Annotated in this window: 429 protein-coding genes, 5 tRNA genes, 1 other RNA gene and 12 pseudogenes (2 of these 447 only partly in view); 190 read left to right on the top strand and 257 right to left on the bottom strand. The window is 64.2% G+C overall.

The annotated features are described in order from the left end of the window. From H6935_02815 to epsD, 10 genes are all read right to left on the bottom strand, one after another. Nucleotides 1-635, bottom strand: partial view of an oligosaccharide flippase family protein gene (locus H6935_02815; GenBank protein ID MCP5277274.1) — the beginning only. The gene continues 700 nt to the left of window position 1, outside the view; 635 of the gene's 1,335 nt are visible here — the first part of the coding sequence; the start codon lies at nt 633-635; its stop codon lies beyond the left edge, outside the window. Further along, nucleotides 616-1,290 (bottom strand): EpsI family protein, encoded by a 675-nt coding sequence (gene epsI, locus H6935_02810; GenBank protein MCP5277273.1) that lies wholly within the window; start codon nt 1,288-1,290, stop codon nt 616-618. The genes H6935_02815 and epsI overlap by 20 nt, the downstream gene beginning before the upstream one ends. A gap of 23 nt (nt 1,291-1,313) precedes the next feature. Next, nucleotides 1,314-2,177 (bottom strand): exosortase B, encoded by an 864-nt coding sequence (gene xrtB, locus H6935_02805; protein ID MCP5277272.1) that lies wholly within the window; start codon nt 2,175-2,177, stop codon nt 1,314-1,316. Nucleotides 2,178-2,284: 107 nt separating this feature from the next. Continuing rightward, nucleotides 2,285-3,163: a chain length determinant protein tyrosine kinase EpsG gene (gene epsG / locus H6935_02800; protein MCP5277271.1), complete on the bottom strand. Its 879-nt coding sequence runs from the start codon at nt 3,161-3,163 to the stop codon at nt 2,285-2,287. Between the two features lie 129 nt (nt 3,164-3,292). Then, the gene (epsF, locus tag H6935_02795; GenBank protein ID MCP5277270.1) at nt 3,293-4,666 is read right to left on the bottom strand and encodes a chain length determinant protein EpsF; all 1,374 of its coding nucleotides are present in this window, start codon (nt 4,664-4,666) and stop codon (nt 3,293-3,295) included. Between the two features lie 16 nt (nt 4,667-4,682). Beyond that, the gene (epsE, locus tag H6935_02790; GenBank protein MCP5277269.1) at nt 4,683-5,450 is read right to left on the bottom strand and encodes a polysaccharide export protein EpsE; all 768 of its coding nucleotides are present in this window, start codon (nt 5,448-5,450) and stop codon (nt 4,683-4,685) included. Nucleotides 5,451-5,714: 264 nt separating this feature from the next. After that, nucleotides 5,715-7,049 carry an undecaprenyl-phosphate glucose phosphotransferase gene (locus H6935_02785; GenBank protein ID MCP5277268.1) on the bottom strand — a complete coding sequence of 445 codons (1,335 nt, stop codon included), beginning with the start codon at nt 7,047-7,049 and terminating at the stop codon, nt 5,715-5,717. Between the two features lie 65 nt (nt 7,050-7,114). Further along, entirely contained in the window at nt 7,115-8,209 is a 1,095-nt protein-coding gene (locus tag H6935_02780; GenBank protein ID MCP5277267.1) for an outer membrane beta-barrel protein, read from the bottom strand. Nucleotides 8,210-8,363: 154 nt separating this feature from the next. Beyond that, nucleotides 8,364-9,047 (bottom strand): CAAX prenyl protease-related protein, encoded by a 684-nt coding sequence (locus H6935_02775; protein ID MCP5277266.1) that lies wholly within the window; start codon nt 9,045-9,047, stop codon nt 8,364-8,366. 55 nt (nt 9,048-9,102) lie between these two features. Further along, a complete protein-coding gene (gene epsD / locus H6935_02770; protein MCP5277265.1) occupies nt 9,103-10,044 on the bottom strand; it encodes a peptidyl-prolyl cis-trans isomerase, EpsD family in 942 nt (313 codons plus the stop codon). 531 nt (nt 10,045-10,575) lie between these two features. On the opposite strand from epsD, the gene H6935_02765 reads away from it, so the two are divergent. Then, entirely contained in the window at nt 10,576-11,103 is a 528-nt protein-coding gene (locus H6935_02765; protein MCP5277264.1) for an FxDxF family PEP-CTERM protein, read from the top strand. Between the two features lie 246 nt (nt 11,104-11,349). On the opposite strand, the gene H6935_02760 is transcribed toward H6935_02765, so the two are convergent. Then, nucleotides 11,350-11,439: transfer RNA gene (locus tag H6935_02760), tRNA-Ser, on the bottom strand. Between the two features lie 85 nt (nt 11,440-11,524). Here H6935_02760 and mltF point away from each other — a divergent pair. From mltF to scpB, 6 genes are all read left to right on the top strand, one after another. Next, the gene (mltF, locus tag H6935_02755; GenBank protein MCP5277263.1) at nt 11,525-12,904 is read left to right on the top strand and encodes a membrane-bound lytic murein transglycosylase MltF; all 1,380 of its coding nucleotides are present in this window, start codon (nt 11,525-11,527) and stop codon (nt 12,902-12,904) included. Nucleotides 12,905-13,012: 108 nt separating this feature from the next. Then, entirely contained in the window at nt 13,013-14,536 is a 1,524-nt protein-coding gene (locus H6935_02750) for a phospholipase D family protein (protein MCP5277262.1), read from the top strand. A 168-nt stretch (nt 14,537-14,704) separates the two neighbouring features. Further along, complete coding sequence (locus H6935_02745) at nt 14,705-15,781, top strand: thioredoxin fold domain-containing protein (protein MCP5277261.1); 1,077 nt, start codon at nt 14,705-14,707, stop codon at nt 15,779-15,781. Nucleotides 15,782-15,875: 94 nt separating this feature from the next. Next, complete coding sequence (dnaE, locus tag H6935_02740) at nt 15,876-19,373, top strand: DNA polymerase III subunit alpha (protein MCP5277260.1); 3,498 nt, start codon at nt 15,876-15,878, stop codon at nt 19,371-19,373. A gap of 49 nt (nt 19,374-19,422) precedes the next feature. Continuing rightward, the gene (locus H6935_02735; GenBank protein MCP5277259.1) at nt 19,423-20,322 is read left to right on the top strand and encodes a segregation/condensation protein A; all 900 of its coding nucleotides are present in this window, start codon (nt 19,423-19,425) and stop codon (nt 20,320-20,322) included. After that, entirely contained in the window at nt 20,279-20,929 is a 651-nt protein-coding gene (scpB, locus tag H6935_02730; GenBank protein ID MCP5277258.1) for an SMC-Scp complex subunit ScpB, read from the top strand. Before H6935_02735 ends, scpB begins: the two co-directional genes overlap by 44 nt. A 13-nt stretch (nt 20,930-20,942) precedes the next feature. Here the strand turns inward: scpB and H6935_02725 are convergent, their stop codons facing one another. Beyond that, nucleotides 20,943-21,776 carry an HDOD domain-containing protein gene (locus tag H6935_02725; GenBank protein MCP5277257.1) on the bottom strand — a complete coding sequence of 278 codons (834 nt, stop codon included), beginning with the start codon at nt 21,774-21,776 and terminating at the stop codon, nt 20,943-20,945. Nucleotides 21,777-21,906: 130 nt separating this feature from the next. Here H6935_02725 and H6935_02720 point away from each other — a divergent pair, with 130 nt between their 5' ends. Further along, a complete protein-coding gene (locus H6935_02720; GenBank protein MCP5277256.1) occupies nt 21,907-22,848 on the top strand; it encodes a pseudouridine synthase in 942 nt (313 codons plus the stop codon). Nucleotides 22,849-22,857: 9 nt separating this feature from the next. Continuing rightward, nucleotides 22,858-23,052, top strand: coding sequence for a DUF2905 family protein (locus H6935_02715; GenBank protein MCP5277255.1), 195 nt, complete (start codon nt 22,858-22,860; stop codon nt 23,050-23,052). A gap of 136 nt (nt 23,053-23,188) precedes the next feature. Here the strand turns inward: H6935_02715 and H6935_02710 are convergent, their stop codons facing one another. Together H6935_02710 and H6935_02705 are read right to left on the bottom strand one after the other, a co-directional pair. Beyond that, a complete protein-coding gene (locus H6935_02710) occupies nt 23,189-23,377 on the bottom strand; it encodes a hypothetical protein (GenBank protein MCP5277254.1) in 189 nt (62 codons plus the stop codon). Nucleotides 23,378-23,394: 17 nt separating this feature from the next. After that, nucleotides 23,395-24,240 (bottom strand): hypothetical protein, encoded by an 846-nt coding sequence (locus H6935_02705; GenBank protein ID MCP5277253.1) that lies wholly within the window; start codon nt 24,238-24,240, stop codon nt 23,395-23,397. A 185-nt stretch (nt 24,241-24,425) separates the two neighbouring features. Here H6935_02705 and H6935_02700 point away from each other — a divergent pair, with 185 nt between their 5' ends. Then, nucleotides 24,426-24,653, top strand: coding sequence for a hypothetical protein (locus H6935_02700; protein MCP5277252.1), 228 nt, complete (start codon nt 24,426-24,428; stop codon nt 24,651-24,653). 275 nt (nt 24,654-24,928) lie between these two features. Here the strand turns inward: H6935_02700 and amrS are convergent, their stop codons facing one another. Further along, complete coding sequence (gene amrS / locus H6935_02695) at nt 24,929-26,011, bottom strand: AmmeMemoRadiSam system radical SAM enzyme (protein MCP5277251.1); 1,083 nt, start codon at nt 26,009-26,011, stop codon at nt 24,929-24,931. Further along, a pseudogene (gene amrB, locus H6935_02690) lies at nt 26,008-27,365 on the bottom strand (AmmeMemoRadiSam system protein B). Before amrB ends, amrS begins: the two are co-directional and overlap by 4 nt. A gap of 76 nt (nt 27,366-27,441) precedes the next feature. Here amrB and H6935_02685 point away from each other — a divergent pair. After that, nucleotides 27,442-28,128: a 2-C-methyl-D-erythritol 4-phosphate cytidylyltransferase gene (locus H6935_02685; GenBank protein MCP5277250.1), complete on the top strand. Its 687-nt coding sequence runs from the start codon at nt 27,442-27,444 to the stop codon at nt 28,126-28,128. Here the strand turns inward: H6935_02685 and H6935_02680 are convergent, their stop codons facing one another. The 3 genes from H6935_02680 to H6935_02670 form a co-directional block, all read right to left on the bottom strand. Beyond that, nucleotides 28,129-28,593: a cytochrome c gene (locus tag H6935_02680; protein ID MCP5277249.1), complete on the bottom strand. Its 465-nt coding sequence runs from the start codon at nt 28,591-28,593 to the stop codon at nt 28,129-28,131. It abuts the gene before it with no gap. A gap of 93 nt (nt 28,594-28,686) precedes the next feature. Next, nucleotides 28,687-30,876, bottom strand: coding sequence for a bifunctional (p)ppGpp synthetase/guanosine-3',5'-bis(diphosphate) 3'-pyrophosphohydrolase (locus H6935_02675; GenBank protein ID MCP5277248.1), 2,190 nt, complete (start codon nt 30,874-30,876; stop codon nt 28,687-28,689). A 3-nt stretch (nt 30,877-30,879) separates the two neighbouring features. Further along, nucleotides 30,880-31,722: an outer membrane protein assembly factor BamD gene (locus H6935_02670; protein ID MCP5277247.1), complete on the bottom strand. Its 843-nt coding sequence runs from the start codon at nt 31,720-31,722 to the stop codon at nt 30,880-30,882. A gap of 41 nt (nt 31,723-31,763) precedes the next feature. On the opposite strand from H6935_02670, the gene rluD reads away from it, so the two are divergent. From rluD to H6935_02585, 17 genes and pseudogenes are all read left to right on the top strand, one after another. Next, nucleotides 31,764-32,711 (top strand): 23S rRNA pseudouridine(1911/1915/1917) synthase RluD, encoded by a 948-nt coding sequence (gene rluD, locus H6935_02665; protein ID MCP5277246.1) that lies wholly within the window; start codon nt 31,764-31,766, stop codon nt 32,709-32,711. Beyond that, nucleotides 32,701-33,471, top strand: coding sequence for a peptidoglycan editing factor PgeF (gene pgeF, locus H6935_02660; GenBank protein MCP5277245.1), 771 nt, complete (start codon nt 32,701-32,703; stop codon nt 33,469-33,471). The genes rluD and pgeF overlap by 11 nt, the downstream gene beginning before the upstream one ends. A gap of 35 nt (nt 33,472-33,506) precedes the next feature. Then, nucleotides 33,507-34,385: a ZIP family metal transporter gene (locus H6935_02655; GenBank protein MCP5277244.1), complete on the top strand. Its 879-nt coding sequence runs from the start codon at nt 33,507-33,509 to the stop codon at nt 34,383-34,385. Nucleotides 34,386-34,459: 74 nt separating this feature from the next. Next, entirely contained in the window at nt 34,460-35,242 is a 783-nt protein-coding gene (locus H6935_02650) for an FprA family A-type flavoprotein (protein MCP5277243.1), read from the top strand. Then, entirely contained in the window at nt 35,239-36,552 is a 1,314-nt protein-coding gene (gene rimO / locus H6935_02645; GenBank protein ID MCP5277242.1) for a 30S ribosomal protein S12 methylthiotransferase RimO, read from the top strand. The genes H6935_02650 and rimO overlap by 4 nt, the downstream gene beginning before the upstream one ends. Continuing rightward, entirely contained in the window at nt 36,549-37,037 is a 489-nt protein-coding gene (locus H6935_02640) for an NUDIX hydrolase (protein ID MCP5277241.1), read from the top strand. Before rimO ends, H6935_02640 begins: the two co-directional genes overlap by 4 nt. Nucleotides 37,038-37,275: 238 nt before the next feature. Continuing rightward, nucleotides 37,276-38,433 carry a tRNA 2-thiouridine(34) synthase MnmA gene (gene mnmA / locus H6935_02635; protein ID MCP5277240.1) on the top strand — a complete coding sequence of 386 codons (1,158 nt, stop codon included), beginning with the start codon at nt 37,276-37,278 and terminating at the stop codon, nt 38,431-38,433. Between the two features lie 347 nt (nt 38,434-38,780). Beyond that, nucleotides 38,781-38,876, top strand: a pseudogene (locus tag H6935_02630) (AbrB/MazE/SpoVT family DNA-binding domain-containing protein). Between the two features lie 197 nt (nt 38,877-39,073). Next, nucleotides 39,074-40,849, top strand: coding sequence for a DUF2341 domain-containing protein (locus H6935_02625; protein MCP5277239.1), 1,776 nt, complete (start codon nt 39,074-39,076; stop codon nt 40,847-40,849). After that, the gene (locus H6935_02620; protein ID MCP5277238.1) at nt 40,827-41,237 is read left to right on the top strand and encodes a biopolymer transporter ExbD; all 411 of its coding nucleotides are present in this window, start codon (nt 40,827-40,829) and stop codon (nt 41,235-41,237) included. Before H6935_02625 ends, H6935_02620 begins: the two co-directional genes overlap by 23 nt. Nucleotides 41,238-41,251: 14 nt before the next feature. Next, a complete protein-coding gene (locus H6935_02615; GenBank protein ID MCP5277237.1) occupies nt 41,252-41,914 on the top strand; it encodes a TonB C-terminal domain-containing protein in 663 nt (220 codons plus the stop codon). A gap of 245 nt (nt 41,915-42,159) precedes the next feature. Then, on the top strand, nt 42,160-42,576 hold the full coding sequence (locus H6935_02610) for a putative toxin-antitoxin system toxin component, PIN family (protein ID MCP5277236.1): 417 nt from the start codon (nt 42,160-42,162) through the stop codon (nt 42,574-42,576). After that, nucleotides 42,573-42,812, top strand: coding sequence for a toxin-antitoxin system HicB family antitoxin (locus H6935_02605; GenBank protein MCP5277235.1), 240 nt, complete (start codon nt 42,573-42,575; stop codon nt 42,810-42,812). Before H6935_02610 ends, H6935_02605 begins: the two co-directional genes overlap by 4 nt. Before the next feature lie 38 nt (nt 42,813-42,850). After that, the gene (locus tag H6935_02600; GenBank protein ID MCP5277234.1) at nt 42,851-43,390 is read left to right on the top strand and encodes a hypothetical protein; all 540 of its coding nucleotides are present in this window, start codon (nt 42,851-42,853) and stop codon (nt 43,388-43,390) included. A gap of 54 nt (nt 43,391-43,444) precedes the next feature. Further along, nucleotides 43,445-43,717 carry a hypothetical protein gene (locus tag H6935_02595; protein MCP5277233.1) on the top strand — a complete coding sequence of 91 codons (273 nt, stop codon included), beginning with the start codon at nt 43,445-43,447 and terminating at the stop codon, nt 43,715-43,717. Between the two features lie 424 nt (nt 43,718-44,141). Further along, nucleotides 44,142-44,888: a Mut7-C ubiquitin/RNAse domain-containing protein gene (locus H6935_02590; protein MCP5277232.1), complete on the top strand. Its 747-nt coding sequence runs from the start codon at nt 44,142-44,144 to the stop codon at nt 44,886-44,888. Nucleotides 44,889-44,902: 14 nt separating this feature from the next. Beyond that, on the top strand, nt 44,903-45,853 hold the full coding sequence (locus tag H6935_02585; protein MCP5277231.1) for a hypothetical protein: 951 nt from the start codon (nt 44,903-44,905) through the stop codon (nt 45,851-45,853). 113 nt (nt 45,854-45,966) lie between these two features. On the opposite strand, the gene H6935_02580 is transcribed toward H6935_02585, so the two are convergent. Genes H6935_02580 through H6935_02560 form a run of 5 tightly spaced genes read right to left on the bottom strand, consistent with a single transcriptional unit; the run spans nt 45,967 to nt 49,551 of the window. Continuing rightward, nucleotides 45,967-46,437 (bottom strand): TIGR02281 family clan AA aspartic protease, encoded by a 471-nt coding sequence (locus tag H6935_02580; GenBank protein MCP5277230.1) that lies wholly within the window; start codon nt 46,435-46,437, stop codon nt 45,967-45,969. Nucleotides 46,438-46,447: 10 nt separating this feature from the next. Next, nucleotides 46,448-47,131 (bottom strand): hypothetical protein, encoded by a 684-nt coding sequence (locus H6935_02575; GenBank protein MCP5277229.1) that lies wholly within the window; start codon nt 47,129-47,131, stop codon nt 46,448-46,450. Nucleotides 47,132-47,171: 40 nt separating this feature from the next. Next, nucleotides 47,172-48,062: a 50S ribosomal protein L3 N(5)-glutamine methyltransferase gene (gene prmB, locus H6935_02570; GenBank protein MCP5277228.1), complete on the bottom strand. Its 891-nt coding sequence runs from the start codon at nt 48,060-48,062 to the stop codon at nt 47,172-47,174. Continuing rightward, the gene (dapE, locus tag H6935_02565) at nt 48,055-49,185 is read right to left on the bottom strand and encodes a succinyl-diaminopimelate desuccinylase (GenBank protein MCP5277227.1); all 1,131 of its coding nucleotides are present in this window, start codon (nt 49,183-49,185) and stop codon (nt 48,055-48,057) included. The genes prmB and dapE overlap by 8 nt, the downstream gene beginning before the upstream one ends. A 6-nt stretch (nt 49,186-49,191) precedes the next feature. Beyond that, entirely contained in the window at nt 49,192-49,551 is a 360-nt protein-coding gene (locus H6935_02560) for an ArsC family reductase (GenBank protein MCP5277226.1), read from the bottom strand. Nucleotides 49,552-49,607: 56 nt separating this feature from the next. Between H6935_02560 and H6935_02555 the strand changes: the two genes are divergently transcribed. The 3 genes from H6935_02555 to thpR are packed head-to-tail and all read left to right on the top strand — an operon-like array spanning nt 49,608 to nt 51,133. After that, the gene (locus H6935_02555) at nt 49,608-50,051 is read left to right on the top strand and encodes a GNAT family N-acetyltransferase (protein ID MCP5277225.1); all 444 of its coding nucleotides are present in this window, start codon (nt 49,608-49,610) and stop codon (nt 50,049-50,051) included. Nucleotides 50,052-50,067: 16 nt separating this feature from the next. Beyond that, entirely contained in the window at nt 50,068-50,541 is a 474-nt protein-coding gene (locus H6935_02550; protein ID MCP5277224.1) for a 2-C-methyl-D-erythritol 2,4-cyclodiphosphate synthase, read from the top strand. A gap of 7 nt (nt 50,542-50,548) precedes the next feature. Continuing rightward, nucleotides 50,549-51,133 carry an RNA 2',3'-cyclic phosphodiesterase gene (gene thpR, locus H6935_02545; protein MCP5277223.1) on the top strand — a complete coding sequence of 195 codons (585 nt, stop codon included), beginning with the start codon at nt 50,549-50,551 and terminating at the stop codon, nt 51,131-51,133. Here thpR and H6935_02540 read toward each other — a convergent pair. From H6935_02540 to smpB, 3 genes are all read right to left on the bottom strand, one after another. Continuing rightward, the gene (locus H6935_02540; GenBank protein MCP5277222.1) at nt 51,128-51,562 is read right to left on the bottom strand and encodes a host attachment protein; all 435 of its coding nucleotides are present in this window, start codon (nt 51,560-51,562) and stop codon (nt 51,128-51,130) included. The genes thpR and H6935_02540 overlap by 6 nt on opposite strands. A gap of 87 nt (nt 51,563-51,649) precedes the next feature. After that, the gene (gene mnmH / locus H6935_02535) at nt 51,650-52,729 is read right to left on the bottom strand and encodes a tRNA 2-selenouridine(34) synthase MnmH (GenBank protein ID MCP5277221.1); all 1,080 of its coding nucleotides are present in this window, start codon (nt 52,727-52,729) and stop codon (nt 51,650-51,652) included. 108 nt (nt 52,730-52,837) lie between these two features. After that, nucleotides 52,838-53,284, bottom strand: coding sequence for an SsrA-binding protein SmpB (gene smpB / locus H6935_02530; protein ID MCP5277220.1), 447 nt, complete (start codon nt 53,282-53,284; stop codon nt 52,838-52,840). Between the two features lie 47 nt (nt 53,285-53,331). On the opposite strand from smpB, the gene H6935_02525 reads away from it, so the two are divergent. Beyond that, entirely contained in the window at nt 53,332-53,769 is a 438-nt protein-coding gene (locus H6935_02525) for a type II toxin-antitoxin system RatA family toxin (protein MCP5277219.1), read from the top strand. A gap of 7 nt (nt 53,770-53,776) precedes the next feature. Next, nucleotides 53,777-54,094 (top strand): RnfH family protein, encoded by a 318-nt coding sequence (locus H6935_02520; GenBank protein ID MCP5277218.1) that lies wholly within the window; start codon nt 53,777-53,779, stop codon nt 54,092-54,094. A 44-nt stretch (nt 54,095-54,138) separates the two neighbouring features. Here the strand turns inward: H6935_02520 and H6935_02515 are convergent, their stop codons facing one another. After that, entirely contained in the window at nt 54,139-54,483 is a 345-nt protein-coding gene (locus H6935_02515; protein ID MCP5277217.1) for a hypothetical protein, read from the bottom strand. A 240-nt stretch (nt 54,484-54,723) separates the two neighbouring features. On the opposite strand from H6935_02515, the gene guaB reads away from it, so the two are divergent. The 12 genes from guaB (at nt 54,724) to H6935_02455 (ending at nt 65,761) form a co-directional block, all read left to right on the top strand. Beyond that, entirely contained in the window at nt 54,724-56,184 is a 1,461-nt protein-coding gene (gene guaB / locus H6935_02510) for an IMP dehydrogenase (GenBank protein MCP5277216.1), read from the top strand. Nucleotides 56,185-56,253: 69 nt separating this feature from the next. Then, nucleotides 56,254-57,816, top strand: a complete 1,563-nt coding sequence (gene guaA / locus H6935_02505; protein MCP5277215.1) for a glutamine-hydrolyzing GMP synthase — start codon at nt 56,254-56,256, stop codon at nt 57,814-57,816. 304 nt (nt 57,817-58,120) lie between these two features. After that, nucleotides 58,121-59,323 carry a tyrosine-type recombinase/integrase gene (locus tag H6935_02500; GenBank protein MCP5277214.1) on the top strand — a complete coding sequence of 401 codons (1,203 nt, stop codon included), beginning with the start codon at nt 58,121-58,123 and terminating at the stop codon, nt 59,321-59,323. A gap of 147 nt (nt 59,324-59,470) precedes the next feature. Next, the gene (locus H6935_02495; protein MCP5277213.1) at nt 59,471-59,692 is read left to right on the top strand and encodes an AlpA family phage regulatory protein; all 222 of its coding nucleotides are present in this window, start codon (nt 59,471-59,473) and stop codon (nt 59,690-59,692) included. A gap of 4 nt (nt 59,693-59,696) precedes the next feature. Continuing rightward, nucleotides 59,697-60,524, top strand: coding sequence for an AAA family ATPase (locus H6935_02490; GenBank protein MCP5277212.1), 828 nt, complete (start codon nt 59,697-59,699; stop codon nt 60,522-60,524). Further along, complete coding sequence (locus H6935_02485) at nt 60,511-61,392, top strand: replication protein C (protein ID MCP5277211.1); 882 nt, start codon at nt 60,511-60,513, stop codon at nt 61,390-61,392. Before H6935_02490 ends, H6935_02485 begins: the two co-directional genes overlap by 14 nt. A 1,032-nt stretch (nt 61,393-62,424) precedes the next feature. Continuing rightward, the gene (locus H6935_02480; protein MCP5277210.1) at nt 62,425-62,613 is read left to right on the top strand and encodes a stabilization protein; all 189 of its coding nucleotides are present in this window, start codon (nt 62,425-62,427) and stop codon (nt 62,611-62,613) included. Nucleotides 62,614-62,753: 140 nt separating this feature from the next. Further along, nucleotides 62,754-63,533 (top strand): P-type conjugative transfer protein TrbJ, encoded by a 780-nt coding sequence (gene trbJ, locus H6935_02475; GenBank protein ID MCP5277209.1) that lies wholly within the window; start codon nt 62,754-62,756, stop codon nt 63,531-63,533. A 12-nt stretch (nt 63,534-63,545) separates the two neighbouring features. After that, on the top strand, nt 63,546-63,782 hold the full coding sequence (gene trbK / locus H6935_02470) for an entry exclusion lipoprotein TrbK (protein MCP5277208.1): 237 nt from the start codon (nt 63,546-63,548) through the stop codon (nt 63,780-63,782). Nucleotides 63,783-63,792: 10 nt separating this feature from the next. Next, a complete protein-coding gene (gene trbL, locus H6935_02465; protein ID MCP5277207.1) occupies nt 63,793-65,220 on the top strand; it encodes a P-type conjugative transfer protein TrbL in 1,428 nt (475 codons plus the stop codon). A 4-nt stretch (nt 65,221-65,224) separates the two neighbouring features. Beyond that, nucleotides 65,225-65,473, top strand: coding sequence for a hypothetical protein (locus tag H6935_02460; GenBank protein ID MCP5277206.1), 249 nt, complete (start codon nt 65,225-65,227; stop codon nt 65,471-65,473). A 63-nt stretch (nt 65,474-65,536) separates the two neighbouring features. Continuing rightward, complete coding sequence (locus tag H6935_02455; GenBank protein ID MCP5277205.1) at nt 65,537-65,761, top strand: type I toxin-antitoxin system ptaRNA1 family toxin; 225 nt, start codon at nt 65,537-65,539, stop codon at nt 65,759-65,761. Between the two features lie 36 nt (nt 65,762-65,797). On the opposite strand, the gene H6935_02450 is transcribed toward H6935_02455, so the two are convergent. The 5 genes from H6935_02450 to H6935_02430 form a co-directional block, all read right to left on the bottom strand. Continuing rightward, nucleotides 65,798-66,001, bottom strand: coding sequence for a hypothetical protein (locus tag H6935_02450; GenBank protein ID MCP5277204.1), 204 nt, complete (start codon nt 65,999-66,001; stop codon nt 65,798-65,800). Between the two features lie 114 nt (nt 66,002-66,115). Then, nucleotides 66,116-67,183: an ACR3 family arsenite efflux transporter gene (gene arsB, locus H6935_02445; GenBank protein ID MCP5277203.1), complete on the bottom strand. Its 1,068-nt coding sequence runs from the start codon at nt 67,181-67,183 to the stop codon at nt 66,116-66,118. Continuing rightward, nucleotides 67,180-67,686 (bottom strand): arsenate reductase ArsC, encoded by a 507-nt coding sequence (locus tag H6935_02440; protein MCP5277202.1) that lies wholly within the window; start codon nt 67,684-67,686, stop codon nt 67,180-67,182. The genes arsB and H6935_02440 overlap by 4 nt, the downstream gene beginning before the upstream one ends. Continuing rightward, entirely contained in the window at nt 67,683-68,450 is a 768-nt protein-coding gene (arsH, locus tag H6935_02435; GenBank protein MCP5277201.1) for an arsenical resistance protein ArsH, read from the bottom strand. Before arsH ends, H6935_02440 begins: the two co-directional genes overlap by 4 nt. Next, nucleotides 68,447-68,779 (bottom strand): helix-turn-helix transcriptional regulator, encoded by a 333-nt coding sequence (locus H6935_02430; GenBank protein MCP5277200.1) that lies wholly within the window; start codon nt 68,777-68,779, stop codon nt 68,447-68,449. Before H6935_02430 ends, arsH begins: the two co-directional genes overlap by 4 nt. A 147-nt stretch (nt 68,780-68,926) precedes the next feature. Between H6935_02430 and H6935_02425 the strand changes: the two genes are divergently transcribed. The 4 genes from H6935_02425 (at nt 68,927) to H6935_02410 (ending at nt 71,871) form a co-directional block, all read left to right on the top strand. Beyond that, nucleotides 68,927-69,664, top strand: coding sequence for a recombinase family protein (locus H6935_02425; GenBank protein MCP5277199.1), 738 nt, complete (start codon nt 68,927-68,929; stop codon nt 69,662-69,664). Further along, on the top strand, nt 69,661-69,885 hold the full coding sequence (locus H6935_02420) for a hypothetical protein (GenBank protein ID MCP5277198.1): 225 nt from the start codon (nt 69,661-69,663) through the stop codon (nt 69,883-69,885). The genes H6935_02425 and H6935_02420 overlap by 4 nt, the downstream gene beginning before the upstream one ends. A gap of 210 nt (nt 69,886-70,095) precedes the next feature. Further along, a complete protein-coding gene (locus tag H6935_02415) occupies nt 70,096-71,589 on the top strand; it encodes an IS91-like element ISVsa3 family transposase (protein MCP5277197.1) in 1,494 nt (497 codons plus the stop codon). A gap of 30 nt (nt 71,590-71,619) precedes the next feature. Then, nucleotides 71,620-71,871, top strand: a complete 252-nt coding sequence (locus H6935_02410) for a hypothetical protein (protein ID MCP5277196.1) — start codon at nt 71,620-71,622, stop codon at nt 71,869-71,871. Here H6935_02410 and H6935_02405 read toward each other — a convergent pair. The 3 genes and pseudogenes from H6935_02405 to H6935_02395 form a co-directional block, all read right to left on the bottom strand. Beyond that, nucleotides 71,825-72,067 (bottom strand): annotated as a pseudogene (locus H6935_02405) (phosphoglucosamine mutase). The gene H6935_02410 and the pseudogene H6935_02405 overlap by 47 nt on opposite strands. A gap of 86 nt (nt 72,068-72,153) precedes the next feature. Beyond that, complete coding sequence (gene sul2 / locus H6935_02400; protein ID MCP5277195.1) at nt 72,154-72,969, bottom strand: sulfonamide-resistant dihydropteroate synthase Sul2; 816 nt, start codon at nt 72,967-72,969, stop codon at nt 72,154-72,156. A 359-nt stretch (nt 72,970-73,328) separates the two neighbouring features. Beyond that, nucleotides 73,329-75,374, bottom strand: coding sequence for an elongation factor G (locus H6935_02395; GenBank protein ID MCP5277194.1), 2,046 nt, complete (start codon nt 75,372-75,374; stop codon nt 73,329-73,331). Between the two features lie 337 nt (nt 75,375-75,711). Between H6935_02395 and H6935_02390 the strand changes: the two genes are divergently transcribed. Together H6935_02390 and H6935_02385 are read left to right on the top strand one after the other, a co-directional pair. Continuing rightward, on the top strand, nt 75,712-76,593 hold the full coding sequence (locus tag H6935_02390; GenBank protein ID MCP5277193.1) for a pentapeptide repeat-containing protein: 882 nt from the start codon (nt 75,712-75,714) through the stop codon (nt 76,591-76,593). Beyond that, nucleotides 76,590-77,354 carry an RNA methyltransferase gene (locus H6935_02385; GenBank protein MCP5277192.1) on the top strand — a complete coding sequence of 255 codons (765 nt, stop codon included), beginning with the start codon at nt 76,590-76,592 and terminating at the stop codon, nt 77,352-77,354. Before H6935_02390 ends, H6935_02385 begins: the two co-directional genes overlap by 4 nt. Here H6935_02385 and H6935_02380 read toward each other — a convergent pair. After that, complete coding sequence (locus H6935_02380) at nt 77,342-78,169, bottom strand: kinase/pyrophosphorylase (protein ID MCP5277191.1); 828 nt, start codon at nt 78,167-78,169, stop codon at nt 77,342-77,344. The two genes, H6935_02385 and H6935_02380, sit on opposite strands and share 13 nt — an antisense overlap. Nucleotides 78,170-78,198: 29 nt before the next feature. Further along, a complete protein-coding gene (locus tag H6935_02375; protein ID MCP5277190.1) occupies nt 78,199-79,215 on the bottom strand; it encodes a LysR family transcriptional regulator in 1,017 nt (338 codons plus the stop codon). 167 nt (nt 79,216-79,382) lie between these two features. Here H6935_02375 and H6935_02370 point away from each other — a divergent pair, with 167 nt between their 5' ends. From H6935_02370 to ppsA, 10 genes are all read left to right on the top strand, one after another. Beyond that, entirely contained in the window at nt 79,383-80,255 is an 873-nt protein-coding gene (locus H6935_02370; GenBank protein ID MCP5277189.1) for an RnfABCDGE type electron transport complex subunit B, read from the top strand. 37 nt (nt 80,256-80,292) lie between these two features. Beyond that, the gene (locus H6935_02365) at nt 80,293-85,266 is read left to right on the top strand and encodes a 2-oxoacid:acceptor oxidoreductase family protein (protein MCP5277188.1); all 4,974 of its coding nucleotides are present in this window, start codon (nt 80,293-80,295) and stop codon (nt 85,264-85,266) included. 113 nt (nt 85,267-85,379) lie between these two features. Then, nucleotides 85,380-86,717: an electron transport complex subunit RsxC gene (gene rsxC, locus H6935_02360; protein ID MCP5277187.1), complete on the top strand. Its 1,338-nt coding sequence runs from the start codon at nt 85,380-85,382 to the stop codon at nt 86,715-86,717. 31 nt (nt 86,718-86,748) lie between these two features. After that, nucleotides 86,749-87,399, top strand: coding sequence for a hypothetical protein (locus H6935_02355; protein ID MCP5277186.1), 651 nt, complete (start codon nt 86,749-86,751; stop codon nt 87,397-87,399). 70 nt (nt 87,400-87,469) lie between these two features. Continuing rightward, entirely contained in the window at nt 87,470-88,531 is a 1,062-nt protein-coding gene (locus tag H6935_02350; protein MCP5277185.1) for an RnfABCDGE type electron transport complex subunit D, read from the top strand. Between the two features lie 59 nt (nt 88,532-88,590). Further along, nucleotides 88,591-89,316, top strand: coding sequence for an FMN-binding protein (locus tag H6935_02345; GenBank protein ID MCP5277184.1), 726 nt, complete (start codon nt 88,591-88,593; stop codon nt 89,314-89,316). After that, the gene (locus H6935_02340; protein MCP5277183.1) at nt 89,313-90,002 is read left to right on the top strand and encodes an electron transport complex subunit E; all 690 of its coding nucleotides are present in this window, start codon (nt 89,313-89,315) and stop codon (nt 90,000-90,002) included. Before H6935_02345 ends, H6935_02340 begins: the two co-directional genes overlap by 4 nt. Then, a complete protein-coding gene (locus H6935_02335) occupies nt 89,999-90,586 on the top strand; it encodes an RnfABCDGE type electron transport complex subunit A (protein ID MCP5277182.1) in 588 nt (195 codons plus the stop codon). The genes H6935_02340 and H6935_02335 overlap by 4 nt, the downstream gene beginning before the upstream one ends. 4 nt (nt 90,587-90,590) lie before the next feature. After that, nucleotides 90,591-90,785, top strand: coding sequence for a hypothetical protein (locus H6935_02330; protein ID MCP5277181.1), 195 nt, complete (start codon nt 90,591-90,593; stop codon nt 90,783-90,785). 90 nt (nt 90,786-90,875) lie between these two features. Next, nucleotides 90,876-93,293, top strand: a complete 2,418-nt coding sequence (ppsA, locus tag H6935_02325) for a phosphoenolpyruvate synthase (protein MCP5277180.1) — start codon at nt 90,876-90,878, stop codon at nt 93,291-93,293. Nucleotides 93,294-93,300: 7 nt separating this feature from the next. Here ppsA and H6935_02320 read toward each other — a convergent pair whose 3' ends face one another. The 4 genes from H6935_02320 to H6935_02305 all read right to left on the bottom strand — a co-directional run bounded on the left by H6935_02320 (nt 93,301) and on the right by H6935_02305 (nt 102,531). Beyond that, nucleotides 93,301-95,490 (bottom strand): EAL domain-containing protein, encoded by a 2,190-nt coding sequence (locus H6935_02320; protein ID MCP5277179.1) that lies wholly within the window; start codon nt 95,488-95,490, stop codon nt 93,301-93,303. 7 nt (nt 95,491-95,497) lie between these two features. Next, nucleotides 95,498-97,561, bottom strand: a complete 2,064-nt coding sequence (locus H6935_02315; GenBank protein MCP5277178.1) for an HDOD domain-containing protein — start codon at nt 97,559-97,561, stop codon at nt 95,498-95,500. A 179-nt stretch (nt 97,562-97,740) separates the two neighbouring features. Continuing rightward, nucleotides 97,741-101,184 carry a transcription-repair coupling factor gene (gene mfd / locus H6935_02310; protein MCP5277177.1) on the bottom strand — a complete coding sequence of 1,148 codons (3,444 nt, stop codon included), beginning with the start codon at nt 101,182-101,184 and terminating at the stop codon, nt 97,741-97,743. A gap of 54 nt (nt 101,185-101,238) precedes the next feature. After that, nucleotides 101,239-102,531: a YihY/virulence factor BrkB family protein gene (locus H6935_02305; GenBank protein MCP5277176.1), complete on the bottom strand. Its 1,293-nt coding sequence runs from the start codon at nt 102,529-102,531 to the stop codon at nt 101,239-101,241. A 62-nt stretch (nt 102,532-102,593) separates the two neighbouring features. Between H6935_02305 and H6935_02300 the strand changes: the two genes are divergently transcribed. Beyond that, a complete protein-coding gene (locus H6935_02300) occupies nt 102,594-103,829 on the top strand; it encodes a DUF1015 domain-containing protein (GenBank protein ID MCP5277175.1) in 1,236 nt (411 codons plus the stop codon). Between the two features lie 67 nt (nt 103,830-103,896). Here H6935_02300 and clpA read toward each other — a convergent pair whose 3' ends face one another. Both clpA and clpS read right to left on the bottom strand, forming a co-directional pair. Next, nucleotides 103,897-106,188, bottom strand: coding sequence for an ATP-dependent Clp protease ATP-binding subunit ClpA (gene clpA, locus H6935_02295; protein ID MCP5277174.1), 2,292 nt, complete (start codon nt 106,186-106,188; stop codon nt 103,897-103,899). Continuing rightward, on the bottom strand, nt 106,185-106,496 hold the full coding sequence (gene clpS, locus H6935_02290; protein ID MCP5277173.1) for an ATP-dependent Clp protease adapter ClpS: 312 nt from the start codon (nt 106,494-106,496) through the stop codon (nt 106,185-106,187). Before clpS ends, clpA begins: the two co-directional genes overlap by 4 nt. Nucleotides 106,497-106,682: 186 nt before the next feature. Between clpS and H6935_02285 the strand changes: the two genes are divergently transcribed. Then, on the top strand, nt 106,683-106,886 hold the full coding sequence (locus H6935_02285) for a cold-shock protein (protein MCP5277172.1): 204 nt from the start codon (nt 106,683-106,685) through the stop codon (nt 106,884-106,886). Between the two features lie 339 nt (nt 106,887-107,225). Here H6935_02285 and icd read toward each other — a convergent pair whose 3' ends face one another. Further along, complete coding sequence (gene icd / locus H6935_02280) at nt 107,226-108,467, bottom strand: NADP-dependent isocitrate dehydrogenase (protein ID MCP5277171.1); 1,242 nt, start codon at nt 108,465-108,467, stop codon at nt 107,226-107,228. A 43-nt stretch (nt 108,468-108,510) separates the two neighbouring features. Between icd and H6935_02275 the strand changes: the two genes are divergently transcribed. Then, nucleotides 108,511-109,152: an rRNA large subunit pseudouridine synthase E gene (locus tag H6935_02275; GenBank protein ID MCP5277170.1), complete on the top strand. Its 642-nt coding sequence runs from the start codon at nt 108,511-108,513 to the stop codon at nt 109,150-109,152. Between the two features lies 1 nt (nt 109,153). Beyond that, nucleotides 109,154-110,521, top strand: a complete 1,368-nt coding sequence (gene nhaA / locus H6935_02270; protein MCP5277169.1) for a Na+/H+ antiporter NhaA — start codon at nt 109,154-109,156, stop codon at nt 110,519-110,521. Here the strand turns inward: nhaA and H6935_02265 are convergent. Further along, nucleotides 110,518-111,852 (bottom strand): TRZ/ATZ family hydrolase, encoded by a 1,335-nt coding sequence (locus H6935_02265; GenBank protein MCP5277168.1) that lies wholly within the window; start codon nt 111,850-111,852, stop codon nt 110,518-110,520. The genes nhaA and H6935_02265 overlap by 4 nt on opposite strands. Nucleotides 111,853-111,972: 120 nt before the next feature. Here H6935_02265 and gyrA point away from each other — a divergent pair, with 120 nt between their 5' ends. From gyrA to H6935_02250, 3 genes are all read left to right on the top strand, one after another. After that, the gene (gene gyrA, locus H6935_02260; protein ID MCP5277167.1) at nt 111,973-114,543 is read left to right on the top strand and encodes a DNA gyrase subunit A; all 2,571 of its coding nucleotides are present in this window, start codon (nt 111,973-111,975) and stop codon (nt 114,541-114,543) included. Nucleotides 114,544-114,666: 123 nt separating this feature from the next. Continuing rightward, nucleotides 114,667-115,236: a LemA family protein gene (locus tag H6935_02255; protein ID MCP5277166.1), complete on the top strand. Its 570-nt coding sequence runs from the start codon at nt 114,667-114,669 to the stop codon at nt 115,234-115,236. A 7-nt stretch (nt 115,237-115,243) separates the two neighbouring features. Beyond that, on the top strand, nt 115,244-116,140 hold the full coding sequence (locus tag H6935_02250; GenBank protein ID MCP5277165.1) for a hypothetical protein: 897 nt from the start codon (nt 115,244-115,246) through the stop codon (nt 116,138-116,140). A gap of 138 nt (nt 116,141-116,278) precedes the next feature. Here H6935_02250 and H6935_02245 read toward each other — a convergent pair whose 3' ends face one another. The 6 genes from H6935_02245 to H6935_02220 form a co-directional block, all read right to left on the bottom strand. After that, nucleotides 116,279-117,727 (bottom strand): efflux transporter outer membrane subunit, encoded by a 1,449-nt coding sequence (locus H6935_02245; protein MCP5277164.1) that lies wholly within the window; start codon nt 117,725-117,727, stop codon nt 116,279-116,281. Continuing rightward, nucleotides 117,724-118,434, bottom strand: coding sequence for an ABC transporter ATP-binding protein (locus H6935_02240; protein ID MCP5277163.1), 711 nt, complete (start codon nt 118,432-118,434; stop codon nt 117,724-117,726). Before H6935_02240 ends, H6935_02245 begins: the two co-directional genes overlap by 4 nt. 80 nt (nt 118,435-118,514) lie before the next feature. Further along, a complete protein-coding gene (locus H6935_02235; protein MCP5277162.1) occupies nt 118,515-119,720 on the bottom strand; it encodes an ABC transporter permease in 1,206 nt (401 codons plus the stop codon). Then, nucleotides 119,717-120,868, bottom strand: coding sequence for an efflux RND transporter periplasmic adaptor subunit (locus tag H6935_02230; protein ID MCP5277161.1), 1,152 nt, complete (start codon nt 120,866-120,868; stop codon nt 119,717-119,719). The genes H6935_02235 and H6935_02230 overlap by 4 nt, the downstream gene beginning before the upstream one ends. Then, entirely contained in the window at nt 120,865-121,473 is a 609-nt protein-coding gene (locus H6935_02225; protein ID MCP5277160.1) for a TetR family transcriptional regulator, read from the bottom strand. Before H6935_02225 ends, H6935_02230 begins: the two co-directional genes overlap by 4 nt. Before the next feature lie 198 nt (nt 121,474-121,671). Then, on the bottom strand, nt 121,672-124,023 hold the full coding sequence (locus H6935_02220) for a copper-translocating P-type ATPase (protein MCP5277159.1): 2,352 nt from the start codon (nt 124,021-124,023) through the stop codon (nt 121,672-121,674). Between the two features lie 167 nt (nt 124,024-124,190). Between H6935_02220 and H6935_02215 the strand changes: the two genes are divergently transcribed. Next, a complete protein-coding gene (locus H6935_02215; GenBank protein ID MCP5277158.1) occupies nt 124,191-124,574 on the top strand; it encodes an STAS domain-containing protein in 384 nt (127 codons plus the stop codon). Between the two features lie 21 nt (nt 124,575-124,595). Here H6935_02215 and H6935_02210 read toward each other — a convergent pair whose 3' ends face one another. From H6935_02210 to H6935_02180, 7 genes are all read right to left on the bottom strand, one after another. After that, nucleotides 124,596-126,569, bottom strand: a complete 1,974-nt coding sequence (locus H6935_02210) for a DUF3488 domain-containing transglutaminase family protein (protein MCP5277157.1) — start codon at nt 126,567-126,569, stop codon at nt 124,596-124,598. Next, nucleotides 126,556-127,506: a DUF58 domain-containing protein gene (locus tag H6935_02205; GenBank protein MCP5277156.1), complete on the bottom strand. Its 951-nt coding sequence runs from the start codon at nt 127,504-127,506 to the stop codon at nt 126,556-126,558. The genes H6935_02210 and H6935_02205 overlap by 14 nt, the downstream gene beginning before the upstream one ends. Before the next feature lie 174 nt (nt 127,507-127,680). After that, nucleotides 127,681-128,586: a MoxR family ATPase gene (locus tag H6935_02200; protein MCP5277155.1), complete on the bottom strand. Its 906-nt coding sequence runs from the start codon at nt 128,584-128,586 to the stop codon at nt 127,681-127,683. Beyond that, nucleotides 128,583-128,957 carry a DUF86 domain-containing protein gene (locus tag H6935_02195; GenBank protein ID MCP5277154.1) on the bottom strand — a complete coding sequence of 125 codons (375 nt, stop codon included), beginning with the start codon at nt 128,955-128,957 and terminating at the stop codon, nt 128,583-128,585. Before H6935_02195 ends, H6935_02200 begins: the two co-directional genes overlap by 4 nt. Next, entirely contained in the window at nt 128,954-129,244 is a 291-nt protein-coding gene (locus H6935_02190; GenBank protein ID MCP5277153.1) for a nucleotidyltransferase family protein, read from the bottom strand. Before H6935_02190 ends, H6935_02195 begins: the two co-directional genes overlap by 4 nt. Before the next feature lie 41 nt (nt 129,245-129,285). Beyond that, the gene (lysS, locus tag H6935_02185) at nt 129,286-130,797 is read right to left on the bottom strand and encodes a lysine--tRNA ligase (GenBank protein MCP5277152.1); all 1,512 of its coding nucleotides are present in this window, start codon (nt 130,795-130,797) and stop codon (nt 129,286-129,288) included. A 194-nt stretch (nt 130,798-130,991) separates the two neighbouring features. Continuing rightward, a complete protein-coding gene (locus H6935_02180) occupies nt 130,992-131,525 on the bottom strand; it encodes a hypothetical protein (protein ID MCP5277151.1) in 534 nt (177 codons plus the stop codon). Between the two features lie 241 nt (nt 131,526-131,766). On the opposite strand from H6935_02180, the gene recQ reads away from it, so the two are divergent. Both recQ and H6935_02170 read left to right on the top strand, forming a co-directional pair. Continuing rightward, nucleotides 131,767-133,569, top strand: coding sequence for a DNA helicase RecQ (gene recQ / locus H6935_02175; GenBank protein MCP5277150.1), 1,803 nt, complete (start codon nt 131,767-131,769; stop codon nt 133,567-133,569). A 36-nt stretch (nt 133,570-133,605) separates the two neighbouring features. After that, nucleotides 133,606-134,064, top strand: a complete 459-nt coding sequence (locus H6935_02170; GenBank protein ID MCP5277149.1) for a hypothetical protein — start codon at nt 133,606-133,608, stop codon at nt 134,062-134,064. Between the two features lie 19 nt (nt 134,065-134,083). Here the strand turns inward: H6935_02170 and prfB are convergent. The 4 genes from prfB to gltX form a co-directional block, all read right to left on the bottom strand. Further along, a protein-coding gene (prfB, locus tag H6935_02165) for a peptide chain release factor 2 (GenBank protein MCP5277148.1) occupies nt 134,084-135,188 on the bottom strand; the annotation gives its coding sequence in 2 pieces (ribosomal slippage) (nt 134,084-135,106 and nt 135,108-135,188; 1,104 coding nt in all). 69 nt (nt 135,189-135,257) lie between these two features. Then, a complete protein-coding gene (locus H6935_02160) occupies nt 135,258-136,502 on the bottom strand; it encodes an MgtC/SapB family protein (protein MCP5277147.1) in 1,245 nt (414 codons plus the stop codon). Nucleotides 136,503-136,539: 37 nt separating this feature from the next. Next, nucleotides 136,540-137,175 (bottom strand): glutathione S-transferase, encoded by a 636-nt coding sequence (locus H6935_02155; protein MCP5277146.1) that lies wholly within the window; start codon nt 137,173-137,175, stop codon nt 136,540-136,542. A 76-nt stretch (nt 137,176-137,251) separates the two neighbouring features. Beyond that, the gene (gene gltX / locus H6935_02150; protein ID MCP5277145.1) at nt 137,252-138,664 is read right to left on the bottom strand and encodes a glutamate--tRNA ligase; all 1,413 of its coding nucleotides are present in this window, start codon (nt 138,662-138,664) and stop codon (nt 137,252-137,254) included. A 124-nt stretch (nt 138,665-138,788) separates the two neighbouring features. On the opposite strand from gltX, the gene H6935_02145 reads away from it, so the two are divergent. The 8 genes from H6935_02145 to H6935_02110 all read left to right on the top strand — a co-directional run bounded on the left by H6935_02145 (nt 138,789) and on the right by H6935_02110 (nt 143,989). Continuing rightward, nucleotides 138,789-138,863 (top strand) — tRNA-Val (locus H6935_02145). 79 nt (nt 138,864-138,942) lie between these two features. Then, nucleotides 138,943-139,602 (top strand): HAD-IA family hydrolase, encoded by a 660-nt coding sequence (locus H6935_02140; protein ID MCP5277144.1) that lies wholly within the window; start codon nt 138,943-138,945, stop codon nt 139,600-139,602. Then, nucleotides 139,578-139,991, top strand: coding sequence for a Rieske 2Fe-2S domain-containing protein (locus H6935_02135; GenBank protein MCP5277143.1), 414 nt, complete (start codon nt 139,578-139,580; stop codon nt 139,989-139,991). Before H6935_02140 ends, H6935_02135 begins: the two co-directional genes overlap by 25 nt. Further along, on the top strand, nt 139,988-140,944 hold the full coding sequence (locus H6935_02130; protein MCP5277142.1) for a S49 family peptidase: 957 nt from the start codon (nt 139,988-139,990) through the stop codon (nt 140,942-140,944). The genes H6935_02135 and H6935_02130 overlap by 4 nt, the downstream gene beginning before the upstream one ends. Before the next feature lie 47 nt (nt 140,945-140,991). Continuing rightward, nucleotides 140,992-141,231 (top strand): transcriptional antiterminator, Rof, encoded by a 240-nt coding sequence (locus H6935_02125; GenBank protein ID MCP5277141.1) that lies wholly within the window; start codon nt 140,992-140,994, stop codon nt 141,229-141,231. Nucleotides 141,232-142,700: 1,469 nt separating this feature from the next. Further along, entirely contained in the window at nt 142,701-142,934 is a 234-nt protein-coding gene (locus H6935_02120) for a Txe/YoeB family addiction module toxin (GenBank protein ID MCP5277140.1), read from the top strand. Nucleotides 142,935-143,333: 399 nt separating this feature from the next. After that, the gene (locus tag H6935_02115) at nt 143,334-143,567 is read left to right on the top strand and encodes an AbrB/MazE/SpoVT family DNA-binding domain-containing protein (protein ID MCP5277139.1); all 234 of its coding nucleotides are present in this window, start codon (nt 143,334-143,336) and stop codon (nt 143,565-143,567) included. After that, complete coding sequence (locus tag H6935_02110; protein ID MCP5277138.1) at nt 143,564-143,989, top strand: putative toxin-antitoxin system toxin component, PIN family; 426 nt, start codon at nt 143,564-143,566, stop codon at nt 143,987-143,989. The genes H6935_02115 and H6935_02110 overlap by 4 nt, the downstream gene beginning before the upstream one ends. 354 nt (nt 143,990-144,343) lie before the next feature. Here H6935_02110 and H6935_02105 read toward each other — a convergent pair whose 3' ends face one another. Continuing rightward, nucleotides 144,344-146,236 (bottom strand): radical SAM protein, encoded by a 1,893-nt coding sequence (locus tag H6935_02105; GenBank protein MCP5277137.1) that lies wholly within the window; start codon nt 146,234-146,236, stop codon nt 144,344-144,346. 183 nt (nt 146,237-146,419) lie between these two features. Between H6935_02105 and grpE the strand changes: the two genes are divergently transcribed. The 12 genes from grpE (at nt 146,420) to H6935_02045 (ending at nt 159,757) form a co-directional block, all read left to right on the top strand. After that, nucleotides 146,420-146,962: a nucleotide exchange factor GrpE gene (gene grpE / locus H6935_02100; protein MCP5277136.1), complete on the top strand. Its 543-nt coding sequence runs from the start codon at nt 146,420-146,422 to the stop codon at nt 146,960-146,962. Nucleotides 146,963-147,115: 153 nt separating this feature from the next. Continuing rightward, nucleotides 147,116-149,032 (top strand): molecular chaperone DnaK, encoded by a 1,917-nt coding sequence (dnaK, locus tag H6935_02095; GenBank protein ID MCP5277135.1) that lies wholly within the window; start codon nt 147,116-147,118, stop codon nt 149,030-149,032. 24 nt (nt 149,033-149,056) lie between these two features. Then, nucleotides 149,057-149,419 carry a four helix bundle protein gene (locus H6935_02090; protein ID MCP5277134.1) on the top strand — a complete coding sequence of 121 codons (363 nt, stop codon included), beginning with the start codon at nt 149,057-149,059 and terminating at the stop codon, nt 149,417-149,419. A gap of 52 nt (nt 149,420-149,471) precedes the next feature. Next, nucleotides 149,472-150,596, top strand: coding sequence for a molecular chaperone DnaJ (dnaJ, locus tag H6935_02085; protein ID MCP5277133.1), 1,125 nt, complete (start codon nt 149,472-149,474; stop codon nt 150,594-150,596). 176 nt (nt 150,597-150,772) lie between these two features. Continuing rightward, complete coding sequence (locus H6935_02080; GenBank protein MCP5277132.1) at nt 150,773-152,227, top strand: 2Fe-2S iron-sulfur cluster binding domain-containing protein; 1,455 nt, start codon at nt 150,773-150,775, stop codon at nt 152,225-152,227. Nucleotides 152,228-152,299: 72 nt separating this feature from the next. After that, nucleotides 152,300-152,677, top strand: coding sequence for a succinate dehydrogenase, cytochrome b556 subunit (sdhC, locus tag H6935_02075; protein MCP5277131.1), 378 nt, complete (start codon nt 152,300-152,302; stop codon nt 152,675-152,677). Beyond that, entirely contained in the window at nt 152,674-153,018 is a 345-nt protein-coding gene (gene sdhD, locus H6935_02070) for a succinate dehydrogenase, hydrophobic membrane anchor protein (GenBank protein ID MCP5277130.1), read from the top strand. Before sdhC ends, sdhD begins: the two co-directional genes overlap by 4 nt. Further along, nucleotides 153,018-154,784: a succinate dehydrogenase flavoprotein subunit gene (sdhA, locus tag H6935_02065; GenBank protein ID MCP5277129.1), complete on the top strand. Its 1,767-nt coding sequence runs from the start codon at nt 153,018-153,020 to the stop codon at nt 154,782-154,784. Before sdhD ends, sdhA begins: the two co-directional genes overlap by 1 nt. A gap of 10 nt (nt 154,785-154,794) precedes the next feature. Next, entirely contained in the window at nt 154,795-155,490 is a 696-nt protein-coding gene (locus H6935_02060; protein MCP5277128.1) for a succinate dehydrogenase iron-sulfur subunit, read from the top strand. A gap of 44 nt (nt 155,491-155,534) precedes the next feature. Then, nucleotides 155,535-155,744: a succinate dehydrogenase assembly factor 2 gene (locus H6935_02055; GenBank protein MCP5277127.1), complete on the top strand. Its 210-nt coding sequence runs from the start codon at nt 155,535-155,537 to the stop codon at nt 155,742-155,744. After that, a complete protein-coding gene (gene gltA / locus H6935_02050) occupies nt 155,741-157,030 on the top strand; it encodes a citrate (Si)-synthase (protein ID MCP5277126.1) in 1,290 nt (429 codons plus the stop codon). The genes H6935_02055 and gltA overlap by 4 nt, the downstream gene beginning before the upstream one ends. Nucleotides 157,031-157,048: 18 nt before the next feature. Beyond that, nucleotides 157,049-159,757, top strand: a complete 2,709-nt coding sequence (locus H6935_02045; protein MCP5277125.1) for a 2-oxoglutarate dehydrogenase E1 component — start codon at nt 157,049-157,051, stop codon at nt 159,755-159,757. A gap of 79 nt (nt 159,758-159,836) precedes the next feature. On the opposite strand, the gene H6935_02040 is transcribed toward H6935_02045, so the two are convergent. Then, nucleotides 159,837-160,142 carry an H-NS histone family protein gene (locus H6935_02040; protein MCP5277124.1) on the bottom strand — a complete coding sequence of 102 codons (306 nt, stop codon included), beginning with the start codon at nt 160,140-160,142 and terminating at the stop codon, nt 159,837-159,839. Between the two features lie 86 nt (nt 160,143-160,228). Here H6935_02040 and tadA point away from each other — a divergent pair, with 86 nt between their 5' ends. Then, on the top strand, nt 160,229-160,723 hold the full coding sequence (gene tadA, locus H6935_02035; protein MCP5277123.1) for a tRNA adenosine(34) deaminase TadA: 495 nt from the start codon (nt 160,229-160,231) through the stop codon (nt 160,721-160,723). A 2-nt stretch (nt 160,724-160,725) separates the two neighbouring features. Continuing rightward, nucleotides 160,726-161,205 (top strand): L,D-transpeptidase, encoded by a 480-nt coding sequence (locus H6935_02030; protein MCP5277122.1) that lies wholly within the window; start codon nt 160,726-160,728, stop codon nt 161,203-161,205. A 19-nt stretch (nt 161,206-161,224) separates the two neighbouring features. Here H6935_02030 and H6935_02025 read toward each other — a convergent pair whose 3' ends face one another. The 3 genes from H6935_02025 to H6935_02015 all read right to left on the bottom strand — a co-directional run bounded on the left by H6935_02025 (nt 161,225) and on the right by H6935_02015 (nt 163,633). Next, nucleotides 161,225-161,803, bottom strand: a complete 579-nt coding sequence (locus tag H6935_02025) for a Smr/MutS family protein (GenBank protein ID MCP5277121.1) — start codon at nt 161,801-161,803, stop codon at nt 161,225-161,227. A 17-nt stretch (nt 161,804-161,820) separates the two neighbouring features. Further along, nucleotides 161,821-162,771 (bottom strand): thioredoxin-disulfide reductase, encoded by a 951-nt coding sequence (gene trxB / locus H6935_02020; protein ID MCP5277120.1) that lies wholly within the window; start codon nt 162,769-162,771, stop codon nt 161,821-161,823. Between the two features lie 253 nt (nt 162,772-163,024). Then, nucleotides 163,025-163,633: a macro domain-containing protein gene (locus H6935_02015; GenBank protein ID MCP5277119.1), complete on the bottom strand. Its 609-nt coding sequence runs from the start codon at nt 163,631-163,633 to the stop codon at nt 163,025-163,027. On the opposite strand from H6935_02015, the gene H6935_02010 reads away from it, so the two are divergent. The 3 genes from H6935_02010 (at nt 163,632) to lolA (ending at nt 167,096) form a co-directional block, all read left to right on the top strand. Next, nucleotides 163,632-163,880: a hypothetical protein gene (locus tag H6935_02010; protein ID MCP5277118.1), complete on the top strand. Its 249-nt coding sequence runs from the start codon at nt 163,632-163,634 to the stop codon at nt 163,878-163,880. The genes H6935_02015 and H6935_02010 overlap by 2 nt on opposite strands. 84 nt (nt 163,881-163,964) lie before the next feature. Then, the gene (locus H6935_02005) at nt 163,965-166,265 is read left to right on the top strand and encodes a DNA translocase FtsK 4TM domain-containing protein (GenBank protein MCP5277117.1); all 2,301 of its coding nucleotides are present in this window, start codon (nt 163,965-163,967) and stop codon (nt 166,263-166,265) included. A gap of 216 nt (nt 166,266-166,481) precedes the next feature. Then, entirely contained in the window at nt 166,482-167,096 is a 615-nt protein-coding gene (gene lolA / locus H6935_02000; protein MCP5277116.1) for an outer membrane lipoprotein chaperone LolA, read from the top strand. 168 nt (nt 167,097-167,264) lie between these two features. On the opposite strand, the gene H6935_01995 is transcribed toward lolA, so the two are convergent. Continuing rightward, nucleotides 167,265-167,525, bottom strand: a complete 261-nt coding sequence (locus H6935_01995) for a DUF3303 family protein (protein ID MCP5277115.1) — start codon at nt 167,523-167,525, stop codon at nt 167,265-167,267. Nucleotides 167,526-167,643: 118 nt separating this feature from the next. Between H6935_01995 and H6935_01990 the strand changes: the two genes are divergently transcribed. From H6935_01990 to H6935_01975, 4 genes are all read left to right on the top strand, one after another. Beyond that, nucleotides 167,644-168,876 (top strand): hypothetical protein, encoded by a 1,233-nt coding sequence (locus H6935_01990; GenBank protein ID MCP5277114.1) that lies wholly within the window; start codon nt 167,644-167,646, stop codon nt 168,874-168,876. Nucleotides 168,877-168,959: 83 nt separating this feature from the next. Further along, the gene (locus tag H6935_01985; protein ID MCP5277113.1) at nt 168,960-169,142 is read left to right on the top strand and encodes a type II toxin-antitoxin system HicA family toxin; all 183 of its coding nucleotides are present in this window, start codon (nt 168,960-168,962) and stop codon (nt 169,140-169,142) included. 9 nt (nt 169,143-169,151) lie between these two features. Next, nucleotides 169,152-169,541, top strand: coding sequence for a type II toxin-antitoxin system HicB family antitoxin (locus H6935_01980; GenBank protein MCP5277112.1), 390 nt, complete (start codon nt 169,152-169,154; stop codon nt 169,539-169,541). A gap of 83 nt (nt 169,542-169,624) precedes the next feature. Further along, the gene (locus H6935_01975) at nt 169,625-169,777 is read left to right on the top strand and encodes a hypothetical protein (GenBank protein MCP5277111.1); all 153 of its coding nucleotides are present in this window, start codon (nt 169,625-169,627) and stop codon (nt 169,775-169,777) included. A gap of 51 nt (nt 169,778-169,828) precedes the next feature. Here H6935_01975 and H6935_01970 read toward each other — a convergent pair. From H6935_01970 to gspG, 41 genes and pseudogenes are all read right to left on the bottom strand, one after another. Continuing rightward, a pseudogene (locus H6935_01970) lies at nt 169,829-170,239 on the bottom strand (type II toxin-antitoxin system VapC family toxin). A gap of 3 nt (nt 170,240-170,242) precedes the next feature. Further along, nucleotides 170,243-170,461 (bottom strand): DNA-binding protein, encoded by a 219-nt coding sequence (locus H6935_01965; protein MCP5277110.1) that lies wholly within the window; start codon nt 170,459-170,461, stop codon nt 170,243-170,245. A gap of 126 nt (nt 170,462-170,587) precedes the next feature. Continuing rightward, nucleotides 170,588-170,668, bottom strand: a pseudogene (locus tag H6935_01960) (PEP-CTERM sorting domain-containing protein). A gap of 689 nt (nt 170,669-171,357) precedes the next feature. Next, on the bottom strand, nt 171,358-172,632 hold the full coding sequence (locus tag H6935_01955) for a thrombospondin type 3 repeat-containing protein (GenBank protein MCP5277109.1): 1,275 nt from the start codon (nt 172,630-172,632) through the stop codon (nt 171,358-171,360). Nucleotides 172,633-173,584: 952 nt separating this feature from the next. Then, nucleotides 173,585-174,292, bottom strand: coding sequence for a PEP-CTERM sorting domain-containing protein (locus tag H6935_01950; GenBank protein ID MCP5277108.1), 708 nt, complete (start codon nt 174,290-174,292; stop codon nt 173,585-173,587). Between the two features lie 62 nt (nt 174,293-174,354). After that, the gene (locus tag H6935_01945; protein ID MCP5277107.1) at nt 174,355-175,095 is read right to left on the bottom strand and encodes a thrombospondin type 3 repeat-containing protein; all 741 of its coding nucleotides are present in this window, start codon (nt 175,093-175,095) and stop codon (nt 174,355-174,357) included. A gap of 1,267 nt (nt 175,096-176,362) precedes the next feature. Next, nucleotides 176,363-177,604, bottom strand: a complete 1,242-nt coding sequence (locus H6935_01940) for a radical SAM protein (protein MCP5277106.1) — start codon at nt 177,602-177,604, stop codon at nt 176,363-176,365. 3 nt (nt 177,605-177,607) lie between these two features. Further along, nucleotides 177,608-178,129 (bottom strand): hypothetical protein, encoded by a 522-nt coding sequence (locus H6935_01935; protein ID MCP5277105.1) that lies wholly within the window; start codon nt 178,127-178,129, stop codon nt 177,608-177,610. Next, nucleotides 178,126-178,872, bottom strand: coding sequence for an ABC transporter ATP-binding protein (locus tag H6935_01930; protein MCP5277104.1), 747 nt, complete (start codon nt 178,870-178,872; stop codon nt 178,126-178,128). The genes H6935_01935 and H6935_01930 overlap by 4 nt, the downstream gene beginning before the upstream one ends. Next, complete coding sequence (locus H6935_01925; GenBank protein MCP5277103.1) at nt 178,865-180,424, bottom strand: iron ABC transporter permease; 1,560 nt, start codon at nt 180,422-180,424, stop codon at nt 178,865-178,867. The genes H6935_01930 and H6935_01925 overlap by 8 nt, the downstream gene beginning before the upstream one ends. 16 nt (nt 180,425-180,440) lie before the next feature. Next, a complete protein-coding gene (locus H6935_01920) occupies nt 180,441-181,475 on the bottom strand; it encodes an extracellular solute-binding protein (protein MCP5277102.1) in 1,035 nt (344 codons plus the stop codon). Between the two features lie 147 nt (nt 181,476-181,622). Beyond that, on the bottom strand, nt 181,623-182,354 hold the full coding sequence (locus tag H6935_01915) for a UbiA family prenyltransferase (protein MCP5277101.1): 732 nt from the start codon (nt 182,352-182,354) through the stop codon (nt 181,623-181,625). A gap of 7 nt (nt 182,355-182,361) precedes the next feature. Further along, on the bottom strand, nt 182,362-183,732 hold the full coding sequence (locus H6935_01910) for an alkaline phosphatase family protein (GenBank protein MCP5277100.1): 1,371 nt from the start codon (nt 183,730-183,732) through the stop codon (nt 182,362-182,364). A gap of 43 nt (nt 183,733-183,775) precedes the next feature. Beyond that, on the bottom strand, nt 183,776-184,885 hold the full coding sequence (gene eboE / locus H6935_01905) for a metabolite traffic protein EboE (GenBank protein ID MCP5277099.1): 1,110 nt from the start codon (nt 184,883-184,885) through the stop codon (nt 183,776-183,778). 18 nt (nt 184,886-184,903) lie between these two features. After that, complete coding sequence (locus H6935_01900; protein MCP5277098.1) at nt 184,904-185,707, bottom strand: TatD family hydrolase; 804 nt, start codon at nt 185,705-185,707, stop codon at nt 184,904-184,906. Then, complete coding sequence (locus tag H6935_01895; GenBank protein MCP5277097.1) at nt 185,704-185,985, bottom strand: hypothetical protein; 282 nt, start codon at nt 185,983-185,985, stop codon at nt 185,704-185,706. Before H6935_01895 ends, H6935_01900 begins: the two co-directional genes overlap by 4 nt. 138 nt (nt 185,986-186,123) lie before the next feature. Then, on the bottom strand, nt 186,124-187,047 hold the full coding sequence (locus H6935_01890) for a TatD family hydrolase (GenBank protein ID MCP5277096.1): 924 nt from the start codon (nt 187,045-187,047) through the stop codon (nt 186,124-186,126). A gap of 54 nt (nt 187,048-187,101) precedes the next feature. Beyond that, complete coding sequence (locus H6935_01885) at nt 187,102-187,959, bottom strand: EboA domain-containing protein (protein MCP5277095.1); 858 nt, start codon at nt 187,957-187,959, stop codon at nt 187,102-187,104. Between the two features lie 37 nt (nt 187,960-187,996). Then, on the bottom strand, nt 187,997-188,662 hold the full coding sequence (locus H6935_01880; GenBank protein MCP5277094.1) for a VTT domain-containing protein: 666 nt from the start codon (nt 188,660-188,662) through the stop codon (nt 187,997-187,999). A 1-nt stretch (nt 188,663) separates the two neighbouring features. Beyond that, nucleotides 188,664-189,869: a 3-dehydroquinate synthase gene (locus H6935_01875; GenBank protein ID MCP5277093.1), complete on the bottom strand. Its 1,206-nt coding sequence runs from the start codon at nt 189,867-189,869 to the stop codon at nt 188,664-188,666. Nucleotides 189,870-189,938: 69 nt separating this feature from the next. Continuing rightward, a complete protein-coding gene (locus H6935_01870) occupies nt 189,939-191,114 on the bottom strand; it encodes a terpene cyclase/mutase family protein (protein ID MCP5277092.1) in 1,176 nt (391 codons plus the stop codon). A gap of 19 nt (nt 191,115-191,133) precedes the next feature. Next, the gene (locus H6935_01865) at nt 191,134-191,832 is read right to left on the bottom strand and encodes a hypothetical protein (GenBank protein MCP5277091.1); all 699 of its coding nucleotides are present in this window, start codon (nt 191,830-191,832) and stop codon (nt 191,134-191,136) included. Nucleotides 191,833-191,909: 77 nt separating this feature from the next. Next, nucleotides 191,910-192,878, bottom strand: coding sequence for a methyltransferase domain-containing protein (locus tag H6935_01860; GenBank protein ID MCP5277090.1), 969 nt, complete (start codon nt 192,876-192,878; stop codon nt 191,910-191,912). A gap of 150 nt (nt 192,879-193,028) precedes the next feature. Further along, entirely contained in the window at nt 193,029-194,390 is a 1,362-nt protein-coding gene (locus H6935_01855; GenBank protein ID MCP5277089.1) for a BatD family protein, read from the bottom strand. 4 nt (nt 194,391-194,394) lie between these two features. Further along, entirely contained in the window at nt 194,395-195,174 is a 780-nt protein-coding gene (locus tag H6935_01850; protein ID MCP5277088.1) for a hypothetical protein, read from the bottom strand. Then, the gene (locus H6935_01845) at nt 195,171-196,145 is read right to left on the bottom strand and encodes a VWA domain-containing protein (protein MCP5277087.1); all 975 of its coding nucleotides are present in this window, start codon (nt 196,143-196,145) and stop codon (nt 195,171-195,173) included. Before H6935_01845 ends, H6935_01850 begins: the two co-directional genes overlap by 4 nt. Nucleotides 196,146-196,228: 83 nt before the next feature. Further along, complete coding sequence (locus H6935_01840; GenBank protein MCP5277086.1) at nt 196,229-197,251, bottom strand: VWA domain-containing protein; 1,023 nt, start codon at nt 197,249-197,251, stop codon at nt 196,229-196,231. After that, nucleotides 197,248-197,778: a hypothetical protein gene (locus tag H6935_01835; GenBank protein ID MCP5277085.1), complete on the bottom strand. Its 531-nt coding sequence runs from the start codon at nt 197,776-197,778 to the stop codon at nt 197,248-197,250. The genes H6935_01840 and H6935_01835 overlap by 4 nt, the downstream gene beginning before the upstream one ends. 26 nt (nt 197,779-197,804) lie before the next feature. After that, entirely contained in the window at nt 197,805-198,704 is a 900-nt protein-coding gene (locus H6935_01830) for a DUF58 domain-containing protein (protein MCP5277084.1), read from the bottom strand. A 4-nt stretch (nt 198,705-198,708) separates the two neighbouring features. Further along, nucleotides 198,709-199,710 carry an AAA family ATPase gene (locus tag H6935_01825; protein ID MCP5277083.1) on the bottom strand — a complete coding sequence of 334 codons (1,002 nt, stop codon included), beginning with the start codon at nt 199,708-199,710 and terminating at the stop codon, nt 198,709-198,711. A gap of 195 nt (nt 199,711-199,905) precedes the next feature. After that, on the bottom strand, nt 199,906-200,577 hold the full coding sequence (locus tag H6935_01820) for a type II secretion system protein (protein ID MCP5277082.1): 672 nt from the start codon (nt 200,575-200,577) through the stop codon (nt 199,906-199,908). Nucleotides 200,578-200,579: 2 nt separating this feature from the next. After that, nucleotides 200,580-201,026 carry a prepilin-type N-terminal cleavage/methylation domain-containing protein gene (locus H6935_01815; GenBank protein ID MCP5277081.1) on the bottom strand — a complete coding sequence of 149 codons (447 nt, stop codon included), beginning with the start codon at nt 201,024-201,026 and terminating at the stop codon, nt 200,580-200,582. Nucleotides 201,027-201,029: 3 nt separating this feature from the next. Beyond that, nucleotides 201,030-201,515, bottom strand: coding sequence for a type II secretion system protein (locus H6935_01810; GenBank protein ID MCP5277080.1), 486 nt, complete (start codon nt 201,513-201,515; stop codon nt 201,030-201,032). Beyond that, on the bottom strand, nt 201,512-203,410 hold the full coding sequence (locus H6935_01805; protein ID MCP5277079.1) for a type II secretion system protein D: 1,899 nt from the start codon (nt 203,408-203,410) through the stop codon (nt 201,512-201,514). The genes H6935_01810 and H6935_01805 overlap by 4 nt, the downstream gene beginning before the upstream one ends. A gap of 56 nt (nt 203,411-203,466) precedes the next feature. Continuing rightward, the gene (locus H6935_01800) at nt 203,467-203,955 is read right to left on the bottom strand and encodes a hypothetical protein (GenBank protein MCP5277078.1); all 489 of its coding nucleotides are present in this window, start codon (nt 203,953-203,955) and stop codon (nt 203,467-203,469) included. Then, on the bottom strand, nt 203,952-204,476 hold the full coding sequence (locus H6935_01795; GenBank protein MCP5277077.1) for a hypothetical protein: 525 nt from the start codon (nt 204,474-204,476) through the stop codon (nt 203,952-203,954). Before H6935_01795 ends, H6935_01800 begins: the two co-directional genes overlap by 4 nt. Then, nucleotides 204,476-204,988, bottom strand: a complete 513-nt coding sequence (locus tag H6935_01790; GenBank protein MCP5277076.1) for a hypothetical protein — start codon at nt 204,986-204,988, stop codon at nt 204,476-204,478. The genes H6935_01795 and H6935_01790 overlap by 1 nt, the downstream gene beginning before the upstream one ends. A 2-nt stretch (nt 204,989-204,990) precedes the next feature. Then, nucleotides 204,991-205,659 carry a hypothetical protein gene (locus H6935_01785; GenBank protein ID MCP5277075.1) on the bottom strand — a complete coding sequence of 223 codons (669 nt, stop codon included), beginning with the start codon at nt 205,657-205,659 and terminating at the stop codon, nt 204,991-204,993. Nucleotides 205,660-205,726: 67 nt separating this feature from the next. Next, nucleotides 205,727-207,388, bottom strand: a complete 1,662-nt coding sequence (locus H6935_01780) for a type II/IV secretion system protein (GenBank protein ID MCP5277074.1) — start codon at nt 207,386-207,388, stop codon at nt 205,727-205,729. Next, nucleotides 207,385-208,572 carry a type II secretion system F family protein gene (locus H6935_01775; GenBank protein ID MCP5277073.1) on the bottom strand — a complete coding sequence of 396 codons (1,188 nt, stop codon included), beginning with the start codon at nt 208,570-208,572 and terminating at the stop codon, nt 207,385-207,387. Before H6935_01775 ends, H6935_01780 begins: the two co-directional genes overlap by 4 nt. Before the next feature lie 5 nt (nt 208,573-208,577). Beyond that, complete coding sequence (gene gspG, locus H6935_01770) at nt 208,578-209,009, bottom strand: type II secretion system major pseudopilin GspG (GenBank protein ID MCP5277072.1); 432 nt, start codon at nt 209,007-209,009, stop codon at nt 208,578-208,580. Between the two features lie 217 nt (nt 209,010-209,226). Here gspG and H6935_01765 point away from each other — a divergent pair, with 217 nt between their 5' ends. From H6935_01765 to H6935_01670, 20 genes are all read left to right on the top strand, one after another. Next, nucleotides 209,227-210,579, top strand: a complete 1,353-nt coding sequence (locus H6935_01765) for a replication-associated recombination protein A (protein MCP5277071.1) — start codon at nt 209,227-209,229, stop codon at nt 210,577-210,579. 176 nt (nt 210,580-210,755) lie between these two features. After that, nucleotides 210,756-211,502, top strand: a complete 747-nt coding sequence (gene rpsB / locus H6935_01760; protein MCP5277070.1) for a 30S ribosomal protein S2 — start codon at nt 210,756-210,758, stop codon at nt 211,500-211,502. A gap of 99 nt (nt 211,503-211,601) precedes the next feature. Further along, on the top strand, nt 211,602-212,474 hold the full coding sequence (locus H6935_01755) for an elongation factor Ts (protein MCP5277069.1): 873 nt from the start codon (nt 211,602-211,604) through the stop codon (nt 212,472-212,474). A 19-nt stretch (nt 212,475-212,493) separates the two neighbouring features. After that, nucleotides 212,494-213,204, top strand: a complete 711-nt coding sequence (locus H6935_01750; protein MCP5277068.1) for a UMP kinase — start codon at nt 212,494-212,496, stop codon at nt 213,202-213,204. A 33-nt stretch (nt 213,205-213,237) separates the two neighbouring features. Then, on the top strand, nt 213,238-213,795 hold the full coding sequence (frr, locus tag H6935_01745) for a ribosome recycling factor (GenBank protein ID MCP5277067.1): 558 nt from the start codon (nt 213,238-213,240) through the stop codon (nt 213,793-213,795). A gap of 75 nt (nt 213,796-213,870) precedes the next feature. Further along, the gene (gene uppS / locus H6935_01740; GenBank protein MCP5277066.1) at nt 213,871-214,623 is read left to right on the top strand and encodes a di-trans,poly-cis-decaprenylcistransferase; all 753 of its coding nucleotides are present in this window, start codon (nt 213,871-213,873) and stop codon (nt 214,621-214,623) included. 6 nt (nt 214,624-214,629) lie between these two features. Beyond that, entirely contained in the window at nt 214,630-215,412 is a 783-nt protein-coding gene (locus tag H6935_01735; GenBank protein MCP5277065.1) for a phosphatidate cytidylyltransferase, read from the top strand. Next, entirely contained in the window at nt 215,409-216,578 is a 1,170-nt protein-coding gene (locus tag H6935_01730; protein MCP5277064.1) for a 1-deoxy-D-xylulose-5-phosphate reductoisomerase, read from the top strand. The genes H6935_01735 and H6935_01730 overlap by 4 nt, the downstream gene beginning before the upstream one ends. Before the next feature lie 38 nt (nt 216,579-216,616). Beyond that, nucleotides 216,617-217,969 carry an RIP metalloprotease RseP gene (rseP, locus tag H6935_01725; protein ID MCP5277063.1) on the top strand — a complete coding sequence of 451 codons (1,353 nt, stop codon included), beginning with the start codon at nt 216,617-216,619 and terminating at the stop codon, nt 217,967-217,969. A 71-nt stretch (nt 217,970-218,040) separates the two neighbouring features. Next, on the top strand, nt 218,041-220,347 hold the full coding sequence (bamA, locus tag H6935_01720; protein ID MCP5277062.1) for an outer membrane protein assembly factor BamA: 2,307 nt from the start codon (nt 218,041-218,043) through the stop codon (nt 220,345-220,347). Nucleotides 220,348-220,361: 14 nt separating this feature from the next. Next, nucleotides 220,362-220,856, top strand: a complete 495-nt coding sequence (locus H6935_01715; GenBank protein MCP5277061.1) for an OmpH family outer membrane protein — start codon at nt 220,362-220,364, stop codon at nt 220,854-220,856. 12 nt (nt 220,857-220,868) lie between these two features. Next, nucleotides 220,869-221,906 carry a UDP-3-O-(3-hydroxymyristoyl)glucosamine N-acyltransferase gene (gene lpxD, locus H6935_01710; GenBank protein ID MCP5277060.1) on the top strand — a complete coding sequence of 346 codons (1,038 nt, stop codon included), beginning with the start codon at nt 220,869-220,871 and terminating at the stop codon, nt 221,904-221,906. Between the two features lie 13 nt (nt 221,907-221,919). Continuing rightward, the gene (gene fabZ, locus H6935_01705; GenBank protein ID MCP5277059.1) at nt 221,920-222,357 is read left to right on the top strand and encodes a 3-hydroxyacyl-ACP dehydratase FabZ; all 438 of its coding nucleotides are present in this window, start codon (nt 221,920-221,922) and stop codon (nt 222,355-222,357) included. Between the two features lie 4 nt (nt 222,358-222,361). Continuing rightward, on the top strand, nt 222,362-223,138 hold the full coding sequence (gene lpxA, locus H6935_01700; GenBank protein MCP5277058.1) for an acyl-ACP--UDP-N-acetylglucosamine O-acyltransferase: 777 nt from the start codon (nt 222,362-222,364) through the stop codon (nt 223,136-223,138). A 33-nt stretch (nt 223,139-223,171) separates the two neighbouring features. Continuing rightward, a complete protein-coding gene (gene lpxB, locus H6935_01695) occupies nt 223,172-224,353 on the top strand; it encodes a lipid-A-disaccharide synthase (protein ID MCP5277057.1) in 1,182 nt (393 codons plus the stop codon). Between the two features lie 3 nt (nt 224,354-224,356). Then, nucleotides 224,357-224,980 (top strand): ribonuclease HII, encoded by a 624-nt coding sequence (gene rnhB, locus H6935_01690; protein ID MCP5277056.1) that lies wholly within the window; start codon nt 224,357-224,359, stop codon nt 224,978-224,980. A gap of 12 nt (nt 224,981-224,992) precedes the next feature. Beyond that, entirely contained in the window at nt 224,993-225,853 is an 861-nt protein-coding gene (gene motA, locus H6935_01685) for a flagellar motor stator protein MotA (GenBank protein ID MCP5277055.1), read from the top strand. 93 nt (nt 225,854-225,946) lie between these two features. Next, entirely contained in the window at nt 225,947-226,855 is a 909-nt protein-coding gene (motB, locus tag H6935_01680; protein MCP5277054.1) for a flagellar motor protein MotB, read from the top strand. Then, nucleotides 226,842-227,597: a hypothetical protein gene (locus H6935_01675; GenBank protein ID MCP5277053.1), complete on the top strand. Its 756-nt coding sequence runs from the start codon at nt 226,842-226,844 to the stop codon at nt 227,595-227,597. The genes motB and H6935_01675 overlap by 14 nt, the downstream gene beginning before the upstream one ends. Beyond that, a complete protein-coding gene (locus tag H6935_01670; protein MCP5277052.1) occupies nt 227,597-229,210 on the top strand; it encodes an HDOD domain-containing protein in 1,614 nt (537 codons plus the stop codon). The genes H6935_01675 and H6935_01670 overlap by 1 nt, the downstream gene beginning before the upstream one ends. A 54-nt stretch (nt 229,211-229,264) precedes the next feature. Here H6935_01670 and smc read toward each other — a convergent pair whose 3' ends face one another. Further along, on the bottom strand, nt 229,265-232,837 hold the full coding sequence (smc, locus tag H6935_01665) for a chromosome segregation protein SMC (protein ID MCP5277051.1): 3,573 nt from the start codon (nt 232,835-232,837) through the stop codon (nt 229,265-229,267). Nucleotides 232,838-232,896: 59 nt separating this feature from the next. Between smc and queF the strand changes: the two genes are divergently transcribed. Next, nucleotides 232,897-233,313, top strand: a complete 417-nt coding sequence (queF, locus tag H6935_01660) for an NADPH-dependent 7-cyano-7-deazaguanine reductase QueF (protein MCP5277050.1) — start codon at nt 232,897-232,899, stop codon at nt 233,311-233,313. Between the two features lie 90 nt (nt 233,314-233,403). On the opposite strand, the gene H6935_01655 is transcribed toward queF, so the two are convergent. The 7 genes and pseudogenes from H6935_01655 to H6935_01625 all read right to left on the bottom strand — a co-directional run bounded on the left by H6935_01655 (nt 233,404) and on the right by H6935_01625 (nt 238,415). After that, complete coding sequence (locus H6935_01655) at nt 233,404-234,372, bottom strand: patatin-like phospholipase family protein (protein MCP5277049.1); 969 nt, start codon at nt 234,370-234,372, stop codon at nt 233,404-233,406. A 173-nt stretch (nt 234,373-234,545) separates the two neighbouring features. Beyond that, nucleotides 234,546-235,590: pseudogene (locus tag H6935_01650) on the bottom strand (IS30 family transposase). Beyond that, nucleotides 235,566-235,793: a hypothetical protein gene (locus H6935_01645; protein MCP5277048.1), complete on the bottom strand. Its 228-nt coding sequence runs from the start codon at nt 235,791-235,793 to the stop codon at nt 235,566-235,568. The pseudogene H6935_01650 and the gene H6935_01645 overlap by 25 nt, the downstream one beginning before the upstream one ends. Nucleotides 235,794-235,996: 203 nt before the next feature. After that, nucleotides 235,997-236,905, bottom strand: a complete 909-nt coding sequence (locus H6935_01640; GenBank protein ID MCP5277047.1) for a TauD/TfdA family dioxygenase — start codon at nt 236,903-236,905, stop codon at nt 235,997-235,999. 221 nt (nt 236,906-237,126) lie between these two features. Continuing rightward, nucleotides 237,127-237,390: a Txe/YoeB family addiction module toxin gene (locus tag H6935_01635; GenBank protein MCP5277046.1), complete on the bottom strand. Its 264-nt coding sequence runs from the start codon at nt 237,388-237,390 to the stop codon at nt 237,127-237,129. Beyond that, on the bottom strand, nt 237,387-237,629 hold the full coding sequence (locus H6935_01630) for a type II toxin-antitoxin system Phd/YefM family antitoxin (GenBank protein MCP5277045.1): 243 nt from the start codon (nt 237,627-237,629) through the stop codon (nt 237,387-237,389). The genes H6935_01635 and H6935_01630 overlap by 4 nt, the downstream gene beginning before the upstream one ends. A gap of 354 nt (nt 237,630-237,983) precedes the next feature. Then, the gene (locus H6935_01625) at nt 237,984-238,415 is read right to left on the bottom strand and encodes a hypothetical protein (GenBank protein MCP5277044.1); all 432 of its coding nucleotides are present in this window, start codon (nt 238,413-238,415) and stop codon (nt 237,984-237,986) included. A 237-nt stretch (nt 238,416-238,652) separates the two neighbouring features. Here H6935_01625 and H6935_01620 point away from each other — a divergent pair, with 237 nt between their 5' ends. The 4 genes from H6935_01620 (at nt 238,653) to H6935_01605 (ending at nt 241,169) form a co-directional block, all read left to right on the top strand. Then, on the top strand, nt 238,653-238,865 hold the full coding sequence (locus H6935_01620; GenBank protein MCP5277043.1) for an antitoxin MazE family protein: 213 nt from the start codon (nt 238,653-238,655) through the stop codon (nt 238,863-238,865). Beyond that, on the top strand, nt 238,862-239,197 hold the full coding sequence (locus tag H6935_01615; GenBank protein ID MCP5277042.1) for a type II toxin-antitoxin system PemK/MazF family toxin: 336 nt from the start codon (nt 238,862-238,864) through the stop codon (nt 239,195-239,197). The genes H6935_01620 and H6935_01615 overlap by 4 nt, the downstream gene beginning before the upstream one ends. A 177-nt stretch (nt 239,198-239,374) precedes the next feature. Beyond that, nucleotides 239,375-240,658 (top strand): FGGY-family carbohydrate kinase, encoded by a 1,284-nt coding sequence (locus H6935_01610; GenBank protein ID MCP5277041.1) that lies wholly within the window; start codon nt 239,375-239,377, stop codon nt 240,656-240,658. Then, the gene (locus H6935_01605) at nt 240,651-241,169 is read left to right on the top strand and encodes a PilZ domain-containing protein (protein ID MCP5277040.1); all 519 of its coding nucleotides are present in this window, start codon (nt 240,651-240,653) and stop codon (nt 241,167-241,169) included. Before H6935_01610 ends, H6935_01605 begins: the two co-directional genes overlap by 8 nt. 142 nt (nt 241,170-241,311) lie before the next feature. On the opposite strand, the gene H6935_01600 is transcribed toward H6935_01605, so the two are convergent. Together H6935_01600 and H6935_01595 are read right to left on the bottom strand one after the other, a co-directional pair. Further along, entirely contained in the window at nt 241,312-241,686 is a 375-nt protein-coding gene (locus H6935_01600) for a VOC family protein (protein ID MCP5277039.1), read from the bottom strand. Further along, the gene (locus H6935_01595; GenBank protein MCP5277038.1) at nt 241,679-242,572 is read right to left on the bottom strand and encodes a DMT family transporter; all 894 of its coding nucleotides are present in this window, start codon (nt 242,570-242,572) and stop codon (nt 241,679-241,681) included. The genes H6935_01600 and H6935_01595 overlap by 8 nt, the downstream gene beginning before the upstream one ends. 45 nt (nt 242,573-242,617) lie before the next feature. Between H6935_01595 and H6935_01590 the strand changes: the two genes are divergently transcribed. The 8 genes from H6935_01590 to H6935_01555 all read left to right on the top strand — a co-directional run bounded on the left by H6935_01590 (nt 242,618) and on the right by H6935_01555 (nt 253,436). Then, complete coding sequence (locus H6935_01590; GenBank protein MCP5277037.1) at nt 242,618-243,811, top strand: succinyldiaminopimelate transaminase; 1,194 nt, start codon at nt 242,618-242,620, stop codon at nt 243,809-243,811. Then, entirely contained in the window at nt 243,808-244,083 is a 276-nt protein-coding gene (locus tag H6935_01585; GenBank protein ID MCP5277036.1) for a hypothetical protein, read from the top strand. Before H6935_01590 ends, H6935_01585 begins: the two co-directional genes overlap by 4 nt. Nucleotides 244,084-244,111: 28 nt before the next feature. Next, nucleotides 244,112-244,936, top strand: coding sequence for a 2,3,4,5-tetrahydropyridine-2,6-dicarboxylate N-succinyltransferase (gene dapD / locus H6935_01580; protein ID MCP5277035.1), 825 nt, complete (start codon nt 244,112-244,114; stop codon nt 244,934-244,936). 301 nt (nt 244,937-245,237) lie between these two features. After that, complete coding sequence (locus H6935_01575) at nt 245,238-246,119, top strand: HDOD domain-containing protein (protein MCP5277034.1); 882 nt, start codon at nt 245,238-245,240, stop codon at nt 246,117-246,119. 409 nt (nt 246,120-246,528) lie between these two features. After that, the gene (locus tag H6935_01570; GenBank protein ID MCP5277033.1) at nt 246,529-247,368 is read left to right on the top strand and encodes an HDOD domain-containing protein; all 840 of its coding nucleotides are present in this window, start codon (nt 246,529-246,531) and stop codon (nt 247,366-247,368) included. Between the two features lie 20 nt (nt 247,369-247,388). Further along, a complete protein-coding gene (locus H6935_01565; protein ID MCP5277032.1) occupies nt 247,389-251,132 on the top strand; it encodes a hydantoinase B/oxoprolinase family protein in 3,744 nt (1,247 codons plus the stop codon). Between the two features lie 73 nt (nt 251,133-251,205). Then, nucleotides 251,206-252,834 carry a methyl-accepting chemotaxis protein gene (locus H6935_01560; protein ID MCP5277031.1) on the top strand — a complete coding sequence of 543 codons (1,629 nt, stop codon included), beginning with the start codon at nt 251,206-251,208 and terminating at the stop codon, nt 252,832-252,834. Between the two features lie 71 nt (nt 252,835-252,905). Beyond that, nucleotides 252,906-253,436: a hypothetical protein gene (locus H6935_01555; protein MCP5277030.1), complete on the top strand. Its 531-nt coding sequence runs from the start codon at nt 252,906-252,908 to the stop codon at nt 253,434-253,436. A 103-nt stretch (nt 253,437-253,539) separates the two neighbouring features. Here the strand turns inward: H6935_01555 and sucB are convergent, their stop codons facing one another. The 9 genes from sucB to H6935_01510 form a co-directional block, all read right to left on the bottom strand. Next, nucleotides 253,540-254,760: a dihydrolipoyllysine-residue succinyltransferase gene (sucB, locus tag H6935_01550; protein ID MCP5277029.1), complete on the bottom strand. Its 1,221-nt coding sequence runs from the start codon at nt 254,758-254,760 to the stop codon at nt 253,540-253,542. A gap of 103 nt (nt 254,761-254,863) precedes the next feature. Beyond that, nucleotides 254,864-259,321: a PAS domain S-box protein gene (locus H6935_01545; protein MCP5277028.1), complete on the bottom strand. Its 4,458-nt coding sequence runs from the start codon at nt 259,319-259,321 to the stop codon at nt 254,864-254,866. Continuing rightward, nucleotides 259,318-260,178 carry an ectoine/hydroxyectoine ABC transporter substrate-binding protein EhuB gene (gene ehuB, locus H6935_01540; protein ID MCP5277027.1) on the bottom strand — a complete coding sequence of 287 codons (861 nt, stop codon included), beginning with the start codon at nt 260,176-260,178 and terminating at the stop codon, nt 259,318-259,320. Before ehuB ends, H6935_01545 begins: the two co-directional genes overlap by 4 nt. Then, nucleotides 260,175-263,447, bottom strand: coding sequence for a PAS domain S-box protein (locus tag H6935_01535; protein ID MCP5277026.1), 3,273 nt, complete (start codon nt 263,445-263,447; stop codon nt 260,175-260,177). Before H6935_01535 ends, ehuB begins: the two co-directional genes overlap by 4 nt. Nucleotides 263,448-263,531: 84 nt before the next feature. Continuing rightward, nucleotides 263,532-264,449 (bottom strand): response regulator, encoded by a 918-nt coding sequence (locus H6935_01530; protein ID MCP5277025.1) that lies wholly within the window; start codon nt 264,447-264,449, stop codon nt 263,532-263,534. Between the two features lie 22 nt (nt 264,450-264,471). Beyond that, on the bottom strand, nt 264,472-265,563 hold the full coding sequence (locus H6935_01525) for a two-component system response regulator (GenBank protein ID MCP5277024.1): 1,092 nt from the start codon (nt 265,561-265,563) through the stop codon (nt 264,472-264,474). Between the two features lie 547 nt (nt 265,564-266,110). Continuing rightward, complete coding sequence (locus H6935_01520; GenBank protein ID MCP5277023.1) at nt 266,111-266,392, bottom strand: hypothetical protein; 282 nt, start codon at nt 266,390-266,392, stop codon at nt 266,111-266,113. Nucleotides 266,393-266,555: 163 nt separating this feature from the next. Next, nucleotides 266,556-269,042, bottom strand: a complete 2,487-nt coding sequence (locus H6935_01515; protein ID MCP5277022.1) for an AAA family ATPase — start codon at nt 269,040-269,042, stop codon at nt 266,556-266,558. Nucleotides 269,043-269,093: 51 nt separating this feature from the next. Then, nucleotides 269,094-270,701: a diguanylate cyclase gene (locus H6935_01510; GenBank protein ID MCP5277021.1), complete on the bottom strand. Its 1,608-nt coding sequence runs from the start codon at nt 270,699-270,701 to the stop codon at nt 269,094-269,096. A 93-nt stretch (nt 270,702-270,794) separates the two neighbouring features. Between H6935_01510 and recJ the strand changes: the two genes are divergently transcribed. After that, nucleotides 270,795-272,486: a single-stranded-DNA-specific exonuclease RecJ gene (recJ, locus tag H6935_01505; GenBank protein MCP5277020.1), complete on the top strand. Its 1,692-nt coding sequence runs from the start codon at nt 270,795-270,797 to the stop codon at nt 272,484-272,486. On the opposite strand, the gene H6935_01500 is transcribed toward recJ, so the two are convergent. From H6935_01500 to H6935_01435, 14 genes are all read right to left on the bottom strand, one after another. Further along, on the bottom strand, nt 272,483-273,265 hold the full coding sequence (locus tag H6935_01500; protein ID MCP5277019.1) for a TatD family hydrolase: 783 nt from the start codon (nt 273,263-273,265) through the stop codon (nt 272,483-272,485). The genes recJ and H6935_01500 overlap by 4 nt on opposite strands. 94 nt (nt 273,266-273,359) lie before the next feature. Continuing rightward, nucleotides 273,360-273,725 (bottom strand): PilZ domain-containing protein, encoded by a 366-nt coding sequence (locus H6935_01495; GenBank protein MCP5277018.1) that lies wholly within the window; start codon nt 273,723-273,725, stop codon nt 273,360-273,362. After that, nucleotides 273,722-274,723 carry a DNA polymerase III subunit delta' gene (gene holB / locus H6935_01490; protein MCP5277017.1) on the bottom strand — a complete coding sequence of 334 codons (1,002 nt, stop codon included), beginning with the start codon at nt 274,721-274,723 and terminating at the stop codon, nt 273,722-273,724. The genes H6935_01495 and holB overlap by 4 nt, the downstream gene beginning before the upstream one ends. Continuing rightward, on the bottom strand, nt 274,720-275,328 hold the full coding sequence (locus tag H6935_01485) for a dTMP kinase (GenBank protein MCP5277016.1): 609 nt from the start codon (nt 275,326-275,328) through the stop codon (nt 274,720-274,722). Before H6935_01485 ends, holB begins: the two co-directional genes overlap by 4 nt. 87 nt (nt 275,329-275,415) lie before the next feature. After that, nucleotides 275,416-276,405, bottom strand: a complete 990-nt coding sequence (mltG, locus tag H6935_01480; protein ID MCP5277015.1) for an endolytic transglycosylase MltG — start codon at nt 276,403-276,405, stop codon at nt 275,416-275,418. Continuing rightward, nucleotides 276,398-277,189 (bottom strand): aminodeoxychorismate lyase, encoded by a 792-nt coding sequence (pabC, locus tag H6935_01475; protein MCP5277014.1) that lies wholly within the window; start codon nt 277,187-277,189, stop codon nt 276,398-276,400. The genes mltG and pabC overlap by 8 nt, the downstream gene beginning before the upstream one ends. A gap of 34 nt (nt 277,190-277,223) precedes the next feature. Further along, nucleotides 277,224-278,456, bottom strand: a complete 1,233-nt coding sequence (gene fabF, locus H6935_01470) for a beta-ketoacyl-ACP synthase II (protein ID MCP5277013.1) — start codon at nt 278,454-278,456, stop codon at nt 277,224-277,226. Between the two features lie 127 nt (nt 278,457-278,583). Then, entirely contained in the window at nt 278,584-278,820 is a 237-nt protein-coding gene (gene acpP / locus H6935_01465) for an acyl carrier protein (protein ID MCP5277012.1), read from the bottom strand. Between the two features lie 86 nt (nt 278,821-278,906). Further along, a complete protein-coding gene (gene fabG / locus H6935_01460; protein MCP5277011.1) occupies nt 278,907-279,644 on the bottom strand; it encodes a 3-oxoacyl-ACP reductase FabG in 738 nt (245 codons plus the stop codon). Between the two features lie 30 nt (nt 279,645-279,674). Next, on the bottom strand, nt 279,675-280,607 hold the full coding sequence (gene fabD / locus H6935_01455) for an ACP S-malonyltransferase (GenBank protein ID MCP5277010.1): 933 nt from the start codon (nt 280,605-280,607) through the stop codon (nt 279,675-279,677). A 16-nt stretch (nt 280,608-280,623) separates the two neighbouring features. Continuing rightward, nucleotides 280,624-281,607, bottom strand: a complete 984-nt coding sequence (locus tag H6935_01450; protein ID MCP5277009.1) for a ketoacyl-ACP synthase III — start codon at nt 281,605-281,607, stop codon at nt 280,624-280,626. Next, on the bottom strand, nt 281,604-282,641 hold the full coding sequence (plsX, locus tag H6935_01445) for a phosphate acyltransferase PlsX (GenBank protein MCP5277008.1): 1,038 nt from the start codon (nt 282,639-282,641) through the stop codon (nt 281,604-281,606). The genes H6935_01450 and plsX overlap by 4 nt, the downstream gene beginning before the upstream one ends. Before the next feature lie 214 nt (nt 282,642-282,855). After that, complete coding sequence (rpmF, locus tag H6935_01440; GenBank protein MCP5277007.1) at nt 282,856-283,041, bottom strand: 50S ribosomal protein L32; 186 nt, start codon at nt 283,039-283,041, stop codon at nt 282,856-282,858. 35 nt (nt 283,042-283,076) lie between these two features. After that, nucleotides 283,077-283,496 carry a DUF177 domain-containing protein gene (locus H6935_01435; GenBank protein ID MCP5277006.1) on the bottom strand — a complete coding sequence of 140 codons (420 nt, stop codon included), beginning with the start codon at nt 283,494-283,496 and terminating at the stop codon, nt 283,077-283,079. A gap of 105 nt (nt 283,497-283,601) precedes the next feature. On the opposite strand from H6935_01435, the gene H6935_01430 reads away from it, so the two are divergent. The 4 genes from H6935_01430 (at nt 283,602) to H6935_01415 (ending at nt 288,324) form a co-directional block, all read left to right on the top strand. Further along, nucleotides 283,602-285,020, top strand: a complete 1,419-nt coding sequence (locus H6935_01430; GenBank protein MCP5277005.1) for an acetyl-CoA carboxylase biotin carboxylase subunit — start codon at nt 283,602-283,604, stop codon at nt 285,018-285,020. A gap of 27 nt (nt 285,021-285,047) precedes the next feature. Continuing rightward, a complete protein-coding gene (oadA, locus tag H6935_01425) occupies nt 285,048-286,913 on the top strand; it encodes a sodium-extruding oxaloacetate decarboxylase subunit alpha (protein MCP5277004.1) in 1,866 nt (621 codons plus the stop codon). A 101-nt stretch (nt 286,914-287,014) separates the two neighbouring features. Next, the gene (maf, locus tag H6935_01420) at nt 287,015-287,602 is read left to right on the top strand and encodes a septum formation inhibitor Maf (GenBank protein MCP5277003.1); all 588 of its coding nucleotides are present in this window, start codon (nt 287,015-287,017) and stop codon (nt 287,600-287,602) included. Between the two features lie 11 nt (nt 287,603-287,613). After that, nucleotides 287,614-288,324 carry an SAM-dependent methyltransferase gene (locus H6935_01415; GenBank protein ID MCP5277002.1) on the top strand — a complete coding sequence of 237 codons (711 nt, stop codon included), beginning with the start codon at nt 287,614-287,616 and terminating at the stop codon, nt 288,322-288,324. Nucleotides 288,325-288,330: 6 nt separating this feature from the next. Here H6935_01415 and cysM read toward each other — a convergent pair whose 3' ends face one another. From cysM to H6935_01335, 16 genes and pseudogenes are all read right to left on the bottom strand, one after another. Further along, entirely contained in the window at nt 288,331-289,218 is an 888-nt protein-coding gene (gene cysM / locus H6935_01410) for a cysteine synthase CysM (protein MCP5277001.1), read from the bottom strand. A gap of 68 nt (nt 289,219-289,286) precedes the next feature. Continuing rightward, nucleotides 289,287-290,453, bottom strand: coding sequence for a nucleotide sugar dehydrogenase (locus H6935_01405; GenBank protein MCP5277000.1), 1,167 nt, complete (start codon nt 290,451-290,453; stop codon nt 289,287-289,289). Beyond that, nucleotides 290,450-291,163, bottom strand: coding sequence for an orotidine-5'-phosphate decarboxylase (pyrF, locus tag H6935_01400; protein ID MCP5276999.1), 714 nt, complete (start codon nt 291,161-291,163; stop codon nt 290,450-290,452). Before pyrF ends, H6935_01405 begins: the two co-directional genes overlap by 4 nt. Next, nucleotides 291,156-292,325, bottom strand: coding sequence for a lipopolysaccharide assembly protein LapB (gene lapB, locus H6935_01395; protein MCP5276998.1), 1,170 nt, complete (start codon nt 292,323-292,325; stop codon nt 291,156-291,158). Before lapB ends, pyrF begins: the two co-directional genes overlap by 8 nt. 4 nt (nt 292,326-292,329) lie before the next feature. After that, complete coding sequence (locus tag H6935_01390; GenBank protein ID MCP5276997.1) at nt 292,330-292,575, bottom strand: LapA family protein; 246 nt, start codon at nt 292,573-292,575, stop codon at nt 292,330-292,332. 194 nt (nt 292,576-292,769) lie between these two features. Beyond that, nucleotides 292,770-293,051, bottom strand: a complete 282-nt coding sequence (locus tag H6935_01385) for an integration host factor subunit beta (protein ID MCP5276996.1) — start codon at nt 293,049-293,051, stop codon at nt 292,770-292,772. A 14-nt stretch (nt 293,052-293,065) separates the two neighbouring features. Next, nucleotides 293,066-294,778, bottom strand: a complete 1,713-nt coding sequence (rpsA, locus tag H6935_01380) for a 30S ribosomal protein S1 (GenBank protein ID MCP5276995.1) — start codon at nt 294,776-294,778, stop codon at nt 293,066-293,068. Nucleotides 294,779-294,866: 88 nt separating this feature from the next. Continuing rightward, entirely contained in the window at nt 294,867-295,547 is a 681-nt protein-coding gene (locus H6935_01375) for a (d)CMP kinase (protein ID MCP5276994.1), read from the bottom strand. Continuing rightward, a pseudogene (gene aroA / locus H6935_01370) lies at nt 295,544-297,695 on the bottom strand (3-phosphoshikimate 1-carboxyvinyltransferase). Before aroA ends, H6935_01375 begins: the two are co-directional and overlap by 4 nt. Further along, nucleotides 297,692-298,816, bottom strand: a complete 1,125-nt coding sequence (locus tag H6935_01365) for a histidinol-phosphate transaminase (protein ID MCP5276993.1) — start codon at nt 298,814-298,816, stop codon at nt 297,692-297,694. Before H6935_01365 ends, aroA begins: the two are co-directional and overlap by 4 nt. Before the next feature lie 17 nt (nt 298,817-298,833). Further along, the gene (gene pheA / locus H6935_01360; GenBank protein MCP5276992.1) at nt 298,834-299,907 is read right to left on the bottom strand and encodes a prephenate dehydratase; all 1,074 of its coding nucleotides are present in this window, start codon (nt 299,905-299,907) and stop codon (nt 298,834-298,836) included. A gap of 14 nt (nt 299,908-299,921) precedes the next feature. Beyond that, nucleotides 299,922-301,097, bottom strand: coding sequence for a phosphoglycerate dehydrogenase (locus H6935_01355; protein MCP5276991.1), 1,176 nt, complete (start codon nt 301,095-301,097; stop codon nt 299,922-299,924). A gap of 87 nt (nt 301,098-301,184) precedes the next feature. Continuing rightward, nucleotides 301,185-302,267, bottom strand: coding sequence for a 3-phosphoserine/phosphohydroxythreonine transaminase (gene serC / locus H6935_01350; protein MCP5276990.1), 1,083 nt, complete (start codon nt 302,265-302,267; stop codon nt 301,185-301,187). 112 nt (nt 302,268-302,379) lie between these two features. Beyond that, nucleotides 302,380-303,186, bottom strand: coding sequence for a carbonic anhydrase (locus tag H6935_01345; protein MCP5276989.1), 807 nt, complete (start codon nt 303,184-303,186; stop codon nt 302,380-302,382). Nucleotides 303,187-303,324: 138 nt separating this feature from the next. Then, nucleotides 303,325-305,016, bottom strand: a complete 1,692-nt coding sequence (locus tag H6935_01340; GenBank protein ID MCP5276988.1) for a phosphotransferase — start codon at nt 305,014-305,016, stop codon at nt 303,325-303,327. A gap of 58 nt (nt 305,017-305,074) precedes the next feature. Then, nucleotides 305,075-305,710 (bottom strand): hypothetical protein, encoded by a 636-nt coding sequence (locus tag H6935_01335; GenBank protein ID MCP5276987.1) that lies wholly within the window; start codon nt 305,708-305,710, stop codon nt 305,075-305,077. A 103-nt stretch (nt 305,711-305,813) separates the two neighbouring features. Between H6935_01335 and H6935_01330 the strand changes: the two genes are divergently transcribed. From H6935_01330 to serS, 7 genes are all read left to right on the top strand, one after another. Continuing rightward, entirely contained in the window at nt 305,814-306,305 is a 492-nt protein-coding gene (locus H6935_01330; protein ID MCP5276986.1) for a C40 family peptidase, read from the top strand. A 4-nt stretch (nt 306,306-306,309) separates the two neighbouring features. Then, on the top strand, nt 306,310-306,939 hold the full coding sequence (locus H6935_01325) for a hypothetical protein (protein MCP5276985.1): 630 nt from the start codon (nt 306,310-306,312) through the stop codon (nt 306,937-306,939). Between the two features lie 90 nt (nt 306,940-307,029). Continuing rightward, nucleotides 307,030-308,571, top strand: coding sequence for an AAA family ATPase (locus tag H6935_01320; GenBank protein MCP5276984.1), 1,542 nt, complete (start codon nt 307,030-307,032; stop codon nt 308,569-308,571). Then, a complete protein-coding gene (locus H6935_01315; protein ID MCP5276983.1) occupies nt 308,568-308,870 on the top strand; it encodes a ferrous iron transport protein A in 303 nt (100 codons plus the stop codon). Before H6935_01320 ends, H6935_01315 begins: the two co-directional genes overlap by 4 nt. Nucleotides 308,871-308,891: 21 nt before the next feature. Continuing rightward, on the top strand, nt 308,892-310,685 hold the full coding sequence (feoB, locus tag H6935_01310) for a ferrous iron transport protein B (protein MCP5276982.1): 1,794 nt from the start codon (nt 308,892-308,894) through the stop codon (nt 310,683-310,685). 80 nt (nt 310,686-310,765) lie between these two features. Beyond that, nucleotides 310,766-313,396, top strand: a complete 2,631-nt coding sequence (locus H6935_01305) for a response regulator (GenBank protein ID MCP5276981.1) — start codon at nt 310,766-310,768, stop codon at nt 313,394-313,396. Nucleotides 313,397-313,426: 30 nt separating this feature from the next. Then, nucleotides 313,427-314,713: a serine--tRNA ligase gene (gene serS / locus H6935_01300; protein ID MCP5276980.1), complete on the top strand. Its 1,287-nt coding sequence runs from the start codon at nt 313,427-313,429 to the stop codon at nt 314,711-314,713. A 243-nt stretch (nt 314,714-314,956) separates the two neighbouring features. Here serS and H6935_01295 read toward each other — a convergent pair whose 3' ends face one another. Then, nucleotides 314,957-315,910: an RluA family pseudouridine synthase gene (locus tag H6935_01295; GenBank protein MCP5276979.1), complete on the bottom strand. Its 954-nt coding sequence runs from the start codon at nt 315,908-315,910 to the stop codon at nt 314,957-314,959. 405 nt (nt 315,911-316,315) lie between these two features. Between H6935_01295 and H6935_01290 the strand changes: the two genes are divergently transcribed. Then, nucleotides 316,316-319,018, top strand: coding sequence for an Rne/Rng family ribonuclease (locus tag H6935_01290; GenBank protein ID MCP5276978.1), 2,703 nt, complete (start codon nt 316,316-316,318; stop codon nt 319,016-319,018). A 175-nt stretch (nt 319,019-319,193) separates the two neighbouring features. Here the strand turns inward: H6935_01290 and H6935_01285 are convergent, their stop codons facing one another. The 5 genes from H6935_01285 to uvrB all read right to left on the bottom strand — a co-directional run bounded on the left by H6935_01285 (nt 319,194) and on the right by uvrB (nt 325,245). Next, nucleotides 319,194-320,144, bottom strand: a complete 951-nt coding sequence (locus H6935_01285; protein ID MCP5276977.1) for a DUF1152 domain-containing protein — start codon at nt 320,142-320,144, stop codon at nt 319,194-319,196. A gap of 82 nt (nt 320,145-320,226) precedes the next feature. After that, nucleotides 320,227-320,709 (bottom strand): low molecular weight phosphotyrosine protein phosphatase, encoded by a 483-nt coding sequence (locus H6935_01280; GenBank protein ID MCP5276976.1) that lies wholly within the window; start codon nt 320,707-320,709, stop codon nt 320,227-320,229. Between the two features lie 94 nt (nt 320,710-320,803). Further along, complete coding sequence (locus H6935_01275) at nt 320,804-321,457, bottom strand: sensor histidine kinase (protein MCP5276975.1); 654 nt, start codon at nt 321,455-321,457, stop codon at nt 320,804-320,806. 3 nt (nt 321,458-321,460) lie between these two features. Beyond that, complete coding sequence (locus H6935_01270; GenBank protein MCP5276974.1) at nt 321,461-323,116, bottom strand: response regulator; 1,656 nt, start codon at nt 323,114-323,116, stop codon at nt 321,461-321,463. Between the two features lie 89 nt (nt 323,117-323,205). After that, nucleotides 323,206-325,245, bottom strand: coding sequence for an excinuclease ABC subunit UvrB (uvrB, locus tag H6935_01265; protein MCP5276973.1), 2,040 nt, complete (start codon nt 325,243-325,245; stop codon nt 323,206-323,208). A gap of 84 nt (nt 325,246-325,329) precedes the next feature. Between uvrB and H6935_01260 the strand changes: the two genes are divergently transcribed. The 6 genes from H6935_01260 (at nt 325,330) to H6935_01235 (ending at nt 328,647) form a co-directional block, all read left to right on the top strand. After that, nucleotides 325,330-326,520, top strand: a complete 1,191-nt coding sequence (locus tag H6935_01260; GenBank protein ID MCP5276972.1) for a pyridoxal phosphate-dependent aminotransferase — start codon at nt 325,330-325,332, stop codon at nt 326,518-326,520. Nucleotides 326,521-326,607: 87 nt separating this feature from the next. Next, a tRNA-Asn gene (locus H6935_01255) sits at nt 326,608-326,683 on the top strand. 151 nt (nt 326,684-326,834) lie between these two features. Next, complete coding sequence (locus H6935_01250; GenBank protein MCP5276971.1) at nt 326,835-327,221, top strand: hypothetical protein; 387 nt, start codon at nt 326,835-326,837, stop codon at nt 327,219-327,221. Nucleotides 327,222-327,274: 53 nt separating this feature from the next. Next, nucleotides 327,275-327,490 carry a ribbon-helix-helix protein, CopG family gene (locus H6935_01245; protein ID MCP5276970.1) on the top strand — a complete coding sequence of 72 codons (216 nt, stop codon included), beginning with the start codon at nt 327,275-327,277 and terminating at the stop codon, nt 327,488-327,490. Beyond that, complete coding sequence (locus tag H6935_01240) at nt 327,487-327,894, top strand: putative toxin-antitoxin system toxin component, PIN family (protein MCP5276969.1); 408 nt, start codon at nt 327,487-327,489, stop codon at nt 327,892-327,894. Before H6935_01245 ends, H6935_01240 begins: the two co-directional genes overlap by 4 nt. 51 nt (nt 327,895-327,945) lie before the next feature. Next, entirely contained in the window at nt 327,946-328,647 is a 702-nt protein-coding gene (locus H6935_01235; GenBank protein MCP5276968.1) for a UPF0149 family protein, read from the top strand. A gap of 32 nt (nt 328,648-328,679) precedes the next feature. On the opposite strand, the gene H6935_01230 is transcribed toward H6935_01235, so the two are convergent. The 12 genes from H6935_01230 to umuD form a co-directional block, all read right to left on the bottom strand. Then, on the bottom strand, nt 328,680-329,465 hold the full coding sequence (locus tag H6935_01230) for an HNH endonuclease (protein MCP5276967.1): 786 nt from the start codon (nt 329,463-329,465) through the stop codon (nt 328,680-328,682). A gap of 17 nt (nt 329,466-329,482) precedes the next feature. Beyond that, entirely contained in the window at nt 329,483-330,409 is a 927-nt protein-coding gene (locus H6935_01225) for an HNH endonuclease (GenBank protein MCP5276966.1), read from the bottom strand. Beyond that, complete coding sequence (locus H6935_01220) at nt 330,406-330,798, bottom strand: HIT family protein (GenBank protein MCP5276965.1); 393 nt, start codon at nt 330,796-330,798, stop codon at nt 330,406-330,408. The genes H6935_01225 and H6935_01220 overlap by 4 nt, the downstream gene beginning before the upstream one ends. A 17-nt stretch (nt 330,799-330,815) precedes the next feature. Beyond that, a complete protein-coding gene (locus tag H6935_01215; GenBank protein MCP5276964.1) occupies nt 330,816-331,220 on the bottom strand; it encodes a PIN domain-containing protein in 405 nt (134 codons plus the stop codon). Next, nucleotides 331,220-331,468, bottom strand: a complete 249-nt coding sequence (locus tag H6935_01210; protein MCP5276963.1) for an AbrB/MazE/SpoVT family DNA-binding domain-containing protein — start codon at nt 331,466-331,468, stop codon at nt 331,220-331,222. Before H6935_01210 ends, H6935_01215 begins: the two co-directional genes overlap by 1 nt. A 75-nt stretch (nt 331,469-331,543) precedes the next feature. Further along, a complete protein-coding gene (locus tag H6935_01205; protein MCP5276962.1) occupies nt 331,544-333,136 on the bottom strand; it encodes a hypothetical protein in 1,593 nt (530 codons plus the stop codon). A 48-nt stretch (nt 333,137-333,184) separates the two neighbouring features. Continuing rightward, entirely contained in the window at nt 333,185-334,693 is a 1,509-nt protein-coding gene (locus H6935_01200) for a DUF2779 domain-containing protein (protein ID MCP5276961.1), read from the bottom strand. Between the two features lie 86 nt (nt 334,694-334,779). Beyond that, nucleotides 334,780-336,219 (bottom strand): VWA domain-containing protein, encoded by a 1,440-nt coding sequence (locus H6935_01195; GenBank protein MCP5276960.1) that lies wholly within the window; start codon nt 336,217-336,219, stop codon nt 334,780-334,782. A gap of 138 nt (nt 336,220-336,357) precedes the next feature. Beyond that, nucleotides 336,358-337,500: a HipA domain-containing protein gene (locus H6935_01190; GenBank protein ID MCP5276959.1), complete on the bottom strand. Its 1,143-nt coding sequence runs from the start codon at nt 337,498-337,500 to the stop codon at nt 336,358-336,360. An 89-nt stretch (nt 337,501-337,589) separates the two neighbouring features. Continuing rightward, nucleotides 337,590-337,958, bottom strand: coding sequence for a helix-turn-helix domain-containing protein (locus H6935_01185; GenBank protein ID MCP5276958.1), 369 nt, complete (start codon nt 337,956-337,958; stop codon nt 337,590-337,592). A 551-nt stretch (nt 337,959-338,509) separates the two neighbouring features. Further along, on the bottom strand, nt 338,510-339,799 hold the full coding sequence (locus H6935_01180) for a Y-family DNA polymerase (protein ID MCP5276957.1): 1,290 nt from the start codon (nt 339,797-339,799) through the stop codon (nt 338,510-338,512). A 7-nt stretch (nt 339,800-339,806) separates the two neighbouring features. Then, nucleotides 339,807-340,370, bottom strand: coding sequence for a translesion error-prone DNA polymerase V autoproteolytic subunit (gene umuD, locus H6935_01175; GenBank protein MCP5276956.1), 564 nt, complete (start codon nt 340,368-340,370; stop codon nt 339,807-339,809). Nucleotides 340,371-340,621: 251 nt separating this feature from the next. Here umuD and H6935_01170 point away from each other — a divergent pair, with 251 nt between their 5' ends. After that, nucleotides 340,622-341,374 carry a methyltransferase domain-containing protein gene (locus H6935_01170; GenBank protein MCP5276955.1) on the top strand — a complete coding sequence of 251 codons (753 nt, stop codon included), beginning with the start codon at nt 340,622-340,624 and terminating at the stop codon, nt 341,372-341,374. A gap of 154 nt (nt 341,375-341,528) precedes the next feature. Here the strand turns inward: H6935_01170 and H6935_01165 are convergent, their stop codons facing one another. Continuing rightward, nucleotides 341,529-342,515 (bottom strand): YafY family transcriptional regulator, encoded by a 987-nt coding sequence (locus H6935_01165; GenBank protein MCP5276954.1) that lies wholly within the window; start codon nt 342,513-342,515, stop codon nt 341,529-341,531. A gap of 104 nt (nt 342,516-342,619) precedes the next feature. Between H6935_01165 and H6935_01160 the strand changes: the two genes are divergently transcribed. The 5 genes from H6935_01160 (at nt 342,620) to H6935_01140 (ending at nt 346,899) form a co-directional block, all read left to right on the top strand. After that, complete coding sequence (locus H6935_01160) at nt 342,620-344,254, top strand: ATP-binding domain-containing protein (protein ID MCP5276953.1); 1,635 nt, start codon at nt 342,620-342,622, stop codon at nt 344,252-344,254. A gap of 5 nt (nt 344,255-344,259) precedes the next feature. Then, complete coding sequence (locus H6935_01155) at nt 344,260-345,009, top strand: fumarylacetoacetate hydrolase family protein (protein MCP5276952.1); 750 nt, start codon at nt 344,260-344,262, stop codon at nt 345,007-345,009. 542 nt (nt 345,010-345,551) lie between these two features. After that, nucleotides 345,552-345,893: an alkylphosphonate utilization protein gene (locus H6935_01150; protein ID MCP5276951.1), complete on the top strand. Its 342-nt coding sequence runs from the start codon at nt 345,552-345,554 to the stop codon at nt 345,891-345,893. A gap of 28 nt (nt 345,894-345,921) precedes the next feature. Then, nucleotides 345,922-346,173 (top strand): hypothetical protein, encoded by a 252-nt coding sequence (locus H6935_01145; protein ID MCP5276950.1) that lies wholly within the window; start codon nt 345,922-345,924, stop codon nt 346,171-346,173. A gap of 273 nt (nt 346,174-346,446) precedes the next feature. Next, complete coding sequence (locus tag H6935_01140; GenBank protein ID MCP5276949.1) at nt 346,447-346,899, top strand: hypothetical protein; 453 nt, start codon at nt 346,447-346,449, stop codon at nt 346,897-346,899. A gap of 83 nt (nt 346,900-346,982) precedes the next feature. On the opposite strand, the gene H6935_01135 is transcribed toward H6935_01140, so the two are convergent. The 8 genes from H6935_01135 to H6935_01100 all read right to left on the bottom strand — a co-directional run bounded on the left by H6935_01135 (nt 346,983) and on the right by H6935_01100 (nt 351,847). Further along, nucleotides 346,983-347,402 carry a ProQ/FinO family protein gene (locus H6935_01135; protein ID MCP5276948.1) on the bottom strand — a complete coding sequence of 140 codons (420 nt, stop codon included), beginning with the start codon at nt 347,400-347,402 and terminating at the stop codon, nt 346,983-346,985. Between the two features lie 68 nt (nt 347,403-347,470). Next, on the bottom strand, nt 347,471-348,280 hold the full coding sequence (locus H6935_01130) for a hypothetical protein (GenBank protein ID MCP5276947.1): 810 nt from the start codon (nt 348,278-348,280) through the stop codon (nt 347,471-347,473). A 159-nt stretch (nt 348,281-348,439) separates the two neighbouring features. Further along, nucleotides 348,440-348,892: a D-tyrosyl-tRNA(Tyr) deacylase gene (locus tag H6935_01125; protein ID MCP5276946.1), complete on the bottom strand. Its 453-nt coding sequence runs from the start codon at nt 348,890-348,892 to the stop codon at nt 348,440-348,442. 108 nt (nt 348,893-349,000) lie between these two features. Further along, the gene (locus tag H6935_01120) at nt 349,001-349,627 is read right to left on the bottom strand and encodes a Rieske 2Fe-2S domain-containing protein (protein ID MCP5276945.1); all 627 of its coding nucleotides are present in this window, start codon (nt 349,625-349,627) and stop codon (nt 349,001-349,003) included. A gap of 125 nt (nt 349,628-349,752) precedes the next feature. Next, nucleotides 349,753-350,349, bottom strand: a complete 597-nt coding sequence (locus tag H6935_01115; protein MCP5276944.1) for a chalcone isomerase family protein — start codon at nt 350,347-350,349, stop codon at nt 349,753-349,755. Between the two features lie 78 nt (nt 350,350-350,427). Further along, complete coding sequence (locus H6935_01110; protein MCP5276943.1) at nt 350,428-350,637, bottom strand: hypothetical protein; 210 nt, start codon at nt 350,635-350,637, stop codon at nt 350,428-350,430. A 224-nt stretch (nt 350,638-350,861) separates the two neighbouring features. Further along, the gene (locus tag H6935_01105; protein ID MCP5276942.1) at nt 350,862-351,152 is read right to left on the bottom strand and encodes an HU family DNA-binding protein; all 291 of its coding nucleotides are present in this window, start codon (nt 351,150-351,152) and stop codon (nt 350,862-350,864) included. A 179-nt stretch (nt 351,153-351,331) separates the two neighbouring features. Continuing rightward, the gene (locus tag H6935_01100) at nt 351,332-351,847 is read right to left on the bottom strand and encodes a hypothetical protein (GenBank protein MCP5276941.1); all 516 of its coding nucleotides are present in this window, start codon (nt 351,845-351,847) and stop codon (nt 351,332-351,334) included. Nucleotides 351,848-352,033: 186 nt separating this feature from the next. Between H6935_01100 and H6935_01095 the strand changes: the two genes are divergently transcribed. After that, a complete protein-coding gene (locus H6935_01095; GenBank protein ID MCP5276940.1) occupies nt 352,034-353,452 on the top strand; it encodes a 3'-5' exoribonuclease in 1,419 nt (472 codons plus the stop codon). A gap of 9 nt (nt 353,453-353,461) precedes the next feature. On the opposite strand, the gene H6935_01090 is transcribed toward H6935_01095, so the two are convergent. Beyond that, nucleotides 353,462-354,445 (bottom strand): oxidoreductase, encoded by a 984-nt coding sequence (locus H6935_01090; GenBank protein ID MCP5276939.1) that lies wholly within the window; start codon nt 354,443-354,445, stop codon nt 353,462-353,464. Between the two features lie 171 nt (nt 354,446-354,616). Here H6935_01090 and H6935_01085 point away from each other — a divergent pair, with 171 nt between their 5' ends. From H6935_01085 to H6935_01050, 8 genes are all read left to right on the top strand, one after another. Continuing rightward, a complete protein-coding gene (locus H6935_01085; GenBank protein MCP5276938.1) occupies nt 354,617-355,795 on the top strand; it encodes an aldolase in 1,179 nt (392 codons plus the stop codon). A 333-nt stretch (nt 355,796-356,128) separates the two neighbouring features. After that, a complete protein-coding gene (locus tag H6935_01080) occupies nt 356,129-357,772 on the top strand; it encodes an acyl-CoA synthetase (GenBank protein ID MCP5276937.1) in 1,644 nt (547 codons plus the stop codon). Between the two features lie 11 nt (nt 357,773-357,783). After that, nucleotides 357,784-358,668: a CoA ester lyase gene (locus H6935_01075; protein ID MCP5276936.1), complete on the top strand. Its 885-nt coding sequence runs from the start codon at nt 357,784-357,786 to the stop codon at nt 358,666-358,668. Further along, a complete protein-coding gene (locus tag H6935_01070; protein ID MCP5276935.1) occupies nt 358,665-359,735 on the top strand; it encodes a MaoC family dehydratase in 1,071 nt (356 codons plus the stop codon). The genes H6935_01075 and H6935_01070 overlap by 4 nt, the downstream gene beginning before the upstream one ends. 175 nt (nt 359,736-359,910) lie before the next feature. After that, a complete protein-coding gene (locus tag H6935_01065) occupies nt 359,911-360,906 on the top strand; it encodes a CoA ester lyase (protein ID MCP5276934.1) in 996 nt (331 codons plus the stop codon). 16 nt (nt 360,907-360,922) lie between these two features. Continuing rightward, entirely contained in the window at nt 360,923-361,804 is an 882-nt protein-coding gene (gene prpB, locus H6935_01060) for a methylisocitrate lyase (GenBank protein MCP5276933.1), read from the top strand. Between the two features lie 132 nt (nt 361,805-361,936). Continuing rightward, nucleotides 361,937-363,088 (top strand): 2-methylcitrate synthase, encoded by a 1,152-nt coding sequence (gene prpC, locus H6935_01055; protein MCP5276932.1) that lies wholly within the window; start codon nt 361,937-361,939, stop codon nt 363,086-363,088. 165 nt (nt 363,089-363,253) lie between these two features. Next, the gene (locus tag H6935_01050) at nt 363,254-364,696 is read left to right on the top strand and encodes a bifunctional 2-methylcitrate dehydratase/aconitate hydratase (protein MCP5276931.1); all 1,443 of its coding nucleotides are present in this window, start codon (nt 363,254-363,256) and stop codon (nt 364,694-364,696) included. A 213-nt stretch (nt 364,697-364,909) separates the two neighbouring features. Here H6935_01050 and H6935_01045 read toward each other — a convergent pair whose 3' ends face one another. The 3 genes from H6935_01045 to H6935_01035 form a co-directional block, all read right to left on the bottom strand. Continuing rightward, complete coding sequence (locus H6935_01045; protein ID MCP5276930.1) at nt 364,910-365,194, bottom strand: helix-turn-helix domain-containing protein; 285 nt, start codon at nt 365,192-365,194, stop codon at nt 364,910-364,912. Between the two features lie 4 nt (nt 365,195-365,198). After that, the gene (locus tag H6935_01040) at nt 365,199-365,534 is read right to left on the bottom strand and encodes a type II toxin-antitoxin system RelE/ParE family toxin (protein MCP5276929.1); all 336 of its coding nucleotides are present in this window, start codon (nt 365,532-365,534) and stop codon (nt 365,199-365,201) included. Between the two features lie 85 nt (nt 365,535-365,619). Beyond that, on the bottom strand, nt 365,620-365,877 hold the full coding sequence (locus H6935_01035; protein MCP5276928.1) for a hypothetical protein: 258 nt from the start codon (nt 365,875-365,877) through the stop codon (nt 365,620-365,622). Between the two features lie 145 nt (nt 365,878-366,022). On the opposite strand from H6935_01035, the pseudogene H6935_01030 reads away from it, so the two are divergent. The 3 genes and pseudogenes from H6935_01030 (at nt 366,023) to H6935_01020 (ending at nt 369,058) form a co-directional block, all read left to right on the top strand. Beyond that, nucleotides 366,023-367,596: pseudogene (locus H6935_01030) on the top strand (IS21 family transposase). Next, nucleotides 367,590-368,324 carry an ATP-binding protein gene (locus H6935_01025; protein ID MCP5276927.1) on the top strand — a complete coding sequence of 245 codons (735 nt, stop codon included), beginning with the start codon at nt 367,590-367,592 and terminating at the stop codon, nt 368,322-368,324. Before H6935_01030 ends, H6935_01025 begins: the two are co-directional and overlap by 7 nt. Nucleotides 368,325-368,488: 164 nt before the next feature. Beyond that, entirely contained in the window at nt 368,489-369,058 is a 570-nt protein-coding gene (locus H6935_01020) for a hypothetical protein (protein ID MCP5276926.1), read from the top strand. Nucleotides 369,059-369,088: 30 nt separating this feature from the next. On the opposite strand, the gene H6935_01015 is transcribed toward H6935_01020, so the two are convergent. The 3 genes and pseudogenes from H6935_01015 to H6935_01005 all read right to left on the bottom strand — a co-directional run bounded on the left by H6935_01015 (nt 369,089) and on the right by H6935_01005 (nt 372,355). Continuing rightward, a complete protein-coding gene (locus H6935_01015; protein ID MCP5276925.1) occupies nt 369,089-369,868 on the bottom strand; it encodes a hypothetical protein in 780 nt (259 codons plus the stop codon). Nucleotides 369,869-369,876: 8 nt separating this feature from the next. Next, complete coding sequence (locus tag H6935_01010) at nt 369,877-370,806, bottom strand: Bro-N domain-containing protein (GenBank protein ID MCP5276924.1); 930 nt, start codon at nt 370,804-370,806, stop codon at nt 369,877-369,879. Between the two features lie 1,081 nt (nt 370,807-371,887). Then, nucleotides 371,888-372,355: pseudogene (locus H6935_01005) on the bottom strand (site-specific DNA-methyltransferase). Between the two features lie 67 nt (nt 372,356-372,422). Here H6935_01005 and H6935_01000 point away from each other — a divergent pair. Then, a protein-coding gene (locus H6935_01000; protein MCP5276923.1) for an IS3 family transposase occupies nt 372,423-373,600 on the top strand; the annotation gives its coding sequence in 2 pieces (ribosomal slippage) (nt 372,423-372,675 and nt 372,675-373,600; 1,179 coding nt in all). Nucleotides 373,601-373,688: 88 nt separating this feature from the next. On the opposite strand, the pseudogene H6935_00995 reads toward H6935_01000, so the two are convergent. From H6935_00995 to H6935_00975, 5 genes and pseudogenes are all read right to left on the bottom strand, one after another. After that, nucleotides 373,689-374,492: pseudogene (locus H6935_00995) on the bottom strand (site-specific DNA-methyltransferase). A gap of 67 nt (nt 374,493-374,559) precedes the next feature. Then, entirely contained in the window at nt 374,560-376,284 is a 1,725-nt protein-coding gene (locus H6935_00990) for a putative DNA binding domain-containing protein (GenBank protein ID MCP5276922.1), read from the bottom strand. Continuing rightward, a pseudogene (locus H6935_00985) lies at nt 376,281-378,551 on the bottom strand (DEAD/DEAH box helicase family protein). The gene H6935_00990 and the pseudogene H6935_00985 overlap by 4 nt, the downstream one beginning before the upstream one ends. A 47-nt stretch (nt 378,552-378,598) precedes the next feature. Then, nucleotides 378,599-379,333, bottom strand: a complete 735-nt coding sequence (locus H6935_00980; GenBank protein ID MCP5276921.1) for an ATP-binding protein — start codon at nt 379,331-379,333, stop codon at nt 378,599-378,601. Continuing rightward, nucleotides 379,327-380,901: pseudogene (locus tag H6935_00975) on the bottom strand (IS21 family transposase). The gene H6935_00980 and the pseudogene H6935_00975 overlap by 7 nt, the downstream one beginning before the upstream one ends. A gap of 190 nt (nt 380,902-381,091) precedes the next feature. Between H6935_00975 and H6935_00970 the strand changes: the two are divergent. After that, nucleotides 381,092-381,583 carry a hypothetical protein gene (locus H6935_00970; GenBank protein ID MCP5276920.1) on the top strand — a complete coding sequence of 164 codons (492 nt, stop codon included), beginning with the start codon at nt 381,092-381,094 and terminating at the stop codon, nt 381,581-381,583. 301 nt (nt 381,584-381,884) lie between these two features. Here H6935_00970 and ssrA read toward each other — a convergent pair. The 5 genes from ssrA to H6935_00945 all read right to left on the bottom strand — a co-directional run bounded on the left by ssrA (nt 381,885) and on the right by H6935_00945 (nt 385,071). Beyond that, nucleotides 381,885-382,245, bottom strand: a transfer-messenger RNA (tmRNA) gene (gene ssrA, locus H6935_00965). A gap of 14 nt (nt 382,246-382,259) precedes the next feature. Beyond that, nucleotides 382,260-382,982, bottom strand: a complete 723-nt coding sequence (locus H6935_00960; GenBank protein MCP5276919.1) for an HAD-IA family hydrolase — start codon at nt 382,980-382,982, stop codon at nt 382,260-382,262. Then, nucleotides 382,975-383,673 (bottom strand): bifunctional 2-polyprenyl-6-hydroxyphenol methylase/3-demethylubiquinol 3-O-methyltransferase UbiG, encoded by a 699-nt coding sequence (ubiG, locus tag H6935_00955; GenBank protein MCP5276918.1) that lies wholly within the window; start codon nt 383,671-383,673, stop codon nt 382,975-382,977. Before ubiG ends, H6935_00960 begins: the two co-directional genes overlap by 8 nt. Nucleotides 383,674-383,797: 124 nt before the next feature. Continuing rightward, entirely contained in the window at nt 383,798-384,157 is a 360-nt protein-coding gene (locus tag H6935_00950) for a hypothetical protein (protein ID MCP5276917.1), read from the bottom strand. After that, a complete protein-coding gene (locus tag H6935_00945; GenBank protein ID MCP5276916.1) occupies nt 384,154-385,071 on the bottom strand; it encodes a LysR family transcriptional regulator in 918 nt (305 codons plus the stop codon). Before H6935_00945 ends, H6935_00950 begins: the two co-directional genes overlap by 4 nt. 211 nt (nt 385,072-385,282) lie before the next feature. Between H6935_00945 and lplT the strand changes: the two genes are divergently transcribed. Further along, nucleotides 385,283-386,500: a lysophospholipid transporter LplT gene (gene lplT / locus H6935_00940; GenBank protein ID MCP5276915.1), complete on the top strand. Its 1,218-nt coding sequence runs from the start codon at nt 385,283-385,285 to the stop codon at nt 386,498-386,500. 29 nt (nt 386,501-386,529) lie between these two features. Here lplT and H6935_00935 read toward each other — a convergent pair whose 3' ends face one another. The 5 genes from H6935_00935 to H6935_00915 all read right to left on the bottom strand — a co-directional run bounded on the left by H6935_00935 (nt 386,530) and on the right by H6935_00915 (nt 391,432). Continuing rightward, nucleotides 386,530-386,916 carry a barstar family protein gene (locus tag H6935_00935; protein MCP5276914.1) on the bottom strand — a complete coding sequence of 129 codons (387 nt, stop codon included), beginning with the start codon at nt 386,914-386,916 and terminating at the stop codon, nt 386,530-386,532. An 18-nt stretch (nt 386,917-386,934) separates the two neighbouring features. Then, on the bottom strand, nt 386,935-387,297 hold the full coding sequence (locus H6935_00930; protein ID MCP5276913.1) for a ribonuclease: 363 nt from the start codon (nt 387,295-387,297) through the stop codon (nt 386,935-386,937). A gap of 40 nt (nt 387,298-387,337) precedes the next feature. Further along, nucleotides 387,338-388,771, bottom strand: coding sequence for a threonine synthase (locus H6935_00925; GenBank protein MCP5276912.1), 1,434 nt, complete (start codon nt 388,769-388,771; stop codon nt 387,338-387,340). Nucleotides 388,772-388,807: 36 nt separating this feature from the next. After that, nucleotides 388,808-390,121 (bottom strand): homoserine dehydrogenase, encoded by a 1,314-nt coding sequence (locus tag H6935_00920; GenBank protein ID MCP5276911.1) that lies wholly within the window; start codon nt 390,119-390,121, stop codon nt 388,808-388,810. 84 nt (nt 390,122-390,205) lie between these two features. Further along, nucleotides 390,206-391,432, bottom strand: coding sequence for a pyridoxal phosphate-dependent aminotransferase (locus tag H6935_00915; protein ID MCP5276910.1), 1,227 nt, complete (start codon nt 391,430-391,432; stop codon nt 390,206-390,208). Nucleotides 391,433-391,524: 92 nt separating this feature from the next. Here H6935_00915 and H6935_00910 point away from each other — a divergent pair, with 92 nt between their 5' ends. Continuing rightward, on the top strand, nt 391,525-391,896 hold the full coding sequence (locus H6935_00910) for an Mth938-like domain-containing protein (GenBank protein MCP5276909.1): 372 nt from the start codon (nt 391,525-391,527) through the stop codon (nt 391,894-391,896). Here the strand turns inward: H6935_00910 and H6935_00905 are convergent. From H6935_00905 to H6935_00820, 18 genes are all read right to left on the bottom strand, one after another. Next, on the bottom strand, nt 391,893-392,585 hold the full coding sequence (locus H6935_00905; GenBank protein ID MCP5276908.1) for a Crp/Fnr family transcriptional regulator: 693 nt from the start codon (nt 392,583-392,585) through the stop codon (nt 391,893-391,895). The two genes, H6935_00910 and H6935_00905, sit on opposite strands and share 4 nt — an antisense overlap. Then, nucleotides 392,582-393,241 carry a GMP/IMP nucleotidase gene (gene yrfG / locus H6935_00900; GenBank protein MCP5276907.1) on the bottom strand — a complete coding sequence of 220 codons (660 nt, stop codon included), beginning with the start codon at nt 393,239-393,241 and terminating at the stop codon, nt 392,582-392,584. The genes H6935_00905 and yrfG overlap by 4 nt, the downstream gene beginning before the upstream one ends. Then, nucleotides 393,241-394,182, bottom strand: coding sequence for an RNA polymerase sigma factor RpoS (gene rpoS, locus H6935_00895; protein MCP5276906.1), 942 nt, complete (start codon nt 394,180-394,182; stop codon nt 393,241-393,243). The genes yrfG and rpoS overlap by 1 nt, the downstream gene beginning before the upstream one ends. Before the next feature lie 24 nt (nt 394,183-394,206). Then, entirely contained in the window at nt 394,207-395,010 is an 804-nt protein-coding gene (locus H6935_00890) for a peptidoglycan DD-metalloendopeptidase family protein (GenBank protein ID MCP5276905.1), read from the bottom strand. Then, on the bottom strand, nt 395,007-395,663 hold the full coding sequence (locus H6935_00885) for a protein-L-isoaspartate(D-aspartate) O-methyltransferase (protein ID MCP5276904.1): 657 nt from the start codon (nt 395,661-395,663) through the stop codon (nt 395,007-395,009). Before H6935_00885 ends, H6935_00890 begins: the two co-directional genes overlap by 4 nt. Then, complete coding sequence (surE, locus tag H6935_00880; protein MCP5276903.1) at nt 395,660-396,406, bottom strand: 5'/3'-nucleotidase SurE; 747 nt, start codon at nt 396,404-396,406, stop codon at nt 395,660-395,662. Before surE ends, H6935_00885 begins: the two co-directional genes overlap by 4 nt. Before the next feature lie 38 nt (nt 396,407-396,444). Continuing rightward, nucleotides 396,445-396,521 (bottom strand) — tRNA-Pro (locus H6935_00875). An 80-nt stretch (nt 396,522-396,601) separates the two neighbouring features. Then, nucleotides 396,602-397,636 carry a succinylglutamate desuccinylase/aspartoacylase family protein gene (locus H6935_00870; GenBank protein MCP5276902.1) on the bottom strand — a complete coding sequence of 345 codons (1,035 nt, stop codon included), beginning with the start codon at nt 397,634-397,636 and terminating at the stop codon, nt 396,602-396,604. Nucleotides 397,637-397,666: 30 nt separating this feature from the next. Further along, on the bottom strand, nt 397,667-399,097 hold the full coding sequence (locus H6935_00865; protein ID MCP5276901.1) for a glutamate--cysteine ligase: 1,431 nt from the start codon (nt 399,095-399,097) through the stop codon (nt 397,667-397,669). A gap of 21 nt (nt 399,098-399,118) precedes the next feature. Further along, a complete protein-coding gene (locus tag H6935_00860) occupies nt 399,119-399,517 on the bottom strand; it encodes a MerR family transcriptional regulator (protein ID MCP5276900.1) in 399 nt (132 codons plus the stop codon). Next, nucleotides 399,492-399,803 (bottom strand): integration host factor subunit alpha, encoded by a 312-nt coding sequence (locus H6935_00855; protein ID MCP5276899.1) that lies wholly within the window; start codon nt 399,801-399,803, stop codon nt 399,492-399,494. Before H6935_00855 ends, H6935_00860 begins: the two co-directional genes overlap by 26 nt. 39 nt (nt 399,804-399,842) lie before the next feature. Continuing rightward, nucleotides 399,843-402,200: a phenylalanine--tRNA ligase subunit beta gene (locus H6935_00850; protein ID MCP5276898.1), complete on the bottom strand. Its 2,358-nt coding sequence runs from the start codon at nt 402,198-402,200 to the stop codon at nt 399,843-399,845. Between the two features lie 21 nt (nt 402,201-402,221). Continuing rightward, on the bottom strand, nt 402,222-403,238 hold the full coding sequence (gene pheS, locus H6935_00845) for a phenylalanine--tRNA ligase subunit alpha (GenBank protein ID MCP5276897.1): 1,017 nt from the start codon (nt 403,236-403,238) through the stop codon (nt 402,222-402,224). Nucleotides 403,239-403,390: 152 nt separating this feature from the next. Next, entirely contained in the window at nt 403,391-403,756 is a 366-nt protein-coding gene (gene rplT / locus H6935_00840; GenBank protein MCP5276896.1) for a 50S ribosomal protein L20, read from the bottom strand. A 17-nt stretch (nt 403,757-403,773) separates the two neighbouring features. Next, complete coding sequence (gene rpmI, locus H6935_00835; protein ID MCP5276895.1) at nt 403,774-403,971, bottom strand: 50S ribosomal protein L35; 198 nt, start codon at nt 403,969-403,971, stop codon at nt 403,774-403,776. A 219-nt stretch (nt 403,972-404,190) separates the two neighbouring features. Continuing rightward, complete coding sequence (infC, locus tag H6935_00830; protein ID MCP5276894.1) at nt 404,191-404,712, bottom strand: translation initiation factor IF-3; 522 nt, start codon at nt 404,710-404,712, stop codon at nt 404,191-404,193. A gap of 64 nt (nt 404,713-404,776) precedes the next feature. Next, nucleotides 404,777-406,669, bottom strand: a complete 1,893-nt coding sequence (gene thrS / locus H6935_00825) for a threonine--tRNA ligase (GenBank protein ID MCP5276893.1) — start codon at nt 406,667-406,669, stop codon at nt 404,777-404,779. Between the two features lie 154 nt (nt 406,670-406,823). Further along, nucleotides 406,824-406,900 (bottom strand) — tRNA-Val (locus H6935_00820). 101 nt (nt 406,901-407,001) lie between these two features. Between H6935_00820 and metG the strand changes: the two genes are divergently transcribed. Then, complete coding sequence (gene metG, locus H6935_00815; protein ID MCP5276892.1) at nt 407,002-409,065, top strand: methionine--tRNA ligase; 2,064 nt, start codon at nt 407,002-407,004, stop codon at nt 409,063-409,065. Nucleotides 409,066-409,070: 5 nt separating this feature from the next. Continuing rightward, nucleotides 409,071-409,346: an acylphosphatase gene (locus H6935_00810; protein MCP5276891.1), complete on the top strand. Its 276-nt coding sequence runs from the start codon at nt 409,071-409,073 to the stop codon at nt 409,344-409,346. A gap of 82 nt (nt 409,347-409,428) precedes the next feature. On the opposite strand, the gene H6935_00805 is transcribed toward H6935_00810, so the two are convergent. Continuing rightward, a complete protein-coding gene (locus tag H6935_00805) occupies nt 409,429-410,049 on the bottom strand; it encodes a TetR family transcriptional regulator (GenBank protein MCP5276890.1) in 621 nt (206 codons plus the stop codon). Between the two features lie 112 nt (nt 410,050-410,161). On the opposite strand from H6935_00805, the gene H6935_00800 reads away from it, so the two are divergent. The 3 genes from H6935_00800 to H6935_00790 are packed head-to-tail and all read left to right on the top strand — an operon-like array spanning nt 410,162 to nt 415,927. Then, nucleotides 410,162-411,316: an efflux RND transporter periplasmic adaptor subunit gene (locus H6935_00800; protein ID MCP5276889.1), complete on the top strand. Its 1,155-nt coding sequence runs from the start codon at nt 410,162-410,164 to the stop codon at nt 411,314-411,316. 53 nt (nt 411,317-411,369) lie between these two features. After that, entirely contained in the window at nt 411,370-414,507 is a 3,138-nt protein-coding gene (locus tag H6935_00795) for an efflux RND transporter permease subunit (GenBank protein MCP5276888.1), read from the top strand. Next, a complete protein-coding gene (locus H6935_00790; GenBank protein MCP5276887.1) occupies nt 414,500-415,927 on the top strand; it encodes an efflux transporter outer membrane subunit in 1,428 nt (475 codons plus the stop codon). Before H6935_00795 ends, H6935_00790 begins: the two co-directional genes overlap by 8 nt. Here H6935_00790 and H6935_00785 read toward each other — a convergent pair. Next, complete coding sequence (locus H6935_00785; protein MCP5276886.1) at nt 415,924-416,523, bottom strand: hypothetical protein; 600 nt, start codon at nt 416,521-416,523, stop codon at nt 415,924-415,926. The two genes, H6935_00790 and H6935_00785, sit on opposite strands and share 4 nt — an antisense overlap. A 130-nt stretch (nt 416,524-416,653) precedes the next feature. Here H6935_00785 and map point away from each other — a divergent pair, with 130 nt between their 5' ends. Beyond that, a complete protein-coding gene (map, locus tag H6935_00780; GenBank protein ID MCP5276885.1) occupies nt 416,654-417,463 on the top strand; it encodes a type I methionyl aminopeptidase in 810 nt (269 codons plus the stop codon). Further along, on the top strand, nt 417,460-420,024 hold the full coding sequence (locus H6935_00775; GenBank protein MCP5276884.1) for a [protein-PII] uridylyltransferase: 2,565 nt from the start codon (nt 417,460-417,462) through the stop codon (nt 420,022-420,024). Before map ends, H6935_00775 begins: the two co-directional genes overlap by 4 nt. Here the strand turns inward: H6935_00775 and H6935_00770 are convergent. The 11 genes from H6935_00770 to H6935_00720 all read right to left on the bottom strand — a co-directional run bounded on the left by H6935_00770 (nt 420,011) and on the right by H6935_00720 (nt 430,989). Beyond that, nucleotides 420,011-420,307 carry an EscU/YscU/HrcU family type III secretion system export apparatus switch protein gene (locus H6935_00770; protein ID MCP5276883.1) on the bottom strand — a complete coding sequence of 99 codons (297 nt, stop codon included), beginning with the start codon at nt 420,305-420,307 and terminating at the stop codon, nt 420,011-420,013. The two genes, H6935_00775 and H6935_00770, sit on opposite strands and share 14 nt — an antisense overlap. Further along, complete coding sequence (locus tag H6935_00765; GenBank protein ID MCP5276882.1) at nt 420,307-421,704, bottom strand: flagellar hook-length control protein FliK; 1,398 nt, start codon at nt 421,702-421,704, stop codon at nt 420,307-420,309. Before H6935_00765 ends, H6935_00770 begins: the two co-directional genes overlap by 1 nt. Nucleotides 421,705-421,741: 37 nt before the next feature. Next, entirely contained in the window at nt 421,742-422,098 is a 357-nt protein-coding gene (locus H6935_00760; protein MCP5276881.1) for a DUF2802 domain-containing protein, read from the bottom strand. Between the two features lie 24 nt (nt 422,099-422,122). Continuing rightward, nucleotides 422,123-422,524, bottom strand: coding sequence for a flagellar biosynthesis regulator FlaF (gene flaF / locus H6935_00755; GenBank protein ID MCP5276880.1), 402 nt, complete (start codon nt 422,522-422,524; stop codon nt 422,123-422,125). Continuing rightward, a complete protein-coding gene (locus tag H6935_00750; GenBank protein MCP5276879.1) occupies nt 422,505-422,903 on the bottom strand; it encodes a flagellar biosynthesis repressor FlbT in 399 nt (132 codons plus the stop codon). Before H6935_00750 ends, flaF (H6935_00755) begins: the two co-directional genes overlap by 20 nt. Before the next feature lie 27 nt (nt 422,904-422,930). After that, nucleotides 422,931-423,578, bottom strand: coding sequence for a hypothetical protein (locus tag H6935_00745; GenBank protein MCP5276878.1), 648 nt, complete (start codon nt 423,576-423,578; stop codon nt 422,931-422,933). Between the two features lie 94 nt (nt 423,579-423,672). Beyond that, nucleotides 423,673-424,488 (bottom strand): flagellin, encoded by an 816-nt coding sequence (locus H6935_00740; protein ID MCP5276877.1) that lies wholly within the window; start codon nt 424,486-424,488, stop codon nt 423,673-423,675. A gap of 201 nt (nt 424,489-424,689) precedes the next feature. After that, nucleotides 424,690-425,061, bottom strand: a complete 372-nt coding sequence (gene flaF / locus H6935_00735; GenBank protein MCP5276876.1) for a flagellar biosynthesis regulator FlaF — start codon at nt 425,059-425,061, stop codon at nt 424,690-424,692. A 116-nt stretch (nt 425,062-425,177) separates the two neighbouring features. Further along, the gene (locus tag H6935_00730; GenBank protein MCP5276875.1) at nt 425,178-425,996 is read right to left on the bottom strand and encodes a flagellin; all 819 of its coding nucleotides are present in this window, start codon (nt 425,994-425,996) and stop codon (nt 425,178-425,180) included. Between the two features lie 198 nt (nt 425,997-426,194). Continuing rightward, complete coding sequence (locus H6935_00725; GenBank protein MCP5276874.1) at nt 426,195-428,792, bottom strand: tetratricopeptide repeat protein; 2,598 nt, start codon at nt 428,790-428,792, stop codon at nt 426,195-426,197. Between the two features lie 85 nt (nt 428,793-428,877). Further along, nucleotides 428,878-430,989 carry a tetratricopeptide repeat protein gene (locus H6935_00720; GenBank protein ID MCP5276873.1) on the bottom strand — a complete coding sequence of 704 codons (2,112 nt, stop codon included), beginning with the start codon at nt 430,987-430,989 and terminating at the stop codon, nt 428,878-428,880. A 72-nt stretch (nt 430,990-431,061) separates the two neighbouring features. Here H6935_00720 and asnB point away from each other — a divergent pair, with 72 nt between their 5' ends. From asnB to H6935_00685, 7 genes are all read left to right on the top strand, one after another. Next, on the top strand, nt 431,062-434,142 hold the full coding sequence (asnB, locus tag H6935_00715) for an asparagine synthase (glutamine-hydrolyzing) (GenBank protein ID MCP5276872.1): 3,081 nt from the start codon (nt 431,062-431,064) through the stop codon (nt 434,140-434,142). Next, nucleotides 434,139-434,921 (top strand): class I SAM-dependent methyltransferase, encoded by a 783-nt coding sequence (locus H6935_00710; GenBank protein MCP5276871.1) that lies wholly within the window; start codon nt 434,139-434,141, stop codon nt 434,919-434,921. The genes asnB and H6935_00710 overlap by 4 nt, the downstream gene beginning before the upstream one ends. 4 nt (nt 434,922-434,925) lie before the next feature. Then, complete coding sequence (locus tag H6935_00705) at nt 434,926-435,699, top strand: FkbM family methyltransferase (GenBank protein ID MCP5276870.1); 774 nt, start codon at nt 434,926-434,928, stop codon at nt 435,697-435,699. Beyond that, complete coding sequence (locus H6935_00700; protein ID MCP5276869.1) at nt 435,696-436,418, top strand: hypothetical protein; 723 nt, start codon at nt 435,696-435,698, stop codon at nt 436,416-436,418. Before H6935_00705 ends, H6935_00700 begins: the two co-directional genes overlap by 4 nt. Next, on the top strand, nt 436,418-437,530 hold the full coding sequence (locus tag H6935_00695; protein ID MCP5276868.1) for a hypothetical protein: 1,113 nt from the start codon (nt 436,418-436,420) through the stop codon (nt 437,528-437,530). Before H6935_00700 ends, H6935_00695 begins: the two co-directional genes overlap by 1 nt. Next, on the top strand, nt 437,527-438,474 hold the full coding sequence (locus H6935_00690; GenBank protein MCP5276867.1) for a methyltransferase domain-containing protein: 948 nt from the start codon (nt 437,527-437,529) through the stop codon (nt 438,472-438,474). Before H6935_00695 ends, H6935_00690 begins: the two co-directional genes overlap by 4 nt. 96 nt (nt 438,475-438,570) lie before the next feature. After that, on the top strand, nt 438,571-439,143 hold the full coding sequence (locus tag H6935_00685) for a redoxin domain-containing protein (GenBank protein MCP5276866.1): 573 nt from the start codon (nt 438,571-438,573) through the stop codon (nt 439,141-439,143). A 133-nt stretch (nt 439,144-439,276) separates the two neighbouring features. Here H6935_00685 and H6935_00680 read toward each other — a convergent pair whose 3' ends face one another. From H6935_00680 to H6935_00620, 13 genes are all read right to left on the bottom strand, one after another. Continuing rightward, nucleotides 439,277-439,471, bottom strand: a complete 195-nt coding sequence (locus tag H6935_00680) for a hypothetical protein (protein ID MCP5276865.1) — start codon at nt 439,469-439,471, stop codon at nt 439,277-439,279. A 26-nt stretch (nt 439,472-439,497) separates the two neighbouring features. Continuing rightward, on the bottom strand, nt 439,498-440,214 hold the full coding sequence (locus tag H6935_00675) for a WbqC family protein (protein MCP5276864.1): 717 nt from the start codon (nt 440,212-440,214) through the stop codon (nt 439,498-439,500). Beyond that, a complete protein-coding gene (locus H6935_00670; protein ID MCP5276863.1) occupies nt 440,211-441,407 on the bottom strand; it encodes an aminotransferase class I/II-fold pyridoxal phosphate-dependent enzyme in 1,197 nt (398 codons plus the stop codon). Before H6935_00670 ends, H6935_00675 begins: the two co-directional genes overlap by 4 nt. Before the next feature lie 11 nt (nt 441,408-441,418). Continuing rightward, nucleotides 441,419-442,570: an aminotransferase class I/II-fold pyridoxal phosphate-dependent enzyme gene (locus tag H6935_00665; GenBank protein ID MCP5276862.1), complete on the bottom strand. Its 1,152-nt coding sequence runs from the start codon at nt 442,568-442,570 to the stop codon at nt 441,419-441,421. 77 nt (nt 442,571-442,647) lie between these two features. Next, on the bottom strand, nt 442,648-443,349 hold the full coding sequence (locus H6935_00660; protein ID MCP5276861.1) for a class I SAM-dependent methyltransferase: 702 nt from the start codon (nt 443,347-443,349) through the stop codon (nt 442,648-442,650). After that, a complete protein-coding gene (locus H6935_00655) occupies nt 443,346-444,341 on the bottom strand; it encodes a hypothetical protein (GenBank protein MCP5276860.1) in 996 nt (331 codons plus the stop codon). Before H6935_00655 ends, H6935_00660 begins: the two co-directional genes overlap by 4 nt. 8 nt (nt 444,342-444,349) lie before the next feature. Further along, on the bottom strand, nt 444,350-446,035 hold the full coding sequence (locus H6935_00650; protein MCP5276859.1) for a hypothetical protein: 1,686 nt from the start codon (nt 446,033-446,035) through the stop codon (nt 444,350-444,352). 21 nt (nt 446,036-446,056) lie between these two features. Next, on the bottom strand, nt 446,057-447,058 hold the full coding sequence (locus H6935_00645; protein MCP5276858.1) for a GSCFA domain-containing protein: 1,002 nt from the start codon (nt 447,056-447,058) through the stop codon (nt 446,057-446,059). A gap of 109 nt (nt 447,059-447,167) precedes the next feature. Next, nucleotides 447,168-448,160, bottom strand: a complete 993-nt coding sequence (locus H6935_00640; protein MCP5276857.1) for a radical SAM protein — start codon at nt 448,158-448,160, stop codon at nt 447,168-447,170. Between the two features lie 13 nt (nt 448,161-448,173). Next, on the bottom strand, nt 448,174-448,935 hold the full coding sequence (locus H6935_00635; protein ID MCP5276856.1) for an FkbM family methyltransferase: 762 nt from the start codon (nt 448,933-448,935) through the stop codon (nt 448,174-448,176). Further along, on the bottom strand, nt 448,932-449,411 hold the full coding sequence (locus H6935_00630) for a hypothetical protein (GenBank protein ID MCP5276855.1): 480 nt from the start codon (nt 449,409-449,411) through the stop codon (nt 448,932-448,934). The genes H6935_00635 and H6935_00630 overlap by 4 nt, the downstream gene beginning before the upstream one ends. 311 nt (nt 449,412-449,722) lie before the next feature. Next, nucleotides 449,723-450,910, bottom strand: coding sequence for a tetratricopeptide repeat protein (locus tag H6935_00625; protein MCP5276854.1), 1,188 nt, complete (start codon nt 450,908-450,910; stop codon nt 449,723-449,725). 65 nt (nt 450,911-450,975) lie between these two features. After that, a complete protein-coding gene (locus tag H6935_00620; GenBank protein MCP5276853.1) occupies nt 450,976-451,878 on the bottom strand; it encodes a DnaJ domain-containing protein in 903 nt (300 codons plus the stop codon). 83 nt (nt 451,879-451,961) lie between these two features. Between H6935_00620 and hfq the strand changes: the two genes are divergently transcribed. After that, the gene (gene hfq, locus H6935_00615) at nt 451,962-452,204 is read left to right on the top strand and encodes an RNA chaperone Hfq (protein MCP5276852.1); all 243 of its coding nucleotides are present in this window, start codon (nt 451,962-451,964) and stop codon (nt 452,202-452,204) included. Nucleotides 452,205-452,360: 156 nt separating this feature from the next. Here the strand turns inward: hfq and H6935_00610 are convergent, their stop codons facing one another. The 5 genes from H6935_00610 to H6935_00590 form a co-directional block, all read right to left on the bottom strand. Continuing rightward, a complete protein-coding gene (locus tag H6935_00610) occupies nt 452,361-452,840 on the bottom strand; it encodes a nitrate reductase cytochrome c-type subunit (GenBank protein MCP5276851.1) in 480 nt (159 codons plus the stop codon). Between the two features lie 51 nt (nt 452,841-452,891). Then, entirely contained in the window at nt 452,892-453,794 is a 903-nt protein-coding gene (napH, locus tag H6935_00605) for a quinol dehydrogenase ferredoxin subunit NapH (GenBank protein MCP5276850.1), read from the bottom strand. A 5-nt stretch (nt 453,795-453,799) separates the two neighbouring features. Next, nucleotides 453,800-454,579: a ferredoxin-type protein NapG gene (napG, locus tag H6935_00600; GenBank protein MCP5276849.1), complete on the bottom strand. Its 780-nt coding sequence runs from the start codon at nt 454,577-454,579 to the stop codon at nt 453,800-453,802. A 119-nt stretch (nt 454,580-454,698) separates the two neighbouring features. Then, nucleotides 454,699-457,446 (bottom strand): nitrate reductase catalytic subunit NapA, encoded by a 2,748-nt coding sequence (napA, locus tag H6935_00595; protein MCP5276848.1) that lies wholly within the window; start codon nt 457,444-457,446, stop codon nt 454,699-454,701. Between the two features lie 18 nt (nt 457,447-457,464). Next, nucleotides 457,465-457,800, bottom strand: coding sequence for a chaperone NapD (locus H6935_00590; GenBank protein MCP5276847.1), 336 nt, complete (start codon nt 457,798-457,800; stop codon nt 457,465-457,467). A gap of 122 nt (nt 457,801-457,922) precedes the next feature. Here H6935_00590 and H6935_00585 point away from each other — a divergent pair, with 122 nt between their 5' ends. Next, on the top strand, nt 457,923-457,931 hold the 5' portion of the coding sequence (locus H6935_00585; protein MCP5276846.1) for a Crp/Fnr family transcriptional regulator. Its footprint extends 681 nt past the window's final position; only the first 9 of its 690 coding nucleotides appear in the window; it begins with the start codon at nt 457,923-457,925; its stop codon lies off the right edge, out of view.

Genomic DNA, 457,931 nt, shown 5'->3' with positions numbered 1-457,931 from the left:
GCAAAATACCGTGCAACAGCAGGCACGGTAATGGCAAGAACTACCAGCCGAGAAGCGGCATACGCTAACGCGGCGGCTTCTACCGTTGGTTGGACAAAGACAACACCGGTCACTATTACGGCATGCGAAAAAGATGTGGCCGTAGCAATTCGTGTTTCAGCATCGAAGCGGTCTCGAGCGCGAAACCCAGCGTTCAAAAATTCGGAAAAGGTGTCAGCAACCGAAGCGACCAGCAAGCAAAGAAATACTTGTTTGAGCTCGAACTCAAAGCCCCAGGCTGCGACGATGGCACAAGCAAAAACAAGTGCCGAGAGAAACAGTTTTCCGGTGAGTCCTTCATTGATGATGGCTTCTGCCGAAGCCGGGTTGGCCCCGATTTCCCGTAGGACGTATGGCGTCAGCCCATAGTTGGTAATTATTGAAAGCAACGCCGAGACCGAGAGCCACAGCATCAGAACACCGAATGATTCCGGCCCGAGCAGCCTGGCAAGAATCGCGAATGTTAATATACCCGTACCAAGACGGAGCACGGTGGAAAACCCCATAAACGCGAGGTTTTTCTTGAGCCCGGCCGGAGATTTCATGAATTTATAATTGTGTATCTGTGCACTGAATTTACCCGGCAAAACCAGCAAGCCGTAATCTGCCCTGCGGGGTCAGCGCTCTGATCAAGTCCTGTATGAAGGCTTCATGGTCACGATATGTTTGCTCGGTGTCATAACTGATACTGGACATGCGCACCAGCATGCCGTCGGGTATCAGCCCTTTGAAGCTGTAGCGCATTTCGTTGACTTTCTTTTGGAGCCCCTTACTCGTTTGGTAGGCGCCCACCATGGTCCAGTAGGTAATGGGTTCGTTGCGTGGGCCTGTGGTCATGACCAGGCGTTTGACGTTTATGGTGCCGTGGGGGGTGGCGATCTTCGCCTCACTTGCCGCTTTTTGCTGGAACCCCTGGGCGGGGTAGCAGACTTCCGGGTAATGCACGTCCATGCCGTCCCGCTGGTCGTCGCCGTAGGCAATGGAAAGCATAATCCGGCGGCCCTTCGAATCTACATAAGTGCGGCTGAGGGTTTCGGTGTAGATGGTTTGCAGGTTGCGCAGCATTTGTGGGTCTGCCACCACAACGCCATCAGTATCTTGACCCCGCCAGTCTCCAAAATTCATGGGTATGAGGGTGGCCAGTTTTTCCCGGCGTTCCAAGTCGGCCAGTTTGGTGGTGGGCTTGATGGCGACGGCAAATACGCTGGAAGCCACCATCAGGGCCAGGAGTATCAGGGCAGTTGGTTTCATGATCCGGACTCTTGGGGCTGGACTTATGCGCTGGCCGGGGCGGGATGTTTCTTGCCCCGGTTGATGAACCACTGGATCAGTGAATCCATCGCCATGATGAGGAGCAGGGCGCTGATGAAGAGCACCATGCCGGCAAAGCCGTGCAGGAAACCCTGGCCAGCTTCGTCGCCGAAATAGTAGGTGATGAGGGAAAGGCTGAGCACCCTGATGGTGTTGGCGGTCAGGGAAATGGGAATGATGAGGATGGCCAGGCTGACATTGCGCACCCAGCTTTCATGCTTGGTGAGGTGCAGGTAGAGCAGGCCCAGGGCTTCCAGCGAGAACAGGGTATGCAGGCCGGCACAGGCATCGGCCACCAGGAGCATGTATTGGCCCAATTGCAGGGTGACGCCGCTGCGGGAGATGGGGTAGCCCAGGGCGAACAGGATGTGTTCCGTGGCCCAGGAAACGAAGGTCTTCATGGGCAGGGTGAGGGCGTCCACGACTGGACCCGGCAGGGGCACCATGAAGGCCATGAAGAAGATGGGGAACCAGCAGGCCTTGAGGGCGGTGCTGCCGCGCCAGATCAGGATTAGGGCGGGCAGGATCATGACCACGGAACCCAGTTCCAGCAGGATGACGCTTTGGGATCGGCCCAGGACGTAGCTCAGCAGGCCGATGACAAGCAGGGGCCAGCCGATGAGTGGCAGGGGCTTGACGGGGGCGTCCCTGAGGGTTTCCTTGAGGGTCCAGAACAGGTAGAGGGTGACCGAGAGGATGATGGGGCCATGAAATTGCTCGTCCGTAGCCCACACTCCATGGAAGAGGTCCCAGACGGTGGGCACGTACAGCGCCGCAAGCCCCAGGAAGATGGGCCAGGAAGGGGGGAGTCGGTTGAGGGTCTGCACGGTGGGGTCTAGGGCGGGTGCTATTTACCGGGCCAGGGCGTGGCGGACTGGATTCCCGCTTGCGCTGGAATGAAGGGAAACAATCTATGCAGTGCCCTGGCCATGCCTTACACCTCGTTCAGCACCGCGCCCACGGTTTCTGCACCGGCGGCGGTGATCATGGCCTTGATGCCGGCGGCGTCGTTCAGGCGTGTCTTGTGCTTGCGGGTGACCAGCAGGGCGCCCCGGGTGCGGGCGGCCACGGCCTGGAAGTCGGCGGCTTCGGTGGCGGGGGGGGTGTCGATGAGGATGACGTCGTACTCCCCGGCCAGCACCAGCAGCAGGTCTTGCATCTTTTCACGGGCGAGGAGTTCGGCGGGGTTGGGGGCCTCGGTGCCGGCGGGGAGTACTGACAGGTCCACGAAGGCGGGAATGCGGGTGATGGCAGAAACGTCTGTCCGGTCAGCCAGCAGGTCAGACAGGCCCATCCGGTTTGCCAGCTTGAACAGGGGGCTGACCTGGGGGGTACGCAGGTTGGCGTCAATGAGCAGGGTGCGTTCGCCCAGTTGGGAAAAGACCACGGCCAGGTTGGCGGTGAGGCGGCTGGCGCCGTCGGTGGCGGCGGCGCTGGTTATGGCCAGGGCTTTGTTGTGGCTGAACCAGCGCAGCATGAGCTGGCCCCGGAGGGCCCGCAGGGCTTCCACCTGGGGACTGAAGGGTTCGTAGGCGGCCACCAGTTCGGGGCTCAGGTCACCGCTGCCGGGGGCCAGATAGGGGTAGTCGAATTGCTGGGCCAGGGCCTGGCGCATGTCGGCATCGGTCACTAGGCCCAGTTGCACGGCGGCTTCGCCGAAACGCAGGTTCTTTTCTTTTTGCAGGCGCAGCACCCGTTCGGCATCCTGGGCGTTGAGCTTGCCCTGCTCCAGGAGGATGCGGCCCAGGGTGAGTTCGGCCCGGGGGGCGATTTGGGAAAATGATTGAAGTGTGTTCATTGTTGGGGGCTCCATGTGTGGATGGCGGGCCTGGGGTGGGTGTGGAGCGTCAGCGTCATGCCCGCGCAGGCGGGCATCCAGAACCGGTTTTGGGCTGGGCTCCCGCCTGCGCGGGAACGACGGGCATAAGTCACTGGAGGAACCTCAGGCGGTGGCGCGGGCAAACATGCGACGGCCCCGGGGTTTCCAGCTCAACTCGCCCAGAACGGGAATGTCCAGGCCGGTGGCCAGGTCTTCCGCGGAGCGCACCCGCCGGTCGATCATTTCCATAAGGAAGGCCAGGCCCACGCCCAGCAGGGCGCCCAGGAATACGGCCAGGATGGTGTTCAGCAGCACCTTGGGGCTTGAGGCTTCCAGGGGCGCCACGGCTGGATTGAGCACGGCGATGTCGGTCTGGTTGGCCAGCGATTCCATACGGCTCTGGCCGGCCCGTTGCATGGCGGCGTCGTAAAGGGCCTGGGCGTTGGCCACTTCGCGGATCAGCACGGAGGCTTCATCCCGCTGCCTTTTCAGGGCCATGACCTTGGATTTCTGGGCGGCCAGGGCACCTCGTATTTCGCCTTCCCGGCTTTGCGCGACCCTGGCGGTGGTGCCCACGGAGCGGGTGGCCAGCTTGATCTCGCTGTTGAGCTTTTCCCGAATGACGGTTACCTGGGCCTGGGCGGCCTGGTACTGGGGATGGTTCTTGCCCATCTTTTCGGCCATCTGGGACAGGTTGGCTTCCGCCACGGACAGATCCCGCTTCAGCCCTTGCACCAGGGGGTTTTGTTCCACTTCGGCCAGGGCGTTACCGCTTTGTACCTGGCGGGAGGTGCTGTCGTAGGTTTGGGCCTGGGCGGCCACCAGCTGGCTTGAAAGCTCGGCCAGGCGGGCGGTTTCAACATCGATGCTGCGTTCGTCACCCACCACCAGGCCTTTATCGCGCTGGTAGTCGGTAAGGGCGGTCTGGGCTTTTTCCAGGTACTCGCGCAGTTGCTTGAGCTGGCCTTCGTACCAGGCGTTGACCTGCTTGGCGGGTTCCACGCGCAGGTCCAGGTTGGCTTGCACGTAGGCCTGGGCGAAGGCGTTGGCGATGGCGGCGGCGAAGCGGGGGTCGGAGCCGGAAAAGCTGACCTGGATGACGCTGGATTCCCGGCTGGGAGTGACTTCCAGCTTCTTCAGCAGCAGTTCGGCCATCCACTGGCGGATATCGCCCTGGCCATCTGTGCTGGCCTGGAAATCCTGCTGCACGGCCGGAAAGGTCGTGAGCTTGAGTCCATCCACCACCCGCAGGGCCACGTTCTGGCTCTGGATGATGTCCACCTGGGTAGCCAGGTAACCGGGCAGAAGCTGGCTGGGCAGCATCATGCCGGTGACGGGGTCCTTGGATTTTGAGTCCACCACCAGGGAGACGGTGGCGGTGTAGTTCTTGGGCAGAATGAGACTGACCACCAGGGTGGTGGCCACCGTGACGGCCAGGGCCAGGGTAGCCACCAGCCAGCGGGCACGCAGGATGAGCAGGAATTGGGTGAAGTTCATGGTGTTTCGCTCCGGGTCAGAACAGGCTTTCCTTGACGTGGATCACGTCGTCCGGCTTGAGTTGGTCGGCCAGCCTGGCATCCAGGGTCTGCAGGCTGCCGTTTTCGCTCCGGCGCAGGATCTGCATGCCTTTCTGGGTGCCCCGGGGTGTCAGGCCGCCGCCCACGGAAAGTGCCTGCACCACGGTCATGTTCTGCTCCAGGCGGAAGGCGCCAGGCCGTTGCACCTCGCCGTAAATGTAGAAGAGGGGCTGACGGGGCACGTACAGGATGTCGTTGTTGCCAATCTCCGCATTCATGGCATCACCGCCGTTGCCGAACAGCGCCAGCAGATCGATCTCCCGACGGGTGGTCTTGCCATCCACGGAACTGATGAGGACCAGCGTATCGGCGGCGGCGGCATTGCTGCCACCGGCCATGGCCATCACGTCGGTGATGCGGCTGGCCTTTTGCAGGGGGAACTTGCCCGGGCGGTTGACCTGGCCCAGGACGGAGACTTCCTGGCCCTTGAAGTCCAGCACCACCAGGTTGACCTGGGCGTTCTTGACGAAGCCGCCTTCCTGCAAGGCTTGGGAGATGCGGGAAGAGGCTTCGGTGGCGGTGAGTCCCTTCACGTTCATGCTGCCCACCAGGGGAAAGAGGATGGCGCCGCTTTCGTTGACCCTGGTTTCGGTGGTGAGGTCGGGCTGATCATAGACGGTGACCCGCACCAGGTCGCCGGTGGCCAGGGCGTAGTCGTTGGCGGCATGGACGGCGCCGGCGGCAAACAGGCCCAGCACGGTCATCAGGAGCAGAAAGAAGCGTGTGTATGGCGACATGGTTTTCATGGGTGGGTTTTGGTTTCCGCAGAGGTTAAGGTGGCTAGGTTACAGAAATGAAAGCAAGCGATGTGCCTGTGGGGGGGTAACCCTGGGTCCCCCGCTGCGCGGGGACGGCGGACCAGGCAGCAAACGCTGTCATTGCTGCGCGAGGGGGAACCCGGCTTGACGTGCGTTTGGGTGGGTTGGATAGGGTGCAGGTCATGGTGCAGGTCATGGTGCGGGTCATGGTCAGTAGGCCTTGGCGTCCTTGAAGACGAGCCAGACGGTCCGGAATATGATGATGAGGTCCAGGCTGAGAGACCAGTTGCGCAGGTAGTCCAGGTCGTACTGGACGCGGCTGGCCATTTTCTCCACGGTATCGGTTTCTCCCCGGTAGCCATTGACCTGAGCCCAGCCGGTAATGCCGGGTTTGACCTTGTGGCGCAGCATGTATCCTGAGATCTGCTTGCGGTAGAGCTCATTGTGGGCCACGGCGTGGGGGCGGGGCCCCACGATGCTCATGCGTCCTTGCAGCACGTTGATGAACTGGGGCAGTTCGTCCATGGAAGTCTTGCGCAGGAAGCGGCCCAGGGGGGTGATGCGGTCGTCCTCCTGGGTAGCCTGGCGGATCTGGTCGCCGTCTTCGCAAACTCGCATGGAGCGAAACTTGTAGACCAGGATTTCCTCTCCGTTCAGGCCGTAGCGACGCTGCTTGAAGATGATCGGGCCACTGGAACTAAGCTTGACCCCCAGGGCGATCAGCAGCATGAGGGGCGAGATCAGGGTGAGGATGACCAGGGAGACTACGATGTCCTCAATATGCTTCTTGAAGGCGTTGAGACTGGTGAAGGGGGTTTCCAGGATGGCGATGATGGGCACGCTGCCCACCCGGTCGATGCGGGCCTGGATCAGGTCGAAAGTGAAGATGTCCGGCACCAGGTAGACGGAGGCGGTGGTGTCCTTGAGCAGGTTCAGGAGGTTTGAGATGCGGTCCTTCTGGCTGATGGGCAGGGCGATGTAGACCACCTCCACGTTGTTATTCACCACGTAGTCCATCAGGTCACGGGTATGGCCCAGATACCGGGCGTGGCAGGGCGGGTCAAGTCGGTCCGGTCGGCGGTCATCGAAGTAACCGACGAATTCGGTGAGCAGGTCTTCGTTGTCGCTCAATCTTTGGGCCAAGCGCTCACCCACCGGGTTTCCACCCACGATGATGGCTCGACGCACTGCGCCGGAACTGTGCAACTTGCGCACGTGGGCTCGCAACGCGACATGGGCGATGAAGAGCGCCACGGGGCTGGCGAAGAACCAGGTTTCCATGACTGGCATGTAGTAGTGATGCTGCAAGCGGGAAAGGTTGCCCAGCAGGACCACACTTCCCACGGTTAGGCCCCAGGCCAGGAGCACGCCGGCAAAGCCCCGCCACAATGGGCCTCCGGAGGGCTGACTGATGGAGAGGTCGTCAAACAGGTAGGAGGCAAGGAAGAAGGCGATGACGGCCAGTACCAGGTAGTAGCCGTCCATGGGCTCGTCGTGATAAGCCAGGCTGGCCAGCAGGACCAGCACCACAAGGATGGGATTCATCAAGCGGCGCATCAGCGCCAGGGTGGGATTCTCGGAGTACATGGGTATTCAAAAACGCACCAATGTCAAAATTTCACCTGTGCGCTCAAGCCGAGCACGGTGGCATCGAATTCCCTGGTTGTTATGTTTGATCTGCGTTGCTGCTTGGTCAGGCTTAGGGTGATGTCCGCCCCCGGCCAGGGTTGATAGGTGGCGGACACGCCGGCGGTATTGATGTCTTCATCAAGCACCGTGCCGTTGTAGCGGTTTTGTTCAAGGGTGAGGTTGGCATTCAGGATGACCTTGGCCAGGGGCTGCCACAGCAGGTTGCCCTTCAGCCCGGTCGTCGTGACGGAATCGGCGCCAGCAAGTTCGGAGTTTTCCTGGGTGCGGTAGGCGGCCAGGTTGGCCAGGGACTTTCCACCCAGCGTCCAGTCGACGTCTACGCGGGCGTTCAGGCCTGAATAGTCGCGTTGGGCCGCGGCGTTGTCCTTGCGGCTGATGTGGCCGATGCGGGACTTCAGGCGGGTTTTGCCGGTGGGCAGCCAGTTGGCCACCAGGTAGATCGATTCCCGGTCAAAGCGTGTGGCGAGGGGCGCGGTGCGGTCCGGGTAGCGGCCGTCCTGGGTGCTGAATTCCACGCCCAGGCGTTCCATTTGCCCGCCCCGGTAGAAGAGACCCAGGGCGATGTCGTCGTATTCGTAGTTGCTGCCGATCTGGGCCGGGTCGCTGTAGTTCATGGAGAAACGGTTGTAACGCACTTCGGCGTCCCAGTTGCTGTGGAACCACCAGGTGCCGGTGGCGTAATGCTTGCGCTGGGTGCGAACGTTACCCACCAGGCCGGTGACGTCCAGATAGGTGCCCTGGTAGACGCTGTAGTCCGTTCCAAGGGCACCCCGCAGCCGGTTGCCCAGTTGCCATTTCCATTCCGCGGTGGCGTCTTCGCCGTCGTAGTCCAACTGCGTGTATTTATTGAATTGGGTCTGGCTGGCCAGGGCGCTGACCAAAACCTGCTGTCGGCCTTGCTTCCAGTCCAGGTCGAACCCGGCGCCCATGGTCTGGTAGCTGTCGCCGCGTCCTTGGGCAAAGGGGAGGGTGCTGTCCGCCAGGCGAAAAAGATTGTCGTCTCGTGCGTAGTTGTATAGCAATACTGGGCGGAAGGTGTCACCTTCTCCAGCCATTCCATGCGGAGCCCACAAGACCAGTGGCAGCAGCAGGGCGAAGGGTTTTAAGAATGATGTGCTCTCCGCCGTTGGCGGGGCAGCCCGTGTGAGCCTGCAGGGGCGCTTAAAGCTGTCAATTCCCTGATCTGTTGTTTTCTTATTGTCTTTCATCTCACCAGTACCACCAGTTACCCGTGCCAAGTACCCAGAGTCCCAGGACACCGTTGGTGACACCGTGGGCGACGATGGGCGGCCAGAGGCTGCCGCTGGCTCGGTAAAGCCACCCGTAGGCCAGGCCGGCAAGGATTCCGGCAAACCACAGGGTGTGTTCCAGGCCGAAAATCAGGCTGGAGACTAGCATGGCCTTGGCCGAGATAGCTGCCGGGGCCAGGGCCAGGAAGTCGCTCTGGGTGATCCAGCGCATCAGGAAGGAACGCCAGAAGAGTTCTTCGATGATAGGCACCAGCAGGGCTGAGCCGGCCAGGCGCGTGAGGGCCAGTGGCCAATGAAGTTCTCCGGTTTCGGGGTCGCGGGGGTTGTAGCCCGGAGCGTCCGGATCGGCCAGGTTGAGCCAGCCGAAATCCAGGTTGATCCACAACACAAAAACGACCAAACCGACGAACGGAGCCCATAGCCAGAGCCATTTTCTGTTCGCAGGGAGTGTCCTGAGCTCTTCCATCCTGCGCCAGAGCAAGGCCAGCAGTAAGGTCACCAGCATCACCTTGAAGGGATAGATATAGCGCGGGTCGAAATCCGCAAGGCCGGGTACGCCCTGTACGAGGTCTGCCACCAGGATGAAGGCAACAAAGACCGCAAAGGGCAGCGTACGAACTACGCCGGGATGGGACAGGTACATGCCGGGTTCAGTCATCGGGTCCCCGACCATGGCGGCAGGGACCCGTGCCGTAGGGTTACTTCAAGCCTTGCAGGCCCTTGTCCATGGCGGCCTGGGTGTCGTCGACTGGCTCGGGAGTGGTGGCGGCAGGAGCCGTGGGAGGGGCAGCCTGGGCTATGTCCTGGTTGGCGTATTCCCCCTTGTATTCGATCTTGGCCTTCTTCTTCAGGTCCTGAAGTTTTGCTTCGGCAATTTCCCGCTTGCGGGAGCCCGATAGATAACGCTCGATCAAAGGTTTGGCCTGTTGGGCGTTGAGGGGTTCAGTCTTGGCGTCGGCGATGATGAGAATGGTGAACTGGCCGTTTCCGGTCATGGTGATTGACTGCCCTGGTTTAAGAGCCTGGAGGCGAGGCAGCAGTTCCAAGGGCAACTGCTCGGCAGGCTTGACGCTCTGGGCGGCGCGGGCGGGAATTTGCTCCGCCTTGAGCCATTCCACCAGTTCGTTGAGGCTTCGGCTGTTGCTCAGCCGGGCTTTCAAGGCCTCAGCCTTGTCCGCTGGGGGGCGGATTACAAGTTCCTGCAGCTTGTAGATGCGCCGCTGGGAGAACAGGGCAGGATTCTTGTCGTAGTAATTCTGGATTTCAGTGTCCGTGGGTTTGGCGGCATTGGCGGTGAGGCGTTCGACGTAGGCGTTGGCCAGGAGCTGGCGACGGCCTTCCTCCAGGGCCTGGGCCACTTGCGGGTCTCGATCCAGCTTGTCCTCCAGGGCCTGTTGCACCAGGAGCTGCTTGTCCACCAGCCCTTTTAGTACTTGTATGGAAGTCTCTTTTGCCTGTTCCGGCGCAACGTTGCTCATCCGTTGCATGGCGAAATTGATCTGGTGGACGGTGATCTCCTCACCGTTGACCTGGGCTGCCACCTGCGTGGCAGTCTTTTCGTCTTTGTCGCCGCAACCAGCTAGCACTAAGGCGATGATCAGGGCGCCAGCATAGGGACGAACGAAGGAGGTGTTTTTCATTGGAGCCTTGGACGGAAGGAGGTTGAAAATCCTGGAAAGTATATCAACCGATTATTTACAAAATGCTGCAATAGACTGCCTGAATCCGACTGATCGCCTTCTTTCACCATCCTCCTGATCTGCCAGGTTTCAGTGCATCCAAACAGGGTTTTGCGAGTATGAAGGGACGGGAATCCCGAGTGCTGACGGCGCACAGTAGCCTGGCTCGCACCAGAATGGTGAGGTGTGGTTGCGGGGACTTTGTGACCAGTGTGTGCAACGCATGAATTGCAAACTTCCCAGGATTGCGGACCGGTACAGGCACCCCGATGGGGCGTCGGATATTTTTACACATTTGTTACATGAGGCCGACCAGAAACCATAAACTTCAATGTAAACAGATGACTGAGTGAATGGCGTGAATATTGCTTCCAAAAAAAATTGATGTCTGACACGTAAGAAATCGTTGTACTGATGAACTGGCACAAAGAATGCTTTAAGTACAACAGTCAGTTTCTTCGGTAAATTTTTTGATATCCAATGGGAGTTTTTATGATAACGAAATCAGCCTTGGTGGCCTTGTGCCTGGGACTGGGACTGGGGGTGAATGGCACGGCAGTGGCGACGGTTCCCGCTCCTACGTCTTTTTCCAGCACTTCCCTCTCCGTGGGCGGGCTTCCCTACAATTTCTCCACTTCCAAGAGTTTCTCCGCCGGCACTAGTTTCCAGGACACCTGGGGTTTCAACTTCGCCAGCGCAGCCAACGTGTTTGGCCTTATCGCAGACATGGAAATCCCTGGGGTTTATGACATCTCCGATTTTGAGATCAACCTGGATGGCCTGGGCTGGGTAAGCCTATCTCCCGATTTTCTTAGCGGAACTTCTGTAGTGGATGCCGGGCTGCATACCCTGGCTGTGAAAGGCACGGCCACGGGTTCCATGGGTGGCGGCTACACCTTCAGTTTCAGTGCCGTGCCCGTGCCCGAAGCAGAAACCTGGGCCATGTTGCTGGCGGGTTTGGGCCTGGTGGTCCTGGGGGTGCGAAGGCAGATGAAGAAAGCCGAGCGCCTGGTTGGCTGATCCCCCCCCGCATGAAAAAACGGGTCCTTCGGTGCCCGTTTTTCATTAGCTGGTGCGTTCTTCCCGCAAACCAGACGGGTTCATTGCACTGGTGAGGTCAGAGGGTTAACTCCCCCGCCCTCCTGTCAACAGGGGGACTCCAGATAGGGAATGGGTCCACTATGCATACAATAGGCTGGGCCGGGGATGGTCTACTGGGTGTTGTAAGTACCCCATGCGATAAAAAGCGCATGGTTGAGGCCATTCTGGCGGAGAGGGGGGGATTCGAACCCCCGATACGGTAAACCGTATGCCGGATTTCGAATCCGGTGCATTCGACCACTCTGCCACCTCTCCGGGTCGGGATTTTCCGGCCGGGCTGGTCATGGCCTGGAAAGGGCGGCATTCTAACCCCAATCGACTGAAGTCTGGACGGAGCACGATGCGCCGGATCATCAACTGGGCAGTGTTGACCGTGGTGTTCGCCATGGCCTTGGCGGGTTGCGGCCCGGGCCAGTTGCAGGCCCCGGACCTTACGGGCGAGCTGGTGGTGGGCATGCGCAACAGCCCCACCACCTATTACACCGACCAGGCGGGGGAGCCCACGGGCTTCGAGTATGACCTGGCGGCCCACTTCGCCCAAAAGCACGGCTGGCGCATGCGCCTGGTGCTGGAGGATGACCTGGAGGCCCTGCTGGAGGCTGTTCGGGCAGGGCGAGTGCACATGGCCGCCGCAGGCCTGACCGCCACGGAGGAACGCAAGCGCAGGCTGGCTTTCGGCCCCGCCTACGGCGAGGTAAAGGAATGGGTGGTGTGCAACGCCAACGTTCAGCCGCCCAGGAGCCTGGTGAACATGGCGGACCTGCGTCTTGAGGTGGTGGCGGAAAGCAGCCACGCGGACTACCTGAAGTCCCTGGCCAGGAAATACCCTGACCTGCGCTGGGTGGAAATCAAGACCCAGGGTTCGGAGGAATTGCTGGAGCGGGTGGACCTGGGCCTGTCGGATTGCACGGTGTCCGATTCGGACAGCCTGGCGGTGGCCCACAATTTCCATCCCAACCTGCGGGATGCCTTTGTCCTGCGGGCAGGCATGCCCCAGGCCTGGGCCATGCGGCAGGGCGTGGACGTGGGTTTTTCCCGCAAGGTCAGCACCTTCTTCCGGGACATCCGCAAGTCGGGCGAAGTGGACACCTTGCGGGAGCGCTACTTCGGTCACGTCGATCGTCTGCGGGACGCGGACGTGATCGGCATCCTGGAACGCCGCACTACCCAGCTGCGGGAACTGGTAGCCCACTTCCATGAGGCGCAGCGGGAAACGGGCCTGGATTGGCGGCTGCTGGCAGCCATCGCCTACCAGGAGTCCCAGTGGGACGCCCACGCCGTCTCCCCCACGGGGGTGCGGGGGATCATGATGCTGACCGAGGACACCGCCGACCGCATGGGGGTGAAGAACAGGCTGGACGCCCGGGAGAGCATTCTAGGGGGCGCCCGCTACATCATCCTGCTGCGGGACGGTCTGCCGGAAGACATCCCCGAACCGGATCGCACCTGGCTGGCCCTGGCGGCCTACAACATCGGCCAGGGCCATCTGGAGGATGCCCGCCGCCTGGCGCGCAAGCTGGGGCGTGATCCCGACAACTGGCGCGACATGAAGGCCACCCTGCCGCTGCTGGCGCGCAGTCAGTACAACTCGACTCTGAAGTATGGCTTCGCCCGGGGCGGCGAGGCCCGGGCCTTCGCCGAGAACGTGCGCATCTATTACGACATTCTCAGTCGTTACGAGAAGCCCTACCGTGATATCTGGTCCTTCAGTCTCAAATAGCCTGTCGTGGAAGGAGGAGCCGTGAGTGTTTCCAGGGATGTGCCTTCAGCACCGTCATCCAGCCGGACAACCCTCCGCCTCTTGTTGATGCGAGGCCTTTCGGGCTTGATGCTGGTCTCGCTGCTGGTGGGATGCAACGTGTTGCGGCCCTTGCCGGACCAGGCTCCTTCCCACGCCGTGGAGCCGGACCCAGCCAGTCGGCTGGGCCGCGAGGCGCGGGGCCTGGCGATTCCAGCCGGGGGCGAGTCCCTGTTCCGCCTGCTGGAGTCCGGCCGCGCCGCCCTGGTGGCCCGCCTGGCCCTGGCGGAACGGGCGGACAGGACCCTGGACCTGCAGTACTACCTGTTCCATGGGGATACCAGCGGCCGCCTGCTGGCCCAGGCCCTCTTGCGGGCGGCGGACCGGGGCGTGCGGGTGCGCCTGCTGCTGGACGACGTGGACACAGGGGGGCACGAGGCGGCCATCATCGGCCTGGACGCCCACCCCAACATCCAGATCCGCCTGTTCAACCCCTTTTCCTTGCGGGGGGACAACCCCATTGGAAGGGCGGCCCAGTTCCTCGGGGATGACCGCCTCAACCACCGCATGCACAACAAGCTTTTCGTGGCCGACAACCTCATGGCCATCGCCGGGGGGCGCAACATCGGCGACGAGTATTTCCAGGCGGACAGCACGGTGGACTTCCACGACCTGGACGTGGTGGTGGCGGGCCCGGTGGTGCGAGACATGTCCGCGTCCTTCGACGCTTACTGGAACAGTCCCCATGCCGTATCGGCGCGGGCCCTCCCCAGCCCTGACAGGCGCCAGCGCCTGCTGGACCGGGTGCGGCAGGCCCTGGAAAAATCCCTGGCGGAGCTGGACCAGGACACCCTGTTCGAATACATGAACCTGGACGCCCTGAACGGGCAGGCCGAAAGCGAGCTCAGTCCCTGGCTGCCGGGGCGGGCGGAGTTCCTCAGCGATCCGCCGCAGAAAGTCGAGCGGACCGCCACCCCGTCCCAGTTGCCCCTGGCACGCCTGCTGGACAAGATCTTGGGCGTGCGCGGGGAAGTCCTCATCGCCTCGCCGTATTTCGTGCCGGGCCAGGTGGGGGTGGACCTGCTGGGTCATCTCCATGGCCGGGGGGTGACGGTGAAGGTGCTCACCAATTCCATCGGCGCCACGGATGTCCTGGTGGTGCACGCTGGCTACGCCAAGTACCGGTTGCCCATGCTCCACAGGGGCATCGAGCTGTACGAGCTCAAGCCCGCGCGGGCGCGGCACAAGTTCTTCCGGCGCCTGGCGGGCGGGTCTTCCCGCGCGAGCCTGCACAGCAAGGTCATGGTGTTCGGCCAGGAGACGGTCTACATCGGCTCCATGAACCTGGATCCCCGCTCCCTGTTGCTCAATACGGAATCGGGTCTGTTGATCCATGGCCCCGGGGTCGCGTCGGCGGCCGCCGACTTCATAGAGCGCAAAATGCAGCCCCAGTCCAGTTACAGGGTCCGGCTGGGGGAAAGCCCCGAAGGAGACAAGCCTATCCTCGTCTGGCATGACGGCGACCGGAAACTGACGCAGGAACCGAATCTTGGCTTTTGGGCCCGACTGCTCATGGGACTGATCTCGAACTCCAGATGGGAGGAAATGCTGTGAAGCGATTTTTTGGTGTTGCTTGGCTTTGTCAGTCACGCCATCAGGCAGCGGGCATGCGCATAGGTCGGCAATGCCCGGCTTTCCAACGCACGGCCTGCATGCCGGGCTGGCGTTGAATGCCGCTCGGCACGTAAGCTTCCACCTCACTTCACTTGCATCGCTAGCGCCATGCAATCATTGGGTCTGCACCTCCGCACCGCCACATTACTGATCGCGGCGTTGTTGTATTCGGGCACCGCCTTGGCCGCGGCGTCTGCCAGGGACGACTACTCGTTCGTGGATCTCCCCACCGACTACCAGGACGACCACCCGGACTGGTTCAAGGCCAGTTTCTACAATCTGCCGGAGGATCTCGACGATGCGCTTTCGTCCGGCAAGAGGGGGTTGATCGTCTATTTCGGACAGAAGCATTGCGCCTACTGCCAGGCGCTGGTGAAGGACAACCTGTCCAGGGGCGACCTGGTGCATTACCTGCGACGGCATTTCGACGTGGTGGGGCTGAACACCCACAGCATCGAAAGGATCACTGGCATGGATGACAAGTCCATGCCCATCAACGAGTTCGCCATCACCCAGAAGGCCCAGCTGACGCCCACGCTGCTGTTCTACGTCAAGGGGCGCAAGCAGGCGCTGAAGCTGGTGGGCTACCACCCTCCCTACAAGATGCGCGCAGCACTCGAATATGTCGCCGACGGGCACTACAAGACCAGGAATTTCGGCGAGTACCTGGAACAGGCCGATCCGCCCCCGCTTTTCGCCGACGAAACCCTGACTCCCGATCCGATATTCACGCCGCCGCCCTACGCGCTGGACCGCAGCCGATTCCCGGCCCGCAAGCCGCTTCTGGTGATCTTCGAACAGCCCCGTTGCCATGCCTGCGACGTATTGCATTCGGAGCCCATGCAAAACCCCCTCGTGCGCAAGCGCCTGCAGGCCTTCGAGGTGGCGCAGCTCAACGTCTGGGATGAGGGGACGCCGGTGCTGACTCCGGACGGCAGGCGCATGACGTCTCGCCAGTGGGCGCGGGATCTCGGATTGTTCTACGCGCCGACCCTGGTGTTCTTCGACGAAGGGGGCAAGGAAGTCTTCCGCGTCGATTCGGTGGTGCAGTTCTTCCGCCTGGCCAACGTGCTGCGCTACGTGGCCGACAAGGCGTACCTCAAGTATCCGCTCTTCCAGCTGTGGAACCGGGACCACGCCGGCGAGGAAACCCGTTCGCAGCACGCTGTGGGCGTGGGCAGGTAAGGGCGCGGCAGGGGCCCGGCGGGGAACGTGTCCCCAGGGTGTGCCCCTGAAGGGACGGAGGGTAAAATTCGCCCACCCATTGATCCGCCCGCCCATGACCGAAGCCTCCGCCCAGCCGAAGTTCATCCACCTGCGCCTGCACAGCGAATACTCCATCCAGGATGGCCTGATGCGGGTGGACGGGGCGGTGAAGATGGCCCAGGCGGACGGCATGCCCGCCCTGGCCCTGACCGACCTGTCCAACGTATTCGGCCTCATCAAGTTCTATACCGCCTGCCGCAAGAAGGGCATCAAGCCCATCGCCGGTTGCGACGTCTGGGTCGCCAACCCGGATGCCCTGGACAAGCTTTCCCGCCTGCTGCTGCTCGTGCAGGACCGGAAGGGTTGGCACAACCTGTGTGAATTGCTCACCAGGGCCTACCGCACCCACATGCACCGGGGCAGGGCCATTCTGGTGCCGGAATGGTTCGATGGCGGAGCCAGTGAGGGATTGATCGCGTTGTCCGGAGGGCACCTGGGGGACGTGGGCCAGGCCCTGGTCAACGAATCCCTGGACACCGCCCGGGCCCTGGCCCGGGCCTGGGCGGAGCGTTTTCCCGGGCGCTATTACCTGGAGGTGCAGCGGGACGGTCGGCCCGAGTGCGAGGTGCACCTGGCCAATGCGCTGGCCGTGGCGGAGGAGCTGGACCTGCCCGTGGTGGCCACCCACCCGGTGGAATTCCCCACCAGGGATGACTTCACCGCCCACGAGACCCGGGTGTGCATCGCCGAGGGATACACCCTGGGCGACAAGCGTCGCCCCAAGGTCTTCACCCCCGAGGACTATTTCAAGCGGCAGGCGGAAATGGCGGTATTGTTCGCCGACCTGCCGGAGGCCCTGGAAAACTCGGTGGAAATCGCCCGCCGCTGCAATCTGACCCTGGAGCTGGGCAAGAGCAAGCTGCCGGACTTTCCCACCCCAGGCGGCATGCCCCTGGACGACTACCTGCGCCAGTTCGCCCGGGAAGGACTGGAAAAACGCCTGCGAGGCTTGTACCCGGGCGAGGCGGAGCGGGAGAAGCAGCGCCCCGTCTATGCGGCCCGCCTGGAACTGGAACTGGATACCATCATCCAGATGGGCTTCCCCGGCTATTTCCTCATCGTCGCGGACTTCATCAACTGGGGTAAGCACAACGGCGTGCCCGTGGGGCCAGGACGGGGCTCCGGCGCAGGCTCTCTGGTGGCGTACTCCATCGGCATTACCGATTTGGATCCATTGGCTTACGCATTGTTGTTCGAGCGGTTTCTAAACCCTGAACGGGTCTCCATGCCCGACTTCGACATCGACTTCTGCCAGGACAATCGCTGGCGGGTGATCGAATACGTGCGGGACAAGTACGGCGCCGATGCCGTGTCCCAGATCGCCACCTTCGGCGCCATGGCGGCCCGGGCGGTGATCCGTGACGTGGGCCGGGTGCTGGACCTGTCCTACAACTTCTGCGACCAGCTTTCCAAGATGATTCCTTCGGCGCCGGGCAAGAACGTGACCCTGGACGAGGCCCTGGAACAGGTGCCGGAGCTCAAGCAGCGCTATGAGCAGGAAGAAGAGGTGAAGGAGCTCTTCGACCTGGCCCGCAAGCTGGAGGGCCTGACCCGCAACGTGGGCATGCACGCCGGCGGCGTGCTCATCGCCCCCGGCAAGCTCACGGACTTCTGCCCCCTGTACAACGCCGAGGGCTCCGATTCGGTGGTGTCCCAGTTCGACAAGGACGACGTGGAGAAGGCCGGCCTGGTGAAGTTCGACTTCCTGGGCCTGCGCAACCTCACCATCATCGATCTGGCGGTGAAGTACATCAAACAGCTGGACCCGGATTCGGACCTGGACCTGAACACCCTGCCGTTCACCGACCCGGCCGCCTACGACATCCTGAAGAAAGCGAACACCACCGCCATCTTCCAGGTGGAATCGGAGGGCATGAAGAAGCTGCTGGCCAAGCTGGAGCCGGACCGCTTCGAGGACATCATCGCCGTGCTGGCCCTGTACCGGCCGGGTCCGTTAGGCTCCGGCATGGTGGACGACTTCATCCTGCGCAAGAAGGGCAAGCAGGCCATCGACTACTTCCACCCGGACCTGAAAGCCTGCCTGGAGCCCACCTACGGCGTCATCGTCTACCAGGAACAGGTGATGCAGATCTCCCAGATCATCGGCGGCTACACCCTGGGGGGGGCGGACCTGCTGCGCCGGGCCATGGGCAAGAAGAAGGCCGAGGAGATGGCCAAGCACCGGGAAATCATGGGCGAGGGTGCCGCGAAGAAGGGCTACGACCCGGCCCTGGCCATGCGCCTGTTCGATCTGATGGAAAAGTTCGCGGAATACGGCTTCAACAAGTCCCACACCGCCGCCTATGCCGTGGTCACCTACCACACCGCCTGGCTCAAGGCCCACCACACCGCCGCCTTCATGGCCGCCACCATTTCCTCGGACCTGGACAACACGGACAGCGTCAAGGTGTTCGTGGACGATGCCCTGAAGAACAAGCTGGTCATCCTGCCGCCGGACATCAACCAGTCCAGCTATCGCTTCGTGCCCGTGGACCGCAAACAGGTGCGCTATGGCCTGGGGGCGGTGAAGGGCACGGGGGAGGGAGCCATCGCCAATATCGTGGCCTGCCGAAAGGAGGGCGGTGCCTTCACTGACCTGTTCAACTTCTGCCGCCGGGTGGACCGCCGCATCGTCAACCGCCGGGTCATCGAGGCCCTGGTGCGGGCCGGGGCCTTCGACGGTCTTCACGCCAGCCGCAACGCCACCCTCATGAGCGTGGGCCTGGCCATGGAATGGGCCGAGACCCAGCAGGCCCACGCGGCCCAGGATTCCCTGTTCGGCGACACGGCCCTGGAGGCAGCGCCGGATCTGGTGGCCGTGCCCGCCTGGTCCCTGAGGGAACAGCTTGCCCAGGAAAAGGTGGCCCTGGGCTACTACCTGTCCGGCCACCCCTTCGAGGCGGACCGCCCCCTGCTCAAGGGCCTGGTGGACAAGTCGCTGAAGGACGTGAAGCCCCAGCCGGGGCCCCAGCTCATGGCGGGGGTGGTGGCCGCCATTCGCACCCAGATGACCCGTCGCGGCAAGATGGCCTTCGTCACCCTGGATGACGGCCAGGCCCAGGTGGAGGTGGCTGTGTTCAACGAGGCCTTCGATGCCAATCGCCAGCGCATCAAGGAAGACAAGCTGCTGGTCATCGCCGGCAAGGCCAGCCATGACGACTATTCCGGCGGCATGAGGGTCACGGCCGACGAGATCCTGGACCTGGAAGGGGCCCGTACCCGTTTCGCCACCCAGTTGCGTCTGGTGCTGAACGACGGCCCCGACGCGGAGCGCCTCATGGCCGCCCTGGCCCCCTACCGGGATGACACGGGCTGCCCCGTGAGCCTGGGCTACCGCAACGACAACGCCAGCTGTGACCTGACCCTGGGGCCTGGCTGGAAGGTGCGTCTGGCGGAGGAATTGCTGGAGGCCCTGGCTGGCCTTGGCGAGGTGAGGACGGCCTTTAGCGTGGTGCTGAAGAGTGGCCGTGAGCGGGAGCGTACCCAGTCGGGCATAAAGGCGGCGGCATGAGGGACATAAACGATTCCCTCTTTCCCCGGGAGCGGGGGAATGCTCAGCCATGACTGAAGCCATCGCCGAACCCGAACGGGTCGAACAGGCGGAGGAGGAGGTCCGCCACCTGGCCAAGGTCCAGGGTGAACTGTGGACCGATCTGCCCACGGACCTGTATATCCCCCCTGATGCCCTGGAGGTGATCCTGGAGGCCTTCGAGGGGCCCCTGGACCTGTTGCTCTGGCTGATCCGCCGCAACAACCTGAACGTGCTGGACATCAACATGACCCAGCTCACCCGCCAGTACATCGACTACGTGGAGATCATGCGGCGCAAGCGCCTGGAACTGGCCGCGGAGTACCTGGTGATGGCGGCCATGCTCATCGAGATCAAGTCCCGCATGCTGCTGCCCCGGCCGGAGAAGGCCGACGAGGAAGGAGAGGAACACGATCCCCGGGCCGAACTGGTGCGCCGCCTGCTGGAATACGAGCAGATGAAGCTGGCCGCCCGGGGCCTGGACGGCATTCCCCAGCTGGGCCGGGACTTCCTGTCCGTGGGCGTGCACATTCCCGACCTGGCCGTACGACGCCTGCCACAAGTACAGGCCGAGGACCTGCTGGAGGCCTGGCGGGCCATCCTCAAGCGGGCCAAGCTGGACCAGCACCACCGCATCGGCCGCCAGGAGCTGTCGGTGCGGGAGCACATGAGCCGGGTGCTGAAACATTTGCAGGCGCATGGCCGCACCCTGTTCGAGGTCTTGTTCGACCCTTCGACGGGCCGTTCCGCCCTGGTGGTCACTTTCCTGGCCCTGATGGAGTTGGTGCGGGAGCGCCTGGTGGACATCGTGCAGAACGAGCCCTTCGCCCCCATCTACGCCCAGGTGGCCCAGGCCGGCCTTACCGACGAATCCCAGGAAGCCGACGATGACGGAAACAGCGCCCACGACGCCGATCCCCTCCCAGCCTAGCGAGGGCCTCAACCTGCCCGAGATCAAGCGGGTGCTGGAGACGGTCCTGCTCTCCGGCTCCGCCCCCATGACCCTGGCGGAGTTGAAGAAGGTCTTTTCCGTGGAGTTGAACAACGAGCTTCTGCGCCTGGCCCTGGATGAACTGCGGTCCGACTGGCAGGGCAGGGGCGTTGAACTGGTGCAGCTGGCGGAGGGCTGGCGCTTCCAGACCCGGCTGGAATACCAGCAATACCTGGACCGCCTCAATCCGGAAAAGCCGCCCCGCTATTCCCGTGCCACCCTGGAGACCCTGGCGGTCATCGCCTACCGCCAGCCGGTGACCCGGGGGGACATCGAGGATATCCGCGGCGTGGCGGTGAACACCCAGATCGTCAGGACCCTGGAGGAGCGGGGCTGGATCGAGGTGGTGGGCCACAAGGAAGTGCCCGGGCGTCCCGGTCTCTACGCCACCACCAGACAGTTCCTCTCGGACCTGGGACTGCGGGCTCTCTCGGAGCTGCCGCCCCTGCCGGAACTGGCCAAGGACCTGGTGGTCAGCCTGGAGGGGCGGGCCGAGGAGGGTGACCTGATCCGGAGCGTGGCGGGGGAAATGCCTCCCACCGAATGAGGGACGCCCGGAGTCAGGCCTCCGCGGCCCGTTCGTGTACGTCTTCCACGTATTCCTGCTGTTCGTCCCGGGCGATGCCCAGTTCCTCCAGGGTTGCCATTTCCTGTTCCGGCCAATCGCTGTCGTCCTTGCCGGCGTACAGGTTGTAGACATGGGTGGCCAGGTGCAGGATAGCCGCCAGGGTGGTGGCCCTGGCGTTGACGTTCACCGGGTCGTGGTGCCAGCGCACCGCCTGGCAAACGTAGTCCGGCATCTTCCAGTGGCGGGCGGCCAGAAAGCCCACCACGGCGTGGTCCGTATCGAAGTTGGCGTCCTCCGCCAGGACGTTGGGCCAGATGTATCCGTCGGCCGTGGTGAAGGGGTATTCGTATTTCTCGATATGCTGGATCAGGATGGGCACGCCGCAGTCCATGAACAGGGCCGCCAGCTGGGCGTGTTCCGGGAAGATGTTGCACACGCTGCGCTGCTTCCAGGCGATGACGCGGGCGTAGCTGGCGATTTCGTTGGCCCGTTCCCAGAACCAGGGGTAGAACCTGGACTCGCCGTAGATGGCCGCTTCCAGGCTCAGTCCCTTGGTCAGTTCCGCCACGGTGTTCAGGCCCACCAGGGAGACGGCCTGGTTCACGGTTTCCGGGGGCTTGCGCAGGCCGTAGCAGGGCTTGGAAAGGGTGCGGTACAGGCGAGAGGTGAGCCCCGCGTCGGACTGGACCACCCTGGCGATGTCCTCCATTTCAGATCTGGGGTCTTCCAGCAGGGCGTGCAATTCGTCCAGCAGTGGAGGCGGCGAGGGAATCCGAACGGCCATGGGCAGGGCGGGGTCGGTGAATTCCTGGTAGGTATGGGACATTGGGCAGGTGCGTTTGGGTTGTTGTGATGGCGGGTAAGCGACGGATTGGCGCGAAGCCCCAAGTTTGTAGGCACGACGCGTGCCCACCCGGTTAATATCGGCTCATACCCATAAATATTTAGACGACGCCATGCCGCGCTATTCCTACATGGGTCGCCCGCTGAAGGCCGACCCCGAAGACACCGAAGAACACAGCGAGAAGCTCCACAAGGCCCTGGCCACCGCCGGCCTGGGTTCCCGTCGGGAGATGGAACTTCTCATCAGCGAGGGCCGGATCAGCATCAACGGCATGACCGCCAAGGTGGGAGACCGGGTCAAGCCCGGCGACCTGGTGAAGATCAACGGCAAGCTGGTGCGCCTGCAGTGGAAGAAGCAGATGCCCCGGGTGCTCCTCTACCACAAGCCGGAAGGGGAGATCGTCTCCCGGGACGATCCGGAGGGCCGCCCCAGCGTGTTCGCCGGCCTGCCAGGCATACGGGGCGGGCGCTGGGTGAGCGTGGGTCGCCTGGACATCAACACCGAGGGCCTGCTCATCTTCACCACCAGCGGCGAGCTGGCCAACCGCCTGTCCCATCCCCGCTACGAGGTGGAGCGTGAATACGCCGTGCGGATCCTGGGCACCCTGACCCAGGAACAGACCGATGCCCTGCTGCAGGGGGTCGAACTGGAGGACGGCTCGGCCAGGCTGGAGAACATCGTTCCCGCCGGAGGCGAGGGCGTGAACCAGTGGTACCACGTCATCATCCTGGAGGGCCGCAACCGGGAAGTGCGGCGTATCTTCGAGCACCTGGGCCTCACCGTCAGCCGTCTCATCCGCGTGCGCTACGGCCCCATCGCCATGCCGCCGCGCCTGAAGCGGGGCATGCGGGAGGAACTGACGGAGCAGGAGGTGGCCAGCCTCATGCAGTGGTGTGGCCTGGAAAAGGCGCCCGTCAGCAAGAACACGGCCCGCAAGAGCCGGGGCGAGGAACAGAATCGGGACGACGCCTTCCGTCCACCCCGGAGCCAGCCGGCTGCCAAGGCGGCCCATCCCTTCCGCCGCGGCTTCACCGGCAAGGGGCGGGGCGGTTAGGGACCAGCCGTGCTGAAGTGGCTGCTGACCCTGGTGGTGGCCCTGCTGCTCAGCGGCTTGTTGTCCCATGGCCTGCGGCGCATGGGCCTCGACCGCCTGCCCGGTGATTTCGAGTTCAAGAGCCGCAACGGCCGTTTCGTGCTGCCCCTGGCCAGCAGCCTGTTGCTGTCAGCTCTGCTGGGGGCTTTCGTCTTCCTGGTCTGACGGGTTACTGCCAGCGCGTGAATGGCGCCCGCCCGGGCGCGCTTCGTCACCGCGCCTGACCGAGTTGGGCTGACGCAAAAAAATGGCCAGGCAGTGCCTGGCCGATGCGTTGGCTTGCGGGGATAAATGGGCCAGCCTAGGTTTCCAGGCTGAGGGGGGCGCCCACCCGTTGCCAGGCAAGCTGTTGAGGTTGCTGGGGCGCCTGGGCGGTCCGGGCCGGTTCAGGGGCGTTCTGCGCCTGGATGGCCGGTTCCGAGTCGGCGGCTAAGGCCGGGTTGCCCAACAGCAGCAACAGGCCGGCGAGGGTGATGAGCTTGGCGGTCATGGTCTGTCCTCCAGGCATCAGTTCACCGCGTTGGCGGAGGTAGGCTGGGCGTAAGCCTCGCGCACCGCGTCGTAGGCGTCGTCACCCATGACCTTCCGCTTCACGGCCGCGCTGCCCAATACCTCGGTGAGGTCGTGCAGCAGGCCGTACTGGACTTCCTTGGAAAGGGGCACGCGGCAGGCCACTTCCAGGGCGTTCCACTTGTAGGCCGGATGCTGGTCCCTGGCGTAGAGGCGTTGGCAGGCCTCCATGAGATACCAGCCCCGCTGGTGCCTCTCCTCGCCCTCGGTCTGGTTCATCAGGTCCTCGAACTGGCTGCCCAGGATCTCGTTTTCGATGGCTGCGGAGATGCCGTTGCCCTGGGTTCCCAATGCCTTCAGGGCGGCGTTCTGGTATTCCTTGGCCTTGGCCGATATCGGATCGGCGATGCTGTGGGCCAGGCCTGCCCAGTGCAGCAGGCGGGGGCGTTCCGGATCATCCTGGGGCAGGGTGGTGAGCAGGTAGTCCGCCAGGCCCTGGGCGCTGACGTCCTTGTTGGCGGTGAGCAGGTCATACAGCGCGCGGATGGTGGGTGGGCAGGGCTCCATCAGGGTCACGTGGGACTTGATCCACAGTTCCCGGTCGATGTCCCGCAGGCGGTCCTGGTTGTGGGGGGCGATGTTCTTGCGGCTGGCGGGGTTTTCCCAGTTCTGCACCGTGGTGACGGAAACGCTGGCCATCATGGCCAGGGCCTCCTGGGACAGGCTGTGGCGACGGCGCATGCCCCCCACCCAGTCCGCCTCGAATTCCCGCTGGCTGCTGTAGCGGCGACGGGGGTTCAGTTGGCGGCTCTGGGCCAGCCATTGTTCTTGCAGGAAAGGCATGAAACTTCCTCCTATTCGCATCTCACGGTGTTCAGGTTAGCGGGGCCGGTGGGGGCTCGCTACCAACCAGGTTGGCCTACCGGGGCGGTCAACCAGGTTCCAACTGAGTCAGTAACGGCAAATCGGCGGGAAACATAAATTCGGAAGCGTCCGGCAAGTGCCGGCATACGTTTCGGAGGTACACCATGTTTTCCGAGCAACTCGCCATCATGCTGTTCCTGGCCGCCACCCACGCGACCAATCCCCAGGCCATGGTTCCCTCAGGCCCCGCGGTGGAAGATGCACGACACGCCGTGATGCGGGCGGTGAAGGAACCTGAACTGGTGGCTGCCCTGAGCCTCAGGGTCAAGCGGCTGGGCCTGCGCAAGCGTAATGCCGTGTCCAGCCAGACCATGCTGGCCAGCGTTGAATGATTGGGGGAGGCGACAGCGTGACGCTTGCTCCAACCCAATCCAAGGCGACTGCACGGGCTTCGGAGATGTCGGCCACGAAGGGGAACATGCCATTTTCTCCACCCCTGAGGATTGGCGGTCCCGTGGTGGTCAAGGGGACAAGTGCTGCCACGGTGCCCGTGTCCGACTTCAATCCCTCGATTGTTGAACGGACTGGCTCGTCTCAAATGGAGAAAGTGGACTTTGCCGCGTTCTTCCAGCGCTGGGGTGACTGAGATGCGCGCTGTCAGCGCTGCCTACATGGCCATGGCCACCGGGATTCGCCGCGCGCCGAATGCCTTGTCGAAATGCCGGTATCGTCCGGCGATGGCGGTGCCGCAGTGGGGGCAATGGCCGTCGTCCGTGAGGTGGTACTCGGGTATCTCGTACCAGTCCCGCACGATGACGGCCTTATGGCATTTCGGGCAGAAGGTGGTGCCGCCCTCGGGGTCGTGGACGTTGCCCGTGTAGACATGATGCAGGCCTGTTTCCAGGGCGATCTTCCGGGCCCGGCTGAGGGTGGCGGCCGGGGTAGGGGGCAGGTCCGTCATCTTCCAGTCCGGGTGGAAGGCCGTGAAATGCAGTGGCACGTCGGGGCCCAGTTCCTTGCCAATCCATTCCGACAACCTGCGAATCTCGGCTTCGGAGTCGTTAAGGGTGGGGATCAGGAGGGTGGTGATCTCCACCCAGACCTGGGTTTCCTTCACCAGGTACACCAGGGTTTCCAGCACGGGGTCCAGCCTGCCCGCGCAGTATTTGACATAAAAATCGTTCGTGAAGCCTTTCAGGTCCACGTTGGCCGCGTCCATGGTGGCGTAGAACTCGGCGCCGGGTTCCTTGTGCATGAAGCCGGCGGTGACGGCCACGTTCTTCAGGCCCAGGGCGCTGGAGGACCGGGCAGTGTCCATGGCGTACTCGGCGAAGATGACCGGGTCGTTGTAGGTGTAGGCCACGCTGAGGCATCCCATGTCCCTGGCGCGGCGGGCGATCTCGTCCGGGCTGGCGGCATCCATGAGCCGGTCCATGTCCTTGGACTTGGAGATATCCCAGTTCTGGCAGAACTTGCAGGCCAGATTGCAGCCGGCGGTGCCGAAGGAGAAGACCGAGGTGCCGGGGTAGAAGTGGTTGAGGGGTTTCTTCTCGATGGGGTCCACGCAGAAGCCGGAGCTGCGACCGTAGGTGGTGAGGATCATGCGCCCACCTTCCATCTTGCGTACGAAGCAGGCGCCTCTTTGCCCTTCATGCAGCTTGCAGTCCCGGGGGCACAGGTCGCACTGGATGCGGTTCTCGTCCAGCTTGTGCCACCAGCGGGCGGGATAGCGGGATTCCTCGACTTTCATGATGGGTGCTCCTGGATTTCTTCCTTGTACTTTTCCACCGTGTAGCGGGACAGGCGCACGTCATCGGACCAGTAGTCGGGCGCCAGCCCTGCCTTGCGCTTCAGGTGGGCCATGAATTCCCCCGGGTCGGGCAGTTGCTCCCACACCTGGGGCAGGAAGGTGGACCGGTGCCAGCCGGATTCCAGGATCACGCCGTCCACGCCGGGCCGCAGCTGGGCCAGGGCGTCGGCTTCATCGCGGAAGCGCATGGGCTCGGGCCTGGAAAGGATGGAGACTTCCACCCGGGTATGTTCCAGTTCCTTTTCGCCCAGGGGAGGAAAGCGGGGGTCTTCGAAGGCGGCGGCCCGGGCGTTGTGCTCCAGGTCTTCCGCCAGGGGGCGATGGGCCTCCAGGGTGCCGATGCAGCCTCGCAACTGGCCGTCCTGGGTCAGGGTGACGAAGGTGGCTCCGGACTGGAACAGCCACTCGGGCAGGGCCGGACGCTGGACGCTTTGCCCGAAGGCCTGGGCGATGGCCCCCCGGGCCAGGGTGGTCAACAGGCGGCCCTTGTCGGCGGAGGATGTCATGGCATTTCCGTGAAGGCGAAGGCCCCGTAGCCCACCACCCGATCCCGGTCCCCGGCAGTGTCGCCGGAATTGCGCAGATCCAGCAGATGGGGCCGCAGGCCATGATGCTTCGCGGCCAGCAACAGGCCGTTGATGGGATGGGCGCCGCAGGCCTGCTCGCCCACCAGGTCTGTGCGCAGGTCCAGGATGGCCCGGGCCGTGCCCTTGTCCATGTTGCTGCCTGTCTGGTAGGGCAGGTAGTGGGAAAGGTCGGAACTCACCACGATGAGGGTTTCGTCGCCGCCCCACAGGCGATCCAGCACCTGGGCCACCTGTTGGGGCGTGGCGCCACCCACGGCCAGGGGCACCAGGCTGAAGTCGCCCAGAACCACCTGCAGGAAGGGTAAATGCACTTCCAGGGAATGCTCCTGGGCGTGGGCGGCGGCCAGGGTTTCCACCTGGGGCAGGCCGGCTAATGCAGTCATGGCCTCCTGGTCCAGGGAGATGGAACCCAAGGGGGTCTCGAAGGCCTCCACCCCAGGCAGGGCCAGGCCCTGCACCCAGACCCGGTGCACGGGCCCCAGCAGCACCACACGCTTGATCAAGCCGCGCAGGGGCTCCAGCAACCGGTAGGCGCTGGCGGCGATGGGGGCCGAGTAGATATAGCCCGCATGGGGCGCGATGATGGCCTTGGGCCGGTAGTGGAATTCCCTGGCCTGGGACAGATACTGCCTAACCTCCGCGCCCAGGGTGTCTGCATCGGCTGGGTAGAAGAGGCCAGCCACAGCGGGGGGTCTGATGTTCGGCATCTCGACTTTCCTCTTCAAAGTAAGGGCTCAATTAAAATCTAGGGCACGCCACCGCATACACCAACATGGATCGCTCATGCCCAAGCACTTCGCCCTCTTGCCCGCCGCCGGCGTTGGCGCCCGAATGGGGGCCGAACACCCCAAGCAGTACCTGGACATCCATGGCCAGCCCATGATCTGGCATGCCGCCCGGGCCTTCGAGGACCATGGGGCCATCGGCTGCGTGTATGTGGTGCTCTCCCCGGAGGATGGTTGGTGGGACGGCTACGACTGGTCCGGCTTCTCCCGCCTGACGGTGTTGAGATGCGGGGGGGCTACCCGGGCCGAAAGTGTGCTCAACGGCCTCCAGGCCATGGCGGGCGAAGTTGCGGCCGATGACTGGGTGCTGGTGCACGATGCCGCCCGTCCCTGCCTGTCGCGGCGCCTGCTGGACAAGCTGTTCGCCCAGGTGGATGGCGACGCAGTGGGGGGAATCCTGGCGGCGCCGGTGGCGGATACCCTGAAACGGGAAGGGGAGGGGGGGCGCATCCAAGAGACCGTGTCCCGGGAAAGGCTCTGGGGCGCCCAGACCCCCCAGATGTTTCCCCATGGCCTGCTGACCCGGGCCCTGCTTCAGGCGGGCACGGGGGTGACGGACGAGGCGTCGGCCATCGAGGCCCTGGGATTGTCTCCACGGCTCGTGGAGAGTGATCTGACCAACCTGAAGGTCACCTATCCCCGGGACCTGGAGGTGGCTGCCTGGCTGCTGGGCAGCCGGTCGTGATTATTTCCTGTTGGGGATGACGGCCCGGACCTCGAAGCGGTAGGTGTCGTGGCAGCCGGAGCAATAGGTCATGGTCTCGGCCAGATGGCCCTGGACCGCCGACATGTCCTTGGCTTGTTCCGCGTCCTTGGCCAGGGCTTCGATGGCTTCCCGCAGGGCGATGCTGAGCTGGATGTATTCCTCTGGCAGACGCTCCCGCAGGGATGCGGGCGTGTTGTCGAGCAGGGCGCCCATGGGCCGGGCCGCCACGGCGGCGGCCTTGAAATCGTTCCTGGACAGGGCCAGATGTATGTTGAACAGGTTGTGCAGCAGTTCCCGCATTTCGAACAGATACTGATTGTGTTCCTTGGCGGTGACGGGAATGGGCTGGCGGTTATCCCTGGCGGTGTAGCTGTCAGACCGGGCGACCGAACATGCACCGATCAAAAGCAGTGCCAGGATGATTTGAAAAATTCTTTGGGGCATATCTCTCTCCTTGATGTGTCTGGTTTAAACCGCCTGAACGGTTGATTTGTGACAAGAATATCCTGATATTCCAACATATGGATAGACGCAGTCCTATTTGCGGCGAGTGAATTCCACCCCGCGAACATGGCCGACACGGGCAAGGCAACGGGTCAGCTGGGCTACGTCCGCCACCTCCAGGGTGAACTCCATGAAGGCGGTTTCCTGTTGGGAAACGGTGTTGACCCTCACCACGTTGACTTTCTCCTGGGCCAGTATCTCCGTCACGTCCTTCAGCAGGCCAGAACGGTCCCGGGCCACCACTTCCATGTCCACGGCAAAGGTGGTGCCGGATTTGTCGCCCCAGTCGGCCTGCAGCAGGCGCCCCTGGCGTTCATCCGGCAGGTGCAGGATGACGGGGCAGTCAGTCCGGTGGATCGTGACGCCGTGGCCCTGGGTGATGTAACCCACGATGGCATCCGGCGGCGCAGGCTTGCAGCAGCCGGCCATCTGGGTGAGCAGGCCCGGTTCCCCTTCCACCAGCACGCCGGCGGCCTCGGTTCTGCGCCTGGGAGCCGTGACCAGGGGCTTTTCCTGGGGCGGAACAAATTCGTCCTGGAGGGTGCGGTCCAGTTGGGTAGCCCCCACGTCTCCCCGCCCCAGGGCGGCGAAGAGTTCCTCTGGCTTGGCGAACTTGAGCCGGACCGCCAGCTTTTCCAGGTTCACGTTGGTTAGGTTGAGGCGGTGGATTTCCCTGTCCAGCAGGGCGCGGCCTTCCTGGATGTGGGTGTCCAGGTCCTGCTGCTTGAACCACTGGCGCACCTTGGCCTTGGCCCGGCCGGTCTTGAGTACGCCCAGGTGGGGGTTGAGCCAGTCCCGGCTGGGCCCTCCCTGCTTGACGGTGAGGATTTCCACCCGCTGGCCCGTGGCCAGGGGCGTATCCAGGGACACCAGGCTGCCGTCCACCTTGGCGCCCCGGCAGCGGTGGCCCAGTTCCGTATGCACCGCGTAAGCGAAATCCAGGGGCGTGGCGCCCGCCGCCAGGGCGATGACCTTGCCCTGGGGGGTGAGCACGAAGACCTCGTCCTGGAACAGCTCGTTCTTGAAGTGCTGGGCCAGATCGGAGCTGCTTCCATCATCGGAGCTGTCCCCGACCTCCTGGCGCCAGGCCAGCAGCTGGCGCAGCCAGGCGATTTTGTCCTGCAGTCCCCCGGTCTTGTCCCCGCCCTTGCCCCCTTCCTTGTAACGCCAGTGGGCGGCCACGCCCATCTCCGCCTCCTGGTGCATGTCGAAGGTGCGGATCTGGACTTCCAGGGCCTTGTTCTCCGGACCCACCACGGCGGTGTGCAGGGACTTGTAGCCGTTGCCCTTGGGACGGGAGATGTAATCGTCGAACTGGCCGGGAATGGGTTGCCAGAGGCTGTGCACCAGGCCCAGTACGTGGAAGCAGTCCTTCACGTCCTTCACCAGCACCCGCACGGCGCGCACGTCGTACACCTCGTCGAAGGACAGGTGCTTCTTGCGCATCTTGGCCAGGATGCTGGAGATGTGCTTGGGCCGGCCGGTGATGGAATAGCCGGACAGGCCGTCGCCCGCCAGGGCCTCCCCCAGCACCTTCACCACGTGCTCGATGTACCACTCCCGGTCCAGGCGGCGTTCGTCCAGGAGCTTGGCGATGTGGCGGTAGGTCTCGGTTTCCAGGTAGCGGCAGGACAGGTCCTCCAGCTCCCACTTCAGCTGCCAGACCCCCAGGCGGTTGGCCAGGGGGGCGTAGAGCTCCCGCACCTCGCTGGCGGTCTTGCGGCGCAGTTCCGGGTCCCCCAGGGCCAGCTCCCGCAGGGCCTGGGTGCGCTCCGCCAGCTTGATGAACACCACGCGGATGTCGTCCGTCATGGCCAGCAGCATCTGGCGCAGGGCCTCGCTCTGGCCGCCCTCGGCGTGCAACTCGGTGAACAGGTGGTCCATGCGCGCCAGCTTGGTAGCACTTTCCACCAGGGCGGCCAGGTGGGCGCCGAAACGGTGGGCCAGGGTCTCCCGCTTGATGGCCTTTTCCGGCAGGCCGAAGAGCAGGGCGGCGGCCAGGGTCTCGGTGTCGAACTGCATGCCCGCCAGGATGGCGGCGGTGCCCAGGGCGTGGCTCACCAGGGGCGCCCCCGTGTCCGCCGTGGACTCTGCGCCGTGCACTTCCAGCCAGGCAACGGCCTGGTTCAGCAGTTCCCACTTATCGTCGGGGAACTTACCTGCCAGGGCCTCCAGCCAGGCTACGCTGCTGTCGGGGGTGGCTGTAAGAGCGTGTGAAACCACCCCTTAGTCCTGGCTCTGGATCTCCCAGAACCGCCACCAGGGGCGATCTTTCTTCAGGTCCTTGCCGGTGAGGTAGGGGCTGTCGGGGAAGTTCTTCTTGATCACCCGCAGGGTGTCTTCCTTGAGGTCGGTCAGGCCCATCTGCTCGTAGCTGCGGGCCATGACCACCAGGGCTTCCTCCAGGGCGGGGGACTGCTGGTAGTGCTCCAGCACGTATTTGCCCCGGTTGGCGGCGGCCACGTAGGCGCCGCGCTTGTAGTAGTAGCGGCCCACGTGGACCTCGTGGGCCGCCAGGGCGTTGACCAGGTACTTCATGCGCGAGACGGCGTCTGGCGTGTACTTGCTCTCGGGGAAGCGGATGGACAGTTCCCGGAAGGCCTCGAAGGCCTCCCGAGCCGCCTTGGGATCCCGTTCGCTCATGTCCTGGTCGCTGAAGCGGGCCAGGAAGGTCTGGTCCTCCACGAAATTGGCCAGGCCCTTCAGGTAGTAGGCGTAGTCCACGTTGGGGTGCTGGGGATGGAGCTTGATGAAGCGTTCGCAGGCGGCCACGGCTGAGAGGGGCTCGTTGTCCCGGTAGTAGGCATAGGCCACTTCCAGCTGGGCCTGCTGGGCAAAAGCCCCATAAGGGTAGCGGGCTTCCAGCTTTTCATAGAGCTTCACCGCCTTTTCGTAATCGCCCTCGTTCAAGGCTTCCTTGGCGCTGTAATACAGCTTGGAGGCGGACCAGCTCTTGGTCTCGTCGATCTCGTCCGGCAACAGGCTGCAACCCGTCAGGAAACCGAAAAGCATCAGGAAAACAAGCCGAAGGCGCAGTTTCGGCGAAGCCAAAGCTAGAATTCGCTGCATATTCATCCCCATAAAGACGCGCGGATTATACCTGCGCCCTTATGTCCAAACCCTTGTCCGCACCGCTCAGCCTGACCATACCCCCCGAACACGCCGGTCGCCGCCTGGACCAGAGCCTGGCGGAACTGCTGCCCGATTTTTCCCGCAGCCGCCTGGCCGCCTGGATCGATGCCGGGCGGGTACGGGTGAACGACGGCCCCGCCAGCCGAAAGCAGAAGGTCTGGGGCGGCGAGGCCGTGGCCGTGGAGCCGGAACTCCTTCCTGAAGAAACCAGTCACCGGGCCGAGGCCATGGACCTGGACATCGTCTACGAGGATGGGGACATCCTGGTGATCAACAAGCCCGCCGGCCTGGTCACCCATCCGGGCGCGGGCAACTGGGAAGGCACCCTGCTGAACGCCCTGCTGCACCATACCCCCCAGGCGGCAGGATTGCCCCGGGCGGGCATCGTCCACCGCCTGGACAAGGACACCTCGGGCCTCATGGTGGTGGCCAAGACCCTGGAGGCCCAGACCCAGCTGGTACGGGACCTCCAGGCCCGCACGGTGAAACGGGTGTACTGGGCCGTGGCCCGGGGCGTGTTCGATCGCAAGGCCGGCGATGTGGAGGCCCCCATCGGCCGCCATCCCACCCAGCGCACCAGGATGGCCGTGGTGGACGAGGACCGCCCCACGGGCAAGCCGGCCCTGACCCATTGGGCGGTGCTGGAGCAGTTCGGCCAATGTGCCTGGGTGGAATGCCGCCTGGCTACGGGCCGTACCCACCAGATCCGGGTCCACCTTGCCCATATCGGCCACCCCCTGGTGGGGGATTCGGTCTATGGCGGCAGGAACTGGGCGGGGCAGATCCCGTTTCATCGCCAGGCCCTGCATGCCGTGCGCCTGGGCCTGGCCCATCCCCGGACCGGCGAGGCCATGGAATGGGAGGCTCCGCCCCCCGCCGACTTCCAGGAACTCATCGAATCCCTGAGGAACCCCCATGCATCCTGACTGGATACTCCCCGACTGGCCTGCGCCGGCCAAAGTCCGCGCCCTGATGACCACCCGGGCCGGCGGCGTCGGCTCGGCGCCCTATGACAGCTTCAACACCGCCACCCATGTGGGCGACGATCCGGGGGCGGTGGCGGAGAACCGCCGCCTGCTGAGGCAGGGGTTGCCCAGCGAGCCGCTATGGCTGAACCAGGTGCACGGCAACCGGGTGTTCGAGCTGCCCATCCCCCATTCCAAAATGGGGGAGATCACCCCCGAGGCGGACGCCTGCATGACCCGGGAACCCGGCCAGGTCTGCGTGGTGCAGACCGCCGACTGCTTGCCGGTGCTGTTCTGCGACGAGGCCGGCACCGTGGTGGCGGCGGCCCATGCGGGCTGGCGGGGCCTTGCGGGCGGGGTGCTGGAGGAAACCGTCCGGACCATGGGGGTGGCCCCGGAACGTATCCTGGCCTGGCTGGGGGCAGCCATCGGCCCCGACACCTTTGAGGTGGGGGACGAGGTGCGGGAGGCCTTCGTCAGCCAGCATGCCCTGGCGGGCATTGCCTTCCGTCCCGCCCTGCCGGGCACCCTGGACGAGACGCCGCGCAAGTGGCTGGCTGACATCTACGCCCTGGCCCGCATCCGTCTCGCCGCCGTGGGAGTGGAACGGGTCTATGGCGGCGGACTGTGCACCTACAAGGACATGGAGCGCTTCTTTTCCTATCGCCGGGATCGAAATACTGGTCGCATGGCCAGCCTGATCTGGCTGCAAGACCAGTAGAATTCGGGCCTTCCACAGATTTCCCCCGCCGCCCCATGAGCCTGTTGTCCATGATCCTCCTCGCCAGTGCCGCGGGCGGCCTGCTTTCGGTGCTGCTGGCCAGCGTGGCCCTCAGGATGCGGGCGGAATGGGTGCCGGTGATGGTGAGCTATGCCATCGGCGCCCTGCTGGGGGCGGTATTCCTGGAAATCCTGCCCCATGCCGTGGAGCACGCCGGAAATTTCCAGACCATGGGGGCCGTGGTGCTGGTCGGCATACTGGGTTTCTTCATCCTGGAAAAACTGGTGCTCTGGCGCCATTGCCACACGGAGCATTGCGAGGCCCATGGCACGCCATCCCACGGCCATGACCATGGCCGCTCCGGCTTGATGATCACCGTGGGCGACACGGTGCACAACTTCGTGGACGGGGTGATGATCGCCGCCGCCTTCCTGGTGGACGTGAAGCTGGGGGTGGTGACTGCCTTCGCCATCGCCGCCCACGAGGTGCCCCAGGAACTGGGGGACTTCCTCATCCTGCTCCATTCCGGCTACGGCAAGACCCAGGCCCTGATGCTGAACCTGCTCTCCAGCGCGGCCATGCTGGCGGGAGCCCTGATCGGCTACTTCCTGTTGGCGGACATGCAGGAGTTCCTTCCCTACATGCTGGCCATCGCCGCCTCGGGCATGATCTACGTGGCGGTGGCGGACCTGATCCCCGGCCTGCACAAGCGGGTGGAACTGGCCCACACGGCCCAGCAGGTGCTACTGATTGGCCTGGGTGTCCTCACCGTCTGGGGCGCGGGCACCCTGGCGGAGTCCTACATGGAGACGTCGGCGGGGCACGGCCTTCACGAACACCCACAAGGGCAGCACGCCGAGGAACACGGCGATGGCCAGGCCCTTCAGCCAATCCCCGGCCGCGATGACCACTAGGGTCACCATCAGGATTACGTAGGCATAGCCGATGGCGATGATGTACATGGCGGAAATATCAGGAGGAGGTCGTTATGGCCATTGAACTTTACAACGACGGCAAGCATGTCTGCCTCATGTTCAACGATCTGGTGGACGACAGTGGCGGTGCCGCGGTGCAGGCCAACCAGTTCCTCATCGTCTCGGACGGGGAGGGGGCCTTGATCGATCCGGCGGGCAACATGACCTACAACGCCCTCCTCATGGCCATGCACAAGTACTTCCCCTTCAAGGACCTGAAGTACATCTTCGCCTCCCACCAGGACCCGGACATCGTCGCATCCCTCGGCAAGTGGCTCACTGCGACCGAATGTTCCCTGTATATCTCGGCCCTGTGGGAACGCTTTGTACCCCACTTCTGCACGATCAACCGCACCGAGGGCCGTATCCTGGGTATACCCGACCAGGGCACTGTCATTTCCATGCGGGACACGAAGATCGTGGCCGTGCCGGCCCACTTCCTCCATGCGGAGGGCAATTTCCAATTCTACGACACCAGGTCGAAGATTCTGTTTTCCGGCGACCTGGGCGCCTCCCTGGTGCACCATGACGCCATCCTGGAGCCCATCACCACCAGGGCCCAGTTCCTGGCCCACGTGCCCCGGATGGAAGGCTTCCACCGCCGCTACATGGTGTCCAACAAGGTCTGCCGCTTCTGGGCCAACATGGTGCGCACCATGGAGGTGGACATGCTGGTGCCCCAGCACGGCCGCTGGTTCAAGGGCCCCGAGGCCATCGGCGCCTTCCTGGACTGGATTCAGGACCTGCATTGCGGCATCGACCTGTTCAGCCAGGACAACTACAAACTACCCACATGAGTTCACTTCCCAAAGTCGGCTTCGTCAGCCTGGGCTGCCCGAAAAACAGCTACGATTCCGAGCGCATCCTGACTCAGCTCCGGGCAGAGGGTTACCTCATCGTGCCCACCTACCAGGACGCGGACCTGGTGGTGGTTAATACCTGCGGTTTCATCGACGCCGCCGTGGAGGAGAGCCTGGACGCCATCGGCGAGGCACTGCGGGAGAACGGCAAGGTCATCGTCACCGGCTGCCTGGGTGCCAGGGAATCCGTGGTCAAGGACGCCCATCCCAGCGTACTGGCGGTCACCGGCCCCCATGCTACCGAGGCGGTCATGACCGCCGTCCACGGTGCCCTGCCCAAGCCCCACGACCCCTTCGCCGACCTGATCCCCCCCGGCGGCCTCAAGCTCACACCCCGGCACTACGCCTACCTGAAGATTTCCGAGGGCTGCAACCACCGCTGCACGTTCTGCATCATCCCCAGCCTGCGGGGCGACCTGGTGTCCCGGCCCATCGGCGACGTGCTCAATGAGGCCGAGGCCCTGGTGAAGGCGGGGGTGAAGGAGCTCCTGGTAATTTCACAAGATACAAGCGCTTACGGCGTGGACTTGAAGTATCGCACCGGGTTCTACAACGGCCGCCCCGTGAAGACCCGCATGCTTGAACTGGTGCAGGAACTGGCCAAACTGGGCATCTGGGTGCGCCTGCATTACGTCTACCCCTATCCCAGCGTGGACGACGTCATCCCATTGATGGCCGAAGGCAAGGTGCTGCCCTACCTGGACGTGCCTTTCCAGCACGCCAGCCGCCGTATCCTCAAGGCCATGAAGCGCCCGGCCCACGCAGAGAACGTCCTGCGCCGCATCGAGAAGTGGCGGGAGATCTGCCCTGACCTGGCCATCCGCAGCACCTTCATCGTGGGCTTCCCCGGCGAGACGGAAGAAGACTTCGACGAGCTGCTGGACTTTCTGGAAGCCGCCCAGCTGGACCGGGTGGGGGCCTTTGCCTATTCCCCCGTGGACGGCGCCAAGGCCAACGAGCTGCCGGACCCGGTGGACGAGGATATCCAGCAGGACCGCCTGGCCCGCTTCATGGACGTGCAGGCGGACATCAGCGCCGCCCGGCTGAAGGCCCGAGTGGGCACGGAAACCACCGTGTTGGTGGATGAGGTCGGTGGAGGCCGTGCCATCGCCCGTTCCCATGCCGACGCCCCGGAGATCGACGGCGTGGTGCACATCGCCCAGGGCAAAGGCCTGCAACCCGGCGACTTCGTGAAGGTGAAGATCACCCGCTCCGACGACTACGACCTGTGGGGCAAGCCCGTATGAGTGAAACCGTGTGGAAACCCCACGTGGTGGTGGCCGCCGTCATCGAGGAGGACGGCAAATTCCTGCTGGTGGAGGAGGAGACCAACGAAGGCCTGCGCTTCAACCAGCCCGCCGGCCACCTGGAGGACGGCGAATCCCTGGTGGACGCCGTGCGCCGGGAGGTGTTCGAGGAAACCGCCCACCACTTCGAGCCCACCGCCTTGCTGGGCGTGTACCGCTGGCGCCATCCCGACAAGGGGCACACCTACATGCGCTTCGCCTTCACCGGCACCATCCTGGGCTTCGACCCCACGGCGCCCCTGGACGAAGGCATCCTGCGGGCCGTGTGGATGACGCCCGAGGAAATCCAGGCCAACGCCCATCGCCACCGCAGCCCCCTCCTGTCCAAATGCCTGGAGGACTACCTGGCCGGCCGCGAATATCCGCTGGAAATGCTCATCGACTTCGGAGAGGGACAGGTTTTTACTGGCGGTGAGGAGGAATAAACCCGGTGAACCCCCGCAAAGCAGCCCGCCCGGTATTTCCTCCCTCAGAAGCCGCCCCTCCGGTTTTCCCCCCCTTTGGTAAAGGGGGGCAGGGGGGATTTGACAGCCTGTCCTGGGAGCATGCGCCCCTAAATCCCCCTCACTCCCCCTTTGAGAAAGGGGGGAGTGGTTTGCCGCCGCTCGCCACCAAGGGTAGTCAATCTGGATGTATTGGCTCCAATGGGGACAAGGCAAGCCCATGAGCCCCATGCGCCGCATCGTTGTAGGTCTCTCCGGCGGCGTGGATTCCGCCGTCACCGCCTGGCTGCTCAAGCAGCAGGGCCATGAAGTGGTAGGCGTGTTCATGAAGAACTGGGAGGCGGACGACCTGGAGGAAGACTGCCCCATCGCCCAGGACTACAAGGACGTGCTGGCCGTCGCCGAGGTGCTGGGCATCGAGGTGCAGCTGGTCAACTTCAGCAGGGAATACCAGGACCGGGTCTTCGCCTATTTCCTGCAGGAATACAAAGCGGGCCGCACCCCCAACCCGGATGTGCTGTGCAACGCCGAGATCAAGTTCAAGGCCTTCCTGGACCACGCCCTCACCCTGGGGGCGGACCACATCGCCACAGGCCATTACGCCCGCCTGGAAGGGGCCTACCCCAACCGCCGTTTGCTCAAGGGCGTGGACCCCAACAAGGACCAGAGCTACTTCCTCTACCGCCTGAACCAGCGGCAGATCGAGCACGCCCTGTTCCCCATCGGCCACCTGCCCAAGCCCCAGGTGCGGGAACTGGCCCGGGAGGCTGGACTACCCGTGGCCGAGAAGAAGGACAGCACCGGCATCTGCTTCATCGGCGAGCGGCCCTTCCGGGAATTCCTGCAACGCTACATGCCCATCCAGCCCGGCGAGATGATCACCCCCGAAGGCCGGGTGTTGGGCCGCCACCAGGGCCTCATGTACTACACCCTGGGCCAGCGCCAGGGCCTGGGCATCGGCGGCGTGAAAGGGGCGGAGGAGGGCGTGCCCTGGTTCGTGGCGGGCAAGGACCTGGAGAAGAACCAGCTCATCGTCGTCCAGGGCCACGAACACCCGCTGCTGCTGTCCGCCACCCTGGAAGCGGCGGACCTCACCTGGGTGGTGGCCCCCCCCAAGGCCGGCGGCCGCTACACCGCCAAGACCCGCTACAGGCAGCAGGACGCAGCCTGCACCGTGGAGGCCATCGAGGCCAACCGCCTGGTGCTGCGCTTCGACGAGGACCAGTGGGCGGTCACGTCCGGGCAGTCGGTGGTGGTGTACGAAGGGGAGAACTGCCTGGGGGGCGGGGTGATACAGAGAGGTGGCTATGGATTGCTCAAAAGTAAGCGCACCGCCGTGCTGGCCGACTTCGATCCAGCCAGCATCCTGAAGCCGTGATTGTCCATGCGGCATTTGCCGGGGCTGCCCCATTTCACAGTCGAGGATAGAGCGGCGGTTGAATAGGCTTTGTCCCCCACGAAGCCGGTCTGGATTTCGCAGACGCGCTGCATCTGGCCAGTTACCGTGAATGCAACGCCATGGCGTCATTCGATGACCGCAAGTTCACCCGCCGGGCCAAACGAATGAATCTGGCTCCAAAAATGATTATCCCCGCGTGATTGTTATTGGTCCGGCGTAAATGTTGTTGAATTGCCACTTCCCCCCAGCCCCTCCCCCGCAAGCGGGGGAGGGGTGCGCGGCAGCGCGGGAGAGGGACGACGTTCAACTTCACCCAGGAGGCCGCCATGACCACCAGCACCGTTTTCACCAACAACCGAACCCAGACCGTCCGCCTGCCGGCCGAGTTGCGCTTCCCAGATAGCGTCAAGAAGGTGGACGTGTGCCAAATAGGTCAGGAACTGGAGTTTCCTTGAGCACCACCTGCTCGGACGCTTCCCATGGGCTGTCCTGGGGCAAGAGGGCCCTGTAATCAAACACTCACATAAGTGTCACTCATATTCGGAGTCATTTGTCTACGATCAAGAACAGGTAATGCACTTGATTGAAAAAAATGGGCTCGCGGCGGGGCTTTTGGTGGTTGGTCGTTTTTCTGGTGCTGGTTATTCCGCAACCGTCCCGTGCTGGCTGGGACGATGCTTGGTCTTACCGCATCAAGATCAACCTGGACAACACCCAGGTTTCCCAGCAGCTGACACAGGTGCCCTTGGCCGTGCGTCTGCATGCGGGCAACTTCCCCTTCAGTGCCAGCAACCCAGACGGCTCTGACCTGCGCTTCGTCGCCGCCGACGACAAGACCCAGTTGCCGTTCCACATCGACAAATATGATGCCACTTATGGCATTGCATTGGTCTGGGTGCAGGTGCCCACCCTGGGAGGCAATGCTGCCCCCCAGCATTTCTGGCTCTACTATGGCAACCCGGAGGCGCCGCCTGCCCAGAACCCCGGCGGCACCTATGACAAGCAATTCGGCCTGGTTTTTCATTTCGATGAGCGTGAGGAGAGTCCCAAGGACAGCACGGCCAACGGCAATCATGCCCAGCCCTCCGCAGCCACCATTTCTACGGCCGGGGCCATAAATGCAGCCGCCCGGTTTGATGGCAAGGCAGGGATCAAGGTATTGGCCTCGCCCTCCTTGAAGCTGACCGCAAATCAAGGATTCTCACTGTCTTTCTGGCTCAAGCCGGATGCCCGGCAACAGGAAGCCGTGCTCTTCGAGCAACGGGATGGAAAACGCGCCGTGTTGGTGGCCATGGACCAGAACGGCGTGTATGCCCGCATAGAGCGCGACCGGGGCAAGGCAGTGGAGACGCCCCGCATCGCTCTCGATCTTGGACAATGGCAGCACGTGGGGGTCACCGCGGCGGATCGGTTGACCTTGTTCTTGAACGGTCGGGAGGCCGGGTCAGCAACTGGCCGCCTGGACGACATGAGCGGCGAAGTCATCCTCGGTGCGGACGCCGCAGGCAAGCATGCCTTCACGGGTGAATTGGACGAGGTGCAGTTCTCCACCCTGGCTCGCCCCATCGCCTGGATGCAGGTTGCGGCCGCTCAGGGCCCGGATGGCGCCTTGTTGGCCTACGGCGAGGAGGAAGGCGAAGAGGATGCCGGCGGGGCCTATCTGGGCATTGTCAAGATACTGGTGGATTCGGTCAGCCCCGAGGGCTGGATAGTGATTGCCCTCATCGGGTTGCTTGGGCTGGTGAGCTTGGAAGCGGGCGTCAACAAATCCATGTACCTGAGGCGCATGGAAAAGGCCAACCGTGCCTTCCAGAGCAGGCTGAGCAGCCTGTCCCTGGACGCTTCAAGCAGTGAAGACGAGCCGCCCGCCGCCGAAGACCCGCCGGCCGAGATCCGCGACGCCGCCCTGCTGCGCCTCTACACCCATGCCATGGCCGAATTGCGGCGTATTCTGGACATCCACGAACAGCAGGGCTACCACCGCGCCCTCAGCCCCCAGGGTCTGGAGGCGCTGCGTTCCAGCCTGGATGTGGCCTTGGTGGGCGAGGTTCAGCGCATGAACCACAAGCTGGTGCTGCTTACCCTGGCGGTGAGCGGCGGCCCCTTCCTGGGGCTGTTCGGCACGGTGGTGGGCATCATGATCACCTTCGCCACCATTGCCGCCACCGGCGACGTAAACGTGAACACCATCGCCCCGGGTGTGGCGGCGGCCCTGACCACCACCGTGGCCGGCCTGATGATCGCCATACCGGCCATGTTCGGCTACAACCATCTGGCTATCCGTATCCGCGACCTGACCAGCGCCATGGAGGTGTTCACCGACGAGCTGGTGGGGCGCATCGCCCTCACCCATGCCCTGAAAGGAGCCGGCCATGCGCCGCCGCAGCCGGGCTGAGGGCCGCATCTACGACGAACTCAACCTCACGCCGCTGATGGATCTGGCGTGGAACCTGCTGATCGTATTCATCATCATGGCCACCGCCTCGGTGCAGGGCATCAAGGTGGACCTGCCCCAGGCCAGCGAGGCCCCCAGCATGGCCAAGCCCAAGACCAAGGCCATCACCATCACCGAGGATGGTCGTGTCTATCTGGATACCTTCCAGGTCAGCCTGGAGGAGCTGGAGCAGCGCCTGGCCGCCTACAAGGCCGCCGACCCCAGCCTGCCCGTGGTGGTCAAGGGCGATGCCCGCATCCAGTATCAGGTGGTCATCGAGGTGCTGGACGTGGTCAAGCGCCTGGAGATCAGGGAGCTGGGCCTGGTCACCCAGCGTCTGGTGAAATAAGCCGGGTGAGCACCATGTCCGTCTGGCTGAAGCGCTGGCTGTATCGTGTACTGGCCTTGGTTGTGGTGGTCGGTGTGGTCTTTTTCGTTCGGGATCAACTGCAAGGCCACGATGTTCGGATGGACCGCTTTACCCAGCGGATACGCCTGATCGAGCCGCCACCACCTCCCCCCCCACCCAAGAAGACCGAGGAGAAGCCCCCCGAGGCGGTGGTCAAGCAGGAGGTGAAGATCGAGAAGTCCTTACCCGATGAGGGAGACGATAAACCGGTGATGGATGACCGGCTGGGTGTGGACGCGGAGGGCGGCAGCGGTTCAGATGCCTTCGGGCTGGCCGCGAAAAAGGGCGGCAAGGATCTGCTGGCCACGGCCAAGATCGGCGGTGGGGGTGACGATCGGCGATACGGTTATTACGCCTCCCAGATCGAACGATTTCTTGAACGTGCCTTGTCCAGGGACCAAGGCCTGCGCAAGGCCAACTACAGTGCCATCATCTGGCTTTGGCTGGATCCGGGCGGACGCTTGAATCGCTATGAACTCATCCGCTCCAGCGGCGATCCCACCATTGACATGCGATTGAAGGAAGCGCTGGCCGCCCTGGACAACCTAGGTCTGCCTCCGACCCCGGATTTGCCCCAACCGATAAGGCTGCGTATCTCGTCAAAGATTTCGGGCTGAAAATGGACCAGGCTCAAATGTCAGCCTGATGCTTCCGGCGCAATCAACGCCACGCCAGAAAAATAGCTTGCATAGCGTCGCGTGTCCCTAAGCTAAAGGGGCCAGGCACGATTTTTCACGTTTTTTCAAAGGGCGGTGGTGCAGCGGGGTGCCGTCATGAGCGATGCGAGGCGGCACCGTCGTCATCCGGTGTCGGGCGCTTAAGCCCGTTTGACGCCAATTATGGTATTGCCTACAATACCATTGTGAAGCCGGATATCGTTCTCGACACAAACGTACTGTTGTCCGCGCTCAGGTCATCGCGGGGTACGTCGTTTCGCCTGCTGAGCTTGCTGGGCGGTGATCGCTACACGTTGCATATCTCGGCGCCCCTGGTTGCGGAATATGAAGCGGTGCTGAAGCGCGGTGAGCTTGCCCTGTCAGACCAGCAAATCGATGACGTCATCGACTTCGTCTGCGCCGAAGCGGTGCACCACAAGATTTTCTTCCTGTGGCGGCCGGTGCTGAAAGACCCGGACGACGACTTCCTGCTCGAACTGGCGGTGAAGGCCCAGGCGATGATCGTCACCTGGAACGTCAACGATTTCAAACGCGCGGCGCCGTTTGGCATTTCCATCCGGACGCCGCGAGAGTTTTTGGCCCTACTGGAGGCGCAATCATGAGCACTATCAGCGTTCGCTTGCCCGACTCGCTGCACAAGCTGGCGCGCGAGGTCGCGAGCCAGGATCATGTCTCGATGAACCAGTTCATCGCCTCGGCGGTGGCGGAAAAGATCTCGGCCCTGGCCACCGAAACCTACCTGAACGAGCGTGCCGCACGTGGCTCCGAGGCGAAATTCCGCGCCGCTCTGGCCGTGGTGCCGGATGTGCCTCCGGTGGCGGGGGATGAGATCGCGTAGGTTGGGCGTTCGGGCTAGTCCGGAATCTGGGGGTTGATATGAAAATCTTGTTGGGTTTGTGGGGAGCACTTCTCGCGTTGGCTTCGGCCCCCGCCTGGGCGGAGGAAACCGAAGCCACGCCCGATACCTGCGTGTCGGTAGAAAAGATGGAGCGCGGCAAGAATTGCGGCGACCCGGATAGTGTGAAACTGCATCTGCGCAACGACTGCGGGCGGGATATCGAGGTGAAGTTCTGCATGGAGCGCGAAGCGGGCAACTGGGGTTGCGGGGTGACCAAGCTGGTGGCCGGCAAGGTGTATTCCACCGGCGCCTGGATCTGCAAGGGCACGGGGCGCTATACCCTGTTTGGCCGGGTGCCCGGTTCGTCGGCTTCCTTCCCCAGCGATGGCGGTACCTTCCGCAAGGACAATGAGCGCATGTACTCCGTGGCGGAAGGCGAAACCCAGGAGAGTGCCTGCAAACGCGCGCAAGCAAGCGCCGAGGGCGGGGCCAATTGCGCCTGCGAGGCGGTGAAACAGCATTACCGCTGCCGGGTGGCGGTGAACAAGGCCAGCCCCGAACTGCTGGCCAAGGCGTAGCCCTTCCGCCCGAATGAGTTCACCCCGACCCAGAGCCAGGATGGCAAGACGCCGTTGAAGGGCGAGGCGCTGAGCTACGCCCCCGGCCCCAGCCGGGATGCCGCCTGCGCCAGCGCCTGGGGCGTGGCCAACGACCCCGCCTCCGTCTGCAACTGCAAGGACAAGGGCGGCGTGTGGGTGTGCTACGTCTCCACCTTCGAACCCATCCCCCAGGGCTTCATCCCGGAACTGCGCCGCAAGGCGGCGGAGGAAGCCCGGGAGTACTGCATGGAGAACCCCGGGAAATGCAAACCGGCCAAGAGAGCGTCGTGGGGGCGGCGGGGGTGAGGGTGGCGAGATGAATTGCGGGCAAGCCCGCGCCTAGCGTGAAGGCTTCTCCAACCCCTGCCCAGACACGCCAGCAGGTCATCACAGCTCAGCGCGCAGGGGCAGGCATCGGACAACCCTTAACCTTCTCTGCCCTTCGGAGTGCGGGAAGGCCGGGAAAACAACTCGGAGTTCGGTACACGCCAGCGGGGCGCGGGCGTGTTTACCGACCTGCTGGCCCCGCGGGTGGCCGTGGCCCGCAAGCGGCTGGAACTGGACCAGGGCTTGGCGCCTCTGGATTGCACCAAGTTTCGGCCGCCGGGCAGGGGCGGGCAGTTGGCGTTGTTCTAGCGGCGGTAGGTTGGGCTGAACTGGTGAAGCCCAACGAATTAGCCATCGTTAAATAATCCTTGTTGGGCTTCCTTTGTCAGCCCAACCTACGGCCATGGTTACCGCCACTTTCCGTTTCTACGAGGAACTTAACGACTTTCTGCCCAGGGTTCGCCGCAAGCAGGCCTTCTCCGTGGCCTGCGCCCGGGATGCCACCGTCAAGCACCAGATCGAAGCTCTGGGGGTGCCCCATACCGAGGTGGAATTGATCCTGGTGAATGGCGCTTCAGTAGGCTTCGACCATTTGCTCCAGGACGGGGATCGTGTGGCGGTGTATCCCAAGTTCGAAGCCCTGGACATCACGCCGTTGCTACGGGTGCGTGAGTGGCCCTTGCGGCAGGTACGCTTCGTGGCGGATGCCCACTTGGGCGGCCTGGCCCGGTTGCTGCGCCTGGCGGGCTTCGACACCCTCTACGATAACCATTTTCACGACGACGATATTGAGCGGCTGGCGGTGGAAGAGGGGCGCATCGTGCTGTCCCGGGACATCGATCTGCTGAAGCGGCGGGCCATCACCCACGGCTGCTACGTCCATGCCCAGGAACCCTGGGCCCAGTTGCGGGAGATGGTGGAACGCCTGGACCTGGCGCGCCTGGCCCGGCCCTTCGCCCTGTGCCTGGAGTGCAATGCACCCCTGCAGTCGGTGGAAAAGGCCGACGTACTGGAGAAGTTGCCGCCGGGGGTGAGGGCCAGCCATGAGCATTTCAAGATCTGCCCTGGCTGTGAGCGGGTGTATTGGGAGGGTTCCCACTGGCAGAACTTGCAAGAGCGGTTGGCAGGCGTGCTAGTACAGGGCGGCTGATATCATTCCTGGCCATGAATACCAATCTCCAGGAAGCCATCCAGCGCCAGCGCGACATCCTCAAGGGGTGGCTGGGCTCGTCCCTGTCCATCCTGGCGGATAACTGCCGCGAGGTCTGGCCTGACCGCCAGGCCCTGGAAGCCCGCCTGGAAGAAGGCCTGAACGAACTGCCTTACTGCAAATATCTGTATGTGCTGGATGACCAGGCCCGGCAGATCACCGCCAACCTGACCCGGGCCGGCAGGCTGGAGGAGCATGTGGGCCGGGATCGCAGCGAGCGGCCCTATATGGCCGAGGCCCTGGCCGGCAGCGGGTTTTCCCTGTCGGATGCCTACATCAGCCGCAACGCCAAGCGCCCCTCTTTGACGGCGGTGCAGCGCATCCTGGACTGGCAGGGCGGACTGCTGGGCTACCTGGGGGCCGACTTCGACCTGCGTGAATTGCCCAACACCCAGGCCCTGTACCAGCAACCAGGCCATTGGATGCAGATGCGGGGCGACCCCTCCATCCGTTCCGGCCTGTTCCTACAGGAACGCACCCACAGCCTCATGGACGCCCACATGGACGAGGTGCTGGCCCTGCTGGCTGAGCTGATCACGGTGCATGGGGTGTTCCACGCCAAGCTGCACTTCTCCAGCTCCCGCGCCACCCTGTGGGTGATGGACGACCCGTATCGCTATCGCCTCCACGGCATCAACGACCTGACGGACCCGGACCTGTGCCTGGCCTATCCCCGGCGGGACTATCCGGCGGATGCGGCCATTCCCGCCGAGGCCATCCCCAGGGTGCTGCGCACCTTCAAGGAGCTGCGCTTCCTGGATGAGACCATCTACCTGCGCTCCGCCACCCTCAACATCTTCAACGGCCTGGTGGGGCTGACCTTCTCCTGCGACGGTTCCCACTACATGCCCTGGGACGAGTTCCTTGAGAAGAACGTGGGGTTCTGGCTGGGGACTACTGGGTAAACGCAGGGGTGAGTAGCCTGGAGGAGCGTAGCGAGTCCAGGTTGGATGGCGCATATCCCCGGACTCGCTTCGCTCCTACGCGCTACCGTGCTTCGGATGCTTCGCCGGTGAGTTTATTGCGCCGACAGTCTCAGCCGGTCGCCGGCCTGTTCCATCCGCACCCGCCGCAGCACGTTCATGCCCAGCAGGGCATCGCCCCCCAGGTTGGGCAGGATCACCACCCCCACGTCCCGCACCTCGAAAGGGCCGAACAGAAGCCTTTCCACCCTGGTGGTGCAGCCCTGGACATGGCCGTTTGCGGTGCTGAAAGTTGCGACCCGGTCGCAGCCCAGGCCGGCCTGGCGGGCCAGCCGTTCCGATACCGAGACCGTGCTGGCGCCGGTATCGATGAGGAAACGGATGGGTTGGGCGAGGATGCGGCCGTCAATGTAGAAGTGGCCGTCCCGGGTGCGTTGCAGTTCCACGCTGTCCGGGCCCAGGAGGCGCGGAGGCGGAGCCTCCTGGCGTAAAAAGAAGACGTAGATCAGCAGGCCCAGGCCCAGCCAGATGCCGGCGTGGAGGAACACCCGGCCGGTCTGGCCCATTACTTGGAGCCTATTTCTTGCTGTTGCTGGCTATCTTGTCCACAACCCGGCCGGCCCAGTCCTTGGCCCCCATGCCGAAGGCGATGGCGAAGGCCAGGCCCACGGCACCGAAGGCGATGATGAAGGCGGCGGTGAGCAGTTCGTTGGCGATCTGGAGCTGCTCCATGGCGATGAAGAACACGAACACCATCATGGCGTACTCGGAGAAGGTGGATACCGTGAGGGCACCGTCGAACTCCATGTTGTTCAGCCAGGCGAATACCAGGCGGTTGATGAAGCGGGCCAGGATGGTGCCGAACACCAGCACCAGGATGGCGACGATGACGTTGGGGATGTACAGCACCACCTTGTTGAACAGGTCCGCTACCATCTGCAGGCCCAGGGAGTTGGCCACGGTGACGATCATCACCAGAATGATGAGCCAGTACACCAGATTGCCGATGACCCCGGCCACGGAAAGCTCCAGCTCCGCATGCTGCATGAAGGCTTCAAGGCCGGATTTCTCCGTGATCTTGTCGAACTTGAGGGCGACGAGCAGGCGCCGCACGCCGCTGCGGGCCACCTTGGCCAGGATCCAGCCGATGAACAGCAGAACCAGGGCCACCAGCAGCTGGGGCACGAAGCTGGCCAGCTGGGTCCAGAAGGTGGTGAGGGAGGCGGTGAAGATATCCACCTGTTCCATGACGTTCTCCATGAGCGTGTCCTTAAAGTTCCAAGTTGTATGGATTGTAGGTTCAGCCGGGCAATTGTTCCCGGGTCAATATGAAGACCGTGTCCTCGCCACCCTCGATTTCCGGCCAGAAGAATTCCAGTCCGGGGAAAGACGCTTCCAGGGCGGATCGGTTGTGGCCAATCTCCACCGCCAGCAGGCCGCCGGGGTTCAGGTGCCGGGCGGCATCCCGCAGGATGATCCGGGTGGCGTCCAGGCCGTCATGGCCGGAACCCAGGGCCAGCTTGGGCTCGTGCAGGTATTCCTGGGGCAGGGCGGCCACCGACGGGGCATCCACATAGGGCGGGTTGGAGACGATGAGGTCGTAGGCGCGACCTGCCAGGGGTGCGAACAGGTCGCCCTGGTGCAGGTGCACCCGGTCCCCCAGGCCGTAGTCGGCTACGTTTCGGGCCGCCACCTGGAGGGCCTCGCCGGACAGGTCCAAGGCATCCACCCGGGCTTCCGGGAAGGCCTCGGCCAGGAGTATGGCCAGGCAGCCGGAGCCGGTGCACAGATCCAGGGCGCTGTGCACTTCGGTGTCCAGCCAGGGCTGGAAGCGCTCCAGGATCATGGGGGCCAGGAAGGAACGGGGCACGATGACCCGCTCGTCCACATAGAAGCGGTAGCCCTGCAGCCAGGCCTCGTGGGTCAGGTAGGCGGCGGGGACGCGATCCCTCACGCGCTTGTCCAGTATCTGGGCAAGGCGCTCCCGCTCATAAGGCATGAGCCGGGCATCCAGAAAGGGGTCCAGCCGGTCTATGGGCAGGTGCAGGGTACTCAGGATCAGGTAGGCAGCCTCGTCGTAGGCCTCGGAGGTGCCATGGCCGAAGAACAGGCCGGCGTGGTTGAAGCGGGTGACGGCATAGCGCAGCCAGTCCCGTACCGTATGAAGTTCCTGCACGGCTTTCTCAAACATGGAGAAGCCTTTCCAGTACGCCCCGGTACACGAGGGCCAGCTGGTTCAATTCCTCCACACCCACGTGCTCGTCGATCTTGTGTATGGACTCGTTCACCGGGCCGAATTCCACCACCTCGTTGGCGATGTCGGCGATGAAGCGGCCGTCGGAGGTGCCACCGGTGGTGGAAAGCTCCGCGTCAATACCCGTCACCACCTTGATGGCGGCGGAGAGGGCTTCCACCAGGGGGCCCTTGGGGGTGAGGAAGGGTTTGGCGCCGATCTCCCATTCCAGGTCGTAGTCCAAACCGTGCTTGTCCAGGATGGCATGGACCCGTTCCTGCAGGCTTTCCACCGGGCTGGCGGTGCCATGGCGGAAGTTGAAGACGATGTCCGCGTGGCCGGGTACCACGTTGGTGGCACCGGTGCCCGAGTGCATGTTGGAGATTTGCCAGGTGGTGGGCGGGAAGTACTCGTTGCCTTCGTCCCATGCCGTGGCGGCCAGTTCGGCGATGGCAGGGGCGGCCAGGTGGATGGGGTTCCTGCCCAGGTGAGGATAGGCGATGTGGCACTGGTGCCCCTTGACGCGCAACTTGCCGTGCAGGGAGCCCCGCCGGCCGTTCTTCATCATGTCGCCGAAGCGGGAAACGCTGGTGGGCTCACCGACGATGCAGACGTCGATGGTCTCGCCCCGGGCAGCCAGTTTTTCCACAACCTTCACCGTGCCGTCCACGGCAGGGCCTTCCTCGTCGGACGTGATGAGCAGGGCGATGGAGCCGGGATGGTTGGGGTGTTTGCCGAGGAAATCTTCCACCGCAGCCAGGAAGGCGGCGATGGAGCCCTTCATGTCCGCCGCGCCCCGCCCATAGAGCCTGCCATCCAGGATGGTGGGGGTGAAGGGATCGGAGCCCCACTGTTCCAGGGGGCCCGTGGGCACCACGTCGGTATGGCCGGCAAAGCACACCAGGGGGGCCTGCTGGCCCCGGCGGGCCCAGAGGTTGGTCACCTGGCCGCTGTTCACCGGCTCGATGATGAAGCCCAGGGCGGCCAGTTTTTCCGACAGCCAGTGCTGGCAGCCTGCGTCGTCGGGGGTGATGGAGCGGCGGGAGATCAGTTCCCGGGCGTAATCCAGGGTTTTATCCATGGGTGCTTATTTCTTGAACAGTTCGGCGTAACGGGCCTCGGAGAAGCCGGCTTCGTATTTGCCGCCCTCCTGGCTGTCCCGTTCCAGGAGGGGGCGCTTGATGACGCTGGAGTGCTCCTTCATCACCGCCAGGGCCGATGCGGCACTGACGACGGAGGCCTTCACCTCGTCCGGCAGTTTGCGCCAGGTGGGGCCGGCCCGGTTCACCAGGGCTTCCCAGCCCAGCTGCTTCATGGCCGCCTTCAGGGTTGACTCTGGCACACCCAGCTTCTTGTAGTCATGGAATTCGTAGGCCTGGCCATGTTCCTCCAGCCAGACGCGGGCCTTCTTGACGGTGTTGCAGTTGGGGATTCCGTAGACTTTCATGGCAAACTCGTTGGGCTCTCGAGAACGGAATAACGCGACATTTTACCCGTCCAGCCATGCCCAGCCAGTTTCAATACCATGTCCGCCCGGCCGAATGGGCCCGGGACGAAGCCGCCATCGCCAACCTGCGGCGCGAGGTGTTCATCGTGGAGCAGCACGTGCCCGAGAGCCTGGAGTGGGAGGCGGAGGACGCGCAGCACCTATGGTTTGTGGCGGAAAGCCGCCTGGGACTGGTGGGCATTGCCCGCTTGACCGCGAAGGGACGCATCGGCCGCATGGCCGTGCGCCGGCCATTCCGCGGCAAGGGAGTGGGCACGGACCTGTTGCTGGCCGCCTTAGCGGTGGCCAGGCGCGGGGGCATGACCCGCATTTACCTGTCTGCCCAGACCCATGCGGAAGGGTTTTACGCACGCCAGGGCTTCGTGGCGGAAGGCGACGTCTATCTCGACGCGGGCATTCCCCACCGCACCATGTATCTGGACTTGAAGGAACGTGAATGAAGGAGGTTCCATGAACATGCGCATCGGCCACGGTTTCGACGTCCATGCCTTCGCCGAGGGGCGCAGGCTGATCATCGGTGGCGTGGACATTCCCCATGAACTGGGACTGCTGGGGCACTCCGACGCGGACGTGCTGCTCCATGCCATCTGCGACGCCCTCTTGGGGGCGGCGGGGCTGGGTGACATCGGCAGGCACTTTCCCGATTCCGATCCCCGCTACAAGGGCATCGACAGCCGGGAGCTGCTGCGCCATGTGGCCAATCTGCTCGAGGTGGCCGGGTGGGTGACCGGTAACGTGGACGCCACGATCATCGCCCAGGCGCCCAGGATGGCCCCCCATGTCCCCGCCATGCGCGCCCATATCGCGACGGACTTGGGCGTTTCCCTGGAAGCCGTCAACGTGAAGGCAACCACCACAGAAAAACTGGGGTTCACCGGTCGGGGGGAGGGCATCGCCGCCGAGGCGGTCTGCCTGATCGCCATGGCTTGAAGCAAAGATGAAGCAGGACGCTGCCTTGGGCCCGGAAACAGCCAGGGTCTTCTTCGCCCTGTGGCCGGACGAGGGGGTACACAAGGCCCTGGTGCGGGCCGCAGGCATCCTCCATGCCCGGCATGGCGGTCGGCAGACCCGGCCCGACAGCACCCACCTCACCCTGGTCTTCGTCGGCCAGGTGGATGAGGCACGCATACCGGACCTGCTGGCCATGGCGCGGGGCATCCAAATCGGCCGCTTCGATACCGACTTCGACAAGGCGGAATGCTGGCGCCACAACCACATCGGCTGCCTGGTGGCCAGCGAGACCCCGGAACACCTGGGCGCCCTGGTGAAGGCCCTGGAGACCGGCCTGCAAGGATTGGGGGTGCCTTTCGACAAGCGGACCTACAAGCCCCACATCACCCTGTTGCGCAAGGCGGATTGCCGCCAGGAAACCGGTGCTGCCTCCGGGGATGGAAAACCGGAAAAGGAAAATCCCGCGCCGGAGGCCATTCGCTGGCCGGCGCGGGATTTCGTGCTGGTCAAATCCAGCTTGCGACCCGATGGGGCGCTTTATGAGGAGTTGGGCCGCTGGCCCCTCCTATAGGTAGACCACCTGTTCAAGGTGTCCCGCAAGATCCTTCACAGGCAGACGGGTATAGTCCTTGTCGATGCTTTCCGATACCTTGCTCCTTACCTGTCCGGGCAGACAGTTGTTAACCAGCCCCATGAACGGGGCCGAGGCCACGAGGATCAGACGGTCATAGGCGTTCTTGACCCGACCGTCGTCCAGTTCCCGGGCAACTTCCTGGGCGAAGCGTTCCGCCTCGTGGTGCTTGGGGTCGGTGGCCTGAATGAAGGCGCCATGCCCCGGCCCCGAATTGGCCCCGGAACGATCGCTGACCAGGTTCGATGTCTTCTCACGGCTTTCCGGGTGCATGAACTCCTTGAGGAGTTGCAACCCCTTCTTCGGGCCATGATTGGCGAAGAGCTTGGCTTGGCTGGCGTTGGCGACCATGATCCAGGTAACAGACATACAAATCCCCCTTTCAGAGGTGGGTCTTAAGGATTTTGGCTTGTCACGAAAGTGACAATTTCAAGCTAGCAGGGAAGCGGGGGGCTATCAAGAAACGGATGCCAAGACCTGCCGGGCCAGTTCCTGGAACGCCTCGGCGCTGTGGTCACGAAGCGAGTAGGCAGGGCTTTGGGGCGCCTGGACGTAATTCTTGCCCAGGGAGCGGGAATAGGCGGGGTCGTAATGACGGACCAGCAGGTCGGCCACCAGTTCATCCCACTGGCCGCGCTCTCCCTGGGCCTTCCACTGGTCGATGCACTCCTTGCCCTGAAGTGGGGTCAGGCATTCAAGCTGCCTCCCCAGAGTCTCGGGATCGGCCAGGAAATGGGCGTATTCGTCCTTCAGCAAGGCCACTCGCACGGGGATGTCCGCCGTCAGGTTTATACAGGACGAGGCCCGCATTGCCTGCAACAGGACTTCGGGCGTGTGCAACTTGCCGATCTTCTTGCTTTCCGATTCCACGAACACGGGCCTGGCGGGGTCGAAAGCGCGCAAGGCGTTCCAGATGAGTGTCTCGAAATATTTCTGGGTGGGCTGGGGCCGGTCCGGATAGGCCCCCAGCACCGAGCCCATGTGGGCCGCCAACTCCTCCAGGTCCAGCACCTGGGCGCCGTGGGGCTCCAGGGCGCGCAGGAATCGGCTCTTGCCCACGCCGGTGGGGCCACAGACCACCCTGAAGCGGAATTGCCTGGGCAATGCTTCAAGTTGCTCGATGACATGGCGCCGGAAGGCCTTGTAGCCCCCCTCCAGTTGGGCCGCGGACCAGCCCACGGCCCGCAGGATGGTGGTGAAAGCGCCGCTGCGGCTGCCGCCCCGCCAGCAGTAAACCAGGGGACGGTACCCCCTGGGCTTGTCCGCGAAATAGGCTTCCAGATGCCCGGCGATGTTGCGGGACACCAGGGCGGCCCCTTGCTTCTTGGCTTCGAAGGCGGAGACCTGCTTGTGCAGGGTGCCGATGCGGGCCCGCTCCTCGTTGTCCAGCACGGGCAGGTTGATGGCCCCGGGCAGGTGGTCTTCGGCAAACTCGGCGGGGGAACGGGCGTCGATGATCTCGTCGTACTCGCCCAGTTCGTTGCTGGTGACCACACCCTCCTTGCGACGCGGGACAGGGGGTTCAGTGCATTTCATGGGGTCATGCCCCTTCAGAAGCCCATTTGTGTCCACTGCCGCCACCTGGGGCGGCTGCAAATCGCAGCGCTACATGAGCCTTCGCCGCAGAACGGCAGTACGTGGATGTCATCGTTCCGCTTTCAATATGCGCTGCTTCTCGCGGGCCCATTCGCGATCCTTTTCAGCAGCCCTCTTGTCATGGAGTTTCTTGCCCTTGGCGAGGCCGATTTCCAGCTTGATGCGCCCCTTGGTGAAGTGCAGGTTCAGGGGGACCAGGGTGTAGCCGGCCTGCTGGACCTTGCCGATGAGCTTCTTGATCTCCTGGGCGTGCAGCAGCAGCTTGCGGGAACGGGTGGGGTCGGGCTTGATGTGGGTAGATGCGGTGGCCAGGGGGCTGATGTGGCAGCCCACCAGCCAGACTTCTTCCTTCTTCAGCACCACGTAGGCTTCCTTGAGCTGGACCCGCCCGGCGCGTATGGCCTTCACCTCCCAACCTTCCAGCATCAGACCGGCCTCGTACCTCTCCTCGATGAAGTAATCGTGGAAGGCCTTCTTGTTGTCGACGATGCTCATGGGGATGCCCGGGATAGAATAGTAGGGATTTTACAGAGCCCAGCGAAATGGCCGAAGTCGTTAAAACCGTATTGGTACCTTATTCCAGCCTGGAGATGTTCGAGCTGGTGGACAAGGTGGAGGAGTATCCCCAGTTCCTGCCCTGGTGCGGGGGTACTGAATTGCATTACCGGGATGAAGCCATCACGGAGGCCACCATCCACATCAGTTATCTCCATGTGAAGCAGCATTTCACCACCCAGAACTCCAAGACCCCCGGCGAGGAAATGCTCATCCGGCTCAAGAGCGGTCCTTTCCGCAAGCTGGAAGGCTACTGGCGCTTCAAGTCCCTGGCCGTATCCGCCTGCAAGGTGGAGTTCGTGTTGCATTACGAGTTTGCCAGCGGACTGCTGGATAAGGCCCTGGGCCCGGTGTTCGGCATGGTGACCAACGGCCTGGTGGATGCCTTCGTCCATCGGGCGGAGAGGGTGTACGGAGAAAGATGAGCCAGCTATGAGCCAGATTCGCGTGGAAGTGGTTTATGCCCTGGCCCATCGGCAGAAGGTGGTGTCCTTGGATCTGCCCGAGGGCACGACGGTCAAGGAGGCCATCGAGGGCTCCGGCCTGCTGGTGGAGTTTCCTGAAATCGATCTGGCCAGGAACAAGCTGGGCATCTGGAACAAGCTATCCAAGCCGGACGCCGTTTTGCGTGACAAGGACCGGGTGGAGATCTACCGTCCCCTGATCGCAGACCCGAAGGAAGTCCGCCGGCAGCGGGCCTCCGAGGGCAAGGTGATGAAGAAGGGGGGAGGGGACGCTCCGGCCGAATAGCCGGAGCGGGTAGGCGAGGCTGGAAGAACCCCGCCCGGAAGGCGTCACTTCATTTCGGTGGAGGGGTAGTTCTTCTGCTCCATGGCGATCTTCACCATGCCTGAAACCTTCTGACTCAGCTTCAGCACGGCGGCACTGTCGCCGGCCTTGGCGGCAGATTGGGCGTCCTTGAATGCCTTGTCGGTGGTGGTCCACAGGGCAAACTCGGCCTTGGCCTTTTTCCAGTCGGCTTCGGCAGCGGCCATGGCTTGCTGGGCCTCCGGCGTCAAGGCGGGTTCGGCAGCCTTGGCGGGTGCGGCGTCGGCGCTCTTGGCGGGGGCACTGCCACAGCCGGAAAGGATGAAGGCCAGCAGGCCGGCGGCGGCGATGGAGGCAAATTTGATTTGCATGAATGATCTCCTCTTCTTAGGGTGAATCTTAAAAAGCCGTAGGTGTGTCTCGCTGTAAGGCGGATGGACCTTAAAGCCCGCTCCGCCGCATCGTCAATGCCAAATGTGCAATTTGGTAAATAAAAACCACGACTTGGCTGCGGCCTGTACTGGTTTTGGAGCTGAATTTTCACGTCCAGTGGGGCAGCGCAAGAAGTGCATGGCATCTGTATAATGCGGTTTTGCGCGTGAAGGCCTGCTATGCGTATTCTCCAAAAAGCCCTGACCTTTGACGACGTCCTGCTCGTCCCCGCCTATTCCGGCATTCTCCCCCGCGACGTCAGTCTGAAAACCCGGCTTACCCGGGAAATTTCCCTGAACATGCCCGTTTTGTCCGCCGCCATGGACACCGTCACCGAGGCCCCCATGGCCATCGCCATGGCCCAGGAAGGTGGCATCGGCATCGTCCACAAGAACCTGACGGCGGAACAGCAGGCCGCCGAGGTGGCCAAGGTGAAGCGCCATGAATCCGGCGTGGTGAAGGATCCCATCACCATCAACCCCAACATGAGCGTGCGGGACGTGCTGGAGATTACCCGTCGCTACCGCATCTCCGGTCTGCCCGTGGTGGACAAGTCCGGCAAGGTGGTGGGCATCGTCACCAACCGTGACCTGCGCTTCGAGACCAACCTGGAGCAGAAGGTGCGGGACATCATGACCCCCCGCAAGAAACTGGTGACCGTGGGCGAGGGAGCCAGCAAGGAGGAAGTGGTGGCCCTGCTGCACCGGCACCGCCTGGAACGTCTGGTGGTGGTGAATGACGATTTCATCCTGAAGGGCCTCATCACCGTCAAGGACATCAGCAAGTCCAGCGAGCACCCCGCCGCCAACAAGGACGGCCTGGGCCGCCTGCTGGTGGGCGCCGCCGTGGGCGTGGGGCCCGAGAACGAGGAACGCATCGCCGCCCTGGCCGAGGCCGGGGTGGACGTCATCGTGGTGGATACGGCCCATGGTCATTCCCAGGGCGTGCTGGACCGGGTCAAGTGGACCAAGGTCAAATATCCCCACGTCCAGGTCATCGGCGGCAACATCGCCACCGGCGAAGCCGCCCTGGCCCTGGTGGACCATGGCGCTGACGGCGTCAAGGTGGGCATTGGCCCCGGTTCCATCTGCACCACCCGCATCGTCGCCGGCGTGGGCGTGCCCCAGATCACTGCCGTGGCGAATGTATCCGCAGCCCTGGCGGAAACGGGTGTCCCCCTGATCGCCGACGGCGGTATCCGCTACTCAGGCGACATCGCCAAGGCCATTGCCGCCGGCGGGCATTGCGTCATGCTGGGCGGCTTGCTGGCCGGTACTGAAGAGGCCCCGGGCGAGATCGAGCTTTACCAGGGCCGCTCCTATAAGTCCTATCGCGGCATGGGCTCCCTGGGGGCGATGCAAAAGGGTTCCAAGGATCGCTACTTTCAGGACAACGAGGCCAACGCCGACAAACTGGTGCCGGAAGGCATCGAGGGTCGCGTGCCCTACAAGGGCAGCGTGCTTACCGTGCTGCACCAGCTCATGGGCGGCCTGCGTTCCTCCATGGGCTACATGGGCGCCAACAGCATTCCGCGCTTCCATGAGGTGGCCCAGTTCGTGGAAATCACGGGCGCCGGCATCAAGGAATCCCACGTCCATGATGTGCAGATCACCAAGGAAGCCCCTAACTACCACGTATAAATAGTTGGCAGAGGTCAGCTGGCAGTTCGCAGTTGCTGACTACGGCCGACTGTTGACTGTCGACTGTATATGCACCAGAAAATCCTCATCCTCGATTTCGGTTCCCAGTTCACCCAGCTCATCGCCCGCCGGGTGCGGGAGCACAACGTCTACTGCGAACTGCACCCCTACGACGTTTCCGAGCAGTTCATCCGCGACTTTGCCCCGGCGGGGATCATCCTCTCGGGGGGACCCTCTTCGGTGACGGAGGAAGAAACGCCCAGGGCACCCCAGGCGGTTTTCGAGCTGGGCGTGCCGGTGCTGGGCATCTGCTACGGCATGCAGACCATGGCGGCCCAACTGGGCGGCAAGGTCATCAACGGCACCCACCACGAATACGGTTACGCCGAGGTGCGGGCCCACGGCCATTCCCGGCTGTTGTCCGACATCCAGGACCGCAAGGACCCGGACGGCAAGTGCTGGCTGGACGTGTGGATGAGCCACGGCGACCAGGTGGAAAGCCTGCCTCCGGGCTTCCAGGTCATGTGCGAGAACGCCTCCACCCCCATCGCCGGCATGTTCGACGGCGAGCGCAACTACTATGCGGTGCAGTTCCACCCGGAAGTCACCCATACCCTCCAGGGCAAGGCCATGATCGGCCGTTTCGTGCATGACATCTGCGGCTGCGGCCAGGACTGGAACATGCCGGACTACATCGCCGAGGCGGTGGCCAAGATCCAGGCGGAAATCGGCTCCGACGAGGTGATCCTGGGCCTGTCCGGCGGCGTGGATTCCTCCGTGGCGGCGGCCCTGATCCACCGGGCCATCGGTGACCAGCTCACCTGCGTTTTCGTCGACACCGGCCTGCTGCGCCTGAACGAGGCGGAGCAGGTGATGGCCACGTTTGCCAAGAGTCTCGGCGTCAAGGTCATCCATGTGGACGCCACCGAGCAATTCATGGGCAAGCTGGCCGGTGTCTCCGACCCGGAGAAGAAGCGCAAGATCATCGGCGGCGAGTTCGTGGCCGTATTCCAGGCGGAATCCGCCAAGCTGAAGAACGCCAAGTGGCTGGCCCAGGGCACCATCTACCCGGACGTCATCGAGTCCGCCGGGGCCAAGACCAAGAAGGCCCACGCCATCAAGAGCCACCACAACGTGGGCGGCCTGCCTGAGGACATGCACCTGAAGCTGCTGGAACCCCTGCGGGAGCTGTTCAAGGACGAGGTGCGGGAACTGGGCGTGGCCCTGGGCCTGCCCCATGACATGGTCTATCGCCACCCCTTCCCGGGCCCCGGCCTGGGGGTGCGCATCCTCGGCGAAGTGAAGAAGGAATACGCTGATCTGCTCCGGCGTGCAGATCACATCTTCATTGAAGAACTGCGCGCAAGTGGTTGGTATGAAAAGACTTCCCAGGCCTTCGCCGTGTTCCTGCCGGTGAAGGCGGTAGGGGTCATGGGGGATGGTCGTACCTACGACTACGTGGTGGCCCTGCGCGCTGTCCAGACCCAGGACTTCATGACGGCTCACTGGGCGGAACTGCCCTACAGCCTGCTGGCCAAGGTGTCCAACCGCATCATCAACGAGATCCGGGGCATCAACCGGGTGACCTATGACATCACCGGCAAGCCCCCCGGCACCATCGAGTGGGAATGATTCCGCGTCTGGCACAGCCAGGCACCTGATGGCATGAAATGCCGCTAAGCCCGCGTAATTGCGGGCTTTTTTTTGTTTGTGTTTGGCACGATCTGGCAACGGGAGGAAGCGCCAAGCACCGTTTGAGCATGGCATTAAAGCTGGTATTATGGTTTGGCGATGCCATGATTGATGCCGATACCATGCTGCGTTCTTTTGTGTGTTCATGGTATTAATATTCTATAAGTTACTGTTTCGTAAGAAAAAATACGATAAATTCGAGATTTTTTCAGCATGGTATCGGAGACGAAGAAGGACAAGGTACATGCTGACCGATACCAAGCTGCGCAATCTCAAGCCCAGGGACAAACTCTACAAAGTGAATGACCGGGAAGGTCTCTATGTGGCAGTGACTCCAGCCGGCTCCATCTCGTTCCGTTACAACTACTCAATCAACGGTCGGCAGGAGACCATCACCTTTGGGCGTTATGGTGTCGGTGGCATCACCCTGGCCGAAGCCCGCGAGCTGTTGGGTGACGCCAAGAAGATGGTTGCGGCGGGCAAGTCGCCGGCCAAGGAGAAAGCCCGAGACAAGGCGCGGGTGAAAGATGCAGAGACGTTCGGTGCCTGGGCGGAGAAGTGGCTGCGTGGCTACCAGATGGCCGACTCCACCCGCGATATGCGCCGCTCGGTTTATGAGCGTGAGCTGAAGCCGAAATTCAGCAATCAGAAGCTGGTGGAGATCACCCACGAAGACTTGCGGGCGCTGGCTGATGCCATTGTTGAGCGAGGCGCACCGGCCACCGCCGTTCATGTGCGTGAAATCGTGTTGCAGGTATTTCGCTGGGCCATCGAGCGTGGGCAGAAGGTCGAAAACCCGGCAGAACTGGTGCGCCCAACAAGCATCGCTCGATTCGAGCCACGTGACCGAGCGTTGACGCCAGAAGAAATTGGGCTGATGTACCAGTACATGGAGCGAGTGGGCACAAGCCCAACAAACCGTGCGGCGGCCAAGCTGTTATTGCTGACGATGGTGCGCAAGAGCGAGCTGACCAATGCGACCTGGAGCGAGATCAATTTCAGCGAAGCGTTGTGGACGATTCCAAAGGAGCGGATGAAACGCCGTAACCCGCACCTGGTATTTCTGTCCCAGCAGGCTCTGGATATTTTCATTGCCATGAAAACCTTTGCCGGTGGTTCCGACTTCGTTTTGCCATCACGGTACGACTCGGATGCGCCGATGAGCGCTGCCACACTTAACCAGGTGCTGACGCTGACTTACAAGGCGGCGCAGAAAGATGGGAAGTCACTTACCAAGTTCGGACCGCATGATTTGCGGCGCACAGCCAGCACGCTGTTGCATGAGGCCGGCTACAACACCGACTGGATCGAGAAGTGCCTGGCGCACGAGCAGAAGGGCGTGAGGGCTGTCTACAACAAGGCTGAGTACCGCGAGCAGCGGGCGGCGATGTTGCAGGATTGGGCCGATATGATTGATGAGTGGACTTCGGGAGGCAGTAAGGGTTGATGTTTTTGCTATCTTTGATAGCATTGAAGTTGATGCCGTGAATTTATAAATAAGGCCGCCATTGGCATCGGGCAGGTCAATTACCGATTAGCTGCTTCGCGCAGCTACTCGATGAATAGCAACTATTCATTTGAGAGGTATTGACCCATGCAAAATATAAAGACCCTCATCAACAGGAAGAAGCTCCTGGAGATGATCCCGCTTTCGACACGAACAATTTATAACCTGGAGCAGCGAGGGGATTTTCCACGCCGTATCGCGTTAACCAGTAGAAATGTCGCCTGGGATTTGTCAGAGGTCGAAGAGTGGATTGAGGCACGTAAATCATCGGGTGATCAAGCTGCGCGACCTGGCCCTATAGAGGGCTAGTTATATGGCTCTTGATCTTATGGCGGCTTTCACGGAATTGCCGCCACCCATTGATTATGTTCTGCCTAATATGGTTGCTGGCACTGTTGGTGCTCTTGTGTCGCCTGGTGGGGCTGGTAAATCCATGTTGGCCCTTCAATTGGCTGCACAGATTGCAGGCGGGCCTGATTTACTTGAAATAGGCGAGTTTCCCACCGGGCAAGTGGTCTATCTGCCTGCTGAAGATCCACCGGCCGCTATTCACCATCGTCTGCACGCCCTTGGGGCACACCTCAGCGCAGCGGAACGGCAAGCCGTGGCTGATGGTTTGCTCATTGAACCCTTGATCGGTAAATGCCCAAACATCATGGCTGCTAGCTGGTTCGATGCTCTCAAACGAGCCGCTGAAGGTCGTCGCTTGATGATCTTGGACACTTTGCGGCGCTTCCACATTGAGGAGGAGAACGCTAGCGGGCCGATGGCGCAGGTTGTTGGGCACATGGAGGCCATAGCCGCTGATACAGGCTGCTCCATTGTGTTTCTGCACCACGCGAGTAAAAGCGCAGCCATGATGGGGTCGGGCGATCAACAGCAGGCCAGTCGTGGATCGTCCGTACTGGTTGATAACATCCGTTGGCAATCGTACCTATCCGGCATGACGCAAGGCGAGGCCGAGATACTGGGGGTCGATGATTGTCAGCGTGGGTATTTTGTCCGCTTTGGCGTCAGCAAGGCCAACTATGGCGCACCTTTTCAAGAACTCTGGTTTAGACGGCACGACGGCGGCGTGTTGAAGCCTGCTGTACTGGAGCGGCAGTGCAAGGTGAAAAGGAGACAGCGTGAAGAAGCCTAAGCATGACCTGACCCACGTCCGACATGATCCCGCGCACTGTTTGGCACCTGGCCTGTTCCGCAGCCTCAAGCGTGGCGATCGCAAACGCTGCAAGCTGGACGTGACCTACACCTTTGGCGAGGACGAATCCATGCGTTTCGTCGGATTCGAACCTCTCGGGGCCGATGATATGCGTCTTTTGCAAGGCATCGTGGCCCTTGGCGGCCCGAACGGCATCTTGCTAACCCCGGAACCGACCAGTGAGACGGGGCGACAGCTACGGCTATTCCTTGAACCCCGTTTCGAAGCCATTGAGCAAGACGGCTTGGTGGTTCGTGAGAGCCTGACCAAACTGCTCTCAGAAACGGGCATGACGGATAGCGGCGACAACATCAAGGCGCTCAAAGCCAGCCTGCTGCGCATGTCGAACGTCACCATCCTTGTGACGAAGGGACGGCGGCAAGCCGCGTTCCACCTGATGAGTCATGCTTTTGACGAGACGGACGGCAGGCTATGGGTTGCCCTGAATCCGCGTATTGCCGAAGCGATCCTGGGGCATCGTCCATATGCCCGTATCGACATGGCGGAAGTGCGGGTGCTACAGACTGATCCGGCACGGCTGATGCACCAACGGCTATGCGGCTGGATCGACCCCGGCAAATCCGGGCGCGTGGAACTGGACACGCTTTGCGGCTATGTCTGGCCAGATGAAGCCAATGCCGAAGCTATGAAAAAACGCCGTCAGACTGCCCGGAAGGCACTGGCCGAACTTGCCGCCGTGGGTTGGGTAGTGAACGAATACGCCAAGGGAAAATGGGAGATCAAGAGGCCTGGCCCCACGGCAACTGCACCCGTTTACCGTCGTAACGTTCCCTTGTTACCGTCGTAACGCTCCCCTTCTGCCGTCGTAACGTTCCCCGTCCCAATTTGGAAAACCCAGACGGTGCGCTGCTTTGCGGGCAGTTTGGGAAATCCATCCAAGATTATCTAAAGATAATCCATCATGCGCGGTGCAGCTCGCGCCTTGAGGGCGCGTTCTGACCTTGCCAATAAAGCCCTGGCGGGCTTTATCAATCGGCCATAGGCCGATGGTTTAACGCCAAGAAGAGAAGGCGGCTTCAGTGGCCGCTGAAACGCCTTGTGAGAGGGGAAAACAACCCGGAGTCCCTTATTCCATGAGCTGAAGCAGAATCTGCGTCTAACGGTGCTGGAGGGCCGCTGTGTGCACTTGTAGTTATCTGTACTGAAACCTTGGCTCGAAACGTGAAATGGCTAAGCAGTGCCCATTCGTTCGGTAAGAATAATAAGAAGATTATTATTCTTATTATTACCAAGCAGGAATGAGCCGTGTGTGTTGGACGCCCATAACCAGTAACCTGCGTGAAGGTGTCAACATCAGGAAAGGTTGCCCCTCAAGTATCAATACGTCGCCTTAGTGGTATGACGGGAGGGGAGGCAAATTTCTTGTGTTCATTGACACTTGAGGGGCGGGTTATGCCCTTCTTTTTTGGCGTCCAACTCGCCCCATCGGGGCGAATGGTTTGTGTCGATTGTTGGCATTTTAGGTTCCGATTTAAAGCCGATTGAGCAGCGATTTTGAAGCGACTATGTCGATTGCAGGCCGATTTGGTGACGATTACGGTTATGTTGCCAAGAATCGGTGTTTGTTTGACGATAAAACGCTTTACGTTCGATATGCGCTAGATTTTCAATAGTGGGTGAAATGCGGGCAGGATGGGTGAAGTTAGCTAACCGGCAAGCCGGTTATCTATCTTCACTGTCCCTTATTCGCGCCGGGGGCACTCAACGGGAATCCTGCCCTGCGGGGCTGATCGGCTACCGCCGGTTGCAAGAGTATAGGTCTTGCTATTTTTAATATCTTTGATAGCATGGTTGTCGGGTACACCAAAAGGGTATTGATATGGCAAATGTGCTTATCAGGAATTTACCCGCCGAGGTGCACCGTGCGTTGAAAGTTCGAGCAGCGCTCAACGATAGGAGCACCGACGCGGAAATACGCGAAATACTGACGGCGGCAGTACAGCCGCTAGAGCTTGAAGAGATTGGCCGGGAAGTTGGCTTGTCCGAAAGCGATAAAAAAACAGAGTAGTTTTACGTTTGTAAGTCCGGGCCTCAGCGCCAAGGGCAATACCGATCAGCTAGTGGCGTAGCTCTTCGATGAAACGTTGCCGAGAACAAGCACAACGCTTGGTCAAGGCAATGCCTTCTTTTCATCGACGGAGTACGACCATGAAGTCCAAAATTTTAGCGGCTAAAAAAACCGCTCTAGCCGTTGCACTCGCAACCGGCTTTATCACCACTACCACCGCCCCTGTGCAAGCTGGTATCCCCGTCATCGACGGCGGCAACCTGGCCCAGAACATCATGACGGCCATCGAGTCGGTGGCGCAGACGCTCAAGCAGATTGAGCAGTACCAGACCCAGTTGCAGCAGTACGAAAATCAGCTCCAGAACACGATGGCCCCAGCCGCGTATATCTGGGATCAGGCGCAGACTACGATCAACCGGCTGATTGCCGCGCAAAACACGCTGGCCTATTACGAGAACCAGCTAGGCAGCCTGGATCGTTACCTGGCCAAGTTTCAGGACGTGGCCTATTACCGCAGCTCGCCATGCTTCAACGGCAGCGGCGGATGCACGCCGGCCGAAAAGGCAGCGATGGAAGAGAACCGCCGCCTGGCGTCAGAGTCGCAAAAGAAGGCCAACGATGCCCTGTTCCAGACCGTTGCCGACCAGCAAAAGGCTTTGAAGGATGACGCCCGTACCCTGGAGCGGCTGCAAGGCGCGGCCCAGGGTGCAACTGGCCAGCTACAGGCCATCGGCTACGCCAACCAGCTCGCCAGCCAGCAGGCCAATCAGCTCTTGCAGATTCGCACCATGTTGACCGCCCAACACAACGCGGAGGCAGCCCGGATTGCAGCAGAACTCGATGCCGAGGCGCGAGGTGATGCCAGGGCCGAGCAAATGCGTACCTGGACGTTTCGCCCGAGTCCGGCAGACAACTACTAGGGAGGCGGTGAGATGAAAAAAATCTTTTTTACTACCGCGGCTACGTTGCTGTTGTTGGCTGGATGTGAACAGGAAAGGATGCCCGAACCAAATGCGGCGACGTGTGCCCCCGATGCGTTCCAGGCAGCACTGAATGAAATGCGCAGCGAAGCGAACCGAGAGGCCTTTACCGAGGAATGCAGAGCATTCCAGAAGGCCAAGCAGATGCGTCAGTGGGAGTTCAAGCCCAGCCCTAAAGATGATTATTGAGGTGGTCGCCATGAGAAAGAAAATTGCTCTAGGTGGCTTGATGATGGTCGCCACAATGGTGCTGGCTGAACCTGCAATGGCGCAGGAGCTAAGTAGCAGCGGTGTTATGAATGATGTGCTCAAGCGTTTTCATGATGCTGCCGCAACATGGGGGCCAGCTATTGAGTCCGCTGCATCGCGTTTGTTCTGGACGCTGGTTGTGATTTCGATGGTCTGGACATTCGGCATGATGGCTTTGCGCAAGGCCGACATTGGCGAGTTCTTCGCGGAGTTCGTTCGCTTCACGATCTTCACCGGCTTTTTCTGGTGGTTGCTGACGAATGCGAACCAGGGCATGAATATCGCCGGTACGATTGTTCAGTCATTGCAAACTCTGGGCGCGCAGGCGGGGGGACTTTCCAATAGCAATCTTGGGCCCTCCAGCATCCTTGATCTTGGTTTCGAGTTATACAACCGCACAGTACAGGCCACCTCGGAGCTGGGATGGCGGCAGATGGCAACTGCTCTGGTCATGGAGCTAATGGCCCTGGCTGTTTTGTTTGTCCTGGCGTTGATTGCGGTCAACCTGTTGCTGTTGCTCGCATCAGCCTGGATTCTGTTGTATGCCGGTGTGTTCTTCCTTGGCTTTGGTGGAAGTCGTTGGACTTCCGACATGGCGATCAATTACTACAAGACCGTGCTGGGCCTGGCCGCACAGCTTATGGCAATGGTGCTTCTGGTTGCGATTGGCAAAGAGTTCATCAATCACTACTACACGCAAATCAGCGAGAACATGGCATCCCAGGAACTGGCCGTGATGTTGGTTATATCGGTCATCTTGCTTTTCTTGGTCAACAAAGTTCCGCCGATGATTTCTGGTCTTGTGTCTGGTGGTGGTATTGGCGCAGCCGGTGGAATTGGAAACTTCGGTGCGGGTGCGGCAGTTGGGGCGGCGGTGACGGCGGCCAGTATGGCAACTGGCGGCGCTGCCCTGGCAGGTAAAGCGGTTATGGGTGCCGCAGCCGGTGCAGCCGGAGGTGCAAGTGCACTCCAAGCGGCTTTTCAGAAAGCATCAGCGAGTATGGAAACCGGCGGTGACATGTCCAGCATGGGGTCAGTTGTCAGCAGTGGCGGAAACGGTGGTGGTGAAGCGGGTACTGCTGGCAGTAGCCCATTCGCCCAAGCGGCTGGCTTTGGTGACAGCGGCAGTAGCTCAAGCGGTGGCGGCTTTGCCAAGGCCGCGAAGCTGGCCACAGGCACGGCCTCCGAGTTAGCCAAGGGTGTCGGCTCTCAAGTGAAGCAGGGATTCCAGGAGCGAGTGAGCGAAACCACAGGCGGAAAACTGGCTGCTTCGATACGCGAAAGCATGGAGCCGAAAGAAGCAAGCCAATCTGGCCAGTTCGAGGGCAATAGCTTGGGCGCCGATTCTGGCCCAGATAGTAACGAAGTCAGGAGTTAGCACGATGACGACATCAACATACATGGCCGCATTGGCGGCCCTGGATGAAGCGCCAAGGGAAGAAGTCAGCCAGGTATTTATTTCGCCGCTGGGTGATCAATCGACCGAGGTCGATGCAGAGACAGAAACAGCCGCTTTTGTATCACGGCCAGACCCTATGAGAGAGAGCGAAACTAAGCCGATAAGTATTGAGGTTAATGGCGGCAGGAATGAGCGGTCAGCATTCGCGGAGGCGGCGGGGCTGTACCTGTAGGCGCACCGGGCTGGCCACAACCAGCCCGGCACTTTCAATCAACACCTACTGGAGAGGTGAATTATGACAACACAACATATTATCGAACCAGGGCAAGCAGTGCATCAAGCAGCGGCTATTCTTTCTTCTTTGGAGTACATCAACCAAGCGGAAGCGCGGAGCCTTGGGCCATTGGCCGAAGCCGTCGCTAATGCTTTTATGGTGGTGTACTACCAAGCTGAAACGGGCCGGGCGACACAGGCTGATTTTCAAGAAGCAATGAACGCCTTGCGCCAAGCGTGCAGCTAATGACGAAAGGGCGGCCACTCGAACTGGCCGCCTTTTTCAATCTTCACTGTTTGGCCATTCCCGACCCACAGACGGCGCATCCATCCATTCGCGTTCCTCCGGCGGCAGCGGGTAAGCCCCGGATGCTTCCGCGTCGGCCAGTAGTTCGGCCAGTGTGTAGCGCACCCGACCAGTGGAAACGGCGCGGGCCGGGTCGGCCTTCTCATGCAGCCTGTTCTCTAGGTTCTTTGGGTCTGTCATCGGGCGACCTCAGCAAGCATGGATACTAGGTGTTCCAGGTCAGTGATCGAATGCGCCAGGAAGCGGCCGGCGCGGCAATCTGCAATCATTTCCTCAGTTTTTTCCTACTCATGTTCAACCTCGTTCGTACCAGCTCTTCGAGCGATTCACCACGCGCACGACCAGCAGCATCACCGGCACTTCGACCAGGACGCCGACCACGGTTGCCAATGCAGCGCCGGAGTGCAGACCGAACAAGCTGATGGCGGCCGCCACGGCCAGCTCGAAGAAGTTGCTGGCACCGATCAGGGCCGAAGGACAGGCGACAGAGTGCTTTTCCCCCGCCCGCTTGTTCAGCCAGTAGGCTAACCCGGAATTGAAGAACACTTGAATCAAGATCGGCACGGCTAGCATGGCGATCACTAACGGCTGCCGGATGATGGCCTCGCCCTGGAAGGCGAACAGTAGAACCAACGTCAGCAGCAGCGCGGCCATCGACCACGGCCCGATCTTCTGCATGGCCCGTTCAAAGGCGGCCTGTCCTTGCTTGAGCAGATGCCGCCGCAAGAGCTGCGCCAGGATCACCGGCACGATGATGTAGAGCACGACCGAAATCAGCAGCGTGTCCCAAGGCACCGAGATCGAGGACATGCCCAGCAGCAGGCCGACGATGGGCGCGAAGGCCACGATCATGATGGCGTCGTTCAGAGCCACTTGCGAGAGCGTGAAAAGCGGGTCGCCGTTGGTAAGGCGGCTCCACACGAACACCATTGCCGTGCAGGGCGCGGCGGCCAGCAAGATCAAGCCCGCGATGTAGCTGTCCAGTTGATCGGCCGGCAGGAACGGAGCGAACACTTGTCGGATGAACAGCCACCCCAGCAGGGCCATCGAGAATGGCTTGACGGCCCAATTCACGAACAGCGTGACGCCGATGCCGCGCCAATGCTCTTTGACCTGGTGCAGCGCCCCGAAGTCGATCTTGACCAGCATCGGGACGATCATTACCCAAATCAGCAGGCCCACCGGCAAATTGACCTGGGCCACTTCCATGCGGCCTATGGCCTGGAACACGTCAGGAAGGCCCTGGCCGAGCGCAACACCGGCGACGATGCACAGGGCCACCCACAGCGTCAGGTAACGCTCGAAGCCGCTCATCGGGGCCTGGCGCGGCTTCGCGGCGATGGCCTGTGCGCCGGCGCTCATGCTTCCTGCTCGGTCTTGCCGATGTTCGCCAGCTCGCGCTTGATGGCCGTCTGGTCAAGCATTTTGAGAGGCAGATTCACGAACAGGCGGACGCGGTTCATCATGTGCCGGAAGGTTTGTTCGAAGGCCCGGCGCTTCTCGGCGTCAGTGCCTTCGACGGCGGCCGGGTCTTCAAATCCCCAATGCGCCGAGATCGGCTGACCAGGCCACACCGGACACATTTCGCCGGCGGCGTTGTCGCAGACGGTGATGATGAAGTCCATCTTCGGTGCGTCGGGCGTGGCGTACTCGTCCCAGCTCTTGCTGCGCAGATTCTCGGTCGGGTAATTCACCGACTCCACCTTTTCGACGGCGAAGGGATTGACCTTGCCGGTTGGGTGACTGCCGGCGCTGTAGGCGCGGAAGCGCCCTTGCCCCATCGTGTTGATGAGAGCTTCGGCCATGATGCTGCGCGCCGAATTGCCGGTGCAGAGGATGAGGACGTTATAGATTCTTTCGGTCATGATGTTTCGCTTTCTGGTAGTGGCTGGGGAGCAATGGCGATGGATGAAAGATCGGTGGCCTCGTCGATGACGTGGCCGGCCGCTTTCCGTTCGGAATAGCGGTCTGTCAGTGCTTCACGGTGCGGCCGTACCAGCGCCGTGAAGCGCACCAGTTCTTCCATCACATCGGCTATTCGGTCGTAGTACGGCGAGGGCTTCATGCGGCCCGCCGCGTCGAACTCTTGGAACGCTTTGGCGATACTCGACTGGTTCGGAATGGTGAACATTCGCATCCAGCGGCCGAGCAGACGCAAGGTGTTCACGGCGTTGAAGCTCTGCGAGCCGCCGGATACCTGCATCACGGCCAGGGTGCGGCCTTGGGTCGGCCGGATGCCGGCCATTTCAAGCGGCAGATGGTCAATCTGCGCCTTCATGACACTGGTAATCTGACCGTGGCGTTCCGGGCTGCACCAGACTTGTCCCTCTGACCACTCGGACAGGGCGCGCAGCTCCTTGACGGCCGGGTGATCGTCGCTTTGCACTTGATCGGGCAACGGCAAATCGGACGGGTCGAAGATGCGTGTTTCTGCGCCAAAGAATTGCAGCAGCCGGGCCGCTTCCTCGACGGCCAGCCGTGAGAACGAGCGGGCGCGCAGCGAGCCATACAGCAGCAGGATACGCACCGGCGGGGCGTCGGGTGCCAGCCCGAGCGCCGGGCGCTCGATGGCAAAGGATTTGTCCAAAGCGGGCAAAGAATCGGGGTCGGAAAGATGGCGAAGTCTCATGCCAACACCTTCCCGGCTTCCGTGGTGCAAGACAGGTTGCACACCTGGCCGCCGCAGCAGTTTTCCGTGAGAAAGGCCACCAGGTTAGTGGCCGTCGAAAAGTTCGCCTCGTAGATCACAAATCGGCCTTCTTGCCGCGACGTGACCATGCCGGCGTGTGCCAGCTCTTTCAGGTGGAAGGATAGCGAAGACGGCGGGATGCCGGCCGCTTCGCTGATTTTTCCGGCGGCCATGCCGGCGGGGCCGGCCTGGACGAGAAGCCGGAACACCGCGAGGCGCGATTCTTGAGCGATGGCCGCCAGGGCGGCTACAGCATTTATCGTTTCCATGTTTCAATAATAGTCGAAATATGGAGTGTGCTCAATAGCTCATTTAAGCTGTAAAAATGAGCTAGGCGCATTTAGATCGATATGTGATAAATTGGCCTGCCAGTTTAAGATGGGTGCATTTGAGTATGCCCAAAGGAGCCCGCAAGTATGCGCAGGACGAAGCCAGTAGCCGCGCCGATGGTGGCGCGGGTCTATCTGCGCGTCAGCACCGACGCGCAGGACTTGGAACGCCAAGAGGCGATCACTACGGCCGCGAAGGCCGCCGGCTACTACGTCGCCGGCATCTACCGTGAGAAGGCATCCGGCGCACGCGCCGACCGGCCTGAGCTGCTGCGCATGATCGGCGACCTACAGCCCGGCGAGGTGGTCATTGCCGAGAAGATCGACCGCATCAGCCGCCTACCTTTGCCCGAGGCCGAGCGCCTGGTGGCCTCGATACAGGCCAAAGGCGCACGCCTGGCCGTCCCTGGCGTGGTCGATCTATCCGACCTGGCGGCCGAGGCCCAGGGCGTCGCCAAGATCGTGCTGGAAGCCGTGCAGATCATGCTTTTTCGCCTGGCCTTGCAGATGGCCCGCGACGACTACGAGGACAGGCGCGAACGCCAGCGCCAAGGCATTGAGTTGGCCCGCCAGGCCGGGCGGTACAAGGGCCGCCGTGCTGATCCGAAGCGCCGCGCCCAAGTTGTCGCGCTGCGCAAGTCCGGCTACAGCATCAACAAGACCGCCGAGCTGGCCGGGTACAGTGCGGCCCAGGTGAAACGGATATGGGCCGAGGTCAGCCAGGCCGAAGCGAAGCAGCACGGCGCGTTCGTGGAGGACGCATTGACGGAAGCCGATGCCCTGGCCGCTGTCGGCCAGGATGAGCGCCAGGAGGAAAGGGCATGAAGAAGCCGAACCAAGACGACGAGCCGTTTTTCATCACCGAGGAGATTGCGGCCGAAATGATCGCCGGCGGCTATGAGTTCGAGCTGCCGCCCATTCCTTGCACCATCCGCCTACGCGACGTGCTGGAGCGCATGACCGATGCTGAGCTAGCATTGCAGCCGGGCGAGATCGCCGACCAGGAGCGTGAACGCTGCCGGCGCAAGCCGTGTTCAACCTCATGATCTGGTCATGGTATTTTTCATGGCACTGAGCCTGATAGTTCTTGCAAATTGTTGTCACTAAAGGGTTTTGTGTGCTTGTTTACAATCGAGTGGGAGTGACGGGCACTGGCTGGCAATGTCTAGCAACGGCAGGCATTTCGGCTGAGGGTAAAAGAACTTTCCGCTAAGCGATAGACTGTATGTAAACACAGTATTGCAAGGACGCGGAACATGCCTCATGTGGCGGCCAGGACGGCCAGCCGGGATCGGGATACTGGTCGTTACCAGAGCCACCGACCCGAGCAAACCCTTCTCTATCAGATCGTTGACGAGTATTACCCGGCATTCGCTGCGCTTATGGCAGAGCAGGGAAAGGAATTGCCGGGCTATGTGCAACGGGAATTTGAAGAATTTCTCCAATGCGGGCGGCTGGAGCATGGCTTTCTACGGGTTCGCTGCGAGTCTTGCCACGCCGAGCACCTGGTCGCTTTCAGCTGTAAGCGTCGCGGTTTCTGCCCGAGCTGTGGGGCGCGGCGGATGGCCGAAAGTGCCGCCTTGCTGGTTGATGAAGTACTGCCTGAACAACCCATGCGTCAGTGGGTGTTGAGTTTCCCGTTTCAGCTGCGTTTCCTGTTTGCCAGCCGGCCCGAGATCATGGGGCGGGTGCTGGGCATCGTTTACCGCGTCATTGCCACGCACCTGGTCAAGAAAGCGGGCCATACCCACCAAGTGGCCAAGACGGGCGCGGTCACCCTGATCCAGCGTTTTGGATCGGCGCTCAATCTGAATGTTCACTTCCACATGCTGTTTCTCGACGGTGTGTATGTCGAGCAATCCCACGGCTCAGCGCGTTTCCGCTGGGTCAAGGCGCCGACCAGCCCAGAGCTCACCCAGCTGACGCACACCATCGCCCACCGGGTGGGTCGCTATCTGGAACGGCAAGGCCTGCTGGAACGGGATGTCGAAAACAGCTATCTGGCCTCGGATGCGGTGGATGACGACCCGATGACACCCCTGCTGGGGCACTCGATCACTTACCGTATCGCTGTCGGTTCACAGGCGGGGCGAAAGGTGTTCACTTTGCAAACTCTGCCGACCAGTGGTGATCCGTTCGGTGACGGGATTGGCAAGGTAGCCGGGTTCAGCCTGCACGCCGGCGTGGCGGCCAGGGCCGATGAACGCAAGAAGCTCGAACGGCTGTGCCGGTACATCAGCCGCCCGGCGGTATCCGAGAAGCGGCTGTCGTTAACACGAGGCGGCAACGTGCGCTACCAGCTCAAGACGCCGTACCGGGACGGCACCACGCACGTCATTTTCGAACCATTGGATTTCATTGCAAGGCTGGCCGCCCTGGTACCGAAGCCCAGAGTCAACCTAACCCGCTTCCACGGGGTGTTCGCACCCAACAGTCGGCACCGGGCGTTGGTCACGCCGGCAAAACGGGGCAGGGGCAACAAGGTCAGGGTGGCTGATGAACCGGCAACACCAGCACAACGGCGAGCGTCGATGACATGGGCGCAACGGCTCAAGCGTGTTTTCAATATCGACATCGAGACCTGCAGCGGCTGCGGCGGCGCCATGAAAGTCATCGCCTGCATTGAAGACCCTATAGTGATCAAGCAGATCCTTGATCACCTGAAGCACAAAGCCGAAACCAGCGGGACCAGGGCGTTACCCGAAAGCCGGGCGCCACCGGCTGAGCTGCTCCTGGGTCTGTTTGACTGACGAGCCTGAAGGCCAACGATACCAATCAAAATGCTGCGTTCACAGCGCCGCGGCAGGGATCCGCCGTGCTGGTTGTCGGAAAAGGAGCCGCTAGTGGGAAAGAGGAGGGTAAATTTTCAGCGTTGCTGGCTCCCCGTCAGCCGGATTGGGTTGCATCGCAGGGGTGTCGAAAGAGTCAACTGCGGTCCAAAGCTGTTGGACTTGGGTGAAAAGGGCGTTTATTCTTCCTATACGTTGTCGGCAGCGGGCCAAAAAGGAATACGTCCATGCCCATCGAGGTGAAACCGGCTGTGAGCGCGGGTTCAAGCATATAGCCCGACAGGCGCGTATCCTTGCCGATCACGACACGATGGCGGTGGTCACCGCGACGAAAGACACGGCCAGCCGCCATGCCGACGCGCAAGGCGGTTTCCGCCGTCATCGCGCCTTCGTTGGCTTTGCCACGAATACCGTCTGTGCCGAAATATTTGCGCACCATAAGGTCGATTATCCTGTCGTCGGGTCGCCCTCAAAGGGGACATGCCTGCTGAACCGCGAATATAGAGAAATATCCCGAATGTGCAGTTAACGAATTCTTGCGGTTTCTTTCAGCGCCGCCAATACCGCCAGCCCGTCGCGCAAGGGGCGCGGCTCGTGTGTGCGGATGAAGTCAGCTCCACCTGCGGCGGCGGCAAGCTCTGCAGCGAGTGTCGCGGCCCCGACATCCCCCGGACCACGGCCTGTGAGCGCGCGCAGAAAGGATTTGCGCGAAACAGACAGAAGCACCGGCAAATCGAAGCGCAGCCGCAATTCATCGAACCGCGCCAGCACCGAGAGCGAGGTTTCGGGAGCAGCCCCCAGAAAAAACCCCATGCCGGGATCAAGGACAAGGCGGTTGCGTTTGATACCGGCACCCGTCAGCGCCGCGATGCGCGCGTCAAAGAACGCCGCAATGTGATCCATGATGTCGCCAGCGGGTGCCTCGCGCCGATCTGCCTGCCCGTCTTGCACCGAATGCATAACGACGAGTTTGGCAGATGATTTCGCCAATTGCGGATAGAACGCAGCGTCTGGAAAACCGCGAATATCATTGAGATAGGCCACACCACGCGACAAGGCATAGGCTTGCGTCGCGGGTTGATAACTGTCGAGCGAGACGGGAATGCCATCTGCCTTGAGCGCGTCCAGCACCGGCGCGATACGCGCGATTTCTGTGTCGGACGAAACAGGCGCGGCGTCGGGATTGCTGGATGCCGGACCGAGGTCGATCACATCTGCCCCCTCGGCCATCAGCTTACGCGCCTGCGCAATGGCTGCGTCTGGCGCCAGATACCGGCCTCCATCGGAGAAACTGTCCGAGGTTATGTTGACGATGCCGAAAATGATGAGCGATTTATTCATGGGGGCTTCTATAATAATAATAATCGAGCATGAGTCTCATACGGATGCTCGGGTCGAAAGGGAATCCCCAGGCGAGTAACCTGTTTGCGGTGATCCATTAGCTGCAGGAGCAGAAGAGCATACATCTGGAAGCAAAGCCAGGAAAGCGGCCTATGGAGCTGTGCGGCAGCGCTCAGTAGGCAATTTTTCAAAATATTGTTAAGCCTTTTCTGAGCATGGTATTTTTCATGGTATTACCAATTAGCAGGAAAATAAGCCATTGAATATAAAAGATAAAAATGTCTTGTTTACAATAGAGTGGGAGTGATGAAAAAAGGGGCCTCCAGGCCCCTTTTTTGTAAGTTCAGACGTCCTGCCCTTCAGTCCTCTTCCTGCGCCGGCTTGAACCTGGCCGCCAGTTGCTGTTGCACCAGGGGCGGCACCGGGTCAAAGTGGCTGAATTCCAGGCTGTAGGAACCCTGGCCGCCGGTCAGTGACTTGACCCGGGACTGGAAGCTTTCCAGTTCCGCCAGGGGGGCCTGGCCCAGCAGGGTCAGCATGCCGCCCCGGCCGGTCTGGTGGCCGGTGATCTGGCCCCGTCGCCCGGAAAGGTCGCCGCTCACGTCGCCGATGGTGGCTTCCGGGGTGGTTAGCTCGATGCGCACGATGGGTTCCAGGATGATGGGCCGGGCATTGGCCGCCGCTTCCTGGAAAGCCTTGCGGCCGGCGGTGACGAAGGCGATTTCCTTGCCGTCCACGGGATGGGTCTTGCCGTCATAGACGGTTACGCGCACGTCCTGCAATGGGAAGCCCGCCAGCACGCCGCCCTCCATGGCCTGTCTTACACCCTTCTCCACGGCGGGGATGAAGGTGCCGGGGATGACGCCCCCCTTCACCGCGTCCACGAACTGGAATCCGGCACCCCGCTCCAGAGGTTCGATGCGCAGGAAGACCTCGCCGAACTGGCCCGCGCCGCCTGTCTGCTTCTTGTGGCGGTGGTGGCCCTCGGCGGCCTGGGTGATGGTCTCCCGGTAGGGAATGGAGGGCGGATGGGTGTCCACGTCCAGGCGGAACTGCTCCCGCATCTTTTCCAGCACCGAGGCCAGGTGGGTTTCGCCCAGGCCGCGGATGACCGCCTCGTGGGTGGTGGGATCGTGCTCCACATGGAGGGCGGGATCCTCGATGACGAGCTTGTGCAGCACTTCGGACAGCTTGTCCACGTCGGATTTCTTCTTGGTACGCACCGCCAGGCCGAACACCGCATGGGGAAAGTCCAGGGGCCGCATATGGATGTGGTCATCCTCGGGGGCATCGTGGAGCACGGAGTCGAAGGAAAGGTCGTCCACCTTGGTGACGGCGCAGATGTCGCCGGGCACGCAGGCGTCCACGGGTTCCAGCTTCTTGCCCTGGAGGCGGTACAGGTGGGCCACCTTGAAGGGCTTGCGCAGCTCGCCGATGTAGAGCTGGGAATCCGGGGTGACGGTACCCTGGTGCACGCGGAACACGGCGGTACGGCCCACGTAGGGGTCCATCTCCACCTTGAACACGTGGGCCAGCACATGCTTGGCCGGGTCCGGCTCCGCCAGGATGGGCTTGGCCGCTTCGCCTTCGCCCTTCACGAACAGGGGAGGATTGCCCTCAGTGGGGTTGGGCAGCAGCTTGACGACGATGTCCAGCAGTTCCTTGACGCCGGTGCCCTGGCGAGCGGAAACGAAGCAGACCGGCACCAGGTGGCCTTCCCGCAGGGCCTGCTCGAAGGGGGCATGGAGTTGCTCGGGCGATACGTGTCCCTGTTCCAGGTAGGTGGCCATGAGGTCTTCGTCCACCTCCACTACCTGGTCGATCAGGGCGCCGTGGGCGGCCTCCACTCCCAAGAAGTCGGCATTGCCGCCGGGATTGAAGAAACAGTCCGTGACCTCGCTGCCACCTGCGGCCGGCAGGTTGATGGGCAGGCACTCCCGGCCGAAGGCGGTCTGGATTTCTTCAAGCAGGGCAGAGAGGTCAGTGTCCGGGGTGTCGATCTTGTTGACGATGACCATGCGGCACAGCTTGCGGGTCTGGGCCCAGTGCATCATGCGGTGGGCGGTGAGTTCGATGCCCTTTTTGGCATCCAGGACCACTGCAACGGTGTCCACGGCGTCCAGGGCCGTCAGGGCCTGGCCCATGAAATCCGGGTAGCCGGGGGTGTCCAGCAGGTGGATGTCGCACTCTGCCGACGTCATGTGGCTTACCGCCACCTTCACGGAATGGAGGTGGGCTTTCTCCAGGGGGTCGTAATCACAGACGGTATCTCCCTTTTCGACGCTTCCCATGGTGCTGATGCTCCCCGCCTGGGCCAGCAGGGCCTCGGCCAGGGTGGTCTTCCCTGCGCCGCCATGACCTACCAGGGCCAGTGTTCTTATGTTTAGAGGGGATGATGAGGGCATGTTCTTCTCCTTGGCTGAATACTAGTGGTAGCGTCCTCTTTCCTGGCTACACCGTCAATTAGTGTTTGGTAGGTTCAGTCCCGGGTATTTGTTGTGATTTTGCAACACACCGCCACATGGCCATTTTCGATGTTTCAAGACTGGGTTGTTTCGAAAACATCAATATTAGAAAATGCTTATGACACTGGTGCTCGATGCTTACTCCCTAAGCATTATCAGTGTTGTCTCCTCCATCCTCCTCCTTAGGTGGATTTAGCCCGGTCACCCGACCGGGCTTTTTTTTTGCCCCTACAGTGGGACAATGCTGCACAGCCCGTCACGACAGCATCAGGAAGCGATGTCCCAGCCCCTCTGGTATCTACGCCAAAGTCCCGGTGCCTCGGTCATCGGACCCTTTCCCGCGCTACAGGTCCGGGAATTCCTCCAGAACGGAGAGGTCACCCCGGCCTGGGAAATCAGCCTTGACCAGGTGGACTGGCTGACCATCGTGGAAAGCGGCCAGTTCGAGCCCGAGAAGACGCCGCCGTCGGAGCAGGGCGAGATGAACCGGCAGTCCTGGCGGGAGGAGCGGGCCCAGGCCCGGCGCCGCTGGCTGCACGACACCTCCGACATCGATCTGGCTGAACCCCATGACCTGGCCATGGAACGGCGCGTGCGTCAAGCCCTGGTCCAGGACCAGGCCCAAACCGATACCTTGCTGCAAAAGCAGCAGGGCCGGCGCCCCCCCGTGGTGGCCGGCTTGCTGGCAGTTCTTGTCCTGGTGGGGGCGATTTTTTTCATCTGGCAGGCGCAAAAGGGTGGATCTGGAATCCAGGCCGGGATCAGCCTGGTGGCCACATGCGGCGCTCCCCTTGCCGAGGCCGTCAACTGGGGTCGCTGCGACAAGCGGGGTCTGGCCGCGCCGGGAGCCGTGGCCAGAAACACGCGCATGGAGCGGGTCAACCTTGAAGGGGCCAACCTGTCCCAGGCCGACTTGAGCTACGCCGCGCTCAACCACGCTAACCTGCGCAATGCCAACCTCAAGGGCATCAATCTTTCTGGCGCGGATCTCACCGGCGCCGACTTGACGGGGTCGGACCTGTCCCAGGCCGACCTGCGATTCGCGGTCTTGCAAGATGCGCGCCTGGAAGGGGTGCGCCTTGAGGGCGCGCAATTGGAGCGGGCGGTCTGGCCGGATGGCCATCAGTGCGGCGAAGGGGCCGTCGGACAGTGTCCCTGAAGCACATCGCCTCCCGGGATAACCCCACCTTCCGTCATCTCCACGGGCTGGCCCGGAATGCCAGGGACCGGCGGGGGCAACGCCAAACCCTGCTGGACGGCGAACATTTGCTGGAGGCTGCCCTCCAGGCTGGCTTGAAGCCCTGTCTGCTGGCCTTCGCCGAGAGCTATCCACAAACGGCCTTGGCGGCCTGGCTGTACCGTCTGGGCCCGGTTCCTTCCATCTCCCTGGCGGATGGCCTGTTCGCCGCACTTTCCCCCGTGGAAACCCCCACGGGTGTGCTGGCGGTGCTGGACATCCCAGAGCGGGTGACGGACGACGAGGGTTTCATACTGTTGCTGGAGGACATCCAGGACCCGGGCAACCTGGGGGCCCTCCTGCGGGTGGCCGCTGCCGCTGGCGGTCATCGGGTCTGCCTGTCCAAGGGCTGCGCCGAGGCCTGGTCGCCCAAATGCCTGAGGGGCGGGCAGGGGGCCCAGTTCCAGCTTGCCGTCCAGGAAGGTGTTGACCTGGAATCTGTGGCCAGGGACTTCCCAGGCCCGGTCTATGCCGGAATGCTGGGAGTTTCTCGAAGTCTCTACGACCTGGACCTGTCAGGCCGGGTGGGGTTCGCTTTCGGCAATGAAGGGGCTGGATTGAGCCGGGAATTGCAGGCGGCCTGCCAACCCTTTTCCATTCCCATGCCCGGACGGGTGGAGTCCCTCAACGTGGCCACGGCCGCGGCCGTGTGCCTGTTCGAGCGGGTGCGTCAGATCTCCTGATCCGGCAGCGGCGGCAGGCACTGCTTGATGAGGGCGGCAATCTCCTCCACCGAGCGGTGGGTGCTGTCCACCACTGGGATGCCCGAGTCCCGCATGCGGGATTCGGCCTCCTGCAACTCGTTCTGGCAGGTTTCCAGGGAGGCGTAGCTGCTGTTTGGGCGGCGTTCCTCCCGTATCTGGGCCAGGCGTTCCGGCGCCAGGGTCAAGCCCCACAGCTTGTGGATGTGGGGCTTGAGGGTCCGGGGCAGGCCGGGTTGCTCGAAATCCTCAGGCGTCAGGGGGTAGTTGGCCACCCGCAGGCCGTACTGCATGGCCATGTACAGGGACGTGGGGGTCTTGCCGCTGCGGGACACACCTACGAGGATCAAGTCCGCCATGGCATATTTTGCCTGGCTCAGGCCATCGTCCACATCCAGGGTGAAGTTCACCGCGTCGATGCGGGAATGGTAGGTGCCAAAGTCCTTCATGCCGTGAGCCCGGCCCCGCTTGGGTTGGGGCTGGATGCCCAGTTCGTCCACCATCATGCCCAGGAAGTGACCGTAGATGTCCATCACCAGGGCCTTGCATTCATTGAACACCGCCCGAGCCTCCGGGTCGGTCAGGGTGGAGAAGACCATGGGTCGGATGCCGTCGTGCTCCCAGGCATCATGGATCTGCCTGGCCGCTGCCCGGGTCTTCTCCAGGGAATCGATGAAAGGCATGTTGATGACGTGGAAGTGCTGTCCCGGAAATTGGGACAGCAGGCTCTTGCCGATGACCTCGGCAGTGATGCCGGTGTGGTCGGAGATGAAGAAGACCGGGCGGGCAGGGGGCATGGTGGACTCTCGGGACAGTCTGGGTGGAATCAGGGCACGTCGGGGCCGATGTAGAGTTCGTCTGCCAGGGCATCCAGGTTGCCGGTGCCGCTGGAAGGCTTGGGACGGGGTAGATTCTGCCCGTCCGCATAGACGCTTTCCATGATCTCGATGAAGCGGCGGGCCTGGGGCGACATGAAGCGGCCTTTGCGCAGTACCAGGCCGTAGCCTCGCTGGGGGAAATACTCGGTGAGGGGGATGCGGGCCAGCTTTTCGTCGCCCGTCAGGCAGATGTCGGTGACGATGGAAATGCCCATGCCCAGTTCCACGTATTTCTTGATCACCTCCCAGCCTCCCGCCTCCAGGGTCACGGAGAAGGTGAGGTTGTGCTGCTGGAACACATATTTGACGATGCGCCAGGTGGACAGATGGCTGGGGGGCAGGATCAGGCCGAAGTGGCTCACGTCCTCCAGTGTGACCTTGCCGCCTTTCCGGTCCTTGACGGCCAGGGGGTGATCCTTGGGGGCGATCAGCATGGGGTCGAAGGTGACCACGGGGGTGTATTCGATGTCTTCAGGCACATCCAGCATGGAACCCACGGCGAAGTCGATCTCGTCCCCCCGTAGCATCTTCAGGCCGTCCCGGCCTGTGACGTTGTGCATCTTCAGGGATACGCCCGGATAGGCCTGGACGAAACGTCGCACCGGTTCCGGCAGGATGTAGAGGATGGTGGATTCCCCCGCGCCGATGTTCAATTCGCCGGAATCGATCTTGCCGAAATGGGCGGTGAAGTTCTCCTGCAGCCGGTCGATGCCCTCCACCAGGGGGTCTGCCAGCTGATAGAGCACCTCGCCCTCCGGCGTCAGCTTCAGGTTGGGGCCCCGGCGCTCGAACAGGGTGGCGTTGAGTTCCCGTTCCAGGGCCTGGACCTGCAGGGACACCGAAGGCTGGGACAGAAACAATTTTTCCGCGGCCTTGGAGATGCTGCCGCTGCGCACCACCTGGGAGAATGCCCGCAACTGCTTGAGACGGCTGTTCTTGTAGTAGAGAGGGGAGTCTTCACGCATGGTCGTCTCCGGTGTCCAATCCACTCACATTAAAGCATTCAATACACATAATTGAAATAATTGCATCATTCAATCATTAAAAAATTCTTAGACTTCAATCCGCAACAATTAAGACTAGATGGTCCTTAATTCCGACAGATTTTGTCGGGTTTGACGGAGAGGAGCGGATGAGCAATTTGCTGTTTGCCGGCATCTTCATGGCCCTGCTGGGCGGATTTCTGGCGTGGCTTCTGGCCATGGCCAACAAGCGCCTCTACGTCTACGAGGATCCCCGCATCGAGCAGGTGGAGGAACTCCTGCCCAAGTCCAACTGCGGGGCCTGCGGCACCGCCGGCTGCCGCAACTTCGCCGAGCAGGTGGTGGCGGGCCAGATCGAGCCGGCCAAGTGCACGGTGAATGCCCCTGACATGAACGGCTACATCGCCAAGTTCCTGGGCGTCGAGATGGGCACCCTGGAAAAACGGGTGGCCCGCCTGGCCTGTGCCGGCGGTCGCCACGTGGCCCGCATGCGGGCCCATTACCAGGGCCTCAGTTCCTGCCGCGCCGCGGCGGTGGTGGGAGGCGGCGGCAAGGCCTGCGCCTGGGGTTGCCTGGGCCTGGGCGATTGCGAGACCGAGTGCGGGTTTGATGCCATCAGCATGAACCAGTTCGGCCTGCCCGTGGTGGACACGGCCAAATGCACCGCCTGTGGCGACTGCGTGGACGTGTGCCCCAAGGACCTGTTTTCGTTGCAGCCTTTATCCCATCACCTGTGGGTGGCCTGCAAGAACCACGCCGACGGCGACACCGCCGAACTGCAGTGCGAGGTGGCCTGCACCGCCTGCGGCAAGTGCGTGGCCGATGCACCCGCGGGCCTCATGCACCTGGATCGGGACTTGGCCGTGATCGATTACAGCAGGAACAAGCTGGCCACGCCCAAGGTGATCGAGCGTTGCCCCAGCGGAGCCATCGTCTGGCTGGACGATGGCAGGATCAACAAGGGCAGGGAAGCGAAGCGCATCGTGCGCACCGAGCCCCTGCCCATGGAAAGTGCGCTCTAGGCCCAGGGCCGACGCGGTTGTCGAGAGGAGAAACCCGATGATTAAGCAACTGTTCGAGAAGCATCTGCTGGAGAAAACCGGCGGCGGCACCCAGTCCGAGGCCAAGGTCGTGAAGTATCCCGGTGTCAGGGATGCCATCGATGGCAACACCGCGGTCATCCTGATTGAACGGGAAGCCTCCGACGCCGCTGGCGCGTATCCGATCACGCCCTCCACCCAGATGGGCGAGTACTGGGCCGAATCCGCCGCCGCCGGCCACGTCAACATCTCCGGCAAGCCCCTGATCTTCGTGGAGCCGGAATCCGAGCACGCCGCAGCCGGCGTCACCGCGGGCATGGCCATGACCGGCCTGCGCGCCACCAACTTCTCCTCCGCCCAGGGCGTGGCCTTCATGCACGAATCCCTCTACGGCGCCGTGGGCAAGCGCCTGCCCTACGTGCTGAACCTGGGCTGCCGCGCCATCACCAAGGCCACCCTGAACGTCCACTGCGGCCATGACGACTACCACTGCGTGGACGACACGGGCTTCATCCAGGTGTTCGCCAAGAACGCCCAGCAGGCCGCCGACCTGAACATGATCGCCCGCAAGACCGCCGAACTGTCCCTTACCCCCGCCATCGTGGGCATGGACGGCTTCCTTACCACCCACCTCATCGAGCCGGTGCTGGTGCCCGAGAAGGACTTCGTGCAGGAGTACCTGGGCAAGCCCGACGACATCATCGACACCCCCACCCCCGCCCAGAAACTGATCTACGGCCCCAGGCGCCGCCGGGTGCCCGCCATCTGGGACGTGGACATGCCCATGGTTTCCGGCGCCGTGGCCAACCAGGACGCCTACATGCAGACCGTGGCGGCCCAGCGTCCCTATTTCTTCCAGCACATCCCTGAAATCATGGACCGCTGCATGGCGGAGTTCACCGAACTCTCCGGCCGCCGCTATGACCGCGTCGAGACATACCGCTGCGACGACGCCGAATACGTCATCCTGGGCCAGGGCAGCATGTGCGTGCAGGCCGAGGCCGTGGCCGACTGGCTGCGCCAGGAGAAGAAGCTCAAGGTGGGCGTGATCAACATGACCCTGTTCCGCCCCTTCCCGGGGGACGTGCTGGGCCATGTGCTCAAGGGCAAGAAGGGTGTGGCCGTGCTGGAGCGCACCGACCAGCCCCTGTCCGAAGACCTGCCCCTCATGCGGGAAGTACGCGCCAGTGTCACCAAGTGCCTGGAGAACGGCGGCGCGGAGGGCGACAAGCCTTACGCTGGATATGCCAGCTACGCCTCCGCCAAGGACATGCCCCGCCTGTATTCAGGGTGTTACGGCCTGGGTTCCCGGGACCTGCAACCGGAAGGCCTGGTGGCGGCGGTGGAGAACATGCTGCCCGGCGGTACCAAGCGGCCGTTCTATTACCTCTCCGTGGATTTCGTGCGGGACCAGAGCGCCAATCCCAAGCAGGAGATCCGCCAGCAGGAATTGCAGGAAGCCTATCCCCGCATCAAGGAAATGGCCCTCAAGGGGTCCGTGAACCCCAACCTGCTGCCGGCGAAAGCCATCGCCGTGCGCATGCACTCCGTGGGGGGCTGGGGCGCGGTGACCACCGGCAAGAACCTGGCCATGACCCTGTACGAGCTGCTGGGCTGGGACATCAAGGCCAACCCCAAGTACGGCTCCGAGAAGAAGGGCATGCCCACCACCTACTACCTGTCGGCGGCTCCGGAACCCATCCGCATCAACTGCGAATACACCAACGTGGACGTGGTGCTCTCCCCCGACCCCTCCGTGTTCGGCCACACCAATGCCGTGGGCGGTCTGGCCAAGGGCGGCGTGTTCATCATCCAGAGCAACCTGGACAGCCCCGAGGCCTTGTGGGCCAGCTTCCCGGTCCATGCCCAGAAATTCATCGCCGACAACGGCATCCGCGTGTTCTACCTGGACGCCTTCAAGATCGCCCGGGAAGAGGCCAGCAACCCGGACCTGCAGCTGCGCATGCAGGGCAACGCCTTCCAGGGCGCCTTCTTCCACGCCTCCGACGTGATGCAGCGGGCCGGTTTCGATGAGGAAACCCTGTTCAAGGCCATCGAAAGCCAGCTCAACGATAAGTTCGGCAAGAAGGGCAAGCGGGTGGTGGACGACAACCTGCGGGTTGTGAAGCGGGGCTACGAGGAACTTCACGAGATCCCCGCCGAGCTGAAGAAGGTGGGTGTCCGCCAGGTGGCTGCCAGGACGGCCCCAATGCTGCCGGTGATGCTGAAGGAACAGCCCGAGGGCGATGGCGAGAAGGCCTTCAAGCCTGCCGACATCCACCGCTTCTGGGAAGCCACCGGCAGCTTCTATGCTGCCGGCAAGGGCTCGGACAACATGGTGGACCCCTTCATGGGCATGGCGCTGATCCCCGCCGTCACCGGCGTGTTCCGGGACATGACCCAGATCCGCTTCGAGCATCCTGAGTGGATCGCCGAGAACTGCACCGCCTGCGGCAACTGCTATACCGAGTGCCCGGACTCCGCCATCCCCGGCCTGGTGTCCGACGTGGCCGACATCCTCAACACCGCGGTGCAGAAGATCGAACTGGGCGGACGGCCCACTCGCTTCCTGCGCAAGGCTAGCCGCACCATCGAGAAGAAGCTGAAGGGCAAGCTGGAGAAGGACGGCGTGGACGTGCGCGCCCTGTTCGACCTGGCCATGGCCGAGACCTTCGCCGAGGATCCGGCCCAGGGCGAGGACAGGGACAAACTGGCGGCGGAGTTCGAGCTGCTGAAGGACGCCATGGGCGGCTTCAAGTTTGCCGCCACCAAGCCCTACTGGACCACCCGGGAGAAGAAGGCCAAGGGTGCCGGTGGCCTGTTCTCCATTACCGTGAACCCCTACACCTGCAAGGGCTGCCAACTATGCGTGGAGGTCTGCGAGGACGATGCCCTGCGCATGGTGACCCAGACGCCGGAATCCATCGAGGTGCTGCGCCGCGACTGGAAATTCTGGCTGGACCTGCCCACCACGCCCCAGAAGTTCAGCCGCATCGACGATCTGGACGAGAAGATCGGCGCCCTGGAGACGTTGCTGCTGGACAAGAAGAACTACAACTCCATGGCCTGCGGCGACGGTGCCTGCCTGGGGTGCGGCGAGAAGACCGCCATCCACCTCTTCACCGGCACCGTCACCGCCCTGATGCAGCCCCGGGTCAAGAGCTTCGTGGAGAAGATCGACGGTCTGGTCATGGGCCTGGAAAAGCACATCCGCATGAAGCTCACTGAAAGTGTGGACTTCACCGACACCCGCGCCGTCATGGAAGCCGTGGACGCCAACCAGGGCCATGACCTGACCCTGGCGGCCCTGTCCCAGCAGCTTTCCGCCCGCAGCGTCGGCCAGCCCATCGATCCCAAGTGGCTCAAGTGGGCCACCCAGCTGCTGGAGAAGCTGAAGGACCTGCGCTGGCGCTACGTCGAAGGCCCCACCCGGCGGGGGCGGGCCGAGATGGGCATCGTCAACTCCACCGGCTGCACTTCCGTTTGGGGCTCCACCTTCCCCTACAACCCCTATCCATTCCCCTGGACTTCCCACCTGTTCCAGGACTCCCCCTCCGTGGCTCTGGGCCTGTTCGAGGGCCACATGTCCAAGATGGCGGAAGGCTTCAAGGCCGTGCGCATGGCCGAGATCGAACTGGAAAAGGGCTACAACCCGGATGAGCATGAAAGCTTCTTCACCCACTTCACCTGGGAGAAATTCAGCGACGAGGAATGGAAGCTGTGCCCGCCCGTGGTGGCCATCGGCGGTGATGGCGCCATGTACGACATCGGCTTCCAGAACCTGTCCCGGGCCCTCATGACCGGCAAGCCCGTCAAGATCCTGGTGGTGGACACCCAGGTGTACTCCAACACCGGCGGCCAGGCTGCCACCTCCACCTTCGTCGGCCAGGTGGCGGACATGTCCCCCTATGGCAAGGCGAAAAAGGGCAAGCAGGAAGTGCGCAAGGAGATGAGTCTTATCGGCATGGCCCACCGCACCAGCTACGTGCTCCAGAGCGCCATCTCCAGTCCCACCCACCTCATCGAGGGCTACATCGAAGGCCTCAATTCCCGCCGTCCCGCCCTGTTCAACATCTACGCCGTGTGTCCCGTGGAGCACGGCGTGGGCGATGACCGCTCCGTGGAGCAGTCCAAGATGGCGGTGGAGTCCCGCGCCTATCCCCTGTTCAGGTACGACCCGGACCTGGGCGTCACCTTCAGCGAGTGCGTCTCCCTGGAGGGCAACCCCGCCATGGAGGACGACTGGCCCGAGTACACCCTGGCATACAAGGACGAGGAGGGCAACGAGCAGAAGATGGTGCTGCCCTTTACCTTTGCCGATTTCGCCCTCACGGAAGGCCGCTTCGCCAAGCAGTTCAAGAAGGCCCCGCCCGAGACCTGGAACGACGACATGGTTGCGCTCGCGGACTTCCTCAAGATGGAGGAGGAAGACCGGGACGGCAAGTTCCCCTACATCTGGGCCGTGGACAAGAAGAACCGCTTGATGCGGGTGATCGTGTCCCAGGAACTGGTGAAGTCCTGCCTCGAGCGGCAGAACTTCTGGAAGCAGTTGAAGAACGTGGCCGGCCTGGACCGGCCCGCCGTGGACGAGGAAGCCATCGCCGAGAGGGCCCGGGCCGAGCTGGTGCAGAAGCTGTCCGCCAGCCTGGCGGCCTTCGGTGGTGTCGTGGCGGTGGACGCCCCTGTGGCGTCGTCCACAGCGGCTCCCGTGGCCAGCGGTCGGCCGGCCGCAAATGCAGACGGCTACGAGGCCGTGTGGATCGAGACCCCGGAGTGCACCGCCTGCGACGAGTGCACCAACCTGGCGCCCAAGGCCTTCCAGTACAACGACCAGAAGCAGGTGGTGGTGATCAATCCCCAGGGCACCACCTTCGCCAATCTGGTGAAGGCGGCAGAGAAGTGCACGGCGGGCTGCATCCACCCGGGCACCCCCTGGAACATGAACGAGCCGGGCGTCGACAAGCTGATGGCCCGGGCCGCGAAGTTCAACTGATTCCGTGAAACGTGAAATGTGAAGGGTGAAAAGTGAACGGTGCAGCCACACGAGTTTCCACGTTTCACTCGTTTCCGCACAGCGGCGAGGTCACGTTTCACTTTTCACGCTTGATGCAACTGTTCAGGCGCAAGACTTTCGCCCACGGGGTCCACCCCGAGGGCAACAAGAGCACTGCCGGCACGCCGATTCGTCGGTTGCCTTTTGCGCCGCGCATGACCCTCCCCATCTCGCAGCACATAGGGAAGCCGGCAGTGCCCACCGTCCAGGTGGGCCAGGAGGTCGTACGCGGTCAACTTATCGCCAGGGCGGACGGGTTCATGTCCGTGCCCCTGCACGCTCCGGCGGACGGCGTGGTGGAGGCCATCGAGCCCCGTCCCACCGCCCAGGGCAACTGGGTGGACAGCATTGTCATACGCGTATACGAGGGCTCCGTCCAGGAGCTGGCCTGGGGCGAGCCCCGGGACATGGATGGCCTGCCCCCGGAAGAGATCGTCCAGGCCGTATGGGACGCGGGCCTGGTGGGCCTGGGAGGCGCGGCCTTCCCCAGCCACGTGAAGCTTAGCCCGCCCAGAGAGCATGCCATCCACACCCTGGTGGTGAACGGATGCGAGTGCGAGCCTTACCTCACCTGCGACCACCGCATGATGCTGGAACTCACCGACGACCTGCTCACGGGCATCGGCTACGCCATGCGGGCCGTGGGGGCCTCCAGGGCGGTGATCGGCGTGGAGGACAACAAGCTGGACGCGGTGGGTGCCATCCGCCGCAAGCTGCCGGCCGATGGTTCCATCTCCGTGGTGGCCGTGCCTACCAAGTACCCCCAGGGCGCGGAGAAGATGCTCATCCACTCCGTGATGGGCCTGGACGTGCCCCCCGGCAGGCGGGCTTCCGAGTTCGGCGTGGTGGTGAACAACGTGGGCACACTGGCCATGATGGGCCGACTGCTGCCCCAGGGCCATGGCCTCACCGAGCGGGTGGTGACCGTCACCGGCCCTGGCATCGCCCGGCCCGGAGACTACTGGGTGCCCATCGGCACGCCCATGCGCCATGTGCTGGCCTGGGCCGGTGCCCCGGACGTGACCGAGCGGGAGATCATTTTGGGCGGGCCCATGATGGGCCAGGCCGTGGCCTCCCTGGACGTGCCCGTGACCAAAGGGGTGTCCGGCATCCTGGTCTTCGACGGCCGCCACGTGCAGGCGGAGGAGAACCGCACTGCCAAGCCCTGCATCAAGTGTGGCGAGTGCCTTAAAGCCTGCCCCATGGGCCTGAACCCATCCATGCTGGGCATGCTGGCCGGCAAGGCGGACTACGAGACCATGGGCGCCGAGTATCACCTGGGCGACTGCTTCGAATGCGGTTGCTGCACCTTCGTCTGTCCTTCCAGCATTCCCCTGGTGCAGCAGTTCCGCGTGGCCAAGGGCATCCTGCGCGAGAAAGCCGCTTCCTGACCAACCCTGAGCCATAGGACCTACGCAACCCATGCAGCCCCAGCTCACCCGCGAATTCATCACCGATACCCTGGCCCGGTCCGCTCAGGACGTGCGTACCCGCGCTCTTTACGAGCTTTGTTACCTGCATCGGCATCACATCAGCGGTGAAATCGTGGCCGACAAGCTGCGCATGATCCTGCGCCTGTGCGCCGACCATGGCTTGAAGGTGGAGGAGGTGTCCCCCGAGTTCACCGCCTATCGCCTGGGCCATTCAGGCGTGGACCGCTGGTTCGCCGGACTCACCACAGCGGAGCAGATTGATCCGGCCCGGGTGTTCGAGATGCACAAGCGTGTCATGGACGTGTTCGACGATCTGCCCCCGGAGCAGGCCCGCTCCCTGGCTTCCAAGTACCTGCATTTCCACTTCCCCGAACTCTTCTTCGTCTATGACAGCCGGGTGGAAGCAGCAGCGCTGGCACTGGGCTGGGGTGAATGTGGTTATCTGGCCGGTGGCGAGCACGATCCCCAGTACGCCCGCTTCTTCGCCTGTTGCCGCAAGCTGGTGGACGCCTTCGCCCCCCTGGCCGGCCGTCGCCCCAATCCCCGGGAACTGGACCGTCTGCTGCGGTCCTGGACAGACCATCAGGACCTGATGATGATGCCTGCTGCTTCCGGAATGCCGCGGGCCCTCCACGCCTGACCTGACCCGACATGACATTCACCACGCTTGCCACCTCCGTTGCGCCGTGGTCGTCCCGGTACCCACAGCCATGAGCAGCCCCCTCACCGAACTGCGCACCGCGCCCCATGTGAAGCGCGACGTCAGCGTCGAGCGGATCATGCTCAACGTGGTGCTGGCCCTGCTGCCCATCCTGGCCTTTTCCTTCTGGCAGTACGGCCTGTCCGTGCTGGCCCTGACCCTCGTCGTCACCGGCACCTGCCTGGCCACGGAGCGCTTCTTCAACTGGATGTCAGGCACCGCCAGTACCCTTTCGGACTGGAGCGCCACCATCACCGGACTGCTGCTGGCCCTGGTGCTGCCACCCAGTTTCCCGTTGTGGATGGCCAGCGTGGCGGGTTTTACAGCCATCGCCCTGGGCAAGGCCCTGTTCGGCGGCATGGGTTACAACGTTTTCAATCCCGCCCTGGTGGGCCGGGCCTTCGTCCAGGCCGCCTTCCCCGTTTCCATCACCACCTTCGTGCCGGCCTACCTGCCCGGGCGGTTCACCGGCTTCATTCCCACCACGTTCACGATGCCGCTGATGACGCCGCCGGATATCTCCGGCTGGGTGAAGACCCGGATGCTGGACGGCATGTCCCAGGCCACGCCCCTGGCCAAATGGAAGTTCGACAACCAGCTCACTGCGCCACTGGATTTCCTCAATGGCGCCGCCACCGCCTCGGTGGGGGAAACCTCGGCCCTCCTCATCCTGGTGTGCGGCCTCTACCTGGCGGCCCGGCGCTTCATGGACTGGCGCATCCCCGTGGCCGTGCTGGGCTCCGCTGCCCTGGTTGCCTGGCTGTTCCAGGCCATCGACCCGACCCGCTATCCGGAGCCCCTTTTCGTCATGCTCTCCGGCGGCCTCATGCTGGGGGCCGTGTTCATGGCCACGGACATGGTCACCTCGCCGGTGACGCCCCTGGGCGTATGGATCTACGGCGCCGTCATTGGCGTGGTGACGGTGATGATCCGCTATTTCGGCGGCCTCACCGAGGGGGTCATGTACGCCATTCTCCTGGGCAACGCCCTGGCACCCCTCATCGACCAGTGGACCCAGCCCCGCGTGTTCGGCGCCCATCGCTTCGGCGGGGCAGGGGAGAAGCGGCCATGAGCGAGGCTGCCCAGTCCATGGCCACGCCACCCGCGGGGCCCACCACCACCAGCCGGGCCATGATTGTCACCCTGGGCCTGGTGGCCACCCTGTGCGGCATCCTCATCGTCTCCGCCTACCAGGGCACCCTGGAAGCCGTGGCCGCCAACAAGCGCATCGTGCTGGAGCGGGCGGTGTTCAGGGTGATCCCCGGGGCCACCAGCATGAAGTCATTCCACGCCAGCAGCGCCGGCATCGTCCCCGCGAGCGGATATCAGCCGGAAGGGGGAATTGCGTTCCACGCCGCCTACGATCAGGCAGGACAGCTCAAAGGCATCGCCGCCGAGGGGGCCGCCATGGGCTACGCCGACATGGTGCGGGTGCTGTACGCCTACGACCCCCAGCGCCAGGTCATCGTCGGCTTCGGCGTGGTGTCCCACCGGGAGACCCCGGGCATCGGCGACAAGATCATCACCGATGCGGCCTTCCTGAAGAACTTCCAGGCCCTGGACGTGCGCCTCGCCGCGGACATGAAGGCCCTGGCCAACGCCGTCAGGACCGTCAAGCACGGTGCCAAGAACCAGCCCTGGCAGATCGACGCCATCACCGGCGCCACGGTGACCTCCAAGGCCGTTGGCAAGGGCATCAACGACAGCGCCCAGCGCCTGTTGCCCCTGCTGGTGCCGAATATGGAAGCAGTGAAGGGGGAAGGGGGAAGGGAGAAGGGTAAGAACGGCAGCGCCGCCTGGGTTTCACCCTTCACCCTTTACCCTTCCCCCTTCACTGCCGAAGGCATCCCAACATGATTCCCGGCCAACAAGACCTCACCCCCATGGAAAACTTCATGGAGGGCATCTGGAAGCAGAACCCCGTGTTCGTCATGGTGCTGGGCATGTGTCCGGCCCTGGCGGTGACGGTATCCGCCCAGAACGCCATTGCCATGGGCGTGGCCACCACCTTCGTGCTCACCTGCTCGGCCCTGCTGGTGTCCCTGATCCGCAAGCTGGTGCCCAAGGAAGTACGCATCGCCACCTACATCGTCATCATCGCCACCTTCGTCACGGTGGTGGACTACCTCATCGCCGCCATCAGCCTGGAGGTGTACGAGGCCCTGGGGGCCTTCATCCAGCTCATCGTGGTGAACTGCATCATCCTGGGTCGGGCCGAAGCCCATGCCTCCAGGCACGGGCCGGTGACGGCCGTGACCAACGCCCTGGGCATGGGCCTGGGATTTTCCATCGGCCTCTTTGCCCTGGGCTCGGTGCGGGAGATCCTGGGGGCCGGCAAGCTGTTCGGCTTTTCCCTGTTCGGGCCGGACTTCCAGCCCTGGGTGGTGATGGTTTTGCCCCCCGGCGGCTTCTTCGTGCTGGGGGCCTGGCTGCTGCTGTTCAACTGGCTGAAGACCCGGGATGGGGGAAGGGGGATGAGGGATGGGAAAGCACCATCCGCCCCCTCCCATGCCCCATCCCCCATTACCCATTCCCGATCATGAACGAAGCCTCCCTGGGCCAGATCTTCGTCGCCACGGTCCTGGCCAACAACTTCGTGCTGGCCATGTTCCTGGGCCTGTGTCCTTTCCTGGGGGTGTCCGCCCGGCTCAACACCGCCGTGCCCATGGGCGCCGCCACCACCTTCGTCATGCTGGTGGCCTCCCTGTGCGCCTACGGGCTGAATTACCTGGTCACCACCTTCGAACTGGAGTTCCTGCGCCTAATTTCCTACATCGTGGTCATCGCCGCGGCGGTGCAGCTGGTGGAGATGGTGCTGAAAAAGTACAGCCCGGCCCTGTTCCGGGCCCTGGGCATCTACCTGCCCCTCATCACCACCAACTGCGCCGTGCTGGGGGTGGCCCTGTTCCAGACAGCCCGTGAATACAGCTTCCTCCAGTCCCTGGCCTTCGCCGTGGGCGCCGGCGCCGGTTTCACCCTGGCCCTGACCCTCATGGCCAGCTTGCGGGAGCGGCTCAACCTGGCCACCGTGCCCAACGTGGTCCAGGGCACGGCCCTGGCCCTGATGCTGGCAGGACTGCTTTCCCTGGCCTTCATGGGCTTCGCCGGCCTGGGGGCGGGGGAGTGAGGGGATGAGCGTTTACCTGGTCACCATCGGACTGATCCTGCTGATCATGCTGGCGGGCATCGTGGTGGACCGTTACTACAAGCTTTTTGCCCGCCGCCATCCTGAACTGGGGCCCTTCCGCAAGGAAGGCGGCGCCTGCGGTGGCCATTGCGGCAGCGGAGGCTGTGGCGGCAATGCCTGTGATACGAAAAATACATAAAGCGGATGCTCATTCCGGCCGATAAGCCGGTAATGAATGACGCGGACGAAGGCGGTATTGGACAACTTTTCGCAAGTTTTGGAGACGGTCATGAACGATGCAGTGCAACCCACCCCGCAAACCGGCGTGCAGCAACACGTCCAATACGTGGCTCGCTTCGAGACCCTGGGCATGGGGGACGTGGAGCACGTGGGCGGCAAGAACGCCTCCCTGGGCGAGATGATCCACAACCTCACTGACGAAGGGGTGCGGGTTCCTGGCGGTTTCGCCACCACCGCCGATGCCTTCCGCGAATACCTGGCCAAGGACGGCCTGTCAGACCGCATCGCCGCCCGGCTGGCAACCCTCAACGTGGAGGACACCGTGTCCCTGGCTGCTGCGGGCCGGGAAATCCGGGGCTGGATGATGGAAGCCACGTTGCCCCCCGGCCTGGAGACCGCCATCCGCCACGAGCACCGCCTCATGTGCGCCGAGGCGGAAGAGGACCTGCTCTTCGCGGTGCGTTCCTCCGCCACCGCCGAGGACCTGCCGGACGCCTCCTTTGCCGGCCAGCAGGAGACCTTCCTCAACATCCGCGGCGCCGAAAACCTCATCGACGCGGTGAAGCGCTGCTTCGCCTCCCTCTACAACGACCGCGCCATTGCCTACCGGGTGCACCACGGCTTCGACCACGGCGCCGTGGCCCTGTCCGCCGGCATCCAGCGCATGGTGCGCTCCGACCTGGGGGCGGCGGGGGTCATGTTCACCCTGGACACCGAATCCGGCTTCCGCGACGTTGTGTTCATCAACGCCGCCTATGGCCTGGGGGAAACCGTGGTCCAGGGAGCGGTGAACCCGGACGAGTACTACGTGCACAAGCCCAAGCTGAAGGAGGGCAAGCGCCCCGTGGTGCGCAAGACCCTGGGCGAGAAGGCCATCCGCATGGTGTTCGCCGGCGAGTCCGTGGCGGAGCGTTCCACCCGGGTGGAGGACGTGCCCCTGCACCTGCGCCACCAGTTCGCCCTCACCGACGAGGAACTGCTGGAACTGTCCCGCTACGCCATCACCATCGAGGAGCACTACAAGCGTCCCATGGACATCGAATGGGGCCGGGACGGGCTGGACGGCAAGCTCTACATCCTCCAGGCCCGGCCGGAGACGGTGAAGTCCCGGGCCGGCAACGTCCAGACCCGCTTCAAGATGCTGGAGAAAGGGCCCGTCATCACCCAGGGCCGGGCCATCGGCAGCAAGGTGGGCCAGGGCAAGGCCCGGGTCATCCGCAACATCTCCGACATGCACCATGTGGAGCCCGGCGACGTGCTGGTGGCGGACATGACGGATCCCGACTGGGAGCCCGTGATGAAGCGGGCCTCAGCCATCATCACCGACCGGGGCGGGCGCACCTGCCACGCGGCCATCGTGGCCCGGGAACTGGGAGTGCCGGCGGTGGTGGGCACGGGCAACGCCACCAAGACGATCCAGGATGGCATGGAAGTGACCGTGTCCTGCGCCGAGGGCGAGGACGGCTATGTCTACGAGGGGCTGCTCAAGTTCGAGAAGACCGAGTTGGTCATGCAGGCCATGCCGGACATCCCCGTGAAGATCATGATGAACGTGGGCAACCCGGAGCAGGCCTTCCATTTCGCCATGCTGCCCAATGAAGGCATCGGCCTGGCGCGGCTGGAGTTCATCATCAACAACGCCATCGGCATCCACCCCAACGCGGCCCTGGAATACCGCAAGATGCCCGAGGAGGTGAAGCACGCCATCGACGCCAAGTCCAAGGGCTACGCGGACCCGGTCACCTTCTACGTCGAGAAACTGGCGGAAGGCATCGGCACCCTGGCTGCCGCCTTCTGGCCCCATCGGGTCATCGTGCGCATGTCGGACTTCAAGTCCAACGAATACGCCAACCTCATCGGCGGGCCCCAGTTCGAGCCCCACGAGGAAAACCCCATGCTGGGCTTCCGGGGCGCGGGCCGCTACGCCAGCCCCCAGTTCCGCCGGGCCTTCACCCTGGAATGCCGCGCCATCCAGCGGGTGCGCCAGGACATGGGCCTCACCAACGTGGAGATCATGCTGCCCTTCGTGCGCACACTGGCTGACGCGGACGCCGCCCTGGGCGTGCTGGCGGAGAACGGCCTGGAGCGGGGCAAGGACGGCCTGAAGGTGGTGATGATGTGCGAGATTCCCGCCAACGTGCTCATCGCCGACGAGTTCCTCAAGCGCTTCGACGGCTTCTCCATCGGCTCCAACGACCTCACCCAGCTGACCCTGGGGGTGGACCGGGATTCCAGCTTGGTGGCCGCCGCCTTCGACGAGCGCAACCCGGCGGTGAAGAAGCTATTGAGCGAGGCCATCGCGGCCTGCAAACGCAACGGCAAGTACGTGGGCATCTGCGGCCAGGGGCCGTCGGATCACCCGGACCTGGCGGAGTGGCTGATGGAGCAGGGCATCGAATCCATGTCCCTGAACCCGGACACGGTGGTGTCCACCTGGATGCGGCTGGCGGGGAAGGCGAAGCCCTGATCGGGTACTAGGAGACCAGGCGCAGGGGCTCCCGCTGTTTCTCCAGCAGGGGCTCCAGGGCGTCCAGGGGCAGGGGGCGGCTCACCAGATAGCCCTGGATCTCGTCGCAACCCTGGCCTTCCAGGAACTTGAGCTGTTCGTCGGTTTCCACACCTTCGGCGATGAGGTTGAGCCCCAGGCCGTGGGCGATGGAAATGATGGCCTTGATGATGGCGTGCTGGCGGTATTCCCGATCGATCTCCCAGACGAAGGACTTGTCGATCTTCAGGGTGTGGATGGGGAATTTCTGCAGGTAGCTCAGGGATGAATACTGGGTGCCGAAGTCGTCTATGGCCACCATGACGCCGTGGGCGGCCAGGGTCTGCAGTTTCTGCACCATGGCGCCGGGATCCCGGATGAACAGGTTCTCCGTCAGTTCGATCTCCACCCGCAGGGGAGTGACGTTGAACTCCTTCATCAGGCGCGTGAACTGTTCGACGAAATCATGGCGCTCCAGATGGCGGGGAGAAATGTTGATGGCCACCCGGTCCGGGGCGATACCCCGCTGTTCCCATTTCTGCAGGGTCTTGAAAGCCTTCTTGATGACCCACTCCCCCAGTTCCTCGATGAAGCCGGATTCCTCCGCCACCGGCAGGAATTCTCCTGGCGGCAGCAGGCCCAGGCGGGGGTGATTCCAGCGCACCAGGGCTTCAACGCCCTTGATGTGACGGTTCTTCAGGCCCATCTGGGGCTGGTAGTACAACTCGAACTGGTCCTGATCCAGGGCCTGGCGCAAGTCCTGCTCCAGGGTCAGGCGGTGGTCCGTGGACTTGCCCATCTCCTGCATGAAGAAGGTGTGGCTGCTGCTGCCGGAAATGCGCCCGTGATAAAGGGCAATGTTGGCGTGGCGAATGAGGGCGTCGGCATTGTCCCCATGCTCCGGGAATATGGCGATGCCGGCGCTCATGGATAGGAACACCTGCTTGCCGCTGACCTTGAAGTGCTCCTCCAGCTCCTCGTTGATGCGGGCCACGATGGCGAGCACCTCGTCGTCGTGCTTGATGCCGGTATTCAGGAGCAAGAACTCGTCCCCGCCGAAGCGGGCCAGGGTGTCGCCTCCCCGCAGGCAGCGCTGGATGCGCTCGGTCACGCGGTTGAGCAGTATGTCCGCCTGGGCGTGGCCGTAGAGATCGTTGACGCTCTTGAAACGATCTATGTTCAGGAACAGCACGCCCAGACGCTCGTTGTTGCGCCGGGCCTGGACAAGGGCCAGGCCCAGGCGGTCACGGAACAGGTTGCGGTTGGGCAGGCCCGTGAGGGCGTCATGGTTTGCATGGAAGCGGGCCCGTTCCTCCGCCTCGCGGCGCACCGTGATGTCCCGGGCCACCATATAGAAGTGGTCATCCTCCACGGGATTGCCGCCGGCCTCCTCGCCCTCCAGGTCCGCGGCGGACAGGAGCAGTTCGAAATGCCGGAAGCCGCTGTGGTCCAGGTTGCTCTTCAGGCGGAATTCCAGCAGGTGCTTGGAGGTTTCTGTGAGCTTGGCGGAATTGAAGGCGTACTGGGCCCGCTCCCTGTCATGCTCGAATACCAGTTCCACGAAATGTCTGCCGACGATGCTTTCTGATTCGATGCCCAGCAATTCGCCGAGGCGGTTGTTTACGAAGGTGACCCGGGCGTCCAGGTCCATCATCAGGATGATGTCCGGAGATTTGTCCACCAGATAACGGTGCAGGCGCTCGGAACGGTGCAGGCGCTGCTGGAATTCCAGATGCTCACGTTCCAGACAGCGCTGGCGGATGGCGCGGCGCACCGCATGGAGCAGCAGGGCGGGTTCAGGCGGCTTGCGCACGAAATCCAGGGCGCCGGCCCGCAAGGCGTTGATGGCGGCGTCTATCTCGGTTTCGCCGCTCACCACGATGGCGGCTGTATTCAGCTTCTTGTCGTTGATCTCCTGGATGATTTCATGGCCGCTCATGTCGGGCAGGTTCATGTCCACCAGGGCAAGGTGGAAGTCCCCTCCGGCAAGTTCGGCCCGGGCGGCGGAACCGGTGTGGGTCACCGTGACGTCGAAGCCCGCACCACTGAGGAGCCTTTGCATGCTCTGGGCAAATCGCACGTCATCCTCCACCAGCAGGATGTGGCCAACGTCGCGATGGACCGCTTCCACCTTGCCCTGGTAGTAGTCGCTGCGGGGGGTATCTCGCCATGAAACCATTTGGCACCTATTGGCTGGCTGGCAACAAGATCTTGAAACTTGTGCCTGCGTTGGAACTGTTGCATTGCATCGTGCCGCCCAACTCATCCACCAGTCTGCCGACGATGGACAAACCCAGGCCCTGATGTGCTCCCCCCTTGCCGGTCTGCTTGGGCTGGTAGAGTTGATCCAGCACAGCCGCAGGCAGACCGGGGCCATTGTCGCGCACGATGATTTCCACGGAACCCTTGCCCTTGGCCGCTTGCCAACTGGCCGAGGAGATGGAGATCTCCCCGCCTTCCGGCATGGCTTCCGCGGCATTGAATATGAGGTTGGTGAGGACCTGCTTGACCTTGTCTCCGTTCACGCGGATGGACGGGATACTCCCATCCAGCTGGACCCGGGTTTGTACCTTCTCCAGTTCAGGCCGACCAAGCCGGCAAAACCGGATCACGTCGCTGATGAGGGCGTTTATGTCGATTCGGCTGGCGGCGGATTTGCCGATGGAGGCCGCATCGGTGTCCTTGAGCTGCTGGAGGATACGGGCCACCCGGCGCAGTTCGCTTTCCACCAGGTCCATGTCCTCATGGGCCTGTTTCTTGTCGCCCAGTTGTTCCCTCAGCAGGCCGATATAGTTGCGCACCACGCCCAGGGGATTGTTGGCCTCGTGGACCACCTTGCGGGCATGGAGCTGGAACTGCTCCCGGGCATCTTCTCGCGCCTTGTGTTCCAGGCCGACAAGGTCCAGGGCACGGGCGAGGCGCCGGCCGCCTTCCCGGGCGAAGGTGGTGATGAGGGCCTTGCGCTTCATGAACGCGGCTATGTCCGCGGCGGGCAGGCCGATGGCCAGCACGCCCAGGACTGATCCCTCATTGCCCAGGGGTACACACAGCAACCGTTCCGTGTTCAGGATGCGCAACACCTGGCTGTCAGCCAGGTTTTCCCGGGAGGGGTTTTCGCCGGCCAGGGCCACCTGGCCTCCATGGGCCCGGGCAAGGGCGGAATCGGGGGCAGGCAGGTTCACGCGGATTTCTCCCAGGCGGGAGTCATCGTCTTCGGTGGTTTGCCCTTCAAGGACATTTTCCGTGGCCACGAACAGCGTGGCGTGGGGGGTCCCGAACAGCATGCGGGCGCTGCGCAGAATGCCCAGGTAGGCCTCGGACCGGGTTCCAACGTCCGCTTCCTCGGGCAAGGTGGACTGAGCCTCCAGCCTGACCGATACGGCTTCAGCCAGAGCAGTGTGGCCGCTGTCGCCATCAGATGCCTCTGCCTTGGGCATGTCCTTGCGGAATTTGATCTCCAGTCCCAATGCGTCGGCCACTTCCTTGGCCTCCGTTTCGGCGGCCTCCACGAGGGTCCTGGCCTCATGGACGGTCAAGTCCCAGAAGCCGAGGTCCTCGTCGTTCACCTCGACCTCACCCTGGTTGAGGTTGTTGAACAAGTTGGCCAGGTTCACGATCTGGGTCAAGGCATGGGCATCCCGGACGCGCTGCAGGGGTTCGTGGTGATAGAGCAGGGCATCCGCCATGAAGCTGTGCAGATTCCAGCGCTGGGCCAGCCATGCGCCGATTTCCTGATGGGCCAGGCCGAAGGCCCGCTGTTCTTCTTGCATCAGCCTTTGCTCGCCCGTGGCGGACTTGAAGATGGGCAGATACTGGTCCGGGGCCACCGAAAGCAAGGCCAACTGCCCCACGTCGTGAAGCAGGCCCGCCAGGTAGGCTTCATCCACGTGGGGATAGTCCAGCCGCCTGGCCAATTCCCGCGACGTGATGGCCACGCACAGCACGTGGTACCAGAAATAGCGCATGTCGAAACCACCGGATTTCTGGAAACGGCCGAACAATTCCGCGACGGACTGGTTCAGCGCAATGCGGCGAACCTGGGCTGCGCCCATGATGGAGAGGCATTGGTCGATGCTGTTGATGGGCCTTCCACGGCTGAAATAGGCTGAATTGGCCGTGCTCAGCACTTTTGCTGCCAGTCCTGGATCCTGGGAAACCACAGCCCCGATCTCGGACAAACCCACGTCATCCCGTTCTGACAGGTCAAGGATTTGCAATAGCGCCTGGGGCAGGCTGGGAAGCCGTGCCATGGCTAATTGCTTATGGATATCCTGAGCCCTCTCTTCCATCTCCTCGATCCGAATCAGTGGCTGCTTTATTTATGTGCAAACGGAGCATACTTTATCGGCAGGAATAGATATATCTTTAGATAGAGTTATCCATGGGTTGTACTGGTACGCCGGGAAACCCGAAAATCATCGACTTGGATTCAACCGCTGATTTCCGCGAGGAATTTCCGGATCATGGCCAGCCGCTTGTCCAGGGTGGGGCAAGGCTGCTCGATGCGCAGTTTGTCCTGGCCGGCCAATTTGTATTCCCGGCGGGATTGGATAAGCCGGATGATCTTCATGGGATCCACCGGTGGATTGGGCCTGAACTGTATGCTGGTCACGTCTGGCCCGGCTTCCAGGCGCTCAATGCCAAATGCCCGGGTTTCCAATCTCAGTTGATGAACGGCGATTAAGGCCTGGGCGGAACCGGGCAGCAATCCGAAACGGTCAATCAATTCCTCCTGCAATTCGTCCAATTCGGATTTGGATTCGCAATTGGCCAGGCGTTTGTAAAGCACCAGGCGTTCATGGATATCAGGACAATAATCCTCGGGCAGCAGGGCGGGATGATGCAGGTTGATCTCGGTGGTGGCGGCCAGGGGCGCACTCATGTCGGGTTCCTTGCCTTCCTTGAGTGATTTCACAGCACTCGACAACATGTCATTGAAAAGATTGAATCCCACCTCCTGCATCTCGCCACTCTGGCTTTCGCCGAGCACCTCGCCTGCGCCTCGGATTTCCAGGTCGTGCATGGCCAGGTAGAAGCCCGAGCCCAGTTCCTCCATGTTCTGGATGGCCTCCAGCCGCTTGCCGGCGGCGGGGGTGATCTTCACGCCGTCCGGCGGGGTGAGCAGGTAGGCGTAGGCCTGGTGATGGGAACGGCCTACCCGCCCACGCAACTGGTGCAGCTGGGCCAGGCCGAACTTGTCCGCCCGGTTCATGATGATGGTGTTGGCCGTGGGCACGTTGATGCCCGTCTCGATGATCGTGCTGCAGAGCAGCAAGTTGAAGCGCTGGTGATAGAAGTCCCGCATGACATGTTCCAGCTCCCGTTCAGGCATCTGGCCGTGGGCGATCTGGATGCGGGCCTCGGGCAGCAGCTTCTCCAGTTTTTCCCGCATGTTCTCAATGGTTTCCACTTCGTTGTGGAGAAAATAGATCTGCCCGCCCCGTTTCAATTCCCGCAGGGCCGCTTCCCGTATCAGGCCGTTGCTGAAGGGGTGGACGAAGGTCTTGATGGCCAAGCGTTTTTGCGGCGCCGTGGCAATGACCGAGAAGTCCCGGATGCCCTCCAGGGACATGGCCAGGGTGCGGGGAATGGGCGTGGCGGTCAGGGTCAGCACGTCCACTTCTGCCCGCAGTTCCTTGAGCCGTTCCTTCTGGCGCACGCCAAAGCGGTGTTCCTCATCGATGACCACCAGGCCCAGATTCTTGAACCTGATGTCTTTTTGCAGCAGTTTGTGGGTGCCGATGACCAGGTCGATGCGGCCGTCCTTCAGGCCTTCCAGGGCCGCATTGATTTCTTTCGTGGAGCGGAAGCGGGACAACTCCGCCATGCGCACCGCCGTATCGGAGAAGCGGTCCGAGAATGTCTGGAAGTGCTGCTCCGCCAGCAGGGTAGTGGGACAAAGCACCGCCACCTGGCGTCCGGCGGCGACGGCCACGTAGGCCGCCCGCAGGGCCACTTCCGTCTTGCCGAAGCCCACGTCGCCGCACACCAGCCGGTCCATGGGCCGGCCGGAGCCCATGTCGCCCACCACCGCCTCGATGGCGGCCAGCTGGTCAGGGGTTTCTTCGAACCCAAAGCCGGCAGCGAAGGCGTCCAGGTCGTGCTGGCTGATCTGGAACGCATGGCCATGGCGTGCGGCCCGCTGGGCATAGAGGTTGAGCAGTTCCGCCGCCGTATCCCGGGCCTTCTCCATGGCCCGCCGCCGGGCTTTCTCCCATTGGCCGCTGCCCAGCTTGTGCAGGGGCACGTTGTCCGGGTCGCCCCCCAGGTAACGGGAGATGAGATGCAAATGCGCCACCGGCACGTAGAGCTTGTCGCCGCCGGCGAACTCCAGGGTGAGGAATTCCTCCTGGCCATCCCCCAGATCCATGCCGCTGAGCCCCCGATAGCGGGCGATGCCATGCTGGGCATGGACTACCGGGTCTCCAAGCTTCAGCTCGGTCAGGTCCTTGAGCAGGCCTTCCGCGGTGCTGGCCCGCTTGCCTTCCCGGCTGCGGCGGGTGGCGGGGCTGCGGGCATACAGTTCGGTTTCGGTCAGTATGGCCAGCCTGGCCCGGGGATCGGTGAAACCGGTGGCCAGGGGCCCGGTGGTCAACAGAAAGGCCCGGGGCGCCAGTCTTTCAGTATCCGGCCAGCCCTCATGCAGGACAGGCTTGAGGCCGAATTCCGCCATGGCGTTGGCCAGGGTCTCCCGCCGACCCAGGCTTTCCGCAACCAGCAGGGTGCTGCCCGCGAAGTTTTCCAGGTGGGCTTGCAGGCGCTGGTAGGGATTTTCCGCCTTGCGTTCCACTTCCACGGCGGGCGCCGGCAAATAAGGCTGGACCCTGTCCGCCTCGCCACGCCCTCCTATTTCCAGGCGGGCATGAGGCCGCAGCAGGCCGAAGAACTGGTCCGGCGGCAGGAACAGGGCATCCGGGGCCAACAGGGGACGGTGCTTGTCTCCGGCCAGCAAGCGATGGCGACTCTGGGTGTCCTGCCAGAAACCTTCCACGGCCGTCTGGATGTCGCCCTGAAGCACCACGGCGGTGCCATCGGCCAGGTAATCGAAGAGGGTGGCGGTGGTCTCGAAAAACAGAGGCAGGTAGTACTCCACGCCCCCGGGCGCCAGCTTGTTGGAGACATCCCTGTAAACCTGGCTCTTGGAAGGATCCCCCTCGAAGCATTCGCGGAAGTTCTGGCGGAAGCGGGTGACGCCGTCCTCGTCCAATGGCACTTCCCGTGCCGGTAGCAGGCGGATCTCCGCCACCTTGTAAAGGGTGCGCTGGGTGTCCGGATCGAAGGCGCGGATGCTTTCGATCTCATTGTCGAAAAGCTCGATGCGGTAAGGCAGGGTCGTCTTTTGCTCCCCGCCCATGGGGAACAGGTCCACCAACCCGCCCCGCACGGCGAATTCCCCGGGGGACAGCACCTGGGTCACGGCGGCATAACCCGCCGCGGCGAGCCTGCCCCTCAGCCTGTCCACGTCTAGCCTGTCCTTCTCCTTGAGCAGGAAGGTATGTGCGTTCAGGTAAGCCGGGGGACACAGTCGCTGCATGGCGGTGGCGGCGGGCGCCACCAGCACGTCCACCTTGGCGTCATGGGCCAGCCACAGGGTGGACAGCCGCTCGGAGACGATGTCCGGGTGGGGGGACAGGGGGTCGTAGGGCAAGGTCTCCCAGTCCGGCAGCAGGCGCGCCACCAGCGACGGGTCGAACCACGCCAGTTCTTCCACCAGCCGGTCAGCATCCTGGGCCGACTGGGTCAGTACCAGCAGGCGGCCTGACTTGCAGTGCCTGCGGGCAAGCCCAGCCAGGATAAGGCTATCGGCGGAACCGGGGGGGGCGGCCAGACGCTGGCGCTGGCCCGGCATAGGGAAGGCTGGCTGGAACTGCATGGAGACAACGGCGCAAAAGCCGCATTATCCCCGAGGCACCTTCCCGGGGCAGCTTTATTGTTGAGCCTGGTTCATGCGCATGAGTCGCTGGGCCAGGGTGCCGATGATGCGGCGGGAGAGGGGCGCGGAGAAGCGCATCAGTTCTTCCAGCATCTGGGGGGGAAGCACCAGGGCGGTGACCTCGGTCTCCGCCCGCACGCTGGCGGTGCGGGTTTCGTTGAGCAGGTAGGCCATCTCGCCGATGAGGTTGCCTTCGTTCAGCTCCACCAGTTTTTTCTCGCTGTGATCCAGTTTTTTGTACACGCCCACCCGACCGGCATGGATGAAGATGGCTTCCCTGGAGGTGTCTCCCTCCTGGATCAGGGTTTCACCCGCGTCATACACATGGCCGTATTTGGCCAGTAGGCGGTTGGCTCGGGCGAAGACGATGCCCTCCAGTTTGCTTGCGCCTTGTCCCTCGGCATGGAGGAAGAGCTTTTCCAGGGCTGCCACATCCACCTTGGTGAGGGCATAGAGGAACTGGGCCCAGAAGTAGAAGGCCACGCAGGCGAAATAGGCGCCGATGAGGATGAACACCACCCCCCCCAACGCGCCGTACACGGCCTGGTATTTCTCGATGCGGAAGAAATGGCCGAACCCCAGGAACAGGCAGGCCAGGGTCAGGGTGGCCAGGGCGCTGACCAGCAGGGCGGGTTTTCTAGGCGGGCGGGCCAGGGGCAGGCGTCGGAAGGCCAGGTAGACCAGGCCCCATACTGCAGTGAAGGCAAAGCCCACGTTCAGGAATTTCAACACCCTGGCCTTGCCCAGGCCCAACAGGTCCGCCTGGAGGAAGAAGTTGAGGCTGGCCTGGATGGCCACCGCCACCAGCACCAGGCCAAAAACCAGGGGAATGATGAGCAGGGGCAAAGCCCACTTGACCACGAACTTGCGCTTGGCCTCGTCGGGAAAGATCACCCGGAAGGCGGATTGCAGTGCATTGAGCAGCCCCCTTGAAGAGAGCAGCAGGGTGAGAAGGCCCACGCCGCCGGCAGTCACCTGGGTCTTTTGCGGGATCACTCCCAACATGGAGAGCTGTTCCAGATTGAACTGCTCGTACAAAGCCGCCAACAGGATCACCGCGGGGTCGGAGGATTCCGCCACCTTTACCAGTACCTGGGTCAGGTAGGTCAGCAGCAGTACCAGGGGGGCGGCAGAGAGCAGGAAATAAAAGGCCGTGGCAGCCGCATGGTTCTGCAGTTCGTTCTTCACGAAAAGTCGCCAGGCCGTATAGGACGTCTGCATGAACCAGTCCAGGCGGTTCAGTTGGCTTTCATCCAGATGGGGGGCCTTGAGATGGGGGCGATGCATGGCCGATATGAAGATGGTGTCAGGCGGTAAAATGTCAGCATTATTTATCCAGGAAACGCTTCATGTCTTTGATTCGTCCTTTTCCCGCCCTGCGTCCTGCCCCCGGCCGCGCCGCCGAGGTGATCGCGCCCCCCTATGACGTGCTCAATACCGCCGAGGCTCGAGCCATGGCCGAGGGCCGGCCCTGGAGCTTCCTGCATATCTCCAAGCCGGAGATCGACCTGCCTGCGGATACCGATCCCTATGCCCCGGAGGTCTACGCCAAGGCGGCAGAGAATCTGAAGAGGATGATCGATGCCGGCGTGCTGAAGCAGGACGGCCAGGCCTGCTACTACGCCTACCGCCTGATCATGGGGGACCACGTGCAGGTGGGCCTGGTGGCCGCGGCCAGCGTGGCGGACTACGACACCAACCGCATCCGCAAGCATGAGTTCACCCGACCGGACAAGGAAGACGACCGGGTGCGCCAGATCGACGCCCTGAACGCCCAGACCGGCCCGGTGCTGCTAGCCTATCCTTCGGCCCCGGAAGTCGACTCCATCCTGGCGGCGGCCACCCAGGGCGAGCCCGACGCTGACAGCGTGGCGCCGGAATCCGGCGTGCGCCATACCCTCTGGGTGATCCGGGATGGGGCGACCCTGGCCAGGCTGACGGAACTGTTCGACGGCATGCATGCCCTCTACATCGCCGACGGCCACCATCGATCCGCCTCCGCTTCCCGCATCTGCGCCGCCCGCAAGGCCGCGGGCCATGCCGGAGACGAGGCCTACAACCATTTCCTTTCGGTGATCTTCCCCCACCACCAGATGCGCATCCTGGACTACAACCGGGTGATCAAGGACCTGAACGGACTATCCGAGGCTGAATTCATGGCCAGGGTCGCCGACAACTTCATGATCGAACAGGTTGACGAGGCCGTTAAGCCTGCCCATCCCGGGGAATTCGGCATGTACCTGAGTGGTCGCTGGAGCCGGCTCACCATCCGTGGTGACCTGATTCCCCAAGCCGACCCCGTGGGCCGCCTGGACGTGAGCCTGCTGCAGAACAACCTCATCACCCCGGTACTGGGCATCAACGACCCGCGACGAGACAAGCGCATCGACTTCGTGGGCGGCATACGCGGCCTGGCGGAACTGGAGAAGCGGGTGGATTCCGGCGAGATGGCCCTGGCTTTTTCCCTCCATGCCACCCGCATGGAGGACCTCATGGCCGTGGCGGACGCCAATGAGGTGATGCCGCCCAAATCAACCTGGTTCGAGCCCAAGCTGGCCGACGGGATGGCCTCCCACATGCTCTGACCAGTTTGCTTCAGCCATGAAAAACGCCCGGCATGGCCGGGCGTTTTTCATGTTTCAGGAGCTGACGTCAGACCGTGGTGAGGCTTTCGTCGTGGGCCTCGCCTTTCTGCTCTTCGTCAAAAAGCAATTGAATCTCGCCAGCCTCGTTCACGTCCACGGTCACCCCGCCTCCTTCGGCCAGCCGGCCGAACAACAATTCGTCGGCCAGGGCCTTGCGGATGGTGTCCTGGATCAGACGGGCCATGGGGCGCGCGCCCATGAGGGGGTCGAACCCCTTGCCGGCCAGCCACTTGCGCAGGCCATCGGTGAAATGGACTTCCACCTTCTTGGCATGGAGTTGCTCCTCCAGTTGCAGCAGGAACTTGTCCACCACGCGCAGGATGATGTCTTCCGACAAGGGCGAGAAGGAAATGGTGGCATCCAGACGGTTGCGGAATTCGGGACTGAACATGCGCTTGATCTCCGCCATCTCGTCCCCCGATGTCTTGGCCTTGGTGAAGCCGATGGACGTCTTGTTGATGGCCTCGGCCCCCGCGTTGGTGGTCATGATGATGATGACGTTGCGGAAGTCGGACTTGCGTCCGTTGTTGTCCGTCAGGGTGCCGTGGTCCATGACCTGGAGCAGCACGTTGAAGATGTCCGGGTGGGACTTCTCGATCTCGTCCAGAAGCAGCACCGCGTAGGGATGCTTGGTGATGGCCTCGGTGAGCAGGCCACCCTGTTCGAAGCCCACGTAGCCGGGTGGCGCGCCGATGAGGCGGGACACGGCATGACGCTCCATGTATTCAGACATGTCGAATCGGATCAGCTCCACGCCCAGGGTAAAGGCCAGCTGGCGCGCCACCTCTGTCTTGCCCACGCCGGTAGGGCCGGAAAACAGGAAGGAGCCGATGGGTTTGGAGGGGTTGCCCAGGCCTGAGCGGGACATCTTGATGGCGGTGGCCAGGGCAAGGATGGCCGCATCCTGGCCGAACACCACGTTCTTCAGGTCCCGGTCCAGTTTTTTCAGGGCGTTGCGTTCGTCGCTGGCCACGGTCTTGGCCGGCACCCGGGCGATCTTGGCGACGATGTCCTCGATTTCCTTGGGGGTGATCGTGCGCCGCTGCTTGGATTTGGGCTGGATGCGCTGGGCCGCGCCGGCCTCGTCGATGACGTCGATGGCCTTGTCCGGCAGGTGGCGGTCGTTGATGAAGCGGGCGGAAAGTTCGGCCGCCGTGGACAGGGCGCCCTGGGTGTATTTGACGTTGTGGTGGGCCTCGAAGCGGGACTTGAGGCCCTTGAGGATGGCCACGGTCTCTTCCACGGAGGGTTCCTTCACGTCCACTTTCTGGAAACGGCGGGAGAGGGCGTGGTCCTTCTCGAAGATGCCCCGGAACTCGTTGTAGGTGGTGGCGCCGATGCAGCGCAGCTGGCCGGAGGAGAGGGCGGGCTTGAGCAGGTTGGAGGCATCCAGGGTACCGCCCGAGGCAGCACCGGCGCCGATGACCGTGTGGATCTCGTCGATGAACAGGATGGCCTTGGGATTGCCCGCCAGCTGCTTGATCACCGCCTTGAGCCGCTGCTCGAAATCGCCCCGGTACTTTGTGCCGGCCAACAGGGCACCCATGTCCAGGGCGAAGACCGTGGCACCTTCCAACACGTCCGGCACGTCGTTCATGATGATGCGACGGGCCAGGCCTTCGGCAATGGCGGTCTTGCCCACGCCGGCCTCGCCCACCAGCAGGGGATTGTTCTTGCGGCGTCGGCAGAGGGTCTGGATGACTCGCTCCAGTTCCTGGTCCCGGCCGATGAGAGGGTCGATCTTGCCGGCCAGGGCCTGGGCGTTCAGGTTTACGGTGAAGGAATCCAGGGGAGAGGCGGTCTTTTCCTCGGCCTCGCCCTGATCACCCGCAGGCTCGCCGCGGGAAGAGGGGGCTGCCTCCTGGGGGGTCTTGGCGATGCCATGGGAAATGAAGTTCACCACGTCCAGGCGGGTCAGGCCCTGCTGGGTGAGGAAATGCAGGGCGTGGGAATCCTTTTCGCCGAAGATGGCCACCAGCACGTTGGCGCCGGTCACTTCCTTCTTGCCGGAGGACTGCACATGCAGGATGGCGCGCTGGATGACACGCTGGAAGCCCAGGGTGGGCTGGGTGTCCACTTCGCTTTCGCCGGGGACGCGCGGGGTGTGGCGTTCGATGAAATCGACGAGCTTCTTGCGCAGGTCGTCGATATTGGTGGCGCAGGCCCGGAGCACTTCCGCGGCGGACGGATTGTCGAGCATGGCCAGCAGGAGATGTTCCACGGTTATGAACTCGTGGCGTTTCTGCCGGGCCTCCATGAAGGCCATGTGCAGGCTGACTTCCAACTCCTGGGCGATCATCGATCTTCCTCCATAACGCACTGCAGCGGGTGCTGATGACTTCGGGAATACCCCGTCACCTGGTGAACCTTGGATTCAGCCACATCCCTGGGGAACACCCCAGCCACACCAACGCCTTCATTATGCACTTTGAGCATGACCAGGGTGGCTTGTTCGCGGTCCATGAAAAAAAATTGCTCCAGCACCTTCACCACGAACTCCATGGGCGTGTAATCGTCATTCAGCAGCAAAACTTTAAACAAAGGAGGAGGATCCGCGGGGATGAGTTCCGTCGCGAATTCCGATTCTTCTTTTTGGCGAACAGCCATGTCTTATTGGGGTTCGAGGATGACTGGGACAAAAGGGATTGTGGAGCCCTGAACTTTTTTTTCAAGTCACTGTTCAAGGTGATTGACGTTATGGGGAAAGGCCGAGTAAAAAGCCGCCGTTTGGCCTTGGTTCTGAAGTACTGGTCCGGCTGAACGGTCAACTCGTTTATTGGAGGAGTAGTTGCAATGGCCACCGGCACTGTGAAATGGTTTAACGACTCTAAAGGCTTTGGTTTCATTACCCCTGATGGCGGTGGCGATGATCTCTTCGCCCATTTTTCCGCGATCCAGGGAAAAGGCTTCAAAACCCTGAAAGAGAACCAGCGCGTTACGTTCGACGTGGTGGACGGTCCCAAGGGCAAACAGGCAGCCAACATCCAACCGATGTAAGCGGAGCCATCGGTCATTCTGACGAAGGTCATCGTGACACCCCTGCAGGCGGAGATCCCGCCTGCTTCTCCCCGGAAGTCCTCCTAAAAAAGCCTGCAATCAGGCTTTCATACTTCGGCCCCTGTGCTATACGTCAAACAAGGCGTTGGTGCTGGAGTGGCTTAAGAATGAACTCCCCTCAAAGAGCACGGCCCGGCGAAGGTCATTCGCCAGGAGAAGTTGCCCAATTACTACTAGGTCTTGAGAGACAGAAGGAAGAATTGGGCCCCATCGCCGATGAACTTCTGGAACTACTCCACCGCATGGGGGTGAGCGAATCACCCCCGGAAAAAGCGGATTTCACTCCATCCAGCGGATGATTTCCTTGCCGAAGGCGGAGCAGGGGATTTCCTTGGCGTTATCCATGAGTCGGGCGAAGTCGTAGGTTACGGTCCTGGCCTGGATGGCGCCGTCCATGCCCTTGATGATCAGGTCCGCCGCCTCCAGCCAGCCCATGTGGCGCAGCATCATTTCCCCGGAAAGCACGATGGAGCCCGGGTTCACATAGTCCTTGCCGGCGTACTTGGGCGCGGTCCCGTGGGTGGCTTCGAACATGGCCACGGTGTTGGACATGTTGGCCCCCGGGGCAATGCCAATGCCGCCCACCTCGGCCGCCAGGGCATCGGAGACATAGTCACCGTTGAGGTTCAGGGTGGCGATCACGTCATATTCGGCGGGCCGCAGCAGGATCTGCTGCAGGAAGGCATCGGCGATCACGTCCTTGATGACGATGCCGTTCGGCAGTTCCATCCACGGGCCTTCGCCGATCAGCTTGGCGCCAAACTCGCGCGCCGCCAGTTCATAGCCCCACTTCTTGAAGCCCCCCTCGGTGAACTTCATGATGTTGCCCTTGTGCACCAGGGTCACGGACTTGCGATTGTTGTCGATGGCGTACTGGATGGCCTTGCGGATCAGGCGCTCGGAGCCTTCCACGGACACGGGCTTGATGCCGATGGCGGAGGTCTCGGGAAAGCGGATCTTCTTGACGCCCATTTCCTTTTGCAGGAATTCGATGACCTTCTTCACCTCGGGGGAGCCGGCTTCCCATTCCACGCCGGCATAGATGTCCTCGGTGTTCTCCCGGAAGATCACCATGTCCACCTTTTCGGGTTCCTTCACGGGGGAGGGCACGCCCTGGAAGTAGCGCACGGGACGCAGGCAGACATACAGGTCCAGCATCTGGCGCAGGGCCACGTTCAGGGAACGGATGCCGCCGGAGGTGGGGGTGGTCAGGGGGCCCTTGATGGACACCACGTAGTCCTTGGCGGCCTGGACGGTTTCGTCCGGCATCCAGGTGTCGGGATCATAGACCTTGGTGGCCTTCTCGCCGGCATAGACTTCCATCCACTCGATCCTTCGCTTGCCATCGTAGGCCTTGGCCACGGCGGCATCCAGAACAGCGCGCATGACCGGGGTGATGTCCACGCCGGTACCGTCACCCTCGATGAAGGGGATAATGGGCCGGTCCGGCACATTCAGGGAATTATCGGCGTTGACGGTGATCTTCTCGCCCTGGGCGGGCACCTGAATGCGGCTGGTCACAATGACTCCTGACATAAAAGAATACGTACTCAATAAGTAAGCGATGGCCCGCATCATCCTGTTCAACAAGCCCTATGGGGTGCTGAGCCAGTTCACATCTGAGGCGGGCCACCCCAGCTTGAAGGATTACATCCCTTTGCCTGGGGTATACGCGGCCGGTCGGCTGGATGCGGACAGCGAGGGTCTGCTGATTTTAACTGACGACGGCGCCCTCCAGCACCGCCTGGCCCATCCCCGCCACAAGCAGCCCAAGAGTTATTGGGCCCAGGTGGAGGGGGAACCCGGGGAGCAGGCCCTGGATCAACTGCGTCGGGGCGTGGACCTGGGGGATTTCATCACCCAGCCCGCCCAGGCCCGGGAAATCCCAGAGCCGGTGGGGCTTTGGCCCCGGGACCCACCCATCCGCTTTCGCAAGGCCATTCCCACCGCGTGGCTGGAGATCGTCCTGGTGGAAGGCAAGAACCGGCAGGTGCGCCGCATGACCGCCAAGGTGGGCCTGCCCACCCTGCGGCTGGTACGCTGGCGAATCGGCGAATGGTCCGTGGACAATCTGGCGCCGGGTCAATGGCGGGTTTTGGAAGTGCCTTCGCCCCAACCCCCCGCCACTGCAGAACGAGGCAGGCGTCCCATGGGCGGCAAGCCAGCCTCAGGCACCTGGCGCACAAGAGGCAAGCAGAAAGGATGAGATGAAGAAGCAAGAACATGAAGAGCAAGCCGGGGTCTACACCGCCCCCTGGGAGCGGGCCTTCGACCGGGTGCTGACCCCCTTCGAGGAATTCGTCCACCGGCAGACCACGTCGGGCATGCTGCTCATGGCCACGGCCTTGGTGGCCCTGATCCTGGCCAACAGCGCGATGGCCCATTTCTATCACGACGTGGCCCATGCACAGATCGCCCTCAGCATCGGTCCCTGGGCCCTGTCCAAGACCCTGCACCACTGGGTGAACGACGGTCTGATGGCCCTGTTCTTCTTTGTCGTGGGCCTGGAACTGAAGCGGGAGATGCTGGTGGGGGAACTTGCGGAACCCCGCCAGTCGGCCCTGCCCATCGCCGCCGCCATCGGCGGCATGGTGGTGCCCGCGCTGCTCTTCTACGTCATCAACCCCGGCGGCGATGCAGCCCGGGGCTGGGGCATCCCGATGGCCACGGACATCGCCTTCGCCATCGGCGCCCTGGCCCTCATGGCCGGGCGGGTACACAAGGGGCTCATCACTTTCCTGGTGGCCCTGGCCATCGTGGACGACCTGGGGGCGGTGCTGGTGATCGCCCTGTTCTACACGGAATCCATCAACATGGCCGCCCTGGGTGTGGCAGGCGGCCTGATCTTCCTGCTGGTGGCCATGAACATGGGAGGTATCCGTCGCCTGCTGCCCTATTACCTGCTGGGGGCGGTGCTCTGGCTGGCCCTGTTGAAATCCGGACTGCACGCCACCCTGGCCGGGGTGATCACGGCCTTCATCGTGCCGGCCCGGCCCAAGTACGACCCTGCCCGCTTCAGCCAGCACGTGCGGGAATTGGTGGACCGCTTCGAGGCCAGTTACGTGCCCGGCCAGAACATCATGACCAACGACAAGCTCCGGGCCGTGGTGCAGACCCTGGAAAACGGCGTGCACCAGGTGGAAACCCCCTTGCAGCGGGCGGAACACATCTGGCACCTGCCCGTGGCCTTCCTGGTGATCCCGGTGTTCGCCCTGTTCAATGCGGGCATCCCCATCGACTTCGGCCAGATGGGACAGACCCTGGGCCACCCTGTCACCCTGGGGGTGCTGGCCGGGCTGGTGCTGGGCAAGTTCATCGGTATCACCGGGGCCAGTTGGCTGGCCCTGAAAGCGGGCATCGCCCAGCTGCCGGCAGGCACTCGCTTCAGCCAGGTGGCCGGGGTGGGCCTGCTGGGGGGCATCGGCTTCACCATGTCCATCTTCATCGCCGAACTGGGCTTTGCCCACCAGCCTGAATTCCTGCTCATGGCCAAGACGGGCATCCTGGCAGCCTCCCTGTTGTCAGGGGTGGCTGGCCTGGCCTGGATCTATTTCACAACAAGGAAAGCCACTTAGGCCCGGTGGCCGATCTTCTCCCGCCAGGCCCGGGCCCGGTGCAGCACCTCCGCCTTGTCCAGGGTCAGGCATTCGCCGTCTTCCACCACGGTCTTGCCTGATATCCATACATGGCGCACGGAGCGACGGTCGGCGCCGTAGACCAGATGGGAAACGGGGCCGTAGCAGGGCTGGGTCTCAGGGCCTGAAAGGTCCACGGCCACCAGGTCTGCCTGCTTGCCCGGCACCAGGGAGCCGATGAATCCATCCAGTCCCAGGGCCTTTGCCCCGGCCAGGGTGGCCATCTCCAGGGCGGCATGGGCTGGGACGGCGGCCGGATCGCCGGACACCCCCTTGGCCAGCAGGGCCGTGAGGCGCATCTCCTCCCACAGGTCCAGGCGGTTGTTGCTGGCGGCGCTGTCCGTGCCGATCCCCACATTGATGCCCTTGCCTACTAATTGAGCAACAGGGGCCAGGCCGCTGGCCAGTTTCAGGTTGGAGGAGGGGCAGTGGGCCACGTGACAACCATGCTCCGCCAGCAGGTCGATTTCTCCTTCCGACAGGTGCACGGCGTGGACGCTGATGAAACTGGGCCCCAGCAGACCCAGGTTGCGCAGCCGGGCCAGGGGGCGCAGTTGGTGGCTGGCCAACCCCCGGGTGATCTCGTCCCGGGTCTCGTGCACGTGCATGTGGATGGGCAGGTCCAGCTGGGCGGCATAGGTGGCCACCTTTTCAAGGGTCCTGTCACTGGTGGAGTAGGGCGCGTGAGGGGCCAGGCAGAAGTGGGCCAGGGGCTCATCCTTCCAGGCATCCCTTGCCTCGATGCCCTTGTGCAGGTAGCCGTCCGGATCGGCGGCATAAGGGGTCGGGAAATCGATGACGATCAGGCCGGCGACCACTCGCTGATGGGCTCCCACGGCCGCTTCCAGGGTGATCTCGGGGAAAAAGTACATGTCGTTGAAGCAGGTGATGCCATTCCGCAGCATCTCCAGGCTGGCCAGGTGGGTGCCGTCCCGCACGAATTCGGGCGACATCCAGCGGCCCTCCGCCGGCCAGATATAGTCCTGGAGCCAGGCCATGAGGGGCACGTCATCCGCGAAGCCCCGCAGCAGGGTCATGGCTGCATGGGTGTGCAGGTTGACCAGGCCGGGAACAAGGACTTGTCCGGGCAGGGACTTCCTCTGGGTGGCGGTCCAGGCGTCCGCTTCTGCATGGGGCAGGAGGGCGGCGATATGGCCGTTCTTCACCAGCAGGCTGTGACGGTGCAACACCACACCTGCGGGTTCCACGGGAACGATCCACTCCGGATCGAGGCGCAGATCGCAGGACAACGCGTGTTCAGGCACGGACATGGCGGCGGCAGGCTGTGGATAACATCCGGAATGCTAATGGTTTTCAGGGTCGGGGGAGGCCGGTCGGCATGTTAATATCCCGCAAATTTTTTCCATCCACATAACAAGGCTTATTCCGCAATGGAAAATCAGTTCGCCAAGGAGACATTGCCCGTCAGTCTGGAAGAGGAGATGCGCCGCTCCTACCTGGATTACGCCATGAGCGTGATCGTGGGCCGCGCCCTGCCGGATGTGCGGGACGGCCTGAAACCCGTGCACCGGCGCGTGCTGTTCGCCATGCACGAACTCTCCAACGACTGGAACAAGGCGTACAAGAAATCCGCCCGCGTGGTGGGTGACGTCATCGGTAAATACCACCCCCACGGCGACACGGCGGTGTACGACACCATCGTGCGCATGGCCCAGGACTTCTCCCTGCGCTACCCCCTGGTGGACGGCCAGGGCAACTTCGGCTCCGTGGATGGCGACAACGCCGCCGCCATGCGTTACACCGAAATCCGCATGGCCAAGCTGGCCCACGAACTGCTGGCGGACATCGACAAGGAAACCGTCGACTTCGGCCCCAACTACGACGGCTCCGAACACGAGCCCCTGATCCTGCCGGCCAAGTTCCCCAACCTGCTGGTGAACGGCTCCACCGGCATCGCCGTGGGCATGGCCACCAACATCCCGCCCCACAACATGGGCGAGATCATCGATGCCTGCATGGCGGTGCTGAACGACCCGTTTATCTCCATCGACGATCTGATTGACATCGTCCCCGCCCCCGACTTCCCCACCGCCGGCATCATCTACGGCACCACCGGGGTGAAGGACGGCTACCGCACCGGTCGCGGCCGGGTGGTGATGCGGGCCAAGTGCCATTTCGAGGACATCGAGAAGGGCGGCGGCCGCCAGGCCGTCATCATCGACGAGCTGCCCTACCAGGTGAACAAGGCCAACCTGTGCGCCAAGATCGGCGAACTGGTGCGGGAAAAGCGCCTGGAGGGTATCTCTGAAATCCGTGACGAGTCGGACAAGTCCGGCATGCGCGTGGTCATCGAGCTGAAGCGGGGCGAAGTCCCTGAAGTGATCCTGAACAATCTGTACAAAGAAACGCAGATGCAGGACACCTTCGGCATGAACATGGTGGCCCTGCTGGATGGCCAGCCCCGCCTGCTGAACCTGAAGCAGTTCCTGGAGGCCTTCCTCAAGCACCGGCGCGAAGTCGTCACCCGCCGCACCCAGTTCGAGCTGCGCAAGGCCCGGGCACGCGGGCATATTTTGGAAGGCCTGGCCGTGGCCCTGGCCAACGTGGACGAGATCATCGCCCTCATCAAGGCCTCCGCCACGCCTCCCGAGGCCAAGGAGGCCCTGCTGTCCAAGCCCTGGCGCTCCCAGGTGGTGGAAGACATGCTGGACCGGGCCAAGGGCAATCAGCTTTCCGCCAGCCGCGACGACTTCCGCCCCCAGGACCTGGAACCCCAGTACGGCCTGCACAAGCAGGGCTACTTCCTCACGGAAGTCCAGGCCCAGGCCATCCTGGACCTGCGCCTGCAACGTCTCACCGGCCTGGAGCAGGACAAGATCGTCGGCGAGTACAAGGAAGTCATGGAGCGCATCGCCGACCTGCTGGACATCCTGGACAAGCCCGGCCGGGTCACGGAGATCATCACCACGGAACTGGGCGAAATGAAGGCCGCCTTCGGCGACAAGCGCCGTTCCGAGATCATCGTCGACGCCCGCGAGATGTCCATGGAAGACCTCATCACGCCCCAGGACGTGGTGGTCACCCTGTCCCACACCGGCTACATCAAGGCCCAGCCCCTGGACGAGTACCGCACCCAGAAGCGGGGCGGCCGCGGCAAGATGGCGGCGGGCACCAAGGAAGAGGACTTCATCGACAACCTCTTCATCGCCAACACCCACGACTACATCCTGTGCTTCACCAGCCGGGGCAAGCTGTTCTGGCTCAAGGTCTACGAAGTACCCCAGGGCGGCCGCGCGGCCCGGGGCAAGCCCATCGTCAACCTGCTCAAGCTGGAAGAGGGCGAGGTGGTCACCGCCATCCTGCCGGTGAAGGAATTCGACGACCAGCATTACGTGTTCATGGCCACGGCCCTGGGCACGGTGAAGAAGACCGTGCTTTCCGACTTCTCCCGCCCGCGCACTGCCGGCATCATCGCCATCAACCTGGACGAAGGCGACCAGCTGGTGGGCGTGGCCATCACCAACGGCAGCCAGCAGATCATGCTGTTCTCCAACGAGGGCAAGGCCAACCGCTTCAGTGAAGAGGAAGTCCGCTCCATGGGCCGTGTCTCCCGGGGTGTGCGCGGCATCAAGATGCCCGCCGGCGCCGAGGTCATCAGCCTGCTGGTGGCCCAGAGCGACGACGAGCAGGTGCTGGCCGCCACGGAAAACGGCTATGGCAAGCGCACCCCGGTGGGCGAATACCGCCACACCGGCCGGGGCACCCAGGGCGTCATCGCCATTTCCACCTCCGCCCGCAACGGCAAGGTGGTGGCGGCAGTATTGGTGGAGTCGGATGACGAGGTCATGCTCATCACCACCGGCGGCGTGCTGATCCGCACCCGGGTGAAGGAAATCCGGGCGGCAGGACGCTCCACCCAGGGTGTCACCCTCATCAACCTGGGCGAGGGCGAGAAGCTGTCCGGCCTGCAACCGGTGCTGGATTCCGAGGAAGAGGAATAAGTTGTCGTAGTTGGGGTTTAGGTGGGGCTGAGCAAGGCGAAGTCCAACATTCCAGGTTTTGTTGGGCTTCCTGCTTTAGCCCAACCTACGGATAATTCAGGCGTTTCGCGGAGGAGCTTGCCCATGTCTGGCGCCATCATCTTTTGGGCCCTTGTGGTCATCGTGCTGGTCTACGCCATCTTCGTCTACAACAGCCTGGTGCAGATCAAGCACAACGTTTCCAAGGCCTGGTCAAACATCGACGTGCTGCTCAAGCAGCGCCACGACGAACTGCCAAAGCTGGTGGAGGCCTGCAGGCAATACAAGCAGTTCGAACAGGACACCCTGCGGCAGGTCACCGAAGCCCGGGCCCAGGTCCAGTCCGCCAGCCAGGCCCAGGACATCCCCGCCCTGGGCGTGGCGGAGAGCGCCCTGCGGGTGGGGCTGGGCCAGATTTTCGCCGTGATGGAGGCCTACCCGGAACTGCGCGCCAACGAGCAGTTCGCCCAGCTCATGCAGCGCGTCACAAGCCTGGAAGAGGGCATCGCCGACCGGCGCGAGTTCTATAACGAGAGCGTCAACATCAATAACGTCCGCATCGAACAGTTCCCGGACAATTTCGTCGCCAGGCTGTTCAGCTTCGGTCCCCGGCCCCTGCTGACCTTCAAGGCGGACGACCTGAAGGACGTGGACATCAAGAAACTCTTCGGCTGAGCGGCTGATGTTCCGGGCCTGGCACGGCCGGTTCTTTTCGTTCCTCATCTTTGTCCAGGCCACCCTGGTGGGCCTGGCCTTCCACCTGGGCGTGCCAACCGCATGGAAGGCTATCCTCCTGACCCTGGCCGTCATCAACCTGGGAGGCTGGTTGGCCGCCCTGCGCATCGTGCGTGCCATCCACGACACACCCACCTCCCGGGTGGCCTCCGCTGCCCAGGGCTATGTGGAACTCCACGGCCATGGACAGCCCCACCAGGGCCAGCAGTTGATGACCCCCTTCAGCCAGCTTCCCTGCCTCTGGTACCGTTTCAAGACCGAACGGCGCACCGACGAGCGCTGGGAACAGGTGGAAAGTGGCGAGAGCCTGGCGCCCTTCGACCTGGAGGACACGTCGGGAAGATGCACCATCGAGCCCGCCGGCGCCCACGTCCAGACCACCCACAAGGAGACCCGCAACGACGGCGAATGGCGCCACACCGAGGAAGTCCTGCTCAAGGGCGACCGACTTTACGCGCTCGGAGGGTTCCGCAGCGTCAACGCCAGCGACCTGGTGCTGAACGCTCGGCGGGAAGAGGGGGAGTTGCTGGCGGAGTGGAAGACGGACAGGGAGGAACTCCATCGCCGCTTCGACCTGGACGGGGACGGCGAAATCAGCCCCAAGGAATGGATGCTGGCCAGATTGGCCGCCCGCCGGGAGATTGCCCGGCAGCACGCTGAAGTGCGGGCCCAGGCCACCCGACATACCCTGTCCAGGCCCTCAGACGGCAGGCCCTACCTCATCAGCAATCTTTCACCGGACACCATGGGCACGCGCTACGCCTGGCTGGCCCGGCTGTTTCTGGTGTTGATGCTGGGCAGTCTGGGAGGGCTGACCTACGTGCTGAAAACCGGACTCAGGTAAGTCAGCAATGAACCTGGATCTATCCTTACCGGTTCCGCAAAGTACCCGATTGAGTGGCCACTTCAACGCCGCCACCTGCCAGAAGGATATCTGCATTACCACTGTTGCCAGTTGAGCCAGTACGTATTCAATGGCAGGTCATGTAGCTCCTATCGCTTGATACAAGGCCACGCTGTCGGCCAGCCGCTGCGCCTGGGCGGCGGCCAGGCCGATACGGGTCTGCCGGGCCTGCTGCTGGGCGACGAGCAGTTGCAGGTAGCTGGCCGCGCCGAACTGGTATTGCCGCTGCATCGACCGGAGGGCATCGTGCGCGGCGGCATCGGCGGCGGCCAGCGCGGCCAGCGTCTGGGCGTCGTTTTCCACGGCGCGCAGCGCATCGGCCACATCCCGCAGCGCCTCCAGCACCACGCCCTGGTAGTTGGCGGCGGCGGCATCGAAGGCGGCGAGGGCCGCGCGCTTCTCCGCGGGCAGCCCCGGATCGAACAACGGCTGGGTGAGTTGCCCGACCAGGCTCCACACCGCCGAGCCGCCGCCGAACAGGGCGCCGCTGGTCAAGGCCTGGCTGCCCAGGTTGGCGCTCAGGTTGAGCTGGGGATAGAGCCTGGACACGGCCACGCCGTAGTCGGCATTGGCCGCGCGCAGCAAAGCCTCGGAGGCCTGGATGTCGGGGCGGCGGCGGACCAGTTCGGAAGGCACGACGAGGGGCAGTTCGGCCGGCAGGGAGAAGTCGGCCAGGGTGAATTCCGGCAGGCCGCCCGCACCCGGCGCACGGCCGGCGAGCACGGCGAGCAGATGCTCGGTCTGCTGCATCTGCTTGCGCAGCGTGGGTAGTTGCGCCCGTGTCTGCTCCGCCTGGGTCTGCAGGGCCAGGGCCTCGTCCGGTGCCGCCTGGCCCAGGCGTGTCCGCTCGCGGGCGAGGTGTAGTTGTTCCTCCTGAGCCTTCAGGATGGCGGCCGTGGCCTCGATCTGCTCGGCGATCCTGGCCCGGGTGATGGTGGCGGTAGCGATGTTGCCGGCCAGGGTCAGGCGCGCGGCGTCCAGCTCGAAGCGCCGGAAGTCGGCGCGGGCGGCGAGAGCCTCCAGGGCGCGGCGGTTGCCGCCGGCGAGGTCCAGGTTGTACTGCACGCCGACGCTGGCGTTGTACAGGCTGTATTCGCGCGCTTCGCCGACGAGGCCCTGGGCGCTTGGACTCATGCGCTGGCGCTGGGCGCCTAGCCCCGCGTCAACTTGCGGGTACAGCGTCGATCCGGCCCGCGTGGCCTGGATCTCCCGGGCCTGGCGCAGTGTGGCTTCGGCGGCGGCTAGGGAGGGGCTGGCCGTGAGCGCGGATTCGATCAGCGCATCGAGCTTTGGCGAATTCAGGTTGCGCCACCATCGGGTATCGACCACCATGCCATCGATCAGGCGCTGGGCCTCGCCCAGGCGCACGGCGGCGGATTCGGTCCGGACGGCGACCGGCGTCGCCGTGTAGCCCGCCACCTCCGGCGCGGACGGGCGTTTGAAATCCGGCCCGGCGGTGCAACCCGCCAGTGCCAGCACCAGCGTCAGCAGGGCATATTTCATGGGCGTGGTTCCTCCGGCGTTCATTCGAAGCCCCGCCCTTCGCCCGCTTCCTCGTGGGTCACACCGTCGCGGATGTGATAGATGCGCTTGAAGGTGGGGATGATCTTCTCGTCGTGGGTGACGACGATGATGGCGGTCTCATACTTCCTGGCCATGTCGTTGAGGATGCGGATCACCGCCATGGCGCGCTGGGAATCGAGCGGGGCGGTGGGCTCGTCGGCAAGAATCACCGGCGGGCGGTTCACCAGGCCGCGGGCGATGGCGACGCGCTGCTGTTCGCCGCCGGAGAGCTGGGAGGGCATGGCCTGGGCGCGATGTTGCACGTCCAGCGCGGTGAGCAGGTCCAGCGCCCGCTTGCGCGCCTCGGCGTTGGCCACGCCGGCCAGCATGGGCGGCAGGGCGACGTTGTCGGTGACGTCGAGGAAGGGGATGAGATAGGGCGCCTGGAACACGAAACCGATCTTGTCGCGGCGCAGGGCGCGCAGGTCGGGCACCTTCCAGCCCTCGTCGTAGATCACCTCGTCGCCCAGCGTCATGCGCCCGGCGCTGGGGTCGATCACCGCGCCCAGGGACTTCAGCAGCGTGCTCTTGCCCGAGCCGGACGGCCCGATCAGGCCCACCACCTCGCCCGGCTCCACGTGCATGTCCACGCCCTTGAGCGCATCCACCGCCGTGTCGCCACTGCCGTAGCGCTTGCGCAGCCCTTCGATGCGTATGCCCTTGGTTGCCATGTCAGTTCCGCGCGGCCGTCTGAAGGAACTGACTTCCCCTCGGGGGAAACCAGCACAGCGAGTCAGGGGGTCGTTTCATTTCAGCCTCCGATCGCTTCCGCCGGGTCAACCCGCAGTGCCATGCGGATGGCGACGACGCTGGCCAGGGCGCAGATCACCATTACGGCGAAGAAGCCGGCGATGGAATCCATGGGCACCAGCAGCACATACTTGGGGAACAGGGGCGCGGCGAAGGTGGCGGTGATCTTGCCCACCGCGAAGCCGATGGCGCCAAGGGCCAGCGCCTGCTGCATGATCATGGCGGCGATGGTGCGGTTGCGTGTGCCGATGAGTTTCAGCACCGCGATCTCGCGGATCTTGTCCATGGTCAGGGTGTAGATGATGAAGGCGACAATGGCGGCGCTGACGACGGCCAGGATGACCAGGAACATGCCGATCTGCCTGGACGAGGTGGCGATCAGCTTGCCGACCAGGATGTCCTCCATCTGGGCGCGGGTGTACACCGTAAGCCGCTTCCAGCGGTGGATGGTCCGGGCCGTCTCGTCGGGATCGGCGCCCGGTTCGAGACGCACAAGGATGGCGTTGACGAAGTTGTTGCTGGACTGGGAAGCGATCACGGCATCCAACACGCCCGACGCGCCGGGCCTGTTGAAGGCCGGGTTCTCGCCGGTGCGGCGGCGGCTTTGCCAGATGGCGTCGTTGTCCTTGAGGAACTGGGCCTCCTGGGCGTCCTTGAGGGGGACGAACACCATGGGGTCGCCGCTGGAGGAGACCATGCGGCGGGTGAGCCCCACCACGGTGTACTGGTTGCGGCGGATTTTTATCGTATCGCCGAGCCGGAAGCCGGTGGCCAGGTCGGCCACCGCCTCGTAATGCCCCCGGGTAATCTGGCGCCCCGCCACCAGGTAGGGCGGCGTGCCGGGCGTACCCGTCGGCGCGCCGGCGGCGGTGCCCACCACCATGGCGCGCACGTCGCGTTCGCCTTGCCGCACCTGCATGGTCAGATAGGTGACGTTGGCGGCCCCGGCGACACCGGGCATGGCCAGGATGGCGCGGTACAGGTCGTCGTTGAGGCTGGAGGATTCGGCGTAGGGGCCCAGGGTATCCCGCTGCACCACCCAGAGGTCGGCGCCGCTGTTGTCCAGCAGCGCCTTGCCGTCGTCCACCATGCCCCGGTAGACGCCGGCCATTACCAGGGTCACGCCGATGAGCAGGCCCAGTCCCACGCCGGTGAAGACGAACTTGCCCCAGGCGTGGAGGATGTCGCGCCCGGCCAGGCTGATCACTTGCCGGCTCCGGGGATGCTTTCCACCACGCGGATGCGGCTCTTCGGGCCGAGGGTCTTCTCGCTGTAGACCACGATCCGGTCGCCGGCCTTGAGGCCTTCGACGACCTGCATCCGGCCATCCAGATCGGAGCGCCCCAGCCGGACGGGAACGAAGTCCAGTTCGCCGTCCTTGACCCGCCATACGCCCGACCGATCGCCCTGGCGCTGCACGGCGGCGTTGGGGATCACGGGCATCTCGGCCAGCGCGGGCAAATCGACGGTCACCTCGGCCAGTTCGCCTATGGGCGGCAGGGGCGTGGGCACCTTGTCGAAGACCACCTTGGCCAGGATTTCCTCGGTGACGGCGTCCGCCATGGGCTCCAGGCGCAGCACCCGGCCCTTGAGAGCCGCGCCGTTGCTGGAGCGCAGGGCGACGCGCGCGGGCAGGCCAGTTGCCAGCCCCGCCGCGCTGATCTGGTCAAAGCGCACGTTGATCCACAAGCTGTCGGGGTCGATCAGTTCCACCACGGCCTGGCCCGCCACCAGGGTCGTGCCCGGATCGGCGTCGCGCAATGTGACGATACCGGCCACGGGCGCCAACAGATTCAGATTGCCGCGCTGGGCGCGCAGGGCCTGGAGGTCGGAACGGGCCCGGACCAGGTCTTCCCGCGCTGCCGCCAGGACCGATTCGGCAATCTGCATCTCCTGGCGCTTGCCCAGCAGGATTTCCTCGCTGGTGGCGCGGACGGCGAGCAACTGCTCGTAGCGCGCCGCCTGGGTTTTCGCGTAGGTGAACCGGGCCGTCGCTTCGCCGATGGCCGCCTCGATCCGTTTGCTGGCCGCTTCCTGGGAGCGAATCCGGTCATCGAGATCGACCGGATCCATCTCGCCCAGAACTTGGCCGGCCCTGACCCGGTCGCCGACGTGGACCTCCAGCCGTTTCAAGCGCCCGGCGAGGGTAGGCCCGATCTTGTACGTGTAGCGCGCCTCCACCGTGCCGATGCCGAACAGGGCGGGGGTGAGCGCGCGCGATATCACCTGGGCCTCGGTTACCGCCACCGGCGCCAGTGGACCGGATCGCATGGCAACATAGATCAGCAGCGCCAGGAGCGGAACGATCACGGCGACCAGCGCCAGGGTTCGGCGTTGCATTGGCTGTATGTTCATTTCGAGCTCCCGATGCCGCGCTGATAGATCGCGAATAGCTGCGGTGCATCACGGCGTATGCGCTGGACATCATCGGCCAGCAGCGATTGCATGACCAAGCCCTGGACCATGCCGATCAGGAGAGTGGCGGCGGCCTCGGTATCCAGTGTGGCCGACAGTTCTCCCGCTTCCTTGCCCTCCTCGATCAACTGATGGAGACGCTCGCCATATCTCCGGATCAGGGTCTGTGCCATGCGTTTGGGCGCTGTTTGCTGGGCACGCTGAAGCTCGCCGAAAAGCATGCGCGGAACGCCCGGATGCTCCGTGACGAACTCGACGTTCGCCAGGAACATTGCCTCAATGGCCGTGATCGGCGAAGAAGCCGAATGGGCAGCCTTTTCCATGCGGGACAGTAGCCGTTCGGCCACCCACTCCATAACCGCCTGCAGGATGGCGTCCTTGCTGGAAAAGTGCTTGAACAGGGCCCCCTGGGTGACGCCCATGTGCTTGGCGATGGCGGCTGTCGTGATCTCGCTCGGGTTCTGTTGTGCAGCCAGTTCCACCACGGCTTCGACAGTGACGGCGCGTCGTTCTTCCGCAGGGAGATGCTTTGGGTGGATAGCCATGACATGAGAATTAAATAAGTAACTGGTTACTATCTTATGCATCGCTCAAACCTTGTCAAGACTTTGTTGGGTTAACTCAACGCCAAATGCTTGGATGTGATGTAGTTTCTGCTCGAATGAATGCAAGGAAAGCAGAGGATTGATAACTTGCACTGAAACATTTCGGCCTTGTTTGAAAGCAACGGCGTAAGCACAAGATCACTTCGGCCGCCACCGCTTGAGCAGCAAGGAGTTGCTCACCACCGACACCGAAGACAGGGCCATGGCAGCGCCGGCGATCACCGGGTTGAGCATGCCCAGGGCGGCCAGGGGCAAGGCCAGCACGTTGTAGAAGAAGGCGAAGAACAGGTTCTGGCGGATCTTGGCCATGACCGCCCGGGACAGTTCCACCGCGTCAGCCACGCTGTTCAGGTCCGAGCGCATGAGGGTGATGTCCGCCGCCTCCAGGGCGATGTCCGAGCCGGAGGCCATGCCGAAGCTCACGTCGGCGCTGGCCAGGGCGGGGGCGTCGTTCACGCCGTCGCCGGCCATGCCCACAATCTGGCCTTCCGCCTTCAGGGTGGCCACGGCGGCGGCCTTGTCCTGGGGCTTCACCCGGGCGCGCCATTCCGTCATGCCGGCTTCCCGGGCGATGGCGGCGGCGGTGGCCTCCTGGTCGCCGGTGAGCATGATGGCTTGAACGCCCTCACGGGCCAGGCGTTCCACCGCGGCCCGGGACGTGGCGCGCAGGCGGTCGGCCAGCACCAGCCAGCCCAGCAGCTGGCCGCCGGCCTGCTCGATGGGCGTCCAGGCCAGACCCACCACGGTACCCTTGCTAGCCAGTTCGGCGGGAAGGCCCTCGATGCCGGCGATGCCCTCGGTGACCAGAAACTCGGCTGAGCCCAGCAGCAACCGATGGCCCTCCAGACTACCCCGCACACCGTGGCCGCTGACGTTCTCGAACTCGGCCACGGCCTCCAGGACCAGGCTCTTCTCCTTGGCAGTGGCCAGCAGGGCCTGGGCCAGGGGGTGGCTGCTGCCCTGTTCCAGGCTGGCGGCCAGGCTCAGCAGCCGGTTTTCTTCCACGCCTGGGGCGGGGGAGAGGGCCACCAGGGCCATGCGGCCTTCGGTGAGGGTGCCGGTCTTGTCCACGGCCAGCACAGAGAGTTTTTCCGCCCGCTCCAGGGCCTCGGCGGAACGCACCAGGATGCCCAATTGGGTACCCCGGCCCAGGCCCACCATGACGGCCGTGGGGGTGGCCAGGCCCAGGGCGCAGGGGCAGGCGATGACCAGCACCGCCACGGCGGGGATGAAGCTCTGGGTGAAGTCGCCGGTGATGAACCACCAGGCCAGGAAGGTGAGGGCGGCGATGGAGATGACCACGGGCACGAACACGCCCGAGATGCGATCCGCCAGTTTCTGGATGGGGGCCTTGGATCCCTGGGCTGCCTCGGTGAGACGCACGATCTCCATGAGCTGGGTATGGCTGCCCACCCCCAAGGCCCTGATCTTCAGCAGGCCGTCCAGGTTCTGGGTGCCGGCGTAGGCCTGTTGGCCCGGCGCCTTCGCCAAAGGCAGGCTCTCGCCCGTGAGCAGGCTCTCGTCAACGCCGGAATGACCTTCCACCACATCGCCGTCCACGGGAATGCGCTCCCCGGCCCGCACCACCACCATGTCGCCGGGCTTCAGGGAGGCCGCGTCAACGTCCAGAGTCTCGCCGTTGCGTTCCACTCGGGCCGTACGGGGGGCCAGGGACAGGAGCTGTTCGATGGCCTCGGAGGTGCGGGCCTTGGCCCGGGCTTCCAGCAGCTTGCCCAGGCGTACCAGGGTCACCACGGCGGCGCTGGCCTCGAAGTAAAGATGTCCTGTGGGGTCGAGGAACAGGGTGGCCAGGCTGAAGAAATAGGCGGCACTGGTGCCCAGGGACACCAGCACGTCCATGTTTGCGCCCCCGCCCCGCAGGCTGTGCCAGGCGCCGGCATAGAAGCGCCAGCCGGCCCAGAACTGCACCGGCGTGGCCAGCAGCAATTGTGTCCAGCCCGGCAGCCACATGCTGGTGGCGTGGCCGGAGAACATGTCCACCATCTGGGCCAGGAGAGGCAGGGTGAGGAGGGCGGAGAAGGTGAAGATGCGCACCTCGCGCGTGTATTCCGCTTCCTTGCGGGCTTTTTCCTCGTTGCGGCTGGCCTCGGTGATGGGGATGGCGCCGTAGCCGGACTTCTCCACAGCCCGGATAAGTGATTCCGGGCTGGCCAGTCCCGGGGTGTAGCGCACCCGGGCCCGCTCGCTGGACAGGTTGAGGCGGGCATCCACGCCCTCCAGCTTGTTCAGGGCGGCTTCGACCCGGCTGGCACAGGCAGCGCAAGTCATGCCGGTGATCTGCATATCCAGGCTCTGATCCGGCACGGAGAAGCCGGTCTTCTTTACCTGGGCCAGGATGGTCTCGGGACTCGTGCTGGCCGGGTCGTAGGCCACCCGGGCCTGCTCCGTGGCCAGGTTGACGCTGGCTTCCACGCTCTCCAGGCGGTTCAGATTGTTTTCCAGCCGGCTGGAGCAGGCCGCGCAGGTCATGCCCCGGATGGGCAATTCCAGGTGGGCGCGCCGGGCGGGCAGTCCTGGCAATGGCTTGATGGTCGTCATTGGCTTGGTAGTACGAAAGTTTTAAGATTTAACACTAAAGTAACAGTTTCAATAGTCGATGATTTAAGTGGGGTTTAACCGGAGGAGACCGATTGACAATGCAGTTCTCGCGAAAGGATGACAACGGCGTCGAGGAATGGTGTCTGACCCTCGAAGGGTGCTTCGGGTTTGAGGTCGCGCGGGCGTTCCTGGCTGAAGCCAAGAAAAGCCCCTGTTCCGGCAAGACACGGGTCATCTTCGATTTATCGTCGGTGGACCACCTGGAGTCATCGGGCCTGGGGGCCATGCTTCTGGTGGCGGAACGCATGAACAGCCGGATTCGTTCCATCATCCGCTGCGGTGACGAACGCATCTGGGCCTTGCTGCACATCGCCCGCCTGGAACGGCTGTTCGATATCGTGCCTACAGGGCAGCTCAAGCATTCACTCTCCCTGTCCGATTCAAGCCCGTCCCTCCGGGCATCTGCCAAGTCAGCACCCTGAACGGCAACCTGAGTCCTGCCTCTAGCTGGTGACGTGGCGGTCATGCGGCCTGCCGGGCTTGAACCGGGCTACCCGTCCCACCAGTTCTTCCAGGTTCTCAACCCTGCCGTCGTAACGAGCAGCCAGGTATAGCCTTGTTATGGCTTCCACTTCCCCGGCCAGTTCCGGGCGGGCCGAGCCCACGCGCAGCATGTAATGCCGGGGTCCCTCTCCCGCCAACGGAGCCAGGCCGATGGCCGCCAACCGCCGCTCCAGCCCATGCCATGCCAGGGCCGCCCTGTCCCGGGGGGATTTCCTGCTTTCATGCCAGAAGAACCAGGCCAGCAGGGCCAGGCCCAGCAGGCCGGCCAGGATGGCGGCGGACGCCAGCCAGCGCACGGAGGCCAGGGCGGGCGACAGCCTGGCCAGCAGTTGCAGTTGCTGGTCCTGGCCGTAGCCCAGCACCCACTGGTCCCAGCGGTTGTTGAGCATCTCCCAGGCGTGTCTCATCCCCTGCAACACGGGCAGGGACAGTCGGGCCAGGGCAGGGGGGAGTTCCGCCGCGGGCAGGGCTGCGCCGATGCCCCGTTCCACCCGGGCAGGGGAAATGCTGGCCGTGGGATCCGCCCGCACCCAGCCCAGCTCCGGCCCCATCCAGACCTCTGCCCAGGCATGGGCGTCGGACTGGCGCACCACGATGTGGCCGTCCAGGGGATTGATCTCGCCGCCCAGGTAGCCGGTCACCACCCGGGCGGGGACACCGGCGGCCCGCATGAGGAACACGAAACTGCCGGCATAGTGCTCGCAAAATCCTCGTTTGGAGCCGAACAGGAAGTCATCCACGCTATGCAGGCCAAGCAGCGGCGGCTGCAGGGTATAGATGAACGAGGCTGCATACATGTCCATGGCCTTGCGCACCAGGGCCTGGGGGCGAGGGTCCTCGTCCCGCCAGGATCGTGCCAGGGCAATGGCTCGGGGATTGAACCCCTCGGGCAGGACCAGGGCCCGGGCCAGATCGCCGGGCGGATCCAGGTGACGGTAATCGGGGAACACGCGCACGGACCAGCGCTTGCGCTGGCTCACCCGGTCCCGGGCCTGCCACTGGAAACTCTCCGTGAGGGCGGTTTCCTGGGGCAGGGGGTCGGGCACCCCCGGCGTGAACAGCCAGCGACGCTGGTGGGGCTCCAGGGTCAGGTCCAGCGTCCAGGGCTTGCTTCTGATCTCCAGCAAGCCCAGGAAGGGTCGATCCGGCGTCCCGACGTGCCAGGTCCGGCCGTCGAACTCCCGCAGCACGATGCCGCGCCAGTACAGGCCATTTGGGTCGGGCCGGGTGCCCGAAAACCGGGCCCGGAAGGCGGTCTCGCCGGACTGGATGAGATTGGCGATATCGCCGGGGGCCATGTTTTCCGACAGGCCCGTGCTGCCACTTTGACTCTCCGTGGGCAGGCTCCACAGGGGACGGTCCAGGCGCGGGAAGAACACGAACAGCATGAGGGCCAGGGGAACGCCGCCGGCAAAGAGCAGGAAAGCACGGCGCAGGGCCAGGGCCGGCAGCAGCCCGCCGCCACTCTGCAGGTGGGCCATGACGGCGATGCCCACCACCGACACTACCAGCAGATAGACCGTCATCAGGATGGACTGGTCCGTGAGGAAATAGCTCATGGCTGCGAACTGGGTGAGGATGAGCAACAGCCGTTTTTCCGCCAGGGTGCTGCTTTCAAGAAGCTTCACGAACAGCAGCAGGATGAAGAGGGGCACCCCAGCCCGCTGGCCGACGATGCTTTTGTATTCCCAGAACACGGCGGCCAGCCCAGCCAGGGCCAGCAATCCACGCAGGAGCCGGGGGGGAAGGGGCTTGTCCTGTATGGCGATGGCCAGGCGCCAAGCCCAGGCCCCCAGGCAGGCCCCGCCCAGCCAGAGGGGCAGGTATTGCAGGTGGGGCAGGAGGGCCAAAAGGGGCGGCAACAGCCACAGGGTGGCACCCCATGGCTCCAGCTTCAGCTCAGGGCGACGCATGGTCTTCTCCCGCGGCCATGCCCTGCAGGGCCAGGGCGTTGAGGCAGCGCACCCGCTGGGTGGGCCCGCTGGCGGGGGGGATGCGGACGCCGGGCAATTGCAGGCCGTAGCTCACGCTCAGGCGGTCCGCGTCCAGCACCCAGCGGGCAAGCTGGCTCAGCCGGGTCTCTGGATCCAGGCCGGAGAGTTGGCTCCAATCCAGCCAGACCACGTCACTCTGGGGCGAGACAAAGGTCTTCACCAGGGGTTCTGGCAGCCGGCCCAGGCTCTTCCAGACCAGGCGTGACGGGCTCTCGCCGGGACGGTAGGTCGTCAGGCCATCGAAGTCGTCCGTGCCCCGCTGACTGCCCAGGGATTCGTCCTCCCCCGCGCCACCGCCCGTGGGCAAGGGCTTGCTCCAGGGCGCCGGCCTGGGCCAGACCAGGGCCACGGCAGCCGGGGCGAACACGCACCAGGCCCGGAACAGGCCCAGGGGCGCTTCGGTGAACAGGCGACACGGACCCAGCACCCGACGGCCCCGTTCCCGGGTCGGCAGGTTCAGGCATGTCTTGGCGCCACCTGCCAGGTCCGCTTCCACACCGGCCTGGGTGCCCTCGGACTCCAGCAGGATGCCAGGTGGAACCGACCCATCGGCAGCCCGCAGGCGCAGGGTGAAAACCACGGGATCGCCGGCAAAGGCAGGCTCGGCGTCGATGCCCTCGAGGGTGAGGCCCAGCAGGACGCGCCAGGTTGCGAACAGGGCAGACAGCACCATGCCTGCCAGCAGGAAGGTGAACAGGAACCCCATGGACAGGCCGTAGTTCATGGATCCCAGGAGCATGCCCAGCAGCAGCAGGCTGAAGACCAGGCCCTGGCGGGTAGGCAGGATGTAGATGCGCCGGGCCACCAGGGTGAAGGGCAGGGGTTCCACGGGACGCAACCGGAAAAGGCGGCGCATCAGGGGGTTGCGCAGGGGCAGGAAAAAAAGGCCCCGGGGAGAAGTCACATCCCCCTTCGTAAAAGGAGGGGCGGGGGAGGTTCCAGGCAAGTCATCCAGACCCGGCGTCTTCAATCCCCCTTGCCCCCCTTTTCCGAAGGGGGGGATCGCCGCATGTGGCTTCAGGGGCATGGCTCAGGGTATGGAAACGGCCCCCAGCACCTTGGCCGCGCACTGGTCGCCCTGCATGCCACCTTCCGCATCCAGCAGACGATGCCCTGCCACGGACGGAAACACGGCCTGGACGTCGTCGGGAATCACGAAGTCCCGGCCCTCCAGCCAGGCCCAGGCCCGGGCCGCATGGGCCAGTCCCAGCACGGCCCGGGGTGACAGGCCATGCACGAAACGGCCGCCGGAGCGGCTGTATTCCGTGAGGGCCTGGAGGTAGTCGATCAAGGGGTCGGCGATGCGCACGGTGGCGATGGCCTGCCGGGCCCGGGCCAGATCATCAGGGGAGACCAGGGCGCCGCATTGCTTCACGGGCCGGGCACTGCCTGCCAGCAGGGCCCGCTCGGCGGAGGCGTCCGGATAGCCCAGGGTCAGGCGCATGAGGAAGCGGTCCAGCTGGGATTCGGGCAGGGGATAAACCCCCGTCTGGGTGAAGGGGTTCTGGGTGGCAATGACGAAGAAGGGGGCGGGCAGGGCACGTGTCACGCCCTCCAGGGTCACCTGGCCTTCCTCCATGGCTTCCAGCAGGGCGCTCTGGGCCTTGGGCGTGGCCCGGTTGATCTCGTCCGCCAGGACCACTTGGCTGAACACGGGGCCCGGGTGGAAGGTGAAGCCGCCTTTTTCCCTGTCGAACACGGAATAGCCCAGCACGTCTGCCGGCAGCAGGTCGCTGGTGAACTGGATACGCTTGAACTCCAGGCCCAGGGTCTGGGCCAGGGCATGGGCCAGGGTGGTCTTGCCCACGCCCGGCAGATCCTCGATGAGGAGGTGGCCCCCCGCCAGCAGGCAGGTGAGGGCCAGGCGGGTCTGGTGGGTCTTGCCCAGGACCACGCCGTTGATTTGTTCGAGGACTTTGTGTAAGGGATGGATCACGAGGCTGAGGGTGAGCTTAACTCATCGAAAATGGCCTTCAGCCTTGGCTCAAGGACAGGAAGTTCCCGCACAACAACTTGCCAGACCGCATGTTGGTTGACGTCAAAGTAACCATGTGCCAAACGGTTGCGCATGCCGTAGATATCCTGCCATGGCACTTCTGGGTGCGCATCGGCAACGTTCGGTGCATGCGTACGAACATTCCTGGCGGCCTCGCCCAGGATTTCGATGTTGCGCACAACGGCGTCCTGGATGAGCCGTACCGACAAATAGGTCGGCTCATCCAAGCCGGCTGTGTAATTCAGGATTTGCTGAATGGCATCAAGCATGTGGCCTAGATAGTCAGCCGCGCGCAGATGCTTTTCGTTCATAGGGGTTTGGCCTCGGCGAGCACTTGTTCCCGGAACCGTTTGGGTAGGTCAGGCGGTGTGCGTACGTCCACGGTAATGCCCAGCAGGGCGCTCAATTGGCGCTCAATGCAGGCTAGATCCAGCAGGGATGTTTCCGGGGTGTCGTCCACCAGAATATCGAGGTCGCTGTCCTCCGTGTCGGAGCCATGCAGGACCGAGCCAAAAATCCGCGGGTTCCGGGCATGGTGCTCCAGGACGATGCGGCGAATGCTTTCTCGGTGCTGGAGGAGTGCATCGGTGGGTCTCATGACGCTCAGCGGGAAGCAACAGTAGGTAAATATGTTACCGCTCAATCCTCCCGCCGCAGTTGCGGGAACAGGATCACGTCGCGGATGCTGGCCGCATCGGTCAGCAGCATGACGTAGCGGTCGATGCCGATGCCGCAGCCGCCGGTGGGGGGCAGGCCGTGCTCCAGGGCGCGGATGTAGTCGGCGTCGTAGAACATGGCCTCCTCGTCGCCGGCCTCCTTGGCCGCCACCTGGGCCTGGAAGCGGGCGGCCTGGTCCTCCGGGTCGTTGAGCTCGGAGAAGCCGTTGGCTACCTCCCGGCCGGCGATGTAGAGCTCGAAGCGTTCGGTGATGCCCGGCTGGATGTCGCTGCCCCGGGCCAGGGGCGAGGTCTCCACCGGGTAGTCCACGATGTAGGTGGGCTGGATGAGCTGGTGCTCGGTGGTTTCCTCGAACAGGGTCAGTTGCAGGCCGCCCAGGCCGTCGTGCTTGTGGTACGAAATCTTGCGACGCTCCAGTTCGGCGCGCACGAAGTCGATGTCGTCCAAAGGCGCATCCCGCAGGTCCTCGTTGTACAGCCGGGTGGCCTCCACGGCGGTGAGGCGGGCGAAGCGGTGGGCCAGGTCGATGTGGTGGCCCTGGTAGGGAACCACGGCGTGGCCGGTGACCTCAACGGCCACGGTGCGCAGCAGCTCTTCCACGAAGTCCATCAGGTACTTGTAGTCCCGGTAGGCCTCGTAAAACTCCATCATGGTGAATTCCGGATTGTGCCGGGTGGAGAGGCCTTCATTGCGGAAGTTGCGGTTGATCTCGAACACTTTCTCCAGCCCGCCCACCACCAGGCGCTTCAGGTACAGCTCCGGCGCGATGCGCAGGAACAGCTCCATGTCCAGGGCGTTGTGGTGGGTGGTGAAGGGCTTGGCCGAGGCGCCCCCGGGGATGGGGTGCATCATGGGGGTCTCCACCTCCAGGAAGCCATGGCCGCTCATGAAGTTGCGGATGCCCTGCACGATCCTGGAGCGGCGCACGAAGGTCTCCCGCGCCACCTCGTTGGTGATCAGGTCCAGGTAACGCTGGCGGTATTTCTGCTCCTGGTCGGAGAGGCCGTGGAACTTCTCTGGCAGGGGGCGCAGGGCCTTGGTGAGCAGGCGGATGCTGCTGGCGTTGATGGTCAGCTCCCCCTTGCCCGTCTTGAACAGGGTGCCGGCCACGCCCAGGATGTCCCCCAGGTCCCAATGCTTGAAGGCGTCGTGGGCGTCCAGGCCGGTGACGTCGTTGGACACGTAGATCTGCAGGCGGCCACTCATGTCCTGGAGGGTGGCGAAGCTGGCCTTGCCCATCACCCGCTTCAGCATCATGCGCCCGGCCATCACCACGGGGATGCCGGCGGCCTCCAGTTCCTCCTTGGTCTTGTCGCCGTGGGCGGCGTGGAGGTCGGCGGCGTAATGCTCCCGCTTGAAGTCGTTGGGGAAGGCCACGCCGGCCTGGCGAAGGTTGGCCAACTTCTCCCGGCGCTCGGTGATGATCTGATTCTCGTCTTGGGCTGGGGCGGGAGCGGGGGCTTGTTCGGACATGATGAAAAAAGGAAAGGAAGTCAGTCAGTTGAATGGGTGAGGAACACAATTTTACCCGTCCGGGATGCATTCCTCCTTCCTTTTGAAGGCCTGACGCCAGGGATGGCGCCCTCTTGCGAACACCGCCTGGACTGCCATGAAGTCATCCACCCCGCGGGTGGTGCCCAGCGGGACTGATGGTCTTTGGCCGGGCGTTACTCTTCCGGGAAGAAGAAGATGCCTGATTTCACCACGAGGCAGCCATTGGGCTGGGAAGAAAGCGCAACGGAGAGGGTGGTTGCTTCCTTTTCCTCATACAGGGTCGCGCCGCCGATCTGACCGGCATGCACCCAATCCTTGAAGGAGGTTTCGCGCAGGGCCGTGCATGCCATCGCTGTGGAGAATGTCTGGGCGAAACTGACATCGCATCCCCCGGGGGTCGGTGCGCCCACCAAGGTCACCATGACCGTGCCGTCGGAATAGGTCTTGGCAATGGTAGTCAGCGTGCCATGCTTCTCCGGAGCGCTCTGGTGCCACTGGTTCAGATAGGCGTACTCGTCGTCCTTGTAGAGGAAATTGAGCAATTCGGTTTTGGCCTTTGCGCACTTTACGGCCCCGGCTTTTTTCAGGGCTTCGACGACGCGGATATCCTGCGCCACGCTCTGGGCAGGGGTGTCCTGTGCCACGGCTGCCCCGATCCAGAGCGCATTTGCGAACAAGACGCTGACTAGTGTGTTGCGGACCTGCATGTTGCCTCCAAGACAAAATAAGGGTTCATGGTGACTTGAAAAGATGAGTGATCCCCGCGAAAAATGACGTCTTCCCGAGCCGTTGGCAGGGACATGATTCATGCAAGGCGCCGGATCGGCCGCAACAATACTCGATAATCCGCCCACATGCCCCTGGCCTTGCAGGCTGTGCGTGAAACAATGGAAATTCCGCCCCAAGCCCACCTTAAGCCCACCCTAACCGCATTTCGCCCCGATATCCGTGCCTTCCACCCCTCTAGAAATTCTTCAGCTTGTCTTCGGCTACCCGGCCTTCCGTGGCCAGCAACAGGCCATCATCGACCGGGTGGCCGGGGGCGGGGACGCCCTGGTGCTCATGCCCACGGGGGGCGGCAAGTCCCTGTGCTACCAGTTGCCCGCCCTGCTGCGGGAGGGCTGCGGCGTGGTGGTGTCACCCCTCATCGCCCTCATGCACGACCAGGTGGCGGCCCTGACGGAGGCGGGGGTGGCCGCCGCCTTTCTCAATTCCAGCCTGAGCGGAGCGGGGGCGGCCGAGGTGGAGCGGGACTTCCTGGCCGGGCGGCTGAAGCTGCTCTACGTGGCGCCGGAACGCCTGCTCATGCCCCGCATGCTGGATCTGCTGACACGCGCCAAGGTGGGGCTTTTCGCCATCGACGAGGCCCATTGCGTGTCCCAGTGGGGCCACGACTTCCGCCCGGAATACCTGGGCCTGTCCGTGCTGCACGAGCGATTTCCCGGCATTCCCCGTATTGCCCTCACCGCCACCGCCGACGAGCAGACCCGCAAGGAGATCATCCAGCGCCTGGAGCTGGAGGCCGCCCGGACCTTCGTGGCCAGCTTCGACCGGCCCAACATCCGCTACACCATCGTCGAAAAGGCGGACACCCGGCGCCAGCTCCTGGCCTTCCTCAAGGACGGCCACCAGGGGGAGGCGGGCATCGTCTACTGCGCCACCCGCAACAAGGTGGAGGAGACCGCCGCCTGGCTGGCGGGGGAGGGTTTCAGGGCCTTGCCCTACCACGCGGGCCTGAATGCCGACACCCGCCGCATCCATCAGGAACGCTTCCTCCGGGAGGACGGCATCGTCATGGTGGCCACCATTGCCTTCGGCATGGGCATCGACAAGCCGGACGTGCGCTTCGTGGCCCACCTGGACCTGCCCCGGTCCATGGAAGGCTACTACCAGGAGACGGGCCGGGCCGGGCGGGACGGCCTGCCGGCGGAGGCCTGGATGGCCTGGGGCCTCCAGGACGTGGCCACCCAACGCCGGTTTATAGAAGAGTCGGAATCCGAAGAGGCCCACAAGCGCGTCGCCCACGCCAAGCTCAACGCCCTGCTGGGCCTGGTGGAATCCGCCTCCTGCCGCCGGGTGGCGTTGCTGGATTACTTCGGCGAAGCCAGCGGACCCTGCGGCAACTGCGACAACTGCCTGGAGCCCCCCAGCCTGTGGGACGCCACCGAGGCCGCTCGCAAGGCCCTGTCCGCCATCTACCGCACCGGCCAGCGCTTCGGCGCCGGCCACGTCATCGACGTGCTGCTGGGCAAGGCCACGGACAAGGTGGCCCAGTGGGGACACGACCAATTGTCCGTGTTCGGCGTCGGAACGGGCCTGGACGACAAGCGCTGGCGGGCCGTCATCCGCGCACTGGCCGCGAAAGGGTGGGTGGATGTGGACCATGACGCCTACGGCGCCCTGAAGCTCACGGAGGCCGCCCGGCCCGTGCTCAAGGGGGAAGTCCAGGTCATGCTGCGGGAACCCACGGCCAGGAAACGCAAGGAGAAACGCAAAGCCGGTGCCGCCCTGGATTTGTCAGCCCAGGACGCCGCCCTGTTCGACCGCCTGCGGGACTGGCGCCGCCAGACCGCCCTGGAGCACGACGTGCCGGCCTATGTGATCCTGCACGACGCCACCCTCCGGGAGATCGCCCTGCGGCGCCCCGTCCACCTGGCGGACCTGGGGGGCATATCCGGCATCGGCGCCCGCAAACTGGAAGCCTATGGCACGTCCATCCTGCAGGTCCTGGACGACGAGGGTTCGGGCTAGACTTGGCCCACTCTAGGGGACTGAAGGAGGGTAAACATGAAAAAACTGCTGATCGTGGTGCTGCTTCTGGCGGCTTTCTTCGCCGCCCTTCCCGGGGCTGCCTACTGGATGGGCATGCGCAACATGGATTCAAAGCCGGTGCCGCCCGAGGGCCTCGTGTTCTCCGAAGCCCAGGCCAGAGAAACGTGGGTGGCACGCAATGAACTGCCGCCCATCTACATGCAGGCCATCACTCCCTGGCACTTCTATCACCTGATCTGGTGTTCCAGAAACGATGCCGAGATCGAGGACTTCCTCAGTTGTGGCGACGAGTATCCGGGCCTGCAGGCCGCTGCCTACATCGCCAAGCGCCATCTGGTGGACCACGCCTTGCAAAGAGGCCTGCTGTGGCGCTACCTGTCCCGCACTGCCCTGGCCATCTGGATCACCCGCCACTGGAGCGAGGATGAGGTGATCGCCGAACTGCTGAGAATCAAGACCCTGCCACCGGTCTGAGGCGGAACTTCAATTCTCCTCAAACCCCCTGCTTCAGACTGGCCTCGATAAAGTCGTCCAAATCCCCGTCAAGCACGGCCTGGGTATTGCCCACCTCGTGGTTGGTGCGCAGGTCCTTGATGCGGGACTGGTCCAGCACGTAAGACCTGATCTGGTGGCCCCAGCCGATGTCGGACTTGGCGTCTTCCAGTTTCTGTTGTTCCGCCTGGCGCTTGCGCAATTCCAGCTCGTAGAGGCGGGCGCGGAGCATTTTCCAGGCTTCGTCCTTGTTGCGGTGCTGGGAGCGGTCGTTCTGGCACTGGACCACGATGTTGGTGGGGAGGTGGGTCAGGCGCACCGCCGAGTCGGTCTTGTTGATGTGCTGGCCGCCGGCGCCGGAGGCCCGGTAGGTGTCGGTGCGCACGTCCGCCGGGTTGATCTCGATCTCGATGGAGTCGTCCACCTCCGGGTAGACGAAGACGCTGCAGAAGGAGGTGTGGCGGCGGGCGTTGGAGTCGAAGGGGGACTTGCGCACCAGGCGGTGCACACCGGTCTCGGTGCGCAGGTAGCCGTAGGCGTAGTCGCCGTCCACCCGGATGGTGGCGCTCTTGATGCCCGCCACTTCACCTTCGGATTCTTCCAGCAGTTCGGCCTTGAAGCCCCGCTTTTCGCAGTAGCGCAAGTACATGCGTTCCAGCATGCCGGCCCAGTCCTGGGCTTCGGTGCCGCCGGCGCCGGACTGGATTTCGATGAAGCAGGGCTGGGGGTCCATGGGGTTGTTGAACATGCGGCGGAACTCCATCTCCGCGGCATGCTGCTCGATGTCCGCCACGTCGGCGCCGATGGACTCCAGGGTGTCGTCGTCCTTCTCTTCCCGGGCCAGCTCGAACAGTTCCTTGGCGTTGCTGACTTCCTCGTCCAGCTTTTCCCACTTGAGGACGATGTCCTCCAGCATGCGGCGTTCCTTGCCGATCTCCTGGGCCCGCTTGCTGTCATCCCACAGCTTGGGGTCCTCGGAGAGGCCGATGACTTCCGTCAGACGGTCGCGTTTGCCAGGGTAGTCAAAGATACCCCTTGAGTTCCTGGGCGCGCTTGGCGAGGTCTTCCAGTTGGGCTTCGATCTGATTGAGGCGTTCGGCTTCCATGATAGTTTCTGGCTGGCGTAAAAGCCCGGCATTATAAACGTCTTGGCCCCTCAGACCCGGAGCAGGAAATCAGATAAGGAAGTAGCCGGCCACGCACCCCGCCGCCGTCGCGGCCATGCCGGGCAGCACCCGCCTGGCCAGGGGCAGCCCGCCCAGAACCAACGACATTCCGCTCTTGAAGGCAATGTTGGCCAGCAAGGCCAGGAGGATGGCGGTGAGGGCCTGGTGGCTGCCCAGGGACTCCAATCCCAGCAGGCGCAGGGTGGAGAGGGTGATGGCGTCAATGTCCGTCAGGCCGGACACGATGGCCACGCCGTAGGTACCCACATGGCCGGCCCAGTCCGTGAGCCAGGCGACGGCGAACAGCACGGCGGCATAAAGGGCGCCGAAGGACAGGGCCATGCGGATTTCCGTGGGGTTGCCCAGTTCAAGTACCGGGGCGTTGGTCCTGGCCTCCAGGCCACGCCAGTTGAAGGCCAGGACGATGCCGCCGGTGGCCAGGCCGCCGGCCACGATCAGGCCCATGTCCGGCAACAGGCCCGGGGCCATGATGGCCGTGAGGATGGCCAGGCGGATCAGCACCACCCAGTTGGCGGTGAGGATCACCACGGCGGACATGGCGGTCAGGCGTTCCTCCTCTCGGGCATGGCGGGAAAAGGCCAGGGTGGTGGCGGTGCTGGAGGCCACGCCGCCGAAGATGCCCGTGAGCAGGGCGCCCTGACGGGGGCCGGCGACGCGCAGGGCGGCATAGCCCGCCAGGGACAGGCCGGAGATGAGCACCACCATCCACCAGATCTGGTAAGGGTTCAGGGCGTTGTAGGGGCCGTAGTTCTCGTCGGGCAGGATGGGCAGCACCACCAGGCTCAACACCGCGAACTGGAGGATGGACAGCAGGTCCCGCCGGGTGAGGGTCTGGGACACGCCCTTCAGTTCCGCCTTGAAGTACAGCAGCACGGTGGAAAGGATGGCCAGGGTGACGGCCAGATGGATCTGGCCATACCAGACCATGGCCCCCAGGGCATAGCACACCACGACAGCGGCCACGGTGGTGGTGCCCGGGTCGTCCACCCTTTCTTCCTTGAGGTGGGCCGCCACCATCATGGCGCCCATGACCAGCAGGCCCGCCGCCAGGATCCAGGCCTCGCCGGTCTGGTCGGACAGCATGGCCCCCAGGGTGCCGGCCAGGGCCACCAGGGAGAAGGTGCGCAGGCCCGCCTTGGCGGAGGGGTTGCGTTCCCGCTCCAGGCCGATAAGCAGGCCGATGGCCAGGCTGATCAGGTAGGGATAAAGGGCGTCCAGGGGATAGGCACTCATGCCCTGATTATGGGTCATGAGCGCAGCAACAGAGGGCTTAGCCCACCGGCACGGTGTCCTTGAAGGTGGAGCGGCGCATGAGCCGGTCGTAAAGTTCGGACAGGTTCGGGTGGGCCCGGCGCCAGTCCAGTTCGGGGAAGCGGAACTCCAGGTAACCCAGGGCACAGCCCACGGCGATGTCCGCCAGGGTGAAGACCTCCCCCGCGCACCAGGAGTCCTGGGCGCCCTTCTGGGTGACCAGTTGCTGCTCCAGATCCTCGCTCATGGCCTTGAGGCCCGCCTGAACCTTGCCCATCTGGCGGCGGATCCACTCGGGGCTCTGCTGGGCCACGGGGCGCTTCTTCTCCACGAAAACCAGGGCGGCCGCGTCGCAGACGCCGTCAGCCAAGGCCTCCCATCGCTTCACGGCGATGCGGGGACGGGCGTCCTTGGGCATGACGTGGCCCGCAGGGCTCACGCTGTCCAGGTAGTCCACGATGACCCTGGAATCGAACAGGGTCTTGCCGTCGTCCAGCACCCACACCGGCACCTTGCCCAGGGGGTTGAAGGTGGGGACCTGGGTATCTTCATTCCAGGGCACGTCCAGCACGAATTCGTAATCGATGTGTTTTTCAGCCGCCACGATGCGTACCTTGCGCACGAAGGGGCTGGTAAGGGAACCAATCAATTTCATTATTTGCTTATTTGCTTGTGTACTAGCGGGCGGGATTGTAGTCGCTGGCCCCGGGGGGCACCATCGTCCTTAGGGGTTATTCCAGGGCCACCTTGACGTGGGGCCAGGCGGCGTCGAAGCGGCGCAGGATCTCCTGCCGTCCCATCAGGGCCAGGACCTGGTCGATGGCGGGGGTCTGGGCCGTTCCGAACAGCACCAGGCGCAGGGGCATGCCGATCTGGCCCATCTTCAGGCCGAAGGCGGCGGCGTTGTCCTTGAGCAGTTGGCCCAGGATCGGCGCTTCCCAGGCCACCGTCTCCATGTCCTGGCGCAGTTTCTCGAAGGCGGGCAGGGCTGCGGGGGCCAGCTTGGCCTTCACGTCCTCCAGCGCCGGCAGGGCCTGGCGGTAATAGATGTGCAGGCCGTCGGCCAGTTCTTCCACCGTGCCCACCCGTTCCTTCACCAGGCCGATGAGGGGCACCGGGTCCGGACCGCCATTGGGTTCGATGCCCTGGGCCTTGAGAAAGGGGCGCACCAGATCCGCCAGGCGGGTGTCGTCCGCCTCCTTCAGGTACTGCTGGTTGAGCCAGGTGAGCTTGGAGCCGTCGAAGCGGGCCGCAGCGTGGTTCACCCCGCCCACGTCGAACCATTCCACGAATTGCCGGGCGCTGAATTTCTCGTCGTCGCCGTGGCCCCAGCCCAGGCGGGCCAGGTAGTTCATCAGGGCCTCGGGCAGGTAGCCCTCGTCCCGGTACTGGGTGACGGACACGGCGCCGTGGCGCTTGGACAGGCGCTCCCCGTCCTGGCCCAGGATCATGGGCACATGGGCGTAGGTGGGGATGGGGGCCCCCAGGGCCTTGAGGATGTTGATCTGGCGCGGCGTGTTGTTGACGTGGTCGTCGCCCCGGATGACATGGCTGATCTGCATGTCCCAGTCGTCCACCACCACGCCGAAGTTATAGGTGGGAATGCCGTCCCCCCGCACGATGACCAGATCGTCCAGCTCGTTGTTGGCCACCGTGATGGGGCCCTTGATCATGTCGTTGAAGGTGACCTCACCCTCCTGCGGGGTCCTGAAGCGGATCACCGGGGTGACGCCGGCGGGGGGTGGCGACAGGTCCTTGCCCGGCTCCGGGCGCCAGCGGCCGTCGTAGCGAGGCTTGTCGCCCCGGGCCTTCTGGGCCTCCCGCATCTCGTCCAGCTCTTCCTTGCTGGCGTAGCAGTAATAGGCATGGCCCTGCTCCAGCAGCATGTCCACCACGGCCTTGTACCGCTCCAGGCGCTCCATCTGGTAGTAGGGGCCTTCGTCCCAGTCCAGGCCCAGCCAGCTCATGCCGTCCAGGATCGCCTGGACCGAAGCCTGGGTAGATCGCTCCCGGTCAGTATCCTCGATGCGCAGCACGAAGGTGCCTCCCATCTTGCGGGCAAAGGCCCAGGAGAAAAGGGCGGTGCGGGCACCGCCGATGTGCAGGTAACCGGTGGGGGAGGGGGCGAAGCGGGTGCGGACCATGGTGCGGAGGGAAAGCGGGATGCGGAAGGCGGCGATTCTACTGGATGCCCATCCGGCCTGCCCTGCAAAAAGGCTTTGACCCGAAGGAGCGCGATCTTTAGAATGCGCGCCTCTCAGAAATGTCGGGCAGTTAGCTCAGCGGTAGAGCACCGCCTTCACACGGCGGGGGTCACTGGTTCGATCCCAGTACTGCCCACCAAACCCAGAAAGCCGGCCCGTCGGGTCGGCTTTTTGCATTGTTTCCTGGTTTTGCGTTGTCCCCTGGATTTATGGATGTCATGGCCAAGCGTTTCGAACTGCTGATCTTCGACTGGGACGGAACCCTTATGGATTCCGCCGGGGTCATCGTCGCCTGCATCCAGGCAGCCAGCAGGGACATGGGCCTGCCCGAACCCAGCCGGGAAGCGGCCAGCCACATCATCGGCCTGGGTCTGCGCCAGGCCCTGGAAACCCTGTTCCCGGAATTGCCCGAAGACCAGCACCAGCCCCTGGCGGACCACTACCGCCGCCACTACCTGGGCCAGGATGCGGAAATCCCCCTGTTCGATGGCGCCCGGGAGTTGATCCTGGACCTCCACGCCCGGGGCCATACCCTGGCCGTGGCCACGGGCAAGGCCCGCCGGGGCCTGGCCCGGGCCTTCGACCACACGGGCCTGGAACCCTACTTCCACGCCTCCCGCACCGCCGACGAAACCCATTCCAAGCCCCATCCGGCCATGATCGAGGAACTGCTGGACGAACTCATGGTGGAGCCGGAACAGGCCCTGATGATCGGCGACACCACCCATGACCTGGAAATGGCCAGGAATGCCGGCATTGCCTCCCTGGCAGCGGGTTACGGTGCCCACCCGCCGGAGAACCTGGCGGATCTGGCCCCCCTGGCGGTGTGCCGCAGTTTCGCGGAACTGGCGGAATGGCTGAGAACCCACGCCGCCTGACCCCCGCGGCGGAGACCGGACCAAGGGAAGTGCGGCGGGCACAATTCATCTGCCCTTCCAGGGAAGTTGACGAGGGGGGGGAAGGGGTACGCTTCGAAGTGGCGCGCCATGGCCAGAACGAACCCGCCTTCGTCATCCGCTGGAAGGGACACGCCCGGGCCTACCTCAACCGTTGCGGCCACATCCCCGTGGAAATGGATTATCAGCCGGGCAAGTTCTTCGATTTCACCGGCCAGTACCTGGTGTGCGCCACCCACGGGGCCCTCTACGACCCCGCCACGGGTGCCTGCCTGGGAGGCCGCTGCAACGGCACGGGTCTTGTGCCCATCCCGGTCCTGGAAGAGGATGGCGGCGTCTATCTGCAAGCATCGAACAAGGAAGCGAAATGAGCGACGAATTTGACAACATCGCGGACAGGAACTCCGAGCGGGGCGCCCTGGAACGCCTGCTCATGGCCCACCTCCTGGAGCAGCGGCGCGGCCGGCGCTGGAACGTGTTCTTCCGTGCCCTGAGCTTCGTTTTCCTTTTCATCGTGCTGTTCATGGTGCTGAACTTCGAGGGCGAGGACTTCGTCTCCTCCGGCCCCCACACCGCCCTGGTGGAGCTGCAAGGGGAGATCGGCGGCGAGGACGGCCTGAGCGCCGACGCCCTCATCGGCGCCCTGGGCAGCGCCTTCGAAGGCAAGCACACCAAGGCCGTGGTCATGCGCATCAACAGCCCCGGCGGCAGCCCCGTGCACGCGGGCCAGGTCTACGACGAGATCAAGCGGCTGAAGGAAAAGTATCCCGACATCCCCTTCTACGTGGTGGTGGACGACCTGTGCGCCTCCGGCGGCTATTACATCGCCGCCGCCGCCGACAAGATCTTCGTCGACAAGGCCTCCCTCATCGGCTCCATCGGCGTGCTCATGGACGGCTTCGGCTTCACCGAGGCCATGAAGAAACTGGGCGTGGAACGCCGCCTGCTCACCGCCGGCGAGCACAAGGGCTTCCTGGACCCCTTCGCCCCCATCGACCCGGTGGAAGAGGGCCACGCCAAGCTCATGCTCAACGAAATCCACCAGCAGTTCATCCAGGCCGTGCGCCAGGGCCGGGGCAAGCGCCTGAAGGAAACCCCGGACATGTTCACCGGCCTCATCTGGAACGGCACCCGCAGCATCGACCTGGGCCTGGCCGACGGCCTGGGAAGCCTGGACTACGTGGCCCGGGAAGTGGTGAAGGCCGAGGACATCCTGGACTACACGCCCCAGGAAGACCTGGCCGAACGCCTGGCCCGCCGCATCGGTAGCGCCATCGGCGACCACCTGCGGCCCTGGGCCGGGGGCGAGGCGCGGCTGCGCTGAGGGACGTTCGGCCGAGCGCCTGCAAGGGGAATCCCATGAGCGCTCATTTGGGTCCATACGTGCCCATCCCCTGCATCGCCCACGAAAAGCTGGAGTTCGCCGTGCTGCGGCGGCAGAAATTGCGCCTGCGACTGCGGGAGGAAGGGGGCGAGGAACGGGTACTCATCGCCCTACCCACCGACGTGGCCACCCGGGACGGGGCCGAATGGCTGAGTTACCGCACGGAAGAGGGCGAGACGGGCGTGGTGCGGCTGGATGGCATCCTCAGTACCGAGCCGGTTGTTTGAAAGGATGCCGTTTTTCGCAGACTGGAAGTGGGCATCCCCGGGCGTCAGCTTCACTGTCCTGTATCAGGCAGGACACACCTCGATCCAGCCGTTCAAGGCGGCATTGGTTAAATGGCAGCTATCCGTGTCGACTACGGACGATCAAACTACACGGCTGGCGTGGCTCCAAGTCGGCCACAGTTGACCTTGAACCATCGGGGTGCTCGCCTCCGATCTTAGAACGGGCCGGGGCGGCCTGTGGATAACCACGCCACAGAGGAATACTCTAACGCTTGGTTTTCAAGCGCTAACAAGTCCACAGAAACAGGGTAAGTCCAACGTCAGTACTTCTCCAACAGAACTAATATGCTGAAATTTGGCGAACGCACTACTAAGTACCCCTTTGGCTACGGATATTGCCAGTGCGGCTGTGGTCTTCGCACGAACAAATTGGGTCGCACCACCTATGCCACTTACAAAGCAGAGCACCACCCCCGTACCGTCATGCGCACAGCAGAGCGTAAAGCCCGTGGTGAGATCGTTGAGTCTCTGCAGCCTCGCAAGGGGCGTCCTAAGACATCACAATCTTCCCTATCTTACGGAGAATCACGCACAAGTTTTGATGCAAAGATTGATGGTCCAAAAAGTTCAGTAGCCGCTAGCTTAACGCTGGCCCCGGAACTCCATCGGCAGGATGTACGACTGGTGGAAAAATATAGCGACCTCAATGCCGAAGTCATCCAACTAAGGTCAATGGTGGCCTTTCTCGAATCAGAGATCGAATTCACGATTAGGTACCTAAGGACCTTATTGCAAGGGGACCCAGAGGCGATCAACGCAATTGTTCATCGACTCCAAGCGTCCTTAACAAAGAAAGGGCGGTCGCAACTGGCTCCGCGCACTTTCGAGTGTCGTCCACTTCTGAACCGCGTGCACTTATCGATCAGGAGGCGTTTCCGTTCGATCGCTTTCGGCGTCCTACGATGTTTGTTGGGCGTTACCGCCACCGGAAACTGGTGCAGGTGAAGGATTTCCCCTCTAGCCAGCGAGGGGACAAGGTAAGACAGTGAGTAGGCCGATTACCCAGGATGAAATCTCAGCCCCATAACGGCTGAAGCGAGGGATCGAACTCCGACACCGAAAAGCCCGCGAGGATAACTTCGAAAGGAAGAGTAAACAGCAAGACCAAGCTCAATATCGCGAAAGCGGTAGGAACGCATTATTACTCGTCGGGTTGCCAACCAACTTGAGTACACTTACTAAGTAACAATTACAGATACCACATGAATATCAAGAGTCCTGCATAAGCTCGGAAGCAAGGACCCACCAGAATGGCAGAAGATAAAGCAAGAAAGTCACTCTTAAGAGGAAGCAACACAGCGTCTACCTGTTCTGCTGACCGACCCTCAACAGATAATTTTGCGATCAAAATCGTAAAAGACTAGTGAGATGGTGGCGATGGGAACGGTATCAAGAGGTAGGAACCGGAGCTGCAGGATGCCCAGCGACTCAAAGCGGCTGGCTTGAAATCAAAGGCCGATAGCATCCTGACTCAGCTGGAACGAGATCCATACTATGTACCGCCGCCATTTGAGAAGTTGATCGGCGACCTCTCCGGCTTGTACTCGCGCCGGGTCAACCGGCAACATCGAATCGTGTATGAGATTGAATCGACAGCACGGCAAGTTGTTGTCCATAGGATGTACTCACACTACGACGAGTAGTGTGCTGACGAGTAAGGGTAGATATTGATCCAAAGTAAGATCACGATCTGACCAGGTTGTTTGGCAAGACTGGTTCATATGCGCGTTCAACATCCCGCGCCAGATTGTATGGCTGGTCAAATTAGCAAAGTTGTTTGCATAGCCTGTATGGCAAGTTTCAGAGTCCTGCCGCCGCTTGAATGACAGTCTTCATCCCGATCCCGTGAACGGCGGCTCCAGGTTCATTTTTGCCCCACACCGAAAAGCCAGAAAGCTGCCGTCCATGCGAATTGGGTGTATCGAATGACGGATCGCTCAGGCCGAATTGCTGCCCGCCCTGCCATATTCAGAGAAGGGCTTGAGCAATGTCCCCGGCATCGCTATTGTAAGGATTCCTTACCCTGCATATCGAGATGCGACATGCTTGCCAAGATGACTGCCAAGAACCAACTCACCTTGCCCAAGAGCGTGACCAATGCCCTGGGCCCCGTCGATTACTTCGACGTGCAGACCCGGGACGGCCAGATCATCCTGACCCCCGTGCGCATCCAGCGGGCTGACGCCGTGCGCGCCAAGCTGGCTGAACTCGACCTGAATGAACAGGACATCGCCGACGCCGTTGCCTGGGCACGAAAAGGCACCACCAAAAAATGAGCCGGCCCCTCCGGGTGGTGTTGGATACCAACCTGGTGCTGTCCGCGCTGGTGTTTGCCCAGGGCCGGCTGGCGGTCTTGCGCCATGCCTGGCAGGCAGAACACTTCGTGCCCCTGGTGTCCCAAACCACCACCGCCGAACTGATCCGCGTGCTGGCCTACCCCAGGTTCAAGCTTTCGGCGGAGGACCAGCACGAGTTGCTGGCGGACTACCTGCCCTGGTGTGAGGCGGTGCGCATGCCGAACCCGCCGCCCGCCACACCGGCTTGCCTGGATGTCCATGACCAGCCCTTCCTGCAACTCGCCGTGGCCGGCCGGGCCCACTACCTGGTCAGCGGCGACCAGGATTTGCTTGATCTGGACGGCCGGATGCCATGCCCCATCGTCACGGCTGATGCCTTCCTGAAAACCCTCGACACGTGAGCCTTTTGGGATGCCCATGGCATCCGGTTGAGCCGGCGTACAGTCCAGATTGATCCGGTGCCAATGGGGTACTGGCCGTCACCCCGGCGAAGGCCGGGGTCCAGTCAACTACGCTGGATTCCGGCTTTCGCCGGAATGACGAGGCTGGATCAATGGCACTGCCTCAAGGTCAATAACGGTCTAGCTCCCCCCTTTGCCAAAGGGGGCAGGAGGGATTCGAGTAACTAGGCACAGGCAAAGGCCACTGAAATCCCCCTCATTCCCCCTTTTGCAAAGGGGGAAGGGCGCTCATTGACCGGAGTGACCATGGATTTCATGCCTAAGGCAGTGCCATTGGAGGCTGGATCAATCACCTCAGCCCAGCGCCCTGGCGATGAACTGTCCCGCCACCCGGGGCTTGGGCACCCGCACATCGAACCAGCCGCGCACGTCGTCCTCCAGCCCTATCCCGTGCATGAAGTTGTACAGCGCCTTGTTGAGGGCGATGCCCAGGCGGTCGTGGTCCACGCCGGCGGGGTCGTCGAAGCCCACGTCGTTTTTCGCGAACGTGACCGGGGGCAGGGGCTTGAGGGTGACGCCGTAGCGTTCCGGGTGCAGGCCCACGGGGGAATGGACGGTGCAGGCGAAGCGGTGGAAGAAACCGGACTGGATGCAGCCGGCGGCGAAGAGCTGGCGCACGTATTCCAGGGCGTCCACGGTGTCCTGCACGGTCTGGGTGGGAAAGCCGTACATCAGGTAGGCGTGAACCAGGATGCCGGCCTCGCTGAAGGCGTGGGTCACCCGGGCCACCTGTTCAACGGACACACCTTTTTGCATGAGTTTGAGCAGCCGGTCCGAGGCCACCTCCAGGCCGCCGGAGACGGCGATGCAGCCGCTGTCGGCCAACTGCTGGCACAGCTCTGGGGTGAAGGACTTCTCGAAGCGGATGTTGCCCCACCAGGAGATGGCCCGGTTGCGGCGTTCCAGTTCCTCGGCCAGGGCCTTGAGGGCCTTGGGCGGGGCGGCCTCGTCGACGAAGTGGAAGCCGGTCTGGCCGGTTTCGGCAATGACGGCCTCGATGCGGTCCACCAGCAGGCTGGCCGTGGCGGCATCGTAGCGGGAGATGTAGTCCAGGCTCACGTCACAGAAGCTGCACTTCTTCCAGTAGCAGCCGTGGGCCACGGTGAGCTTGTTCCAGCGGGCGTCGGACCACAGCCGGTGCATGGGGTTGAGCATGTCCAGGACGGACAGGTAGCGGTCCAGGGGCAGGCCGTCCCAGGTGGGGGTGCCCACCTCGTTGAAGGGGATGTCGGGTTTCTTGCTGTCGATGTAGCGGACTTGGCCATCCACTCTGGCAAAGGTGCGCACCAGGCTTTCTCGCGGGTGCTCGCCGCCCAGGTGTTCCAGCAGGGCCAGGATGGGCCGCTCGCCGTCGTCCAGGGTGACATAGTCGAAATAATCGAACACCCGGGGTTCCTTCAACTCCCGCAGTTCCGTGTTGACGAAGCCGCCCCCCAGGACGGTGACGATCTTGGGGTGCTCGGCCTTGATGGCCTGGGCGATGCGGAAGGCGCCGTAGACATTGCCGGGGAAGGGGACCGAGACCAGCACCACGTCGGGTTTGTGGCGGGCAATGGCCTCCAGGGTAAGGTCTCGCAGGGTGGCGTCCACCAGGTTGGGGGGTGCGGCCAGGGCCTGGGCCAGGGGGTCGAAGCTGGGCTGGCTCTGGGCCAGGGATTCGGCATAGCGCACGAATTCGAAGCGGGCGTCCACCGCCTCCCGCAGCACGTCGGCCACGTCGTCCAGGTAGAGGGTGGCCAGGTGCCGGGCCCGGTCCTGCACCCCCAGGGCACCGAAGGCCCAGGCCAGGGGGTCGCCGCCCTCCGGGTCCTGGGGGTCGATGTACACGTCCAGGGATTCGAAGCGGGGGCCTTCCGGCAGGAAGTCCCGCCGGCCGATGCGATGCCCCATGCTGGGGTCCCGCCCCTGGAGGAAGGCCACGGCGGGGGTGATGGTGGCCAGGTAACGGTCGAACTGATCCATGAAGGCCTGGACCCGGGGCGTGCGCCGGGCCGGGGGCAGGGCCTCGATGCAGGCGCGGACCGCCGTCAGTCCCTCGGGCGAGAACAGCCGCAGCACCAGGGCCAGGGCCAGGTCTTCCTGCACCGCATCCACCTTGCGGGAACGCAGGAAGCCCGTCAGGTAGGCCGTGGACGGGTAGGGGGTGTTGAGTTGCGTCATCGGCGGGATGACGGACAGGACCTTCATGGGCGATCTCGGTTAGGGGGCGGCCGTGGGGAATGGCCCGATTCTCTCGCGAAACCTGCCGGCCGTCGGGTGGGATGGCCAGGCCCAGTAAGATTAATGCACAAGACAGGGGTTGAAATACGGTTGATCACCCCCAGTACAGGTCAGGTTATTTCCACTCTCCCCAGTTCTTCAAACCCGACCATGACTGAAGAAATCACTTCCCAAGACCTTCCACCCAGCACCGACAATCCCGAACAAGTCGTCTCCGATAACGTGGACACCACCCCCAGCCTGGAGGAATTGCTGCGCCAGGCCGAACTGCGGGCCCAGGAACACCACGACGCCTGGCTGCGGGCCAAGGCGGAAATGGAAAACGCCCGGCGCCGGGCCCTGGAGGAAGTGGAAAAGGCCCGCAAGTTCGCCCTGGACAAGTTCGCCGGCGACCTGCTGGCGGTGAAGGACAGCCTGGAGGCCGCCCTGGCCACCGGCGACAACGCCAGCCTGGAAAGCATCAAGAGCGGCGTGGAACTCACCCTGAAGCAGCTTGCCAGCGTGTTCGAGAAAAACGCCATCCAGGAGGTGAACCCCCTGGGCGAGAAGTTCGACCCCAACCTGCACCAGGCCATCAGCATGGTAGAAGGGGACGGGGAGCCCAACACCGTGGCCACGGTGCTGCAGAAGGGCTACCAGCTTAACGAGCGGGTCATCCGCCCGGCCCTGGTAATGGTGGTTAAACCCCGGTGAAGGGTGAAGGGACCGCGCCTTTGGCGCTGAAGGGGGAAGGGTAAAGGTCCCCCGCTTTTCACCCTTCCCCCTTCACCGCCTCACCCCCCCTTGAAACCCGGCACACCAATCCCATATCGCAAACAAGCCAATTTTTTCTGAGGAAGACTGAACATGGGCAAGATCATCGGCATCGACCTGGGCACCACCAACTCTTGCGTGGCCGTCATGGAAGGCGGCAAGACCAAGGTCATCGAGAACGCTGAAGGCGCGCGCACCACCCCGTCCATCGTCGCTTACGCCGAGGACGGCGAGATCCTGTGCGGCGCCCCCGCCAAGCGCCAGTCCGTCACCAACCCCAAGAACACCCTGTACGCCATCAAGCGCCTGATCGGCCGCCGCTTCCAGGAAAAGGAAGTGCAGAAGGACATCGACCTGATGCCCTACAAGATCCTCCAGGCCGACAACGGCGACGCCTGGGTGGAAGTGCGCGGCGACAAGAAGGCCCCGCCCCAGATTTCCGCTGAAGTGCTGCGCAAGATGAAGAAGACCGCCGAGGACTACCTGGGCGAGGAAGTCACCGAGGCCGTCATCACCGTGCCCGCCTACTTCAACGACAGCCAGCGCCAGGCCACCAAGGACGCCGGCCGCATCGCCGGCCTGGAAGTGAAGCGCATCATCAACGAGCCCACCGCGGCCGCGCTGGCCTTCGGCATGGACAAGCAGGAAGGCGACCGCAAGATCGCCGTGTATGACCTGGGCGGCGGCACCTTCGACATCTCCATCATCGAGATCGCCGAGATCGACGGTGAGCACCAGTTCGAGGTGCTGTCCACCAACGGCGACACCTTCCTGGGCGGCGAGGATTTCGACCAGCGCCTCATCGACTACATCATCGAGGAGTTCAAGAAGGAGCAGGGCGTCAACCTGAAGCAGGACGTGCTGGCCCTGCAGCGCCTGAAGGAAGCCGCCGAGAAGGCCAAGATCGAGCTGTCCTCCGCCAGCCAGACCGAGATCAACCTGCCCTACATCACGGCGGACGCCTCCGGTCCCAAGCACCTGGTGCTGAAGATCACCCGGGCCAAGTTCGAGTCCCTGGTGGAAGACCTGATCAAGCGCACCATCGAGCCCTGCAAGATCGCCATCAAGGACGCCGGCGTGAAGGTGTCCGACATCGGCGACGTGATCCTGGTGGGCGGCATGACCCGCATGCCCAAGGTGCAGGAGCTGGTGAAGGAGTTCTTCGGCAAGGAGCCCCGCAAGGACGTGAACCCGGACGAGGCCGTGGCCGTGGGCGCCGCCATCCAGGGCGGCGTGCTGCAGGGCGAGGTGAAGGACGTGCTGCTGCTCGACGTCACCCCCCTGTCCCTGGGCATCGAGACCCTGGGTGGCGTGATGACCAAGCTCATCCCCAAGAACACCACCATCCCCACCCGGGCCAACCAGGTGTTCTCCACCGCCGACGACAACCAGACCGCCGTGACCATCCACGTGCTGCAAGGTGAGCGTGAAATGTCCGCCGGCAACAAGAGCCTGGGCCAGTTCAACCTGGCCGACATTCCCCCGGCGCCCCGCGGCATGCCCCAGATCGAGGTCACCTTCGACATCGACGCCAACGGCATCCTGCACGTGTCTGCGAAAGACAAGGGCACCGGCAAGGAGGCCAAGATCACCATCAAGGCCAATTCGGGCCTGTCCGAGGACGAGATCAAGAAGATGGTGTCCGACGCCGAGGCCAACGCCGCCGAAGACCACAAGGCCTTCGAGCTGGCCACCGCCCGTAACCAGGCCGACAGCATGGTCCACTCCGTGCGCAAGGCCCTGAAGGACTACGGCGACAAGGTCACCGACGAGGAGAAGACCAGGATCGAGGCCGCCATCACCGACTGCGAGGCCGCCATCAAGTCTGGCGACAAGGCCGAGATCGAAGCCAAGACCCAGGTCCTGGCCGAAGCCAGCCACAAGCTGGCCGAGCAGATGTACGCCAAGGAGCAGGGCGGGGCTGAAGGTGCCGCCGGTGCCGAAAGTGGCGCCAAGAAGGCCGATGACGACGTGGTGGACGCCGAGTTCGAGGAAGTGAAGGATAAGTGAAACGTGAAAAGTGAAGGGTGAAATGTGAGGCGGTCACATCGGGATCTTCGGGTATGGCAAGAGGGCATATCCTTGGTCGAAGATGCGTACCGCCTTACTTCATCTTTCCCACGCGATGAAATTTATGGATTGACCAGCCAGATTCGCCGAGCGGCGGTTTCGGTTCCCGCCAACATCGCGGAAGGATCAGCCAGGAAAGGCACCAAGGAGTTGTTGTACTTCCTGAATGTCGCTACCGGTTCCCTTTCCGAACTAGATACTCACATCGAGATCGCAACTCGGCTTGGGTATGTCAGCAATACAGATGACTTGAAGCATCGGATGGATACTGTTTCAGCCCTCCTTCTCGCCTTGATTGAGTCGTTGAAGCGCAAGCAGGCGATGTAGTCCACGTTTCACTTGAGCCGCGGAGCGGCAAGTCACATTTCACATTTCACTCATGAGCAAACGCGACTACTACGAAATCCTGGGCGTCTCAAAGACCGCCTCCGAGGATGAAATCAAGAAGGCCTTCAAGAAGCTGGCCATGAAGCACCACCCGGACCGCAATCAGGGCAACAAGGAGGCGGAGGAAAAGTTCAAGGAGGCCAAGGAGGCTTATGACGTCCTTTCCGACGCCGGCAAGCGCTCCGCCTACGACCAGTACGGCCATGCCGGCGTGGACCCCTCCATGGGCGGCGCCGGGGCGGGGCAGTATCGCGATTTCGCGGATGCCTTCTCCGACATCTTCGGAGACATCTTCGGCGGAGCCGCCGGACGGGGCGGACAGTCCCATGTATATCGCGGCGCGGATCTGCGCTACAACCTGGAAATCAGCCTGGAAGAGGCGGCCCGGGGCACGGAAACCAAGATTCGCATACCTGTGCTTAGCGAATGCGAGCATTGCCACGGCACCGGCGCCAAGCCGGGCACCGAGCCGGTGACCTGCCCCACCTGCGGTGGCCACGGCCAGGTGCGCATGCAGCAGGGCTTCTTCTCCATCCAGCAGGCCTGCCCCCGCTGCCACGGCAGCGGCCGGGTCATCGCCGATCCCTGCACCAACTGCCAGGGCGAGGGCCGGGTCAAGAAGCACAAGACCCTGTCCGTGCGCATCCCCTCCGGCGTGGACGAGGGCGACCGGATCCGCCTGTCCGGGGAAGGGGAGGCGGGCATCAACGGCGGTCCCCCCGGGGATCTGTACGTGCAGATCCATCTCAAGTCGCACCCGGTGTTCCAGCGGGACCATAACGACCTGCACTGCGAGCTGCCCATCTCCTTCGCCACCGCCGCCCTGGGTGGGGAAATCCAGATTCCCACCCTGGACGGCCACGCCAGCATCAGGATCCCCGCCGAGACCCAATCCGGAAAGATCTTTCGCCTGCGGGGCAAGGGCATCAAGGGCGTCCGCAGCGACCACCCCGGCGACCTGATGGCCCATGTAGTGGTGGAAACGCCGGTGAACCTCACCGAGCGCCAGAGGGAACTGTTGCGGGAATTCGAGGCCTGCTGCACCGACCAGGAAGGCAAGCACAATCCCCGGGCCAAGGGCTTCATGGACAAGGTCAAGGAATTCTTTGCCCAGTAAAGAAGCAAGGGGCAAGGGCCAAGGGGCAAGGGGCAAGGGGCAAGCAAAGTCTAGGTTTCCCTTGTCCCTTGCAGGCGCGCAGCGCCGACCTTGCACCTTGCCCCTGCTAAATCAGCCTATCCGCATATTCTGGGCTGCTGTTTTGCCTCTGCCTGGGCGCTGGCTATCATCCTGATATGCCTCATTACCTCCCGCTTTCCCGCGTTGCACGTCTGGTGGCCCAGCCCCGCAGCGTCATCCAGCGCATGATCCACGACAGCGAACTGGCCACCTTTGACGGCATGGTGGACATGCAGGAACTGCTGCGCGTCTTCCCTGACGTGAAATGGGAGGAGGAGGGCGACTACAAGCGGGTGGAGGAGATCAAGGAAAAAGCGTTCGCGAAACGCGTTCGGGACCGGGTCCTGCCGGACAAGGAAGTCCTCGCCGAGCGGCTTTTCGAACTGGGCAAGGAATTCGCCGCGGCAAAGTCCCTGCTGCTGCATTACGACACTCTGTTCCGTTTTCTGCCGGACAAACTGGCGGACGTGGCGGAAACCGGCGGCGAGGCCACCCAGCAGGCCGTCGCTTCACTCAAACAGTGGCTCCAGCGCGAGATGGAGGCGGCCCCGGATGAGGCCGACCGCGCCGAGGCGCTATTGGCTCAAGAAAGTGTGATGCGCATCATGTCCGCCACCGTCACCGTACAACCCTCCGGCCACGAATTCTTCGTGGAAGGCAACGACACCGTCCTGGAGGCCGCCCTGCGGGCCGGCATCCCCCTGAACTACGGCTGCAGCAACGGCAACTGCGGCGACTGCCGGGCCCGCCTCGTGTCCGGCCAGGTGAAGAAGGTCCATCCCCATGACTTCGCCCTCAAGGAGTCTGACAAGGGCAACGGCGATTTCCTCATGTGCTCCTACACTCCGGTGACCGACATCGTCATCGAGGCCACGGTGACGGGTGCGGACGACATCCCCCCCCAGAGCATCCCCGCCAAGGTGAAGTCTGTCGAAATCATCAACGAGCGGTTGGCCGCCCTGCACCTGCTGGCGCCCCGCAGCCAGCGCCTGCGTTTCCTTGCGGGGCAGTCTGTGACCCTGTCGGCCGACGGCACGGAAGGGGACTACTACGTGGCCAGTTGCCCCTGCGAGGACCGTCACATCGAGCTGCACATCCGCCGTGACAGCCGTCCCTTCGCCCGCAAGGTCTTCGAAAGCCTGGGCAAGGAGGACCCCGTGCGCATCGAGGGGCCCCACGGCCATTTCGTGATGAAGCTGGACTCCCGCCGCCAGGTCGTCTTCGTGGCCTGGGGCGACGCCTTCGCCCCCATCAAGAGCCTGATCCAGCACGCCATGAGCCTGGAATTGGCCGAGGCCATGCACCTGTACTGGATCGAGGACGGCCTGGGCCATTATCAGGACAATCTTTGCAGGGCCTGGGCCGATGCCTACGACAACTTCGCCTACCACCCCCTGTCCGGCGAGGCCGAGCCGGATGCCATCGCCGATGCCATCCTCAACCTGTACGACGACCTGTCCCGCACGGACTTCTACGCCGCCGGCCCCACGGCCCTGATCCAGGCCCTGGAAGCTGGCGCCCGGGCCAGGGGCCTGTCCCCCTTGGGCTGGCACGGGGAAATCACTGATTGAAGCCCATGTCGCTTTTTGTCGCGTTATACTGCAGTGCAACATCAAGGCCTAGCCGAACCGGATAATCCACTGATGAACAAGCAGCGTCCCTTCTTCCTCAACCTGCTGGCCATCCGTCTCCCCATCGGCGGAGTTACCTCCATACTCCACCGTGCCAGCGGCGCCTTGCTGGCCTTGTCCGTGCCGCTCCTGCTTTACTGGCTGATGCTTTCCCTCCGTTCCGCCGAGGATTTCCAGACCTTGGCTGCCTGGTTCAGCGGCGGGTTCGGAACGCTCATCATGCTGGCCTGCGTGTGGGCCCTGGCCCATCACTTTCTCGCCGGAATGCGCCACCTGGGTTTCGACATCGGCTGGGGCGAGGCCCGTTCCACTTCCCGCCTGACTGCCTGGCTGAGCATCGGCATTGCCGTGGCCGTCACGGCCCTGGTGGCTTTCTGGAGATTCGCATGAGAAGGGCGGGAGGCGCCCACCGGGGATTGGACATGTGGCTCATGCAGCGGGCCAGCGCGGTGTACATGGCCTTGTTCATCCCCGTCTTCATCGTCCTTGCCGCATGCGCGTCACCTCTTGACCACGCTGCCTGGCGAACGCTCTTCGTCCCGCTTTACATGAAGCTGGGCATGCTGATCTTCGTACTGAGCCTGCTGGTCCATGCCTGGATTGGCCTGCGGGAAATATTCATCGACTACGTGCATTTCCTGGCCCTGCGGCTGGCCCTGTATTTCGCCGCCTGGACGGCCTACGCTGCCTGCCTGGTCTGGGCGGTGGACATTCTCTGGAGCGTGAACTGATGCAGTCGCGGATTCCCAAGCGTTCCTTCGACGCGGTGATCGTCGGCGGCGGTGGCGCGGGCCTGCGGGCGGCCCTGCAACTGGCCCAGGCGGACCTGAAGGTGGCACTGCTTTCCAAGGTCTTTCCCACCCGTTCCCATACCGTGTCCGCCCAGGGGGGCATCACCGCCGCCCTGGCCAACGTGTCCGACGACAACTGGCACTGGCACATGTACGACACGGTGAAGGGCTCCGACTACCTGGGGGACCAGGACGCCATCGAGTTCATGTGCCGCAACGCCCCGGCGGCGGTGTACGAGCTGGAACACATGGGCCTGCCCTTCTCCCGCCTGGAGGATGGCAAGATTTACCAGCGCCCCTTCGGCGGCCAGTCGCAAAATTACGGTGGCGAGCAGGCCGTGCGCACCTGCGCCGCGGCTGACCGCACCGGCCACGCCCTGCTGCACACCCTGTACCAGCGCAACATCGCCGCACGAACCCAGTTCTTCGACGAATTCTTTGCCCTGGACCTGGTGCGGGACGAGGAAGGCTACATCCTGGGCGTGGTGGCCCTGGAGATCGAAAGCGGCGAGCCCTGGCTGTTCGAGGCCCGCACCACCCTGCTGGCCACCGGCGGGGCCTGCCGCATCTTCCGCCACTCCACCAACGCCCACATCAACACCGGCGACGGCCTGGGCATGGTGCTGCGGGCCGGACTGCCCCTGGAGGACATGGAATTCTGGCAATTCCATCCCACCGGCATCCCGGAGGTGGGCAGCCTCATCACCGAGGGCGTGCGAGGAGAGGGGGGTTACCTCATCAACAAGGACGGGGAGCGCTTCATGCCCCGCTACGCCCCCAATGCCAAGGACCTGGCCTCCCGGGACGTGGTATCCAGGTCCATCGCCCAGGAAATCCTGGCGGGCCGGGGCTGTGGCGAGCACGGCGACTTCGTTTACCTCAAGATCGACCACATCGGCGCGGACAAGATCAAGGAACGCCTGCCGGGCATCCGGGAACTGTCCATGCAGTTCGCCGGCGTGGACCCCTGCGAGGCCCCCATGCCGGTGACTCCCACGGCCCACTACATGATGGGCGGCATCCCCTCCAACCTCCACGGCCAGGTGGTGGCGCCCGTGCGCTACGGCCCGGAGGAGCCGGTACCCGGGCTCTACGCGGTGGGGGAGTGCGCCTGCGTTTCCGTTCATGGCGCCAACCGCCTGGGCGGCAATTCCCTGCTGGACCTGGTGGTGTTCGGCCGTTCCGCAGGCCAGCACATGATCGAATACCTGGGGGAGAACCCCTTCCCCCGTCCCGTGCCCCAGGAAGCGGTGGACAAGGTCCTGTCGCGCCTTTCCCGCTGGGAACGCCCCGGGCAGGAGCGGGTGGCGGATGTGCGTGTCGAGATGCAGAAGGTCATGCAGGCCCATTGCGGGGTGTACCGCAATGCGGATTTGCTCAAGGCAGGTATAGACAAGCTGGGGGAGGTGGAAGACCGCCTGGCCCTGGCCGGCCTGACGGACCGAAGCAAGCTCTTCAACACGGCCCGGCTGGAGGCCCTGGAACTGGAGAACCTCCTGCCCATTGCCCGGGCCACCCTGGTTTCCGCCCTGGCCCGGGAAGAGAGCCGGGGTGCCCACAGCCGGGAGGACTTCCCCCGGCGAGATGACGAGCACTGGCTGCGCCATACCCTCTATAACCAGGAAAACGACCAGCTGGACTACAAACCCGTGCGTCTGAAACCCCTCACCGTGGAATCGTTCCAACCCAAGGCCAGAACCTACTGAGGGCCCCATCATGCGCTTCCAGATCTATCGCTATGACCCCGAATCCGGTGCCGGCCCCAGGATGCAGGCCTACGAGATGGATTTCGACCCCAAGGGCAAGAAGGTGCTGGACGCCCTGCTGGCCCTCAAGGAACAGGACGAGAGCCTGGCCTTTCGCCGATCCTGCCGGGAAGGGGTCTGCGGCTCCGACGGCGTTAACGTCAACGGCCGCAATGTGCTGGCCTGCATCACCCCCCTGGAGGGGCTGCGGGAGCCCATCACGGTGCGCCCCCTGCCACGCCTGGCGGTGATCCGCGACCTCATCGTGGACATGGCCCAGTTCTTCCAGCACTACCGGGCGGTTAAACCCTATCTCATCAACCTGGACCCGGAACCGGAAAACGAGCGCCTGCAAAGTCCCGCCGAGCGGGCCGAACTGGACGGCCTGTGGGAGTGCATCCTGTGCGGCTGCTGCACCACCGCCTGCCCCTCGTTCTGGTGGAACCCGGAGCGATTCCTGGGCCCGGCCGCCCTCATGCAGGGTTACCGCTTCATCGCCGACAGCCGTGACCAGGCCACGGACGAGCGACTGGATTTCCTGGAAGACCCTTACCGCCTCTTCCGCTGCCACGGCATCATGAACTGCGTGGAGGTCTGTCCCAAGGGCCTGAACCCCACCGCGGCCATCGGCAAGATCAAGTCACTCCTGGTCAAGCGCGCACTTTGACGGACATCTCGGACAGCCGGCTGCGCTGGCTGGCACGACGTGGCATGCTGGAACTGGACGCCTGGCTGGAGCGCTTCCTGGACAACCGCTACGAAAAATTGCCCATCGCCCTGCGGCGCCGCTTCGTATATCTTCTCGAACAGGACGACATGACGCTCTACGACTGGTTTACAGGGAGCGTCGAGCCGCCAACCGAGTTCAAGGAACTGGTGGACGGCATTCGAGGAATAAGCACCGATAGGCCCCAACCATGACACACCGCACTGCCATGCTCACCATCGATGGTCGCACCATCGAACTCCCCATCCTGTCCGGCACCATCGGTCCCGATGTGATCGACACCCGGGCCCTGGGCAACCACGGCCTCTTCACCTATGACCCGGGCTTCATGTCCACGGCCAGTTGCTCCTCGGACATCACCTATATCGACGGCGACGCGGGCCTGCTCTACTACCGGGGCTACCCCATCGAGCAGTTGGCCGAGCATTCCGACTTCCTGGAAGTGAGCTACCTGCTGCTGAATGGTGAACTACCCGACTCGGCTCAGAAGAAAGCCTTCGTGGACCGCATCACCCACCAGACCATGCTCCATGACCAGATGGCCAACTTCTATCGCGGTTTCCGCCGCGACACCCATCCCATGGCCGTCATGGTGGGGGTGGTGGGTGCCATGTCCGCCTTCTATCGTCATTCCGCCGACCCCTTCGACCCGGACCAGCGGGAATCCGCGGCCCTGCGTCTGTTGGCCAAGGTGCCCACCATCGCCGCCTGGAGCTACAAGTACAACGTGGGCGAACCCTTCATGTACCCCCAGAACCGCCTGAACTACGCGGAGAACTTCCTGTACATGATGTTCGCCACCCCCTGCGAGGAGTATGTGCCCAACGCAGTGCTCTCCAAGGCCCTGGATCGCATCTTCATCCTCCACGCGGACCACGAGCAGAACGCCTCTTCTTCCACGGTGAGGGTGGCGGGCTCCTCGGGCGCCAACCCCTTCGCCTGCATCGCCGGCGGCATCGCCTCTCTCTGGGGCCCCCTGCATGGTGGCGCCAACGAGGCCACCCTGAAGATGCTGGAGGAGATTGGCGACGAATCCCGCATCGGCGAATACATCAGGCGGGCCAAGGACAAGACCGACACCTTCCGGCTCATGGGCTTCGGCCACCGGGTCTACAAGAACATGGACCCCCGTGCCGCGCTTATGCGCCAGACCTGCCATGACGTGCTGGACGAGCTGGGCCTGCACGACGATCCCCTGTTCAAGCTGGCCCTGAAGCTGGAAAAGATCGCCCTGGAGGACGAATACTTCATCGAGAAGAAGCTCTACCCCAACGTGGATTTCTATTCCGGCATCGTCATGCGTGCCATGGGCATTCCCAATTCCATGTTCACCGCCATCTTCGCCCTGGCCCGCACGGCCGGCTGGGTGGCCCAGTGGAAGGAAATGATCTCCGGTCCCGAACACAAGATCGCCCGGCCCCGCCAGCTCTATACCGGCCTGACGCGGCGCGACTTCGTGAACCTTGATCAGCGCGGATAAAGAAAGTCATAGCCGCCCATGAGCCAGGTCAACCCGCCCCGGACGGCACTGTATTCCGGCAGCCTGGAATACCTGCAGCAACTGGAAGCGGCCCAGCCTGACCTGCTGCCCGAGCCGACCCCGGCCCGCTTCGTAAAAAAGGAAGCCCTGGAGGTCTCCGACCTGCCCCTGCTGAAATGCGAGGCGGCCCAGGTCTCCGTGCTGCAGCTCATCAATGCCTATCGCTTCCACGGCTTCCGCGTCGCCAGCCTGGACCCGTTGCAACTCCATGAGCCGCCCCAGATACTGGAACTGGACCCCGCCAACCACGGCCTGACCCCCGGGGACCTGGACCAGGAATTCGAAACCGGCTCCCTGGCGGGGCCACCCCGGGACACCCTGCGCAATATCCTCGAACGCGTGAAGGTGGCCTACTGCGGCACATTCTCCGCCGAGTACATGCACATCACCAACACGAAGCTGAAGCGGTGGCTCCAGGCGCGCCTGGAAAATCCGGCCAACCGACGCCCCGTGTTCGACGACTCCCTGCGGCGCTGGCTGCTCACCCAGTTGACCGCGGCGGAAACCCTGGAGCGCACGCTCCATACCCGTTACGTGGGACAGAAGCGCTTCTCCCTGGAAGGCGCGGAATCCCTGATCCCCCTGCTGAACGACCTGGTGGAACAGGCTGCCAGGGCAGGGGTGCAGGAGATCGGCCTGGGCATGGCCCACCGTGGTCGCCTGAATGTGCTGCACAACGTCCTGGGACGATCCGTCATCGATCTGTTCGAGCATGCCCATCACATCCCCACCGAGGCCCACCAGAGCGGGGACGTGAAATATCACCAGGGCTTTTCCGCTGAATTGCAGACGCCGGCCGGGGCCATCCGGGTGGTCATGGCCTTCAATCCTTCCCACCTGGAGATCGTCAACCCCGTGGTGGAGGGCTGGGTGAGGGCCCAGCAGCAGCGGCGGGAGGACCACGATGGCAGCCAGGTCCTGCCGGTGCTCATCCATGGCGACGCGGCCATCGCAGGCCAGGGGGTGGTCATGGAAACCCTGAACATGGCCGCCACCCGGGGCTTCCGTTCCGGTGGCACGATCCATATCGTGCTGAACAACCAGATCGGCTTCACCACATCCGATCCCCGGGACAGCCGTTCCAGCCTGTACTGCACCGACGTGATGAAGATGGTGGACGCCCCCGTGCTGCATGTGAACGGGGACGATCCGGAGGCCGTGCTGCGGGCCGTGCGCCTGGCGATGGAATACCGCACTGAGTGGAAGCGGGACATCGCCATCAACCTCATCTGCTACCGCCGCCTGGGCCACAACGAGCAGGACGAGCCCATGGTGACCCAACCCCTGATGTACCGGCGCATCCATTCCTTGCCCAGTACCCGGTCGCTGTATGCGGAGCGCCTGAACCGGGAGGAGGTCATCACGGGCGAAGAGGCGGAAACCATGGTGCAGGCCTACCGTGCCACCCTGGATGCACCGACGGGCTACCAGGCCAGCGTGAAGAGCCCCTTCGCCCCGGACTGGAGCCCTTACAAGAACACCCATTGGCGCAAGGCTGCCAGGACAGCCATTCCCCAAACCCGGCTCAAGGCCCTGGCCAATCGGCTGGTGGACATACCATCGAACTTTTCCCTGCATCCCCGGGTGCAGAAGATCATGGAGGACCGCCGCGCCATGGGCGAGGGGAAGCAGCCCGTGGACTGGGGCATGGCCGAGACCCTGGCCTATGCCAGCCTGCTCAGCGACGGCGTGCCCGTGCGGCTCACCGGCCAGGATTCCGGGCGGGGCACCTTCTTCCACCGCCATGCGGTACTCCACGACCAGAAGCGGGAGCGCTGGGACGATGGGGTCTTTATTCCCCTGCAGCACCTGATCCCGGGCCAGGCCAACTTCCTCGTGGTGGATTCCCTGCTGTCGGAGGAAGCCGTCCTGGGGTTCGAATACGGCTATGCCGGCGCTTCCCCGGACCATCTGGTGATCTGGGAGGCCCAGTTCGGCGATTTTGCCAACGGCGCCCAGGTGCTCATCGACCAGTTCATCGCCGCTGCCGAGACCAAATGGGGGCTGCTGAATGGCCTGGTGATGTTCCTGCCCCATGGTTATGAAGGGCAGGGGCCGGAGCACTCCTCCGGGCGCATCGAGCGTTTCCTGCAACTGGCCGCCCACGACAACTTCCAGGTGGCCCAGCCTTCAACCCCGGCCCAGATATTCCACATCCTGCGGCGGCAGGTGGTGCGTCCCTACCGCAAGCCCCTCATCCTGTTCACGCCCAAGAGCCTGCTGCGCCACCCGGAGACTGTTTCTTCCCTGAAGGAACTCTCCCAGGGGGGCTTCAAGCCCGTGCTGGACGATGTCCGTGACCTGGACCCCCAGGCCGTGCATCGCCTCGTGTTCTGCTCAGGCAGGATTTACTACGACCTGGCCAAGGCCTGCCGCGAAAGGGATATCCGGCATATTGCCCTGGTGCGCGTGGAACAGTTGTATCCCGTGCCAGACCTTGAGATCCAGGAAGTGCTGAAGCGTTACCCCAACGTCAAGGGCATTACCTGGGCCCAGGACGAACCCCAGAATCAGGGCGCATGGCGTTTCATTGCCTATCAAATCCGCATGCAGTCCGGCATGTGGCTGGAATACGCGGGCCGTCCCGAATCCGCATCGCCCGCCACGGGGGTCAGCGATCTGCATAAACGGCAACTCGAAGCCATTCTCTCGGCAGCGCTGGATTGAAAAATGCAAAGGAAAAAATGAAAAGGGCCCTGTAAACAGGGCCCGGAATATCGTCACGTATCCTCGCTGTGATACTAGATCAGACCTTGAATGAATCCAGACTCTTGCCTTCGGCCTCCACGGCCACGACCCAGGCGGGACGACGGCCACGACCGCTCCAGGTCTTGCCGCTGACGGGATCTCTGTATTTTGCAGCGACGGAGGGGCCTTTCGCTTTCACCTTGCCGACACGGCCGCCAAACCCCAGGTCGGCGGGAGATATGCCGAATTGCGCCATGATTCGCTTGATATCGGCAATGGCGCTGGCCATTTCCTGCTTGCGGGCTTCTTCTGCCTGCTGCTGCAGCGACTGAATCTGGTTGAGGATTTCCTGATATGACGCCATGCGTTTTCTCCATTATTAATGAGGCCCTCGAAACTCGAGTAGTGGAATATTAATACGCCAATGAAAAATGGCAAGTAACGCCCCGTATGCAAAACGATAATTCGAATACCTTTCATAACGACGATGAATTCATGGCCCAAGCCATTGAATTGGCTCGGGAGGCGTGGCGCGCCGGTGAAGTCCCCGTAGGCGCTGTCGTGGTATTGAATGGAAAGATTGTGGGCCGTGGATTCAACCAGCCCATTACCCGGCACGATCCGTCTGCCCACGCGGAAATCATGGCAATGCGCGATGCGGGCCGTCATATCGCCAATTACCGGCTGCCGGAATGCACGCTTTACGTCACGCTGGAGCCCTGCGCCATGTGCGCCGGTGCCATCATGCATGCCCGCATCAAAAGAATCGTGTTTGGTGCCGCCGATCCTAAAACAGGTGCGGCGGGAAGCGTGGTGGATTTGTTCGGCGAAACCCGTCTCAATCACCACACTGAAATTGAAGGGGGTGTCATGGCGGAAGCATGCAGCCGGCTGATCAGCGAATTTTTCAGGGAACGCCGGATCAAGCCTCGGCAGGAATTGTAAATATGAACTTGAACATCAGGATATCGACGCAAGAACTTGTTTTAATGGACGACTCCGGCGCCGTACTGAAAACCTACCCCATCTCCACGGCCCTGAACGGCCCCGGCGAAACCAGTGGCAGCCAATGCACCCCCCGGGGCAGGCACGTCATCCGGGCAAAGATCGGCGCCGGTCAGCCACTCAATTCGGTGTTTATCGGGCGCCGACCCACGGGTGAAATCTATTCCCCGGAATTGGCCGGCGACAACCAGGAAAGAGACTGGATCCTGACACGGATATTGTGGCTTTCCGGCAAGGAACCGGGATTCAACCGATTGGGGAATTGCGACACCATGCGTCGCTACATCTATATCCACGGTACTCCGGATGATTCATTCAGGCAAAACCCTGAATCCCACGGCTGTATTCGCATGCGCAATGCGGACGTGGCCGAATTGTTCGATCTCGTTCCTGTCTATACGCCCGTATTCATCGAAGCATGAGTCGAGGCCATTCGGGTTTTCATCGCAACGGGGATTTCAACAGGACAATGACGGCGCCGCTTCCGCCATCCACAGGCCGGGCCTGTACAAAGGCCAGGACCTCGTCCTTTTGCATCAGCCAGTGGCGGACATGATGCTTGAGTACCGGTTCACGATTCCTGGAGCGCAGTCCCTTGCCATGGATGACGCGAATGCAACGTACCCCGCGTCGTCTGCATTCCTGGAGGAAATCCACCAGTTCATGTTTGGCTTCCAGCTTGGTGAGGCCGTGCAAGTCCAATTCCGCCTGGGTATGCCATTCTCCGCGACGCAGACGACGCAGGGTTTGGCGTGACAAGCCCGGCCTGATAAAGGAGGAATCGGCTTCGAACTCCGCGTCTTCATCCCAGCGGATCGGATCTTCCAGGGAAGCGATGACGGCGGCGCGCTCGTCCTGGAGCAGGTGAAGGGGGAGGGGAGGGACACGGGGTTGTGGATGGATGACGCGGCCATGGGGTGTCAGAGGCGTCACATCCTCCATGGCCTCGCGAAATTCCACCCCGTCCGTCCCGGGAACCGGTCCCTGCATAGCGGGATGGGGTTTCCCGCTATCTTTCATGGCCTTGCAATGACTAATTAAGCCTTGCTTTCAAGATAACGCTCGGCATCGAGGGCCGCCTGACAACCCGAGGCTGCACTGGTGATGGCCTGCTTGTAGATCATGTCCTGCACGTCGCCCGCGGCAAAGACCCCGGGAATGCTGGTCTGGGTGGCATTGCCCAGGCGACCGCCCTGGGTGACCAGGTAGCCGTGATCCATTTCAAGCTGGCCTGTAAAAAGATCCGTGTTGGGCTTATGGCCGATGGCGATGAAAACACCTGTCAAAGCCACTTCCTTGGAGGTGCCAGATTGACTGCTCTTGATGCGAATACCGGTCACGCCGCTCTTGTCGCCAAGGACTTCGTCTAAAACACTGTTCAATTCAAGTACGATCTTTCCTTCCTTCACGCGCTCCATGAGGTGATCGACCATGATCTTTTCCGCCTTGAACACTTCCCGGCGGTGAATCAGGGTCACCTTGCTGCAGATGTTGGAAAGGTATATTGCTTCCTCCACCGCCGTATTTCCGCCGCCAATCACGGCCACCTCCTGATTCCTATAGAAGAAGCCATCACAGGTGGCACAGCCGGAAACCCCCTTGCCCATGAACTTCTGCTCGGATTCCAGGCCCAGGTACATGGCGGAAGCCCCGGTGGCGATGATCAGTGAATCACAGGTATAAGTGCCCGCATCCCCGACAAGCGTAAAAGGCTTTTCCGTCAGCTTGGCGGTATGAATATGGTCAAAGATGATTTCGGTATTGAATCGCTCCGCATGCTGCTGGAAACGGGTCATCAAATCCGGGCCCTGGACACCATCCACATCCGCGGGCCAGTTATCCACCTCGGTGGTGGTCATCAACTGACCGCCTTGCTGCAGGCCGGTCACCAGGACAGGCTTCAGATTCGCGCGGGCTGCGTATACGGCAGCGGTGTAGCCGGCGGGGCCGGAACCGAGAATCAGAAGACGGACGTGCTTGGTGGACATATCAACTCCTAAAGATGCAGTGAAAAGACATATGTGGAACGTCCTGGATTTTAACAGTGGGGGAGGCCTGATTTTTATACGGCACCCTGGAAAGCATGCCCCTTCAACATTTTACATAATATACATTCAGTGTTATTCAGGAATGCCCGATGGTGGCTTTACCCCGTGCCTGATGTGCCTGGAGGCTCTTGTTCTGGCAACGGCCTCAGTCAGTCAGGGAAAGCCGAATTCTGGCCCGGGTTCCCATGGGAAATCAAAGGCCCCGCTCCAGGTCCTCGGGAGGAAACGGTGTGACTCCGCGAATGAAGTCCTCGAAGGCTCGCTCCTCCCGCCAGTGTGAATAGGCATACTGGCCCAGGACCACGCGTTCGTAGGCGATGCGCATCTGGCGTGCGGCGCGGTCTGCGGTCATGCCGCCGGACAACGTGCAGAGCCCGGGAATGGCAATGCTGGAAATGCCCGGGTGTCGAAGCCCGGCATGGAGGATGGCTTTCATGGCCAGGTATGCGTTGACAGTGTGGGCAACGGTGGCCGGAAACCGCATCGTCGGGGCACTGACCATATAGGGGTGGCGCGGATTTCCGGTCTCGACTACCACGGCCAGTCCTACAGGAAGCTCGCCAAAATAGTGGTCCGCCAGTTGCTGGCGCAAGCGAGACTCTACCTCCAGACCGAAGTGGTTTCGCATCAAGCCATCGAGCCCCCCGTCCATGTTCCCGAAGCTGTTGGCCGGGGTTGCCAAAGCGTCTGCTTCGACATCGAATATGCTGCCAGGGATGATGGATACCTGGGGATAGCGAAAAAACTCCTGCTTCCAGGCAGAAGCCAATTCCGGGTTACGGGCTACAAGCAGAACCTTCATGGGATTTGAGCATGGGTCAAAGGGGTTGATGAATATCCGCCCACGCCGACGGCCGTCCTTGGCCTTGACGGTTTTTCAAGCAGCGGGGTCACCCCCCGCTCTTGCGCCGGAAAAGCTTGGATTCGACCACCATATCTTTGAACAAAATAAACGTCAATTGCAGCTTCCGCAGCGGTTATTTTTCTTGTTTGACAATTACTTAGAGCAGTTTCTGGGCAGCCTCGTCCTTGGAAGTCAGGCGGAATAAGCCAAATGGGACATACCTGCTGCTCTGACGGCTTCTTCCCCATCTGCATGGAGGGATCAAGCGCCTTACTTTATAGTGCGCGCCATGCTTGCAAAGAACTCCCGACGCAGCGCGGTAAACAGGAACGCCGTACGCAAGAAACCCCTCGCCCCACGCATGGTCGCCCTCCTGCGGGAGGTGTGGTGGCTTGCCGCCGTGGGCATGGGCCTCTACCTGGGCATGGTCCTGGTGACCTACAACCCGTCGGACCCCGGATGGTCCAGGACGGGCACGGGGGATGCCATCGCCAATGCCGGCGGCGAATTCGGGGCCTGGCTGTCCGATCTGCTGCTGTACCTGTTCGGCCTGTCAGCCTGGGCCTGGGTAGGTCTGGCCCTGTTCCTCATCTGGTGGGGCTATCGACGCATCGGTGAAGCCAGGCAAGAGTCAGAGCATCGGCATGGCCTGACCATCACCCTGACCGGCTTCATGGTCTTTCTGCTGAGTTGCAGCGCCCTGGAAGCCATGCGCTTTCATACCTTGTCCGCCACACTGCCCCTGGGGGCCGGCGGAGCCCTGGGAGAAGCCCTCGCCGGGATGATGCAACGGGTGTTCGGCTTCGACGGGGGCACGGTCATCCTGCTGCTGTCCTGGGGCGCGGGCCTCTCCCTGTTCACGGGGCTTTCCTGGCTGAAGTTTTCCGAGCAGGTGGGCACCTGGCTCGAAAGGGCGGGCTCCGCCATCCTTGACGCATGGCACGCCTACCGGGACCGCAAGGCAGGCCTTGAAGCCATCTCGGAGCGGGAAGTGCTGGTGCGGGAGGAGCGCAAGCGCCGCAAGGACACCCCCGTCAAGATCGAACCGCCGCCGGTGGTCATCGAGAAGTCCGAGCGGGTGGAAGAGGAACGCCAGACCTTCCTGTTCCACGACACGCCGGACTCCATGCGCCCTCCCCTGCGCCTGCTGGATGAAGCCAGCGTCAGCGCCGCCCAGATCGACGAGGCCGGCCTGGAGGCCACTTCCCGCCTGATCGAGCGGAAATTGCGGGAGTTCGGCGTGGAGGTGCAGGTGCTGGCCGCCTACCCCGGCCCCGTCATCACCCGCTACGAGATCGAACCCGCCTCCGGCGTGAAGGGCAGCCAGATCACCAACCTGGCCAAGGACCTGGCCCGTTCCCTTTCGGTGGTCAGCATCCGGGTGGTGGAAACCATCCCCGGCAAGAGTTGCATGGGCCTGGAACTGCCCAACACCCAGCGCCAGGTGGTGCGGCTTTCAGAAATCCTCTCCGCCAAGGTCTACAACGACAACCCCTCCCCCCTCACCCTGGCCATGGGCAAGGACATCAGCGGCAACCCCATCGTCGCCGACCTGGGCAAGATGCCCCACGTGATGGTGGCCGGCGCCACGGGTTCGGGCAAATCCGTGGCCATCAATGCCATGATCCTGTCCCTGGTCTACAAGGCCACCCCGGCGGACGTGCGCCTCATCATGGTGGACCCCAAGATGCTGGAACTGTCCGCCTACGAGGGCATCCCCCACCTGCTGGCCCCGGTGGTCACGGACATGAAACTGGCCGCCTCGGCCCTGAACTGGTGCGTGGTGGAGATGGACAAGCGCTACCGCCTCATGTCCGCCCTGGGGGTGCGCAACATCGCCAGCTTCAACCAGAAGCTGGCCGAGGCCCAGAAGGCGGGCCAGCCCCTCACCAACCCCTTCTCCATCACCCCGGAAAGCCCGGAACGCCTGGAGCACCTGCCCTTCATCGTTGTGCTCATCGACGAGCTGGCGGACCTGATGATGGTGGCGGGCAAGAAGGTGGAGGAACTCATCGCCCGCCTGGCCCAGAAGGCCCGGGCCTCAGGCATCCACCTGGTGCTGGCCACCCAGCGCCCCTCCGTGGACGTGATCACCGGCCTCATCAAGGCCAACATCCCCACAAGGGTGGCCTTCCAGGTGGCCAGCCGCATCGATTCCCGCACCATCCTGGACCAGCAGGGGGCCGAATCCCTCCTGGGCCAGGGCGACATGCTCTACCTGCCCCCCGGCCATGGCGTGCCCAACCGGGTCCATGGCGCCTTTGTTTCCGACGACGAGGTGCACCGGGTCTGCGCCTGGCTCAAGGAACTCGGCCCGCCCCAGTATGACGAAGCGGTGCTGGTCAGCCCGGACGAGGAGGAAGGCGGCGAAGGCGGCGACAACGACGCGGAGGCCGATCCCCTCTACGACGAAGCCGTGGCCTACGTGCTGAAGTCCCGCCGGGCCTCCATCTCCTCGGTGCAGCGTCAGCTGCGCATCGGCTACAACCGGGCTGCCCGGCTCATCGAGGCCATGGAGCGGGCCGGCATGGTGTCGCCCATGCAAAGCAACGGCAACCGGGAGGTGATCGCACCCCGGGGGGATGTCTGAGCAGTGGGCTGCCATGCAGCGATGCGTGTAAGCAATTAAGGCCTGATACCCGTTATGGACCTGTGATGAGGCGTAAATAGACTTGACCTTGCCGCACCCATCCGTTTTCGTCGTTCCCGCGCAGGCGGGAACCCAGACCACACCACTGCCTGGATCCCCGCCTTTGCGGGGATGACGAATACAACGCCGAGTACCTGGAGACAAAGAGGGTTGTGAATGATTCGTAACACATTGATCGCATTGTTATTTACCTTTGCCGCCCTGGCCGCCCAGGCTGACGGCCGGGCCCGGCTGGACAGCTTCGTGGAGGGCACCAAGGGCCTCAAGGCCCAGTTCAGCCAGACCGTCACCGACGCCAAGGGCCGCAAGACCCAGGAAGCCAGCGGCACTCTCTTCCTGTCCCGTCCCGGCAAGTTCCGCTGGGTCTACACCAAGCCCTATGCCCAGCTCATCGTGGGGGACGGCAGGAAACTGTGGATCTACGACGAGGACCTGGACCAGGTCACCGTGCGCAAGCTGGACCAGGCCATCGGCGAGAGCCCCGCCGCCCTGCTGGCCGGCAGCAACGACATCGAAAAGCTGTTCAACCTGAAGGACGCCGGCGACCGGGACGGCCTGGAATGGCTGGAAGCCACGCCCAAGGGCAAGGAAGGCAGCTTCGAGCGGGTGCGCATGGGTTTCCGGGGCAACGACCTGGCCGCCATGGAACTCCAGGACAACTTCGGCCAGACCACCCTCCTCCGCTTCAGCGGCCTGGAACGCAACCCAGCCATGGGCGGCAGCCTGTTCCGCTTCACGCCGCCCAAGGGCGCGGACGTCATCGGCGATTGAGCCACGTTACCCAAACCCCGTCGTTACCGCCCGGGCGGGGACCCGGAGGGCAGGCGCAACCTGTCATCCCCGCCTTCGCGGGGATGACGATTTGACCTCAGGTCAAATCCCACGATACCCCAGGCCCACAGCCGGCCTCGGTGGGATTGGGGCAAGTGATTTGGTTACTTACTTGCCCCAGCCCGTCACCTGCTTGACCTCCAGCAGCTCCATGTCCACATAGGGCCGGAATGGAGCCTGCAGTTGCTCCAGGAGATCGGGATTGTCCGTTTCCAGGAGCGCGAAGGTGCGATCCCTGGCGGCCCAGTCACCATGCAGCTTCAGGCCGGAGGGGATGTTGTCGTAGAAGCCCTGGGCCATCTGCCCGAGTCGGGCATAGTCCTCCTGGGTCAGGTTGGGTCGGGTGCGGCTGACGAGCATGTAGAGCATGGTTTCACTCCCTGGTCATGGTGGGAAAAGGATGTCCGCCATGATAGCCAATCCGGCTTGCCAAAGCGCCCCGCAGTCGCCAAGCTACGGCCATCGAGGACGCATCCAAAACCTGCCCATGACCCACACCACCCTCCCCGCCTCCGCCCGTCTGAAACTGGACCTGATGTTCCACGGCATCCACTACACCGACGCCCTGGGCCGGGCCGCCGGCCATGCCTTTCCCAACTACTACCCCTACCGCTTCCAGCCGGGGGAGCAGGACCCCACGGGCAAGGGCAAGGCCCTGATCCCCTATGCCCTCACCCTGGCCGACGGCACCGTCATCCGCATCAAGGGCAGCGGCGACTCCCCCTGGGGCGTCAGCGGCGACCAGGAAGCGGGCTATGTCCTGGGCCAGCAGGGCGAGGCCGGCATGCCAGTCAGCTTCGTGCCCCTGCCCCGCTGGATGGGGGCCCAGACCAGCGACGGCTTCCCCATGGCCAAGAGCGGCATCGAACTGCTGGGCGACCTGGCGGTCATCAACCTGGCCCCGGGTTGTGAATACTTCTTGCACAAGCAGGACGGCAATTCCATGCGCTGCGGCTTCTGCGCCTACGGCGCCCCCAACGAGCGGGTCAGCCACCTGGGCCAGACCGTGGGCCAGGCCGCCCTGCCTGAGATCACCTACACGCGCATGGGCGAAACCCTGGAAGCGGCCCTGGCCGAAGGCGGCCTGCGCCACATCTACCTGGTGGGCGGCTCCATGACCGACTGGCACGAGGAAGGCCTGCGTTTCCTGGAAATCGCCCGCCGCGTCCAGGCCGTCAACCGCCACCGCCTGCCGGTGTCCTGCGGCTCCGGCGCCCTGCCCCTGGACATCCTGCAGCAGATGCACGCCGAAGGCCTGGTGGACAACGTCTGCTTCAACCTGGAGATCTGGTCCGAGCCCCTGTTCGCCAAAATCTGCCCTGGCAAGCACCGCTACGTGGGCTACGGGCGCTGGATCGAGGCCCTGGAACAGGCCGTGGGCCTGTGGGGCCGGGGCCACGTGTACAGCGCCATGGTGGCGGGCATCGAACTGGAACCCGAGCACGGCATGACCTGGGAACAGGCCGCCGACCTGGCCCTGGAAGGCGCCGAGGCCCTCTGCGCCAGGGGCGTGCTGCCCATCTATTCCCTCTACTGGCCCGTGGGCGGCCGCGACCACCCGGAATACATGAGCCGCCTGCGCAACTACTTCGAGCGCCTCAACCTGGGCTACCACCGGCTGCGGCAACAGTACGACCTGCACATCTCCGACACTTTCATGTGCCACCGCTGCGCCTTCATGCAGATGGAATGCGACCTGGACCGGTTGCCGGCGGCGTAGGCAACTCGGCTACCCAACGCTGACTGTTAGTCCACCTTGGGCAAGCTTCTCGCACAAAGTGTGTATCGTGTACACTGCGTGCCATGAACAGCTCGGAATTGATCAAGCTCATGGAACGGTCTGGCTGGGTCTTACGCGGCATTAAGGGGTCGCATCACATCTTCACGCACCCTGAGCGACCAGGCCATGTGAGCGTACCCCATCCGCGCAAGGACTTGGGCGTGGGTCTGGTCCACAAGCTGTTTAAGCAGGCTGGTTTGAAGTAGGAGAAGACCATGAGATATCCGATTGCCATCGAACCCGGAGACGACACCCACGCTTGGGGCGTGGTAGTACCCGATCTGCCCGGCTGTTTTTCGGCGGGTGACACCCTGGATGAGGCCATCGCCAATGCCAGCGAGGCCATCACGTTGTGGATCGAGACGGCATTGGATGATGGGGGCGACATCCCCAAGCCTGGCAGCGTTTCCACGCATCGGGAGAGTCCGGAATTCGCCGGCTGGATCTGGGCTCTGGCCGAGGTGGATCCAGCCCTGCTGGAAGATCACACAGAGCGGGTGAACATCACCCTGCCACGTCGTGTGCTCGCCCGCTTGGATGCCAAGGCTCGAGCGGCGGGAGAGAGCCGTTCCGGCTTCATCGCCCATCTGGCGCTGACGGCCTGAGAAATCGGTTCTTCCGGGTCGCGTATTTTTTCCCAGGCTCTCGGGAAAACGCCCATTGGGGCGGCCGCGACCACCCGGAATACATGAGCCGCCTGCGCAACTACTTCGAGCGCCTCAACCTGGGCTACCACCGGCTGCGGCAGCAATACGACCTGCACCTCTACGACAGCTTCATGTCCCACCGCTGCGCCTTCATGCAGATGGAGTGCAACCTGGACCGCCTGCCGGCCGCTTGAGTTGCGTCATCTTAAGTCCATAAATTACTTGAATTAAAGATTTCCTGGAATTCACACGAAAGGGTTCGTCAGCCTGATTCCTAGACCAGAGAAATCCTCTGTGTTGCGGGAGACCACGGTCAGGTCATGGATCAGCGCGATGGCGGCAATCTGCTTGTCTATGGCGTGTTCCGGGTTCGGGGCCATGCGCTTGCCCCAGACCTGTGCACAATCCAGATCAAAACCGAGCATGCGATCGGCCTAGTCTTTCACGAGCAACGCCAGCCAGTCTTCCAGACGCTGGGCCTGAGGGCCATCGCCTCGGCGCCGGATCATTTCGAGAGCGCGCCGGATTTCCCCGATGGTTTGCACGGTCAGATAGATAGCCGACGGCTCGACCGTCTTCCAGAACGCCTGCACGCCAGGATTGGCACGGTGACCTTTGCGGGCTTCGCTGATGACGTTGGTATCGACGAGATACATCGTTCAGCCTGCCTTGGCACGGAACTCGAAATCAGTATCTTCCCCAACATCCGGCATGCCGGCCAGAACTTCTGCCAGTGAACGCCGGGCAGGCTTCTGCAACACCGTCCGCAAAATTTCCCGATGTTCGGCCTCGGCGCTGCGGCCATGGGCAGCCGCCACCTGCTTCAGCGCACGCACCAATTCCTCGTCGATGTTTCGAACCACCAGATTGGTCGACATTGGTCCCTCCCACCACGATTGATTGCAATGATTGCATTTTACTTCCGTGGACAGGTATTACAACCCTGCCGGAATACACAAAAAAACCCCGCCGAAGCGGGGCTTTGGGTTGCCGAATAAGGCTGATCAGGCAGCGCGGCGGCGGGCGGCCATGAGGCCCAGCAGGCCCAGGCCCAGCAGGCCCAGCACGTGGGGCTCGGGCACCGCGGCTTCCTGGGTGAAGCGCTGGTTGAAGCTACCGAGGGTGGCCGTTTGAGCATCGTCGGATGCCCATACCAGGATGTTCTTGGTGGCCCAGAGGCTGGATACGGGGCTGACAGCCTTGCTGGCTGACGGGTCCAAGGTCAAACCCTGCCCGTCCAACCAGCTGAATTCCGTATCGATGAAGCCACCCGTCAAGGGATCGGTCACCAGGGCGTTGCCCACCCACTCCACGATGGTGATGCCCAGATCGCTGGTTGTGTTAGCAAGAACCGCATTGCCCAAGTTCAGCTCCGCGCCGTTGATGACCATACCGGGGTCGGTGACGCTGACCCGGAAGCCGAACATCAGGTCGATGTAGTTGTAGATGCCATCACCGGTGACGCTCATTTCGTTGTTGAGGATGCCGAAGTCCAGGCCATACACGCCATTGGTTTCACCGGCGGTGACGTCGATGTTGGCGGCGTTGAACGCACGGGTCGGATCGCCGGCGTCGTAGCTGATGAACTCGAAGCTGTCGAACCGCTTGTCGCCGCTGGTGATGCTGCCACCGTTCAGCAGATCGGACAGGGGCACTGCCTGGGCGCTGCCTGCCACGAGGGCCAGGGCCAGGGAGAGCAGGGTCTTTTTCATGATAAGGCTCCTAGTTAAGTAGATCTTTGCTCACCCCCCGGCCCGGCCGGGGGGTACAGAGGTTACTGGGTGGCGCAGTTGGCCCGGGTGCACTGGGGAATGCAGGCCTTGACGTCGACAGGGCTGATGATGCCGTCGTTGTTGGCGTCATAGGCCGGATCCATGGGCGGCACGGTCTTGCCACGGGCCTTGCTGATCATCGACAGGTCCCGCTTGTCGATGTCGCCGTCGGTGTCCACGTCGCACTTGGAAACCTGGCAGGCGTCACCGATGCCATTGTTGTCAGTGTCTTCCTGGCCCGGGTTGGGCGTGCTCACGCAGTTGTCGCAGGCGTCACCCACACCGTCCTGGTCACGATCGGCCTGGTCGGGGTTGGCATTGATCGGGCAGTTGTCGTCCGCGTCGCACACGCCGTCACCGTCGGAATCCACGCAGGCACCGCCCGTGGCGCGTTGCAGCACCAGCAGCGCATAAGCCTGGCGCGAATACATGTTCCAGTCTCCGGGAGCACTGTTGCAGTTGAAACGGCCGTCATTGCCGTTGATGGGCGCTGCACCGTCGTAGCACTGGTGGCCAATGATCTGGTGGGCGTAGTCGAAGTACTGACCCGCCGGGTAGTCACCGTAGGTGCCTACACCGCCGGCACCGAACGATGCGACCTGGGCGTATGTTGCCGGGTTCTTGCGATCCTGGCGCTGGTTGCAAAGGGGTGCACCGCCCGAGGGCAGCGTCCCGAGGTCATCGGGGCCGATATTGCCGGGGTTGGGTGCGATACCGGCGTTGCGCATCAGTTCCATACCCTTGAACGAGCTCCACAGGTAGTACCAGTAGGAGTCCCCGGACCAAGAGTTGCCCATAGAGTCCAGGTTCTGCCAGCGGTAGCGGTTGCGCAACCACTCCATGTAAGCCTGGACGTTGGGCGTATTGACGTTGGCGCCGCCGAAGAGCTGGATGTAGACGCCAGAAGCCGTCTGCTGTAAAGAGGGATCGTAGCCGGTGCGGTAGCCGTGGCCGCGCTCGGTCGCCGACATGAGCTCACAGTTCTGGCCAGCGTCGACCCCATAGTCCGATCCCTGCACGGCATTGAGTTCGTAAGCCTGCCTTGCCCGGGCAAGGGCGGCGTCGATTGCGGCGACGCGCGCTGCGTCAGCCCAGGCACCGCCGTCGCCGCTCTTGCCCGAGGTGTAGAAGGCCTTGGCGGCCGCCAGGCCGGCGGCGGCGAACTGCGTCGTCGACGAGTCCTCGCAGCCCGCGTTCGAGTAGCACCAGTAGCCTTGGTCGATCGCGTTCGGGTAAGCGGGGGCCTGGCGCTGAGCGGTCAGCGTGCGGTCGACCATGGCGTCCATGGCCTCCTTGATGGTCTGGTAATCCGCATTGGCCGCTACCAGCACACTCTTGTCGGGGCCGCCGGTACGCGCATACTCCGACAGCGCGAACATGAAGTTGCCGTCGCGGTAGGCGTAGAAGCTGGTCTCGTTGACGCGGTCGAGAATGTAGGCCGCAGCGTTGCGCAGTCTGCCCTGGTCGGTCGCGCTGGCGCCATCATAACCCTGGGGCGGGTCGGTCGGGTCACCGCTGGCGCGCTTTTCCAGCAGCGCAAGCATCGGCAGCCCATGGGCATCGCCAGCGGAACTGGGGTTGTTGAAGGCGCCGTTGTTGGCGAGCCACTCGATGCCGCGATCAATGGCGGTACTGACGTCGGTTTCGAATTGGGTCACTGCCTGGGCGCTTGCGCTGATGGAGAGCAAGGCCGCTGCGCAAAGCGCGCTAAGCAGTTTTGGCTGCAACCTTGCGGGGTTGTTGGCTGGATGCTGATGAACTGACATTGTTGGCCTCACTTTCGTAGTTGGTAATTACCAAACCAATTGTCTGGAAGCTCGTACCCGCTGGCTACGTACTTGCCACAACTGGGCGCTTAAGCATGCGAGATTAAGCAATTACTAGGCCAGATTTTATTTTATTTAATATCAATGGGTTATTTGTTTTGGTCAATTGTATTGGTGAACCATGTAAACATTCTCGACAAGTGGACATTGAACATGTCCCGTGGGAGGAATGCGGCATGAAGACTCGGAACTGGACACGCAGGCGCGCGGCATGGATACGGGTGTTGACGGAATCTGAGTGAAATCCGGCTTGCACTGCTCCCACCTCGGCTGTTCCTGTGGGGCAACTCGTGGAATGGTCTAAATTTGACACCCTATCGCGGGCTTGTGGTCCCCGCTCAGCCTTGCCAGGTTGATAAAAAAACCCCGCCGAAGCGGGGTTTTGTTTTGCCGTGGCGGCTGATCAGGCAGCGCGGCGGCGGGCGGCCATGAGACCCAGCAGGCCCAGGCCCAGCAGGCCCAGCACGTGGGGCTCGGGCACCGCGGCTTCCTGGGTGAAGCGCTGGTTGAAGCTACCGAGGGTGGCCGTTTCAGCATCGTCGGATGCCCATACCAGGATGTTCTTGGTGGCCCAGAGGCTGGATACGGGGCTGACAGCCTTGCTGGCTGACGTGTCCGAGGTCAAACCCTGCCCGTCCAACCAGCTGAATTCCGTATCGATGAAGCCACCCGTCAAGGGATCGGTCACCAGGGCGTTGCCCACCCACTCCACGATGGTGATGCCCAGATCGCTGGTTGTGTTAGCAAGAACCGCATTGCCCAAGTTCAGCTCCGCGCCGTTGATGACCATGCCGGGGTCGGTGACGCTGACCCGGAAGCCGAACATCAGGTCGATGTAGTTGTAGATGCCATCACCGGTGACGCTCATTTCGTTGTTGAGGATGCCGAAGTCCAGGCCATACACGCCATTGGTTTCACCGGCGGTGACGTCGATGTTGGCGGCGTTGAACGCACGGGTCGGATCGCCGGCGTCGTAGCTGATGAACTCGAAGCTGTCGAACCGCTTGTCGCCGCTGGTGATGCTGCCACCGTTCAGCAGATCGGACAGGGGCACTGCCTGGGCGCTGCCTGCCACGAGGGCCAGGGCCAGGGAGAGCAGGGTCTTTTTCATGATAAAGCTCCTAGTTAAGTAGATCTTTGCTCACCCCCCGGCCCGGCCGGGGGGTACAGAGGTTACTGGGTGGCGCAGTTGGCCCGGGTGCACTGGGGAATGCAGGCCTTGACGTCGACAGGGCTGATGATGCCGTCGTTGTTGGCGTCATAGGCCGGATCCATGGGCGGCACGGTCTTGCCACGGGCCTTGCTGATCATCGACAGGTCCAGCTTGTCGATGTCGCCGTCGGTGTCCACGTCGCACTTGGAAACCTGGCAGGCGTCACCGATGCCATTGTTGTCGCTGTCTTCCTGGCCCGCGTTGGGCGTGCTCACGCAGTTGTCGCAGGCGTCACCCACACCGTCCTGGTCACTGTCAGCCTGGTCGGGGTTGGGGCTGAGGCGGCAGTTGTCCACATCGTCACAGATGCCATCTTGGTCCGTGTCCACGCAGCCCCCGCCGGTGGAGCGCTGAAGCACCAGCAAGGCGTAGGCCTGCCGGGAATAGTTGTTCCAGGCGCCGGGTGCACCGTTACAGGCGTACTGGCCCCCGCTACCCGCCGTGCCGCACTGCCAACCCATGATGTTGTAGGCCAGGTCGTAGTAAACGCGGGGTTGCTCGTCGCCATAGTAGCCTGCACCACCGGCACCAAAGCGGGCCACGCGGGTGTCTGCGTCCGGATCGCGATGCATCTGCCTCGTGCCACATGCGGGCGCGTCAGCCGCAGCCAGGGTGCCAAAGTCGTCGGGGCCTATGTTGCCCGCATCCAGGGGAAGTCCTGCGTTGCGGATGAACTCCAGGGCTTTTGAGAAAGACCACATGTAATACCAGTGGCTGGAACCCCAGCTTGCCAAGGCACCAGCATCATATTGGTGGCGATAGCGATTTCGTAGCCAGCGCAGGTAAGCCTGCACATCCGGGTCATTGACGTTGGCGCCGCCCACCAACTGAATCCAGGTACCGGATGCGGTTTGCTGGATGCTGTTCTGGTTACCAGTGTTGTACCCATGGCCCTTTTCATTCGGTAGCTCACCACAGGCCGCAAAGGATTGACCGGGAACGCCGTTCCGGCGATAGGCATTGCGCGCCAAGGCAGCGGCGGCCTGTACGCTGGCAAGGCGACCGGCATCTGCGAAGGTGGGATCAGAGTAAAGAGACAAGGCGGCAGACAGACCAGCCACGACCAACTGTGTGGTAGAGGAGTCGCGGCAGCCGTTGTTGGTGTAGCACCAGTAGCCGTTGTTCTCGGGATAGGGTGCAGCGGAGTCAGCAAAGCCGGTCCGCTGATTGGCCAGGGTGCGGTCTACCACTTGGTTGAAGGCCTGCTGCAAGGTGAGGGGGGCACCATCAAGTTCCGAGGTGGGGCCGTCATCCTTGTCCGGGCCGCCGGTACGCATGTAGAGGGACAGGGCCATCATGAAGCCGCCGTCACGGTAAGCGTAGAAGCCGTTGCCCGTGGCACTGATCCGGTCGATGATATAGCGAATGGATCTACGAAGCCGTGCCTGGTCAACGGCATTCGCGCCGGCGTAGCCCTGGGGGGGATCACTCGGATCACCGCTGGCACGCTTCTCCAGCAATGCCAGGGTGGTCAGACCTGCTGCGTCGCCTGCGGAATTGGATACGTTGAAGGCACCATTGGTGTCAAGCCACGCGATGCCGTCATCGATGGACTGGGTGACGTCCACTTCGAAAGGCGTGATAGCCAAGGCGCTTGCGCTGATGGAGAGCAAGGCCGCTGCGCACAAAGCGCTGATAATCTTGGGTTGGAAACCTGCCGGGCGTTTCGTCTGCTGCTTCTGGACTGACATTTGTTGGCCTCGCTTTCTGAATTGGTAATTACCAAACCAGTTGTCGTGTACCCCGTACCATTCGATTCCGCTTTCACGACAACTGACCGCGCTTAAGCACCTAATCAATAGCAACTACCAAGCCAAGTATTTTTTATCATTAAAAACAACGCGTTAAAAAGACAACCCAGCCCAAAGTCTTGGCCGTGTAAATTTTTTCGACACGCTGAACAAAGGGGCCGGAGCAAGTTGCCGGACCAGAACAGATTTACTACGTACGTGCGCCTAAGAAATTGCCCTAATTCTGGACACGCTCGGCGTGGCGGCAGCCCACCAGGTCCCAGACCGGGCAGCCGCCCAGGCATACGGCGTTGACTGCGCAGCCCCCACAGCGGGCGTCCCGTTGCAGGAACCCGGCCTGGAGAGTGCGGAAGCTTCGGGAGGGGTGGCTTCTCCATATATCGAGTAAGGAATTCCGACGCAGGTTGCCCAGGGGGCGGTCCGTCAGGAAGGTGCAGGGCACGCAGTCCAGCTCCACGCTGAGGCCCAGGGAACCCCTGGTAGCTGAACAGCCCTCCACCACGCCCGTGGGAGGAAAGCCCAGGTCCTGTTCCACGGAGGTGATGAGGGGGCTCAGGCAGCAGTCGAACCCCACCTGGGTGTGGGCCCGCAGGGCCTGCACGGCCTGGATGACGGGGGGATAGACCTCCGCGAAGGGCCGGGCGGAAAGGGGAGAGTCGAAGTCCGTGGCGCGGCCGGCGGGCTTGTGGGCCAGGAAGATCACGCCATAGAGGTCCTGGATGCCCAGGGCGTAGTCCACCATGTCAGGAAGCTGCTCGAAGTTGTCCGCGCTCAGGGTGATCTGGAGCACCAGCTTGATGCCGTGGCCCTGGATGCGGGCCACCTGTTCCCGGAAGGTGTCGAAGCCCTGGCGGCGTCGCAGGGAGAACTGCTCCCCCACGCCTTCCAGGCTCAGGGCCACGGCGCCGCAATGTTGCGCCATGGCGTCCAGTTGGGCTTCCGTGGCGCCGATGCCCGTGGTGGTGACGTTGGGCACCATGCCGTGGGCCCGCACTTCGGCCAGGATGTCCGCGAAGCGGGGATGGCGCAGGGGCTCGCCGCCGCCGATGGCTACCTGGCACACCCCCGCCTCCCGCATGCGGGACAGGGCCAGCCGGACGTCTTCCCAGGCGGCATGCTTGCCGTCAGCCCGGGACGAGGCATAGCACTGGGGACAGGCCAGTTCGCAGTTGTCGGTGATCTGGAAGTCCACCAGGGTGGGGGCCGAGTAGAGGTTGGAGACGGGGGCAGGCTCCTCCATCGTCAGGTCCAGGTAGCGAACCGGGCCGATGGGCCGCGGCAGGGCGGCCCGCACGTCCCGGAGCAAGCCGGCCCCCTCCTCGTCCGCCGGCTCGAGGCCATGGCAGAAGGCGTCCCGAACGACCTGGAAGGCGGGCGGGTCCAGGTGCACGAAAGTGGCGTCCACGGGATGGAAGATGAAGCCGCCGTAGGACTCCCTACGCAGGAGGATTTCAGACATGCCCTACTCCGCCTCGTCCCGGCGCTTCATGGCCCGGAACAGGCGGCGCAGGGCCTTTTCCCCCAGGAAGGCCGCGGCCACCAGGGCTGCGAACACGCCCAGCAGAGCCGAGTTGCTCCAGCCCTGGGCCGGCGCGGGGGCCTGGGCCGTGGCGGAAGGGCTGGCCTGGCTGGTGATGGCGGTGGTGGCCTCGGGGACAGCCGCAGTGGTGGTCGAGGCAGGCGCGGCAGGCACGCTCAGGTTGCCCGGGGCTGACCCGGGGTTGGGCGGGGCCACCCGCACCGGGATGGGCACGGGCTTGGGAGGTGCGGACTTCGGGGCCGGGCTGACGGCTGGCCCAGGCGTGGGTGATGGCGTAGCCGAAGCAGGAACCGGCGCTGGGGCAACGCCTGGTTGGGCAGGGGCCCCGCCGGGTGCCGTGGGCACCTGGGCAGGCACATAGCCCGGCTGCAGGTGGGGAGGGATGAACTCGCTGGCGGCGGAAGAATTGGTGGTGTAGCCGCGGCGTACCTTGAGGATCTTCATGGCGTCTGCTCCTCCTTCAGGGTTTGCCCCAGGCCGCAGGCCAGGAAACGGCGGGTCCAGTCGTTCCCGGTGGCGACGGCCTCATCAACGCTGCCACGGCACTGCACGCGGCCTTCGGCGACGAGCAGCAGGTCCGAGCCGAAATCCACCGCGTCCCGCACATCGTGGGTCACCAGGATGCTGGTGGTGTGGGTATCGTTCAGCACCCCGCGCAGGGCTTCAAGCAATTCGACCCGCACCAGGCGGTCCAGGTTGCTGAAGGGTTCGTCCAGAAGCAACAGTTCTGGCTGGGCCGCGAAGGCCCGGGCCAGGGCCACCCGCTGGCGCTCGCCCCCGGAAAGGGCCTGGACGGGCCGGCGTCGCAGGGTTTCCAGGCCCAGGCGGGCAAGCCATTCCGAAGTCCTGGAACGGCGCGTCTCCCGATCCAGGCGATTCAGGCCGAAGGCCACGTTTTCCGTGACGTTGAGGTGGGGGAACAGGGCCGCCTCCTGGAACACCATGCCGAAGCGCCGGCGTTCCGTGGGCACTTCGACGCGGCCCGGGAAGGAAAGTCCCCTGCCCTGCCAGGTGATGCGGCCCTCGGTGGGGGCCTGGAAGCCCATGATCAGGCGCAGCAGGGTGGTCTTGCCGCCACCGCTGGGCCCCAGCAGGGACAGGGTCTCACCCTTGTCCAGGGTGAAGCTGACCCGGGAGAGCAGTTCCCGCTCCCCCAGGAGCAGGGAAACGTCGTTCACTTCAAGCATGGGTGGCTCCGCCGGGTGGCTGGTTCGAATGGTCGATGAGGCGCGAGAGGCGCCAGACGGGGTAAAGGCACAGCAGGCACAGGCAGATGACCCATACCGAAGCCAGCTGGGTCATGTTGATGCCCGCCCAGGCGAAGATGCGCAGTGAAAGTGCGCCATAGCCGAAGGGCTGCAGGGCCAGGGAAAGGGTCAGCTCGGTGGCCGCCAGCACGAACACCAGCAGCACACCCCCCGCCAGGACGGGGACCAACTGGGGCAGCAGCACGCGGTACCAGGTATGCAGCCGGGCATGGCCCAGCCCGCGGGCCGTTTCCACCTGGGCCGCGGGCACTCGCGCCAGGGCGTCCGCCACCGGCAGCAGCAGCAGGGGCAACAGCTTGACCGCCATGGCCAGGACGACCACCCACCGCCCGGAGAGGCCGCTGGCGAGCCAGGCCAGGGCCAGGACCATGGACGGGGTCAGGTAGTTGACCGCCACCAGCCAGACCGAGCGGTCGCTGCGCCGCACCCGCTCGCCGGTCTCCAGCAGGTAGGCGAACAGCAGGGTCAGGGCCAGGCAGACGGCGACGCAGGCCAGGGCGGTGGCCAGGGTATTGCCGGCATCGCCGAACAGGGGTGCCAGGTTGGTTTTGTCCAGCCGCTCCTGCGCCCAGCCCAGGGCCAGCCAGAGGGGACCCCAGAAGCCGGGCAGCACAGCCAGCAGGCAGGCCAGATGGATGCCCAGGGCACCCAGGGGCGATGCCCGGAGGGGCTGGAGGGTCTGCAGGCTGCCGGCGTGGTGGGCGCGCTGGCCGCCCAGGCCCAGGCGGATCACGGGCGTGGCCAGCAGTACCGCCAGCAGGAACAGGACCAGGGCCAGCATGGTGGCCAATTCCGGGCGCTGGAGGGCGTGCCATTGCTCGTGGAGGCCCACGCTCAAGGTGGTGATGCCCAGCCGGCTGGAGGCGCCGAACTCGCCCAGGGCCTCGGCGGCCACCAGGCAGGCGGCGGCGATGATGGGCATGGCCAGGAGGGGCAGGCCCACCCGCCACAGGCGGTGGAAGGATCCGTTGCCCAGGGAGGCCGCGGTCTCGAACAGGGCGGCGGGCAGGCGCGCCAGGGCCAGGCGCAGGAACATGAAGACCAGGGGGGAGGCCGCCGCGCCCAGTTCCATGGCCAGGGCCCAGCGGCTGACGAAGAAGTCGGCCGTAAATGCCTCGATGTAGAGACCGGCGGCCACGTAGGCGGGAATGGTGAGCGGCAGCAACTGGCTGAACACGCACCAGGCCCGCCCCGGGAAGACATAGCGGAAGCTCATCCAGGCCGGCAGTCCGCCCGTCACCAGGGCGAAGACAGTGGCGCCGCCCGTCACCAGCATGGAATCCAGCAGGTACTGGGGCAGGACCGTGTCGGCCAGGTGGGTCCACCAGGGCATGGAGAACTGGGCCATGCCCTGGCCCAGGACATATAGGCCAGGGATGCTGACCAGCATCACGAGGGCCAGCAGGGACAGGATCATGGGCATGGCGTCGGGTTCAGGAGGCGTGGAGACCGGGCTGGGAGCCCGGCGCATGATGTGGTGGTCAGGGTCAGAGCTTGTCGAACTGGACCTCGTTCAGCACCTTCACCACCGCTTCCCGCTGCTGGGCGGCAGTCGTCAGGGGCACGAAGTTCATCTTGAACTGGCCGCCCTTCACACCGGGCTGCTCGGCCCCCAGCGTGGCGAGCTTGGGATTCAGGGGCACACCGGGGTTGGTGGGGAACTGGTAGGTCACGTTGCTCATCAGGGCCTGGCCTTCATCGCTGGCAAAGTACTCCATCAGTTTCGTGGCGGCGGCCACGTTGCGCTTGGCCTTGGTCAGGCCCAGGGCGCTGCGCATGATGAAGGCGCCGGCGCGGCTCTGGTCCGGGTAGAAGACGCCGATGCCCTCGGCCCAGGGGCGCTGCTCCGGGTTGTCCATCATGATGGGGTGGTAATACACGTTCATCAGGGCCAGATCACACTTGCCGGCGTGGATGGTCTTGGCCTGCTCCCGGTCGTTGCCTTTGGGCTCCCGGGCCAGGTTGTCGTGGAGGCCCTGGATGATGGCGCGGGTCTGCTCGGGGCCGTAGGCCACGTTCATCTGGCTGAACAGGGCGATGTTGTAGTCATGGTAGCCGGAACGGACGCACAGCTTGCCCTTCCACCTGGGAGATGCCAGGTCGGCGTAGGTGGACAGTTCCTCCGGCTTGACCCGGGCCTTGGAGTAGAAGATCACCCGGGCCCGGTAGGCGTCGACGAAGTAGCTGGAGCCTGGGCCGATAAAGCGCTTGTCGATGGCCTTGTTGATGAGGCCGGAGTTGTAGGCTTGCAGGAGACCCTTGTCCCGGGCGATCTCCATCAGTTCGGCGTCCTTGGTGATCACCACGTCCGCCTCGGTGGGGTTGCCCGCCACGCGGTCGATGAGGCCCTTGTCCATGAAAACGGCTTCCACCTGGATGCCGGTCGCCCTGGTGAAGGAGTCGAACATGGGTTTGAGATGGGATTCGGTGCGATCGGACAGAACCCGGACCGTTTCAGCCGCGCTCACGGCAGCGGAATGGGCCAGGGCGATCAGGGATAAAGCGAGAAGCAGACGTTTCATGGAAAAACCTCCAGCCAATAAAAAAATGGACCCTCGTCCTACAGGACTACAGGACTACAGGACTACAGGACTACTTTAACGATTATGCTCAGCCAGAAAAATGACAACCAGCTCCGCCGTGTCAAGGGATTGTCAAGGACGTTCATGTCAGTCGCCCCGCACGAAACGCTGGCCGACCCAGGTCAGCAGCGCGCCCACCACGCCGGCAGCGAACCAGGCGGGCGCCACCAGGACGGCCAGGAGCAGTCCATCCACCAGGGCGATGCCGGCGATGAGGGCGGGCACCAGGGGAAAGGGATAGGGGACGCCGCGCCGGCCCTCATGCCGGGCCGCCAGGCTGACGAACACGACCCAGGAGAACTGCACACCGGCGCCCAACAGCAGGAAGGGCTGCAGGGTGTCCGTCAGGGCCAGGCCCACGACGACGAACACCAGCCCCCGGCAGGCGGCCATGAGCAGTACGCTGAAAGGGTTGCCCTTGTGGCGCAGGTCGTAGGCGACGATGGCGGCCAGCAGCGCCAGGCCTGCGACGAGACCCGACGGCCGTGGCGCCAGGGCCAGGGCCAGGAAACCGCCGGCAAACAGGGCCAGGGTGAGCATGCGTGCCCCCAGGATAGTCACGCGGCCGGAGGGCAGCGGCCTGCCGGGCCGGTGACGCCGGTCGTGTTCCAGGTCGCACAGGTCGTTGAAGCTCATGCCCGCCAGATAGAAGCAGGACAGGGCGAAGGCCAGTAGCAGGTATTCCCCTGGCATGAAGCTGCCCGTGGCCAGCAACATGGCCGCCAGCACATTGGTCCAGACGGTGGGCAGGTTGCTGACCCGGCACAGGTCCAGGTAGGCCTTGAGGGTGTTCAGGGCGGGGCTCATGGCGCCAGGCATGCTCCGGTCACTGTTCGAAGAGGTGGCGCAGCAGCAGGTCCCGCACCCCGGTGGCCGCCAGGCTATCGCCCTGCAGCAGGTGGGGCGCCGTGGTCATGAACAGCGGGCCGGCATCCGGGCTGTCGGTGACACGGCCGTGGGAACCCTTGACCAGGCGGGCATCCAGGGGGATGACGTCCATCAGGTAGCGGAACCCCAGCAGCTTCTTCAGCAGGATGCCGGCGATCTTGAGCTTGGGCAGGGCGATGGCCGGGTCCAGGAACAGCTCGCAGGGGTCGTAGCCGGGCTTGGCGTGGATGTTCACGGTGCGGGCATAGTCCGGCGCCCTGGCGTCGTCCAGCCACCAGTAATAGGTGAACCAGGCGTCCGCTGCCGACACCAGCACCACTTCGCCGGCGCGCTCGTGGGCCAGTCCCAGGGCCCGCTTGCCCTCCCCGTCCAGCACCTGCTCCACGCCCGGAACCTGGGCGAACAGGACCTGGACCCGGGGGATGTCCCGGGGGTCGCGCACGTAGACGTGGCACAACTGGTGATCCGCGACCGCGAAGGCCCGGCTGGCCATGGGGTCCAGGTATTCCCTGCCCTCGTCCACCTTCAGTGCCAGCAGGCCGGCGTCGCGCAGGATGCGGTTGGGGTGGACGGGACGGCTGACGGGGGTGATGCCGTATTCGGACAGCACCACGACGCGACAGCCCCGCTCCTGGAAGTAATCCAGCAGACGACCGCACAGGGCATCGATCTCGGCCAGATCCCAGGCGAGATCCCCGTCCGGGCCCACCTTCTGCAGGCAATAGTCCAGGTGGGGCAGGTACACCAGTTGCAGGCCGGGCCGGAACTCGTCCTCGACGGCCATGGCGGAGCGGGCGATCCATTCGCTGGAGACGATGGAGGTGGCGGGCCCCCAGAACTGGAACAGGGGGAAGCGCCCGAACGCCCGGTTGTAGCGTTCCCTCAACTCCGGCGGCTGGCTGTAGCAGTCGGGCAGCTTGCGGCCGTCGGCCAGGTACAAGGGACGGGGCGTGAGGGTGATATCGGCGTCGGTGTTCATGGCATACCACCAGAAGGTGTTGGCCACGGTGCAGCCCGGGTCCCGGCTGCGGGCGGCGTGCCAGACCTTTTCGCCCTGGATGAGGGTGTTGGACTGGCGCCAGAACAGGACTTCCCCCAGGTCGCGAAAATACCATCCGTTGCCGACGATGCCATGCTCGCTGGGCAGCTTGCCCGTGAGGTAGGTGGCCTGCACGGAACAGGTCACCGCCGGCGTGACGGTGCGGATGGGCACGCCCTGGGACAGCAGGGCCGAGAGCCGGGGGGTATGGCCCCGCTCCAGGAGGTCCCGGGTGAGGCCGACTACATTCAGTACTACGGTGCGATGCATGGGATGGATGCCTGTGGGGATTGTCCGTTAGAGGGCATTGCGCCTACCCAGTCCAGCCCTGGGTCCGGGGGAAGTCCAGGCTCGCCCGCAGCCAATCCAGTTCCCGCACGATGGAATCCGTCACCGATTGCTTGCGCAGTTCCGGCGGCAGCACGTCCCAGGTATAGGTCTCCACCTCCAGCAGGGCATCGGCCGGCAGCAATGGGAGGAGGCCCAGGAGAAAATCCTGGGTGGTGCCGTAATCTGCCGTGCCGGACAGGAAGATGGGCACGTGGAAATGGCAGCGCCACTCCTCCCCCGGGTCCCGGCGGGCCAGGGCCTCGCCCAGGTCGGCATGGCGGTCCAGGCTGCCGTCCCGGTTGCGGACCACCACCTGGTGCAGGTAGACGGCTTCGTCGAAGGGACGCAGCCGGTCCCGGTGCTCGCCGTCCACCCGCAGGGCCGATGACACCTGGAACTTGGCGATGTGAATGCCCGCGTCCACCAGGCGGGCCAGGGACGCGCGGGGATCCTCGAATTCCACCGCCTGGTGGCAGCAGTCGTAGCACAGGCCCAGGTAGGGGCGCAGCGTTCCCGGCAGGTCCAGTTCGGCGAAGAAGCGGCACGCCTCCTCCGTGGTTTCCAGCAGACAGCCCGGCTCGGGCTCCAGGGCCAGCCGGATGAGGCGGTCCCGCCGCTCATGGATGTCGGCCAGGTGGGCCAGGACCGACTCGAGCCGGGCACGGAAGGCAGGCATATCCGCCCAGCCCACCGCGCCCTTGAAACCCAGGGGCACGCTGGAAATGGACCCTTCGACGCCCTCAGGCAGCCAGCCTGCCAGCAGGTCTGCCAATCGCCGGGTGTAGACGGCCCGCTCGGGGGCGCGCCAGTCCGGCAGGTAGACGTTCTCCTTGACCCGCTGGCCGTGGAAGGCACCGTAGGGAAAGCCATTCAGGGTGGGCACGAAGCAGTCCTGCCGGGCGAGCCAGGCGGTGAACTCCGCGTTCGCCGCCGCGTCCAGTTCCCGGGCCGCCCGCTCCGCCAGGCGCAGGCCGATGGGAAAGGCCGCATCCGGGCTGAACGCCGCCTTCACCGCGGGAATGTGGCGCTGCAGGGCGGAGAAGACATCCCCCCAGCCCTCGCCGGGGTGGATGTTGGTGCAATAGGTTATCAATGGCTGATCAGGGGGCGATCAATTCGCCACGAACTTGGGGCACTGGCCCATGAAGCCCTTGGGATTCTCGTAGAACACCTGGTTGACGGCGGACTCCGGGTGGCCCCGGCGACGCATCTCGTTGGCGCATTTGAGAATCGACAGGGGGTCGCTGACGCTCCAGTCGCCGGAGGAGTTGATGCACAGGCGCTCGGTGCCGTAGATCTCCACGGCGTCGATGGCCCGCTCCGGGCTGCCCTTGGAGTTGGGGTACAGGGTCATGCCGAACCAGAAGCCCCGGTCCTTGATCTCGCCGATGGTGTGCTCCTCGGCATGGTCGATGAGCACCCTGGAAGGGTCCAGGCGGGACTCGTTGCGGATCATGTCCATGATCATGCGGGTGCCCTTGAGCTTGTCCTCCAGGTGGGGGGTATGGATCAGCACCAGGTCGTTGCGCTCGGCAGCCATGGCCAGCTGACGCTCCAGCACCGCCATCTCGTTCTTGCTGTTCTTGTTCAGGCCGATTTCGCCGAAGCCCAGCACGTTGGGCCGATCGATGAACTCGGGGATCATGGCCAGCACCTCGTCGGCCAGCTTCAGGTCCTCGGACTCCTTGGAGTTGAGGCCGAGCCAGCAGTAGTGCTTGACGCCGAAGCGGGCGGCCCGGGCGGGTTCCACCACGGTGAGCTGGTGGAAGTAGTCCCGGAAGCAGGCCGCGGAGGCGCGGTCGTAGCCGGCCCAGAAGGCGGGTTCGGCCACGGTGTGGATGCCGCTGATGGTCATCCGCATGTAGTCGTCCGTGGTGCGGGAAATCATGTGGATGTGGGGGTCGATGGCCTTCATTTCGCCGCTCCTTTCCAGGCGCCGTAGGCCTTCATGCCCACCGCGCTCTCCAGGGGCTCGGCGGTGGGGTCGCTGAGGGCGACCTGCACGGCCTTGGCCCGGTCCTGGGTGGCTTCCCGGGTGATGTCTAGGATGCGCAGGAAGGCCTGGTAGCGGAAATCCGCCTTGGCCTCCTCGGCGCCTTCATAGCGGTCGATGCGGTCCAGGAAGGAAGCGATGTCCATGATCCGGGATCGGTTTTCGATGAAGTAGAGGTCGAGGATGTCGATGGCCCGCATGGGGCCGTAGGGTCCGCTCATGAATGAACTCCTGGATGGTTATTTTGCTCGGGAGCCCCTCTTGGGCACCCTCTATTAACTATATCGGCTGATTTCCGAGAATCTGCAGGGTGTGGTCTTGCAAAGGTTCAGGTGGGATCACTCGATGATCAGGTCATCCATGCTGCGGCGATCCTTGGTCGAACCCACCACCGGCTCGCGCCCGCCCCGCAGGATGGAATTGCCTTCGTAAAGGGCACGCTGGTCGATGGCCTGGGGGTTGAGCCAGTCCTCCTCCTTCATCTGGCCGCTCTGCCCGTAGACGTCCAGGGCGTTCTGGTAGCAGGCCAGCCGCACCTGGTCGGCGGGGATGCCGGTCTGGATGGCCAGCTGGGCGGTCTTGGCCACCGCCAGGACCTCGGAGATGCCCCAGTCGCAGGCGGAATCGACGATGACACGCTCCGCGCCGTACTTGCGCAGGATCTCCACCATGCGCACGTTGCCCATCTTGGTGCTGGGATAGATGGAGAAGCCCGCCCAGAAGCCCCGGTCCAGGACTTCCCGCACGGTCTCCTCGTTGTTGTGGTCCACCACCACCTTGCCCGGGTCCACGCCGTGCTCGATGCAGACGTCCATGGAGCGGGAGGTGCCGTTCTTCTTGTCCCGGTGGGGGGTGTGGATCATGACCGGCAAGTCCAGTTCCTTGGCCAGTTCCAGCTGGAGCCGGAAGTACTTGTCCTCCAGGGCCGTCTGCTCGTCGTAGCCGATCTCGCCGATGGCCACCACCCCTTCCTTCAAAGCGAAGCGCGGAATCAGTTCCATCACGCCCTCCGCCAGTTCCTCGTTGTTGGCCTCCTTGGAGTTGAGGCCGATGGTGCAGTAGTGGCGGATGCCAAACTGGCTGGCCCGGAAGCGCTCGAAGCCGACGATGGAAGAAAGGTAGTCCAGGTAGGAACCCACGTTGGTGCGGGGCTGGCCCAGCCAGAAGGCGGGTTCTATGACGGCCACGACCCCGGACGCGGCCATGGCCTCGTAATCGTCCGTTGTGCGGGAAATCATGTGGGCGTGGGGGTCGATGAACATCATGCTCAGCCTCTCTCGGTCAATGCCATCTGTTGTTGTTGGTTACCTGCGGGGTCAGGCCAATGTGGCCCAGGAAAGCCTGCCAGAAGCAATATCCTGCGCCAGGTCGGGGAGCCGGTTCAAGCGCTCCTTCGCTCCCGGATCCGGACTGGCGGCCAGGGCCATGGCGGCCGCCTTGCGTTCCAGGGGTGAACCGGTGGCCAGCACCCGGTCCAGGTCGTCCAGGGCCTCACCGGTGGCGAAGGGCCCCACGCAGCGCCAGATCTCGTGGGGCACCTGGCGGCCGGCGGCCCAGCGTTCATGAGCGAAATCCCGCATGATGCGGGCCAGTTCCTCGTTGGCGCGAGCGTCGAGCCCCTCGATGGGAGCCAGGGGGCTACCCACGAAAAGCGCCTTCAGCACCATGTGGTTCCAGCGGTGGGCATCGAAATGCCGCATGGGATAGGGGTTGTGGTGGGCGATGGCGTCGAACACGGAGCGCATGTTGGTGCGCAGGCCCTCTCCTACCTGGGGTTCCAGGCTTTCTGGCACTGGATACAGGGGCAGGCCCCGGTACAGTGAGATGGACTCCGCCAGGTCCGCCGTCTGGCACAGGGTGCGGAAACGGGGAGCGAAATCGGGGTCTTTCTCCGGCAGGCCGGCCAGCAGCAGGATCCGTCCCGCGTCCACCAGGCTCCAGGTGCCCGGCTTCCAGCCTTCGATGCATCGGTCGGCAGCCTGTTCCTCATCCGGCGTCAGGTCCAGCATGCCTTTGCCAAGGCGCCTGGGCACCAAGCCGAAGGCCACGTGCAAAGCCACGTTGCCTTGCTCCGCGGCCACCCGGACCGCCTGGTTTGCAAGCCAGTCCCGGGTATTCCCGTCTAGCCTGCGGAATATCCACTCCTTCAGCAAAGCCACTGCGGCATCACGCATCTTGTCCCCTTGTTCGTCTTTCGCAACCCCGGGCATTCTACGCATGGACGCGGCGGCGCAATATCCTCGACAACGTCCAAAGGAGTCCCGCAAGAACCAGGCTGGACAAGAAGGCCAGGCCGAAGCCACCCTCGGAGTACCCGATCATGACGGCGGTGGCGTAGCAACCGGCAACCGCCAGGGAGGACAACAGCGCGGCCAGCATGGCTGTCCTGAAAGGCACCCCCAGGCTGCCGGTAATCACCGCGGTGGCTTCCGCCAGCACGGGCACGGGTCGCGAGACCATGATCCAGACCGGGGCTGACCGGGCCGCCTTGCGGCCAAGGTCATCCCACAATTCGGGCCCCACCCACTGCCGGAGGGACTCCCTGGACAACATCCTGCCCAGCACGTAACCACTGGCGAAGCCTCCCATCATGCCCAGGACGATGGCCGCCCCCCCCAGGAGCGGGCCAAGGAAAAGGCACAAGGAAATGCTCACGACGCTGCTGGGGATGGGCAGGGCCAGGTCAACGGTCAGGAGGGCGATGCCCACCGCCGCCACGAGCAGCGCCGTGTCCCCGCTGCCCAGCAGGGATGGCGCAAGCCGTTCGATCTGTTCCCCCCAGACCACGAAGGGGAGGATGATCGCCGCCGCCAGCACCACCAGGACCACTGCCAGCTTGCCCCGGGGCGACAAGCTCCGGGTCAGGGGCAGAAACACTTCAAGCGCCCTCCCCCGTCATTCTCAGGCTCTTGGGGGGCTCATGGAGGGTCTCGCTCCATTGGTTGGGACCGGGGCGGTCAGCCAGTTGGGCGATGCAACGCTTCATCAGCGCCACATCGATCTCGTGGGCTTCCACCTTGCAGCCGATGCCCTCCAGGAGGGGGATGGACAGGTCACCGCCCAGGTGTTCGCGGAACTCGTCCAGCGCCCTTTCCACCTCGAGCCAGGACAGGGCCGGGTGGTAGAGGCTGAAGCCCAGGGTCTCCAGCAAGGTCATGATGCGGCGGAGATCCAGTTCCCCCAGCAACCCGAGATGATGGGAATACATGGAGTCCAGGGCGATGCCAATGGCGACGGCCTCGCCGTGCTTGACCTCGCTCCGGGAGAGTTCCTCCAGCTTGTGTGCCAGCCAGTGGCCGAAGTCCAGGGGGCGGGAGGAGCCGAATTCGAAAGGGTCGCCACCCTGGCCGATGTGTTCCAGATGCAGTTCGGCGCAACGCTGGATCATGTGCCGCATGGGCTTGTGGACGAAGCTGGACAATGCCTCCCGGTCCCGGTACATCTGATCGAAGAACGCCCGGTCACGGATCAGGGCCACTTTCACTGCCTCGGCAATGCCAGCTCGCTTGTCCCGGGCGGGCAAGGTTTCCAGGAAGGCCGAATCATTGACGACGGCGAAAGGCGGCGCGAAGGTGCCAAGGAAGTTCTTGCGCCCGAAGGCGTTGACGCCGTTCTTGACGCCGATGCCGGCGTCGTTCTGGGCCAGCACCGTGGTGGGCATCCGGATCAGGCGTACGCCCCGGTGGGCCGTGGCCGCGGCATAGCCCACCGCATCCAGCACCGCCCCGCCGCCAATGGCGATGATGTAGGAATGCCGGCAGACCTTGTGGCGTTCCACCAGCGCATGGATGCGGCCCACCTCGTGGGGTTCGTGCTTGCAGACCTCCCCGCCCCTGACGAGAAAGGGGGGCGCCACGAATTCCAGCACTTCCTTGTGGGCATCGCCGTAGCGGCTGATCCGCTCCAGGAGCCCGGGCGTAAGCGCGGCCACCTCGCTGTCGATGACCACCAGCGCCTTGTTGTGGGGCCGACCGCCCTGGCGGATAACGTCCACCAGGGCGGTGTTGTGGGCAGAGAAGACATCATCCGTGAAGACGACGGGGTAGGAAAAGTTGACGCTGAAGCGTTGATGGATCGTGGTCATGTTGCCTCCGGGCTGGCTTCGAGGATCACGCGGGCGGCCTCTGGGCAGGCCCCCCGTGGCTCCAGTGAATCAAAGGCCGCGATAGATGATCTCCAGGGCGGTGACGGCATGGGTGGTCGCCAGGTGAGGATCCCGCTCCCAGAATCGTCCGTTCTGGTGGTTGATCCAGGATCCGTCGCTGCCTTGCAGGTCCAGCAGGCGCTTGGCCAGGGCCGGCCGCCACTTGACGGATTGACCGTTCTTGAGGGGGAGCTTGTCGATGCCGGCGACGCTCAGTCCCTTGGCCAGGGTGTGGTAGTAGAAGAACAGGCCCGCCTGGCCCATGCCGGGGTTTTCTTCCAGGTTGAAATTGCGGTTGATCCACTCCAGCACCCCCTTCACGCGGGGGTCCTTCACGTCCACCTGGGAATAAGTGAGGCTCAGCAGGCCGTTGTAGCTGGCGCTGCCGTAGGAACGGTAAACCACCTTGCCGTCGGGCAGCGTGTCCTGGCCGGCCATGCTGTTCTCGGGGAAATAGATGAACCCGCCCTTGTTCTGGGCGTCGTTGCTGGCCCAGGGCTGGTCGTTGGTGCCCTGGAGGTTCTGGGTGCGGGAAATGAACTGGGTGACGGCCTTCCAGTTCAGATCCTTGGCTTCCGGATCATTGGCAACGTCGCTCTTGAGATATCGGGTGTAGTAAAGCGCCTCCAGGGCGGTGGTGGTGTTGTTGATGTCCGAGTGCTGGTAGCTGCCGCTGTAGCCCATGCCGCCGTCCAGGGGATGGTCGCCCATGCCCTTGTTGCCGAAGTCGTCCTGCTGGCTGATGAGGAACTTGCGCCCGTTCTTCAGGATGGGCTCATAGGCGGCGTTGTTGGCAACGACAAACGCCAGCATGGACAGGGCGGTGTTGTAGTTCGGCAGGTCCTTGACGTAGATGCTGCCGTCCGGCTTCACGTTGCTCACCAGGTAGTCGTAGCCCAGCTTGATGTTCTGCTCGTACTTGCGCTTGTAGAAGCCGGATGGGTCCCCCTGGAACGCCGTCAGGATCATGGCGGTGAGGGCGGGGTGCTCGGTCTGGGCCCAGTACCCCCCCGGCTGCTGCTTGTTGGCAAGCCAGGTCAAGCCCTTGCCGATGGCGTGCTCCACCTCGTTGCGCAGGGATATGTCCGGTTTGGAACCGGTGACTACCTTGTTGTTGGCGGCGTGGGATGCCAAGGGCAGGATGCCCAGACTTGCCACAAGGAATAAAGAAGCCAGCTTGTTCATTCATTCTCTCCAAAGCGCATTACTTGACGGGAACAACGACCACATCCACCGGCGTGCCGACGGCGGGCACCGTGCCTTCCTTAACGAACCATATTCTGTTGCTTTCTCCCCCCGGCGAGGCGTTGTCGATCAGCGCGACGGGGTCGTGCCAGATGGCGGCGAAGGAGCCGGAATCCTGGGCCTGGAACCGCCCTTGCCAGCTGAAGGAACCCGTATAGACCCATTTCATGGGCCCGACATCCTTGTCCCCTTCAGGGAACTTGTTGATCAGCCACTTTTCCGCCGGCAATTCCGCTCCGTCCTTCTGGCGGATGACGATCCTGATGGCGTCCCCCTGGGGCAAGGACGGATCACCCTGGCCAGCCAGTTTTTTTTCACTGCCTTCGTAGCCCAGCAGGAGGAAGGCGACCTGCAGGTCGTACCCCTCCACCCGGGTGTTCAGCAGGCTTTCGTGGGTCTTTCCCTTGCGGTGCACGATGAGGTACTCGAGCATGCCCTTGTCCTGGTTGACCTGGGCGGGAAAGGTGATGGAACGACTTTTCTTGTCGATGACGATGTCGCCCAGGCGGAACCGGCCCTCCCCCACTTTCTCGATCGCCGCGGGCGCGGGGTCGGCCTGGGGAATATACGTATCCGCAGCAGCGGAAGACCCGGCAAGGGCAGCCATACATGGAACGACCAGCAACTTGGCCAGGGAAACTCCGAATTTCAATTTCATGTCTACCCTCTAATTTTGACCGTTAACTGCGTGACTCTGGGGAAATGGGCGCTTCTCTTGCATTTCCGACTCCATCCTCAAGGCTTGCGTGCGAAGGCGAAACTGTGGGGCATGGGTGGTGGCAACGGCTTCACCTGGCAATCGGTGAAACCGGCCTCCTGCATCCATTCGATCAACTCCGTCTCCGCGAACACCCACCCGTTCTCGGTCGTTAGAGCCATGTTGACGGCGAACAGGGCGCTGAATTTCGGCCTGGTGTGGGAGGCGTCCGTCATGAGGTCCATGACGTGGACGACGCCCCCGGGGTTGAGGGCGTCATAGGCCTTCTTCAGCAGGCTGCGGATGCTCTGGGGCGATTCCTGATGCATCATGCCGAAGAAGTTGATGACGTCATTGCCTCCGGGGAAGGGGGTGGTGCGATAGTCCCCTGCCAGGGTTTTCACCCTTTCGGCATACCCTTGCTTGTGAATGAGTTCCTGGGCCACCTTCACCACGTCGGGCAGATCGAGCACGGTGCAGGCCATCTCCGGGTAGGCCTGGGCGATCAGCACCGAATAGGTCCCCGGACCGCCGCCGATGTCCAGCAGAGTCTTGCGGCCGTCCAATTGCAGTTCCCCCAGGACGGAGCGACCGATGGCCAGGGCCCGGTGATGCATGGACAGGACGAAGGTGCGCGTGCGCTCCGGGTCCTCACCCAGGTGGAACTCCGGCTTCTCCACGGGCGTGCCATTCTTGACGAAAGTGGCGAGTTTTCCCCATGCCGGATAGACGTCACGGTTATAGCGGATGGCGGCGGACAGGTCTCCCGGCGACCCCGGCACCAGGAAAATCCCGCTTTCGGGCGTATTGGAATAGCTGTTCCCCTCTTTCCGCAACAGGTCCAGGGCGACACAGGCATCCAGCAAAAGACTCGTTCCCCGGGGATCCAGGCCCAGGGCTGAGGCCAGGCCACCCGCTTCGGACGGGCCGAGTTCTGCCAGCTTGGCGAAAATTCCCAGGTCCGACGCCGTAAAAAGGACGCAGGAGTCGAAAAAGGCACTCGTCATGCCAATGATGCGTTCAGGGTTAGGCAATTTTTTCTCCATCGATTTCCTCCAAGCAATATTCACACCATGGACCGCCAAGGCCCGTTTTACCTGAGTTTCGCCCTGCAGGAAGCCATGCATGGCCCATCATGCGAAAACTATTCCGACACTTCAGCCCTTGCCCACGACCTCCTGCAGCAGACGATACGTCTCATCCAGGCCTCCTTTCCTGTCGGCACGGGGGGCGTAGCGCTCCCGGTCACAGACATCGAACAGGGACTTGCACTGGCCCAGCAGAGGCTCCTCCATGCCGACGTCCCGCAACACCAGGTCCACGATGTCCCCGGTTATGCCCCCCGGCGCGAGCCCGATGCTTGCGCCCAGGTGGCCTTGCAATGCCCTGAAAGCTGCCCTGTGGAACCGTTCAGGATCCTCGGCCACCAGCGCATCCCTGGCTTCCGCAAGCCAATCACGGGGCGGTGGATGGGCATTTGCGTGCCCTGTCTGGGCCACGTCCGTGACCGGGCGCTTCCGCATCCAGCCATAAACGCCCAGACACATCAGCAAGCCCGTGCAAAGCAGCGCAGCCCAGGTGAAGAAGTCCGTTCGGTCTGTAACAGCCTGATTCGGTCTCGCGTCCTGCTCGGGCAATGCGCTGGCCGGCGTGGCGGGCTGAGCAACCCGGGGGGGCCTGACAGGAACCTGCACGGCATCGGCGGAAACCATCCGGTACCTCCCGGTGCGGGGGTCGAAGAAGCTGATGGCCGTGGCTGGCACAGTCAGTCCGGATGCAGCTTCGGCCACCAGCACTTGCTCACAGGAAAGGGATTCCGCCGTGCGCCGTGACCGAGGCGGGTAGGACCGCACGCCGTGGAGCTCCAGTTTGGGACAGGCAAAGGCTTCGATATTTCCCTCTCCGCGAATCACGGTCGTTACCGTGAGGGGGTCTCCCCTCTGGACTTCACCGGGGTTGACCTGCCGGTCCAAGGTGAATCGCCCGATCGCACCCGTGAAGCCAGCAGGTCTGCCCTCCCGAGGCAGGGGCAGCACATGCAGGTTGGCGGACGGGGACTCCAGCTTCAGGGGCGTCGGCTCGTTGTTGCCAAAGAAGGCCGCAGCACCGGACCCTGGCAGGAGGACCTCCGCCTTCAGGGTGGCAGGACCGACCTGATAGTCGCCGCTCCTTGAAGGCGTCAGGCGCGCAACGAACTCCTGGGCGTCCAGGGTCCTGCCTTCATGCTCGAGGGCTTTCTGCCTTGGCGGCCCGAACTCGGAAAGCCTGTACCCCGTACCTGCCAGGGTCGGGTATTGGACGTTGCGAAGCGGTTCCTGGCCCACCACCAGCGTGACGGTGACCTCGATATCTTCACCGGGATAGGCCCGGTCCCTGCCAAGACGCAAGTCCAGCGTCGGGCCACTGACCGTCGAGTCCGATGCTTCCAGGGCAGCACCGCCGGCGTGGTGGGGAACATGCAAACCTAGCAGGAAAACAAGGAGCGCCAGCCTGGCGGAGCTGAAGGTATTTCCGGTCATGGGTTCACCAATCCCTGTCCGGCCTGGACAGCCTGCCCGGATCACCGCCGCCATGCAGCGTACCCGCCGGCAAGTCCCGGCCGCGGGCATCGTTCAGCATTCGTTCCACTTCAGCCTGGCCCAGCCGCTTTCGCGTCCTGCCGCTGGCTGACAGGTCCTTGCTGGCCTCGGGATCGCCCTCTGCCCTGGACTGGGCCGGGCTGGCGGGGGCGCCGGAACGGGATTCGGTTCCAGACGCTTTCTCACGCGTATCGGCCTGCTTTGGACCGCTCCGTGGCGCCTGTTCCTTTTGTTGTTGCCCGCCCAATGCCTGCACGCGTTCCCTGGCCAAACCGAGGTTGCTGCGGACGTCCGTCGCCTCCGGCGTCATGGCAAGGGCTTTGACGTAGTCCGAGATGGCCGCTTGGAAAAGACCCAGGGCAGCGATCTTGTCCCTTGAGGCGGCCTGCTCGGCCTGGCGGAACAGGCTGTTGCCGCGGTTGTAGAGCAATGCCGGCATCAGCTTCGGTCCCGCCTGGGCCATGGCGGCGTCGAACTCCCTTTGGGCCGGGGCATATTGTCCGTTGCGGTAATAGGTGACGCCGAGATTGTAGCGGAGGGACGCAGCGTCGACCCCCAGGGCAGCAGCCTGAAGGAGTGCGGTCCGGGCTCGCTCCATTTCGCCTGCACGAAGGTGCTGTTCTACCTTGCGCTGGGCCAGGCTGGCGAGATCCTGGCGCAGGGCAAGAAGCAGCGCGGCCAGAAAGGCCGGGATCAGCACGAAGAGGGCAATTCGGCGCTTCATGTCCGGCGTCGCAACGCAATCAGCGGTTCCGCGAATAGCAGCAGGACCGCCAGCGCCAGGGGGATCTGGAAGCGTTCCACCCATTGCTGCCTGCTTCGGCTGAAGTCCTGCCTGGCCAGGGCGCCCAGGTCCCGTTCATAGAGGGTCTGCAGGGCCCGGGGATCGGCAGCCAGTTCCCACAGGCGGCCGCCGCCGGCAGCGGCCAGGGACTGTAGCTGGCTGGTGCTTGGCCGGCTTTTCACGATTTCCCCTTCCCTGCTCTTGAGGAAGCCGCCCCCCGGGACGGGAATCAGGCCCCCATCCCGAGTTCCGGCCGCCAAGGCATGGACCACGACACCCCTGGCTGGCAGGGCAGCGGGCAAGTCGACATGCTCTCCGTGGTCTTCGCCATCGGTGATCAACACCAGGACCCTACCTCCACCGGCACGGTCGCCAAAAACCCGCCTGGCCTCGCCGAGGGCGCTGGCCAGGGAGGTGCCGCCCAGGGGTATCGTGCCCGGTCCGACCTCCCCAAGCATCTCGGCAAAGGTGGCGTAGTCGCTGGTCAGGGGGCACACCAGGAATGCACTGCCGGCGAAGGCGATGAGGCCGATGCGGTCGCCGCGCAGCCGGGGCAGGAGGTCGAACACGGCCCGCTTTGCCACCGTCAGGCGGTCGGGGTGCTGGTCGTCGGCCAGCATGCTGCGGGACACATCCAGGGCGATGAGTATGTCCACCCCCCGGCTGGATTGTTCAGTGACCTCCTGACCCCATTGAGGGCGGCACAGGGCGGCGACGAGCAGCAGGAAGGCGACCATCCGAAGGGCGAGGCCCATTCCTGGACGGACCCGATCCTTTCCGGACATGGCTTCCCCTGGCCCCCTGAGCTGTTGCAGTGCCTGAGCCCGCCTGTGGCCGGCGCGACGCATCAGGACAGCCACGGGCAGGGCCAGCAACAGGAACCAGGCAAAGTGGGGGGCAGCCCAGTGCATATCAGTACGGCCCTCGCCGCCCTGACCATACTGCCCCCCCCTCGAGGGGCATCGAACGTAGAAACCCTGGACCCTGTTTCATCTCAGGGTACCCTGCGTAACAGGGTGGCGCCCAAGGCCAGTTCCAAAGCCCATGCCGCCAGGGAAACGGCGAGCAGCAGGGGGAACAGTTCCTGAAAGGCGTAGTAGCGCTTGTGCTCCATGGGACGTTTTTCGAGGCGATCGATTTCCCGGAACACCTTCTCCAGGCTGTCCCGGTCATCCGCCCGGAAATAGGCGCCGCCTGTGGCGGTGGCGATCTCCCGCAATGTTGCTTCGTCCAGGTCCGCACCGACCGTCCTGTAAAGCGTGCCTCCGAGGGGGTTTTCCATGGGGATGAGGGATTGGCCCCGGGAGCCGATACCGATGGTGTGGACGCGGATGCCCAGGGTCCTGGCCGCCTGGGCGGCAAGTTGCGGCGTGGTCGGGCCCGTGTTGCTGCGGCCGTCGGTGATCAGGATGATCGCCTGGCTCCTGGATATGTCTTGTCGAACAGCGTTGCCCGACGGGCCCCGCAGGCGGTTCAACGCCGCAAGGATGGCTTCCCCCAGGGCGGTCCCATCCTCGATGGCACCGGCCTGCAGCCCCAGGGTGGCGTCGCGCAGCCAGGCATGGTCCAGGGTCATGGGCGCGGCCGGGTAGGGTCGGGCCGCGAAGGCCACAAGCCCGATCCGGTCTCCAGGACGCCCCCCGAGAAAACCGGAAACCACCTCCTTGGCCATGGCCAGCCGGTTCTTCCTGGGAGGGGATGCTTGGGAATCCTCGGCCAGCATGCTGGTGGAAAGGTCCAGGGCGATGACCAGGTCCACGCCTTTGCCGTGTACGGTGGACTCCTGTACCACCGCCTGGGGCCGGGCAAGGGCCAAGACCGCCAGGGCCACCCACAACAGGCGTAAATAGGGCAGATGGCGAGCCAGGCGAGCGCGGGGCGTGTCCGGCAGCGTACACAGGAGGGCGCCGTCCGCCATGGCCAGGGCGTCCCCCCTGCCTTCCCGCCCGCGCAGATGGAGCCCCCAGGGAACCAGGAGCAGCAACAGCAATAGCCAATGTGGGTCATGGAACCTCACGCGGGCTCTCTTTCTGCCAGGGCACGTCCCAGGACCAAGGCCGCGGCAAGAGCCTCCCGCACTTCTTCAGGGCAAGGCGGATGGGCGCCGAACTTGACCCGGTCGCCCAGTCCGAACAACCGTTCCAGGGAGTCCAGGGCATTCGGGGCGGCAGCCATGGCCTTACCGGAGCGCTGCATCACTTCCACCGACGTCAACCGCCGGGCAGGTATGCCCTGGCTGGCATCCAGGGCATCGCGTACCCACGCGTCGAGACCGAGTACCAGAAAGACATCCGTACAACGACCCAGGCGATGTTCCTCCAACAACCTTTCAAGCCTGTCCACGGGAGCGGGATCGGGCGGCGGCGAGGTTGGATTGCCCTGGGCATCTTCCGGCTTGCGGCGCAGCACCCGGTACAGCAGCACAGCCAGCAGCAGGACACCGGCAGTCAGCAGGAAAGGCGGCATACTCTCCACGGGAACGGGGCCTCGGACATCCCGCAGCAAGGCTTGATCCGCCAGGGCCGGCGAAGCGAGGAACAGCAAGGTAGGGAGTCCCGGGCGAAACAACATCAGCGGCTGAGCCGCTGCCTGCGGCCCTGGAAGAAACGAACGAGGGTCTGCGCCGTCGATGTGGCCGTGTCCATGGACAAGAGTTCCACGCCGGCCGAGGCCAGGGCCTGGCGCAAGGACTGCCGCCGTGCCATGGCCTGCTCCCGGAAGGCTTTCCGCACCCGGGGGGCAGACGTGTCTATCAGGCGCAGCCTGCCAGTCTCAGCATCCGCCACGCGCATCAGGCCTACATCCGGCAAGGCCTCGTCCAGGGCATCCGTTATGGAAACCGCCACGACGTCATGCCTCCTTGCGGCGGCGGCCAGGGGCAGGCGGAAATCTCCAGCGAGGAAATCGGAAATGATGAACAGCGTGCTGCTGCGCCGAAGCACGCGTTCCAGATAGTCCAGGGCCAGGGCCAGGTCGGTGCCCTGTCCCGTGGGGGTACGGACCAGCACCTCGGCCATGAGGCGCTGGGCATGCCGCATTCCCTTTCCCGGGGGAACATAACGCTCCACCCGGTCCGTGAAAGTCATCATGCCCACCCGGTCATGGCTGCGTGCGGCGGCGAAGGACAGGAGGGCACAGACCTCCGCCGCGACCCGGCTTTTTCCGCGCCTCGGCGTGGCGCAGTTCAGGGACGCGGACTGGTCGAGAAGCAGCATGACCGACATCTCTCTCTCCTCCACGTACTGCTTGATGAAGGGCCTGCCGGCCCGGGCAGTGACGTTCCAGTCGATGCTGCGGACGTCGTCTCCCGGCTGATACTCGCGCACCTCCTCGAATTCGATGCCGCGTCCACGGAAGACGCTGCGGTACTCCCCGGCGAAGAGGCTGGTCACCAGCCGCGCGGAAAGGATTTCCAGGCGGCGCAACTCCGCGGCCGGCCAGGCGGGCGCAGCAGGATCGCGCGGGAACATCGCCTCAGGGCACCTCGGTCTCGGCCAGCAGGCGGGCGATGATGGCTTCCACCGTCACCCCCTGTGCGTCGGCCTCGTAGCTGGTGATGATGCGATGGCGCAGGATGTCGGGCGCGATGTCCTTGATGTCCTGGGGTACCACATAGCCACGGCCGCGCAGGAAGGCCAGGGCCCGGGAAGCCAGCATCAGGTTGATGCTCGCCCGGGGCGAGGCGCCATAGGTGATGAACGGCGCCAGGTCGGCGAACCCGCAGGCCCCGGGGTCCCTGGTGGCAAACACCAGGTCGATGATGTATTGCTCGATTTTTTCGTCCAGATAGACGGCTTCCACCAGGGCGCGCATGCGCACGATGTCATCCGGATGGACCAGGGGCCGCAGTGCCTCGCTTGCGCTGATGCGACCGGAGCGGCGCATGATCTCCCGCTCCTCATCCCGGGACGGATAGGTGATGGCGATCTTGAGCATGAAGCGGTCCATCTGCGCCTCGGGCAGGGGATAGGTACCTTCCTGCTCGATGGGGTTCTGGGTGGCCAGCACCAGGAACGGCTCGTCCAGGCCATAACAGGCGTCGCCGATGGTCACCTGGCGTTCCTCCATGGCCTCCAGCAGGGCGCTATGCACCTTGGCCGGGGCCCGGTTGATTTCGTCGGCCAGGACGATGTTGGCGAAGATGGGGCCCTTGCGGGTGGTGAAGGCACCGTCCCGGGGGTTGTATATCAGGGTGCCGATGAGGTCCGCGGGCAGCAGGTCCGGCGTGAACTGGATGCGCTGGAAGCGGGCGTCGATCAATTGGGCCAGGCTCTTGACCACCTTGGTCTTGGCCAGGCCCGGCACGCCTTCGATGAGGATGTGCCCGTTGGTGAGCAAGGCCACCAGGATGCGCTCGATGAGGTACTTCTGGCCAACGATGACCCCTTCCATGGCGGCCACGACGCGCTGGACCAGTTCCTGTTCCCCTTTGGTCTCCTTGATGGGATTATCCAATTGCCTGGTCTCCTGATGCATGGTGTCGTCGAATATCCCTGGCCTGGCGCAACCAGAGAATGGGGCAAGCATAAAAGAAGGCCTTGTGCTGTGCCATGGGCAAGGGGAATTACACCATTGCCCCGCGCTCATGCGACCTGGAGGCCAATGGGCCGGGGGTTGCAGACCAGGAACCGCCCCCGCGGCTTCAGACAGCGAGGCATCCTGCTTGCACCCTCATTTGAAATAGGCGCAGCGCAGGTGTTCCTGGTTCGCCGCGTCGAAGCATTGTTGGCGAGCCGGGTCCTGCTCGTTGGGATAGGACGCCTCGCACACGGCTACCGACGCTTCCCGGGTTTCGGCGCACTTCTGCTTCTCCTCGGGAGACAACTCCTTTAGCTTGCGTTGCTCCCCCTGTCCCGCAGCCTGGTCCTGAACTTCCCTCTCAGCCGTATCCTTCCTGGCCAGGAAGACCCATTCCAGATAACTCTGCTTTTCCTCGAACTCCGCGTAATCCTTTGCAAACCCCCCTTGTTTCAGAGGAATGCCCATGGACAGGCTATAGACGCCGACGATCTCGTTACCCTCCTTGACCTCGCCCCATTGCTCGCCTTGGGTCATGGGGTCGCGATAAAGACGGCGCAGGTGGCGTACCGCATTGGGGAAGCGGTTGTCCTTGACCAGGTCTGAAAGCGACGCAGGGTAGCGTTTTGCCTGCCCGGGCGTAGCCCGGTAATAGCTCTCCAGGGCCCGGCGATACTGGTCTCCCACGAACAGCAGCTCGGCCTCCTTCTCCCTTCGGGCGGCGGTCTCCCATACGGTACCCACCGCCGCCAGGGCGATGCCCAGCACCATCATCAGGAAGAGGAGCCCCAACAGGGTGAAACCCGACTCTCGCTGGGGCAACATGGCTACCAATCGGCGTAGGGGCTGCCGTCCAGGGCGGTGCCCTCCGCGCCGCTGCGCACGTCGCGGATGCCTTCGGTGCCGTCCTCGGGAGCCACTTCCTGCCAGGTCTGATCGCTTTCCGTGACGGGGTCCTTTGGGAGGGCGCGCAGATAGCGGCGCTCCACCAGGCTATCCAGGCTGCCGGGCCACTGGCCGACGTCCGCGTGGTACTGGTCGATGGCGTCCCGCATGGTGGCCAGATTTTCCCTGAGGACAGCTTCCTTGGAGCGGTCCACGTGCTGGAAATAGCGCGGCACGGCCAGGCTCAGCAGGGTGGCGACGATGGCCAGCACCACCAGCAGCTCCACCAGGGTAAAGCCGGCTGCCCGGCCGCGGTCCGCATCCAGATCCTTGGACCGGCGACTCCGCTGCTGCCCACCGCCCACTGCCCACTTTCCGATGTTATTCATGACTCACCATTGCCTGTAGGGCACGCCGTTCAGTCCCACCCTTTCCGACAGGGAAAACACGTCGTAGACGTCTTCGCCCTCCATGGGCTCATCCGGGGCGCTGGCATAACTGCGCTTTCCCCAGGTCTCCCCGGCCGTGGCCTCCCGGTCCGGGGAAAAGGGATCCCTGGGCAAGCGGCGCAGGAAATAAAGGTTGCGACGTTCCGGGTGGGTGATGTCCGGCACGCCTTCCACCAGAAGCTCCAGTCGTGGAGGATAGCCGGATGCGTCCGCGGGAGACTCGACGCGCTTGTCCAGCACCGCCTGGTGATAGGCATCGATGGCGGTGCGGAGCTGCCGCAAGGCCGTGCGCAATTCGGCTTCCTTCTGTCGCGTGCTGGCCACTTCCAGCAAAGGCATGCTGAGCAAGGCGAGGATGCCCACGATGGCCACCGTGATGATCAACTCCACGAGGGTGAAGCCCCGCTCCACCCGGCCCAGGTTTCTCATTGCGCCTCCTGCCGCTCCTCCTGGCCAGGTATCTGGGGCTCGGGCTCGTTGGCATCCACCGGTGGCCGTCCCGGCTGGGGTACGGCAGGCAGGCCTGGCATGCGGCTGGCAGGGCGCAGCCGCAGGGGCTGGTCGGACGCGTTGCCGTCCGTGCCGGCGAAGAACTCGCCGTCCTGCAGGGAGGGCCGTTCCACGTTGCGAATGATGCGGGGGGTGATGAGGAGCACGATCTCAGTCTTGTTCTTTTCGTCACGGTGGCTGGAGAACAACCTGCCGAGCAGGGGCAGGTCCCCCAGGCCGGGCATCTTGCTGACCCCGGCCCGGTCCTCGTCCGAGATCAGGCCCGCCAGCACCTGGGTCTCGCCATCCTTCAGGCGCAGCACGGTGGTGGCGTTGCGGCTGCCCAGCTGGTAGGTGAGCGTGCCGGTGCCGCTCTTGACCTCGCGCACGATGTTGGACACTTCCATGCCCACCTTGATGGAGACATCCCCCTGCAGTTGCACCTGGGGCTCCACGTCCAGCTTGAGGCCCACGTCCAGGTAGGAGACGGACTCAGAGGTGACGCCGGTGGAGGTGACGTTGGAAGTGATCACCGGCACCTTGTCGCCAATGTGGATCTTGGCCTTTTCCTTGTTCTTCACGCGGATGCGGGGGTTGGCCAGAAGATTGACGTCGCCATCCTCTCCACGCGCGACCACGCCCGGAGCCGGACTGATGGCCGTGGTCTTCGAGTTGATCCTGCGCAACAGGTCCAGGGTCAGGGGCACATCCGTGTAAGTCGTGGTGGACGCGATGGTATTGCCCGAGGAATCGAGAATGTTGGAAGTCAGGGCCTGCTTGCTCAACAGGCTGAGCTGGTTTGGCCACTGCACCCCCATTTCCTGCAGGGTCGAACGTTTCACCTCCATGACCTCCACCTCCAGCATCACCTCGGCCTCGGGGCGATCCGCCAGGTTCACAAGCCGCTCCACCAACCGCACCGATTCTGGGGTGTCCCGCACCATGATCATGTTGAGGCGCTCGTCCACGAACACGTCCCGCACCCTGGCGATGGTCTTGATCATGACCAGGGCCTGCTTGGCGTCGGCGTTGGAAAGGAAGAAGCTTTTCACCACCAGGTCCTGGTATTCCTTCTGCTTGGCGGGGATGTTGGGATAGATGATCAGGGTGTTGGCGTTGAGGACCTTGCGGGCCAGCTGGCTGGTTGCCAGGATCATGTCCAGGGCGTCCACGATGGCGGTGTCCCGGGCGAACACCGTGGTGCGCTGGTCCACGCGCACGTCCTTGTCGAACACGAAATTCAGGCCGGACTGCCGCGACAGGGCCTCGAATACGCCCTTCAAGGTGGCTTCGCGGAATTCCAGGGTGACGGGACGGCGCAGGGCGGCCGCCAGTTGGGGCATGACCACGCCCGCGGGCCTGCCGGCCTTTTCCTCCACTTCCTTGAGCAGTGCCTTGGCCTCGGCATGTTCCGGCGCCTGGGCCAGGACGCTGCGACTCAGGTTTCGGGACGTTTCGAAATCCCCGTTCTTCAGGGCGGCTCCGGCCTCGGCAAGCATGCCCTTGCTCCGCCTGGCAGCTTCCACGGCGGCAAGCCCGGCGGGGGCTCGCTGGTTCTCCCGATGCACCCGAAGCACTTCGCGGAACAGTCCCTCGGCCTCGTCCAGGTTTCCAGCCTGCAGGGCGCCCTGGCCCTGGGCGAGGAGACGTCCCACATGGGCCTCCCTGCTGCGCAACAGGGCAGCCCGGTACCCCAGGTTCTTGGGTTGCTCCTTCACGGCCTGTTCCAGTTGCTGCAGGCCTGCCTCGGTCTTGCCTTCATTGATCAGGCGTTCGCCTTCCCGGAAGGCCTTGTCTGAAGCGCAGCCAAATGCGATCAGTGTCGCCAGGGCCATCAAGACACCGCTCCTGACAAGACTTGCTCGCGGGCGTTGCATGGTCAGGCTCGAGTTCATGGGACGATCCTCAAGGTTTGTTGCATGTTCAGGGGCAGATAGGTCATGTTCATTTGGCCCTGGGTAATTTCATCGACCCGCCATGATCCGGCCAGGGTGTCCCCCTTGCGAGCCAGGAGGACGGTCTCTCCCTGGGTCAGGAACACCACCAAGCCATCGGGTTCCACCCAGCGGCCCATGAAACGGAAGGGCATGGGCGGGGGGGACGGGCGCGGTGGGGGCATGGCCACAACGGGCGGGGGTTTGGGGGGCGGAGGTTTCCAGGATTGGACGGGGAAAAGATTCGCCTTCATGGGGCCAAGGTCGCGGGCAGCCGAAGCGACCGGCTTGGCAACGGGAAGAGCCGGGCCGCTTGTCGCAACCCGGGGAGACTGGCGCTTGGCCGCTTCCACGACCTCTGTTTCCTCTTCCCCGCCATGGGGCCAGAGGCTTGCCAGCAACACGGCAGCAAGAACCAGCAGAAGCCAGCGCATACGCTTGTTCATGCCCCGGCCTCCAGATACAGGGTGAAGCGCAGGGTCGCCTCAAGTTGAGGCGTCTCGATGCTGTCGCGGCGCACCAGCAGGCTGTTCAGGGAAAGGGCCGGTTCCTCGGCAAGCAGACCCGCGACAAACTCGCGGATTGCGGGATAGTCGCCGGACAAGGGCAAAGTGAACTGGTAAGTGCGATAGCCGACACCAGTCTCATGGACCAGACGGTAATCGCCCCGTGCCAGTTCGATGCCGGCCGCATCGGCTGCGTTGAAAATACGGCGCAGGGCTTCGTCAGCCTCCGGTTCAAGGGCCGGGCGTTCGCCCTCGCTCGACGCCGGGAGGAGGCGTCGAGCCTCGGTCGGCACGAGCATGGCACGCTGGTTGCCAGTGACCAGGGCATCCAGCCGTTGTTCCATGGGCCGCAGCAGTCCGGCGTCCGCCAGCAGGGCACCGACCACGAGCAGAGCCCCCAAGGCGCCCACCCGCCCCAGAGAAAGGACATGGAAAAACATGCGATCCGCCAGGCGTGACATCAGCGTCTCCATTCCAGGCGGAGAACGAAGCGAATGGGTCGCTGCGCATCCTCTTCCAGTATCTTGTGGCTGGAAAGCACGACACCATCCATGCCGGCCTCCTGCTTCAGTTGCTCCAGGTAGGCCAGCATGTCCTCGGCGCTTCGTGCCTCGGCGGTAATGCTTGCCTCCCTGCGCCGGTCGTCCGCTTCCAGGGACAGCAGGGCGATTTTCCCGCGGCTGGTGCGTTCCAGCTTGTCAAGAAGTGCGCCCCAGGGCGTAGTCAGGCGAGCCTTGACTTCAGCCGCGGTGACCTGCTGGCTGACGCCGGCCTTCCTGCCACTTCTGCTGGCCTGTGCGGTGTCAGCCTTGAGTTTTCGGGCGAGCCCCTCCTCCCGGGCAATGTTTCCGTCCAGGGCCTGATGTTGAAAGAAGACCATGGCCGCAAGCCCGATGCCGACGGCCAGCAAAACCCAGGCCGCCAGGGAAGGGCGTGGGCGCGGGTGCAGAAAATCCAGATCCACGTAGCGCATGGTCAAGTTCCCAGCATGGCGGCCATGCCTTGCTCGGCCGGGCCCAATTGGCGCAGTTCGATCCTGCCGGCCAGGGCTTGCCAGCTGCCGGGGACATGCATGTTTGAAAGCCAGACAGGGCCTTGTGTGCCTTCCGCCTCCAGCAAGGATTCCCTGGCCATCATGTCGGCCAGGTCCCGAACCGGGTCAGGACCGGTCAGGGCGGACCTCAGGGCGCGGAACCGCCCGCCCTGCATGCGTGCCAGGGTCAGCCGGCCTGGTTCGGCCAGGGCCAGCCAGGCTGTACCACGCCCAAGGGAGGCCCGGTACCGATTGCAGGCCACGGCCAGCCATGGTTGCAGGCCGATGGCTCGCACGCCGGCGGTTGCCAACACCGCATCGAGTTCGGATAGGCGCTCCGGTGGCAGGGTACTGACCAGAAAGGGGTCCCCTGGGGGCTCAGCCTGGGCCACCAGCTGCCAGTTCCGGGCGGACTCGCCGAACTGGGACACCAGGCGTTCACGGGCCCAGCCCAGCAACTCAGCATGTGACAACCTGACCGGTGTGGCCGGCAGAAGATAAACGGGGGCGAAATGGTGGGACAGCACCACCCGGGCGCGGGCATCGGGACGACCGGCCGCAAGCAGTTCCGCCAGAGCCTTGAGGGCTCCGTTCCAGCCGGGATCAGCCACCGCAGCCTCCTGCAAGCGCCTGCCTGTGGTCACGGCTACATGGCCGGGGGCGAGAGCAATGCGTGCGCTAGGCCACGAAAGTGACACGATTGATCTCCTCCAGGGTAGTCACGCCTCGGCGCACCATGTCCAGGGCCGAGTCCCTGAGATTTCGCACGCCCGCCCGGGCTGCCGCCTCCTTCACCTGGCGAATGGGTGAGCGGGCAACGATGAGTTCGCGAATCTCGTCATTGAGCAGCATCATCTCTGCGATGGCCTGCCTGCCCTTGTAACCGCTGCCACGGCACTGTCCGCAACCGCGGCCGGCGCGGAAGTCGAAGCCGGCGGCCTGCTGGGGCGTCAGGGCTGAATCCGCCAGCAACTGGGCGTCGGGGACAAAGGGTTCGGCGCAATGGGGGCAGGTGACCCGGACAAGCCTCTGGGCAAGGATGCCGTTCAGGGCGGAAACGAAACTGTAGGGGTCCACCCCCATGTGCATGAATCGGCCGATCACGTCGAAGACGTTGTTGGCATGGACGGTGGTGAACACCAGATGGCCGGTAAGGGCGGACTGCACGGCGATCTGGGCCGTCTCGGCATCCCTGATCTCGCCTACCATGATCTTGTCCGGGTCATGGCGCAAAATGGAACGCAGGCCCCGGGCGAAGGTAAGCCCTTTCTTCTCGTTCACCGGTATCTGAAGGATGCCGGGCAGCTGATACTCCACGGGGTCCTCGATGGTGATGATCTTGTCCTGGCCGGTGTGTATCTCGGAGATGGCGGCATAAAGGGTGGTGGTCTTGCCGGAACCCGTCGGACCGGTCACCAGGAACATGCCATAAGGCTCCCGGGCCAGCTTGCGGATCCGGTTCAGGGTGGCCGCATCGAAGCCCAGCCGCTCCAGGGTGATGCCCTTGAGTTCGTCCGCCAGCTGCTGGCGGTCCAGCACGCGCAGAACGGCGTCCTCACCGAATACGCCGGGCATGATGGAGACCCGAAGGTCGATCTCGCGGCCCTTCATCTGGACCTTGAAACGCCCGTCCTGGGGCACGCGACGCTCGGCGATGTCCAGTTCCGCCATGACCTTGACCCTGGAGATGACCTGCTCCGCCATGTCCCGCCCGGCCGTCTGGCCGATATGGTTGAGCACCCCGTCGATGCGGTACTTGATGGCCAGGCCCTGGGCATCGTTCTCCAGGTGAATGTCCGAGGCGCCACTGGACAGTGCGTCGTAGAGGGTGGAGTGGACGAGCTTCACCACCGGCGAAGCGTCCGCGCCGATGGCCTTGAGGGAGATCTCTTCCACCCGTTCGCCCGCGGCGGCGCCCTGGGATTCACCCAGTACCCCATCCATGGCGCGAAGACCGCCTTCCAGGCGGTTCAGCCAGGCCAGGATGTCCTCCCTCAGGGCCAGAACGATTGTGAACGGCACCAATATCCGCCGCTCGGCCCATTCCAGAAGGTCCGGCTTGAGGGGGTCAGCGAACACGAACCACACCCTGCCTTCGCCATCCCTGCAGACGGCGCATTCGCGCTCCAGGGCCTCACTGAAGGGCAGGAGGTCGAAGGCTGGTTCCAGGTCCCGCAGACGGTCCATCCCCAGGGTCGGATAGGCGAAGGCTCGGCCCAGTTCGTCCAGGAATTCCGCCCCGGAAACCCCGCACAGCGCCTCCAGGGCAGCCAGCAATGTACCGCCCTGGCTCCGGACCTTCTCCCGGGCCTGTTGCACGAGTTCTGCCGTAAGCTTCATTCCAGGCTTCCCGCCAGTTCAAAGATGGGCAGGTACAAAAGCACCACGATCAGGCCGATGATCAAGCCGATCACCGCCATCAGCAGGGGCTCGAAAAGGCGTGTGAACCAGTCCACGAAGCGGCTGGTCTCCTCGTCGTGAAAGGTGGCGATGGCTTCCATCATGTCCCCCATGCGTCCGCTTTTCTCTCCCACCCGCAGCATGCGCAGGGCCACCGGGGTGGTGAGCCCTGCCCGCTCCATGGCCTGGGAAATGGACTTGCCCTCCCGTATCTCCGCCGAGGCGGCCTCGAGGCGGCTTCGCAGTTCGGGATGCAGGAGCCCGGAGGCCATTTCCAGGGCAGTGACCACCGGGATGCCGCCGGAGAGCAGCATCCCCACGGTGCGATAGAAGCGCGTAAGTTGGAAAATCCGCAACCGCTCACCCAGGGCAGGCAGGCTCCAGGCCACCCGTCCCAGCAAGGCCCGGGTGCCGGGGCGGGTGGCACCATACAGGAATGCGCTCGCCAGGCCCAGCAGCAATAGACCCGCCTCTGCCGCATGGGCCTCGGCGAATCCGCCCCATTCCATGAGCATGCGGGAAGCCCAGGGCAGGCGGTCCACATTGTCCGCATAGATGGACGAAAACCGGGGGGTCACGTAGCCCAGCAGGAACAGGGCCACCAGGCCGCCCAGCCCCATCAGCAGCAAGGGGTAGATGGATGCGGAAAGGGCCTTCTTGCGCACCTGCTCCACCTGGTCCTGGTAGGCCACGTAGCGCCCCAGGGCCTGGGGCAGATCCCCGGTGCGCTCGGAGGCGCGAACCGTGGCGATGTACAACGCTGGGAACACCAGGGGCTGGTGTGCGATGGCCGCGGAAAAGGACTCGCCTTCATAGAGATGCCTCAGCACGTCAGTGAGCACCTTGCGGGTCTCGGGCCGGGTTTCCTTTTCTTCCAGGGTCTGCAGGGCTTCGACAAGGGCCAGGCCACTGTTGAGCAGGGCGAGCAGTTCCCTGGAAAAAAGGGACAGGGGAAAGCGGCCATGGCGCCCCAGGGGCCAAGCGGCAAGTCGGGAACCCGTGCGCACGTCCAGCACCGTCAGGCCCTGGAGCCTGGCCTGCTGGGCTGCGTCCGAGGAATCGGCCGCCTCCAGTCTCAACCGTACGCGGCCCTCGCGGCCCAGGGCCCGGATCTCGAATAACATGCACGCTACCAGTTGGTGATGTCGGCTGCCTCACCCGTACCGCCAGGCTGGCCATCCTTGCCCAGGGAGTACAGGTCCACCTCGCCATGTTCCCCGGGGAATCGGTACACGTAGGCGTTGCCCCAGGGGTCCATGGGCACGGCCTTCTTGAGATAGGGCCCCTGCCAGCGGGCCTCGCCGTTGGGCTGCGCGCTCAGGGCAGACAACCCCTGTTCGCTGCCCGGATAGTGGCCGACGTCCAGACGATACTGGTCCAGGGCGTCTTCCAGGGCGCGAATCTGGGCCCTGGCCACCTTGACCTCGGACTTGCCCACCTGGGAGAAATACCGCGGCGCCACATAGCCCACCAGCAAACCCAGGATGACCAACACCACCAGGAGTTCCAGCAGAGTGAACCCCCTCTGCTTAAGAGATTGCAATACTTGAGGACTCTTCATGCCTGTTTCGAGGGGGCCATGCCGCAAGCGAGGGCTCTTGGCGAACGCCCATATAAAAAGGTGACTATGACATCGGTTCATGAAGATATTGTGCATGGAATGCCGCTTAATGAAGCTGATTCAGAGTATTAATACCTTGACATGCCGAAACGGTCTTGTCACTGGTTAAAATCGAAGCCCGCCGTCGTTTTTGAGCCGATGGAAATCCCCCGCCAAGATGAAGACGCCCACAGAGCCCCTGGACCTGTTTTCCGCGTCAGGTCCCCAGCGATCTGCCAGCGTCGCTCCCCTGGCCGAGGCGCTGCGGCCCCGGAACCTGAGTGAGGTCATAGGCCAAACCCATCTGCTGGGCCCGGGCATGCCCCTGCGCCTGGCTTTCGAGGCGGGCCGCCTCCACTCCATGATCCTTTGGGGCCCTCCTGGGGTGGGCAAGACCACCCTGGCCCGCCTGACTGCCCAGCACTTCGATGCCGACTTCATCCAGATTTCCGCCGTGCTGGCCGGGGTGAAGGAGATACGCGAAGCCGTGGAAAGGGCCCGCATCAACCTGCACCAGGGCCGCCAGACCATTCTGTTCGTGGACGAAGTACACCGTTTCAACAAGGCCCAACAGGATGCCTTCCTGCCCCACGTGGAATCAGGACTCATCACCTTCATAGGCGCCACCACGGAGAACCCCTCCTTCGAGGTGGTTGGCGCCCTGCTCTCCCGGGCCCAGGTTTACGTACTCAACGCCCTCGACGTGGATGAACTGGCCGCCCTGCTCGACAGGGCCCTGACGCAAGGCAAGCTGGGGCTGGAATTGAGCGATGAGGCTTGCAAGATGCTGGTGGCCTATGCCGACGGGGACGGCCGCAGACTCATAAACCTGGCGGAGCAGTTGTCCGTGGCCGCCCTCACCGCCGGCATCTCCCAGGTGGAAGCCGCCTTCGCCACACGAGCCCTGTCCCCATCGCTGCGCCGTTTCGACAAGGGGGGAGAAGCCTTCTACGACCAGATCTCCGCCCTGCACAAGAGCGTGCGGGGCTCCCATCCGGACGCCTCCCTATATTGGTTTACCCGCATGCTTGACGGTGGCGCCGACCCCCGCTATCTGGCCCGCCGCATCGTGCGCATGGCGTGGGAAGACATCGGCCTGGCTGACCCCCGCGCCACCCGCATGGCCCTGGACGCCGCGGAAACCTACGAGCGCCTGGGCAGCCCGGAAGGCGAACTGGCCCTGGCCCAGGCGGTGATCTACCTGGCCTGCGCCCCCAAGTCCAACGCCGGTTACCAGGCCTACGGAGCCGCCCGGCGCTTCGTGAAGGAAGACGGCTCCCGCCCCGTGCCCCTGCATCTGCGCAACGCGCCCACCAAGCTCATGCAGGAACTGGGTTACGGCCATGCCTACCGCTATGCCCACGACGAGCCCGAGGCCTATGCGGCCGGCGAGACCTATTTTCCGGACGAGTTAAAAACATCTCCACGCTTTTACTCGCCCACTCCACGTGGATTGGAGAGCAACATCGGCGAACGGCTGGAGCACCTCAGGAAACTGGATGCCCTCGCCCGGGAAAAAGGCAGCAAATGAGCGGCACAACTTGCTGTTCTCCTTGTCCTGTCCCGGCCATGGCTGCTAGAATTCACCAGCTTTGCGTCCGGCTTGGTGTCGGACCGGCTAAATCCACACATCCGCACTGTTAAGGTGCTCCGGCCAAGCCGGGGTTCTTCGCGGATGGCGGCAAAACCTTAACCTAGGAGCAGTCCATGTCCGTGACCATGCGTCAGATGCTGGAAGCCGGTGTTCATTTCGGCCACCAGACCCGTTACTGGAATCCCAAGATGGCCCCCTTCATCTTCGGCCATCGCAACAAGATCCACATCATCAACCTGGAAAAGACCCTGCCGATGTTCAGCGAGGCCGCCAAGTTCGCGCGCCAGCTGGCTTCCAACCGGGGCTCCATCCTGTTCGTGGGCACCAAGCGCCAGGCCCGGGACATCATGGCCGAAGAGGCTGCCCGTTGCGGCATGCCCTACATCTCCCACCGTTGGCTGGGCGGCATGCTGACCAACTTCAAGACCGTCAAGCAATCCGTCAAGCGCATGAAGGACATGGAAGCCCTCCTTGCCGACTCCACCCTGAGCAAGAAGGAAACCCTGCGCCTGCAGCGTGAATACGACAAGCTGCTGAACAGCCTGGGCGGCATCAAGGATATGGACCGCCTGCCCGACGCCCTGTTCGTGGTGGACGTGGGCTACCAGAAGATCGCCATCACCGAAGCCAACAAGCTGGGCATTCCCGTGATCGGCGTGGTGGACTCCAACAACACCCCCGAAGGCGTGGACTACGTGGTTCCCGGCAACGACGATTCCGCCCGTGCCATCCGCCTGTATGCCCGCGGCCTGGCTGACGCCGTGCTGGAAGGCAAGGCCAACATGGTTGAGGAACTCGTGGCTGCCGCCGGCGAGGACGAATACGTCGAAGTCGACGCCGGCGAGGCCTCTGGCCAATAAGCGCGGCGAAATAGGACGACGGGGCTGGGCCCCTACTAAGATTGCAAAAATTTGACGCCCCGCACCCCGGGGCGTTTTTACAGACTTTAGGAGATCGAAATGGCTGAAATCACCGCATCCATGGTGAAGGAACTGCGCGAACGCACCGACGCCCCCATGATGGACTGCAAGAAGGCCCTCACCGAAGCCACCGGCGACATGCAGAAGGCCGAGGAAATCCTGCGCGTGCGATTCGGCAACAAGGCCGCCAAGAGCGCCGGCCGCGTGGCTGCCGAGGGCGTGGTATCCATCAACATCGGCGCCGACGGCAAGTCCGCCGCCATGGTGGAAGTGAACTGCGAGACCGACTTCGTGGCCAAGAACGATGATTTCCTGGCCCTGACCCGCGCCCTGGCCGAGATGGTGCTGAACCAGAAACCCGCCGACGTGGCCGCCCTTTCCGCCCTGCCCTACAACGGCAAGAGCGTGGAAGAGGCCCGCACCGAGCTGGTGGGCAAGATCGGCGAGAACATGTCCATCCGCCGCTTCGTGCGCCTGGATGCCCAGGGCAAGTTCGCCAGCTACATCCATGGCAACAAGATCGGCGTGCTGGTGGACGTTTCCGGCGACGAGGCCATGGCCAAGGACATCGCCATGCACATCGCCGCTTCCAAGCCCAAGTCCCTGGACGCCTCCGGCGTGTCCCAGGATCTGATCGACACCGAGCGCCGCGTGGCCATCGAGAAGGCCAAGGAAGCCGGCAAGCCGGAAGCCATGCTGGAGAAGATCGCCGAGGGCACCGTGCAGAAGTTCCTCAAGGAAGTCACCCTGCTGTCCCAGCCCTTCGTAAAGGACGACAAACAGACCGTGGAGCAGGTGCTGAAGTCCAAGGGCGCCCAGTGCCACGGCTTCACCATGTTCATCGTCGGCGAAGGCATCGAGAAGAAGGTCACCGACTTCGCCGCCGAAGTGGCCGCCGCCGCCAAGGTCTGAGCCTGAGGAAACAAACGCCATGGCTGCCGTTACCCGCGTATTGCTGAAACTCTCCGGCGAAGCCCTCATGGGGCCCGACGCCTTCGGTTACCACGCCGAGACCATGGCCGCCATCGTCGGCCAGATCAGGGAAGTGGTGGACCTGGGCACGGAGGTAGGCATCGTGGTGGGAGGCGGCAACCTGTTTCGGGGTGCCACCGGTGCCCTGACTGGCATGGACCGGGCCACCGCCGATTCCATGGGCATGCTGGCCACGGTGATGAACGCCCTGGCCCTGAAGGATGCCCTCATGGCCGCCGGCGTGGAAGCCCGGGTGCAGACTGCCGTCACCATCGCCCATGTGGGCGAGGCCTTCGAGCGGGATAGCGCCGTGCGACACCTGGAAAAGGGTCGGGTGGTCATCTTCGGCGGCGGCACCGGCAACCCCTTCTTCACCACGGACACCGCCGCGGCCCTGAGGGGTGCGGAGATCGGCGCCGACATGATGCTGAAGGCCACCAAGGTGGATGGTGTCTATACCGCAGACCCCAAGAAGGATCCCACCGCCACTCGCTTCGCCCAGCTCACCTTCGATGAAGCCATCGCCAGAAACCTGGGCGTTCTGGATACCGCCGCCTTTGCCCTTTGCCGGGAGCAGCAACTGCCCCTGGCCGTGTTCAGCATCTTCAAGGCCGGCGCCATGAAGCGCGTGATCATGGGCGAGCCCGAAGGTACCCGCGTGGTACCTTGAACGCCCTGAGCAGCAAAGAAACAGGAGAACGACATGATTGCCGACATCAAGAAATCCGCCGAAGAAAAGATGAAGAAGTCCCTCGAAGCCTTGAAGGCTGACTTCCACAAGGTGCGGACCGGCCGGGCCCATGCGGGCATCCTGGATCACGTGAAGGTGGATTACTACGGCACCCTGATGCCCATCAACCAGGTGGCCAACATCTCCGTCATGGATGCCCATACCCTGGGCGTTCAACCCTGGGAGAAACCCATGGTATCCAAGGTGGAAAAGGCCATCCGTGACTCCGACCTGGGCCTGAACCCTGCCTCCATGGGCGAGGTGATCCGCGTGCCCATGCCCCCCCTCACCGAGGAACGCCGCAAGGAACTGGTGAAGCTGGTGCGGGGCGAGGCCGAGAACGGCAAGGTGGCCGTGCGCAACATCCGCCGCGACGCCATTGCCCACCTGAAGGAACTGGTGAAGAACAAGGAAGCCTCCGAGGACGAGGAGCGCCGTGCCCAGGACGAGGTGCAGAAACTCACTGACAAGTACATCGCCGAGATCGACAAGGCCACGGTCGAAAAGGAAAAGGATTTGATGGCGGTTTAATTCAAGCGGGCAGCCTTCAGTCATCAGTTTGCAGTCTACTGATCGCTGCCAACTGCAGACTGCCAACTTGAAACGATGATCAAACGCTTCTTCAGCACCACCGCGGCCATACCGGAGACCATCCAGGTCCCCAGGCACATTGCCATCATCATGGACGGCAACGGCCGCTGGGCAAAGAAACGCCTCATGCCCAGGGTGGCCGGCCACGCCCAGGGCGTTGAGCGGGTGCGGGACATGGTCCAGGCCTGCATTGAGCGAGGCGTCGAGTACCTCACCCTGTTCGCCTTCAGCTCCGAGAACTGGCGTCGTCCCCAGGACGAAGTGAACCGCCTGATGGAGCTTTTCGTCATGGCCCTGGAACGGGAAGTCTCCAAGATGGGCCAGAACGGCGTGCGTCTTCGGGTGGTAGGCGACCTGTCACGGTTCGATAACCGCCTGCGGGAACTCATCACCAAGGGAGAGGCCGACACGGCAGGTAACGAACGTCTCACCCTCACCGTATGCGCCAACTACGGTGGCCGCTGGGACCTGCTGCATGCGGTCAACAACTGGCGCAAGGCCCATCCGGAAAGCCCTGAACTGACGGAGGAGGCCCTGGCCGGCTTCCTGAGCATGCACTATGCCCCGGAGCCGGACCTGTTCATCCGTACCGGCGGGGAGAAGCGAATCAGCAACTTCCTGCTCTGGCAACTGGCCTACACCGAGTTGTACTTCACCGATACCCTCTGGCCAGATTTCGATGCCCGGGCCCTGGACACCGCCATTGCTTCCTATGGCAAGCGGGAACGCCGTTTCGGTCGTACCAGCGAACAACTCCAGGAAAGCTGAGCCGACTTGCTCACCCGCATTCTCACGGCCCTGCCTCTCATCGCCGGCTTTCTAGTCGCCCTTTTCCTCGCCTCCCCCACCCTGTGGATGGGCATCATGGGACTGGCCCTTTTCCTGGGCGCCCTGGAATGGGCGGACCTCACCGGACTGGGAAAGGGCCTGGGAAGTATCTACGCGGGCGTGCTCACCCTGGCGAGTGCCGCGCTGGCCCTGTACGGCCAGGGTAGCTCCTGGGCCTACCTGCTATCCCTGTCCTTCTGGCTCATGGCGCCCTGGCTGCTGTATCGCGGCACGACGTTCCGGGCCAGGCCCCTGCTGCTCGCCATGGGCATGCTGGTCCTGGTGCCCACCTATGTCGCCATCGTCGATCTGAGGGGGCAGTCTCCGGGCCTGCTGCTGGCGGTGGTGGGACTGGTGGTCATCGCCGACAGTGCCGCCTACTTCAGCGGCCGTCGCTTTGGGCGGCACAAACTGGCCCCCAGCATCAGCCCGGGCAAGACCCGGGAAGGGGTCGCGGGTGCCTGGGTGGGTGTCTCCGTTTATGCTCTGGTGCTCGCCTTGGCCTGGCCCGAGGGCCTGCCGGTCTCCTGGCTGCCTGCCATGCTGGCCGCCTGGGCCTTGCTGTTCCTTTCCGTGGTAGGCGACCTGATGGAGAGCTGGATCAAGCGCCAGGCCGGCGTCAAGGACAGCGGCAATCTCCTGCCCGGCCATGGCGGTGTTCTGGACCGCATCGACAGCCTCACGGCCACCCTCCCCGCCGCCACGCTTTTTTACATGTGGATGCAATGAAGAACCTGACCATTCTGGGCGCCACCGGCACCATCGGGGTCAACACCCTGGATGTGGTGGCCCGTCATCCCGACAAGTTCCGGGTGGTGGCCCTCACCGGCCAGAACCAGCTGGAGAAACTGGCGGAGCAGTGCCGGCGATTCCGCCCCCGCTATGCGGTGGTGATGGAGGAGGACAAGGCCCAGTCCCTCAGGGAAATGCTGCGGGACCTGGACATGGAGGTTCTGGCGGGGGTGGAAGCCCTGGAACAGGTCTCCACCCTGCCCGAGGTGGACAGCGTCATGGCGGCCATCGTGGGCGCCGCCGGCATGCGCCCCGCCCTGGCGGCGGCCAGGGCGGGCAAGCAGGTGCTTCTGGCCAACAAGGAAACCCTGGTCATGGCCGGCCGCTTCTTCATGGAAGCGGTCGTTGACCACGGCGCCACCCTACTGCCCATCGACTCGGAGCACAACGCCGTGTTCCAGTCCATGCCGGCCGATTACAACGGCGACCTGGCAGTCCATGGCGTGCGCCGCATCCTCCTCACCGCCTCCGGCGGCCCATTCCGCACCCGATCAGTGGAGACCCTCAAGGACGTCACGCCCGAACAAGCCGTGGCCCATCCCAACTGGGTCATGGGCCGGAAGATCTCGGTGGACTCCGCCACCATGATGAACAAGGGCCTGGAGGTCATCGAGGCCAGCTGGCTGTTCAACGCCCGGCCAGAGCAGATCGAGGTGGTGATCCATCCCCAGAGCATCGTCCACAGCATGGTGGAATACCTGGACGGGTCGGTGCTGGCCCAGTTATCCAACCCGGACATGCGTACCCCCATCGCCCACTCCCTGGCCTACCCGGAGAGGGTGGAGGCCGGCGTGACCTGGCTGGATCTGTCCAAAATCGGCACTCTCACCTTTGAAAACCCCGACTACGCCCGCTTTCCCTGCCTGAAGCTGGCCTACCAGGCCCTGGAAGCCGGTGGCGCCTCCCCGGCCATCCTCAATGCCGCCAACGAAGAGGCCGTGGCCGCCTTCCTTGATCACCGCCTGCCCTACCTGGGCATCGCTGCCATCCTGACCGAGGTGCTGGACCGCCTCGCCGGCCAGCGAGCTGACAGCCTGGAAGACCTGTTGGCCGCGGATACCGAGGCCAGGGCAGTTGCTCGGGAACGCATTGCCGCACGCTAGACTCCCAGCCGGGCTCTCCCATAAGGATTGATGCCTGCATGACCACCCTTCTCGCCTTCCTGTTCACCCTGGCGGTACTCATCGTCTTCCACGAGTTCGGCCATTACCTGGTAGCCCGCCTGGCCGGGGTAAAGGTGCTCCGCTTTTCCGTGGGCTTCGGCCAGGTCATCGCGCGGCGGACGGACCGCCGGGATACGGAATGGGCCCTGTCCGCCATTCCCCTGGGCGGCTACGTGAAAATGCTGGACGAGCGGGAGGGCGAGGTGCCCCCGGAGCAACTGCACCAGGCCTTCAACCGCAAGGGCGTGGGCGCCCGGGCCGCCATCGTCGCCGCGGGCCCCATGGCCAATTTTCTCCTGGCCATCCTGCTGTTCTGGGCCCTGTTCATGTCCGGCATTCCGGTCACCAAGCCCGTTCTGGGCGAACCACCGGCCGGCACTCCCGCAGCCCTATCCGGCATCCATGCGGGCGAAGTGGTGGTGGCGGTCAACGGCGAAGCCACCCAAAGCTGGCAGGATCTGCACTGGCAGGTGCTAAAGAGGGCGCTGCGCAAGGAATCCTTCACCCTGGAGACCAGCGACGCCCGGCAGCACTACGCCTATCGCCGCATCGTCCCGGACGGCCTGGAGAATGAAGAAGCGGAACAAAATCCCCTTCGCGCCCTGGGCCTGGTGCATTACCTCCCTCCCCTGCCCTCCGTTCTGGGCGAATTGATGCCCGGCAGCCCTGCCCAGCAGGCCGGGCTCCAAAACGGAGATCGGATCCTGGCGGTGGATGGCCAGCCCATCGATGATTGGCAGGCCCTGGTGGAAAGGGTTCGTGATGCGCCCAACCGGACCCTGCTGCTGCGCGTCGAAAGGGGTACACACTCCCTGGATATCCCCGTGGTGCCCGTGGCGACAGCGGAGGGCAATACACGGACCGGACGCATCGGCGTGGCCCCCAAGGTGGATCCCGCCTTGCTTGCACCCTATCAGGACGTGGCGCGCTATGGTCCCTGGGAGGCACTGCAACGGGCCGGCCAGCGCACCTGGGAACTGTCCGTTTTTAGCCTGGAAATGCTGGGTCGCATGGTCATGGGCGAAGCTTCCCTGAAAAATCTCTCCGGTCCCATCACCATCGCCGATTACGCGGGCCAGTCCGCCCAGAGCGGTTGGACAAGCTTCGTCGCCTTCCTGGCCCTGGTCAGTGTGAGCCTGGGCGTGCTCAACCTGCTGCCCGTGCCGTTACTGGATGGGGGGCACTTGCTGTATTATTTCGCGGAATTTTTGACCGGCCGCCCGGTATCTGAAAGGGTGCAGGAAATCGGTCAGAAAATCGGCATGGGACTGCTGGCGTTGCTCATGTTCTTTGCCCTCTATAACGACCTACAACGACTTTTCGCCGGATGACCATCCCCATCATGCGTGCCTTTCGCCCCAACCTGCTCGCTCTTGCCCTCTGGGGTGCCATTCTTACTCCCATGCCAGTCCTGGCCCAATCCTTTCAGCCCTTCGCGGTCAAGGACATCCGGGTGGAAGGTATCCAGCGCACCGAAGCCGGTACGGTCTTCAGCTACCTGCCCGTCAAGGTCGGGGACACCCTTACCGCGGACAAGGCGTCCAGCGCCATCAAGGCCCTCTACGCCACGGGTTTTTTCAAGGACGTGCGCCTGGAAGTCACCAACGACGTACTCATCGTCATGGTGGAAGAGCGACCTGGCATCGCCAGCGTCGACTTCAACGGCATGAAGGAATTCTCGAAGGAAGACATTGCCAAGGGTCTCAAGGATCTGGGCCTGGCGGAAGGCCGCATCCTGGACCGCTCCCTTCTGGACAAGGCGGAACAGGAACTCAAGCGTCAGTATTTCAATCGGGGCATGTACGCGGTGCAGGTCAAGGCCATCACCACGCCCCTGGAACGTAACCGCGTGGCCGTAAGTTTCGATATCACCGAAGGCGACGTGGCAAAGATCAAGGCCATCAACATCGTCGGCACCAAGGCCTTCAAGGAGAAGGACCTATTGAAGCTCTTCAACCAGGGCACGTCGGGCATGATGTCCTGGTGGACCAAGAACGACCAGTACTCCAAGCAAAAGCTGGGAGGTGACCTGGAGACCCTGCGCTCCCATTACATGAACCAGGGCTATCTTGAATTCAATATCGCTTCCACCCAGGTTTCCATCACCCCGGACAAGAAGGACATCTACATCACCATCAACATCAGCGAAGGCGAGAAGTACACCGTTTCGGATTTCCGCCTGGCTGGCAACCTTCCCGTTGCCGAAAACGAGTTGAAGGGACTGGTATCCCTCAAGATGGGGGACGTGTTTTCCCGGGAAAAACTGACGGAATCCACCAAGAACATCGGCGACCGCCTGGGCAACGACGGTTATGCCTTCGCCAACGTGAACGCCGTGCCCGAACTGGACCAGGGCGCCCACACCGCCGCCTTCACGTTCATGGTGGATCCGGGCCGCAAGGTTTATGTGCGCCGCGTCAACGTCACGGGCAACACCCGCACCAAGGACGAAGTGGTGCGGCGGGAAATGCGCCAGTTGGAAGGCGGATGGTACGCCGCCGACAAGATCAACCGCTCCCGGGAGCGAGTGGACCGCCTGGGCTTCTTCAAGGATGTGACGGTGGAAACACCCCCCGTGCCCGGTGCCACGGACCAGGTGGATGTGAACATCAACGTGGAAGAACAGGCCACCGGCAACCTGCTCCTGGGTGCCGGCTTCTCCAGTTCGGAAGGCTTGGTGCTGTCGGGCTCGGTGTCACAGAACAACCTGTTCGGCACGGGCAACCGGTTGTCCCTGAACCTCAACAGCGGCAGTGTCAACACCCATTACGGGCTGTCCTTCACCAACCCCTATTTCACCAAGGACGGCATCAGCCTGGGCTATGACCTCTACAAGAAAAAGGTGGACACCACCAGTTCCAGCCTTTCTGCCTTGGCGGACTACAGCACCGATACCCTGGGGGCGGGCCTGCGCGTGGGCCTGCCCATAACGGAATACGACACGGTACACCTGGGAGCGGTATATGAAGAAACCACACTGGATCTGACGCCAAATGCCCCCGCCCTGTACTTCACCTTTGCCAATGCCTATGGCTCGGGGTGCGCCATACCCTCCGTCTGCAGTGTCACCACCGACACACTCCGGCTTGAGGCCGGCTGGTCGCGTGACTCCCGGGACAGCCTGCTCTTTCCCACCAAAGGGACATACCAAAGGGTCTTCGCGGAGTGGGGCAGCCCCATCGGAGACCTCCAGTATTACAAGCTCAACTACCAATATCAGTGGCTCAAGCCTATATCCCGCTCAGTCAGCCTCCTGCTGAATGGTGAAGTAGGCATGGGTGGTGGCCTGGACGGCAAAGACTTGCCGATATTCAGGAATTTCTTCGCCGGAGGCATCGGCTCCGTGCGAGGCTTCGACTCCAGCGCCCTTGGCCCCAAACAACTGAACGCCGCGGGCACTTCCTTCTCCATCGGCGGTGAAACCCGTGTTGTGGGAAATGCGGAGTTGCTGTTCCCCTTCCCCGGCATGGGCAATGACAAGTCCATACGTCTGTCTGCCTTTGCCGACATCGGCCAGGTGTTCGGACCCGGTGACCGGCTCGGCCGCTACGGCACGTTCGCTGTCGACGAACTGCGCTATTCTGTAGGCGCGGCAGTCACCTGGTACTCGCCCATGGGTCCCATCAAGCTTTCCCTTGCCCAGCCGCTGAACTCGGCCACCGACGACAAGGAACAGATGTTCCAGTTCCAGCTTGGCAACGTATTTTGAGTCAGGAGTCCACATTGAATCACCTTGCACGCCTTACATTGTTTTTGCTTGCCCTGCCCTTTCTCGGCAATGCCCTAGCGGACACCAAGATCGGCTTCGTGAACACCGAACGGGTCTTTCGTGATTCCCAACTGGCGGTGAAAGCCCAGAAAAAACTGGAAAAGGAATTCCAGAACAGGGAGCAGGACATACAAAAATTGATCAAGCAGGCCCGGGACCTCCAGACCAGTCTTGAAAAGGAAGCCCTGACCATGTCCGAGGCTGAACGCACGAAAAAACAGAAGGACCTGGCCAACCTGTCCCGTGACATCCAGCATGCGCAGCGGGAATTCCGCGAGGACCTGAACCAGCGCAAGAACGAGGAATTCGGTGGCGTGCAGGAACGGGCCCGCAAGGCGATCCTGGAAATCGCCGAGAAGGAAAGGTTCGACCTCATCCTGGAAAACGTGGTCTACGCCAGCCCCAAGGTGGACATTACCGAGCGCGTCCTGAAGGTTCTGGACCGCTGATCGTTCTTGCCCATGGCTGCCCTGACCCTGGCCGAACTCCAGGCCCAACTGGGCGGCACCGTCCGGGGTGATCCGGAAACATCCGTTGTCGGCGCTGCATCCCTGGAAAACGCGCGCAGGGACCAACTCAGTTTTATCGTCAGCCAGAAATACCTGACCCTGGCCCAGGCATCGGCGGCTGGGATACTCATCGTGCCGGATGGACTGGCGGATGCCCTGGACGGGGCTTGTCTGGTGGTGCCCAATCCACACGCCGCCTTCGCCCGGGCTCTGAACCTGCTTCACCCCGAGCCCAGCCTGCCCCCGGGCATTCATCCCTCCGCCAGCGTCGCGCCCGACGCAATTCTGGGAAAGGGTGTTCGCGTCGGCCCGGCGGCCGTCATCGCCTCCGGAGCCGTGGTCGGCGCCGGATCAAGCATCGGTGCCCAGGCCTATGTGGGCCCCCACACCAGGCTTGGCGAACATTGCCTGCTTCAGCCCCGCGCCACCGTGCAGCACGGCTGCCAGATCGGCGACCGCGCCGTGCTACAACCTGGCTGCGTCATCGGCGGCGACGGGTTCGGACTGGCCTGGGAGAAGGATGAAAAGGGTGGCCACTGGTCCAAGGTCCCCCAGGTGGGGCGCGTCGTCATCGGCCACGACGTGGAGGTGGGAGCCAACACCACCATCGACCGGGGTGCCCTGGACGACACGGTGATCGAGGATGGAGCCAAGCTGGACAACCTCATCCAGATCGCCCACAACTGCCGCATCGGCCGGCATACCGCCATCGCCGCCTGCGTCGGCATTGCCGGCAGCACCCGCATCGGCGCCTACTGCCAGATCGGCGGCGCCGCCATGATCATCGGCCACATCGAGATCTGCGACCGGGTCACCGTCTCGGCCGGCAGCTTCGTGGCCAAGGATATCCGCACACCCGGCGTCTACACATCGGTGCAGCCCCTCATGGCTCACGACGACTGGAAAAGAAACGCCGCCCACCTGCGCCACCTGGATCATCTGTCCCGGCGCATCCGGGCTTTGGAAAAGTCACTGAAAGACAAGGAATAACGAGATGGAAAGCATGGATATCACCCAGATCATGAAATTTCTACCCCACCGCTATCCCTTCCTGCTGGTGGACAGGGTACTGGAGATCGTCCCCAACGAACGCATCGTCGCCATCAAGAACATCACCATGAACGAGCCCCAGTTTCCCGGGCATTTCCCCAACCATCCGGTGATGCCCGGCGTGCTCATGATCGAGGCCCTGGCCCAGACTGCGGGCCTGCTGGCCTTCAAGAGCGGTGGCAAGGAAGTGGGGCCCAATTCCGTGATCTATTTCGTCGGCATCGACGGAGCCCGCTTCAAGCGCCCGGTGGTGCCCGGCGACCAGTTGCGCATGGAAGCCACCATCCTCAAGGTCACCCGGGGCATCTGGAAGTTTGCCGCCAAGGCCACTGTGGAGGGCCAGACGGCCTGCGAAGCGGAACTCATGTGCACCCTGAAAGAACTGGACTGAGTCCATGGCGAGCATTCATCCCACTGCCCTGGTAGACCCGGCCGCCCGCCTGGACAAGGATGTGAAGATCGGCGCCTTCAGCGTCATCGGTCCCCATGTGGAAATCGGCGCGGGCACCCGTGTCGGCCACCATGCGGTCCTCACCGGCCACACCCGCATCGGCCAGGGCAATCGCATTTTCCATTTCGTTTCCCTGGGGGAGGAACCCCAGGACAAGAAGTACGCCGGTGAACCCACCCGGCTGGAGATCGGCGACCATAACGTCATCCGCGAGTTCTGCACCTTCAACACCGGCACTGTGCAGGACGAGGGCGTCACCCGCATCGGCAGCCACAACTGGATCATGGCCTACGTGCACATCGCCCACGACTGCGTGGTGGGCGACCAGACCATCTTCGCCAACAATGCCTCCCTGGCGGGCCATGCCCATGTAGGCGACTTCGCCATCCTGGGGGGCTTCACGGGCGTGCACCAGTTCTGCCGGGTGGGCGCCCACGTCATCACCGGCATCGCCTCCGTGGTGCGTCAGGACATTCCCCCCTACTTCACGGTGGCGGGTTCCCCTGCCCAGCCCCACGGCATCAACGCCGAAGGCCTCAAGCGGCGGGGCTTCAGCCCGGATGCCATCAGCGCCATCAAGCGCGCCTACAAGACCCTGTACAAATCCGGCCTGACTCTGGCCGAGGCCCAGGCCGCCATCGCCAGGGAGACGGAAGCCACGCCGGAGCTCGTCCTCCTGGCGGCCTTCCTCGCCCAGCCCGGTCGCGGCATCGTCCGCTGATTGGAGTCGGGAATGGGGAAGGGTGAAGGGGAAATGGGGAAGAACCGTCCCCCCCACCCGTTATCCCCCATCCCTCATCCCCCGCAGATCGCCATCGTCGCGGGAGAGGCCTCCGGCGACCTGCTGGGCAGCCTGCTGATCCGGTCCGTCGCCAGCGCGGGAGCGAAGTGCGATTTTCTCGGCATCGCCGGCCCGAAGATGCAGGCTGCCGGTGCACGCTCCCTTTTTCCCATGGAGGCCCTGTCCGTGCGGGGCTATGTGGAGGCCCTGGGCAGCCTGCGCCAGATCTTGCGCATCCGAAAAACCCTGGCCCAGCTCCTCCTCAAAACGCCGCCCAGGCTGTTCATCGGCGTGGACGCTCCCGATTTCAACCTCGCCCTGGAACGCCGCCTGAAGCGTGCAGGCATCCCCACCATCCACTTTGTCAGCCCCTCCGTGTGGGCCTGGCGCCCCAAACGCATCCGCAAGGTGGCCAAGGCCGTGGACCATGTCCTGCTGATCTTTCCTTTCGAGGAGGATATCTACCGGCAGGCAGGCATCCCAGCCACCTATGTGGGCCATCCCATCGCCCATGCGCTGCCGGAACCCGACCGAGGGGCTGCCCGGGCGCGCCTGGCCCTGGCCCCGGACGCCGAATGGGTGGCCCTGCTGCCCGGCAGCCGCCCCGGGGAACTCAAGGCCCTGGCGGACCTGTACATCCAGACCGCCCGCAAACTGCATGCATCGCGCCCCGGCGTGCGCTTCATTGTGCCCCTGGTGAACCGGGAAACCCGCCGGGCCTTCGAGGAAGCCGTGCACCGGGCCCAGGCCCACGACCTGCCCCTGCGCATCCTCTTCGGCCATGCCCATGACGCCCTGCAGGCCGCGGACTGCGCCCTCATCGCCTCCGGCACCGCCACCCTGGAAGCCCTGCTGCTGGACTGCCCCCATGTCATCACCTACAAGGTGCCCTGGCTGACCTACCAGATCATGAAACGTCAGGCCCTCCAGCCCTGGATCGGCCTGCCCAATGTCCTGGCCGGCCGCGACCTGGTGCCGGAAATCATCCAGGACCAGGCCACGCCGGAGGCCCTGAGCCAGGCCCTGGAAAAGCTGCTGGGCGACGCGGCGGCCCGCCGCGCCCAGACTGAGGAATTCGCCCTCCAGCGCGCACGCCTGCGCCGGGACACCCCCAGGCTCATCGCCCAGGCCCTGGGCCCGTTTCTGGGGGGATGAGGGATGGGGCATGGGGGATGGGACAAGGAGCAAAGGCCAGGAACCCATTCCCGCCTGGTTTGCGGCGTGGACGAGGCGGGGCGCGGCCCCCTGGCCGGGCCTGTCTATGCCGCCGCCGTGATCCTGGACCCCCGGCGCCCCATTGCGGGTCTCAAGGACTCCAAGAAAGTTCCGGAGGCAAGGCGATTCCTGCTGGCCGATGAGATCAAGGCCCATGCCCTGGCCTGGCATTTCGCCTCGGCCACGGTGGCGGAGATCGAGGAACTGAACATCCTCCACGCCACCATGCTGGCCATGCGACGCGCCGTGCTGGGCCTGCGCCCATTGCCCGAAGGGGCGCTCATCGACGGCAACCGTTGTCCCGACCTGCCCATGGCCTGCCGCGCCATCGTCAAGGGTGATGCGCTGGAGCCCTGCATCTCCGCGGCATCCATCCTGGCCAAGACGGAAAGGGATAAAGAAATGCGCGCGCTTGCCGATATATACCCTCAATACGGATTTGAAAGGCATGCGGGTTACCCGGTGCCTGACCACCTGGCCGCCCTTGAGCTTCACGGGCCATGCCCCGAGCACCGCAGGAATTTCGGTCCGGTAAAGCTACATCTACAGAAAAAACTGATTCGATAGGAGAACCAGAACATGTTCGTGATTATCGGCTGGGTGATCGTCATGGGCAGCATCTTCGGCGGCTATGCGATGGCCGGGGGACACCTGGGCGGTCTTTGGCAACCCCTGGAGGTGGTAATGATCGCTGGTGGCGCCATCGGCGCCTTCGTCGCCGCCAACTCCATGCCCGCCATCAAGCACACCATGGGAGGTGTGGCCGCCTGCTTCAAAGGCTCCAAGTTCACCAAGGCCTACTACATGGAACTCATGGGCCTGCTGTTCGAATTGTTGGCCAAGGCCCGCAAGGAAGGCCTCATGGCCCTGGAAACCGACGTGGAGGAACCGGAGAAAAGCGCCATTTTTTCCAAGTACCCCACCATCTCCTCCGACCACCACCTGGTGGACTTCATCACCGACTACCTGCGCATGATGGTAGGGGGCAACCTGAACGCCATGGAAATCGAAAACCTCATGGACGCGGAACTCGAGGCACACCACCACGAGGAGATGCACCCCTCCCACGCGATCCAGAAACTCGCCGACGCCACGCCGGCCTTCGGTATCGTCGCGGCCGTGATGGGCGTGGTGCACACCATGGAGTCCCTGCACCTGCCGCCCTCCGAACTGGGCGTGCTCATCGGCCACGCCCTGGTGGGCACCTTCCTCGGTATTCTGATCTCCTATGGTTTCTTCGCCCCCCTGTCCACCTTGATGGAAACCAAGGCAGGCGAGGCTTCCAAGCCCTTCCAGGTGGTCAAGGTCATCCTGCTGGCCTCCATGAACGGCTATGCCCCCCAGACCTGCGTTGAATTCGGCCGCAAGGTGCTGTTCTCCGGCGAGCGCCCCTCCTTCAAGGAAATGGAGGAAGACATCAAGAACCGCAAAGGCAAGTGATCGGTTCAAAGTTGACAGTTATCAGTTTCGAGCAGGAAACGCGACTGGCCAACTGAACCGACAACCGACAACTGACAACTGACAACTGGATTCATGGCTGACGATTCCCAACGCCCCATAGTCATCAAGCGCATCAAGAAGGCCGGCGGCGGCGCCCATGGAGGCGCGTGGAAGATTGCCTACGCCGACTTCGTCACCGCCATGATGGCGTTCTTCCTGCTCATGTGGCTCCTGGGTTCCACCACCAAGGCCCAGATGGAAGGCATCTCCGAGTACTTCAAGACCCCCCTCAAGGTGGCCATGATGGGCGGCGAAGGCTCCGGAGACGCCACCAGCATCATCAAGGGCGGCGGCGAGGACCTGACCCGCAAGGCCGGACAGATAAAGCGGGGCGAGACCGAGGCGGACACCAGCAAATCCAAGGCGGAGCAGGAAAAGCTTGACGCCGCCCGCCTGCAGGACCTGAAGGCCAAGCTGGACAAGGCCATCGAGAACAACCAGAAGCTCCGCCAGTTCAAGAACCAGCTCAAGATAGAAATCACCCAGGAAGGCCTGCGCATCCAGATCGTGGACGACAAGAACCGCCCCATGTTCGACTCCGGCGGCGCGGTGATGAAACCCTATACCCGGGACATCCTGCGGGAGATCGGCAAGACCCTGAACGAGGTGCCCAACAAGATCAGCCTGTCGGGCCACACCGATGCCATACCCTACTTTGGCGGCGAAGCGGGCTACAGCAACTGGGAACTCTCCGCCGACAGGGCCAACGCTTCGCGGCGGGAACTGGTGGCCGGCGGTCTGGAGGACGGCAAGGTATTACGGGTGGTGGGCCTGGGCTCGGCCATCCCCTTCAAGAAGGAAGACCCCAACGATCCCGTGAACCGCCGCATTTCCATCATCGTCATGAACAAGAAGGCCGAGGACGCCATCACCAAGGAATCCACCCAGGTGGAGGCGACGACGGCCCAGGACGTGGCGGAAAAGCTTGATGTCAAACACTGATGCCATGCCCACGGGCCTGATGCACCGCCTGCCGCCGGCCCTGGCCGCGCTGGCGGCCCACCTGCCTGCCCTGGCGGTGGGCGGAACCCTCGTGGCAGCGGGTTTTTCCCTGTCCTCTGCCGCGGCGAGCATTGGCGTCTGTGCGGCCCTGGTGGCCTGGCTGTGGAATTTGCCCATGTGGTGGCGCCTTATCAACCTGCTTTTCGTGCCCTGCCTGTGGCTGGCCCAGGGCGCCTCCATCGACCCGGGCTGGTACCTGGCTGCCTTCGCCTTGCTTGCCCTGACGTCACTGGGCGCCGTCAGGACCAGGGTTCCGCTCTACCTATCCAGCCACCAGGCAGCACTGGAACTGGCCCAACGGCTCCCGCCCAACGCCCGGTTCATGGACCTGGGCTGTGGCCTTGGCGGCCCACTGGCCCGCCTGGCCCGCCTGCGACCCGACATTCGCCTGTCCGGCGTGGAGGCAGCGCCCCTGAACTGGCTCATCGCCCGCCTGCGACTGGGCAAGCGGGCAACCATCCGACTGGGGAGTCTTTGGGACGCGGACCTGTCCCGGTGCAACGCGGCCTATGCCTACCTCTCCCCCGCGCCCATGCCCCGCCTCTGGGACAAGGTCCGTGCCGAGATGAAGCCCGGCAGCCTGCTTATCAGCAACAGTTTTTCCATACCCGGTGTACCACCCGCCGATACGGTGGAACTCCATGATCGCTCCCAAGCCCGGCTCTTGATCTGGAGGCTGTAATGACCCTGGACCTGTGGCGGGACAAGCTCAAGCCCGGCGACGTTCCCATCTTCCGACGCACCCACCAGAAGCTGATGGAGCTTTCCCCTCGCCGTGAAGCCATCAGTGCCAGGGACGTGGCCAACGTCTTGCTGGCCGACCCCCTGGCGAGCCTGCAAATCCTCCACGGCCTGAACAAGCGGGTGATGGAGAAATACGGCACCGAGGTGCTCACCGTGGAGCACGCCCTCATGATGCAGGGCCTGGGGGTCTACCTTGATGCAGCCCGTCGCCTGCCGGTTCTGGAGGACACCCCCGCAGGCAAGGACCCCAGGGGGCTGGCTGCCCTCCAGGCTCTCGCCCGACGGGCCCAGCACGCTGCCTGGCAGGCCCGGGACTTCGCCGTCCTGCACGCCGACATCCGGGCCGAGGAGGTGGAAGTGGCCGCCCTCCTGTCCTACCTGCCCGAGTACCTTCTGTGGCTCAGGGCGCCGGATGCAGGCCGTTCCCTGGCCCGCCTGCGCCGCCGCATGAGCACCGACGAGGCTTGCCAGCAATCCCTGGGCGTACCGATGAAGGCCCTGCGCCTGGCCGTGATGGAGGACTGGAGCATCCCCCCCACCACCCTGGACATGCTGGACGACAAGAACGAGGGCCGTGCCCGCCAGATCATCCTGGGCGCCTGCCTGGACATTGCCGAGCGCAGTGAGCGGGGCTGGTGGGACGAAGGGCTGCTGGCCGACTACGAGGCCCTGTCCGGCGTCGAGAACACCCCCGTGGACATGATCATCGCCAACGCCCACGCCAACGCTGCCCGGGCCGCACGCCATTGCAACTGGCTGCCCCGACCTCCCGCCGCCGCCTGGGGGCCCATGATTCCCGGAGAGTGGCCGGCGGAAGAGGATGACCCGGAGCCCGTGGCCGCTGCGGCAAAATCGCCTGCTCCTGCTCCAGCACCTGCGCCTGCGTCAGCGCCTGTTCTTGCTCCCGCAACCGCCCCGGCCGCCACGCCAGCGCCGCCCCCCACGCCAGCGCCTGCAAGCCAGGCGCCCGTTGCCACACCTTCCACGGTACCCGCAAAGCCTGCCACTACCCAGGTGGAAGAACACGCCGCTTGCCCCATGCCGGACAAGCAGGTTCTGCGGGAAGCCCTGCAGGGCATCGAAGGACACCTGGACGGATCCCTCACCCTCAATCAGATGTCCGCCATCATCCTCAAGGGCCTGCATACCGGCCTGGGCCTCTCCCGCATCCTGTTTGCCATGGTCACCCCCGACGGCAAGAAGGTGAAATCCCGCTTCACCCTGGGCATCAAGGCGGACGACCCCCTGCGCCACTTCGAATTCGCCATGGCGGGCAAGGATCTCTTCTGCCAGCTCATGGGCAAGATGCAGGGCGTGTGGGTGAACGAGGGCAACCGGGACAAGCTCTGGCCCATGGTGAACCCCGGTCTGCAGCAAGTCATCGGCGCCGGGGACTTCTATGCCATGAGCCTGCACGTGGACGGCAAGGCCATCGGCATGATCTACGCAGACCGGGGCCACGGCCATTGCGGCCTGGACCCCCTGACCTACACCGACTTCAAGATGCTCTGCCTCCAGGCGGCCAGGGGGTTGGGAAAAATCAAGGGATGAGGGATGGGGAATGAGTAATGGGGTCACCCCATCACCCATCACCCATCACCCAAATCAAGCCGCCAGACGCACCGCGTCATCCACATCCACCGCCACCGGCCGGGAGACGCCAGGCTCCGGCATGGTCACGCCCACCAGGTGCTCCGCCAGTTCCATGGTGATGCGGTTGTGGGTGATGAACATGAACTGGGTTTCCGCGGACATCTTTTTCACCATGGCGCAGTAGCGCTCGGTGTTGCTGTCGTCCAGGGGTGCGTCCACCTCGTCCAGCAGGCAGAACGGCGCGGGGTTGAGGCGGAAGAAGGCGAACACCAGGGATAGGGCGGTAAGGGCCTTTTCCCCGCCGGACAGCAACTGGATGGAACTGTTCTTCTTGCCCGGCGGCTGGGCCAATACGGTGAGCCCCGCGTCCAGGATTTCATCGCCGGTGAGGATCAGTTCCGCGTGGCCGCCGCCGAACAGTTCCATGAACAGGCTCTGGAACTCCCGGCTCACCCTGTCGAAGGTGTCCTTCAGGCGGGCACGGGTTTCCGCGTCGATGCGGCGGATGGCCTCCTCCAGGGTATTGGCGGCGGTCTCCAGGTCTTCCGCCTGGGCATCCAGGTACTGCTTGCGTTCCTCGGCGGCCTTGAGTTCTTCCAGGGCCGCCATGTTCACCGGCCCCAGGGCGGTGATGTCCGCTTCCAGGCGGTCAAGTTCGGTCTTCAGCCAGGCATCGCCCCGGTTGGCGATGCCGGCATGCTCCGCCTCTTCCTTCAGCGCGGCCTCGTCCACCCCTTCAAGCTCCTCGCTGTAGCGGGCCTCGTTGAGTTGGGCTTCCTGGAGCTTCAGTTCCATGGCCTGGGCCCGCTCCTTCAGGGGCTCCAACGCGCGCTCCGCCTTGAGGCGCTCGGTATCCAGGTCCCGCAAATTCAGGTTGGCCCCTTCCAGGGCGTCCCGGGCGACGGTGAGGGTGGACTCCGCCTCCTGGCGCTGGGCCAGGGCGAAGCGCAGGCTGTCCTCCACCGGCGAGGGCTGGGCTTGCGCCAGTTCGGCTTCCAGGCGGGCCTGCTCCTGGGCCAGTTCCCCCAGGGTGCGATCCCCCCGGGCCACCCGCTCGGCCAATTCCTTCAGGCGGCTGGCCAGGGCCCGCACCTGGAAGGCGGCCTCCTGGGCCTCCCGTTCGGCCCGGCGCTGGGCCTCCCGCACGGTCTGGACCTTCTGGTCCAGGGCCTGGCGGGCCTGGCGGGCCTCATCCAGGCGTTCCCTAGCGGCGTCATAGGCTTCCTGGGCCACCATCTGCCGGTCGCCTGCGTCGTTCCAGGCCTCTTCCTCCTGGGCCATGTGCTCGTAGATCTCGTTCAGGTCCTGCTCCACCTGGGCGCGACGATCATTAACGCGGCGGGCTGCTTCCTGGCCCCGGGCCACTTGGGCGCGCAACTGTCCGGCCTGGGCCTGGGTCTGGCTGATCTGGGCCTGGAGGGCATCCACCTGACGCCGGCCGGACTGGAGGGCCTCCTCAGTCCGGGCCAGGTCTTCCTGCACTTCCTCCAGCCGAGCCTGGCCCAGTTCCACCTGCGCTTCCAGGTCCTGGATTTCCCGCACCCGGGCGATGAGGCCCTGGTGGCCTTTCTCGGGGGCGTTGAAGATGAGGCTGTCCCGCCCAACCCGATGGCCTTCCCGGGTGGCGATGAAGCCGCCGGCGGGCAGGCGGCCCCGCAGGGCCAGGGCATGTTCCAGGCTGTCCGTGGCAAAGGCCAGGGCCAGGCGGTCCGCCAGGAAGCGGGCGATCAGGGGGTTGTCGGTGTGGATCAGCTCCACCAGGGGGTTTAGATCCCCCTCACCACCCGGAGGTGGGGTCAGGGGTGAGGGAGCGGCGTGTACCATCCCATGGGCAGCTCCCTCATCCCCAGCCCTTATCCCGGAGGGAGAAGGAAGCAGCAGTTCAAACCGGGCCTCCGGCGGCTGTTCCAGCCACTCCGGCCGGGCCTCGGCGGCCAGGGCGGCCATGGCCTCCCCCAGGGCCGCTTCCACCGCCGTTTCCCAGCCTGCCTCCACACGGATCGCCTGCCACAGCCGGTAAACCTGATCCAGGCCCTCCCGGACAAGCCAGGAGGCACCCTCCCCCTCGGCCTGATGGGCGCTGTCCTGCAGTTTGCGCAGGGCGGCCAACTGGGCCTCCAGGCGATGCTGTTCACCCCGGGCCCCATCCAGCACATGGCGTGACTGGCGCAGGGCTGCCTCCATGTCCGGCAGTTCGGCCCGGGCATTCTCGAGATATTCGTTCAGGCTTTCCGCCCGTTCCTCCAGGGCCTCCAGCTCCATCTGCTGGCGCTCCACATGGCTCATGTCCTGGGAGGCCAGGGCATCCTTCTCCTGCATGAGGCGTAGTTCCCGGGCCTTGAGCATGTCGATGGCCCGCTCGGCATGGGTGCGATTGGCCTCCTCCAACTGGATGGCCTGCTCGAACTGGCCCATCTCCTGTTGCACCGCGGCCACGGCGGCCTGGGCCTCGCGCCAGGCAGCGTCCACCTCGGGCATTTCCTCGCCGGTCATGACCGCCCGTTCATGGAGAATCTCCGCCTGTTCCTCGCCCCGGGCATGCTCCTCCTGACGCAGGCCGATCTCCGTGCGGGTGGCTTCCAGTTCGGCCCTCGCCGCATCCTGGCGGGCGACGTTGAGCTGCAACTCCTGGTTCAGCCGCTCCCGGGTGGCCCCCAGGTGCTTCAGTTCCTGTTCCACCCGGGCCACCTCGGCGCTGGCCTCGTAGAACTTCGCCTGGGCCAGGTTCAGTGCCTCGGTGGCCTCGAACTGGGCCAGCCGATGGGTTTCCAGGTCGGACTCGATGCGGCGCAGATCGGCGATCTTGGCCTCGATGTCGTTGCGGGCCGCCTCCATCTGGCGTTCCAGCTCCGCCTGGCGGGCCTGGGCATCCCGGCGACGCACCAGGGAGAGGAAATGGGTCTTGAGGTTTCGGTCACTGTCCAGGGCAAAGAAGCGCCGGGCCACCTCGGCCTGCACGGCCAGCTTTTCCAGCTGACGGCCCAGTTCCTCGCGGATGTCGGAAACCCGATCCAGGTTCTCCCGGGTGTCCCGCAGGCGGGACTCGGTCTCCTTGCGGCGTTCCTTGTACTTGGACACCCCCGCCGCCTCTTCCAGGAAGCCCCGCAACTCCTCGGGCTTGGCCTCGATGATGCGGGAGATCATGCCCTGCTCGATGATGGCGTAGGCGTCGCCCCCCAGGCCGGTGCCCAGGAACAGGTCCATCATGTCCTTCTTGCGCACCTGCACGTTGTTGATGTGATAACTGGAATCGCCACTGCGGGTCAGCACCCGTTTCACTGAAATTTCCGCGTACTGGGACCACTGCCCTGCCGCCTTGCCCTCGCTGTTATCAAATAACAACTCCACCGAGGCACGGCTGGCGGGCTTGCGGCCCGTGGAGCCGTTGAAGATCACGTCCTGGAGGCTGGCACCCCGCAGTTCCCGGGCCTTGGATTCCCCCAGCACCCAGCGCACCGCGTCGATGACGTTGGACTTGCCGCAGCCGTTGGGCCCCACCACGCCGGTGAGCTGGGCGGTGGCGGGGATGGTCACCGGGTCCACGAAGGACTTGAAGCCGGCGATATGGATGTGCTTGAGGCGCAAGGGGGTGGATGTCCGGGATTTATAATTCGCCCGCGATTTTAACTTCGGAAGCCGTCCTCATGCCCAGCCAACCCACCAAGGCCCTGGAAACCTTCGACAACCCCCAGCCGGCCCGGGACTACCACATCCACATCGAGATTCCCGAGTTCACCTGCCTGTGCCCCAAGACCGGCCAGCCGGACTTCGCCACCCTGTTCCTGGACTACATCCCGGACCGGCGCTGCGTGGAGCTGAAGAGCCTGAAGCTCTACATCTGGTCCTTCCGGGAGGAAGGCCACTTCCACGAGGACGTCACCAACCGCATCCTGGACGACCTGGTGGGGGCCACCGATCCCCGCTTCATGCGCCTCACCAGCAAGTTCTACGTGCGGGGCGGCATCTTTACCAACGTGGTGGCGGAACACCGCAAGCCGGGTTGGGAGCCCGCACCCCGGGTGGAATTGAGTCAGTTCACGCCAAACTCGAATACGCGTTGATGAGCTGATGTTTGAATGAAGCAGCGGGACTGCCGAAAAACTTTGATTGGAACGCGGTCCGGTCTCGCCTGACCCACACCAGGCAACACGTCAATCCCCCAGCACTTCCCTGATGCCGGGCAGCGCCGCGGCCACGGCCCGCCTCCCCTCTTCCATGGCCTCCCGGGCCTTGTGGAAGTCCAGCAGGCCCAGGCGGGCCAGCTTGGGGGCCACGATGGCGTCCGGCGGCTCCCCGGCCATGCGGCTGCGGCTGATGCGCACCTGCATGATGTTGATGCTGGAGGCCACCACGTCCAGCATGGACGGCAGGCGGGGTCCCCGCTCCTCCCTCTCTTCCCGCCCGGGCATGAGGGCGCTCAGGTTTTCCTGGAGCTTGCGCATCCATTCGCTCACCTCCCCGGCCGACGCCTCGTCGGTCTCCCCCCTTTCCGGGGGCTCCCTCAGGTGGCGGCCCAACAGGTCGGTATTCAGGTCCACGGCGATCACCACGTCGGCCCCCATGGCCCGGGCCAGGGACACGGGCACCGGGTTCACCAGGCCGCCGTCCACCAGCATCCGGCCTTCCACCACAACCGGCGTGAACAGGGCCGGCAGGGCGATGGAGGCCCGCACGGCGTCGATGGTGGAGCCTTCCCGCAGCCACACCTCCTCGCCGGTGTGCAGGGCCGTGGCCACCACCCCCAGGGGCAGGTCCAGCTTCTCCATGGGGCGGTCCAGGAAGTTGCGGCGGAAGAACTCCATGAGCCGATCGCCCTTGATCAGGCCGCCGTTCAGGCGCACGTCCATGAAGGCCAGCACGTCCGCCATGCCCAGGTCAAGCAGCCAGTGTTCGAAGCGGTCCAGCTCCCCCGCCGCGCAGGCGGCCCCCACCAGGGCGCCGATGGAGGTGCCGCACACCAGGTCAGGGCGGATGCCCGCCGCCTCCAGGGCGCGTATGACCCCCACATGGGCCCAGCCCCGAGCCGAGCCACTGCCCAGGGCCAGGCCGATGCGGGGCCTGGAGCGGGACTTCCCGGAAGGTCGCCCGGAGGCAGGGGAATGGTGGCGGCTGGCGGGCATGGGAGGCTTCCCTGGGTATAGGCGCTGGCCTCCATCCTACCCCGTGGGCAGGTCCGTGCCTTCAGAAGAAAATTGCGGGGACCCCTCAGGGGCTCTCCCCAATACTGGGCCATTTGCCCCGTACCAGGGTTCCGGGCTTACGTTCCAACTCCACTCTGCCGTGCATGGCGGTTTCAAGTTCCAAGTGCAACAGTTGAAGAAATTGAATTGGAATCAAGGGATTGAGCCTTGACGAGCAATTCGGCGTAGACCTCCAAGGGAGAACGGAAGCCATGAATTTTGCGAGGCCTGGAATTGAGCTTGAAGGCGATGGCATCCAGGTCATCCTGGGAGAATCCGGACAAGTCGGTGCCCTTGGGCAGGTACTGGCGCAGCAGGCCATTGGTGTTTTCATTCGACCCACGCTGCCAAGGGCTGTGAGGATCAGCGAAGTAGACCCTAACACCGGTACGTTCGGTCAGCTCCTTGTGCCGGCTCATTTCCTTGCCTTGGTCATAGGTCAAGGTCTTGCGCATCGGCTCATGCACCCGGTTGAGCGCCTCGGAGAAGCCCTCCAGGGCCGCCAGGGCGGTGCTGTCCTCCATGCGTGCGAGCATGACCATACGGCTGGTACGCTCGACCAAGGTACCCACAGCAGAACGGTTGGCCGCTCCCTTGATGAGGTCCCCTTCCCAGTGTCCGGGCACCAAGCGATCCTCGATTTCGTCGGGACGGGCGCGCAGGCTGGTCATATCAGGGATCTGCCCCCGGCGATCCTCGCCGCGCGCGCGGGAGCGGCGCCCGCTCCGGCCCTGGCGCAGGCAAGCGATCAGCTCGGCGCGCAGCTCCCCTCGTGGCATCACGTACAAGGCGTTGTAGATGGATTCGTGGGAAACGGTGTGCTCCCGGTCCTGGGGCCAGACCCGCTTGAGTGTGCCCGCGATCTGCTCGGGCGACCAGCCTTCCCGGAGGTAATGCTCGACCACGCCAAACAGCACCGTATGCGGCGCCAGCTTGCGGTCACGGCGAGGCTTGTAACGCCGCCCTCGCGCCCGAATCCCCGCCGCCCGGGCATCGTAGCCGCCCGATTCCCCCGTATTGCGCGTCAGTTCCCGGCTGATCGTCGACGGCGCGCGATGCAGCTTGCGGGCCATGGCCCGCAAAGCTGCATCCCACTCCGCGCATCAGCATCATCGTCGCCCGTTCTTCAGCACTCAGTTGTTCGTAATGGCTTCCCATCGCAGCACCTTAACAGGGTGTTGCGCTTGATTATTGAGCCCGCCAGGGCATGCGGGGCTTTCCACCCGTTTGGGCCTGATAGTGCTCAGGTTCCCCTGCGGATTGCGCATCCACTCGCTCGCTTCCCCGGATAACGGCTCGGGCTCCGGCGGCTCCTTGAAATAGCGACCCAGCAGATCGGTGTTGAGGTCCACGGCGGTCATCACGTCGCCCCCCCCTGGCCCGGGCCAGGGCCAGGGGCACAGGGACCAGCATCCGGCCTTCCACCACCAACGGCGTTACAGGGTCGGTAGGGCGGTGGAGGCCCTCACGGTATCGATGGTGGAATCTTCCCGCAGCCACACCGTCTTCCCTATCCCTTGGGCCGGCCAGTGCCCCCGCCCGGGGCCCATCGGCCCCGGCCCGGTCAGGTACCCGCCAGGCGGTCGAAGTAGCGGGCGCGGTAGTAGTGGCGCTTGTGGGTGGCGTCGTCGCTGAAGGCGGCGCGGTCGTGGAGGACGTTGTTGCTCACCAGCCCCATGCCGGATTCCAGCCGGCCCCGGTACTTGTAGGGTGCCTCGCCCTCCAGCAGGTCCCGCAGGGCGTCCAGGGCCTCCCGGGTGAGGGGGTCGTCGGACCAGAGGACGTTGTTGACGCGGATGGTGTAGCGCATGTGCAGATTGCCGGCGGGGGTGATGCCGAACACGGGCCCCGGTTCCTCCCGGCGGGCCTCCCTGCCCCCCTCGTCGATGCGGGCGGGAATGGTCATCACCCCGGGGCCCATGAGGGCGCGGATGTAGTCCGGGTTCTTCTCCCGCAGCAGCAGGTAGGCCATCTCGTGGTCCATGAGTCCGTTCTCGCCGCCGCTGGCGGCCTGCTGCACCACGTGCAGGTTCAGGGCGTGGATCTGCTTGTCGGCGGTGTTGTAGTAGCCGTCGGTGTGCCAGTTGATGGCCCGGTTGGTGTAGGGGATGTACTGCTGGCGGATGCCGTCGGTGCGCACGGTGAGGGAGGTGAGGCCCGTCTCGTCCGCCAGCCAGTTCTTGTTCAGGTCCTGCAGGCCGAAGCGCCGCCCCAGGGAAAGGGGAATCTCCGGGTCCGGGTCGTCCCCGGTCCTGCCCGCGTAAAGGGCCATGTTGGCCTTGCGGCAGCGCGCCAGCAGGGCGGCGTGTTCGCTGTCCGTAAGCCGGCGGGGATCGTCGATCTCCACCACCAGGTCCCCCAGGTCCCGGGGATAGTCCTGGAGCTTGGCGTCCCGCCAGCGCAGGTACAGGTCCCCGCTGTCGGGATGGAAGGGGTTGGAAACGGCTTGGGCCTGGCGCTGGGGTTGGCTCATGGGACTCTCCGTGGATGCAGATGGATGGCGATGAGGCCGCCAGCCTGGGCCAAGCCGCCCGTTGGGGCATTGACCCTTATCAACCCGCTCCGGCGGACATGGCGGCGGCCACCCCTCCCCCATTGCCTGCCGGGGAAGAAGCAGGCGCCGGGGCCAAGCCCTGGGCTGGGGAATCGGGTTAATCGGGGGGTTACAGCGACAGCGTTGGAGTTGGGCCTCTCTCACACATAGTGCGTCCACATGCGCAACACACGAACTGCCCGTTCCTTTGGAAAGACTTCGTACACCAGACGATGCTGAATATTGATGCGTCGCGAATACGCGCCGGCCAAGTCGCCTACGAGCTTCTCGTAGGGCGGTGGGTTTTGAAACGGGTCGGCAGCGAGAACGGCCAGAAGTTCCAGTGCCTTGGTCTTCAGGCCTGCCGCAGCCAGCTTCATCGCGTCTTTCTGCGCGTGTTTCGAAAAAACGACCCGCCAACTCACCAGTTAAGCTCCTTGGCGCTCTTGCCAAGAGGCTCGGCCATGCCCTCCTTGATAGATTCGCGCATGCCGGGGATGGAAAGAAGGTATAGCGTTTCTTGAATGGCTTCCCAATCTTCGGTTGCGAGAAGGACGGCACTTGATCGCTTTCCGGCGATATGAATTGGCTGATGTGACTCAGCGACCTGGTCGATGAGCCGATACAGGTTTGCGCGTGCTTCGCTTGCAGTGAGGGTGGCCATCTTCGTTCTCCGAATAGAGGAGACAAAATAGTACGTAATTACGTACGTTTCGTCTATCCGCCCTTTGAGAGGTCAAAGGAAGCAGTAGGAAAACCTCATTCCACCGAGCCCTTTGCCCCGAGGGTGGCATTTATTCAAGCAGCGGCGGCGATTGCCTGTAGACGGTTTGCCGCACCGGGTTTTCCACCCCCCTTGCACGCTCAGTTCAATCGGCCCGGGGCTGGCCCCCATTACGGGACGTTCCGGGGTTCCGCCGTTGCGGTACAGGGTGTGGCCAGCCGGGCGGGCGCAGCTTGTAGGGCGTGGGTGTGGCACCGCGCACTCAGCGAAAATGTTTTGCGATGCGGCGTTTGCTCACAGGTACCAACGGGGCCAGTTGGGGCGCGTACCCCACGCAAGCTCACCGGTGGTGACGTCGTCGACCCAGACTGCAAGCCGGCGCGGCTTGCACCAGTAGCAGGTGTCAAAGTGAAATTGGTAACTGTGTCCGGCCAACAAGACCATGTTGATCACGCCCTTCACGTGACCGAAGTCGCGAACATGATTGCTGTACTCGATGACGTGCACGCCAGGGCGCAGGCGGGCTGACTTGTAACCTTCAGAGACAGCTGGATTCTTGTCGATGCGGACGATCATTCCTGGCCAGTCTCGCCAGTCGAACAAAGCGGTCGACGTGGTGTCGTGCAGCGCGAGATTCTCTTCGGCCCACTGCCCCCACCCCTTGGTTTCGAGTGCGGCGCAGGCCACCAGACCGACTGAGAAGAACACGGCGATCAGCAGGTTCACTAGGTTTACGCCCTACGTTATTGTCAGCCCCCCGAACAGGTGTATTTGTCTCCCAATCTCGGGTGCCTATCACGGAAGTAATAGGCCAACCCTTTGTATTATTTGTTTATTTCCAGGCATATCAGGTGGCCTTGGACGTCTTATACACGCTCCTCCGATACCCGTCCACACTGCATCCGCTTGTTACATGAAACACAAGAAACTAAACTGTTTCATGTAACAAAGCCGGGACCACTCATGAGCACCAACACCTCCGAACGGGTGCAGAAACACCGCCAGGCGCTGCGAGAGGCCGGCCTGCGCCCCATCCAGATCTGGGTGCCCGATACCCGGCGCGCGGGGTTCGCGGAGGAATGCAAGCGCCAGTCCCTGCTGCTGCAGGGCGATACTCTGGAAACCGGGACCCTGGAATGGCTTGAATCCGTGGCGGATACCTGGGGCTGGAAATGAGGCGTGGTGACCTGGTCACCGTGGCCTTGCTGGGGGAGGATGGCAAACCCCATGGCAAACCCCGTCCGGCCCTGGTGATCCAGTCCGATCTTTTCGCCGAGCATCCCTCGGTCACCATACTGCCGGTAACCGGCGAATTGCGCGCCACGCCTCTGTTCCGCATCCAGATCGAACCCACGCCGGAAAACGGCCTGCGGGTCGTCTCCCAGGTGATGGTGGACAAGGCCCAAAGCGTGCCCCGGGACAAGATCGGCACGGCCTTCGGCCGGCTGGACGCGGAAGCCATGGTGGCGGTGAACCGGGCCCTGGCCGTGTTCCTGGGGTTTGCCTGAGATGGGTAGCCGATCCATCTGCATGGCCACGCCGGCCGCGCCACGTCCTTCCCCCTTTTCCAAAGGGGGATCGAGGGGGAATTCCGCGGCGGTGGCTCCGGTGAAACTTCTCGAATCCCCCCTGCCACCCTTTGCCAAAGGGGGGAAAAACCCTGCTGGCCCTATCAGGAGGGGGATATGAGCAATACACCCTGCTTCCTTGGCCTCGACTTCGGCACCTCTGGCGCCCGGGCCTGCGTCATCGCACCCAACGGCGAGATCGAGGACATGGCCCGGGTGGATTACGGCTCCGTGCCGGACCACGACGCGGCGGCCACCTGGAGGGATGCGCTGCTGGAACTCATCGCCCAGGTACCCATCGGCCTGCGCAAGCGCCTGGGGGCCCTGGCGGTGGACGGCACCTCCGCCACGGTGATGGCCTGCGACGAGGCCCTGAACCCCACCTTCCCACCCCTGATGTACAACGACGCCCGGGCCACGGAGGAGGCCTCCGCCATCGCCCGGGCGGCGGGGGCGGAGCACCCGGCGGCCATGGCCACCTCGGGCCTGGCCAAGGTGCTGTGGCTGAAGAAGCGCCTGGGCCTGGAGCGGGCCCGGCTGTACCTGAACCAGGCGGATTGGCTGTCGGCTCAACTCTCCGACCGGCCCGTGAGCGACTTCCACAACGCCCTGAAGATGGGCGTCGACCTGGACACCGGCCAGTGGCCCGACTGGGTGGAATACCTGGCGGACGTGGACTACCTGCCCGTTCCCGTGCCCCCCGGCGAAGCCCTGGGCCTGCTGGCCCGGCCCCGGGCCCGGGAACTGGGGGTGAACCCGGACTGCCTGGTGCGGGCGGGCACCACGGACAGCATCGCCGCCTTCCTGGCGGCGGGCGTGGAGCAACCCGGCGAGGCGGTGACTTCCCTGGGCACCACCCTGGTGCTGAAGCTGCTGTCGGAAACCCGGGTGGACGATGCCCGCTTCGGCATCTACAGCCACTGGTTCGGCAAACTGTGGCTCACGGGCGGGGCCTCCAACGCAGGGGGCGGGGTGCTGCGCCAGCACTTCACCGACGATGAACTGGACGAGCTTTCCGCCCGCATCGACCCCAACCACGACACGGGCCTGGACTACACCCCCCTGCCCGGGCCCGGCGAGCGGTTTCCCGTCAACGACCCGGACCTGGCCCCGCGCCTGGAACCCCGGCCGGAACACCGGGCCGAGTTCCTGCATGGCATCCTGGAAGGCCTGGCCCGCATCGAGGCCCGGGGCTACGCCAAGCTGGCGGAACTGGGGGCCACGCCCCTGGCGCGAGTAGTCAGCGCCGGGGGCGGCGGGCGCAACCCGGCCTATACTCGCATCCGCTCCCGCCTGCTGGGGGTGCCCGTCACCCTGGCGGCGGAACACGAGGCCTGCTACGGCACGGCCCGGCTGGCCTGCTGGGGCACCTCTCTCTTTCCGGGGAAGACGAATGATTGAAAAAGGCCTGTGGTGCGAATGCCGTCTGCCCCTGAAGTGGAGCATCCTGGATACCGGCGCCACGCCCGTCGCCACCCTGGAGCGGGAGGCCCTGCTGCTGCTCACCGCCATCAACCAGATGGAGGCCGTGCACGAGCTGGAGGCCGGCGGCACGGAACACCGCCGCCTGGAGCGGGTGGAGGCCAAGCTGGACCTGGCCCTCTACCTGCTGGCCCGCACCCTGGAGCCGGGGCCGGCGGCCGCCGAGGTGGACGTGAAGTTCTCCCCGGAGGAACTCCGCTGGCGGGAAACCCGGCCGCCGGCGGAGGGCACGCCCCTGCTGCTGGAACTGCGGCCCTCTCCCAGCCTGCCCCTGTACCTGCGGCTGCCGGCCATGGCCATGGCGCCGGAGGGCGGCTTTGCCCGGGCTTCATTCCTGGGCCTGGCCGAACCCCTGGCGGATGGGATGCACCAATTCATCTTCCGCAGGCACAGACAGGCCATCCGGGCGCGGCAGGTAGGGACGGCCTGACGTATCCCCCCTTTGCAAAGTGGGGCATGGGGGATTTCTCCGGCGCACGCTGAATGCGCCTGCCGTCTAATCCCCCTCAATCCCCCTTTTTCAAAGGGGGAAGGGGCTGGGCTAGGGCTCCCGCCACAACTGGCCCTATCGGCTAATCCAGGGAAACCAGTTCCAGGGCGTTGCCGTCCGGGTCCCGCACGAACAGGGCCTGGCGGCCGGACTTGCTGAGGGTGTAGGCCAGGCCGGCGGCGTCCAGCTTTTGCCGCATGGCTTCCCAGCCCTTCACCCCCAGGGCGGTATGGCGGTCCCGGCCGCCATGCTCGGGCCGGCCCGTCACCGGGTCGGGATTGGGCTGGCAGATGAGGTGGATCTGGGCACTGCCGATGTCGTACCAGATCCCGGCAAAACTCATCTCGGGCCGGCTGGCGTTGGGTTTCAGGCCCAGCACGCCCTCGTAGAAAGCCCGGGAACGGTCCAGGTCGGACACCAGCAGCGAGGCATGCAGCAGGTAAGCGAGTTCACTCATGTTTATGTTCCAGCTTCATGGAGAACAGGGTGGCGGCCACGATCATGGCACCGCCGATCCACTCCCGGGTGCCCATCATCTCCCCCGCCAGCCATTGGCTGGAAATGGCGGCCACCACCAGTTCGAACAGCATGATGACCACGGCCCGGTTGGCGGGGGTGTGGGCCAGGCCATACTGGACGGTAAAAGTGGCCAGCACCAGGATCAGGGTGATGCCGGCCATCAACATCCAGTTGGCAGGCCCCATGCCCGCCACCACCCCCATGGGCAAACCTTCCACCAGCACGAACATCCCCGCCATGGCCGTCACGCCGATGAAGGTCCAGAGGGAACGGGTTTCGATGGGAATGGCCCGGGCACCCCGTGAAACCACGTTGGTGAGGGCAAAGCCGATGCCCGAGGCCAGGCCCAGCCATTCCGCGCTGTTGGCCGGCAGGGGCAGTTGCCAGGAGAGTCCTTCCCCTGACTGGCCCAGCATCACATAGGCCCCGCCCAGGGCCAGGCCGATGACAGCCCAGCCCCAAGGCCCGGCCCGTTCGTGGAGGATCAGCCGGGCGAAGACCACCGTCCACAGGGGAGCCAGGTAGAACAGCAGCATGACGCGCATGACTTCGCCATGGATCACCGCCAGCACGTAGGACAGGTTGGTCCAGCCGGCGGTGAGCGCCACGGCCAGGAGCCAGCCCCATTGGCCCGCCGGGGCAAGCCAGCGCCCCCGCCGCGCCAGGAACAGCAGGGGCAGGATGCCCAGGGCATAGGTCAGCAGGGAGGAGACGCTGCCGGACAGGCCGTCTGCCTGGAGCAGGCGGTAGGGATACCAGACCAGGCCCCAGGTGCTGGCGGCCACCAGCAGGCTGAGGGGGGCAAGGGGGGATACGGAGGGCATATAATTCGCGTCTTTCTTGATCTTTTTGGCGCCGGAACGCCGCGCATGAATCCTCGTCTAGCTCAACTCCAACCCTATCCGTTCCAGAAGCTCCGGGACCTGTTCGCCGGCGTGACGCCCAACCCGGGGCTATCGGCCATCAATCTTTCCATCGGCGAGCCCAAGCACGCAACGCCGGCCTTCATCAGGCAGGCCCTCACCGACAACCTCCAGGGCCTGGCCCACTACCCCGTCACCCAGGGCAGCGACGCCCTGAGGGAGGCCATCGCCGACTGGTGCCAGGCGCGCTACGGAGTCGAACTGGACCCGGCCACCCAGATTCTGCCCGTGAACGGCAGCCGGGAAGCCCTGTTCGCCTTCGCCCAGGCGGTCATAGACCAGACCAAGCACGTGAAGCGTGTGCTCTCCCCCAACCCCTTCTACCAGATCTACGAGGGTGCGGCCCTGCTGGGCGGCGCCAAGCCCTACTTCCTCAACACCCTGCCGGAGAACAGCTTCCGCATGGACTTCGGCACGATTCCCGAGGACATGTGGGAGACGGTGCAACTGGTCTATGTATGTTCCCCCGGCAACCCCACGGGCAAGGTCATGGGCCTGGAGGAATGGCGGCAGGTGTTCGACCTGGCGGACCGGCATGGCTTCATCATCGCCGCCGACGAATGCTATTCGGAAATCTATTTCGACGAGGGCCACCCGCCTCTTGGTGCCCTGACGGCAGCCAGGGAACAGGGCCGGGGCTTCGACCGGCTGGTGGTGTTCAACAGCCTGTCCAAGCGCTCCAACGTGCCGGGCCTGCGTTCCGGCTTCGTGGCCGGCGATGCCCAGGTCATCAGGCAGTTCCTGCTCTACCGCACCTACCACGGCAGCGCCATGAACCCCGCTGTCCAGGCCGCCTCCGTGGCCGCCTGGAAGGACGAAGGCCACGTGGCGGAGAACCGCCGCCAGTACCGGGAGAAATTCGCGGCCGTCATGCCCATCCTCAGGGGCGCGCTGGAATTCGAGGCCCCGGACGCCGCCTTCTACCTGTGGGCAAAAGTGCCCGGAAGGGACGATGCCCAGTTCACGCGGGGCTTGTACGAACAGCAGCATGTCACGGTATTGCCAGGTTCCTTCCTCGCCCGGGAGGCCAAGGGCGTGAACCCGGGCCAGGGCTTCGTGCGCATCGCCCTGGTGGACGGCCTGGAGCCCTGCGTGGAGGCGGCCCAAAGAATTGTGAACTTCTGCGGAGGCAGGCCATGAAAAAGGCATTGTTTTCCTTGCTGTTCTGCCTATCCCTCCCCTCCTGGGCAGGACAAGCGGAAGCCGAGGCCGCCATTGGCAACCTGCTGTTCGACGAGGGCATGGAAAACGCCTCTTACAAAGTGCGGTCGGACGGTTTCGTGGACTTCCTGTTCGGCGCGGCTGTCAGCGACGCCGACTACAGCCGGCTGCTGGACAAGCTGCGCTCCCACCCGGACATCAAAGGCGTCCTCGCCGGAAAATCCACCAGCAATTACTGTCCAATCAGATAACTACGTTAATTTTTTAAAGGAACAAGTCATGCAAGACCTGCAAGCCACCATCGAAGAAGCCTTCGAGCGCCGTGCCGACATCACCCCCCGCAACGTGGAACCCCAAGTGAAAGATGCCGTCATGGCGGTTATCGACCTGCTGGATTGCGGCCAGCTGCGGGTGGCGGAACGTACCGAGGGTCAGAACTGGATCACCCATCAGTGGATCAAGAAGGCCGTGCTCTTGTCCTTCCGCCTGGAAGACAACAACTTCATCAAGGGCGGCTACACCAACTACTACGACAAGGTGCCCAGCAAGTTCGCCGACTTCAACTCCAAGGACTTCCGCGAGGGCGGCTTCCGGGTGGTGCCCCCCGCCGCCGTGCGCAAGGGTTCCTACATCGCCAGGAACGTGGTGCTCATGCCAAGTTACGTGAACATCGGCGCCTATGTGGATGAAGGCACGATGGTGGATACCTGGGCCACCGTGGGTTCCTGCGCCCAGATCGGCAAGAACGTGCACCTGTCCGGAGGCGTGGGCATCGGCGGCGTGCTGGAGCCCGTCCAGGCCGGCCCCACCATCATCGGCGACAACTGCTTCGTCGGCGCCCGCTCCGAAGTGGTGGAAGGCGTGGTGGTGGAGGACAACTGCGTCATTTCCATGGGCGTGTACATCGGCCAGTCCACCCGCATCTACGACCGGGAGACGGGCGAGGTCCACTACGGCCGCGTGCCCGCCGGCTCCGTGGTGGTGAGCGGCAACCTGCCCTCCAAGGACGGCAAGTACAGCCTTTACTGTGCCGTCATCGTCAAGAAGGTGGATGAAAAGACGCTGTCCAAGGTCGGGATCAACGAACTGTTGCGGGGTATCTGACCATCGATCCTGGACAGAGCTGCGAAACAGCCTCCTTCTGCGAAGGCTTGCCAGAGTTGTGGAGAAACCGTTCCACATAGTTGTTGATACGAGGGAGCTGGATAGGGCGCTGGATTTTGCCCAATTCCATTTGATCGTCACACCGGCGAATCCGATATCCAGCTTTGTGCTCCACTTGTTGCGCGATTGACACAATCCGATCGGTTAGCTTCACCCAGTCTTCACCGATACGCGGAATCGCCAGTCAGCACCCTTAAAATCAATTTTATTGATTTAGACATATTTGGCATATTAAATCGCCATGTTTGCTGCCACGAACAACGCCCCCTCGCCCCGTACCGCCCCGGTTATACGGCAGACTGACCTCCAGAATCTGGTCGGCTCCATCAGTATTCCGCCGCAGCCGGAAATCGTCCGGGCCCTGTTCGAAGAACGGACCAAGGATGAACCGAACATCCCCCGCCTCGTCCAGTTGATCGGCAATGATGTCGGCCTGGCAGCCGCCGTTCTGAAAACGGTGAATTCCCCCTTCTACGGCCTGCGCCACAAGATCGCTTCCATCGACCAGGCGGTGGCCATGCTCGGCCTGAAAAACATCGGCACCCTGGTCATGGGCCTGGCCTTGCGCACCAGCGTGAAGATCGAGGGTATCGAGCGATTCTGGGAAAGCGCCAGCCGCAGCGCCCAGCTCGCTCATCTCCTGGCCCGCCGCATGGCCCTGATGCAGACCCAGGAGGCGCACCTCTATGTGCTCTTCCATGACGCGGCCATGCCCGTGCTCATGCAGAACATTCCCGCGTATCGGCAAACCATGCAGGAACTGGGGAATGCGTACTGGCCCCACGTGACCGAACTGGAGGATGCGCGCCACAATACCAACCATGCCGTGGTGGGAGGTCTGCTTGCCAGCAACTGGGGCCTGCCGGGGACCATCCGGGACGCCATCACCTATCACCATGACCTGCCGGCCTTCCTGGATGCACGCCTGCCGGCGGAGGCGATGAATCTGATCGCCCTGGGTCATGTCGCCGAAAAGCTGGAAAGCATGATCACGGACAACCTGAACGACTGCGAATGGGATGCCTTCGGCGATGCCTGTCTTGCCCACCTCGGCCTCGACGGCGAGGAACTCCTGGAATTGCAGGACACCGCGCGAGACTTCTTCGGCCTCGGCGAAATCTAGTGCCGGCTTGCAGAATTCTGCGTCAGCAGCGGGAGCCTCTTGGTACCCCAATGGCAAGGCGCGAACCCATTCGGCCCGCAAGCGCGTCTCCTACCCGGTTGTTGCACGTTGAAGCATGAAGGCTGGGCCGTCCGACATGCCCGGCTCTCCTGTACCCTGGGGCAGCCGGGTGTTGCCGACCCTCATCCAGGCAAATACTCCGGCAACCTGCCTGGAAGCGGTTCCCGACATCATGGCTGCGCCTACCTCAGACCCCGGCGGCGGTGAGAAGGCATGAAACCTCCGCGAAGAAATTACAATTGTAAGTTCATCGACGAACTGCTGTGGGCCGCCCTAAGCGGCCATTGCTCCGGCAAACCGGAGGCGCGTGGCGAGTCCGGTGCACAGTCAAACATTGGAGACAGGACCCATGACCACCCTGAGCCAGACCGAAGCCGAAAAACTCATCGCCAGCGTCGCCATCCCTCCCCGGCCCACGGTAGTCGCCGCGGTGATGGAGGAGCAGCGCGGCTCCGATCCCGACATGGGCCGCATCGGCCGGCTCATCGCCGCCGACGTGGGCCTGTCCGCGGCCATGATCAAGACCGTCAACTCCCCCTTCTACGGCCTGCGCCAGAAGGTGACGGACATTCACCGGGCCGTCTCCATGCTGGGCATGAAGAACGTGGTTTCCCTGGTGACCAGCCTGGCCCTGCGCAACAGCGTCCCCACCCAAGGCCTGGACCGTTTCTGGGACAACGCGGCCCGCAGCGCCATGGTGGCCGCCTACCTGGCCAGACAGCTTGGCTGCGCGCCCAGGGAGGACGCCCACCTCTTCGGCCTGTTCCACGATGCCGGCATCCCTTTGATGATGCGCCGCTTCGAGGACTACAAGGAGACCCTCAAGCAGGCCAACCAGGAACACAGCCGCGCCTTCACCGACGTGGAGGATGAACGGCACGGCACCAACCATGCCACTGTGGGCAGCCTGCTGGCCGCCAGCTGGCAGTTGCCGGAACACATGCGCCACGCCATCGCCCAGCACCATGACCTGGGCGTGTACCGATCCAGCCTGGCGGCGGAATCCCTCAACCTCATCGCCATCTCCCACCTGGCGGAATACATCGAAAGCAGCCATTCCCGCCTCAGCAGCGATGCGGAATGGGACAAGATGGGGGCCGCCACCCTGGACCATCTGATGCTGAGCGAGGAGCAGCTGGACGAGCTGGCCCGGGATGCCCGGGATATGCTGGAGGAGTCCGGGGTCTGAACGCCAGCACCAGCGGTGCCATGGCCACGGCCTGGGAGTTCTGGGTCGACCGGGGCGGCACCTTCACCGACATCGTCGCCCGGGCTCCGGACGGACGCCTGATCCAGACGAAGCTCCTGTCCGAGGACCCGGAACATTACCGGGACGCGGCCATCGCCGGCATGGGCCGCATCCTGGGCCTGCCCCCCGGCGCCCCCATGCCCGCCGGGCTGGTTTCGGCGGTGAAGATGGGCACCACCGTGGGCACCAACGCCCTGCTGACCCACGCCGGCGAACCCACCCTGCTCATCGTCACCGAGGGCTTCGCCGACGCCCTGGAGATCGGCGACCAGGCGCGGCCCGACATCTTCGCCCTGGACATACACAAACCCGAGCCCCTCTACGAGCGTGTGGAGGAAGCCAGGGAACGCATGGCGGCAGACGGTTCCGAACTGGTCCCCCTGGACGTTCCGGGACTGAAAGACCTGTTGAGCCAGGGCCGGGCCCAGGGCTTCCAGGCCTGCGCCATCGCCTTCCTGCACAGCTGGAAGAACCCGGCCCATGAACTACAGGCCGGCGACCTGGCCCGGGCGGCGGGCTACGCGCAGGTCACCCTCTCCCACCAGGCCAGCCCCCTGGTCAAGTTCGTGCCCCGGGCGGAAACCGCTGTGCTGGACGCCACCCTGTCGCCGCCGGTGGCACGCTACGTGGACCAGGTGGCCAAGGCCCTGCCCGAAGACGCCAGCCTGGAGTTCATGCAGTCCAACGGCGGCCTGGCGCCATCCAGCGCCTTCCGGGGCAGGGACAGCGTACTTTCCGGGCCGGCCGGGGGACTCATGGGCATGGCCAAGGTGGGCCGGGTCGCCGGCTTCGACAGGCTCATCGGCTTCGACATGGGGGGCACCTCCACGGACGTGTCCCTGTTCGCGGGGGAGTTCGAGCGCAGCCTGGACACCCGCATCGCCGGCCACCGCGTCCGCGTGCCCATGCTGGGGGTGCATACCGTGGCGGCGGGGGGCGGCTCCATCCTGCGTTTCGACGGCACCCGCCTGCTGGCAGGCCCCGAGTCAGCCGGCAGCGTGCCCGGCCCCCGCTGCTACCGACGTGGCGGTCCCCTGGCGGTGACCGACGCCAACCTGCTGCTGGGCCGCATCCAGGCGGACCACTTTCCCCGGGTGTTCGGCCCCCGGGCCGATCAATCCCTGGATGGCGAGGCCGTCCGCCTGGCCTTCGCGGAACTCGCCCGGGAAGTGAACGCGTCCCTGGGCGTGGACTACAGCCCGGAGCGCTTGGCGGAAGGTTTCCTGGACATTGCCGTGGAGCACATGGCCGACGCCATCCGCCACATCACCCTGGCCAGAGGCGTGAATCCGGCGGACCACGTGCTGGTGAGTTTCGGCGGCGCCGGCGGCCAGCACGCCTGCGCCGTGGCCCAACGCCTGGGCATGGGCCGGGTCCTGATTTCGCCCCTCGCCTCCGTCCTGTCCGCATACGGCATCGGCCTGGCGGAACGGCGGGTTGTAAGCCTGCAGGCGGTGGAACAGCCGCTGCGGGCATGGGGGATGGGGAATGAGGGATGGGAGACACCCCCTCCGCACCCCCACGCCGGCCCTGCCTCCGCCAGACAATCCGTCCTCCTGCGCTACGCGGGTTCGGACACCGTCCTGCCCGTGCCCCGGGACACGCCCGAGGCCATGGCCGCCACCTTCCATGCCGAACACCGCCGGCGCTTCGGCTTCGCCGCACCGGCCAGGGAACTGATCTGCGTGGCCCTGGAAACGGAAACCGTCAGCGGCGGCGGCGAGCCGTCCTCCGTGACGGACATGCCGGATTCACCCGCCACCCCATTGGGTAAGCGCAGGGTGTTCCTGGCCGGCGCCTGGCATGAGGCGGCCTTGTACGCCAGCGGCGACCTGTGTCCGGGCCAGACGGTCCAGGGCCCGGCCCTGCTGGTGGAGGCCGGGTCCACCGTGGTGCTGGAACCAGGCTGGCAGGCCGAGAGGACAGGCCGGGGTGACCTGCTGCTCTCCATGCGGGCCCACCAGGTCCGGCGTCCGGACCCCTCCCGCCCCGATCCCACCTGGCTCACCCTGTTCAACCGACGCTTCATGAGCATCGCCGAGGACATGGGGCGGGTGCTGCGGAACACAGCCCGCTCGGTGAACATCCGGGAACGCCTGGACTTCTCCTGCGCCCTGTTCGACCTGGACGGCCACCTGATCGCCAACGCGCCCCACATCCCGGTACACCTGGGCAGCATGGGGGATTCGGTGCGAGCCATCCTGACCCGTTTCGGACAAGCCATGCAGTCCGGGGACGCCTACCTCATCAACTCCCCCTATGCCGGTGGCACCCACCTGCCGGACATCACGGTGGTCATGCCCGTGTTTGGCGAGGGTGGATTGCCTGATCAAGAAACATGCCGGGCCGCCCCAAGTGTTGCTTGGCCCCCTCGGGAGGCGGCTCGGGCGCATTTGTCGAGCCGGGGGCCGTGCTATTTCACCGCCGCCCGGGCCCACCATGCCGACGTGGGCGGCATCGCCCCCGGCTCCATGCCCGCCGCCAGCCGGCACATCGACGAGGAAGGCTGTCTTTCCGACGGCATGTTGATCCTGCGGGACGGCCGCTTCCTGGAGGCGGAGGTGCGCGCCTGGCTGGCCGGCAATTCCCATCCGGCCCGCAACCCGGACCAGAACCTGGCGGACCTCCAGGCCCAGGTGGCGGCCTGTGCCCTGGGTGCCCAGCGGCTGGCACAACTGGAAGCGGAAGCGGGCGCAGCAGCCGTGCCCGCCTACATGGGGTTCGTGCAGGACAACGCCGAGGCGGCGGTGAAGCGCCTGCTGGCCCGTCTCCGGGACGGTGCCTACACCCTGCCCCTGGATACCCTCCCCTCCCCCTCCGGGGGTGAGGGAACCACCTCCGGGGACATGCAAACCGGACTCCCCCACCCCAATCCTTTCCCGCTGGGAGAGAGGGTGCAAATCCAGGTATCCGTGCGCATCGACCGGGAGGCTCAACGCGCCGTCATCGACTTCACCGGTACCAGCCCCCAGATGCCAGGCAACCTCAATGCCCCGGCCAGCATCGCCCACTCCGCGGTGCTCTACGTATTCCGCACCCTGCTGGAAGAGGACATCCCCCTCAATGCCGGCGTGCTGCGCCCCCTGGACATCCAGCTGCCCGAGGCCTCCCTGCTGAATCCGGCCTGGCCCGCAGCCGTGGTGGCCGGCAACGTGGAAACCTCCCAGAACATCGTCGACGCCCTGTACGGCGCCCTGGGCGCCCTGGCCGCCAGCCAGGGCACCATGAACAACTTCAGCTTCGGCGACAGCCACCACCAGTATTACGAAACCGTTTGTGGCGGCAGCGGCGCCGGACCCGGATTCCCGGGCGCCTCGGCGGTCCAGTGCCACATGACCAATTCACGCCTCACGGACCCGGAGGTGCTGGAAATGAACTTCCCCGTCCGGCTGGAGCGCTTCGCCATTCGGCAGGGTTCCGGCGGCCCGGGCCGATTCAAGGGCGGGGATGGCGTGGTCCGGCGACTACGCTTCCTTGCCCCCATGCGGGCCAACCTGCTGGCCCTCCGACGGGAGATACCTTCCTTCGGTCTGGACGGCGGCGGCCCGGGCAAGCCGGGCCTTCAATGGATCGAGCAGGCGGACGGTACCCGCCGCTCCCTTGGGGGCGTTGGGGAATTCAGCCTGGAAGCCGAAGACCTGTTCCACATGGAAACGCCCGGCGGCGGTGGCTGCGGGATGTCGGACGACGACAAAATTACCTAGAAATACCTTTAAGACTCGGGCGAAACGGTCGATAACAAGCCTGTAGGACACAACAACCCCGCTGGAGGCATCGATGGGCACCCTCAGAAACCTGAAAATCCGTTCGCAACTCCTTATGCTGCTGGGTGCCGTGTTCACCTTGTTCCTGGTGTCCGCCGTGGTTTCCAACCAGGCCGTGAACCAGGCCCGGTCCGAGTTCACCCGCTTCATCACCCAGGACCAGAAGCTGCTGCTCAACTACACCGAGCTCTATGCCAACGGCCTGCAGATGGGCCAGGCCCTGCGCAACATCATCCTGGACCCCGCCAACCCCAAGGCCTACGAGAACTTCGAGAAGGCCAGCAAGGAGATGGACACCCTCATGGTCCAGACTACCGAACGGGTGGCGGGGGACCCGGCCAAGGCCGAAGTCATGGCCAGGATCAGCCAGACCCGGGAAAAGCAGAAGGCCTTCCAGACCGAGATCAAAGGCAAGGTGAGCCAGGGGCTCATCGAGGAGGCCAAGATCCAACTCAACTCGGACGAGACCCCGGCCTGGCGCGAGATCCGCAAGGCCCTGCTGGAGCGCATCAAGAACCAGAAGGAATACATCGACGCCAAGGAGGCGGAGTTGCAGGCCAGCATGGCCAACACCCAGCGCATCAGCCTGATCCTGAACGTGCTGGCGGTGGTGGCCGGCCTGGGCATGGCCTTCGCCATCATTGCCAGCATCCTGGGCCAGATCAGCACCCTGGGCACCTCCATCGAGGCCCTGGCCCAGGGCGAAGGAGACCTGACCGTGCGACTGCCCGTGCAGGGCAACAACGAACTGTGCCGGGTATCCAGCGCCTTCAACCAGTTCGTGGAAGGCCTGCAGGGCATGGTCAACCGCATCAAGACCAATGCGGACCAGCTGCATGAACTCTCCACCGGCCTGGCCAGGGCATCATCCAGCCTGCGCGCCTCCACCTCGGACCAGACCCATGCCCTCACCTCCACCGCCACAGCCGTGGAGGAGATGACCAGCAGCATCGCCTCGGTGGCAGACAGCGCTGAGCGGGTCAAGCAGATCTCGGCGGAGAGCGCGGATTATTCTGAGCAGGGCCTGCTCAGGATGGGCCAGCTGGGCAACGCCATGACCGGAGCCCAGCAGGCCGTTCTGGCCATGTCCGGGTCCGTGGGCCAGTTCCTGGAGAGCACCCAGAGCATCATCGGCGCCACCCAGCAAGTGAAGAACATCGCCGAGCAGATCAACCTGCTGGCCCTCAACGCCGCCATCGAGGCGGCCCGGGCCGGCGAGCAGGGCCGGGGCTTCGCCGTGGTGGCGGACGAGGTGCGCAAGCTGGCGGAAAAGACCGCCCAGTACGCCAACGAGATCAGCAACGTCACCGCCGAGCTGGAGGCCCGCTCCTCCCAGGTGGAGACCACTATCCAGCAGGGCGAAAGTGCTCTGGAGGAAAGCGCCCGCAGCAGCACCGAGGTCTCCGGCGTCGTGGACCAGGCCCACGCCGCGGTCCTCAAGGCCCGGGAAGGCGTGGAGGTGATCACCGCCTCGGTGAAGGAGCAGTCCCTGGCCAGCAACGAGATCGCCAGCAACCTGAACCGGGTGGCGGACCTGGCGGCCAGCACCGAGCATGCGATCAATGAATCCGACCGCACCGTCCAGGACCTGCGGAAACTGGCGGATGCGCTGTTCGATACCGTGTCCCGCTTCCGCAGCTGATGCCATGCGCCGGCCCCGCTCCGTGCAGGGTGGAGCCGGCCCCTTCTGGCCCATCCCAATTCCGGCGTAAGATGCCGCGTCCCCGAATCAAACCTGCCGGCACCATGTTCCAGCGCCATCTCTTTACCCTTGCCCTGGCCAGCCTGGCCTTCTCTCCAGCCCACGGCTTCGAGGTGGCGGAATTCAAGTCGGGCATGGCCCAGACCGAGGTAAAGAACCAGCTCATCGCCAACTGGAATTTCGACCGGGTGGTGGAACCCTCCGACGACGTGATCCTGGCCTATGACAACGATCCCAGCATCGCCCGCCGCTACCAGTTCCGCTTCTGCAAGGGCAAGCTGGTGGGCTTCGAGCAGGACGTGCGCCCCTCCCTCAAGTCCCTGATCATCACGGCCAACAACTACAACAACAAGTACGGCCAGCCCTTCCGGGTCTATTCCAACACCCACGTGGTCAGCAACGGGGAGAAGGCCGTCTTCGCCCTGTTCTGGAAGGAAGGCCAGGACACCATCGCGGTGAAATACATCGTCCTGCCCAACGCCGAGCAGATGAGCCTGGCCTTCGACGCCCAGAACCTCTGCTACCCCACGCCCCGCATGTAGGCCCCTGGAATCATCGTTCCCGCAATATCGGGGACCCAGTCAATTCAAAGAACTGGATTCCCGCCTTCGCGGGCATGACTGGATTTCAAGGCGCCCAATAGCACTACAACTCCAGCAGCAACCGCGCCGGGTCCTCCAGGGCGTCCTTCACGTCCCGCAGGAAGCTCACCGCCTCCCGCCCGTCGATGATGCGGTGGTCGTAGGTCAGGGCCACGTACATCATGGGCCGGATCACCACCTGGCCGTCCTCGGCCACGGGCCGTTCCTGGATCTTGTGCAGGCCCAGCACCCCGGACTGGGGCGGATTGAGGATGGGGGTGGACAGCAGAGAGCCGAACACGCCGCCATTGGAGATGGTGAAGGTACCTCCCTCCAGTTCCTCCAGGGTCAGTTCCAGGCTGTTGGCCCGGCGGGAGAAGTCGGCGATCTTCTGCTCGATCTCGGCGAAGCTCAGGCGGTCCGCGTCCCGCACCACCGGCACCACCAGGCCCCGCTCCGAGCTCACCGCCATGCCGATGTCGTAGTAGTCATGGTGGACGATTTCCCGTCCGTCCAGGCTGGCGTTCACCAGGGGATACTCCTTCAGGGCCTGGCACACGGCCTTGGTGAAGAAGGACATGAAGCCCAGCTTCACGCCATGCTCCTTCTGGAACCTCTCCTGGTAGCGCTTGCGCAGGTCCATCACCGGCTGCATGTTCACCTCGTTGAAGGTGGTGAGCATGGCCGCCGTGTCCTGGGCCTCCTTGAGGCGCTCGGCGATGCGCTGGCGCAGGCGGGTCATGGGTACCCGGCGCTCTTCCCGGGCCGTGGCGCCCGTGCTGTGACAGGGCGGACAGGGCGGGCATGGCGCCGCAACCGCCCCGGGACGGGGCGACTCCACTGTCCTGGCCGGTTTCGGGGCAGACTGGGGAGCCGTAGGGGAGGAGGATCCTGGAGCGGGTTGGGGTGCGGCTTCCCGGCCCCGCATTCGGGGGGGCAGGAATTCCTGCTTCCCCGGCCCAGGCGTGGCCTCGGCAGGCAGCTGCGTGGTGGGAGCGGCAGGGATGGGTGCCTGGGCGGGCTTCGCCGTGGCAGCCGTGCCCTCGCTGTCGATGACGGCCAGCACGTCGCCCGCGGTCACCTCACCCCCCGCAGGCACCCGGATCTCCGTCAGCACGCCGCCTACCGGCGCCGCCACCTCCAGGATCACCTTGTCCGTCTCCAGGTCCGCCAGCACTTCGTCCCGGGCCACCCGATCCCCCACGGCCTTGCGCCATTCCAGCAGGGAACCGGATTGCACGGATTCGGACAACTCAGGGGTTTTCACTTCCACCAGCTTGGACATGACCTGACCTCGGCTTGGAACATGAACAGATTGTAGGAAGGAACGGCGGCTTGTGGGTGCCCTTGCGGATGGCATTCGCCATTACCTGCCGGAGGTACCCGGGTCAGGGATGCTGCCTGGCCCGGCGCAGGGTACCCAGGGCCTGGTCGTAGTCGAAGGCTTCCACCTGGAGCTTCAGGATAGGGTAGGCATCACCCAGGGCCGCCCGCAGGAACGTCGCGTTCTCCCTCAGCAAGGTGTTGGCGCCCACGTCGTCCTGGGCCAGCAGCCGCTCCAGTTCCGACAGGGTTCGCTCCAGGACCGCCCGGTCCACCTCCACCCGGGCTTGTGCTTCCGGGGGCACGGGCAGGCTACCGGTACGGGATACGATGCGGCCCAGTTCCTGCTCCAGGTCCTTCAGCAGCGGCGAAAGTTGCGCCAGGGGGTCCGGCATGGATTCCGGTGCCCGCAGGCGAGCCTCCAGTTCCGCCGCCAGTTGCTGGGCGGTCAGGAACCCCAGGGTGGCGGCCACGCCCTTGAGGGAATGGGCGAGACGGCGGGCCTCTTCGTAATCATCGATCTCCAGCATGCGGGCCATGAGCTCCGCGTCCAGGCCGGGCCAGTCTGCCAGCAGGACATCCAGGGCCTCATGCTTCGGCCCGGGCTGGCCGCCGTACCCCGACCGGGAAAACTGGAAAACCTCCGGGACCGGGGCCTTGGGGAAAACTGCCGGCAGCCATTTCAGCAAGGCGGCGTACAAGGTGTCCGGATCCACCGGCTTGGCCACGAAATCGTCCATGCCCGCAGCAAGGCAGGCGGCCTGGTCCTCCTCGAAGGCGTTGGCGGTCATGGCCAGGATGGGCTTCGCGCCCCAGCCGGGCAGCGCGCGGATGGCCCGGGTGGCCTCCAGGCCGTCCATCACCGGCATCTGCACGTCCATCAGGATCAGGTCGAAGGGCTCCCCGGCACGGACACGATCCAGGGCCACCTTGCCGTCCACCGCCGCGTCCACATTCAACCCAGTGTCGCTCAACAGTTCCAGGGCCACCTCCCGGTTCACATCGTTGTCCTCCACCACCAGCACGCGACTTCCTCCACGGGTGCGGGCCAGCCTGGCCACGAGGTCCGGGTCATCCCCGGGTACCGCCTCGGGCTGCATGGCAACACCCCGACCCAGACGGGCCGTGAACCAGAAAAGGCTGCCGCGGCCGGGCTCGCTCTCCACGCCCGCCTGGCCGCCCATCAGCCTCGCCAGGCGGCGGGTGATGGCCAGGCCCAGTCCGGTGCCTCCGAAGCGTCGGGTCGTGGAAGCATCGGCCTGCTCGAAGGCCTGGAACAGACGCACCTGCTGCTCGGGCTCGATGCCGATGCCCGTGTCCTGCACCTCGAAGCGCACCAGGATATTGTCCCCCTCCTCGTCCAGCAACCGCGCCCCCAGACGCACATAGCCCTGCTGGGTGAACTTCACGGCGTTGGCCGCGTAGTTGAGCAGGGCCTGGCGCAGCCGGGTCACGTCGCCCCGCAGCCAGGTGGGCACGCTGTCGCCGTCCGTTTCCACCCGCAGGCCCTTGGCCCGGGCCTGCTCGCCGACCATGGAGGCCACGTGGTCCAGCAATCCTTCCAGGGCAAAGTTCTGCTGCTCCAGTGCCAGCTTGCCCGCCTCGATCTTGGACAGATCCAGGATGTCGTTGATGATGTTAAGCAGGTGCCGGGCGGCGCTATCGATCTTGTCCAGGCGCTCGATCTGGACTGCGCTGGTACCGTCCCGCCGCAGCAAGTGGGACAAGCCCATGATGGCGTTCATGGGGGTGCGGATCTCGTGGCTCATGTTGGCCAGGAAGGCGCTCTTGGCCACGCTGGCTGCCTCGGCAGCGTCCCTGGCCCGCAACAGGGCAGCTTCGGCTGCCTTGCGCTGGGTGATATCCATGACGAAGACGATGAAGCGCGCCGACTCCGCTTCCGTGGCTTGCAGGTAGTAGAGGTTGAGCTCCACCGGAATCTGCCGTCCATCCTTGGCCCGCTGGGTGGATTCGAAGCGGGCGTGTCCCTGTCTGCGGAAATCGGCCGCCACGGCAGCGAATTCATCAGCGGTGTAGTTCGGATCGATGGCCGTAACCGACAGGCCCATCATTTCCTCCGCCGTGTAACCAAGCATTTCGGCCGCATACCGGTTCACGTACACGAGGCTGCCCGTGTAGGCATCCACCCAGTGAATGCCGATACCGGCGCTGTCCATGGCGAACTGGGTGAGCTGCAGCTTCTGGTTGGCCGCGCTCAGTTCGGCGGTACGCTGGACCACCAGTTCTTCCAGGTGGTGGCGATGGCTATCCAGCTCCTCGCCCAGGCGCTTCTTCTCGGTAATGTCCTCCTTCACCGCCACATAGTGGGTGATGCGCCCGTCGGGCTGACGCAATGGGGTGATGATGGCGTACTCCACGTACTCGCTGCCGTCCTTGCGCCGGTTGATGAATTCGCCGCTCCAGGTGTCGCCCCGGGCGAGAGCCTCCCACATGGCGCGATGGGTTTCCGGCGGCGTCCTGCCGGAGTGCAGGATGCGGGGGTTTTGCCCGATGACCTCCTCCCGGCTGTAGCCGGTGCCGCGCAGGAAGGCCTCGTTGACGTATTCGATGCGGGACTCGGTGTCGGTGATGACGATGGCCTCGGGGCTCTGCTCTACGGCCAGGGAAAGCTGGCGCAGGGCAGCGTTGGCGGCCTCGGCCCGGTCCCGGGCGGCCTGGGCGTCCTCCATGAGGTTCAGGGCCGCCAGCCGGGCCTGGCGCTGCTCCTGGAGGATCCGCTCCTGGCTTTGCCGCATGGCCAGGTCCAGTTCCTTGGCCCGAGTGATGTCTTCGGAAAAGATGACTATGCCCCCCACAGAGCCGTCATGGGTGTGCCAGGGCCGCATATCCCAGCGCAGCCAGTGCACCGTGCCGTCGGCCCGGGGGAAGCGGTCCTCGTCGGCGCGCACCACTTCCCCCGCCAGGCCGCGGCGGTGGATGGCCTTCCAGGCTTCGCCGATTTCCGGGAACACCTCGTAATGGGAGCGGCCCAGCAGTTCGCCGTCACCCAGGCCATAGTCCTCCAGCCAGCGCCGGCTGGCGGCCAGGTAACGCATTTCCCGGTCGAACATGGCCAGGGCGACGGGGGTGTGCTCGATGAACAGGCGCAGGCGTGCCTCGCTTTCCCGCAGGGCAGACTCCGCCTGCTTGCGCTGGGTGGTGTCCGTGGCCTGAATGATGAACCACTGGACCTGTCCATCAATTCCTCGCACTGCGGTAGTGGCCGCGTCAGCCATTCGCACCTGGCCATCCCGAACCCGATAGATATCTTCGGTGATCACGGGACCATCCATGGTGGCGGCCAGGGCAAGGCGTTGTGGCCAGATGTGCTGCCATTCGGGGAGATCGATCCAGGCGGGGGTCTCCCAGAACAGCTTGCCGATGAAATCCTCGGGCCGGTAGTTTTGGTATCGGTAGACCAGTTCATTGATGTGAAGTACCCGGCCCTCAGGGTCGAGGATGGCCATGAACTGGAACTGCTGGTCGAACACTGAGCGGAAAAGCGCCTCGCGCTCACGCAGAACCGCCTCTGCTTCCTTGCGGGCAGAAATGTCTTCCGCCACCGAGATAAAATAGTCCGGCGTCCCGTCCGCCTTGCGCACCAGGGATACCGTCAGGTTGATCCACACCTGGCCACCATCCTTGCGCAGGTAGCGCTTCTCCAGGGTGTAGGTGTCGAGTTCTCCCGCCAGCACGCGCCTCGCCAGCGCCTGGTCCGTCTCCAGGTCCCCGGGGTGGGAGATGTCCTGGAAGGACCCGGCCAGCAGTTCCTCCCGGGCATAGCCGACGATGTGGCACAGCTTGCGGTTCACCCGCAGCCAGCGGCCGTCCGGCGCCACGTGGGCGATGCCCACCGCCGCCTGCTCGAAGGTGGCCTCGAAACGGGTCTCCGCACTTCGCAGCGACTCCCTTGCCAGCTGTTGTGCGATCAAATCCCGCCGGTGGACACGCAGGTTCAGCAATACAAGGGCAAACGCCACGGCCATGACCAGCCCCGAGGCGGCCAGGGCGACTTGGAAGTCGCGGTCGGCGCGGCGCACCGTATCCTCCAGTGCCCTCTGGAAGGCGGCATCCACCCGCTCGGCCTCCCGCTCCAGTTCGCTGTAGGCGATGCGCAACGCCACCAGATGGGAGGGCTGGCCCGCGGTGTCCTCCATCCAGGCATCCATGCGCCGCCAAAAGGTGTCCACACGGGCATGGAAGCGGCGGAATTCCGGCACGCCTTCGCCGTCCGCCTGCTTCAAAGACAACTCCAGGGAGGCGATGGCCTGGCGCAGCAATGCCAGCCCCTCGTTCCGCCGATGGGGCAACTCCACCCCCTTGGCCAGGGTGGCATGCAGGAAACCCTTGGCCAGGTCCACCCGGGCGGTACGGACATCCGACATGAGCTGGACCGCGGCCTGCTGGATCTGCCGCTGTTCCAGATGCAGCCAGCCCAACAGAACGACGATGCAGGCCGCCAGCAGGATGGCCGTGCCGAAGACGCGCTCCAGGACCTTGGTTTGGGTGCCTGCCAGGCTCATGGCAATGCTCCTCCAGCACGAGGCGGCCGGGGCAGTTCAGCGGGGGAAAAGCCCAGGCTGTCCAGCAGACGCAAGTGTTCCGGACTGCCCAGGTAGGTGCCCAGGGCCCGGTTCCAGGCCGCTCCCAGCGCCCGGTCTTCAAGCCTGAAGGCAAAGGCCACCTGGCCATAGGCCCGCGCCAGGGCATCCTGGTTCGGCCCTTTCGCCTGGATCAACTCCGTGGCCCCTGGCGTCTCCCGGCCCACCATCCAGCGCAGCGTGGGCACGGACAGCACCAGGGCATCCGCCAGGCCCGACGCCACGGCCTGGCGGCCCGTGAGGGCATCGGGCACCCGAACCAGGCGATCTTCCCCCACCCCGACACGCCTTAGCAGGTCCTCTTCCACAGCCCCCGCCAGGACGGCGAACTTCACGTCCGGCCGTGCCGATGCGCTGGCATAGTCCGCCAGGTGCCGGGGGTTACCCCGGGCCACCAGCAGGCCCGGCGCCACGTGCAGGGACGGCAGGGAGAAGCTCGCCCGCCGCATCCGCTCCGGCGTGACGAACATGCCGGCGGCGATGAGGTCGATGCGGCCTGCCTCCAGTTCCGCCAGCAAATCCCCGAATTCAACCTGGCGCCATGCCACCCGGGCGATGCCAAGCATGCCGGCGATTCGGGCCGCCACCTGCGGGGATTCCCCGGTCACCTCGCCATCGGCGGCTAGGAAGGCATAGGGCGGTTCCACCGCGTAGCCGACACGGATGACCCCTTCCCGCCGCGGGCGGCCCAGGGAATCGTCGCCGGCGTAGGGCCACAGCAGAGCCACCGCCAGCACGGCCACCAGGCCCAGGCCAAGGAAGGCGGCGCGCCGGTTCATGATTTATCCTCCGCGTCGGCTTTGCCCAGGAAGCCCAGGTCGAAGGGAGCAGGCCTGCCCAGAGCAACGGACAAGGCGTTCACCTGTTTCTTCAGCCCGATCATGTCCAGTTCACGGCCCACGGTGGCCCGGTTGAAGCGTTCCAGTTCCGCGTTGCGCTGCGCCAGTTCCTCGGACTGGCTGCGCAGGGCATCTTCGGCCGCCTTGACGGGGCTGATGTCGGTGTGGGTGCCGATCACCCGGGTAGGTTGGCCGAGGACGTCCCGGGTCACCACCCGGCCCTGGTCCAGGATCCATTTGTAGGAACCGTCCTTGCAGCGCAGCCGATGCTCGCAGACGTAGGTGGGCGTCTCGCCCCGGAAATGCCGTTCCAGTGCCGCCATGCAGCGGTCCAGGTCACCGGGATGCACCCGACCGGACCACTCCTCCAGGCTGTCGCCCACCTCGTCCTCGGTGTAGCCCAGCATGGACTTCCAGGAGGGTGAGAAAAACACCTTGTCGGTGGCCTTGCTCCAGTCCCAGACGCCATGGCCGGCACTGTCGATGGCCATGATCCAGCGGGCCTCGCTCTCCTTGAGGGCGATCTCCGCCAGCTTCCGTTCCGTAACGTCCCGGTCCAGGCCCCGGTAGCCAAGCAAATTGCCCGCCTCGTCCAGGATGGGCATGCCGTTGGTGAGCACGTAGCGCAAACTGCCGTCCTGGTGGAGATTGATGTTCTCCAGGTCCCGGAAGGGGGCCTTGCGGGCGGCAACGGCGGCGAACTCGGCCCGCACCCGTTCAGCCTCCGTCGGCGGCATGAGGTCGAAGGGGGTCTTGCCCATAATCTCTTCCGCCGTGTGACCCAGCAGATCCCGGACGCTCTCCGATACGTAGGTGTAGCGGCCCTGGGCATCCACTTCCCAGACCCAGTCGGCGGAGGCGTTGACGATATCGTGGAAGCGCAGCTCGCTCTCCCGCAGGGCGTCCTCGGCGGCCTTGCGGGCGGAAATGTCCAGGATGAGGCCGATGACCGCCGGCTGGCCTTCGTAGTCGAAGGCGCGGCCGTGGACTTCCACATCGATGGTGCCGCCATCCCGGCGCAAGCCCTTGAACACGTAATGGATATCGGACAGTTCCCCCTCGACGCGGCGGCGCACGTTCTCTGCCACCCGTTGCCGGTCCTCGGCAGCCACCAGCTTGTCGGTGGGCATGCCGACGATGGCCTCGGGAGAGTGGTAGCCGAAGATGGCGGCGAAGCCCGGATTGACGTAGCGGAAGTGGCCGTCCTGGATGATGTAGATGCCCGCCAGGGACTGTTCCACCAGGGCGCGGAAGCGGGCCTCGCTCTCGTGGATGGCCGCCTCGATGCGCTTGCGCTCCGTGATGTCCCGGCAGATGCACAGCACCAGTTTCCGGCCGCCCCATACCGCGCCGCTGGCGCTGATCTCCACGTCGTATTCTCCGCCATCCTTGCGCCGGTGGCGGGTCTCGAACACCTGGCGGGTGTGGCTCAGGTCCGCGAAGCCCGATTGCACCTCCGCTTCGCTCATCAAGGCATCGAAATCCCAGGTATGAAGCCCGGGCAGTTCCTCCGGCCCATAGCCCAGCATTTCGGCGAAACGGTGGTTGGCCTCCACCACCCGGTGGTCCTGGTCGATGATGACGATACCGTCCCGGGAACTGTCCAGCAGCAGGTGGAAACGGCGCATCTGGTCCGCCAGCCGGTCCTCGGCCTGGCGGCTTTCCGTGATGTCCCGGGAGATGCCGAAGGTGCCGATGATCCGGTCGTGCTCGTCCCGCAACGGGCCCTTGGTGGCCAGGAAGATGCGCGTGCCCTGGGGTGTATCCAGCACTTCCTCCACGGTTTGGATGCGGTTTTCCTGGATGGCCTGGCGGTCCAGCGCCATGTGCCGTTCCGCCTGCGCCGGCGGGAACAGGGCACGGTCGTCCAGGCCCAGCACCGCGTCCGCCGGCTTGCCCACGAACAGGCCGGCGGCCCGGTTGAACAGGATGTAGCGGCCTTCCAGATCCTTGGCGAAGATGGCGTCGTCGGAACTTCCGGCGAAGGCTTCCAGCAGCTTCAGGGCCCGGGTGCGCTCCACCTGGGCCTGGCGGGCCTGTTCCGCCGCCGCCAGGCGCTGGCGCTGGCGCAGCATGGCCAGGCTGGCCAGGATGATGAACAGGGCCAGGGCGCCCGTGAGGCCCATCCAGACGGCATCCCTCAGGGCGCCGGCATGGATCTCGTCGCGATTCACCTTGGCCACCAGGTACCAGTCCGTGCCCGGGATGGCCCGCGCCATGCCCAGCACCGGCACACCGCGGTAATCAACTCCCTCCAGGGTGGCCTTCTCCTCCACCCGGCCGGACAGCACCTGAGACGCCAGCAGGTCGGGGTTGCCGAGGGGCAGGCGAAGGGTCGCCGCCGATCCCGGACGATAGCGCAGGTCGTTGAGGTACTGGGCCCGGCCCCCGTCCTGCCGGAACAGCAGGGTCTCGCCGCTGGCGCTGAGCGCCGGCCAAGCCTGCAGCATGGGATAAAGCCAGGCCTCCGGGTCCACGTGGAGCACCGCCATGGGGGGCGGGCCTTCGCTGACGGGCAGGGGCACCAGGAAGTCCAGGCGGCGGTGCCCATCCAGGTCCACATAGGGGCCGACGCGTTGTATCTGGCCGTCCCAGCCTTGCTCCGCCGCATGGCTTAGTGCCGGGGCCGGCCGGGCCGGTGCCTGTTGGGTGGCCCACAGGCGCCGGCCGGCAGGGTCCAGCAGAGAGACGGCACTGAAGCCCCGGTAGTTGCGCAACTGTTCAAGGCGAGAGGTGAGGCGCTCCCGGGCGGCCTCGTTCCCCTGGCCCTGCCAGGATTCGTATTGCTCGGAAAAGAAATGGCTGCTCTGGACAAACTTGGCATCTCCCAGGCGTTCCTTGAGCCAGTCGCTGATCTGGCTGGCCTTCAGGTCGGCGATGGCATGGAGGCGGGCCTCCTCCTGCTGGCGCTGGTGGGCCAGGGTATTGATGATGCCGGCGGCGGTGACACCGAGGATGACCACCACGATGGCCAGGAGCGGCCAGGAATATGTCCTGGCGGACGCCGGCATCTGGGTGGACTCCTCCGCCAGCCAGTCCCGGCGCCGCAGCAGGAGATAGAACACCAGGGCCGTGACGGCCACGAACAGCCAGCCCTTGAGGGTATTGGCCAGGGCCACGTGGAAGGGGTCCCGGAACAGCCAGAGGACGACCTGGTCGGAAGCCAGTATCCAGATGGCGGCCAACACCGCGTAGATCAGGGCGGGCACCAAAGGGGGATAGGGGACCCCTGGGGATCTGCGCCGCAGCGGCGGGGAACTGGGCACGCGGTTCACGAGGCTGGGCGGGGACTATTAGCCGGCATCATGGCTGGGTTGCATCCCGCCGGCCTTGACCCAGGCCAGCACCGTATTGCCGTTGCCCTGGTATTCCAGGCCGTCGAAGCTCAGCTTGGCGGCCATGGCGATGCCCCGGCCGTGAAGGTCGAAGGCCCGCTCCGGGGCGAAATCCAGGTAGCCGCGCCAGTCGAAGCCCTGGCCCTGGTCACGGATGGTGAACTGGAGACGCTCCGGCCCCCGCGCGAACTCCACTTCCACTTCCCGGTCCCGGTATTCCGGCAGGGTCAGGCGGTGCAGCACTTCTTCATGCCACAGGCCCTCCAGGAGCAGGCGGCTCTTTTCCGCGTAGCGGATGCCCAGGTTGCCGTGCTCCACGGCGTTCACCAGCAATTCCCGCAGGCCCTGGACCACCCGTTCGGGGTCCGGGCAGGCCCGGGCGATGAAATCGGCCAGCAGGTGCCCTTCCTCCAGGTCCCGGAAGCGGAAGCTGCCTTGCCGCATGAGCACCAGGGGACGCTCCGCCCGGCGCACGCTCTCCAGCATCTCATGGAGTTCCCGAGCCTGCTCCAGGGCGGCCCGGACAACGCCCAGGAGCACGTCGGGCTGGATGGGCTTGGTGAGATAGTAGTAGGCCCCCTCGTTCAGACCCTCGCGAATGCTGTGTTCGTCGCTCTGGGCCGTTTCCATGATGACGGGCACCCGGGAGAGGGCCGGATCCGCCTTCAGCCGGCGCAGCAGCTCCAGGCCGTCCAAGCCGGGCAGGCCCCGGTCCAGGAGGATCACGTCATAGCCTGGGCAGTCCTCGTGAAGCCGTTGCCAGGCCTCCAGGCCGTCCCGGCAAACCGTTATCCGGAAGCCGTCCTCCTCCAGCAGGTCGCGGATGATGTCGGCGATGATTTCCTCGTCTTCCGCCAGCAGCACATGGGGTTTCATCCCTTTCCTTCCCTGGTTGTTATCAACTGTCGCGATATCGGTCGGCGATGGCGCAATAGTCGTGGTAGCCGGCCAGGAAGATGTCCGTCATGACCGGGTCGAAATGGCTGCCGCGCCCTGCGGCGATGATGTCCCGTGCCTCCGCGTGAGACATTGCGGGCTTGTAGACCCGGGGGGTGATGAGGGCGTCGAACACGTCGGCGATGGCCATCAGTCGGGCCGAGAGAGGAATGGCCTCCCCCGCCAGCCCGTCCGGGTAGCCCCTGCCGTCCCATTTCTCGTGGTGCCAGAGGGCGATCTCCTTGGCCAGGGCCAGGAATTCCACAGGCTTTTCCGCGTCCCGCTCGGCCTGCTCGATGGCCTCGGCTCCCAGGCGGGCGTGGGTCTTCATGACTTCCCACTCCGCCGGGTCCAGGGGACCGGGCTTCTGCAGGATGGCGTCCGGAATGCCCACCTTGCCGATGTCGTGGAGGGGCGCGGATCGGGCCAGGAGTTCGACGTAATGGCCGTTGACCCGGTCGCGGAAGCGGGGATGCCCTCCCAGGCGGGAACCCAGAAGCTGGACGTAGCCCTGGGTGCGCAGGATGTGGTTGCCGGTTTCCGGATCCCTGGTTTCCGCCAGGTGGGCCAGGGCGCGGATGCTCACCAGCTGGATCAGGTCGTTCTCGGCCATGCGGCGGCCCACTTCCGCCTCCAGCCATTCGTTCTGGCGGCTCAAGCGGTCCCGTGCCTGCTTCAGCTCCAGCTGGTTGCGCACCCGGGCCAGGAGGATCTGGGGGGTGATGGGCTTGGTGATGTAGTCCACGGCGCCTTCGTCCAGGCCCCGCAGTTCCGCCTCAGAGCTGTCCATGGCGGTGACGAAGATGATGGGGATATGGGACGTGGCCGGGTCTTTCCGCAGGCGGGAGAACACGGCATGACCATCCATCCCGGGCATCATCACGTCCAGCAACACGAGATCCGGCTGGGGCGTGCTGGCGGCGATGCGCAGGGCCCTTTCGCCGGAGTTGGCGGCGCGCACCCGGTAAAGGGGATGCAGCAATTCGCTGAGGACGTTCAGGTTGTCTGGAGAGTCGTCCACGATCAGGACGGTCTGGTTCGAGCCTTCTGTCATGGTTCAACTCTGATGCTCGCGCGTCAATTTCCTTCTACCTCACTAATATTTATAGAGCTTTACCTTGTCCGACGGGTGAGGTTGGTAGCCCTGAATAGAAGCGTATGGCTTGATACCCGTTGTATCGGCCGTTTTTGTGATCTCTTGAATGAATTAGATATGTTTTTTTGCTCGATTTTGATGTTTATCCATGTCTTGGCGGATGGCCTCCCCCTGGCACCCTCCTGATCCCTTTCCGGTACCGGCGAGGAAAGCTGAGCCCGGTCCAAGCCCATGACCGGTTAAGTTGCAATGCATGACGCGCCTTTCAGCCGCAAGCGACCCGCCCCCGCGGAACCGGGCCCTGGCGCGCCCATGGATCGGTGCCTTGCTCGCCATGGCGGCAGTGCTGGCTAACCTCCGGTTCCCCCTGCCCGTGGACCCGGACGGCGGCCAGGCCACGCAGTCTTCTCCCCCTGGATGCAGCTGACCGAACGCATGGCCCATGGCAACAACATACTCCACGACAATGTCGTGAAGATCGGGTGAAACCTGTCTTGGAGGAGAATCAGTGATCCTCGATGCGGGTCACGGTGTCTTCCGCCAGTTCGCCGGTATCCGTGTCCACCCAGCTGGACAGTCCCAGTTCCTCTTCAGCCTCCTCCAGGGTTTCCGCCGGCTCGTAGTCCGTGTCCGGCTCGTACTCCATGTCCTGAACCGCCTCCAGGAGGGTGTCGAAGGGGCCATGGTATTCGCCGCTTTCCTGGTCCAGCCAGAAGAATCCGTCCGGCCGTTCAACGATGCGGGTCTTGTCGTAGTCGGGTGGGGTCTCGGGAATGATCTGGGTCATGGGCAACTCCATTGTGGTGGTGGAGACGGGGCACTACACCATACCCCTCATTCTAGGAAATGGCTTCCCTGGCAACGAACCTGAGCATGCGACCCTGCGACAAGGGCAAGGCAGGGCACGGACCCCATGAAGGTAACGAGCCAGTGTTTACCGGGGCTGCGGGTCAGGCCTTGCCTTCTCCGGCATCCTGTGCTGGTTCCTGGCCAGTTTCTTGGCCATCACCCGGCCCATTTTCTTCGCCTTCTTCGGCCTGGAACTTGGCCGCCGTGGCGAAGGCCTGGCGCAGGGCGGAAAGCTCGGCCAGCTGGGTGGCCACCAGGTAATTGATGCTGCCTTCCGGCACCAGGCCGTTCTCGTCCGCCTCGCCGGCGGGTAGTCCGGTCAACAGTTCGATGGCCTCGTCCACGTTCCTGACGGCATGGATGTGGAATCGGCCCTGGGCACAGGCGTCCACCACGTCCTGGCGCAGCATCAGGTGCCTGACGTTGGCCGCGGGGATCAGCACGCCCTGGTCTCCCGTGAGGCCCCGGGCCTGGCAGATGTCGAAGAATCCCTCGATCTTCTCGTTGACCCCGCCGATGGCCTGGACGTCGCCGAACTGGTTGACCGAGCCGGTGATGGCCAGGGTCTGCTTGATGGGTGCCCCGGCCAGGTTGGAAAGCAGGGCGCACAACTCCGCCAGGGAGGCGCTGTCGCCCTCCACCGGACCGTAGGTCTGTTCGAACACCAGGCTGGCAGCCAGGGAAAGGGGCACGGTGCGGGCGTAGCGGGAACCCAGGAAGGCCGCCAGGATCATCACGCCCTTGGAGTGGAGCGCGCCTCCGAGTTCGCTTTCCCGCTCGATGTCCACCACTTCCCCCTCCCCCAGCCGGGCGGTGGCGGTGATGCGCACCGGGTGGGCGAAGGCGAAATCGTCCAGATGGATGACGGCCAGGCCGTTGACCTGGCCGATGTGGGCGCCGGTGACGGCGATGAGCAGGGTGTCGCGCAGGATCTCTGCCTGGAGCCGGCTGCGCAGCCGGTCCACGCGGCGGATCTGGGCGGCGATGGCGGTCTCGATGTCGGCCCGGGTGACGGTCTCCCGCCCCGCCTTGGCGGCCCAGTAATCGGACTCCTTGAGCAGGTCCACCATCTGCCGGCGGCTTACGGTGAGCTTGTCCTGCGCCCCGGCCAGGCGCGCGGCATGCTCCACCAGCCGGGCCACCGCCTCCCGATGGAAGGCGCGCAGGCCCGCGCCCTTGGCGAGGGTGGCGACGAATTCCGCGTAGGTGCGCGTGCTGTCGCCGTCCCGGGTCACATCGTCCTCGAAATCGGCCGCCACCTTGAAGTACTTGTCGAATTCCGGATCCAGGGCCTTGAGCAGGTAGTAGATGTGCCGCTCGCCGATGAGCACCACCTTGACGGCCAGGGGCATGGGCTCGGGTTCCAGGGACAGGGTGCTCACCAGCCCGTACACCTGGCCCAGGGACTCGATATGCACCTGGCCGGCCCGCAGGGCCCGCTTCAGCCCTACCCAGGCGTGGGGCTGGGTCAGGACCTTCAGGGCGTCCAGCACCAGGTAACCGCCGTTGGCCCGGTGCAGGGCGCCGGGCTTGATGAGGGTGAAGTTGGTCACCAGGGTGCCCATCTGGGAGATATGGTCCACCCGGCCAACCAGGTTGGGGTAGATGGGGTTGTCCTCGAACACCACCGGGGCGGCAGGAGTATTGGCGTTGTCCACCAGCAGGTTCACCTGGTAGCGGGCCGTGGACAGGGTGCCGCTGATGACGATGTTGCTGAAGTCCCCCTCGCTGCGGGGCTGTTCCCGCAGTTGTTCCCCGGTCTCTATGACGTTGCGCTGGACCTCGTCCAGGAAAGCCGTGACCTGGGCCAAGTCCCTGTAGCGGGACTTCAGTTCCTCGATCAGGTGGCCCACGGCGTAGCCCATAGCCTCACGGCTGGCCTCCTTGATCTGGGCCTGGGTCTCCCGGCGCCAGCGGGGCAATTGGGCCATGAGCTGCTTCAGGCGCTCGGAGTAGGCGTCCATGAGCTTGCCGATGCGGTCCTTCTCCGCCTCCGGCAGCTTCTCGAAGGCCTCCGGATCGATGGCTTCCTCACCCTTGACTGGGGCGAAGGCGAAGCCATGGGGGGTGCGCAACAGGGCGATGCCCTGCTCCACCGCCTCCTGGCCCAGGGCCTGGAGGGCACCCTCCTCCCTGGCCTTGAAGGCTTCGTTGATGGCATCGATGCGGGCCCGGTATTCATCGCTGTCGAAGGCGGCGGATATGGCCTTGGAAAGTTCCGCGACGAAGTCCTGCATGTCCCGCTTGAACTGGCCGCCCCGGCCGGCGGGGACCCGCAGCAGGCGGGGCTTGTTGCCCTCGGCGAAGTTGTAGACATAACACCAGTCGCTGGGCACCTGCCCCGCCCCGGCCTTGGCCTCCAGCAGCCGACGCACCACGGAATGGCGACCCGTGCCGGGGTCGCCCAGGACGAACAGGTTGAAGCCCTCATGGGGAATGTCGATGCCGAATTCCACGGCCTCCACCGCCCGGGCCTGGCCGATGATCTCCGTGCCCGTAGGGAGCTCGGCGGTGGTCTCGAAGGAGAACTGGGCAGGATCGCAGCGCCGGTAGAGCTGGCTCGCTTCCAAGGCCTTGAGATTGGACATCCGGGGTCCCTTTCTATGGGCCGCCATCAGTGAATGCGGCCCCCATGGAAACTATAGATCAGCCGACGACACCACTCGATTGCGGCCCTGCTGCTTGGCGGCATAGAGCGCCGCGTCGGCGCGGTGCATCAGCGTTTCCACGCTGTCTTCTTTCCGCACCTCGGCCACGCCGATGCTGACCGTGACGACGCATGGACCGTTGCCGGTGGGAACGGGCGTCTGCTCCAGGCGGGCGCGGATCCGTTCCGCCACGGGGCGCGCCACGTATTCGGCGGTCTCCGGCAGGAGGATGGCGAACTCCTCGCCCCCCAGGCGACCGGCCACGTCCTGGGTGCGCAAGCAGCATTGCACGGAATCGGCGAACTGGCGCAAGGCCTCGTCGCCCACGCCGTGGCCCCACTGGTCGTTGATCTGCTTGAAGTGGTCCAGGTCCAGCATGAGCAGGGAGAGGGGATGACCGTAGCGCTGGCGCCGCGCCAGCTCGCTGACCATCTGGGCCATGAAATAGCGGCGGTTGGGCAGCCCCGTCAGGGCATCGGTGTTGGCCAGGCGTTCCAGGTCCTCCTGCAGGCGCTGGCGCTCAGCCACTTCCCGGCGCAGGGTACGGTTGAGGCGGGAAAAGTACAGGCTGACCCACACCGCCAGGGCCACCGCCAGGAAGGCCGCGCCCAGTGTCAGGTAAAAGCGGGTGTAGTCCTGGGGCGGGACTTCCCTGGGTTGCAGGAAATCGTCCAGGGGATAGTTGGCGGGCATCATGCCCAGTTCGGCGAAGGTGTCGGCGATGTGGCGCCAGCGACCCGGGTTCATTTGGCCGATCTCCACCAGTTCCGGGGTCATGAGGCGCCGGGTCTGCTCCGCTTCGAACAGCAGGTGCTCCATGCTGTGGCGCTGGCTGTAGTCGGCGTGGATCAGACGCGCCAGTTCTTCCCGATGGGCCAGGGCGTAGTACCACCCCCGCAGGGTGGCCTCCACGAACCGGCGCACCCGGTCCGGGTGCTGTTGCAGTTCCTGCTCGGAGGTGAAAAGCACGTCGCCGTAGAAATCGATGCCCGCGGCCCGAGGCGAGAACTGGCTGTAGGGCACCTGGGCCTGTTCCATGAGGTACACCTCGTCCGTGGAATAGGCCGGCATGGCATCCACGTCCCCCTCCAGCAGGGCCTTGAGGTCGAAGCTCTGGTGGGTGCGGGACAACTGGTAAGGAACCCCTTCGCTCTTCAGGTAGGCCGCCAGTTCCGCCGCGTCCGGGCCCAGCAGCAGGCGACGGTTGGCCAGGTCGTGGAGGGAATCGATGCGCCGGTCCCGCCGCGCCAGCAGGATCATGGGGGAGTGCTGGAAGATGGCCGCCAGGGCCCGCACCGGCTTGCCCCTGGCCCGTTCCACCACCAGGTCGGAGCCATGCACCCCGTATTCGGCATCTCCCCTGCTCACCACGTCCACGGCGGATTCGTGGGCCGGCGCTTCCAGGATGGCCACATCCAGACCGACCTCCCGGTAATAGCCCTGGCTCAGGGCGGCGTAATAGCCCGCGAACTGGAATTGGTGCAGCCACTTGAGCTGGAGCCTGACCTTCTCGACAGGGGAGGCCGACTCCCCGGGAGCCGCCTGGCAGGTAGCAACCCCCATCAGGATCCAGGCAAATATCCACGTAAACATTTTCATGGGGCCGATTATCCATCGGCATAGGTGAAAACACATGGGCAGAAGCAACCATGCCCGGCCAAGGGAGCCCACCACTGCCGGTAGAATGGCACCATGCTCAATCTTCACCCCAGACCCGCCTCCGAGCCGGCCCTGGATGCCCTGGTTCGGGCGGGCTACCCGCCCCTGCTGGCCCGCCTGTTCTCTGCCCGGGGCGTGGCAGGGCCGGGGGACCTGAAACGGGGCCTGAACGAACTCCTGCCCTACGCCCGGCTGCTCCATTGCGAGGCCGCCGCCGCAAGGCTGGCGGATGCCATCCAGCGCCGGGAACGCCTGCTGGTGGTGGGAGACTACGACGCCGACGGTGCCACCGCCACCGCCGTGGCCATGAGCGGGCTCCGGGCCCTGGGCGCGGAAGTGGACTACCTGGTGCCCAACCGCTTCGAGTACGGATACGGCCTCTCGCCGGAAATCGTGGCCCTGGCCGCGGAGCGCAAGCCCCACCTGCTCATCACCGTGGACAACGGCATCGCTGCCAACGCGGGCATCGAGGAAGCCCGCCGCCTGGGACTTGAGGTGCTGGTCACGGACCACCACCTGCCCGGTGACGCCCTACCGGAAGCCCTCATCGTCAACCCCAACCAGCCTGGCTGCCCGTTTCCCAGCAAGCACCTGGCCGGGGTGGGGGTAATGTTCTACGTACTCATGGCCCTGAGAGCGGAACTGCGCAGTCGCGGCGCGTTCCTCAATCGTCAGGAACCCAATCTGGCCGCCCTGCTCGACCTGGTGGCCCTGGGCACCGTGGCCGACGTGGTGAAGCTGGACGCCAACAACCGCCTGCTGGTGGCCCAGGGCGTGGCCCGCATGCGCCGGGGCCTGGCCCGGCCCGGCATCCAGGCCCTGTTCCAGGTGGCGGGCCGCAGGCCGGAACGGGCCTGCGCCGAGGATCTGGGCTTCGTGGTGGGCCCCCGCCTCAACGCCGCCGGCCGCCTGTCGGACATGAGCCTGGGCATCGAGTGCCTGCTGTCCTCCGACACCGGGCGGGCAACGGCCCTGGCGGGGGACCTGGACCGGCTCAACCGGGAACGGCGGGGCATCGAGGCGGACATGCAGGGCCAGGCCCTGGCCCTGCTGGAAGACATCACCGTGACGGACGGGGCCAGCCTGTGCCTGTTCGACCCGTCCTGGCACCAGGGCGTGGTGGGCCTGCTGGCTTCACGCCTGAAGGAACGCCATCACCGTCCCACCCTCATTTTCGCCGACGGCGGCGACAGCTTTTTGAAAGGGTCCGGACGTTCCATACCCGGCCTGCATCTGCGGGATGCCCTGGACCGGGTGGACCGCCTGGCGCCGGGATTGATGGTGAAATTCGGCGGCCACGCGGCGGCGGCGGGCCTGACCATTCCCCGGCAGCGGTTCGAGGAATTCTCCGCCCTGTTCGAACGGGTGGCCCGGGAGGAATTGAGCGAGGCGGACCTTACCCGCACCATCGAGACCGACGGGGAACTGGCCCGGGATGAATTCAGCCTGGAGAACGCCGAGGCCCTGCGGGACACGGTGTGGGGCCAGGGCTTCCCGGCACCGGCCTTCCATGGCGACTTTGCAGTCCAGTCCCAGCGCCTGGTGGGCGAGAAGCACCTCAAGCTGCGCCTGGCTGGGGAGGGCTTCGCCGCCGAGGCCATCCTGTTCAACCAGGACACGCCCCTGCCGGAACGCATCCAGGCGGTCTACAGGCTGGATGTGAACGAGTGGAACGGCAACCGCAGCCTGCAGCTCAACCTGAGCCACTGGGGTGAAGTGGCCTAGCCGCTTGCAGGCTTTGCAGCCTTGAACAGGTCGAAGAAATTCCGCGTGGAGGCCTGGGCCACTGCCTCCACGCTGATGCCCCGCAGGCTGGCGATCTCCTCTGCCACGTGACGCACGTAGGCAGGCTCGTTGCGCTTGCCGCGATGGGGCGTGGGGGCCAGATAGGGGGCGTCCGTCTCGATGAGCAGCCGTTCCAGGGGAACATGTCGGGCCACTTCCTTCAGGTCCTTGGCGTTCTTGAAGGTGACGATGCCGGAGAAGGAGATATAGAAACCATGGGCCAGGGCCGCGTCAGCGACCACCTGGCTCTCGGTGAAGCAGTGCATGACCCCCCCCGCCTCGCCGGCCCCTTCCTCCGCCATGATGGCCAGGGTGTCCTCCGCCGCGCTGCGGGTGTGGATCACCAGGGGCTTGCCCGCCTGCCGGGCTGCGCGGATGTGGGTGCGGAATCGGGCCCGCTGCCAGTCCACGTCTTCCCGGGCCATGCGGTAATAGTCCAGGCCCGTCTCGCCGATGGCCACCACCCTGGGGTGGGCGGCCAGTTCCACCAGTTCCGCCACGTCCGGTTCCCTGCCCTCGTCATGGTCGGGATGCACACCCACGGAGGCGAACACGTTGTCGTGGGCCTCGGCCAGCGCCAGCACCCGTGGAAAATTTTCCAGATTCACGGAAATGCACAGGGCGTAGCCCACGTCGGCGTCGCGCATGTTGGCCAGCAGGGGCCCCGCGCCCTCCGTGAAGTCGGGGAAATCGATATGGCAGTGGGAATCGACAAACATGGTCATCAGTTTTCAGTGGGCAGTCTGCAGTTGAAAAGCAGATGCCATAAGCTAGAACAAGCTGCCGACTTACGACTGCAATCCGCCAACTTCCTTACATGGTATGGGTCAGCCGCGTGGACTTCATGGAGTTGCCCAGGATGCTCTCGATCTTTGCCCGCACGCCCGCGGAACCATCGTTGTCGTCGAACTGGACACCGATGCCTTGCTGCCGGTTGCCCTGGGACCCGGCGGGGGTGATCCACACCACCCGGCCGGAGATGGGCATCTTGGTGGTGTCTTCCATGAGAGAAATCAGCATGTAGACCTGGTCTCCCATCTGGTAGGGCCTGTTGGTGGGGATGAACAGGCCGCCGTGCTTGAGGAAAGGCATGAAGGCGGCATAGAGGGCTGAACGCTCCTTGATGGCCAGGGACAACATGCCCGCCCTGCCAGTGGCCTGCCTGATCTCCTCACTCATGGACGCGCTCCTGCTGACTGGACATAGCGAATGAGCCAGGATTCTAACAACAACTGGGCTTGCAACGGGTGCCTCAGCCAGCGGCCCGCCTGCAGCAATTCCCGCTGCAGGGCCAGCAGGGCGGACAGGTCGGCAGACCGGCCCACCCTGGCGGTCTGCTCCGCCCGGGCGATGAAGTATCGGGGCGCTCCGGCCAGGCGCTGGGACAGGGCATCCAGCACCCAGCGCAGCAGCCAGCCCCAGGCGTCCCCGTGGTTGGCCTGGAAGGCCTGGGCCACGGCGCACACGTCCATGCGCTGCCAGGCGGCCAGCTGGTCGAGGAAGCTTTCCCGCAAGACGCTGCGCTCCGGATCGGCAAAGGCCAGGGCCGCCAGGGGCGCGCCCCCAGCCTCGGCCAGCAGCGCCTCCCCGCCGTCCACGCCCGCCTGGCTCAGCCAGGCAAGGCTTTCCACCCTGCCCGGCAGCCCCACATGCACCTTGCGGCAGCGGGAAACCACCGTGGGCAGCAGGCGGCCCAGCTGGTGGGACACCAGGATCAGCAGCACACCGGCCGGCGGTTCTTCCAGGGTCTTGAGCAGGGCATTGGCGGCGGCGGTGTTCATCAGTTCGGCCGGCTGAACCAGGGCTACCCGCCAGCCGCCCCGGTGGGCGCTGAGGCTGAGGAAGTCCGTCACCTCCCGCACCGCATCCACGCTGATGAGGCGCCCGCCCCGTTTGGCGGGCCTGGACTTCTCGCCCTCCTCGTCCGCGGTCTCGTTCTCCAGGGGCTCCAGGCGGCGGAAGTCCGGATGGTTGCCCTGTTCGAACCAGTTGCAAGCATCGCATTCGCCACAGGCGTGCCCATCGACGGGGCTCTCGCACAGCAGGCCCTTGGCCATTTCCAGGGCCAGGTCCAGCTTGCCCACCCCGGCCGGCCCATGCAGCAGCAGGGCGTGGGGCATGCGGCCCCGGTCAGCCATGAAGTGGCGGAAGCGGGCCTGGTTCCAGGGGTGGATCACGCCAGGGCCTCCAGGATGTGGCTAAGTTGCTGTCGTACCTCATCCAGGGTGCGGCTGCCGTCGACCACCCGGATGCGGCCGGGATGCTTCCGGGCCCGGCGCAGGTAGGCATCCCGCACCCGGCGATGGAAGTCCGCCTGCTCCCGCTCGAATCGGTCCGGCTCCCGGGCGTTGGCCAGTCGCGCCGCCGCCACTTCCGTGGGCACGTCGAACAACAGGGTCAGATGGGGTTGCAAGCCTTCCTGTACCCAGGCCTCCAGCACTTCCAGGCGTGCCTCGTCCAGGCCACGGCCGCCGCACTGGTAGGCGAAGCTGGCATCGGTGAAGCGGTCGGAGATCACCACCTCCCCCGCCGCCAGGGCCGGGCGGATGACCTTGTCGATGTGTTCCCTCCGGGCAGCGAACATCACCAGGGCCTCCGTATCCGGATGCATCGCCTCATGCAGCACGATCTCGCGCAGACGCTCCCCTACGGGTGTGCCTCCGGGTTCCCGGGTCATGCGCACGGCATGGCCCCGCAGGCGGAACCAATCCCCCAGCCAGTCCAGGTGGCTGCTCTTGCCGGCGCCGTCCACGCCTTCCAGGGTGATGAATAGTCCCGACATGGTCAGTAGGCGCCGGGCCGCCCCAAGCATACTGACATCGCCCCCTCGGGGGGCAGCGAGCATAGGGAGCGTGGGGGCTGTTTCATATCAGTTTCTCTTCTGGTATCTGGCCACGGCCCGGTTGTGTTCGTCCAGGTTGTTGGAGAACACGTGCCGCCCGTTGCCCATGGCCACGAAATACAGGGCCCGGCTGCTGGCCGGGTTCAGGGCCGCGTGGATGGCGTCAGCCCCCGGCAGGGCAATGGGCGTGGGGGGCAGGCCGGCCCGGGTATAGGAGTTGTAGGGGGTGTCCGTTTCCAGGTCCACCCTCCGCAGGTTGCCATCAAAGCGGGAACCCAGCCCATAGATGACGCTGGGATCCGTCTGCAGGCGCATGCCGATGCGCAGGCGGTTGATGAATACCGCAGCGATCATGGCCCGTTCCTCCGGCGCCCCGGTTTCCTTTTCGATGATGGAGGCCATGACGAGGGCATCCATGGGGGTCTTGTAGGGCAGGTCCGGGGCCCGCCGATCCCAGCTTTCATCCAGTACGACCTGGAGCGTTTGATATGCCCGCTTGTAGAGGGCCAGGTCGGAACTGCCATGGTCGTAGAAATAGGTGTCCGGGAAGAACATGCCCTCCGGATGCCCGGCCTCGGCTCCGATGGCCTGGAGCAGTTCCGCGTCGGACAGGCCGGCACTGTCATGGCGCAGGTCTGCCTGGTTGTCCAGGGCGCGCCGCATCTCGGCGAAAGTCCAGCCTTCGATGACCGTGAGCTTGCCCAGCACGGTCTCGCCCACGGTGATCTTGCGCAGCAGGGCCAGGGGCGTGACTGGCTCCGTCAGGCCGTAGCTTCCCGCCTTGATGCCGTGGGCCTTGCCCAGGGCCCGGGCAAGGATTTCGAAGAACAGGGGGTGTTCCAGGGCGCCGGCATGGAACATTTCCCGGGATGCCATCTTGAAGCTGGCTCCCTGGGGGATGGAGAAGGCCAGGGGATAGTCGGCGCCGGTGTTCCGCATGGGCGTCAGGGCATACCAGGCCAAGGCGCCCACGGCCAGGAGGACAGTCATGGCCACCAGGGCCAGCAGCTTACGCATGCAGCAGTTCCCTCAGGGCCGGGCTGACCTGGGGCCGCTCCCAGACCCGGTTATCCATGCGGTGGGCCCGCTCCAGGAGCATGAGGCTGTTGGTGAACATGAGTTCGTCTGCGGCATAAATGTCGCCCAGTGTAATTTCTGTTTCCTCCACGCCATAGCCCGCCCTGACGGCCAGGTCCATGAGCCGGCCCCGGGCCACCCCGGCCACGCCGCACCGGTCCAGGCGCGGGGTGCGCAGCCTGCCGTGTTGCCAAAGGAAAAGGTTGCTCGTCACCCCGGAGACCACCAGGCCGCCCTGGTCCAGCAGGATGCCCTCGCGGATGGCCGGGTCCTGCCATTCCCCGCGGGCGAGGACGTTTTCCAGCCTGTTGAGATGTTTCACCCCGGCCAGGGCGGGCTGATGCCCCAGGCGCAGGCCGCAGACCCGCACCTGTAAACCTGCACCGGACGTGTCGGGTGGCATCCATTTCCAGATGGCAACGATCCGGGTGGGGGTGGCAGCCGCGGGCGGAGCGTAGCCTCGGGGACCCTCCCCCCGGGTGACGGTGAGCCGCAGGATTCCCGATACCGGCAACACAAGCCGGGACAAGTCCAGTTCCCAGACATCCAGGCCGGGACAGGTCATGCCCAGAGTCCGGCAGTCGGCCTCAAGCTTGCTGAAATGATCCTGCCACCAGCGGGGCTTGCCACCCTCGATGCGCAGGGTGCGAAACACCCCGTCCCCGTAGGCCAGGCCCCGGTCAAGAACCCCCACCCGGGTGGAAGCCTCGCCGTTGACGAGGATCTGGGTGGCAGAACCCGTGTCGGGGCTCACCACATCAGATCTTGCGGAAAACCAGGCTGCCGTTCGTGCCGCCGAAGCCGAAGTTGTTCTTCAGGGCGTAATCGATCTTCATGGGGCGGGCCTGGTTGGCACAGTAGTCCAGGTCACACTGGGGGTCCTGCTCGAAGATGTTGATGGTGGGCGGCGAAATCTGATGGTGCACAGCCAGGGTGGTGAAGACGGATTCCAGTCCACCGGCGCCGCCCAGCAGGTGGCCGGTCATGGACTTGGTGGAGTTCACCACCATCTTATATGCGGCGTCGCCGAAGGCCAGCTTGATGGCCTCGGTCTCGTTCTTGTCTCCCAGGGGCGTGGAGGTGCCGTGGGCGTTGATGTAGTCCACCTGGTCCGGGTTGATGCCCGCGTCCTTCAGGGCGTTGAGCATGGAGCGCCTGGGTCCGTCGGTATCCGGCGCGGTCATGTGGAAGGCGTCGCCGCTCATGCCGAAGCCGGCCAGTTCGGCGTAGATGCGCGCGCCCCGGGCCTTGGCGTGCTCGTACTCCTCTAGCACCAGCACACCGGCGCCCTCCCCCAGCACGAAGCCATCCCGGCCCACGTCCCACGGACGGCTGGCAGTGGCAGGGTCGTCGTTGCGGGTGGAGAGGGCCTTGGCGGAGGCAAAGCCTCCCACGGCCAGGGGGCAGACCGTGGATTCGGCACCGCCGCAGACCATCACGTCCGCATCGCCGTAGGCGATGGTGCGGGCGGACACGCCTATGGCGTGCAGGCCCGTGGTACAGGCGGTGACGACCGCCAGGTTGGGGCCTTTCAGGCCGAACATGATGGACAGGTTGCCCGAGATCATGTTGATGATGGTGCCGGGGATGAAGAAAGGCGAAATCTTGCGGGGACCGCCTTCCGTATAGGTGGCATGGGTTGATTCGATTTCAGGCAGGCCACCGATGCCGGAACCGATGTTCACGCCGACGCGCTCCCGGTTGATGTCCGTCACTTCCAGGCCGGAATCCTTGATGGCCTGGATGCCCGCGGCCATGCCGTAATGGATGAACACATCCATGCGGCGGGCCTCCTTGGCCGACAGGTACTGGGCCACGTCGAAGCCCTTGACCTCGCCAGCCACCTGGGAGGCGAAGCCCGAGGCGTCGAAACGGCTGATCCTGGTGATACCTGAGCGCCCGGCCAGCAGGTTGTTCCAGCCCTCTTCCAGGGTGTTTCCCACGGGGGATATGAGGCCGAGGCCGGTGACTACGACTCTACGCTTGGACATGAGGAGCTACCTCGGTGCGATGGAGAGTTGATCAGGGACGCACCACATTCCGGTCAGGCGGCGCGCCCAAATGAAAACCGGCGTCTTGCCGGGCATGACTTCGCCCAGCAAGACGCCGGATGGTCGGTTACTGCTTGTGAGCGTTGACGTAATCAACAGCCTGCTGAACGGTCGTGATCTTTTCGGCTTCTTCGTCGGGAATCTCGCATTCGAATTCCTCTTCCAGGGCCATCACCAGCTCCACCGTGTCCAGAGAATCCGCGCCCAGGTCGTCCACGAAGGAAGACTCCAGCTTGACGTCCGCTTCGTTGGCGCCCAGCTGCTCGGCAACGATCTTTTTGACACGCGCTTCGATATCGCTCATTTGCTGCTACTCCCTAAAGGGTAAAGGGTAAAAAAAGCGGGGCGATTTTACCAAAAAAAACGCCGGTCAAACCCCGCATCCAGGAATCAGTCCATATACATGCCGCCGTTGACGTGCAAGGTGGTGCCCGTCACGTAGCCCGCGCCTTCTGAAGCCAGGAAAACCACGGCATTGGCGATGTCCTCCGCCGTGCCCAGTTTGCCCAGGGGGATGCGTTCCAGCAACTTGGTCCGGGCGGCCTCGGGCAGTGCGCGGGTCATGTCGGTATCGATGAAACCCGGTGCCACGCAGTTGACGGTAATACCCCGGCTGCCCACTTCCTGGGCCAAGGACTTGGAAAAGCCGATCATGCCGGCCTTGGCTGCTGAGTAATTGGTCTGACCGGCGTTGCCGGCGGTGCCCACCACGGAGGCAATGCTGATGATGCGCCCGAAACGGGCCTTCATCATGGACCGTAGCACGGCCCGGGAAAGACGGAACACGGAGGACAGGTTGGTGTCCAGGATGTCGGACCACTCCTCGTCCTTCATGCGCATCAGCAGGTTGTCCCGGGTGATGCCTGCGTTGTTCACCAGGATATCGATGCGGCCGTACTTGCCCAGGACGGCCTCGATGGCGCTCTCCACCTGGCCGCCGTCGGTGACGTTGAGCATCAAGCCTTCGCCCTTCAGGCCCGCTGCGGCCAGTTCCTGGGCGATGGCGGCGGCGCCGGATTCCGAGGTGGCGGTGCCCACCACCGTGGCCCCCGCCCTGCCCAGGGCATGCAGAATCGCCTTACCGATGCCCCGGCTGGCGCCGGTGACCATTGCTACGCGTCCTTCCATTAATGTCTCTCCATCTTCTCCGTTGTCGGGTCAGTCGCCCCGGCTACTGGCCAGGACGTCGTGCAGGGTGGCCGCATCCGTGATGGCCTGGGTGGGCACGGTGTCCAGGATGCGCTTGTTCAGGCCCGCCAGCACCTTGCCGGGGCCGCATTCGGCGATCAACTGGACTCCCTGCCGCGCCATGTTCTGGACGGTCTCCACCCAGCGCACGGGCATGTAGAGCTGGCGCGCCAGGGCATCGCGGATGGCATCCGGGTCGGTATAGGCCACTACGTCGGCATTGTGGAGCACGGGCACGGCCGGTGTCGTGATCTCGATGCCGGCCAGGGCGGCGGCAAGCTTTTCCGCCGCCGGCTGCATGAGGGCGCAATGGGAAGGAACGGATACCGGCAGAGGCAGGGCCCGCTTGGCTCCCTTCTCCTTGGCCAGAGCGCAGCCCCGATCCACGGCGGATTTGTTGCCAGCGATCACCACCTGGCCCGGGGAATTGAAGTTCACCGCCTCCAGCACCTCGCCCTGGGCGGCCTCGGCGCACATGGCGCGCACCGCATCGTCGTCCAGGCCCAGCACGGCGGCCATGGCGCCCACGCCCTCCGGCACGGCGGACTGCATGGCCTCGGCTCGCAGGCGCACCAGGCGCACCGCGTCGGCGAAGCCCATGGCGCCGGCGCAGGCCAGGGCCGTGTATTCCCCCAGGCTGTGGCCCGCCATCAGGGCCGGCAGGGCGCCTCCCTGCTGTTGCCAAAGGCGCCACACGGCCATGCCGGCCGTCAGCATGGCCGGCTGGGTATTGACGGTCTGGTTCAGGGCCTCGGCAGGCCCATTGACCACGATTTCCCACAGGTCCATGCCCAGAGCATCCGAGGCCTCGACGAAAGTCTGGTGCACGGTGTCGCCATAGGCGCCCATCATGCCAACGGACTGGGATCCTTGGCCGGGGAATACAAAAGCGAACTTCATTATTTGTCTGTCTCCATCCTTACATCTTGACCAGCACCGATCCCCAGGTGAAGCCGCCACCGAAGGCTTCCATGAGGACGGTCTCGCCGGGCTTGATCTTGCCTTCCCGCACCCCCGTGTCCAGGGCCAGGGGAATGGACGCCGCCGAAGTATTCCCATGGCGGTCCACCGTGACAATGACCCGCTCCATGCCCATGCCCAGCTTCTTGGCCGTGGCCTGGATGATGCGGATATTGGCCTGGTGGGGAACCAGCCAGTCGATGTCGGACTTGGCCAGGCCGTTGGCTTCCAGGGTCTCGTCCACGATGGCGTCCAGGGTGTTCACCGCCATCTTGAACACGGCGTTGCCGGACATGCGCATGTGGCAGGCCCCCTCCGTCTTCAGGGACACCCCGCCGTCGACAAAGAGCAGGTCCTGGTAGCGGCCGTCCGCATGGAGGTGGGTGGCGATGATGCCCGGTTCCTCCGAGGCCTTCAGCACCACTGCGCCAGCACCATCGCCCCACAGGATGCAGTTGCCGCGGTCTGTCCAGTCGGTGATGCGGGAAAGGGTCTCAGCCCCCACCACCAGGGCATGCCGGGCCTGGCCGGTACGAATGAATTTGTCGGCCACGGACACGGCGTACACGAAGCCGCTGCAGACGGCCTGCACGTCGAAGGCTGGAGCACCGTTACCGATGCCCAGCTTGGCCTGGAGAATGCAGGCAGTGCTGGGAAAAACGCGGTCGGCGGTGGTCGTGGCCACGATGATGAGATCGATATCGCCTGCGTCGATCTCCGCGGCTTCGATGGCCCGCTCGGCCGCCTTCAGGGCCAGGTCGCTGGTGAGTTCGCCGTCCGCGGCCATGTGGCGTTGGCGAATGCCGGTACGGTCCAGGATCCAGTCGCTGGTGGTTTCCACCAGTGCTTCCAGGTCCTGGTTACTCAGCACCCTGGCAGGCAGGTAGCTGCCCGTGCCGATGATGCGCGAGAAAAACCCGGCGGGACGGGAAACCGTGCTCATGCCGTCTCTCCTTCTTCTTTTGCTTGGGTGTGGTGATTGCCCACCTGGTCGGCGATGCGCCGCAGCAGACCACCCCTCACCTCCTCCACCGCCTTGCTGACGGCCTGCTCGAAGGCGAATACATCCGCGGAACCGTGGCTCTTGATGATGATGCCGTTAAGACCCAGGAGGCTGGCGCCGTTGTAGCGTCGAGGGTCCAGCCGGTGTTTGAAGGCGTGCAGGGCCGGCAGCGCCACCATCCCGGCCAGCCTGGTGAAAAAGTTTCTCTTGAAGGATGCGCGCAGCTGCTCGGTAATGAGCCGGGCCAGTCCTTCGGTGGACTTGAGTGCCACATTGCCCACGAAGCCGTCGCAAACCACCACGTCCACGGTACCCTTGAATATGTCATCACCCTCCACGTTACCGTGGAAGTTGAGACCACTGGCCTTGATCAGTTCGCCGGCCTGCTTGACCACCTCGTTGCCCTTGATGTCTTCCTCGCCGATGTTGAGCAGGCCGATGCTGGGGCGTTCCTTGTGTTCGATGGCTCCAACAAGCGCAGCGCCCATGATGCTGAACTGGAGCAGATGCTCCGGTGCGCAGTCCACGTTGGCCCCCAGGTCCAGCATGTAGGTGCGGTCCCGACGAGAAGGCAGCGCGGAAGCGATGGCGGGACGGTCGATGCCGGGCAGGGTCTTGAGCACGAACCGTGAAACGGCCATCAGCGCGCCGGTGTTGCCGGCGGAAACCCCCGCGTCGGCCTCGCCCCGCTTCACCAGCTCGGCGGTGAGCCGCATGGAGGAGTCCTTCTTGACCCGCAGGGCCACGTTGAGGGGGTCGTCCATCTTCACCACCTCGCTGGAGTGGTGGATGCGCAGGCGGGGACTCGTTTTGGCGTGGTGGGATTTCAGTTCGGCCTGGATGGCATCTTCCAGGCCCACAAGCACGATGTTGATGTCCTCATGGCGCCGCAAGGTGTTCAGGGCGGCCTTGACCGTGACGTGGGGGCCGTGGTCGCCCCCCATGGCGTCTACGGCAATGGTGAGTTCGCGCATGGGATGATCAGAAGGTTTTCACGGAGCCAGGACGATAAAAACTCAGGCCGGCGCGGCAACCACGCTGGCCTGAGCTTGCGATGACCTGGAGATGGCGATCAGCAAGACGAAGTGACTGGGCTTTAATCCCGGCATGGCGGCAAGATAGCCCGTTGCGCCCACCCAGGCAAACCCAAGCTTTCCGTCGGGCGGATGCGCCAGGGCTGGACGGGTTTCAGTCGTTGTCGGACTTGGAACTCACCACCTTGCGGCCACGGTAGAAACCGTTGGGGCTGATGTGGTGACGCAGGTGAACCTCGCCGGTGGTGGGCTCCACCGCGGTGGAGGGGTTGTTCAGGAAGTCATGGGCACGGTGCATGCCGCGCTTGGACGGGGATTTCTTGTTCTGCTGGACAGCCATCGTAGTTCTCCTTTTAAGCCTTCAACACTCAATCTTCACTGGACCATCGCCTGCACGTCCGTGTCACACATCCCTTCTGGATGACGAGGCACCGTGGGCAAGCTCAACAAAATCTCGTCTTCAATCAACTCCGAAACCACCATCCTCGGGTCCGCCACCAAGGCCTCCAGCAAGGGATCGTCGCGCTCCCAGCGGGCCAGTTCGGCATCGTCCCTGGCTATGGGGTAAACGCGCTCCAACTCCATTGCCTCAGCGTAGGTTCCCAGACAACGCTGGCAGACCAGGATGATCGTGGCCAGCGCATGCAGCCGAACCGCCGGGCGCCCCATATGGGTTTCACCCTTCAGCCGGTATTGCACTGCAGCAGACTCACGGGGCAATATGTCTGCCAGGCGGGGAAACGCATCCGCGTCCAACTCGCCCGACAACTGTTCGCCGGACCTGGCGAAGCGCATGCTGTCAATGGTTTGCCGTGCAGACATAAGCCGGCAATGTTATGCTTTAACGCTTGTTTTGTCAAAGAAATCGCCCCTGCAGATGATATTTCCGAAGGCCTGAGCGTGATCAAAAAAATACTCGTCGCCAACCGTGGGGAAATCGCCGTGCGCATCGTGCGGGCATGCCGGGAAATGGGCATCAAATCCGTGGCCATCTATACCGACCCGGACCGCCATGCCCTGCATGTCAAGAAGGCCGACGAGGCCTACAACATCGGCTCCGACCCCGTGCTGGGCTACCTGAACGCCCACAACATCGTGAACCTGGCAGTGGCCTCGGGTTGCGACGCCCTGCACCCGGGCTATGGCTTCCTCTCTGAAAATCCTGTCCTGGCCGAGGTCTGCGCGCGCAGGGGCATAAAGTTCATCGGCCCCTCCCCCAAGGTCATCGCACAGATGGGGGACAAGATCGCCGCCCGCCAGGCCATGATCAAGGCCGGCATCCCCGTGACCCCCGGGTCGGACCACAACATGGAGAACGTGGAGGAGGCCCGCAGCCTGGCCAACCAGATCGGTTATCCGGTGATGTTGAAGGCCACCAACGGCGGGGGCGGCCGGGGCATACGTCGCTGCGATTCGGAAGACGAACTGATCAAGAATTACGAGCGTGTGGTGTCCGAAGCCACCAAGGCCTTCGGCAAGCCCGAGGTGTTCGTGGAGAAGTGCGTGGTGAATCCCAAGCACATCGAGGTGCAGGTGGTCGGCGACAGCCATGGCAATTGCATCCACCTCTACGAGCGGGACTGCTCCATCCAGCGCCGCAACCAGAAGCTCATCGAGATCGCCCCCTCTCCCCAGCTCTCCGAGGCCCAGCGGGAATACATCGGCAAGCTGGCGGTGCGTGCCGCCAAGGCGGTGGGCTATGTCAACGCCGGCACGGTGGAATTCCTCCTGGACCAGGACAACCAGTTCTACTTCATGGAGATGAACACCCGCCTCCAGGTGGAACACTGCGTAACCGAGCAGATCACCGGCATCGACATCGTCCAGGAGCAGATCCGCATCGCCGACGGACAGCCCCTGCAGTACAGGCAGGAAGACATCAAGCACCGGGGCTTCGCCATGGAGTTCCGCATCAACGCGGAAGACCCCAAGAACGGCTTCCTGCCCAGTTTCGGCCGCATCACCCGCTACTACGCCCCGGGTGGCCCTGGCGTGCGCATCGACGGAGCCATCTATTCGGGCTACACCATCCCGCCCTACTTCGATTCCATGTGCGCCAAGCTCAACGTCTGGGCCCTGTCCTGGGAGGGCGTCATCGAGCGGGGCCGCCGGTCCCTGGATGACATGGCGGTCTATGGCGTGAAGACCACCATTCCCTATTACCACGAGATCCTGAAGAACCCGGATTTCCGCACCGGCCGCTTCAACACCGGCTTCGTCGAGGCACATCCGGAGCTTCTGAACTACCCCGTCAAACAACCCAGAGAGCACGTGGCCGCGGCCCTGTCCGCCGCCATTGCCGCCCACTTGGGCCTGTAGTTCGGGCCTGCAACCAAGAGAACGAGCATGGCAAAAGTACACGTCACCGATCTGGTCCTGCGGGACGGCCACCAATCCCTCATCGCCACCCGCATGCGCACCGACGACATGTTGCCCATCTGCGGCAAGCTGGACCAGGTTGGCTTCTGGTCCCTGGAAGCCTGGGGCGGCGCCACCTTCGACGCCTGCGTGCGCTTTCTTAAGGAAGACCCCTGGGAGCGCCTGAAGAAGTTGCGCCGGGCCCTGCCCAACACCCGCATCAACATGCTGCTGCGGGGCCAGAACCTGCTGGGTTACCGTCATTACGCCGACGACGTGGCCCGGGCCTTCGTGCGGAAGGCCGCCGACAACGGCATCGACGTGTTCCGCGTGTTCGACGCCATGAACGACACCCGCAACATGCGGGTCTCCATCAAGGCGGTCAAGGCCGCCGGCAAGCATGCCCAGGGAGCCATCTCCTATACCGTCAGCCCGGTGCACGACATCCCCTACTTCGTGGCCATGGCCAGGGAACTGGCGGACATGGGCGTGGACTCCATCGCCATCAAGGACATGGCGGGCCTGCTGACCCCCTATGTGGCCCACGACCTGGTGAAGGCCATCAAGCAGGCCACCAACCTGCCGGTGAACACCCACAGCCACGCCACCGCCGGCCTGTCCTCCCTGGTGCACCTGAAGGCCGTGGAGGCCGGCGCGGACATCATCGACTGCTGCAACTCCGCCTTCTCCGAGGGCGCCAGCCATGCCACCACCGAAAGTCTGGTGGCCGCCCTCCAGGGCACGGAATACGACACGGGGCTCTCCCTGCCCCTGCTGCAGGAAATCGCCGCCTACTTCCGGGAGGTGCGGAAGAAGTATTGGCAGTTCGAGATGGACACCACCGGCCAGCTGGTGGACACCCGAATCCTGATTTCCCAGGTGCCAGGCGGCATGATTTCCAACCTGAACAACCAGTTGAAGGAACAGGGTGCCCTGGACCGCATCAACGACGTGATGGCGGAAATCCCCCGGGTGCGCGAGGACCTGGGCTACCCGCCCCTGGTAACCCCCACATCCCAGATCGTGGGCACCCAGGCCGTGCTCAACGTGCTCACCGGCGGCCGCTACAAGTCCGTCACCAACGAGGTGAAGAACTACCTGCTGGGCCGCTACGGCAGGGCCCCGGGCTCGGTGAACGAGGAAGTGAAGAAGATGGCCGTGGGCAACCAGGAAGTCATCACCTGCCGCCCCGCCGATCTACTCAGCGAAGAACTGGACAAGCTGCGCACAGAGGCCGAGGGCCTGGCCAAGTCCGACGAGGACGTGCTGACCTACGCCATGTTCCCGGACATCGGTCGCACCTTCCTGCAGGAGCGTGCCGCCGGCTCCCTCACCCCCGAGCCCCTGCTGCCCAAGGAGACCCAGTCCGCCCTGTCCTGCCCGGCGGTCTACGCCCCAACGGAATTCAACGTCACGCTCCACGGCGAGACCTACCATATCCGCATCAAGGGCACCGGCCAGGGTGGCGACACACACCGGCCCTTCTACGTCCATGTGGACGGTGTGGCGGAGGAAGTGGTGCTTGAGGCCCTTGACGAGGTGGAAGTCACCCCCGGCGCGTCCGCTTCCCGCAAGGACAGCGGCAAGAAGGCCGCCGCTGGAGGCCAGTCCAAGTCCCGCCCCCGCCCCACCCACGCTGGCTGCGTCACCACCGCCATGCCCGGCACCATCGTGGAGGTGAAGGTGAAGGCCGGCGACAAGGTGAAAGCCGGCGACGGCGTACTGGTCATCGAAGCCATGAAGATGGAAAACGAAGTCCAGGCCCCCGTGGCAGGCACCGTGGTGAGCGTACACGTGGCCAAGGGCGATGCCGTCACGCCGGACCAGGTGCTGGTGGAAATACAGCCGGAATGATCATGTGAATTGTGAAAGGTGACTCGCCGCTCTGCGGCTCAAGTGAAACGTAAACCGCCATACGTTTCACATTTCACGTTTCACCGTCCCCCAATAAACCCATGCAACTCGTCCTCGCCTCCACCTCCCCCTACCGCCGGGAACTCCTGTCCCGTCTGGGTGTGCCCTTCGAGATTGCCGCGCCGGACGTGGACGAGACTCCTCTGGCCGGAGAAACCCCGGACGCCACCGCCCAGCGCCTGGCCCTGCTCAAGGCCCGGGCCGTGGCGGAACGTTTTCCCGATGCACTCATCATCGGTTCGGACCAGGTGGCGCTCTTGGAAGGCAGGCAACTGGGCAAGCCCGGCACCTTCGAGAATGCCGTGACCCAGCTCCAGGCCATGCGGGGCAAGGCCCTGGAATTCCACACCGCCCTGACCCTGCTCAATGCCCGCACTGGAAATTCCCAGACCGCTGTGGTGCCCGTGCGCCTGGTGATGCGGGAATACAGCGATGCCCAGATCGAGGCCTACCTAAACAAGGACCAGCCCTACAACTGCTGCGGCAGCGCCAGGAGCGAATCCCTGGGTATCGCCCTCATCGCCCGCTACGAGACCGAGGACCCCAACGCCCTGGTGGGCCTGCCCCTCATCAAGCTCACGGAGATGCTGGCCAAGGAAGGGCTGGACGTACTGACTTACACAACCTGAGGCGGCTTGATGTGCCCGGCACCCTCTACCTGATCCCCACCCCATTGGGCGATACCACGCTGGAGCATGTGTTGCCAGAGGAAACCCGGCGCATCACCGCCGGCCTCAACACCTTCATCGTCGAGCACCCCAAGACTGCCCGGGCCTTCCTCAAGCAGGTGGGCACCGCGCTGCCCATTCAGCAACTTACCCTGCTGGAACTGAACGAGCACACCAGGACCAACGAATTGGACGCCCTGCTGGCCCCGTTGCTGGTGGGCCAGGACGTGGGCCTCGTCTCCGAGGCTGGCTGCCCCGCGGTGGCGGATCCGGGCGCCGACCTGGTGCGCCTGGCCCATCTCCGCGGGATCCGAGTGAAACCCCTGGTGGGTCCTTCTTCAATCCTCCTGGCCCTGATGGGCTCCGGCCTGGTGGGCCAGCGTTTCGCCTTCCATGGCTATTTGCCCGCCAAGCCGGAAGAACGGGCCAAGGCCCTGAGGGAGTTGGAAAGAAATGCCGACAAGGAAGATGCAGCCCAGGCCTTCATCGAGACGCCCTACCGCAACCGGGCCATGCTGGACACCATCCTGGCCATCTGCCGGGACGATACCTTGCTGACCCTGGGCTGCGACCTCACGCTGGACACTGAAATCTTGGTCACCAAGCAGGTTTCAGAATGGCGCGCCACTGCGACCGACATCGAGAAACGACCTTGTGTCTTCCTGCTTTGGCGAGGCCGCTGACCTGAGTCAGGCGGGAAAAACCCCCGTGGACAAATACCGGTCTCCCCGGTCGCAGACAATGGAGACGATGACCGCGTTTTCCACTTCCCTCGACAGTTGCAACGCGGCCCAAAGTGCGCCGCCGGAGGAGATGCCGGCGAAGATGCCTTCCTCCCGCGCCAGGCGGCGGGTGGTTTCCTCGGCGTCGGCTTGGCCCACGTAGATCATGCGGTCGATACGGGAGAAGTCGCAGATGCTGGGCAGGTAGGCCTCAGGCCACTTGCGGATGCCCGGGATCTGGGCCCCCTCCGTGGGCTGCACCCCCACGATCCGGATGACCGGGTTCATTTCCTTGAGATACTTCGAGCAGCCCATGATGGTCCCCGTGGTGCCCATGCTGGAGACGAAGTGGGTGATCCTGCCCCCTGTATCCCGCCAGATTTCAGGGCCCGTGGTCTCATAATGGGCGGCGGGGTTATCCGGGTTGGAAAACTGGTCCAGCATGATGCCCTTGCCTTCCGCCACCAGCCTGTCCGCCAGGTCCCGGGCCCCTTCCATGCCGCCGGCCTTGGGGGTGAGCAGCAGCTCGGCACCGTAGGCCCGCATGGTCTGGCGCCGCTCGATGGACAGGTGTTCCGGCATGATGAGGATCATGCGGTAGCCCTTCATTGAAGCGGCCATGGCCAGGGCTATGCCGGTATTGCCGCTGGTGGCCTCGATGAGGGTATCCCCAGGCTTGATGGTGCCCCGGGCCTCGGCCTTGGCGATCATGGACAGGGCGGGCCGGTCCTTCACGGAACCGGCCGGGTTGTTCCCCTCCAGCTTCACCAGCACGGTGTTGGAGGTGTTGCCTGGCATGCGCTTCAGGTGCACCAGGGGGGTGTTGCCAACGAAGTCCTCGATGGATTTGTACATTTGAGTGCCGAGTGCCGAGTGCCGAGTGCCGAGTTCCAGGATTCTACTCAGTCCTCTTCCCTCATAGCTCAGTCCTGCCCAAACAGGTCCCGGCTGTAGACCTTGTCCGCCACGTCCCGGATGTCGTCGGTGATGCGGTTGGCGACTATGACGTCGGCCTGACGCTTGAACTCCGCCAGGTCGTTGACCACGCGGGAATGATAGAACTCGGCTTCCTTGAGCACGGGTTCGTAGACGATGACCTGGATGCCCTTGGCCTTGATGCGCTTCATGATGCCCTGGATGCTGGAAGCGCGGAAGTTGTCCGAGCCCGCCTTCATGATGAGGCGGTACACCCCCACCGTCTTGGGCTGGCGCTTGATGATGCTGTCCGACACGAAATCCTTGCGGGTGGTATTGGCGTCCACGATGGCGCGGATCAGGTTCTGGGGCACTTCCGAGTAGTTGGCCAGCAGTTGCTTGGTGTCCTTGGGCAGGCAGTAGCCGCCGTAGCCGAAGGAAGGATTGTTGTAGTGGGCGCCGATGCGGGGGTCCAGGCACACGCCCTCGATGATGTGGCGGGTGTCCAGGCCGTGGATGGAGGCGTAGGTGTCCAGCTCGTTGAAGTAGGCCACGCGCATGGCCAGGTAGGTGTTGGCGAAGAGCTTGATGGCCTCGGCCTCGGTGGAGTCCGTGAACAGGGCAGTGATGTCTTGCTTCACGGCCCCCTGCTTCAGCAGGTCGGCGAAGGTCTCGGCGCGGGCGGAACGCTCTCCGACGATGATGCGGGAGGGGTAGAGGTTGTCGTACAGGGCCTTGCCCTCGCGCAGGAATTCCGGCGAGAAGAGGATGTTGTCGCAGCCTAACTCGGCCTTCACCTTGGCCGTGTAGCCCACCGGCACGGTGGACTTGATGACCATGACTGCCTGGGGGTTGACGGCCATCACGTCCATGATGACCGCCTCCACGGAACGGGTATTGAAGTAGTTGGTCTCCGGGTCGTAGTCCGTGGGGGTGGCGATGACCACGAACTCGGCGCCGGCGTAGGCATCCTGCTTGTCCAGGGTGGCGCGGAAGTTGAGGGTCTTGTGCTTCAGGTAGTCCTCGATCTCGGTGTCGACAATGGGCGACTCCTTGCGGTTCAGCATCTCCACCTTCTCGGGGACGATGTCCAGGGCGACCACTTCATTGTGCTGGGCCAGCAGGATGGCGTTGGACAGGCCCACGTAGCCGGTGCCGGCGATGGCGATCTTCATTGCTTGACTCCCAAGGTTGCGATTTCACGAGAAATGGATGCCAGGGCGGCCAAGGGGTCGGCAGCCTGGGTGATGGGACGGCCGATGACCAGGTAATCGGCGCCTGCGGCCAGGGCCTGTCCGGGTGTGAGAATGCGGGTCTGGTCCCCTGCCTCCGCGCCGGCGGGCCGGATGCCCGGCGTCACCAGGGCGAAATCCCTGCCCAGTTCCCTGCGCAGACGGGGGGCCTCCCGGGCTGAACAGACCACGCCGTCCAGGCCGGCCTCCTGGGTCAGCCTGGCCAGGCGCACTACCTGGTCCTCGGGGGCGGACTGTACGCCGATGGCCAGCAGTTCCTCTTCCCCCATGCTGGTGAGCACGGTGACAGCGATGAGCAAGGGCCGTTCCCCTGTGCCGGATTCCAGCGCCTCCCGGGCGGCGGCCAGCATGCGGGGGCCGCCGGATGCGTGCACGTTCATCATCCATACCCCCAGCCTGGCGGCGGCCTTGCACGCCTGGGCCACGGTATTGGGAATGTCGTGGAATTTCAGGTCCAGAAAAACGGAAAAGCCCTGCTCCACCAGTTCCGACACGAAGCCCGGGCCGGCAGCCACGAACAATTCCTTGCCCACCTTGAAGCGGCAGGCCTCCGGCCTGACCCGGGCGACGAAGGCCCTGGCCGAGGCGGCATCCGGATAATCCAGGGCGACGATGATGGGACGTTCAGCCATGATCTCCTCTTTCCGGGGTGATGCTTTCCCATCGGGCACAGGCGGGACATTGCCAGAAGAATTGACGGGCCTTGAAACCGCAGTTTCCACACAGGTAATTGGCATCCTTGCTGACCTGCCGGTGCACCAGGTCCTGGGCCAACTGGTTCTCTATCTTGTTCTCGGCGGTATCCGGGTTGACCGCATTGCAGGCCTGGAGAAAATCGTCCAGGGCCCTCAGGCTGGGATTGCGCTTGAGCTCATCAGCCGCCAGTTGCCGGGCCGCCTGCCAACCCTGGCTTTCCGCCACGCTCTGGAACAGCAGGTGCAACAGGTCGGCGCTGGGCCGCCGGTCCAGATAGGCCCGCAACAACTGCAGGCCTTCCTGTCCGAGTCCCTGCCGGACATGGGCCTGCATGAGCCGCTCGGCCACCAGCGGCAGATAGGCGGGATTGACCTCTTCGATGCGGCGCCAATGCCCGATGGCCTGATCATCCTTGCCGGTCTGTGCCTCCAGATCGCCCAGCATGATCCAGGCCCTGGCGGAACGGTGGTTCTGGGCCAGGGCGCTCCCCAGGTGACGCCTGGCTTCCTCTCGCTCCCCCTTCAGGGACGCGGTGGCGGCCAGTTCGCAGTAAAAATGAGCCACGTCGGCGTTGAGGGCCGGGCAGCCCATCTTTTCCAGCCGTCCCGCGGTCTGGATGGCCTGGGCCCAGTCCTTGGTGAGCATCTGGATATCCAGGATGTGGCGCAGGGCGTCACGGGCGTAGCTCCCCGTCTCCAGGCGGCGGAAGACTTCCTCGGCCCGATCCAGCAAGCCGGCCTTGAAGAAATCCTGGCCCAATTCGTACAGGGCCTTCATGCGGGGGTCCTGGGCCAGGTCGGCCCGGTCCACCAGGTTCTGGTGGATTCGGATTGCCCGGTCAAGTTCACCCCTGCGGCGGAACAGGGCCCCCAGGGCGAAATGCAGTTCCAGGGTATCCGGGTCCATCTTTGCCACTTCAAGGAAGGCCTCGATGGCCTTGTCCGGTTGCTCATTGAGCAGGTAGTTGAGGCCCTTGAAGTAGGAACGGGGCACGGCACGGGATTCATGCATCACGTGGTGGATGTCCACCCGGGCCGCCGCCCAGCCCAGGGCGAAGAAAAGGGGAATCACCAGGAGATGCCAGGCTTCGAGTTCCACTTGCTTATCCCTGTTTGTATTGCTTGCGCAGGCCGCGCAATTCCCGGTGATTGCGCAACTGGCGCACGCTGCAGAGCAGGAGTCCCATCACCAGACCAACGGCAAAGGCCACGAAGATGACCAGGATCAGGGGGGCCTGCCACTCCAAACCAAGGAAATAGCGCACGGTGACGAAATCACTGTTCCGAACGGCCAGCCCCAGCAGGAGCAGGAACAGGAACAGCTTGAGGATTAGAAACAGCGTGCGCACGAAGATGATTGGTGGGCTATCTGCACGGAGCCTGCATTGTAGCGGCGAACATGCTTCATCGTAATGAAGGCGCGGCGCAAATGAAAAGGCGCCAGCTCGACATCGAGCCAGCGCCTTTTGAAGCTGCTGTATCCTGGCGCCCGCTGTGGGCCCACGAAGTTCCCGGGTTGTCCCGGAGAACGAATGGATTGCGGTCAGCCGTAGTCCACCCGATCCCGCAATTCCTTGCCGGCCTTGAAGTGGGGCACGTACTTCCCGGCCACATGGACTCTCTCACCGGTCTTGGGATTGCGCCCCACCCGCGGCGGCCTGAAATTCAGGCTGAAACTGCCAAACCCGCGAATCTCGATCCGCTCCCCGGTCACCAGGCTCGAGATCATGGCGTCCAGGATGGTCTTCACCGCGAGTTCGGCATCCGTCACCACCAGATGGGGATGGCGCTCCGCCAGCCGGGCAATCAGCTCCGACTTGGTCATGGCGCCCAACTCCATCACTCGCCGCTCTTGTTGTCGAGCTTGGCCTTGAGCAGGGCACCCAGGTTGGTGGTACCGGTGGACTGCTCGGAAGCCAGTTTGCGCAGTGCGTCAGCCTGTTCGGCCGCGTCCTTGGACTTGATGGAGAGGTTGATCTGGCGGTTCTTGCGATCCACGTTGATGATCACGGCCTCTACCTTGTCGCCTTCGTTCAGGTGGGTGCGGATGTCCTCCACGCGCTCCCGGGAAACCTCGGAGGCGCGCAGATAGCCTTCCACCTCCTCTTCCAGCAGGATCACGGCACCCTTGGCGTCCATGGACTTCACGGAGCCGGTGACGATGGTGCCCTTGTCATGGGTGGCCACGTAGGCATTGAAGGGATCGCTCTCCATTTGCTTGACGCCCAGGGAGATGCGTTCCTTTTCCACGTCGATGGCCAGTACCACGGCTTCCACTTCCTCGCCCTTGCGGTAGTTGCGGATGGCTTCCTCGCCGGGCAGGGTCCAGGACAGGTCGGACAGGTGTACCAGGCCGTCGATGCCGCCTGACAGCCCGATGAACACGCCGAAGTCGGTAATGGACTTGATCTGGCCGGACACCTTGTCGCCCTTCTTGAAATTCATGGCGAAATCGTCCCAGGGGTTGGCCTTGCACTGTTTCATGCCCAGGGAGATGCGGCGGCGATCCTCGTCGATCTCCAGCACCATGACTTCCACTTCGTCGCCCAGGGAAACCATCTTGGAGGGGTTGACGTTCTTGTTGGTCCAGTCCATCTCGGACACGTGCACCAGGCCCTCGATGCCCGGCTCGATCTCCACGAAGGCGCCGTAGTCGGTGAGGTTGGCCACCTTGCCGAACATGCGGGTGCCGGTGGGATAGCGTCGGGACAGGCCCACCCACGGATCTTCGCCCAGCTGCTTCAGGCCCAGGGAGACGCGGTTCTTCTCCTGGTCGAACTTGAGCACCATGGCGGAGACCTCGTCCCCCACATTGACCACCTCGGTGGGGTGCTTGACCCGGCGCCAGGCCAGGTCGGTGATGTGCAGCAGGCCGTCGATGCCGCCCAGGTCCACGAAGGCGCCGTACTCGGTGATGTTCTTGACGATGCCCTTGACGGTGGCGCCTTCCTTCAGGTTGGCCAGCAGCTGCTCGCGCTCGGCGCCCATGCTCTGCTCCAGCACGGCCTTGCGGGACACCACCACGTTGTTGCGCTTGCGGTCCAGCTTGATGACCTTGAAATCGGATTCCTTGCCCTCGAAGGGGGAGGTGTCCTTGATGGGACGCACGTCCACCAGGGAACCGGGCAGGAAGGCGCGAATGCCGTTGCACATGACGGTGAGGCCACCCTTGACCTTGCCGTTGATCACGCCCTTGACGATGCGCCCCTCTTCCATGGCGGCTTCCAGATCCAGCCAGGCGGCAAGACGACGGGCCCGGTCACGGGACAGCTTGGTATGACCGAAGCCGTCCTCGATGGATTCGATGGCGACCTGGATGAAATCGCCCACCTGCACTTCCACCTCGCCGCGGTCGTTCTTGAACTCCTCGACGGGGATCAGGCTCTCTGACTTGAGGCCGGCATTGACAGTGACAAAGTTGTCATCGATGCCGACGACTTCGGCGGTGATGACTTCGCCCTGACGCATTTCCTGCTTGGAGATGCTTTCTTCGAAAAGGGCGGCAAAGGATTCCATGGATTCCATGGCGGGGGTGGCGGTAGCAGTGGACATGAACAAACCTGATGTGAACCGCGCCAAACTGGCTAGGGGCGGGGGGGTTAGTTAAACAATCAAGGCCGCTCTGGAGCGGCCTCTCGGCTCATCGGGCGGAAGGTAGGCCTGGCGTCGAGTCGCGATACCAGGCCAACACCTGCTCCACGGCCTGATCTATGGTGAGATGGGTGGTGTCGAGCAGTTTGGCGTCCGCCGTCTGCCGCAGGGGTGCGGAAGATCGGGCAGCATCCCTTGCGTCCCGTTCCTGCAAATCCTGCAACAGGTCCGCGAGATTAGCAGCGAATCCCTTTTCGATCAACTGCTTATATCGCCTTTGGGCCCTTTCCTCCGCCGTGGCGGTGAGAAATATCTTGAGCGTGGCATCCGGGAAGACGGTGGAGCCCATGTCCCGGCCGTCGGTGACCAGGCCAGGGGCCTGGCGAAAGGCCCTCTGCCGCTCCAACAAGGCCTCCCGCAGGGCAGGCAGGGCGGCTATTTTCGATGCTGCCCGGCCAGCTTCTTCCGTGCGGATGGCATCGCTCACCGTCTTGCCCTCCAGAAAAACCTCGCCCCCTTTGAAGATGAGGTCCAGGCCCAGGGCCAGATGTGCCAGGGCAGCCTCGTCCGCCAGATCCACGCCTGCTTGCTGGGCCGCATAGGCCGTTACACGATAGATGGCGCCGCTGTCCAGGTAATGGAATCCCTGGGCCTGGGCCGCCAGGGCGGCCACGGTACCCTTGCCGGACGCCGAAGGGCCGTCGATGGCGATGACGGGGACCACGCTCATTGGCAGATGCTCCTGAAGGCGTCCCAATAACCGGGGAAGGTCTTGTTCACGCACTTGGGATCGTTGATGCGGATGGGCACGCCCGCCAGGGCCACCAGGGAGAAGCACATGGCCATGCGGTGGTCGTCGTAGGTGTCGATGGCCGCGCCGGGAACCAGCTTGGCGGGCGGGGTGATGCGGATGTAGTCGGCCCCCTCTTCCACCTCGGCACCCAGCTTGCGCAGCTCCTTGGCCATGGCGGCGATGCGGTCCGTTTCCTTCACCCGCCAGGATGCGATGTTCCTCAGGGTGGTTGTGCCCTCGGCGAACAGGGCCAGGATGGCCAGGGTCATGGCCGCATCCGGGATATGGTTGCAGTCCAGGTCCAGGGCATGCAGCTTGTCGGCGCAGCCCAGGCGGCACTCGATCCAGTTGGGACCGAAACTGAGCTCCGCCCCCATGCGGGCCAGGGCCTCGGCGAAACGCACATCCCCCTGGATGCTGTTGCGACCCACGCCCTCCACGCCCACGGGGCCGTGGCCGATGGCGCCGGCCGCCAGGAAATAGGAGGCGGAAGAGGCATCCCCTTCCACCTCGATGCGGCCCGGACTCTTGTAGGTGGCCGCGGGCACGGTGAAACGTGCCCAACCTTCCCGCTTCACTTCCACGCCGAAGCGCTGCATCAAGTTCAGGGTGATTTCCACGTAGGGCTTGGAGATGAGTTCTCCATCCACCCGCACGACCACTTCCCGGCCCAGCAGGGGGGCGGCCAGCAGCAGGCCGGTTAGGTACTGGCTGGAGACGTTGCCCTTGACGGTGATTTCGGTGTCCCGGGGTTCCGGCGGCAGGATGTGCAGGGGCGGGTAACCCTCGTTCTCGGAATAATCGATCTGGGCGCCGGCCTGACGCAGGGCATCCACCAGGTCGCCGATGGGCCGCTCGTGCATGCGCGGCACGCCGGACAGGGTGTAGTCCCCCTGGGCGAAGGCGCAGGCGGCGGTGAGGGAGCGGAAGGCCGTGCCGGCATTGCCCAGGAAGAGGTTGGCATACTTGACCGGAAAGGCCCCGCCCACCCCTTCGACACGGTAGTTGTCCGTGCCCTCGTGGCGCTGCCAGTTCACACCCAGCCGCTGCAAGGCATCCAGCATGACGTGGGTGTCATCGGACTCCAGGAGGGCCTCCACTTCCGTGGCACCTTCCGCCAGGGCCGCCAGCAGCAGCACCCGGTTGGAAATGCTCTTCGATCCGGGCAGGCGCACCTTGCCGCGTCCCCCCTTCGCAGGGGTCAGGTCGATGTATTCACTCATTTCTGTCTTTGTTCCAGTTGACGCGGGCGGTACGGGCCCGCTCGAAAAGCTCCTCCAGACCGGTGCCGTCACCCCGCTCGATAAGGGCGCGGATCTCCTTCAGCTTGGCGATGTAGGCGTCCAGTTCCGTCAGCAGGGCGGCGCTGTTGGCCAGGGTGATGTCCCGCCACATCTCCGGGTGGCTGCCGGCTATGCGGGTGAAATCCCGGAAACCGGCGCCAGCGTAGCGAAAGTAGACCTCGGCCCTGGATCGGCCCGCCAGTTCCTCCATGAGGGCAAAGGCCGCCAGATGCGGCAGGTGGCTCACGGCGGCGAAGACACCGTCATGTTCCACAGGGTCCATGCGGGCCACTTTGGCGCCACAGGCAGCCCACAGGTATTCAACCCGGTCCACGTCCCCGGCCCGGTTCTCAGGCAGGGGCGTGAGGATGAAGGGCTTGTCCTGGTACATACCGGCGCGGGCAGCGGCGGCGCCGCTGGTCTCCGCCCCGGCAATGGGATGGCCGGGCACGAATTGGGCCACCTTGTCACCCAGGCCCTCCCGGGCGGCGGCGATGACGTCCTGCTTGGTGCTGCCCGCATCGGTGACGATGCAGTCCGGCTTCAAAGCAGGGGCGATGACGCGGAACAGTTCCGGCATGGCCCCCACCGGAATGGCCAGCAGCGCCAGGTCCGCCCCGGCCACGGCCGCGGCGGGATCATCGGCGATGCGGTCGATGATTCCCGACTGCAGAGCCAGGTCCAGGTTGGCGCGGGAGCGCCCCGCCCCCACCACCTGCTCCACCAGGCCGCGGCGCTTCAGGTCCAGGGCAAAGGAACCGCCGATGAGACCCACGCCGATGACGGCCAGGCGCCTGATCATGCCGCGCCTGCCGTCACCGGGCCCGAATCCATGACCTGGGCCAGCACATGCAGGAACCGGGAGTTCTCTTCCGCCAGGCCAACGCTTACGCGCAGATGTTCGGGCATGCCATAGCCGGAGATGGGACGCACGATGACGCCCCGCTCCAGCAAGGCCCGATTCACGCGGGCCGCGTCACCCACGCGGCAGGCGACGAAATTGCCGTGGGAGGAGATGAAGGGGATATCCAGTTCCTCGAAGCCTTCGGTCAGCTGCGCCATGCCTTCCTGGTTGACCTTGAAGCTGTGGGCCAGGAAGGTCTCGTCTTCCAGGGCCGCAATGGCCGCGGTCTGGGCCAGGCTGCTGACGTTGAAAGGCTGGCGCACCCGGTTGAGCAGGTCCGCCACCGCCTCGTGGCACACGGCATACCCCACCCGCAGACCGGCCAGGCCGTAGGCCTTGGAGAAGGTGCGGGTGACGATGAGGTTGGGATGGGCGTCTATCCATGCCAGGCTGTCGTTGCGCAGTCCGGCGGGCAGGTATTCGTGATAGGCCTCGTCCAGGACGATGCCCACGTGGGATGGCACCCGTTCCACGAAGGCCTCGAGGGCTCGGCCGTCCACCAGGGTGCCCGTGGGATTGTTGGGGTTGGCGATGAATACCAGCCGGGTGTCGGGGCGGATGGCCGCCAGCATGGCCTCCAGGTCGTGGCCCCAGTCCCGGGCCGGGGTCTCGATACCCTGGGCCCCTGCGGCCTGGACGGCCAGGGGATAGACGGCGAAGGCAAATCGGGAATAGACGGCGCTGGTCCCCGGAGCAAGGAAGGCCCGGGCGGCCATCTCCAGCACGTCGTTGGAGCCGTTGCCAAGGACGAGGCGTCCTGTTGCAACGCCCAGCCGTTCCGAAAGGGCATGTTTCAGTTCATAGCCACCGCCGTCCGGATAACGTGCCAGGTCACCGAGCCTGTCCTGGATGGCCGACAGGGCCCGGGGACTGATACCCAGGGGGTTTTCGTTGGAAGCCAGCTTGACGATCTGGTTCTCGTCCAGCCTCATTTCCCTGGCGAGTTCGGCTATCGGTTTGCCAGGCTGGTAGGGGGCAATGGCGCGAATATGCCCAGGCGCGGTGTCGCAGAAATGCATGCTTATTGATCCGTGATTCAGGCTCGGGGGTAGGCGCCCAGCACCTTGACGAAGGCACAACGGTCTTCCAGGTCCTGCAGGGCAAGCTGGATGTCCGGGTTGTCCCGATGCCCCTCCAGATCCAGGTAGAACACGTATTCCCAGGCACCGTTGCGGGCCGGTCTGGATTCCAGCTTGGTGAGGCCGATCTTGCGTTGGGCCAGGGGCGTCAGGATGTCCAGAAGCGCGCCGGGGCGGTTTCTGGTGGAGAGGACGACGGAAGTCTTGTCCCGACCCGAAGGCGCCACCGTCTCCCGTCCCAGGACCAGGAAGCGGGTGGTGTTATTGGCGTCATCCTCGATATCCCGGCCAATGATATGCAGGCCATAGTGTTCCGCCGCCAGTTCGCTACCGATGGCGGCGGCATTGGGGTCCTCGGCGGCCATGCGTGCCGCCTCGCCGTTGCTGCTGACCGGAACGGTCTCCACGCCGGGCAGGTTGCGGGCCAGCCAGTCATGGCACTGGGCCAGGGACTGGGCGTGGGAATAGACCACCTGGATGCCATGCAGGACAGGCAACTTGCGCATCAGGTGCTGACGCACCCGCAACAGGACCTCGCCGCATATGGTCAGGGAGGTGCCCAGCATCAGGTCCAGGGTGCGGGATACCGCCCCTTCCGTGGAGTTCTCCACGGGCGCCACTCCGTAGTGGGCCTCGCCCCGTTCCACGCTCTGGAACACCTCGTCGATACTGGCGCAGGGCATGCCCCTGGCGGCATGGCCGAAATGCTTCACGGCGGCGGCCTCGGAAAAGGTGCCTTCCGGGCCCAGATAGGCGATGGTGAGCCTTTGCTCCAGGGAGCGGCAGGCGGACATGATCTCCTTGAACACCACGGCCACGGATTCCGCGGTGATGGGCCCCGGATTGGCGACCTGCAGGCGGGCCACCACCTGGGCCTCCCGCTCGGGCTTGTAGATGATGCCGTTCTTCAGGTGGCCCACGGCCTGGGCCAGGCGACCCCGTTCATTGATGAGGGCCAGGACCTGCTCATCCAGGGCATCGATCCGGTCCCGCAGGCGCAGGAGTTCTTCGCGTTGGCTATCGTCGTTCATGGTCTAGGAATGCTTCAGGCAGGCAGGTAGCGCACCCGCAGCACGCCCTCGATGGCGCCCAGCTGGCCGATCACCTCTTTTTTCACCGGACTGTCCACATCCACCAGGGTGAAGGCCATGTCGCCCTTGGACTTGTTCACCATGTTGTGGATGTTCAGGCCGCCGTCAGCCAGGGCCGTGGATATCTGGCCCAGCATATTGGGCACGTTGGCATTGGCGATGGCCAGGCGGTAGGCGGACTCCCTGGGCATGGACAGGTTGGGGAAGTTCACCGAATTGAGGATGTTGCCGTTTTCCAGGAAATCAGAGATCTGCTCCGACACCATGACGGCACAGTTCTCCTCCGCTTCTTCCGTGGAGGCCCCCAGGTGCGGCAGGGCCACGAAACGGGGTTGCTGGCGCAGCAGGTTGCTGGGGAAGTCGCACACATAGGCATGCAGACGGTTGTCGTTCAGACCGGCCAGCACCGCTTCCTCGTTGACGATGCCGTCCCGGGCGAAGTTGAGCAGCACGCAACCCTTTTTCATGATCTTCACCCGGTCGGCGTTGATCAGGTCCCTGGTGGCGGGCACCAGGGGCGTGTGCAGGCTGATGAAGTCCGCGTGCTTGACCAGGTCATCCACGCTGGCGGCCTTCTTCACCTGGGCGGGCAGGCGCCAGGCTGCGTCCACGGTGATCTCCGGGTCGTAGCCGATGACGTGCATGCCCAGGCGGATGGCCGCGTCCGCCACCATGGAACCGATGGCCCCCAGGCCGATGACCCCCAGGGTACGTCCCGGCAGCTCATGTCCGACAAAATGCTTCTTGCCCGCCTCCACCTGCTTGTGCAGGGCCTCGCCGTCCCCTTCCAGGCCGGCCACGAAGTTCAGGGCGGGAAACAGATTGCGCGCACCCATGAGCATGCCGGCGATGACCAGTTCCTTGACTGCGTTGGCATTGGCCCCCGGAGCGTTGAACACCACCACGCCCCGTTCGCTCATGGCCTTGACGGGGATGTTGTTGGTGCCCGCGCCGGCCCGGCCGATGGCCAGGACACTTTCCGGAATGGGCATTTCATGCATGACCTGGGACCGGACCAGGATGCCGTCCGGCTCGGCCACGTCGTTGCCCACGGTGTAGGTGTCCGGCAACTGGGACAGGCCTTTCTTGGAAATGGCGTTGAGGGTCAGGATTTTCTTGGGAGTGGCCATGGATGGTTCTTTCTTTCCTTGCGGTACGAAAAAAACCGGCCGGCGTTCTGGGTGAATGCCCGGAGGCCGGCCGCCAAGCAGACTGGATCAGCCGTGGGACTTCTCGAAGGTCTTCATGTAGTCCACCAGGGCCTGGACGCCCTCCACGGGCATGGCGTTGTAGATGGAGGCCCGCATGCCGCCCACGGAACGGTGTCCCTTGAGCTGCACCAGGCCCCGCTCCTTGGCGCCTTTGAGGAAGGCCTCGTCCAGGGCGGCGTCCTTCAGGGTGAAGGGCACGTTCATGCGGGACCGGTTCTCCACCGCCACGGGGGAGTTGTAGAACTCGGTGGCATCCATATAGCCATACAGCAGATTGGCCTTGGCGATGTTCTGCTTTTCCATCTCCACCAGGCCACCCTTGGCCTTGAGCCACTTGAACACCAGGCCGGCGATATAGATGCCGTAGGTGGGCGGGGTGTTGTACATGGACTCGTTGTCGGCGTGGGTCTTGTAGTCATACATGGTGGGGGCGCCCGCCATGCATTGGCCGATGAGGTCATCCCGCACGATGACCACGGTTACACCGGCGGGGCCGATGTTCTTCTGGGCGCCGGCATAGATCACTCCGAACTTGGAGATGTCCATGGGCCGGGACAGGATGCAGGAGGACATGTCCGCCACCAGGGGCACGTCGCCGGTCTCGGGGGTCCAGAAGATCTCCACGCCGCCGATGGTCTCGTTGGGGGTGTAGTGCACGTAGGCAGCGTTGGTATCCAGCTTCCAGGCGTCCTGGGCAGGCGCGTAGGAGAAGTTCTTGTCCTCGGAACTGGCCACCACGTTGACGCCGCCGAACTTCCTGGCTTCCTTGATGGCCTTCTTGGACCACTCGCCGGTATTCAGGTAGTCGGCGGAGGCCTTGCCCCGCATCAGGTTCATGGGAACCATGGCGAACTGGCTGGAGGCCCCGCCCTGGAGGAACAGCACCTTGTAGTTGGCGGGAATGCCCATCAGCTCCCGCAGATCGGCCTCGGCCTGGGCCTGGATGCCCATGTATTCCTTGCCGCGATGGGACATCTCCATGACGGACATGCCGCAGCCTTGCCAGTTGACCAGCTCGTCGCCGGCCTGCACCAGCACGTCACGGGGAAGCACGGCGGGGCCGGCGCTGAAGTTGTAGATGCGTTCCATGATTGAACCTGTTCCGGTAGTGGGTTGAAAACCTGTAGCGGCCTGTCGGCAAAACCCGACAGTCCCCTAGTCTACCGAATCAGGTCCCCTTCGTGGCCCCCGAGCTGTGGTGTCAATGACCGCCGGCGTGTTCCTCGGCGGCCGGGGCGGCAGGGGCCCGGGTACGCCGGCTGGCGCGGCCGGGCTTGGGCGGCGGCGCATCCAGCCCCTGCATCAGGTCAAGCCTGGCGATGCGGCCCGCATCCGTCTCGCCGTTCACGTTGATGATGTTGAGCTTGCCATGGCCCTGGCCCATCTCGTTCTTGAAGTCGTACACCGCGCCGACGATGGTGAGGGTGCCCTTCAGGACCTCTTCCTCGAACTTGTTCATGGCCTGGCGAACCTGGTTGTTGACATTGAGCTTGACGCTGGAAAGGCCTCCCTCCCCCTTGGGGATCTGGATGGTGTCCAGTTCGTTTCGGATGGGTCCCGACTCCTTGGCGTAGTCGCCGGAGGCCGCCTTGATGGCGCCGCAGGCCACGTGGCCGACGATGAGCAGCAGGGGCGTATGCAGGTGATGCACCCCGTATTCCACGGATCCCTCGGCGGTGCTTATCTGGTTGCCGATGTTGCGGATCATGAACATGTCCCCGTCCGGGGATCCATCCAGGGCATGGGTGTGCACCCGGGAGTCGGAACAGGTGATGACCGTCGCGCGAGGGTGCTGACTTGTCTGGAAATGGCTGAAATGGTCCGCCTTGTGGGTCTGCACGAAGCGCTGGTTGTCCTGCACCACGTTCTTCAGCATGGCCTTGGCTGCCTCGTTGCCAGCCTTGTCGTTGAGGGTGGCGGCATATTCCCGCAGCACCTGCTTGACGATGAGGCGAATCTTCTCCTGTTCCGCCTCGTCTACACTGGCTGCGCCGGCGCCCCGGACCATACCCGCGGCCCAGAGCATTGCCAGGACGGCCAACAGTGCAAATCGCTTCATGGGGTTCCTCCCGCTTGAATGGAATGGCCCCATATCGGCCGCGGGCGGAAAAACTTCAGCCCATCGATCCGCTTGTCGCGGGATGTCTTACTCCTTGCCGGAATGCCAGATGGCGATGAGGATCCACACGCTGTTGAAGAATGCCACGATGAACCCAAGCAGGCCGAAAAGGGGAAGGCCGAACAGTTCCGGCCCTCCCTCCACAGTCATGATGATGCTGGAGCCCACCACCAGGGAGGCGGTGAGGATGCCCATGGTGAGACGGTTGGCGGCCCGGTTGAGCTGCACGCCGAAGTGGTCCAGGCGCTTCAGGTCCAGATCCACGCGGAAGTGGCCTCGCCGGGCCTGGCGGAACAGGCGGGCCACGTCCCGGGGCAGGCCGAACACCACTTCGGCCATCTCCTTCATGCCGCGGCGGGCCCGGTTGGCCAGGGCCTGGGGTGAATAGCGGGCCTCCATGACCTGCTTCACGAAGGGGGTCAGGTGGTCCACCAGATGGAAATCGGGATCCAGCTGATGGCCAAAACCTTCCAGGGTGATCATGGCCTTGAACAGCAGGGTCAGGTCCGGCGGCAGGGAGAGGTTGTTGTCACGCATGACGGCAGTGATCTCCGACAGGAGAAGGCTGATATGAATGTCCTTCAGACTCAGGTCGTCGTAGCCGAACACCAGTTCCGACACATCGTAGGCCAGGCGCTCCTCGTCCACGTCCACATCCCCCGCCCACTGCATGAGGACGTTGAGCATGCCCTGCTCGTTCTTCTGCACCAGGGCGTCGAGAAAGTCGATGAGCTGTTCGCGACGGCTGTCCGTGACCCGCCCCACCATGCCGAAATCCAGCAGCCCGATGCGGTTGCCCGCCAGGAAGACCACGTTGCCCGGATGGGGGTCCGCGTGGAAGTAACCGTCCACCAGGATCATCTTCAGGACCGCGTCGGCACCCCGGGCCGCCAGCACCTGGAGGTCCATGCCTTCCAGGCGGGCTCTGACCAGGTCAGTGGCCTGCACGCCGATCAGTTCCTCCTGAACGTTGACCGTTTCGCAGCAGTAATCCCAGAACACCTTGGGGATATGCACGCCGGCCGCCACGCCTTCAGTACCGGAAAAGTTGCGGCCGAAGGCATCCAGGTTGCGGGCTTCCTTCACCAGGTCCAGCTCCCGCAACAGCGAGCGTTTCAACTGGCCGACGATCTGCAAGGGGTGGTAGCGGCGCACCTCGGGCATTTCCAGTTCCATCAACCGCGCCAGATGGGCCAGGATGCGCAGGTCCGCCTCGATCTTGGCCAGTATGTCGGGGCGGCGGACTTTGACTACCACGGGAGTGCCATCCTTCAGGACGGCGCGGTAAACCTGGGCAATGGACGCGGCGGCGAAGGGCTCGATTTCGAAGTTGTCGAAGAGATCTTCCAGGGGCCGGCCCCAGGCGTGCTCCAGCACGGGACGAATCTCAGCGAAGGGCGCGGGAGGCACCTGATTGTGCAGACGCTCGAATTCCTGGATCCATGCGGGTGGAAACACGTCCACCCGGGTGGCCAGTATCTGGCCCAGCTTGACGAAAGTAGGCCCCAGCTCGGTAAGGGCCAGGCGGATCCGAACAGGCAGCTCCAGTTGGGACACTTCGTGGGCGGGACGCCAGTGGAGCATGCGCCCCGCCCGCTCCAGCAGGTTGGCGATGCCCAGCATGCGCACCACATCCCCCCAGCCGTAGCGAATGAGGACGGAGGCGATCTCGTGCAGGCGCGGAAAATCTCGCACCACTGAAAGGGTTTCACGCAACATGTATGGTGATTCGTGTCTTTGTGAAGTGGACTGTAATGGGTCGATGCCTGGTCGAAGCTTACTTGGGTTTGTCCAGGCCGTCCGCCAACCCGCGCAGGATGCCCGAGGCCACGGACTTGAGCCGGTCCCTGCCTTCCCGGGCCTGCTCCTTCAGCTCGCTGCCCGCGCCATGGGCGGCTCCGGCCAGCCGGTTGGCCAGCAGGTCCAGCACCCCCTGGACCTGACTGCCCGTGTCCGTGCCGTTCAGCTTCAGGTGGTCATAAAGACCCGAGAGGGCTTCCTTGACAAACCCCTGCCCCCTGTCGGCGCTGTCCTTCAGGGTGCCGAGCAAGTCTTCCTCCAGGCCCTTGAGCTCATCCACCGTGGACTTCATGTCGGTATCGGTGAACTGGCGACCCTGTTCCCAGGCTTCTTCCAGGGCCATCTGCAGGGCATAGACCGAACGGCCCACAGCCTCGTCCAGCCCCTGCACGGCCTCCCTGGCGGCGGCTGCGGCCTGGCTGCCGCGCTGGGGCATGCCTGCCCCCACCCCTGCGAAGGCCTGGCTGATGACGTCGCGGATCTCGGCCTTGTCCCAGGTGCGCTCGGACAAGGCCCGCATCACCATGGCCCTGACCCGTTCCCGCAGGTCCTGGTCCCTGGCCATGGCAACACTGATGATTTCACCTATTTGTTCCTTGTTTTCCATGGACATGGTGAATCTCCTTAAAGTTGATTATCAAAATCTACATTTTCATAGTAGACAAGCCCCCTGCCCAGATGGCTAAATGCCGTAAAATTTTTCGACAAAAGCCTCGATGCGAAGTCCACACGCCCTCGTCATCCTGATCAGCCTACTGATGATGGCATGCATGCCGGTCCGGGCAGAGGAATCCTCCCCCGGCAGTGTCAGTGAAGCCATGAAGCAGACAACCCAGCCCCTGCTCAAGGCCCTGAGCATGATCGGTACACCTTACAGGTTCGGCGGCGCCAAGCCAGAAAAGGGCATGGATTGCAGCGGCTTCGTGCGCCATGTCTACAAGGAATCCAACGAACTGACCCTGCCTCGCACCGCCCGGGACATGAGCAGGGAAGGCGAGGAAGTGGCGGAATCAGACCTGCGCCCCGGGGACCTGGTGTTCTTCAACACCCTGCGCAAACCCTTTTCCCACGTGGGTATCTATGCCGGCAACGGCGAGTTCGTCCACGCCAGCAGCCGCAGCACCAAGCAGGTGACGGTATCCCGCATGTCTGACAAATACTGGTCCACCCGTTTCAACGGGGCCCGGCGTGTCCTGCCGTCGCCTTAGCCTGCTGTACCTGTTCCTGGCGTACACAGGCCTGGCCCAGGCCGCCACGGAAGAAGACCTGTTTTTCAAAAGCATTGCCGACGTGAACGAGGGGGAACTCAAGTTCCTCACCACGCCCACGGAAAAGCCCGTGCACCACCACCAGAACCGCATCACCATCGATGACGCCAGCCTGGAAACCGGGTGGATACACCTGGAACAATGCCATAGCAACCTGGATGCGGTGCCCACTACCCAGGTCATATATCGAGAGGAATCCATACGGGGACTGGAAGTCCTCCGGGCCGAGAACATCGGCCGCGCCTGGGTCGAGGGCCCGTCAATACAGTTGGAGAACGTGTCACCCAACGCCCTGCTGTGCATCAAGGCGGATACCCGGGCTCTGTCTTCCCAGGAAGGCAACAGTTTTTTCCTGCGCAACGGCCCTTATCACCGGCGCTTCCTGGATGGCTACTACCCCATGCGTGTGAGCCTGTCAGTCCACCTGACCACGCCCCGTCTGCGCTTCGCAGCCATCACCCCCGCCCCCCAGCCCGGCCTCCAGGTCACGCCCACTGCCACGGGGGTGGAAATCGACGCCCTCTTTGAAGGCCGCCTGCGCACCGAGATTCGCTTCGACCTCGCCCCACCCTGAAGACACTTTCATATCTTTTGATCCCCTTAGGTTATTGATAGCTATTCTCGATTATGGGATAGTGCAACTGTCCTGTCGTAGAAAGCCGTGATGAGCTCCACCCTGCCACCTCTGGTGGCCAACCTGCTTGGCCAGTTCCCGGGGGCTACCCTGGTTGAAACCCATATCTCATGGGTGTTACTGGCAGGTGAATTTGCCTTCAAGCTGAAAAAACCCCTGGACCTGGGGTTTCTGGATTTCAGCACACTGGAAAAGCGCCAACGCTGCTGCAACGACGAAATCCGGCTCAACAGTCGTCTGGCCCCGGCCATCTATCTGGAAGCCATACCCATCACCGGCAGTGTTGCGAGGCCGGCAATAGGAGGCAGCGGTCCCGTGCTGGAATGGGCAGTGAAGATGCGGGCCTTTCCCCAGAACGCCACCCTGGACCTGGAGGAACGGGTCACGCCAGAGCAAATAGACGCCATCGCCGACCGCATCGCCGCTTTCCACCAGACCATTGCCCAGGCCCCGACGAATAGCCACCACGGTCGCCCCGACCAGATCCGGGAGCCCATCCGCCAGAACTTCCTCCAGCTCCGTACCCTGCTCCCCTCCGAGAAGCTCCTGGACCTGCTGGCACCCCTGGAAATCTGGGCCCGGACCGAGGGAAACCGCCTGGAAGCCCACTTCCAGGCACGCAAGGCCCAGGGCTTCATACGCGAATGCCACGGCGACCTGCACCTGGGCAACATCGCCTGGGTGAACCAGGCGCCGCTCATCTTCGACGGCATCGAATTCAACCCCGACCTGCGCTTCATCGACGTCATCAGCGAAATGGCCTTCCTGGTCATGGACCTGCAGCATCGCGGCGAACCCGGCCTGGCCTGGAGGGTGCTAAACCGCTACCTGGAACACACCGGGGACTACGAAGGCCTGGCCGCCCTGCCCTACTACATGGTGTACCGCGCCCTGGTGCGGGCCAAGGTGGCGGCCATTCGGACCCGCCAGGCGGGTGGCGACCTTGGCGAATGCCTGGTCTACCTGGCACTGGCCGCCCGCCTCGTCGAGCGCCCAAGCCCATCGCTGATCCTCATGCACGGCGTCTCCGGCAGCGGCAAGACCCTGCTGTCCCAGCAACTGCTGGAGGGCCTGGGAGCCGTGCGCCTTCGCTCCGACGTGGAGCGCAAGCGTCTGTTCGGGCTCAAGCCCCTGGAAGACAGCCTTGGCATCCCCGGGGGAATCTACACGCAGGAGGCTGGCGAGCGCACCCGGAATCGGCTACTGGACCTGGCCCGGGGCCTTCTGGAGGAAGAATTCAGCGTCATCGTCGACGCCACGTTCCTGGCACGGGACTGGCGCCAGCCCTTCCAGGCAATGGCCGCCGAATTGGGCGTATCCCGGCTCTTCGTATCGCCCCAGACTCCCCTGGAGGTACTTCGGCAGCGGGTCCGCCAGCGCAAGATCCAGGGGCTGGATGCCTCCGAGGCGGACACGGCGGTGCTGGAGGCCCAATGGGCAGGCCAGGAACCCCTGGAGCCTGAAGAACTGCAACATACCTTGGCGCCGGAAGCCGACTGGGACATGGACACACTCGTGGAACGGGCCCGGTCTCTATTAACATCCCCTGATATACCTGTTGCCACACCATGACCGGCCCTTCATCCCTCAGCCGTTACCCCGTAGGCCGCTGCGGCACCATCGTCCAGATCGACGCGGACAGTGATCTGGCCGCCCGCATGACTGCCCTGGGACTGTCCCCCGGACGGCGGGTACGCGTCATCCGCCGTTCACCCTTCCATGGCCCCATCCAGGTGCGCACGGGCCAGACCGACCTGATCATCCGCCGTACCGAGGCCGACCACATCCAGGTCTGTCCATATGAGCCCGCCCCGGACAGCACCGGCACCCCCCCGTCATCCCCTCCCAACGTGAACGCGACGACTCGCTGAGAGGACTCCCGGAAAACCAGCATGGCCAAGAAACGCATCGCCCTCGTGGGCATGCCCAACACGGGCAAGTCCACCCTCTTCAACCGCCTCACCGGCGCGGGTGCCCATGTGGGCAACTGGCCCGGTCTCACCGTGGAACTGTTGTCGGCCCGGTTGCTGCTGGGGGACAGCATGGTGGAACTGGTGGACCTGCCCGGCCTGCACAACCTCCACGGCTTCTCCGAGGACGAGCGCGTGGCACGTCATTTCATCGAAACCCAGGAGGTGAACGGCCTGCTGGTGGTACTCAATGCCCTGCAGCTGGACCGGCAGTTGAGCCTGGTGCTCCAGCTCCGGGAACTGGGCTTACCCCTTTACCTCGCCCTGAACATGTCGGACGAGGCCGTTTCAAGAGGCGTGCGGATCGACGTACCCCTCCTGGAAAAACGACTCGGCATGCCAGTTTGCATGGTGAGCGCCAAGCACGGCCAGGGCATGCCCCCCCTTCGGGAGGGCCTGACCCAATGGCTGAGGGAACACCCGGAACCCATGGCCCCCCGCAGCGCTGCCCTGGCCAGGGACGACGCCATCGAACAGGATCTGGACAGCCTGTTGCGCAAGGCCGTGCACATCCCCACGGACCTGCCCGCCAGCCTCACCGACCGCCTGGACAGGGCCCTGCTCCACCCCTGGCTGGGCCTGCCCCTGTTCCTGCTGCTGGTGCTGGGGGTATTCCAGGTGGTCTACGGGCTGGGCACGCCCCTGCAGGATGGCCTGGGCTGGCTGCTGGACTCTGTCAAGGTCCGCTGGCTGGAACCCCTGGCTGCCGTCCTGCCTGCCTGGGCGTCCAGCTTCCTGCTGGAGGGGCTGTACGACGGCATCGGCACCGTGCTCACCTTCCTGCCCATCATCGTGGTGTTCTTCCTGGCCATGGCTGTGGTGGAGGACAGTGGCTACCTGGCCCGGGCGGCCTTCCTTACCGATGCCCTCATGGCGCGCATGGGACTGGATGGCCGGGCCTTCGTGCTGCAGCTCATGGGCTTCGGATGCAATGTGCCCGCCATGATGGGCACCCGGGTCATCCGCAGCCGGCCCCAGCGCATCCTCACCATGATGATGATCCCCTTCTCCCTGTGCTCGGCCCGTCTGCAGGTGTTCCTGTTCTTCACCACCGCCGTGTTCAGCCCCTGGGCCGCCCCCTGGGCCCTGTTCAGCCTTTACGTGCTGAGTTTCCTCATCGCCTTCCTCACGGCCTTCCTGTTCCAGGGGCGACTGCACCGCCAGCATGATCCCCTGATCATGGAACTCCCCCCCTACCGCCTGCCCACGCTGCGCTACCTTTTCCGCCAGTCCTTCCGGGAATCCGGCCAGTTTCTTCGCCAGGCAGGAGGTTTCATCGTCCTGGGCGTGGCCCTTGTCTGGTTCCTCACCCACATCCCGCTGGATGCAGTCCCCGCCAGCCCGGACACCCTGGCGGGCCACCTGGCCAGCTGGATGGAGCCGGTATTCTCCCCCCTGGGCATCGATCGCCTGCTGTCCGTGGCCCTGCTGTTCGGCTTCGTGGCCAAGGAAGTGGTCATCGGCTCCCTGGCGGTGATCTATGGCGCGGGGCCGGACCAGTTGGCAGGCGTCATCGCCCAGCGCATGGACTGGGTCCAGGCCTACAGCTTCATGCTTTTCACCCTGGTCTATACCCCCTGCCTGTCCGCCCTGGCCACCCTGCGGAGGGAAGCGGGCGGCAGCCGCTACATGTGGGTCTCCGTGGGCTGGTCCCTGTCCACCGCCTGGATCCTCAGTTTCTGCTTCTACCAGTCCGCCCGAGCCCTGGGATACTGAACGCCGGATAGACTCTTTGTCCCATACGCCGCAGCCTGAAGCGCGGGGTAACATGGCCCCGCTCACCCAAACCCGACGTCATGTTCACGCGCAACGCCCTCCTCGCCCGCCGCCTGATCTTCACGGTCGGATCCGGCTTCGCCCTGGCCCTGATTCTCATCGGCGCCCTAACGGCCCTGGGCCTGCGACAGCTTGGAGAAAGCAACGTCCGCCTGGAAGCCATCGTCAACGAGAACAGCGTCAAGTCCCGCATGGCCAGCCAGATGCGGGGCCTGCTGCGAGACCGCGCCATCTCCATGCTCTCCATCGTGGTCACCAACGATCCCTTCGAAAAAGACCAGGAGATGCTGCGTTTCTATCAATCCGGGTCCGTTTACCAGAAGGTGCGCCTGGAGCTGGACACGCTCATCCACCGTGACGAGGAAAGAAAGGTGCTGGTCGAGATCGACCGGCTCACCGCCCTCAACCGGCCAGTGATGGTGCGCACCGTGGATCTTGCCCTGGAGGGCTACACCTTCCTGGCCTTCGAGGTGCTGCAGCAGGAGGCCATCCCCTTGCAGCGGGACCTGGTCATGCAGCTGGACAAACTGATCAAGATCCAGCAGGACATGACCCAGCAGGCGGTGGAGGAAGCCCAGGGCAATTTTTTGCGCACCCGCTCCCTCATGCTGGCCCTGGGCATCCTGGCCGTGCTGGTGGCCGCCATCGTGGCCTGGGCCGTGGTGCGTCGTACCGCCCGCCTGGCGGCCGCCACGGAACGGGAAGGCACCAAGTTCCAGACCCTGTTCGAGACCAACACCGACGGCATCGTCATCCTGGATGACAAGGGTTTCATCGACTGCAACAAGGCCACCCTGGACATGTTCCACATGGGCTCCAAGGAGGAGTTCCTCGCCTGCAGGCCCGGTGAACTGGGCCGGAACGTCCAGGCTTGCGGCACCACTGCCGAGCTGCTGGCCAGCAGCAACATCCAGCTGGCCATCCGCCAGGGCCACGCCTTTTTCGACTGGATCGCACGCCGGCCGGACGGCACCACCTTCCCTTCCCATGTGGGACTTCACGCCATGACCCTGGACGGCCGCAGGGTCATCCAGGCCATCATGCGGGACATATCCGCCCAGAGGGAGACGGAGGACACCCTGAAGCGGGCCCGGGACGCAGCCCTGAGCGCCACCGAGATGAAATCCCAGTTCGTGGCCAACGTGAGCCACGAGATTCGCACCCCCATGAACGGCATCATGGGCATGACCCAGCTGCTGATGACCACACCTCTCACGGCCAGGCAGAAGGACTACGTGGAGACCGTGGCCCGCTCCGCCGATGCCCTCATGGGTGTCATCAACGACCTGCTGGATTTCTCCAAGATCGAGGCGGGACGGCTCACCCTGGAGGAAATCGATTTCGACCTGGGCGCCCAGTTGCGGGACATCCTGGACCTTTACATACCCCGGGCAGACGCCAAGCAGCTTGCCCTGCGCCTGGAGCGGGGCCAAGGCCTGCCGGCCTGGGTGCGGGGCGACCCCCTTCGCATCCGCCAGATCCTCCTCAACCTGCTGGACAACGCCATCAAGTTCACCCAGCAGGGCGAGGTGCGGCTGGTGGTGGAAACGCCGGAGGGCATGCCGGGCCACCTTCGCTTCTCCGTACGGGATACCGGGCCCGGCATGACATCGGAAGTCCAGGACCGCGTATTCCAGGCCTTCGCCCAAGGTGACGGATCCGTCACCCGCAGGTTCGGCGGCACCGGTCTGGGCCTTACCATCTGCCGCCAGCTGGCGGAACTCATGGGCGGCAGCCTCACCCTGGAAAGCACGCCCGGCCTGGGCAGCGCCTTCCACCTCACCCTGCCGCTGCCCAAGGCCCGGCCGGGCAGGCAGGCGCCCGCCGAGGAAGCGCCGGGCCTGAGCTTCCCTGGCGTTCGCGTCCTCGTGGCCGAGGACAACCCCGTGAACCAGAAGCTGGCCGGCTACATGCTGGAAAACCTGGGGGTGGAAGTGCTGATGGCCGAGGATGGCAAGGTGGCCTACGAAACGCTCAAGCGGGAACAGGACGCCACCCGCCCGGTGGACCTGGTGCTGATGGACTTCCAGATGCCGGAATGGGACGGCCTCACGGCCACCCGGGCCATCCGCGCCCGGGAGCACGACCGGGGACTGCCCCGCCTGCCCGTGCTGGCCCTGACCGCCAATGCCATGGCCGGATTCGAGCGCACCTGCCTGGAGGCCGGCATGGACGGGGTGCTGATCAAACCCCTGAAGGAAGAGGAACTGGCCGCCGCACTGGACCAATGGCTGCCCGGTCGCGTCAAGGTTTTCAAACCCTCCCGGGGCCCGGCCGTGGTGCCCACCCCAGGGCCCGTGACACGCCTGTTCAAGGCGGACAAGATCCGCAAGCTTTGTCACGATGGCCCGGCGCGCATCGAGGAAATGCTTAGTCTCTTCATCGACAGCACCGAGCCCCTGCTGGAAAAACTGAGCCTTGCCATCCATGCGGAGGACGCCCACCAGGCCGCGCGCCAGGCCCACCAGATCAAGGGTGCCGCCGCCTACCTGGGGGCCGAGGAAATGACCCGCCACGCCGCCGCCACCGAGCAGCGGGCCAAGGCAGGGGATTGTCCTGGCTGCACCGATGCCATGGAAGAACTGGAGACCGCTTTCATCGCCCTGCGCCTGGAGATCGAAGACGAAATAAAAAGGGGCCGTGGCGGTTAGAATGCCTTTTTCGTTGAATCCGCGATTCCCATGCTCGACATCCAGTTGCTGCGCAAAGACCTTCCCGCCGTCGCCCAACGTCTCGCCACCCGTGGTGTCACCCTGGACACGGCCCGCATCGAAGCCCTGGAGGCCGAGCGCAAGACCATCCAGACCCGGACCCAGGACCTCCAGGCCAGGCGCAACCAGCTCTCCAAGCAGATCGGCGCGGCCAAGGGCCGGGGCGAGGACACTACCGCCCTGATGGACGAGGTCAACGGCCTGGGGGACGAGCTCAAGGCCTCGGAAGATCGCCTGGCCGGCATTCAGGAGGAACTCTCCGCCCTGCTCATGGACGTGCCCAACCTGCCCCACGAAAGCGTGCCCGTGGGCAACAGCGAAGCCGACAACGAGGCCGTGCGCGTGGTTGGCGAGCCCCGTTACTTCCCCCTGCCCGCCCGGGACCACGTGGCCATCGGCGAGGACCTGGACCTGCTGGACTTTCCCACTGCGGTAAAGATCGCCAGCAGCCGCTTCGTGCTCATGCGCGGTGACCTGGCCCGTCTGCACCGGGCCCTGGTGCAGTACATGCTGGACACCCACACCCAGGAGCACGGCTACGAGGAGGTCTACGTACCCTACCTGGTGAACGCCGACTCCCTGCGGGGCACCGGCCAGCTGCCCAAGTTCGAGGAAGACCTGTTCAAGCTGTCCAATGGCATGTACCTCATCCCCACCGCCGAGGTGCCCGTCACCAATATCGTGCGGGACGAGATCATCCCGGCGGAAAACCTGCCCATCCGCCTGGTGGCCCACACTCCCTGCTTTCGTTCCGAGGCCGGTTCCTACGGCAAGGACACCCGGGGCATGGTGCGCCAGCACCAGTTCGACAAGGTGGAACTGGTGCAGATGGTACGGCCGGAGGACTCCTATGCCGCCCTGGAGGAGCTCACCGGCCACGCCGAGGCCATCCTCAAGGGCCTGAACCTGCCCTACCGCGTCGTGGCCCTCTGTACCGGCGACCTGGGTTTTTCCAGCTCCAAGACCTATGACCTGGAAGTGTGGCTGCCGGGCCAGAACACCTACCGGGAAATCTCCTCCTGCTCCAACTTCGAGGCCTTCCAGGCCCGCCGCATGCAGGCCCGCTTCCGCCCCGAGAAGGACGGCAAGGCAGGCAAGCCGGAACTTATCCACACCCTAAACGGCTCCGGCCTGGCGGTGGGGCGCTGCCTGGTGGCGGTGCTGGAAAATTATCAGCGTGAGGATGGGGGCGTGGACATCCCCCCCGTGCTGCAACGCTACATGGGTGGCAAGACGCGGATTGATTCCGCACGGTAGGGCTATGGAAGCGCTGATTAATTCCGTCATCGCGAGGAGCGAAGCGACGTGGCGATCCAGGAGCCTTTGTTTGAATGGATTTCTGGATTGCCGCGCTTCGCTCGCAATGACCGCTTCGATTTGTTCAGCGCTTTCCTAGGCGATTGCGGGTAATCGACGGTCAGAGGTTGGTTCAGGGTGGTTGGCCGGGCGCCCCGGCCAACCAACCTTCCCAACGTAATCACCCTCCCAATTACGCGAAATTCAGCCTTTCACCGGTAACGCCGCCAAAAACCCCTCCAAGTCCGCCGGCAGCTGCGCCTCCAGCACCAGAGGCGCCTTCGTCAGGGGATGCAGCATTTCCAGGCGCGCCGCATGCAGAAACATGCGTTTGAGCCCCTGGTGGCGAATCTGCTTGTTCTGGGCCGGATCGCCGTATTTGTCATCACAGGCAATGGCATGCCCCAGGGCGGCCAGATGCACCCGGATCTGGTGGGTGCGCCCAGTCTTCAGTTCCGCCTCCAGCAGGCTGTACGCTTCAAAGCGCTGCACCAGACGGAACACGGTGTGGGCCCGCTGGCCTTCGTCGTCCACCGCCACCCGCCGCTCACCCTCCTCGTTCAGGTAGCGCTGCAGGGGTAGCTTCACGTGCCGCAAAGGATCCCGCCACAAACCCGTGGCCATGGCCAGGTAGCGCTTGTTGATCTCCCCCGCCCGCAGCATGCGGTGCAGCTCCACCAGGGCGGAACGCTTGAGGGCCAGGATCAGCACGCCGGAGGTTTCCTTGTCCAGACGATGGGCCAGCTCCAGAAAACGCGCATTGGGCAGTTCAAGTCGAAGTTGCTCGATCACCCCCAGGCTGATGCCGCTGCCGCCATGGACAGCCTGGCCGGAGGGCTTGTCGATGACAAGCAGGGCATCGTCCCGGTAGATGACCCTCTCCAGCAAGGGGTGGCTGAAAGTCCCCCCCATGACCGACGGGGCTTCACGCTCCGCCACCCGCACCGGTGGGATGCGCACCATGTCCCCTTCAGCCAGTTTGTATTCCGGCTTTGCACGCTTGCCGGACACCCGCACTTCCCCTTCCCGCAACATCCGGTAGATGCGGCTCTTGGGCACCCCCTTCAGGTGGCGGAAGAGAAAGTTGTCCAGACGCTGGCCGGCGGTTTCCGGGCCAATAAATTCTTTTGTTACAGTGACTTTGCCGTCTGCTTGCATTCGCTTATACTCGGCCAGCTCAAAATTGGTGCAAGAAGGGCGTTGAAGATCCTGCCCGCGCACCGAATTGGGTGCCGGTCGTCCCCGCTCACCGGCTGCTTCCCGGTTGCCCGCCCCGTGTTCCCAAGCGCGCCTTGATGAAAATCGGCGCCGCCACCAAGGTTCCCAAAGGCCTGCCGCCCTGAAGAAAAGCAGCGATGGTAACGCACAGTTTGCGCGACCCGAACTCCGGATTTGATGTCTGCCGGCCTGCCGGCAGAGTTAGAAAGATAAACCTACAACATGCACCAGTCGTTCAGCGACAAGAACAAACTAGCCGCCTGATCCCCTGCTCGCATCGATGCCGCCAATCACACGTGGCGGCGCGGGTTTATCCCCGGGGCGCGGGAAGCGCTGGGGTACAAGATGAAACGTATGTTGTTTAACGCGACGCAGGCGGAGGAACTCCGCGTCGCCATTGTCGATGGTCAGAAACTGATCGATCTCGACATCGAATCCGCCTCCAAGGAACAACGCAAGGGCAACATCTACAAGGCGGTCATCACCCGTGTAGAGCCCTCCCTCGAAGCCTGCTTCGTCAACTACGGCACCGACCGCCACGGATTTCTCCCGTTCAAGGAAATCGCCCGTTCCTCCATCGGCAACGGCGATGTGGGCCGGGGCAAGATCCAGGACTACCTGAAGGAAGGCATGGAACTCGTCGTCCAGGTGGAAAAGGACGAGCGGGGCAACAAGGGTGCGGCGCTGACCAACTTTGTGAGCCTGGCCGGCCGCTACCTGGTGCTCATGCCCAACAACCCCCGGGGAGGCGGCGTGTCCCGCCGCATAGAGGGCGAGGAGCGTAACGAGCTGCGTGACGCCCTGGCCCAGCTGGAAGTACCCGCCGGCATGAGCCTCATCGGCCGCACCGCCGGCATCGGCCGCAACGTGGAAGAACTGCAGTGGGACCTCAACTACCTGCTGCAGCTCTGGACCGCCATCGACGGCGCCGCCCAGGGCCAGAAAGGCCCCTTCCTCATCTACGCCGAATCCAGCCTGGTGATCCGCGCCATCCGCGACTACTTCACCCCGGACATCGGCGAGCTGCTCATCGACGAGCCCAACATCTGCGAGCAGGCCAAGCAGTTCATGGCCCACGTGATGCCGCCCAACGTCCACAAGGTGAAGCTCTACACCGACCCGGTACCCCTGTTCTCCCGCTTCCAGATCGAGCACCAGATCGAGAGCGCCTACTCCCGCACGGTCACCCTCCCCTCCGGCGGCGCCATCGTCATCGACCACACCGAGGCCCTGGTATCCATCGATGTGAACTCCGCCCAGGCCACCAAGGGCGGCGACATCGAGCAGACCGCCCTCAACACCAACCTGGAAGCCGCCGACGAAGTCGCTCGCCAGCTGCGTCTGCGGGACCTGGGTGGCTTGATCGTCATCGACTTCATCGACATGGAAAGCCAACGCAACCAGCGGGAGGTGGAAGACCGCCTGCGGGATGCCCTGCACCATGACCGTGCCCGGGTTCAGACCGGCAAGATCTCGCGCTTTGGACTGCTGGAGCTGTCCCGCCAACGCCTGCAGCCCTCCCTGGGCGAGACCAGCTACGTCACCTGCCCCCGCTGCTCCGGCACGGGCCACGTACGCAGCACCGAATCCTTCGCCCTGCACCTGTTGCGCATGCTGCAGGAAGAGGCCATGAAGGACGGCACCGGCGCGGTGCAGCTGCAGCTGCCCGTGGACGTGGCCACCTTCCTGCTCAACGAGAAGCGGCACGACATCCTGGCCATCGAGGCGCGCCACCGGGTTGAGGTCATGCTCATCCCCAACATGCACTTCGAGACCCCCCGCTACGTACTCAACCGCCTGCGCCACGAACAGCTCAACCTGGCCGAACCCCTGGCCCCCAGCTACAAGATGGTGGAAAAGCCCGCGGAAGAGGAAACCCTGGCCAAGGGAGCCCCCCCCAAGCCGGAACGGCTCCAGGCCGCCGTCCAGGGCATTACCCCGCCTCAACCCGCGCCCGCACCCACCCCGGCGGCACCCGCTGTCACCCCCGCAGCCGCCTCGGAATCCGGCAAGCCCGGCCTGTTCGGCCGCATCGTGGGCTGGCTGCGGGGCGTGAATCCGCCCCAGGTGGAAGCCGCCAAGCCGGTGGAAGAAACCCAGAAGCCGGAACCCCGCCGTGAGCGTGACTCCCGGCGCAGCCGCAGCGACCGCGGTGAACGCCGTGACCGGGGCCAGCGCAGCGACCGCAGCGAGCGCCAGGAAAAAGCCGACACCACCGAGCGCAGCAGCCGCGGTGAACGTCAGGAAAGCCGGGGCGAACGCCGCGACCGTTCCTCCGAACGTGGAGATCGTACGGAGCGTTCGGATCGCACAGACCGCTCCGAACGCCAGGAACGCCCGCGTCGGGAGCGTACCGAGCGTCCCCAGCCGACACCCGCAGCCGCCGCGCCGGAATCCACCGCCTTGCCCGGAGCCGATATCGTCGCGGAATCCGGCGGCGAGGAAAGGGATAGCCGTGGCCGCCGCAGCCGCCGCAGCCGTGGACGCCGTGGCGAGGACAGGAGCGAGACCTCTGCAGCTATCGAGTCTCAAACCGAGACCGTAGAGGTGGAGGCCCAGGGTCCCGCCGCCGCGCCCCAGGCCACCCAGGCCGAGCTGCCCATCACCGAGTCGACCCCCGAGGCAAGCCTGGGGGAACCCCCCCAGGCCGTCCCCACCCCCGTGCCAACCAAGGCCAAGCCGGTGGTGGCCGAGCCGGCCCAGCCCGTGATGGAACAGCCCAACCTGGAGGCCGTTGGACTCCAGTTGGTTGAAACCCAATCCGCCGAAGCCCCGGCCGCGCCTGCGGAGGAGGGAGCCGCGCCTTCCGAGTCCGCGCCCCGCCGTCGCCGTTCCCGTCGCCCCCGGGGTGCGGAGTCCGCGCCGGCCGAGCCCCTGGTCATGGTGGAAACCCATGGCGGCGAGGACACACCCCAGTCCGAGACACCCGCCGAGTGGGGACCGCCCTCCAACCCCCGCCGCCGGGCCCGCCCCAGGGCCGAGGAATCGGCTGCCGAACCCCTGGTGATGGTGGAAACCAAGCACACGGACCAGCCCCCGGCGGTATGAACCGTCCGGATGGAAAAACAAGAACCCGACCAAGGCCACGCCAATCACTGAACGTGAGGCTGACTTGACGGGATCCTAATAAAACGGCCCTACCTAAGCGAGGTAGGGCCGTTTTGCTTCTGCATCGAATTTCCCCTGGCGTCCAGAAGGCTGACACCCTTGCTTACAAGCAGGGTTAGATGGGTATGCTTTCGTAGGGCAACGCTCCTTTGGCACTACGGATAGCCTCAAATGCGTCGGCCACCTCTGCTACGGTCCTGGTCTCCAGGATGTCGTCGTAGCACAGCTTGAGCCTGGCCACGGCATCGGCCTGGAAGTACCAGTACAGGGCGGTCAGGGGCGAAAGCCACGGGGGCGACTGCATCGTCTTGTGGTTTACAGGCGTGCGCCCGTAGGCCCCTCGTATCGAAGCCGCCAAACTGGCAACCATGGTGCTCTGCCTGCCTTCGCCCAGGCGCCGGTTGATAAAGGCCTGCGCATCCAGGAATTCAGTGCCGGCCACCTCGCCTGGATGGAGAAGGCCTGCCCCGATGGCGGCATTCTGGCGCATCAAGTCCGCCATGCGATGCAGGGCCTGGGCATGGGATACCGTGCCTTCCGCGCCTTCCACGCCAAATGCCGTGGCTACGTAAACGCGCATTGGAGCGCCAGACAAGTGCGCTGCCATCACGGAGATGGTGTCCATGGACGGCGTGCCAAGATCTGTTTCATCCCCGCGAAATATTCCGTCCACCCCACCGTCCACGCATATCACCGCATGTATCCCTAACCTCTGCACAAGGTACCGGTAGCTGTCCCTGGTCGGGACTACCCCGTGACGCCCGAAACACCATACCGAGCGCTCCTGACCGCGGACCTTCCGATAGTAGTCAGCCAACAGTTGTTCGGGGAAATAGGCTTCCGTGGAGCTTGCGTCTGGGCCAACCTCCAGCAGGTGCTCGGAATGCCAGATGGCGCCCTGGACGGCGGATAGATTGGTAAACGAATAGTTAGCCAGATGGACGGAATGCCCCCTGCTTTCAAGCTCCAGGGCAATCGGCAGTCCACATACGAAATCGTAGCCACCGCCTGCACCGGTAACCAGCACTGAACACCGATCAGGTAATTGGAAGGGTACCAGGCTCATGGCATTCCCATTTTCGATAAGTCAACACGCCCAGTGAATGGCCTGGGCCCAGGCCGGCTTTCTCTTGCCCGGGCGACCTGCGTCAGGCTTGCCTCAGGGCGGCGATGAGCCCCTCCGACGCATCTTCCACCATGTCCAGCACGTGGTCGAAGCCCTGGCTGCCGCCGTAGTAGGGGTCCGGCACCTCCTGGCCCGTGAAGCGGCTGCTGAAGCTCAGGAACAGGCGCACCTTGTGCCGCAGCTCCTGGGGGCAGGCCCGCACCAGGGACTCGAAGTTGTCCTGGTCCATGGCCAGGATGAGGTCGAACTCGCTGAAATCCCGCATGCCGACCTGGCGGGCCCGCAGGGCGGAAAGGTCATAACCCCGCTTCCTTGCCGCCTCCTGGGCGCGCCGGTCCGGTGGCTTGCCCACGTGGTAGTCGTGGGTGCCGGCGGAGTCCAGATGCACCCGGTCCATCAGGCCCGCGGCTTCCAACTTGTCCCGCAGCACCCCCTCGGCGGTGGGGGACCGGCAGATATTTCCCATGCAGACCAGCAATACTGAGGATTTTTCCTGTTGATTCATGAGGTTGTAGCGGCCATTACGGCCAGGATGAAACACTGGGGCGGAAAGTGTAGCAGCCCCCTCCCTGGGGCCGGAAAACAGGGAATCACGATGCTCAAGGCAGGCGAAGGGTGAACAGGGCGCCTCCCTGGTTGCTCAGGCGCAACTCACCCACCCTGCCCCTGTTCTCGTGGGCCTCGGCCACCAGTTGGGCGAATTGCAGCCCCAGGCCGGTGCCGGTGGAGCGGTAGGGCTGGCGAGCGGCAAAGGCCTGGAGCACGTGCTCGGGATAGCCGTCCGAATCATCCAGAACGGAGATGTCCAGGCAGCCCTCTTCCATGGCCAGGTAAATGGATATCCGGCTCTTCGCGTAGCCCAGGGAATTGTGGACGGCATTGATCAAGGCCATCTCCACCAGGTTGCGGTCGAGGAACCAGATGGCCGGCACGTTTTCGGCTGCCCGCACCTCCACCTCCAGGCGGTCCCGTGCCAGGGAGGCGGCGGTGTCCCTCAGTTCGTCCGCCAGGTCCCGGGGCGAGTAGGCGTCCACCATGGGCACGATGGGCTGGTTCTGGGCCTTGTACACCAGCAGCGCCTGCTGCAGGCGGTCCACGACCCGCTGGCACAGCAGGCGGGCCTCGTCCACCGACTGGTCGTGGGCCGGCATGCCCGTGACGGGGATGCCGTCGATGGTCATGGCCAGCAGGCCCAGGTTGTTCTTGAGTTCGTGCATGAGGGCTGCGTAGAGGTCCTTGCTTTCGATGTTCATGGCTTATCTCCTGCGAATGCCATAGCGGGCTTCCACTTCCCGCATCTGGGCCCGCAGGGTGGCCAGGCGTCCATGGCCTGGCACCTGCTTGTCCGCGTCGGCCAGGAAAGCCCGGGCCTGCTCCATCAGTTCCTCTTCCATGCCTGACAACTCCATGTGCTTGAGCATGACCCAAACCGTGTTCATGAGGATGCGGGGGTTGTGGGGCGCCTCCCAGCAGGCCTCCCGCAGTTTTTCCATGGCCGTGGCGTAGTCGCCCTTGTGGGCCAGGATGACCGCCTCGTTGTTGAGCGCTCGCACGGTATTGGTGGCGTCCTTGAGCAATGCATCCCCTGCCTCGGCACGCCCTGCCTTCTCGAAGATGCCCTTGGCCTTGGCCAGCAGGGCGTCGCTGTCATGGGCGTTGCGGGCCACGTCGCGGATGATGTTGTCCGCCTGCTCGTGGCGCCCGGTGACCATGCAGGCCTCGGCGTAATCCAGCATGAAGCGCTCGTCCGTGCGGGCACCCTCCTGGTTCAGCCTGGCGGCCTCCTCCATGGCTTTTTCCGCTTCCGCCGCATTGCCCGTCTGGTTGTGCACGATGCCCCGCACGACGGCGCTGACGAACTGGCCTTCCGGGCTGGCCTGCAACATGGCTTTCCCCTTGCGCAGGGTTTCCAGGGCGCCGTTGGCGTCCCCCTGCTCCACCTGCACCCGGCACAGGTGGCCATAGTCCTGGGGGGACACGAAAACGGAATTACGACCCTTCTCGATAACGTTCATGAAGGCTGTCTTGGCCACCTCCAGGTCGCCATTGTCGAAGGACACCTCCCCCAGGCGTTGCTGGCGGCGCACCGTCTTGGCGGAAACCGACACGCCCTTTTCCAGGGCCTTCTGGGCGCCCGCCTTGTCTCCCTTCGAAAGGCGCACCTCGGACATGAGGTCATAGGCCGAAACAAGTTCTCCAGAAGCGTCCAGGACGTCCATCAGAAGAGACTCGGCCTCGTCGTTCTTCTTCAGGTTGTGCAGGGCCTTGGCCAGGCCCAGCCGTGCCCAGGGAATGGCCCGCATCTCGATGATCTGGCGGTAAAGGGCTTCCGCCTCCTCGAACCGGCCCGTGGCATTGAGCAATTCCCCCTTGAAGCGCAGGGCATCCACCACGTATTTGGGCTTGGCCTTGATGATCTCGTCGCAGCCCCTGATGGCATCCTCAAGCTCGTGTTCCTCGAAGTGCTGATAGACCTTGGCAAAGGTCAGCTTGCGCATGAGGATGTTGTCCAGGCGGTTGCGCATCATTTCCGCGCTGAAAGGCTTGATCAGGTAATCGTCCGGTGCCAGTTCCGCCGTGGCCACCACCTTCTCGTAGCCAGCCTCCGCCGTGACCATGACGAAAACGGTGGACAGGGAGATGAGGTTCCGGTGGCGGAGTTCTTCCAGCAGTTGCTGGCCATCCCTGCCTTCCCCCAGGTTGAAGTCACTCAGGATCAGGTCGTAGCGGTTGTTCTGGACCTTGAACAACACCTCGGCGGCATTGGTTGCCAGGTCGATCTTCGTGATGCCGAAATTGGACAGGGTCAGCTTGAGGGCACTGCGCATGCCCGGATAGTCGTCCACCACCAGGGCACGCAACTCGCCGTAATTGACCACCACGTCACGGCTTTTGGATGAAACCAGCGACACGCCTTGTCTCCTCCTCGGAACAAACCTCCCTGGCTCATTCCGTTAATATGTTCTGGCACAGGGCCGTTATCGGCCTCTTGCGGCCAAACTTAAGCCGCATCCTCGTCGTGGGCATCCACCCCGAAGAGTTGCTGCTTGAGGCCGTGCATGCGGTCCCTCAGTTCCGCCGCCTTCTCGAATTCCAGGTTGCGGGCGGCGTTGAGCATCTCCTTCTCCAGACGCTTGATCTCCTTGGCCAGGTCCTTCTCGCTCATGGCCTCGTACCTGGCCCGGGATTGGGCGGCTGTGAGTTCCTTCTGGGCCGCCTCGGCATCGTACACGCCGTCGATGATGTCCTTGATGCGCTTCGTCACCCCCTTGGGCGTGATGCCGTGCTCGGCGTTGAAGGCTACCTGCTTGCGCCGGCGACGCTCCGTCTCGTCCATGGCCTTGCGCATGGAGTCGGTGATTCGGTCGGCATAAAGGATGGCCGTGCCGTTGATGTGCCGGGCCGCCCGACCGATGGTCTGGATCAGGGAGCGTTCGGAGCGCAGGAAGCCTTCCTTGTCCGCATCCAGGATAGCCACCAGGGATACTTCAGGAATATCAAGGCCTTCCCGCAACAAGTTAATGCCAATAAGCACGTCAAACACCCCCAGGCGCAGGTCGCGGATGATCTCCACCCTCTCCACCGTGTCGATGTCCGAGTGCAGGTAGCGCACCTTGATGCCATGGTCCGCCAGGTATTCCGTGAGCTGCTCCGACATGCGCTTGGTCAGGGTGGTCACCATCACCCGCTCCCCCTTGGCCACCCGCAGGTTGATCTCGCTCATGAGGTCGTCCACCTGGGTGGTCACGGGGCGGATGGTGATCTCCGGGTCGATGAGGCCCGTGGGCCTCACCACCTGCTCCACCACCTGCTGCTGGTGGCTGGCTTCGTAAGAGCCCGGCGTGGCGGAAACGAAAACGCACTGGCGCATGATGCGTTCGAACTCGTCAAAGCGCAGGGGACGGTTATCCAGGGCGGAGGGCAGGCGGAAACCGTATGTCACCAGGTTCTCCTTGCGGGCCCGGTCGCCCTTGTACATGGCGCCGATCTGGGGCACCGTGACGTGGGACTCGTCGATGAACATCACCGCGTCCTCGGGCAGGTAGTCGATGAGGGTGGGAGGCGGATCCCCCGGCCGGCGCCCTGTCAGGTGGCGGGAGTAGTTCTCGATGCCCTTGCAGAAGCCCAGCTCCGCCATCATCTCCAGGTCGAAACGGGTGCGCTGCTCGATGCGCTGGGCCTCCACCAGCTTGCCGTTTTCCTGGAAGAACTTGAGCCGCTCGGCCAGCTCCACCTTGATGGCCTCCACCGCCCGCAGGGTGTTCTCCCGGGGGGTCACGTAATGGCTGGATGGAAACACCGTGAAGCGAGTGGCCTTGTGCATCACCTGGCCCGTAAGCGGGTCGAACAGGGCCAGGGACTCCACCTCGTCGTCGAACAGGCTCACCCGCACCGCCGTTTCCGCATGTTCCGCCGGGAAGATGTCGATCACGTCCCCCCGCACCCGAAACACCCCCCGCTTGAATTCCAGTTCGTTGCGCTGGTACTGCATCTCCGTCAGGCGGCGCAGCAGGTAGCGCTGCTCCATTTTGTCCCCCACGCGCATGTGCAGGACCATGTCGTGGTAGTCCGACGGATCGCCGATGCCGTAGATGGCCGACACCGTGGCGACGATGACGCAGTCCTTGCGCTCCAGCAGGGCTTTGGTGGCCGACAGCCGCATCTGTTCGATGTGCTCGTTGATACTGGAGTCCTTCTCGATGAACAAGTCCCGGGAGGGCACGTAGGCCTCGGGCTGGTAATAGTCGTAATAGGAGACGAAATACTCCACCGCGTTGTCCGGGAAGAACTCCCGGAATTCGGAGTAGAGCTGGGCCGCCAGGGTTTTGTTGTGGGCCATGACGAAGGCCGGCCGGCCCAGGCGGGCGATAACGTTGGCCATGGTGTAGGTCTTGCCCGATCCCGTCACCCCCAGCAGGGTCTGGCAGCGCATGCCCGCTTCCACCCCCTCCAACAGTTGCCGGATCGCCACGGGCTGATCTCCCGCCGGCTCGAAGGGCTGATGGAGTTGGAAAGGACTATTTGGGAAAGTTACGGCCACGTTAAAATCGCGCGAAAAAATTGATTGATCATACCCCGGCCCATCGCCCGCCCCCACCCACCCCACACCGTCGAAGGTCCCATCTTGGAACTGTCCCACCGCGTCCGCAGCATCAAGCCCTCCCCCACCCTGGCCGTCGCAGCCAAAGCCACCAAGATGAAGGCGGAAGGCAAGGACATCATCAACCTTGGCGTGGGCGAGCCTGACTTCGACACCCCCCAGCACATCAAGGATGCGGGCATCGGCGCCATCAACAAGGGCTTCACCAAGTACACCGCCGTGGGCGGCACCCCCAGCCTGAAAAAGGCCGTGTGCGACAAGTTCAAGCGGGACAACGGCCTGGACTACGCCCCCAACCAGGTCCTGGTCTCCTGCGGCGGCAAGCAAAGCTTCTACAACCTGGCCCAGGCCCTCATCAACCCGGGCGACGAGGTCATCATCCCCGCCCCCTACTGGGTCTCCTACCCGGACATGGTGCTGCTGGCGGAAGGCAGGCCCGTCATCGTCCAGGCCGGCATCGACCAGGACTTCAAGATCACCCCCGCCCAGCTTGAAAAGGCCATCACCCCCAGGACCCGGCTGCTGGTCATCAACAGCCCCTCCAACCCCAGCGGCGCCGTGTACAGCAAGCAGGAACTGGCCGCCCTGGGCGAGGTGCTGCGCCGCCATTCCCAGGTGCTGATCGCCAGCGACGACATGTACGAGCACATCCTCATGCAGGACGGCGAGTACACCAACATCGTCAACGCCTGCCCGGACCTCTACGACCGCACCCTGGTGCTCAACGGCGTCTCCAAGGCCTACGCCATGACCGGCTGGCGCATCGGCTACGCCGCCGGCCCCGCCGAGATCATCGCCGCCATGGACAACATCCAGTCCCAGAGCACCTCCAACCCCACCTCCATCTCCCAGGTGGCGGCAGAAGAAGCGCTCAACGGCGACCAGGGCTGCATCACCCCCATGCTCACCGCCTTCCGCGAGCGCCACCGCTACGTGGTGGACGCCCTCAACGCCATTCCCGGCGTGCACTGCGTGGACAGCGGCGGCGCCTTCTACGCCTTCCCCAACGTCAGCGCCGCCATCGGCAAGCTCCACGCCGAAGGCAAGCTGCCCGAAGCCACGGACCTGGCCCTGGCCAACCGCCTGCTGGAATTCGGCGTGGCCCTGGTGCCCGGCTCCGCCTTCGGCGCCGAAGGCTGCATCCGCATCTCCTTCGCCACCTCCATGGAAAACCTGAAACAGGCCGTGGAGCGCATCGCCGCCGCCCTGGCCTGATGCACGGGCCCGCGGATTAACAGTCCGCCGTCCCTCTTTTTTGGTTGACCGAAAAACGCGCCATCAGTAACATCGCGGTCTCTCAATTCCCCGATAGCTCAGTCGGTAGAGCGACGGACTGTTAATCCGCAGGTCCCTGGTTCGAGCCCAGGTCGGGGAGCCAAAAGAATCAATGGATTAGGTTAAAAACCTAGGCCATTTTCGCTAGAGCTGGCCAATTTCTGTCCAACTCTGCTCCCGACGGCATGTTCTGGCTGAACCGCGGGTCCGCTTTGCGGGTCTCTATATCCTGGCTCCATGACATAGGAGCCATCATGCGCATCAAAGGAACCCTCCCGTCAGCCCCCCTGGGCGCCGCGCCGAAGAAAATTGCCCAGACCCACCTAACCGGTGGCTATACGCCTGCCCCTACCCATCAGGAGCAGAGCATGACCACTACCGTAACTCAGCAAGCCCCCCAACCCATCAAGCGCAAGCGTACCCGGCGCAACGGCATCAGGAAGCACGGTGCTGGCTACCAGGCCCGTGTAAGCGTCAACAAGGTCACCGAAACACGGACGTTCCCCACGCGCAAGGAGGCCGAACTGTGGGCCCAACTCAAGCGCGGCGAACTGTTGACTGACGTAGGGGGCGGGTACCATGGGAAGGCCAACGCACATTGCACCGCGCCTGGCCATGAAATCCAGCAAGCCCGAACATAGGCACCCCCAAGCACAGGTGTTACGATGTAATACACCTTTTGCGGGAGACACCAATGTCCACCCTGACGATGCGCATCGACGAACGAATGGAAGCCGAACTTGCCAGCCTTGCCGAGGCCACGCACCGGACCAAGAGTGATCTGGCCCGGGAAATGCTGCGCAGGCAGATCGCCATCCGCAGGTTTCAGACCCTCAGGGCCAAGGCCGTGCCCTATGCCGAAGCCTCGGGCTACCTGACTGACGAGGACGTCTTCCGGGACGTTTCGTGAGGGTATTCCTCGACACCAATGTCCTGGCCAGCGCCCTCGCCACGCGGGGCCTGTGCGCGGACCTGTTCGAGTCCGTACTGGCTGAGCATGACCTACTGACCAGCACGGCCGTCCTGGTCGAGCTCCGACGCATTTTGGCGAGCAAGTTCCGCCTGCCCGCCGACCTGGTCGAAGCTTGCATCGCGCTGATCGAAGTCTCCGCCGAACCGATCACGGGTGCAGTCGAGCTTACCCGGCTTGTCGTGCCCGACCCCGACGATGCCCCCATCCTGGCCGCCGCCCTGGCAGTCAATGCAGGCTGCTTCGTCACAGGAGACAAGGCCCTTCTGGACCTCGGTGAGGTCGCAGGAATGCCTATCCAATCACCCCGGCAATTCTGGGAAAAACAACGCCTGGGCCGCTGAAACGACCTGCTCGGCGACCGGGCAGAAACCCACCCCCTACACTGACGCGCCATGGATCTGAACACGCTGCTGACTGACGAGGAACTGGAAGAGCTCGAGCAGTTCCTGATGTCCGACGACACTCCCGAGGAGTGCATGGACCTGGCCATGATGGACGGCTTCCTCACCGCCCTGCTCATCGCCCCCAACACAGCCATGCCCAGCCAGTGGCTGCCGGTGCTCTGGGGCGAGACGGAGGAGGACGAGATGATCTGGGACTCCACCGAGCAGATGCAGCGCATCCTCAACCTGGTCATGCGCCACTACAACGAACGCGCCCTGGACCTGCAGGAAGGCGTGGACGAATACGAGCCCTTGATCTACGAGCGCGAGCACGAAGGCAAGACCATCCCCATCATCGACGAGTGGTGCATGGGCTTCATGCGCGGCGTGCGCATGGACCTTGAAGGCTGGTCAGAACTCATCGACTCGGATCAGGCTCTCGAACTCCTGGCCCCCATGTTCCTTTACGGCACCGAGGAAGGCTGGCAAAAACTCGAGGAACACCCGGAAGAGGCTGACAAGAACCACGATGCCCTGGCCCAGTCCATCGGCCCCTGTGTCATCGGCATCCGGGACTACTGGCTGCCACACCGAAAGGCCGCCTCGACCTTCCGGCGGGAATCAGAGAAGGTGGGCAGGAACGATCCGTGCCCCTGCGGGAGCGGGAAGAAGTACAAGAAGTGTTGCGGGAGTAGCGGGAAGCTGCACTAACGCCGATCTCGGTGCATGCGCGTGTTCTGGAATTACGAGTGCTTGAAGAGAGTTTCTCGATGCTTCGCCAACAATTGGCGGTCAGGGTAGAACTTCTCGGGAAGCTTCAACGGTTTGCCCTCGAAGCAGGCAAAGTTGTCGTGAATCGACTGGTGTGCCAGATGGTCCTTGATCCGCTTACTCAAGACCAGTCGGAAATCTTCGTCAAAAGTAATCAACCCCTGGTCAAACGCACCGTCGTGGAGCCGGGAAAGGCAAAGTCCGTTGCGCGGATTCACTCGATGCTCCGGATGGCTTGCCCAGGGCAATATATGGCTGGCAACAAGCAATTCCGGGATCGGGTTGCCAGAAATGCAGCACTGGCTCTGGTAGGCCATCAACACCATGCGTCTAAAAAAACCCTGGGCCAGTCTGATCTTGACCGTTCGTTGGCCTTCCGTGGGGCCAACTGTTGATTCCTCCGTCCTCTCGGTTGCCAATACCAATACCGGCGGAGAACACTGGGTAAGCTGGCAACGGAGTCGTTCACTTTCAATCGCAAATCTTTCCCAGTCATCATGAAATTCATCCCACACCCGCTTATCGAGTTGACTTGCGCCCGGGAGCCCCTTCACGCCGCGTGCGCGCTCCTCGGGATCGAGCGAGGTCAGGTTATTGAGTTTCATCGCCACGCTACCGGGGGTGCGGCCCAACGCATTGGCTAGTTCGACAACCTCTGATGCCCTGCTGTGCTGCCGTCCGAAAGGAATGCGGCAATACAAATTCATGACCAGAAGGAGTTCGTCACGACTCCAAGGTTTCCGGATGATGTCGGTCATGTGGGTCATCTCAGGCTTCACCACTCACGCGTGGGATGTTTGAACACTTCTTTGCCATGCCAAGCAAGAAACTGCTGCGCAGGCAGGTAATCCTTGCTCTGCGGCTCCAGCAATGGGTTGCCATGCCGCTCCAGCAGGGCGTGTTTGGTGACCTCGCCACCTGCCACGTGCTGGCTGAAAACCAGCTTGTAGCTATCGGGCAAGATCGTGAAGGCCCCAAGATCGAAAATCTTGTGGTGTAGCGCGCACAGCGCCAGACCGTTGCTTTCGATATCCGGCCCCCCTGCCTGAAACCATTTGATGTGGGCAGCTTCCAGGCCGATGGTTTGTTGCCCCAGTCGCAGGTCGTAGCCACAGACACAACAGCGGTATTCGTAGGCACGCAGTACACGCTCGCGGAAACCCGGGTCGCGGTGACGGCGCTGGTATTCAACGCTTGCCGATCTGGCCAAGCCGGTTTCGGTCAGGCTCAGGCCCACGGTGGCGAGGATGTCGGCATGGAGCGTTTCCGGGAAATGGGCGTTCAGGATGCGGCGTGCAACTTCCTGAAGAAGACTGGGGTCATGCTCAAGGGCCGCCTGCACATGCTTCGGGAAGCCACCCGTGATGTGATGCTGCCGGAGTTCCGTGAGACTGGGGGTTGCACCACGCGCACGCTCAAGGATATTGGCCGGCCCGGCAAGTTGCCAAAGTCCACCCGCATCATCAGTGGCCAGGTGCCAGAAAGGCAGGTGCCGATTCTTGCCGGCGCCCGATGGACCGAATTCGTCGATCAGTTCCTTCAGGGGTGCGTCGATCTGACTGAATTCCGCCAGCGGCGACTCTCCACGCTGAAGTCGGCCCAGCGCCAGCAACACCAGCAAGGGTTTGTGCGGCGCTCGCTTGTCGCCTTGCTGCCAGACTCGAATTCGGTCAAAGGCATCGAGTATCTGGGTACGGGTCATGCCCAATACCTCGCCTTCTCCGGTAGCACCCACCGCACCCCGCCCCTCGGGTCCTCGCGATCCCCCTTGTAGCGTGGGATCAGGTGGATGTGCAGGTGGAACACGGTTTGCCCACCCGCCTCGCCATGGTTGATGCCAATGTTGTAGCCGTCCGGTTTGTGGGTTTCGTCCAGCATGGCCTTGGCGCGGTTCAGGGCCTCCAGCAATGACTGCTGCTCGGCCTCGGTGGCCTCGAACAGGGTGGCGACGTGCCGCTTGGGAATGATCAGCGTGTGGCCGGGCGAAATCGGGAAGCCATCCTTGTAAGTGACGGTGAGGTCGTCTTCGGCCAGTACCCGGGTGGGGGCACGATGGCAGAAGGGACAAGGCTTGGTTTCCGGCAGGCTCATTTGCGCATCTTGTCGAGTCAAGCCGCATTCAGGAATTTAGCCACGGTCTGGATGAGCATGCCCGCGGCCTTGGCGCGGTCGTTCATCAGGAAGCCGAAGTCGCGGATGTCGCCCGTGAGCAGCAAGTCCGACTTGCTGGCCAGCGCCGCGCGGTAGATCGGGCAGTCCTTGTCTACCAGGCCATCGGGGCAGTTAAGGCCGGGGTTGTCGGGCACGATGCGCAATGTCTGGGCCTGGGCTTCCAGTTGCGGGGCGCACGCGGGGAACTTGATGGCGATGTTGCGCCGTGCTTCTTCCAGGGCATAGGCGCTGGTCACCAGTTGCCAGAGGCCCTCTTGCCCGAGTTCCAGGATCAGCGCGGACTTGCCCTTAAGGTTATGGGCGGCGGTGAAGAGGATGTTGGCGTCCAGGAAGAGGCGCATCAGGCCTTCCGCAATCGGTCCAGGATGCGTTTGCGTTCCGCCGGGGTGAGGCTGTCCTCACGGTCCCACTCGGCGACCTGTTCGTCGCTGTAGCGCTCGACTTCAAGAACGGCGGCGGGTTTCAAAGTGAGGACCCCTGCGCTTTCCTCGATGATCACCGCGCCGCCGGGTTCGATGCCGAGATGCTTGCGCATGCTGGCGGGCAGGGTGATCTGGCCACGATTGGAAACGATCAGGGTTTCGCGCATGTCAATTCTCCGTAATTCCGATTTTCTGAAATACGAGCATAGACCCTATCGCCCCTATCTGGGTAGACGTGGCGGTCATGGCGCGGCCCTGAGTTGCTCCACCTGCTGCCCCAAGGCGTCCAGTTCCCCATCCAGCGCCTTCTGCATCCGCTCGATTCGGTCGATGACCTTCTCCGCGTTGCTCTTGATGGTGCTGCTCCAGGTACGGATCTCGTCCAGGTACTTCACCTGGCGCTGGATTTCCTGCATGGATTTGTCGATGGCCTGGAAGTCTGCCGCCCGTTCTGCATTGTCCAGACGGGCACGCACTGCCAGGGACTTGGCGGTGAGCAGACCGGCCTTGAGCCAGGCGTCGGTGGTTTCGTCTTCGGCATCCCAGATCACGACGATGTCGTTGCCGTAGCGGGCAAGGGGCTCCATGCCGGCGGGGGCGGTACGTCGGGAGTGGATGAATAGGCCGACCCCGGCATCCCGGTTCTTGCGGGCGGTGTCGATCTCTTCCAGGGTGCCCTTCAGGTTGTAGTTACCCGCTTCCTTGATCTCGATGGCGATGCGGGCACCGGCGGCAGCGCAGTCCGGCCCCAGGGTGATGACGGCGTCCCCCACCTTGCTGTACTTGATGGCACCGGTGCTGTTGCCAGTGTCCTCAACAATGTCGCCGGCCGGGCCGACGGTGTCCTGGATGGCAACAATGCAGGCCTGCTGGAAATCATGGCCGTGGGTCGTTGAGGCAGCCTCGGCGGTCTTGCGGGCGCGCATGGCCTCCAACTCGCTCACCACCTTGGTCTGGAAGGCCTGGGCGGCCTGGTTCTGGGCTTCGATCATCTGGGCGAGTTCGCGCTTCATTCTCGCCAGGGCAGAGTTCTCTGCGTCCAGGGTGAACTCGGCACTGATGCGGCCCTGGGCTTCTTCTACCCGGCGAACCAGGCGGCTGAGGGCGGACTGGTCATTGTCCAGGGAGAATTCCTGGACCACGTCCCCGATACGCTTTTGCAGGCCATCGGAGACTTCGCCGTGCTTGTCCTTGAGTTCCTTCACCAGTCGGGAGAGCGCGCCCTCGCCGTTGTCCAGGGAGAACTCCTTCAGAATCACGTTGGCCTGCTCGGCCAGGGTCGTTTCGATATTGGCCTTGAGGGCCCCCAGGAAGCGGTTGGAGTCGTCGGGGCTCAGGTGCTGCATGAGCAGGCTGTTTTCACCCACGTGGCGGGTGAGGGTCTCGGCCAGGGTGCGTTCGGCCTGTTCCACCTGGCTGCGCATCATGCGCTCCAGTTCTCCATCCTGCTTGACCAGGCGTTCCACCCGCTCGTTGAAGCGGCCACTCAGGGGATCGAAGTAGTCCTTGAGGGTGGTGGCCAGCAACTGCTCGGTCTGGCGACGGTAGTCGGCCAGCTTGCCTTCCATCTCCTTGACCAGGCGATCTCCCTCGTTGCGTACCGATTCGGTGTCGATGCGGCCCTGGGCCTGGTTCAGGGCGATGATGCCGATCCGGAGCGCCGTACGCACGAAGCGGTTGCGCTCGCGCCCTTCCGGGTAGGAAGCCAGCGCGGCGACGGTTTCCGGGTCATCAAGATAAAGTTCCAGGCGAAATCCTGATGCCGGGGTTTCTTCCTGATTCTGCCGATCGGCGCTATCCCTGAGGCCAATGGCTTCGTGTTGTTCCAGGCTCATCCGAGTCTCCCTTTTATTTCGAAAGTGTACTCCCGGTCTGGCGACTTTTCAGGTGAGGAGGGGCGGCCTCTGGCCTGCCCCCTGCGCCAGAAACTCCGCCAGCCTGACCATCGCCAGGGTGTCCAGCCGGCAGTAGTCCCGCAGGTCCTGGATGAGGGCATTCCGGCGGTCTTCCGGCGTGGCCGGGTCGATGATCTCGCCGTAGGCCCTTTGTGCGGCGGTGCCGTCCTGGACTTCGCCCAGGGCCTGGTAGTCCAGGTCCGGGGCCACGGTGGGCAGCACGGCCTTGATGGACCAGGAGCCTTTCATGGCCGGGTGGTAGTAGTGGGCCTTGGTCAGCGGATGCAGGTCGTGGAGCCGATCCATGACTGCCTTCAATGAGGGGGCCAGGTCAGGGAGGGCCTGGGCCAGTTCGTTAAGGATGCGCCGCTCGTAGGGGCTGTAGACCAGGATGGGCCCCTCCTCCCCCAAAGCAGTCAGCAGGCTTTCGGCGAAGGGGCGCATGGGGGGCTCGCCCCGGGTTTCCAGGTAGTCCGCGTGGCGAAGCTGTCCATCCGCTGTCTGGATGTGGCAGGACCACTGGAAAGGCAGCGCCTGGAAGGGGCGGGTGCCAGCCCAGACCGGAATGGCGAAGCCGGCGGCCTCGAAGTCCAGGTAGTGACGGGGCCAGCCCAGGGCCTTGAGTTTCTCCGCAGCCTGGGGGTCCAGATACGCCTGGCCGCTGACCGTGGCCTGGTGGATGCGACGCAGGGTGGGCTCGGTGATGCGGGCTTCGGGTACCTGGCGCAGGTCGTCGTGGCCTTCCTTATGGAGTTGGCGGGCCAGCGCCTTGCCGTTCTTGCCCGGCAGCAGGTCCACGGGGTTTTCGGGGGGCTCGGGCCAGCAGTGGTGCTGGAAGGGGCAGTCGAAGGGCGTGGTGCACTGTTCCCCCGGGGCGATGTCCGGCTGGTCGCCTTGCAGCACGACCCGGGCGGCGACCAGCCAGTCGCCCACCTCATTTTCTAGGGGCTGGATGCGGTCGGTGACGTCTTCCCAGTGGAACAGCCCCGTGTAGTCGCCAGCCCCCGGGTAGATGAAGGCGGTATCCAGGTGGCCGATGCTGACCCGGCCCAGGGGCAGCCCCGCCCGTTCCGCCACCCAGGCCTGGATGGCGGCATCCGGCAGATAGTAGTCCTTCACCCCCGCCGTGGACTTGACCTCCACCAGGTGGTGGCCGCCCTGCCCTGCCCCGGGCAGCAGCAGGTCGGCCCGCACCAGCAGGCCGTCGTGCTGGAAGGCGGCCTCGAACAGGGGGGCGTCGGGCCGGGTGCGCAGGAGCTCCGCCGTCACGGCCAGGGCCTGGGCGAGGTCGTCCTGGTATTTGACGAGCACCCCGCCGGGCACCAAGTCCCGGGCCAACTCACCCACCCGGTTGCCCGTGTCGAAGCGGGCCTGGGCGGCGGCGTCCACCTCACGCAGTTCAGGCCGGTAGGTCTCCAGCCACAGCCGCCTGGGGCATTGCCGCCAGGCGATGAGGCGGGACTTGGACAGGCCCCGCCGGGTCTGGGACGCACTCATCGAGTTTCCAGGGCGGTCGGGAACCGGCCCCGGTCGTCCAGGACACCCCCGTCGTAGAAAGCGAGCAGTTTGTTCATGGCAGCAGGTTAACCCTTGGGCGGCGTGTCATCACTGTCGGGGCCCTTTCGGTACTGGGCCTTGCCCTGGGCCGACTTGCGCCGCAGGAAGGAGGGGGCCATGGCATCCATGTGCAGGTTCGTCATCTCCTCCTTGGCGGAAAGGCGGCTGCGCATGCGGCGGGTGGAGAACATGGCTTCCTTGCTGAAGCCGGCCTGGTCCTGCACCCGGGCCAGGTCCACCATGTTGGCCAGAACCTGCTGCACCCAGGGGTTGTCGGCGAAGCGCTTCCTGGCCTCGTCCAGCATCCCTTCGATGGCCCGCCAGTCGCCCCGCTGGGCGGCGGCCCGGGCCTGTTCCAGCAGTTTGGCGGCCTCCAGCTCGTTCAGGCGCTGGCGCACCAGGGCGTCCGGCAGCAGGGCGTCCCACAGGTCCGGCGACACGGCCAGCAGCTTGAGCTGGGCCGGGGGGAAGGCCACGGGCTGGCCGTCCAGGTCCACGCCGGTGACTTCCACCTGGAGCAGGGACACGAGCTCGCCGTCCTTCGGCGCCGGCACGTGCAGTTCCACCAGGGCCCAGGCCTCGGCGCCCCAGGCCAGATCCGGCAGGCGGACCCAGGGGAAGCCCCGCCGTTCTTCCACCACGTAGTCGTTGAGCAGCGTGCCCTTGACGCCCTCGGGGGTGCCCAGGGAGAGGCGCAGCTGGCGGGCGTGGAGGTTGGCGAGGAGGTCGAATTCCTCGGCGAAGGGTTCGAACAGGTCCCGGGCCGTCTCGCCGTAGTAGTGGTTGCCCTGCCCCGCCTTGGCCATGGCCACCATGAGGTCTTCGTTGAAGTCCCGGCCCAGGCCGTAGGTGGAGGTGGTCACCCCCTGGTCGGCGAGGCGGCCGCACTGGGCGGCGATCTCCGACGCATCGGTGAGGCCCTCGTTGGCGTTGCCGTCGGACAGCAGGATCACCCGGGAGAGGCCGGCCTGGCGGACCAGGTCGGCCAGTTCCCGGGCGCCGGCCTCCCAGCCGCCGTGCAGGTTGGTCATGCCGCCTGCGCTGATGGTGTCCAGGGCGGCGTGGAGGGCCTTGCGGTCGCCCACGGGCCGGGCGGGGGCCAGTACCTCCACGTGGTTGTCGAACTGGACCAGGGCGGCCCGATCCCCGGGCTTCAACTGGTCGACGATGTAGCCGGCGCAGCGCTTGGCTTCTTCCAGGGGCTCGCCGGACATGGAGCCGGAACGGTCGATGACCAAGGCCAGGTGGTAGGGGGGCCGCTCTTTCACCTGATGGGGGTTCGCATCGGGGGCCTGGACGCGCACCAGCACGGGCAGGCGCTGGTCGTGCCCGGCCACCAGGGCGGACTTGAGGGGGGTGAGCAGGACGGTGGGGGTGTTCGGGCTGGCGGGATTGTCGTTCTGGGTCATGGCGGCCTCCTGGGCGTGGTCTGGTGAGTTCAGACTACCGATCAGGAGTCTCGCCAAGTGATACTGCCCTTCACGGCCCGCCGGAATTTCGCTTCCTGGCCTGGTCCGACTCGTAGTCCAACAAGATCTGGTCCAGCACCCGGACCTCCCCTCTGGATGGCGGCCTGCAATGGCCCGGAAATTGTCCGGATGGATTCAGGGCGCACCAGCCATGGCCGCCTGCCGTTGTTCCAACAGGTAGGGCCGGTCGATGTGCCCGCCCAATTCGTCAAGAACCCCCGCGGCAAGCCCCAGGCCCGCAAAATGCGAGCGCCAGCCGTTGACCACCCGGGCAACGCGGCTTGCCTCTGCCAGTGCGCCCTGCGGCGTTAGCCAATATTGGGCAGCCGCGGTCAGCGCGTTATGTAGGGAAGATTCCGCACCGCGCTCACCAATCGTCATTGCCTGGTAGCCAAGCGATTGGCCCATGGGCAAGACGTCAAAGGCTGGGGCCAGCGCATAGTGCTGGTTCTGCGTTACCAGGAGAACGTGGTTCTTCTCATGGTCATCCGTGTTATCGATGAGTATGTTGAACACCAGCCGCCGGAAAAGCTCGTGCATTTGGTCGCGATTGACGTCGACGTCGCCCCGACGGCGAAGCAGCAGAGCCAGGTTTGGATAGGACAATTCGACCCCGGCGGCCTTCAGCGCCACGTTGGCAGACATGGCATGCAGCCGGCTACCCGCCTTGCGGTCAAAACGTCGGATAGCTATTGCTACGCCATTGTTGAACGGAATAGGCCGTGTTTCAGCGACGGAAATACCCGCCTTCGCGGCCAAAGTCATGGCTGCATGCTCGATCAAGGGTTCCGAGGGCCGGTCTTCTTCGGCGAACTTCAGGACCCATTCCTCCCCATCCAGCTGCAACAAGGCCTTCGGCCTGGCCCCACCCATCGTGACGCCCGGGGCGATCAGCCGCTTTTGCCGTTCGTCGATGGGCTCCCTGGCCAACACACGGCGAACGACATCGTGCACCGCATCAACATCCGCGAGCTTTGGCAGGGGGCCAATCACGCGTGGTAGGTAGAAAGACCGGGAAGTGGAAACACCAAGGGCGCCAAAACGGTCATCTCCCGCATGGAACAGGAACTCCATAAGGGATAGCCGTGGAGGGCGGTCAACCAAGCGAATAACGCGTTCGCCCCACCGGTCCGGTCTGGCATCGTCCACCGCGCCGGCAGCTGTATCCTTTTCCCGGGGAAAATGCTCGCTGTCAGTGAGCGGGAGGTCTTCGCTGAGCGCGAATCCCTGGGTGAGCCAATCCCTACCATAACGCAATGAGACTCCGCGCCGGTTCATGACCAGATTGAGCTCGCCTACCAGACGTGGTTCGGCTGGGTCGCCGAGGTACCAGAGATACAAAGTGTCTGGAGGCTGGGTAGCAGCGTTCACTCGGCCTCCGCTCTCTTTCCGGACAAGGCCGTTTTCGCGATGCGTGTCCGGGTGGCACGCAGCCGACTGGCCCGGCGCACATCTGTTTCCAAGGCTCGGACATCCTTGCGCGGTTCGGCCAACTCAGCCAGACCGCCTGACAACCCGAGCAGCCAGAGTGCTGTGGCGTACGCCCCCATGCTGACGGTGGGGTCGCCCTTCTCCATGCGAATCAGGGTGGGTACGGATACGCTTAGGCGGATAGCCCATTGTTTCTGGGATTCTTTGCGGCGCAGCCGGGCCAAGGCCAGATGTTCGCCAAGTGCGGTTAAGGCGGCGGCCACCTCTGGCGGCAAGGATTGAATAGCTAGTGACGACTTAGACATAGCATATAACTTATCGTAAACGGCCAATTTAATAAATTATATGTTACGTTAATGCAGTACAAAGCCCGTGGCAAGGTGCTCGGCCACGAACCAGGCTCTCGGAGCAAAATCGTGCGGATGGAAAAATGCCCCAACTCAGAGAAACAGGCGCATGGTGAATTGGCCGTCTGCCGCAAGGCAACTTGCCGCCAGGGTATTTGACCTTGTGCTTGAAGGCATGCCTCGCGCAGTGGCCGCTAGTTGCCATCGCTCACCCCCCAGGGGAACGACATGTCTTCCAGGCGGGCGATGACGTCCCCCATGGGCGATTCCGGCTGGGCCGTGATCCCTCGGTAGAGCTCCAGCGCCTCTTCGTAGTGCCCGTGCGCCAATTCCGCCCCGGTATGGAAGACGATCCGCCCCACCCGGGGCGCAAATCGGCCTCGGGTTTGTCCGGGTCCGTGATGGAGATGACGGCCGCGCCGGGATCCCCCGGCAGGGCCTCCACCGCCTTCTGGCTCAGGAACAGGACGCGTTGCAGGGTCATGGGCCAAGGCGGGGTGCAACTGCGTCTAGCACACCACCGGCAGTTCGTCCCAGTCGCTGGTGTAGGCCGGCGTCACCCGATCCCGCCGCATCTTCCAGGGCTGGCCGACGCCCTCCGCCGCGAAACGCAGCGTTCCCCGTCCCATGCGCTGGTTCGTCTCGTCCAGCACCGCCAGCAGGCGGGCGCGGGTGTCCGGGGGGGCCTGGGCGAACAGGTCTCCCTGCCGGACGCCCGCCGGCCCCAGGTCCATGAGCATCACCCCCGCCTTCTTGTAGCGGAAGCCCTGGCGGTAGATGCGCCGGAGCCCCGCCCGGGCGGCCTGGATGAGCCGGGCGCTGTCGGCGACGGGGCCGGCGAAGGGCACCGTGGCCCCCGGGTGGTACTGGGGCTCGCCGGGGATGAAGGGGTTGGTGCCGATGAAGACCTGGATGAGGCCGGCAGCCTGGCCTTCCTGGCGCAGTTTCTCTCCCGCCCGGGCGGCGTGGGTGGAGACGGACTCCAGCAGGTCCTGGAGCCGGGTCACCGGGTGGCCGAAGCTGCGGGAGGAGACGATCTGCTTCTTGGGGGGCGGGGCCTCTTCCAGGGGCATGCAGTGGACGCCGTTGAGTTCCCGCACGGTGCGTTCCAGCACCACGCTGAAGCGGCTGCGCAGGGTTTCCGGGTCGGCCATCTTCAGGTCCTGGGCGGACTGGATGCCCAGTTCCCGTAGCTTCCTGCCCCAGCGGGACCCCACGCCCCACACGTCTTCCACGTCCACCTCGCTGAAGTAGCGGATCCGGTGCCAGGGCTCCAGGTCCTGGAGGTTGCATACGCCGACGGCCTTGAAGTCCGGGTGCTTCTTGGCCAGGCGGTTGGCCAGCTTGGCCAGGGTCTTGGTGGGGCCGACGCCCACGCCCACGGGAATGCCGGTCCACTGCCGCACGGTCTGGCGCATGCGGACGCCCAGGCTGGTCAGGTCCCACTGGCCGAAGCCGGTGAAGCGCAGGAAGGATTCGTCGATGGAGTAGACCTCCTGCTCGGGGCAGAAGCCGCCGATGACGGCCATCATGCGGCGGCTCATGTCGGCGTAGAGGGTGTAGTTGCTGGACAGGGCGATGCCGCCGTTGGCGTCCATCAAGTCCCGCACCTGGAACCAGGGGGCGCCCATCCTGACGCCCAGGGCCTTGGCCTCGTCGCTCCGCGCCACGGCACAGCCGTCGTTGTTGGAGAGGACGATGACGGGAAGGCCTTCCAGGCGGGGGTTGAAGACCCGCTCGCAGGAAACGTAGAAGTTGTTGCCGTCCACCAGGGCGTACTGGCGGGAGGGAATCGTCATGACGGTCTCAGCGCAGCTTGCGCACCACGCCCTTCACCACGCCCCAGACCATCAGTTCCTGGCCCGGCTTGAACTCGATGACGGGGAAGTCGGGGTTGTGGGGCAAGAGGCGGATCCGGTCCTGCTTGCGGGAGAGTTCCTTCACCGTCAGTTCGCCGTCCACCACGGCCAGGACGATGTCGCCGTCGTGGGCCTCCAGGGCCCGGTCCACGGCGATGATGTCCCCGTCCAGGATGCCCGCCCCGCTCATGGAGTGGCCCTTCACCCGCACGTAGAAGGTGGCCGCCTCGTGCTCCACCAGATACTCGTTCAGGTCCAGCCTGCCCTCGGCGTAGTCCTCGGCGGGGCTGGGGAAGCCGGCGGGCACGTTGCCGTCGAACAGGGGCAGCGCCATTCTGACGAGCCCAGCGGGCAGCCCCGCATAGTCCACGTTGCCCCACCCATGGACAGGTGGCCGGGCCAGATAGGCCTTCACCTCGTCAACCCGGCCGACGGGGACGCGCATGGTCCTGGTGGGATTGTTGAGGGCCTTGCGCCCGGCTCCGGCACGCTTGCCGCCTCGCGTATTCATGGGGTTTTTTGAATAATGTCACAACAATCAAATTACCATGCCCAGCCAGCCCTGCATAGCCCACCCGTCGACGGTCCAGGAGGTCCGGCCGACAGCGGCGAGCGGGCCCCCATCCGTCGTATTACGATGTGACGCATTTCGTTCGGAAGGTCACCATGTCAACCTTGGCAACGCGCATCGATGATCCCACGGAGGCCGAGCCTCCCAAGCCTGCCCCCGGCCCCGGCGACACCCTCCGCCTTGCACCGGCCATGCCCCGCGCATTCCACCGAACCGTGGCGGCCGCCCTCCTCGCCCTGGGCCTTGCCGGCCCGGCCGTCCACGCCGAGGAGCAGAGCGTCCGGCCCGGCATCAACCGGTCCTACCAGGGCGCGGATTTCGCCCGCTGGCAGGGCGTCTTCGAGACCGAGGGGCGGGAGGTCTACGAGCAGCGCCACCGGATCGTCGACGCCCTGGGCCTGCGGCCCGGCATGGCGGTGGCCGACGTGGGCGCCGGCACCGGGGTGTTCTCCGTGCTGATGGCCCACGAGGTCGGCCCCGCCGGCCGCGTCGTCGCCCAGGACATCGCCCCGGAATTCGTCGCCGGCATCGCCCGCCGCGCCGAGGCCGAAGGGCTGCCCCAGCTGGTGGCCCAGTTGGGCGGCGAGCGGGACGCCCGACTGCCCGCCAACGCCTTCGACCTCGTCTTCACCAGCGACACCTACCACCACTTCGAGTACCCCCAATCCATGCTCGCGTCCCTGCGGGCCGCCCTGAAGCCGGGCGGACGCCTGGTCGTCATCGACTACGAGCGCATTCCGGGGCGATCCAGCCCCTGGGTGCTGGGCCACGTCCGCGCCGGACGGGAAACGGTGGTGCGGGAAATCGTCGCCGCCGGCTTCCAGCCCCTGCGCGCCCATGATTTCCTGCGGGAAAACTACTTCCTGGAGTTCCTGCGGCCCCAGGAAAGCGATCAATCGGGCTCCGCCGTTCCCGCGAAGGCGGAAACCCGGTCAAGGCAATAACCTGGATGCCCGCCTGCGCGGGCATGACGATTCCGGCGCTTTCGGAGCCCGCGGCCGCTGCCACGCGAACGCCCGGGCGAGGCCCGGGACGGCTCGGCCGCCCTACCCTTCGGCGATCACCGCGCCGCCGGGCCCATCGCCGGCTTCAGCCGGTTCACCGCTTCGCGGCATACAGTCCGGTGGCCCGCTCGTGCTCCGCCTTCACCAGGCCGCGCAGCGACTCGGGCTCCAGCACCTCCACGTCACCGCCGTACTTGAGGATGTCCATGATCAGCTCCCGGTGGTCCGCGTAGGGAATCTCCAGGACGTAGCGGCCTTCCGCGTCGAAGTGGCCCTTCTGCCTGGGGTGCCAGCGCTCGGAGCCGACCCAGCGGGCCCGCTCCGCGGTGAAGACCAGCCGGGCCCACTGCACCTTGCTGCCCGTGAAGATGCCGTAGCCGGGCCCCAGCACCTCGTCGACGCTGCGCTTGGAGATTTCCCGGGCGGGCTTTTCCAGGACCTCCACGTGCTGGATGGAATCCACGGCGAAGTTGCGCAGTTCGTTGCGTAGGTGGCACCAGGCGTCCAGGTACCAGTTTTCGCGGTAGTGGACCAGCCGCTGGGGGGACACCTCCCGCTCGGTGACCTCGCCCTTGCCCTTGGAAAGATAGGTGATGTCCAGCCGCTTCCTGCGCAGCAGGGCCGACCCCACCCGCTCGAAGTGGTCCAGCTTCAGCTGCCGCTGGCCGATGCCCACCACCAGCACCCGGCGGCGGATCTCGTCCGCCGTGTCCTCGGCGGTGCCCAGCAGGGCATTCAGCCGGGCCATGAGGGGCCGGACGTGGGGGGTGAGGATGCCCCCCGGGTCCAGGTTGGCCAGCAGGTGCTGCATGGTAAGCAGGGCGTGGATCTCCGCCGGGGAGAACCACAGGCCCGGCAGTTCGTACTGGCCGCCGATCTGGGGCTGGCCCTTGTCGAAGCGGTAACCGCCTTCCAGCCGGTCGTAGACGATGGGCGCGTTGAGCCGGGTGCGCATGTATTCCAGGTCCCGGCGCAGGGTGGCCCGGGACACCTCCAGGGCCTCCTGCATCTGCTGGAAGGTGACCAGTCCCTTGTCCGTGATCATCTGGTCGATCTTGTAGAAGCGCTCGGTCTGGTTCACGGATTGCCCTCTCTATGGTGGTCGCGCCCCGGGGTGGCCCGCCGGAGATGCCAAGGATGCCTTTCCCCCCTATCCTATGGCCTCTTCCCATCATCGACAAAGCCATGGCCAGGATCATTCCCGACGGTTGGCGCGAACTGGAAGTGAGCGGCGCGGCCGCCCGGGAGATCGAGACCCTGGGGCGCCTGGCCGAGGCGCTGGCGGACGACTACACGGTCTACCACGCCGTCCACTGGACCAACCTGGACCGGGGCTTTGCCGTCTACGGCGAGATCGACTTCGTGGTGGTCAACCGGGCCGGAGACCTGCTGCTCATCGAGCAGAAGAGCGGCTTCCTGGAGGAAACCCCGGACGGCCTGGTGAAGCGCTACGCGGACAAGACCAAGAGCGTGCCCATCCAGCTGGCGCGCAACGCGGACGGCCTGCTGGCCAAGCTGAAGAAGCGCGGCGGCTGCGGGGAAGTCCACCTGGACTTCCTGCTGTACTGCCCGGACTACACGGTCAAGCAACTGGAGACCGCGGGCATCCCCGCCCAGCGCATCGTGGACGCCCGGCAGAAAGACCACCTGGCCGCCTTCGTAGCCAGCTTCCTCCCCCCGGGCGAGCCCCACAACAGGGCCAACGAGGTGCACCGCTTCCTCCGGGACGTGATCCAGCTGGAAACCGACGTGAGCGCCCTGGTGGGCCGGGCCCGCAGCCTGGTGACCCGCATCTCGGGCGGCCTGGCCCACTGGGCGCGCCAGCTGGAATTCGAGCCTTTCCGCCTGCGGGTGACGGGCACCGCCGGCTCCGGCAAGACCCAGCTGGCCCTGCGGGCCTTCGAGGACGCCGTCCAGCAAGGCAAGCGGCCTCTGTATGTCTGCTTCAACCGCCCCCTGGCGGACCACTTCCAGGCCATCGCCCCCCCGGGCGGATGGGTGGGCACCCTGCACATGCTCTGCGACCAGCGCGTGCGGGAGACCGGCGCGGTGCCGGACTTCACCCTGCAGAACGCCTTCGAGGACCTGGTGGCTCGGGCCAGTGCCCTGCCCGTCACCGAGGCGTGGCGGTTCGATACAGTCATCGTCGACGAGGGCCAGGACTTCTCCGAGACCTGGCGCGACCTGGCCCTGGGCCACGCCAGGCCCGGTGCCCGCCTGTTCTGGCTGGAAGACCCCCTGCAGAACCTGTACGGGCGGGACCCGGTGCCCCTGCCGGGCTGGGTGGTCATGAAGGCCACGGGCAACTACCGCAGCCCCCGGCCGGTGGTGCGCATGCTCCAGTCCCTGCTGCCGGAGGCCCAGGCCATCGAGGCGGCGGGCCCCTTCAACGACGCCGGCCTGGAGGTGCTGACCTACGCGGACGGCGAGGGCCTGCGGGAGCGAGTGAAGGAAGGCATCCGCCTGTGCTATTCGGCGGGCTTCAGGAAGGAAGACGTGGCCGTGGTCACCTTCCGGGGCCGGGAGCAGTCCGCCCTTTTCCCCTTCACCCAGCTGGGGCCCCATGTCTTCCGCACCTTCACCGGACGCTACGACCTGCTGGGCCATCCCCTTTATTCGGAGGGGGAGCTGCTGCTGGAAACGGTCTATCGCTTCAAGGGCCAGGCCGCACCGGCGGTGGTCTTCGCCGAGATCGATTTCGAGGAACTGGACGAGAAGACCGTGCGCAAGCTCTTCGTGGGAGCCACAAGGGCCATGATGAAGCTGGTGCTGGTGATGTCGGAACGCTCCGCGCAACGCCTCATGGACCGGATAGGATGAGCACCATGCCCCGGTTAGTCACCGCCACCGCCCTGCTGGTCGAGGCCCACCAGGGCCGCCACCCAGTGCGCGTCAGCCCGGACGAAGGCCCCGCCGACCCCCGGGAGAGCTACGCCGTCCAGGCCCAGGTCTGGCATGCCCTCGCGGGTTCCGCCCGCCCCACGGCCTGGAAGGTGGGCGCGCCCCGCATCGATGCCGAGCCCCTGGCCGCACCGGTATTGCCGGAACGGCTGTGCCCGGGCTGCGGGCGGCTGCCCCGGGAAATGTTTACGTCCGTCGCCGTGGAAGCGGAAATCGCCGTCCGCTTCGGCAGGGCACTACCCGCGCGTCAGACGCCCTACTCAAGGCAGGAAATCCTGGACGCCATTGAAAGTCTCCATGTCGCCATGGAACTGGTGGACGCCCGGCTCGCCGACCCGGAGGCCGCCGGCCCTAACTGGCGGCTTGCCGACAACCTGCTCAACGGCGCCCTGGTCATCGGGGACGCCCTGCCCGGCTGGCGTGAAATCGACTGGTCGTCCCGGGAGGTCACGCTGGAGGCCGACGGGCGGGTACTGGACCGCCGCACCTGCGGGGCGCCGCTGAACGACCTGTTCCATTGCCTGTCCTGGTGGCTTTCCCACGCCGGGGGTGCCAGGCCGGGCGACATCGTGACCACCGGCGCCTGGAGCGGCGCCCATCCGGCAGGCAGTGCGGCACGCCTGTCCGCCACGTTTTCCGGGCTGGGGATGGCGCTGGTGGAGATCGTTACCTGATTTTGTAGGCTGTCGAGTGGAGCCTTACATCATGAGACTCCGGGGCGGGGTCATGGTCTCCTGACAACAACATGTTCATGGCCAGATGGCCAAGGGCGGCTGCGAAAGCCCCATGGGACAGGGTCAAGTCCGTCCCGGCATTGCCCATCGTGGGAGCAGTTCCGGCAGGTACCGGGACCGCAGGGCGTCAATATCCCCCTTTGCGCGGGCACGGATGGCGAGGAAGTCGGTGCCCGGCTTCTGCACGGCGCTGAAGCACCCGATTCTGGTGAATAACCACATCTTCGACCCCCCGTTGACCTGTTGGCTGTCGCTCCACGACATCCTGTCCCAGGCTCAAGGAGCGAGACTCGGTTCCAAGCCGCGAATATTGATTGCGCCGCCCAATCCCTCTTTGTCTTTTAGTCACCATGCGGATACATTCAGGCCATCGACTAGCGGCACCATTGCAGACCAGGACCCGGCTGAATGTCTTGCGGGGCGTTGCAAGACGAGCAACACGGCGATGGCCCGCCTGTTATTGCCCTCCAAGGAAACGCCCCATGACAGCCCTGCCCCAATGCCCCCGTTGCGGCTCCGAACTCACCTATGAAGATGGCCAGATGTTCGTCTGCCCGGAGTGCGCCCATGAATGGCCACGTCAGGCGGCGGAGGCCTCCACCGACGAGCAGCCCGTGGTGAAGGATGCCAACGGCAACGTGCTTCGGGATGGGGACACCGTCACCGTCATCAAGGACCTGAAGGTCAAGGGCTCCTCCCTGGTGGTCAAGGTCGGCACCAAGGTGAAGAACATTCGCCTGGTGGAAGGCGACCACGACATCGATTGCAAGATCGACGGCATCGGGGCGATGGGGCTCAAGTCCGAATTCGTCAAGAAAGCCTGAACCCCCTGTCCCCAAAAGGAACCACGTCATGAAATCCCTGAACATCCATATCCACGCCGAACTGGAAGTGCCCGACGACTGGGAACTGGTGGAACACCCCTCCGGGATGCTGGTGCTGAGGATCGGCGACCAGTACGTTGACTTCGACATCACCCCCCTTTCCACCCGCTCGGAGGACCCGGAGGCGGAATGGTCCGACGAGGACACCGCCCTGGTGGGCAAAGTGCTGGACACCGTGGTGGGCATCGACGTGGAGATGGAAAGCGTGGCCCAGCAGTAACCCCGCTCCCCACCCCTGGCGCAAGGAGACATGGGGAGCAAGCCAGCGCAAGGCTGGAAGAATTCGGCCGACCCATTGATGCGGACATGGCCGCCGGCGTAACGTCCGGCCAGCCGCGCCCAGCCCCACGCTTCAGGGGTTGGCGGTAACCGGCCGGTTATTCAGACATGCTTGTCTCAAGTTTTTGCTCGCCCTGTCGATAAGCCAGTTACGACACTTGGCCGGGCCTTCACTTGCCCACCAAGCACGCCATATAACAAACGGGAAGACAACATGCACAGGGCCGCACCTCCGATCCACGCCGATGCCGGCGTCAAGTCAGCTTCACTCAAGTCTGTCGGCCAGTCGCCACGCCCGAGGATGCGCTGTCTTCTCGCCCTGGATGCCGGCTCCCTGAGCCCCAGAGTAATCAGCGCCGCCGAGGCCAAGTGCCTTAACGGCGCGGACCGGATAGACATCCTCCTGGTCAACTCGCTCAAGACACCGGAGGCCGTGCTGCACAAACTGCTCATCAGCCTGGAAGGCGTGGATGTGGATTATCGGCTCACGACGGCCGACGGCGAGTTGGGCGATCTGGTCGCGCAATACCTGCGCCGCCACAAGGGCATCACCCAGATCATGGTCACCACCCTGCCTACCATGGGCAAGGATTGGGAGGTAAAGGTCGCTGACCTGCGTTACCAGGGATATCGCTTCTGCGCCCTGATGGGCCTGAAGGACAAATGAGCAGGCTTGCCAGCGGGACCTGATGCCCTGGTATTCGGGCAAGGCCGATCCCGCTGTTCCTTGCCGGTGGCACCTGCCCACTCTCAGCGCTTGCCGAACTTCTCCGCCAATTGTTCCAGCTTGGCCTGGCGCTTGGCAGCCTCCTCCTCTGCCTTGCGCTGGGCCTCTTCCGCCTTCTGGCGCTCCTTCACCTGCTTGATGCGGTCCCGCAGGGTCTTCACGGCCACTTCCTGCTGCTCCGCCGTCACCTCCCCCGCTTGTTGACCGTCCAGGTCCAGGCGGGGCGCACCTTCCGTCAGGGCCTTCAGATAACGGGTCGACGCCGTGTGGCCGTGCAGGGCCGTCCGCACCTTGTTCTTGTCCAGGTCCGGCTTGCGCTCCATCAACTGTTTGTGGATGCCGATGGCCAGGGGCTTGTAGTCACGGAAGACGGGAAACTCCGCCTGCAACTGCTCGAGGAGGGCGTTGCGGCGGAGGGGTTTGCTTGCGGGCTGGGTGTTCATGGACGGCGGGGACGGGCAAAACGTGCATGATATCCCCCTTGGGCCTTCAACCTAAGGGGGCAGTGCCTTCACAGGACGAAATCTGCCGCGGTCAAATTGCTGATGCCCGAGAGGTTGACCTTGACGGAGAAGTCCGCCCGGGCGTCGCCATCGTTGTTGCCCCACAGGATGTGGGTGTCTGTTTCGTAGAACAGCTTGCCGGTGCCGTTGAAGGTGCCGGAAAAATCCGCGCCCCTGCCGAATGTGAAAGCCTGGTTACCCGCCACCGTGGTCTTTGCGTCGATGGATGACACATCGATGACGTCCGAGGCGTCGAAAGCGTTGATGACGTCGCGGTTGCTGGTCGTTACGGACTCGTTCACCGTATTGAAGTCGAATACGTCCCTGCCCTGGCCGCCCCGCAACGCATCCTTGCCGCTGCCGCCGAGCAGCTTGTCGTTGCCCGTGCCACCGTTCAAAGTGTCGTTTCCAGGCCCTCCGCTCAGGGTGTCGTTGCCGGCATTGCCGTTCATCAGGTCATTGCCGCCGTAGGCCTTCATGCCGTCCGCGTAGCCAGATCCGTTGAAGGTATCCGCCGCGCGGAAGAAATAGCCGAACGCCCCATCCAAGTCCTCTGCCTCCAGGTAATTAGCGAAGGTGATGATGTCCGCGTTGAGGCCGGTGATCGTCCCCTGGAGCGAACCGCCCTCATATTCCTGGAACCCGGTGATGGTGCCGCCCGTGATGCCCGTGCCGTCAAGGGTGAACGTGCCGGTGTAGGTCTGACTGACATATCCATCCGTGAGCGTGAGATGGTTGCCGTCATAGCCCTCGACATAGCCTTCAGACAGGTATGGATTGAACATATCCATCGGGCCATAAGCGTTGATGATTGCCATATTCAAACCTCCCGTGATGAACACTATTCCCTTTATTCGTTTATAGGCGCGCGGCGTGACCCCACCGCCCCGGCGGGCAAATTTATTCAGTCACGATAGGACTGCCACACCTCGTGTCGTGCCAGCGGGTTTGGTGCCTTCATGGCTTGATCGATCCGGTCATTCCGGGGCCCTGGAGTCCAGCATCAGCGTCACCGGCCCGTCATTCACCAGCCCCACCTGCATATCCGCCCCGAAGGCCCCGATGGCCACAGGTCGCCCCAGGGCCTGGGCCAGTGCCTCCACGAACTGATTGAACAGCGGCCGAGACACCTCCCCCGTTGCCGCCCGGCTCCAGGAGGGCCGGTTGCCCTTCCTGGTGGAGGCGTACAGGGTGAACTGGGAGACGGCCAGGATTTCCCCGCCCACGTCGGTGACGCTGCGGTTCATCACGCCGCCCTCGTCGGCGAAGATGCGCATCCGCGCCAGCTTGATCGCCATCCAGTCCAGGTCCGCCAGAGTGTCGACGTCCTCGAAGCCAGCCAGTACCAGGAGTCCGGGACCGATGCGGCTGATGACCCGGCTGTCCACGGTAACCCGGGCTTCGCTGACCCGCTGCACCAGGGCCCTCATCCGCGCTCCAGTCGAACTGCCCCGCCGTGATCCTCCCGCAGGCGGGGGTCCGGGCAGGGGTTGTCCCGGGTGACCGCCCGGGCGGGAACGACTTGGCTCAAGGCGCGCCTACCAAAAGGCCAGCAAGCGCCCGTCTTCCACCCTGGTGTCGAACGCCTTCATGGGGTGCTTGCCCTTCTCGATGCAGGCGCCGGTGGTAATGTCGAACTTCCAGTGGTGCTTGGGGCAGGTGAGGGTCTTGCCTTCCAGGGCCAGGTGGGGAATGTTGGTGACCTGGTGGGGGCAGTGGGAGTCGTAGACCTTGAAGCTGCCGCCTTCCCGGTACACGAACACGGTGCGGGTGGCGGTTTCAATGCGCTGCACCTCGCCGTCGGCGATGTCCGCCTCGGCCATCACGTCCCGCCACTGGGGGGTGCTGGCGATGAGTTCCGGGGAGAACTCGGGAATGCCCATCTCCAGGATCACTTCCGTGGCCCAGACGATCTTGGCCAGCCCCAGGGCGGGGAAGGCCATGAGCAGGGCATCCAGCACCTCCATGGGGGTGCAGCCGTTCCGCAGGGCCCGCATGAGGTATTGCCTGAGGCCCGCCTCGGTCTGGGAGTGGACCTTGGTGATCACCGAGATCAGGTCCCGGGTCTTGGGGTCCAGGTGCTTGCCCGTGTCCTTGAGGAACTTGAAGTAATGGCCCAGGGCGTCTCCGCGTACCTGGACCAGGTAATTCAGTGCATCGCTCATTTGAAGCTCCTTGGGGTGAAGAAAAACCATGGCGGTCTAGGCGATTGTCCGGGATGGGGCCAGCACGCGCCAGGGTGGGCGCCGCAACGGTGGCAAGGCCCCTGCCGTTGTGGGGGATGCTGGGCTCAGCCGCCCAGCAGGGCGTCCTTCAGGCTGGCCTGGATGGGGTCTTCACCCAGCCAGATCCGCAGCAGGGCCCGGTTGAAGGCACGGCCGGGCACGCTGCCCAGGGGGCGCCCGTTCACCCCCACCCGGGTACCTTCCCCCGGCACGTAGTCCAGGTGGATGACGGTACCGGCTGTCACCTCGTGCACGCCCTTCAGGTAGCCCAGGAACTGCGCGAGCTCCGCCTGGATGGCTTCCATCTCCGCGGCGTTGTTGTTGGCGACGAGGCCACCTTTGAGGGCCTCGATGTTCTGGTCGGTGGAGAGGTCCCGGAGCAGGGTCACCCGCAGGCTGCGGGGGATATCACGGTCCAGGATGGCGCGGGGTTCGTGGCGACGTTCGGGCAGGTAGAGGGCGGCCACGTAGACTTTCAGGAACAGGATGCGGCGCAGGCCGGCGCCGTTGAGGAGCAGCTTCTGGCCGGCCACGCTGACCTGGTCCGTGAGGGGGACCCCCGCCACAGCCAGGGCGCGGGGTGAGGCCGGGGCGGGCATGGCCCAGGCCAGGAATAGGGTAAAAAGGCCGAGAAGGCCGACAAGCCGGTTCAGGGTGCCCATGGGGCTCTGAAAAGTCCAGGTCGACAAGGTTCCCGCCGAAAGCAGATTGGCTTTGGGTAATTGCTGGACCGGATTCGCTCAGTCGTCGAAATCGCCGGGCTCTTCCCGGGGGAAGAATGGGCGGTCCCCGGCATGGAAGGCTTCGCGTATGGTCGCGCCCAGGGGCCAGGCTTCCTCGGCTCGCAGGTAGAGTTCGGCCATGCCGTCATCCCATGGGCTGGGATCCATGGGCTCGTCGTCGTCTTGCCAGTGACCAACGGGTTCCTCGATGATTTCGTAAAAGGGCATGGCGCCTCCTTGTATTGCGTTGATGGAGACGCCACTTTGGCGCACAAGTGTTTAAGCCATGTGTCAGGGGCACTGGAAGGCATATAGCCCCAGCCCTCGTGGCAGGCTCGCAACGGGATGCCACGCCCGAAATGCCCGCGAATGCGGGGGCCCTGACGGATGGCGTGCCCTGCCGTGTACTTCGTCTTGTCCCCAGGGCCACGGCCCCGGGCAGGCCAATACGCCTATTTCCTTGCCACGCCCTTGTTCACGGCGTTGGCCAGGGCGGCGCCGGGCTTGAAGCGGGCCACCTTGCGGGCGGCGATCCTGATCTCCTTGCCGGTCCGGGGGTTGCGGCCGGTACGGGCCTTGCGCTCGCTGACGCGGAAGGTGCCGAAGCCCAGGAACTGGACGGTATCCCCTTGTTCAAGGCCACTGATGATGGCCTCCATGGCCACGTCCAGCACGGTGCTGATGGTGACCTTGGGCAGATGGGTCTTGCCGGCGATGTGAGTGATGAGTTCGGACTTGTTCATGGGCTCTCCTGGTTTGCATGGGGGCATGCCATCGGCTTGGGGTTGCGGTCGCAACGGCTCAACGATACCTCCAATGCAAACCGCCCGGGTTACAAACCTGGGCGGTTGCAATGCATGCCCGGAGACAGGGCCTGGCGGGTATGGCAACCCGGGCATCGGGCCAGGCCATGGGGTGGTGCTTACCAGCGGCTGCGGTCGCCGGGGCCTCGGTCGTCGTTGCGGTCGTTGCGGTCGCCGCGACCCCGATGATCACCACGGTCATCCCGGCCACCCCATCCTTCGCGACGGTCGTAATGACCGTCTTGGCGCCAATCCCGGCGAAGCTCGTAGCGGACGGGATGGCCGACCCATCCCCTGGGCGGCTCGTGGTAGCGCACCACGGGGGCCACGTAAACCGGGCGGGGGTGATGCTGATGCACCACCACGGGGGCCACATGGACAGGACGGGGAGGAGGCTGGCGAACCACCACGCGTCGGTGGTCGACATCATCGTCGGCTACGGCGGCGCCCACGATGGCGCCCAGGAAACCGCCCACCACGGCGCCGTCGCCGCCGTTCACGGCATGGCCGATGAGGGCGCCGGCACCGGCACCCAGAAGCAGGCCGGCAAGTTCGTCGCCGGCATTGGCGGCAGGACTGCCCAGGGCGATGAGGCTGGCAAGAAGGACACTGGACGCTGCGTATCTGGCTTTCATGATTCACTCCATTGGTTGAACTGCGATTCCAGATTACGCAGGGGTCGTTCCAGAGGGGTTGCGGGGCGGTAAGCGTGTGTTTCCGGTTGTTACAGGGTCCGGGCACGGGGTCAGTCCGGGGCGGCGGGGTATCATGGTAATCATGCAGCAACCCGCCTCCCCGCTCCACCCTCCCCGTCCCGCGGCATGACCGCGATCCCCCAGCGCCTGGCCTTCATCGACCTGGAAACCACCGGGGCGAATCCCACCATCGACCGCATCACCGAGATCGGCATCGTGGAGGTGGAAGGCGAGAAGGTCTCCACCTGGAACACCCTGGTGAAACCGGAGCGGACCATCCCCGCCTTCATCCAGCAACTCACAGGCATCAGCAACGAGATGGTGGCGGATGCCCCCACCTTCGCCCAGGTGGCGGACGAACTGGATCAGAGGCTCCAGGGCCGCCTGTTCATCGCCCACAACGCCCGCTTCGACTACGGCTTCATCAAGAACGAATTCCAGCGCCTGGGCCGCCGCTTCCGGGCCGACGTGCTGTGCACCGTGCGCCTGTCCCGCAAGCTCTTCCCGGAGCACCACCGCCACAACCTGGACAGCCTCATCGCCCGCCACGGCCTGGTCACGGGGGACCGGCACCGGGCCCTGGCGGACGCGGATCTGATCTGGCAATTCTGGCGCCGGGCGCTGGAGGAACGGGGCGACATGGCCTTGGCGGAGGCCATCGGCCTTCAGCTGAAGCGGCCGTCCCTGCCGCCCCACCTGGACCCTGCCCTGGTGGACGACCTGCCCGAATCCCCCGGCGTGTACCTCTTCCATGGCGAGAACGACGTGCTGCTTTACGTGGGCAAGAGCATCAACCTGCGCCAGCGGGTCCTGTCCCACTTCAGCGCCGACACCCGGGAGAACAAGGCCATGCGCCTGACCCAGGAGGTGCGGCGCATCGACTGGAAGGAGACCGTGGGAGAACTGGGCGCCCTGCTGCTGGAATCCCGCCTGGTGAAGGAAGGCAGCCCCCTGCACAACCGGCGCTTGCGCCAGGCCGCCGAGCTGTGCGCCTGGCAACTGGAAGAACAGGGCCCCGGCGACTACCGGCCCCGCCTGGTGAGCGACCGGGACGCCAACTTCGGCCGTTCCGAGCTGTACGGCCTGTTCAACAGCCGCCGCCAGGCCACCAGCGCCCTGCGCAAGATCGCCGAGGCCTACGAGCTCTGCCCCGTGGTCCTGGGCCTGGAGAAGCCCAGCCAGCCGGGCCGGCCCTGCTTCGCCTTCCAGGTGCACAAGTGCCGGGGCGCCTGCGCCGGCAAGGAGCCCATCGGCGTGCACAGCGCCCGCATGATGGCCGCCCTGGCCAGGCTGAAGCTCAAGGCCTGGCCCTATGACGGCCCCATCGGCCTGGTGGAGCGGGACGAATTCCTGGACGTGGAGGAGATGCACCTGGTGGACGGCTGGCGCTACCTGGGCACGGCCCGCAGCCAGGACGAGGTGCACGATCTGCTGGCGGGCGTCGTTGACGCCCGCTTCGACATGGATACCTACAAGCTCATCAAGGCCTGGCTGGGCAAGGGCGGCGGCAAGGCCAAGGTGGAAGTCAGGCGGCTGGGTCGCTAACGCTCCCGGTCAGTTCCCCAGGTCCACCACGGTGCGCCCCGTGACGGTGCCGTCCAGGAAGCCCTGGAACACGCCGGGTAGTTGGACCAGGGGCACGGTGCGGGCGATGCCGGTTTCCAGGTGGCGGGGCTTCAGGTCGGTGGCCAGGCGGCGCCAGACTTCCAGGCGCTGGGCCATGGGGCAGGCCACGGAGTCGATGCCCAGCAGGCTCACGCCCCGCAGGATGAAGGGCATGACGGTGGTGTTCAGTTCGATACCGCCCGCCAGGCCGCAGGAGGCGATGACGCCCCGGTAGGCCATGGTGCGGGTAAGCCATGCCAGGGTCTTGCCCCCCACGCTGTCCACGGCCCCGGCCCACAGGGCCTTTTCCAGGGGCCGTTCCCCCATCTCCAGGCTGTGGCGGTCCATGACCTCTACCGCCCCCAGGCCCTTCAGGTAGTCCGCCTGGTCCGCCTTGCCGGACAGGGCCGTGACCTGGTGGCCCAGGCCCGCCAGCATGTCCACCGCCAGGCTGCCCACGCCGCCGGTGGCGCCGGTGACCATGACCGGACCCTGGCCCGGCATCAGGCCGTTCTGCTCCATCCGCAGGATGGCCAGGCCGGCGGTGAAGCCCGCCGTGCCCAGGGCCATGGCCTGGAAATCCGTCAGCCCCGCCGGCAGGGGCACCACCCAGTCCGCCGACACCTTCACGTACTCGGCAAAGCCGCCGTCCACCTCCACCCCCAGGCCGTAGCCGGTGACCAGCACGGCATCGCCTTCCTTGTAGCGAGCATCCTGGCTGGCGGCCACGGTGCCGGCCACGTCGACGCCGCCGGTGAGGGGCAGGGTCTTCATGATCTTGCCGGCCCCGGTGGCGGCCAGGGCGTCCTTGTAATTGATGCTGGACCAGCGGGCCCGGATCAGCACCTCGCCGGGACCTGCCTGGGGCATGGGCAACTCTTTGATTAAACAATGGATACCTTGGTCGCCCGTGGCCACCTGCAGGGCTTGTATTGAATTTTTCAATTCAATTCCTTGAAATATTTGAATGGCGCAATACTAAAAACCCAACTAGCTTTCTCAACAAATAGCGGGTTCGGGTTGCAGTGTACTGCAGGCATTCCGGGCTACTGCAACACAAGGGCCGACAGGCATTGCCGGGCGGCCATGAGGATGGAGATCGTGATGGCTACAGGGCTCAGTGTCGCCCTGGCACGGGATGACCGTGCCGATGAGGGCTTCCATTCCGCCGGAAGGTTTTCCGGCGCCGCGTCACAAAAGGTGTTGGGAGACTTCTGGCCCGGCATCCAGCTGTATTACCCGCCGGTGAAATACGCGCCGGCCCTGGGCGTCTACGAGGACCTGGCGTCGGCGGCCCAGCGCTTCCAGAAGCACGCCCGCCAGACCAACGCCCACACCCTGCTCTTCGACCTGGAGGACGGCTGCCGCCAGAAGGCCCTGTCCCGGGACCTCCTCCGCCAGGAATTGCCCAAACTGGGCCGGGAAGACGTGACCGTGGCGGTGCGCATCAACCCCTTCCGCACCGAGGAGTACGAGCTGGACATGAAGATGGTGCGGGACCTGGCCGACCACATCGACGTGGTGATGCTGGCCAAGGCGGGCGAGGCCTACGGCGCCGCCGAGATCCGGGACCTGTCCGCCAGCCTGGCGGGCCTGAACAGCGGCCACATCACCATCCAGCCCATCATCGAGCACCCCAAGTCTCTGAAGGCGGCGCCGGACATCATGGCCTACCCCACCGTGAAGCACGTGGTGTTCGGCATCCACGACTTCTCCAAGGCCATGGGCATCCACATCACGCCCCAGCACTGGACCGAGGAACTGCGCTTCTTCATGAACCAGATCCTGTTCGAGGCCCGCATCGCCGGCAAGGGCGTCATCGGCGGCGTGGAGGTGCTCATCGGCGAGGCCGCCATGCCGGAGCACTTCCTGGAGCCCCACGACATCCGGCGCTGGCTGGACCTGCATGGCGACGAGGAATCCCGGGTGGTGTTCCAGCACGCCTGCGAGGAGGCGGCCATGGGCATGACCGGCAAGCAGGTGATCCACCCCAGCCACATCCACCTGTGCAAGGTGGCCTATACCCCCTCCCCCACCGAGGTGAGCCGCAACATCCGCATCCTCCAGGCTGCCGTGGAAGCGGACGCCCTGCTGGGGGGCGCCATCAAATTCGAGGGCGAGATGCTGGACCCGCCCATGTTCGGCAAGGCCCTCCAGGTGCTGCTGCGGGCCCACGCCCTGCGGGCCCTGTCCGGGGAGGACACCGCCTTCGCCCTGAAGGTGCTGGGCATGCTGCCTGCCCAGGTCATTCGGGAAAATTGGCCGTATGGAGTCATCCTATGAATCCATACGGCCAATTTCAGTGCAGGCTAATGCCGCGTGAGCGGCGTTATGCCGGAGCTAAAACTGGCCCCGGCCCCGCAACGCGGGGGCGGCCGGCGCAGCCGGTACGGAGTCATCCTATGAATCCGTACGACCAATTTAAGCGCAAAACCACATCGGTACCGGCGTCCGTTTTCTTTCCCCCCTTTCGTAAAGGGGGGCAGGGGGGATTTCTACGGCCCCTGCCTCTTCAGCCGCCCTCAAATCCCCCTTACTCCCCCTTTTCCAAAGGGGGAAGAAAGGTCATCAGCCATGAACGCGCCTGAACCCCCATTCATCCTGGAGGCCCATACCATGCCCTTCGCCCCCTTCCCCGCCTGGACCTGGAACCTGCCGGAGCACTTCAACATCGGCGTGGCCTGCACCGACGCCCACCTGGGCACACCGGCTGAAGACCGCATCGCCATGATCGTGGAGGACGATGCCCGGGGCACGTCCGTCGCCACCTACAGGGAACTGGCCGAGGCCACCAGCCGCTTTGCCCAGTTGCTGCGCAACCTGGGGGTGAAGCAGGAAGACCGGGTGCTGATCCGCCTGCCCAACTCCCTGGCCTATCCCACCGCCTTCCTGGGGGCCATGAAGCGGGGCGCCATCGCCGTGCCCACTTCCACCCTGCTCACCGCCGAGGAGGTGCTCTACCTGGCCAGGGATTCCGGCGCCACGGTGCTGGTGACGGACAAGGCCATGTGGACTGGCCTGCGGGACAAGCTGCATGGCCTGGAGAACCTGCGCTACGTCCTGCTGGCCAGCGATGGCGTGCCGGCGGCGAGCAATGGCAACGGCCTGAAGACCCTGGGCCTGGAGGCCGCCCTGGCCGCCATCGACACCTGGGCACCGCCGCAAAACACCCGCTCCCACGACCCCGCCTACCTGGTCTACACCTCGGGCACCACGGGCTATCCCAAGGGCGTGCTCCACGCCCACCGGGCCATGGTCGGGCGTGAACCGGCGGCGCGCTACTGGTTCGACTTCGGCACCGAAGGGGCACCGGCGGAGGACCGCATCGTCCATTCCGGCAAGTTCAACTGGACCTACGTGCTGGGCTCGGGCCTCATGGACCCCTTGTATCGCGGCAAGACCGTCATCGTGCATGAGGGCAGGAACGACGCGGAGGGCTGGATCAGGCTCATCGCCAAGCACAGCGCCACCATCTTCATCGGCGTGCCCACCATCTACCGCCAGATCATCCAGAAGACCGCCTTCACCAGCACCGACGTGCCCACGCTGCGGCACTGCATGAGTGCCGGCGAGCACCTGTCCGACGAGATGCTGGCCCTGTGGAAGGAACGCTTCGGCCAGGAGATCTACGAGGCCGTGGGCATGTCCGAATGCTCCTATTACCTGTCCGAGAACAAGTTCCGCCCCATCCGACCCGGCTCCGCCGGCTTCCCCCAGCCGGGCCACGGCGTGAAGCTGCTGGACCCGGAGACCCTGGCCGAAGTACCTCCTGGCGAGGAAGGCATGATCTGCATTCCCGCCGATGATCCGGGCCTGTTCATGCGCTACTGGAACCTGCCGGAGGAGACGGGCAGGGTGTTCAGGGAGCGCTGGTTCCTCACGGGTGACTACGCCCGCCTGGATACCAACGGCTATATCTGGTTCCTGGGCCGCAAGGACGACATCATCAATTCCTTCGGCTACCGGGTCTCGCCCCACGAGATCGAACGGGTGATGAAGACCCACCTGGCGGTGGCGGACTGCGCCGCCACGGGGGAGGAGATCGGCCCGGACAAGGTGCTGGTGGTGGCCTACGTGGTGCGGCACCCGGGCGATGATACGGATGCCGATGCCCTGCTGGAATTTGCCCGCCAGCACCTGGCCGCCTACAAGGCCCCCAAGGTCCTCTACCTGGTGGAGGACTTCCCCCACACCAAGAACGGCAAGATCATCCGCAAGCAGTTGGCGCCGGGCTTGGCCACCGCCCGGTCCAGCAAATAGGAGAGGCGCCCATGGGTCCCCATTACCGTCCGCGCCGTTCCATGCTCTACGTGCCCGCCTCGGCACCCCGCTATCTGGAGAAGGCCCGGGGCCTGCAGGTGGACAGCGTCATATTCGACCTGGAGGATGCGGTGCTGCCGGAGCGCAAGGCCGAGGCCCGGACCAACCTGCTGGAAGCCCTGGCCAAGGGCGACTACGGCTGCCGCGAACGGGTGGTAAGGGTCAACGGCCTGGCCACCCCCTGGGGCCGGGACGACCTGGCGGCCGTGGCCCGGGCGGACATCGACGCCGTGCTGTTCCCCAAGATCGAAAGCCGCCAGGACGTGCTGGACGCCCTGGCTGCCCTGGACGCCGCCGGCGGCGAGCGCCTGCCCATCATGGTGCTCATCGAGACCCCCTTCGGCGTGCTGCGGGCGGCGGAGATCGCCGGGGCCTCGTCCCGCATCGCCTGCCTGGTGATGGGGACCTCGGACCTGACCAACGAGCTCCACGCCCGGGTGACCGCCGAGCGCCTGCCCATGCTGCACAGCCTGTCCCACTGCCTGCTGGCGGCCCGGGCCCATGACCTGGCCTTCATCGACGGCATCCACCTGGACCTGAAGCACATGGAGACCTACGAATACGCCTGCCGCATGGCCCGGGACCTGGGCTGCGACGGCAAGAGCCTGATCCACCCGGACCAGGTGGCTTACGCCAACGACGCCTTCACGCCCCGGCCCGACAGCGTGGACCGGGCCCGCCGCATCATCACTGCCCTGGCGGAGGCCAACGCCGCCGGCAAGGGCGTGGCGGTGGTGGAAGGCCGCGTGGTGGAGAACCTGCACGTGGAGGCCGCCAAACGTACCCTGTTGATCCATGACATGATCCAGCAGTGCTGGGGAGGGGCACAGCCATGAGCAAGGCAAGCAAGGGCAACTTCTTCGAGGACTTCAGCCTGGGCCAGACCCTGGTGCACGGCACGCCCCGCACCGTGGGCGAAGGCGACCAGGCCCTGTACATCGCCCTCACCGGGGCCCGCCACGTGCTGCCCAGCGCCCGGCCCGTGGCCCATGCCCTGGGCTACCCGGACCGGCCCCTGGACGATCTGCTGGCCTTCCACCTGGCCTTCGGCAAGACCGTTGCGGACGTGTCCCTCAACGCCGTGGCCAACCTGGGCTACGCCGACGTGCGCTTCCTGGCGCCGGTTTACGCGGGCGACACCCTGAAGGCGGAATCCACGGTCATCGGCCTCAGGGAAAACAGCAACGGCAGGAGCGGCATCGTCTGGGTGCGCTCCACCGCCGTGAACCAGAACGAGCAGGAAGTGCTGACCTGGGTACGCTGGGTGATGGTGCACAAGTCGGACCCGAGCCGGCCGGCCCCTGCCGCCGTGGTGCCCGAACCGCCCCCCATTGTCGAGCCCCATCGCCTGACCATTCCCGCCTGCCTGGACGCCCGGGGCTACGAGACGGAACTCACCGGCGCCCCCTGGCTGTGGGAGGACTACGCGGTGGGTGAGCGCATCGACCACCCGGCGGGCATGACCCTGGACGAGAGCGACCACACCCTGGCCACCCGCCTCTACCAGAACAGCGCCCGGCTGCATTTCGACGGCTTTCTCATGGCCAACACCCCCTTCGGCCGGCGCCTGGTCTACGGCGGCCACGTCATTTCCGTCTGCCGGGCCCTGTCTTTCGAGGGCCTGGAGAACGCCCTCACCATCGCCGCCATCAACGGCGGCGTCCACAGCAACCCCACCTTTGCCGGCGACACCCTCTATGCCTGGTCCGAGGTGCTGGACAAGTGGGAGTTGTTCGGCCGGGACGACCTGGGCGCCCTGCGCCTGCGGCTGGTGGGGGTGAAAAACCTGCCCCCCGGCGAGTTGGCGGAAGCCAAACCCCAGGAAGCCGGCGGAAAATATCATCCCAACTTGGTACTGGACCTGGACTACACCGTGCTCATGCCGAGGCGGGGTGCAGCATGAGCACGATGAGCACGCCCACTGGACTAGCCTCCCCCTTTCCTAAAGGGGGATTGAGGGGGATTCCAGCGGCCGTCGCCCAGGGCAAGCGCCGTGAATCCCCCCTGCCCCCCTTTGCCAAAGGGGGGAACAGCACTGATACGCACCGCCCGACCATGAAGCACGCCGAGGAGCGCCCATGACCCAAGCCGTACATCCCAACTCAGCCCTGTTCGCCGGTGAGAAGCCCTTCCCGGCCATTCCTGCCTGCGAGCACTTCGCTGGCAGCGAGAAGCTGATCCTCAAGGCCCTGGAACTCCAGGACAAGCTGGGTCCGGTATTCGACATCACCTGCGACTGCGAGGACGGGGCCCCGGCGGGCAAGGAACGGGAGCACGCGGAGATGATCGTGCGGGTGCTCAACGCCGAGGCCAACAGGCACCGCATGGCCGGCGCCCGCGTCCACGACTATACCCACCCCCACTGGCGCCAGGACGTGGACATCCTGGTGGGCGGCGCCGGCGCCCTGCTGCGCTACATCACCATCCCCAAGTCCACCGCCGCCGGCCAGGTGGCGGAGATGATCGGCTACATCCAGCGGGTGGCCGCCAAGCATGAGATCGGCCGGGAGATTCCCATCCACGCCCTAATCGAGACCCACGGTGCCCTGCGGGACGCCCAGGCCATCGCCGCCCTGCCCTGGATGCAGGTGCTGGACTTCGGCCTCATGGACTTCGTCTCCGGCCACCACGGTGCCATCCCCGCCAGTGCCATGCGCAGCCCCGGCCAGTTCGAGCACAAGCTGCTGGCCCGGGCCAAGGCCGAGGTGGTGGCCGCGGCCCTGGCCCACGGCGTGGTGCCTGCCCACAACGTCACCCTGGACTTGAAGAACCCCTACGCCGCCTACGCCGACGCCCGCCGGGCCCGCATGGAATTCGGCTTTCTGCGCCAGTGGAGCATCTACCCCACCCAGATCCAGCCCATCGTGGACGCCATGAAGCCGGACTACTCCGAGGTGGCCACGGGCAGCGCCATCCTGCTGGCGGCCCAGAAGGCGGACTGGGGCCCCATTCAGCACGACGGGGAATTGCACGACCGGGCCACCTACCGGTATTACTGGGAGGTATTGCAGAAGGCCCATGTGACGGGTATCAAGTTGCCCCCAGAGGCCGAACAGGCCTTTTTCCAGGACTGACCAAGGAACCTCATCCATGAGCATTGCATCCGCCGGCGCCCGCTTCCGCGCCGCCGTCGCCGCCGAACAGCCCCTGCAGGTGGTGGGCGCCATCAACGCCTACCACGCCAAGCTGGCGCAAAACGTGGGTTACAAGGCCCTGTACATCTCCGGCGGCGGCGTGGCCGCCGGCTCCCTGGGCCTGCCGGACCTGGGCATCTCCACCCTGGACGACGTGCTCACCGACGTGCGCCGCATCACCGACGCCACCGACCTGCCCGTGCTGGTGGACGTGGACACGGGCTTCGGCGGCGCCTTCAACATCGCCCGCACGGTGAAGTCCATGATCAAGTTCGGCGCCGGGGCCATGCACATCGAGGACCAGGTGCTGGCCAAGCGTTGCGGCCACCGGCCGGGCAAGGCCATTGTCAGCCAGGCCGAGATGGTGGACCGCGTCAAGGCGGCGGTGGATGCCCGCACCGACCCGGACTTCGTCATCATGGCCCGCACCGACGCCCTGGCGGTGGAAGGCCTGAACGCCGCCATGGACCGGGCCCGGGCCTGCGTGGAGGCCGGCGCGGACATGATCTTCCCCGAGGCCATGACCGAACTGGCCATGTACAAGCAGTTCGCCGAGGCGGTAAAGGTGCCGGTGCTGGCCAACATCACCGAGTTCGGCTCCACGCCCCTTTACACCGTGGATGAACTGCGGGGCGCCGGCGTGGGCCTGGTGCTCTATCCCCTGTCCGCCTTCCGGGCCATGAACCAGGCGGCCCTCAAGGTGTACGAAGCCATTCGCCGGGACGGCACCCAGCAGCACGTGCTGGATACCATGCAGACTCGCATGGAGCTTTACGAGCACCTGGGCTACCACGCCTACGAGCAGAAGCTGGACCAGTTGTTCGACGTAGACAAGTGAAGACCTTCCCCCCTTTGAAAAAGGGGGGCCAGGGGGGATTTGACGGCGCTTCCTGTAGCCAGCGCCACCGGAATCCCCCTCGATCCCCCTTTACGAAAGGGGGAAGACAAGCAGCATGAACTGGAGACTGCCATGAGCGAGACCGTCATCGAGAAGCCGAAGAAGAAATCCGTGGCCCTGTCCGGCGTGCAGGCGGGCACCACCGCCGTCTGCACCGTGGGACACAGCGGCAACGACCTGCATTACCGGGGCTACGACATCCTGGAACTGGCCGACAAATCCACCTTCGAGGAAGTGGCCTGGCTGCTGGTGCACGGCGAGTTGCCCACCCAGGGGCAGCTGCAGGATTACAAGCTCAAGCTGCAAGGGCTGCGGGGCCTGCCTCCCGCCCTGAAGACGGTGCTGGAGCAGATTCCCGCCCACACCCATCCCATGGACGTGATGCGCACCGGCTGCTCCATGCTGGGCACCCTGTTGCCGGAAGAGGAAGGCCATCCCGTGGGCGGCGCCCGGGACATCGCCGACCGGCTGGTGGCCAGCTTCGGCTCCATGCTGCTGTACTGGTGGCATTACAGCCAGAGCGGCAAACGCATCGAGGTGGAGACGGATGACGAGACCGTGGCGGGCCACTTCCTGCACCTGCTGCACGGCCAGCGGCCGGACGAACTGACCCGCCGGGCCCTGGACGTGTCCCTCATCCTCTATGCCGAGCACGAATTCAACGCCTCCACCTTCGCCGCCCGGGTCATCGCCGGTACCCTTTCGGACTTCCATTCCTGCATCACCGGCGCCATCGGTGCCCTGCGGGGCCCCAAACACGGCGGCGCCAACGAAGCGGCCATGGAGATCATCGGCCGCTATGCCACACCCGACGAAGCCGAGGCGGACATCCGCAGGAGGGTCTCCGCCAAGGAGATCATCATCGGCTTCGGCCACCCCGTGTACACCATCGGCGACCCCCGCAACGAGGCCATCAAGGCCGTGTCAAAACGCCTGTGCGAGGCGGGCGGCAACATGAACCTGTTCAACATCTCCGAGCGCATCGAGACCGTGATGTGGGAAGTGAAGAAGATGTTCCCCAACCTGGACTGGTACTCCTCCTCCAGCTACCACATGATGGGCGTGCCCACCCCCATGTTCACCCCCCTCTTCGTCATCAGCCGCACCACCGGCTGGGCCGCCCACATCATCGAGCAGCGCATCGACAACAAGATCATCCGCCCCAACGCGGAATACGTGGGACCGGAAGAGCGGGCCTACGTGCCGATCGAGGCACGGGGCTGAGGGCACCATGGTCGTCGCCCCATCGTTTTTCCTCCCCCTTTGGAAAAGGGGGACCGAGGGGGATTCCAGGGGCGCGACCCTGGCCGACCCTACTCAAATCCCCCCTGCCCCCCTTTGCCAAAGGGGGGAGAAACCCACACCCATCATCGCCATTGAAAGGTCCGCATGAGCAGCCACATCTCCAACGTCCGCCCCGATCCAGACCAGGTATTGGTGGACATCGCCGACTACGTCATCAACTACGTCGTCAACTCCGACGAAGCCTACGACACGGCCCGCTACTGCCTGATGGACACCCTCGGCTGCGGCCTGGAGGCCCTGTCCTACCCGGCCTGCACCAAGCTGCTGGGCCCCATCGTGCCCGGCACCGTGGTGCCCAACGGGGCCAAGGTGTTCGGCACCCAGTTCCAGCTGGACCCGGTGAAGGCCGCCTTCGACATCGGCGCCCTGGTGCGCTGGCTGGACTTCAACGACACCTGGCTGGCCGCCGAGTGGGGACACCCTTCCGACAACCTGGGGGGCATCCTGGCCACCGCCGACTGGTTGTCCCGCACCCGGGTGGCCGAGGGCAAGGCGCCCCTCACCATGAAGGACGTGCTCACGGCCATGATCAAGGCCCACGAGGTCCAGGGCGTGCTGGCCCTGGAGAACAGCTTCAACCGGGTGGGCCTGGACCACGTGATCCTCGTGAAGGTGGCCTCCGCCGCCGTGGTGGCCCACATGCTGGGCTGCACCCGGGACGAGGTGATCAACGCCGTGTCCCACGCCTGGATCGACGGCCAGAGCCTGCGCACCTACCGCCACACCCCCAACACCGGCCCCCGCAAGTCCTGGGCCGCCGGCGACGCCACCAGCCGCGCCGTGCGTCTGGCCCTCATGTGCCACAAGGGGGAGATGGGCTACCCCTCCGCCCTCACCGCCAAGACCTGGGGTTTCTACGACGTGAGCTTCAAGGGGAACGAATTCAGGTTCCAGCGCCCCTACGGCAGCTACGTCATGGAGCACATCCTGTTCAAGATCAGCTTCCCCGCCGAATTCCACGCCCAGACCGCCGTGGAATGCGCCTTCCAGCTCCATCCCCATGTGGTGAATCGGCTGCATGACATCGACAGGATCGTCATCACCACCCACGAGTCCGCCATCCGCATCATCGACAAGAAGGGGCCCCTGTATAACCCCGCCGACCGGGACCACTGCATCCAGTACATGGCCGCCGTGGGCCTGATCAAGGGGTCATTGACCGCCGCTGACTACGAGGACGCGGCCGCCGCCGACCCCCGCATCGACCAGTTGCGGGACAGGATGGAATGCGTGGAGAACAAGCAGTACAGCCTGGACTACCACGATCCGGAGAAGCGCTCCATCGCCAACGCCATCCAGGTATTCTTCAAGGACGGCACGGCCACGAAGCAGATCGCCGTGGAATACCCCATCGGCCACCGCCGCCGCCGCGCCGAGGGCATCCCCGAGCTCGTCAGAAAGTACAAGGTAAACCTGGCACGCCGCTTCCCCGCCAAGCAACAGGCCGCCATCCTGGACCTGTGCATGGACCGGCCCCGGCTGGAGGCCACGCCGGTGAATGCGTTCATGGATATGTTTGTGATCTGAGGCGCTGCCCTCACGCGACAAGCAGGCAAAAAAAGCCCAACCGGTTTCGGTTGGGCTTCAAGTGGCCGGCGGGAATCGAACCCGTGTCCATGCATACCTCGAAAAAATCCAATTTCTACCCATTCTTACCAAGTCCGATCTATCAAAATACCCCCATAAATACCCCCACGGTGATTGGATGATCTTGGGCTTCGATCCAGCAGGGTCGAGAGATCACCCCAATGCGCGCATGACGGCCTTCGGGTCGCGGTCGATGAGGTTGAGCAGGACCAGGGCCGGACCTTGGGGGTTGCGATCACCGCGCTCCCAGTGGCGAAGCGTGGCCACGGAGAAACCGAAGCGCGCCGCGAATTGCTCCTGGGTCAGGTCAAGACGCTTGCGCAGCGAGGCGACATCCACGGCGGTCGGCTGATAAATCTGGGCCGCCACCTTCTTGCCCTTGGCATGCTCCACGGCCTCGGTAAGACCCTGCTTGATACTCTCGAATGCGCTTCCCATCGTGTCACCTCTCCAACCATGCGTTAACCAGAATATCCACCAGGCCGGCCAATTCATTGCGCTCTGACTTGCTGATGTTGGCCCGCTCGTTCTTGGCGAACAGGGTCAGCAGGTACAGCGGCATCACCTCGCTGTGGAAGTAGTAAATCACCCGGACCCCACCCGATTTACCCTGCCCACCCCGACCCCAGCGTAACTTGCGCACCCCACCCGTGCCTTCCATCAAATCACCCGCCTTGGGATGCGCGGCCAGATACTCGATCACATCACGCCGCTCCGCGTCGGATAACAACTTTTCCGCACCTCGGATGTACTCGGGCACCTCGGCAACGGTAATCATGGCGTTTGATTGTAATCCATTGGATTAGTTTCAGGACATGGGCGCGGTATCATCTTTCGCCCCCCTGGCTATTGCATGACTTGGATCATGCAACCTCCTGCTGTCCTTCGGACTGGTCAACATAGACCGTTTCGATCTCATAGTCGCTCAGTTCACTTACTTTCCAGCGCCCCTCCTCCTCTCGCATCGGTACAGGCTCGCCGCGTTCCCAGGCCTCCGCTTCCTGGGTAGCCTGGAATTGACGCAGCTCTGGCCGCTCCGGCAGCGTGCCTCGCCCCAGTACTGCGCCAATAACGATTTCACGCACGAAGCGGGATAGCAGCACATCGGCATGCTCCGCCAAGACCAGCAGGTCATCCCGTAGTCGCTTGGGTATCCAGACCTGTTAATCAGCGTGCAAATCTGACCAGGCAACCGGGGTAAACAGCGTGCAAAGTTGACCACCCTGGTTGAGTCAAGATGCCGCCCTTTTGGCGGAGCAACCTGGAGTGATCAGCATGGAGAGTTTGTTGAAGCTGCGGCGAAAAGCCCTGGTCAAGGGGGAACCGATCAGCCGCATCGCCCGCGACCTGAACCTGTCGCGCAACACCGTCAAGAAGTACCTCAAGGCCGAGATGGAGCCGGTCTACCAGAGAAGTCATCAACCCTGCCCCAAGCTGGGCGAGCACCGCCCGCAACTGGAGACCTGGCTGGAACAGGACAGCCAGCGCCCCAAGGGGCAACGGCGCACCGCCCGGCGGCTGTTCGAAGACCTCCAGCGGGAGGGCTATGCCGGTGCCTACGACAGCGTCCAACGCTTCGTGAAGCAATGGAAGGGCAAAGCCCCCACCCCAGCCAGCGATACCTATGTGCCCCTGAGCTTCCCGCCTGGCGAGACCTGCCAGTTCGACTGGAGCCATGAACAGGTGCAACTGGCCGGCGTGGTGCAGACCGTCAAGCTCGCCCACTTCCGCCTGGCCCACAGCCGCCAGACGTTCCTGGCGGCCTACCCCCGGGAAACCCAGGAGATGGTCTTTGACGCCCACAACCGGGCCTTCGCCTTCTTCGGAGGCGTACCCGAGCGGATGGTCTACGACAACCCCAAGACCATCGTCCAGGCCATCTACGCGGGCAAGGAACGCCAGTTCAACCGCCGCTTCCTGGCCCTGGCCAGCCACTACCTGTTTGAGCCCGTGGCCTGTACTCCGGCTTCAGGTTGGGGCGAGGCAGGGTTTCGCAAAGCATGCTTTGCGCTGCCGCAGCCGGCCCGGTATGCAGACCGGGCCGTGGGGCGCGGAGCGAGGGGCAAGTGGAGAACCAGGTGGGCAACGTCCGGGAATGGCTGTTCACCCCCCGACCATCCTTTGCTGACTTCAGCGCACTCAACGCCTGGCTGGAAGTCCGCTGCCGGGAATTGGCCAAGCGTCCCCACCCCGAGCAGAAGGACCGCCCCATCGCCGAGGTGTTCACCGAGGAACAGGCCCGGCTGCGCCCCATCGCCGCCCCCTTCGACGGCTACTTCGAGCAACCCTGCCGGGTGTCCAGCACCTGCCTGGTGAGCTACGACCGCAACCGCTACAGCGTCCCGGCGGAGTTTGCCGGCCAACGGGTGTCCCTGCGCGCCTGGGCGGATCGAATCGGGGTGGTGGCCGAAGGCCGTCTCATCGCCGAGCATGTCCGCAACTTCGGGCGGGAACGGTTGATCCTCGACCCCTGGCATTACCTGCCGGTGCTGGAACGCAAACCTGGGGCCCTGCGCCATGGCGCCCCCTTCCAGGGTTGGAAGCTGCCCGCGCCCATCTTCGCGGTGAAGGAACGCCTGCTGAAACAGCCCCAGGGCGACCGGGCCTTCGTGGAGGTGCTCTTGGCCCTGCGGGAACACGGCTCCGAGATCCTGACCGTGGCCTGTGATCTGGCCCTGGAACACCGTACCGTCACGGCGCCGGTCATTCTCAACCACGTGGCCCGCCTGGTGGCGCCGCCGCCGCCCCTCTCCACTGTGGTGACCGCCCTGATGCTCAAGGAAGCCCCCGCAGCCAACTGTGCCCGCTACGATGCCCTGCGCGGGAGGTCTCCATGCTGACCGAGTCCATCCAGTCCCTGAAGGCCATGCACCTCTATGGCATGGCCACCGCACTGGCGGAACTGGAGGCCGAGCGGTCCCGCATCCCCCCCAGTCCGGAGGTCTGGCTCAAACGCCTGATCGAGGCCGAGCAGGTGGATCGCCAGACCCGTTCCCTGCGTTATCAGTTGCGGGTGGCCAAGTTCCCCATGCACCGGGACTTCGCTACCTTCAATTGGCAGGAGTCCAGCCTCGACCAGGCCCAGGTTCAGCAACTGGCCACCGGGGCGTTCATGGCAGCGGCCCATAACCTGATCCTGGTGGGCGGGACCGGCACCGGCAAGACCCATGTGGCCATCGCCCTGGGGGTGGCGGCCATCCATGCCGGCAAGCGGGTGCGCTTCTTCAATGCGGTGGACCTGGTGAACCAGTTGGAGCGGGAGAAGGCCCAGGGCCGGGCGGGCGCCCTGGCCCGGCATCTTGCCCAGATGGATGCCGTGATTCTGGATGAACTGGGATATCTGCCGTTCCCGGCAGCGGGTGGGGCTTTGCTGTTCCACCTCATCAGCCAGCTCTATGAACGCACCAGCCTGATCGTCACCACCAACCTGGCCTTCGCGGAATGGGTCCAGGTCTTCGGGGACGCGAAGATGACCACCGCGCTCCTGGACAGGCTCACCCACCACTGCGACATCCTCGAAACCGGTAACGATTCCTTCCGTTTCAAGCACCGCAATCAGCCACGCTGACCCTGGTCAAAATTCAACGCTGACAGGTGGTCAATATTGCGCGCTGATTGACAGCAGGGGCCAGGCACTTATGATCCTCCCGCGCCCTACCGGGTCTTCCGCCTGATTCGGACCGGCGGGATAGACCAAGCCGACCCCGACCTTTGACCTTCCCCGACTGCGCCATGGCCACCCCATCCGAACAAAGCACCGCCCGCAACTTCCTTCAGGTCTCGTTGAAGGAGTTCAAGCTGGCCACCAAGGTGTTCACCCGCAAGCGGGTGCAACTGGGACCGGTATTGCTGGCCTACGAAGGCCAATTCCTGTCCATCGAATCGGGTGAAGTCACGGTGGTCATGCATGCCGAGGGCGAATGGCACGGCCGCGCCCTTTTTTCCCCACAGGTCATGCGCGCCCTGGCCATGGCGCCGCCCGCCTGCGACCCCATTCCGGTTTCCTATGCCGACGGCCACCTGCTCATCGGCAACATGACCATCGCCTGCGACTGGCGCATAGTGGGCCAGGCCTTCATCCAGGACCTGGAAAACCCATCCCTCATCGATCTGCTGGCCCTGGAAACCACCCTGCCCCGCGCCCAGCTCAAAGGCACTGAACTGGGCAAACGGGTACTAAGCGCCCGCCAGAAGGCCGAACGCCGGATCAAAAACGCCGCCGCGCAATTGGCCGATCTGGAAATCGATGAAGCCGAGATACGCCAACTGGTGGGCCGCCAGATTGCCCGCCGGATAGGATGACGCCATGCCCATGACTCGCCTGGACTACTGTCATCCCACCCCCAGAATCCAGCCCTCCACCCCGGCCACCGCGCGCTCGTGGAAGGCCAATTTCGGGTTGAGCGCTGCCCGCAGCCGGCCATCCCGATCTGCTTCCCGCAACCAGGTGGCGACGACATAGGCGTCGTGCTGGTCCGGAGTGCGGGCTTCCACCGGGTAGGCATGCTTCCACAAAGCCGGGTACACCTCCGCCAGGGCCGAGCGGCCTGCCGGGATGTCCCAGCCGTCGAAGGGCCAGAAATGCACCCGCGCCCCCAACTGCTGGCGTAAATAACGCAGCCAGGGAATGCCCGCATGGGTGGATTTGGCCACCGTGCCCTGCACATCGAAATGGAAGACCGACTTGGCCCGGCAGCGTTCTTCGCACAGCCGCCGCCAGCGCGGGTTGCCCATCCTGGCGGCCCCGTTGCCATGCAGCCCGTCGCGGATGAAATCGATGTACATGTTCTGCCCATCGGTGGGCCAATGCCGCTGAAAATCGTCCAGAAAGGCCGGCCAGTCCGGCGGCAGGCGATGCACCTCGAAATAGCGGATGGGGAAGGAAAAGCCGTGGTCGATGCCCACCAGGGTGGGCATGTCCTCGGCCAGGCGTTCCGCCAGCCAGTGCGCAATGCCTTGCCGGGTCCAGTATTTGCGCGGGCTGGGTGGAGGCGGCACTTCCACGGCGGGGCCGTCGCCCTCGGCCAGGTACACGCGCAAGCCCTTCAGGCTGGATTCCGGCGTTTGCGCGCCCGAGTAGTCGATGCCGACATAGCGGCGGAAAGCGGGCATGGCCGGGCTCACTTCTTCTTGCCCGTTCTGGCCGCCCTGGCGGGCGCCTTGATCTGTCGGGCCGGTTTTTCCGCCTCGATGGCCGGGGCGCTTTCTCCCGGCGTCAGCCCTAGGTAATTCGCCCGGCTCACCACCGGCTTGCCGCTCTTGGTTTCCAGTTCCTTGCGGGCATTGCCGGCCACCGCGCCACCCTGTTTGGCGGCATCCTGGTTTTCATCAAACCCCTGGGCATCCTTGCGCCGGGCAATCTCGGTGGTGCTGGCCTCCCCCAGCATGGTGAAGATCAGTTCCAGGTCGGTCATGTGGTCGTGCAGGTTGTTGCCGGTCTTCACCTGGTCCAGCCCCTTCAACTGGCTGTGCTCGCCGGGCGTGATGCCGAAGGTGGCGCGGGCGATCTCGGCCGTGAGGATGGCGTATTCCCTGCCCTCCGCCACCCCGCGCGCCTTCCATTCGTCGGTCAACTCGCCGCGCACGGCGATGGACCGCAGGCGCTTCTCGATCCAGTCCTTCGGGTAGCCCTTGGCCTGGTACAACTCCCGGGCGCGGGCGCTGGCCAGTTCCGGGTTTTCGATCTCCTTCACCCGCTCGTAGCCCACCTGGGCCAGCCAGCGCTTGAAGGGCTCGGCCCGGGGCGAGGGGATGGACTGGATGATGCGGAACAGGCCCTCGGTGTTGGCGCAATCCGTCACGCGCTGCTTGCCATCCGGCGCCACCAATTTCAACCCGTGACAATTTGTCACGACTTCACTGCCCTCCGCCGACAGGCGTTGTTTCAGCTTGCGCCAGTAGGCGCCGGGATCGACGCTTTCCGTCAGCACCCCGCAGACATCAGCGACGGAAAACCACCATTCTTCGTTGTGCCAGGCGCGGCGGATGGTTTGCTCCTGGAAGACGGCGATGTGGTTCGCTGGTTCGACAGGCAAGGTTTTCTTGCCCATGTTTATTCTCCCTGATCCTTCATTAAGAACACGTCGGCTAGCCGACATTCACTGGCACCAGGGTCATGGTGTCGTTGCCGAAGATGTCGATGACCTTGACGGCCACGGTGTAACGTCCGGGGCGGTCATAGGTGTGCTGAGCCGTCATCAAATCCAGGTCGCGGTTCTGGCGGGTGCGGAAGCTCTGCCATTCGTTCTCGAAGATATAGCCGCCGGTCCAGCGTTCCTCGAATTGCGGCAGGGCCAGTTCGCCCTGGGGCGCTTCCAGGCCGGGCAACGTGGCAACGCCGGAAACCCCCGTGCCCACCGGCACCTTGATGATCTCCTGGCGGCTCATGTAGTCGAAATCCACCGCCCAGTAGTCCACCCAGTCGGTCCAGTGCTTGGTGAGACGCTCGCGGGTGACGATGCCTTCCTTGCTCTTGTTGATCTTGTAGAGCTGGCCTGCGTCGCAGATCACCCCGTTCTTGCCTTCCTTCAGGTTGGCAATGGCCGCTTCGGCAGCGCCCTGGGTGTAATAGACGGAAAAGTCGGTCAGCTCGATGCTCAGCGCCAGCTTGTGGTCGTAACGGGGCGTGGCCTCGACGAAGCTGATGTCGTGGAACACCACCTGGCCCTTGTCCACCGCCCGCTTGTCGAACACCTCGGCGGGGATGTATTTCGGCGCCAAGTCGATGCCCTTGCCCCGCGCCTCTTCCAGCACGGCGGGGAACAGCCCCATCTCGAACTCGAAGGCCAGCACGTCGACGCGGGAGGCGCCGCGCTTGCGGCATTCGGTGATGACCTCCTCCACGAACAGGCGTCCCACCGGCAGGTTGATGGGGCCGATGGCCACCAGACGGCCATTGCGCGCGCCGTGGAAGAAACCGTCCTGGGCGGCGTCCACTCCGCCCTCGCCGCCGCCCGAGTTTGCAAAGTACGCGGTGGCCTTGTAAGCGCGCAGGATCAGGTCGCGGAACTCCCGTTCCTTTTGCGCCAGGGCCTGTTCCTTCTGTTCGCCGGTCAGCCGGCCGCCGACGTTGAGATAGGCCTGCCGCTCGTAGCGGCCCAGGTTCAACACCTCGAAGGCGCGGAAATCCTTTTCGGCGGCCTTCAGTTCCCGCTGCACGCCGATCAGGCGCTTGCGGGTGGTGTGGATGCCGAACTTGCCCAGGTCGGTGGCGATCCATTTTCGGCCCAGCTTTTCGGCGACGGCGGCGGTGGTGCCGGAGCCGCAGAAGAAGTCGGCGACGAGGTCGCCGGGGTTGCTGCTGGCCTTGATGATGCGTTCGAGGAGGGCTTCGGGTTTTTGGGTGTTGTAGCCAGTGTCATCCTTTGCTTGTGAGTTGATTGGCGCAATATCAGCCCAGACGCTCCCCACTGGCACACCTTTACTCTCATCGAGAAAACGTCGAAGCCTCGGACGTGAATCAGCTTTTTTGGGGAGCTCAATACGCCCTTCCGCATAAAGTTTTTCCATGGTGGACAACTCATAACGCCAGCCCATCCTTGGTGCCGAATACCCTCGCCACTCATACATCATGTTTGGTCTCGGGTTGGGGCTCGTCATGAGGTTCCCCCGGAATTTCGTCTTCCAAGGGTGACATAAGATGGACGTCACGAAGGAAAGGAAGACGATGAAGATCCCGAAGCAGGAGTACACCGCCGAGTTCAAGGAGCTGGCGGTCAAGCGAGTCAAGGAAGGGCAGTCGATCGGCGCAGTGGCCAGGGAGTTGGGGCTGGTCGAGCAGACGCTGCGTAACTGGGTCAAATCGGCAGCGGCTGGCAAGCTCAATGGCGCTGGCGCCAAGGTGGTGACCCCGGAGGAAATGGAACTTTCGCGGCTGCGTGCTGAGAACATCCGGCTCAAGCGGGAGAACGAAATCCTAAAAAAAGCGACGGCGTACTTCGCGAGGGATGCGCTGTGAAGTACGCCTGGGTCGACGCGCAGCGGCAAACCTACGAATTGGCCGAGATGTGCGCCGTGCTGAACGTCAGCGTCAGCGGCTACCGGGCCTGGAAGCGTGGCGGCACGCCCAACCGCAAGCGCCTGACGGACGCCCAGATGCTGGTGCTGATCCGCGCCATCGACGCCGAACTCAAGGGCAGCTATGGTAGCCCGCGGATGGTTCTGGAGTTGCGGGATCGTGGTTTCTCGGCGGGCAAGGAACGGGTCGAGCGGTTGATGCGGGAGAACGGCATCCGGGCTCGTCACAAGCGGCGTTACAAGGCCACGACGGACTCGAAGCACAGCCTGCCGGTGGCGCAGAATCTGCTGGATCGGAACTTCACCCCAGAGGCGCCCAACCAAGTCTGGGCCTCGGACATCACCTACCTGTGGACGAACGAAGGCTGGCTGTACCTGGCCATCGTCTTGGACCTGTTCAACCGCGAAGTCGTGGGTTGGTCGCTGAAACCCCGGATGACGGCGGATATCGTGACGGATGCGCTGACGATGGCCTGGTTCCGCAGGCGGCCGGCGCCGGGGCTGCTGCATCACTCCGACCGGGGCAGCCAGTACGCCAGTCATGCCTTCCAGGCCAAGCTGGGCGGGTATGGGATGACCTGCTCGATGTCGCGCCGTGGCAACTGCTGGGACAACGCACCCGCCGAGAGCTGGTTCAACAGCTTCAAGAACGAGCGGGTGCATGGCCAAGCATTCGAGACGCGCGAGGAGGTGAAGGCGATGGCCTTCGAGTACATCGAGGTGTTCTACAACCGGAAACGCCTGCACTCGACCCTCGGATACAAGTCGCCAGCGCGGTTCATGAAGGATTGGATCGACACTCAGAAACGAGTGCAGCAGGTAGCATGAAGCCCACCCGTTGGAAGACGAAAAACCAGGGGAAGCTCATCATGTTGTCGAGGGTGTAAGCACGTCCGTCTGGAGTACGGTAGCTAAAACGAGATAGGTACTCGTCGGAATATGGTTCGTATTGTGGATTCCAAACGTAACGCTCCCCCTTCGTGCGCCAGATGATGGTGTCGTGAACAACACCCCAACGTAGGCTATCTCCGTGGGCAGTAACCCGCTTCCAAGTGATTGTTGCGCTTGCACCTGTGTTACCGAAAACCTCCTTTATTGCCGATTCAACGGCAGACGAGACGTTCGGTCCCATGTGCACATAAATCGACCCATCCTCCGCCAGCAAATCCCGCATCAATATCAGCCGCTCGTAGATCATGCTGATGAAGGAATCCGCCCCCCGCCCCCAGGTATCCCGATAGGCGATCTGCTCCAGCAGGTTCGGCTCCTTGTGGAAGGTCTCGCCGCCGATCTCGATGTCCATGCTGAAATCGGCGCCCACGTCGAAGGGCGGGTCGATATAGATCAGCTTGAGGCCGCCGGCCTCCTCGATCTGCCGGCGCAGCGCCCCGGCCTTCAAGGACGACAGGATCAGCTTGTTGTCGCCCCAGATGAGCTTGTTGGTCCAGCCTTGCAGTTGCCGGCCCCGGCTGTCGAACAGGTCGCCCTGGTGCTTGGTCTCGGCGCGGGGTTCGTCCACGTGCTCCAGGGTCTGGAAGGGCAGCACGGTGGTGCACACGTCGCGGGTCTTGCCGTTCCAGACCAGTTCCACCTCCCGCTTGTCCTCAAACAGGATGAAGCGGTATTTCTCCGGCAGGGGGCGGCCCTGCTGGATGAGGTTGAACAGGTCACGCTGTTCGGCTTCGGTGAGGTCGTAGGTTTTCTTTTCGGGCCGGGACATGGTCGGTTTGTTTGTTAAGCAGGCGAAACGGCGCCTGGGTTATCAAAAGAAAGTTTTTTACAAACAATCACATATCGTCGTTTGGTGGTTGATTATCCGGGTTGGCGATGGGTTTCGACTCGTCGTTAACAGAGGCGAGACGCCAACGGGCATTGCTCTTGCCGCCAACCCGCATGATCCGGCCGCCGCGCTTGAGGGCGCTGAGCAGATTGTGCAGCTTGTTTTCCTTTTGCTCGTCGGTGAAGACCTCGGGCCACTTGTTGGCCAGCATTTGACGCAACTTGTCCTTGCTCGCCTCTCCATACTGTTTCAGGTAATCCAGGATCAGGTGCTGGTAATGGGCGTCGTCCTGACGGCGCGTGAGGATGTAGTCGGCTTCGCGGCCGACGGTGCGGGCGACGCTGGCGGAAATGTGGATGGCGGGTTTGCGGCCTTCCACGAGTTGGCGCTTGCGCAGTCCCTTGAGTACGGCCTCGTCGGGCACGATGCCCTTTTGCACCTGATCCAGGGCGAGGATGTCGCCCAGGGTGAACTCGCCATGGGTCAGCAGGGCGCGGCTGTAGTTCTCGTCGATGAAGCGCCCCGCCAGACGCATGACGACGTGGCCGGGTTCGGTGAGGTCATAGTCGGGCAACGGCAGGTAGCGCCGCGCCTGGCCACGGAACATGACTTCGCGGATGCCGAAGCCCATGGTGTCGATCATGCGCAGTTGCGCCATGGCTTCGGCCAGAAACCGGTTGCGGTAACGCCGGGGCGTGCGGTTGCCGAGGATGTAATCCCGCGGCGCGCCGTCGAAAAACTCGCCGGCGTTCTGGAATTCCAGTTCGCCCTGGCGTTCGATCACCAATACGCGCTCGCATTGCCGGTAATCCTGGTGGGCAATGCAGTTGTGCAGGGCTTCGAGGACGATGCGTTGGTCGTACTTCGGTACGTCGATGGGAATGAGCTGGCCCGGCGGCAGGAAGGACAGGCGCAGGTTGCGGATGCGCTGGAACAGACGGCTGGTCTCCAGCAGAAACGGGGGGTGGAAGTGCTCGTAGGCCAGCTCCGGGCCTTCCAGCTTCCAGGACAGTTCGGCCACGTAGGGCGAGAGCAACGGCGTGGCTTGAGGCCGCCCGAGCAGCAGCAGGGTGGCGCGGGCGATCTTGCCCTTGATGGTCAGCCTGGCCCGGTCGAGAAATTCGGCGTCACTCCAGGCACGGATGGTTTCCGCCGGAATGCGCTCACCATGCCGGGCAATGAAGATTTCCCGCGCCCTGGCAAGGGCTTCAGGGTCGAGATCGTCCAGCGTGGCCTCCGGACAGAGAACGGCCGACCAGTCGTCATCCAATCCCTGGGCGCGAATCTCGTCCAGCTTGGCAAGCCCGAGGGAGCCGAGGCTTTCGCCGTCCCGCGCGTAGTAATGGCCATTCCAGGCAATAGGAATGCCGCGCGGCGCGGGGGGGATTTCAAACAGGATGACTCGGCCCTGGGCGGTTTCAAGTTCGTGGATTTCGCGGAAGGTGATGGTGGGGTCGGTGTTCTGGGTAATCTGGTGCTTGAGGCCGTGCAGCCGTTCACGCGCCTTGCGGTAGTCGGTGCCAATCACCTGGCGCGTCTTGTTGTGGACGCCGAACACCAGCCAGCCGGCATCGCGTTGGCGCAGATTGGCTTCGTTGCTCATGGCGGAGAAGTATTTGCCGATGTCGGAGGTGGGGAAGTTGTCGTTGGCGTCCTTGAATTCGACGCACTCGCTTTCCCATTCCACCAGCAGGCGGCGAAGCAGGTCGTCCAGGGGGTCGGGCCGGGTCATGACTGATATTCCCGGAAAGCGGCCAGCAGCCCGGCGAAGGTCTTGGGCGGGTGCTTCTCGAAGCCATCCTGATCGACATAAACAAAGCCGTAGGCCGTGCCGTCCTGGTCCTTGCTCGCCGCCGTCGCGTCGGCGCACCACTGTTTAAGACGGGCCATCTTTTGTGGGATGTCCAGTTCCTCACGGCCCTTGGTCTCGACGATCCAGACTTGGCCGTCGCTGGTACGAACGATGAAATCGGGGGTGTAGGTGGAGAGGTCGCCGTCGGCCCTCACGTAGTCCACCCGGAAGCCTACGGCCATGTAGTTCTTGCCGAAGGCTTGCACGTCCGGCGCGCTGTCGAGGAAAGCGGCGAAGGCCAATTCGAGACGGTCGGCGCCGACCTCGCCAACGATGCGGTTGAACACCGAGCGCTTGGCTTGGAGAAAACCGCGCGGCTCGGTGCGGAAGGGCCGGGTGTCGCGCAGCCGGATATGGCCCTCGATGCGGGAGCCACCGCTGTCGTGCAGGGTCAGGGCATTGATGGCGGCACGGAAGTGGTCGAACAGCAGCTTGCCGACTTCCGGCTCGGAGAGGTTGCGTAAGGTTACCGGGTCTTCCAGATCGACCGGGGCGGCAAACAGGTGGTCGCGGATGAAGGCCCGGACCTTGGGATAGAGCAGGTCGTAGCCGCCCACCAGACGCAAATCCTTGAGCAATTGACGGGCGAAGAAGGCGACCACGGAGCGGTAGTCGGCCGGGCCGCCGGCGTCGAGCTGGATGGTGTGATCCACCTCGGCTTCGAGCATGGTTTTGAAGACGATCTCGCGGGTTTCTTCCGGGGTGAAGGGTTTGACCGGCAATTTGGGGTTGCCGAAGGCGGCGGGGTCCAGCTCGCCCAGATCCTTGAATTCGCGGTTGAAGCGACGGGTGAGGCGCGGCAGGGCGATGTCCAGGGCATCGATGTCCTTGTCCGGCGCTTCGGTGTCCACCTCGACCACCAGGGAGTCCTGGCGCTCCCGCCCGCCCGCGCCGCCCATGGGCACGCGCTCGAAGGTGACGCCTTCGCTCTGGATGGATTCGACGAAGTCCATGAAGGCCGGGGTGCCCATGACCGACACAGTTTCCCGCTGCTCGCTGCCGAAATACATGCGGCGCAGGCCCCGCCCCAGGGTCTGCTCGGGCAGGATGTTGCTCTGGGCCGCATAAGCGCGCAGGCCGACGATGACGGTGACGTTCTTCACGTCCCAGCCCTCTTTCAGCATCAGCACGGAGACGATGGCCTTGTAGGGCGACTTCCAGGTGTCGATCTCGTTGGATTGCTTGCGCAGCAATTCCAGTTCTTCCTTGTTCTTGCTGCTGGCCGCCTCGGAGATGTCACCGTTGGCCTTGGTGTGGATGACCAACACGCCGTTTTGCAACTCGGGGCATTGCTTTTGCAGGTACTCGCCGACGATGTCGCAGTTCCGGGTGTCGTCCACCATTACAAAGAGCACGGCCTTCTTGCCCAGTTTTTCGTGCTCGGCGTAACTCTTGCGCCATTCCTCGATGCCGAGTTGCAGGTAGTCGGCGTATTTCTCGGTGATGATGGGGCTTTGGTGCTCGGTGAGCTTGGCCCGGCTGGCGGCGTCTGGAAGCACGGGATGCTTAACCACGTTCTGGGCAATGGCTTCGACCAGCGGATAGTCGCTCACCGTCTGTACGAAGATGGCGCCGTTGTTGTGGCGCGGCGTGGCGGTGACGTCGATCTGGATGGCCAGTCGCAAATCCTTTTGTAACAGCTTGTGGTGGATGTCCTGGATGTTCTTGAACCAGGCCATCTTCGGGTCGTGGATGTGGTGCGCCTCGTCGTTGAACACGGCGAGTTCGTCGATCTCCCGGACGATCTCACCCAGGTCGGTCTGGCTGTCGGTGGTCTTGCCCACCGGCCTGGCGCCGAAGGGGGCGAGGAAGTAGTCGCGCAGGTCGTCATCTTCCAGGGAGGGTTCGGTGATCTCGCCGAGGTAGACGCGGTGGATGTTGGTCAGGAACAGGTTGCCGGTGGGACGCACGACGCGCACGTCGTCCTGGATGTGCAGGGCGATCTGGAAATCGTCGCACCAGTTGCGCCCGGCGTGGCCGTTGTCCGGCAGCACGGGGTCGTTGAAGAAGATGCGTAGGCCGTCGAAATCGGCGCGCAGCCGATCCAGCACGATGATGTTGGGCGCAATCAGCAGGAAATTGCGCGCCAGGGTCGAATCCGGCTCGTAGAGCTTGTGGAAGTAGCACCAGGCCATCAGCAGTGTCAATCAGCGCGCAATATTGACCACCTGTCAGCGTTGAATTTTGACCAGGGTCAGCGTGGCTGATTGCGGTGCTTGAAACGGAAGGAATCGTTACCGGTTTCGAGGATGTCGCAGTGGTGGGTGAGCCTGTCCAGGAGCGCGGTGGTCATCTTCGCGTCCCCGAAGACCTGGACCCATTCCGCGAAGGCCAGGTTGGTGGTGACGATCAGGCTGGTGCGTTCATAGAGCTGGCTGATGAGGTGGAACAGCAAAGCCCCACCCGCTGCCGGGAACGGCAGATATCCCAGTTCATCCAGAATCACGGCATCCATCTGGGCAAGATGCCGGGCCAGGGCGCCCGCCCGGCCCTGGGCCTTCTCCCGCTCCAACTGGTTCACCAGGTCCACCGCATTGAAGAAGCGCACCCGCTTGCCGGCATGGATGGCCGCCACCCCCAGGGCGATGGCCACATGGGTCTTGCCGGTGCCGGTCCCGCCCACCAGGATCAGGTTATGGGCCGCTGCCATGAACGCCCCGGTGGCCAGTTGCTGAACCTGGGCCTGGTCGAGGCTGGACTCCTGCCAATTGAAGGTAGCGAAGTCCCGGTGCATGGGGAACTTGGCCACCCGCAACTGATAACGCAGGGAACGGGTCTGGCGATCCACCTGCTCGGCCTCGATCAGGCGTTTGAGCCAGACCTCCGGACTGGGGGGGATGCGGGACCGCTCGGCCTCCAGTTCCGCCAGTGCGGTGGCCATGCCATAGAGGTGCATGGCCTTCAGGGACTGGATGGACTCGGTCAGCATGGAGACCTCCCGCGCAGGGCATCGTAGCGGGCACAGTTGGCTGCGGGGGCTTCCTTGAGCATCAGGGCGGTCACCACAGTGGAGAGGGGCGGCGGCGGCGCCACCAGGCGGGCCACGTGGTTGAGAATGACCGGCGCCGTGACGGTACGGTGTTCCAGGGCCAGATCACAGGCCACGGTCAGGATCTCGGAGCCGTGTTCCCGCAGGGCCAAGAGCACCTCCACGAAGGCCCGGTCGCCCTGGGGCTGTTTCAGCAGGCGTTCCTTCACCGCGAAGATGGGCGCGGGCAGCTTCCAACCCTGGAAGGGGGCGCCATGGCGCAGGGCCCCAGGTTTGCGTTCCAGCACCGGCAGGTAATGCCAGGGGTCGAGGATCAACCGTTCCCGCCCGAAGTTGCGGACATGCTCGGCGATGAGACGGCCTTCGGCCACCACCCCGATTCGATCCGCCCAGGCGCGCAGGGACACCCGTTGGCCGGCAAACTCCGCCGGGACGCTGTAGCGGTTGCGGTCGTAGCTCACCAGGCAGGTGCTGGACACCCGGCAGGGTTGCTCGAAGTAGCCGTCGAAGGGGGCGGCGATGGGGCGCAGCCGGGCCTGTTCCTCGGTGAACACCTCGGCGATGGGGCGGTCCTTCTGCTCGGGGTGGGGACGCTTGGCCAATTCCCGGCAGCGGACTTCCAGCCAGGCGTTGAGTGCGCTGAAGTCAGCAAAGGATGGTCGGGGGGTGAACAGCCATTCCCGGACGTTGCCCACCTGGTTCTCCACTTGCCCCTCGCTCCGCGCCCCACGGCCCGGTCTGCATACCGGGCCGGCTGCGGCAGCGCAAAGCATGCTTTGCGAAACCCTGCCTCGCCCCAACCTGAAGCGGGAGTACAGGCCACGGGCTCAAACAGGTAGTGGTTGGCCAGGGCCAGGAAGCGGCGGTTGAACTGGCGCGCCTTACCGGTGTGGATGGCCTGGACGATGGTCTTGGGGTTGTCGTAGACCATCCGCTCGGGTACGCCTCCGAAGAAGGCGAAGGCCCGGTTGTGGGCGTCAAAGACCATCTCCTGGGTTTCCCGGGGGTAGGCCGCCAGGAACGTCTGGCGGCTGTGGGCCAGGCGGAAGTGGGCGAGCTTGACGGTCTGCACCACGCCGCCCAGTTCCACCTGCTCATGACTCCAGTCGAACTGGCAGGTCTCGCCCGGGGGGGAAGCTCAGGGGCACATAGGCGTCGCAGGCGGGGGTGGGGGCTTTGCCCTTCCAGTGCTTCACGAAGCGCTGCACGCTGTCGTAGGCGCCGGCATAGCCCTCCCGCTGAAGATCTTCGTACAGCCGCCGGGCAGTGCGCCGTTGCCCCTTGGGGCGTTGGCCGTCCTGTTCCAGCCAGGTCTCCAGTTGCTGACGGTACTTGCCCAGCTTGGGGCAGGGTTGGTGACTTCTCTGGTAGACCGGCTCCATCTCGGCCTTGAGGTACTTCTTGACGGTATTGCGCGACAGGTTCAGGTCGCGGGCGATGCGGCTGATCGGTTCCCCCTTGACCAGGGCTTTTCGCCGCAGCTTCAACAAACTCTCCATGCTGATCACTCCAGGTTGCTCCGCCAAAAGGGCGGCATCTTGACTCAACCAGGGTGGTCAAATTTGCACGCTGTTTACCCCGGTTGCCTGGTCAGATTTGCACGCTGATTAACAATTCGTCGCGATGCCACTTGGGTGCGGCTACACGGCCGAGGAGCAGATCTCAGGGGCAGCAGAGCACGGTGGGATCCAGATCATCGTGTACCCGATGAAGCGGGATCGCTATGAAGCAATGCTCAAGGAGCGCGCTCGCGTGTTCGAAGACAACATCTGCTACAGCCTTGCCGAACCCTGTGAATCAGCATCAATGGGCCTTGCGCCCGGGGGGCTGATGCGCCAAGAGATCTATGAAGATGAGTACGGCTACGATGCCTGGGACCTGAGCCTGTCCAGCCGATGCTTTATTCACATCCTCAATAGTGCGCAATGGGAGGCCGCGACCGGGAAGGCCGTGCCTGGGGAGGCGCCCACAGCTTCCGATTATACGAAGGCCGGGCTACCGTGGTTCGAGTACTACGACGACAAGATCAGCGCGTTGGCCGGTGCGCAGAAGCTTGCCGGAATGGACAGCGTTGCCGCCAAAGGCGTGAAGCTTGGCGAGCAGCCGCTGAAGGAGAACGAGGCGGTAAAACCGACAAAGGTCGTCCAACTCGGTACAGATTCGACCCGGGTCAGCGAGGGGAAGTGGTGATCCTTCGAAATGCGTAAGGGCAAGCTGTTTCCTCCGGCTGGGCGATGCCGTCATCCAACCGCTTGAACGGTCAGCATGTAACCTGTTGATATTCATGGGAGCCGCAGACGGCCTTTGCGGACTTCGGTGCCTCAAAGGGGAGCGAGGCCGGAGAGAAAAACGGCGCGGAGAGAGCGGAATGCGGCCCGAGGTGGCCAAGACGACCAGGGAAGGAAGTCCGCAGGAATCCGCAGGAGTCCCCGCAAACACGCGCGAGCGCGCAAGAAAAAAGGCCAACCGAGAACGGTTGACCTTTATATATTGGTGGAGCCGGCGGGAATCGAACCCGCGTCCGCAAGTCCTCTACAGCAAGATCTACATACTTAGTCCGGTCATTTGGTTTTAACCCGGACCCCGCCGGCCGAACAGGCTGGGTCTAGGCGAGTCACCTTAATTTAACGCTGAATCAAGTGACCCGAATCAGCGCGATCCCGTGTAAATGACTCCTCAGCTGGTTGCCCAGCCCGGCCCACGGGCCTGCCGGTGAGGAGTCCGGCCGTCAAGCGGCCAGAGCGTAAGTTTCGTCGTTGGCGACTATAGATTTCCAGATGGATTTACGAGGTGACTGGTCCTCGGTATGCCCTTCACTGCTTTGCAACCCACGTCGAAGCCAGGTCGGCCCCAAATGAGGTAAAGCTCAGATGGATGCTACCGGCAATTGGTTCAATCCCCCAGCAAATAATTTATCTGGGGAGCCATCCAGCCAGTCCATGAGGCCCAGGGGCGACTGGATGAAGCCGGCCGCACCCCAGGTCTCGGGATGGTCGTCCCCGCCCAGGTAGCCATAGAGGGCCACCAGGGTGGGCATGCCTGCGGCGGTGGCGGCTTCCACGTCCCGGGCGGCGTCGCCCACGTACAAACAACGGCCAGGGGAGGCGCCCATGCGGCGGCAGGCATGCAGGACAGGCTCCGGGTGGGGCTTGGGGTGGGCGCAGGTGTCGCCGGACACCACACTGGCAGCCCGTTCCAAGAGGCCCAAGCCGCGTAGTAGCGGCTCGGTGAGGAAGGCGGGCTTGTTGGTCACCACGGCCCAGGAGATGCCGCGCGCTTCCAGGCCGTCCAGCACCTCTTCCATCCCTGGGAACAGGTCGGAACGCGCCGTGAGATGTTCGATATAGATATCCAGGAACTCGGCGCGCAGGTCCTGGAACTCCGGGTGGTCGTGGCCGATGCCGAAGCCCAGGCGCAGGAGGCCCTGGGTGCCGTGGGAAGCCTGGGCCCGCAGGGGGGCGTGGTCCATGTTCGCCAGGCCCCGGCGGCGGCGCATCTCGTTGAGGGTGTGGATAAGGTCCGGTGCGGTATCCACCAGGGTGCCGTCCAGGTCGAAGAGGACGGCGCGGACAGCGCCGCCGTCAACCACGCCGGCAGGCCAGCAGGTAGTTCACGTCAGTGTCCCGCTCCAGCCGATAGACCTTGCTGAAGGGGTTGTAGGTCATGCCCATGAGTTCCACCGGCTCCAGGCCTGACTGCCGGGCGAATGAAGCCAGTTCGTGGGGCTTGATGAACTTTGCCCAGTCATGGGTGCCCTTGGGCAGCATGTTGAGCACGTATTCCGCTCCGACGATGGCGAACAGGTAGCTCTTGGGGTTGCGGTTCAGGGTGGAGAGGAAGACCCAGCCGCCGGGCTTCACCATGGCGCGGCAGGCGGCCAGGATGGAGACGGGGTCCGGCACGTGCTCCAGCATCTCCATGCAGGTCACCACGTCGAAGGCTTCGGGCTGCTCTTCGGCCAGGGCCTCGGCGGCGATGTGGCGGTAGTCCACCTGGGCGCCGGTCTCCAACTGGTGCAGCCTGGCCACCTTGAGGGCCTTCTCGGAGAGGTCGATGCCGGTGACCGCAGCACCCTTCATGGCCATGCTCTCGGCCAGGATGCCACCGCCGCAGCCCACGTCCACCACGCGCTTGCCGGCCACGCCGCCGCACAGGCCGTCCACCCAATCCAGGCGCAGGGGGTTGATTTCATGCAGGGGCTTGAATTCGGAGTTGGGGTCCCACCAGCGGTGGGCGAGTTGGCTGAACTTGTCCAGTTCGGCCTGGTCGGCATTGGTCATATCTCTACCTCTATAGAAAACGATGGGCCGCCCCTTGCTTGATTGCCCCCCAGGGGGCTGGCTTGGCGATGCACGGACAGAGGGCGCCCAGAAATCAGCCCCATCATTGTCCGTCATTTCCTTCCTACGGGGCGACGTCCCGGGCCATCAAATGCTCTTCGTAGTGACGCCGGAAAAGGCCTTCCAGTTCGTCGATGACCTCTTGGGCGGGCTTGCCGTGCACCAGGTGCTGGGTCATGAAGGCGGATGTTTCGTGCAGAATTTTGGCCCGGTCAATCATGGGATAGGTCTGGCGCAGGCGTTTGATGGCCTTCACCACGCTTTCCTTGTCCGGTCGTGGAATGTCCAGGGGGGTCTGGGGCGTGGCGGGCACCTGGAGCGCGGTACGCTCGGCCAGGAAATCCGCGTAGTCCAGCAGCCCTTGTTGCCGGTCTGCCGGCAGATCGCGGAAGGCCTTGAGGAGTCGGCGTTCTTCCTGCGTCATGAGTGGTTGTGGGCGTAGTCCTTGAGCATGGGGCTGCTTTCCAGGAATTCCAGGAAGGCCTGGAGCAGCTTGCTGCGGAATTTTTCCTGGGGGTACACCAGGGACAACTGGCGGCGAAGGGGGGGGTCGATGGGCACGGACACCAATTCGCCCAGCTTCACTTCCTTTTCCACCGTGGTGCTGGATACCACCGCCACGCCCAGGCCGGCGGCCACGGCACCCTTGATGGCCTCGCGGCTGCCCAGTTCCATGGACAGGTTGATCTCGTCCAGATTGACGCCGTTGAGCTTGAAAAAATCGTCTATGCATTCCCGGGTGCCAGAGCCGGATTCCCGGGTGATGTAGGACTGTTCCGACACCAGCTTGGGGGTCACCATTTCCAACTTGGCCAGCTTGGAGAAGGGGGCGCATATCATCACCAGTTCGTCCTCGCAGCAAACGTGGGTGATGAGGTTGGGGTGATGGGAGGGAGATTCGATGAGGCCCAGGTCCAGGGTGTGGTCCGCCACCTTGTTCTCGATGGTCTCTGAGTTGGCCACCGTGAGCCTTGCCTGGGTTTCCGGGTGCAGGCGCTTGAACTCCCCCAGCAGGCGGGGCAGCATGTATTCGGCAATGGTGGTGGAGGCGCCGATCAGCAGGGGACCGCTCACCTGGCCGGTCAGTTCGGAGATGCGGGCCTCCATTTCACCGGTCATGTTCAGGATGCGTTCGGCATAATCCAGGGCCAATTCACCGGCGGGGGTGAGGGAAATTTTGCCGTGGGACCGCTCGAACAACCTGGTGTTGAAATGTTCTTCCAGTTGTTTCACCTGGAAGGTCACCGCTGGCTGGGTCATGAACAGCAGTTCAGCAGCCTTGGTGAAGGAAAGCTGCTTCGCCACCGTGTAGAAAACCTGGAGCCTGCGATCGGCCATATCGTTTATGCAAAGATAAAAATTAATTATGTCATTGGATCATAATTTACTTATCAGTCACAACCATACTAGCCACCGCAATAAAATTTCCCTATTGTTTCGTGGCTAATAAATTCACGCCTTGAGCCGCATGCTTTTTCCTTGATTCCGGGCGCAGAATCCACCCTCCTGCCTTCGGCCACCCGGACAAAAACACCGCTCCCACGGATCCATGAATCGCGGCTTCTACGTCATCCTCATCGCGCAGTTCTTCTCCGCCCTGGCTGACAACGCTCTCCTCTTCGCCGCCATTGCCCTGTTGCAGGAACTGGCCGCGCCGGACTGGCACGTGCCCCTGTTGCAGCAGTTCTTCGTCATCTCCTACATAGCCCTGGCGCCCTTCGTGGGTTCCTTCGCCGATGCCCTGCCCAAGGGCCGGGTCATGTTCATCTCCAACGGCATCAAGATTGTGGGCTGCCTGGCCATGCTGCTGGGCATGCAGCCTCTTTATGCCTATGCCATCGTGGGCCTGGGGGCGGCAGCCTATTCCCCGGCCAAGTACGGCATCCTCACCGAGTTCCTTCCTCCCGCCCTGCTTGTGAAGGCCAACAGCTGGATGGAAGGCGCCACGGTGGCCGCCATCATCATCGGCGCCATCATCGGCGGCCTGCTCATCAGTCCGGCCCTCATGGGCAAGACGCTGGTGGACTGGAACGCGCCGGCTTGGATGTCGGTGCCCGACGCGGCCATCGCCATCATCCTGCTGCTCTACCTGGCCGCTGCCTGGTTCAACCTGTACATCCCGCGACTGCCCATCGACCACAAGGTCCCAAAGAAGAATCCCCTATTCCTCATTCACGACTTCTGGCACGCCTTCAAGCTGCTGTGGAAAGACCCTCTGGGCCAGGTCTCCCTGGCCGTGACAACCCTGTTCTGGGGCGTTGGCGCCACCCTGCGCCTGGTGGTGCTGGCCTGGGCGGCCTTCAACCTGAATTTCGACCTGACCCATGCCACCCAGCTAACGGCCATGGTGGCCGTGGGCATTGCGGTGGGCGCGGCCGTGGCGGGCAAGTGGGTGAAGCTGGAGGACTCGGTGAAGGTGCTGCCGGCGGGCATCGCCCTGGGCCTCATCGTCGTCACCATGATTCTGGTGACCGACTGGCGCATCGCCATGATGATCATGTTCCTGGTGGGGGCCCTGTCAGGCTACTTCGTGGTGCCCCTGAACGCCCTGCTCCAGCACCGGGGCCACCTGCTCATGGGCGCGGGCCACTCCATCGCCATCCAGAACTTCAACGAGAACATCGGCATCCTGGTGCTGCTGGGGGCCTACACCTTCATGGTGGGCCACGGCGTACACATCCATTGGGTCATCGTGGCGTTCGGCCTGTTCATAAGCGCGGCCATGACCGTCATCTGGCGCCGGCACCGCAACGACGAGGTGCATTAGGCCGGCATGGGGATGGCATTACCCCGCCATTAACCCGCCAGGGGAAGGTCGCTGGTCTTCAGGCCGGACAGGAACAGGCTGCATGGCCTTCCCTGGTCACGCCATGCGTCGGCGGCGTCCGTGTAGATATCCATGAGGTTGTGCAGCAACTCCGGGTCCAGGGCGTCGGCGTGGTCGATGTGCAAGGCAATGGGCCCCTCCCGCCAGGACATGTCATTCAGGCACTCCTCCAGGGCATCCCAGTTGGCGCCGTAGTAGCCCGGAAACTCCAGGGCCCAGCCCAGGGCCGCCAGCAGCCCCGCCTTGCCCTCCAGAACCCGTCCATCCAGGGTGGGCAGCAGGTCGGAGGGGATTTCCAGGCGATACACGTCGTTGAGGGACGAGTCCGCAAGGATGCGGGCGACGGAAAGGCTCATTCCCATGATTATTGGCGCCTATTCCCTAATCCGCCTGAAGCTGCGGTAATGGTCGGCGGTGTACCAGTAGTCGCCCCCTCGACCCGCCACGATTCGGCGCGCACCCCGGTTGGTCGCGCCCGGCGTGGGCACGGTGTACTCCCGGTAGTAGCCCCGGCTCTGGCTGGGCAGCAGGCCTTCCCGGTTGCCGAAGGTGCTACCGTCCTTGCCGTAGGGGAAAGGTCCGCCCCGCTTGATGAGGGCCAGGGTCTGGCGTCCTTCCGGGGGCAGCTGGGCGAGGCTGATTTCGTCTGGGGGCTGGGGCGCGAACCAGCCCAGGGCCTGGGCCCCCAGGGATACCAGGGCCAGCAGAAGAAGGATCGGTAACAGGAAACGCCGCATGGGTTTCTTTATTCCCCGACCTGTGCCGGAGTAACGCACGTCAATCGTTGGCGTGACGGGCGATGAAGGCTTTGATGGCCTCGGCGTCGGCATCCATCACTTCAACCCGGCGGGGCAGGCCTTCAAGGTCTTCCAGGCCGGCGGGGCGCTCGGGTTTGCGGCCCAGGGCCTCGACGATGGTCTCCTCGAACTTGGCCGGCAGGGCCGTCTCCAGGCAAACCAGGGGTATGCCTGGCTCACGGTGCTCCAGGCCCACCTTCAGGCCATCGGCCGTGTGGGTATCGATGACCGTGGCGTACTTGGCCCAGCACATGCGAATGGTGGCCAGGCGGTCGGCATGGGTGCTCTTGCCGGACACCAGCCCGAAGGCCGGCACCTGGTCGAACAGGCCATCGTGCTTGAGGTCGAAGCTGTCGCCCTTGTCCACAGCGCTCCATAGTTCCTCCACCCGGGCGCTGTCCCGACCCGTGAGGTCGGCGATGAAGCGTTCGAAGTTGGAGGCCTTGGAGATGTCCATGGAGGGGCTGGAGGTGTGCAGGGTTTCCGCCGACTTGCGGGGCCTGTACACGCCGGTGCGGAAGAACTCGTCCAGCACGTCGTTCTCGTTTGTGGCGACGATGAGCTGGTGGATGGGCAGGCCCATCATGCGGGCGATATGGCCGGCGCAGACGTTGCCGAAGTTGCCCGAGGGCACAGAGAAACTCACCTGCTCCTCATTGGTCTTGGTGACGGCGAAGTAGGCCTTGAAGTAATAGATCACCTGGGCGGCGACGCGGGCCCAGTTGATGGAGTTCACGGCCCCCAAACGATACTTCTTCTTGAATTCATGGTCGTTGGCGGCGGCCTTGACGATGTCCTGGCATTCGTCGAACACGCCGCGCACGGCGATGTTGAAGATGTTGGCGTCCTGCAGGGAGTACATCTGGGCCTGCTGGAAGGGGGTCATGCCGTGCACGGGCGAGAGCATGAACACCCGCACGTTGTGCTTGCCCCGCATGGCGTACTCGGCGGCGGAACCCGTGTCGCCGGAGGTGGCGCCCAGGATGTTGATGTCCCGGCCGGCCTTGTCCAGGGCGTACTCGAACAGGTTGCCCAGAAGCTGCATGGCCATGTCCTTGAAGGCCAGGGTGGGGCCGTTGGACAACTCCAGGATGAACAGGCCATCTTCCAGCTTGCGCACCGGCGTGATCTGGCTGAAATCCGAATCACTGCGGCCGTGGCTGTAGACCTCGGTGGTGTAGGTCTTGTCGATGAGGGCCTTCAGGTCCGCAGCGGGGATGTCGTCCGCCAGGCGGGAGAGAATGGCGAAGGCCAGCTGCCGGTAGTCCATGGCCCGCATGGCCGCCAGGTCCTCGGCGCCGAAATGGGGATAGGTCTCCGGCAGATACAGGCCGCCGTCGGGGGCCAGGCCGCCCAGCAGGATTTCCAGGAAGGATTGCTTGGGGGACTGGCCCCGGGTGCTGATGTACTTCATGCCTTGCTCGGTTCCTTAACGCTTAGCCCTTGAGGATCAACCCTTGAGCTCTTCCATGCGGATGCGGGTGACCCGGCCGCGGATGCAGTCCAGGGCCTCGATCTTCTGGATGGCTGCGTTCACGTCCTTCTCCTTGGCCACGTGGGTCAGGATCACCACGTCGGTCTGGTCCTCACCCTCCTCCGGCTCCTTCTGCATCATGGCGTCGATGGAAATGGAGAGATCGGCCAGGATGCGCGTCACCTCCGCCAGCACCCCCGGCTTGTCCAGGGCCCGCATGCGCAGGTAGTAGGCCGTCTCCACCTCGTCCATGGGCAGGATGGAAAGGTCGGACATGCGGTCCGGCTGGAAGGCCAGGTGGGGTACGCGATGATGGGGGTCGGCGGTATGCAGCCGGGTCACGTCCACCAGGTCGGCGATGACGGCGCTGGCGGTGGGCTCCGCACCCGCGCCCTTGCCGTAGTAAAGGGTGGCGCCCACGGCGTCGCCCCAGACCAGCACGGCGTTCATGGCACCTTCCACGTTGGCGATGAGGCGCTTCTCCGGCACCAGAGTGGGATGCACGCGCAGTTCCACCCCGGTATCGCGGCGCTTGGCCACGCCCAACAGCTTGATGCGGTAGCCCAGCTCCTCGGCAAAGCGGATGTCCGTGGCCTCCAGCTTGCTGATGCCCTCGATGTGGCACTTGTCGAACTGCACCGGGATGCCAAAGGCGATCGAGGCCATTAGGGTGGCCTTGTGGGCCGCGTCCACGCCCTCGATGTCGAAGGTGGGGTCCGCCTCGGCATAGCCCAGCTGCTGGGCTTCCTTGAGCACCGTGTCGAAGGACGAGCCCTTGTCCCGCATCTCCGACAGGATGAAGTTGGTGGTGCCGTTGATGATGCCGGCCAGCCACTGGATGCGGTTGGCGGACAGGCCCTCCCGCAGGGCCTTGATGATGGGGATGCCCCCAGCCACGGCAGCCTCGAAGGCCACCATTACGCCCTTGTTCTGGGCGGCGGCGAAGATCTCGTTGCCGTGCACGGCCAGCAGGGCCTTGTTGGCGGTGACCACGTGCTTGCCCTGGGCGATGGCCTCCATGACCAGGTCCTTGGCCACGGTGTAGCCGCCGATCAGTTCCACCACGATGTCCATGTCCGGGTTGCGCACCACGGCGAAGGCGTCGTCCACCACCTGGGCCCGGCCACCAGTGAGTTCCCTGGCCCGTTCCAGGTTGCGGTCCGCCACCATGGTGATCTGGATGGGCCGACCTGCCCGGCGGGTGATCTCTTCCTGGTTGCGGGTCAGCACCGTCCAGGTGCCGCCCCCTACGGTGCCGATGCCGAGAAGTCCTACGTTGATGGGTTTCATGGTCTTAATGGAAAGTAGAGAGTGGAGAGTGGAGAGTCTGGGGTGGGGTCGCTCTTGACTGGCCACTCTCGACTCTCGGCTGAATCAGGTTCCATGCCGCTTGCGGTAAAGCTCCAGGAAGCGGGCAATGCGGCCCATAGCGTCGTGCAGGTCATCCATGGAGGGCAGGAACACCACGCGGATGTGATCCGGGTGGGGCCAGTTGAAGCCGGAGCCCTGCACCACCAGGACCTTTTCCTGCAGCAGCAGGTCCAGGATGAACTGCTGATCGTTGGAGATGGGATAGACCTTGGGATCCAGCCGGGGAAACAGATACATGGCCGCCTGGGGCTTCACGCAGCTCACGCCGGGCATCTGGGTCAGAAGCTCCCAGGCCAGGTCCCGCTGGCGGCGCAGGCGGCCGCCGGGGGCCACCAGCTCGTTGATGCTCTGGTAACCGCCCAGGGCGGTCTGGATGCCGAACTGGGCCGGCACGTTGGAGCACAGGCGCATGGAGGCCAGGATGTCCATGCCTTCGATGTAGTCCTTGGCGTGCTTCTTCTCGCCGGAGACGATGGCCCAGCCGGCCCGGTAGCCGCAAGCGCGGTAGTTCTTGGACAGGCCGTTGAAGGTCACGAACAGCACGTCGTCCGCCAGGGAGGCGATGGAGGTGTGTTCGGCATCGTCGTAGAGCACCTTGTCGTAGATCTCGTCGGCGTAGACGATGAGCTGGTGCTGGCGGGCGATCTCCACGATGCCTTCCAGTATCTCTTTCGGATAGAGGGCGCCCGTGGGATTGTTGGGGTTGATGACAACGATGGCGCGGGTGTTGGCCGTGACCTTCCCGCGGATGTCATCCAGGTCCGGAAGCCAGCCGCTGCCCTCGTCGCAGATGTAATGCCGGGGCGTGCCGCCTCCCAGGCTCACCGCCGCCGTCCACAGGGGATAGTCGGGGGCCGGCACCAGCACCTCGTCACCGTTGTCCAGCAGGGCCTGCATGGTGAGGACGATGAGTTCCGACACGCCGTTGCCGATGTAGATGTCGTCCACCTGCACCCCGGCGATCCGCTTCTCCTGGGTGTAGTGCATGATGGCCTTGCGGGCCGCGAACACGCCCTTGGACTCGGAATAGCCCGCCGCCAGGGGCAGGTTGTGGATCACGTCCTGGACGATCTCTTCCGGGGCATCAAAGCCGAAAGTGGCGGGGTTGCCGATGTTCAGCTTGATGATGCGGTGGCCCTCTTCCTCCATCTGCCGGGCGCGAGCCATGACCGGACCACGAATGTCGTAGCACACGTTGGCGAGCTTGGCGGATTTGAGGATGGGCTGCATGGAAGTGCGGCGTCAGGGTATAAAGGGGGCAATCTTACCCGAAAACCGCCCATATCCGGCCGTAACCTCCCGCCCCGGATACCCCTTCAGCCATGAAACTCCACCTGGATCACAACGACGTACAGTACATCATCACCGGTTATGGCGAGGACCACGTCCTGGTCAATGGCGTGGCCCACAACCGCAGCCTCATCGTGTTGCCGGACGAGGTGGTCACGGACTGGGCAGAAGGCCTGGCAGAACTCACTGCCCGGCACTTCGAGGTGGTGGTGATCCGTGCGCCGGAAATCGTGCTGCTGGGCACCGGCCAGCGCCAGCGCTTCCCCCCGCCCGCCCTCTACCGGGGCCTAATCGCCGCACGCATCGGCGTGGAGGTCATGGACACCGCGGCGGCCTGCCGCACCTACAACATCCTGGCGGGGGAAGGCCGCCGGGTGGCGGCGGCCTTGTTGATCGGCGATTAATCCAGGCTGCCCTGCATTAGGCTTGCGGTGTCCTTGATGTAGAGGGTATTGCCGACCACCTCGATGCAGCCCTGGTCGCTGAGCTTGTGCAACAGGCGGGACAGGGTCTCCGGCTTGACGCCGATGCGGGATGCGATGACCTGCTTGGGAGCCTCCCATTCCACCTTCTGGCGCCCCGTATTGTCCGGGTCGGAATGGTCAAGCAGGTATTGCAGCAGCCGGTCCGAGCCCTTCATCAGGGTCAGGCGGTCGATCTCGTTTACCATCTTGTGCAGCCGGGAGCTCATGCCCGCCATGAGCAGGAAGCACCGCCGGGCATCCTTGGTGAGCCACTCCTTGAAGGTGCGTCCGTCGAAGGCCACCAGGCGGGAAGGCACCTGGGCGGCAGCATTCACGGGGAACTGCCCGCCCATGAACAACACGGCCTCGGCGAAAAGGCGGTTGGGCCCCGCCAGCTCGATCACCTTCTCGTCCCCCTGGGGAGAGGCCCGGTAGAGGCGGATCACGCCGTCCGCCACCCAGTAGAAGGCGTTGGCCGCATCTCCCTGATTGAACAGGATGTGGCCCTGGGGCAATTCCACAGTGCTGGCATGTTCCAGTACTTCATTGAATTGGTCATCCTCCATGCCAGAGAACAGATAGCAGCGGCGCAGGCCAGCCAAATCCTGGTTCGTAACATTCGAAATCACGGCAGTATTTCCTTGAAGTGTCTGATGGCGGCGAATTCGCCCACGTCCTTGTCCGGCTGGCGCGTGTCAGGCCGCAGCACGGCGCGCAGGTGGGCAATGCCGTAGGCCCGGGCGGAACGCAGCACCGGCAGGCTGTCATCCACCAGCAGGGTGCGTTCGGGTACATAGGGTTCGCTGGCCCGCAGGGCCGCCCAGAAAGCGGTGTCTTCCTTGGCAATGCCGTACTCATGGGACACGTGCATGGCGTCGAAGTGCACATCCAGGCCGGTGCGGTCCATCTTGAGGTTCAGGCTCTTGCGGTGGGCGTTGGTCACCAGCACCAGGCGCTTGCCAGCGCCGCGAACGGCATCGAGAAATTCCGGCACATCCGGGTGCACGGCGATGAGGTGGGCTACCTCCTCCTTCAACTGGACGATGTCCAGTTCCAGTTGCTGGGTCCAATAGTCCACGCAATACCAGGCCAGGGTGCCGGCCTTGGCGTTGTAGCGACGGAAGCACTCGTCATGGGCCTCGGCATAGGGCAGGCCATGGCGCTGGGCGAACTTCTGGGGCACGTAGACCTGCCAGAAGTGGTTGTCGTAGTGCAGGTCCAGCAGGGTGCCGTCCATGTCCAGCAGGACGGTGTCGACGCCGTCCCAGTCCAGCCTCGCGGACATCAGAGCAGGCCTTCCTTGGACATGCCCCGGCGGCGCAGGATGCGGCGCAGGGTCTGCAGGGCCTCCAGTTGTATTTGCCTTACTCGTTCCCGGGTCACGGCCAGATGCTCGGCCAGTTCCTCCAGGGTGGCGATGTCCTGGTTGTTGAGGCCGAAGCGCCGCTCGATGACCCAGCGATGCCGCTCCGGCAGTTCATCCAGCCACTCCCGCACGTACTGCTCCACCTCGGCCATCTGCAGCATGTCCTCGGGCTGCTCGGAATGCTCGTCGGCGATGGCCTCGCCGATGGACAGGGAGGGATCGATCTCCAGGGGCGCGTCCAGGGACGCCACCCGCTCGTTCAGGGACATGACACGCCGCACTTCCTCCAGGGGCCGCCCGGTAAGGGAGGCGATGTCCTCGGGCCTGGCATCGGGCACGCCGTGCATCTCAAGGTGACGCTGGGCACGCAGGTAGATATTCAGTTCCTTGATGATGTGGACCGGCAGACGGATGGTGCGGGACTGGTTCATGATGGCCCGCTCGATGTTCTGGCGGATCCACCAGGTGGCATAGGTGGAGAAGCGAAAGCCCCGCTCCGGCTCGAACTTGTCCAGGGCGTGCATCAATCCCAGATTGCCTTCCTCGATGAGATCCAGCAGTGACAGGCCGCGATTGACGTAGTGCTTGGCGATGTTCACAACCAGGCGCAGGTTGTGCTCGATCATCTTCTGGCGGGCGTCGAAATCACCCTGCCGCACCCGGGTGGCCAGCTCCCGTTCCTGGTCGGGGGTCAGCAGCCCTTCCCGGCCGATCTCGTTGAGATAGAGCTGGGTGACGTCGGGCAGTTCGTCGAACTCGAAATCCGACTCGGCATGATGGACCTCCTTGCCGTCATCGGCTTCGATGCCATCAGGCTGACCCTGATCCGTCTCCTGCTCGAGATTGTCTTCGTCCTGCATCGCTCTCTCTTCAAGGCCGGGCCCTCAGCCGGGGAGTTGGCCAAGGCGCGGCAAATAATTCAGCGGGTCCACCGGCTTGCCGTATTCCCGTATCTCGAAATGCAGCTTAACCCGATCTGTGTCTGTGTCGCCCATCTCGCTGATGATCTGGCCCTTGGCCACATCCTGGCCCTCTTTCACCAGGATGCGCAAATTATGGGCATAGGCGGACAAGAGGGTCTTTCCGTGCCGGATGATGATGAGTTTTCCATACCCCCGCAACCCGGACCCCACATAGGCCACCCGCCCCTCCGCGGCAGCCTGGACCAACTGGCCCCGGCCCCCGGCGATATCGATGCCCTTGCTGAATCCATTACCGTAGCTGGTCAGCAACTCGCCCCTGACGGGCCAGGCCCAGCTATCGGGTGGCCCCTCCTTCAGGGGCGTTGTTTGCACAGGCTGGGTGGGCTCCGCCGTCAGGGGGCGGGTCTCCATCCTGGCCGGCACGGGCAGGGGATTTGTGGTGACCGCCGGCCTGGGCGGGGTCAGGCGCAACAGCGCCCCGGCCTGGATCTGGTTGGGATCGGGCAACCCGTTCCATTCCGCCAGAGACTCGAAATCCAGACCGTTTTCGAAAGCGATCTTGAACAAGGTGTCCCCTGCCTCCACGCGATAATGACCAGGCGGCGCGGGCACAAGCGCGGGCTTCGCGGCGACGCGAGGCTTCTTCCCGCCGTCCCACACGGGTGCTGGATAGCGCGTGTTGCCGCAACCGCCCAGATGCAGGGCCAGCACAAGGCCCAGCAGGGCCGGCGCAATGCGCCGAAACTGGGCCGGGAAATCTCTCAACTGACTCCGGAGAGCAAGGGCACGAACTTCACTGCCTCCAGCTCTTTTTCGCTGTAGCCGCCCTCGGGCAGGGCCTCCACCAGGAACAGCCTCTGGCTGTCCCCGGCTCCCACGGGGGCCACCAGGCGGCCCCCCGGCTTGAGTTGTTGCTTCAGGGCTGCGGGGATATACGGCATGGCGGCGGCCACCACGATGGCGTCATAGGGCGCGGCCGCGGGGAAGCCCTCGGTACCGTCCACGTTCTTCATGAGCACGTTGTTGATGCGCAGTTCCCGCAGGGTCAGTCGGGCCCTGCCTATGAGCTTGGCGATGCGCTCCAGGCTCAGGACTTCCCTGGCCAGCTTGGACAGCACGGCAGCCTGGTAGCCACAGCCGCCGCCCACCTCCAGCACCCGCTCCAGCGGCCGGTCCTGGGTGATGAGTTCACAACTCAGGGCCACGGTGTAGGGGCTGGAGATGGTCTGGCCCTGGCCGATGGGCAGGGGTGTCTCGTCGTAGGCCCGTTGCTGGATGCCTTCCTCAAGGAATGGATGACGGGGCACCTCGGCCATGGCCGCCAGCACCTTGGGGTTGCTGATGCCCTGGCCCTTCAGGCGCTCGATCATGCGCGCCCTGGCCCGCTGGGAGGTCATGCCGATGCCCTGGGCGATCATTTGTGTAGCCAGTCCTCCACCACGCCCATCTGGTTGTAGCGGGTCAGGTCCAGCTGCAGTGGGGTGATGGAAATGCGGCCCCGGGCCACGGCGTTGAAGTCCGTGCCCGGTCCCGCATCCTGGGCTGCGCCGGCGGCGCCCACCCAGTACATGGTCTGGTTGCGTGGATTGATGGTCTTGACCGTGTCCTGGGCCTTGTGGCGCCTGCCCAGGCGGGTCACTTCCACGCCCTGGATGCGATCCGCGGGCAGGTCCGGCACGTTCACGTTCAGCAGCACGTGCTCGGGAAAGGGATTGGCTGCGAAACGCTCGGCCAGGCCCGCGACAAAGTCTGCCGCCGTCTGGAAATGTTCCTCCTGGATGTTGGCCAGGGAAACGGCCACCGAGGGGATACCCAGCAGGAAGCCCTCCGTGGCCGCAGCCACGGTACCGGAATAGACGGTGTCATCACCCATGTTGGCCCCCAGGTTGATGCCGGAGATCACCATGTCTGGCAGTGCCGGCAACAGGCCGGTGACGGCAAGGTGGACGCAATCCGTGGGGGTGCCGTTGACGTAGTGGAAGCCACCGGGGGTGGTCCGCACCATGAGGGGACGATCCAATGTAAGGGAATTGCTGGCCCCGCTGCGGTCGCGCTCGGGCGCCACCACGGTGATCTCGTGGCCTTTTTCGCTGAGTGTCGCGGCTAGGACGGCTAATCCCGGTGCGAAGTAGCCGTCGTCATTGCTGAGCAGAATCCGCATTCGCCGCAAGATACGTTGGGTGGGGAAAGGAAGAAAAGTGGTCGGGGCGAGAAGATTCGAACTTCCGACCCCCTGCACCCCATGCAGGTGCGCTACCAGGCTGCGCTACGCCCCGAACGCCGCGCATTATAGGGACTCGCCCCGGGGCGGTAAACAGCGGGGACGCAAAAAAAGTGTCATGGACGCACTTGCCTTTCAGGGCTGACTTGTGCGTGTAGGACTCGGCGCATAGGCCAGGCGCTCCATCAGGTAGCACAGGCAGTCCTGGCGGATCACTCGCTCGTCCCGGGTGAGCATGGCCGGCATGAGGGCCTTCCTAAGGCGTATCTGGCCGCCGCCGCAATCGAACAGGCGGGCACCCACGTCCCGGCCATCCTCGTCCACGGCCAGCAGGCAGGCCTCGCCCCCGGGCCTGGTCTGAGCGAACAAGGCTCCCCGCTCCAGCTCGCGGAAATTCAGGTAGTCCAGATCGGGCACGAAATCGATATCCAGGCCGTGGTCGCCGAAACCGAAGCTCAAGGATTCCGGCACTTTTACCGTGGCCACGGTATGAAACAGGTCCAGGTCCTGGGGCGGCACGACATGAAGGGGAAAGTCCGACAGGTTGAGGCAGGCCTCCAGGAATGCCGCGGCATGCTCCACGCTGCCGGAGGAACCGGCCTTGCCGCACTCCACCGTCACCGAGGGACACAAACTGGCGAAGGCGGCGGACTGGACACCCAGGGGGCGGACGAAATAAACAACGGTACGGGAAAACAGGGTGGCCAGGTGCAGGAACCGATTGTCCAGCGTGTTCACGCAGGCATAGTGGGGGTTTAGGCCCGTGTTGTTGTGGATGTCCACGCTGGCGAACACGGCCCGCCGGGCCATGTCGTCCACCACCTGGCCCATCATGCGGTACTCCGGGCCATCGGCCTCGGGCGCCCCGGGCCAGATCCGGTTGTAGTCCAACTGGCCATCCAGCCGGCGCACGCCCTGCCTGGCGGCATCCAGGTTGCCGATGAACAGGGACAGGGCTCTGGGCAGGCCGGTGCCTGCATATTTCCGCAACACCTGCTGGGCAGCCTGCCAGCCAGTGTCCTCGTTGCCGTGCAGCAGCACCGACACGAACAGGGGCTGGGTCCGACGCCCCTCCAAATGCATGAGTGTCGGGCCGGGCAGCCTTTCATGCAGGTTATGGGCAGGCAGTTGCAGCAGCCCTTCGGGCAGGCGATGGTAGACGGTCAACATGGTTTCTATCCGTTGGCGGGGCGTGGAGCGTCACGCCCACTCATGCACCGGCAGGCCGGCGCGTTGGTTCTCCAGGTAATTTGCCATCATGCGCCCCGTGTCGCCATGCTCCCGCTCCAGGTCGCGCAATTGCCAGCGGGCGCCGGTCTGGCCGCCCTCCACTCTCCGGGCAAGCACATCCAGATAGGGGCCGGACTCGTCCTCCGGCAGGCCGAGGGCCGCAAGCCCGGCCCGAGCCAAGGGCAGGCAGACCTCCAGAATCAGCTGCCGCGCCGGGTGCAGGCGCCCATCCAGCCATCGCAAGTCTGCCTCCAGGCCATGACGGGCCGCGCCATAGAAGTTGGCCCTGGCGTCCGGGAATGACAGCATGGCTTCCGGCGGCGGGTCCATACGGGCCAGTCCATGGCAGAGGCCGAAATGGAAGGCGGCGTTGGCCACCATGTCCACCACGCTGGGGCCGCTGGGAAGGACCCGCTGTTCCAGGCGCACATGACATCCCGCCTCCGCGTCGACCCCCACCAGGGGGCGGACCCAGCGCCAGATGGTGCCGTTATGCAGTCGCAGGTGGGGGTAGGCTTCCAGGGGACCGTCCTGGGGCATGGGCAACAGGATGGGAAACAGTTCCAGGTTTTCCCGGAACAGTTCCAGGATGCTGCCTGCCACGTAGCCCTGGCCGAAGCCCACCCGTCGTATCGTCGGGTCGGCCAGGCCACCATGTCCCCCCAGTTCCACGGATTGCTCGAACAGGGGTATCCGGGTTTCCTGCCAGAGGCGATGCCCGAACAGGAGTGGAGAGTTGCCGCTGGCCGCCAGCAGTGGGCCGCAACAGATCAGGGCCGCGTTGTAATGACGCCCTGCCTGGGCATAAGGCACCTGGAGATGGACCTGGAAGGAGGTAGTGGCCGCCTCCAGCATCACATCGGGGCGCAGGAGTTCCAGTGGCTCCGCGCCTTCGATATGAATATGGATGGGAACGCCTTCACGCCCCCGCTGCACCGCCTGGTTCAGGACCTTGTAGCGCTTCATGGCGGACATGTTTTCCAGACCCAGGTCCGTGGGACGGAGGTTGGGCGGGATGCCCACCATGGCCAGCACCGTGTCCATGTCGTGGGCCACCTCCTGGCAACGACGCCAGGTCCGGTCCAGTGAGGTTTCCAGCGCCCTCAGGACGCCGGGCCCCATGTGCAAGGGAGGCCCGTTCAGTTCCACGTTGAAGCGGGACAGTTCCGGCACCACCCAGGGATCGGCCAGCCGTCCAAGGAAAAGTTCGTTGACGGGACTGGGAAAGCCGGCGTGGTCCAGCAGCCAGGCTTCCAGTTCGAACCCCGCCAGGAAGCGGCCATCACACAGGTCACCGTCCCTGGCCGCCTCCTCCAGATAATCGGTCTCCCGGGCAAGTTGTGCCCGGTAACGCCGATAGTCGTCCTGGGTAAAGCCTGTGCGGGTGATTTCCTGGCCCATGATCTTGAGCCGATAGAGTGGTCAGCCCTTCAGCAAGGCGATGATTTCAGCCATTTCCGCCTTGATGGCCGAGAGGGGCAGGTCAGTGGTCTGTGTCGATGCCTGGGTCGGGGGTTCTTCCGCATCTTCGTCAACGGCCACGTGGGCATGGCCTTCGCTCAGCAGGCGATTGCGGGCGCCGCTGATGGTGAAGCCCTGCTCGTAGAGCAGTTCTCGAATGCGGCGGATGAGCATGACCTCATGGTGCTGGTAGTAACGTCTGTTGCCCCGGCGCTTTACCGGCTTGAGTTGGGTGAACTCCTGCTCCCAGTAGCGCAGCACATGGGGCTTCACCCCGCACAACTCGCTCACTTCACCGATGGTGAAGTAGCGCTTGGGGGGGATGGGTGGCAGCTCAGAGCTGGGCAGAAGTTCCGCCATGGGCCTCTTCCACCATTGCCTTCAGTTTCTGGCTGACATGGAAAGTCACCACACGCCGGGCGGTGATGGGCATTTCCTCACCGGTCTTGGGGTTGCGACCCGGACGTTGGGGTTTTTCCCGCAACTGGAAATTGCCGAAACCGGACAACTTGACACTGTCCCCTTTCTCCAAGGCGGTACGGATTTCCTCGAAGAAGGATTCCACCATTTCCTTGGCCTCCCGTTTGTTAAGGCCCACCTTTTCAAACAACATGTTGGCGAGCTCCGCTTTGGTCAGCGTAGTCATTTCTTGCTTGTCTCCGAGCAGCCGGTGGGTGTTACCCCGTCAACCGCGCAAACTGGCTTTAAAGTTATTTCTCAGGATTTCCAACACGCCCTGGACGGCCGCATCGATCTCCTGGTCTGTAAGCGTTTTCTCAGTATGTTGCACCAACACTTTGAAAGCAAGGCTTTTTTTGCCGACCTCAACCCCCTGCCCCTGGTACACGTCGAAGAGGCTGAAATCCGCCACCAGAGCTGGTTTCTCGGCCCGCACCCGGGCCAGCATCTCGCCCACGGGCACCTCGGCATCCACCACCACGGCGATGTCGCGCCGCACCGCCGGCAAGCGGGCCACGCTGCTGTAACGGGGCATGGGACGCTGCACCATGGGGGCCAGGTCCACTTCGAACAGGAATGGTGCCTTGGCCAGGCCGTATTTTTGCGTGAGGGCCGGATGAAGAGCACCGATCCAGCCGATGTCCTGGCCATCCACGCTGACCCGGGCACTTTGGCCGGGGTGCAGGGCGAGGTGTCGACCAGGCGTAAATACCGCCTGCATCGGCTGCAGCAGGGCCTCCAGATCGGCCCGCAGGTCGTAGAAATCCGTGGCCCGGGTCTTTTCACCCCACTGTTCGGGAAAAGCCGCGCCATAGGCCAGGCCGCCACCATGCAACGGTTGATCCGCCGCCTTGGGACTGATGAACACCCGGCCCAGTTCGAACAGGCGCAGGCGTTCCTGGCCATGGTTCAAATTGTGGCGCAGAGCCTGAAGCAGCCCCCCCATGAGGCTGCCCCGCATGACGCCCATCTGGCTGGCAATGGGGTTCACCAGCGGCACCGCCTCGCCCTGGGAACGGAAGTCGGCGTCCAGCTCATCAGATATGAAGCTGTACGTTATGATTTCCTGATATCCCCTTGATACCAATATATTTTTAACTTCCCTACCCGTGCGCTCCTTCTCGTCTGAGGGCAGCATGGCGTGCTCACCCCGCAGGGGTGTGGCAGGAATGGCGTCGTAGCTGTGGACCCGGGCGATTTCCTCGATGAGATCCACCTCCCGGGTGAGATCGAAACGGTGGCTGGGGGCCGTCACCAGATAGCCGTCGCCGGCCTGCTCCAACCCCATGCCGAGCCGGCTCAGGATGGCGGCCATGGCGTCGTCCGCCAGATCGAAGCCCAGCACGCGCCGTGTCCGTCCGGTGCGGAAGGGGATGGCAGCCCGGGATGCCACGCCGGGACCGGTCGAAATCCCAGGCCCGGCCTGGCCACCACAGATATCCAGGATCAGGCGTGTAGCCCGCTCCATGGCCCTGGCTGGCAACTCCGGGTCCACCCCCCGCTCGAAGCGGTGGGAGGAATCCGTGGACAGGCCGTAACTACGGGCCCGGCCGGCCACGGCCTCGGGAGTGAAGTGCGCCGCCTCCAGGAACACATCCACGGTGGCCTCGGTGACACCGCTGCCCTCCCCGCCCATGATGCCGGCCAGGGCCAGGGGGCCGACATCGTCGGCGATCACCAGGCTATCGGCCTTGAGGTCCAGGCCCTGACCGTTGAGGAGGGCCAGTTTCTCACCGGCCAGGCCCATGCGGGCCCGCACCGTGCCCTGCAGGCGGGCAAGGTCGAAGCCGTGCATGGGCTGGCCCAGTTCCAGCAACACGTAGTTGGTCACGTCCACCACCGGGTGGATGGGCCGCAGTCCGGACCGTTCCAGGCGCCGCACCATCCAGGCAGGGGTGGCCGCCCGGGGGTTGATGCCCTTGATGACACGGCCGCAGTAGCGGGGGCAGGCAGCCTCCGCCTCGATGGCCACAGGGAAGGTATCGGCAATGGACGCCGACACAGGCGTGCAATCCACCGCTTTCATGGGCGCGGAGGTCAAGGCCGCCACTTCCCGGGCGATGCCGGCCAGGGACAGGCAGTCACCCCGGTTGGGGGTCAGCTTCAGTGTGACGAGGGTGTCGTCCAGGCTGAGCCAGTCCCGCAGGCCAGTGCCTACGGGGGCGTCGGCGGCCAGCTCCATGATGCCTTCCGCATCCGTGGAGATGCCCAGTTCCTTGGCGGAGCAGAGCATGCCGAAGGACTCCACGCCCCGCACCTTGGCCTGCTTGATGTTGAAATCGCCGGGCAATTGGGCACCCACCCGGGCGCAGGCGGTCTTCAGGCCGGCCCGGGCATTGGGAGCACCGCAGACGATGGTCAGGGGCTGGGCCTCGCCCACATCGACCTGGCAGACCTGGAGACGATCCGCATCGGGATGTTTCCCGGCGGACAGAATTTCGCCCACCACCACCTGGGTGAAGGATGGGGCAGCAGGCTCCAGGGCCTCCACCTCCAAGCCGGCCATGGTCAGCAGATGCCCCAGTTGCCGGGTGTCCAGATCAGGATTGACGAGGCTACGCAGCCAGGCTTCGGAAAATTGCATGGTCGATTACCTATGAGCCAATTAAGCGAATTGCTTCAGGAAGCGCAGGTCGTTCTCGAAGAACAAGCGCAGGTCGTCCACGCCGTAGCGCAACATGGCCAGGCGTTCCACACCCAGGCCGAAGGCGAAGCCCTGGAAGCGTTCGGCGTCGATGCCCACGTGGCCAAACACGTTGGGGTGCACCATGCCGCAGCCCAGCACCTCCAGCCAGCCCGTGTGGGAGCACACGCGGCAACCCGCCCCCTCGCAGATCACGCAACCGATATCCATCTCGGCGGAGGGCTCGGTGAAGGGGAAGAAGGAGGGACGGAAGCGCACCGGCAGGTTGTCCCGCTCGAAGAAACGGGCCATGAAATCGGCCAGCACGCCCTTCAGGTCGGCGAAGGAGGCGCTTTCATCCACCCACAGGCCTTCCACCTGATGGAACATGGGCGTGTGGGTCACGTCCGAATCGCAGCGGTATACCCGCCCCGGGGCGATGATGCGGATGGGGGGCTCGTGGGCCTGCATGTAGTGCACCTGCACCGGCGAGGTGTGGGTGCGCAGCAGGGAGCCGTCCCTCAGGTAGAAGGTGTCGTGCATGGCCCGGGCCGGATGGTCCTCGGGGATGTTCAGGGCCGTGAAGTTGAAGAAGTCGGTCTCGATCTCGGGACCGTCCGCCACGGTGAAGCCGATGGAGGCGAACAGGGACTCGATGCGGGCCAGGGTGCGGGTGACCGGATGCAGCCCCCCCACCCCTTCTCCTCGGCCGGGCAGGGTCACATCCAGGGCCTCGGAGGCCAGTTGTTTTTCCAGTTCCGCGGCCTGAATCCCATCCCGTCTGGCCTTGAGCAGGGCTTCCACCTGGTTCTTCACTTCGTTGATGCGGGCACCGGCGCTCTTGCGCTCCTCCGGCGGCAAGCCGCCCAGGCCCTTCATCTGCTCGGTGATGGCTCCGGTCTTGCCCAGGAAACGGGCCTTCACCTGGTCCAGGGTGGGCAGGCTGGCGGCGGCGGCGAACTCGCGTTCGGCGTCTTTGAGGAGGTCTTCCAGATTCATGGCGCGCTCAATTCAGGCTCTGGGTTCGCGGAGAAAGGTTCACGTAATGTGTGCACGTAAATGGAAAGGGAGGCCTTGTGGGCCTCCCTCCATGTTGCCGGGCAAGATTGTGGCTTGGTCCGGCTTATAAATGGACCGACTTTTAGGGTCGATTAAGCAGCCAGGGAGGCCTTGGCCTGCTCGGCGATCTTGGCGAAGGCCGGCTGGTCGAAGATGGCCATGTCGGACAGCACCTTGCGGTCGATCTCGATGTTGGCTTTCTTCAGGCCGTTCATGAACACGCTGTAGGTCATGTCCATACCCAGCTCGCGCACGGCGGCGTTGATACGGGCGATCCACAACACGCGGAACTGACGCTTCTTCTGACGACGGTCACGATAGGCATACTGCCCAGCCTTCATGACCGCTTCGTTGGCGACCCGGAATACGTTCTTGCGGCGGCCGCGGAAGCCCTTGGCGGCCTCCATGACCTTCTTGTGACTGGCACGGGCGGTTACACCACGTTTTACGCGAGGCATGTCTGATCTCCTTTGACTTAGGCGTAGGGCATCATGTCACGGACATGACCCACATCACCGGGATGAACTTCGGACATACCGCGCAGCTGACGCTTGCGCTTGGTGGTCTTCTTGGTGAGGATGTGGCGCATGTAAGCGGATGAACGCTTCAGCGTGCCGTTTCCCCGGACGCGGAAACGCTTGGCGGCGCCGCTCTTGGTCTTCATCTTCGGCATGACAACTCCATTCTTCGATGCTTTCCGGCGGCTTCCGGCGGAAGCGCTTGTTTGGCCGGATGGCACTTGTCGATGCGATTCGCCGAGTACGGTCACCCATACCGGTCAGGCCCGCATCGGCCTGAAAACCGCTTTGCCATTCGCGTGAAAACGGGAATCCAGACTTTTCGAACCGCTCTGGATCCCCGCCTGCGCGGAGATGGCCTTGCTACCTCAAGGTCACTTCTTCTTCTTGGGCGTCAGTACCATAACCATCTGGCGCCCTTCCATCTTGGGGAACTGCTCCACCGTGGCGTACTCCACCAGGTCGGCTTCCACCCGTTTCAGTTGCTCCATGCCCAGTTCCTGGTGAGCCATTTCCCGGCCGCGGAAACGCAAGGTGATTTTCGCCTTGTCGCCCTCGCTCAGGAAGCGGATCAGGTTCCGAAGCTTGACCTGGTAGTCATTTTCATCGGTACCGGGCCGGAACTTGACTTCCTTGACCTGGATCTGCTTCTGCTTGAGCTTGGCCTCGTGCTGCTTCTTGCTCTCCCGGTACTTGTGCTTGCCGAAATCCATGATCCGGCAAACCGGGGGCTTGGCCATGGGAGCGATCTCGACAAGATCCAGCTCCGAGTCTTCGGCCTTCAGCAGGGCTTCCCGCAGACTGACGATGCCCAACTGCTCGCCATCGTCACCTACCAGTCGGACCTCGGGCACATCAATCTCGCCGTTGATCCTGAGTTCTTTTTCCTGAGCTATCGCGAATCCCTTCAATAATGCTTAAAAAACAAGGAGCCGACCTAGTGCATCGGCTCCTCAGTATCTACGCCTCCTGCAGCCTTGCGATGAACGCTTCCAGCGTCATCTGCCCCAGATCCTCGCCACCCCGGGCCCGGACCGCCAGCTTGTTTTCCTGGCGTTCCTTGTCGCCCAGCACGATCTGGTAAGGCACCCGCTGCATGGAGTGCTCGCGGATTTTATAGCCAATCTTCTCGCTTCTCAAGTCAGAAACCACCCGGAAGCCTTGTTTTTTAAGGGCTTGCGTCACTTCTTTCGCGTATTCCGCCTGGGCGTCGGTGATGCTCATGACCACCGCCTGCACCGGCGCCAGCCATACGGGAAAGTTGCCGGCGTAGTGCTCGATGAGGATGCCGATGAAGCGCTCCATGGAGCCCAGGATGGCCCGGTGCAGCATGACCGGCGGCTTGCGCGTGTTGTCCTCGTCCACGAATTCGGCCCCCAGGCGCACTGGCAGGTTGAAGTCCAGCTGGATGGTGCCCACCTGCCACAGCCGGCCCAGGGAGTCCTTCAGGGTGAACTCGATCTTGGGGCCGTAGAAGGCTCCCTCCCCCGGCTGCAGGTCGTAGGCCAGGTGATTCTGCTCCAGGGCCGCGGCCAGGCCGGCCTCCGCCTTGTCCCAGGACTCGTCGCTGCCCACCCGCTTGTCGGGCCTGGTGGAGAGCTTAACCAGCACGTCCTCGAAACCGAAGTCGGCATAGACGTCCTGAAGCATCTTGATGAAGTCCGACACCTCGGCCTGGACCTGGCCCTCGGCGCAGAAGATGTGGGCGTCGTCCTGAACGAAGGCGCGCACCCGCATGAGGCCATGCAGGGCGCCGGAGGGCTCGTTGCGGTGGCAGGAGCCGAACTCCGCCAGGCGCATGGGCAGGTCCCGGTAGGAACGCAGGCCGTGGTTGAATATCTGCACGTGGCCGGGGCAGTTCATGGGTTTCACCGCATAGTCCCGGTTCTCCGAGTTGGTGGTGAACATGTTTTCCCGGTAGTTGTCCCAGTGGCCTGACTTCTCCCACAGGGTCTTGTCCATGACCGTGGGGGTCTTCACCTCCTCGTAGCCGTACTCGCGGAACTTGCCTCGCATGTACTGCTCGATCTCCTGCCACAGCACCCAGCCATGGGGATGCCAGAACACCATGCCAGGAGCCTCGTCCTGGAGGTGGAACAGGTCCAGTTGCTTGCCAAGGCGACGGTGGTCACGTTTCTCCGCCTCTTCCAGGCGGTGCAGGTAGGCAGCCAGGTCGTCCTTGTTGGCCCAGGCGGTGCCGTAGATGCGTTGCAGCATCTCGTTCCTGGAATCTCCGCGCCAATAGGCCCCGGCCACCTTCATGAGCTTGAAGGCCTTGAGCTTGCCGGTGGAAGGCACGTGGGGACCTCGGCACAGGTCGACGAACTCGCCCTCACGATAGAGGGAGATGGTCTGACCGGCGGGAATGGAGGCGATGATCTCCGCCTTGTAGGCCTCGCCGATGGACTTGAAGAAGTCCACGGCCGCGTCCCGGTCCCACTCCTCCCGGGCCACGGGGATGTCCTTCTTCGCCAGCTCCGCCATGCGCTTTTCGATGGCCGCCAGGTCTTCCGGCGTGAAGGGGCGCTTGAACGCGAAATCGTAGTAGAAGCCGTCCTCGATCACCGGGCCGATGGTCACCTGGGCCTCGGGGAACAGCTCCTTCACCGCATAGGCCAAGAGGTGGGCGGTGGAATGGCGGATCAAATCCAGGCCGTCCACGTCCTTGTCGGTGATGATGGCCAGATCAGCATCCGCCTCGATGCGATGGGAGGTATCCACCAGGTTGCCGTTCACCTTGCCGGCCAGGGCGGCCCGGGCCAGTCCGGCGCCAATGCTGGCAGCCACCTCGGCGACGGTGACCGGGTTATCGAAGCTCCTTACGGAACCATCGGGCAATTTGATCTGGGGCATGCTGCGCTCCGGTAAAGCTCAATCAGGGCAAAAAAAAAGTGCGGGTCGGCCGCACTTTTTTCTCAGGACATAACAAGACAAAGGCTCAACCCGTGTGGGGTATCCGTTCGGTCAAACAAGTTCGGAAAGCCATCCTGTTACTCCTGCTGTTGTCTGGTAGGCGCGATTGGACTCGAACCAACGACCCCCACCATGTCAAGGTGGTGCTCTAACCAGCTGAGCTACGCGCCTAAGGTCGGGGCGCATTCTATCGACCTTCCTTGGGCGGGGCAATCTCCCATGTCTTAGAATGTGCGGCTTCCTTGCATACATTCGCAAACATGCCCCACCAGATGCCCAGACAAATCCTCGTCACTTCCGCCCTGCCCTACGCCAACGGCTCCATTCACCTGGGTCATCTGGTGGAATACATCCAGACCGACATCTGGGTGCGCTTCCAGAAGATGCAGGGCAACGACTGCATCTATTGCTGCGCCGACGACACCCACGGCACCCCCATCATGCTGCGGGCGGAAAAGGAAGGCATCACGCCGGAGCAACTGGTGGACCGGGTGTGGCACGAGCACAAGCGGGACTTCGACGGCTTCCTGGTGGGCTTCGACAACTACTACTCCACCAACACCCCGGAAACCCGCCACTACGCTGACACCATCTACACCCGCCTGCGGGACGCGGGCCTCATCGAGGTGCGTTCCATCGAGCAGTTCTACGATCCGGTGAAGCAAATGTTCCTGCCGGACCGATTCATCAAGGGCGAGTGCCCCAAGTGCCACGCCAAGGACCAGTACGGCGATTCCTGCGAGGTGTGTGGCGCGGCCTACCTGCCCACGGAACTGATCAACCCCTTCTCCGCCGTGTCCGGCGCGGCGCCCGTACGCAAGGAATCGGACCATTATTTCTTCAAGCTCTCCGACCCCCGTTGCGCCGAGTTCCTGAAGGGCTGGATCGTCCCGCCCCATGTCCAGGCAGAGGCCGCGAACAAACTGAACGAGTGGCTTGAGGGCGGGCTTTCAGATTGGGACATCTCCCGGGACGCCCCCTACTTCGGCTTCGAGATCCCGGATGCCCCGGGCAAGTACTACTACGTCTGGCTGGACGCCCCCATCGGCTACATGGGCAGCTTCCAGAACTACTGCGACAAGCACGGCCTGAATTTCGATGACTTCTGGAAGCCGGATTCCACCGCCGAGGTGTACCACTTCATCGGCAAGGACATCCTCTACTTCCACGCCCTGTTCTGGCCCGCGGAACTGCACCACGCCGGCTTCCGCACCCCCACGGGCGTGTTCTGCCACGGCTTCCTCACGGTTAACGGCGCCAAGATGTCCAAGAGCCGGGGCACCTTCATCACCGCCGAGAGCTACCTGCGCCATTTGAACCCGGAATGGCTGCGCTATTACTACGCCGCCAAGCTGGCCCCCACCCTGGAGGACATCGACCTGAACCTGGAGGACTTCACTGCCCGGGTGAATGCCGACCTGGTGGGCAAGTTCGTGAACATCGCCAGTCGCTCCGCAGGCTTCATCACCAAGCGCTTTGGCGGCAAGCTGGGCGCCATTCCCTCCGACACGCCCCTGGCCAACCTGAAAGCCGCCGCCGGCAGGATTGCAGAACTCTACGAGGCCCGGGAATACAGCAAGGCCCTGCGGGAGATCATGGCCCTGGCAGACCTGGCCAACCAGTACGTGGATACTCACAAGCCCTGGGAGATGGCCAAGCAAGAGGGTCGGGACGCGGAGTTGCACCAGGTCTGCACCGTGGCGGTGAACGCCTTCCGCCTGCTGGCCCTGTACCTAAAGCCCGTATTGCCCAAGCTGGCGGAGAGCGTGGAGGCCTTCCTAAACATCGGCCCCATGACCTGGACTGACGCAACGACGTTGCTGACGGACCACGCCATCAACCCCTACCAGCACCTGATGACCCGCATCGATCCCAAGAAGATCGAGGCCATGGTGGAGGAGAACAAGCAGACTCTGGCCCCCGCCCCCACCCCCGAGCCGGCGCCGGTGCGCCACGCCGAACACCAGCAGCACGTGGCCCAGTCGGACGAGGCCAAGGTGCCTGAGCAGAACTACATCTCCATCGACGACTTCACCAAGGTGGACCTGCGGGTGGCCCGCATCGCCAACGCCGAACATGTGGAAGGGGCCGACAAGCTGCTGAAGCTCACCCTGGAACTTGGCGCCGAGACCCGCACCGTATTCGCCGGCATCAAGGCCGCCTACGCGCCCGAGACCCTGGTGGGCCGCCTCACGGTCATGGTGGCCAACCTGGCACCCCGCAAGATGAAATTCGGCATGAGCGAAGGCATGGTGCTGGCCGCGTCAGACGAGCGGGGTGGCCCCTTCCTGCTGTCGCCGGATTCCGGTGCCCAGCCGGGCATGCGCATCAAGTAGCTCCTATGAAGACCACCCGACATCTGGTCATCACCGGCCGGGTCCAGGGGGTGTGGTACCGGGAATCCATGCGACTGGAGGCGGAGCGCCTGGGGGTGACCGGCTGGGTGCGCAACCGTGCTGATGGTGCGGTGGAAGCCATGGCGCATGGGGAAGATGCTGCCGTGGAGGCCCTCATCGCCTGGGCCTGGGAAGGCCCGCCGGCCGCCCGGGTTGTGGGCATCGAGGCTTCGCTCGCCGAAGGCAGCTTCAGCAGTTTCGAACGCCGGCCGACGGCCTGAGAGCGCTTCCGTAGTCCGGAAGAGCGCAGCGAGTCCGGGAAAAGCCCGGGAAGCCCTGGCCTCCTCCAGGCCACGGCCTGGCTTACCTCGTGACCGCCAGGCCCAGGCAGAAATTCGCCACCAGCCGATCCCCCGTATCCACCAGATCGAAGCTTCCCGGATCCAGCAGCCAGTTCTCGATGAGGCCGTCCACCAGGGCGTAGATGCCGATGGCCGTGCTTGGGATATCCAACTGATTCGGCAACTGGCCCTTTGCCACCGCATGGCGCAGGTTTTCCTCCAGGTCTCCCAGGCAGTCCCGGCGGCTTTCCCGTTGCCGTTCCAGCATCTCCGCCATGTCGCCGACGAACTCGCACTTGAAACTGAATATCTCGAACACCCGCCGGGAACGGGGGTCGTTGGCCACTTGGGCGAGCACGTTGTGGGCGGATTCCCGAAGCTTGGCCAGGGGGTCCGTCAGGGCCACGTCCGCCAGGGCCTGGTGCATGGCCTCCAGGGGCAGATGCACCCGGTCGTTCATGGCCTGGAGCAAGGCGGCCTTGTTATCGAAGTGCCAATAGATGGCCCCCCGCGTCAAGCCGGCGGCGGCGGCGATCTCTGCCAGGGTGGTATGACCCACGCCTTTCTCGCGAAATACCTGCTCGGCCGTATCCAGGATCAGGGTCCGGGTTTCCTGGGCGTCTTCCTTGGTTCTGCGTACCATCGCTACACCGGTAGGGGATTTCCCGGAATGGTAATACAAATTCCGTATTTACATACATTCATGAACGTATGTATATTGCCTAACCCCTCCCCATGCCTGACCGGAGACTTCCGTGAACCGCATTGCCCTTGCCGCCCTTATCGTCCCACTTGCCCTGACCGCCTGCGGCAAGGATGCCGCCCAACAGGCCGGCGGCCCGCCCGGGGGGGGCATGGCCCCGGCCGAGGTGGAGGTGGTCACCGTGGGACCCAAGACCGTGGCCCAGACCGTGGAAGTGCCCGGACGCATGACCGCCGTTCGGGTGGCCCAGGTACGGGCCCGGGTGGAGGGTATCCTGGAGAAGCGGGAATACACGGAGGGCAGCGAAGTAAAAGCGGGCCAGGTGTTGTTCCGCATTGACCAACGCCCCCTGGCCGCCAACGCGGAATCCGCCAAGGCCGCCCTGGCCCGGGCCAGGGCCACGGCCCTCATCGCCGCCCAGAACCTGGAGCGCATGCAGGCCCTGAAGGACACCAAGGCCATCGCCAGGCAGGAATACGACCAGGCCGTGGCCGCCAAGGCCCAGGGGGACGCGGACGTGGCCGCCGCCCAGGCGGCACTCACCCAGGCGGAGATCAACCTGTCCTACACCACCGTCACCGCCCCCATCTCCGGCCGTATCGGACGGGCCCTGGTCACCGAAGGCGCCCTGGTGGGCAAGGGCGAGGCCACCCACCTGGCCACCATCGAGCAGTACGACCCCATCTGGGTGGATTTCTCCCAGTCCAGCGCCGAGTTCATCCAGCTGCGGGAAACCATGAAGAGCGGGCGAACCAAGGCCAGCAGGGCCCCCGTGAAACTGGTGCTGGAGACCGGCCGGGAATATGCCCAGCCAGGAAAACTGCTTTTCAACGACCTGGCGGTGGACCCCGCCACGGGCTCCGTGGGCCAGCGGGCGGAGTTCGCCAACCCGGGCCGCGAATTGTTGCCGGGCCAGTTCGTCACCGTGCGCCTGCCCGTGGCCCAGGCGGAAAACGTTATCGCCGTGCCGCAAAAGGCGGTGATGACCTCCGCCCAGGGCCAGATGGTCATGCTGGTGAGCCCTGAAGGCACCGTGGTACCCCAGCCGGTCAAGACCGGCGGCCTGGCAGGCGAAGACTGGCTCATCGCTGAAGGACTGAAGGGCGGCGAACAGGTGATCGTCAACGGCTTGCAGAAGGCACGGCCGGGGGCGCCGGTGAAACCAGTAAGCAGTTCGCAGCCGGCAGTCAGCAGCAATCAGAAATGACGAACAGCCCTTACTGCCGACTGAAAACTGCTCACTGACGACTGCCGACCATGCTGCCCCGCTTCTTCATCGACCGCCCCATCTTCGCCTGGGTCATCGCCCTGGCCATCATCCTGGCCGGGGTGCTGGTATTTCCCAAGCTGCCCGTATCCCAGTACCCGGAGGTGGCACCGCCGGCCCTGCAGATAACCGCCGTCTATCCGGGCGCGTCCGCCCAGGTGGTGGAAGACACGGTCACCACCCTTATCGAACAGGAGATGAACGGCATCGAGAATCTCCTTTACATGGAGTCCAACTCCGATGCCAGCGGCACCCTCACCCTGACCATGACCTTCTCCACGGGCACGGACCTGGACATCGCCTCGGTGGAGGCCCAGAACCGCATCAAGCGGGTGGAGGCCCGGCTGCCCGAGGAGGTGCGCCGCCAGGGCATCACCGTAGTGAAGTCCCGGCGCAATTTCCTCATGTTCATCACCGTCTTCTCGCCGGACAAGAGCCTGGACGCGGTGGATCTGGGCAGCTTCACCGCCGCCAACGTGCTTAACAACATCCGCCAGGTGCCCGGCGTGGGCGAGGCCCAGATGTTCGGCTCCGAATACGCCATGCGCATCTGGCTGGACCCCCTCAAGCTGGCGAATTTCAACATGACCCCGGGCCAGGCCCTGGCCGCCGTCCAGGCCCAGAACGTGCAGCTGGCCACGGGCGAGCTGGGCCAGGTGCCCGCCGTGAAGGGCCAGCAACTGTCTGCCACGGTCATTACCCAGGGCCGTCTGGCCACGCCGGATGAGTTCGGCAACATCCTGCTGCGCAGCGACAGCACCGGCGCGGCCGTGCGGCTGAAGGACGTGGCCCGGGTGGAACTGGGTGCCCAGGACTACATCTTCCGGGCCCGCCTGAATGGCCAGCCCACGGCGCCCATCGGCATCAAGCTGGCCCCGGGCAGCAACGCCCTGGAAACCTCCCAGGCGGTGAAGGAACGCATGGCCGAGCTGGCCAGACACTTCCCCAAGGGGGTGAGCTGGGACGTGCCCTACGACACCTCCCGCTTCGTGGAAATCTCCATCCGGGAAGTGGTTAAGACCCTGGTGGAGGCCTTCGTGCTGGTGTTCCTGGTGATGTGGCTGTTCCTGGGCAAACTTCGGGCCGCCGTCATACCCGCCGTGGTGGTGCCCGTTTCCCTCATCGGCACCCTGGTGGGCATCTATCTCCTGGGCTACTCCATCAACCTGCTGACCCTGTTCGCCATGGTGCTGGCCATCGGCATCGTGGTGGACGACGCCATCGTCGTGGTGGAGAACGTGGAGCGCATCATGTCCAGGGAAGGCCTGGCCGCCAGGGAAGCCACCTCCAAGGCCATGGGCCAGATCTTCGGTGCCATCGTCGGCATCACCGTGGTGCTTTCGGCGGTGTTCGTGCCCATGGGCTTCTTCAGCGGCTCGGTGGGGGCCATCTACCGGCAGTTCTCCGTGACCCTGGTGATCACCATGCTGTTCTCGGCCCTCATGGCCATCACCCTCACCCCGGCCTTGTGCGCCACCCTATTCAAGGGCCTGGACAAGGACCAACTGGAGCACCAGCGAGGCCTGTTCGGCTGGTTCCACGACTTCTTCGAACGCGGCACCGGCCGCTACATGAAGGGGGTGGGTGGCGTGGTGGTACGGCCCCTGCGCATGTTCCTGCTGTTCCTCGCCATCGTCGCCGCCACGGCATTCCTGTTAATGAAGCTGCCCACGGGCTTCCTGCCGGACGAGGACCAGGGCTACCTGATCAGCATCATCCAGCTGCCCGCCGGCGCCACCCAGGAGCGCACGGAGCAGGTGCTGTCCCAGATGGAGGAGTATTACCTGAAGCAGCCGGAAGTGGCCAAGGTGGTGGGGGTGCTGGGCTTCTCCTTCTTCGGCAAGGGCCAGGATGCCGCCATCTCCTTCGTGCGCTTCAAGGACTGGGATGAACGCAAGCAATCCGACCAGCACGCCTTGTCCATCGTGCAACGCGCCAACATGGCCTTGTTCTCCATCAAGCAGGCCCTGATCTTCGCCCTCAACCCACCTCCCATCCCGGAACTGGCGGCGGTGGGCGGCTTCGACTTCCGTCTCCAGGACCGTACCAACCTGGGCAGGGACAAGCTCATGGAGGCCCGCAACATGGTGCTGGGCCTGGCCAGCCAGGATCCCCGCCTGGCGGGCGTGCGCCCGGAGGGCAAGGAACCGGCCTCCCAGCTGATGCTGGACATCGACCGGGTAAAGGCCAGCAGCCTGGGCATCGACATCGGCGAGCTGAACCAGACCCTGGCCGTGGCCCTGGGCTCCGCCTACGTGAACGATTTCATCCGGGAAGGCCGGGTCCTGCGGGTGGTCATGCAGGTGGACGCCCCCGCCCGGGCAACGCCCGAGGGGCTCCTGGCCTTGCGGGTACGGACGGCCCAGGGCACCCTGGTCCCCCTGTCGGAGATCGCCACGCCTCGCTGGATGGTGGGCTCGCCCAAGCTGGACCGCTACAACGGCTTGCCCGCCACCAAGATCGCCGGCGGCCCTTCCCCGGGCCACAGCACCGGCGAGGCCATGCAGGCCATGGAGGAGATCGCGGGCAAGCTCCCGCCGGGCCTGGGCTTCGAGTGGTCCGGCACGTCCTATGAAGAGAAGCTCTCCGGCGCCCAGGCCCCCATCCTCTTCACCCTGTCCATCATCGTGGTGTTCATGTGCCTGGCCGCCCTGTACGAAAGCTGGAGCGTGCCCCTGGCGGTGTTGCTGGTGGTGCCCCTGGGCGTGTTTGGCGCGGTGCTGGCCATGACATTAAGAGAACTTCCCAACGACGTGTACTTCAAGGTGGGCTTCATCACCATCATCGGCCTGTCGGCCAAGAATTCCATCCTGATCGTGGAATTCGCCCGCCAGCTGGAGGCCCAGGGCAAGACCACCCTGGAGGCGGTCCTGGAGGCAAGCCGGCTGCGCTTCCGGCCCATCATCATGACCTCCATCGCCTTCATGTTCGGCGTGCTGCCCCTGGCCATCTCCTCCGGCGCCGGTGCCGCCAGCCGCCACGCCATCGGCACCGGGGTCATGGGCGGCATGATCGCCGCCACGGTGCTGGCGGTGTTCTTCGTGCCCGTGCTCTACCTGCTGGTGCGCAAGCTGTTCCCGGGACCCATCAAATACCACGGCGCGGCGCAACATGGAGACGATCATGCCTAAGACCGGCTCGCTCATCGTCCTGGCCCTGGCCCTCCTCTTCCTGGCTGGCTGCGCCGCCATCCCCGAACTACGAAAAGCCACCCCCGAGTTGCCGGCCAGCTGGCCTCAACAAGCCGGACAATCCGCCATACCCATGGCGTCCGACTGGTGGAACGCCTATGGCGATCCCCAACTGGAGACCCTGATCCAGGAGGCCCTGGCCCGCAACGCCGACATCAGGCTCGCTGCCGCCCGCATCGAGGAGGCCCGCGCCAACCTGGGCCTGGCTCGGGCGGACCAGGCCCTGCAACTGCAAGGCAGCGCCGATGTCAGCCGCAGCCGCCGGACGGAGGTGGGCGCCATGCCCGCCGGTGGCTCCCCCACCAACAACACCTACAAGGCCCAACTCCAGGCCGCCTACGAGTTGGACCTCTGGGGCCGCTACCGGGAGGCCAGCAACGCCACCCGCTCCGAGCTGCTGGCCAGTGAATATGGCCGGGACGTGGTGCGCATCTCCCTCACCAGCGAAGTCGCCCAGGCCTACTTCGCCTTGCGGGCCCTGGATGCCCAACTGGCCCTGGTGGACAGGACACGGGCCAACCGCCAGGCCGCCGTTGACCTGCAGGCACTGCGCCTGGATGCCGGCGTGTCCTCCGAACTGGAACTGCGCCAGGCCCAGGCAGAACTGGCTGGCCTGGAGGCCAGCCTGGCCCAGCTGACCCAGGGCGTTCGCCAGCAGGAACTGGCCCTGGCGGTGCTCGTCGGCCGCAGCCCCCGTGCCCTGATGGAGGATCCCATCGGCCGTGGCAAGTCCTTGGAGGCCCTGGGCGAGCCGCCCACCCTTCCCGCCAGCCTGCCTTCCGAACTGCTGGAACGGCGCCCCGACCTGCGCCAGGCGGAGCAGAACGTGCTGACCTCCCACGCCCGCATCAAGGAGGCCAAGGCAGCCCTGTACCCGGACCTGAGCCTCACGGCCTACCTGGGCTCGGAAAGCAAGGCCCTGTCGAACCTGTTCTCCGGTCCTGCCGCCATCTGGGGCCTCAGCGCCGGCATCGTGCAAAGCATCCTGAACGGCGGCCGCACCGAAGCGGAACTCCAGGTCCGGGACGCGCGCCAGGCCCAGGCCCTGATCGGCTATGAGCAGGCCGTGCGCCAGGCCTTCCGGGAAGTGCTGGACGCCCTCACAGCCCACCGCCAGGCCCGGGAACTGGCCGAGGCGGAAGGCCGGCGCGCCGAGGCCCTGGCTAGCGCCGAGAAGTTGGCGGATCTGCGCTACCGCAATGGCTTGAGCAACTACCTGACGGTGCTGGACGCCCAGCGCAACGCGTTGCAGGCGGAACTGAACCGCATCGATGCCCGACGCGCCCAGCTGAGCGCCTCGGCTGACCTGGCCAAGGCCATGGGCGGCGGCTGGCAGGTGGCTGCCGCCAGGACCCCCTAGGCGAAGGTGCTGACGGCCAGGCCCAGGGCCTGGGTGATGGCCTGGGCGCTTTGCGCATAGGCCCCCATGGCCCTGTCAGCCTTGTCGGCTTTCCCGTACCGATCCTGGGAGTTGCCGACAGCAAGGTTGCCCTGCACGGCAGAGGTCGGGGACTGGCCATCGCCGTCCTCCCCTTCTCTGCGCTGCTTCGCGATCTCCTGCCGGGCCTGCAGCGCCATCATCGCCGCGGCAGCCGCCACAGCCTGGTCCTGCGGCGAGGGATCGGCCGGCGCCAGGGCAGCGGCGCGAATCTGCTCGGCCTTGGCCAAGGTGGATTGAGGCGTGCCGGCGGGCGAGGTGTTGATGCTCACCTCCCCCGACACGGCATACTGCCTGCCGTCCGGCCCACGCACGTACTGGTAGGTGGCCGCGCCCGTCAGGCCCGCGCCGGCGGCCTTGTGGGCCGCCTCGTGCTGGCGCACCTTCTGGTCGATGGCCTGCAGCTTGCGCACCTGGGCTTGTTCCTGGGGAGACAGACGCTCGCCACCGCTGGCACGCATAGCCGCCGCACCGGCATTGAGCCCCCCTGTCATGGAAGAAACCGCATCCACCGCCATCGCACCGAATCTCCCGTCCAATCCTCATGCAATTGAAAACATTATAGAAAGCACATTCCTACCATTTCACTCAACTTTACATTCACCCCCCTCAACCCTATCCTGAATCACTTTTTCCAACCCTAGCATCATGCCCATCACCATCAAGACCCCGGAACAAATAGAAAAAATGCGCGTGGCGGGCCGCCTCGCCGGCGAGGTGCTGGATTACATCACTCCCTTCGTGAAACCCGGCGTCACAACCGGCGAACTGGACAAGCTCTGCCACGACTACATGGTGGAGGTGCAGGACTGCATTCCCGCCCCCCTCAACTACGCCCCCAACGGCCACAAGCCTTACCCCAAGTCCATCTGCGCCTCGGTGAACCACCAGGTCTGCCACGGCGTGCCCGGGGACAAGGCGCTGAAGGCCGGCGACGTGGTAAACCTGGACATCACCACCATCAAGGATGGCTGGCACGGCGACACCTCCCGCATGTTCTACGTGGGGGAACCCACGATCCAGGCCCGCCGCCTCACGGAAATCACCTATGAATGCATGTGGAAGGGCATCAGCGTGGTGAAGCCAGGGGCCCATCTGGGGGACATCGGCGCTGCCATCCAGCGCCACGCGGAATCCAACGGGTATTCCGTGGTACGTGAATTCTGCGGCCACGGCATAGGCGCCAGGTTCCACGAGGATCCCCAGGTGCTGCACTACGGCAAGGCGGGTACCGGCCCCAAGCTCGAGACGGGCATGGTCTTCACCATCGAACCCATGATCAACGCCGGCAGGAAAGACATCCGCGTCCTGGGAGATGGCTGGACCGTGGTCACCAAGGACCACAGCCTTTCTGCCCAGTGGGAGCATACCGTCCTGGTCACGCCCACCGGCTTCGAGGTCCTGACCCTTTCCCAGGCCGCCCCGCCCCCGCCCCCCTTCATCCAGCGAGGCGCATGAATCCTGACCTGGCCAGGGTCGCGGCCTGGCGTGCCCGCATCCAGGATGAGCGGGCCGGCCTGATCCAGGACTATCTGGAACGGCCCCAGGCACCTCGCCTGCTCAAGGGCCTGTGCCGCCTGGCAGACGAGGTGCTGGCGGAGATCTGGGCTGCCCACGACCTGCCGGCCCGGGCCACCCTCATCGCCGTGGGGGGATATGGCCGGGGAGAGCTCTATCCCCAGTCGGACGTGGACCTGTTGCTGTTGCTGGACGACGGCCTCACCCAGGAAGACCAAGCCCGCCTGGAACCCCTTGTGGCCCTGTTCTGGGACGTAGGCCTGCCCATCGGCCACAGCGTGCGCACCCTGGCGGAGTGCACGGCGGAAGCCGCCAAGGACATCACCGTGCAGACCAACCTGCTGGAGGCCCGCTTCCTGGCCGGCAGCAGGGGCCTCTTCCAGCGGATGGTCCGGGACCAGCGGACCCTGCTGGATCCCGCTGCATTCTTCCAGGCCAAGCTGCTGGAACAGCGGGTGCGCCACGGGCGCCACGCCGACGTGGCCATGGTGCTGGAGCCAAACCTCAAGGAAAGCCCCGGCGGCCTGCGGGACCTGCATACGCTGCTGTGGGTCAGCCAGGCGGCCGGCCTGGGCAACCGCCTCCCCGACCTGGTGAAGGCCGGGCTGCTCAGCGCCCGTGAAGTCCGCTCACTGGCCACCCAGCTGATCTTCCTTTCCCACCTGCGCATCCGCCTGCACCTCGCCGCCAAGCGCCGGGAGGACCGTATGCTGTTCGAGTTCCAGGAACCGGTGGCCGCCGCCATGGGGGTAGTGCCACGGCCACCTCGCCGGGCATCGGAACGCCTCATGCAGCGTTACTACCGCGCCGCCCGCCACATCCGCCTCATCAACGAACTGGGCCTGGCGGAACTGCGCGGCCGGCTGCTTCCGCCGGAACCCGCCCGCCCCCTGGCCCATGCCAGCCCCTTCCGCATCGAGGGCCAATCCCTGGACGCGGAAGACAATCTGCTGGATGCCCAGCCCGGCCTGCTGCTGGAGGCCTTCCTGGTTTTTGCCCGGGAAAAGGACCTGCAGGGCTTCACGCCCAGGCTGCTGCGGGCCTTATGGCGCGGGGGCCGGCATATCGACGCTGCCTTCCGCCGGGACCCCGCCAACCAGAAGCGCTTTTTGGACCTGCTGGCATCGCCCCGGGGGGTGACCCACGCCCTGCGCCTCATGCACCGTCTGGGACTGCTGGGGCGCTACATTCCCCTGTTCGGGCGCATCACCGGCCAGATGCAGCACGACCACTTCCACATCTACCCCGTGGACGAACATACCCTCATGGTGGTGCGCAACCTGCGCCGCCTGGCCCTGAACGAGTACGCCCACGAATTCCCCCTGGCCCACCGCCTCATGGCGGACTGCAAGCGCCAGGAACTGCTCATGCTGGCCGCCCTGTTCCACGACATCGCCAAGGGCCGGGGCGGCGACCATTCCAGCCTGGGGGCCGTGGACGCGCGCCGCTTCTGCCGCAGCCAGGGCCTGTCAAGGGAGGACACCGAATTCGTGGCCTGGCTGGTGGCGGAACATCTGACCCTGTCCCAGACGGCGCAGAAACAGGACCTCTCCGACCCCGATGTCATCACCGCCTTCGCCCTGCGCTGCGGCGATGTGCGACGCCTCACGGCCCTCTACCTGCTGACGGTGGCGGACATCCGCGGCACCAGCCCCAAGGTCTGGAACGCCTGGAAGGATAAGCTGACCCAGGAACTCTATCTGGCGGCCCGGCGGGTACTGGAAAAGGGGGAGGCCCAGCCGGACAGCGTGGAGGAGAAAAAGGAGGCCGCCCGTGCCCAGCTGCGCCTCTACGGCTTCATGCCCGGCGCCGAGGAGGCCTTGTGGAAGCGCCTGGACGACGTGTATTTCATGCGCCAGGACAGCAGGGACATCGCCTGGCAGACCCGCCGCCTCCTGCCCCTGGTGGCCAAGGAGCAGCACATCGTGCGGGCCCGTCTGGCGGAGGTTGGTGAAGGCGTGGAAGTGATGGTCTTCGCCCCCGACGTGAAGGCCCTGTTCGCCCGCATCTGCGCCTTTTTCGCCCGCATGGGCTACTCCATCCTCTCGGCCCGGGTCCACACCACCCGTGATGGCCATGCCCTGGATACCTTCTATGCCCTGGACCCTGAACAGCGCCGCATCGCCTACCGCGACATCCTCAGCTATATCGAGCATGAGCTGCAGCAGGAACTGGCCCATCCCAAAGAGGGGGAGGTACTGCCCAACGGTCGCCTGCCCCGCCAGCTCAAGGCCTTCCCCCTGAGCCCCAGCCTGAACCTGGTACGCAGTGAACAGGGACGCAGCTACCTGCTTTCCTTCACTGCAGGGGACCGTCCCGGCCTGTTGGCCCGGGTGGCCCAGGTACTGCTGGAACACGATGCCAGCGTGGCCAGTGCCCGCATCAACACCCTGGGCAACCGGGCGGAGGACGTTTTCGTGCTGCAAGGCGAGGACCTGGGGGATCCGGTCAAGCGCCTGGCCCTGGAAAAGGCCCTGCTGGAGGTTCTCAGCCTGAGCTGAGGTCGGGCTCCGCTCCCGGCTGTTCCTGTTCCAGGCGGTAGAGCCAGGCCAGCAGTTCCGCCACCGCCACGTAAAGCTCCGGCGGGATGCGATCGTCCAGGTCCACCTGCATGAGCAGCGACACCAGTTCCGGGGACTCGTGCACGAACACGCCCGCAGCCCTGGCCCGCTCGATGATCTCCTCCGCCACCAGCCCCCGGCCCTTGGCCACCACCTGGGGAGCCCCCTTCTCGCTGGCGTAATGCAGCGCCACGGCTTCCTGGCGCGTTTCCTCCCGGGCCATCAGCCTTCCTCCGTCACCACGGCCAGATTAACGGGGCGCAGGCCTGCGGACTCCAGCCCGAGCTGCAGCATGGGCAGTGCATCCGTCATGGCCTGGGCGGCACCGGCCTCCGCCGCCTGCAGGCGCAGGCTCACGTCCTGGCCGCGCAATGAAAGATGGGCCTGGACCGCACCCATGCGTGGCAGGGTAAGACGCAATTCCGTGGACCAGGGATTGGGCTCTTCGCCGCCTTGGCCGTCGCCCTGACCTTCCTTGCGCTCTTCCACCAGCCAGTCCATCCACTGGCCCGGCCAGGCAAAGCCCTGCCAAAGGAAGGGACCGCCCTCCAGCATGTGCAACTGGCGTCCGGCCATGCGTGCCGCATCCTCCGGCATGCCGGCCAGCTCCGCCATGCCGGGCATGGGCACTGCGCCCCGCCCCAGCCGGGCCAGGGGTTCGTTGAGAATGGCCTCGAAGGGATAACTTCCCTTGGCCCAGCGGGCCAGGTGGGCCTCGTAGAAGAGGCCGCTCTCCCGTACCGTCTGGGCCAGTCGGGAAGGCAACAAATTGTCCGAGGCCACGGCGGGATCTGCCAGCACGGTGGGCCTCAGGGTGGTGTTGGCGCCCACCGACACCCATGACCGGTCAACCGCCTGGCCCAGCAGGGCGGTATTGGGACTGGCCACGGCAATCGGGGCATTGACGGACGATGGCGTGAATCCCTGCAGCATGACCACGTTGGCCACGATGGGGCGGGCCGATGCAGCGCCTTGTGTAGCCGCCGCATTCGCTGCGCCGGTCAAGGCCTGGGCCGCCTGGCCCGTCGGCGTGATGCGTGACTGGTCGGTGACAGCGGTACTATTGGCCAGGACAGTAGACGCCTGTCCAGCCGCTGCGGCGGGAACTGAGCCCGCCTGTATGACGCTAGGTGCCGACATGCGCGCCCCGGGCGGGGCGGCGGTCTGGCCCGTGCTTGCTCCGGGACTGAGGGGTGCCTGTCTGGGTGCCGGTCCAGTTGCAGCAGCCTGGGCGACCTGGCCCAGCGGTTGGGCGATGCGCATGAGGGCACTGACCTGCTGGGCACTGCTGGAAATTTGCACGGGCTGGACTGGTGTGGCCTGTGGCTGGGCATTCATCAGGAAAGTGGGCCGGGGCCCCGCACTCAGGAAGGTAAGCCGTACATTGTCCCCAGCACGGGCTTGGGCTGGCAGGCCCATGTCCAGTTTCTGGCCCGCCACCTGGACCAGGTGCCGCCCGCCGGGCAGTTGGTCCAGCACCTTGCCCTCGTACTCTGCCCCCACCTTGAAGGGGGAGGCCTGTTCCGCCTTGCCGCCCTGCAGAAGGGCCGCCCCCTGGGTCTTGGCCCAGGCCAGCAGCATTTCAGGCAGGGCGGAGAAATTCACGAATCCCCCCGCCATTTGGGCGGGTCACAGGCCACTCTTATAGGCATTGCCATCACTGCTTCTCCTTATGCAAGGCCACGATGAGTTCGGCCTCGCTGCGGGAGATGCCCAGTTGGTCGGCCATGTCTCGAGGCTGGACCCCGTTCCGTGCCAGACGGACGGCCTCGGCGTAGATGGTGGACTGGCCATCCATCGCGCTGCCCGCAGGCGGCCTCACCTCCAGGTGTTCCAACCTGGCCTTGAGGCCGGCCAACTCCCTTTCCAGGGCATCGATACGAAGGGTGAAGGATGAGGTGTCCCGGGATTTGCGCCGTGCGAAGATCAAGGTCTCCACCACATAGACCAGCGTGGCCAGGATCACGGCGATCAGCAGTTCACGGCCTGTGAAGTTGATCTGCTCCAACATCATGCAGCGGGTGGGCGCGACCTGCTGTCAGGGCCCTTCGGCCTCAGGCACTGCGGGCCGGGGCGGGGCCAGGCCTTCGGATATCTGCTGGTTGATGTTGATCAGGACATTGAGCTTGTCCGGGGCCGGATAGGCCATGATTTCAAAGGTACGCTTATCCACGAAGGCGGAAAGATTGAGCAGGTTTTGCTTGATCTGTGCGGGCAGGGGGTTGGTTTCTTCCATCAGTTCGGACTGAAAGAAGGTCCACAGGCGCTGGTTGAAGCGCAGGGCATTGTCCAATCGCTCGATATGGCCCTCCTGGTCCCAGGTTTCCTGGCATTGCCGCAACAAGGCCGCAGCTCTCGACAACAAGGACGACTCCAACTCACGCCCATCCATGGTCTCGTTCTGGACACTCTTGTATGCGTCAATCGCATTGCCTGGCATTTTTCAGAAGCTCCGATTCGTAATTGATTAGCTGTTTTACCGCCTTCAGGGCCAGATAGTACTGGCCACCAGTCACCAAATCACCTACCTCCCGCAGCCTGGGGACCGTACTGGGCGCGGCCTGGGCCACATCGTTCACCAATTCCTCCAGGAGTTTGAAATAGGCCGGGCGATTCACGCCGTCCATATACATTTGCTGGACCGCGAGATATATGCGCCGACAGGGCGTATCCGCTTCCTGTTCGTGCATGATTTCCTTGTGGCGAAGGATGGGCACATCGTTAAGGATGGTCAACTCCGCCTTCGCCTGGCCGTTCTGCACCACCGCGCCACCGATGAAAATCTTTTCCTTGGGCTTCAGGGTCAAACTCAAAGCCATGTCAATTGCGCCAATCTCTGAAGCCTGTCACCCGATGAGGGCCAGCACCGCTTCCGGTGACCTGGATATGGCGGCCCCCTGTCGCAGCAATTCGGCGCCCACGCGCTTGCTCTGGTACACGACGAAGCTTTCCTCTCCCGAATTGGCGCGAGACGGAAAAACCTCGTGTTCCATGCTCGCCTGCATTTCGGCCAGCACGGACTCGGCACGGCTCAATCCATCCATGCCCGCCGGCATCAAATCCGCAGAGGCATCCGAGTTGATCAATGCGGGTTGGGACAAGGCCTGCTTCAGTTGTTCACCCGGTTCGGGCGGTATGGTCAATTTTTCAATGATGCTGCGAATCCCGGCAACGCTGTTGAGGTACTGTTCCCTCTCCATGCTGCCAGGGGGGAATGGCGGAAAACTTTTCACCACCAGTTCCAACTGCTGCTGGGCGCGTTCGACCAGTTTCCGTGCATAGGCCAGTTCACGTACACCCGTTGCCACCTGGCCCAAGGCCTCTTTTGTTGAATTGAGGGGTCCGAATCTGCCAAGGGAAATGGCTTCGTCACCCTCATTGACTTGATCGGTGCCCATGGACTGCGACAAAGGCCCTTCGGCAACACGAGCAGGCACTTTGGCTGGAACCGCCACGCCTGGGGCCGATGCACCCACGAATTCGACTGTATTCATGATTCACCCTCCTGCCGCGACTTCCCAAACCATGAGAAAAACGGCTGGCCATGCAATGATGGCCAGCCATCCCTTCACGGTCCTAGTCCCGCTGTTAGAACAGACGCAGCACCGACTGAGCGGCCTGGGAAGCCAGGCTCAGGGAGGTGACACCCAGGTTCTGACGGGTCTGCAGGGCCAGCATGTTGGCGGATTCCTCGTTCATGTCCGCCAGGGTCAGCTTGTCGGCACCTTCCTTCAGCACGTTGGTCAGGCTGGTCGTGAAGTCCTGACGCGCGGAGATGACGGAAAGGTTGCTGGCCAGGATGGAGGCCTGGGTCGTCAGGGTGGTCAGGGCAACCTGAATCTGCGAAGCCGCCGCATCCAGCCCCGTGCCGCCAGCGGAAATATCCGCGCCGGAAGCAGCCACACCCAGGCCGGAGGCCCCAACGTTGGCGGTGAAGCCGGTCACCGTGAGGGCATTGGTGCCGTCCTCGTTGAAGAGCACGGTGAGGGAACCGTTTTCCAGGTAGTTTGTGCCCTTGTAGTCCGCGTCCTCGACCAGGTCGTTGATCTTCAACAGGATCTGGCTGAACTGGGTACCCAGGGCAGAGCGGTCAGCCGTGGTGGCGGAACGCGCGGATTCCACCAAGCCCTTGGCGGATTCCAACAGGGTCTTGATGCCGGAAATACCGGTATCCGCCGCCTTGATGGTCTGGATTGCCTCGCCCATCGCATCCTTACGACCGATCAGGTCACCGGCGCGCTGGTTGTGGCGGGCTGCAACGAAAAAGTTGGTGGGGTTGTCGAGGGCACTGTTGACCTTCTTGCCGGAGGCCAGGCGGTCTTGGGTGCGGTTGATGAGGGTTTCCGTCAGTTGCAGGCTGACGACGTTTTGCCGCATGGATGCGGTCAGGGCGATATCTGCCATTTGAAGCTCCTTTTCTAAGGATGTTTAGGAGGGTTCTCCCTCCCGGGGTTAAGTTCGCGACGCCCTCGCAAGGCATTGCGATTCTCTTATCGGCAGGCCAAAGAAAAACTTTAGGCAAGCTTGAGAAAAAAACACCCGCCTGGGGCGGGTGCGGAAAAAAGCTGGAAATCGCAGGGCGGCAAGGCCCGCCCGGGCCTTGGCTCAGGCCTGTCCGGCCAGGCCTTCGGCAATATGGCGGTTGATGTCGATGAGGACGTTCAGGCTTCCCACCTCGGGATTGGACAAGGTCTCGTAGGTTCGTTTGTCCACGAACCAGGACAAATTGAGCAGATTGCGCTTGACGTCTTCAGGGAGGGGGTTGTCCTCGCTGCTCAACTCGGTCTGGAATACCGTCCAAAGCCGCTGGTTGAACTTCAGGGCTTCATCCAGACGGGCCTCATGCCCCTCGGTCCCCCACTCATCCTGGCATTCCTTGAGGGCCAGGGCCGCGCGAATCAGAAGGGCTGCCTCCAGTTCCCTGGCCTCGTCCTTTTCTTCCAAGACCTCAACGTCCATGGCCACTTGCATGTTCATTTCCATCATCAACCCCTTTCTTAATCCATCTGATTCCTCTGGGCAGGTCTCGCCCACTGAGGACCGGTAACGCTTTCATCCGGCGGCGCATCAATGCGCCGCCCCATCTATGACGCTTAGCCGAACAGGCGCAAGACCGACTGGGCCGCCTGGGAGGCAAGACTCAGGGAGGTCACGCCCAGGTTCTGGCGGGTCTGAAGCGCCAGCATGTTGGCTGATTCCTCGTTCATGTCGGCCAGGGTCAGCTTGTCGGCACCTTCCTTCAGCACGTTCACCAGGTCAGTGGTGAAGTCCAGGCGACCGTTGATGACGGACAGGTTGCTGGCCAGGATGGAGGCCTGGGTCGTCAGGGTGGTGAGGGCCACCTGGATCTGGGATGCTGCAGCGTCCAGGGCTGCGCCACCCGCCGAAATATCCGCGCCGGAAGCGTTCACGCCCAGGCCGGAGGCCCCGACGTTGGCGGTGAAGCCGGTCACCGTGAGGGCATTGGTGCCGTCCTCGTTGAACAACACGGTCAAGGAGCCGTTTTCCAGGTAGTTGACCCCCTTGTAGTCCGCATCCTCGATCACGTCGTTGATCTTCAGGAGAATCTGGCTGAACTGGGTTCCCAGGGCGGACCGGTCCGCAGTGGTGGCAGAGCGCGCGGCCTCCACCAGGCCTTTGGCAGACTCGAGCAAAGTCTTGACGCCGGAAATGCCCACGTCGGCGGCCTTGATGGTCTGGATCGCCTCCCCCATCGCGTCCTTGCGGCCAACCAGGTCATTGGCGCGCTGGGTGTGCCGTGCGGCAACAAAGAAGTTGGTCGGGTTGTCGAGGGCGCTGTTGACCCGCTTGCCGGTCGCCAGACGGTCCTGGGTCCGGTTGATCAACGATTCCGTCAGCTGAAGGCTGACTACGTTCTGCCGCATGCTCGCCGTCAGTGCGATTTCCTTCATTATTCACTCCTTGCCTTTGGTTTAGGGCATCACCCTGAAATACGGTGGTCGGCTTCTGCCGGTCCATTCCAGTTCCAGACTCCGCAGTGATCTACGGTTGGCGAGACAAAAGCAACAGGCATGCCAATTACAAATCGTCCGTGAATTCCCAAAAAAAAGCGCGCCCCGAGGCGCGCCTTGACCCGATGTCGCAAGGACTCAACTGCTGGAAAGCAGGCTCTCCCGAATCTCCTTCTCACCCTTGCTGATCACGATGCGGTCCACGCCGCATGCCCAGTGCACGCCCGGGTAACGTGCGGCCGCTGCGGTAAACAGGGCTTTCCACCACGCTTCCCGTCGCTGCGTGACATGAGCGTTGTCCCCATTCGGCAAGGTCTTGGCGGCCGGATAGCTGGCCACGTTGGCGAAAACGAAACGGCGTGCGTGGGAGAAAAGCTCGTCCACGATCCAGGGCAAGTCCTCCACGGCACAATGTTCCAGGACATCCACGCAAATCACGCCGTCATACTGGCCTTCAGGGCCGCCGGTGACCACAGCAGCGCCGGGTTCGTAGCAATCCACCTTGTCCACGCCCCAGTATTGGCTGAGGCTGGGCCAAACCCCTGGCACGTTGGGCAGGGCGATATTGGTGGCCCGGTACTGCTCACCCTTGCCGCTACCGTAGTCCAGCAATGTCCTTGCACCGTGGCGTTGCACCAGATCACGGATCATGGATGCGGCAAAAAATACCGACTTGCCGGCAAAAACTTCCGGGCCGGCGGCATGCATCTGGCCATACTGCTCCAGCAATGCCTCATAGCAGGGGCTGGGATGGGCCCTGCCATAGGTCGGGCGCGACGGTGACTCGCCCCCCTTCTCATACAGGTCCTTGAGGTCACCCTTGATGAGCAGGGTCGCCCCCAGCCAGCTGCCTTCCGGCGTCTGCCTGTAAATGCGGCAGTCAGGGAACCAGGGCGAACGCTCACCTTCACTCATCCAGCGCCAATCCAGGATGTTGGCCGGAACCAGCACCCGGGAAGCGCCTCCTATTGCCGCGCGCAGATGGGTATTGGTGTTGCTCACGCCAACGTATTCGTCCAGCCGGGCCATCAGCGCCAGCATCTGGTCCAAATCCTCGTTGAGGTCGCTGAAGTCATGCACCGGCCGCCCCAGCTCCGCTGCAAAGGCATCGACCTCCCCCGGCTTGGGATGGCGCTGGAGGATCAAAACCGTGCCCGGTAAATCGCGCAGCACCCCGGCAAGGGATTCCAGCGGGTACTCCTTGAAGGGCAGCCGCGACTTGCGGGTTTCCGGGTCGTTCTTGTCCGCTCCCGCACGCCAGGTCACCCCGATCAGGGGGCCGGCATTGGCCGGCAAGGCAGAAAGCCTGGCCTCCACCAGCTTTACCGATTCTTCCGGAGGGGTCAGACGGACGGAAGACGGCACCTGGGTCAGGTCCCTGACGCCCAGGGCCAGGGGTAGGTCGCCGATGGAAAACAGATAATCCAGGCCGTCCGGCGTCTCGTGGCGTCCCACAACCTGGTCCAGGAAGGGCAGGCGCCTGGCGATGGGTGCGATCTTGTCGGCGGCCCGATAGGCCACCCAGGCACCCCGCGCCTTCAACTGGACGGCAAAACGCAGGAAAAAGAGTTCGTCACCTACACCCTGGTTGCGGGTCAGCAGGATGCGCTTCCCGGTCAGGTCGGCGGGCAGGGGATGTTCCAGGAAGGACTGTGCATTCTGGCGCTGCTTGACGGAGCCCCTGTAGAGGTAATGGCGCCAGCCTTCCTGGAGGCGACCCAGATTGAGCAGGGCCAGGGCCAGGTTATAGCGGGCCTCCTGGTAATCGGCATTGAGGTAAACCGAGGCTTCCAGGTGATCCAGGGCCTCCTCGATGCGGCCAAGTTCCATCAGGGACGCGGCCAGGTTGCTGTGCACCTGGGCATCGTCCGGCTTGGTGGCCAGGGCAGCCTCGTAATAGGGAATGGCGTCGGCCGGCCTTTCCATCTCCTGCAGGGCCACCCCCCAGTTGTTCAGGGGCGCGGTGTAGTCCGGCCGCAAGGCAGCGGCCAGCTTGTAGTGGGCGATGGCGTCCTCGTAACGATGCTGCTCCTTCAGGGCATTGCCCAGGTTGTTGTGGGCTTCCGCCACCTGGGGATGCTCGCTGAGGGTCCTTTCATATTGGTCGACCGACTCCGCCAGTTCCTTCTCGAAGCGGGCCACATAGCTTTCCGCATCCCCCGCCAGCATGAGGGCGTTCTTGAAGTTCTCCACGGACTCCGGGTTGCCGCCGTCCAGCTTGATGGACTGCTCATAAGCCTGCAAGGCCTCCGAAAGCCGGCCCTGTTGCTGCAGCAGCACGCCCAGGTTGTCATAGGCCTTGGCGTATTCCGGCCACAGCCTAATGGCGTGGCGCAGCTTTTCCTCCGCCTCGGCCAGGCGCCCGGACCCCGCCAGGGCAATGGCCAGGTTGTTCCACCCCTCCACGAAGGCCGGATCGATCTGCACGGCCTTCCCGTAGGCTTCCAGGGCTTCGTCGTTACGCCCCAGGGCCTGGTAGGCACAACCCAGGTGGCTGCAGGCCAGAGGGAAATCCGGTCGGCTGGCCAGGGCCTTGCTCAATAGCGGCACGGCCTGGTCCGGCTGGCCCCACTGCACCATGAGCACCCCCAGGCCATGCAGGGCGTCGGCGTTGTTGGGTTCCCCCATCAAGGCCTTCTGGTACACCGCCTCGGCCTCGTCGAGGCGGCCGTCCTCGTGCAGCCGGACTGCGATCTCCAGGGCCTCCTGGACGTTGACGACCTTGGGCGTGCTCATGATGCCCTCCCTGGATGTTCGCACGGGGACATGGTGCGCCGTACGTCGCAACACGGCGGCCTGGGGACAATCATGGATACGCGAATCAAGACGGGTCTCCTTTTATCGTCTTCAGCAAATCTGAGTGCAGCACTTCCAGGGCCTCGCTCCACCCCTCGCCCCCCGGGGCTTCCCGGTAGGTGGGAATGTCGGGGTACCAGGGGCTGCGGCCCGAAGTCATCCAGCGCCAGTCCGGCGGGTGGGGAATCAGCACCCGGCTGATGCGCCCCGCACCGGCCCGGAGGTGGACGTTGGTATTGCTGACGGCCACATACTCGTCGATCAGGCTCAACAGCGCCAGCATCACCTCCAACTGCTCGTTGACGCCGGTCAGGTCATGGACCGGCCGCCCCAGATGCGCTGCAAATCGCTCTATCTCGCCGGCCTTGGGCTTGCGCTGAAGGACCAGCACCTGGCCGGGCATGTCCCGCAGCCGTTCGGCCAGCAAATCCAGGTCGATTTCCTTGTAGAGCACGTTCCACTTGGAAAACTCTTCCTTGGAGGTGCCGCCGCGCCACGTCACGCCAATGAACGGGCCATCGCCCAGGGGTGCCAGCAGGCGCCGGGCCTGGCCCAGGGAGCCGGGGGACGGCGTCAGCATAACCGGCGGGGGAATGTCCGTCACCTCGCGCATGTCCACGGCAAGGGCCAGGTCGCACACCGCCAGGCGGTAATCCAGGTGCTCGGGGGTCTCCCGGTGGCTCACCGCCATGTCGATGAAGGGCAGCTTGCCCACGAAGCTGGCCAGCTTGGGGTTGGGCCGGTAGGCCACCCAGGCGCCCCGCGCCTTGAGAACCTGGGCGAAGCGAAGAAACAGCAGCTCGTCCCCCAGGCCCTGATCCATCTGCACGAGGATGCGCTTGCCTTGGAGGTCCGTCGGCAGGGGGGCCTCCAGCAGGTCGTAGTCCGAAGTACGGGTGATGTTGGGGCGATGGGCATAGTTGCGCCAGGCCTCGGCCCACTCGGCCATCAGCAATTGGGTCAGGGCATAGGAAAAGCGGATCTGGTCGTCTCCCGGGGCCCGCTCCAGGGCCAAGCCGAAGTAGTGGCGGCGTCGGGCGAAGTCGCCCTTCTGCCCATACAGGCTGGCCATGTTCACCAGGGGCAGGGCCATGTCCGGCCGCACCTCGGACGCCGCCATGAAGGCGGCCGAGGCCTGGCCCCAGTGGCGACGGGACAGCTCCACCAGGCCCAGGGCATTGAGGGCGTGCACGCTGTCCGGCTTGACCGCCAGGGCGCGGTGCACGGCGTCCTCCGCCTCGTCCAGGCGGCGCAGGCTGCGCAGCAGGATGGCGATCCGCGTAAGGGTGGCGGGATTGTCCGGCGACAGCCGATCCGAGGCCTGCATCTGCTCCAGTGCCGCCTCCGGCCGTTCCAGGTCGTCCAGCACCATGCCCAGGTGGAAGCGGGCCCAGGGATGGTCGGGCTTGAGGGCCACCGCCCGCTCCAGGGAAACCAGGGCCTCCGGCAGCAGCTTGCGGCGCTGCTGCAGCCCCCCCAGGGCGTACCAGGCCTCGAAGCTCTCCGGAAGAAGCAGGGTCAGGGCGCCGAAGTGGTCCATGGCCTCGTCTTCCAGCGCCAGGGCCATGCAGGCATGGGCCAGCCGCTCCAGCGCCACCGGATTGTCCGGGGTCCGCTCCAGGACGCTTTGCAGGTGGGGCATGGACGCCTCGTGGCGACCCAGGTCCTCCAGGGTGACGCCCAGGTTGAAGGCCGCCTCCGGGTAATCCGGCCGGCTGGCCAGGGCGGCCTCGAAGGCCTCCACCGCCTCCTCCGCACGCCCCGCCTGGCGCAGGGCCACGCCCAGGTTGTTGCGGGCCTCGGCATAGTCCGGTCTTAACTCCAGGGATGCGCGGTAGGCTGCCATGGCCTTGTCCAGGTCGCCGGCGGCACGCCGGCATTCCCCCAGGTCGTTATGCAGTTCTGGACGCTCCGGCGCCAGCTTCACTGCCCGTTCCAGCAGATCGGCGGCCACGGCATGGTGGCCCTGGGCGAAGCTTGAAAGGGCCGCCAGGTGCAGGGCATCGACGTGGGCGGGGTATTTCGCCAGCACCTGCTGGAAGATCATGTCGGCCAGCTGCACACGGCCGGACTGGAGATAGCCGTGGCCCAGGCGCAAGGCCTGCTGGATGTCCTGGTCGTCTTGGGGGAAGGTCATGGCGAATCTGGGAAACTGACGCCGTAATGTACACTCGGGCGTAACCTGACGGAACGAGAACCCAAGCGTTTTATGTGCGGCATCGCGGGCCTCATCGACAAACACGGAAAGCACTCGCCGGATGCCCTGCGCGCCATCATGGCCCGCATGACCGACGCCATCGCCCACCGGGGTCCGGACGACGCCGGCACCTGGATTTCCGCTGACGGCCGGGTCGCCCTGGGCCATCGCCGCCTGTCCGTCATTGATGTCAGCAGCGCCGGCCACCAGCCCATGCCGGACACAACCGGCAGTCGCGCCCTGGTGTTCAATGGCGAAATATATAACTACCGCGAGTTGCGTCGGGGTCTGGAGCGTTCCGGACAGTCCTTCCACACCCTGAGCGACACCGAGGTCCTGCTGTCCATGCTGGGCCTCCAGGGGGTGCGGGCCCTGGACATGCTGGACGGCATGTTCGCCTTCGGCCACTACGACACCGCCAGCCACACCCTGCTCCTGGCCCGGGACGCCTTCGGCGAGAAGCCGCTGTACTACTGGGACGGACCCGACTGCTTCCTGTTCGCTTCGGAACTCTCCGCCATCCTGGCCTCCGGCCTGTTCGACGGCGGCATCGAGGGCGCGGAGCTGGCAGCCTACCTGCATTTTCGCTACGTGCCCCAGCCCTTCTCCATCTTCAGGGACATCCGCAAGCTGGAGCCCGGCTGCCTGCTGACCTGGCAGGACGGCCGCATCGACAGGAAGCGGTGGTTCAGCTTCCAGCTGCCGGAGAACCTGCCCATCGCCGACCCCCGCCAGGTCGCCGAGGCCCTGGAACACGAACTCACCGCCGCAGTGAAGTCCCGCCTGGTGAGTGACGTGCCCCTGGGGGCCTTCCTCTCCAGCGGCGTGGACTCCTCCCTGGTCTGCGCCCTGGCCACGAAGAAGCTGGGCGTGCCCCTGAACACCTACACCATCGCCTTCGACGGCGGCGAGTCGGAACACGAGGACGCCGCCCGCATCGCCGAGGTCCTGGGCACCACCCACCACTGCCACCACGTCAGCCACCAGGACCTGCTGGACGTGGCCGCGCGCATGGGCAGCATCCTGGACGAGCCCAACGGCGACCGCTCCTGCGTCCCCACTTACCTCCTGTCCCGCTTCGCCCGCCAGGACATCACCGTGGCCCTGTCCGGGGACGGCGGCGACGAATTGTTCGCCGGGTACGGCCGCTATTTCGGCGCCCAGGCCGCCCTGGGCGACGGCCTCACACCGGCCCAGCTGGCGCCCCTGTACTTCGACCGCTTCCTGCCCGTCATGCCCCTGGAGCAGCTGGTGCAGCTGTTCGGCGGCCTGCCGGAGCGCTTCCAGGAGATCTACGCCGGCATCCTCCTGGCCATGGCCCCCGCCCGGGGCGCCATCAATACCCTGAGGGTGCTGGACGCCAACAGCTACCTGCCCGGCGCCGTGCTGGCCAAGGTGGACCGCATGAGCATGGCCCATGGCCTGGAGGTGCGGGCCCCCCTCCTGTCCACGGCCATCGCCCGGCTGGCGGGGCGTATCCCCCTGGCCCGGCACCTGGCCGACGGCAAGGGCAAGTTCCTGCTGCGCCACATCCTCAAGAAACACCTGCCGGCGGAATGGGTGGATCGCCGCAAGACCGGTTTCGGCATGCCCCCCGCCTTCCTCAAGGCCCATGCCGACTTCTTCGGCAATGAACTGGCCCGGGCCGTGCACGACGGTGCCGCACTGGCCCGGGTGCTTGACGTGCGGCGGCTGCGGACTTTGCTGCCCCAGGCCAACAACAACATCGTCTGGGCGGTCATCGTCCTCAACCAGTGGCTGGAGAAGGTGTACGCCCGGGCCGGCGCCACCCGGGACGAATCCGGCGCCGTGGAGATCCGGCCCCTGCGCGGCGTCCACTTCGGCCAGGAGGAGGCGGGCGCCGGCCACGGCCGGGACATCCTGGATATCCTGGCCAAGCCCCTGCCCCGCCGTCAGGCGTCCCCGCCGCCCGGCCTCGACGAACTGGTTGCCGCCTTCGATGCCGCCGGCGTGGGCCCGGCCCCGCTGAACGTCTTCACCTACCACACCCGGGTGGCCGAGGCCTACCAGCCCATCGAGACCTTCGACGTGAAGGGCCTGGACCACCGCAGGTTCGATTACGACTACATCCTGGCCTATTTCTCCCATGCCGCCGCCGGCGTGTTCCCCGGCAGCAACGTCATCCTGGTCACCGACCTGGACTCCCCCGTCCCGGCGGGCCACCGCTTCACCCACGTGGTGCGCCTGGCGGTGAACAAGGAGGAGCCCATGTACCAGCGGGTGCGGGCCATGGCCGCCTACGTGAATTCCGCCGCCTTCAATGCCAGCACCCTGTTCCTGGATTCCGACGCCTTCGTGGGCCAGGACTTCCGCGAAGTCCTGGATGGCGACTTCGACATTGCCGTCACCTTCCGCCCTGACCCGGCCATGGTGCTGAACGAGGGCGTCCAGGCCGCCTCCCATCGCCGCCCCGGGCAAGTGCGGGCCTTCTACAACGGCTACCTGGCCACCTACGCGCAACTGGCCCTGGACCCGGACGTCCAGGCCCGCTACCCCCATGGCATCAAGAAGTGGCGCGGCGGCCAGCTCTCCCTCAACAGCGTGGCCTGGGACGGGTCCTACCCGGAGAACGGTGAGGTGCGCACCCTGGACGGCACCCGCATCCTGTACCTGCCCTGCAGCGCCTACAACCACAAGCCCGGCCCCTCCGACGGCCTGCTGGACCTGCTGCCCAGGCAGGTGGTGCACTTCAAGGGCAACGCCAAGGAATTCGACTTCCTGCGCCGCTACACCCTGGAGCGCAACCTGCCCGGCTGGCCCCTGGCGGACCTCCTCATCGAGACCGGCCAGGCCGAAGGCGTACCCGGCGACGAAGCCCTGGTGCAGGCCTACAACCGACTGATCGGCCGCCGTCACTACGGGGCCGCCAAGAACCTCTTCCTCAGCGTGCTGGAGCGGCAGCCTGACAGCGGCCTGGCCCACAGCCTGTTGGCCCTGCTCCACTTCCGCATCGAGGGAGACTGGAACAGCGCCCGCGCGAGGGGGCACCAGGCCCTGGCCACGGGCAGGGTGCCGGAGGGCCTGCAAGCCGAGATCAACCGCATGATGAAGACCACGGAAGCCACCCAATGAGCATCAAGCCCAACTTCGCCCTCTACAACAAGGAATTCACCAAGCCCCCCTTCGACAACCCCCTGGTGAAGAACCTCTTCGTCATGCACGTCCAGGCCCTGGGCCAGATGCTCAACCTGAACCAGCCCGGCAGCGGCGCCGCCGTCCACGACGACATGATGGTGTGGTACCGCAACCTGGGCTTCCTGGAGGACATCGACTTCATCCGCGCCATGGGCCCCCATGCCGAGGACCCCATCCTCCTGGCCCGGGTGTGGCGCATCTACACCCTGTGCTGGGCGGCCAGGAGCTGCCTGGGCGTGGAGGGGGACTTCATCGACCTGGGCTGCTACGACGGCAAGACCGTGGAGGTGATGGAGCGCTTCTGCGACTTCCGCAAGGTGCAGGGCAAGACCTGGTGGCTCTACGACATCTTCGACAACCCGCCCCAGGAGGCGAAGAAGTCCGGCCATGGCCCCCAGCTCTACGACCAGGTGCGCAACCACTTTGAGCCCCTGGGCAACTTCCGCGTCATCCAGGGTGCCGTGCCCGGAAGCTTCGAGCAGGGCCTGCCGGAAAAGATCGCCTTCGCCCAGGTCGACCTGAATGCCGCCGAGCCGGAACTGGCCGTGCTGCCCTTCATCGTGGAGCGCCTCAGCCCCGGCGGCATGATCGTGTTCGACGACTTCGGCTTCAAGCGCTACCGCCTCAGCCACATCGGCGAGCGGGAGTTCTTCCGCGCCCGGGGCGAGCTGGTGTGGGAGAGTCCCACCGGCCAGGGCCTGTACATCAAGCGCTGAGCCCGTGGACCTGAGCCAGTACGAGAAGCTGGACCCCCAGGTGGTGCTGAAGGCCGCCGATGGCGGCCGCGTCATCTTCAAGACGCCCAACCGCCTCAGCCTGGCCCGGGTGCAGACCCTCTACAGCAAGGAGCCCCATACCATCGCCTGGCTGAACGGCCTGGCGGAAGAGTCGGTGCTGCTGGACGTGGGCGCCAACATCGGCCTCTACAGCCTCTACGCCGCCACGGCCCGGCGCTGCCGGGTCTACGCCTTCGAGCCGGAATCCCAGAACTACGGCCTGCTCAACCGCAACATCCAGGCCAACGGCCTGGATGACCGCATCACCGCCTTTCCCTGTGCCCTGTCGGACCGTGTGGGCCTGGACCGCCTCTACCTGTCCGGGTTCGAGACCGGCGCCTCCTGCCACAGTTTTGGCGCGCAAGTGGACTTCAACCTGCGGGAGCGGGACTCCTCCTTTGCCCAGGGCTGTGCCAGCTGGACCCTGGACGCCGCCGTCGCGGCCGGCGCCCTGCCCGTGCCCCGCTACATCAAGATCGACGTGGACGGCTTCGAGCACAAGGTCATCTCCGGCGCCCGCGCCACCCTGGCCGGTGCCGGCGTGGCGGAACTGCTCATCGAGGTGAACCCCCAGCTGGCGGAACACCATGCCATGGTGGAGGACCTGACCGTCCTGGGTTTCCGCCACGACCCCGCCCAGGCCCGGGCCGCCAGCCGCCCGGAGGGCCCCTTCGCCGGGGTGGGGGAATGGCTGTTCAGGCGGGAGGCCGCGGCTTGAACGGCTCCGTCGCAACGGAGGACTACGCCACCGAGATGGCCGTCCTCTACCGCCTCATGAACGCCGAGGTGAAGACCTGGCCCTTCCCCCACTTCCATGTCACCGACGTCTTCCCCGCCCCCGTCTACCAGGCCCTCATCGACCAGTTGCCGGCCGACGACGCCTACACCCCCATCCGGGAATACGGCACGGTGGGCCTGGACAACAGCAGCGAGCGCCTCATCCTCTCCCTGGGGGAGGCCAACCCTGGCGTGCCGGCGCCCTGGAGCCAGGTGGGCGCATGGATGCTGGGCAGCCGCTTCGCCAATGCGATGCTGAGCAAGTTCCGTCCCTTCGTCACCCGACAGTGGGGCGAGGCCCTGGCGAAGAAGCGCCTGCTCAAGGACGCCCGCCTGGTGCGGGACTTCACCAACTATGCCCTGCCGCCCCATACGGACATGCCCGAAAAGGTGCTGGCCTTCCTGTTCTATCTGCCCCGGGATGCCACCGACCCCCATCTGGGCACTTCCGCCTATGTCCCCAACGACCCGGACTTCCGCTGCCCCGGCGGCCCCCACCATCCCCGGGAGGCCTTCACCCGGGTCACCACCGCCCCCTACCTGCCCAACTCCCTGTTCGGCTTCATCCGCACCGACAACGCCTTCCACGGCGTGGAACCCGTGACCGATGCGGGCGTACAACGCGACCTGTTGCTCTACAACCTGTACCTGGTGGACTGATGTCCGAACACGCCCAGGGCCGCCCCCTCTTCTCCTTGTTCTTCATCTCCGGTTGGCTGCTGGCCTTCTACCAGCGCGTCCTCAAGGCCAAGCGCCGCGACAGGGGCGCCCTCTCCCTGCTGCTCAGGTCATGGTGGCTGGGCCCCCGGGCCATCCCCCTGGGGGGCGCCCAGCGCTCCGGCCCCCATGCCTACACCGTAACCCTGGACGAGGACTTCTGCAGCGACGAGATGGGCCACACCACCCTGCTGCTGCTGGAGGACGGCAAGCCCCTGCCGCTGCCCCATGCCACCTCCATCAAGAAGATCGCCAGTCACGGCCAGGGCCGCTGGGTCCACGTGGGCCGCAAGCTCATCTTTTCTCCCAGCGACAATGCCGACCTGGCCAGCACGCCCCACCAGTACCACCTCATCGACGGACTGGGCGGCAACCCGACCCTGTTCGGTCCCCTATCCAAGCTGGCCCAGTTGCGGAGCACTTTCCGCAACCCGGCGGCCTACGCCCTGGCCAAGCTCCAGCTCGTCCTGGCCAAGCGCCTATCCGTGGGTCGGCAGAGGGAAGTGGACGACCGCAACCTACTGGTGGAGAGCCTGGGGCTGGACCTGTCCGCCGTCTTCCTGCCAGACCTGTCCGTAGGCCGCCTGGCCCTGGAGGTGCTGCCCGCGGGCGGGGCCCACCGTGTCCAGGCCGACCTCCGGGACATGACCTGGGGCGGGCTGCGACTGGACGAGTTGAAGCTGACCCTGGAAATCGAAAACTACCAACCCCGGCTGAAGGCCCTGTCGGCGCGTCGGGACGACGTCAACCTGATGCAACTCGCCACCCAGCCCGCCGAGGGCCCCTGGCAGTCCGCCCGCGTGGACGTGGCGGGCCTGGCGGCCCTGCGCAAGCAACTGGCCGCCGCCTGTGGCGGGGTGGAGGCGACCGCTGCCTGGCTGGAGGGCTGGATGGCGGACCTGGCCTCCGGCGCCCTGCCCATGGGACTGGAAATCGCCGAGGCCGACTGGACGGTCCTGGGCGACGCCCTGGCCGCCGACGGTCCGGCCGATGCCCTCACCCTGGACCTGACCAGGGCAGGCGAGTCCATCCTTGTCAGCGTGAGAATCCCATGACACCCAATACCCTGGACTGGCGCAGCCTCATCGGCAAGGACCTGGACCCGGCCTTCGCCCGGGAGGTGGAAGGCGTGCTGGCCCCCGCCCCCACGGGCAGCGCGGACAGCGCCCTCACCTTCGCCGATCGCCCCCCCGCCCCCGTGGTGCGGGGCATTCCCCGCTTCGTGGACTCGGACCACTACGTCTCGTCCTTCTCCTTCCAGTGGACCACCTACACCGACACCCAACTGGACAGCCGCCAGGGCGTGGCCCTCACCGAGCAGGACCTGGTACTGAAGACCGGCCTGTCGCCGGACGAGGTGAGAGGCAGGCTGGTGCTGGACGCCGGCGTGGGCATCGGCCGCCATGCCGAGCTGCTGGCCGGCTGGGGCGCCCATGTGGTGGGCGTGGACCTCTCCGATGCCGTGGAAACCGCCCGGGACAACCTGGCTCGCTTCCCCAACGCCCTGGTCATGCAGGCCGACATCGGCGCCCTGCCTTTCAGGCCCGCCAGCTTCGACGTCATCTATTCCATCGGCGTGCTGCACCACACCCCGGACACCCGGGCCTACACGGAAAGGTTGCTGCCCCTGCTGAAGCCCGGTGGCGTGCTGGCCATCTGGGTCTACCCGCCCCTGTTCCAGCGGCGGGGCGAATGGGTGCCCCTGGTCTCCCGCCTGCCGCCCCTGGCCTTCAAGGCCTGGAGCGAATGGGTCATCGACATGGCCCGGGCCCACCGCAACGACCTGTGGATGGAGTCCTTCATCCGCCAGTTCCCCTTCGCCACCCACCACCCCACCGCCCAGCGCAGCGTCCTGGCCCTGTTCGACGGCTACACCCCCACCTACCACTGGACCCACGCGCCGGAGGAAGTGGAGGACTGGTTCCGGGCCTGGGGCCTGGAGGACATCCGCCGCCTGGAGGAAGCCACCGCAGTGCGGGGCCGCAAGCCCACAGTCTAGGCCGCCCGTGGCCGGCAAAGGTCACGAAAATGTTAACCACGCGAAACGCCGACCGGCGCATTCTGGAGCCGTCGCACACGGACCACGGAGGCCAGCATGAGCCGCACTTCGAGAACCATGGGCCGCCTACTGGCCCTGATCGCCCTCCCCGCCCTGTTACTGGCCCTACCCTTCCTGGCCGACGGCCGCGCTGAAACAACCCAACAGCAAACGCCCGTCCCCGCGCCGGAATTCACCGCCCGCGCCACCGCCGACTGGATCAACGCCAACCCCCTCAGCATCTCCGACCTGAAGGGCAAGGTGGTGCTTCTGGATGTGTGGACATTCGGCTGCTGGAACTGCTACCGCTCCTTCCCCTGGCTGCGGGAGTTGGAAGCCCGCCTGGCGCCCAAGGGCCTGCGGGTGGTGGGCATCCACAGCCCCGAGTTCGACCACGAGCGGGACGCCGCCGCGGTGCGGGCCAAGGCCCGGGAGTTCGGCCTCACCCACCCCATCATGCTGGACAACGACTTCCGCTACTGGAAGGCCCTGAACAACCGCTACTGGCCCGCCTACTACCTTTTAGACAAGCAGGGCCGCATCCGCGCCCGGTTCTTCGGCGAGACCCACAGCGGCACGCCCCAGGCCAGGCAGATCGAGGTGGCAGTGGAGAAGTTACTGGCCGAGTGAAGGTGGGGCAGCGTAAGTAAATAGTCTGGAATTGGGCCAGATTAAATTCGAACCTGACCCCTCAAATTGCGTAACTTGCGCGAAAAATGAGCAGGTTCGTTCAAGGCTAACACTTGAGCAGGTTTTCTCTGGGTCAATACACGATGTCCTTCAGGCTCAGGCTCGGCGGCGGGAGGGCGTCCCGGTCGACGAGGAGTTCGACCGTGGTGTAGCACCTCCTGTCGTCCTGCCGGTAGCGCACACAGCCCAAGTCCTTGCCGTATTCGGCCTGGAAGTGCTTGGTGCCGTGCAGGCCGGGCGCAAGGCGTTTGGTGACCCGGACTGGCAATCCACGCCTGGGCCAGGGCTTCCCTTTCAGGCCACCGTCAGTTCCTGCCGGTCCAGCGCCGCCAACGCCGCTTCCGGTGTATTCCACATGAGCACATCCAGGATGGACAGGTGGGGCTCGAAGGCGTGGGGACCGCAGGCGTATTGCAGGTCCGGCAGGGGGGAGAACATCAGGCGGATGCCGGCCTGGCGCCATTCCTCAGGGCGGAACAGCTCCCGGCCGCCGGGGGGGTTGAGGTAGGCGTCTGCCCCCAGGGCCTGGGCGATGCGCAAGGCCCATTGGCCAGGGTGTGCAACGTCCGACAGGTTGAGGCCCAGTTCGCAGCAACGCTGGCCGTGCCAGGCCATGCCCAGGTAGTCGCAGACGGCGGCCAGGGCGGCGACGTTCAGGTCCACCAGGCCGGGGCCGGCGGCGCGGGCGAAGGCCTGCTCCACCAGTTCGACCACCCGGCGGTAATGGGGGGCGTGGCGGCGATAGTGGCCGAGCTGGCCCAGCAGGCGCTGTTGGGCGGCGGCGGGGTCCGCCAGGCGGATGTCCTTAAGCAGGGTGCCGTGGGGGGCGTGGGCCACGGGGGCGGAGATGTACTGCCAGCCCTGCCGCGGGTGAAGGATGCGGTTGCGGTTCATCCAGCTGCGCCGGTTGTACTGCACCACGTCGAACACCACCCAGCTATCCGTGTGGCGGAGGAGGGTGAAGTAGCCCAGGTAGGGGAAGAAGTAGGGCTGCATGATGCCCAGCCTCAACTTGTTCCCATCCTTCTCTTTTTCAGCTCCGGCCCGTGGGCCTGGATGAGGCGGATGAGACCGCACACCCGCTCCACGTTCGCCGGGCCCACGGCCTGGCCGGAGGGGAGCTGCATGAGGCGGGTACTCAGGTGCTCTGTGACGGGGAAGTCGCGCGGATCGTAGCCGGCGCGGTAGGTATGCAGGCGGTGCAGGGGCGGGTGGAAATAGCGGCGGCAGAGGACGTTCTCCATCTCCAGCAGCTCGAACAACGCGTCCCGGGAGAGGCCGGCCGCCGCCGCGTCCACGTCCAGCACCACGTACTGGTGGTTGTGGGGGTCTGCGTCGCCGTACTCCAGCACCCGGATGCCGGGGATGTCGCCCAGGCAGGCGCGGTAGGCGGCGTGGCGGCGGCGGTTGGCGGCCAGGTTGTCCGGCAGCTCGTCCAGGCTGAGCAGGGCCATGGCCGCCTGGGCCTCGCTCATCTTGGCGTTCATGCGCGGCGCGGCGTCGCAGAAGGTCTCGCCGTCGTGGAAGCTGCGCAGGGTGCGCAGGCGGGCAGCCAGTCGGGCGTCGTTGGTGGTGACGCAACCGCCCTCCATGCCGTTGATGACCTTGGTGGCGTGGAAGGAGAAGGCCTCGCCGGCGCCGAAGTTGCCCAGCCAGCGGCCACCGTGGGCGCAGGCGATGCCGTGGCATGCGTCGAAGAACAGGGCCAGGCCCTGCCGGTCCGCCAGTTCGGCCAGGGGCCCGGGGGCACAGGCCCGGCCCCACAGGTGCACCCCCAGGATGCCGACGGTGGCGGGGCCGATGCGGGCCGCCACGCCTTTGGGGCCCAGGGAGTGGGTATCCGGGTCCACGTCGCACAGCACGGGGGTGAGCCCGGCCCAGGACACGGCCTGTACCGTGGCGGGGAAGGAGAAGGCGGGCACGATCACCTCGCCCTTCAGTTCCAGGGCCCGGGCCAGAAGCATGAGGGCCACCGTGCCGTTCACCACGCAGATGGCGTGCTCCACCCCCAGCAGGCGGGCGAAACGCTGCTCCAGCTCACGCACCAGGGGTCCGTGGTTGGCGTACTGGCGGCGGGCGAAGAGGTGGCGGAAGGTGGCCTCAACCCGCTCCCAGGGGGGCAGGTTGAGCTGGGCCACGTGCAGGGGCTCGGCGAAGGCGGGGGCGCCGCCCAGGCAGGCCAGCTCGTTCGCCTGCAGCTTCACCCCATCCCCCTTCATGCCGCCACCTCCGCGTGCAGCCGATCCGCCACCGACCTGCCCCGCCCCGCCAGGAAGCGGAACAGGTTTCCCAGGGCGGCGATGTCCCCCAGGGATACGTGGTCGCCGCAGGGCAGTTGCAGGAAGCGGCGGGCCAGATCCTCGGCCACGGGCACGGGTAAGGGCTGGACACCTCCCTTACTGGACCGGGGCAGCAGGGGGCTGTAGTAGGCGTGGATGGCGACACCCTCGGCCCGCAGCACGGCCACGGTTTCATCCCGGCCGAGTGGCCAGGCGGGCCGCACCTCCAGAACCGCCAGCTGGTAGTGCTGTGTCTCACCCGCCGGGTAGTCCAGCAACGCCAGGCCGGGGAGGCCGACCAGGGCCCGCTGCCACGCCTCGTGGCGGCCCTTGTTGCGGGCGCGGATGGCGTCCAGCTCGTCCAGGCTGGCCAGGGCCATGGCCGCGTGGAACTCGTTGAGCTTGGCGTTCAGGCCAATGACGTGGGCCTGGTCCTCCAGGTCCAGGGTCTCGGGACCGGGAAAGCAGAAGTTGCGCTGCCAGCGCAGCAGGCGCGCCAGGGTTTCGTCGCGGGTGGTGATGTAGCCGCCCTCGAAGCCATTGACGAGCTTGGTGGCGTGCAGGCTGAACACCTCGGCCCGGCCGTTGCCCCCTGCAGGCCGGCCGTCGGCGGTGGCGCCGGCCCGGTAGACCGAATCGAAGATAAGGGGCACGCCGTGGCGCTCGGCCACCGCCTCCAGGCCGGCGATGTCGCCGGCGTCATGGGGGCTGCCCACGGCCAGGATGCTGGTAGTGTCCGGCGTGACGGCGAGGTCAGCGGCGGCGGGGTCCAGGGTGTGGCTGTGGGGGTCCACGTCGCAGAAGCAGGGCTGCTGGCCGGCCCAGGCGGCGAAATGGGGCAGGCCGCGGAAGGAGAAGGCGGGCATCACCACCCTGCCCCGCCGTCCCCCGGCCAGGATGGCCATGAGCATGGTGAGCCCCAGGCCGGCGTTGGCCACGGCCACGCAATGGGGCACCTGGTGCAGCGCCGCCAGGCGGGCCTCCAGCCGGCGCACAAGGGGGCCGTCGTTGGTGAGCCGCCGGCCTTCATAGGCCAGGCGGATGTTGTCCAGGAAGGCCTCCACCGGCGGCGCCGAGAGCTGGGCCATGGGCCGGGGCGCGTCAAACAGGGGCGAACCGCCGAACAGGGCCAGATCCTCCAGACGGGTCTTGGGGGGCAATATGCTCACGCGTCCATAGGGGTCAGGATGGCGTCGTAGCGGTAGGCGGCGGCGTAGAAGTCCGCCGGCATGCGGCGGACCTCAGCGTTCCATCCCGCCACCCGGGCCAGTTCCGCCAGTTCCACCTCATGCCGCCACACGCCGATGGGCGAGGCGGGGTCGGACTCCAGGCCGGGGCGGTATTCGCCATGGCGGAAGAAGTCCCCCATGCGGGCCTTGTCCGGCAGGTTGCCGAGAAACACGCGGGACAGCCCGGTGAAGCGGGTGCGCAGGCGGGTCAGACAGGCCAGGGCCTCGTCGGCGTCCAGGAACATGAACACGCCGTAGCACATGGCCTTGTCGAAGCGCTGCGGGTACGGGGCCGTGGCCAGGAAGTCCAGCAGCTCGCCGGCCTGGTAGAGGCGCTGGGGCGGGCGCTGGAAGTCACGCTGGGCCACGCCGATGAGGAAGTCGGAGAAATCCACCCCCAGGCCGCCTGCGCAGTGGTCGAAGACCCGGTCCGTGAGGGCCCCGTTGCCACAGCCCAGGTCCAGCAGCACGTCCTCGGCCTTCAGGGCCAGGCCGCCGGCCACGGAGGCGACGATCATGTCGATCTGCCCCGGTGCCACGGGCTGCCCATTGACGGTGCGCTTCACCTGGCCCCAGTAGTCGTCGGGGGCACAGGTGGCGGGATGGTCCCGGTAGAAGTAGCGGTCGGGAGAAGTCATGGTGGGGGCTCCGGTCGGGAATCAGGACGGGCAAGCAGCCAGCCCTGGATGGCGGCCAGCTTTTCCGGGGTCAGTTCGGGGTGGGCGGCGGCCTGGGGCATGTCCGAGGCAATATGCTTGAACAGCTCATCGCGGCCGAGCCAGCGGCGTGCCACGGCCCGGTTGCCTGACTGGTACCGGGCCAGCAGGTCCCGGCGGGCGGCGCCGTCCATCAGCGGCCCCTCCACGAACAGGCCGCTGCCGGCGGCCGCCCGGCTGAGGGCCATGAGGGGCTTGTGGTGGCGGCGCTTCTCCTGGGGACTCAGGGGCAGCCGGTTGACGGCCCGCTGGTAGGCCAGCAGATCCGGGTTGAGGGCGGTGTTCACCGGCGCCCCGGTCAGGTCGAAGCCCGCCTCCGGCAGGCCCAGCACGGCGAGGAAGTCCCGACGCACGTCGCCGCCGGGCAGATCGTCGAAGGGGCGCACGAAAATGTTTCCCTCACCGAAGACCGCCGCCCAGGCCTCCAGCCGGGCGTCGTAGTCCCACAGGTCCCGGCATTCCGCAATGCAGTCCTCCAACTCGCCGGCATAGCCCTGGGCCTTCACCGCCTGGTTGTACCAGGACAGGTGGGCCTCGTCCTGGCGGCGCAGGTAGACCAGCACCCGGGTACGCGCCGGAGCCAGGCCGATGCCGTCCAGGGCCCGGGCCACCATCTGTGGGTCGGACAGCAAGTAGAAATTCTCGCTGCTGAGGATGACGGGGCGGCCTGCGGCGGCGATCTCGACCTTCAGTGCGGCCAGCAGCTCGTCCAGGCCCCGGTCCTGGGGCGTGGCCCAGCCCGGGTAGCCGCCCCCCAGTAGGAAGGCCAGGTCATGGTGGCCGCAAGCGCGCATCACCGAGGAGGGATAGCACAGGCCCTGCTCCGCCAGCCGGGCCTGGTGGCCGGAGAGGAATCGCTCCAGGGCGGTGCTGCCGGTCTTGGGGGCACCGATGTGCAGCCAGCAGTCGGGCACGCCGGCCTTCACGGAGCGGCCCTCAGGGCGGCCAGGCGTTCCCTGTTGCGGGGCGAGGGGTCGCGACTGGCAGCGATCTCGGCGAACTCGATGGCGTTGGCCCTGTCGCCCTTGGTCTCCGCCATGCCGCTGAGCAGGGCGGCCGCCTGGGACGCCACCCAGCGTTCGCCGTCCAGCAGGCGCATCAGCAGGATGATGGACCGGCCCGTCTGGCCCTTGGCCTGGAGGTTCATGGCGTCCTTGAGCAGGGCGAGTTGCTCGGCCATGGGGATAAGGGCCCTCCCAACTGCGTCGCTGCAGAACATCCGCCCGCTGCCGCTGGCGGGGCCCTCTCCGGCCGCGCCGGCCCAGGCGCGGATCTGCTCGCCGAACAGGCGCAGGGTCTTGTCGACGTAGTTGTCCTTGGTCATGGGGTTGAACAGGGGCTTGCCGGCCTCCGGACCCTGGGGTTCCGAAGCGTCCAGGTACCAGGCCTTGATGGCCTGGCCCAGGTCGAAATAGAAGACGTCCGGATGGATCTTGAACAGGCGGTCGAACAGCCAGTAGGCCAGGGAGGCGCCGCATTGGGAGAACACGTAGATGCGCTCCTGGCCTTCGGCCCTGAGTGTCTCGACGGCCTGGCGGGTGCGTTCCAGGATGTCCCAGCGCATGAGCTGGCTGAAGTCGGGCTCGATGGACACGAAGCGGAAGTGGGCCGCACCCCAGCGCCGGTCCATGTCTTCGTAACGGTCGTTGGCGATGAGCACCACCCCGTGCCGGGCAGCGATGCCGGCCATGCGGCCGGCATCGCCGGAAACCATCCAGCGCTTTGGCAGCATGGCGTCGTAGACAGGCTCCTGGCGGGTGAAGATGGCTGCGAACAGATGTAAGCGTTTCAGGTGTCCCAGGGTAGGCTTGGCCAGGTTGAAAACTTCTTCCCGCCATGTCGGTACGCCCTTGAAGGATACGGCGCGCATGAAATCCGGATGGGGGACGTGGGCGGCCGCGTCCAGAAGTACTTCTTCCTGGAAGGACTCGATGAAATTGCTGTTCCAGGGCATTAACAGGCCGCAGAGACGCACGGCCAGGGCATATTTCTCAGCCAGGCTGAGGGGATCACATACAGGCTGGAGGCCCAGGTGGCCCCTCACCATCTCCACCTGGTACACGCTGTCCCAAAAACCATGGGGAAGGCGGACGTAGGCGAAGGGCCGCCCATGGTCCATGCGCCGCAACATCTCTTCCGAATCAGGCACCCGTAGCTCGTATGCCTTGTCAGCCACGCTGAAGGGGATAGGCCGACCTTGTGCGATCTCCCGCACATGGGCCATGTTGCGAGACTGCTCCTCAGGGTCGGCGAGGTCTATGGGGTCCGTACTGGTAACCTTGATGCGGCTGCGTAATTCCTCCACGTCCGGGAAGAGGGCCAGCAGCCCGCCTTCCAGACGGGGTAGCGGGCCATGGCGCATGGCATGGAAGACGGGGTTTTCACGGCCACATTCCGGGCGCCTCAGGCGATAGACAACCGGGTCGAAATCGGGAGATGGCAGGTAGCCCCTTTCCACCCCAACTTCCAGGAAGTGCTTCAGGGGGTCGTCATAGCCGTCCCGGAGAAGGGCATGGTGGTAGTGCCTGAGATAGAAGGCCGCGTCCAGCCATCCAGCGTTCTCGGGGTTCAGGCAGGGCTCTACGGGCCCCGTCTTCTCCTTGGTCATCCGCGCACCCGCTCAGAGGCGTCAAGTCGCGACGGCCAAATCCGGCCCCTGATCCGGCAAGGCCTCGAAATGCGTATCCATGAAGGCGGCGATGATGCGGTCCACCACCTCCTCCTTCACGTGCAGCCGGTCCTTGGCCTGGTAGGCGGTGGCGCCCGTGCCCCATACGATCTCGAAGGAGGGGAAGTAGTGCACCCAGTCGAACTCCCGGCAGATCTGGGCGGTGACGGCCCGCAGGGTGCACTTGCTCTCGTAGTTGTTCACGAAGATGTCGTCGCTGTTGAAGCTGCGGTGCAGGGGCACGGGGGACACGGTGAGGACCACCTGGACCTTGGGGTTCATCTCCTTGAGCAGCCTGAGGCTCACTCGCATGTTCTCCAGGTTCTCCTGGTAGTCGCTGGCGTGGAAGAAGGTCTCACGCAGACCGGAGCCGCCGCCGTAGACCGGCACCTGATTGCACACCAGGCCGTTGTCCTTCTTCTTGAAGACCTCGGTCATGCCCAGGGTGATGACGCATACATCGGCCTGGCGGAATCCATCCCGCATCACGACATTGATCTGTTCCAGGGCCTCGTGCAGGTCCTCCGGCGTCTTGCCGAACACCAGGCGACGGTAGGGGTCCTGGCAAAGGGTCCGTTCCCCCGCCACGAACACGCCGTTCTGGATGTCCCGCTTGTGCACCAGCCAGAGGTCATTGGCGGCCTGGGTCCACTGGCCGGCGGCCCGCTCAAGTTCCTGGCGTATTGAGAAGGTGTTGTAGTAGTTCATGTGCTCCCGCGCCGGCAGGGTATCGATCTTCATGCGATTCGGGTCGATGGCGATCCTGCTGTACTCCGGGTAGCAGCGCACGTTGCGGGCGGTGAGGGCCTTGCGGATCTCCTCGGCGAAGCAGCTGCCGATGGTCATGAAGCCCATGTCGCGGCGGAATAAGCGGTTCACCCGCACGGTGAGAGCGCCGGTGTTGAAGAGAACTTCCCACTTCCTGTTCGGATGGTCGGTGGGGACGATCTTGTTGAAGAACATCGTGGACTCCGGATTTGTTGGCCAGGCCTCTCAGGTAAACGAAGGGCCGCCCCGAGTTTACTTGACCCCCTCGGGGGGCGGGCTGGGCGCAGCCCGGCCCTGGGGGCGCTCAGTGGCCCACCTTGAGCACGTGGGCCTCCTGCCCCGTCTTGCCGGAACGGCCCAGCACCTGGCCGGTGCCGAAGCCCCGGGGGTTGAGGCCGCAGCCGTGGCAGATCTCGGTCTGATCCTGGATGAAGCGCCGGATCCAGGCATGGAGGGAAGGCTGCTGCCAGGCCTCCTGGAACGTCAGGTCCACCAGGTTCACGCGGCCGAACTGCTCCGGGTCGAAGGTGGTGCAGCAGGGGGTGAGGAAGCCCTCCACGGAGATGGCGGGGCGGAACCAGGGGGCGGTGCATATGTCGCCCTTGGGACGGGCGAAGTTGGGCGGCAGGATCTTCATGCCGGGTACCCTGGGCAGCACGGCGGCCAGGGCATTGAGGAACTCCAACCGCTGGGCCTGGCTCATGAGCCCGTAGGGGTCGCCGAAGTCCTGGAATTCCTGCATGTGCACCGGCGGGGCTCCCAGGGCATGAAGTTTCAGCAGGGTGGCGGGGATGTCCCTGTAGTTGACGGCGCTCACCACCATGGAGATGTGCACCGGCAGGCCTGCGGCCAGGCAGCCGCCCACCTGCCGCTCCAGCTTTTCCACCTTGGTGCCGAACCGCATCTGGTCGGCGATGCCCTGGTCCAGGCTGTCCACGGACACCCAGAATTCGTCCAGACCGGCCGCCACGGACTGGGCGTAGTAGTCCACCGTGCGGGACAGGGCGTTGGTGGTCATCTTCATGCGCCCGAACTTGCCACTCTGCCTGGCCATGGCCACCAGCTCGGTGAACTGGGGGTGCAGGGTGGGCTCGCCGATGCCGTGGAGGGTGACGAACTCGGTGAAGGGGATGTGATCCAGGATGCGCTGGAAGCGCTCCAGGGGGATGTGCAGGTCGGCCCAGGCCCCCTGGGCCATGGCCGTGGTGCGGGGACAGCCCGCGCACTTGAGGTTGCACAGGGTGGTGATCTCGATGGTGAGCTTGGCCAGGCGCTGGGGGGCGGCGAAGGGGTTCACGGCAAATTGCTCCTCAGTCGCGGAAGAAGAACACGCCTGCCTCGTCCTTGAGGAAGCGGTTGAAGCCCGAGTCCTTCATCACGTCGTGGATGGCCATGTGCTGGGGGTCTTTCTCGTCGATCTCGATCATGATGCTTTTGAGTCTGGCGTCCGCCAGGGTTTCCCGGGCGCCGGCCACGATCTTGGGTTCGATGCCGTCCACGTCCACCTTGATGTGGTTGGGCACGACGCCGGTGTTGCGCACGAACTCGTCGATGGACACCGATACCGCCGCCTGGGGAATCACCGCGTGCCAGAGTTCTTCTTCGCTGGGGCGGGCGTCGCCGTAGTTGTTGAGGGACTTGCCGGCCGTGATGGCGGACAGGTAGAGGTTGTCGAAGCCCAGTTTGTCAGACACCGCCAGGGGATAGGCATGCACCCGTTCCTGCAGGTCATTGGCATAGACGTTGTGGACCAGGGTGTAATAACTGGCGAAATGGGGCTCGAAGGCGTAGACCCGGCACCCGGGCACCACGGCGGCCATGAGGGCGAAGACCCCGTTGTTGCTGCCCACGTCGAAGAACACGTCATCCCGGTCGAACGCGAGAATCCATTTGTTCGTCATGGGCTCGCGGCGCTCCAGGCTCAGGGCGAAATGCAGACACTTTCGGTTTGGAATCGCGAACTTGATGCGGTGGCCGGCAAACTTCACCGTGACGAACTGGAGCGATATCTCGTACTGGCTGGCGATACGCTCGATATTCTCCATGGACTCGACGCGGGATTTCGGTTTCAAGGTGACTCTTTCGGGGTTGTCATGAGGAAATGAACAGGCTGGCGCGTGACGCCGGTGTTAGGCAGTTCGGCCAGCCCTGCGGAGACGGTCTGGGCAAGGCGCTCCACCTCTTCCCGGGTCTCCGGCGGTCTCAAGGCGTCGTTCAGCGGGGCCAGGCCCGCCAGGCGGTCCAGATAAGCAGCACGCTCCGCATAGACCTTCGGGTAGGGTGGATAAAGCTTGCGGAACTGATCGGGGTTGCCATGGGACGGGTCGCCTCCGCTTGCAGCCCGCTCCTTCATGGCCACCACGCTTGCGTCGTCCAGTCGCGCATACAGGGATGCAAGCATGGTCCGGCTGGTGAAGACGTCAACACCCGCTTCCCCTTGCACGCCTGCCTGCCGGGGACTGTCCAGGCCGGGGAGCGCGTCACGGCTGGATACCCTGGCAAGGTAAGCACTGTCCGGGCCGAAGGCCGTCACCGGAAGGAGGCTCATGGCTCGCAATTCCGGCCAAGGATGGAATTCAGCAAAGGGGGTCTGGTCATCGGCCTCTTCTTCATGCCTGCGCATCAAGCGCGGGGATCTGGATGACATGTTTGTCAGCAAATGCTGTGCCACCTGTTGCCGCATGAAAAAGAGGCGCCCTGAAACGGCTTACCGGGCATAGGGCCGGAATAAGGCCCAACAGGGCTAACCCTGCCGGCAACCCTTGCCATGAGGCGGCATGGATTGCCACTGGCCTGGAGACCACAGCTGCTCCCACCAACTATCGTGCCTGGCTCTCCGTGAATTGAAAAACAGGCATGTCAGGCAACGCCGGAGAAGCCGGCGTATTGATCCGCCTGGGGACTGATTCCCTGACCAAATCGGTCTTGCCCGGAAAACGCGAACTGGACGTGGGACGGATCAATCGTCCCGTTGGCGCTGGCGTTCTGGCGAATCTCGAAATAGACGGTGGCGGTGTACGCGGCTGCGTCGTAGTAAACCCCCACCGGATGCCGTGGCAAACTTATCTCCGTGTCAGGGATTTCCAGGTTGAAGTTGTAGCCGTCACCCAGGCCGGACCCGATGGACCGGCTGATGGTCCAGTTGAAGACATCCTCCACGGAGTCCTGGTCCATCTCCTTGCTGAAATAGAAGATCATGGAAAAGGTCTGGGAAGACTCTGCATTGGCCAGGTACGAGCCCAGGGCGGAAACCATGGTCCCCCTGCCCAGGCTGGTGGGAAAACTGCCGTCCTCCCCCACCGTGAGAATTTTCGGCTGATTCTTTTCGTAGAGATAGGCGGTCAAGGTTGCCGCCCTGGTGGCATCCTCGTCGCTCAGGGCCTCGACGAGGTCCTGGGCCTCGTCAAGCCGGCCCGTGTCGGCATAGACATAGCCCAGTTCCACATAGGCATCCCAGAAATCCCGCTGCACGTTGATGGCCTGCTGGAAGGCATCGATGGCTTCGTTCGTGCGGTCCTGCCTGGCGTAGACCTGGCCCAGGCCGTAGCTGCCGCTGGGCTCGCGGGGCTCCAGGGTCTGCACGCGCTTGAATTGCAGTTCGGCCTCGGTGTAGTTGCCGTTGGCCAAGTAGGCCTGACCGAGGGAAAAGCGGTTGACGGCGGAGGGGTCGATGCGCACCGCCCGCTCATACTCCACCTGAGCATCGCTGTAGCGTTCCTCGAAGTAATACACGTTGCCCAGGGCCGTGCGCAGCTCGGCATTGTTGGGGTCCATCCTCAAGGCCTGCTGGTAAGACTCGATGGCTCCCTGGCTGTCATTCTTCTGAGCATAGGACTGGGCGATCTGCTTGTATGCATCCACGGCGTAGGCGCTGTTGGGCGCCAAAGCGACAGCGCGACGGAACTCCTTGATGGCATCGTCGTATTTCTGGTCGATGAACAGGTCCAGGCCCCGGGTGAGGGCCCGCTGGGCCTGGCTTTCCAGTTGGGCGGACTGCGCGCCCGTGTAGGCGAACAGTCCAGTGGGGGTGACCGCGCTGATATTCATGATTCGCTACCCGCGATGTGCATGGCGTCAATCAGTTAACTTAAGCACATTCCAGGCCAGGCGGATCAAGCTTTCGGGAAGCCTGGCCGTGGGTCGAAGTCGGAAATGGCCGCCAGCCGGGCATAGAGTTCTTTCTCGCCCTCCGTAAGTTTGCCGGGCATCGCGACCTGCAGGTTCACGAAGAAGTCCCCGTTGCCCCTGGGGCTTGGCATACCTTTCCCAGTCAGGCGCAGTTTTTGTCCTCCACGCGCACCTGCAGGAACCTTGAGGCGGACGTCGCCCGCCAGGGTGGGAACCAGCAGCGTGGCGCCCAGGGCCGCTTCCCAGGGGGCGATGGGCATATCCAGATGGATGTCCTTGCCCTCAAGGCGATACAAGCGGTGAGGCGCGATTTCGATATGCAGGAACACATCCCCTCTGGGACCACCATGGCTGGAGGCCTGGCCCTTGCCCGCCAGGCGCAGGCGCTTGCCCGGCAGGGCCCCCGGGGGCACACGGAAACGGACGTTGCCGCTGCCCGGCACATGGACCTCCTTTTCCGTGCCCTGATAGGCCTCCTCCAGGGACAGGATGATGCTGGCCTCCACATCCCGGCCCTTGGGCGCGCTCCGGCCATGAAACTCCTGCCCCCCTGCCCCGCCGAAAAGTTGGGAAAACAGGTCCGAGAAATCCATGCCGGCGAATTCCGCCCCGCCCCGGGCGCCACCGAAACGCTCACCCCATTCGGGCGGCGGCCGGAAATTCTGTCCGGGTCGATGGAAGCCGAGCTGATCGTAAGCAGCGCGCTTGTCCGGGTCCGATAGGACTTCGTTGGCCTCGTTCACCTCCTTGAACCTTTCCTCGGCCCCGGCCTCCTTGGAGACATCCGGATGGTATTTGCGGGCCAGCCTGCGGTAGGCCTTCTTGATTTCATCAGCGGAGGCATTCCGGGCGACATCCAGAATGCGGTAGTAATCCTTGTACTTCATGCAACCCAACCCATGGAACACATTAAGGTGTGGAGTATCGCTCGTGCTATAGTCACGGACGTTTTTTCGCAGGAAATATCCTCATGAGCGAGCGCCAGAACTTGCAAGACCAATTCCTCAACACCTTGCGCCGGGAACACGTGCACTGCTCCGTTTTCCTCGTGAACGGCATCAAGCTGGTGGGCAAGATCGAATCCTTCGACCAGTACATGGTCCTGTTGCGTGGCAACGACCAGACGGTGCAGGCCATCTTCAAGCACGCCATATCCACCATCTCGCCTTCCCGCCAGGTGGAAATGGGCGCCAAGCCCGGCGCGACCGAATAAGCGCCATTCCCAATGCAAAGGCCCGCGGAATCCGCGGGCCTTTGCTTTTCACCAACTCGTGCCACCCGAGGACACGGTGGCACCCAGCGCCTGAACTGCAACCGCCACCCTCACACCCCCCGGTATAGCGGGGCTGGAGGGCGGGGAAAACGTCGTTCAGCGGGGTTTCTTGAAGGTGTTTACCACCAGGTTCTTCACGTTGGCCTGGGGCGCATGGCACTGGGTGCAATTCCAGCGTCCCATGTACAACTCGCCAGCCTTCACGTTGACATAGTGGCTGACCGGAGCCGGCACGGGCACCCCGGGGGTGATCTTCTGGCCGATCATGTCCGGCACCACATGGCAGTCCTTGCACAGGTTGAAATCCTGACGGATGGGGACCATGTCCTTGATGGAGTGGGGCACCATGGGGGGCGCGGTGTGGTACGAACGGAGAGCGCGCTTGCCCACCGTGCCGGGGTCTGCGGAACCATATTCAAATGTGGCCGGGTCTGGCACATCGTATACGCTGGTCTTGGACAGACCCAGGTCATCGTCGGGAATTGCCTGATCCTGTACAGCCGATGCGGACAGGGACAGGAAGGCCGCGGTAATGGCCGCCCCCAACAGAACTCCTTTCCTTACGCTCTTTTCCATCTCGTCCTCCTTGACAAACTTGCTCGGTTAACACGCGTTGGTACTCAATCCTTAAGCCCGGGTATTGTGCTTTTGGATCAGGGGTCTCAAATCGAAAGCCAGACTGCCTTCCGGACACAGGGCGGTACACCGCCCGCAATTGCTGCATTCGCCGGAGAAAACCAGGCCACGCTCTTCCAGCTTCTTCAGGTTCAGCACCTGGGGTTCGGGGCATACCTTGGCGCACTCGCCGCAGTGGGTGCAGGAGCGCTTGTCGAAGCGCACCTTGACCAGCCCCGCCTTGCCCACCAGGGACCAGAAGGCGCCCAGGGGACACAGATGCCCGCACCAGCCGTTCTTCAGTATCAACAGGTCGAACAGGAAGATGGAAAGCAGGGCCAGGAAGCCAAAGCCCACGCCGAAGATGATTTCCCGATGCATCATGCCCACGGGGCTGACCCACTCGAAGGCCGCCACGCCCGTGGCTGCGGATAGGACAAGGGCCGCGGCCAGGACGAAATAACGCACCGTGCGGGGAATATGGATCAGGACGTGGATGTCCAGCCGGTTGCGCAGCCAGCCGGCCAGGTCCGTCACCATGTTAACCGGACACACCCAGGCGCAAAACACGCGCCCACCCACCAGCAGATAGAAGGCGAACACAACGGCCACGCCGATCAGGGTCTCCTGGGTCAGCACATGACCGGTCAGGAATATCTGCAAGGCAGCCAGGGGATCGGCCATGGGAATCAGGCCAATGAATTCGGAGGCGCTCAGGTTGCCCGTCAGCAGGGGCGTCTTATTTGGATATTGCCAAGCCCAATGGGCCGTGCCGAAGAACAGCAGCAGGATGCCCAACTGGGTAAAGCGGCGCAGGAACAGATAGCGCCATGACCATATCCTGGCACCGAGGCCCCGCTGATGAAGCTTCTCCACGGATGCCAGGGCATCCGGCCTGACCTTGTAACCACCCATGTCGTTCATAGCCCGCCCTCATTCAGGTAGTCCATGCCCGGTGCCTGGTCTGGCACGGGGGCATCGGGGGCGGTCGCGGGCGGCGCCTCGGTGGGCTTGAAGTCCTGGGTGATCTCGGTGTCGAAGGTCCAGCCCAGACGGTAGTGCTCGCCGATCTTGCCCTGCACCATCTGGTGGGGAAGGATGCGGATGGCCGCTTCCGTGGTAGGGCAGGCCTTCTCGCAAATGCCGCAGCCCGTGCAGGCGTCTGAATTGACGATGGGATAGAACATCGCGTGCTTGGACTGTGCGCGGGGATGCAACTCCAGGGTGATGGCCTTGCCCTTGAGGGGACACTCCCGATGACAGATTTCGCAGCGCAGGCCCTTCCAGGACAGGCAGTTCTCCAGGTCTATGACCGCCAGGCCCATGCGGGAATCGTTGATGTTCTTCAACTCCGGCGATAGGGCCCCCGTGGGGCAGGCCTTCATGCAGGGGATATCCGGGCACAGATAACAGGGAATATCGCGGGGCTCGAAATAGGGCATGCCGATGGGCAGACTACCGCCCGAGCCAGCCAGTTTCAGGGTGTCGAAGGGGCAGGCGTTCACACATTGGCCGCACTTGATGCAGGCTGCGTTGAAGTCCTGCTCGGCCAGGGCACCCGGGGGACGCAATGCATAGGGATGGGCACGGGCCTCCTGACGCAGCAGATAGACCCACAACAGGCCCCCCGTTGCCGCCATGGCAGTACCTTGCGCCGCCTTTACCAGAAAGTCGCGTCTCGTGACGCTTTGCTCAGCCATTGTTCTTTCCAACAATCCATACCGCAACCGCGGCAGATAAACACTTCACCCAAGCCCTCTCGGGGGAAAAGCCTTGGGTGAAGCCGAGGTGGCAGGCCACCTCGGCCTCGGTCAGGACATCAGGCCTTGTAGATCTTCACCGCGCACTTCTTGTAGTCCGTCTCTTTCGAGAGCGGGCAAGTTGTGTCCAGGGTGACCTTGTTGATCAGCACTCCCTCGTCGAACCAGGGCACGTAGACCAGACCGCGGGGCACCCGGTTGCGGCCGCCGGTTTCCAGGCGCACCTTCACCTTGCCGCGGCGGGATTCCACCCACACCAGGTCGTTGCGCTTCAGGCCCTTGGCATCCGCGTCCTTCTGGTTGATCCAGCAGACGGCGGAAGGCACGGCCCGGTGGAGTTCGGGCACGCGACGGGTCATGGTGCCGGAGTGCCAGTGCTCCAGTACCCGGCCCGTGCACAACCACAGGTCGTAGTTGGCATCCGGCTTCTCCACCGGCGAGGCGTAGGGCCGGAAGTAGATCTTGGCCTTGCCGGAGATATCCACCTTGTTGGCAGGATCGCCCGGCTTGTCCAGGTCGCCCATGACCATTTTCTTGCCGTTATTGCCGTAGAAATCGAAGCCGGAGCCCTTCTTCACATAGGGATCGTACTGCTCGTTGTTGCGCCAGGGAGTTTCCACCCACTTGCCGTCCTTCTCCACCACGGGCCAACGCAGACCACGGACCTTGGCACTGTGATAGACGTTGAAGGGAGCCAGGTCATGGGCGTGGCCGCTGCCGAATTGCCTGTATTCCTCGAACAAGGCTTTCTCTGGGAACCAGCCATCCTTGAGCAAGTCGGCCACATGGTTGCCATGTCCGCTGGCCACGGCATTGTCAGGCCACTTGTATTTCTTGTTCTCCGGAGTGGCGAACAACACTTCATACAGGGTCGACTCGGGCGTGTATCCCATGGCCTGGGCGGCGGGCAGCACATCGGGCAAGCCATCCTTTAGGCCTGGCACGGGCTGAGCGACCCACACGTCCTTGAGTTTGAATCGCTTGGACAACTCCAGCATCATCCAGATGTCGGCGCGGGCCTGGCCGGGAGGCATGATCTGCTGGCGCCAGACCTGGGTGCGGCGTTCAGCGTTGCCGTAAGCACCCCACTTCTCGTTGATCATGGCGGCAGGCAGGATCAGGTCGGCCACCTTGGCGGACACGCCGGGGTAGGCGTCGGCCACGACGATGAAGTTATTCATGTCCCGGGCAGCCTTGATCCAGTGGTTCACGTTGGCGGTGTTCTGCCAGGGGTTATTCACCTGGGTCCAGGAGAACAGGATCTGGCCGTCCTCCAGATCGCGCATGATCTTGACGAAGTGGCTGCCCATCTGGGGATTGATGGTGCCGGCGGGCAGTTTCCAGATCTTCTCGGCAATGGCCCGGTGCTTCGGGTTCATCACCACCATGTCGGCGGGCAGGCGGTGGGCGAAGGTGCCCACTTCCCTGGCGGTGCCGCAGGCGGAGGGTTGGCCGGTGAGGGAGAAGGCGCCGTCGCCGGGCTTGGACTGGCGACCGGTGAGTAGATGGTTCATGTAGCACTGCTCGTTCACCCAGGAACCCCGCTGGTGCTGGTTGAAACCCATGGTCCAGTAGGACACGATCTTGCGGCCCTTCTCACAGTACAGGTCGGCCAGTTGCTGCAACTTGGCCTTGAAGTCAGCCAGGGACTCGTCCGGGTCGCCCTTGGCCACCTCGGCGGTGTAGTCCAGGGTGTAGGGCTCCAGGGCCGTCTTGAAGTCGTCGAAGCTGATGGCCCAGTCCTTCATGGGGGTGGCGGCGTTCTTCTGCTCCACGGCCTCGCCTTCCTTCTTGCGCTGGCCGATGGCTTCGTGCTTGTCCAGGACGCGAACCTTCTCGTTCTTGTAGATCTCCATCTCGGCGGCGGAGGCGAATTTCTCCACATTCTTGGGACGGAAACCGTAGCCGATGTCGTAGGGGCCGGTGGCGAACTGGGTGTGCTTCTTGACGAAGTCGTGGTCGATGGCATCCCGCTTCACGATTTCCCGGGCGATGTAGTTCTGGATGGCCAGGTCACCACTGGGGGAGAAGATGATCTCCAGGTCGGCAATATCGGAGGACATGTTGCCGTAGGTGCTCAGGTTCACCACCCGCATGTTCTTGTGGGTGAGGCGGCGGTTGGTGATGCGGGACCACAGGATGGGGTGCATCTCGGCCATGTTGGCGCCCCACAGCACGGCGGTGTCGGTGTGCTCGATGTCGTCGTAGTTGCCCTGGGGCTCGTCGATGCCGAAGGTCTGCATGAAGCCCACCACGGCGGAGGCCATGCAGTGGCGGGCGTTGGGGTCGATGTTGTTGGAGCGGAAACCGGCCTTCATCAGCTTGGCCGCGGTGTAACCCTCATGGATGGTGTACTGGCCGGAACCGAAGATGGAGATGCCGGTGGGACCCTTTTCCTTCATGGCCCAGCGCATTTTCTCTTCCATGATGTCCAGGGCCTGTTCCCAGGACACGGGCGTGAACTTGCCCTTCTTGTCGAACTTGCCGTTGGTCATGCGCAGCAGGGGCTGGGTGAGGCGGTCCTTGCCGTAGTTGATCTTGCCGTTGAAGTAGCCCTTGACGCAGTTCAGGCCCCGGTTCACGGGGGCATCCGGGTCACCCTTGGTGGCGACGATGCGACCACCCTTGGTAGCCACCATGATGCCGCAACCCGTGCCGCAGAACCGGCAGACGGACTTGTCCCACTGCCAACCCGCCTCGGACTGCTTGACGGCAGCCTCGGCCTGTTTGGAGAGTGGCATTCCCACCGTGGCGGCGGTGCTTGCTGCAATGCTGGTTTTCAGAAAATCACGACGCGACAGTCCCATCTCAGCCTCCTTGCTCAATTAACCGTTCAGATATGCCGGCACAGCGCAGGCATCCAACCCGTCCTGCTTCTCTTCCAACTCCGGTGGCATGGCCTCATAGGCGCGTTTGTCATCGGCGATGTAGTGGTAGACCATTTCCGCCATGATCACGTGGGGAACAGCCTTGATACGCTTCAGGCCATCAATCTCGGCATGGATGTCCGATGCTTCCTGTACGGCGATGATCCGGCCCGTCTGATCATCCACCTGGTGGACCTCCACGCCTTCAAGGGCGTTGATCGCTTCCACCACCTGCCCCTGCCATTGAGGGGTTGCAATTACCAGAATGCCTGACAGATTCACGTCTTCCTCCATGTGTTAGGCTGATTCGAATCCTGACAACCATGTCTTCAAATTACTTTGACAATGATCAAGTTTCAACACGAGTTAAAGTGTCCTAATGCGCTTCCCCACAATAGACATTTTGGAGCGCCTGCTTGCTGACT

Origin of the sequence: Thiobacillus sp., assembly GCA_024235835.1 — a bacterium.
In the GTDB taxonomy this organism is placed as follows: domain Bacteria; phylum Pseudomonadota; class Gammaproteobacteria; order Burkholderiales; family Thiobacillaceae; genus PFJX01.
Note: the sequence above shows the minus strand (reverse complement) of the source record. Positions and strands in the feature narration are given on the sequence as shown.

Excerpts from the sequence above, each read along its gene's own strand:
- H6935_02135 (MCP5277143.1), top strand. The coding sequence starts at position 139,578 with ATGGCTGAGAACCCACGCCGCCTGACCCCCGCGGCGGAGACCGGACCA.
- H6935_01180 (MCP5276957.1), bottom strand. The coding sequence starts at position 339,799 with ATGACGATTCCCTCCCGCCAGTACGCCCTGGTGGACGGCAACAACTTC.
- dnaJ (MCP5277133.1), top strand. The coding sequence starts at position 149,472 with ATGAGCAAACGCGACTACTACGAAATCCTGGGCGTCTCAAAGACCGCC.
- clpS (MCP5277173.1), bottom strand. The coding sequence starts at position 106,496 with ATGGCTGTTCGCCAAAAAGAAGAATCGGAATTCGCGACGGAACTCATC.
- rpsA (MCP5276995.1), bottom strand. The coding sequence starts at position 294,778 with ATGTCCACTGCTACCGCCACCCCCGCCATGGAATCCATGGAATCCTTT.
- H6935_00810 (MCP5276891.1), top strand. The coding sequence starts at position 409,071 with ATGAAGACCACCCGACATCTGGTCATCACCGGCCGGGTCCAGGGGGTG.
- H6935_01780 (MCP5277074.1), bottom strand. The coding sequence starts at position 207,388 with ATGAAGCTTACGGCAGAACTCGTGCAACAGGCCCGGGAGAAGGTCCGG.
- H6935_01995 (MCP5277115.1), bottom strand. The coding sequence starts at position 167,525 with ATGCTCTACATGCTCGTCAGCCGCACCCGACCCAACCTGACCCAGGAG.
- H6935_01870 (MCP5277092.1), bottom strand. The coding sequence starts at position 191,114 with ATGAACAAGCTGGCTTCTTTATTCCTTGTGGCAAGTCTGGGCATCCTG.
- rpsB (MCP5277070.1), top strand. The coding sequence starts at position 210,756 with ATGTCCGTGACCATGCGTCAGATGCTGGAAGCCGGTGTTCATTTCGGC.
- H6935_02370 (MCP5277189.1), top strand. The coding sequence starts at position 79,383 with ATGAGCAATTTGCTGTTTGCCGGCATCTTCATGGCCCTGCTGGGCGGA.
- H6935_01290 (MCP5276978.1), top strand. The coding sequence starts at position 316,316 with ATGAAACGTATGTTGTTTAACGCGACGCAGGCGGAGGAACTCCGCGTC.
- H6935_01845 (MCP5277087.1), bottom strand. The coding sequence starts at position 196,145 with ATGCACTGGGCTGCCCCCCACTTTGCCTGGTTCCTGTTGCTGGCCCTG.
- H6935_01280 (MCP5276976.1), bottom strand. The coding sequence starts at position 320,709 with ATGAATCAACAGGAAAAATCCTCAGTATTGCTGGTCTGCATGGGAAAT.
- H6935_02055 (MCP5277127.1), top strand. The coding sequence starts at position 155,535 with ATGCTGGAACTGGACGCCTGGCTGGAGCGCTTCCTGGACAACCGCTAC.
- H6935_01130 (MCP5276947.1), bottom strand. The coding sequence starts at position 348,280 with ATGGCAATCATCAACGCTTATGGCCCGATGGATATGTTCAATCCATAC.
- H6935_01820 (MCP5277082.1), bottom strand. The coding sequence starts at position 200,577 with ATGTTGCCCCAGCGAGAGTCGGGTTTCACCCTGTTGGGGCTCCTCTTC.
- H6935_00590 (MCP5276847.1), bottom strand. The coding sequence starts at position 457,800 with ATGGAGGAAGACGTGAATCTGTCAGGCATTCTGGTAATTGCAACCCCT.
- H6935_01990 (MCP5277114.1), top strand. The coding sequence starts at position 167,644 with ATGACCCACACCACCCTCCCCGCCTCCGCCCGTCTGAAACTGGACCTG.
- H6935_01495 (MCP5277018.1), bottom strand. The coding sequence starts at position 273,725 with ATGAGTGAGGAGATCAGGCAGGCCACTGGCAGGGCGGGCATGTTGTCC.
- H6935_02710 (MCP5277254.1), bottom strand. The coding sequence starts at position 23,377 with ATGACCGCCAAGCTCATCACCCTCGCCGGCCTGTTGCTGCTGTTGGGC.
- gyrA (MCP5277167.1), top strand. The coding sequence starts at position 111,973 with ATGGAAAATCAGTTCGCCAAGGAGACATTGCCCGTCAGTCTGGAAGAG.
- H6935_01110 (MCP5276943.1), bottom strand. The coding sequence starts at position 350,637 with ATGCCCTTTTACGAAATCATCGAGGAACCCGTTGGTCACTGGCAAGAC.
- H6935_01045 (MCP5276930.1), bottom strand. The coding sequence starts at position 365,194 with ATGGGAAGCGCATTCGAGAGTATCAAGCAGGGTCTTACCGAGGCCGTG.
- prmB (MCP5277228.1), bottom strand. The coding sequence starts at position 48,062 with ATGTTTGAGAAAGCCGTGCAGGAACTTCATACGGTACGGGACTGGCTG.
- arsB (MCP5277203.1), bottom strand. The coding sequence starts at position 67,183 with ATGAGCGCCGGCGCACAGGCCATCGCCGCGAAGCCGCGCCAGGCCCCG.
- H6935_00950 (MCP5276917.1), bottom strand. The coding sequence starts at position 384,157 with ATGACGCAGGAAGAACGCCGACTCCTCAAGGCCTTCCGCGATCTGCCG.
- H6935_02520 (MCP5277218.1), top strand. The coding sequence starts at position 53,777 with ATGAGCCAGATTCGCGTGGAAGTGGTTTATGCCCTGGCCCATCGGCAG.
- H6935_00770 (MCP5276883.1), bottom strand. The coding sequence starts at position 420,307 with ATGGCCCGGGAGGAAACGCGCCAGGAAGCCGTGGCGCTGCATTACGCC.
- H6935_02500 (MCP5277214.1), top strand. The coding sequence starts at position 58,121 with ATGCTGACCGATACCAAGCTGCGCAATCTCAAGCCCAGGGACAAACTC.
- H6935_00990 (MCP5276922.1), bottom strand. The coding sequence starts at position 376,284 with ATGACCCGGCCCGACCCCCTGGACGACCTGCTTCGCCGCCTGCTGGTG.
- tadA (MCP5277123.1), top strand. The coding sequence starts at position 160,229 with ATGCAAAACGATAATTCGAATACCTTTCATAACGACGATGAATTCATG.
- mltG (MCP5277015.1), bottom strand. The coding sequence starts at position 276,405 with ATGCGTAAGCTGCTGGCCCTGGTGGCCATGACTGTCCTCCTGGCCGTG.
- H6935_02275 (MCP5277170.1), top strand. The coding sequence starts at position 108,511 with ATGGCCCGCATCATCCTGTTCAACAAGCCCTATGGGGTGCTGAGCCAG.
- serS (MCP5276980.1), top strand. The coding sequence starts at position 313,427 with ATGCTCGACATCCAGTTGCTGCGCAAAGACCTTCCCGCCGTCGCCCAA.
- H6935_00860 (MCP5276900.1), bottom strand. The coding sequence starts at position 399,517 with ATGGCGGAACTTCTGCCCAGCTCTGAGCTGCCACCCATCCCCCCCAAG.
- H6935_01080 (MCP5276937.1), top strand. The coding sequence starts at position 356,129 with ATGCCCTTCGCCCCCTTCCCCGCCTGGACCTGGAACCTGCCGGAGCAC.
- H6935_01595 (MCP5277038.1), bottom strand. The coding sequence starts at position 242,572 with ATGCCCTCCGTATCCCCCCTTGCCCCCCTCAGCCTGCTGGTGGCCGCC.
- H6935_01730 (MCP5277064.1), top strand. The coding sequence starts at position 215,409 with ATGAAGAACCTGACCATTCTGGGCGCCACCGGCACCATCGGGGTCAAC.
- H6935_02765 (MCP5277264.1), top strand. The coding sequence starts at position 10,576 with ATGATAACGAAATCAGCCTTGGTGGCCTTGTGCCTGGGACTGGGACTG.
- H6935_00855 (MCP5276899.1), bottom strand. The coding sequence starts at position 399,803 with ATGACTACGCTGACCAAAGCGGAGCTCGCCAACATGTTGTTTGAAAAG.
- H6935_01920 (MCP5277102.1), bottom strand. The coding sequence starts at position 181,475 with ATGAAACGTCTGCTTCTCGCTTTATCCCTGATCGCCCTGGCCCATTCC.
- H6935_00650 (MCP5276859.1), bottom strand. The coding sequence starts at position 446,035 with ATGACCAAGGAGAAGACGGGGCCCGTAGAGCCCTGCCTGAACCCCGAG.
- H6935_01155 (MCP5276952.1), top strand. The coding sequence starts at position 344,260 with ATGCCCCGGTTAGTCACCGCCACCGCCCTGCTGGTCGAGGCCCACCAG.
- grpE (MCP5277136.1), top strand. The coding sequence starts at position 146,420 with ATGACTGAAGAAATCACTTCCCAAGACCTTCCACCCAGCACCGACAAT.
- H6935_01335 (MCP5276987.1), bottom strand. The coding sequence starts at position 305,710 with ATGTCCATGGAAAACAAGGAACAAATAGGTGAAATCATCAGTGTTGCC.
- H6935_02030 (MCP5277122.1), top strand. The coding sequence starts at position 160,726 with ATGAACTTGAACATCAGGATATCGACGCAAGAACTTGTTTTAATGGAC.
- H6935_02250 (MCP5277165.1), top strand. The coding sequence starts at position 115,244 with ATGTTCCGGGCCTGGCACGGCCGGTTCTTTTCGTTCCTCATCTTTGTC.
- cysM (MCP5277001.1), bottom strand. The coding sequence starts at position 289,218 with ATGTACAAATCCATCGAGGACTTCGTTGGCAACACCCCCCTGGTGCAC.
- trbJ (MCP5277209.1), top strand. The coding sequence starts at position 62,754 with ATGAAGTCCAAAATTTTAGCGGCTAAAAAAACCGCTCTAGCCGTTGCA.
- H6935_00785 (MCP5276886.1), bottom strand. The coding sequence starts at position 416,523 with ATGGCGGTGGATGCGGTTTCTTCCATGACAGGGGGGCTCAATGCCGGT.
- H6935_01040 (MCP5276929.1), bottom strand. The coding sequence starts at position 365,534 with ATGATTACCGTTGCCGAGGTGCCCGAGTACATCCGAGGTGCGGAAAAG.
- H6935_01120 (MCP5276945.1), bottom strand. The coding sequence starts at position 349,627 with ATGAGCGATGCACTGAATTACCTGGTCCAGGTACGCGGAGACGCCCTG.
- arsH (MCP5277201.1), bottom strand. The coding sequence starts at position 68,450 with ATGAGACTTCGCCATCTTTCCGACCCCGATTCTTTGCCCGCTTTGGAC.
- H6935_01575 (MCP5277034.1), top strand. The coding sequence starts at position 245,238 with ATGTTTGCTGCCACGAACAACGCCCCCTCGCCCCGTACCGCCCCGGTT.
- H6935_01125 (MCP5276946.1), bottom strand. The coding sequence starts at position 348,892 with ATGAGGGCCCTGGTGCAGCGGGTCAGCGAAGCCCGGGTTACCGTGGAC.
- epsE (MCP5277269.1), bottom strand. The coding sequence starts at position 5,450 with ATGACCGTGCTGGGCCTGTTTGCCGCCGGCGCCGTCCATGCCGCCAAC.
- prpC (MCP5276932.1), top strand. The coding sequence starts at position 361,937 with ATGAGCGAGACCGTCATCGAGAAGCCGAAGAAGAAATCCGTGGCCCTG.
- rluD (MCP5277246.1), top strand. The coding sequence starts at position 31,764 with ATGTCCAAACCCTTGTCCGCACCGCTCAGCCTGACCATACCCCCCGAA.
- H6935_01515 (MCP5277022.1), bottom strand. The coding sequence starts at position 269,042 with ATGTCCAATCTCAAGGCCTTGGAAGCGAGCCAGCTCTACCGGCGCTGC.
- H6935_02750 (MCP5277262.1), top strand. The coding sequence starts at position 13,013 with ATGCTGGTCTCGCTGCTGGTGGGATGCAACGTGTTGCGGCCCTTGCCG.
- H6935_02410 (MCP5277196.1), top strand. The coding sequence starts at position 71,620 with ATGCTGCGTTCACAGCGCCGCGGCAGGGATCCGCCGTGCTGGTTGTCG.
- H6935_02115 (MCP5277139.1), top strand. The coding sequence starts at position 143,334 with ATGCTTGCCAAGATGACTGCCAAGAACCAACTCACCTTGCCCAAGAGC.
- H6935_01010 (MCP5276924.1), bottom strand. The coding sequence starts at position 370,806 with ATGGGCAAGAAAACCTTGCCTGTCGAACCAGCGAACCACATCGCCGTC.
- H6935_01020 (MCP5276926.1), top strand. The coding sequence starts at position 368,489 with ATGGCCACCCCATCCGAACAAAGCACCGCCCGCAACTTCCTTCAGGTC.
- umuD (MCP5276956.1), bottom strand. The coding sequence starts at position 340,370 with ATGAATACGCGAGGCGGCAAGCGTGCCGGAGCCGGGCGCAAGGCCCTC.
- H6935_01105 (MCP5276942.1), bottom strand. The coding sequence starts at position 351,152 with ATGAACAAGTCCGAACTCATCACTCACATCGCCGGCAAGACCCATCTG.
- H6935_02190 (MCP5277153.1), bottom strand. The coding sequence starts at position 129,244 with ATGAGACCCACCGATGCACTCCTCCAGCACCGAGAAAGCATTCGCCGC.
- rplT (MCP5276896.1), bottom strand. The coding sequence starts at position 403,756 with ATGCCTCGCGTAAAACGTGGTGTAACCGCCCGTGCCAGTCACAAGAAG.
- H6935_02355 (MCP5277186.1), top strand. The coding sequence starts at position 86,749 with ATGCAGCCCCAGCTCACCCGCGAATTCATCACCGATACCCTGGCCCGG.
- H6935_01675 (MCP5277053.1), top strand. The coding sequence starts at position 226,842 with ATGTCAAACACTGATGCCATGCCCACGGGCCTGATGCACCGCCTGCCG.
- H6935_01485 (MCP5277016.1), bottom strand. The coding sequence starts at position 275,328 with ATGTCGGGACTATTCATCACCCTGGAAGGCGTGGACGGCGCCGGCAAG.
- H6935_02480 (MCP5277210.1), top strand. The coding sequence starts at position 62,425 with ATGGCAAATGTGCTTATCAGGAATTTACCCGCCGAGGTGCACCGTGCG.
- sucB (MCP5277029.1), bottom strand. The coding sequence starts at position 254,760 with ATGTCCAAGCTGGTGGAAGTGAAAACCCCTGAGTTGTCCGAATCCGTG.
- H6935_00610 (MCP5276851.1), bottom strand. The coding sequence starts at position 452,840 with ATGGAAAAGAGCGTAAGGAAAGGAGTTCTGTTGGGGGCGGCCATTACC.
- scpB (MCP5277258.1), top strand. The coding sequence starts at position 20,279 with ATGACGGAAACAGCGCCCACGACGCCGATCCCCTCCCAGCCTAGCGAG.
- ehuB (MCP5277027.1), bottom strand. The coding sequence starts at position 260,178 with ATGAACCGGCGCGCCGCCTTCCTTGGCCTGGGCCTGGTGGCCGTGCTG.
- H6935_01250 (MCP5276971.1), top strand. The coding sequence starts at position 326,835 with ATGCGCATCAAAGGAACCCTCCCGTCAGCCCCCCTGGGCGCCGCGCCG.
- smpB (MCP5277220.1), bottom strand. The coding sequence starts at position 53,284 with ATGAGCATCGTCGACAACAAGAAGGCCTTCCACGATTACTTCATCGAG.
- lysS (MCP5277152.1), bottom strand. The coding sequence starts at position 130,797 with ATGTCCGAACAAGCCCCCGCTCCCGCCCCAGCCCAAGACGAGAATCAG.
- H6935_02430 (MCP5277200.1), bottom strand. The coding sequence starts at position 68,779 with ATGGAAACGATAAATGCTGTAGCCGCCCTGGCGGCCATCGCTCAAGAA.
- H6935_00915 (MCP5276910.1), bottom strand. The coding sequence starts at position 391,432 with ATGCAGCCCATCCTCAAATCCGCCAAGCTCGCCAACGTGTGCTACGAC.
- trbL (MCP5277207.1), top strand. The coding sequence starts at position 63,793 with ATGAGAAAGAAAATTGCTCTAGGTGGCTTGATGATGGTCGCCACAATG.
- H6935_02390 (MCP5277193.1), top strand. The coding sequence starts at position 75,712 with ATGTCCCAGCCCCTCTGGTATCTACGCCAAAGTCCCGGTGCCTCGGTC.
- H6935_02525 (MCP5277219.1), top strand. The coding sequence starts at position 53,332 with ATGGCCGAAGTCGTTAAAACCGTATTGGTACCTTATTCCAGCCTGGAG.
- H6935_01630 (MCP5277045.1), bottom strand. The coding sequence starts at position 237,629 with ATGGCCACCCTCACTGCAAGCGAAGCACGCGCAAACCTGTATCGGCTC.
- H6935_01645 (MCP5277048.1), bottom strand. The coding sequence starts at position 235,793 with ATGACCGCCGTGGACCTCAACACCGATCTGCTGGGTCGCTATTTCAAG.
- fabG (MCP5277011.1), bottom strand. The coding sequence starts at position 279,644 with ATGGAAGGACGCGTAGCAATGGTCACCGGCGCCAGCCGGGGCATCGGT.
- H6935_01285 (MCP5276977.1), bottom strand. The coding sequence starts at position 320,144 with ATGAGCCTGGTACCCTTCCAATTACCTGATCGGTGTTCAGTGCTGGTT.
- H6935_02490 (MCP5277212.1), top strand. The coding sequence starts at position 59,697 with ATGGCTCTTGATCTTATGGCGGCTTTCACGGAATTGCCGCCACCCATT.
- epsG (MCP5277271.1), bottom strand. The coding sequence starts at position 3,163 with ATGGAGCCCCCAACAATGAACACACTTCAATCATTTTCCCAAATCGCC.
- H6935_00685 (MCP5276866.1), top strand. The coding sequence starts at position 438,571 with ATGAGCCGCACTTCGAGAACCATGGGCCGCCTACTGGCCCTGATCGCC.
- pheA (MCP5276992.1), bottom strand. The coding sequence starts at position 299,907 with ATGAACGACGATAGCCAACGCGAAGAACTCCTGCGCCTGCGGGACCGG.
- gspG (MCP5277072.1), bottom strand. The coding sequence starts at position 209,009 with ATGAAGAGTCCTCAAGTATTGCAATCTCTTAAGCAGAGGGGGTTCACT.
- H6935_01955 (MCP5277109.1), bottom strand. The coding sequence starts at position 172,632 with ATGGTCGACCGCACGCTGACCGCTCAGCGCCAGGCCCCCGCTTACCCG.
- gltA (MCP5277126.1), top strand. The coding sequence starts at position 155,741 with ATGACACACCGCACTGCCATGCTCACCATCGATGGTCGCACCATCGAA.
- H6935_01065 (MCP5276934.1), top strand. The coding sequence starts at position 359,911 with ATGACCCAAGCCGTACATCCCAACTCAGCCCTGTTCGCCGGTGAGAAG.
- H6935_02040 (MCP5277124.1), bottom strand. The coding sequence starts at position 160,142 with ATGGCGTCATATCAGGAAATCCTCAACCAGATTCAGTCGCTGCAGCAG.
- H6935_01950 (MCP5277108.1), bottom strand. The coding sequence starts at position 174,292 with ATGAAAAAGACCCTGCTCTCCCTGGCCCTGGCCCTCGTGGCAGGCAGC.
- rpmF (MCP5277007.1), bottom strand. The coding sequence starts at position 283,041 with ATGGCTGTCCAGCAGAACAAGAAATCCCCGTCCAAGCGCGGCATGCAC.
- H6935_02015 (MCP5277119.1), bottom strand. The coding sequence starts at position 163,633 with ATGAAGGTTCTGCTTGTAGCCCGTAACCCGGAATTGGCTTCTGCCTGG.
- H6935_02720 (MCP5277256.1), top strand. The coding sequence starts at position 21,907 with ATGCCGCGCTATTCCTACATGGGTCGCCCGCTGAAGGCCGACCCCGAA.
- H6935_01385 (MCP5276996.1), bottom strand. The coding sequence starts at position 293,051 with ATGACCAAGTCGGAGCTGATTGCCCGGCTGGCGGAGCGCCATCCCCAT.
- H6935_01320 (MCP5276984.1), top strand. The coding sequence starts at position 307,030 with ATGAGCTCCACCCTGCCACCTCTGGTGGCCAACCTGCTTGGCCAGTTC.
- H6935_02685 (MCP5277250.1), top strand. The coding sequence starts at position 27,442 with ATGCCCAAGCACTTCGCCCTCTTGCCCGCCGCCGGCGTTGGCGCCCGA.
- H6935_01965 (MCP5277110.1), bottom strand. The coding sequence starts at position 170,461 with ATGTCGACCAATCTGGTGGTTCGAAACATCGACGAGGAATTGGTGCGT.
- H6935_01530 (MCP5277025.1), bottom strand. The coding sequence starts at position 264,449 with ATGAAACCCCATGTGCTGCTGGCGGAAGACGAGGAAATCATCGCCGAC.
- H6935_02640 (MCP5277241.1), top strand. The coding sequence starts at position 36,549 with ATGAGTGAAACCGTGTGGAAACCCCACGTGGTGGTGGCCGCCGTCATC.
- H6935_02080 (MCP5277132.1), top strand. The coding sequence starts at position 150,773 with ATGCCTCATTACCTCCCGCTTTCCCGCGTTGCACGTCTGGTGGCCCAG.
- lolA (MCP5277116.1), top strand. The coding sequence starts at position 166,482 with ATGATTCGTAACACATTGATCGCATTGTTATTTACCTTTGCCGCCCTG.
- rpoS (MCP5276906.1), bottom strand. The coding sequence starts at position 394,182 with ATGCAGGACGAAGACAATCTCGAGCAGGAGACGGATCAGGGTCAGCCT.
- H6935_01450 (MCP5277009.1), bottom strand. The coding sequence starts at position 281,607 with ATGAGCACGGTTTCCCGTCCCGCCGGGTTTTTCTCGCGCATCATCGGC.
- H6935_01220 (MCP5276965.1), bottom strand. The coding sequence starts at position 330,798 with ATGAGCCTGCCGGAAACCAAGCCTTGTCCCTTCTGCCATCGTGCCCCC.
- H6935_02335 (MCP5277182.1), top strand. The coding sequence starts at position 89,999 with ATGAACGAAGCCTCCCTGGGCCAGATCTTCGTCGCCACGGTCCTGGCC.
- H6935_01355 (MCP5276991.1), bottom strand. The coding sequence starts at position 301,097 with ATGGCCACTCCCAAGAAAATCCTGACCCTCAACGCCATTTCCAAGAAA.
- H6935_01340 (MCP5276988.1), bottom strand. The coding sequence starts at position 305,016 with ATGTTGCGTGAAACCCTTTCAGTGGTGCGAGATTTTCCGCGCCTGCAC.
- H6935_00980 (MCP5276921.1), bottom strand. The coding sequence starts at position 379,333 with ATGCTGACCGAGTCCATCCAGTCCCTGAAGGCCATGCACCTCTATGGC.
- rnhB (MCP5277056.1), top strand. The coding sequence starts at position 224,357 with ATGGGGCATGGGGGATGGGACAAGGAGCAAAGGCCAGGAACCCATTCC.
- H6935_02560 (MCP5277226.1), bottom strand. The coding sequence starts at position 49,551 with ATGAAAGTCTACGGAATCCCCAACTGCAACACCGTCAAGAAGGCCCGC.
- H6935_02615 (MCP5277237.1), top strand. The coding sequence starts at position 41,252 with ATGTCCGTCTGGCTGAAGCGCTGGCTGTATCGTGTACTGGCCTTGGTT.
- H6935_02395 (MCP5277194.1), bottom strand. The coding sequence starts at position 75,374 with ATGCCCTCATCATCCCCTCTAAACATAAGAACACTGGCCCTGGTAGGT.
- frr (MCP5277067.1), top strand. The coding sequence starts at position 213,238 with ATGATTGCCGACATCAAGAAATCCGCCGAAGAAAAGATGAAGAAGTCC.
- H6935_01150 (MCP5276951.1), top strand. The coding sequence starts at position 345,552 with ATGACAGCCCTGCCCCAATGCCCCCGTTGCGGCTCCGAACTCACCTAT.
- H6935_02230 (MCP5277161.1), bottom strand. The coding sequence starts at position 120,868 with ATGAACATACAGCCAATGCAACGCCGAACCCTGGCGCTGGTCGCCGTG.
- H6935_01200 (MCP5276961.1), bottom strand. The coding sequence starts at position 334,693 with ATGAGTGCGTCCCAGACCCGGCGGGGCCTGTCCAAGTCCCGCCTCATC.
- H6935_02655 (MCP5277244.1), top strand. The coding sequence starts at position 33,507 with ATGAGCCTGTTGTCCATGATCCTCCTCGCCAGTGCCGCGGGCGGCCTG.
- asnB (MCP5276872.1), top strand. The coding sequence starts at position 431,062 with ATGTGCGGCATCGCGGGCCTCATCGACAAACACGGAAAGCACTCGCCG.
- clpA (MCP5277174.1), bottom strand. The coding sequence starts at position 106,188 with ATGATCGCCCAGGAGTTGGAAGTCAGCCTGCACATGGCCTTCATGGAG.
- fabF (MCP5277013.1), bottom strand. The coding sequence starts at position 278,456 with ATGTCCAAGCGTAGAGTCGTAGTCACCGGCCTCGGCCTCATATCCCCC.
- H6935_01615 (MCP5277042.1), top strand. The coding sequence starts at position 238,862 with ATGAGGCGTGGTGACCTGGTCACCGTGGCCTTGCTGGGGGAGGATGGC.
- lpxA (MCP5277058.1), top strand. The coding sequence starts at position 222,362 with ATGGCGAGCATTCATCCCACTGCCCTGGTAGACCCGGCCGCCCGCCTG.
- dnaK (MCP5277135.1), top strand. The coding sequence starts at position 147,116 with ATGGGCAAGATCATCGGCATCGACCTGGGCACCACCAACTCTTGCGTG.
- H6935_01295 (MCP5276979.1), bottom strand. The coding sequence starts at position 315,910 with ATGCAAGCAGACGGCAAAGTCACTGTAACAAAAGAATTTATTGGCCCG.
- H6935_01330 (MCP5276986.1), top strand. The coding sequence starts at position 305,814 with ATGCGAAGTCCACACGCCCTCGTCATCCTGATCAGCCTACTGATGATG.
- H6935_02205 (MCP5277156.1), bottom strand. The coding sequence starts at position 127,506 with ATGCGCCGCCTTTTCCGGTTGCGTCCCGTGGAACCCCTGCCCTTCACC.
- H6935_01525 (MCP5277024.1), bottom strand. The coding sequence starts at position 265,563 with ATGACAGAAGGCTCGAACCAGACCGTCCTGATCGTGGACGACTCTCCA.
- H6935_02650 (MCP5277243.1), top strand. The coding sequence starts at position 34,460 with ATGGCCATTGAACTTTACAACGACGGCAAGCATGTCTGCCTCATGTTC.
- H6935_01075 (MCP5276936.1), top strand. The coding sequence starts at position 357,784 with ATGGGTCCCCATTACCGTCCGCGCCGTTCCATGCTCTACGTGCCCGCC.
- H6935_01850 (MCP5277088.1), bottom strand. The coding sequence starts at position 195,174 with ATGAAGCGCCGAATTGCCCTCTTCGTGCTGATCCCGGCCTTTCTGGCC.
- H6935_02460 (MCP5277206.1), top strand. The coding sequence starts at position 65,225 with ATGACGACATCAACATACATGGCCGCATTGGCGGCCCTGGATGAAGCG.
- H6935_02345 (MCP5277184.1), top strand. The coding sequence starts at position 88,591 with ATGATTGTCACCCTGGGCCTGGTGGCCACCCTGTGCGGCATCCTCATC.
- napG (MCP5276849.1), bottom strand. The coding sequence starts at position 454,579 with ATGGCTGAGCAAAGCGTCACGAGACGCGACTTTCTGGTAAAGGCGGCG.
- H6935_02215 (MCP5277158.1), top strand. The coding sequence starts at position 124,191 with ATGCAGTTCTCGCGAAAGGATGACAACGGCGTCGAGGAATGGTGTCTG.
- yrfG (MCP5276907.1), bottom strand. The coding sequence starts at position 393,241 with ATGTCCGCGAGGCTGGACTGGGACGGCGTCGACACCGTCCTGCTGGAC.
- H6935_01050 (MCP5276931.1), top strand. The coding sequence starts at position 363,254 with ATGAGCAGCCACATCTCCAACGTCCGCCCCGATCCAGACCAGGTATTG.
- H6935_00745 (MCP5276878.1), bottom strand. The coding sequence starts at position 423,578 with ATGAATACAGTCGAATTCGTGGGTGCATCGGCCCCAGGCGTGGCGGTT.
- dapD (MCP5277035.1), top strand. The coding sequence starts at position 244,112 with ATGCAAGACCTGCAAGCCACCATCGAAGAAGCCTTCGAGCGCCGTGCC.
- fabZ (MCP5277059.1), top strand. The coding sequence starts at position 221,920 with ATGGATATCACCCAGATCATGAAATTTCTACCCCACCGCTATCCCTTC.
- H6935_01160 (MCP5276953.1), top strand. The coding sequence starts at position 342,620 with ATGGCCAGGATCATTCCCGACGGTTGGCGCGAACTGGAAGTGAGCGGC.
- lpxD (MCP5277060.1), top strand. The coding sequence starts at position 220,869 with ATGGCTGCCCTGACCCTGGCCGAACTCCAGGCCCAACTGGGCGGCACC.
- motB (MCP5277054.1), top strand. The coding sequence starts at position 225,947 with ATGGCTGACGATTCCCAACGCCCCATAGTCATCAAGCGCATCAAGAAG.
- H6935_01810 (MCP5277080.1), bottom strand. The coding sequence starts at position 201,515 with ATGAGAAACCTGGGCCGGGTGGAGCGGGGCTTCACCCTCGTGGAGTTG.
- H6935_02425 (MCP5277199.1), top strand. The coding sequence starts at position 68,927 with ATGCGCAGGACGAAGCCAGTAGCCGCGCCGATGGTGGCGCGGGTCTAT.
- H6935_00660 (MCP5276861.1), bottom strand. The coding sequence starts at position 443,349 with ATGACTTCTCCCGACCGCTACTTCTACCGGGACCATCCCGCCACCTGT.
- H6935_01855 (MCP5277089.1), bottom strand. The coding sequence starts at position 194,390 with ATGACCGGAAATACCTTCAGCTCCGCCAGGCTGGCGCTCCTTGTTTTC.
- H6935_01435 (MCP5277006.1), bottom strand. The coding sequence starts at position 283,496 with ATGCGCTTCGCCAGGTCCGGCGAACAGTTGTCGGGCGAGTTGGACGCG.
- H6935_01225 (MCP5276966.1), bottom strand. The coding sequence starts at position 330,409 with ATGACCCGTACCCAGATACTCGATGCCTTTGACCGAATTCGAGTCTGG.
- metG (MCP5276892.1), top strand. The coding sequence starts at position 407,002 with ATGCCCAGACAAATCCTCGTCACTTCCGCCCTGCCCTACGCCAACGGC.
- H6935_01560 (MCP5277031.1), top strand. The coding sequence starts at position 251,206 with ATGGGCACCCTCAGAAACCTGAAAATCCGTTCGCAACTCCTTATGCTG.
- H6935_01510 (MCP5277021.1), bottom strand. The coding sequence starts at position 270,701 with ATGAAAATGTTTACGTGGATATTTGCCTGGATCCTGATGGGGGTTGCT.
- H6935_01210 (MCP5276963.1), bottom strand. The coding sequence starts at position 331,468 with ATGCGCGAAACCCTGATCGTTTCCAATCGTGGCCAGATCACCCTGCCC.
- H6935_01365 (MCP5276993.1), bottom strand. The coding sequence starts at position 298,816 with ATGCATTTCTGCGACACCGCGCCTGGGCATATTCGCGCCATTGCCCCC.
- H6935_01315 (MCP5276983.1), top strand. The coding sequence starts at position 308,568 with ATGACCGGCCCTTCATCCCTCAGCCGTTACCCCGTAGGCCGCTGCGGC.
- H6935_01945 (MCP5277107.1), bottom strand. The coding sequence starts at position 175,095 with ATGTGGTCTTTCTCAAAAGCCCTGGAGTTCATCCGCAACGCAGGACTT.
- H6935_02060 (MCP5277128.1), top strand. The coding sequence starts at position 154,795 with ATGCGCTTCCAGATCTATCGCTATGACCCCGAATCCGGTGCCGGCCCC.
- guaB (MCP5277216.1), top strand. The coding sequence starts at position 54,724 with ATGCGTATTCTCCAAAAAGCCCTGACCTTTGACGACGTCCTGCTCGTC.
- H6935_02550 (MCP5277224.1), top strand. The coding sequence starts at position 50,068 with ATGCGCATCGGCCACGGTTTCGACGTCCATGCCTTCGCCGAGGGGCGC.
- H6935_02670 (MCP5277247.1), bottom strand. The coding sequence starts at position 31,722 with ATGCAGCGAATTCTAGCTTTGGCTTCGCCGAAACTGCGCCTTCGGCTT.
- sdhA (MCP5277129.1), top strand. The coding sequence starts at position 153,018 with ATGCAGTCGCGGATTCCCAAGCGTTCCTTCGACGCGGTGATCGTCGGC.
- H6935_01610 (MCP5277041.1), top strand. The coding sequence starts at position 239,375 with ATGAGCAATACACCCTGCTTCCTTGGCCTCGACTTCGGCACCTCTGGC.
- H6935_01890 (MCP5277096.1), bottom strand. The coding sequence starts at position 187,047 with ATGTTCATCGACCCCCACGCCCACATGATTTCCCGCACAACGGACGAT.
- H6935_01520 (MCP5277023.1), bottom strand. The coding sequence starts at position 266,392 with ATGACCCAGATCATTCCCGAGACCCCACCCGACTACGACAAGACCCGC.
- H6935_01025 (MCP5276927.1), top strand. The coding sequence starts at position 367,590 with ATGCTGACCGAGTCCATCCAGTCCCTGAAGGCCATGCACCTCTATGGC.
- H6935_02700 (MCP5277252.1), top strand. The coding sequence starts at position 24,426 with ATGTTTTCCGAGCAACTCGCCATCATGCTGTTCCTGGCCGCCACCCAC.
- maf (MCP5277003.1), top strand. The coding sequence starts at position 287,015 with ATGCAACTCGTCCTCGCCTCCACCTCCCCCTACCGCCGGGAACTCCTG.
- sul2 (MCP5277195.1), bottom strand. The coding sequence starts at position 72,969 with ATGAATAAATCGCTCATCATTTTCGGCATCGTCAACATAACCTCGGAC.
- H6935_02705 (MCP5277253.1), bottom strand. The coding sequence starts at position 24,240 with ATGCCTTTCCTGCAAGAACAATGGCTGGCCCAGAGCCGCCAACTGAAC.
- H6935_02170 (MCP5277149.1), top strand. The coding sequence starts at position 133,606 with ATGAAAAAACTGCTGATCGTGGTGCTGCTTCTGGCGGCTTTCTTCGCC.
- map (MCP5276885.1), top strand. The coding sequence starts at position 416,654 with ATGCCCATCACCATCAAGACCCCGGAACAAATAGAAAAAATGCGCGTG.
- ppsA (MCP5277180.1), top strand. The coding sequence starts at position 90,876 with ATGAACGATGCAGTGCAACCCACCCCGCAAACCGGCGTGCAGCAACAC.
- H6935_02375 (MCP5277190.1), bottom strand. The coding sequence starts at position 79,215 with ATGCGTGAAGACTCCCCTCTCTACTACAAGAACAGCCGTCTCAAGCAG.
- H6935_00930 (MCP5276913.1), bottom strand. The coding sequence starts at position 387,297 with ATGCGGCGTTTCCTGTTACCGATCCTTCTTCTGCTGGCCCTGGTATCC.
- pheS (MCP5276897.1), bottom strand. The coding sequence starts at position 403,238 with ATGAATCTGGAAGACCTCCTCAAAGACGCCGAACGCGAGTTCGCCGCC.
- dapE (MCP5277227.1), bottom strand. The coding sequence starts at position 49,185 with ATGGATAAAACCCTGGATTACGCCCGGGAACTGATCTCCCGCCGCTCC.
- H6935_01135 (MCP5276948.1), bottom strand. The coding sequence starts at position 347,402 with ATGAACACCCAGCCCGCAAGCAAACCCCTCCGCCGCAACGCCCTCCTC.
- H6935_01900 (MCP5277098.1), bottom strand. The coding sequence starts at position 185,707 with ATGAAGGCCATCGACCCCCACATCCACATGATTTCCCGCACCACGGAC.
- napH (MCP5276850.1), bottom strand. The coding sequence starts at position 453,794 with ATGGGTGGTTACAAGGTCAGGCCGGATGCCCTGGCATCCGTGGAGAAG.
- prpB (MCP5276933.1), top strand. The coding sequence starts at position 360,923 with ATGAGCATTGCATCCGCCGGCGCCCGCTTCCGCGCCGCCGTCGCCGCC.
- H6935_01600 (MCP5277039.1), bottom strand. The coding sequence starts at position 241,686 with ATGAGTGAACTCGCTTACCTGCTGCATGCCTCGCTGCTGGTGTCCGAC.
- epsI (MCP5277273.1), bottom strand. The coding sequence starts at position 1,290 with ATGAAACCAACTGCCCTGATACTCCTGGCCCTGATGGTGGCTTCCAGC.
- H6935_01895 (MCP5277097.1), bottom strand. The coding sequence starts at position 185,985 with ATGCGGGCCATCGACATCCTCGACCTCTACTTCATCGAAAACCGATCC.
- H6935_01115 (MCP5276944.1), bottom strand. The coding sequence starts at position 350,349 with ATGGGCACCCTGAACCGGCTTGTCGGCCTTCTCGGCCTTTTTACCCTA.
- H6935_01670 (MCP5277052.1), top strand. The coding sequence starts at position 227,597 with ATGACCCTGGACCTGTGGCGGGACAAGCTCAAGCCCGGCGACGTTCCC.
- H6935_02010 (MCP5277118.1), top strand. The coding sequence starts at position 163,632 with ATGGGATTTGAGCATGGGTCAAAGGGGTTGATGAATATCCGCCCACGC.
- H6935_01230 (MCP5276967.1), bottom strand. The coding sequence starts at position 329,465 with ATGACCGACATCATCCGGAAACCTTGGAGTCGTGACGAACTCCTTCTG.
- H6935_02315 (MCP5277178.1), bottom strand. The coding sequence starts at position 97,561 with ATGGCACGGCTTCCCAGCCTGCCCCAGGCGCTATTGCAAATCCTTGAC.
- H6935_01790 (MCP5277076.1), bottom strand. The coding sequence starts at position 204,988 with ATGCGCTACGTGGATCTGGATTTTCTGCACCCGCGCCCACGCCCTTCC.
- H6935_01985 (MCP5277113.1), top strand. The coding sequence starts at position 168,960 with ATGAACAGCTCGGAATTGATCAAGCTCATGGAACGGTCTGGCTGGGTC.
- nhaA (MCP5277169.1), top strand. The coding sequence starts at position 109,154 with ATGAAGAAGCAAGAACATGAAGAGCAAGCCGGGGTCTACACCGCCCCC.
- H6935_01975 (MCP5277111.1), top strand. The coding sequence starts at position 169,625 with ATGAGCCGCCTGCGCAACTACTTCGAGCGCCTCAACCTGGGCTACCAC.
- H6935_02725 (MCP5277257.1), bottom strand. The coding sequence starts at position 21,776 with ATGTCCCATACCTACCAGGAATTCACCGACCCCGCCCTGCCCATGGCC.
- H6935_00625 (MCP5276854.1), bottom strand. The coding sequence starts at position 450,910 with ATGAATATCAGCGCGGTCACCCCCACTGGACTGTTCGCCTACACGGGC.
- H6935_01940 (MCP5277106.1), bottom strand. The coding sequence starts at position 177,604 with ATGTCTGAAATCCTCCTGCGTAGGGAGTCCTACGGCGGCTTCATCTTC.
- H6935_01070 (MCP5276935.1), top strand. The coding sequence starts at position 358,665 with ATGAGCAAGGCAAGCAAGGGCAACTTCTTCGAGGACTTCAGCCTGGGC.
- uppS (MCP5277066.1), top strand. The coding sequence starts at position 213,871 with ATGATCAAACGCTTCTTCAGCACCACCGCGGCCATACCGGAGACCATC.
- H6935_01620 (MCP5277043.1), top strand. The coding sequence starts at position 238,653 with ATGAGCACCAACACCTCCGAACGGGTGCAGAAACACCGCCAGGCGCTG.
- H6935_02380 (MCP5277191.1), bottom strand. The coding sequence starts at position 78,169 with ATGCCCCCTGCCCGCCCGGTCTTCTTCATCTCCGACCACACCGGCATC.
- H6935_00865 (MCP5276901.1), bottom strand. The coding sequence starts at position 399,097 with ATGGGCCAGGAAATCACCCGCACAGGCTTTACCCAGGACGACTATCGG.
- sdhC (MCP5277131.1), top strand. The coding sequence starts at position 152,300 with ATGAACAAGCAGCGTCCCTTCTTCCTCAACCTGCTGGCCATCCGTCTC.
- H6935_00750 (MCP5276879.1), bottom strand. The coding sequence starts at position 422,903 with ATGGCTTTGAGTTTGACCCTGAAGCCCAAGGAAAAGATTTTCATCGGT.
- H6935_01860 (MCP5277090.1), bottom strand. The coding sequence starts at position 192,878 with ATGACGAGTGCCTTTTTCGACTCCTGCGTCCTTTTTACGGCGTCGGAC.
- H6935_01235 (MCP5276968.1), top strand. The coding sequence starts at position 327,946 with ATGGATCTGAACACGCTGCTGACTGACGAGGAACTGGAAGAGCTCGAG.
- H6935_00870 (MCP5276902.1), bottom strand. The coding sequence starts at position 397,636 with ATGTTGACCGTCTACCATCGCCTGCCCGAAGGGCTGCTGCAACTGCCT.
- H6935_01590 (MCP5277037.1), top strand. The coding sequence starts at position 242,618 with ATGAATCCTCGTCTAGCTCAACTCCAACCCTATCCGTTCCAGAAGCTC.
- H6935_00740 (MCP5276877.1), bottom strand. The coding sequence starts at position 424,488 with ATGGCAGATATCGCCCTGACCGCATCCATGCGGCAAAACGTCGTCAGC.
- H6935_01915 (MCP5277101.1), bottom strand. The coding sequence starts at position 182,354 with ATGCCTGGCGCCATGAGCCCCGCCCTGAACACCCTCAAGGCCTACCTG.
- H6935_01980 (MCP5277112.1), top strand. The coding sequence starts at position 169,152 with ATGAGATATCCGATTGCCATCGAACCCGGAGACGACACCCACGCTTGG.
- H6935_01500 (MCP5277019.1), bottom strand. The coding sequence starts at position 273,265 with ATGTTTGTCGATTCCCACTGCCATATCGATTTCCCCGACTTCACGGAG.
- H6935_02680 (MCP5277249.1), bottom strand. The coding sequence starts at position 28,593 with ATGCCCCAAAGAATTTTTCAAATCATCCTGGCACTGCTTTTGATCGGT.
- H6935_02305 (MCP5277176.1), bottom strand. The coding sequence starts at position 102,531 with ATGCATCGCCCCCATCTCAAGGCCCCCCATCTGGATGAAAGCCAACTG.
- H6935_02735 (MCP5277259.1), top strand. The coding sequence starts at position 19,423 with ATGACTGAAGCCATCGCCGAACCCGAACGGGTCGAACAGGCGGAGGAG.
- H6935_02580 (MCP5277230.1), bottom strand. The coding sequence starts at position 46,437 with ATGGGCCAGACCGGCCGGGTGTTCCTCCACGCCGGCATCTGGCTGGGC.
- H6935_01825 (MCP5277083.1), bottom strand. The coding sequence starts at position 199,710 with ATGCATCAGGAGACCAGGCAATTGGATAATCCCATCAAGGAGACCAAA.
- H6935_02225 (MCP5277160.1), bottom strand. The coding sequence starts at position 121,473 with ATGGCTATCCACCCAAAGCATCTCCCTGCGGAAGAACGACGCGCCGTC.
- H6935_02440 (MCP5277202.1), bottom strand. The coding sequence starts at position 67,686 with ATGACCGAAAGAATCTATAACGTCCTCATCCTCTGCACCGGCAATTCG.
- pyrF (MCP5276999.1), bottom strand. The coding sequence starts at position 291,163 with ATGGCTGAACGTCCCATCATCGTCGCCCTGGATTATCCGGATGCCGCC.
- H6935_01655 (MCP5277049.1), bottom strand. The coding sequence starts at position 234,372 with ATGCCCGCCAGCCGCCACCATTCCCCTGCCTCCGGGCGACCTTCCGGG.
- rpmI (MCP5276895.1), bottom strand. The coding sequence starts at position 403,971 with ATGCCGAAGATGAAGACCAAGAGCGGCGCCGCCAAGCGTTTCCGCGTC.
- mnmA (MCP5277240.1), top strand. The coding sequence starts at position 37,276 with ATGAGCCCCATGCGCCGCATCGTTGTAGGTCTCTCCGGCGGCGTGGAT.
- H6935_01205 (MCP5276962.1), bottom strand. The coding sequence starts at position 333,136 with ATGAGCCTGGAACAACACGAAGCCATTGGCCTCAGGGATAGCGCCGAT.
- H6935_01830 (MCP5277084.1), bottom strand. The coding sequence starts at position 198,704 with ATGTTCCCGCGCGATCCTGCTGCGCCCGCCTGGCCGGCCGCGGAGTTG.
- H6935_00645 (MCP5276858.1), bottom strand. The coding sequence starts at position 447,058 with ATGTTCTTCAACAAGATCGTCCCCACCGACCATCCGAACAGGAAGTGG.
- serC (MCP5276990.1), bottom strand. The coding sequence starts at position 302,267 with ATGGAACGCATCTACAACTTCAGCGCCGGCCCCGCCGTGCTTCCCCGT.
- H6935_00920 (MCP5276911.1), bottom strand. The coding sequence starts at position 390,121 with ATGAAACCCATCAACGTAGGACTTCTCGGCATCGGCACCGTAGGGGGC.
- guaA (MCP5277215.1), top strand. The coding sequence starts at position 56,254 with ATGCACCAGAAAATCCTCATCCTCGATTTCGGTTCCCAGTTCACCCAG.
- H6935_01795 (MCP5277077.1), bottom strand. The coding sequence starts at position 204,476 with ATGTCACGCCTGGCGGATCGCATGTTTTTCCATGTCCTTTCTCTGGGG.
- H6935_00720 (MCP5276873.1), bottom strand. The coding sequence starts at position 430,989 with ATGACCTTCCCCCAAGACGACCAGGACATCCAGCAGGCCTTGCGCCTG.
- hfq (MCP5276852.1), top strand. The coding sequence starts at position 451,962 with ATGAGCGAGCGCCAGAACTTGCAAGACCAATTCCTCAACACCTTGCGC.
- H6935_02365 (MCP5277188.1), top strand. The coding sequence starts at position 80,293 with ATGATTAAGCAACTGTTCGAGAAGCATCTGCTGGAGAAAACCGGCGGC.
- flaF (MCP5276880.1), bottom strand. The coding sequence starts at position 422,524 with ATGCCAGGCAATGCGATTGACGCATACAAGAGTGTCCAGAACGAGACC.
- H6935_01750 (MCP5277068.1), top strand. The coding sequence starts at position 212,494 with ATGGCTGCCGTTACCCGCGTATTGCTGAAACTCTCCGGCGAAGCCCTC.
- H6935_00850 (MCP5276898.1), bottom strand. The coding sequence starts at position 402,200 with ATGCAATTTTCCGAAGCCTGGCTGCGTAGCCTCGTCAATCCTGATCTG.
- feoB (MCP5276982.1), top strand. The coding sequence starts at position 308,892 with ATGGCCAAGAAACGCATCGCCCTCGTGGGCATGCCCAACACGGGCAAG.
- amrS (MCP5277251.1), bottom strand. The coding sequence starts at position 26,011 with ATGAAAGTCGAGGAATCCCGCTATCCCGCCCGCTGGTGGCACAAGCTG.
- mnmH (MCP5277221.1), bottom strand. The coding sequence starts at position 52,729 with ATGAAATGCACTGAACCCCCTGTCCCGCGTCGCAAGGAGGGTGTGGTC.
- H6935_02590 (MCP5277232.1), top strand. The coding sequence starts at position 44,142 with ATGGTTACCGCCACTTTCCGTTTCTACGAGGAACTTAACGACTTTCTG.
- motA (MCP5277055.1), top strand. The coding sequence starts at position 224,993 with ATGTTCGTGATTATCGGCTGGGTGATCGTCATGGGCAGCATCTTCGGC.
- recJ (MCP5277020.1), top strand. The coding sequence starts at position 270,795 with ATGCTCAATCTTCACCCCAGACCCGCCTCCGAGCCGGCCCTGGATGCC.
- H6935_02745 (MCP5277261.1), top strand. The coding sequence starts at position 14,705 with ATGCAATCATTGGGTCTGCACCTCCGCACCGCCACATTACTGATCGCG.
- H6935_01765 (MCP5277071.1), top strand. The coding sequence starts at position 209,227 with ATGAAGACGCCCACAGAGCCCCTGGACCTGTTTTCCGCGTCAGGTCCC.
- bamA (MCP5277062.1), top strand. The coding sequence starts at position 218,041 with ATGCCAGTCCTGGCCCAATCCTTTCAGCCCTTCGCGGTCAAGGACATC.
- H6935_00945 (MCP5276916.1), bottom strand. The coding sequence starts at position 385,071 with ATGGCCGATCGCAGGCTCCAGGTTTTCTACACGGTGGCGAAGCAGCTT.
- H6935_02300 (MCP5277175.1), top strand. The coding sequence starts at position 102,594 with ATGTCTTTGATTCGTCCTTTTCCCGCCCTGCGTCCTGCCCCCGGCCGC.
- H6935_01545 (MCP5277028.1), bottom strand. The coding sequence starts at position 259,321 with ATGAGCCTGGCAGGCACCCAAACCAAGGTCCTGGAGCGCGTCTTCGGC.
- H6935_01930 (MCP5277104.1), bottom strand. The coding sequence starts at position 178,872 with ATGCTTGAAGTGAACGACGTTTCCCTGCTCCTGGGGGAGCGGGAACTG.
- lpxB (MCP5277057.1), top strand. The coding sequence starts at position 223,172 with ATGGGGAAGAACCGTCCCCCCCACCCGTTATCCCCCATCCCTCATCCC.
- epsF (MCP5277270.1), bottom strand. The coding sequence starts at position 4,666 with ATGAACTTCACCCAATTCCTGCTCATCCTGCGTGCCCGCTGGCTGGTG.
- H6935_01755 (MCP5277069.1), top strand. The coding sequence starts at position 211,602 with ATGGCTGAAATCACCGCATCCATGGTGAAGGAACTGCGCGAACGCACC.
- H6935_00690 (MCP5276867.1), top strand. The coding sequence starts at position 437,527 with ATGACACCCAATACCCTGGACTGGCGCAGCCTCATCGGCAAGGACCTG.
- H6935_01145 (MCP5276950.1), top strand. The coding sequence starts at position 345,922 with ATGAAATCCCTGAACATCCATATCCACGCCGAACTGGAAGTGCCCGAC.
- H6935_02540 (MCP5277222.1), bottom strand. The coding sequence starts at position 51,562 with ATGTCTGTTACCTGGATCATGGTCGCCAACGCCAGCCAAGCCAAGCTC.
- H6935_02140 (MCP5277144.1), top strand. The coding sequence starts at position 138,943 with ATGGCCAAGCGTTTCGAACTGCTGATCTTCGACTGGGACGGAACCCTT.
- dnaE (MCP5277260.1), top strand. The coding sequence starts at position 15,876 with ATGACCGAAGCCTCCGCCCAGCCGAAGTTCATCCACCTGCGCCTGCAC.
- H6935_02045 (MCP5277125.1), top strand. The coding sequence starts at position 157,049 with ATGAGCCAGGTCAACCCGCCCCGGACGGCACTGTATTCCGGCAGCCTG.
- H6935_02180 (MCP5277151.1), bottom strand. The coding sequence starts at position 131,525 with ATGCAGGTCCGCAACACACTAGTCAGCGTCTTGTTCGCAAATGCGCTC.
- queF (MCP5277050.1), top strand. The coding sequence starts at position 232,897 with ATGCCCAGCCAACCCACCAAGGCCCTGGAAACCTTCGACAACCCCCAG.
- rseP (MCP5277063.1), top strand. The coding sequence starts at position 216,617 with ATGACCACCCTTCTCGCCTTCCTGTTCACCCTGGCGGTACTCATCGTC.
- trxB (MCP5277120.1), bottom strand. The coding sequence starts at position 162,771 with ATGTCCACCAAGCACGTCCGTCTTCTGATTCTCGGTTCCGGCCCCGCC.
- H6935_01640 (MCP5277047.1), bottom strand. The coding sequence starts at position 236,905 with ATGAGCCAACCCCAGCGCCAGGCCCAAGCCGTTTCCAACCCCTTCCAT.
- H6935_02285 (MCP5277172.1), top strand. The coding sequence starts at position 106,683 with ATGGCCACCGGCACTGTGAAATGGTTTAACGACTCTAAAGGCTTTGGT.
- H6935_01185 (MCP5276958.1), bottom strand. The coding sequence starts at position 337,958 with ATGTCTAAGTCGTCACTAGCTATTCAATCCTTGCCGCCAGAGGTGGCC.
- H6935_00665 (MCP5276862.1), bottom strand. The coding sequence starts at position 442,570 with ATGGCCCAGCTCTCGGCGCCGCCGGTGGAGGCCTTCCTGGACAACATC.
- H6935_02605 (MCP5277235.1), top strand. The coding sequence starts at position 42,573 with ATGAGCACTATCAGCGTTCGCTTGCCCGACTCGCTGCACAAGCTGGCG.
- H6935_01215 (MCP5276964.1), bottom strand. The coding sequence starts at position 331,220 with ATGCGCCTCTTCCTGGACGCCAACATCCTCTTCACCGCCGCCCATAAC.
- H6935_00885 (MCP5276904.1), bottom strand. The coding sequence starts at position 395,663 with ATGATCGCCCAGGGCATCGGCATGACCTCCCAGCGGGCCAGGGCGCGC.
- H6935_00765 (MCP5276882.1), bottom strand. The coding sequence starts at position 421,704 with ATGGCGGGGGGATTCGTGAATTTCTCCGCCCTGCCTGAAATGCTGCTG.
- H6935_00760 (MCP5276881.1), bottom strand. The coding sequence starts at position 422,098 with ATGATGTTGGAGCAGATCAACTTCACAGGCCGTGAACTGCTGATCGCC.
- H6935_02515 (MCP5277217.1), bottom strand. The coding sequence starts at position 54,483 with ATGCAAATCAAATTTGCCTCCATCGCCGCCGCCGGCCTGCTGGCCTTC.
- H6935_02575 (MCP5277229.1), bottom strand. The coding sequence starts at position 47,131 with ATGGAGAACGTCATGGAACAGGTGGATATCTTCACCGCCTCCCTCACC.
- H6935_00710 (MCP5276871.1), top strand. The coding sequence starts at position 434,139 with ATGAGCATCAAGCCCAACTTCGCCCTCTACAACAAGGAATTCACCAAG.
- H6935_01245 (MCP5276970.1), top strand. The coding sequence starts at position 327,275 with ATGTCCACCCTGACGATGCGCATCGACGAACGAATGGAAGCCGAACTT.
- H6935_02620 (MCP5277238.1), top strand. The coding sequence starts at position 40,827 with ATGCGCCGCCGCAGCCGGGCTGAGGGCCGCATCTACGACGAACTCAAC.
- H6935_02220 (MCP5277159.1), bottom strand. The coding sequence starts at position 124,023 with ATGACCTGCGCGGCCTGCTCCAGCCGGCTGGAAAACAATCTGAACCGC.
- H6935_01865 (MCP5277091.1), bottom strand. The coding sequence starts at position 191,832 with ATGAAATTGAAATTCGGAGTTTCCCTGGCCAAGTTGCTGGTCGTTCCA.
- H6935_02255 (MCP5277166.1), top strand. The coding sequence starts at position 114,667 with ATGTCTGGCGCCATCATCTTTTGGGCCCTTGTGGTCATCGTGCTGGTC.
- H6935_01800 (MCP5277078.1), bottom strand. The coding sequence starts at position 203,955 with ATGAACAAGCGTATGCGCTGGCTTCTGCTGGTTCTTGCTGCCGTGTTG.
- H6935_01570 (MCP5277033.1), top strand. The coding sequence starts at position 246,529 with ATGACCACCCTGAGCCAGACCGAAGCCGAAAAACTCATCGCCAGCGTC.
- H6935_00725 (MCP5276874.1), bottom strand. The coding sequence starts at position 428,792 with ATGAGCACGCCCAAGGTCGTCAACGTCCAGGAGGCCCTGGAGATCGCA.
- acpP (MCP5277012.1), bottom strand. The coding sequence starts at position 278,820 with ATGAGCGATATCGAAGCGCGTGTCAAAAAGATCGTTGCCGAGCAGCTG.
- H6935_02585 (MCP5277231.1), top strand. The coding sequence starts at position 44,903 with ATGAATACCAATCTCCAGGAAGCCATCCAGCGCCAGCGCGACATCCTC.
- thpR (MCP5277223.1), top strand. The coding sequence starts at position 50,549 with ATGAAGCAGGACGCTGCCTTGGGCCCGGAAACAGCCAGGGTCTTCTTC.
- H6935_01875 (MCP5277093.1), bottom strand. The coding sequence starts at position 189,869 with ATGACCACGATCCATCAACGCTTCAGCGTCAACTTTTCCTACCCCGTC.
- H6935_00620 (MCP5276853.1), bottom strand. The coding sequence starts at position 451,878 with ATGAAGTACAAGGATTACTACCGCATTCTGGATGTCGCCCGGAATGCC.
- H6935_02340 (MCP5277183.1), top strand. The coding sequence starts at position 89,313 with ATGATTCCCGGCCAACAAGACCTCACCCCCATGGAAAACTTCATGGAG.
- gltX (MCP5277145.1), bottom strand. The coding sequence starts at position 138,664 with ATGGTCCGCACCCGCTTCGCCCCCTCCCCCACCGGTTACCTGCACATC.
- H6935_02005 (MCP5277117.1), top strand. The coding sequence starts at position 163,965 with ATGCTTGCAAAGAACTCCCGACGCAGCGCGGTAAACAGGAACGCCGTA.
- H6935_01555 (MCP5277030.1), top strand. The coding sequence starts at position 252,906 with ATGCCGCGTCCCCGAATCAAACCTGCCGGCACCATGTTCCAGCGCCAT.
- H6935_02350 (MCP5277185.1), top strand. The coding sequence starts at position 87,470 with ATGAGCAGCCCCCTCACCGAACTGCGCACCGCGCCCCATGTGAAGCGC.
- H6935_01885 (MCP5277095.1), bottom strand. The coding sequence starts at position 187,959 with ATGCGTGATGCCGCAGTGGCTTTGCTGAAGGAGTGGATATTCCGCAGG.
- H6935_01085 (MCP5276938.1), top strand. The coding sequence starts at position 354,617 with ATGGCTACAGGGCTCAGTGTCGCCCTGGCACGGGATGACCGTGCCGAT.
- H6935_02775 (MCP5277266.1), bottom strand. The coding sequence starts at position 9,047 with ATGTACCTGTCCCATCCCGGCGTAGTTCGTACGCTGCCCTTTGCGGTC.
- H6935_01815 (MCP5277081.1), bottom strand. The coding sequence starts at position 201,026 with ATGAATAACATCGGAAAGTGGGCAGTGGGCGGTGGGCAGCAGCGGAGT.
- H6935_01170 (MCP5276955.1), top strand. The coding sequence starts at position 340,622 with ATGCCCCGCGCATTCCACCGAACCGTGGCGGCCGCCCTCCTCGCCCTG.
- epsD (MCP5277265.1), bottom strand. The coding sequence starts at position 10,044 with ATGAAAAACACCTCCTTCGTTCGTCCCTATGCTGGCGCCCTGATCATC.
- H6935_02555 (MCP5277225.1), top strand. The coding sequence starts at position 49,608 with ATGCCCAGCCAGTTTCAATACCATGTCCGCCCGGCCGAATGGGCCCGG.
- H6935_01605 (MCP5277040.1), top strand. The coding sequence starts at position 240,651 with ATGATTGAAAAAGGCCTGTGGTGCGAATGCCGTCTGCCCCTGAAGTGG.
- H6935_00775 (MCP5276884.1), top strand. The coding sequence starts at position 417,460 with ATGAATCCTGACCTGGCCAGGGTCGCGGCCTGGCGTGCCCGCATCCAG.
- H6935_01935 (MCP5277105.1), bottom strand. The coding sequence starts at position 178,129 with ATGAAGATCCTCAAGGTACGCCGCGGCTACACCACCAATTCTTCCGCC.
- H6935_01925 (MCP5277103.1), bottom strand. The coding sequence starts at position 180,424 with ATGCGCCGGGCTCCCAGCCCGGTCTCCACGCCTCCTGAACCCGACGCC.
- H6935_02025 (MCP5277121.1), bottom strand. The coding sequence starts at position 161,803 with ATGAAAGATAGCGGGAAACCCCATCCCGCTATGCAGGGACCGGTTCCC.
- lplT (MCP5276915.1), top strand. The coding sequence starts at position 385,283 with ATGAATCGCGGCTTCTACGTCATCCTCATCGCGCAGTTCTTCTCCGCC.
- H6935_02105 (MCP5277137.1), bottom strand. The coding sequence starts at position 146,236 with ATGAAGGTCCTGTCCGTCATCCCGCCGATGACGCAACTCAACACCCCC.
- H6935_02195 (MCP5277154.1), bottom strand. The coding sequence starts at position 128,957 with ATGAACGAAAAGCATCTGCGCGCGGCTGACTATCTAGGCCACATGCTT.
- thrS (MCP5276893.1), bottom strand. The coding sequence starts at position 406,669 with ATGCCCCAGATCAAATTGCCCGATGGTTCCGTAAGGAGCTTCGATAAC.
- H6935_02155 (MCP5277146.1), bottom strand. The coding sequence starts at position 137,175 with ATGAAATTGATTGGTTCCCTTACCAGCCCCTTCGTGCGCAAGGTACGC.
- H6935_02245 (MCP5277164.1), bottom strand. The coding sequence starts at position 117,727 with ATGAACGCCGGAGGAACCACGCCCATGAAATATGCCCTGCTGACGCTG.
- H6935_02265 (MCP5277168.1), bottom strand. The coding sequence starts at position 111,852 with ATGTCCGTGCCTGAACACGCGTTGTCCTGCGATCTGCGCCTCGATCCG.
- H6935_00805 (MCP5276890.1), bottom strand. The coding sequence starts at position 410,049 with ATGGTACGCAGAACCAAGGAAGACGCCCAGGAAACCCGGACCCTGATC.
- H6935_02600 (MCP5277234.1), top strand. The coding sequence starts at position 42,851 with ATGAAAATCTTGTTGGGTTTGTGGGGAGCACTTCTCGCGTTGGCTTCG.
- H6935_02455 (MCP5277205.1), top strand. The coding sequence starts at position 65,537 with ATGACAACACAACATATTATCGAACCAGGGCAAGCAGTGCATCAAGCA.
- flaF (MCP5276876.1), bottom strand. The coding sequence starts at position 425,061 with ATGAACATGCAAGTGGCCATGGACGTTGAGGTCTTGGAAGAAAAGGAC.
- H6935_01015 (MCP5276925.1), bottom strand. The coding sequence starts at position 369,868 with ATGCCCGCTTTCCGCCGCTATGTCGGCATCGACTACTCGGGCGCGCAA.
- mfd (MCP5277177.1), bottom strand. The coding sequence starts at position 101,184 with ATGCAGTTCCAGCCAGCCTTCCCTATGCCGGGCCAGCGCCAGCGTCTG.
- H6935_01305 (MCP5276981.1), top strand. The coding sequence starts at position 310,766 with ATGTTCACGCGCAACGCCCTCCTCGCCCGCCGCCTGATCTTCACGGTC.
- rimO (MCP5277242.1), top strand. The coding sequence starts at position 35,239 with ATGAGTTCACTTCCCAAAGTCGGCTTCGTCAGCCTGGGCTGCCCGAAA.
- napA (MCP5276848.1), bottom strand. The coding sequence starts at position 457,446 with ATGGGACTGTCGCGTCGTGATTTTCTGAAAACCAGCATTGCAGCAAGC.
- H6935_01405 (MCP5277000.1), bottom strand. The coding sequence starts at position 290,453 with ATGAAGATCGCCATCGCCGGCACCGGCTACGTGGGCCTGTCCAACGCC.
- H6935_01585 (MCP5277036.1), top strand. The coding sequence starts at position 243,808 with ATGAAAAAGGCATTGTTTTCCTTGCTGTTCTGCCTATCCCTCCCCTCC.
- H6935_00730 (MCP5276875.1), bottom strand. The coding sequence starts at position 425,996 with ATGAAGGAAATCGCACTGACGGCGAGCATGCGGCAGAACGTAGTCAGC.
- surE (MCP5276903.1), bottom strand. The coding sequence starts at position 396,406 with ATGCGGATTCTGCTCAGCAATGACGACGGCTACTTCGCACCGGGATTA.
- H6935_00630 (MCP5276855.1), bottom strand. The coding sequence starts at position 449,411 with ATGAGCCTCCTTCCGGTGACGGCCTTCGGCCCGGACAGTGCTTACCTT.
- H6935_02780 (MCP5277267.1), bottom strand. The coding sequence starts at position 8,209 with ATGGCTGGAGAAGGTGACACCTTCCGCCCAGTATTGCTATACAACTAC.
- H6935_01375 (MCP5276994.1), bottom strand. The coding sequence starts at position 295,547 with ATGAGCGTGGTCCCCGTCATCGCCATCGACGGCCCTTCGGCGTCCGGC.
- H6935_02130 (MCP5277142.1), top strand. The coding sequence starts at position 139,988 with ATGAGCGACGAATTTGACAACATCGCGGACAGGAACTCCGAGCGGGGC.
- H6935_01095 (MCP5276940.1), top strand. The coding sequence starts at position 352,034 with ATGACCGCGATCCCCCAGCGCCTGGCCTTCATCGACCTGGAAACCACC.
- sdhD (MCP5277130.1), top strand. The coding sequence starts at position 152,674 with ATGAGAAGGGCGGGAGGCGCCCACCGGGGATTGGACATGTGGCTCATG.
- H6935_00925 (MCP5276912.1), bottom strand. The coding sequence starts at position 388,771 with ATGAAGTACATCAGCACCCGGGGCCAGTCCCCCAAGCAATCCTTCCTG.
- rsxC (MCP5277187.1), top strand. The coding sequence starts at position 85,380 with ATGCAACTGTTCAGGCGCAAGACTTTCGCCCACGGGGTCCACCCCGAG.
- H6935_02420 (MCP5277198.1), top strand. The coding sequence starts at position 69,661 with ATGAAGAAGCCGAACCAAGACGACGAGCCGTTTTTCATCACCGAGGAG.
- ubiG (MCP5276918.1), bottom strand. The coding sequence starts at position 383,673 with ATGACCAATGCCGACCAGGCCGAACTGGACAAGTTCAGCCAACTCGCC.
- H6935_01190 (MCP5276959.1), bottom strand. The coding sequence starts at position 337,500 with ATGAACCGGCGCGGAGTCTCATTGCGTTATGGTAGGGATTGGCTCACC.
- H6935_02160 (MCP5277147.1), bottom strand. The coding sequence starts at position 136,502 with ATGAGTGCCTATCCCCTGGACGCCCTTTATCCCTACCTGATCAGCCTG.
- H6935_02240 (MCP5277163.1), bottom strand. The coding sequence starts at position 118,434 with ATGGCAACCAAGGGCATACGCATCGAAGGGCTGCGCAAGCGCTACGGC.
- H6935_02210 (MCP5277157.1), bottom strand. The coding sequence starts at position 126,569 with ATGCGTCGCCCTGAGCTGAAGCTGGAGCCATGGGGTGCCACCCTGTGG.
- H6935_01775 (MCP5277073.1), bottom strand. The coding sequence starts at position 208,572 with ATGTTATTCGAGATCCGGGCCCTGGGCCGCGAGGGCCGCGTACGGTTG.
- H6935_01275 (MCP5276975.1), bottom strand. The coding sequence starts at position 321,457 with ATGAACATCGAAAGCAAGGACCTCTACGCAGCCCTCATGCACGAACTC.
- plsX (MCP5277008.1), bottom strand. The coding sequence starts at position 282,641 with ATGCGCGAACTCACCATTGCCGTAGACGCCATGGGGGGCGACCACGGC.
- H6935_02415 (MCP5277197.1), top strand. The coding sequence starts at position 70,096 with ATGCCTCATGTGGCGGCCAGGACGGCCAGCCGGGATCGGGATACTGGT.
- H6935_01100 (MCP5276941.1), bottom strand. The coding sequence starts at position 351,847 with ATGAAAGCCAGATACGCAGCGTCCAGTGTCCTTCTTGCCAGCCTCATC.
- oadA (MCP5277004.1), top strand. The coding sequence starts at position 285,048 with ATGGCAAAAGTACACGTCACCGATCTGGTCCTGCGGGACGGCCACCAA.
- H6935_01910 (MCP5277100.1), bottom strand. The coding sequence starts at position 183,732 with ATGCATCGCACCGTAGTACTGAATGTAGTCGGCCTCACCCGGGACCTC.
- H6935_01805 (MCP5277079.1), bottom strand. The coding sequence starts at position 203,410 with ATGGCCCTGGCGACACTGATCGCATTTGGCTGCGCTTCAGACAAGGCC.
- H6935_00695 (MCP5276868.1), top strand. The coding sequence starts at position 436,418 with ATGTCCGAACACGCCCAGGGCCGCCCCCTCTTCTCCTTGTTCTTCATC.
- H6935_00935 (MCP5276914.1), bottom strand. The coding sequence starts at position 386,916 with ATGAGCCTTTCCGTCGCCCGCATCCTTGCGGACTCGTCCCTCAACGAC.
- H6935_01345 (MCP5276989.1), bottom strand. The coding sequence starts at position 303,186 with ATGGTCCGGGGCGCCGGCGCAGCCAGTGTAGACGAGGCGGAACAGGAG.
- mltF (MCP5277263.1), top strand. The coding sequence starts at position 11,525 with ATGCGCCGGATCATCAACTGGGCAGTGTTGACCGTGGTGTTCGCCATG.
- H6935_02495 (MCP5277213.1), top strand. The coding sequence starts at position 59,471 with ATGCAAAATATAAAGACCCTCATCAACAGGAAGAAGCTCCTGGAGATG.
- H6935_02330 (MCP5277181.1), top strand. The coding sequence starts at position 90,591 with ATGAGCGTTTACCTGGTCACCATCGGACTGATCCTGCTGATCATGCTG.
- H6935_00790 (MCP5276887.1), top strand. The coding sequence starts at position 414,500 with ATGCCTAAGACCGGCTCGCTCATCGTCCTGGCCCTGGCCCTCCTCTTC.
- H6935_01565 (MCP5277032.1), top strand. The coding sequence starts at position 247,389 with ATGGCCACGGCCTGGGAGTTCTGGGTCGACCGGGGCGGCACCTTCACC.
- H6935_02785 (MCP5277268.1), bottom strand. The coding sequence starts at position 7,049 with ATGAATCCCATCCTTGTGGTGCTGGTCCTGCTGGCCAGCCTGGCTTAT.
- H6935_02110 (MCP5277138.1), top strand. The coding sequence starts at position 143,564 with ATGAGCCGGCCCCTCCGGGTGGTGTTGGATACCAACCTGGTGCTGTCC.
- H6935_02320 (MCP5277179.1), bottom strand. The coding sequence starts at position 95,490 with ATGGTTTCATGGCGAGATACCCCCCGCAGCGACTACTACCAGGGCAAG.
- H6935_00910 (MCP5276909.1), top strand. The coding sequence starts at position 391,525 with ATGAAACTCCACCTGGATCACAACGACGTACAGTACATCATCACCGGT.
- pgeF (MCP5277245.1), top strand. The coding sequence starts at position 32,701 with ATGCATCCTGACTGGATACTCCCCGACTGGCCTGCGCCGGCCAAAGTC.
- H6935_01140 (MCP5276949.1), top strand. The coding sequence starts at position 346,447 with ATGCACAGGGCCGCACCTCCGATCCACGCCGATGCCGGCGTCAAGTCA.
- trbK (MCP5277208.1), top strand. The coding sequence starts at position 63,546 with ATGAAAAAAATCTTTTTTACTACCGCGGCTACGTTGCTGTTGTTGGCT.
- H6935_02450 (MCP5277204.1), bottom strand. The coding sequence starts at position 66,001 with ATGACAGACCCAAAGAACCTAGAGAACAGGCTGCATGAGAAGGCCGAC.